The sequence below is a fragment of the Planctomycetia bacterium genome, assembly GCA_015200345.1.
Taxonomy (GTDB): domain Bacteria; phylum Planctomycetota; class Phycisphaerae; order UBA1845; family UTPLA1; genus PLA3.
Window position 1 is genome coordinate 2,364,285 of the sequence record CP054187.1, and the last position, 461,373, is coordinate 2,825,657.

General features: G+C 63.8%; 381 protein-coding genes, 4 tRNA genes and 4 pseudogenes (2 of these 389 running past the window's edge). 198 read left to right on the forward strand and 191 right to left on the reverse strand.

Annotated elements, in window-relative coordinates; genetic code table 11:
* From guaA to HRU71_09655, 4 genes are all read left to right on the forward strand, one after another.
* Nucleotides 1–175, forward strand: the end of a protein-coding gene (gene guaA / locus HRU71_09640; GenBank protein QOJ04977.1) for a glutamine-hydrolyzing GMP synthase. It extends 1,382 nt beyond the left edge of the window; the window shows 175 of its 1,557 coding nt (coding positions 1,383–1,557); its start codon lies off the left edge, out of view; its stop codon occupies nt 173–175.
* 142 nt (nt 176–317) lie between these two features.
* The gene (locus tag HRU71_09645) at nt 318–731 is read left to right on the forward strand and encodes an Rrf2 family transcriptional regulator (GenBank protein QOJ03729.1); all 414 of its coding nucleotides are present in this window, start codon (nt 318–320) and stop codon (nt 729–731) included.
* Between the two features lie 125 nt (nt 732–856).
* Nucleotides 857–2,515, forward strand: a complete 1,659-nt coding sequence (locus HRU71_09650) for a glutamate--tRNA ligase (protein ID QOJ03730.1) — start codon at nt 857–859, stop codon at nt 2,513–2,515.
* 264 nt (nt 2,516–2,779) lie between these two features.
* Nucleotides 2,780–4,522 carry a glutamine--tRNA ligase/YqeY domain fusion protein gene (locus tag HRU71_09655; protein ID QOJ03731.1) on the forward strand — a complete coding sequence of 581 codons (1,743 nt, stop codon included), beginning with the start codon at nt 2,780–2,782 and terminating at the stop codon, nt 4,520–4,522.
* 27 nt (nt 4,523–4,549) lie between these two features.
* Here the strand turns inward: HRU71_09655 and HRU71_09660 are convergent, their stop codons facing one another.
* The 11 genes from HRU71_09660 to nuoH all read right to left on the reverse strand — a co-directional run bounded on the left by HRU71_09660 (nt 4,550) and on the right by nuoH (nt 17,718).
* Nucleotides 4,550–6,157, reverse strand: a complete 1,608-nt coding sequence (locus HRU71_09660) for a M48 family metallopeptidase (GenBank protein QOJ03732.1) — start codon at nt 6,155–6,157, stop codon at nt 4,550–4,552.
* Between the two features lie 83 nt (nt 6,158–6,240).
* A complete protein-coding gene (locus HRU71_09665) occupies nt 6,241–6,789 on the reverse strand; it encodes a LemA family protein (protein QOJ04978.1) in 549 nt (182 codons plus the stop codon).
* Between the two features lie 5 nt (nt 6,790–6,794).
* Entirely contained in the window at nt 6,795–7,226 is a 432-nt protein-coding gene (locus HRU71_09670; GenBank protein ID QOJ03733.1) for a zf-TFIIB domain-containing protein, read from the reverse strand.
* 153 nt (nt 7,227–7,379) lie between these two features.
* Complete coding sequence (locus HRU71_09675) at nt 7,380–8,474, reverse strand: PilT/PilU family type 4a pilus ATPase (protein QOJ03734.1); 1,095 nt, start codon at nt 8,472–8,474, stop codon at nt 7,380–7,382.
* Between the two features lie 169 nt (nt 8,475–8,643).
* On the reverse strand, nt 8,644–9,084 hold the full coding sequence (locus HRU71_09680; protein ID QOJ03735.1) for a hypothetical protein: 441 nt from the start codon (nt 9,082–9,084) through the stop codon (nt 8,644–8,646).
* Nucleotides 9,085–9,136: 52 nt separating this feature from the next.
* A complete protein-coding gene (locus tag HRU71_09685) occupies nt 9,137–10,771 on the reverse strand; it encodes an NADH-quinone oxidoreductase subunit N (GenBank protein QOJ03736.1) in 1,635 nt (544 codons plus the stop codon).
* A 12-nt stretch (nt 10,772–10,783) separates the two neighbouring features.
* On the reverse strand, nt 10,784–12,328 hold the full coding sequence (locus HRU71_09690; protein QOJ04979.1) for an NADH-quinone oxidoreductase subunit M: 1,545 nt from the start codon (nt 12,326–12,328) through the stop codon (nt 10,784–10,786).
* Nucleotides 12,329–12,439: 111 nt separating this feature from the next.
* Nucleotides 12,440–14,989 carry an NADH-quinone oxidoreductase subunit L gene (locus HRU71_09695; protein ID QOJ03737.1) on the reverse strand — a complete coding sequence of 850 codons (2,550 nt, stop codon included), beginning with the start codon at nt 14,987–14,989 and terminating at the stop codon, nt 12,440–12,442.
* Nucleotides 14,990–15,113: 124 nt separating this feature from the next.
* Nucleotides 15,114–15,425, reverse strand: a complete 312-nt coding sequence (nuoK, locus tag HRU71_09700) for an NADH-quinone oxidoreductase subunit NuoK (protein ID QOJ03738.1) — start codon at nt 15,423–15,425, stop codon at nt 15,114–15,116.
* Complete coding sequence (locus tag HRU71_09705; GenBank protein ID QOJ03739.1) at nt 15,426–15,917, reverse strand: NADH-quinone oxidoreductase subunit J; 492 nt, start codon at nt 15,915–15,917, stop codon at nt 15,426–15,428.
* A 61-nt stretch (nt 15,918–15,978) separates the two neighbouring features.
* Nucleotides 15,979–17,718: an NADH-quinone oxidoreductase subunit NuoH gene (nuoH, locus tag HRU71_09710; protein ID QOJ03740.1), complete on the reverse strand. Its 1,740-nt coding sequence runs from the start codon at nt 17,716–17,718 to the stop codon at nt 15,979–15,981.
* 794 nt (nt 17,719–18,512) lie between these two features.
* Between nuoH and HRU71_09715 the strand changes: the two genes are divergently transcribed.
* Nucleotides 18,513–18,692 (forward strand): hypothetical protein, encoded by a 180-nt coding sequence (locus HRU71_09715; GenBank protein QOJ03741.1) that lies wholly within the window; start codon nt 18,513–18,515, stop codon nt 18,690–18,692.
* A 35-nt stretch (nt 18,693–18,727) separates the two neighbouring features.
* On the opposite strand, the gene HRU71_09720 is transcribed toward HRU71_09715, so the two are convergent.
* From HRU71_09720 to HRU71_09740, 5 genes are all read right to left on the reverse strand, one after another.
* Nucleotides 18,728–19,918, reverse strand: coding sequence for an NADH-quinone oxidoreductase subunit D (locus HRU71_09720; GenBank protein ID QOJ03742.1), 1,191 nt, complete (start codon nt 19,916–19,918; stop codon nt 18,728–18,730).
* A gap of 134 nt (nt 19,919–20,052) precedes the next feature.
* On the reverse strand, nt 20,053–20,616 hold the full coding sequence (locus HRU71_09725) for an NADH-quinone oxidoreductase subunit C (protein QOJ03743.1): 564 nt from the start codon (nt 20,614–20,616) through the stop codon (nt 20,053–20,055).
* Nucleotides 20,617–20,626: 10 nt separating this feature from the next.
* Nucleotides 20,627–21,160 carry an NADH-quinone oxidoreductase subunit B gene (locus HRU71_09730; GenBank protein QOJ03744.1) on the reverse strand — a complete coding sequence of 178 codons (534 nt, stop codon included), beginning with the start codon at nt 21,158–21,160 and terminating at the stop codon, nt 20,627–20,629.
* Nucleotides 21,161–21,173: 13 nt separating this feature from the next.
* Nucleotides 21,174–21,614, reverse strand: a complete 441-nt coding sequence (locus HRU71_09735; GenBank protein QOJ03745.1) for an NADH-quinone oxidoreductase subunit A — start codon at nt 21,612–21,614, stop codon at nt 21,174–21,176.
* Between the two features lie 51 nt (nt 21,615–21,665).
* Nucleotides 21,666–22,259 (reverse strand): NADH-quinone oxidoreductase subunit I, encoded by a 594-nt coding sequence (locus HRU71_09740; GenBank protein QOJ03746.1) that lies wholly within the window; start codon nt 22,257–22,259, stop codon nt 21,666–21,668.
* Nucleotides 22,260–22,461: 202 nt separating this feature from the next.
* Here HRU71_09740 and HRU71_09745 point away from each other — a divergent pair, with 202 nt between their 5' ends.
* Nucleotides 22,462–24,075 (forward strand): hypothetical protein, encoded by a 1,614-nt coding sequence (locus HRU71_09745; protein QOJ03747.1) that lies wholly within the window; start codon nt 22,462–22,464, stop codon nt 24,073–24,075.
* 98 nt (nt 24,076–24,173) lie between these two features.
* Here the strand turns inward: HRU71_09745 and HRU71_09750 are convergent, their stop codons facing one another.
* The gene (locus HRU71_09750) at nt 24,174–25,508 is read right to left on the reverse strand and encodes a hypothetical protein (protein ID QOJ03748.1); all 1,335 of its coding nucleotides are present in this window, start codon (nt 25,506–25,508) and stop codon (nt 24,174–24,176) included.
* Between the two features lie 230 nt (nt 25,509–25,738).
* Here HRU71_09750 and HRU71_09755 point away from each other — a divergent pair, with 230 nt between their 5' ends.
* Entirely contained in the window at nt 25,739–26,314 is a 576-nt protein-coding gene (locus HRU71_09755; GenBank protein ID QOJ03749.1) for a hypothetical protein, read from the forward strand.
* Between the two features lie 223 nt (nt 26,315–26,537).
* On the opposite strand, the gene HRU71_09760 is transcribed toward HRU71_09755, so the two are convergent.
* Complete coding sequence (locus HRU71_09760; protein QOJ03750.1) at nt 26,538–27,407, reverse strand: hypothetical protein; 870 nt, start codon at nt 27,405–27,407, stop codon at nt 26,538–26,540.
* A gap of 372 nt (nt 27,408–27,779) precedes the next feature.
* On the opposite strand from HRU71_09760, the gene HRU71_09765 reads away from it, so the two are divergent.
* Both HRU71_09765 and HRU71_09770 read left to right on the forward strand, forming a co-directional pair.
* The gene (locus HRU71_09765) at nt 27,780–28,505 is read left to right on the forward strand and encodes a DsbA family protein (protein QOJ03751.1); all 726 of its coding nucleotides are present in this window, start codon (nt 27,780–27,782) and stop codon (nt 28,503–28,505) included.
* A gap of 317 nt (nt 28,506–28,822) precedes the next feature.
* Nucleotides 28,823–29,356: a hypothetical protein gene (locus HRU71_09770; GenBank protein QOJ03752.1), complete on the forward strand. Its 534-nt coding sequence runs from the start codon at nt 28,823–28,825 to the stop codon at nt 29,354–29,356.
* A gap of 66 nt (nt 29,357–29,422) precedes the next feature.
* Here the strand turns inward: HRU71_09770 and HRU71_09775 are convergent, their stop codons facing one another.
* A complete protein-coding gene (locus HRU71_09775; protein ID QOJ03753.1) occupies nt 29,423–30,268 on the reverse strand; it encodes a transposase in 846 nt (281 codons plus the stop codon).
* 309 nt (nt 30,269–30,577) lie between these two features.
* Between HRU71_09775 and HRU71_09780 the strand changes: the two genes are divergently transcribed.
* From HRU71_09780 to HRU71_09825, 10 genes are all read left to right on the forward strand, one after another.
* Nucleotides 30,578–31,621 (forward strand): PIN domain-containing protein, encoded by a 1,044-nt coding sequence (locus HRU71_09780; protein ID QOJ04980.1) that lies wholly within the window; start codon nt 30,578–30,580, stop codon nt 31,619–31,621.
* A gap of 218 nt (nt 31,622–31,839) precedes the next feature.
* Nucleotides 31,840–32,109 carry a hypothetical protein gene (locus HRU71_09785; GenBank protein QOJ03754.1) on the forward strand — a complete coding sequence of 90 codons (270 nt, stop codon included), beginning with the start codon at nt 31,840–31,842 and terminating at the stop codon, nt 32,107–32,109.
* A 234-nt stretch (nt 32,110–32,343) separates the two neighbouring features.
* A complete protein-coding gene (locus tag HRU71_09790) occupies nt 32,344–32,949 on the forward strand; it encodes a superoxide dismutase (GenBank protein QOJ04981.1) in 606 nt (201 codons plus the stop codon).
* Between the two features lie 50 nt (nt 32,950–32,999).
* Nucleotides 33,000–33,743, forward strand: coding sequence for a PH domain-containing protein (locus HRU71_09795; GenBank protein ID QOJ03755.1), 744 nt, complete (start codon nt 33,000–33,002; stop codon nt 33,741–33,743).
* Nucleotides 33,736–35,760 carry an MFS transporter gene (locus HRU71_09800; GenBank protein ID QOJ03756.1) on the forward strand — a complete coding sequence of 675 codons (2,025 nt, stop codon included), beginning with the start codon at nt 33,736–33,738 and terminating at the stop codon, nt 35,758–35,760. Before HRU71_09795 ends, HRU71_09800 begins: the two co-directional genes overlap by 8 nt.
* A gap of 258 nt (nt 35,761–36,018) precedes the next feature.
* Nucleotides 36,019–37,341 (forward strand): AMP-binding protein, encoded by a 1,323-nt coding sequence (locus tag HRU71_09805; GenBank protein ID QOJ03757.1) that lies wholly within the window; start codon nt 36,019–36,021, stop codon nt 37,339–37,341.
* Entirely contained in the window at nt 37,338–39,707 is a 2,370-nt protein-coding gene (locus tag HRU71_09810) for a PQQ-like beta-propeller repeat protein (protein ID QOJ03758.1), read from the forward strand. The genes HRU71_09805 and HRU71_09810 overlap by 4 nt, the downstream gene beginning before the upstream one ends.
* Before the next feature lie 2 nt (nt 39,708–39,709).
* On the forward strand, nt 39,710–41,305 hold the full coding sequence (locus HRU71_09815) for a PQQ-binding-like beta-propeller repeat protein (protein QOJ03759.1): 1,596 nt from the start codon (nt 39,710–39,712) through the stop codon (nt 41,303–41,305).
* Between the two features lie 89 nt (nt 41,306–41,394).
* A complete protein-coding gene (locus HRU71_09820; GenBank protein QOJ03760.1) occupies nt 41,395–42,477 on the forward strand; it encodes a hypothetical protein in 1,083 nt (360 codons plus the stop codon).
* A gap of 210 nt (nt 42,478–42,687) precedes the next feature.
* The gene (locus tag HRU71_09825; protein ID QOJ03761.1) at nt 42,688–44,046 is read left to right on the forward strand and encodes an aspartate aminotransferase family protein; all 1,359 of its coding nucleotides are present in this window, start codon (nt 42,688–42,690) and stop codon (nt 44,044–44,046) included.
* A 9-nt stretch (nt 44,047–44,055) separates the two neighbouring features.
* On the opposite strand, the gene HRU71_09830 is transcribed toward HRU71_09825, so the two are convergent.
* The 29 genes and pseudogenes from HRU71_09830 to HRU71_09970 all read right to left on the reverse strand — a co-directional run bounded on the left by HRU71_09830 (nt 44,056) and on the right by HRU71_09970 (nt 74,271).
* On the reverse strand, nt 44,056–44,961 hold the full coding sequence (locus HRU71_09830) for a CPBP family intramembrane metalloprotease (GenBank protein QOJ03762.1): 906 nt from the start codon (nt 44,959–44,961) through the stop codon (nt 44,056–44,058).
* A 32-nt stretch (nt 44,962–44,993) separates the two neighbouring features.
* Nucleotides 44,994–46,397, reverse strand: coding sequence for a hypothetical protein (locus HRU71_09835; GenBank protein QOJ03763.1), 1,404 nt, complete (start codon nt 46,395–46,397; stop codon nt 44,994–44,996).
* 59 nt (nt 46,398–46,456) lie between these two features.
* The gene (locus HRU71_09840; GenBank protein QOJ03764.1) at nt 46,457–46,864 is read right to left on the reverse strand and encodes a bifunctional nuclease family protein; all 408 of its coding nucleotides are present in this window, start codon (nt 46,862–46,864) and stop codon (nt 46,457–46,459) included.
* Between the two features lie 419 nt (nt 46,865–47,283).
* On the reverse strand, nt 47,284–47,970 hold the full coding sequence (locus HRU71_09845) for a class I tRNA ligase family protein (protein ID QOJ03765.1): 687 nt from the start codon (nt 47,968–47,970) through the stop codon (nt 47,284–47,286).
* A gap of 193 nt (nt 47,971–48,163) precedes the next feature.
* A pseudogene (locus HRU71_09850) lies at nt 48,164–48,772 on the reverse strand (class I tRNA ligase family protein).
* Between the two features lie 197 nt (nt 48,773–48,969).
* Nucleotides 48,970–49,686, reverse strand: a pseudogene (locus tag HRU71_09855) (class I tRNA ligase family protein).
* Between the two features lie 576 nt (nt 49,687–50,262).
* A pseudogene (locus HRU71_09860) lies at nt 50,263–51,015 on the reverse strand (class I tRNA ligase family protein).
* Between the two features lie 182 nt (nt 51,016–51,197).
* Nucleotides 51,198–51,292: transfer RNA gene (locus HRU71_09865), tRNA-Sec, on the reverse strand.
* A 91-nt stretch (nt 51,293–51,383) separates the two neighbouring features.
* Nucleotides 51,384–52,790: a class II fumarate hydratase gene (locus HRU71_09870; protein QOJ03766.1), complete on the reverse strand. Its 1,407-nt coding sequence runs from the start codon at nt 52,788–52,790 to the stop codon at nt 51,384–51,386.
* 233 nt (nt 52,791–53,023) lie between these two features.
* Complete coding sequence (locus tag HRU71_09875; GenBank protein QOJ03767.1) at nt 53,024–54,364, reverse strand: type II secretion system F family protein; 1,341 nt, start codon at nt 54,362–54,364, stop codon at nt 53,024–53,026.
* 89 nt (nt 54,365–54,453) lie between these two features.
* A complete protein-coding gene (locus HRU71_09880) occupies nt 54,454–55,608 on the reverse strand; it encodes a PilT/PilU family type 4a pilus ATPase (GenBank protein QOJ03768.1) in 1,155 nt (384 codons plus the stop codon).
* Between the two features lie 19 nt (nt 55,609–55,627).
* Entirely contained in the window at nt 55,628–57,346 is a 1,719-nt protein-coding gene (gene tadA / locus HRU71_09885) for a Flp pilus assembly complex ATPase component TadA (protein QOJ03769.1), read from the reverse strand.
* Between the two features lie 66 nt (nt 57,347–57,412).
* Nucleotides 57,413–57,748, reverse strand: a complete 336-nt coding sequence (locus HRU71_09890; GenBank protein QOJ03770.1) for an STAS domain-containing protein — start codon at nt 57,746–57,748, stop codon at nt 57,413–57,415.
* Between the two features lie 5 nt (nt 57,749–57,753).
* Complete coding sequence (locus tag HRU71_09895; protein QOJ03771.1) at nt 57,754–59,595, reverse strand: HD domain-containing protein; 1,842 nt, start codon at nt 59,593–59,595, stop codon at nt 57,754–57,756.
* Nucleotides 59,596–59,614: 19 nt separating this feature from the next.
* Nucleotides 59,615–60,001, reverse strand: a complete 387-nt coding sequence (locus tag HRU71_09900) for a response regulator (GenBank protein ID QOJ03772.1) — start codon at nt 59,999–60,001, stop codon at nt 59,615–59,617.
* A 52-nt stretch (nt 60,002–60,053) separates the two neighbouring features.
* Entirely contained in the window at nt 60,054–61,640 is a 1,587-nt protein-coding gene (locus tag HRU71_09905) for a PAS domain-containing protein (GenBank protein QOJ03773.1), read from the reverse strand.
* Nucleotides 61,640–62,989: a tetratricopeptide repeat protein gene (locus HRU71_09910; GenBank protein QOJ03774.1), complete on the reverse strand. Its 1,350-nt coding sequence runs from the start codon at nt 62,987–62,989 to the stop codon at nt 61,640–61,642. The genes HRU71_09905 and HRU71_09910 overlap by 1 nt, the downstream gene beginning before the upstream one ends.
* Nucleotides 62,986–64,905 (reverse strand): hypothetical protein, encoded by a 1,920-nt coding sequence (locus tag HRU71_09915; protein ID QOJ03775.1) that lies wholly within the window; start codon nt 64,903–64,905, stop codon nt 62,986–62,988. The genes HRU71_09910 and HRU71_09915 overlap by 4 nt, the downstream gene beginning before the upstream one ends.
* Nucleotides 64,906–65,092: 187 nt before the next feature.
* Nucleotides 65,093–65,791, reverse strand: coding sequence for a hypothetical protein (locus tag HRU71_09920; protein ID QOJ03776.1), 699 nt, complete (start codon nt 65,789–65,791; stop codon nt 65,093–65,095).
* A 66-nt stretch (nt 65,792–65,857) separates the two neighbouring features.
* Entirely contained in the window at nt 65,858–66,424 is a 567-nt protein-coding gene (gene pilO, locus HRU71_09925) for a type 4a pilus biogenesis protein PilO (protein QOJ03777.1), read from the reverse strand.
* Nucleotides 66,421–67,152: a hypothetical protein gene (locus HRU71_09930; GenBank protein ID QOJ03778.1), complete on the reverse strand. Its 732-nt coding sequence runs from the start codon at nt 67,150–67,152 to the stop codon at nt 66,421–66,423. Before HRU71_09930 ends, pilO begins: the two co-directional genes overlap by 4 nt.
* 22 nt (nt 67,153–67,174) lie before the next feature.
* A complete protein-coding gene (gene pilM, locus HRU71_09935) occupies nt 67,175–68,347 on the reverse strand; it encodes a pilus assembly protein PilM (protein ID QOJ03779.1) in 1,173 nt (390 codons plus the stop codon).
* Between the two features lie 57 nt (nt 68,348–68,404).
* Nucleotides 68,405–69,007 carry a prepilin-type N-terminal cleavage/methylation domain-containing protein gene (locus HRU71_09940; protein QOJ03780.1) on the reverse strand — a complete coding sequence of 201 codons (603 nt, stop codon included), beginning with the start codon at nt 69,005–69,007 and terminating at the stop codon, nt 68,405–68,407.
* A gap of 60 nt (nt 69,008–69,067) precedes the next feature.
* Nucleotides 69,068–69,394, reverse strand: a complete 327-nt coding sequence (locus HRU71_09945; GenBank protein QOJ03781.1) for a hypothetical protein — start codon at nt 69,392–69,394, stop codon at nt 69,068–69,070.
* On the reverse strand, nt 69,391–70,656 hold the full coding sequence (locus HRU71_09950) for a hypothetical protein (GenBank protein QOJ03782.1): 1,266 nt from the start codon (nt 70,654–70,656) through the stop codon (nt 69,391–69,393). The genes HRU71_09945 and HRU71_09950 overlap by 4 nt, the downstream gene beginning before the upstream one ends.
* The gene (locus tag HRU71_09955) at nt 70,653–71,393 is read right to left on the reverse strand and encodes a hypothetical protein (protein QOJ03783.1); all 741 of its coding nucleotides are present in this window, start codon (nt 71,391–71,393) and stop codon (nt 70,653–70,655) included. Before HRU71_09955 ends, HRU71_09950 begins: the two co-directional genes overlap by 4 nt.
* Before the next feature lie 3 nt (nt 71,394–71,396).
* Nucleotides 71,397–71,978: a type II secretion system protein gene (locus HRU71_09960; protein ID QOJ03784.1), complete on the reverse strand. Its 582-nt coding sequence runs from the start codon at nt 71,976–71,978 to the stop codon at nt 71,397–71,399.
* A gap of 245 nt (nt 71,979–72,223) precedes the next feature.
* Nucleotides 72,224–72,679 (reverse strand): type II secretion system protein GspG, encoded by a 456-nt coding sequence (locus tag HRU71_09965; GenBank protein ID QOJ03785.1) that lies wholly within the window; start codon nt 72,677–72,679, stop codon nt 72,224–72,226.
* A gap of 323 nt (nt 72,680–73,002) precedes the next feature.
* Entirely contained in the window at nt 73,003–74,271 is a 1,269-nt protein-coding gene (locus HRU71_09970; protein QOJ03786.1) for an amidohydrolase family protein, read from the reverse strand.
* A gap of 43 nt (nt 74,272–74,314) precedes the next feature.
* On the opposite strand from HRU71_09970, the gene HRU71_09975 reads away from it, so the two are divergent.
* Together HRU71_09975 and HRU71_09980 are read left to right on the forward strand one after the other, a co-directional pair.
* Nucleotides 74,315–75,958 (forward strand): hypothetical protein, encoded by a 1,644-nt coding sequence (locus tag HRU71_09975; protein ID QOJ03787.1) that lies wholly within the window; start codon nt 74,315–74,317, stop codon nt 75,956–75,958.
* A 161-nt stretch (nt 75,959–76,119) separates the two neighbouring features.
* The gene (locus tag HRU71_09980; protein QOJ03788.1) at nt 76,120–77,310 is read left to right on the forward strand and encodes a flippase-like domain-containing protein; all 1,191 of its coding nucleotides are present in this window, start codon (nt 76,120–76,122) and stop codon (nt 77,308–77,310) included.
* Between the two features lie 29 nt (nt 77,311–77,339).
* On the opposite strand, the gene HRU71_09985 is transcribed toward HRU71_09980, so the two are convergent.
* Both HRU71_09985 and HRU71_09990 read right to left on the reverse strand, forming a co-directional pair.
* Nucleotides 77,340–78,764, reverse strand: coding sequence for an anion permease (locus tag HRU71_09985; GenBank protein QOJ03789.1), 1,425 nt, complete (start codon nt 78,762–78,764; stop codon nt 77,340–77,342).
* A gap of 310 nt (nt 78,765–79,074) precedes the next feature.
* Complete coding sequence (locus HRU71_09990; GenBank protein QOJ03790.1) at nt 79,075–79,557, reverse strand: hypothetical protein; 483 nt, start codon at nt 79,555–79,557, stop codon at nt 79,075–79,077.
* Between HRU71_09990 and HRU71_09995 the strand changes: the two genes are divergently transcribed.
* From HRU71_09995 to HRU71_10010, 4 genes are all read left to right on the forward strand, one after another.
* On the forward strand, nt 79,556–79,804 hold the full coding sequence (locus tag HRU71_09995) for a hypothetical protein (GenBank protein QOJ03791.1): 249 nt from the start codon (nt 79,556–79,558) through the stop codon (nt 79,802–79,804). The two genes, HRU71_09990 and HRU71_09995, sit on opposite strands and share 2 nt — an antisense overlap.
* A gap of 160 nt (nt 79,805–79,964) precedes the next feature.
* A complete protein-coding gene (gene hpt / locus HRU71_10000; GenBank protein QOJ03792.1) occupies nt 79,965–80,507 on the forward strand; it encodes a hypoxanthine phosphoribosyltransferase in 543 nt (180 codons plus the stop codon).
* Nucleotides 80,504–81,097 carry a PH domain-containing protein gene (locus HRU71_10005; GenBank protein QOJ03793.1) on the forward strand — a complete coding sequence of 198 codons (594 nt, stop codon included), beginning with the start codon at nt 80,504–80,506 and terminating at the stop codon, nt 81,095–81,097. The genes hpt and HRU71_10005 overlap by 4 nt, the downstream gene beginning before the upstream one ends.
* 5 nt (nt 81,098–81,102) lie before the next feature.
* A complete protein-coding gene (locus HRU71_10010; GenBank protein ID QOJ03794.1) occupies nt 81,103–82,281 on the forward strand; it encodes a hypothetical protein in 1,179 nt (392 codons plus the stop codon).
* Between the two features lie 9 nt (nt 82,282–82,290).
* Here the strand turns inward: HRU71_10010 and HRU71_10015 are convergent, their stop codons facing one another.
* Nucleotides 82,291–83,868 (reverse strand): glycosyltransferase family 39 protein, encoded by a 1,578-nt coding sequence (locus HRU71_10015; GenBank protein ID QOJ03795.1) that lies wholly within the window; start codon nt 83,866–83,868, stop codon nt 82,291–82,293.
* Between the two features lie 36 nt (nt 83,869–83,904).
* Here HRU71_10015 and HRU71_10020 point away from each other — a divergent pair, with 36 nt between their 5' ends.
* From HRU71_10020 to HRU71_10030, 3 genes are all read left to right on the forward strand, one after another.
* Nucleotides 83,905–84,510, forward strand: a complete 606-nt coding sequence (locus HRU71_10020; protein QOJ03796.1) for a flavin reductase family protein — start codon at nt 83,905–83,907, stop codon at nt 84,508–84,510.
* Between the two features lie 10 nt (nt 84,511–84,520).
* Nucleotides 84,521–85,714 carry a knotted carbamoyltransferase YgeW gene (gene ygeW / locus HRU71_10025; protein QOJ03797.1) on the forward strand — a complete coding sequence of 398 codons (1,194 nt, stop codon included), beginning with the start codon at nt 84,521–84,523 and terminating at the stop codon, nt 85,712–85,714.
* Nucleotides 85,715–86,378: 664 nt separating this feature from the next.
* Nucleotides 86,379–87,776 (forward strand): hypothetical protein, encoded by a 1,398-nt coding sequence (locus HRU71_10030; protein ID QOJ03798.1) that lies wholly within the window; start codon nt 86,379–86,381, stop codon nt 87,774–87,776.
* A 91-nt stretch (nt 87,777–87,867) separates the two neighbouring features.
* Here HRU71_10030 and HRU71_10035 read toward each other — a convergent pair whose 3' ends face one another.
* The gene (locus HRU71_10035; GenBank protein ID QOJ03799.1) at nt 87,868–89,085 is read right to left on the reverse strand and encodes a YgeY family selenium metabolism-linked hydrolase; all 1,218 of its coding nucleotides are present in this window, start codon (nt 89,083–89,085) and stop codon (nt 87,868–87,870) included.
* A 143-nt stretch (nt 89,086–89,228) separates the two neighbouring features.
* Here HRU71_10035 and HRU71_10040 point away from each other — a divergent pair, with 143 nt between their 5' ends.
* The 4 genes from HRU71_10040 to HRU71_10055 all read left to right on the forward strand — a co-directional run bounded on the left by HRU71_10040 (nt 89,229) and on the right by HRU71_10055 (nt 93,381).
* Complete coding sequence (locus tag HRU71_10040; GenBank protein QOJ03800.1) at nt 89,229–89,729, forward strand: nucleoside deaminase; 501 nt, start codon at nt 89,229–89,231, stop codon at nt 89,727–89,729.
* A 127-nt stretch (nt 89,730–89,856) separates the two neighbouring features.
* Complete coding sequence (locus tag HRU71_10045; protein ID QOJ03801.1) at nt 89,857–90,804, forward strand: substrate-binding domain-containing protein; 948 nt, start codon at nt 89,857–89,859, stop codon at nt 90,802–90,804.
* Nucleotides 90,805–90,808: 4 nt separating this feature from the next.
* The gene (locus HRU71_10050) at nt 90,809–92,311 is read left to right on the forward strand and encodes a sugar ABC transporter ATP-binding protein (GenBank protein QOJ03802.1); all 1,503 of its coding nucleotides are present in this window, start codon (nt 90,809–90,811) and stop codon (nt 92,309–92,311) included.
* Nucleotides 92,312–92,397: 86 nt separating this feature from the next.
* A complete protein-coding gene (locus tag HRU71_10055) occupies nt 92,398–93,381 on the forward strand; it encodes an ABC transporter permease (protein QOJ03803.1) in 984 nt (327 codons plus the stop codon).
* 102 nt (nt 93,382–93,483) lie between these two features.
* Here HRU71_10055 and HRU71_10060 read toward each other — a convergent pair whose 3' ends face one another.
* The 4 genes from HRU71_10060 to HRU71_10075 all read right to left on the reverse strand — a co-directional run bounded on the left by HRU71_10060 (nt 93,484) and on the right by HRU71_10075 (nt 98,062).
* Nucleotides 93,484–94,311, reverse strand: a complete 828-nt coding sequence (locus HRU71_10060; protein ID QOJ03804.1) for a protein kinase — start codon at nt 94,309–94,311, stop codon at nt 93,484–93,486.
* A gap of 521 nt (nt 94,312–94,832) precedes the next feature.
* Entirely contained in the window at nt 94,833–94,979 is a 147-nt protein-coding gene (locus tag HRU71_10065; protein QOJ03805.1) for a hypothetical protein, read from the reverse strand.
* Between the two features lie 90 nt (nt 94,980–95,069).
* On the reverse strand, nt 95,070–95,882 hold the full coding sequence (gene lptB, locus HRU71_10070) for an LPS export ABC transporter ATP-binding protein (protein QOJ03806.1): 813 nt from the start codon (nt 95,880–95,882) through the stop codon (nt 95,070–95,072).
* A gap of 386 nt (nt 95,883–96,268) precedes the next feature.
* Nucleotides 96,269–98,062, reverse strand: coding sequence for a hypothetical protein (locus HRU71_10075; GenBank protein QOJ03807.1), 1,794 nt, complete (start codon nt 98,060–98,062; stop codon nt 96,269–96,271).
* A gap of 206 nt (nt 98,063–98,268) precedes the next feature.
* On the opposite strand from HRU71_10075, the gene HRU71_10080 reads away from it, so the two are divergent.
* Entirely contained in the window at nt 98,269–99,249 is a 981-nt protein-coding gene (locus HRU71_10080) for a diacylglycerol kinase family lipid kinase (protein ID QOJ03808.1), read from the forward strand.
* A gap of 1,209 nt (nt 99,250–100,458) precedes the next feature.
* Here HRU71_10080 and HRU71_10085 read toward each other — a convergent pair.
* On the reverse strand, nt 100,459–100,731 hold the full coding sequence (locus HRU71_10085) for a hypothetical protein (protein ID QOJ04982.1): 273 nt from the start codon (nt 100,729–100,731) through the stop codon (nt 100,459–100,461).
* A 1,739-nt stretch (nt 100,732–102,470) separates the two neighbouring features.
* Between HRU71_10085 and HRU71_10090 the strand changes: the two genes are divergently transcribed.
* The 29 genes from HRU71_10090 to HRU71_10230 all read left to right on the forward strand — a co-directional run bounded on the left by HRU71_10090 (nt 102,471) and on the right by HRU71_10230 (nt 131,602).
* Nucleotides 102,471–104,909, forward strand: a complete 2,439-nt coding sequence (locus tag HRU71_10090; GenBank protein ID QOJ03809.1) for a tetratricopeptide repeat protein — start codon at nt 102,471–102,473, stop codon at nt 104,907–104,909.
* A gap of 3 nt (nt 104,910–104,912) precedes the next feature.
* Nucleotides 104,913–105,398, forward strand: coding sequence for a hypothetical protein (locus HRU71_10095; protein QOJ03810.1), 486 nt, complete (start codon nt 104,913–104,915; stop codon nt 105,396–105,398).
* A 96-nt stretch (nt 105,399–105,494) separates the two neighbouring features.
* Entirely contained in the window at nt 105,495–106,382 is an 888-nt protein-coding gene (locus HRU71_10100; protein QOJ03811.1) for a hypothetical protein, read from the forward strand.
* Between the two features lie 120 nt (nt 106,383–106,502).
* A complete protein-coding gene (locus tag HRU71_10105; GenBank protein ID QOJ03812.1) occupies nt 106,503–107,915 on the forward strand; it encodes a sigma-54-dependent Fis family transcriptional regulator in 1,413 nt (470 codons plus the stop codon).
* A gap of 156 nt (nt 107,916–108,071) precedes the next feature.
* Complete coding sequence (flgB, locus tag HRU71_10110; GenBank protein QOJ03813.1) at nt 108,072–108,527, forward strand: flagellar basal body rod protein FlgB; 456 nt, start codon at nt 108,072–108,074, stop codon at nt 108,525–108,527.
* A 34-nt stretch (nt 108,528–108,561) separates the two neighbouring features.
* Complete coding sequence (flgC, locus tag HRU71_10115; GenBank protein ID QOJ03814.1) at nt 108,562–108,963, forward strand: flagellar basal body rod protein FlgC; 402 nt, start codon at nt 108,562–108,564, stop codon at nt 108,961–108,963.
* A 112-nt stretch (nt 108,964–109,075) separates the two neighbouring features.
* Complete coding sequence (fliE, locus tag HRU71_10120) at nt 109,076–109,417, forward strand: flagellar hook-basal body complex protein FliE (protein ID QOJ03815.1); 342 nt, start codon at nt 109,076–109,078, stop codon at nt 109,415–109,417.
* 122 nt (nt 109,418–109,539) lie between these two features.
* A complete protein-coding gene (locus HRU71_10125) occupies nt 109,540–111,222 on the forward strand; it encodes a hypothetical protein (GenBank protein ID QOJ03816.1) in 1,683 nt (560 codons plus the stop codon).
* 5 nt (nt 111,223–111,227) lie between these two features.
* On the forward strand, nt 111,228–112,268 hold the full coding sequence (gene fliG, locus HRU71_10130) for a flagellar motor switch protein FliG (protein ID QOJ03817.1): 1,041 nt from the start codon (nt 111,228–111,230) through the stop codon (nt 112,266–112,268).
* 21 nt (nt 112,269–112,289) lie between these two features.
* A complete protein-coding gene (locus tag HRU71_10135) occupies nt 112,290–113,069 on the forward strand; it encodes a hypothetical protein (protein QOJ03818.1) in 780 nt (259 codons plus the stop codon).
* 61 nt (nt 113,070–113,130) lie between these two features.
* Entirely contained in the window at nt 113,131–114,495 is a 1,365-nt protein-coding gene (locus HRU71_10140; GenBank protein QOJ03819.1) for a FliI/YscN family ATPase, read from the forward strand.
* A gap of 88 nt (nt 114,496–114,583) precedes the next feature.
* Nucleotides 114,584–115,042, forward strand: a complete 459-nt coding sequence (locus HRU71_10145; GenBank protein QOJ03820.1) for a flagellar FliJ family protein — start codon at nt 114,584–114,586, stop codon at nt 115,040–115,042.
* Nucleotides 115,042–115,695 carry a hypothetical protein gene (locus tag HRU71_10150; protein ID QOJ03821.1) on the forward strand — a complete coding sequence of 218 codons (654 nt, stop codon included), beginning with the start codon at nt 115,042–115,044 and terminating at the stop codon, nt 115,693–115,695. The genes HRU71_10145 and HRU71_10150 overlap by 1 nt, the downstream gene beginning before the upstream one ends.
* 50 nt (nt 115,696–115,745) lie before the next feature.
* Nucleotides 115,746–117,644: a flagellar hook-length control protein FliK gene (locus HRU71_10155; protein QOJ03822.1), complete on the forward strand. Its 1,899-nt coding sequence runs from the start codon at nt 115,746–115,748 to the stop codon at nt 117,642–117,644.
* 50 nt (nt 117,645–117,694) lie between these two features.
* Complete coding sequence (locus HRU71_10160; GenBank protein ID QOJ03823.1) at nt 117,695–118,420, forward strand: hypothetical protein; 726 nt, start codon at nt 117,695–117,697, stop codon at nt 118,418–118,420.
* An 84-nt stretch (nt 118,421–118,504) separates the two neighbouring features.
* On the forward strand, nt 118,505–120,184 hold the full coding sequence (locus HRU71_10165) for a flagellar hook-basal body complex protein (GenBank protein QOJ03824.1): 1,680 nt from the start codon (nt 118,505–118,507) through the stop codon (nt 120,182–120,184).
* 290 nt (nt 120,185–120,474) lie between these two features.
* Complete coding sequence (locus HRU71_10170) at nt 120,475–121,035, forward strand: hypothetical protein (protein ID QOJ03825.1); 561 nt, start codon at nt 120,475–120,477, stop codon at nt 121,033–121,035.
* A 30-nt stretch (nt 121,036–121,065) separates the two neighbouring features.
* Nucleotides 121,066–121,620 (forward strand): flagellar motor switch protein FliN, encoded by a 555-nt coding sequence (fliN, locus tag HRU71_10175; protein ID QOJ03826.1) that lies wholly within the window; start codon nt 121,066–121,068, stop codon nt 121,618–121,620.
* A 59-nt stretch (nt 121,621–121,679) separates the two neighbouring features.
* Nucleotides 121,680–122,414 (forward strand): flagellar biosynthetic protein FliO, encoded by a 735-nt coding sequence (locus HRU71_10180; GenBank protein ID QOJ03827.1) that lies wholly within the window; start codon nt 121,680–121,682, stop codon nt 122,412–122,414.
* 49 nt (nt 122,415–122,463) lie between these two features.
* Nucleotides 122,464–123,330 carry a flagellar type III secretion system pore protein FliP gene (gene fliP, locus HRU71_10185; GenBank protein QOJ03828.1) on the forward strand — a complete coding sequence of 289 codons (867 nt, stop codon included), beginning with the start codon at nt 122,464–122,466 and terminating at the stop codon, nt 123,328–123,330.
* A 20-nt stretch (nt 123,331–123,350) separates the two neighbouring features.
* Nucleotides 123,351–123,605, forward strand: a complete 255-nt coding sequence (fliQ, locus tag HRU71_10190) for a flagellar biosynthesis protein FliQ (protein QOJ03829.1) — start codon at nt 123,351–123,353, stop codon at nt 123,603–123,605.
* A 66-nt stretch (nt 123,606–123,671) separates the two neighbouring features.
* The gene (locus HRU71_10195) at nt 123,672–124,472 is read left to right on the forward strand and encodes a flagellar biosynthetic protein FliR (GenBank protein QOJ03830.1); all 801 of its coding nucleotides are present in this window, start codon (nt 123,672–123,674) and stop codon (nt 124,470–124,472) included.
* Nucleotides 124,462–125,550, forward strand: coding sequence for a flagellar biosynthesis protein FlhB (gene flhB / locus HRU71_10200; protein QOJ03831.1), 1,089 nt, complete (start codon nt 124,462–124,464; stop codon nt 125,548–125,550). The genes HRU71_10195 and flhB overlap by 11 nt, the downstream gene beginning before the upstream one ends.
* Before the next feature lie 90 nt (nt 125,551–125,640).
* Complete coding sequence (gene flhA, locus HRU71_10205; protein QOJ04983.1) at nt 125,641–127,764, forward strand: flagellar biosynthesis protein FlhA; 2,124 nt, start codon at nt 125,641–125,643, stop codon at nt 127,762–127,764.
* Nucleotides 127,721–129,094 (forward strand): flagellar biosynthesis protein FlhF, encoded by a 1,374-nt coding sequence (gene flhF, locus HRU71_10210; protein ID QOJ03832.1) that lies wholly within the window; start codon nt 127,721–127,723, stop codon nt 129,092–129,094. The genes flhA and flhF overlap by 44 nt, the downstream gene beginning before the upstream one ends.
* Entirely contained in the window at nt 129,091–129,999 is a 909-nt protein-coding gene (locus HRU71_10215; protein QOJ03833.1) for a MinD/ParA family protein, read from the forward strand. Before flhF ends, HRU71_10215 begins: the two co-directional genes overlap by 4 nt.
* A gap of 147 nt (nt 130,000–130,146) precedes the next feature.
* Entirely contained in the window at nt 130,147–130,374 is a 228-nt protein-coding gene (locus tag HRU71_10220) for a hypothetical protein (protein ID QOJ03834.1), read from the forward strand.
* A gap of 48 nt (nt 130,375–130,422) precedes the next feature.
* Nucleotides 130,423–131,196, forward strand: a complete 774-nt coding sequence (locus HRU71_10225; protein QOJ03835.1) for a FliA/WhiG family RNA polymerase sigma factor — start codon at nt 130,423–130,425, stop codon at nt 131,194–131,196.
* Nucleotides 131,197–131,272: 76 nt separating this feature from the next.
* Nucleotides 131,273–131,602: a hypothetical protein gene (locus HRU71_10230; protein QOJ03836.1), complete on the forward strand. Its 330-nt coding sequence runs from the start codon at nt 131,273–131,275 to the stop codon at nt 131,600–131,602.
* A 104-nt stretch (nt 131,603–131,706) separates the two neighbouring features.
* On the opposite strand, the gene nuoD is transcribed toward HRU71_10230, so the two are convergent.
* From nuoD to HRU71_10280, 10 genes are all read right to left on the reverse strand, one after another.
* Nucleotides 131,707–132,960 (reverse strand): NADH dehydrogenase (quinone) subunit D, encoded by a 1,254-nt coding sequence (gene nuoD / locus HRU71_10235; protein ID QOJ03837.1) that lies wholly within the window; start codon nt 132,958–132,960, stop codon nt 131,707–131,709.
* A gap of 170 nt (nt 132,961–133,130) precedes the next feature.
* Nucleotides 133,131–134,528, reverse strand: coding sequence for a sodium:proton antiporter (locus HRU71_10240; GenBank protein QOJ03838.1), 1,398 nt, complete (start codon nt 134,526–134,528; stop codon nt 133,131–133,133).
* Between the two features lie 127 nt (nt 134,529–134,655).
* Nucleotides 134,656–135,633: a hypothetical protein gene (locus HRU71_10245; protein ID QOJ03839.1), complete on the reverse strand. Its 978-nt coding sequence runs from the start codon at nt 135,631–135,633 to the stop codon at nt 134,656–134,658.
* A gap of 185 nt (nt 135,634–135,818) precedes the next feature.
* Nucleotides 135,819–140,396, reverse strand: coding sequence for an IPT/TIG domain-containing protein (locus HRU71_10250; GenBank protein QOJ03840.1), 4,578 nt, complete (start codon nt 140,394–140,396; stop codon nt 135,819–135,821).
* 347 nt (nt 140,397–140,743) lie between these two features.
* The gene (locus HRU71_10255; protein ID QOJ03841.1) at nt 140,744–141,631 is read right to left on the reverse strand and encodes a thymidylate kinase; all 888 of its coding nucleotides are present in this window, start codon (nt 141,629–141,631) and stop codon (nt 140,744–140,746) included.
* The gene (tmk, locus tag HRU71_10260; protein ID QOJ03842.1) at nt 141,628–142,326 is read right to left on the reverse strand and encodes a dTMP kinase; all 699 of its coding nucleotides are present in this window, start codon (nt 142,324–142,326) and stop codon (nt 141,628–141,630) included. Before tmk ends, HRU71_10255 begins: the two co-directional genes overlap by 4 nt.
* On the reverse strand, nt 142,323–144,122 hold the full coding sequence (locus tag HRU71_10265) for a Ppx/GppA family phosphatase (protein QOJ03843.1): 1,800 nt from the start codon (nt 144,120–144,122) through the stop codon (nt 142,323–142,325). Before HRU71_10265 ends, tmk begins: the two co-directional genes overlap by 4 nt.
* A 50-nt stretch (nt 144,123–144,172) precedes the next feature.
* Entirely contained in the window at nt 144,173–145,144 is a 972-nt protein-coding gene (locus HRU71_10270) for a CHAD domain-containing protein (GenBank protein QOJ03844.1), read from the reverse strand.
* A 70-nt stretch (nt 145,145–145,214) separates the two neighbouring features.
* Nucleotides 145,215–145,727 carry a phosphohistidine phosphatase SixA gene (sixA, locus tag HRU71_10275; protein ID QOJ03845.1) on the reverse strand — a complete coding sequence of 171 codons (513 nt, stop codon included), beginning with the start codon at nt 145,725–145,727 and terminating at the stop codon, nt 145,215–145,217.
* 114 nt (nt 145,728–145,841) lie between these two features.
* Nucleotides 145,842–147,065, reverse strand: a complete 1,224-nt coding sequence (locus tag HRU71_10280; protein QOJ03846.1) for a hypothetical protein — start codon at nt 147,063–147,065, stop codon at nt 145,842–145,844.
* 196 nt (nt 147,066–147,261) lie between these two features.
* Between HRU71_10280 and HRU71_10285 the strand changes: the two genes are divergently transcribed.
* The 5 genes from HRU71_10285 (at nt 147,262) to HRU71_10305 (ending at nt 154,933) form a co-directional block, all read left to right on the forward strand.
* Nucleotides 147,262–147,834, forward strand: coding sequence for a ferritin family protein (locus HRU71_10285; GenBank protein QOJ03847.1), 573 nt, complete (start codon nt 147,262–147,264; stop codon nt 147,832–147,834).
* Between the two features lie 291 nt (nt 147,835–148,125).
* Complete coding sequence (locus HRU71_10290; protein QOJ03848.1) at nt 148,126–149,202, forward strand: Mrp/NBP35 family ATP-binding protein; 1,077 nt, start codon at nt 148,126–148,128, stop codon at nt 149,200–149,202.
* A 678-nt stretch (nt 149,203–149,880) separates the two neighbouring features.
* A complete protein-coding gene (locus HRU71_10295; protein ID QOJ03849.1) occupies nt 149,881–151,731 on the forward strand; it encodes a DNA primase in 1,851 nt (616 codons plus the stop codon).
* Nucleotides 151,732–151,883: 152 nt separating this feature from the next.
* Nucleotides 151,884–153,650, forward strand: a complete 1,767-nt coding sequence (rpoD, locus tag HRU71_10300) for an RNA polymerase sigma factor RpoD (protein ID QOJ04984.1) — start codon at nt 151,884–151,886, stop codon at nt 153,648–153,650.
* A 140-nt stretch (nt 153,651–153,790) separates the two neighbouring features.
* Nucleotides 153,791–154,933 (forward strand): DNA adenine methylase, encoded by a 1,143-nt coding sequence (locus tag HRU71_10305; GenBank protein ID QOJ04985.1) that lies wholly within the window; start codon nt 153,791–153,793, stop codon nt 154,931–154,933.
* Nucleotides 154,934–154,945: 12 nt separating this feature from the next.
* Here the strand turns inward: HRU71_10305 and HRU71_10310 are convergent, their stop codons facing one another.
* Together HRU71_10310 and HRU71_10315 are read right to left on the reverse strand one after the other, a co-directional pair.
* A complete protein-coding gene (locus tag HRU71_10310) occupies nt 154,946–155,434 on the reverse strand; it encodes a hypothetical protein (GenBank protein QOJ03850.1) in 489 nt (162 codons plus the stop codon).
* A gap of 235 nt (nt 155,435–155,669) precedes the next feature.
* Nucleotides 155,670–156,392: a hypothetical protein gene (locus HRU71_10315; GenBank protein ID QOJ03851.1), complete on the reverse strand. Its 723-nt coding sequence runs from the start codon at nt 156,390–156,392 to the stop codon at nt 155,670–155,672.
* A 369-nt stretch (nt 156,393–156,761) separates the two neighbouring features.
* Here HRU71_10315 and HRU71_10320 point away from each other — a divergent pair, with 369 nt between their 5' ends.
* The gene (locus HRU71_10320; protein QOJ03852.1) at nt 156,762–157,226 is read left to right on the forward strand and encodes an Rrf2 family transcriptional regulator; all 465 of its coding nucleotides are present in this window, start codon (nt 156,762–156,764) and stop codon (nt 157,224–157,226) included.
* Nucleotides 157,227–157,235: 9 nt separating this feature from the next.
* On the opposite strand, the gene HRU71_10325 is transcribed toward HRU71_10320, so the two are convergent.
* The 9 genes from HRU71_10325 to HRU71_10365 all read right to left on the reverse strand — a co-directional run bounded on the left by HRU71_10325 (nt 157,236) and on the right by HRU71_10365 (nt 162,933).
* Nucleotides 157,236–158,024: a hypothetical protein gene (locus HRU71_10325; GenBank protein QOJ03853.1), complete on the reverse strand. Its 789-nt coding sequence runs from the start codon at nt 158,022–158,024 to the stop codon at nt 157,236–157,238.
* 9 nt (nt 158,025–158,033) lie between these two features.
* The gene (locus HRU71_10330) at nt 158,034–158,546 is read right to left on the reverse strand and encodes a DUF456 domain-containing protein (protein ID QOJ03854.1); all 513 of its coding nucleotides are present in this window, start codon (nt 158,544–158,546) and stop codon (nt 158,034–158,036) included.
* A 45-nt stretch (nt 158,547–158,591) separates the two neighbouring features.
* Entirely contained in the window at nt 158,592–158,864 is a 273-nt protein-coding gene (locus HRU71_10335; GenBank protein ID QOJ03855.1) for a EutN/CcmL family microcompartment protein, read from the reverse strand.
* Complete coding sequence (locus tag HRU71_10340; GenBank protein ID QOJ03856.1) at nt 158,861–159,142, reverse strand: ethanolamine utilization protein EutN; 282 nt, start codon at nt 159,140–159,142, stop codon at nt 158,861–158,863. The genes HRU71_10335 and HRU71_10340 overlap by 4 nt, the downstream gene beginning before the upstream one ends.
* Nucleotides 159,142–159,723 (reverse strand): BMC domain-containing protein, encoded by a 582-nt coding sequence (locus HRU71_10345; GenBank protein ID QOJ03857.1) that lies wholly within the window; start codon nt 159,721–159,723, stop codon nt 159,142–159,144. Before HRU71_10345 ends, HRU71_10340 begins: the two co-directional genes overlap by 1 nt.
* Nucleotides 159,724–159,906: 183 nt before the next feature.
* The gene (locus HRU71_10350; GenBank protein ID QOJ03858.1) at nt 159,907–161,367 is read right to left on the reverse strand and encodes an aldehyde dehydrogenase EutE; all 1,461 of its coding nucleotides are present in this window, start codon (nt 161,365–161,367) and stop codon (nt 159,907–159,909) included.
* Between the two features lie 30 nt (nt 161,368–161,397).
* Nucleotides 161,398–161,685 carry a EutN/CcmL family microcompartment protein gene (locus HRU71_10355; protein QOJ03859.1) on the reverse strand — a complete coding sequence of 96 codons (288 nt, stop codon included), beginning with the start codon at nt 161,683–161,685 and terminating at the stop codon, nt 161,398–161,400.
* A gap of 215 nt (nt 161,686–161,900) precedes the next feature.
* Nucleotides 161,901–162,206 carry a BMC domain-containing protein gene (locus tag HRU71_10360; protein QOJ03860.1) on the reverse strand — a complete coding sequence of 102 codons (306 nt, stop codon included), beginning with the start codon at nt 162,204–162,206 and terminating at the stop codon, nt 161,901–161,903.
* A gap of 103 nt (nt 162,207–162,309) precedes the next feature.
* Entirely contained in the window at nt 162,310–162,933 is a 624-nt protein-coding gene (locus HRU71_10365; protein ID QOJ03861.1) for a hypothetical protein, read from the reverse strand.
* A gap of 197 nt (nt 162,934–163,130) precedes the next feature.
* Between HRU71_10365 and HRU71_10370 the strand changes: the two genes are divergently transcribed.
* Both HRU71_10370 and HRU71_10375 read left to right on the forward strand, forming a co-directional pair.
* A complete protein-coding gene (locus tag HRU71_10370) occupies nt 163,131–165,470 on the forward strand; it encodes a M1 family metallopeptidase (protein ID QOJ03862.1) in 2,340 nt (779 codons plus the stop codon).
* 210 nt (nt 165,471–165,680) lie between these two features.
* Nucleotides 165,681–168,542 (forward strand): insulinase family protein, encoded by a 2,862-nt coding sequence (locus tag HRU71_10375; GenBank protein QOJ03863.1) that lies wholly within the window; start codon nt 165,681–165,683, stop codon nt 168,540–168,542.
* Nucleotides 168,543–168,920: 378 nt separating this feature from the next.
* Here the strand turns inward: HRU71_10375 and tpx are convergent, their stop codons facing one another.
* Nucleotides 168,921–169,427: a thiol peroxidase gene (gene tpx, locus HRU71_10380; protein QOJ03864.1), complete on the reverse strand. Its 507-nt coding sequence runs from the start codon at nt 169,425–169,427 to the stop codon at nt 168,921–168,923.
* A 251-nt stretch (nt 169,428–169,678) separates the two neighbouring features.
* Between tpx and trxA the strand changes: the two genes are divergently transcribed.
* A complete protein-coding gene (gene trxA / locus HRU71_10385) occupies nt 169,679–170,011 on the forward strand; it encodes a thioredoxin (protein ID QOJ03865.1) in 333 nt (110 codons plus the stop codon).
* 129 nt (nt 170,012–170,140) lie between these two features.
* Here trxA and HRU71_10390 read toward each other — a convergent pair whose 3' ends face one another.
* From HRU71_10390 to HRU71_10420, 7 genes are all read right to left on the reverse strand, one after another.
* Complete coding sequence (locus HRU71_10390) at nt 170,141–170,518, reverse strand: hypothetical protein (GenBank protein QOJ03866.1); 378 nt, start codon at nt 170,516–170,518, stop codon at nt 170,141–170,143.
* Between the two features lie 95 nt (nt 170,519–170,613).
* The gene (locus HRU71_10395) at nt 170,614–171,888 is read right to left on the reverse strand and encodes an efflux RND transporter periplasmic adaptor subunit (protein ID QOJ03867.1); all 1,275 of its coding nucleotides are present in this window, start codon (nt 171,886–171,888) and stop codon (nt 170,614–170,616) included.
* Between the two features lie 21 nt (nt 171,889–171,909).
* On the reverse strand, nt 171,910–173,082 hold the full coding sequence (locus tag HRU71_10400) for an ABC transporter permease (protein ID QOJ03868.1): 1,173 nt from the start codon (nt 173,080–173,082) through the stop codon (nt 171,910–171,912).
* 60 nt (nt 173,083–173,142) lie between these two features.
* Complete coding sequence (locus HRU71_10405) at nt 173,143–174,318, reverse strand: ABC transporter permease (GenBank protein QOJ03869.1); 1,176 nt, start codon at nt 174,316–174,318, stop codon at nt 173,143–173,145.
* 72 nt (nt 174,319–174,390) lie between these two features.
* Complete coding sequence (locus HRU71_10410) at nt 174,391–175,578, reverse strand: ABC transporter permease (protein QOJ03870.1); 1,188 nt, start codon at nt 175,576–175,578, stop codon at nt 174,391–174,393.
* A 114-nt stretch (nt 175,579–175,692) separates the two neighbouring features.
* On the reverse strand, nt 175,693–176,874 hold the full coding sequence (locus tag HRU71_10415; GenBank protein ID QOJ03871.1) for an ABC transporter permease: 1,182 nt from the start codon (nt 176,872–176,874) through the stop codon (nt 175,693–175,695).
* Between the two features lie 15 nt (nt 176,875–176,889).
* Nucleotides 176,890–177,603 carry an ABC transporter ATP-binding protein gene (locus tag HRU71_10420; GenBank protein ID QOJ03872.1) on the reverse strand — a complete coding sequence of 238 codons (714 nt, stop codon included), beginning with the start codon at nt 177,601–177,603 and terminating at the stop codon, nt 176,890–176,892.
* Nucleotides 177,604–177,919: 316 nt separating this feature from the next.
* Here HRU71_10420 and HRU71_10425 point away from each other — a divergent pair, with 316 nt between their 5' ends.
* Both HRU71_10425 and HRU71_10430 read left to right on the forward strand, forming a co-directional pair.
* A complete protein-coding gene (locus HRU71_10425; protein ID QOJ03873.1) occupies nt 177,920–178,456 on the forward strand; it encodes an inorganic diphosphatase in 537 nt (178 codons plus the stop codon).
* 328 nt (nt 178,457–178,784) lie between these two features.
* Complete coding sequence (locus HRU71_10430) at nt 178,785–179,597, forward strand: PEP-CTERM sorting domain-containing protein (GenBank protein ID QOJ03874.1); 813 nt, start codon at nt 178,785–178,787, stop codon at nt 179,595–179,597.
* Between the two features lie 165 nt (nt 179,598–179,762).
* Here the strand turns inward: HRU71_10430 and HRU71_10435 are convergent, their stop codons facing one another.
* A complete protein-coding gene (locus HRU71_10435; protein ID QOJ03875.1) occupies nt 179,763–180,659 on the reverse strand; it encodes a PHP domain-containing protein in 897 nt (298 codons plus the stop codon).
* Nucleotides 180,656–181,273, reverse strand: a complete 618-nt coding sequence (gene cysC, locus HRU71_10440) for an adenylyl-sulfate kinase (protein QOJ03876.1) — start codon at nt 181,271–181,273, stop codon at nt 180,656–180,658. Before cysC ends, HRU71_10435 begins: the two co-directional genes overlap by 4 nt.
* A 228-nt stretch (nt 181,274–181,501) precedes the next feature.
* On the opposite strand from cysC, the gene HRU71_10445 reads away from it, so the two are divergent.
* Nucleotides 181,502–182,791, forward strand: a complete 1,290-nt coding sequence (locus HRU71_10445; GenBank protein QOJ03877.1) for a DUF1015 domain-containing protein — start codon at nt 181,502–181,504, stop codon at nt 182,789–182,791.
* A gap of 163 nt (nt 182,792–182,954) precedes the next feature.
* Here HRU71_10445 and HRU71_10450 read toward each other — a convergent pair whose 3' ends face one another.
* On the reverse strand, nt 182,955–183,995 hold the full coding sequence (locus tag HRU71_10450) for a 3-oxoacyl-ACP synthase III (protein ID QOJ03878.1): 1,041 nt from the start codon (nt 183,993–183,995) through the stop codon (nt 182,955–182,957).
* A 254-nt stretch (nt 183,996–184,249) separates the two neighbouring features.
* Here HRU71_10450 and HRU71_10455 point away from each other — a divergent pair, with 254 nt between their 5' ends.
* Together HRU71_10455 and HRU71_10460 are read left to right on the forward strand one after the other, a co-directional pair.
* A complete protein-coding gene (locus tag HRU71_10455; GenBank protein ID QOJ03879.1) occupies nt 184,250–185,074 on the forward strand; it encodes a hypothetical protein in 825 nt (274 codons plus the stop codon).
* 162 nt (nt 185,075–185,236) lie between these two features.
* Nucleotides 185,237–186,331: a YjgP/YjgQ family permease gene (locus HRU71_10460; protein ID QOJ03880.1), complete on the forward strand. Its 1,095-nt coding sequence runs from the start codon at nt 185,237–185,239 to the stop codon at nt 186,329–186,331.
* 193 nt (nt 186,332–186,524) lie between these two features.
* Here HRU71_10460 and HRU71_10465 read toward each other — a convergent pair whose 3' ends face one another.
* Both HRU71_10465 and ade read right to left on the reverse strand, forming a co-directional pair.
* On the reverse strand, nt 186,525–189,011 hold the full coding sequence (locus HRU71_10465; protein ID QOJ03881.1) for a tetratricopeptide repeat protein: 2,487 nt from the start codon (nt 189,009–189,011) through the stop codon (nt 186,525–186,527).
* 66 nt (nt 189,012–189,077) lie between these two features.
* On the reverse strand, nt 189,078–190,820 hold the full coding sequence (ade, locus tag HRU71_10470) for an adenine deaminase (GenBank protein ID QOJ03882.1): 1,743 nt from the start codon (nt 190,818–190,820) through the stop codon (nt 189,078–189,080).
* A gap of 243 nt (nt 190,821–191,063) precedes the next feature.
* On the opposite strand from ade, the gene rpsP reads away from it, so the two are divergent.
* From rpsP to HRU71_10545, 15 genes are all read left to right on the forward strand, one after another.
* Entirely contained in the window at nt 191,064–191,327 is a 264-nt protein-coding gene (rpsP, locus tag HRU71_10475) for a 30S ribosomal protein S16 (GenBank protein QOJ03883.1), read from the forward strand.
* A gap of 49 nt (nt 191,328–191,376) precedes the next feature.
* A complete protein-coding gene (gene trmD, locus HRU71_10480; GenBank protein ID QOJ04986.1) occupies nt 191,377–192,180 on the forward strand; it encodes a tRNA (guanosine(37)-N1)-methyltransferase TrmD in 804 nt (267 codons plus the stop codon).
* 32 nt (nt 192,181–192,212) lie between these two features.
* Nucleotides 192,213–192,653 (forward strand): 50S ribosomal protein L19, encoded by a 441-nt coding sequence (gene rplS / locus HRU71_10485; GenBank protein ID QOJ03884.1) that lies wholly within the window; start codon nt 192,213–192,215, stop codon nt 192,651–192,653.
* An 18-nt stretch (nt 192,654–192,671) separates the two neighbouring features.
* A complete protein-coding gene (locus tag HRU71_10490) occupies nt 192,672–193,049 on the forward strand; it encodes a YraN family protein (GenBank protein ID QOJ03885.1) in 378 nt (125 codons plus the stop codon).
* 112 nt (nt 193,050–193,161) lie between these two features.
* The gene (locus HRU71_10495; protein QOJ03886.1) at nt 193,162–193,968 is read left to right on the forward strand and encodes a TatD family hydrolase; all 807 of its coding nucleotides are present in this window, start codon (nt 193,162–193,164) and stop codon (nt 193,966–193,968) included.
* Nucleotides 193,965–194,930 (forward strand): ROK family protein, encoded by a 966-nt coding sequence (locus HRU71_10500; GenBank protein QOJ03887.1) that lies wholly within the window; start codon nt 193,965–193,967, stop codon nt 194,928–194,930. Before HRU71_10495 ends, HRU71_10500 begins: the two co-directional genes overlap by 4 nt.
* 336 nt (nt 194,931–195,266) lie before the next feature.
* Nucleotides 195,267–196,142 (forward strand): fasciclin domain-containing protein, encoded by an 876-nt coding sequence (locus tag HRU71_10505; GenBank protein QOJ03888.1) that lies wholly within the window; start codon nt 195,267–195,269, stop codon nt 196,140–196,142.
* A 116-nt stretch (nt 196,143–196,258) separates the two neighbouring features.
* Nucleotides 196,259–196,486 (forward strand): DUF378 domain-containing protein, encoded by a 228-nt coding sequence (locus HRU71_10510; GenBank protein QOJ03889.1) that lies wholly within the window; start codon nt 196,259–196,261, stop codon nt 196,484–196,486.
* Between the two features lie 121 nt (nt 196,487–196,607).
* Nucleotides 196,608–197,162: a lipocalin family protein gene (locus HRU71_10515; GenBank protein ID QOJ03890.1), complete on the forward strand. Its 555-nt coding sequence runs from the start codon at nt 196,608–196,610 to the stop codon at nt 197,160–197,162.
* A gap of 41 nt (nt 197,163–197,203) precedes the next feature.
* Nucleotides 197,204–198,745: an SDR family oxidoreductase gene (locus HRU71_10520; protein QOJ03891.1), complete on the forward strand. Its 1,542-nt coding sequence runs from the start codon at nt 197,204–197,206 to the stop codon at nt 198,743–198,745.
* A gap of 76 nt (nt 198,746–198,821) precedes the next feature.
* A complete protein-coding gene (locus HRU71_10525) occupies nt 198,822–200,030 on the forward strand; it encodes a PQQ-binding-like beta-propeller repeat protein (GenBank protein QOJ04987.1) in 1,209 nt (402 codons plus the stop codon).
* 26 nt (nt 200,031–200,056) lie between these two features.
* The gene (locus HRU71_10530) at nt 200,057–200,596 is read left to right on the forward strand and encodes an SRPBCC family protein (GenBank protein ID QOJ03892.1); all 540 of its coding nucleotides are present in this window, start codon (nt 200,057–200,059) and stop codon (nt 200,594–200,596) included.
* A 152-nt stretch (nt 200,597–200,748) separates the two neighbouring features.
* A complete protein-coding gene (locus tag HRU71_10535; GenBank protein QOJ04988.1) occupies nt 200,749–201,129 on the forward strand; it encodes a response regulator in 381 nt (126 codons plus the stop codon).
* A 99-nt stretch (nt 201,130–201,228) separates the two neighbouring features.
* On the forward strand, nt 201,229–202,605 hold the full coding sequence (locus HRU71_10540; GenBank protein ID QOJ03893.1) for a hypothetical protein: 1,377 nt from the start codon (nt 201,229–201,231) through the stop codon (nt 202,603–202,605).
* Nucleotides 202,606–202,725: 120 nt separating this feature from the next.
* Nucleotides 202,726–204,156, forward strand: a complete 1,431-nt coding sequence (locus tag HRU71_10545) for a VCBS repeat-containing protein (protein ID QOJ03894.1) — start codon at nt 202,726–202,728, stop codon at nt 204,154–204,156.
* A 91-nt stretch (nt 204,157–204,247) separates the two neighbouring features.
* Here HRU71_10545 and HRU71_10550 read toward each other — a convergent pair whose 3' ends face one another.
* Nucleotides 204,248–206,860: a thioredoxin family protein gene (locus tag HRU71_10550; GenBank protein QOJ03895.1), complete on the reverse strand. Its 2,613-nt coding sequence runs from the start codon at nt 206,858–206,860 to the stop codon at nt 204,248–204,250.
* Between the two features lie 904 nt (nt 206,861–207,764).
* On the opposite strand from HRU71_10550, the gene rny reads away from it, so the two are divergent.
* On the forward strand, nt 207,765–209,336 hold the full coding sequence (gene rny / locus HRU71_10555; GenBank protein ID QOJ04989.1) for a ribonuclease Y: 1,572 nt from the start codon (nt 207,765–207,767) through the stop codon (nt 209,334–209,336).
* A 48-nt stretch (nt 209,337–209,384) separates the two neighbouring features.
* Here rny and HRU71_10560 read toward each other — a convergent pair whose 3' ends face one another.
* Together HRU71_10560 and waaF are read right to left on the reverse strand one after the other, a co-directional pair.
* Nucleotides 209,385–210,305 (reverse strand): hypothetical protein, encoded by a 921-nt coding sequence (locus tag HRU71_10560; protein QOJ03896.1) that lies wholly within the window; start codon nt 210,303–210,305, stop codon nt 209,385–209,387.
* A gap of 104 nt (nt 210,306–210,409) precedes the next feature.
* On the reverse strand, nt 210,410–211,477 hold the full coding sequence (gene waaF / locus HRU71_10565) for a lipopolysaccharide heptosyltransferase II (GenBank protein QOJ03897.1): 1,068 nt from the start codon (nt 211,475–211,477) through the stop codon (nt 210,410–210,412).
* Nucleotides 211,478–211,692: 215 nt separating this feature from the next.
* Between waaF and HRU71_10570 the strand changes: the two genes are divergently transcribed.
* Nucleotides 211,693–212,466: an enoyl-ACP reductase gene (locus HRU71_10570; GenBank protein ID QOJ03898.1), complete on the forward strand. Its 774-nt coding sequence runs from the start codon at nt 211,693–211,695 to the stop codon at nt 212,464–212,466.
* 231 nt (nt 212,467–212,697) lie between these two features.
* Here HRU71_10570 and HRU71_10575 read toward each other — a convergent pair whose 3' ends face one another.
* On the reverse strand, nt 212,698–213,642 hold the full coding sequence (locus HRU71_10575) for a hypothetical protein (GenBank protein ID QOJ03899.1): 945 nt from the start codon (nt 213,640–213,642) through the stop codon (nt 212,698–212,700).
* A 120-nt stretch (nt 213,643–213,762) separates the two neighbouring features.
* The gene (locus HRU71_10580; protein ID QOJ03900.1) at nt 213,763–214,602 is read right to left on the reverse strand and encodes a hypothetical protein; all 840 of its coding nucleotides are present in this window, start codon (nt 214,600–214,602) and stop codon (nt 213,763–213,765) included.
* Between the two features lie 119 nt (nt 214,603–214,721).
* On the opposite strand from HRU71_10580, the gene HRU71_10585 reads away from it, so the two are divergent.
* Entirely contained in the window at nt 214,722–216,164 is a 1,443-nt protein-coding gene (locus HRU71_10585) for a hypothetical protein (protein QOJ03901.1), read from the forward strand.
* An 85-nt stretch (nt 216,165–216,249) separates the two neighbouring features.
* Here HRU71_10585 and HRU71_10590 read toward each other — a convergent pair whose 3' ends face one another.
* On the reverse strand, nt 216,250–216,807 hold the full coding sequence (locus tag HRU71_10590) for a hypothetical protein (GenBank protein ID QOJ03902.1): 558 nt from the start codon (nt 216,805–216,807) through the stop codon (nt 216,250–216,252).
* Between the two features lie 119 nt (nt 216,808–216,926).
* Between HRU71_10590 and HRU71_10595 the strand changes: the two genes are divergently transcribed.
* The 8 genes from HRU71_10595 (at nt 216,927) to HRU71_10630 (ending at nt 229,148) form a co-directional block, all read left to right on the forward strand.
* Nucleotides 216,927–217,328 (forward strand): Hpt domain-containing protein, encoded by a 402-nt coding sequence (locus HRU71_10595; protein ID QOJ03903.1) that lies wholly within the window; start codon nt 216,927–216,929, stop codon nt 217,326–217,328.
* 17 nt (nt 217,329–217,345) lie between these two features.
* Nucleotides 217,346–218,335: a diguanylate cyclase gene (locus HRU71_10600; protein ID QOJ03904.1), complete on the forward strand. Its 990-nt coding sequence runs from the start codon at nt 217,346–217,348 to the stop codon at nt 218,333–218,335.
* 50 nt (nt 218,336–218,385) lie between these two features.
* Nucleotides 218,386–221,463, forward strand: a complete 3,078-nt coding sequence (alaS, locus tag HRU71_10605; GenBank protein ID QOJ03905.1) for an alanine--tRNA ligase — start codon at nt 218,386–218,388, stop codon at nt 221,461–221,463.
* Between the two features lie 66 nt (nt 221,464–221,529).
* Nucleotides 221,530–222,846, forward strand: a complete 1,317-nt coding sequence (gene rmuC, locus HRU71_10610) for a DNA recombination protein RmuC (protein QOJ03906.1) — start codon at nt 221,530–221,532, stop codon at nt 222,844–222,846.
* 202 nt (nt 222,847–223,048) lie between these two features.
* The gene (locus HRU71_10615) at nt 223,049–224,449 is read left to right on the forward strand and encodes a hypothetical protein (protein QOJ03907.1); all 1,401 of its coding nucleotides are present in this window, start codon (nt 223,049–223,051) and stop codon (nt 224,447–224,449) included.
* On the forward strand, nt 224,449–225,330 hold the full coding sequence (locus HRU71_10620; protein ID QOJ03908.1) for a BtpA/SgcQ family protein: 882 nt from the start codon (nt 224,449–224,451) through the stop codon (nt 225,328–225,330). Before HRU71_10615 ends, HRU71_10620 begins: the two co-directional genes overlap by 1 nt.
* 264 nt (nt 225,331–225,594) lie before the next feature.
* Nucleotides 225,595–226,752 carry a L,D-transpeptidase family protein gene (locus HRU71_10625; GenBank protein QOJ03909.1) on the forward strand — a complete coding sequence of 386 codons (1,158 nt, stop codon included), beginning with the start codon at nt 225,595–225,597 and terminating at the stop codon, nt 226,750–226,752.
* A gap of 293 nt (nt 226,753–227,045) precedes the next feature.
* Entirely contained in the window at nt 227,046–229,148 is a 2,103-nt protein-coding gene (locus HRU71_10630) for a SurA N-terminal domain-containing protein (protein QOJ03910.1), read from the forward strand.
* Between the two features lie 95 nt (nt 229,149–229,243).
* Here the strand turns inward: HRU71_10630 and HRU71_10635 are convergent, their stop codons facing one another.
* Nucleotides 229,244–229,588: an acyl-CoA thioesterase gene (locus tag HRU71_10635; protein ID QOJ04990.1), complete on the reverse strand. Its 345-nt coding sequence runs from the start codon at nt 229,586–229,588 to the stop codon at nt 229,244–229,246.
* A 429-nt stretch (nt 229,589–230,017) separates the two neighbouring features.
* Between HRU71_10635 and HRU71_10640 the strand changes: the two genes are divergently transcribed.
* From HRU71_10640 to HRU71_10665, 6 genes are all read left to right on the forward strand, one after another.
* On the forward strand, nt 230,018–230,407 hold the full coding sequence (locus HRU71_10640; GenBank protein QOJ03911.1) for a hypothetical protein: 390 nt from the start codon (nt 230,018–230,020) through the stop codon (nt 230,405–230,407).
* Between the two features lie 78 nt (nt 230,408–230,485).
* Nucleotides 230,486–230,947 carry a hypothetical protein gene (locus HRU71_10645; GenBank protein ID QOJ03912.1) on the forward strand — a complete coding sequence of 154 codons (462 nt, stop codon included), beginning with the start codon at nt 230,486–230,488 and terminating at the stop codon, nt 230,945–230,947.
* Between the two features lie 468 nt (nt 230,948–231,415).
* Nucleotides 231,416–231,910 (forward strand): hypothetical protein, encoded by a 495-nt coding sequence (locus tag HRU71_10650; protein ID QOJ03913.1) that lies wholly within the window; start codon nt 231,416–231,418, stop codon nt 231,908–231,910.
* Between the two features lie 305 nt (nt 231,911–232,215).
* Nucleotides 232,216–234,744, forward strand: a complete 2,529-nt coding sequence (locus HRU71_10655; GenBank protein ID QOJ03914.1) for an ATP-dependent Clp protease ATP-binding subunit — start codon at nt 232,216–232,218, stop codon at nt 234,742–234,744.
* Nucleotides 234,745–234,879: 135 nt separating this feature from the next.
* Entirely contained in the window at nt 234,880–235,128 is a 249-nt protein-coding gene (locus HRU71_10660) for a hypothetical protein (GenBank protein ID QOJ03915.1), read from the forward strand.
* A 269-nt stretch (nt 235,129–235,397) separates the two neighbouring features.
* Nucleotides 235,398–236,987 (forward strand): amino acid adenylation domain-containing protein, encoded by a 1,590-nt coding sequence (locus HRU71_10665; GenBank protein ID QOJ03916.1) that lies wholly within the window; start codon nt 235,398–235,400, stop codon nt 236,985–236,987.
* Nucleotides 236,988–237,146: 159 nt separating this feature from the next.
* On the opposite strand, the gene pnp is transcribed toward HRU71_10665, so the two are convergent.
* The 3 genes from pnp to HRU71_10680 form a co-directional block, all read right to left on the reverse strand.
* A complete protein-coding gene (gene pnp / locus HRU71_10670; protein QOJ03917.1) occupies nt 237,147–239,279 on the reverse strand; it encodes a polyribonucleotide nucleotidyltransferase in 2,133 nt (710 codons plus the stop codon).
* 231 nt (nt 239,280–239,510) lie between these two features.
* Nucleotides 239,511–239,780, reverse strand: coding sequence for a 30S ribosomal protein S15 (gene rpsO / locus HRU71_10675; GenBank protein QOJ03918.1), 270 nt, complete (start codon nt 239,778–239,780; stop codon nt 239,511–239,513).
* A 222-nt stretch (nt 239,781–240,002) separates the two neighbouring features.
* Nucleotides 240,003–240,407 (reverse strand): response regulator, encoded by a 405-nt coding sequence (locus HRU71_10680; protein QOJ03919.1) that lies wholly within the window; start codon nt 240,405–240,407, stop codon nt 240,003–240,005.
* A gap of 211 nt (nt 240,408–240,618) precedes the next feature.
* Between HRU71_10680 and HRU71_10685 the strand changes: the two genes are divergently transcribed.
* Nucleotides 240,619–241,584: a prolyl oligopeptidase family serine peptidase gene (locus HRU71_10685; GenBank protein ID QOJ03920.1), complete on the forward strand. Its 966-nt coding sequence runs from the start codon at nt 240,619–240,621 to the stop codon at nt 241,582–241,584.
* Here the strand turns inward: HRU71_10685 and HRU71_10690 are convergent.
* From HRU71_10690 to HRU71_10705, 4 genes are all read right to left on the reverse strand, one after another.
* Nucleotides 241,581–242,375 (reverse strand): queuosine precursor transporter, encoded by a 795-nt coding sequence (locus tag HRU71_10690; GenBank protein QOJ03921.1) that lies wholly within the window; start codon nt 242,373–242,375, stop codon nt 241,581–241,583. The genes HRU71_10685 and HRU71_10690 overlap by 4 nt on opposite strands.
* Nucleotides 242,359–245,079: an insulinase family protein gene (locus HRU71_10695; GenBank protein QOJ03922.1), complete on the reverse strand. Its 2,721-nt coding sequence runs from the start codon at nt 245,077–245,079 to the stop codon at nt 242,359–242,361. Before HRU71_10695 ends, HRU71_10690 begins: the two co-directional genes overlap by 17 nt.
* A gap of 107 nt (nt 245,080–245,186) precedes the next feature.
* Nucleotides 245,187–245,645, reverse strand: coding sequence for a zinc-ribbon domain containing protein (locus HRU71_10700; protein QOJ03923.1), 459 nt, complete (start codon nt 245,643–245,645; stop codon nt 245,187–245,189).
* A gap of 207 nt (nt 245,646–245,852) precedes the next feature.
* Complete coding sequence (locus HRU71_10705) at nt 245,853–250,367, reverse strand: amidohydrolase family protein (protein QOJ03924.1); 4,515 nt, start codon at nt 250,365–250,367, stop codon at nt 245,853–245,855.
* A 191-nt stretch (nt 250,368–250,558) separates the two neighbouring features.
* Here HRU71_10705 and HRU71_10710 point away from each other — a divergent pair, with 191 nt between their 5' ends.
* Together HRU71_10710 and HRU71_10715 are read left to right on the forward strand one after the other, a co-directional pair.
* Nucleotides 250,559–251,053, forward strand: a complete 495-nt coding sequence (locus HRU71_10710; GenBank protein ID QOJ03925.1) for a DUF4920 domain-containing protein — start codon at nt 250,559–250,561, stop codon at nt 251,051–251,053.
* A 69-nt stretch (nt 251,054–251,122) separates the two neighbouring features.
* Nucleotides 251,123–252,106: a class I SAM-dependent methyltransferase gene (locus HRU71_10715; GenBank protein ID QOJ03926.1), complete on the forward strand. Its 984-nt coding sequence runs from the start codon at nt 251,123–251,125 to the stop codon at nt 252,104–252,106.
* 14 nt (nt 252,107–252,120) lie between these two features.
* Here HRU71_10715 and HRU71_10720 read toward each other — a convergent pair whose 3' ends face one another.
* The 3 genes from HRU71_10720 to HRU71_10730 all read right to left on the reverse strand — a co-directional run bounded on the left by HRU71_10720 (nt 252,121) and on the right by HRU71_10730 (nt 259,449).
* Entirely contained in the window at nt 252,121–254,898 is a 2,778-nt protein-coding gene (locus tag HRU71_10720; GenBank protein ID QOJ03927.1) for a hypothetical protein, read from the reverse strand.
* A 187-nt stretch (nt 254,899–255,085) separates the two neighbouring features.
* Complete coding sequence (locus HRU71_10725) at nt 255,086–257,947, reverse strand: hypothetical protein (protein ID QOJ03928.1); 2,862 nt, start codon at nt 257,945–257,947, stop codon at nt 255,086–255,088.
* Nucleotides 257,948–258,222: 275 nt separating this feature from the next.
* The gene (locus tag HRU71_10730; GenBank protein ID QOJ03929.1) at nt 258,223–259,449 is read right to left on the reverse strand and encodes a tetratricopeptide repeat protein; all 1,227 of its coding nucleotides are present in this window, start codon (nt 259,447–259,449) and stop codon (nt 258,223–258,225) included.
* A gap of 693 nt (nt 259,450–260,142) precedes the next feature.
* Here HRU71_10730 and HRU71_10735 point away from each other — a divergent pair.
* The 4 genes and pseudogenes from HRU71_10735 (at nt 260,143) to HRU71_10750 (ending at nt 266,697) form a co-directional block, all read left to right on the forward strand.
* Nucleotides 260,143–261,819 (forward strand): activator of (R)-2-hydroxyglutaryl-CoA dehydratase, encoded by a 1,677-nt coding sequence (locus HRU71_10735; protein ID QOJ04991.1) that lies wholly within the window; start codon nt 260,143–260,145, stop codon nt 261,817–261,819.
* A 202-nt stretch (nt 261,820–262,021) separates the two neighbouring features.
* Nucleotides 262,022–262,375: a DUF559 domain-containing protein gene (locus tag HRU71_10740; GenBank protein ID QOJ04992.1), complete on the forward strand. Its 354-nt coding sequence runs from the start codon at nt 262,022–262,024 to the stop codon at nt 262,373–262,375.
* A gap of 104 nt (nt 262,376–262,479) precedes the next feature.
* Nucleotides 262,480–264,846: pseudogene (locus tag HRU71_10745) on the forward strand (CoA activase).
* Nucleotides 264,847–265,242: 396 nt separating this feature from the next.
* Nucleotides 265,243–266,697, forward strand: coding sequence for a hypothetical protein (locus HRU71_10750; protein ID QOJ04993.1), 1,455 nt, complete (start codon nt 265,243–265,245; stop codon nt 266,695–266,697).
* Nucleotides 266,698–266,748: 51 nt separating this feature from the next.
* Here HRU71_10750 and HRU71_10755 read toward each other — a convergent pair whose 3' ends face one another.
* Nucleotides 266,749–268,152 carry a thrombospondin type 3 repeat-containing protein gene (locus HRU71_10755; protein QOJ03930.1) on the reverse strand — a complete coding sequence of 468 codons (1,404 nt, stop codon included), beginning with the start codon at nt 268,150–268,152 and terminating at the stop codon, nt 266,749–266,751.
* A 685-nt stretch (nt 268,153–268,837) separates the two neighbouring features.
* Between HRU71_10755 and HRU71_10760 the strand changes: the two genes are divergently transcribed.
* The gene (locus HRU71_10760) at nt 268,838–272,398 is read left to right on the forward strand and encodes a right-handed parallel beta-helix repeat-containing protein (GenBank protein ID QOJ03931.1); all 3,561 of its coding nucleotides are present in this window, start codon (nt 268,838–268,840) and stop codon (nt 272,396–272,398) included.
* A 333-nt stretch (nt 272,399–272,731) separates the two neighbouring features.
* Here the strand turns inward: HRU71_10760 and HRU71_10765 are convergent, their stop codons facing one another.
* The 7 genes from HRU71_10765 to HRU71_10795 form a co-directional block, all read right to left on the reverse strand.
* Nucleotides 272,732–272,950 (reverse strand): hypothetical protein, encoded by a 219-nt coding sequence (locus tag HRU71_10765; GenBank protein QOJ03932.1) that lies wholly within the window; start codon nt 272,948–272,950, stop codon nt 272,732–272,734.
* A 205-nt stretch (nt 272,951–273,155) separates the two neighbouring features.
* Entirely contained in the window at nt 273,156–274,166 is a 1,011-nt protein-coding gene (locus HRU71_10770; protein ID QOJ03933.1) for an NAD-dependent epimerase/dehydratase family protein, read from the reverse strand.
* A complete protein-coding gene (locus HRU71_10775; protein ID QOJ03934.1) occupies nt 274,151–275,926 on the reverse strand; it encodes an AMP-binding protein in 1,776 nt (591 codons plus the stop codon). Before HRU71_10775 ends, HRU71_10770 begins: the two co-directional genes overlap by 16 nt.
* Nucleotides 275,919–276,842 carry an alpha/beta fold hydrolase gene (locus HRU71_10780; GenBank protein QOJ03935.1) on the reverse strand — a complete coding sequence of 308 codons (924 nt, stop codon included), beginning with the start codon at nt 276,840–276,842 and terminating at the stop codon, nt 275,919–275,921. The genes HRU71_10775 and HRU71_10780 overlap by 8 nt, the downstream gene beginning before the upstream one ends.
* Nucleotides 276,843–276,872: 30 nt before the next feature.
* Nucleotides 276,873–278,411 carry a SpoVR family protein gene (locus tag HRU71_10785; GenBank protein ID QOJ03936.1) on the reverse strand — a complete coding sequence of 513 codons (1,539 nt, stop codon included), beginning with the start codon at nt 278,409–278,411 and terminating at the stop codon, nt 276,873–276,875.
* 23 nt (nt 278,412–278,434) lie between these two features.
* A complete protein-coding gene (locus HRU71_10790) occupies nt 278,435–279,526 on the reverse strand; it encodes a DUF444 family protein (GenBank protein ID QOJ03937.1) in 1,092 nt (363 codons plus the stop codon).
* A 237-nt stretch (nt 279,527–279,763) separates the two neighbouring features.
* Nucleotides 279,764–280,873, reverse strand: coding sequence for a hypothetical protein (locus tag HRU71_10795; GenBank protein ID QOJ03938.1), 1,110 nt, complete (start codon nt 280,871–280,873; stop codon nt 279,764–279,766).
* Between the two features lie 221 nt (nt 280,874–281,094).
* Here HRU71_10795 and HRU71_10800 point away from each other — a divergent pair, with 221 nt between their 5' ends.
* From HRU71_10800 to HRU71_10840, 9 genes are all read left to right on the forward strand, one after another.
* Entirely contained in the window at nt 281,095–281,451 is a 357-nt protein-coding gene (locus HRU71_10800) for an STAS domain-containing protein (protein ID QOJ03939.1), read from the forward strand.
* 65 nt (nt 281,452–281,516) lie between these two features.
* Entirely contained in the window at nt 281,517–281,918 is a 402-nt protein-coding gene (locus tag HRU71_10805) for an ATP-binding protein (GenBank protein QOJ03940.1), read from the forward strand.
* A gap of 82 nt (nt 281,919–282,000) precedes the next feature.
* Nucleotides 282,001–282,318 carry an STAS domain-containing protein gene (locus tag HRU71_10810; GenBank protein QOJ03941.1) on the forward strand — a complete coding sequence of 106 codons (318 nt, stop codon included), beginning with the start codon at nt 282,001–282,003 and terminating at the stop codon, nt 282,316–282,318.
* A 344-nt stretch (nt 282,319–282,662) separates the two neighbouring features.
* Nucleotides 282,663–285,146: a S41 family peptidase gene (locus HRU71_10815; GenBank protein ID QOJ03942.1), complete on the forward strand. Its 2,484-nt coding sequence runs from the start codon at nt 282,663–282,665 to the stop codon at nt 285,144–285,146.
* 241 nt (nt 285,147–285,387) lie between these two features.
* Nucleotides 285,388–286,674, forward strand: a complete 1,287-nt coding sequence (locus HRU71_10820) for an endonuclease/exonuclease/phosphatase family protein (GenBank protein QOJ03943.1) — start codon at nt 285,388–285,390, stop codon at nt 286,672–286,674.
* A 1,132-nt stretch (nt 286,675–287,806) separates the two neighbouring features.
* Nucleotides 287,807–288,622 carry an acetyl-CoA carboxylase carboxyltransferase subunit beta gene (locus HRU71_10825; protein QOJ03944.1) on the forward strand — a complete coding sequence of 272 codons (816 nt, stop codon included), beginning with the start codon at nt 287,807–287,809 and terminating at the stop codon, nt 288,620–288,622.
* Between the two features lie 493 nt (nt 288,623–289,115).
* Entirely contained in the window at nt 289,116–290,957 is a 1,842-nt protein-coding gene (locus HRU71_10830; protein ID QOJ03945.1) for a carbamoyltransferase, read from the forward strand.
* 80 nt (nt 290,958–291,037) lie between these two features.
* Nucleotides 291,038–291,469: a hypothetical protein gene (locus HRU71_10835; protein ID QOJ03946.1), complete on the forward strand. Its 432-nt coding sequence runs from the start codon at nt 291,038–291,040 to the stop codon at nt 291,467–291,469.
* Between the two features lie 22 nt (nt 291,470–291,491).
* Nucleotides 291,492–291,692, forward strand: a complete 201-nt coding sequence (locus HRU71_10840; GenBank protein QOJ01968.1) for a hypothetical protein — start codon at nt 291,492–291,494, stop codon at nt 291,690–291,692.
* Here the strand turns inward: HRU71_10840 and HRU71_10845 are convergent.
* A complete protein-coding gene (locus HRU71_10845; protein ID QOJ03947.1) occupies nt 291,689–292,732 on the reverse strand; it encodes a DMT family transporter in 1,044 nt (347 codons plus the stop codon). The two genes, HRU71_10840 and HRU71_10845, sit on opposite strands and share 4 nt — an antisense overlap.
* Before the next feature lie 389 nt (nt 292,733–293,121).
* On the opposite strand from HRU71_10845, the gene HRU71_10850 reads away from it, so the two are divergent.
* Nucleotides 293,122–293,499, forward strand: a complete 378-nt coding sequence (locus HRU71_10850) for a hypothetical protein (GenBank protein ID QOJ03948.1) — start codon at nt 293,122–293,124, stop codon at nt 293,497–293,499.
* Between the two features lie 129 nt (nt 293,500–293,628).
* Here the strand turns inward: HRU71_10850 and HRU71_10855 are convergent, their stop codons facing one another.
* From HRU71_10855 to groL (HRU71_10880), 6 genes are all read right to left on the reverse strand, one after another.
* Nucleotides 293,629–294,048: a zinc ribbon domain-containing protein gene (locus tag HRU71_10855; protein QOJ03949.1), complete on the reverse strand. Its 420-nt coding sequence runs from the start codon at nt 294,046–294,048 to the stop codon at nt 293,629–293,631.
* Nucleotides 294,049–294,120: 72 nt separating this feature from the next.
* Nucleotides 294,121–294,771 carry a nucleotide exchange factor GrpE gene (grpE, locus tag HRU71_10860; protein ID QOJ03950.1) on the reverse strand — a complete coding sequence of 217 codons (651 nt, stop codon included), beginning with the start codon at nt 294,769–294,771 and terminating at the stop codon, nt 294,121–294,123.
* 100 nt (nt 294,772–294,871) lie between these two features.
* Nucleotides 294,872–296,011, reverse strand: coding sequence for a molecular chaperone DnaJ (gene dnaJ, locus HRU71_10865; protein QOJ03951.1), 1,140 nt, complete (start codon nt 296,009–296,011; stop codon nt 294,872–294,874).
* A gap of 126 nt (nt 296,012–296,137) precedes the next feature.
* The gene (gene groL / locus HRU71_10870; protein ID QOJ03952.1) at nt 296,138–297,757 is read right to left on the reverse strand and encodes a chaperonin GroEL; all 1,620 of its coding nucleotides are present in this window, start codon (nt 297,755–297,757) and stop codon (nt 296,138–296,140) included.
* Nucleotides 297,758–297,889: 132 nt separating this feature from the next.
* The gene (gene groES, locus HRU71_10875) at nt 297,890–298,189 is read right to left on the reverse strand and encodes a co-chaperone GroES (protein QOJ03953.1); all 300 of its coding nucleotides are present in this window, start codon (nt 298,187–298,189) and stop codon (nt 297,890–297,892) included.
* 118 nt (nt 298,190–298,307) lie between these two features.
* On the reverse strand, nt 298,308–299,981 hold the full coding sequence (groL, locus tag HRU71_10880) for a chaperonin GroEL (GenBank protein ID QOJ03954.1): 1,674 nt from the start codon (nt 299,979–299,981) through the stop codon (nt 298,308–298,310).
* Nucleotides 299,982–300,367: 386 nt separating this feature from the next.
* On the opposite strand from groL (HRU71_10880), the gene HRU71_10885 reads away from it, so the two are divergent.
* Entirely contained in the window at nt 300,368–301,645 is a 1,278-nt protein-coding gene (locus tag HRU71_10885; protein ID QOJ03955.1) for a Rieske 2Fe-2S domain-containing protein, read from the forward strand.
* A 328-nt stretch (nt 301,646–301,973) separates the two neighbouring features.
* Here the strand turns inward: HRU71_10885 and HRU71_10890 are convergent, their stop codons facing one another.
* The 4 genes from HRU71_10890 to HRU71_10905 all read right to left on the reverse strand — a co-directional run bounded on the left by HRU71_10890 (nt 301,974) and on the right by HRU71_10905 (nt 304,333).
* Nucleotides 301,974–302,837 (reverse strand): ABC transporter permease, encoded by an 864-nt coding sequence (locus tag HRU71_10890; protein QOJ03956.1) that lies wholly within the window; start codon nt 302,835–302,837, stop codon nt 301,974–301,976.
* Nucleotides 302,838–302,953: 116 nt separating this feature from the next.
* The gene (locus HRU71_10895) at nt 302,954–303,301 is read right to left on the reverse strand and encodes an STAS domain-containing protein (protein QOJ03957.1); all 348 of its coding nucleotides are present in this window, start codon (nt 303,299–303,301) and stop codon (nt 302,954–302,956) included.
* A 130-nt stretch (nt 303,302–303,431) separates the two neighbouring features.
* Nucleotides 303,432–303,887 (reverse strand): ATP-binding protein, encoded by a 456-nt coding sequence (locus HRU71_10900; GenBank protein QOJ03958.1) that lies wholly within the window; start codon nt 303,885–303,887, stop codon nt 303,432–303,434.
* Complete coding sequence (locus tag HRU71_10905; protein ID QOJ03959.1) at nt 303,887–304,333, reverse strand: hypothetical protein; 447 nt, start codon at nt 304,331–304,333, stop codon at nt 303,887–303,889. The genes HRU71_10900 and HRU71_10905 overlap by 1 nt, the downstream gene beginning before the upstream one ends.
* A 223-nt stretch (nt 304,334–304,556) precedes the next feature.
* Here HRU71_10905 and HRU71_10910 point away from each other — a divergent pair, with 223 nt between their 5' ends.
* Nucleotides 304,557–305,903, forward strand: coding sequence for an alpha/beta fold hydrolase (locus HRU71_10910; GenBank protein QOJ03960.1), 1,347 nt, complete (start codon nt 304,557–304,559; stop codon nt 305,901–305,903).
* A 23-nt stretch (nt 305,904–305,926) separates the two neighbouring features.
* Here the strand turns inward: HRU71_10910 and HRU71_10915 are convergent, their stop codons facing one another.
* Genes HRU71_10915 through HRU71_10925 form a run of 3 tightly spaced genes read right to left on the reverse strand, consistent with a single transcriptional unit; the run spans nt 305,927 to nt 310,194 of the window.
* The gene (locus tag HRU71_10915) at nt 305,927–307,633 is read right to left on the reverse strand and encodes a GH3 auxin-responsive promoter family protein (protein QOJ03961.1); all 1,707 of its coding nucleotides are present in this window, start codon (nt 307,631–307,633) and stop codon (nt 305,927–305,929) included.
* A 49-nt stretch (nt 307,634–307,682) separates the two neighbouring features.
* Nucleotides 307,683–309,002: a dicarboxylate/amino acid:cation symporter gene (locus HRU71_10920; GenBank protein ID QOJ03962.1), complete on the reverse strand. Its 1,320-nt coding sequence runs from the start codon at nt 309,000–309,002 to the stop codon at nt 307,683–307,685.
* 49 nt (nt 309,003–309,051) lie between these two features.
* Entirely contained in the window at nt 309,052–310,194 is a 1,143-nt protein-coding gene (locus tag HRU71_10925; GenBank protein ID QOJ03963.1) for a citrate synthase, read from the reverse strand.
* Nucleotides 310,195–310,493: 299 nt separating this feature from the next.
* Between HRU71_10925 and HRU71_10930 the strand changes: the two genes are divergently transcribed.
* The 8 genes from HRU71_10930 (at nt 310,494) to HRU71_10965 (ending at nt 316,756) form a co-directional block, all read left to right on the forward strand.
* Complete coding sequence (locus tag HRU71_10930) at nt 310,494–312,398, forward strand: NCS2 family permease (protein ID QOJ03964.1); 1,905 nt, start codon at nt 310,494–310,496, stop codon at nt 312,396–312,398.
* A gap of 105 nt (nt 312,399–312,503) precedes the next feature.
* Complete coding sequence (locus tag HRU71_10935) at nt 312,504–312,872, forward strand: lactoylglutathione lyase (GenBank protein ID QOJ03965.1); 369 nt, start codon at nt 312,504–312,506, stop codon at nt 312,870–312,872.
* Nucleotides 312,873–312,968: 96 nt separating this feature from the next.
* A tRNA-Pro gene (locus HRU71_10940) sits at nt 312,969–313,043 on the forward strand.
* 138 nt (nt 313,044–313,181) lie between these two features.
* Nucleotides 313,182–313,568, forward strand: coding sequence for a VOC family protein (locus HRU71_10945; GenBank protein QOJ03966.1), 387 nt, complete (start codon nt 313,182–313,184; stop codon nt 313,566–313,568).
* Nucleotides 313,569–313,792: 224 nt separating this feature from the next.
* Nucleotides 313,793–314,866 carry an ABC transporter substrate-binding protein gene (locus HRU71_10950; GenBank protein ID QOJ03967.1) on the forward strand — a complete coding sequence of 358 codons (1,074 nt, stop codon included), beginning with the start codon at nt 313,793–313,795 and terminating at the stop codon, nt 314,864–314,866.
* Nucleotides 314,866–315,696 carry an ABC transporter permease gene (locus HRU71_10955; GenBank protein ID QOJ04994.1) on the forward strand — a complete coding sequence of 277 codons (831 nt, stop codon included), beginning with the start codon at nt 314,866–314,868 and terminating at the stop codon, nt 315,694–315,696. The genes HRU71_10950 and HRU71_10955 overlap by 1 nt, the downstream gene beginning before the upstream one ends.
* Nucleotides 315,693–316,478, forward strand: a complete 786-nt coding sequence (locus HRU71_10960) for an ABC transporter ATP-binding protein (GenBank protein QOJ03968.1) — start codon at nt 315,693–315,695, stop codon at nt 316,476–316,478. The genes HRU71_10955 and HRU71_10960 overlap by 4 nt, the downstream gene beginning before the upstream one ends.
* A 125-nt stretch (nt 316,479–316,603) precedes the next feature.
* The gene (locus tag HRU71_10965) at nt 316,604–316,756 is read left to right on the forward strand and encodes a hypothetical protein (protein QOJ03969.1); all 153 of its coding nucleotides are present in this window, start codon (nt 316,604–316,606) and stop codon (nt 316,754–316,756) included.
* Between the two features lie 198 nt (nt 316,757–316,954).
* On the opposite strand, the gene dnaB is transcribed toward HRU71_10965, so the two are convergent.
* From dnaB to HRU71_11015, 10 genes are all read right to left on the reverse strand, one after another.
* Nucleotides 316,955–318,505: a replicative DNA helicase gene (dnaB, locus tag HRU71_10970; protein ID QOJ03970.1), complete on the reverse strand. Its 1,551-nt coding sequence runs from the start codon at nt 318,503–318,505 to the stop codon at nt 316,955–316,957.
* Complete coding sequence (gene rplI, locus HRU71_10975) at nt 318,441–318,998, reverse strand: 50S ribosomal protein L9 (protein QOJ03971.1); 558 nt, start codon at nt 318,996–318,998, stop codon at nt 318,441–318,443. The genes dnaB and rplI overlap by 65 nt, the downstream gene beginning before the upstream one ends.
* A 30-nt stretch (nt 318,999–319,028) precedes the next feature.
* A complete protein-coding gene (locus tag HRU71_10980; protein ID QOJ04995.1) occupies nt 319,029–319,289 on the reverse strand; it encodes a 30S ribosomal protein S18 in 261 nt (86 codons plus the stop codon).
* Between the two features lie 91 nt (nt 319,290–319,380).
* Nucleotides 319,381–319,860, reverse strand: coding sequence for a single-stranded DNA-binding protein (locus tag HRU71_10985; protein ID QOJ03972.1), 480 nt, complete (start codon nt 319,858–319,860; stop codon nt 319,381–319,383).
* Between the two features lie 54 nt (nt 319,861–319,914).
* Nucleotides 319,915–320,403 (reverse strand): 30S ribosomal protein S6, encoded by a 489-nt coding sequence (gene rpsF, locus HRU71_10990; protein QOJ03973.1) that lies wholly within the window; start codon nt 320,401–320,403, stop codon nt 319,915–319,917.
* Between the two features lie 63 nt (nt 320,404–320,466).
* Nucleotides 320,467–321,039, reverse strand: coding sequence for an aminoacyl-tRNA hydrolase (locus HRU71_10995; protein QOJ03974.1), 573 nt, complete (start codon nt 321,037–321,039; stop codon nt 320,467–320,469).
* Nucleotides 321,040–321,095: 56 nt separating this feature from the next.
* Nucleotides 321,096–321,749, reverse strand: coding sequence for a 50S ribosomal protein L25 (locus HRU71_11000; GenBank protein ID QOJ03975.1), 654 nt, complete (start codon nt 321,747–321,749; stop codon nt 321,096–321,098).
* A 12-nt stretch (nt 321,750–321,761) separates the two neighbouring features.
* Nucleotides 321,762–322,712 carry a ribose-phosphate pyrophosphokinase gene (locus HRU71_11005; GenBank protein ID QOJ04996.1) on the reverse strand — a complete coding sequence of 317 codons (951 nt, stop codon included), beginning with the start codon at nt 322,710–322,712 and terminating at the stop codon, nt 321,762–321,764.
* 20 nt (nt 322,713–322,732) lie between these two features.
* Nucleotides 322,733–323,824, reverse strand: a complete 1,092-nt coding sequence (locus HRU71_11010; GenBank protein QOJ03976.1) for an NTP transferase domain-containing protein — start codon at nt 323,822–323,824, stop codon at nt 322,733–322,735.
* A gap of 74 nt (nt 323,825–323,898) precedes the next feature.
* Nucleotides 323,899–323,969: transfer RNA gene (locus HRU71_11015), tRNA-Gln, on the reverse strand.
* 651 nt (nt 323,970–324,620) lie between these two features.
* On the opposite strand from HRU71_11015, the gene HRU71_11020 reads away from it, so the two are divergent.
* The 6 genes from HRU71_11020 to HRU71_11045 all read left to right on the forward strand — a co-directional run bounded on the left by HRU71_11020 (nt 324,621) and on the right by HRU71_11045 (nt 332,399).
* Nucleotides 324,621–326,426 carry a TolC family protein gene (locus HRU71_11020; protein QOJ03977.1) on the forward strand — a complete coding sequence of 602 codons (1,806 nt, stop codon included), beginning with the start codon at nt 324,621–324,623 and terminating at the stop codon, nt 326,424–326,426.
* 41 nt (nt 326,427–326,467) lie between these two features.
* Nucleotides 326,468–328,276: a hypothetical protein gene (locus HRU71_11025; GenBank protein QOJ03978.1), complete on the forward strand. Its 1,809-nt coding sequence runs from the start codon at nt 326,468–326,470 to the stop codon at nt 328,274–328,276.
* An 81-nt stretch (nt 328,277–328,357) separates the two neighbouring features.
* On the forward strand, nt 328,358–329,389 hold the full coding sequence (locus HRU71_11030; protein QOJ03979.1) for a WYL domain-containing protein: 1,032 nt from the start codon (nt 328,358–328,360) through the stop codon (nt 329,387–329,389).
* On the forward strand, nt 329,389–329,859 hold the full coding sequence (locus tag HRU71_11035; GenBank protein ID QOJ03980.1) for a D-tyrosyl-tRNA(Tyr) deacylase: 471 nt from the start codon (nt 329,389–329,391) through the stop codon (nt 329,857–329,859). Before HRU71_11030 ends, HRU71_11035 begins: the two co-directional genes overlap by 1 nt.
* Before the next feature lie 36 nt (nt 329,860–329,895).
* Nucleotides 329,896–330,330 (forward strand): hypothetical protein, encoded by a 435-nt coding sequence (locus HRU71_11040; GenBank protein QOJ03981.1) that lies wholly within the window; start codon nt 329,896–329,898, stop codon nt 330,328–330,330.
* A gap of 8 nt (nt 330,331–330,338) precedes the next feature.
* Nucleotides 330,339–332,399 (forward strand): DEAD/DEAH box helicase, encoded by a 2,061-nt coding sequence (locus HRU71_11045; GenBank protein QOJ03982.1) that lies wholly within the window; start codon nt 330,339–330,341, stop codon nt 332,397–332,399.
* Nucleotides 332,400–332,407: 8 nt separating this feature from the next.
* Here the strand turns inward: HRU71_11045 and HRU71_11050 are convergent, their stop codons facing one another.
* Nucleotides 332,408–333,316 carry an NAD(P)-dependent oxidoreductase gene (locus tag HRU71_11050; protein QOJ03983.1) on the reverse strand — a complete coding sequence of 303 codons (909 nt, stop codon included), beginning with the start codon at nt 333,314–333,316 and terminating at the stop codon, nt 332,408–332,410.
* 167 nt (nt 333,317–333,483) lie between these two features.
* Here HRU71_11050 and HRU71_11055 point away from each other — a divergent pair, with 167 nt between their 5' ends.
* Nucleotides 333,484–335,565, forward strand: a complete 2,082-nt coding sequence (locus HRU71_11055; protein QOJ03984.1) for a S46 family peptidase — start codon at nt 333,484–333,486, stop codon at nt 335,563–335,565.
* Nucleotides 335,566–335,654: 89 nt separating this feature from the next.
* On the opposite strand, the gene HRU71_11060 is transcribed toward HRU71_11055, so the two are convergent.
* From HRU71_11060 to def, 4 genes are all read right to left on the reverse strand, one after another.
* On the reverse strand, nt 335,655–337,361 hold the full coding sequence (locus HRU71_11060) for a M2 family metallopeptidase (GenBank protein ID QOJ03985.1): 1,707 nt from the start codon (nt 337,359–337,361) through the stop codon (nt 335,655–335,657).
* A 90-nt stretch (nt 337,362–337,451) separates the two neighbouring features.
* Nucleotides 337,452–338,897 carry a hypothetical protein gene (locus HRU71_11065; GenBank protein ID QOJ03986.1) on the reverse strand — a complete coding sequence of 482 codons (1,446 nt, stop codon included), beginning with the start codon at nt 338,895–338,897 and terminating at the stop codon, nt 337,452–337,454.
* Nucleotides 338,894–339,853 (reverse strand): methionyl-tRNA formyltransferase, encoded by a 960-nt coding sequence (locus HRU71_11070; GenBank protein ID QOJ03987.1) that lies wholly within the window; start codon nt 339,851–339,853, stop codon nt 338,894–338,896. Before HRU71_11070 ends, HRU71_11065 begins: the two co-directional genes overlap by 4 nt.
* A 14-nt stretch (nt 339,854–339,867) precedes the next feature.
* A complete protein-coding gene (def, locus tag HRU71_11075; GenBank protein ID QOJ03988.1) occupies nt 339,868–340,401 on the reverse strand; it encodes a peptide deformylase in 534 nt (177 codons plus the stop codon).
* A 188-nt stretch (nt 340,402–340,589) separates the two neighbouring features.
* Here def and HRU71_11080 point away from each other — a divergent pair, with 188 nt between their 5' ends.
* Genes HRU71_11080 through HRU71_11090 form a run of 3 tightly spaced genes read left to right on the forward strand, consistent with a single transcriptional unit; the run spans nt 340,590 to nt 343,013 of the window.
* Nucleotides 340,590–342,089 carry a hypothetical protein gene (locus HRU71_11080; protein QOJ03989.1) on the forward strand — a complete coding sequence of 500 codons (1,500 nt, stop codon included), beginning with the start codon at nt 340,590–340,592 and terminating at the stop codon, nt 342,087–342,089.
* 57 nt (nt 342,090–342,146) lie between these two features.
* Nucleotides 342,147–342,422 carry a 30S ribosomal protein S20 gene (gene rpsT, locus HRU71_11085; GenBank protein ID QOJ03990.1) on the forward strand — a complete coding sequence of 92 codons (276 nt, stop codon included), beginning with the start codon at nt 342,147–342,149 and terminating at the stop codon, nt 342,420–342,422.
* 21 nt (nt 342,423–342,443) lie between these two features.
* Nucleotides 342,444–343,013, forward strand: coding sequence for a methyltransferase domain-containing protein (locus HRU71_11090; GenBank protein QOJ03991.1), 570 nt, complete (start codon nt 342,444–342,446; stop codon nt 343,011–343,013).
* Nucleotides 343,014–343,059: 46 nt separating this feature from the next.
* Here HRU71_11090 and HRU71_11095 read toward each other — a convergent pair whose 3' ends face one another.
* The 5 genes from HRU71_11095 to HRU71_11115 form a co-directional block, all read right to left on the reverse strand.
* Entirely contained in the window at nt 343,060–344,820 is a 1,761-nt protein-coding gene (locus tag HRU71_11095) for a hypothetical protein (protein ID QOJ03992.1), read from the reverse strand.
* 194 nt (nt 344,821–345,014) lie between these two features.
* On the reverse strand, nt 345,015–347,822 hold the full coding sequence (locus tag HRU71_11100; protein QOJ04997.1) for a protein kinase: 2,808 nt from the start codon (nt 347,820–347,822) through the stop codon (nt 345,015–345,017).
* Complete coding sequence (locus tag HRU71_11105; GenBank protein QOJ03993.1) at nt 347,819–348,397, reverse strand: sigma-70 family RNA polymerase sigma factor; 579 nt, start codon at nt 348,395–348,397, stop codon at nt 347,819–347,821. Before HRU71_11105 ends, HRU71_11100 begins: the two co-directional genes overlap by 4 nt.
* Nucleotides 348,398–348,834: 437 nt before the next feature.
* Nucleotides 348,835–350,220 (reverse strand): sigma-54-dependent Fis family transcriptional regulator, encoded by a 1,386-nt coding sequence (locus HRU71_11110; protein QOJ03994.1) that lies wholly within the window; start codon nt 350,218–350,220, stop codon nt 348,835–348,837.
* A gap of 81 nt (nt 350,221–350,301) precedes the next feature.
* A complete protein-coding gene (locus tag HRU71_11115; GenBank protein ID QOJ03995.1) occupies nt 350,302–351,528 on the reverse strand; it encodes a hypothetical protein in 1,227 nt (408 codons plus the stop codon).
* 501 nt (nt 351,529–352,029) lie between these two features.
* Between HRU71_11115 and HRU71_11120 the strand changes: the two genes are divergently transcribed.
* From HRU71_11120 to HRU71_11135, 4 genes are all read left to right on the forward strand, one after another.
* Nucleotides 352,030–352,434 (forward strand): CBS domain-containing protein, encoded by a 405-nt coding sequence (locus HRU71_11120; protein QOJ03996.1) that lies wholly within the window; start codon nt 352,030–352,032, stop codon nt 352,432–352,434.
* 14 nt (nt 352,435–352,448) lie between these two features.
* Nucleotides 352,449–352,796, forward strand: a complete 348-nt coding sequence (locus tag HRU71_11125; protein ID QOJ03997.1) for a hypothetical protein — start codon at nt 352,449–352,451, stop codon at nt 352,794–352,796.
* Nucleotides 352,797–352,885: 89 nt separating this feature from the next.
* A complete protein-coding gene (locus HRU71_11130) occupies nt 352,886–353,338 on the forward strand; it encodes a hemerythrin domain-containing protein (protein QOJ03998.1) in 453 nt (150 codons plus the stop codon).
* Between the two features lie 292 nt (nt 353,339–353,630).
* Nucleotides 353,631–354,464 (forward strand): hypothetical protein, encoded by an 834-nt coding sequence (locus HRU71_11135; GenBank protein QOJ03999.1) that lies wholly within the window; start codon nt 353,631–353,633, stop codon nt 354,462–354,464.
* A 160-nt stretch (nt 354,465–354,624) separates the two neighbouring features.
* Here the strand turns inward: HRU71_11135 and HRU71_11140 are convergent, their stop codons facing one another.
* The 3 genes from HRU71_11140 to HRU71_11150 form a co-directional block, all read right to left on the reverse strand.
* Complete coding sequence (locus HRU71_11140) at nt 354,625–355,143, reverse strand: hypothetical protein (protein ID QOJ04000.1); 519 nt, start codon at nt 355,141–355,143, stop codon at nt 354,625–354,627.
* The gene (locus tag HRU71_11145; protein QOJ04001.1) at nt 355,140–355,691 is read right to left on the reverse strand and encodes a rhodanese-like domain-containing protein; all 552 of its coding nucleotides are present in this window, start codon (nt 355,689–355,691) and stop codon (nt 355,140–355,142) included. The genes HRU71_11140 and HRU71_11145 overlap by 4 nt, the downstream gene beginning before the upstream one ends.
* 96 nt (nt 355,692–355,787) lie before the next feature.
* Nucleotides 355,788–357,200 (reverse strand): DUF1573 domain-containing protein, encoded by a 1,413-nt coding sequence (locus HRU71_11150; GenBank protein QOJ04002.1) that lies wholly within the window; start codon nt 357,198–357,200, stop codon nt 355,788–355,790.
* A gap of 293 nt (nt 357,201–357,493) precedes the next feature.
* On the opposite strand from HRU71_11150, the gene HRU71_11155 reads away from it, so the two are divergent.
* A tRNA-Leu gene (locus HRU71_11155) sits at nt 357,494–357,573 on the forward strand.
* A 24-nt stretch (nt 357,574–357,597) separates the two neighbouring features.
* Here the strand turns inward: HRU71_11155 and HRU71_11160 are convergent.
* Nucleotides 357,598–359,931 (reverse strand): PQQ-binding-like beta-propeller repeat protein, encoded by a 2,334-nt coding sequence (locus HRU71_11160; GenBank protein QOJ04003.1) that lies wholly within the window; start codon nt 359,929–359,931, stop codon nt 357,598–357,600.
* A 190-nt stretch (nt 359,932–360,121) separates the two neighbouring features.
* Between HRU71_11160 and HRU71_11165 the strand changes: the two genes are divergently transcribed.
* A complete protein-coding gene (locus HRU71_11165) occupies nt 360,122–361,534 on the forward strand; it encodes an MFS transporter (GenBank protein QOJ04004.1) in 1,413 nt (470 codons plus the stop codon).
* Nucleotides 361,535–361,563: 29 nt separating this feature from the next.
* Here the strand turns inward: HRU71_11165 and HRU71_11170 are convergent, their stop codons facing one another.
* From HRU71_11170 to HRU71_11190, 5 genes are all read right to left on the reverse strand, one after another.
* Nucleotides 361,564–363,507: an ABC-F family ATP-binding cassette domain-containing protein gene (locus HRU71_11170; GenBank protein ID QOJ04005.1), complete on the reverse strand. Its 1,944-nt coding sequence runs from the start codon at nt 363,505–363,507 to the stop codon at nt 361,564–361,566.
* Between the two features lie 98 nt (nt 363,508–363,605).
* Nucleotides 363,606–364,235 carry a hypothetical protein gene (locus tag HRU71_11175; GenBank protein ID QOJ04006.1) on the reverse strand — a complete coding sequence of 210 codons (630 nt, stop codon included), beginning with the start codon at nt 364,233–364,235 and terminating at the stop codon, nt 363,606–363,608.
* 54 nt (nt 364,236–364,289) lie between these two features.
* Nucleotides 364,290–365,585 (reverse strand): phosphopyruvate hydratase, encoded by a 1,296-nt coding sequence (gene eno / locus HRU71_11180; protein QOJ04007.1) that lies wholly within the window; start codon nt 365,583–365,585, stop codon nt 364,290–364,292.
* Nucleotides 365,586–365,905: 320 nt separating this feature from the next.
* Nucleotides 365,906–367,777 carry a flagellar basal body P-ring protein FlgI gene (locus tag HRU71_11185; GenBank protein ID QOJ04008.1) on the reverse strand — a complete coding sequence of 624 codons (1,872 nt, stop codon included), beginning with the start codon at nt 367,775–367,777 and terminating at the stop codon, nt 365,906–365,908.
* An 87-nt stretch (nt 367,778–367,864) separates the two neighbouring features.
* The gene (locus HRU71_11190) at nt 367,865–368,842 is read right to left on the reverse strand and encodes a serine acetyltransferase (GenBank protein ID QOJ04009.1); all 978 of its coding nucleotides are present in this window, start codon (nt 368,840–368,842) and stop codon (nt 367,865–367,867) included.
* Between the two features lie 232 nt (nt 368,843–369,074).
* Here HRU71_11190 and HRU71_11195 point away from each other — a divergent pair, with 232 nt between their 5' ends.
* Nucleotides 369,075–370,379 carry an adenylosuccinate synthase gene (locus HRU71_11195; GenBank protein QOJ04010.1) on the forward strand — a complete coding sequence of 435 codons (1,305 nt, stop codon included), beginning with the start codon at nt 369,075–369,077 and terminating at the stop codon, nt 370,377–370,379.
* A gap of 213 nt (nt 370,380–370,592) precedes the next feature.
* The gene (locus HRU71_11200; GenBank protein ID QOJ04998.1) at nt 370,593–371,351 is read left to right on the forward strand and encodes an isoprenyl transferase; all 759 of its coding nucleotides are present in this window, start codon (nt 370,593–370,595) and stop codon (nt 371,349–371,351) included.
* A gap of 6 nt (nt 371,352–371,357) precedes the next feature.
* On the opposite strand, the gene HRU71_11205 is transcribed toward HRU71_11200, so the two are convergent.
* Nucleotides 371,358–372,599, reverse strand: a complete 1,242-nt coding sequence (locus HRU71_11205; GenBank protein QOJ04011.1) for a tyrosine--tRNA ligase — start codon at nt 372,597–372,599, stop codon at nt 371,358–371,360.
* Nucleotides 372,600–372,809: 210 nt separating this feature from the next.
* Here HRU71_11205 and HRU71_11210 point away from each other — a divergent pair, with 210 nt between their 5' ends.
* Entirely contained in the window at nt 372,810–373,190 is a 381-nt protein-coding gene (locus tag HRU71_11210; protein ID QOJ04012.1) for a hypothetical protein, read from the forward strand.
* Here HRU71_11210 and HRU71_11215 read toward each other — a convergent pair.
* The 3 genes from HRU71_11215 to HRU71_11225 are packed head-to-tail and all read right to left on the reverse strand — an operon-like array spanning nt 373,096 to nt 377,174.
* A complete protein-coding gene (locus HRU71_11215; protein ID QOJ04013.1) occupies nt 373,096–374,205 on the reverse strand; it encodes a hypothetical protein in 1,110 nt (369 codons plus the stop codon). The two genes, HRU71_11210 and HRU71_11215, sit on opposite strands and share 95 nt — an antisense overlap.
* A gap of 59 nt (nt 374,206–374,264) precedes the next feature.
* Nucleotides 374,265–375,008, reverse strand: a complete 744-nt coding sequence (gene truB, locus HRU71_11220) for a tRNA pseudouridine(55) synthase TruB (GenBank protein QOJ04014.1) — start codon at nt 375,006–375,008, stop codon at nt 374,265–374,267.
* Nucleotides 375,009–375,020: 12 nt separating this feature from the next.
* Entirely contained in the window at nt 375,021–377,174 is a 2,154-nt protein-coding gene (locus tag HRU71_11225) for a tetratricopeptide repeat protein (protein ID QOJ04015.1), read from the reverse strand.
* A gap of 327 nt (nt 377,175–377,501) precedes the next feature.
* On the opposite strand from HRU71_11225, the gene HRU71_11230 reads away from it, so the two are divergent.
* Complete coding sequence (locus HRU71_11230; GenBank protein QOJ04016.1) at nt 377,502–379,373, forward strand: radical SAM protein; 1,872 nt, start codon at nt 377,502–377,504, stop codon at nt 379,371–379,373.
* Nucleotides 379,374–379,444: 71 nt separating this feature from the next.
* On the opposite strand, the gene HRU71_11235 is transcribed toward HRU71_11230, so the two are convergent.
* From HRU71_11235 to HRU71_11245, 3 genes are all read right to left on the reverse strand, one after another.
* On the reverse strand, nt 379,445–380,734 hold the full coding sequence (locus HRU71_11235) for a hypothetical protein (protein ID QOJ04017.1): 1,290 nt from the start codon (nt 380,732–380,734) through the stop codon (nt 379,445–379,447).
* Nucleotides 380,724–382,568 (reverse strand): hypothetical protein, encoded by a 1,845-nt coding sequence (locus tag HRU71_11240; GenBank protein QOJ04018.1) that lies wholly within the window; start codon nt 382,566–382,568, stop codon nt 380,724–380,726. Before HRU71_11240 ends, HRU71_11235 begins: the two co-directional genes overlap by 11 nt.
* A 293-nt stretch (nt 382,569–382,861) precedes the next feature.
* Nucleotides 382,862–383,041, reverse strand: a complete 180-nt coding sequence (locus HRU71_11245) for a hypothetical protein (protein QOJ04019.1) — start codon at nt 383,039–383,041, stop codon at nt 382,862–382,864.
* A 117-nt stretch (nt 383,042–383,158) separates the two neighbouring features.
* Between HRU71_11245 and HRU71_11250 the strand changes: the two genes are divergently transcribed.
* The 4 genes from HRU71_11250 (at nt 383,159) to HRU71_11265 (ending at nt 389,831) form a co-directional block, all read left to right on the forward strand.
* On the forward strand, nt 383,159–384,682 hold the full coding sequence (locus HRU71_11250) for a hypothetical protein (GenBank protein QOJ04020.1): 1,524 nt from the start codon (nt 383,159–383,161) through the stop codon (nt 384,680–384,682).
* A 182-nt stretch (nt 384,683–384,864) separates the two neighbouring features.
* On the forward strand, nt 384,865–386,175 hold the full coding sequence (locus tag HRU71_11255; protein QOJ04021.1) for a hypothetical protein: 1,311 nt from the start codon (nt 384,865–384,867) through the stop codon (nt 386,173–386,175).
* A 346-nt stretch (nt 386,176–386,521) separates the two neighbouring features.
* A complete protein-coding gene (locus HRU71_11260; GenBank protein QOJ04022.1) occupies nt 386,522–387,508 on the forward strand; it encodes an electron transfer flavoprotein subunit alpha/FixB family protein in 987 nt (328 codons plus the stop codon).
* Nucleotides 387,509–387,743: 235 nt separating this feature from the next.
* The gene (locus HRU71_11265; GenBank protein ID QOJ04023.1) at nt 387,744–389,831 is read left to right on the forward strand and encodes a (Fe-S)-binding protein; all 2,088 of its coding nucleotides are present in this window, start codon (nt 387,744–387,746) and stop codon (nt 389,829–389,831) included.
* Between the two features lie 55 nt (nt 389,832–389,886).
* Here HRU71_11265 and panB read toward each other — a convergent pair whose 3' ends face one another.
* Nucleotides 389,887–390,735: a 3-methyl-2-oxobutanoate hydroxymethyltransferase gene (gene panB / locus HRU71_11270; protein QOJ04024.1), complete on the reverse strand. Its 849-nt coding sequence runs from the start codon at nt 390,733–390,735 to the stop codon at nt 389,887–389,889.
* 207 nt (nt 390,736–390,942) lie between these two features.
* Nucleotides 390,943–392,073 (reverse strand): acyl-CoA/acyl-ACP dehydrogenase, encoded by a 1,131-nt coding sequence (locus HRU71_11275; GenBank protein QOJ04025.1) that lies wholly within the window; start codon nt 392,071–392,073, stop codon nt 390,943–390,945.
* Between the two features lie 287 nt (nt 392,074–392,360).
* On the opposite strand from HRU71_11275, the gene HRU71_11280 reads away from it, so the two are divergent.
* The 9 genes from HRU71_11280 (at nt 392,361) to atpD (ending at nt 399,933) form a co-directional block, all read left to right on the forward strand.
* Nucleotides 392,361–392,642, forward strand: a complete 282-nt coding sequence (locus HRU71_11280; protein ID QOJ04026.1) for an AtpZ/AtpI family protein — start codon at nt 392,361–392,363, stop codon at nt 392,640–392,642.
* The gene (locus HRU71_11285; GenBank protein ID QOJ04027.1) at nt 392,639–393,064 is read left to right on the forward strand and encodes a hypothetical protein; all 426 of its coding nucleotides are present in this window, start codon (nt 392,639–392,641) and stop codon (nt 393,062–393,064) included. Before HRU71_11280 ends, HRU71_11285 begins: the two co-directional genes overlap by 4 nt.
* Nucleotides 393,061–393,945 (forward strand): F0F1 ATP synthase subunit A, encoded by an 885-nt coding sequence (atpB, locus tag HRU71_11290; GenBank protein QOJ04028.1) that lies wholly within the window; start codon nt 393,061–393,063, stop codon nt 393,943–393,945. Before HRU71_11285 ends, atpB begins: the two co-directional genes overlap by 4 nt.
* 185 nt (nt 393,946–394,130) lie before the next feature.
* Nucleotides 394,131–394,418: an ATP synthase F0 subunit C gene (locus HRU71_11295; GenBank protein QOJ04999.1), complete on the forward strand. Its 288-nt coding sequence runs from the start codon at nt 394,131–394,133 to the stop codon at nt 394,416–394,418.
* Nucleotides 394,419–394,563: 145 nt separating this feature from the next.
* Nucleotides 394,564–395,169 carry a F0F1 ATP synthase subunit B gene (gene atpF / locus HRU71_11300; GenBank protein QOJ04029.1) on the forward strand — a complete coding sequence of 202 codons (606 nt, stop codon included), beginning with the start codon at nt 394,564–394,566 and terminating at the stop codon, nt 395,167–395,169.
* Between the two features lie 66 nt (nt 395,170–395,235).
* Nucleotides 395,236–395,838, forward strand: coding sequence for an ATP synthase F1 subunit delta (gene atpH / locus HRU71_11305; GenBank protein ID QOJ04030.1), 603 nt, complete (start codon nt 395,236–395,238; stop codon nt 395,836–395,838).
* A gap of 7 nt (nt 395,839–395,845) precedes the next feature.
* Nucleotides 395,846–397,504, forward strand: a complete 1,659-nt coding sequence (locus HRU71_11310) for a F0F1 ATP synthase subunit alpha (protein QOJ04031.1) — start codon at nt 395,846–395,848, stop codon at nt 397,502–397,504.
* Between the two features lie 37 nt (nt 397,505–397,541).
* Entirely contained in the window at nt 397,542–398,447 is a 906-nt protein-coding gene (gene atpG / locus HRU71_11315; protein ID QOJ04032.1) for an ATP synthase F1 subunit gamma, read from the forward strand.
* A 19-nt stretch (nt 398,448–398,466) separates the two neighbouring features.
* Nucleotides 398,467–399,933, forward strand: a complete 1,467-nt coding sequence (gene atpD / locus HRU71_11320; GenBank protein ID QOJ04033.1) for a F0F1 ATP synthase subunit beta — start codon at nt 398,467–398,469, stop codon at nt 399,931–399,933.
* Between the two features lie 496 nt (nt 399,934–400,429).
* Here atpD and HRU71_11325 read toward each other — a convergent pair whose 3' ends face one another.
* Together HRU71_11325 and nrdR are read right to left on the reverse strand one after the other, a co-directional pair.
* Nucleotides 400,430–401,086 (reverse strand): hypothetical protein, encoded by a 657-nt coding sequence (locus tag HRU71_11325; protein ID QOJ04034.1) that lies wholly within the window; start codon nt 401,084–401,086, stop codon nt 400,430–400,432.
* Entirely contained in the window at nt 401,067–401,582 is a 516-nt protein-coding gene (nrdR, locus tag HRU71_11330; protein QOJ05000.1) for a transcriptional repressor NrdR, read from the reverse strand. Before nrdR ends, HRU71_11325 begins: the two co-directional genes overlap by 20 nt.
* 196 nt (nt 401,583–401,778) lie before the next feature.
* Between nrdR and HRU71_11335 the strand changes: the two genes are divergently transcribed.
* Nucleotides 401,779–402,687 carry an MBL fold metallo-hydrolase gene (locus tag HRU71_11335; protein ID QOJ04035.1) on the forward strand — a complete coding sequence of 303 codons (909 nt, stop codon included), beginning with the start codon at nt 401,779–401,781 and terminating at the stop codon, nt 402,685–402,687.
* Nucleotides 402,688–402,845: 158 nt separating this feature from the next.
* Here the strand turns inward: HRU71_11335 and aroF are convergent, their stop codons facing one another.
* The 3 genes from aroF to HRU71_11350 form a co-directional block, all read right to left on the reverse strand.
* The gene (gene aroF / locus HRU71_11340; GenBank protein QOJ04036.1) at nt 402,846–403,853 is read right to left on the reverse strand and encodes a 3-deoxy-7-phosphoheptulonate synthase; all 1,008 of its coding nucleotides are present in this window, start codon (nt 403,851–403,853) and stop codon (nt 402,846–402,848) included.
* Between the two features lie 7 nt (nt 403,854–403,860).
* Nucleotides 403,861–404,469 carry a dual specificity protein phosphatase family protein gene (locus HRU71_11345; GenBank protein ID QOJ04037.1) on the reverse strand — a complete coding sequence of 203 codons (609 nt, stop codon included), beginning with the start codon at nt 404,467–404,469 and terminating at the stop codon, nt 403,861–403,863.
* Nucleotides 404,470–404,554: 85 nt separating this feature from the next.
* Nucleotides 404,555–405,715 carry an LOG family protein gene (locus HRU71_11350; GenBank protein ID QOJ04038.1) on the reverse strand — a complete coding sequence of 387 codons (1,161 nt, stop codon included), beginning with the start codon at nt 405,713–405,715 and terminating at the stop codon, nt 404,555–404,557.
* A 202-nt stretch (nt 405,716–405,917) separates the two neighbouring features.
* Between HRU71_11350 and HRU71_11355 the strand changes: the two genes are divergently transcribed.
* Nucleotides 405,918–406,562 carry a CDP-alcohol phosphatidyltransferase family protein gene (locus tag HRU71_11355; GenBank protein ID QOJ04039.1) on the forward strand — a complete coding sequence of 215 codons (645 nt, stop codon included), beginning with the start codon at nt 405,918–405,920 and terminating at the stop codon, nt 406,560–406,562.
* 15 nt (nt 406,563–406,577) lie between these two features.
* Nucleotides 406,578–407,828 (forward strand): GTP cyclohydrolase II, encoded by a 1,251-nt coding sequence (gene ribA, locus HRU71_11360; protein ID QOJ04040.1) that lies wholly within the window; start codon nt 406,578–406,580, stop codon nt 407,826–407,828.
* 47 nt (nt 407,829–407,875) lie between these two features.
* On the opposite strand, the gene HRU71_11365 is transcribed toward ribA, so the two are convergent.
* Both HRU71_11365 and hutU read right to left on the reverse strand, forming a co-directional pair.
* The gene (locus HRU71_11365; GenBank protein QOJ04041.1) at nt 407,876–409,015 is read right to left on the reverse strand and encodes a hypothetical protein; all 1,140 of its coding nucleotides are present in this window, start codon (nt 409,013–409,015) and stop codon (nt 407,876–407,878) included.
* Between the two features lie 120 nt (nt 409,016–409,135).
* The gene (gene hutU, locus HRU71_11370) at nt 409,136–410,956 is read right to left on the reverse strand and encodes a urocanate hydratase (GenBank protein QOJ04042.1); all 1,821 of its coding nucleotides are present in this window, start codon (nt 410,954–410,956) and stop codon (nt 409,136–409,138) included.
* A gap of 258 nt (nt 410,957–411,214) precedes the next feature.
* Here hutU and HRU71_11375 point away from each other — a divergent pair, with 258 nt between their 5' ends.
* Together HRU71_11375 and HRU71_11380 are read left to right on the forward strand one after the other, a co-directional pair.
* A complete protein-coding gene (locus HRU71_11375; GenBank protein ID QOJ04043.1) occupies nt 411,215–413,344 on the forward strand; it encodes a hypothetical protein in 2,130 nt (709 codons plus the stop codon).
* Nucleotides 413,345–413,504: 160 nt separating this feature from the next.
* Nucleotides 413,505–413,966, forward strand: a complete 462-nt coding sequence (locus HRU71_11380; GenBank protein ID QOJ04044.1) for a PTS sugar transporter subunit IIA — start codon at nt 413,505–413,507, stop codon at nt 413,964–413,966.
* Between the two features lie 209 nt (nt 413,967–414,175).
* Here HRU71_11380 and HRU71_11385 read toward each other — a convergent pair whose 3' ends face one another.
* Together HRU71_11385 and HRU71_11390 are read right to left on the reverse strand one after the other, a co-directional pair.
* Nucleotides 414,176–414,313: a hypothetical protein gene (locus tag HRU71_11385; GenBank protein ID QOJ04045.1), complete on the reverse strand. Its 138-nt coding sequence runs from the start codon at nt 414,311–414,313 to the stop codon at nt 414,176–414,178.
* A 245-nt stretch (nt 414,314–414,558) separates the two neighbouring features.
* Entirely contained in the window at nt 414,559–417,078 is a 2,520-nt protein-coding gene (locus HRU71_11390; GenBank protein ID QOJ04046.1) for a DNA translocase FtsK, read from the reverse strand.
* 303 nt (nt 417,079–417,381) lie between these two features.
* Between HRU71_11390 and HRU71_11395 the strand changes: the two genes are divergently transcribed.
* The gene (locus HRU71_11395; protein QOJ04047.1) at nt 417,382–418,227 is read left to right on the forward strand and encodes a thermonuclease family protein; all 846 of its coding nucleotides are present in this window, start codon (nt 417,382–417,384) and stop codon (nt 418,225–418,227) included.
* Nucleotides 418,228–418,248: 21 nt separating this feature from the next.
* Here HRU71_11395 and smpB read toward each other — a convergent pair whose 3' ends face one another.
* Nucleotides 418,249–418,734 (reverse strand): SsrA-binding protein SmpB, encoded by a 486-nt coding sequence (gene smpB / locus HRU71_11400; GenBank protein QOJ04048.1) that lies wholly within the window; start codon nt 418,732–418,734, stop codon nt 418,249–418,251.
* Nucleotides 418,735–418,825: 91 nt separating this feature from the next.
* Between smpB and HRU71_11405 the strand changes: the two genes are divergently transcribed.
* From HRU71_11405 to HRU71_11415, 3 genes are all read left to right on the forward strand, one after another.
* Nucleotides 418,826–419,458 carry a sigma-70 family RNA polymerase sigma factor gene (locus HRU71_11405; protein ID QOJ04049.1) on the forward strand — a complete coding sequence of 211 codons (633 nt, stop codon included), beginning with the start codon at nt 418,826–418,828 and terminating at the stop codon, nt 419,456–419,458.
* Between the two features lie 17 nt (nt 419,459–419,475).
* The gene (locus HRU71_11410; protein QOJ04050.1) at nt 419,476–420,147 is read left to right on the forward strand and encodes a zf-HC2 domain-containing protein; all 672 of its coding nucleotides are present in this window, start codon (nt 419,476–419,478) and stop codon (nt 420,145–420,147) included.
* Between the two features lie 128 nt (nt 420,148–420,275).
* Complete coding sequence (locus HRU71_11415; protein ID QOJ04051.1) at nt 420,276–422,153, forward strand: hypothetical protein; 1,878 nt, start codon at nt 420,276–420,278, stop codon at nt 422,151–422,153.
* Nucleotides 422,154–422,250: 97 nt separating this feature from the next.
* Here the strand turns inward: HRU71_11415 and HRU71_11420 are convergent, their stop codons facing one another.
* The 4 genes from HRU71_11420 to HRU71_11435 all read right to left on the reverse strand — a co-directional run bounded on the left by HRU71_11420 (nt 422,251) and on the right by HRU71_11435 (nt 426,624).
* The gene (locus HRU71_11420) at nt 422,251–423,675 is read right to left on the reverse strand and encodes an alkaline phosphatase family protein (GenBank protein QOJ04052.1); all 1,425 of its coding nucleotides are present in this window, start codon (nt 423,673–423,675) and stop codon (nt 422,251–422,253) included.
* Nucleotides 423,676–423,770: 95 nt separating this feature from the next.
* Complete coding sequence (locus tag HRU71_11425) at nt 423,771–424,835, reverse strand: bifunctional oligoribonuclease/PAP phosphatase NrnA (GenBank protein ID QOJ04053.1); 1,065 nt, start codon at nt 424,833–424,835, stop codon at nt 423,771–423,773.
* A gap of 239 nt (nt 424,836–425,074) precedes the next feature.
* On the reverse strand, nt 425,075–425,878 hold the full coding sequence (locus tag HRU71_11430) for a polyprenol monophosphomannose synthase (protein ID QOJ04054.1): 804 nt from the start codon (nt 425,876–425,878) through the stop codon (nt 425,075–425,077).
* Complete coding sequence (locus tag HRU71_11435) at nt 425,875–426,624, reverse strand: YebC/PmpR family DNA-binding transcriptional regulator (GenBank protein QOJ04055.1); 750 nt, start codon at nt 426,622–426,624, stop codon at nt 425,875–425,877. Before HRU71_11435 ends, HRU71_11430 begins: the two co-directional genes overlap by 4 nt.
* Before the next feature lie 277 nt (nt 426,625–426,901).
* Between HRU71_11435 and HRU71_11440 the strand changes: the two genes are divergently transcribed.
* Complete coding sequence (locus tag HRU71_11440) at nt 426,902–427,654, forward strand: hypothetical protein (GenBank protein ID QOJ04056.1); 753 nt, start codon at nt 426,902–426,904, stop codon at nt 427,652–427,654.
* A 56-nt stretch (nt 427,655–427,710) separates the two neighbouring features.
* Here HRU71_11440 and HRU71_11445 read toward each other — a convergent pair whose 3' ends face one another.
* Nucleotides 427,711–428,343 carry a hypothetical protein gene (locus HRU71_11445; GenBank protein ID QOJ04057.1) on the reverse strand — a complete coding sequence of 211 codons (633 nt, stop codon included), beginning with the start codon at nt 428,341–428,343 and terminating at the stop codon, nt 427,711–427,713.
* 273 nt (nt 428,344–428,616) lie between these two features.
* On the opposite strand from HRU71_11445, the gene HRU71_11450 reads away from it, so the two are divergent.
* From HRU71_11450 to HRU71_11465, 4 genes are all read left to right on the forward strand, one after another.
* Nucleotides 428,617–429,105 carry a hypothetical protein gene (locus HRU71_11450; protein ID QOJ04058.1) on the forward strand — a complete coding sequence of 163 codons (489 nt, stop codon included), beginning with the start codon at nt 428,617–428,619 and terminating at the stop codon, nt 429,103–429,105.
* A 260-nt stretch (nt 429,106–429,365) separates the two neighbouring features.
* Nucleotides 429,366–429,860 (forward strand): hypothetical protein, encoded by a 495-nt coding sequence (locus HRU71_11455; GenBank protein ID QOJ04059.1) that lies wholly within the window; start codon nt 429,366–429,368, stop codon nt 429,858–429,860.
* A 91-nt stretch (nt 429,861–429,951) separates the two neighbouring features.
* Complete coding sequence (gene phaC, locus HRU71_11460) at nt 429,952–431,055, forward strand: class III poly(R)-hydroxyalkanoic acid synthase subunit PhaC (protein ID QOJ04060.1); 1,104 nt, start codon at nt 429,952–429,954, stop codon at nt 431,053–431,055.
* A gap of 88 nt (nt 431,056–431,143) precedes the next feature.
* The gene (locus HRU71_11465) at nt 431,144–431,959 is read left to right on the forward strand and encodes an SDR family oxidoreductase (GenBank protein QOJ04061.1); all 816 of its coding nucleotides are present in this window, start codon (nt 431,144–431,146) and stop codon (nt 431,957–431,959) included.
* Between the two features lie 10 nt (nt 431,960–431,969).
* Here the strand turns inward: HRU71_11465 and HRU71_11470 are convergent, their stop codons facing one another.
* From HRU71_11470 to HRU71_11485, 4 genes are all read right to left on the reverse strand, one after another.
* Nucleotides 431,970–433,568, reverse strand: a complete 1,599-nt coding sequence (locus HRU71_11470) for a hydroxylamine oxidoreductase (GenBank protein ID QOJ05001.1) — start codon at nt 433,566–433,568, stop codon at nt 431,970–431,972.
* A gap of 89 nt (nt 433,569–433,657) precedes the next feature.
* Nucleotides 433,658–435,130 carry a cytochrome b N-terminal domain-containing protein gene (locus HRU71_11475; GenBank protein ID QOJ04062.1) on the reverse strand — a complete coding sequence of 491 codons (1,473 nt, stop codon included), beginning with the start codon at nt 435,128–435,130 and terminating at the stop codon, nt 433,658–433,660.
* Nucleotides 435,120–435,629: a Rieske 2Fe-2S domain-containing protein gene (locus HRU71_11480; GenBank protein ID QOJ04063.1), complete on the reverse strand. Its 510-nt coding sequence runs from the start codon at nt 435,627–435,629 to the stop codon at nt 435,120–435,122. Before HRU71_11480 ends, HRU71_11475 begins: the two co-directional genes overlap by 11 nt.
* A 177-nt stretch (nt 435,630–435,806) precedes the next feature.
* Complete coding sequence (locus tag HRU71_11485; protein ID QOJ04064.1) at nt 435,807–437,585, reverse strand: tetratricopeptide repeat protein; 1,779 nt, start codon at nt 437,583–437,585, stop codon at nt 435,807–435,809.
* 328 nt (nt 437,586–437,913) lie between these two features.
* Between HRU71_11485 and HRU71_11490 the strand changes: the two genes are divergently transcribed.
* From HRU71_11490 to HRU71_11550, 13 genes are all read left to right on the forward strand, one after another.
* Nucleotides 437,914–439,797, forward strand: coding sequence for a DUF1858 domain-containing protein (locus HRU71_11490; protein ID QOJ04065.1), 1,884 nt, complete (start codon nt 437,914–437,916; stop codon nt 439,795–439,797).
* On the forward strand, nt 439,790–440,647 hold the full coding sequence (locus HRU71_11495; GenBank protein ID QOJ04066.1) for a class I SAM-dependent methyltransferase: 858 nt from the start codon (nt 439,790–439,792) through the stop codon (nt 440,645–440,647). The genes HRU71_11490 and HRU71_11495 overlap by 8 nt, the downstream gene beginning before the upstream one ends.
* A gap of 12 nt (nt 440,648–440,659) precedes the next feature.
* A complete protein-coding gene (locus HRU71_11500; protein ID QOJ04067.1) occupies nt 440,660–441,082 on the forward strand; it encodes an Rrf2 family transcriptional regulator in 423 nt (140 codons plus the stop codon).
* 76 nt (nt 441,083–441,158) lie between these two features.
* A complete protein-coding gene (locus HRU71_11505; GenBank protein QOJ04068.1) occupies nt 441,159–442,931 on the forward strand; it encodes a c-type cytochrome in 1,773 nt (590 codons plus the stop codon).
* A gap of 50 nt (nt 442,932–442,981) precedes the next feature.
* Nucleotides 442,982–446,494, forward strand: a complete 3,513-nt coding sequence (locus HRU71_11510) for a molybdopterin-dependent oxidoreductase (GenBank protein QOJ04069.1) — start codon at nt 442,982–442,984, stop codon at nt 446,492–446,494.
* Nucleotides 446,495–446,496: 2 nt separating this feature from the next.
* Entirely contained in the window at nt 446,497–446,820 is a 324-nt protein-coding gene (locus tag HRU71_11515) for a hypothetical protein (GenBank protein ID QOJ04070.1), read from the forward strand.
* 9 nt (nt 446,821–446,829) lie between these two features.
* A complete protein-coding gene (locus tag HRU71_11520) occupies nt 446,830–448,107 on the forward strand; it encodes a nitrate oxidoreductase subunit beta (GenBank protein QOJ04071.1) in 1,278 nt (425 codons plus the stop codon).
* Nucleotides 448,073–448,843, forward strand: a complete 771-nt coding sequence (locus HRU71_11525) for a molecular chaperone TorD family protein (protein ID QOJ04072.1) — start codon at nt 448,073–448,075, stop codon at nt 448,841–448,843. Before HRU71_11520 ends, HRU71_11525 begins: the two co-directional genes overlap by 35 nt.
* A 3-nt stretch (nt 448,844–448,846) precedes the next feature.
* Nucleotides 448,847–449,836, forward strand: coding sequence for a hypothetical protein (locus tag HRU71_11530; GenBank protein ID QOJ04073.1), 990 nt, complete (start codon nt 448,847–448,849; stop codon nt 449,834–449,836).
* Nucleotides 449,837–450,004, forward strand: a complete 168-nt coding sequence (locus HRU71_11535; protein QOJ04074.1) for a hypothetical protein — start codon at nt 449,837–449,839, stop codon at nt 450,002–450,004. It abuts the gene before it with no gap.
* A gap of 228 nt (nt 450,005–450,232) precedes the next feature.
* Nucleotides 450,233–451,606 (forward strand): alginate export family protein, encoded by a 1,374-nt coding sequence (locus tag HRU71_11540; GenBank protein ID QOJ04075.1) that lies wholly within the window; start codon nt 450,233–450,235, stop codon nt 451,604–451,606.
* A gap of 12 nt (nt 451,607–451,618) precedes the next feature.
* Entirely contained in the window at nt 451,619–452,701 is a 1,083-nt protein-coding gene (locus HRU71_11545; protein ID QOJ04076.1) for a radical SAM protein, read from the forward strand.
* A 30-nt stretch (nt 452,702–452,731) separates the two neighbouring features.
* Nucleotides 452,732–453,349: a molybdenum cofactor guanylyltransferase gene (locus tag HRU71_11550; protein QOJ04077.1), complete on the forward strand. Its 618-nt coding sequence runs from the start codon at nt 452,732–452,734 to the stop codon at nt 453,347–453,349.
* Between the two features lie 218 nt (nt 453,350–453,567).
* Here HRU71_11550 and dnaK read toward each other — a convergent pair whose 3' ends face one another.
* From dnaK to HRU71_11570, 4 genes are all read right to left on the reverse strand, one after another.
* A complete protein-coding gene (gene dnaK, locus HRU71_11555; protein ID QOJ04078.1) occupies nt 453,568–455,499 on the reverse strand; it encodes a molecular chaperone DnaK in 1,932 nt (643 codons plus the stop codon).
* Nucleotides 455,500–456,102: 603 nt separating this feature from the next.
* Nucleotides 456,103–456,744, reverse strand: coding sequence for a PEP-CTERM sorting domain-containing protein (locus tag HRU71_11560; GenBank protein QOJ04079.1), 642 nt, complete (start codon nt 456,742–456,744; stop codon nt 456,103–456,105).
* A 354-nt stretch (nt 456,745–457,098) separates the two neighbouring features.
* Complete coding sequence (gene aroB, locus HRU71_11565) at nt 457,099–458,214, reverse strand: 3-dehydroquinate synthase (GenBank protein QOJ04080.1); 1,116 nt, start codon at nt 458,212–458,214, stop codon at nt 457,099–457,101.
* A 92-nt stretch (nt 458,215–458,306) separates the two neighbouring features.
* Nucleotides 458,307–459,437 (reverse strand): hypothetical protein, encoded by a 1,131-nt coding sequence (locus tag HRU71_11570; protein QOJ04081.1) that lies wholly within the window; start codon nt 459,435–459,437, stop codon nt 458,307–458,309.
* A gap of 261 nt (nt 459,438–459,698) precedes the next feature.
* Here HRU71_11570 and HRU71_11575 point away from each other — a divergent pair, with 261 nt between their 5' ends.
* The gene (locus HRU71_11575; GenBank protein ID QOJ04082.1) at nt 459,699–460,949 is read left to right on the forward strand and encodes a sulfate adenylyltransferase; all 1,251 of its coding nucleotides are present in this window, start codon (nt 459,699–459,701) and stop codon (nt 460,947–460,949) included.
* Nucleotides 460,950–461,252: 303 nt separating this feature from the next.
* Nucleotides 461,253–461,373: the 5' portion of a PEP-CTERM sorting domain-containing protein gene (locus HRU71_11580; protein ID QOJ04083.1), read on the forward strand. It continues 788 nt past the right edge of the window; 121 of the gene's 909 nt are visible here — the first part of the coding sequence; its start codon is at nt 461,253–461,255; its stop codon lies off the right edge, out of view.

Consider the following 461,373-nt stretch of genomic DNA (forward strand, 5'->3'; position numbering starts at 1 on the left):
TGTCATCGTCGTGCGGTTCGTCGAGTCGCGCGATTTCATGACCGCCGACTGGGTACCGATCGAACCGGGCGTGCTGGCGCAAATTTCGACGCGCATCACGAATGAGGTCGCGGGCGTGAATCGCGTGGTGTACGACATCACCAGCAAACCGCCGGCGACAATCGAGTGGGAATAGGAACCGTCAGAACGGCTTAAAGTCGAAAAGTCAAAAACCGCATCGGGTGGTGCGGGTGACTCGCCCGCCTGTTAGTGAGTGAGCCTGCTGCGGTGTATCGACGGTTTGCTCGCAGCAATTTTGTTCTCGGACCTACAGCCCTATGCTGCTATCCACCGGTTGCCATTACGCCGTGGCCGCGCTGGTGCGGGTCGTTCACACGGCCGAGCCGGGTCGGTTCTGCCTGGTGAAGGACATCGTCGGGCCGCTGGACGTGCCGCGCGATTACCTTCGCAAGCTGTTACAACAACTCGTCCGCGCCGGCGTGCTGGCGTCGGCCAAGGGCCGCGGCGGAGGCTTCGCGCTCAACCGCCTCGCCGGGCAGATCACGCTCCGTCACATTGCCGAAGCCATCGACGGTCCGGATCGCGCTTATCGTTGCATGTACGGATCGTCGCGCTGCGACGCCTCGCATCCATGCAATCTCTTGCCTGCTTGGGCGGCTGTGCGGCGACAGATGGACGATCTGCTGGATCGCACGACGCTGGCGGACTTGGCTACGGTGGTGCGATTTTGAGAGATTCGATGAATGGCGTCGTTCTCGCACGATCGTCGCGCCGCGCGGGCTGAAGCCCGCGGCTCATTGTGATAGCGCCGCGCGGCGCTGAAGCCCGAGGCTCTTTGTGATAGAGTTTCCGGGCTATGACGACTTCCGATCCGATCCGCGCTCGGTTCGCCCCCTCGCCGACGGGTTATCTCCACGTCGGCGGGGCGCGGACGGCGCTGTTTAACTGGTTGTTCTGCAAGCGCTTCGGCGGCACGTTCATTCTGCGCATCGAGGACACCGACATCCTGCGAAACATTGAGGGGGCCGAGTCCAAGCTGATCGAGGATCTCCGCTGGCTCGGCATCGAGTACGACGAGGGGCCGGATGTCGGTGGGCCGGCCGGGCCGTATCGCCAGTCCGAGCGGCGCGATCTGTACGACGCGGCGGCGAAGAAGCTGCTCGCCGAGGGCAAGGCCTACTACGCGTTCGACACGCCGGAGGAGCTGGACGCCCTGCGGCGCGAGGCGACGGCGAAAAAAGTCGGCTTTCGATATCCGCGGCCGGCGCACTTCCCCACCGAGGCGGACGCGGCTCGAGCGCGGGCCGAGGGACGGCCGGTCGTCGTGCGATTCGCCGTGCCGGACGAGGCAATCACCATTCACGACGAGATTCTCGGCGACGTGACGTTCGGCGCGGGCGAGTTGGAAGACCTGGTCATCGTCAAAAGCAACGGCTGGCCGACGTATCACTTCGCCGTCGTGGTCGATGACGCGCACATGAAGATCAGCCACGTCCTGCGGGCGCAGGAGCACCTGATGAACACGCCCAAGCACGTGTTCATGCAGCAGGCGCTGGGCTATCCGTCGCCAGCGTTCGCGCATCTGCCGCTGGTGTTCAACCTCGACGGCTCGAAAATGTCCAAACGCGACAAGGCCAAGGCGGTGCAGAAGGCGATCACAGAGCGCGGCGCAAGGATGTCGCCGCAGACGCCGGAGGGCGCGGCGTGGCACGCATCGTTGCAGTCGGCGGCCGGCGGAGCCGAAGTGATCGATCGCTTGAAAAAGGGCGATGCGCCGGATTCGGCGACGCTGGATCGGCTGGGGAAATTTCTCGGCGTCCAACTGCCGGAGATCGACGTTCACGATTTTCGCGTGAGCGGCTACTTGCCCGAGGCGCTGGTGAACTTCGTCGCGCTCATCGGCTGGTCACCTGGCAACGACCGGGAGATTCTCACGCGCGAGGAGATGATTCAGGCATTCTCAATCGACCGCATCAACAAGACGGCCGGGCGCTTCGACCGCGAGAAGCTGCTGTCGTTCAATACGACGTATGTCGCAGCCGCGACGCCGCAGCGCCTGCTGGCTGCGTTTCGAGACTGGGCGGCGGCGTGCGAATCACCGATGGCGGCGCTGGATGATGATACGATCAATCGCGTGCTGGCGGCGTGCAAGGGATTTCGCACGTTCGCCGACATCGCCTCCAAGGCCGGTGTCCTGTTCGCCGAGGACGCCTCGGTGGTCTACGACGCCGACGCGGTGAAGAAGGTGCTGGTGAAGAACGACGGCGCGGGGTACGCGATGCTCGGGCACGTGCTGCCGGAGCTGGAGGCGCTCTCACCGTGGAGCGCCGAGGCGGTTGAAGCCTGGGTGAAGACATTTTGCGAAACGAGCGGTGCCAAAATGGGCGACGTGGCGCAGCCGCTGCGCGTGGCCGTGGCGGGGCGGACGGTCAGCCCGTCGATCGGGGACACGCTGGCGTTGCTGGGGCGGGAGCGGACGCTGGCGCGGATTCGCAGGTGCCTGGACAATCGTTAATGCAGTGATATAATACGGTCGATAGAGAGCATCGAAGTGCACCGTTGGACCTCATCATTTGAACTTCGCATGGCAGGCCGCCAGGCCCAGCAGCGGCGCGCGCCGCGCTGAATCCACCTTTTTCATTACCATTGTCCGTTCGACGTTCGTTGTGAAACGATTCGGGTGATGGCACGCGGCCATTCGTTCGCGGGCGCCGCGCTTTGCGGCCTGCTTCCCGATGTTTGATAATCTCCACACGATCCGACACGAGGAATACGTGACATGACTGCTGACGACACGACACCGGCCTCGCGCCATTTCATCCACGATCTCATCGCCGCCGACAACGCCTCCGGCCGATGGGGTGGCCGCGTGCACACGCGCTTCCCGCCCGAGCCGAACGGCTACCTGCACATCGGCCACGCCAAGAGCATCTGCCTGAACTACGGGCTGGCGGCCGAGTACGGCGGCCTGTTCAACCTGCGCTTCGACGACACCAACCCGGAGAAGGAGGAGCAGGAATACGTCGACTCGATCATCCGCGACGTGCGCTGGCTCGGGGCTGACTGGGGCGACCGGCTGCTCCACGCCTCGGATTATTTCGACAAAATGTACGAATGGGCGCAACTGTTGATCCGCAAGGGCAAGGCGTACGTGTGCGATCTGACTGCCGAAGAGACGCGCGCTTATCGCGGCACGCTCACGTCACCGGGTCGCAACAGCCCGTTCCGCGATCGTTCGGTGGAAGAGAATCTCGACCTGTTCGACCGCATGCGCCGCGGCGAGTTTCCCGACGGCTCGCGGACGCTCCGCGCCAAGATCGACATGGCGCACCCGAATCTGAATCTGCGCGACCCGATCATGTATCGCATTATTCACGCCGAGCATCATCGACAAGGCGCGAAATGGTGCGTCTATCCGACCTACGACTGGGCGCACGGTTTGGAGGACTCCATCGAGGGCATCACCCACAGCATCTGCACGCTGGAGTTCGAGAATCACCGGCCGTTGTACGACTGGTATATCGACGCCATCAACGAGGGCAACCCTTCGCCGATTCACCATCCGCAGCAAATCGAGTTCGCGCGACTGGAACTCACCTACACCGTGATGAGCAAACGCCGATTGCTCGAACTCGTGCGCGACAAGCACGTTCGCGGGTGGGACGACCCGCGCATGCCCACGGTATGCGGCCTGCGCCGCCGCGGCTACACGCCGGCCAGCATCCGCGCCTTCTGCGCCGACATCGGTGTGGCGAAGTTCAACAGCGTGATCGACTATGTACGACTGGAGAACGCCATCCGCGAGGAGCTGAATCGCACCGCGCCGCGGCGCATGGCGGTGTTGCGCCCGCTCAAGCTGGTCATCACCAACTACCCCGAAGGCCCCGGGGAGCTGCTCGACGCGGGCAACAATCCCGAGGACACCGCCGCCGGCACGCGCAAGGTGCCCTTCGCACGCGAACTGTATATCGAGCGGGAGGATTTCCGCGAGGATCCGCCCAAGGGCTATTTCCGCCTCTTCCCCGGCAACGAGGTGAGGCTGCGCTACGCCTACTTTGTCAAGTGTACAAATGTAGTGAAAGATGCGGCAGGGAATGTTACCGAGGTCCACGCTACCTACGACCCCGCCACGCGCGGCGGCGATTCGCCCGACGGCCGCAAGGTGAAGGGCACGATCCATTGGGTGAGTGCCGCCCACGCCCTCGAAGCCGAGGTGCGGTTATACGATCACTTATTCGCCAAGGAAGACCCCGACGACGTGGGCGAGGCCGACGCCGGGCGCGACTGGCGATCGAACCTGAACCCGAACTCGCTGGAAGTACTCACCGGCTGCAAGCTCGAACCCGCGCTGGCCGACGCGGCGTGCCGCGCGGATGCCCACGGCACGATCAACCCAGACCGTGTGCAATTCGAACGGCTGGGCTACTTCTGCGTCGATCCCGACTCGAAGCCCGGAGCGATGGTCTTCAATCGAACGGTGTCGTTGAAGGACACTTGGGCGAAGGTGGAGAAAAAGAGGTGAGCAGGAACGTCTGGTAGAGGATCCGACCTAGGAGCGCATTTCTTCCACGCGAATCCGCCCGCCGCATTTGTTGCACTGCACGAGCGGGGCGGAGAATTGCGGACTCAATTCCACCGCGTGGCCGCATCCGCAGCGGAACGATTCCCAGCCTCCGCTGCGGCGGCGATAGACCATGTTCTGCGCGGGCCGTGCGATGCGTCGCGCCGTCCCGGGCGCGCCGGATGTATTGTCACGCGTACGATACTCGTTGCCGACAAGCGCTGCGCTGCCGCGCATTTCGTCGCCGGCTTCCGCGACGGCCTGTGACGGCTCATGCAGCTTTCCGCAGCGCGGGCAAACCACCTGCGTTGCAGCGAGTCCCGGCGGAAGCTTGATCCGCACGCCGCACGAACACACGATCGGCAGCACGCCAGCCGCCGCATCCAGCAATCCCATCGCCTCGCGCACGCGCGCAATGGCGTCGCCGCGCGTTTCTTTCTCCACGGTCGGCCTTCGCGCGGGGATCGACTGCTGCTCTTTGAGAAAGGCAGCGCGCATGCAGTGCTTGCCGCGCTGCAACTTCGCAAACGCCGCTTCGTAATCGACGTAGCCCGCCATGCCGCCCATGCCGCGCAGAATTTTGATTCGCTCCGTGAGCGGCGGGTGCGACGAGAAAACGCTTGATCGTTCCTCCGATTGCAGCGGATTCACGATGAACATCGGCGCGAGCGTCTTGCTGCAAGACGTCAAACGCGTGTTGGCCGAAGCGCCGATCTTTTCCAGCGCCGATGCCAGCCCCTCGGGATAGCGGGTCAGCACGGCCGCCGACGCGTCCGCGAGGTACTCGCGCCGACGCGAGCAGGCGAAGTATAGCATTTGCGCGAAGATCGGCGCGAGAATCGCCAGCACGATGGCGAGGACGAACAGAATCGCCTGCGCACCGCCTCCCTTGTCGCGCGAGGATCGCCGCGGTGCGTACCACTGCGCACGAAGAAACAACTCCGAGATGAGGACGATGCTGCCGAGGATCGTTCCCGCCAGCGTCATGAAGCGAATGTCGTAATTGCGAACGTGGCCGATCTCGTGCGCGATCACGCCCTGCAACTCGTCGCGATTTAATCGTGACAACAGCCCGCGCGTTACGGCGACAGACGCTTCTTCCGGCGAGCGGCCGGTGGCAAATGCGTTCGGCGCGTCGTCATCCATGACATAAACCTCGGGCATCTTCGGCAGTCCGGCCGCGAGGGTCATTTCCTCAACGACGTTGTAAAGCTGCGGCGCGTGCTCCTTGTCAATCGGGACCGCTCCGGCCGTGCGCAACAGCGACTGTGCACCGAGGAACCATCCGTACAGCCCCAAGATCGCCGCGATGCCCAGCCCGGAAGCGATGCCGGCCAAGCCGCCCTTGTTGAGCAGATCGCCGGGATTGTCGAGCCACGCGAAGAAACGCGGCTTGCGCAGCGCATCGGGGTCGCCCTCGGCGAAGCGGTCGACGCTGCCGGCGTAATCCTGGTAGCCGCGAATCCAATCGCGCGGCATGGCGGCCTGTAGATACACCGCGCCGCCGATCGCGTACCCGATCGCCGCGAGAAGCAGGGCCATCACGCCGATCAGCATCCACGATCGGCGCTTGTTCTGTTCAATCGCGTCCCACATGGAATGTCCGGGCCCGCGCACGCTTTGATGCAACGCGTCGTCGGCCCTTCCTTATCCGGCGGGCGTGCCCGCCGCGGCGGTGTTCAGGAGAAGCTGACCTTCGGCGCCTCGCGCGCGGCGGCGTTGTCCAGCTCGAAGAACTCCTCCTGCTCGAAGTTGAACATCCCCGCGACGATGTTCGCCGGGAAGGACTGCACCTTGTTGTTGTAGCCCATCACGCTGTCGTTGAAGTGCTGCCGCGAGAAGCCGATTCGATTCTCGGTCGAGGCCAGCTCCTCCTGGAGCGCGAGGAAGTTCGTATTCGCCTTCAAGTCAGGATACTGCTCGGCGACCATCAACAGGCGGGACAGGGCCTGGCTCAACTCGCCCTCGGCACGCGCCGACGCGCCGATGCCCTGCGCACTGGTGGCGGCCGCCCGCGCCCGCGTCACGCCTTCCAGCGCCGATTTTTCGTGCCCAGCGTAGCCTTTGACCGTCTCCACAAGATTGGGGATCAAATCGTGCCGCCGCTTGAGCTGCACGTCGATCTGCGACCAGGCGTTCTTCACGCGGTTGCGCAGCGCCACGAGCGAGTTGTACGTCAGCACGAACCAGCCCACGAACACCACCGCCGCGCCGATTGCGATCCAGATGGCCATTACGCATTGTCTCCTTTCGCGCGATCCTGCAATTCGCGCTCAAAAAGCGTTCCGAGAAACCCCGTTGTGCCGCCGTCCGTCGAGGCAAACGCGCGCACCAGCGCCGCCAGTTCGCCGTGATCCAGCCACAGCCCGTCGCCGCGCGGGCAGGTGTCGATGGTCACATTCGCATCGCGGACGCGCCGAGCCTCCAGCTTGCGACGGCACCGGGGGCACTGCCGCTCGCGCGACTTGCCCAGGCGCTCGGCCGTCTGCATGGCCGACGTGAGCGACGCGATCGCGCCGTTCTCGTCGGACGACAGCAGGGACTCCAGTTCGCCGGCGTCGAGCCAGGTACCGAGGCAGGTCGGGCAGTGATCAACCTCGACGCCGTCGAGTTCGAGGATCAGCATCGGGTTCTTGCAGACCGGGCACATGGAGCACCTCTTCACGCGAAAACGGCTCGACGCCGCCCACCGCCGGATGCGATGGGCGCGGATCGACCGCGTCACAGGAAGTGTAACGTCGCCGCGGTCCGCTCGGCCACTATAAAAGCGGCAGTCGTTCATAACAGCGGGGGGATCACCTGCGATAAGACAAGTTTGTTACGTGCCGAACTCCGCCGGGTCTTTCGCGTGCACGCGGGCCGTGTCCAGCGCAATGCGATTCTCATCAAGCAGGTGGCGGAGGTGTGCATCGAGCGTGAACATGCCGTCCTTTCGCCCGCTTTGAATCGCCGTGTCGAGTTGCTCGGTCTTTCCGGCGCGGATCGCGCTGCGCACGGCGAAGCTGCCGAGCATGACTTCCATCGCCAGCACGCGACGGCCGGTCTGCGCGCCGGGCAACAGGTGCTGCGCGATCACCGCCTGAAAGCTTAACGAGAGTTGCGTGCGGATGTCGTCGTGCTGCTCCGTTGGGAAGAGATCGACCAGTCGCGAGATCGCGCCCTTTGCGTCGGCGGTGTGCAGCGTGGAGAAGATCAGATGCCCCGTCTCGGCCGCGGAGATGGCGAGCTGCGCCGTGTCGCGATCGCGAATCTCGCCGACGAGGATCACGTCCGGATCCTGGCGCAGACCGAAGCGCAGGCCGTCGTAGAACGAGGCGACGTCCGCGCCGACTTCACGCTGGGTCACAATGGACCCCGGCGCGGGCGGGTGAATGTATTCAATGGGATCTTCAATGGTGAGGATGCGATGGCCGCCGCGCTGATTGAGCAGCGCGATCAGGGCGGCGAGCGTCGTCGTCTTGCCGCTGCCGGTGACGCCGGTCACGAGCACCAGCCCGCTGTTCAGGGCGGCGATGCGTTCGGCCAGATCGCGCGGAAAGCCCAGTTCCTCGAAGCTCGGCAGGCGCGTCGGAATGGCGCGAAAGCATGCGCCGATCTGCCCGCGCGCGGTGAAAACGTTGACGCGAAAGCGCGCGGCGACGGTCTGCGCGCCCGCGGCGGGAAGCGACAACGCGAAATCAACATCTGTAGCACTTTCCAGCCGCGCCAGCGCCCCGGCGGGTGCGACGGCCGCCAGCATCGCGCGAACGGCCTCGGCCGTGATCGGCGTCGTGCCGGTCGGCACGAGCGTTCCGTGGACGCGATACATCGGTACGTGACCGGCGACAAGGTGCAGGTCCGACGCCTCCATGGCCTCCATGTTGCGCAAGAGCGCGAGGACATCGATCGGCGACGTGGACGGCGTGGATGACATGCGAAGGAATCATACCCGCAGACGGCGATTGGGTTGCGGGACACGGCGCGGCCTGCGGGCGTTTGTTGACCGGTCAGTGCGGGGCTGCATCGGCTCGCGTTTTCGCAAGCCGATGAGTCACCCCGATTTGCCGAGCGGGCCGCTCCATCGACCGGGTGAAGGCCTTGCTTTAAGACGCTTGCCGCGGGAGCGTTGCGTGCAGGCGCTCCAGCTCCGTGAGATGCCGGCGGTGGTCGTCGAGGTGTCGGCGAACGACCTGCGCGGCGGCCTTGTCGACGACCCGGGCCGCTTCGTACAGCCGCACGAGGTTGCGAACGTTGGCGATGACTTGCGGCATCAGGAACGACAGCTTGAGGTAGTGAACGCCGCCGACGCTGGTGGGGTAAGTCGGCGGACGCGGCGCGCCGCGCAGCCGGAGGATCGCTTCGGCCAGCGCCGCCTGGTGCGCCTGCGTCTCGCGAAGCATCTGCTGGACGATCTGATGATCACCGGCGGCCGGCCATGTGACGTGCGCGCCGGCCTCGGCGAGCCGATGCACGAGGCTACCGTACTCGGCAGCGAGGAGTGCGTTCAGCGTGTCGATGTCGGCCTGATGGTTCATGGATTCCATGCAAAGGTTGCGTCACCGGCGCGGCAGGTAAGCTCGCGCCGGTTAAATGGATTCAATCGCCAAGTGAGCCGCGGGCTTCAGCCCGCGCGGCGTCGGGCGACGGGAAGATCGCCGCGGTCGCCGTCGGCTGCACCACGCGATACAGATCGCGCGAGCGGTTCTCGGCGAAACCGATCAACCCGCCGGCGTACAGCGTGCCGGTCAGCACGATGCCCAGCGCACACGCCACCACGGCAAGCCTGCCGAGCGCCGGCGTACGGATCGGCGGCTCGTCGCTAGATACGAAATACATCGCATACGCCACGCGCGCGTAGTAGTACAGACTGATCAGCGTGTTGAACACGGCGACGAAGATCAACCAGTACAGCTTCGCCTCGAACAGCGCCACGAGCAGGTAATACTTGGCGACGAATCCTCCGAACGGCGGCAGGCCCACGAGGCTGAACAGGCAGATCGTCATCACGACGCCCAGCAGCGGATTGCGCCACCCCAGCCCGGCGAAGCCGTCGAGCGTCTCCTTGCCCGTGGCCCAGCCGACCATCGCGACGATGCCGAACGCGCCGAGGTTCATCAGCACGTACACCAGCGTGTAGGCGACGATCGCGCTGAATGCCGGATGCACCGCGCCCGCCTCGTTCAGCGTCGGCCGCCAGAGAATCGCCACGGCCATCAGCATGTACCCCGCGTGAGCGATGGAGCTGAACGCCAGCAGCCGCTTGAGATTGGTCTGCCAGAAGGCGGAGAAGTTACCGACGGTGCAGGTGACGGCGGCCATGATCGCGACGGCCTGCGAGACGGTCGCGAGCACCGCGGGCGAGGCGGTGGAGGAGGTCAGCACCGAGATGACGCGGAGCATCAGGCCCAGACCGGCCGCTTTGCTCGCGACGCTCAACCACGTGGTGATTTCAATCGACGCGCCCTCGAATACGTCCGGGCACCAGAAATGGAACGGCACGGCCGAGACTTTGAACGCGACCCCCGCGAGAAATGCGATGATCGCCGTTCCCATCAGCACGCTCGCGCCGCCGGTGGAAATCTCCGCGCCGATCTTCGCGAGGTCCAGTGTGTGGTACTGTCCGTACAGAAGCGACGCGCCGTAGATCATCATGGCGCTGGTCACCGCGCCGAAGAGCACGTATTTCATCGACGCCTCGGCCGAGAGCCGGTTCTTCTTTCGAAAGCCGGCCAGCCCGTAGGACGGGAGCGACGCCGATTCGACGGCGAGCACGATCATCAGCAGGTTCGTCGTGCAGACCATGAGCGCCATGCCGAAGGCGCTGCCCAGCAGCAGGGTAAAGTATTCCGGCGCATCGTCCGCGGACGACATCGAGCCGGGCTGGGCCGACCACTGCCCGATCCACCACATGCCGATGATGAGCAGCAGAAACGCGCTGGACAGGAAGATAAAGAAGTAACTGAACTGATCGACCACGAGCATCGGCTTGCTCGCGTCCGGTGACATGCCCGCGAAACTGCCGGCGCGCGAGGTAAACCCGCTGTAGCAGATGTACGCCGTGACGGCGGCTCCGATCGCCGCAGTGGTTGCCGAGACGCGCCCGGTGCGCCCGAAGACCAGCGCCGCCAGCAGCACGGCGACAATGGACGCGGCGAGACTCCACAACGGGGCCAGCGCCTGAAGCTGCTCCACATCGGGCAGCCAGAATGGTGTTGCCGCAAGAATCTGCACGCGGGACCGCTCCTAGTTAAACAGGCCGACGACTTTGTCGATCGTGCCGTTCATGAGGTCAAAGGTGTACTTCGGCAGCACGCCGAGGAAAATCGCCAGCACGGCCATCGGGAAGAGGATCGCCGTCTCCCGTGCGTCGGCATCGGGGAACGATGCGTACTCCTCGCGCTTCTTGCCGAGGTAAACCCGTTGAATCATCCAGAGGATGTAACCGGCGGTCAGGACCACGCCGAAGGCCGCGGCGAACGCCATCGGCTTGGCCCAGGAGTAGGGCGCGCTATACGTACCGAGCAGGACCCAGATTTCACCGATGAAGCCGCACAACGACGGCAGGCCAAGCGACGCAAAGAAGCCCAGCGTGGCCAGCGAACCGTAACGCGGCATGGCCAGCCACAGGCCGCCGAAGCGATTGAGGTCGCGATGGTGCGCCCGGTCGTAAATCACGCCGACGAGAAAGAAGCACATCGGGCTGCTGATGCCGTGGGCCAGCATCTGGAACATGGCGCCCTGGAAACCAGTTGTCGTCATGATGGCACAGCCCAGCACGACGTAGCCCATGTGGCTGATCGAGCTGTAGGCGACGAGCCGCTTGAAGTCGGTCTGCGCCAGGCAGCAGAATGCGCCGTAGATGATGTTGATCAGGCCGAGCATGGCGACGTACCACGCCAGGGTCTGGCCTGCCTCGGGAAAGATCGGGTAGCAGATCCGGAGGAAGCCATACGATCCGAGCTTCAGCAGAATGCCGGCCAGGATCATCGAGATCGGCGTCGGCGCTTCGACGTGGGCGTCGGGCAACCACGTGTGGAAGGGGAACAGCGGCACCTTAATCATGAACCCGATGAACAGCATAATGAACATCGCCTGGCCGAAGTTCCAGCCGAGGAAGGTGGTGTTCGCGCCGTTGAAGAGTTCGTGAATGGCGGGCTTGGTCGCGTAATCGATGAGATTGAAGGTGCCCGCGCCGCCGTTGGCGTCGGCGCTCATGAAGTACATCGCCAGCAGGGCGACGAGCATCAGCACCGAGCCGGCCAGCGTGTACAGGAAGAACTTGATCGCGGCGTATTCCTTCCGCGGCCCGCCCCACACACCGATCAGGAAGTACATGGGCAGCAGCATGACTTCCCAGAAGATGTAGAACAGGAAGAAGTCGATCGCGCCGAACGTACCCAGCACGCCGGTCTCCAGCAGCAGGAACAGCGAAAAGTAACCCTTGGGGCTGCGATTGTTGTGCCAATGGTCGAAGTTCCAGCCGGCCCAGCAGGCCAGCCACGTGATGAGCGTCGTGAGGATGACCAGCGGGAAGGAGAGGCCGTCGAGCCCCACGTGCCAGTTGATCTCAAAGCCGCCGACGTGAATCCACGAGACTTTGTGCTCGAATTGAAGCGTGCCGTAGTCGCCCTGGAAAGCGTCGCCCGACAGGAACGGCCCAAACAGGCTGCACGACAGCAGAAACACCGCGAAGGTAAACACCCACGCGATCATCCGTGCCTGCCGCGCCGGGGCGATCAGCACCAGACCGGCGCCGATCAACGGTAGAAAGATCAGCCACGTCAACAGATGACTCGTCACGTTTCAACTCCCGCGTATCCGCACTCCACCCATGTGGCACAGGCGTCTCGCCCGTGAACCCACCGCCGAGACGGCGGTGCCACGCGATGCAATCGACTTCTACTGCTGCGCCGACGCCAGCGATAGCGTCTTGCGCAGGAACCACTGACACCCGGACGACAACGGCTCGTAATACAACACCACGAGCAGCGCGGCGGCCGCCGTCCCCGCCGCCAGCACCACGTACGAACGAATCCGGCCCGATTGCGGCCGGCGAATGTGCATGCCGATATCCAGCATCGCCTCGGCCAGTTCGTTGGCAATGCGATCAATCAGACCCCAGTCGGTCTTCTTCACGGGCATGTCGAGCTGTCGCCCCATGAACACGCCGAGCAGACGCGTCACGCCGGCGGAGAGATTCACCAGACCGTCCACGATGTACTTGTCGATCGCGCCGCAGACCTGCCCGAAGATCACCGTGCCGCCGACCAGCACGGCGTCGTACACGTGGTCGAAGTAAAGCTTGTTGTCCAGCGCCTTGTGAACGGCGCTCAACGGCCAGATGCGCTTCAGACCCGCCGCGATCTCCAACCCGCGCAGGTACAGAAACGCCGCGAGGCCCATGCCGATCAGCCACGACCAGCCGACAATCTTTGCCAGGGCCGCATGCGGATCGCGCCCCGGCATGTGGGTCAACGTCAGCATCGAGCCGCCCGCGTGGTGCGCCTCGCCGTCGACCGCGACGATCATCGAACTGTCCGTCGCGATGGCGGCCGCCTCGGCCAGCATCGGCCGGAACGTGCCGAACAGGTTGTAACTGCAAAAGACGGTGCCGACGGCCAACACGGCCAGAGGAATCCACATCATGGGCGATTCGTGCGCGTGATCGTACACATGGTGATCGCGCGGCTTGCCGCAGAACGTCAGCCACCAGACACGCATCATGTAGAACGGCGTGATGTATGCGATGATGATCGGCAGCCAGAACATCCACGTCGGCAGATTGGGCAGGCGCTGGGCGATGGCCAGCTTCGCCGGCGTGCCGGTTGCGGCGTCATGGTGATCGCCTTCACCGTGTGCGGCATCGTGTGAAGCGGTCGATTGCGCGCCATGCCGGCCGGTTTCGTCGGTGAGCGGTAAGACCTGGGACTTGGGGCTTGAAGCTTGAGAATTAAGACCGGAAGCCAGCGCGACGGAGGGCGTATGAATATGAGCGGCAGTCTTTTCGCTATCCGCTATTCTTGATTCTTCTTTCGGCTCCGCCGCCGCATGTTCCCCCGCATCGTCGGCCGCGGCGTCGGACTTGTTTAAGACGCCCGGGAAGTTGAACGCCCGCTCGTACGCAACCGCAAGAATCTCGTCCTTGCTGAAGTAACCGCCGAGGCCGAGCTTGAAATGATCCGGCCCGAAGGCGACGCCCGGCAGGCCGAACCCGGCGATCGCCAGCACGCCAATGAAGAACGTCCAGCAGGTGACGGGCATCTTCTTTCGCAGACCGCCCATCTTGGTGATGTCCTGCTCGTGGTGACAGCCTTCGATGACCTGACCGCTTCCAAGGAAGAGCATGGCCTTGAAGAAGGCGTGCGTCATCAGGTGAAACAGCGCCGCCACCCAGGCCCCGACGCCCATGCCGAAGATCATGTAACCAAGCTGGCTAAGCGTGGAGTACGCCAGCACCTTCTTGATATCCGTCTGCACGATGGCGATCAGCGCGGTAATGGTCAGCGTGATGCAGCCGATCACGGCGATGAACATCTGCGCCTCGGGCGTAAGCAATCGAAAGACGCGCGCGACGAGATACACACCCGCCGCGACCATGGTCGCCGCGTGGATCAGCGCGCTCACCGGCGTCGGGCCGGCCATGGCGTCGGGCAGCCAGACGTGCAGCGGGAACTGGGCGCTCTTGCCCATCGCGCCACAGAAGAGACCGATGCCCATGATCGTCGCGAGGCTCAAACCCCACAGGGTGAACGACTCGGCGAAGATGCCGGATTTCGCGTGAAACTGTTGCGAGATCGACGCGGCCGCGGCGTCAAGATCGAACGTGCCGGTGTAGATGACCACCAGCGCGAGGCCGAGGATGAACCCGAAATCGCCGACGCGGTTGGTGATGAACGCCTTCATGGCGGCGTTCGACGCATATTTGCGATCGAAGTAGAAGCCGATCAGCAGGTACGAGCAGAGGCCGACCAGCTCCCAGAAGATGAACAGAAACAGCAGGCTGCTGCTGATGACCAAGCCGAGCATTGAGAAGCAGAAGAGCGAGAGGTAGGCGAAGAAGCGGTGATACTTGCTGACGCCGTCGACCTCGTCGCTGTGGCCGGCCATGTAGCCGATGCTGAAAAAGTGAATCCAGAAGGCGATGAAAGTGACCATGAAGTACATGATCACGGTGAGGCTGTCGAGCTTGACGCCGACGGTGATGGGAAGGTCGCCGATGCGGCCCCAGTCGTAGCGATAGGCCTGCTCGGCGAGCGTCGCGCGCGTGGCGGCGTCGGCGCCGAGCCAGCCGGCGAGGACGTAAATGCCCAGGCCCGCGGAGATTCCAATCGCGGCGAGGGCCACCCACGATGCCTTCGGCTTGCCCAGCCGCGGCCCCCAGAACACGAGGATGCCGAAGCTGATCAGCGGGATGACGACGCCCAGAGCCAGTGCTGTCTGATATTGCATGTACGGTTGTCAGTTAACGGTGTTCAGTGACCAGTTGTCAGTTGTCCGTGCTCCATTTAGCCGGCGGGCTTGCCCGCCGCTCCCCCGCTCCCCTCCAGGGAGAGGGCCGGAGTCAGGGTGTTTCTTAATGCTTCAACTCATCTCCGCGATCGACGTCGATCGTAGCCAGGCGATTGTAGAAGTTCATGAAGATGGCGATGCCGATCGCCGCCTCCGCCGCCGCCAGCAGGATGACGAACACCGCAAAGATGTGCCCGTCGCCCGCACCGGTCTGATACTTCGAAAACGCCACGAAGTTGATGTTCGCCGCGTTCAGCACCAGCTCGACGCCGATGAGGATCCCGATCGCGTTGCGCTTCGTGGTCATGCACAGCACGCCCAGCGAGAAGATCAACGCCGAGAGGACAAGATAATGATTCAGTCCGATCGCCAGCATTTACTTCTCCGGCCTCGCCATGTACGCCGCGCCGATCATCACCACCAAGAGCAGCACGCTCGCCGCCTCGAACGGCACGAGATAATCCGTCAGCAGCATGCGGCCAACGTCGGCCACGTGCGGCGAGGCGGTCAACTCGCCCGAGGGCTTCGACCAATCCGCCCGGCTCATCAGGGTGATCAGCCCGGTCGCCAGCAGGGCGGCGACGAACACCGACGCGACCACCTGCCCGCGCGTCGGCGTGAGTTTGGCGTACGGGCTCTTGCTGGTCAGCATGACGCCGAACACGATCAGGATGAGTGTGCCGCCGGCGTACACGATCAACTGAATCGCCGCCAGCAGATTCGCGTTCAACAGGAAATACAATCCCGCCACGCCGCCCAGGGTGCCCAGCAGGCACACGGCCGTGCGCACGATGTTCTTCGACAGGGCCGCGCCGACGGCGCTGCCCAGCGAGACGGCGGCGAACAGATAAAACGCGAGCGTTTCCATTCGTTCTTTCGATCGCTTGCGCGATCGGCTCTCTCTTTCGATTGCTTGCGCAATCGGTTCGTCATGACCCCGGCAGATGGTCAATCACCAGGCTGCCCGGCAGTCGTTTGCGATTCACCCAGCCGTACCACGCGACGCCCAGCATCGACAACATCACGGCAACGCCGATGGCCACGAGCGTCCCATGCAAGGCCTTGTCCACCGCCAGCATCCACGGCGCCTTGAGATGATGCACGCCGAGGATCCACAGCGTGTTGCCCAGCAACACCACCATCGTCAACGGCAGCAGCACCTGCACACAGGCGTACAACACCTGATCAATCCGAATGCGCGGCAGCGTCCATCGAATCCACAACTGCACGTAATACAGGAACGCTGACTTGAGGATAAACAGGATCGGCCCCTCCTTGAGGAACATTCCGTTGATGACTCGCGCGGGGATATCGAGATACCACGCGCCGCCGGTCGGCAGCGCCCAACTTGCCGGGAAGGGTGACTTCCAACCGCCGAGGAACAAAATCACCGCGAGGCCCGACACAACAAACATCGCCGCATACTCGCCGAAAAAGAACAACGACCAGCGGAAGCCCGAATACTCGGTGTGAAAGCCCGCCACCAGTTCCGATTCGCTTTCGGGCAGGTCGAAGGGCGCCCGCTTGCAGCTTGCCAGCGAACCGATGTAGTACGTGAAGAACGCTACGAATGCGAACGGATTGGCAAAAATGAACCACGTCCAGAAGCCGCCGGCCTGTTGATCGGCGATGGCCGTCAGTTGCAGCGTGCCCGCGAGCATGACGGGAATGAGCAGGCTCATGCCCATCGGAATCTCATACGAGACCATCTGGCACGCCTCGCGCATCGCGCCGTACACGCTCCACTTGTTGTTGCTGGCCCAGCCGGCGAGGATCACGCCGACGACTTCGATGCCGAGCATCGCCAGGATGAACAGCAGCGCCACGTCCAGATCGCGAAAGACCCACGACCCGGCGAACGGCAGCGCGATGAACGCACACACCGCCGGCACAAACGCGAGATGCACCGCCATTCGGAACAAAATCGTGTCGCCCTCGGGTGGGATCGTGTCTTCCTTGAACAGCAGCTTGATGCCGTCGGCCGGTGACTGCGCCCAGCCGTGCCAGCCGCCGACGCGCATCGGCCCGAGTCGGCTTTGAATGCGGCCGGCAATTTTGCGCTCCCACCAGATGCCGAAGACCGGCACGATGTTGATGAATCCGATGATTGCGCCGAGGGCGATCAGGTCTCGCACGAGATCGAACTGCAACGGCCACAGGGCATAGGCGAGAATGACCGGAAACTTCGGAAACTCCGCCGCCAAGGCGTCGTAAATCTCCCGCACCGTCAGCCGGGCCGTGGTGATCCACAACGGTGTCGTGAACTCGTTGCTCCCGGCGGCACCGGCGAGCATTTCCTTGATGAGATCGAACACAATCGAGTGCAGCCAGACGACCAGACACGTACCGATCACTCCGCCGCAGAAGAGCGTGAAGGCGACGTACGGCCCTTTGAGGATCCGCCTGATGACCCGATAGGATGCGATGGCCAGCGCTCCGCCGCACAGCGCAAAGAACCCGATAATCGGACCGATGGCCAGCAGCAGCGCGGGAAGAACCTTCCAGTCGGCCATTCGGTTCGCCTGCCCCAGACCGAAGCCGACGTACGATCCGGCGCCGATGAGCAACGACGCGATGCCCAGCGTGCCAAGCAGGCCGATGGCTTTGCGGCGATAGCCGGCAAGGGTGTCCGGGCTTTTCTCCGACCACGGTATCGTATAGGTGCTCAAACCCGGCTCTCCCACTGCTGACGGCTGCCCGTTCGGCGGCCCCAATCGCGCCAAGAGCAAGGTTTATAGCAGGAAAAAGGGCGGTTGCAAGCCGACGCCGATCGGGCGGAATGTTCTTCCCGCCGGGGATGTCAGGCCGCCATGAAAATCCGTTCTACGGGCGGGATAAGCCGCCTCACATTTGCGTGGATAATTCGTCATGGCCTCCTATCGGCGACAGGGTCGTTGTGCGCATCGTCGCACGGGTTAGAATGCCCGGTCCCGTGATTCGAATCCGCAGCATCTCGACCATCCTTGTGCTGGCCTACTTGGCGGCGACGATCGGATTTCCCATTTCCGATCGGCCCATCAAAACCGCGGAAGACTTTCCGTGCAGAGATCATGCCTGTGGTTGTCTTAACGCGGACATGTGCCGCACGCAATGCTGCTGCTTCAAACCCACACCGACAAAGTCTTGCTGCAGCAAAGGCAGGCGGGCCGAATGTGATGATTCCGCAGTGTGCGAAGCCGGTGAGGCTCCGTCGGATCAGATCGTCGGCCTTGTTATTGCTCCGCTGTCCTGCCAGGGGAAGACCTCGCATTGGGTCGCCGTCTCTTGCGACCTTGGTTTGGCATTCGCCATCCGCGTACCCGCACCGGTGTCGGGGAGCCGGCGCAAGATTCCTTTCAATGATTTCATACCCGTGACAAATTCGATTCTGCCGGAGGTTCCGCCTCCCCGCGCAGCGAGACTTTCCTGATGACGGAAACGTCCCGTCGCCGCGGAAGCGATCGCATTCCTCGTGCAGGGCGACATGAACTGCGATGGCGCGCTCACGCTCGACGACATCCCGCATTTTGTGCAGGCGCTGGTGGACCCCGACGGGTATGACGCCATGCACGAGGAATGCGATCGCTTCCGCGGCGACCTGAATGGCGACCATGCGGTCGATGGACTTGACGTGCGGGCGTTCACGGCGGCCTTCAGCGGGTAGGGACGGCAAGTCCGGCCGGGGCGCTGAACACTCGTCTAGCGATCGACCTCGCCCATCACGACGTCGATGCTGCCGATGATGGCGGCCACGTCGGCGAGCAGACAATTCGTGCAGACCTGGCTGGTGATCGAGAGATTGCAGAAGCTGGGCCCGCGGGCTTTGACCCGCGCGGGGATGGCGCTGCCGTTGCCTTGTACGAAAAAGCCGAGCTGGCCGCGCGGATTCTCCATCTCGTAGTAGATCTCGTCGGCCGGCAGCTTGAGTGTTTTGCCCTTCTTGTCCAGTACGTCGCCCTCGGTGCCGCGCAGCTTCTGAAGCGCTTGGCGCAGGATGCGCACCGACTGCTTCATCTCGAGGATGCGCACAAAGTAGCGATCCCAGCAGTCGCCGACCTTTCCCTTCAGCCCCTCGCCAATCGGCACGTCGAATTCGTATTCGTCGTAGCCGAGATCCTTCTGCACCTTGCGCAGATCCCACCGCACGCCGCTGGCCCGCAGACACGGTCCGGTCAGCCCGAATGCGATCGCGTCGGCCGCGCTGATGACGCCGATGTTCGCGGTGCGCTTGACGAAGATGTGGTTGTAGCTAAGCAGATTGTTGTATTCGTCGATCTTGGGCTCGAAGTAATCGAGGAACTCCTCGGTGAGGTCGATGAAGCGATCGGGCAGATCCTGCGTGACCCCGCCGACGGTGATGTAGCTGTAGGTCAGCCGCGCGCCGCAGGCCGACTCAAACAGGTCGAGGATCATCTCGCGCTCGCGGAAGGCATACAAAAACGGCGTGAAGGCGCCGATGTCCAGGCCATACGTGCCCATCGACACGAGGTGCGACGCGATGCGGTTCAGCTCGGCGAAGATGACGCGAATGATCTGCGCCCGCTTGCTCACCTCCAGACCGGCCAGTTTTTCCACCGCGACGGCGAACGCGAGGTTGTCGTTCATGCCCGCAAGGTAGTCCATGCGATCCGTGTACGGGATGTATTGATACGGCGCGACGTTCTCGCCGATCTTCTCGGCGCAGCGATGGAGGTAGCCGATGTGCGGCACGGCCTCCAGCACCATCTCTCCATCGGTGCGAAGCACCACGCGCAGCACGCCGTGCGTCGCCGGATGCTGCGGGCCCATGTTGACCAGCATTTCCTCGGTCGGCATGTCGCCCTGGGCGATCTCCTCGTCCGTCAGGTCCACGTTGATGTCCGGCCGTGCTTCAAGAATCATGTCCGCCATTGCAATCTCACTTGCTCCACGCTCGCAACGGGTTGTTCCGCACTCGGCAGCTCGCCCGGCGTCGATTCACCGCGCGGGCTGAAGCCCGCAGCTCGTTGATTGATCCAACCGCTCGTGCGCCGGTTCGTTGCGCGCTAATGCACCGGGCGGGTCTGGCCGTACTCCGTCACCGCCGGAATGCCGTGATACTCCATCGGGAAGTTGTAATCCTTGCGAAGCGGATGGCCTTCCCAATCGTCCGGGCAGAGGATGCGTCGCGGGTGCGGGCCATCCGGTCCTTCCACGCTGTCCGGATGGTTATCAAACACGATGCCCATCAGGTCATACGCCTCTCGCTCGTGCCAGTCGGCCGCGGGCCAGACGTCGGCCACGCTTGGAATGTGCGGCGTGTTTCGCGGCACTTTGATTCTGACGCTGAACGTGTGGCGGCGATTCCACGGGTCGCGCCCGTGGGGCTGGCCTGCCAGCGCGTCGAGGTCATACGTCGCGGCGAGTTGATCGTCTTCGAGGAAATCCTGACTGGTGATGCATCGCAGCATGTTGAAGCCCATGCGCGGGTCGTCTCGCAGAAAGCGGGCGACGTCAGGCCAGGCCGTGGCGTCCAATTCGACATGCGGCAGCGCGCCGGCGAAGTTCGCCCCGCGAATCTTCTCGCCGAAACGCTCCTTGAGAATTGAAACAATCTCTTCCGACGTCATGCCCGATCCCTCACACCGCTTCGACCAAACGACTCGACTGGTCCTTCGCCTTCAACCACGGATCCTTGGCGATCGACGTATTGCGAATCTTGTCCTGCAACCGCATCAGCCCTTCGAGCAACGCCTCGGGCCGAGGCGGACAGCCGGGTACGTACACGTCGACCGGCACCACGAGATCCACGCCCTTCACAACGTGATACCCGTGCTTGAAGTACGGCCCGCCGCCGATCGTGCACGCACCCATCGCGATCACGTACTTCGGCTCCGGCATCTGATTATACAAACGTCGTACTCGACTGGCCATCTTGAACGTCACCGTGCCGGCCACAATCATGAGATCGGCCTGACGCGGCGTCGCGCGAAACGCACCGGCCCCGAACCGGTCGATGTCGAACCGGCTCGCGCCGACCGCCATCATCTCGATCGCGCAACACGCCAGGCCGAACGTCATCGGCCACACGCTGCTGCTGCGGCCCCAGTTGATGGCCCAGTCCAGCGACGTGACGATCAGGCCCTCTTCAAACCGATTTTCAATCCAACTCATGGAATCACCCTGTCTAGCTCCACTGCCGAGCCGCTCGGTACAGTTCATCACGCGGTGCAGCCTGCGGCCGCTCCTTCAACCCCGTCGCCCGCACCCAGTCGAGATAGCCGAACCGCCACAGGTACAGGAAGCCCACGACGATCACACCGAAGAAAAAGAGCATGTCCCACAAGGCCGCGATGCCTGCTTCCTTGTAAACCACGGCCCACGGGTAGAACAGCGCGATCTCAATGTCGAAAATCAGGAACACCAGCGCGACGACATAAAAACGCAGGTCGAACTGCACCCAGCTGCTGCCGATCGTCGGCTCGCCGCATTCGTACGGCGCGCCCTTCTCCGGGTGCGGCAGGCTCGTGCGTACCAGCCGGCCGACCGTCAACCCGCCCAGCGAAATCGCCAGCCCGCCCACCACGAACAACAGCAGGCCGATCACCACGTCAATGCCATCTGACATGCAAGCAACACTCCGTTCGATCAGTCCGAGCAGGACCCGTCCTGGCTCGGCTTACTCCTTCTTCGCGCTGGACGGCTGCAACGCCTTGAGCATTTCCTCGCGTACGGGCCGCGCCCGCTCCTCCCAGCGCGCCTTCTTTGCCGCCGCCCACTCGGGCATGTCGTCCTTCTGCATCCAGTACGGTTCGGGCGTCTGCTTGCCGATTTTGGCCAGCTCGGTGAACTCGACGCACATGTCCTCGCGCGTGTAGGCGCTCAAATCGTGGTTGTCGCCCATGTGGATGCAGTCCGTCGGGCACGGGTCGCAGCACAGCGCGCAGAACATGCACTTGCTGTAATCAATCGCGTAGCGCTCCAGCGCCCCGCCGACCGCCACGCCCGTCGCCTTGTCGATCTTCCGAGGACCGCTCTTTTCGATGTAAATGCAGTCCACCGGGCAGGCCTTCGCACACTGGTCGCAAGCGATGCACTTCTCGGCCTCGAACCAGTGGAACCCGCGATAGCGCGGCTGAAGGGCCGGCGCCATGTCGGGGTATTGCAGCGTGATCGTCCGCGCGAAGTTGTATTTCAGCGTGATGCGCATGCCGATGGCGATTGTTCGCACCGTGTCGAAAATGTTCCGGAAGTACTCCCGCGCCGTCGCCATGCCTGTCCCTCGATCGCGCCGATTGAGTCCGGCAGCGCACCCTTCCATCGGCCTTGTGTTACCAACCCACCTGCCAGGCGGAGTATAGCCGAGCCGCGCCATCGCTCCAACAGGCGGAGCGCGACGCAGGGCCGACCGGTTGTCAACAAGACGCGTCCACTCGTTTGTTGTATAATGCATGATCTCCGGGGCATTCGAGCCAATGAGCATTTTCTCGCGACATCCTGTTACCCGCGGGGCGATGCATCGCGCGCGGTTCCGTGCGATGGCGCTGGGCGCGCTGATGGCCGGGGCAGGCGTTACCCGTGCGAACCAGCCCGCGCCTCCGCCGCACGAGGAGCCGTCCGATGCGCGGGCCCAGGTGTACTCCCGCTTCGTGCTGCCCACGCTCGACGGCACCGATCGCATTGCGCTGTCGGACTTTCGCGGGCGGCCGGTGCTGGTGGTGCATTTCGCCGCGGGTCATGCGGCGTCGCGCGAGGCGTTGCTGGATTGGCACAAGAAGTCCGCCGCGCTGGTGAAGGCCCACAAGCTTTGGCTGCTGCCCATCGCGCACGATCATTACGCCGATCGCGTGCGCGTGCTCGCGTCCGCTCACCGGATCACCGAACCCATCGCCCACGACGTGCTGAACCTGACCGGCGCCCGGCATCTGCCCCGGCTGGTCTACGTTCCTCGCAAGGGGGCCCCGCGCGAAGTAGCCGGCAACGAGGATTTTGATAACTTGCTAATAATGCTGGGCCGGGGCAAGCCCATCGAACCCGCTGCCATCGCCGAGGAGGATCGCGAGCAGTTGCCCGAAACGCGCGTCACGCGCCGCGCCGCGCGCGATGCCCCCGGCCCCGAGCAGCTTCTCGCTCATGCCGACGCCCTCGTGCTCGCCGGCAAGCCGCCGCAGATCGACGAAGCCATCGAGTTCTATCGCCAGCTCGCGTCCCAGGAACCGGCCCGTGCCGAGGCGCTCCTGCGACTGGGCATCGCCTATCGCATGCGATTCGATCGCCCACAACGCCAGCCCGGCGATCTCGCCGCCGCGATCGATGCCTGGGCCGCCGCGGCCAGGCTCGATAAGGAGTGCGATGCGCTGCGACTGCGGCTCGTGCCGTTCCTCCCGACGGGCAAAGGCCCCGCGCCCTACGAATGGCTCCGCAAGGCAAACGCGACGGGCAGCCACGCGCGGTTGGACATCGAACCGTTGCCGGTCGAAACGGGTGACAAGATCGCGGCAAATGATGAAGCGGTGCCCGATGCCGGCGAGGCCGCGCCGGAGGATCACACGGCCGTTCGCATCGAGACGGCGCAGCATACATGGCGCGTGAACAAGGCCGATCATGTGACGGTGATCGTGGCGTTCATCCCCGATGCGGCCGACGGTTTCGGCTGGGCGACGAAGCAGGGGCCGACCGTTCGGCTGGAGAAGCCGCCCGCCGGCGAGTTGGACATCGCCGAGCAGTCGTACGCGGTTCGATACGTGACATGGCCGGCGGTGGGTGGGCCGGCATGGCCGGGTGCCGAATCAGACGCGGAGGAAGCAGTTGCCGAATCCGATTCGCGGGACGGCCGCTCGCGCGAGGGTGAGGAGGAGGAGGAGGGTGCGGAACCGCACGCCCGCAGCCCCGGTGAACGCGTGTCGCATACAAATGTATATGACGAGCCGCCGGCCTCGCGCCCGCGCTTGGTGCGCTTTCACCTCACGCTGCCTGCCGGCAAACGGGCCAGGGGAATGTCGCTCCACGGCACTGCGACGTACTCCTTGGTCCGCGGCGAAGGCCCGGCGCAGGCATTCCGACAATCGTTTGAGATTGAGTTGCGATAATCGTGCGTGATTGGCTGGAACTGATTTCAAGACTCCTCTCCCCCTTGGGGGAGAGGTCGGGTGAGGGGGAAAGGCGTTTCAAGGAACATGATTCACCCTCACCCCAATCCTCTCCCTGAAAAGAAGAGGGAGTTTGAAACAGCTTCTACGGCCCGGCCGGCCTCGTCGTTGCCGTCGAGGCCGCGGGCGGTTGCGCTGGCCGGGGTGGAACAGTTCGATGCCCAGGTCGGCGGTCTTGAAGGTCTTCGAGCCGGGCTGGCGGTGAATCCTGAACGTGCGCTTCGGTCAGCCTGGTGCGTCGAGGACGCACCCTGGCTAACCGGTCTGCCTGCCTTTTCGCTTCGTACGCGCTCGACGACTTTCATGAATCGCGCGTCGTTCAACAATCGCTGCGCCAGGGTTTCGGCCAGCACCTCGGACCCCTTGTCGAAGAAATGCACGTTGTCGCGGATGTGCTCCAGGTCGTGCGGCACAGCGCGGTAGCCGTCGAAAAAGATGCAATTGTATTTTTCTGCCACCTCCGCTCCGATCGCGCTCATCTTCTCATACGTCTCGACGATCAGTTCCAGCGTCATGCCGCAGCGGTCGGGCGAATAGGCCAGCGCCTCGCGGATCTCCGGGCGCGTGATATTCTCCTTGGTGCCGAGGTACGACTGTGAACACAGCACACACAACACGCCATCGCTCGCGGAAAGCAACGCGAAATCTTCCAGGTTCCGCCGATACCACGCGAAGGCGTTGGGGTGCACGGGCCTGGCGATCTCCGGTTCCTTCTGCTCATCCGTCAGGACGTACGCGCCTTCCATCGAGCGCTTCGTCATCGTGAAGTACAGCACGCGTCCGCGGCGGCCGATCTGCGTCTTGCGCGCCAGTTGCATCCACAGCGGCCGATTCCCGCCCACGCCCATCGGGATGAACGGCAGCGACTCCAGCGTTCGGAAACGGCGCTGGCCCATGTCATTGAACGCTTCGTACTGAATGATGACATCCGGTTTGAAGGCACGGCCATTGCAAAGGTAGTTTATTTTTCCAGCGAAGTTGTCCAGCCCGGGCAGCGCGAGGTTGATGACCTCCACGGGCATCTTCAGACGCTCGCGCAGCTTCTTTTCCAGCGCGCCGGGCCAAGTTTTTTCGTCGCTGCTGGAGAAATACTCGAACGCGCTGGACCCACCGAACACCTCGATTCGGAGTGTGCCCGGCGCCTTGGCGTAGGCGTAGTCCGGCCCGCGAAAGCCGTACTTGTTGATGCGAACTTGGTTGCCCCGAGCGTTGTCCACCACCTGGAACGGCGCCATGCGATAGGAGATGTTCCCGTCGGGGATCATCTCCAGCCATTCGTGGTAACTTAACGGCGCAAAAATCCACAGCCCCAATTCCACCATTGCAATGGCAACACACAGCGCCATCCCGCCGGCCACCGCGGCAAACAGCATTCTGCGACTCCGCCGCCGTGTGGATTGGGATGTCAGGTGTGATTCAGGATGGTGTGCATTGGATTGGCTATGTGACATCGAACGTCCTTCCGTTGCGGGCGATTAGTCCGATAACAGCCACGCGCGGCTTGAGTATGGTCTTTCCACGCCGGAAAGCATAGAATAGTGCAATCGGAGTGGAAAGTCGGACCGATCTCTCGTGCAGATCGGTCGGTTTTGCGAGGGGCAATATGCGCACGACTCACCGCGTTCTATACCTTGGTGTTCTTGTCATTCTCGTCGGCTGCAATTTGTTTCCGACGCCGATTTTACCGCCGTCGGGGTTAACCATCGTGCCCGGCGGGCCGGCGAATACGAATCCCTATTTCGGCAAACTGCGAACGGCGCAGGGCACGCCGATCGGCGACTTCATGCTCGCCTCGTGCGGCTGCGGCGACTGGCGCGTTTTGATCGAGCCGTCCAACGGACTGGCGCGCGCGTCGTTTCCCGTCAACTTTTACACGCAGGGCGACTACACGACCGACAAGATGGTGACGGTGTACGGCGAGGACGAAGCAAGCGGTGAAGCGCTGTCGGCCGTGCTGAACCAGCTCGAAGGATTAACTACAGGCGTCTATCAGCCGGTTGGCGAGATGCAATCACGCTTCGACGCCACGCGCGGCGATTCGCACAACCAGCCGGTCGAAGCCTGCGGCAAGTGTCACATCGGCGAGGACACGGTTTATCCGTTGCCTCCCTGGCATCCCCAGAAGTACAAGACCAACCCCAATGTCTGTTTTGAGTGCCACACCGTCAACGGTGGATGACGCGCGGTCGTGAAGCGGCCGTGGGTTTGAAATCTCAAATCCCACAGCTCACACTGCATCCATGCGCATGCAAGCCGGCGGCTGGCGATCCGTCAGCCGTGGCGAACGAGAAGCTGCCTCGGTTCCGTCACCTCCGCCAAGGCGGAGGGCCGGGTAAGGTGGGCATGCGTGGATTCCGGCGTTCGCGGAATTGCGACGTGGCATCACGCCGACACAGGGCATCTTACGGATTCAGCAGCAATTGGCCCGCCGCAGTCGCCCGCACGATGTCGTTGGCGTTGTCATCAACGATCGCAAAGACGTTGTAAGTTCCGTCGGGCACGCCGTTGCCGTTTTCATCGAGAAACGCAAAGGTGAATTGCCCGGTGTTGCCACCTTCGCTAAGCAACTGATCCCGCACGAGAATGATCTCGTTGCCGTTGTCGCGGTCATCGTCCGGGTCGAGGCCGAGCGTCAGCAGCGCGTCAGCATTCGCGTTGCCGTTGTCGTTCCAGGCGATGTTCGTCGTGTTGCCCGTCGTGACGGTCGTGTCGGCGGCCGGCGCGGTGAACGTGAAGGTCGGTACCGGCAGGGCCGTGGTGATGGTGAAGATGCCGGTCGTGCCTCGATCCGGATCGCGCGATCGGGCGGTCTTGGTGGTGCCATCGGGCGCTTCGATCGTGGCGGTAATGACGTAGTCGCCGACGCGCACGCCGACGATGTCCCAAACGAACTTGTCGTTCTCGCCGTCGCCGATGGCATCGCGTCCGCTGCCGGGGGTTCCATCGCCAACGAGCTGGATCGGCTCACCGATCGGTTCAGCCAGATTGTTCTCTCGCTGCGCGGAGATGCGCACGACGGTACCTGGAATGGTCGCAATGTCGGCCCACTGCACAATCGTCTGCACGCCCACGGTCGTCGTCGTTGCAGCGGCGGGATTCACAATGGCAATGCCGAGATCCAGGTCGGTCGTCTTTTCCGGGGGAAACAGCTCCGGCCCGAACAGGAAGTTCAGCCCGGTGCAGCCCAGCCCCGCCAGCGCCGCCAGCAGCACGAACGATTTGCAGACGATTCGGCGCGGAAAAGCCGGCCCCACGCTTCGATTGGGATTCACGCGACGTACCCCTCAATAGGCTGGCGAGGATCGGGGGCCTCTGTCGAGGCTCGCCCATTCGATTGTTGCATGGTGAAGGTGTCCATTTCCACTCGGCTGATAGGGTTCATCCTCCTATTCTTTCGCCCGACGGTCCGCTTTGGATTAGCGCAAAGCGAATAGCAAGGCTCGAATCGGGCGAGTTTGGCTGGACGACCGATAATCCGGTCGGCGAGGCGTGTTCAGGACGGTTGCCGAGAGGGGAGGCCGAGAGAAGATTGGATTGACCGTCGCTTGAGCGGGCTCGTATACTAGAGCAGCAGTTGGCGTTCCCGCCTTTCGGACAGGGCGTGCCATCACCCTCGCCCAGCGCAGCAAATCGTGGAGTCACATATGGGTAGCGCGCGTTCCAACGTTGTGAATCGTATTTCCCGCCGTCGGCCTGCATCGGTCTATCTTCTGGCCGTGACCGCCGCCGGCATGTTCCTGGCCACTGGCGGGATGTCCGGGGGCACCTGCAACGTCAACCTGAATCCGCCGGGCAACAACAACGGCAACAACAATGGCAACAGCAACACGGGCGGCGGTCCGCAGATCACCGCGTCGGATCATGTCCTGGGCAATGCGAATGCGCCGGTGACGGTCGTGGAGTACAGTGATTTGCAGTGTCCGTTCTGCGGCCGATTCGCGAGGCAGGAGTTCGCAACGTTCAAGGCCAATTACATTGACACCGGCAAGGTGCGGTTCGTCTATCGCCATTTCCCGCTGACGAACATTCACCCGCGCGCGCAACCGGCGGCCGAGGCGAGCGAGTGCGCGTCGGATCAGGTTGATTTTTACGATTACATCGACGACGTATTTTCCAATTCCAGCGATGTCAATACGCTGTCGGACGAGTCGCTGCGCAATTACGCCATTGCCCTGGGGGCCAGCGGCGCCACCTTCGACACCTGTTTTGGCGGCAACGCCAAGGCTGCGCGCGTTCAGCAGGATGTGAACTCCGGCAGCGCGCTGGGGGTGACCTCGACGCCGACGTTTTTTGTCAATGCTCGGCGAATCGCCGGTTTCCAGACCGCGGCGCAGCTCGGGGCGGCCGTGGATCAGGAACTTGGCGGGTAGTTCCAGTTCTCGTGTGTCGGCCATCGTGCGTTGGTTGTCGCGCAGGGGGCAGGCAAGCCTTGCGCGTTCCGATGCCGATTTTGCGCGGAACGGACGTTGCGCATCTGCGCTGGGCCGCGTTCTGATTTTGTCCTCGCCTTTGACTGATGACGCTCGTGACGGCTGACCGATGGAATTCGCGCCGGTCGCGCCGATGCGCGGCCGAAGTTTCCTCGCGAGACGAGTAGCAAGTCATGGCACCAGGTCGTCCGATAAGTTTATTCTTGCTGATAGGCGTGGGGTTGTGGGCATGTGGCTCGTGTACGACGACAGCCGTCGTGAATTTGCCGGCGGCGCAGAGCGATTTCGCCGGGCCGATCGGCCAAGTGGCGACGCGTGCGGTCCAGGTCGGCTTCATCAACAATACGCCCTTCCGCGCGATCTTTACGTTTGGGAGTTACAACCCGCTCGATCAGGACGGCTTGCCGACCAACTTCGGGCAGCGACGAATCGAGGGCAACACCGCCACGGCCGTGGTGGCGGCGCCATGTCGCAAGACGTTTTCGATCGGCGGCGAGGAGTTGATTCGCCTGATCGATCAGAATCGCAACAATCCGCAGATCAACATCACGGATGAGCGCGCGCTGGTGGAGGGAGTTTTTTTCTCCTCCGCGCCGCTGGGCGACCCGCTGGAGGCCGAGCCGACCGAAGGGACGGCACAAGGCATCAACTTGCTCAACGGGGTCGATTTCACCTGCGCGCGAAAGGACATAACCGATACCACGGGTGCGGGCCTGCTGACTTTTACGTTTGAAGAAGATCCGGCCGCGCCCGGCGGATTTCGGATCGACTATGCCTTCCTCCCGCCGTGATCGCGGGCGAACGTGGTTGAACCTGATTTGCTCTGTTGACAACATCTGCTGCGAATTTGCCCCCGGCTATCGCCGGAGGGTGTAGGCCAGGACGCGGATCGCTGCTTCGGTGAACAGACCGCGTTCTGTGCGGGCGTTCAGGTGCGATCCCATGGTGCGTTTGAGCCCGCTGAAGAAGGACTCGACATGCCAGCGACGACCATACCGCTTCGGCAGCCGCGTCATCTGCGATCGGTAGCGACCGTTCACGCCGCCATCGCGGCGATGCACCGCCGGCGGGATGTAACTGCGCACGCCCCACGTCTCACGACAGTACGTATGAACCCACTCCGCATCGTAGCCGGCATCCGCGTACAAATACTTCGGGCGCAGCTTCTGGGCGGTTTCCGTCAGGAGCCAGCGCGCTTCAGCCTTGTCGTTGCCCGGCCCCCAGCCGACGACCAGGCCCGCCGCCAGCATGCTCTTGCAGGTCACAGACGCCGACACCTTCACGTACTGCTGGCGCTGCCGCCCGCTGCGGCTGACGTAGTGAGCGCTGGCCGACGAGGTCTCCAGACCCGTCGAATCCATCGCCACTTCGTCGCTCTGGTCACCCACCTCACGCAGAATCTCTTGCAGCAGGAATTCCAGAATCTCCGGAATCACCGTGCGATCAGCGAACTTCTTGAGCGTCGAGTAGTGCGGCAGCCGCTCCATGCACAGAATGCGGCGAAGCTGGCCCGAGGCTTCGAGCAGTTCAATCACCCCGCGATAGGTGGTCTTGGTATAAGCCCGCAGCACCAGGCAGGTCATCAGTTGCCGCTGCGTGAACTTATGCGGACTCTTCGGGTGGCCGTACGGCAGCAGGCACCGCCCGGCGACCTTCATGCTCAGCGTTGCGACGTTCAGCAGGAGATTGGTGTTCTTCGCCATGAACGGCGTTTACAAAATCAACGCCTCGAAGTCAAGATGTTTTCAACGAAGCAAACCTGATTCTTCGGCCTCCCATTCAGGCGACGAACGTCTGAAGTCCGCCTATACTTCCCTCCGTCATGGCGGCCACCGGTTCGTTCTCGGGCGCTTCATCTTCGGTCCGATCCATCGGCGCGGTCGCCCGCCGCGCTCGGTTTATCCACCGTGCCGGTTCGCCGCATCCGAATCATCCTTCATCCGTTCGGAGGTCGTACCGTGCTGTCCATTGCGCTTCGAGTCTTCCTGACGTTGGCGCTGCTCGCCGTCGGCATGAGCTATGTCGAGAAGGGCAGCCTGCTCCCCGAGTATCGCGTCTGGCTGATTCTCGGCTCGCTGGTTCTGGCTGCGGGCGTCATCGCGGTGGATGCATCCATCCCGCGCAAGAGCCTCCAGGCATTGGCGGGGCTGTTCTTCGGGCTGACCATCGGATTGCTGATTGCCTTCGGCCTGGCGTTCGTGGTCGATGCCCTGGCGGCCGCGTTTCTTCCGCCGTCGTTTACCGTCGGCGACACGCGCCCCGTCATTGACATCACGAAGGTTCTGATCGGCATCATCGTCTGCTATTTCTGCGTGAGCTTCATTCTCCAGACCAAGGACGACATCCGCTTTGTGATACCCTATGTGGAGTTCGCGAAGCAGGTAAAGGGACAGCGGCCGATCATCCTCGACACGTCGGTCATCATCGACGGTCGCATCGCCGACATATGCGACACGGGAATTATTGATCAGAGGCTCATTGTGCCGCGCTTCGTACTTTCGGAGTTGCAGGCGGTGGCCGATTCGACGGACAAGCTGAAGCGCAATCGCGGCCGCCGGGGCCTGGACGTGCTGAACCGCATGCAGGGCAGCCCGCACATCGACGTGCAGATATACGATGCGCTGCCGCCGGGGGCCGATCCGAACGAGCCGGTGGATCTGAAGCTGCTCACGCTGGCGCAGCATCTGAACGGTCAGGTGGCGACGAATGACTATAATCTGAACAAGGTGGCGAAGCTGCGCGGCGTGAAAGTGGTCAACATCAACGATCTGGCCAACGCGATGAAGCCCGTCCTGCTGCCGGGCGAGGCGATGCAGGTGAAACTGATCAAGCCGGGTGAGGAGCCGGGGCAGGGAGTGGGGTATCTCGATGACGGCACGATGGTCGTGGTTGAGCAGGGGCGCAATCGACTGGGCGAGACGGTGCTCGTGACGGTGACAAGCGTATTGCAGACGTCGGCGGGGCGGATGATCTTCGGCCGGATGGAAGGCGCGTCGGGCGGTCCGGCTGCTTCTGACGCGCGCCGCCGAGCGAGCGGCAACAGCGGGACGATCTAGAACAGGTTCTAAAACTCCTCTCCCCCTTGGGGGAGAGGTTGGGTGAGGGGGAAAAGTAGTTCAAACAAAATGATTCACCCTCACCCCGACCCTCTCCCTGAAAGGGAGAGGGGGTTTTGAAACCGCTTGTAGGTGACGCCGAGGCGACTATACGAAGGCATGAAAGGAACAGGCATCGGTGGTGCGCTGCCCACCGATGGGTTTATGGAAAACGCGTGATGCATATGGCGGACCTGTCACGGCATCAGAAGAAAATCGTCGAGCGTTATTACGAACACCGCGACGATATCATGCTCGCGAAGCTGTCGGAGCTGGCGGGGGAGTTGTTCCTCGCGGATGGCGAAAAAAAGCTCGAACGCCTCTGGCAGCGCGTCGCGCTGGCGATGAAGAACCTGAAGGTCAAGGAGTCGCTGGCGAAGCACATCCTGGATTCGCGCGACCCGACCCTGCTGGCGCGGCATGTGAAGGACTGGCTGGCGAAGAAGTAGGGGGCGTCCTCGACGCACCACCCGAATCGAGCCGACGTGATGGCGCGTGCTTGAAGTCTTCGGCGGTGCGGTCAAGATATGGCTGCGGGTGATACTCCCCAGGAGGATTCAAAGATGACCACGCGACGAGAGTTTATCAGCGGATTGTCGGCTTTTGGCGGAATGGCGCTGCTGCCCGGTTGCGCGGGCGCGGCCTCGGCGATGGCCCTGTTGGAGGAGGGCGGCGATCCGCCGATGGAATACACCTTGCCGGCGTTGCCATACGACTACAAAGACCTCGAGCCGCACATCGACGAAGAGACGATGCGGATTCACCACGGCAAGCATCACAAGGCCTACGTGGACGGATTGAACGGCGCCTTGAAGAAGCTGGCCGAGGCGCGGGCGAGCGGAGACCTCGCGGGCGTGCCGGCGCTGACGCGGCAATTGGCGTTCCACGCAGGCGGGTACTTCAATCACGTCGTATTCTGGAACAACATGGCGCCGAGCAGCAAGGGCGGCGGCGGGCAGCCGTCGGGCAAACTGGCCGACGCGATCCAGCGGGATTTTGGCGGATATGACAAGTTCACGGCACATTTCACGGCCGCGACGACGACGGTGGAGGGCAACGGCTGGGGCGTGTTGGCCTATCACGCGGCGCTGCGTCGGCTGGTGGTTTTTACGATGCTGAATCAGCAGATGGGCACGCCGGTCGGCACGACGCCGCTGCTGATGTGCGACGTGTGGGAGCACGCGTATTATCTGAAATACCAGAACCGCCGGCCGGACTACGTCAAGGCGTGGTGGAACGTCGTGAACTGGAAGGACGTCGAGTCTCGCTACGCCGCCGCGATGAAGTGATTACAACGGGCCGATCGCGCAAGCGGTCGGCGCACGAAGGCGCCGACAAAATGACCTGTCCCCAGTGCAAGGTGACGATCGAGGCCGACAGCGTGTTTTGCCGCCATTGTGGCACGCGCGTCGGCCCCGGCGCGAAAACCGCGTCGTCGCCCGGGGGCGTCTGGTCCGCCTCGACGCCGCGGTCTGGCGCTGCCCCGGCGCAATCGCCCGGGGCATCGGCCCCATCCACCGCCTTGACGGCGGGGGCCACTCCGGAATCGCTGGCGCAGCACGCGCCGCCCGGCTCGGAAACCTATCGCGACCCGGCGCACGAGAAGGAAGTCTGGCGCGGCCGGCCGGCATGGAAGGCGTCAGCCGGCGTCTGGGCGCTGTGGTTGCTTGGCGCGATCGCGCTGACCATCCTGGTCTACAAGTACGTCGATCAAGGCAGTCGCTTGCGTGACGTTGCCTGGGGGCTGATCGCCGCGGCGGCGGTGGTGCTGTTCGTGCGCCACGCCCTGGTCGTCTTCAGCCGGCAGTATCGCCTCACGACGCAGCGGCTGTTCATTCATCGGGGCATCTTGAGCCGGACGACCGATCAGACCGAGCTGGTGCGCGTTGAAGACGTTCGTCTTAAGCAAGGTCTGATGGATCGCATCCTGAACACCGGCAACGTCGAGGTCATCGGCAGCGACCGCACCGATGAAAACGTTGTTCTCGAATCCATCGACGTACCCGCCGAGGTCGCCGAGAACATCCGTCGCACCGTTCGCGCGGTTCGCACCAAAGGCACCCTGTTCATTGAGAATGTCTGACGCGACCTCGCCACGCCCCGAAGCCGGTTACGCCGCGGCGTCGCCCGGCGCGGTCGACCCCGTGCCGCTCTATCGCAATCGCAACTTTATCCTGCTGTGGCTGGCTTACGGCGTCAGCGCCTTCGGCGATCACGTCTCCGAGATGGCGCTGCTGAAGATGCAGAACGCGCTGGATCCATCGGTCACCGACGTGACGCGGCGCAACGCCATCATGCTGTTCGCCTTCATGGCGCCGTTTTTCTGCCTGGGGCCGATCTTTGGATGGTTGGCCGATCGCCTGCCGCGTCGCGCGATCATGGTCGCCGCCGACCTGATCCGCGCGGTGGTCATCTTCGAAATGTTCGCGATCCTCACCGGCATTCACCAGCGGCTGGGGCACGCACCGGACACGCCGCTCACCGTCGGCGTCGCCATTCTGCCGCTGGCCCTGCTGGGCGTGTTTGCCGCGATGTTCTCGCCCGCGCGATTGTCCCTGCTGCCCACGCTCGTGCGCACCGATCAACTCATTCGCGCCAACGCCTGCACCGCGGGGCTGGGCATGATCGCCAGCATCGCGTCGTTTCTCGTCGGCGCGATGCTCGTCGAGCGTTACAGCGTGCGTGCGAACTTCATCCTTGACGCCGCCACGTTTCTCGTCAGCGCTGTGCTGGTCTTTGCGATTCGACCGCCGGCCGCCGTCCATCGTGGACCGTCTGAGCACGGCCTGCGCGCCGTCACCGAGGCGTTTCGATACGTCCGCACACATCGCCGCGTGTTGGAGGTGATTCTGGTCTCCACGGTTTTCTGGGCCGGCGCTTCGGTCGTGCGAAGCATCATCCCCGCGCTGGTGAAGGACGTCTTCGGCGGAACCTACGAGCAGATCGGGGTCTTTCAGGGGCTGCTTGGCGTCGGTCTGCTCGTGGGTTCCGTCGTGCTGACGCTGCTGGGGTCGGCCCTGCGGAGCGAACTGGCGATTTCGTGGTGTCTGAAGCTCACCGGCCTGGCGGGCCTGTTTCTCGCTGCGGTCATCCTGCTGGGCTGGGGCCGACCGGCCGGGGCTGCGGCGATTTTCATGGTGGGGTTCTTTGGTTCGGGCATCGGGGTCAGCGTCAATGCTCTGCTTCAACGCATCGTGCCCGACAGCCATCGCGGGCGCATCTTCGGCGTGAACGACATGTTCAGCATTGCCGGTCTGCTGGCGGCGACCGGCGCGCTGGGCATCCCCGACTGGCCGGAGATCGACAAACATGTATCGTGGATCACGGCGATCGTCTCGATGGCGCTGATCGGCACGGGTGTTTGGACGACGCGCGTGCGTCTGCGCCGCGGACGGTTCGGCGTGTGGCTGACGTTCTGGCGAAATCTCAATTCGTTCTATTGCGCGTGGATGCCGCGGTGCCGGCGCATCGGTCTGTGCACCATTCCCGTTGAGGGGCCGGTCATCATCGCCGCGAATCACAATTCCGTGCTTGATCCGTTCGTTCTCACCGCCGGCTCGCCAAATCGCTCGATCGGCTACATGATCGCCAAGGAGTACGCGGCGCTGCCGATCCTAAGAAGTTTGTGCCGGGCGATCGAATGCGTACCCGTCTCGCGCAGCGGGAATGACACGGCATCGATCAAGGCGGCGCTGCGTCACTTGGCCGAGGGGAAGGCGCTGGGGATCTTTCCAACCGGACGGATCGTTCCACGTGACGGTCCGCAGGAGCCGCGCGAAGGCGTGGGGTTGCTGGCGCTGCGCAGCGGGGCGATCGTGATCCCCGCCTACATCGACGGTCTTCGCCCGGCGCACGACTGGACCAGCGGCTCGGCGGCGCGGCGCTCGCGCTGGTCGAATCTGCTGGACCTGTTGAGCATGATGTTGCCGTTCTTCCAGCGCCATCACGCAACGGTTCGATTCGGTCCGCCGGTGGATCTCTCGGCCTTCGCCGGGCGCGAAAAGGATCGTGAGGCGTACGCTGCGGCGGCCGCGACGATCATGGACAGCATTCTTGCCTTGCGCGATCGTCCCGTGTCGCAGGATGGCGTGATCCTTTGAGAAACCAGAGGAATCGCAGCGCGATGATTCCGGTTTGCGCAGGGACGTCGCGGCCGACGTCGTCGTCGGCCGAGGGATCGTTAAGATTCGTTGTCTTGCGGGGACGTTGATTGCCGCGTGCATGCGCAACCCGCAGGAGCGGTAGCGGTGCCGTTGCGGTGAGCGAGTGCTGCGGGCGGCTGTGTGACGGTTGACGGCCGAGGCCGTTAGAATCGATTGCGGATGTGCGGTGGATGAAAGTCCGCGTGATGAGCGCCGATGAGTTATCACGTCCGGCAGGATGAGACGTTGTCGCCCGAGGGGCTGGCGAAGCTTCAGCGCGCCAAGCTTGCGCGCGTGCTGGACGAGGCCGCGCGGTGCAGTCGGTTTTATCAGAGCAAATGGGACGGTCTTGACCTGGAGTCGATCGGTCAAGCGGCGACGGTGGAAGCGGTGCTGGCGGCGTTGCCGTTGACGACGCGGGCGGAGATTCAGGAGGATCAACAAGCCGCGCCGCCGTTTGGCACGATCCTGACGCATCCGGTCAATGAATACACTCGACTTCATCAAACGTCGGGCAGCACGGGTTTCACATTGCGTTTCATCGATCGGCCGGAGGATTGGGCGTGGTGGAAGCACTGCTGGAGCATGGTCTATCGAGCGGGCGGTCTGACGCCGGAAGATCGGTGCGTGTTTCCGTTTTCGTTCGGACCGTTCGTGGGTTTTTGGGCGGCGTTCGAGGCGGCGGCGGCACTGGGGAATCTCTGCCTGCCGGCGGGCGGCATGACCACTCGCGCGAGGCTGGACTACCTGCTGGAGACTGAAGCGACCTTTGTCTGCTGCACGCCGACCTACGCGCTGCGCATGGCGGAGGTGGCGCGCGAGGCGGGGATCGATCTCTCGGCGTCGCGTGTTCGCGCGCTGATCGTCGCGGGGGAGCCGGGCGGCAGCATTCCCGCGACGCGTGAGCGGATTGAGACGGCGTGGGGCGCGCGCGTGCTGGATCACGCCGGGATGACCGAGATCGGCCCGTATGCGTTCGAGTGCATCGAAGCACCGGGCGGCATGCACGTGACCGAGAGCGAGTTCATCGCGGAAGTGATCGATCCGCATTCGCTGCAACCGGTGGCGGCGGGGCATCCCGGCGAGTTGGTGCTGACCAACCTCGGGCGGCTGGGTTGCCCGCTGATTCGCTATCGCACGGGGGATTTGGTGCAGCGGGTGCGTGGTCGTTGCGCGTGCGGGCGGTCGTTCGCGCGGCTGGTGGGCGGCATCCTGGGGCGCATCGACGACATGGTGACGATCCGGGGGAACAATGTGTTTCCCGGTGCGATCGAGGCTATACTTCGTGAACATCCCGGCATCGTGGAGTTTCAACTGCAAGCGCTGACCGACGGCGCACTGGCCGAGCTTCGCATCGATCTGGAGCCGACGCCGGGAGTGGATGCTTCCGATTTGCCGGAGACGGTCGCGCGGGCCGTGAAAGACCGGCTGAATTTTCGTCCGACGGTGCGATTGGTCGCACCGGGGAGCCTGCCGCGGTTCGAGATGAAGGCGCAGCGCTGGATCCGGACAAAGGGACACGTGGAGCCTGATGAATGACAAATGTCGAATATGGACAACAAGCCCCTGATCGGACGTGCGGCGCCGGATCGGCGCGTGGTGCGGTCGCTCTCGCGTTTCTTCAAACTCTGTTCCTGCTTTTCCGTTCGCCGCAGCGCGTGGCCTGTCGCGCGATGGCACCGGCGGCGATCGCGCTGGGTATTGCGTTTGCGCCGGCCGCCGCTTCCGATTGGTCGCACTGGCGCGGGGCGGACCAGAACGGTTCTTCGAACGAATACGGCACGGTCAAGACGTGGTCGCTCGAGGGCGAAAACCTGCTTTGGAAATCGCCCGAGGGCGGGCGCTCCACGCCGCTCGTAATGGGCGGGCGCGTGTTCTACATTGCTCCGGCCGGCGATGGCGATTGCCTGCAAGAGCGAGTCATTTGTCTTGATGCCGATACCGGCAAGACGCTATGGGATTATCGCTTCAATGTCTTTTTCTCCGACATCGTCGCCCAGCGCGTCGGCTGGACGGCTCTTGCCGCCGACCCCGAGACGGGCAATCTCTACGCACACGGCACCGGCGGACAGTTTCTCTGTTTGTCAAAAGACGGCAAGCTGCTCTGGCAGCACTCGCTCACCGAAGAATACAATCGCATCAGCGGGTACGGCGGCCGCTTGATGACGCCGATCGTGGATGAAGACCGCGTGATCGTCAGTTTCCTGAACACGAACTGGGGCGATCACGCCAAGCCGGGCCATCGTTTTGTCGCGTTCAACAAGCACGACGGGTCGGTGGTTTGGTGGGCCGAGCCGGGCGGCCCGCCGGTGGACACGACGTACGCCACACCGATCGTCATCGTCGTGGAGGGTCGTCGCCTGCTCGTGGCGCCGTGCGGCGATGGCGTCGTGTACGGCATGGAAGCGCGCACCGGCAAGGTCGTCTGGTCGTATGCCTTGAGCAAACTGGGGTTGAACGTTTCGCCGGTCTGGGTGGGCAAACACGTGTTCATCTCGCACAGCGAGGAGAATCGCGACTCGACCGTGATGGGCCGCATGGTCTGCATCGACGCATCGAAGACCGGCGACATCACCCAGCGCGGCGAGGTCTGGCGGATCGATGGTCTCGATGCCGGATACGCGTCACTTGCATATGCGAACGGCCGCGTCTATGCCGTGGACAATTCGGCGACGCTGTTCGCCGTGGACGCCGTGGCCGGCAAGGTCGCCTGGAAGTTCAAGCTCGGGCGCGTGGGCAAAGGCTCGCCCGTGGTGACGGCGGACAACGTGATCTACGTCGGCGAGCAGAACGGTATTTTCTATATCCTCAAAGATGCGGGCGCGCATTGCCAGTTGCTTAGCCGGCAGGAGTTCGCCCCGCGCGAAGGCGGCGCGATCGACGAGCTGTACGGCTCGCCGGCGGTTTGCGGCGGGCGCGTTTATTTCATGACGCGCTACGGGATGTACTGCCTTGCCGACAAGAATGCGAAAATCCAGACTGCCGACCCGACGCCGCAGCCGAAAGAAGACCCCGGCGACGATAGGAAGCCCGCGACCATTCAGATCGTCCCCGCGGACGTGACGCTGATGCCGGGTGCGCGGCAGCAGTTCGAGGTGCGCGCGTTCAACAGCCGCGGCGTCCCGACGAACGAGACGGCCGGGCCGCTCGAGTGGTCGCTGACCGGCAACCTTCGCGGGATCATCAGTCAGGACGGCACGTTCAGCACGATGGACAAGATTCCGTTCACGACGGGCATGTTGACGGTGAGCGGCGGCGGCTTGTCGGCGTCGGCACGGGTGCGCGTGTCGCCGTGGCTGCCGATCCACGAGGATTTCGAGCGTCATCGCGAGGGCCTTCCGCCGACGGGTTGGATCGGCGTCGGCGGCAAGACGCGCGTGACGAAGCACGATGGGAGCATGGTGCTTCAGAAGCTGGCCGAAAAGGGCAAGCCCTCGCCCGTCTGGAAGATGCGCGCGTTCGCGACGATACCGATCCCCGGCGGGTACACCGTCGAGGCGGACTTGCAGGGGACGCTGGCGCGGAAGCGTTTCCGGCCGGACATGGGCGTGATCAATTCTCGCTACGAACTGATCCTGTTGGGCATGCAGAAGGAGCTGGAGCTGGCGCGGTGGCGCGACGAGCCGACGCACGCGCTGCGCAAGCGCATGCCGTTCGAGTTGAAAGAAAATGCGTGGTATCGGTTCCGGCTTCGCGTCGAGCCGGCGGGCAGCAAGGCGCTGGTGCGCGGCAAGGTCTGGCTACGGGATGAAGCGGAGCCGAAGGACTGGACGATCGAGATCGAAGACCCGTGCCCCAATCCCGAGGGCAGCCCGGGGATTTTTGTTTACTCCAACGGTACCACGGACAAGAGCGACGGCGCCGAAGTGTACATCGACAATTTCCGCGTGCTCGTGAATCAGTAGGCATGCACAGCCGACGGGCTTGCCCGTCGCAGGACGCCGATGGCGCGCAGGCCATCGAAACCGCAAAGAGCCGATTGCGCGAGCAATCGAAACGAACAGGAGCAATCGCGAAGATGAGCGTTCATTTCAATTCAATCCGTTTTCGAATTGCTGCCATGGCGGCACTGGCCGTCGGGGTTTGCGGTCTTGCGCTGTCATCCCATGCCGAGCCATTGGAGAAGGCCAAGCGCGGCGACTGGCCGATGTGGGGCGGCTCGCCCGATCGCAACATGGTCTCCGGCGAGAAGAACATCCCCGCGAAGTGGAACATCAAGGACAAGACGAACATCAAGTGGGTCGCGCCGCTTGGTTCGCAGACTTACGGCAACCCGGTGATCCACCAGGGCAAAATCTTCATCGGCACGAACAACACCGGCGAATACCGTCCGAAGATCAAGGGCGACAAGGGGGTCGTCATGTGTCTCGATGAAAAGACCGGCAAGATGCTCTGGCAGGCGACGCACGACAAGCTGCCGTCGGGCCGTGTGAACGACTGGCCGGAGCAGGGCATTTGCTCCAGCCCGTACGCCGAGGGCAACCGGCTCTGGTACGTGAGCAATCGGTGCGAAATCGTCTGCGCGGATACCGAGGGCTTTCTCGACGGCAAGAACGACGGGCCGTACAAGGACGAGAAGTATGCCGAGTCGCAGGACGCCGACATCGTATGGATCTATGACATGATCGACGAGCTGGGCGTCTTCCCGCACAACCTCGCGACGTCTTCCCCCGTCGTCGCCGAAGGGCTTGTGTTCGTGCTGACCTCCAACGGCGTCGATGAGGGTCACTTGAATCTGCCCAGTCCCGACGCGGCTGACTTCATCGCCGTGAACAAGGACACCGGCGAACTCGTCTGGGAGCGGAATGACTGCGGCAAGAAGACGTTTCACGGCCAGTGGTCCAGCCCGGCCTACGGCATGGTGAAGGGCAAGAGCCAGATCATCTTCGGCGGGGGCGACGGCTGGTGCTACGCCTTTGAGCCTAAGACCGGCGCACCGATCTGGAAGTTCAATCTTAATCCGCCCGGCGCGAAATACGTGTTGGGGGGTCGCGGCACGGCCAATGAGATCATCGCGACGCCTGTGATTTATGACGACAAGGTCTACGTCTGCGTCGGCCAGGATCCGGAGCACGGCGAGGGGATCGGTCACTTCTATTGCATCGACGCGACCCGGACCGGCGACGTGACCGAGAGCGGCAAGGTCTGGCACATCGGCAATGAGGATTTTCACCGTTCAATTTCGACGTGCGCCATCGCCGACGGCCTGGTCTATGCTGCCGACTTGAGCGGTTTCTTGAACTGCCTCGACGCGAAGACCGGCAAGCGCTATTGGGTGCATGACACGATGGCGGCGATCTGGGGCTCGCCGTACGTTGTGGATGGCAAAGTGATGCTCGGCACCGAAGACGGCGAGGTGCTGGTGTTCGAACACGGCAAGGACAAGAAACTGATCGCCACCAACGACATGGGCAGCTCGGTGTACACGACGCCGGTAGCGGCCAACGGCGTGCTGTACGTCACCAATCGCAAGGAAGTGTTTGCGATTGAGGGGAAGAAATAGTCGCTGGCGCATGAGCCGTCCGAGCCGCGACCGTTCGGGATCGCCGGGCAACCAATCGAGAACCGTAAGCACTGTCGCGCGAACAAAGCATGACCCGATCACTCACCGACCAAGTCGCCGCCGCACGAAAGCGGCTGGATGAACACACCCGCGAGATCGTCGCGTGGCACTTCGACCCGGCCAGCGGCTGTCCGTTCTGGCTGGAGTACGCCAAGTCGCTCGGCTGGGACCCGCGCAAGGAAGTTACCTGCTACGCCGATCTCGACAAGTTCCCGCCGTTTCAGGATGAGTGGCTGCGCGGCGGACCGGTGCGGCGGTGGGTGCCGCGCGCCTTCGCGAATCAGCCCGTATCGCTCTTCGAAACCGGCGGCAGCACCGGCGTGCCCAAGAGCCGCATCAACATCAGCGACTATCGCACTGATTACGAGATGTTCAGCGAGACGCTCGACGACAAGGCATTCCCCCGAGGGGCTGACTGGCTCATGCTCGGGCCGACCGGTCCGCGGCGGTTGCGCCTCGCGGTGGAACACCTTTGTCAATTTCGCGGCGGCATCTGCTTTATGCTCGACATGGACCCGCGATGGGTTGTGAAGGTGATCAAAAAGGGCCGCCTGGACGTGATGGACGAGTATCGCAATCACGTCATCGATCAGGCGTTGACGCTGCTCAAGGCCCACGACAACATCCGCTGCCTGTTTGCCACGCCCAAGCTGCTGGAGGCGTTGGCCGATCGCATCTCGCTGGTGAAGGCCGGCATCACGGGCATCTTCTGCGGCGGCACGAGCATGACGCCGCAGTTTCACAAGTTCGCCCGCGAGGAACTGTGCGAGGGCCAGATCGAATTCGTGCCAACCTACGGCAACACATTGATGGGCCTGGCGACGTGCAAGCCGTTCGACCCGGCCGACAACTACGACATCATTTATCATCCGCCGCTGCCGCGCGCGATGCTCGAAGTGGTGAGCTTTACCGACGAGAAAACGCCCGTGGCGTACGGCGAGTGGGGCCGCGTGCGACTGACGACGCTCACGAAAGAGTTCTTCGTGCCGCGCTTCCTCGAGCGCGACGAAGCCAAACGCACCCCGCCGTGCGAACGCTATCCGTGGGACGGCACGGCGAACGTGCGGCCGTTCTCGGGCTTCGGCACGACGGTCGTGGAGGGCGTGTACTGAAACGCCCAGGCGCCCGTACGAGAGATTCGTGTCGGCGGCATAGGGTGAGTTCTCGCCGCACCGATTTGTGAAAGTGACGCCTTGATTCTCCGCGACTTCGATGACCGACGCGTTCTTTGACTTGCCTCCATTCGCTTGGGACAATGGCCCAGTCCGTAAGAAGGTCGTCTCGATGCCGGATGCGTCGTGCCGCCCACCGAGGCAAACACCATGTCCAAATCCATCTCCCTCCCCGTCTGCCACCATCAGCCGCGGCCGTACACGGGGCCGAGCCGGGCCGAGGCGCTCGCGTTGCGGCAGCAATACCTCACGCCCGCGCTGATCACTTACTACAAAGACCCGCTCATGGTCGTCGAGGGGCACATGCAGTACCTCTGGGACGAAACCGGCAAGCGGTACCTCGATGCCTTCGCCGGCATCGTCACCGTCTCGGTCGGCCACTGCCATCCGAAGCTGGTCGAGCGCGTCCGCGACCAGGTCGGTCTGCTGCAACATACGACAACGATCTATTTGCACCCGACGGTCGGGCAGTACGCGAAGAAGCTCGCCGACCACATGCCGGGCGATTTGAAAGTCACCTACTTCACCAACAGCGGCAGCGAAACGAACGATCTGGCGATTCTCACCGCCCGCGCCTGCACCGGCTGCTTCGACATCATCGCCTTGCGCAACGCCTATCACGGCGGCTCGCAATCGACCATGGCTCTCACCGCTCACAGCACCTGGAAGTACGCCACGCCGCATTCGTTCGGCGTGCACCACGGCATGCCCGGCTATTGCTACCGCTGTCCGCTGGGGCTGACGTATCCGAGCTGCGACGTGAAGTGCGCCCGCGACATCGGTGAGCTGATCAAGTTCACCACGCCGGGCAAAGTCGCGGCCTTCATCGCCGAGCCGATCATGGGCGTCGGCGGCGCCGTCACGCCCCCGCCGGAGTATTTCAAGATCGCGTACGAAGAAGTGCGAAAAGCCGGCGGGCTGTGCATCGCCGACGAAGTGCAGACGGGGTTCGGCCGAACCGGCACGCATTTCTGGGGCTTTCAGAACTGGGGCGTGATGCCGGACATGGTGTGCATGGCGAAGGGCATCGGCAACGGCACGGCGCTGGGCGCGGTGACGACGACGCCGACGATCGCCAAGGCGCTGACCGGCAAGTTGCACTTCAATACGTTCGGCGGCAACCCGGTGCAGGCGACGTATGGCATGGCGACGCTGGACATTATTGATGAAGAGGGGATTCAGGCGAATGCGCTGAAGGTCGGCGGCGAGTTGAAGGCGGGGCTGACCGCGCTGATGGACAAGCACAAGCTGATCGGCGAGGTGCGCGGCATGGGCCTGATGTTGGGGGTCGAGCTTGTGAAGGATCGCGTCAGCAAAGAGCCGGCCAAGGAGGAGACCGCGCAGTTGCTGGAGCTGGCCCGCGAGCGCGGCCTGCTGCTGGGCAAGGGCGGGTTCTACGGTAACGTGCTGCGGATCAAGCCGCCGATGTGCATCACCAGTGCCGACGCGGCGTACCTGGTGGCGGTGGTGGATGAGGCGCTGGGGGTGATTGAATCCCAAGTGAAGTAGCGAAGTCGATCAGGGTGCGACCGGCCCGCTCGCCGGTTGCGACGTCAGGGTGTTCAGCGCCTCCTGCATCGCCGGCAGAAGTAATATTGTCGCGAGCAGGCTGATTCCGTCGATGGCGGCGTGGGTGAGAATCGCGGGCCAAAGGTTTTTCAGCCGCGTCACAAGAATCGCCAGCACGAGACCGACCGCGCCGGTCTGCATCGCCCCTTCGAGACCTTGGCTCGGATAATGCGCGAGACCGAACAGGGCGGCGCTCACGATAATCGCGGCAATCTCGCTGCCGAAGATCGTTCGCAGCCGCGGCAGCAGAAACCCGCGAAAGAGAATCTCCTCGTACACGCCGACGAACAGCACGATCGGCGCGATCCATGACACATTTATGTCGCTCATGCGGTCGAGGAATACCGTTCGCTCGCCGGCCATTTCCAGGATGTTCCGTCCGGTCGCGAACAGCGTCGTGATCACGGCGGCGGCGCCGAGCGCGTAGCAGGCCGGCACGGCGGCGGCGGTCCAGCCGATCAGCCGGCGCGGAGCGATCCGCGTCAGGCCCAGATCGGCCGGCGTCTGATCGCGGAGTTTGAGCACGGCGCTGACTGCTCCGAGGCAGAAGAGTCCGTTGAGGGCGATGCCGACGTACAGCCCGCCTTGCGGGACGATGACGTGCAGGATCTCGTGCAGACCTGAAAGAATGGTGACGGTTTCGTAGAGCGTGACCATCGCGGCGACGGCGAGAATGTCCGTCAGCGCCGCGCGGCGCGACAGCATCAGCCGCGAAAAGCCGGTCGAAGCATCCGGCTGAACGGGATCGGCGGCGCCATCAACCGGCCGGGCGGTGAATGCGGCGCGCGGCACAGGGGACTCGTTGACGATCGGGCGTGCGACGGGGGCATGGGGCTTGTCGTTCGGGTCGTGCATGACATGGCCAACCCAGAGCGAGTAATAAGTGATTATGCGCCGACGAGCGCGGCGGTTGGCGCGGGGTTGAAGAACTCCGCCCCCGGCAGCGCGCCACGGAAGGTGTGGATCGTGCGGTTGGAAGCGGCCTGGGCCTCGCGAACGGCGGTTGCCAGCGCGCTGCGCGCGGTGTCGTCGGCCCGTTTGAGGACGACCACTTCGCCGCCGTGACCGCCGCCGGTGACCTTCGCGCCAAAAAGGCCGACGGCCGCGCCCTGCTTGCGAATGGCCGAGACGAGCCGGTCGGTTTCGACGCCGCCGATGCCGCATCGCTGGCTGTAGGACCAGTGCGAGGCGTACATCAGCCCGCCGGCCGCGGCAAGGGCTTCGCTCGAGTTCGTTCGCTTGGCGCGCGTGATGAGCGATGCGAAATCGTGGACGCGGCGGTTTTCGTAAATGTGATGCTCGGCGCGCGAGCGGACTTTGTAGGTATCGGCCGGCACGACGCAACCGTTGACGCCGCGCAGCTCGCCGAACTTCTCAAGGAAGGCGCGACCGGTCATTTTCGACGGCAGTCGATCTCGAAACCGCTCGACGTATTCGGTCGGGTCAATCGCGGCGAGCCGATGAGCCGGCGTGGCGACGCCGTCGGCGCGCTGCAATTCGGCGATGAGCAACTGGCTCATCGCGGTGCACGCGCGGGTTTCGATGAGCCGCTCGGGCGTGGTCGGGCGCGTCAGGAACGTGCGCGCGGCGGCAACGGCGATGCACGGCGGCAGCGGCAGCGGGTCCAGCTTGGGTTGCGGGTGAAACTGAATCTGCAACAGCGAGCCGTCGGCCGGACCGGCCAGCGCGGTCAGCGCGATGCGCTGCGCGGGAATGCCGGTGAGCGCCAGCACGGCGTCGGCGGCAAGCGCTGCCTTCTCCAACCGTTCGTGTGGCGCGGCCAACAGGCGGCAGAATGCGTCGATGACGGCGGTCGACAGCGCGGCGTGACGCCCCAGGTCCGCATCGGGCGGAAAATCGGTGAGCACCAGCGCGGCGAACCCGCCGGCCGGCCGGGCGAAACCGCCGTGGGCGATGGCGTGGCGAATGGCGAGCAGAACCGGCGCCGCCCATTCGGCGGATGCGTTTTGGGTGTCGGAGATGATCGCTTCGGGTGCGGTCGAAAGGAGGCCGTCGAGGGGGAGAACGAAGTCTCGCGGCGTGGCTTCGCCGCCCTCGGAGCAGAAGCGAACGGCGAGGTTCGGTTCGGCGGTGGCCCACAGGGCGACGGTGAAGGAGACGCCGGCAGTCGAGGTAATAACTAGCGAGCCGCTGTCTTCGCCGATGCCGCCCATGACGTCGATCACGCCAGGGGCCTTGGTGATGGCAGGTTCGCCCGTAGCGGGCCTTTGGGCCAAGGCGGATTTGAGAAGCGAGGCCAGTCGATCCGTCGATTGGGTCTGATCGCTCATGAGGTTATCACCATCCATTACGACAAATATCTGTATGCCGGCGCGGGCGAACCACAGGACTACTGGCCCAGCACCTCGCGCAGCACGTGTTCACTGACGTAGATCGGCGTCGGCTCGGGGGCGGCGGCCACGCCCAGGGCCAGGGCGTCCGACGGACGGGAATCCACTTCGATGATCTCTCCGTTCGACCGGATGACCAGCTTTGCGTAGAACGTGTGATTCTTCAAGTCGTTGATGATGATCTTCTCCAGCTCGCCGCCCATGCGCTCGATGACGTCGGCGAGCAGGTCGTGCGTCATCGGTCGCGCCTTCTTGAGACCCTTGAGCCGCCGATCGATGGCGTAGGCTTCGTTGTCGCCGATGACGATGGGGAACTCGCGCTCCCCGTCGCGCTCGCGGAGAAAGATCACCTGTTGATCGCTGGTGTCCTGAATCACGATTCGGGACAGGTCCATGCGGACGTCCATCCAACGCCTCCAAGATTCGACAGCGCGGAAGGGTATAGCGCGGGCGCGCGGCTGACAATGGGCTGTGAATTGTCGCGGGAAATCGTGCGGCGACAAGGAGTAAGGCACGGTGATTCCGATCCCATAATCCGCAGGCATCGTCCAACGAGCCGCACGATTCAAAGAGCCGCGGGCTTCAGCCCGCGCGGCCGTTGGATCGGGATCGCCGCGTTCACTCGCCGCGTCGGGCGCGCGCGCGGGCTGAAGCCCGCGGCTCGTTGATCGTCAAATGCGCCGCGTTCACTCGCCGCGTCGGCGCGCGCGGGCTGAAGCCCGCGGCTCGTTGATCGTCAAATGCGCGCGCGTTCACTCGCCGCGTCGGCGCCGCGCGGGCTGAAGCCCGCGGCTCGTTCGTTGCCCGCGGCTCGTTGAATTCCTCGCTAGCTGCCCAATTCCTTGAGATGTTCCTCCAGTGCGAAGATCTGGGCGCCCAGCTCCGTCATGCGCTGACGGGCCTGCTCGACGACCTCGGGCTTGGCGTTCCGCACAAAGTCGACGCTGGCCAGTTTGCCCGCGTCGCGCGCCATGGACTTCTTCAACTCCGCCAGCCTTGCTTCGTCGGTCTTGCGAACCTCCGCGAGATCGATCAGGTCCGCCACCGGCGCGTACACCTGCAAGGCCCCCATCACGCGGCCCATCGCGCCGCGCGGCTTCGGTGCGTCCGGTGCGGCTGTGAGCGTGTCGCACCCGGCCAGCGGCAGGATGAACGCGCGATAGGTTTCGATCAGTTTGCAGGTTGCCGCGTCGGCTCGAATCGCAATTGCAGGCAACGTGCGCATCGAAGGTTGCTTCGCCTTGCCACGGTAATCGTTCACCGACGCGCGAATGTCCCGTGCGCTGCGGATGATGTTGTGGAGGACTTCCATCTCGCGCTCGACCGATTCGTCGCGCAGCGCCAGATCCACCGTTGGCCATGCGGCGGCGATCAGGTCGGGTTGGGTCGCTGCGACGTCGGCGATCTCGCGCAGCCCGCGGCACGGAGCGACGGCGTTCAGCTCCTGCCACACGGCTTCGGTCACATACGGCACAACGGGGTGCAACAGCCGAAGCAACTGGTCGAGAGGCAAAGGCGAGAATCTGCTGGGCCTCGCCGCGCGCGTTGTCCAACGAGCCGCACGATTCTAAAGAGCCGCGGGCTTCAGCCCGCGCGGCCGTTGGATCGGGATCGCCGCGTTCACTCGCCGCGTCGGCGCCGCGCGGGCAGAAGCCCGCGGCTCGTTGGGGGTTCGCGGCTCGTGGAACGACGCATGATGCTTCACCGCGCGAATCGCCGCCCTGGAGCCGCGATTTGGTCATCTCAATGTACCAACTGCAATACTCGTCCCACATGAAGCGATACAGCGTGCCGACCGCGTCGGCGAAACGATAGCGCGTCAGCGCCTCGTCGACCGCCTGCTGCGCCGTGGTGAGCCGCGAGAGAATCCAGCGATCCTCCAATCGCAGCGACATCGGATCAAGCGGGCGCGGGTCGTAGCCGTCGAGATTTCGCAGCACGTAGCCCGTTGCCGCCTGCCAGAGCTTGTTGCAGAAGTTGCGGCCTTTCTCGAACTTCTCGCTGATGTTGATCTCGCGCCCGTCGGGCAGTTTCTTCTTCTGCACCGGCATGCGGATGTCCTGCGTCTCGGTGGCCAGCTCGGCCAGCGTGAAGCGCAGGGCGTCGGCGCCGTATTCGTCGATGATGTCGACGGGGTCCACGCCGTTGCCGAGAGATTTAGACATTTTGCGGCCTTGGCCGTCCTGAATGACGGGGTGGATGACCACGTCGCGAAAGGGGACTTTGCCGGTGTTGTACAGTCCGGTGATGACCATGCGGGCCACCCAGAGCGTGATGATCTCCCGCGCGGTGGAAAGCACCGACGTGGGGTAGTAGTAGTCGATGAGTGCCAAAGAGCCGCCGGTGTTCTCCAAAGAGCCGCGCGAATCCAACGAGCCGCGGGCTTCAGCCCGCGCGGCCGTTGGATCGGGATCGCCGCGTTCACTCGCCGCATCGGCGCCGCGCGGGCTGAAGCCCGCGGCTCGTTGGGGTTTGCGGCTCGTTGGTCGTCTCCGTGCGACGACGTTCCCGCGGGCCAGCCCATCGTCGAGTGCGGCCACAACGCCGAACTGAACCACGTGTCCAGCACGTCAGGGTCTTCAATGAAGCTAAAATTAGTCAGTAACGCTCTGTCATCTCCTGTCGGCTCCTTGCGCAGGCAGACATAGCACGCACGAAACATCGGTGAACCGTCCGGCCTGAATTCCTCTTCATACCATTTGATGTCGTAGTCACATGAGAGTTTCTCAAGTTCGTCAATCTGCAATTTCGACACGACCACCGCTACCGAGCCTATGGCGGGGTATTTCTCGACGCCGCGCCATACCGGAATCCGGTGCCCCCACCAGAGTTGTCGGCTGATGCACCAGTCGCGCTTGGCGCTGAGCCAGTCGGTGTAGGTTTTCTCATACCGCCGCGGGAAAATATGCACCTTGTCGCAATTCGCGCGAGCGGCCGGATCATCGTAGTGCGCGTCATTCTTGCAAATCGCGTCGATGGCCATCTGCGCCAATCCGGGAAACAACGACGGAGATTCTCCATCGTAATGAGCCGCGGGCTTCAGCCCGCGCGGCTGATCGAATGCGCGTGAATCGTCCGCTCCTGAATTAGGGCGCGCGCGGGCTGAAGCCCGCGGCTCCTTGGTGCCATCGATTGCTTGTGCAATCGGCTCCTTGGCGGCGCGTTCCATGTATTCGCGCAGGAACGGCGTCTGGACGCGCGATGCTTCCTCCGCCGTCAGATCGCCCATCTTCACGAACCACTGATCGCTCAAATAAGGCTCGATCGGCTGATTGCTCCGGTCGCTGTGCGCCAGATCAATCTGCCGATCTTCAACCTTCTCCACGAGATTGTGCACCTGCCCGGTTTTTGGATCGGTCCAGTTCTGCAAATCCTCCACGATCCGTCTCCGCGCGTCGGCGAACTTCTGGCCTGCGTACTTGCCGCCGTGTTCATTCACCTTTCCGTCGGCCGTCATGATGTTGATGATCGCCAGCCGCCGCGCGGCGTCAGCATTCTGCTGCGACCGCTCCCACACGGCGTAGTCGTTCGCATCGTGCCCCGGCGTGATCTTCACGCAGCCGCTGCCCAGCGTCGGATCGGCCCACTCGTCGCAGATCAGCGGAATCTCGCGATTCACCAACGGCAGCAGGATCATTCGCCCTGCCTTCGCCATGTCACGCAGCGTCAGCAGCGTCGGAAGCAGCGTGCGCTTGCGCTCGGCGATGTCCGCCAGCTTCGCCTCGATCTCCGGCCGCTCTTTGGCGCTCGCCTCGCGCAGCTTCACCTGCAACTGCGTCTCGGCGACTTCCATCGCCGCGTCGGGTTCGGGATGCACCGCGACGGCCGTATCGCCCAGCATCGTTTCGGGGCGCGTGGTGGCGATGTGGACGAACTGCGGCTCATCCACCGGCGGGGACGCCGGTGCCACATTATTTGAGACCGGGATGATCGGATACTTGAAATGATAGAAATGCCCCTTCACCGTCTCGTGATAAACCTCGTCATCGGCGACGGCGGTCTGCAACTGCGTGTCCCAGTTCACCAGGCGCTTGCCGCGATAGATGAGGCCGTCGCGGAAGAGTTTGAAGAACGTCTCGCGCACGGCGGCGGCGCAGCCTTCGTCCAGCGTGAACCGCTCGCGCTGGTAGTCGCAGGAGCAGCCCATGAGCTTGAGCTGCTCGACAATACGACTGCCGTATTTTTTCTTCCATTCCCATATCCGGCGGACCATCTCCTCGCGGCCGAGGTCGTGTCGGCTCTTGCCTTCCTCTTTGCGGATTGTTTTTTCGACGGTCGCCTGCGTGGCGATGCCGGCGTGATCGGTGCCGACGAGCCAGAAGGTGTTGTCGCCGGCCATGCGGTGACGTCGGATGAGAATGTCCTGCAACGTGTTGTTCAGCGCGTGACCCAGGTGCAAAGCACCGGTGACGTTGGGTGGTGGGATCACCATGCTGAAGCGGCGTTCCGGTCCGCGAGCGTCAGGGGTCGGGTGAAAGTGGCCGCCATCGAACCAGCGCTGAAAGATGCGCGCTTCGACGGCGGCGGAGTCGTAGGCTTTGGAGTCGGATTTGGCCATGAATTTAGAGTTACTCTAACGCGAGTCATCCTGTTCAGAACGCGACATTATCCGGTTCGTGGAAGCAGATCGCAAGCGGGGTAACGCGTCGCGGGTGACAGGCCTGTGCGGTACCGAAGCTTCGAACGTGTTCCTCGGTTGCGATCTGACGCAGCGAGGCCGGAAGCGACCGGTTCGTTGCACGGGAGCGGATGGGAATCGAACCCACCCGGCGCTGCGATGCAGCGCCGCAACGGCTTTGAAGGCCGCGAGGGCCACCAGGCACCCGGACGCTCCCCAGAGAAGGATCCTGCGCGCACGGCGTATCGCGAAATGGGCGCAGGGAACACACCGTTCGCACATCGCGATGCTTAATTCGCTATTTTGCTTTATCCTCCCGCCGGGCCGGCCGAGGCGCCCGGTTCGGTCATCGCACGCGGATCGAGCAGTTTGTTCAACTGGTCAGCCGGCAGCACGTTCTGCTCCAGCGCCACCTGCCGCACGGTCTTGCCGGTCTCGTAGGCCTTTTTAGCGAGTGCCGCCGCGTTGTCATAACCGATCACCGGCGCGAGCGACGTGCACATCGCAAGGCTCTGCTCCACGAGTTGCTCGGCGCGCTGCTGATCGGCCTCCAGTCCGGCGATGCAGCGATCGGTGAACACGCGCACGGCGTTGGACAGGATGCGCGTCGCTTCGAGAAAATTGTGCGCCATCACCGGCATGCCCACGTGCAGGTCGAAGTTGCCCAGCGTCGCCGCCGCGTGCGTCACCGCCGCATCCGACCCGATCGCGTGCGAACAGGCCTGCATCAGCATCTCGCACATCACGGGGTTGACCTTGCCCGGCATGATGCTGCTGCCCGGTTGCGTGGCGGGGAGCTTCAACTCGCCGATGCCGCAGCGCGGCCCGCTGCCGAGAAAGCGAATGTCGTTGGCAATCTTGCCGAGGCTGATTGCGACCGTCTTCAGCAGGCCCGACGCTTCGACGAAACCGTCCTTCGCGTGTTGCGCCTCGAAGTGATTCGCCGCTTCCACGAAATCGATGCCGGTCTTGCTCGCCAGCCGCTCGGCGACGGCCGCCCCGAACCCCTTCGGCGTGTTGATGCCGGTGCCGACGGCCGTACCGCCGATCGGCAGCTCGCGCAGGGCGCGAATGGCCTTCTGGCATCGCATCGCGCCGAGGCGTGCCTGCGCCGCGTAGCCGGAGAATTCCTGGCCGAGCCGGATCGGGGTGGCGTCTTGCAGGTGGGTGCGGCCGATCTTGACGATGTTGTCCCAGGCGCGGGCCTTCTCATCCAGAGCGTCGGCGAGATGTTCCAGTGCGGGGATGAAATCGTTTCGCAGTGTTTCGCAGGCGGCGACGTGCATGGCGGTCGGGATGACGTCGTTGGAGCTTTGTGACTGGTTGACGTGGTCGTTCGGGTGAATCTTCGCGCCGGCGACGAGCTGCATCGCGCGATGGGCGATGACCTCGTTGGCGTTCATGTTGGTGCTGGTGGCCGAACCGGTCTGGAAGATGTCGATGACGAAGTGGCGATCGAGCTTGCCGTCGATGACTTCCTGCGCGGCCTTGATGATGGCCTCGCACTTGTCCTTGGGGACCGTGCCGAACAGGGCATTGGCCTCGGCGGCGGCGAGCTTGATGAGTCCCAGCGCGCGGATGTAGGGCCGGGTGAAGACGTATCCGGAGATGGGGAAGTTCTCGACGGCGCGCTGGGTGGACGCGCCGTAAAGGGCGTCAGCGGGCACCTGCATCGTGCCCATGGAGTCTTTCTCGGTGCGGAATTCGGCGGCCATGGTGCTCGCTCCTGGTGTGGTTTTATTGCGCGACACGGCGCGTATCACGGGGATCGTAGCGGCGCGGCGGGGGGAGCGGCAAATACGGGTGTGAGAAGCGCGAATGGTGATCGAGACGATGGCGCCGACTGCGCGTGCGATCGAAACCCCGCAGGGACGGCCTTGGAGTACGTGTGCAATCGAGTGTCAGACCTGCGCCGCCGGTATCTCTCGTACTTCGCACTTCGGCATGTTCAATGCATGGCCTTGCTGATCGTGAAGATCGGCAGGAGCAGCGCCAGGACGAGTCCGCCGACGACGACTCCGAGGAACATGATGATGGCGGGTTCGAGCAGGCCGGTAAGGGTCTTGATGGCGATGTTCAGCTCGGCCTCGCAGAAGTTGGCGACGCGTTCCATGACGGCGCCGAGCTGTCCGCCGCGCTCGCCGGCGCCGAGCATCTTGTTGATGGCCTTGGGGATGTCGCGTTGATCGCCCAGGGCGTCGGTGAGTTGCTGGCCGGTTTCCAGGCGGGAATAGACCGTGCGCCACATCGTTTCGTAGTGGCGGCTGCCGCAAGACCTGGCGGTCAGCTCGATGCCTTCGAGCATCGAGACGCCGGATTGCAGCATGGTGCCGAGCGTGCGCAGGCTGCGCGTGAGGTAGGTCTTGTGGAACATCGGCCCGACAAGCGGGAGTTTTAATCGCAGCGTCTCGAACGCCGCGCCGCCGCCGGGCGTGCGGAGGTAAAGGAACGCGCTCACGCCCGCCGCGATGACGGCACCGAGCAGATATAAGCCGTAGGCCGTGACGAAGTCGCTAAGCGAAAGCAGCGCGCGTGTGATGAAGGGCAGCTTGTCTTCTCGCCCGGCGTAAATGGCGGTGAACTTGGGCAGGACGAACGTCACCATGAACACCGTGACGCCGATGGCGAAGGTGAACATCACGAGGGGGTAAGTGATGGCGCCCTTGAGTTTTTTCTTCATGTCGCGCTGGTTTTCGAGGTGCGTCGCCATGCGGCGGAGCATCTGCGCCATCATGCCCGACGCCTCGGATGCCTTGATGAGGCTGACGTAGAGCGCGCCGAAGACTTTCGGGTGTTCGGCCAGGGCGGCGGAGAACTCGCTGCCGCCGCGGACGGATTCGATCACGGCGGCCAGAGCGCGGGCGAAACGGGGCGAGTTGCCCTCGTGCTCGCAGGCTTCGAGGGCGTCGGCCAGTGAGACGCCAGTCTCAACCATGACCGCGAGCTGATTGGTGAAGAAGATCACGTCGTCGGGCTTGAATTTGTTGCCTGCGACGAGCGGGCGAGGACCGGCGGCGGTTGGCCTGGGACCGGACGACTTCACGATGGACACCGGTGTCTTGATTTTGGATGCGGTCGCCGGGCGGAGCGTATCCATCGCCGGGGCAGCGTTACCGGCAGGTTCGGCCGTCGGTCGAGACAGCTTGTGGGCCGGTCCGAGCTGAATCTTCACGACAAATTTGCCGTCCGCGCGAATCAGGCGCGCGGCATCCGTCTGCGAGGCGGCGTTGATCTCGCCGGTGACGCTTCGGCCGGCGGAGTCGCGGGCGGTGTAGGTAAAGGTGGCCATGCATGCATCCTGAATGTGGCAAGGTGAAAGGTATCCGGGTTGCGCGGGTGCAGCCGAGCCGGCGTCAGCCGTTCTGCCATCTCAAGGCTTCATTCTCCATTCGTCTCATGGTTCATCCCCAGCAACTTTTCCAATCGCACCACGTCGGTTGTCGTCGCGAGGGCCTCCTGGGCGCGAACGCGACCGCTGCGCACGAGTTCCACCAGCGCCTGTTCCAGTGTGTTCATGCCTTGCCGTCGTCCCGTTTCGATCATCGAGTAGATCAGGTGCGCTTCGTTTTCGCGGATGGCGCGGCGGATCGCCGTCGTCCCGATGAGAATTTCGCACGCCGGGACGAGTGCATCGTTCAGCACATCCTTGACCAGTCGCTGGCATACAATCGCGCGAATCGTCGCGGCAAGCTGCACGCGGACCTGTGCCTGTTGCGCCGCGGGAAACACGTCGATGATCCGCGCAATGGTCTGCGCGGCCGTCGCGGTGTGAAGACTGGCCATGACGAGGTGACCGGTTTCAGCGGCGGTCAGCGCGGTGGAGATGGTCTCCAGATCGCGCATTTCGCCGATGAGAATCACGTCGGGCCGCTGGCGGAGGGCGTGGCGCAGGGCCGAGGCGAAGGTCGGGCTGTCGTCGCCGATTTCGCGCTGCTCGATGATGGCCGCGTCGTGTGCGAATTCGAATTCCATCGGGTCTTCGATGGTGATGACGTGGGCGGCGCGCGAACGGTTGATGTGGTTGACCAACGAGGCCAGCGTCGTGCTCTTGCCCTGGCCGGTGCCGCCGGTGACGAGAATCAGGCCATGGGGATAATCGGCGAACGACAGGACGTGTTCGGGGAGGTTGAGGGACTCAAAGGGCGGCACGACGGAGGGTATCGCGCGGAGGGCGGCGGCGAGCGACCCGCGCTGGTAATGAATGTTGACGCGTTGTCGGGACAGCCCCGGGAGTGAAAGACCCAGATCCAGATCGCGCGTCTGTTCGAGGCGGTCGCGCTGTTCGTCGTTTAGCACCGGCAGCAGGATCTCCGCGATGCGCGCACCGGTGAGCGGCGCGTCGCCGAGCGGCAGCCACTGCCCTTGGCGATGGATCGTTGGCGGCGCGCCGGCCACGAGGATGAGATCGCTGGCGCCTCGCCGCGCCGCTGCGGCGAGAAGCTCGGCAAGCCCTGCAGAATGAAGCGTTGAGAATGGAGCGCACTCGGTTCGGGCGATGGCCGCTTTGGAGCCGCGGCCGATCCTGTCTTCCATGCTCCATTCTTCATTTCCGTCATGCTGCGCACACACGATGCACCTCTTCGATTGTTGTGATTCCGGATTTCGCCTTGGCCATGCCGTCGGTGAAGAGCGTGGTCATGGTGCTGTGGAGGGCGAGTTTGCGCAGCTCCTGGAGCGGCATTTCGTCGGAGATGGCCTGTCGGACGGCGTCATCGGGGATGAACAATTCGTAAATACCGATGCGACCGAGGTAGCCCGTGCCGTGGCACTTGGCGCAGCCCTTGCCTTTGTACAGGACTTCGGCGGTGAGGCCGGCTTTGTCCAGCGCGAGCATCTGGCCCGGCGTCGGCTTGGCGGCAACTTTGCAATGGGGACAGATTTTTCGGATCAGGCGCTGCGCAAGTACGGCGTCGACGGCGGCGGCGATGAGGTACGACTCGACGCCGATGTTGTGCAGGCGCGTGACGGCGGACACGGCGTCGTTGGTATGAAGCGTTGTGAGAACCATGTGGCCGGTGAGGGCGGCCTGAACGGCGGTTCGAGCGGTGTCCTCGTCGCGGACTTCTCCGACCATGATGACGTCGGGGTCTTGTCGGAGGAGGGCGCGGAGAACGGTGGCGAATTTCAGTCCGATCTTTTCGTTGACCTGGAACTGGTTGACGCGTCGCAGGTTGTACTCGATGGGGTCCTCGACGGTGCAGACGTTGCGTTGGGGAGAGTTGATTTCCTGGAGCGCCGCGTAAAGCGTCGTGCTTTTGCCGCTGCCGGTCGGGCCGGTGACCAGCACCAACCCGTGCGGATGGGCGAGCTGCGCGCGAAAGGCCTTGAGCATGTCGATGGAGAATCCGAGCGTCTCCAGATTGATCATCGCCTTCGCGTTGTCGATGATGCGAATGACGACTTTTTCGCCGTACATGTTCGGCAGCGTTGAGACGCGCAGATCGATCGGGCGGCCTTCCATGAGGACGTGAATGCCGCCGTCCTGGGGAAGCCGGCGCTCGGCAATGTCCAGTCCGGCCATGATCTTGATGCGTGAGACGACGGGGGCCATGAGCTGGTGAGGCGGGGTGAGCTTTTCGTAGAGCACGCCGTCCACGCGGTTTCGGATTCGCAGGCAGTTTTCGTCGGGTTCGATGTGAATGTCGCTCGCGCCTTCCTTCACGGCGGAGTACACGAGAAAGTTCACCAGCTTGATGACCGGCGAGTCGCCGGCCATGCCTTCGAGGTTGGTGATGTCATCGACTTTCGTCTCAATCAGCTCGAACGCGTCAGTCGAGACGTCCTCGATGATGTCGTCGATGACGAAGACGTTGGCGGCCTTGACGTACTGGCCGAGGATCGCCTGGATGTCGGCGTTGGACACGGCGACCACCTGCACCTGGCACGTCGTCATGCGTCCGAGTTCCTCAACGAGGAAGACGTTGGACGGCTCGCTCATAGCGACGGTCAGCACGCCGTGGACCTTGAAAAGCGGCAGGACGGAGTGCTTTTCGAGGAACTCGCGCGGGACGAGGTCGATGACCTTTGGATCCGCCAGGCGCGGGGTCAGCTTGGCATAGGGTACGCCGTATGCCTCGGCCAGCGCTTCGACCACCTGGTCCTCGGTCGCGTAGCCCAGCTCGATGAACAGTTCGCCGAGCAATTGGCGATGATCGCGCTGCTTCTGTTCCTCGATGGCGCGGTCGATCTGCTCCTGGGTGAGGATTCCCCGCGCGAGCAGGATCTGCCCCAGGTGTCGGCGGTTTCGCGTCTGCGTCGTGGCGGCGTTCATTGCATTTCCATCAGTTCCCGGTTGCGTTCATCGCTGACGTCGAGTCGGCATTCCCGCGCTCTGCGCTCACTGGAAGCTTTTGACGGCGGATTCGAGGTCCGCGAATCGCTCGAAGCGCCGCGCCAAGCGCGTGATCTCCAGGATTTTGTCACACGTGCTGCTCAACGCGCAGAACTTCACCGCACCCAGGTGCTCCTCGCACTCATTCTGGAGCCCGACGAGCGCTTCCAGCGCGGCGCTGTCCAGCCCCGTCATCGTGGAGCCGTCAATCACCACCTGGTAACCGGATTCGGCCATGCACTTGCGCGCCTGCGAAGTAAATGGCTCGACTTCGTCCCCGATCAGCTCGTCCTTCACGGTGATGATCGAAACGTTGCCGTATTTGCTGACGGTCGAAGGCATGCGCGTTACTCCTTCCCGCGCGGCGAATCCACTGCGTGGGTTCCCATCGCCGGCGTGTCACGGTGAGCGGATGGTCGCTTCGCCTGGGCCCAGCAAACGGCATCGCGCGGCGGGGCGACGCCCAGGTGTCCGGTCATCGCTTTCAACGCACCGCTCTGGCCAAATGCCGGATCGAACCCGGCGAACTTGCGCGTCTGCACGAACACATCTTCGAGATCCAGACGGATGAAAACCTCGGCCAGGTGCGGGTCAAACTGCGTTCCCGCGCAGCGCCGGATCTCCGCGATGGCGGCTTTCACCGGAAGGGCCGAGCGATACGTACGATTGGTCGTCATCGCGTCGAAGCAGTCCGCCAGGCAGATGATCCGGCCCAGCAGGGGGATCTCTTCCCCGACCAGCCCGCCGGGATAGCCTCGCCCGTCCATGCGCTCGTGGTGATGCAGCACGCCGGGGATCAGGTCGTGAATCTGCCGCACGTGTTCGACGATGTGCGCGCCGATCTGCGGATGGCGCTTGAGCACCGTGAACTCTTCATCCGTCAATTTTCCGGGCTTGGTCAGAATCGCATCCGGCACGCCGATCTTCCCCACGTCGTGCAGCAGGCCGGCGAGATAGATGCGGTCGCAGGCATAGGCGGACAACCCGGCCGCCTGCGCGAGGCACCGGCTGATGTACGCGACGCGCTCGGAGTGGCCGCAGGTGTACGGATCCTTGGCGTCCACGCTGTTCACCAGCGAGTGCAACATGCCCATGAAGAGGTCGGCGAGGTCGTCATACAGGCGCTGATTCTCAAGAAACGACGCGATGCGATCGGCCACGGCGCGAAGCAGTTGCACGTCGATGGACGTGAAGTCGCCGCCGTCGCGGCAGTCAATCGCCATCATCGCACCGAGAAATCGGCCGCCCTGGCGGAGCGGCATCGCGACGATGTGCTCGGCGTGCCCGTGCGCGAACTGCACTTCCCCGCGGCTCTTCACATTGTTGAGCAGGACGTGCCCGACCGCGCGGGCGGATTCGCCCCCTGCGAGTTCGGCGAGCCGGTCGAGGACGTTGTCAGGGAGATTACGCATGCCGACGCGCACGATGCGCTCTTCAGCGGGCGCGGCGGGAGCGCCCGGTCGCAGGTCCTGCGGCGTCAGCACGAAGGCGAGCGAGGCGGCGCGCGAGACCTCCAGAATCTGCGGCCCGACGCGTCCGAGAAGCAGAATCGGATTCTGCGGCAGCGCCATTTCCTCGCTGATGTGATAGACGAGGTTCAGTTCCTCGTAGGTGGATTCGAGATTGCCGGTGAGCGATTGAATCGCGGCGCGTTGTTCGTCCAGCTCGCAGATGCGCGCGACCTCGGTGCGCAGCAAGTGAGCGAAATGTTTGACGGCTGTGGCATCGCGCGCGGGGATATCCTGCGCGAGGTGGCGCACCGCTTGCTGATCGAGCTGAACCTGTTGGCAAACCCGGGCCAGCGCTTCGTCGCTGCCTTGGCAGCGGGCCAGCCCGATGACGACGCCGATGATCTTCCGCGATAGACGAACCGGTGCGTGAATGACCTGCACCACGCCGGGAAACGGCTCATACGCGTGCTGCGTCGTCGTGAGCCGATCGCGCGCCGCATGGCCGAGCCGCAGCATCGACTCCGGTGTTCCCATCAGGTGCTTCCAGAAGCCGGTCGGGTGCTCGGGGTGATCGGTGCAACGCCCCTCGACGTCGAACTGCCACAGCGGGATGCCCACGGCCTGCCACGCGTTGCACAATTCGCGAAAGCGCTCCGCGGCCAGGGGGTGTTCCACCACCGGCGTCGGCAGTCGCCCAATGTGCTCGGGCGAATGGAGGGGTCCGGATTCCGTTTGCATCGAACGCGCTCCTCAACGGTTAGCGGGCGCCGGCCGCCGCGCCCTCGAGCAGCTCGCGCGCGATGGCCAACACCTCGCGCGGGCTGAAAGGCTTCGGCAATACCTTGCGGATGTTCGTATGGGTCAGGTCTTCATCGACGATCGAGAAGCCTCGCGCGCTAAGCATGACCGCCGGGATATCGCGCGTCGCCGGATCGGCACGAAGTCGGGCGCACAGCTCAAGCCCGCTCAAGCTGGGCATCTGGTAGTCGGTAAAGATCAGGTCCGGGTGTGCCTCGCGGGCAAGTTCCAGTCCTTCCTGCCCGTCGGCCGCAGTGAGCACTTCAAATCCCGCGCCGCGCAGCTTGGCGGCCACCACGTGCACAATGTGCGGCTCGTCGTCGCATACCAGAATCTTCGCTGCCATGTCAGATCCCCCAAAACGTCGTCGGCCGCCGAATCGGCCGGTCATGCTGTATTCATGTCACTTTGTTGAGCGTGATCGCAAAGGTACTGCCCTTGCCGACTTCGCTGCGGAGTGAGACTTTTCCTTCGTGGACCACTTCGACGATGTTCTTGACCAGGTTCAGGCCCAGCCCCGTGCCCTTGGCCATGTGCTTGTTCGCCTCGACGCGGTAGAACTTTTCAAACATGTGCGGGAGGTCCTCCGCGGGAATGCCCACGCCCGTGTCCGACACTTCGATCCGCAGGGCGTTCTGCTCTTCCAGCGTGATCATCCGTACCGTGACCTCACCGCCCTCGGGGGTGTACTTGATCGCGTTGCTCGCGAGATTGAGCACCGCCTGGTACAGCAGATCGCGATCCGCCATCACCCGGTCCACCACCGGCGCCAGGTCCGCCAGCAACGCGATGTTCTTCTCCTCGGCCTGCGGCTTCAGGCTGTCCGCCACTTCCTTCACGATGATCGAGACCGCCACCGGTTCCTTGTTGATGCGAACGGTGCCCGCCTCGATCCGGCTGATGTTCAGCATGTTGTCGATCAGGCGGCCGAGCCGGTCCGCCGACGTCTGAATGATGCCGTAGTACTCGGCGCGGGTTTTTTCGTCCGTTGCTTCGCCGTCCACGAGCATCTCGGTGTAGGCGCGAATGGACGAGAGCGGCGTGCGCAATTCGTGGGACACGTGCGCGACAAACTCGCTCTTGGCCTTGGCCGCCAATCGATCACACGTGACGTCGCGGAACAGCACCACCAATCCATGGGCACTGGATTGGGCCGATGTTCCGTCGGCGGTCGCCGAATCGGGCAGCGGCGCCATCGACAAGGCAAAGGCCCGATCGCCGAAGTCCAGCTCCACGCGACGCCGTGCGGCGCGAGCGTCGGCCTGGCAGGCTTGTCGGACCACGTCGATCAGCTTCGCATTGGACACGACTTGGTCCAACGGTTGTCGAATAGCGTCGTTTGTCGTGATCTCCAGCAGCTCCGCCGCAACCTGATTCACGAACACGATCCGTTCAAAACGGTCCACGACGAGAAGCGGCTCGGCCATGCCGTGCAGGATGGCTTCCAGGTTCCGGCGCTGCGCCGAATGAAGCGACGCCTCCAGTTGCAGTCGCCGCTGCTCCTGCACCAGTTCATTCACGCGCTGCTCAATGTTCGTGGCGTGAGCCTCGATGCTGGTCCAAAGCGATTCGGCATCGCCGCCTGGCGCGATTCCCAGGCGTTGCGCGAGCGCCTGGCGCATCGCTTCGCGCGAGCCGTCGCGGCCGTCACCTGCCGCGGAGCGTCCGATCAACAAAATCGTCATGGCTGCCGCGGCGAAGAGCGTCACCACGAAGCCGTTCCAGCGCGCCAGACCCAGATCCGACGGCGCGACTGCCGTGGCAATGCAAATCCAGATCGCGATCAGGCCGATCGGCAGAGCCGACCAGCGCGGGTCAAGATTGAGACGCGACTGAAACGAGGTGACGAATTTGAGTACGCGCGAGCGCAGGCGCGGCGCGGCCGAGCGCGCGGACGTGTCGTCTGCGAAGGAGGACGGCGCAGCGGCGGACGATGCATCGTCATCGTCATCCAGAAACGCCCACGGTTTGGGATGGGTTGCCATCAGGGCGTTACTCCGGTTTCCGTGCAAGGCTCCGCGTCGTTCGCCAGCGCGGCGGTCGAAACGGACGCGGCGGTCGGCGCGACCCCGACTCGTTCGTTCAAACGCTGGAGCAGTCTTTGCGGCGCGGCGGCATCAGGATTGGCGGCCAGCGCGGCGAGGTAGGCTTCGCGCGCTTCGTTGGTCTGGCCGGTTCGTTCGTGCGTTTGGCCCTTCAGGCAGAGCGGCGCGACGGGATCGGCTCCCAGGCGCAGCGCGTGATCGATCTCCGCCAGGGCTTCATCCGGGCGATTGCGACGCATCGCAAGATAGGCGCACAGCAGACGCACATCGGCGGAATCGGCCGCGAGGCGGCGCGCGCGATCGGCATACGCGACGGCCTCATCGAGGCGGCTGGTCGCCAGCGAAGCGCGTGCAGCCAGCAGAAGCGCCACGGCGTCGGCATCGGTCTCCTTGGTGAGCGGGGCGACGGCCTCCAGCGCCGCAGCCGGCTTGTTGCAGGCGAGGCAGGCCTCGGCGAGCAGATAGCGTGCGCTGGCTGGTGCATCCGCCTTTGCCACCATTGGGTGAAGCACGTCGAAGGCTTCGTCCCAGGCGCCGGCCCAGACAAACGTCTCCGCCGCAAAGGAGGCGAGCAGTGCGTCATCGCGCGCCAGGAGCAGCGCCTCGCGGAGGTATTGGACCGCCGGCGCCTTCAATCCGAGTTGCCGCGCCGCCCGCGCCGCCAGGACGCGCAACGGAACGTTGTCGTCAAAATCATTCAGGCGCGATTCAATCAGCGCCAGGGCGTCTCCCGGGCGACCGATCGCCGAGAGCGTCTCCGCCCAGGCCAGTAAATACGCCGCGTTGTTTGACGAGGCTGTGGCCGCCGCTTCGTATGCTGCCAGGGCCGCATTCAGATCGCCGTACCGCTGTGCTACAACTCCGCCATAATACTGCACTTCGCCGTCCGTCGGCGCAAGCTGCTGCGCCATCACGATCGCCGAGCGCGCGTCCGCCATGCGGCCCTGTTCCAGCCGCAGACGCGTCGCCAGCACATAGGCCCGTGCATCCTGCGGCGAAGTCGAGAGCACCGTTTCGAGTATCTTCTGCGCCTCGTCCAGGCGGCCCGCGTCGAGTTGCTGCCGGACAATCTGAAGCTTCACGTCCCCGCGCACGGCGTTCCAGTTCTGCTTGGCTTCGGCCTTCTGGTCCTGCGTCATGTGCATGCCGAACGGCGTCTTCTCAAAATCGCCGCAACCGCTGGTTGCGACAATTGTCAGCCAGGCCAGCGCCATCAAAGTGACTCGACAGGCCGGTACCGGTTCGCGGCGGCAGGCAGGGTAACGAGAGGGGGCGTTTCGGCGATTCATGCTCCGATCTCCTCCTTCGACTCAAGCTCGACGTCTGCATTCGTGTCGCCTTTCGCCGCCGCCTCGTCGGCGTCCGATTCGTCTTCCACGCCCGTCGGGCCTTCAAACCCTTCCGGCATGGCGAACGGCAGCGCAGGGCGGCCGAACGGAGGGTGATCGACGCCCGCCTCCTCCTCGATGCGATCCATGATGAAATGCCGAATGCTGGACGATTCCGTCTCCCAGGCACGGCGGCCGAGTATCTTTTCCTTAAGCTTCATCGCTTCAACGTGCCGCGGATAATTGCAAAGCGCCAGCTCCGCGTCCCATGCCGCCTTGTCCGTATCGCCCCGGCTCATATGCTCCAGTGCCCAGCGATAGTGTGCTTCGCTCAAGCGCTCGCGGCCGAACCATTGCAGACCCGTGCGCATGCCGACGCGAAAGCGTTCGATGTCCTCTCCCAGCTCGCGCGACGCCTTGTGATCCTGATCGTTCTTCAGCACGTGCACCGTGAGCAGCACGATCACTTCCTCGCGCACCGTCGTGTCGCGTGTGCGGCGGAACAGCGATCCGGCCACGGGGATGTTTCCCAGCAGTGGCACCTGACCGCGCGCCGCCGTGCTGACCTCGCGGAAGAGTCCGCCGATGAGGATCGTGTGCCCGTCTTTCACCAGCACGTTCGTCGTCACTTCCGTGGTCTGTTCAAACGGCAGGTTCGCTTCCGTCAGACCGCCCGTGGAATCCTTCGGGTGAATCTCCATGCGCACCCACCCGTCGTTGGCCACGTAGGGGCGGAACGTCAGAACGGTACCCGTTTCGAGAAACTCCACGGTTTGTATCGCGGTCGTCTCGGTGATCGTCGTCGTGAGGTAGCCATCGCGTCGCCCGACGATGACCTGGCCGACCTGCTTGTTCAGCGCGAGAATCTTCGGATTCGCGAGGATCTCGGTATCCGTCACGGCCTCCAGCGCCCGAACGAACACGCCGACTTGATCCTTCAGGATGCCGAAGGTGAATCCGCCCGACGGCAGCGCCGCGTTGAAATCGCTGCGCACCGTGAAGTTCGTGTTGTTCAGCTCGGCGGTCGGGATGTTGCCGGTGGCGATGCTCTGGGCCGCGGGGCTGACGCTGCTGACCGCCGCGAAGTCGACACCGCCGACCGTCGTGAAGTCGATTCCGAAAGCGTTGTCTTCGTTGAGCGTCGCGCGAAGAATGGTGGACTCGATCAACACCTGCGTCGGCGTCGTATCGAGGTCCTCAATCACCTTGGCGATCTTCTCAAGATGGTCCTCGAAATCGGTCACAAGAATCTTGTCCGCCGAGGCCACGCTGTCGCCCTCGGTGTCACCCGGTCCGGTCTGGCCGCCGAGGCCCGTTTTGGCGGGCGGCGTGACGGAAATTTTGCCGGCGGCGCTCAACAGCGGCTCGATGAGGGATTTGGCGGAAGCGGCGTTGAGGTAGGTGAGCTTGAAGACGCGCGAGGCCATCTTGCGGCGCGAGGCATTGATCCGCTCCATCTCTTCCTGCGTGTGGACGTAGATGAAATCGCCTTCGGAATAATGCGCCAATCCGTTGGAAACAAGCATCGCCTTGAGCGCGCTGTCAAAGGTGACGTCATACATGCTCGCCGTGACGGTGCCCTGCACGCCCGACGCGATGATGACGTTTTTCTTCATTGGCTCGGTCAGCATCCGCAGCGCATCGGCCAGCGGCAGACCCGAAACATGGACCGTGACGCGACCGTTCTCAACGGAGACGATTTGTTCAGACGGCTGGGACGTCGCGCCAAGCGCGGCGGAAAGTTCGTCGACCGATCCGACGCTGTCCTGCGCGTGGAGCGGCGCGGAGCCGATCACATGCCAGACGATGAGCGCGCCCGTCAGCAACAGGGCCGGCGGCGATGAAACGCGAAAAAGTGGAGTCAACAGCATGGGCATCCCCCGAATCCTCTCGTGGGGTATTTCGGTTGTCGGACGCTGGGGGTTGTGTATGAAGACGCCGTTGCAATTCGGGCGTACGGTTTTGGGACGATGCAACGCAGCAAAGGGTAATGTCGAGAATGCGGGGGGCGCGGACTCGCTCCTCTGCGGGCGGCTCGATGACCACGGCTCATCGCGAACGGCTTCACTGCATCGTCAGCGTCCGAGTTTGTCCGTATTTGCGGACAAGAACGCGGCGATCGGTAATGCGCATCACGACGAAACCGTTGATCTCGCTGCCTTCGTGGACGAGTCGTCCGGAAATATAAGCCAGTGGCTGCGGACCCGTCATGGTTGATTGCAGGATGAGGGTGGATAGTTCCTGCGTGATCTCGCCGGCTTCACGCTGGCGGATCGCGTGGTAATCCTTCATGCCGCCGACCAGCGCGGTCCAGAAAGCGGACGGTGCGGGTTGCGAAGTCGCGCCGCCGCCCGACCCCGCGTGCGCGCCGCGATGGCTCTCGTAGCGAGACCATTGCTCGGGAACAAAAAGATCCCGCTCCAGGGTACGCGGCAGATCGGCAACACGAACAACCTTCAGCGGCTCGTCTTCCGGCAGGGACTCGCGCGGTGCGACTGGGTTACCGGCTGATGGACACACGATCGGCCCCGTCGCCGCGCCGGTCGGCGGGGCCGCGATCGGCGTGATCGGCGCAGGGGGGGCCGCGACGGCGGGCGGCAGACCGGCCACGACCGCGTCCGGATCGCCCGAGGCCACGAAGGTCTTGAGTACAACCACGATCAAGACAAGAAGGAGCATACCGAGTACGGCGGTCTTTTTCTTGTCTGCCAGAAGCTGCTGCTTGAACAGCTCGAGTTTTTCATTCAGCATCGCGTTTGCCATGGTTCTGTGAGCTTGGAGCTAGGTGCCGTGAGCCGAACAGTGGGCAAAACCCACCCGACGCTCGAATCATCCGTCATACTGATACGTGTGCAGTTCCACCTCGACATGCAGGCGGCCCAGTTGATCCTTGTCGTTCACGATCCGCAACCCCGCGACATGCGTCGATCGCCGAAAGGACTCGATCCGGCCCATCACGTCGAATGTCTGGGCGAACGTCCCGTCGAACACCACCTTGAACGGGAGCACGCGCGTTCCGGCCGCCACCGCGTGCGATTCGGGCACGGCGCCCGGGTTGACCTCGAGCACGGGGAGCGGCTGAACGACGTAGTCCATCACGTTGCAATGACTCAAGGCATCGGCCAGATCGCTCAAGAAATCACCAACGCTGCGCTCGCTGGGAAGTCGACGGCGGTCTTCCTTCAGTTGCGATTCGAGGTCCACGATGGCTGCGTAGAGATCACTGACCGAGCCGAGATCCTGCTGCAAGTCGCGCACCTCGTTGCTGCCCGCGACGACCTGTTCCTGTTTTTCCTTCAGGCGCCGATGCCCGGGCACCATGAACGCGGCGACGAACAGCGCGCTGAAGCCCACGATACCGACCATCATCAGGGTGGTTGCTTTTCGCTGACTCATGGCGCCGCACGCTCCTGTTCCGCCAGCTCGCAAATCAGCTCAAACTCCTCCGCGCGCCGCCCGCCCCAGTTCACGCTGTCTTTCACCCGCATCTGCACTCGTGCGAACAAAGGTGAATCTTCCAGCGCCGCGGCGAAGCGGATGATCTCCGCTGTTTGACCCGCGACCCCGTGCAGGATGAGCCGGGAGTAGGCGGACGCAGGACCCTCCGTCCCCACGTCATTCGGCTGGTTCCTGACTGCGGCCGGGTCCATCGCACGCTGCCCGTTCAACACCGCCGCGGCCATCGCGCCGGCGCTTTTCTGTTCCGGCGTCGGAACGACGGCCGGTTCATGCGTGATCGGCGCGGCCCAGCGCGCCACCGACGGCGCGTCGAGCCGGAGTCCCGTGAGGAACACCGTCGACGGCATGCGGCGACTGACATCGCTGAAAACGACGGTCAGGCTCTCGTCCCGTTCCAGCAGCGCCACGCGCCGGCGATGCTGCTCGAGTTTTTCGTGCAGCGCCTGCATGTCCGCCTTTTTGGCGAGCAGGTTCGTCAATTCGTCACGCTGCGCGCCGAGCTGCGCGATCATTGCGTCGGCGCTTTCAAGCTCCCGAACGTGCGCCGTGGTCCACAGCACCATCATGACGATCAGCATTGACACGCATCCGGCGCGCAGCTTCGTCGCCTTGCGCTGGGTCCGACGAGCGTGATACTCGCCTGGAATGAAGTCAAAATCCTTCATGCCTGATGGCTCCCGCGCGGTCTCACGCGCTCCCCGCCGCCGCAACTTGGCCGGTCCGTCCCGCGACGCCGCCGTGCGATGCGCCCGCCGCGAGGCTCGATACACACGTCAACCCGCGCAACGCCAGGCCGCACGCCACGCCCCAGGCCGGATGAAACGCGCGTTCCTCCCGGCTGGTCAGATCGCCCAGATTCTGCACCCCGCGGAGCGGGTAGCCCGTCATGCACGGCACGTCGACGGCGTCTTGCAGGGACTTCAGCAACACCGGCTCGTGGGCCTCGCCACCGACCAATGTCACGCTTTCGGCACGTTGCCCGCGGAAAGTCACGGCGTAGTATCGAAGGCAGAGCTGCACATCTTTGGCAATCTGATCGGCCGACGGGCGGACGGCGTCCGCCACCGCAGCGCGGACCTCCGCCGGCACCATCGACTCCACGTCGCCGCGCCGGCCCGACTGGTCCCGCAGTATCGTCAAGCGAAGCTGCGCTGCCTCTTCCGCCGGAATCGCCAGGCTGCGCGCCACCGCGTCCGTCATCACCTGCCCGCCGACGTCGATCACTTTAAGGAACACAGGCTCCGCTCCGCGCGTGATCAGGATGGTCGTTCCGCGCAAGCCGACATCGAGAAACACGTTCACCGCCGAGGCGTCCGCGGCGCGCCGCAGAAACCGCACAAAGCTCCGGGCCACCGCGCACGGCGACAGATCCACGGCGATCGGATCGAGCTTGAGCGATTGCAGGAACGTCAGGCGTTCCTGAACGACCGCATCCGTCGCGGCGAACACCATCAGCTCGTGTTTCAACTCGTTGCCGTGCCGCACTTCGCCCGCTTCGAGGTAGCGAAACTGCGCCGGCGCACCGCCGAGATCGAAACGCTCCTGGGCCTCGAACGCCACGGCGCTTTCCATCTCCTCCGGCGGCATCGGCGGCACGCGAATGCTCTTCATCTGATACTCGCGGTGACCCAATGCTGTCACCACCTCGCGCCCTTCGAAGCGGTGCGTCGTCAGCAGGCTGCGAATCGCCCGACCCGCCGCTTCGTGCGCAGCCTGTGGATCATCCGCGATCGGCAGATCGCGATGCGCCGCTGCGATCAGGGACAATCGCCCCTGCGACTCGGCAAACTGGATCAGCTTGACGCTCGAGGCGCCGAGGTCCAGTCCGATCGGGCCGTGTTTTCGCGTTCGCCTGAACATGCCGTCCGTTGCTCCGGAATACCGCGCGCCGTCAGGCGACGGGTCTTACTTTTCATCCTAGTCGTTCAGTAGCGCGCCAATCGTGTCCGGGGTCGACGTCAGGACCTTCGTCAGCGTGGAACTGACCGTCACCTTCGCCCCGGCCGGCGACACCGCCACTTCGGCTTCGACGCCGCCCGCGCTGAATTGCACAAGGGACGTATCCGCTTCCTTCGTGTTGCCGGTGCTGTCGAAGGACAACTTACTGTCACCTCCGACGTCCAGACCCTTGATCGATACGTCCTTCGTCTGGGGCCGACCGTTCTGGCCCAGTTGAATCACATACGGCTTCTTCGTGCGCGGATGCGACACCGGTGTGTCCTCCGCCGATTCGCGCGCGATCCAGTACTTTTCATTCGGCTTGTCGAACTTGATCGCCGCGGGATCATCCGGCTGCGCGATCGTCAGACTCCGCGCATACGACACGTCGGCATCGAACTGCTGCGACGCGATCTTCACCTGTTGAGCAAGATCCGCCCCGCGATCCGGCCAGGCCCCGACGGCCACGATGACCAGGATCACCACGACCATCATCATCTCCACCAGCGTGTAGCCGCCGCGCACGGTGCCCGCACGCGCACGCGCTTTCAACGATCCTGCATGGCTTGTTCCGGGCTTCATAACACCCCCCTTTCGTCAGCGCTTCCCATCCTGCAATATCGCCCGCCGCCGTCGCCCGCTTCAGGGTCGATCGGCCCGTTTCGCCGCAGAGGCCGGCTTTTCGGACGACTCCACCCGGACCTTGATCGGCTTGGTCCGCAAGTGTTCCAGCACGGCTGATAACAGTTCGTTCGTTCGGCGCTGTTCTTCGACAATTTGCTGCCGTTGCAGACCCGTGTCGGGAATCTGCGCCTGGGCCGACGGCACCGTGTCCGACCGCAGCGCCCACAGTTCGACCATGAGCAAGGCCAGCAGCACGGCGATCATCGAGAGCAAGCGCCGAGTCGCCCGGTCCAGCGTCACGATCGCCGGACGGCCTGATTCCGATTCACTGCGTGGAAGGGTCATTTTTCTCTCCAATTCAGGATCGTGAACGGCTTGGGGCCGGACTCCAGATCCCACAGCCACGAGCGCGCGCTCGTCCAGGTGAGGTTGAAAGCCGAATCGCTCCTGATGCCGGCGAAGGTGCCGGTCTTGATCAGCGTGCCGGTCATCTCGATCGTCACATTGGCCTTGTTGCTCAGATCCAGATTGCCGACGATCAGAACCGGGCCGATCACGCGCAGCGTGATGTTGCCGGACCCGGCGCGTAAGTTTCCGGCTAGAACCAGTGCGGGGTAGCCTGTTTCGGCGGTGATTTCATACACTCCGGAGTCACCGAGGATCAGGTCTCCTCCCGAAACAATCAAGCCGCCGCTCAATTGGACGTTGCCGGAGACGGCTCGAAGCGTCAGATCGCCCTTCGTGTAAGAAATCAGCCGACCGGGATTGGTCGCCGACATGTCGATGGCATTGAGTGCATCGGCGTTGAGCTTGTTGAGCGTCGTGCGGTTGTACTGGTCGTAATCGTGTGCGGAATAGTACCGCCCGTTGACGACGTAGTTTCGATACTTCGCCGCCGCGCCGGTCGGGAGCTTCACCGCCTGCGTGTTGCATGTGAAGCCGGCGGACAGGCACATGTTGGTAAAGATATTCAGCATCAGCTCCTTGCGGATGATTCCCGTGGAGGACACGCTTCCGCTGATGGACGACCCCGCGTGAACATCGAGATTCCCGTTTGCATGGACCGAACCCGTGATGAAAACACGTGAGACGACGTTCAGCACGTCCCGATCAAGAAGCGCCTGGGAGAAGGTGCATTGATCCGTCACGGGCGCGACGACGCTCGCCGAGATCGAACGCTTCGCACGGATCGAGCCGTCCGGGTCCTTGGCACATCCCGCACTCATGACTTCGTACCGATTCGGGTCGGTCTTGGATTGCGTCACCGTCACGTCGAGCAGGTCGGGAGAGCCGTCAAGCGAGACCGACGCCTGACCGGTCCAGTATTGACCGACCGGCACGGTGGTCGGGGGGTAGGTGAGAAAGTGCGCGGCCATCGCAACGCCGGAGTCGGCAATGTATTGCGCGCGGACCTGGGCGCGGTAGTTCATCGCCTCGGGCATCGCCGTGCTGTGCGCCTCCAGGAAACTGACGCCCAGCGCCGTCGCCAGCGCGGCCAGCGCCAGCACCGCGACAAGAATGTACGCGCGCCGTCGCCCCGGCCGTCGCGCGCGCGTTCGGCCGGTTTGCGAATTGAGGAGTTGCGTATCAATGCCGTCGCGCGTCATAAGCTGCTCTCCAGCGTGACGGTGGGAAGCGCGGCATGGCCGGTGAAACCGTTGTAGAGCGAGAAGTACGACCGGGTCTTGCGCGGGGGGGTGGAATCCGGCCGCGCGGCGTTTTTGGTTTCCTTGTAGAACAGGTAATCCGCCGGTGCCTGGGGGCTGGCATTGAGATTGAACGTCGCCGTATTGGGGGCCGTGCCGAGCGTGAACGTTGCAACGACGATGCGCGTTTCCGGCGAATTGGGCCACTGGGCGAAGCTCGCGCTGCTTACGTCCGACGCCCAGACGTACGAGCGTTTGTCAGGACCCGTGATCAGGAGACCCAGTTGGACCGGATCGAGGAAACTCGCCACCGGCACGGTCGTCGCCGGGATCGTTCCGTCCGTCTTTTGCATTCGCTCCATGAGAAGCTGCTTGCCCAGCGAGTCGTAGCGGATCAGCGCCGTCTCGTAGAGGTTCAGCTTGTCGTCGCCGTTGGAGTCGTCCAGCCACACGGTGATCTCGCTCGCCGTCACCTTGCCCACGTCCCGCGCGCCGCGAATCGTTCGAGACAGTTGTGTCAGCGCGAACTGGCCGGCGACGTGCAGCGTCCGCGCGTCGCGCGTCGCCAGCGACGCATTGCTCACGGCCGACATCATCGAAGCCGCCGCCCCGGCGACGATGGCCGTCGTGATGCTGGCCAGGAGCAGCTCGACGAGCGTCATGCCCCGGCGATGTTTCAGGATGCAATTCGCGCGCATCGTCTAGTACTCCCTCGCCACCAGCCGGTGCAGCGTCACCATCAGGGCGTTGCCGTCCCACACTCGAACCCGCACGAGGATGTAGCTGTTCGTATCCGCTGCCTGCTGGTCGGGAAACGACACGTAGGTGATCGTCACATCGCGCCACAGCCCCGCCGCGTCCGGATCGGTGATCGGCTGGTTGATGTAATCGCGCATTCCCGTGATCTGCTCGGTGAATCCGCTGAAGTCGTCAAGGTCGTCGTAGCGTTGACGGCGGTCTTCGAACGCCGTATCCGGACCCGGCGGATTGGTTGTGCCGTCGGGGCCGTAGAATGGCCGGGCGAGCACCTCTTCCATCATGGCCTGCCCGTAGGCCGTTGCCTTTTGAAGTCGAATCGCGGCGAGTGCGTGGCTCGCGCCCGCCGTGAAGGGCAGCAGGGCCGAGGTGGCGACGATGGAAAGCACGACGGCCGCCATCAGCGATTCCACAAGCGTCAGACCGCGGCGCCGCATGCAGGCAATTCCGGGACGTGCGCACACCGCGGCGGACCGGCGAAGCCGAACCACGCAGCGGCGCGTCGTGAACGTTGTGGAGAATTTCACGTCCATCGATCCATCCCGGGTCGCTTCGTGGTGCGACCCGCTTGAACCATACGATTCGCCGGCCTGCGCCGCGGCTGATGGGCCGCATCAATCGTCCGCACGGCGGCGCGGAAAAACGAATCGGGACCGGTAAACCGACAAGTGTCGCGGCTTACCGGTCCCGAATAAACATCAGGAGAAACCGTCCATGGCTCCGGCGACGGTCAGACCGGCCGCGGGCGATCAGGCCGCCGCGCGAAGCAGGATTACATCGCGTCGTGCGCCACGCCGTTGGTCGTGCCGCCGTCGTTGGCCTTGAATTCGCCGGTCGTCTCGTTGTAGTTCCAGGCCTTGTTGGCGGCGGCCGCCGTGTTCGTCACGTCGTTGCCCGTGCCGCCGACCGTGAACGGATTGGTCGGAATACGCTGCAAATAAGGACCGTACTTGCCGGACGCGTTGACCGTGCCGTCGGCGTTGGTCTTCTTGGTCATCTGGTCGACGAACGTCGCCAGGGCCGGATAGCTGCCGTTGTGTTGCAGCTTGTACAGATCGATCTGCCCGCGAATGGTCTGAAGGTTCGTCATCAGCGAGCTTAGCCGGGCGTCGGTGCTCGCATCCGAGAACTGCGGGATGACCACCGCGGCCAGGATGCCGAGGATGATCACGATGATCAACAGTTCCACCAGCGTGAAGGCGTTTCGAATGGTTGCTCGTCGCGTCATGTCTTTCTCCCTCTTGAACTCGTCCCGTGCCTCGCAACCGTGCGCGGGGCGGAATCGCTCAAACATCCGGTTCCATCCGCCGCACCCGGCAGCATGGAGCAGCCGGAACAGGTGTTATCCCTATCGGCGCGGCGTTGCATGTTCATTAGCAGAGTCGGCGCCAGGTCCGGCGCACGAAACCTTCGTTTATGCAAGAATTAAGATACGATTCAATTGCGATGTGGGGCAAATGCCGGATCCGGAATTTCAGCGGGCGCAGGATTGTTCCGGAAAACTCGGCCCCGCTCGACCGCATGCCCTGCTCCGACCGCGCGTCGCGCCTTCTATCGGAACAATTGACGCCCGTCGCGAATCACCGCGATCGGACGGGGCCGCGTCCGCAGCGCCGTGTGAACGTCCTCGCACGGCAGCGCCACCAGGCACGCCCGCGCCCCCGCGCGTACCCCATAACTCGGCAGCCTCATCGCGCGCGCGGCATTCTCCGTCACCGCGTCCAGCGTCTGATCCATCTGCGGCGGTGTGCTCATGTGTTCCGCATGGAACAGCATGTGCGCCACGTCCAGCATCTGGCCCGTGCCCAGCGGATAGAACGGATCGGCGATGCAATCCTGACCGGCCGCCACGTTCACTCCGGCCGCGAGCAGCTCGGTCACGCGCGTCAGGCCGCGCCGCTTGGGATAGCGATCGTACCGGCCCTGCAAGTGCAGGTTCACCGGCGGATTGGTCACGACGTGCACGCGCGCCTCGCGCAGCAGGTTCATGACTTTTCGCGCGTGCGCGTGGTCATAACTGGACAGCGCGCAGACATGGCTCGCCGTGACGCGGCCCTGCCAGCCGTGACGGATGGTCTGCGCGGCGAGGTATTCCGTGCAGCGCGAATCGGGGTCATCCGTCTCGTCGATGTGGCAGTCGATGTCGCGGTTGAACTCACGGGCCAGCTCAAAGAGCAGATCGATGTGCCGGCGAGAGTCTTCATCAGTGCGCTCGTTGTGGGCGATGCCGCCGACCACGTCGCAGCCCATCTCGATTGCGGCGCGCATCTGCTCCAGCGCGCCGGGATCGCGCAGAATGCCGTCCTGCGGGAAGACCACCACTTGAATATCACACAGATGGCGACAGGCCTCGCGCGCCGCCAACACCCCCTCGGTGAGACGCAGCCCCGCGCCGGTTCCCACATCCACGTGCGTGCGAATGAACCCCGTCCCGAACGACACCTCGGCGTGGATCGCGCGGATCGCCCGCTCGCGAACGTTATCGGCCGACAGCTTGCGCTTCGCCTCGTCCCACAGGCGAATGGCCTCCAGCAGCGTGCCGCTCTTGTTCGGCTTCACCAGCTCTACCGAATAAGCGAGGTCCAAATGCAGGTGCGGATCCACGAACGCGGGCAACACCAATCCGCCTTTCGCATCGAAGACGCCAGCGCTTCGACGGGCGCGACCGGCGGCGCGGATCGCGCGGATGTGTCCGATATCGTCAAATGTCAGATCGAACAGGCCGCGGCGGCCGCGCAGCTGGGCGTTGGTGATTCCGGTCAGCCGTCGGGCGGCGCCTGTCATCGCCCCGCGCCGGCGAGTATGCGATTTCTTTACCATGACACAATCGTAGCCGCTCCCGAAACGGACCGATAGTTGCGGCGTGAACCCGCGCGCCTCCCTTGCAAATCGAAACGCTCGCCCGCAGCGCCGGAACGCGGCGATTCCCTCGATCGGTGGATGGACCGCCTTCGTCTTTCTCGTGCTCTTCATCGGGCTGATGATCGCCGGCCGCGAGCGCATGCTCCGAGACCCCGGCACGTTCTGGCACATCGTCGCCGGTGAACGCATGCTCTCGGATCTGACGATCCTGCGAACCGATCCGTTCAGCTTCTCCCAATCCGGGCAGACCTGGCTGGCGCAGCAATGGCTCGGTGAGTGCCTGATGGCCTTGGTGCATCGCCTCGGCGGGTTGGACCTGGTGCTCTGGGGAGGCGTGGCCATGCTTGCGACGCTTTTTGCATGGCTCGCGCATCGGCTCCATCGAGCCGGCCTGACCGTGCCTCTGGCGGTCGTCCTCACGGCGCTCGCGGTCGGTGCCAGCAGTTACCACTTTCTGTTGCGTCCACATCTGGCGTCGCTGCTCTTCATGGCGGCCCTGGTGGTGATTCTTCTGGACGTGGATGCCGGCCGGGCGCATCCGCGCCGGCTCCTGTGGATTCCGACATTGCTCGTTGCCTGGTCCAACACGCATGGCGCGGCGCTGGGTGGCCTCGCTTCGGCGCTGATCGTGTTCTTCGGATGGCTCTTCGTGCCGCACCTGCCGGTCGTGCGGCGCTGGATGATCGATCCGGCTGCGCCCCGCTGGATCGGCGCGGCCGCGAGCCTGTCGGCCGTGGCACCACTCATCACACCCTTCGGCCCGAATCTGCCCGCGACCTGGTTGAGCCTGATGCGCTCGCAGGTCATCCCGCAGATGATCATCGAGCACGGCCGCCCGGACTGGACGAGTCCCGAAGGGGCGATGCTTGGCGTGCTGGCGGCGGTGTATCTCGCGCTGCTGGCGTCGGTTGCCCGAATCGAGCTGCGGGTGACGTGGCTGCTGCCGCTGGTGTGGCTGGCGCTGGCGATGTCACGTGTACGGCATGGACCGTTGTTTGCCGTGACGGCCGTGCTGGCCATCGGCGACATGGCCGACGCGATCCGCCAGTCGTCCCGCGCGGCGGCTTTCAGGAGTCGCTGGCGATTTGCCTGGTGCGGCGTTGGCGCCGCGCAAGGCTTGACGTTGCAAACCGTTCGGGCGCCGCGCACGGCGTGGACGGCCGCGATCATCCTTGTAGCGTTGAGCGCGGTGCTCAAGACCGCCGGAGCGAGTGTGCCCGTGATCGGGGCGAACTGGGCGCGCGTGTCGGACCGGAATTGGCCCGTGGCGGCAGTGGAAGCGGCCCGCCGCACCGCGCGATCCATTCAGCGCGATGCGGATTCAGCTTGCGGCGGCCGTGAACCTGTTCGAGTGTTCAACGATCTGGGTTTCGGCGGCTATCTCATTTATTTTGCGCCGGAGCTGCCAGTCTATATTGATGACCGCTGCGAGCTGTACGGCGACGCGGGCCTGCGCCGTTACCGCGAGGTCGTTTCGCACCCCGAGCTGTTTGTCGGCCTCGCGGACTACGACGGCATCGATCTGGCGATCGTGCGGCGCAACACGAAGCTCGATCGACACCTTGCCGAAAGGTCGAATTGGCAATCGGTTCACACGGATGACGTGGCAGCGGTGTACCGTCGCGGACCCGTGATTCGACCCTGATACGAAGGCGCGTCGAGGACGCACCCCGCGCCTTCCAACGCTTCGCTGCACGCGGCATGGTGGGCGGTGGACTCGGTACGTCCGTTGACCACCGATCACTCACCACTGGTCACTCACCACGCCTCCCGTTATCGTGACGTGAGCAAGAACGGGAGTGACGGTTGAGCGAAACGCGGTTCGGCGGTACGTGGAAGAAATGGGTCTTTCGGCTGGTCAAGCTGGCCGTGTGCGCCGGCGCGCTGTGGTATCTCTCGGGCAAGGTTTACTGGCTGGATCGCGTGCGACTGGCCGAGGCGCCGGAGCAGGTGCTGGCCCTCGTTGCCGAGCGCGACGGCGTCCTGACGTTGCGCGATCCCGAATCACGCGCCGAACGCACTGTGCCGCGCGACGCACTCGCCAGATCCGACCAGCTTCAGCCCGGCCAGCGTGCCCTCGAGCTGGGTCTGCGCTCCATCATCCGGCAAGCCGACATGGGCTGGTCCGCACTCGCCCTGCTGCTCATCGGGCCGATCGTGCTGATCATGGCGTGGCGGCTGCGCCTGCTGCTTGATACACAGGATATTTCTCTCTCTTATCGTGATTCGCTGCTGCTCACGTTCGCGGGCAATTTCTTCAACTTCGCCCTGCCCGGCACCACCGGCGGCGACGTCTACAAGGCCTATCACATCGCGCGCCGCACACACAAACGCACCGAGGGCGTCACCGTCGTCCTGCTCGATCGCGTGTTCGGCCTCGTCAGCTTCCTGTTGCTCGCCGGCGTGACCATCTTCTTCTCCTGGCGACATCCCATGATCGGCGTCTATGGCCGATGGGTCGGCTACCTCATGCTTGGGTTTCTGCTCTGCACGGCGATGTTCTTCTCGCGCAGGTTTCGCAGCCTGATTCGCTACGACGCGCTCATCGCCCGGCTGCCCTTCGCCGACAAGATCCGCCGCATCGACGACACCACGCTCTCGCTTCGCTATCACCGGCAGGATTCGCTGCTCTCGCTCGCGATCACGCTCTTCGCCCACGCCCTGCTCGTGCTAAGTGTCTATTTTCTCGCCCGCGCACTGGGCATCCATCCGACCGGCAGCCGAACGCAGGTCTCCCTCATCGCCGCCTGCCTGCTCGCCACGGTCGTCGGCTACCTGCTGGCGGCCGTGCCGATCAGCGTACAGGGCTTTGGCCTGCTCGAGGCGGTCTTCGCGAAGGTGATCGTCGAGGGCCACTGGGGGACGTATTCGCAGATGCTGGCTCTGACGCTGGGAATGCGACTGTTGCAGATCATCTGGGCGCTGCCAGGCGTGATCGTGCCGTGGCTGGGTTTCGAACGCCCAATGAATGATGTTGAAATGCCGAGCAATCCGTAGGGGGACTTGCCCACCCGATGCTGGGCACGTTACGAAAACCATCGAATACAACACACCAGCCACACCGTACACAACGCATCCACTGCAAGACCGGTGAAGATCATCGTGCGCAGCGGGATGAGCCGCGTCCCGTAGACCAGCGCGTTGGGCGGCGTCGAGACGGGCAGGACAAACCCCAGGCTCGCCGACAGCGCCACCAGCCACGTCGCCTGAACCGGTGACAGCCCCATGGCCGCTCCGAGTGAGCCCGCGACCGGCACCATCAGCGAGGCCGTGGCGGTGTTGCTCGTCAACTCGGAGAGCAGCACCGTGGCGCCGGCGACCAGCAGGGTGAGAACCGTGGGTGACAGATTCGTGCCACTCACGGCCCCCGCCAGCGCCTCCGCCGCTCCGCTCGACTCCAGCACGCGCCCGAGGCAAAGCCCGCCGGCGATCAGGAAGAGCGTGTCCCAGTCCAGCGCCTGAAAATCGTGCCGATCCAGCACCGCCGGTGAATTGGGCGCTGGACGCAGCAGAAACAGCGCCCAAGCCACCCCCATCGGCACGAGCGATTCCGGCAGATAAGCCTTCACCCACGCGTTGATCGGATCGGCCTCGCGCGTCAGGCTGATGATCACCCCGCTGCCCAGCCACACCAGGGCGGCCACGGCGAATGCTCCCAGTGCCAGTCGCCGCGCACCGGCCTGCCACGCGGGCGCCGCGCCACGCGCGGCATGGTCCAGCACCGGTCCGACGTCGGTGACGACCAGCGGCGATATGGTGCCCGGCGAGCCGCGACGCCGCACGAACGCCAGCACGGCCCAGCCGATCAGCGTTGCTCCCAGCCAGACCGGCACGCCGACCTTCATCCACGAGAGAAAGCTCACGTCGTCGCTGATCTTCTTCATCGCCGCGTAGCCGATGAAGTTTGGCGCCGTGCCGACCGGCGTCGCCATGCCGCCGAACGTGCTGCCCCATGCGAGGGCCAGCAGGGCTGCAGCCGGTGCGGCCGTGCGCCGGGCCAGAGTGGCAACGATCGGCAGCAGCATCGCGCAGACTGCCGTATTGTTCTGCGCCAGCGAGATCGCGCCCGACAGCAGCAGCACCCCGATCGCCAGGCCCCGCGCGCTGCGCGCTCCCGCCAGGGCCCGACCCGACATCAGCCAGTCAAACGCCCCGTGCTTTTCCAGCGCGCGCGCCAGCAGGAACGTCCCCAGAAAAAGAAACACCACCGGATCGCCCCACGCGGCCAGCGCGTCCTTCCACGTCAGCAATCCGGCGAACGTCGCGAGGATCGGCACAACCAGCGCCGTCACGCCTAGCGGCGCGGCCTCGGAGATCCACAGAATCAGCGTCGCCGCAACGAGACCGGCCGACTTGCGAATCGCCGCGCTCTCGTGCCACGGCACGGCGTTCGAAAGGGCGAACGCGCCGCTGGCGAGAACGATCATGATGAGTTGATAGCGTCGGGTCATTTTTCGCTGCAAGTCGAACCGGCTCCGATGGTACGGGCCTCGACGGCGGACACCAAATCGGCGCAAATCGTTATGCGGAAACGGGTTGGGTTGATTTACGGAGGAAGCTTGTAAATGGCCCGGACTTTGCCGCTATAATACGCCTGAAAGACATGACGCTTCGGCTCTTGATTACGCTTGGGATGCTCGTATCGCCGCTCGGGGCGCAGGCCTGCGCCGATTGCCCGGGCATGATGAAGTGCGAGACCTCGCCGCGGGGCTGTCTCTGCTGCAAACCCGCCGCTCGATCGCCGCGCCAAGCCGTCAAACTTCAATCGTCCTGCTGTGCCAAAAAGACAACTGTGCCGGTGGCGCGAGCGATGCCGGTTGTCTGCTCCGTCATGGTGAAAGCGGAGGAGGGGCGCCGTCTTCTCAAGACCTGCGTCTGTTGCATACGGTCATCTCCAGCCGAACCGATACCGGCCGTTCCGTCGTCACCGACCTCGACCGAGCTGGTCAAAGCGAAGTTCGCCGCCGTGCCGGCGATTCTTGCAGGCCTGTCGCTTTCGGGCGTGGAGACGCAACTTGCCGATTTCGATCCAGGTACCCTTCCGCTGAAATACAGATCGGCCTGCGACCGGCAGGCATCCCTTTGTGTCTGGCTGAATTGATTCATCCGCGCCGGCGCGCCCTTCGACCGCGCCGGCGTTGCAACCCATTCATTGTTTCTACAGTTGTATGTTTTAACGCGCGGGGCGCGGGTGCGCCGCCGCGCAGGATGAATCTGGTTTTTGACACAAAGGAGTTTTTCCATGAAGCGCTTTTTCGTTCTGACGCTTGTTCTGTGCGGGCTCGTGGCCACGGCCTTTGCCTTCGCGCCGTCTAGCACGGCGGCGAAGTCCGACTGCTGCTGCGGCGACGAGTGCGCCGCGGTCTGCGGCGATGCCTGCCATTGCGCCTGCGGTGGCGATTGCGCCGGCTGCGAAGATTGCAGCAAGTGCGACTGCTCGGCCACGGCCGGTTGCGACCAGGCCAAGGCCGAGTCCTGCTGCAAGGAGTAAGGCCGCACAACGCGCGGCGGAGCTCGACGCCGAGTTCAGCCGTGAGTGATGTGTGATCCATGCGGGCCGGGTTTCGTCAACAGAAGGCGGAATCCGGCCTGTTTTTTTGCGCTCGGGCCGACGGCGTTGTTGGCCTGATCGGCGCGGCTACAATGTCCCGATGGAATCCGACCTCGCGAAGATCCTGATTCCGCGTGAGCGGATTCAGCAGCGCGTGCAGGAGATGGGCCGCGACATCGCCCGCGTGTATGGCGATCAGTCCGGAGAACTGGTCATCGCGGCCATTCTGTCCGGCTCGATTATCTTCCTCGCCGACTTGATCCGATGCCTGCCGTTCAAGATGAAGCTCGGATTGATGACCGTCAGCCGATACCGCGGCGCGACGACGACCGGCGGCGAGACGCATCTTGTGCAGGATCTGAACGAGGACATTGCAGGGCGGCACGTTCTGGTCGTGGACGACATTCTCGACAGCGGTCATACGCTGCGCGAGGTGACGCGGCAGCTCGCCGCACGCGACCCCGCCAGCCTGCGAAGCTGCGTGCTTTTGCGCAAGACGGCCAAAGCCCCGAAAGACCTGAACGCCGATTTCGTTGGCTTTGAGATTGAGGATGTCTTCGTTGTCGGCTACGGACTGGATTATGACGGGCAATATCGAAACTGGCCGGACATCGGCGTGCTTCGCCCGGAATTGTACGCATGACCGCGACGCTGGATCGTCCCCGTTCGCCCGTGCGCGACGTGAAGATTCACGCCGAGGGCAACGCCGTCAAACTCACCTCGCATGCCGTCGTGCCCGAACACCTGCTGGACGGTGGCGAGATCGTCATCCTCGCGATCAAGCCGTCGATGTGGTTTGTTCCGCTCGTGTCGATGCGGTGGATTCTCACCGGCATCGGGCTGATGGCCCTGGGCATGAGCGAATGGAGCCCGCCGGAGTTTCAATGGTATTTCCTTCGCGCCGGCGCGTGGGCCGCTGTGCTGCGGATCGGCTGGGCGATTCTCGAATGGGTATCGACGCTGTACGTTCTGACCAACCATCGCCTGATGCGGATACGCGGGGTGTTTCACGTCGAATTGTTCGAATGCCGATTGAAGAAGATCCAGAACATGTACCTGTCCCTGACGCTCGCCGAGCGGCTCACGCGCACCGGCACGCTGGTGTTCATGACGGCGGCGGCCGCGGGCGGCGGGTCGACCTTGTGGCGCATCGTGGCGAGGCCGCTCGAAGTGCATGAGCAGGTCGTGGCGGCGATTCGCAAGGCGCAGGATCGCAACGGCGGAGCGCTGTAAGCAGTATGAAGCCAAATACAAACATCCTGATGGCGGTGGTTGTGAGTGTCGTGGGATGGTGCGCGGCTGTTCGCGCGCAGGAGGGGCAGGATGGCGAGATTCCGGAAGAACAACGCAGGCTGATTCGTTCGCTCGGCGGCGAGAAGCTCAAAGAGGCCGAGGACATTGTCAAGACGACCAAGGCGATGGGCTGGGATCGCCAGTACCAGGTGATGGAGCAGGCGACCGATGAGATGTTCCGCCAGAACGGATGGAACAGCGAGCCGGACCAGTTTGCACGTAATCTGCTGCGCGAGGTCGGCCAGATTCCTCCGTGGCAGGCGCGCGAACGGCAGGAAATCTTCCTGAACGGATTGCAGGGCCGTTTGAGCCTGACGCACGATCAGCGCATTCTGTTGAACAACGAGATGCAGCGCGAGAGCATGGCGCTGATGGCGCGTCACTTCAAGGACATCGTGCCCGTTGTGCTGGAGGTCGCCAAGACCCGCGCGAGTGATCAGCCGTTCACGCCCGAGCAGGTGCAGCGCTGGTCCAGCAGCCTTGAGCCGATGCTCAACGATTCGCTTGAAACAGTCAAGAAACTGACCCAGCGGCTGGAGCGCACGATGACCGAAGAGCAGCGCCGCATCCTGAAGCGGGATATGGACGCGCTGCTGAAGCGGCATCGTGACGTTGAGAAAATGGTCGTCAAGTGGAAAAAAGGCGAATGGTCGCCGGCCGACTGGGGTTTGCAGAACGATCCGATCCATGCGGGCGTGATGCAGGAGATCGCCCAGCGCAGCGGCGCCAACGCCTCAACGGATCAGAACTGGAAGGATCCGAGCTTCGCGAACAACGAGAACGAATGGGAACGATACGTCCGCTGGTTCTGCGATTATTTCGAGTGCGACGCCTCGCAGCGCACCAAGGCCGACGCGATTCTCAAGACGGCTAAACAGGAGGCGATCCGCTATCGTGAGAGCCGGCGCAACGTGATCGCGCAATACGAGACGCGAATCGCCAATGAGAAAAACCCCGCCGCAAAGACGGCGCTCACGGCCGAGCTGAACAAGAACCTCGCGCCCATCGGCGACCTGTTCCAGCGCATGAAAGAACGCCTCGCGGCCGACGTGCTGACCAGCGCCCAGCGGACGCGGTTGCCGCAAACGGCAACGGTCTCCGGTGCGGAAAAGTCCGGCGATTAGGCGATCCATTCACCGGTTTGCTTCAAAGACAAAGACATCGTGCTTGCCGGTGCTGAACCGCTTCACCACGCGCAGCGGCATGGCCCCGCCGCGCAGTTCGAGGAAGAACGCCTCGTCCTCGGCATCGCTCCAGCGGCGAGTTCGTGTCACCTCGACATGCCATTGCGACCGTCGATCGGCCAGCGTTGCCCGTAGTTCGTTCAGGAGCGCGGCCGGCTTGACCGGCGCGTCGGGCGCCCCGGCGGAACCCGCCACGATCCAGCGCGGATCGCCCTTGAAGCGACCGGCATAAAACATGAGTTGTTCCAGCCGGTCATGTGCCATGACAACGGCATCCCTGCCGGCGTTCTGCTCAAGCCATTGTCCGGCTTCGCGCAGGCACGCCTTGTCGGCATGGATCGGCCGCGTGCAGAACCACGCCAGCGGCGCGAGGACGACGAGCAAGGCTGCGGCAATTACTGCCGGGGCGCGATGCGGTGGCCATCGCGCGGCGACAAGTGAGACGAGTGTCGTAAATCCGGCGGCTGCCCACGGAATCGTGAGCGCCGCCGGAATGACCATGTAGCGGGAGCTGATCTCGCCGTATGTCTTGACGCGTAGGAGCACCGCGACCAATTGCAACCCGATCGCCATGCCAACCAGTCTTGCGCCGGTTGTGCGAGCGCGCGGCGCGCTGCGCAGAAACAATCCGATGACGACAAGCGTCGAGAGAATGTATTTTCCGCTCGCGCCCCATGCGTCGGCCATGCGCCCCGGGGCTTTGTACCAGGGCAGCCATTCGGCCAGTACGAAGGCTCCGAACGGACTGTTCACCGATAATGAACCAGCCGGCTCACCCAGCAGCAGGTCTCTCAGATTTTTATTAGGCATCACGCTGCCCGTAATCAGTGACGGCGGGCTGGCGACGGCGCCGAAGGTCACGAAGATAGAAAGTGCCGCAATTGCGGCGCGCCCACGCCGTCCGCGTTTCGATCCGAGTGCCAGGCCCGCCCCGACGGCGATCACGGCGCCCAGCGCCTCCTGCCGCAGCCAGTACGCCGCCCCCACCATCGCGCCGCACGCAGCAGCCCACCCGGTCATTCGCCGCATGCAGTCGCTATGCTCGAGCGCGCGCAGCCCCCCCAACAGCGCCGCAAGGTACAGCGCCAGGTGCGGCATGTCGGAGAGCACGTCGCCGGACAACTCCGCCCCCTGCGGCCAGAGCGCGGCGAACAACCCGGCGATGCCCGCCAGCAGCGGATCAAACAATCGCCGTGTCAAAAAGTAGACAAGTACGCATGATGCCACCCCGCCCAGCACGGCCACCATCTGCCCCGCGCGCAGCCACGTTTGCGGATCCTTCGACGTCGAATCGCCGCCGAGCATTCGCATCGCGCCCAGTAGCAGATACGAATACCCCGGCTGCTTCGACGTGCCCTTCATCGCTGCGACCGGGTCGGCCGCCAGTTGCTTCGCGAACTCCACAAAGTGCACGCCGTCGCGGCTGATGCACTCCAACCGCGACGCTGCGTGAACGCGCACCAGCGCCGCCAGCAGCACAATCGCAGCAACGTGTCGCCAGGTCGATGCGGTCAGGTGCGGTGTCAATCGCGTTCGAAGCCTCCGAAAGGTGCAAGCAGCTCGATGCCGGCTTCGGCGTGCGGCCCGGTGCTGGTCGCGTCGCGCTGCGCGGTTAGAATAAGCCGGATTACCCGCGTCGTCGCCACGGAACGCGAAGCGCCCGGCGCGGAGGGGTTCTTCATGGCATTCGATGCTTCGGAACAGGAACACGTCGCCCGGGCGCTGGGTCGAATCCCCAGCGGCTGCTCGATCCTGACGGTCGTCGCGGGCGATCGACGTACCGGCGTGCTCGTGTCCTGGGTGCAGCAGGCCGCCTTTGAGCCACCGATGGTATCGGTCGGCGTGAAGAAGGGCCGCCCGGCCGTAGCGCTCATCGACGAATCGCGGCAATTCGTGCTGAATCTGCTCGGCGAGAACCCGTCGGCGATGTTCAAGCATTTCGGCCGCGGTTTCGCGTTGGAAGACGATGCCTTCGCGGGGTTGGCGATCGAGTCGGTTCCCGGAGGGCTGGCGATTCCCGGCCGCATCGCGCGTTTGAGTGTGGCGGTGCGGCAGAAGGTCGACGCCGGCGATCATTGGCTGTACGTGGGAGAGATCATCGATGCCGACGGCGGCGCGGAGGGCGCCAAACCGTACGTGCATCTGCGGAAAAATGGGTTGTCCTATTAGCGAGGCCTGCATGTCCGAAGAAACCGTTGACGCGTTGATCCGCAAGCTGGGCGACATCAAGACATCATTCTATAACAAGGATTTCCTCCGCACCTGGGACCACACCCAGCCGGAGCTGACGGCCGTGCTGTCCGCCGCCGAGGCGCTGCACGGGCTGTATCGCGCGGGCACGAGCTGCCGCGTGTTCGAGAGCGGCCTGGCCGTGAGCATCTTCCGCGACCAGTCGACGCGCACGCGGTTCAGCTTCGCCAAGGCCGCGAGCCTGCTGGGTCTGACCCCGCAGGACCTCGACGAAGGCAAGAGCCAGATCGCGCACGGCGAAACCGTCCGCGAAACGGCGAACATGATCTCCTTCCTCGCCGAGGTGATCGGCATCCGCGACGACATTTTTCTCGGCGAGGGCCACAAGTACATGAAGGAAGTCGCGCACTCGGTGGACGAGGGCTTTCGCGAGGGCGTCCTGCCGCAGCGACCAGCCGTGGTGAACCTGCAATGCGATGAAGACCACCCGACGCAGGCGATGGCCGACCTGCTGCACCTGAAACGCACGTTCGGTTCGCTGGAGGCCCTGCGTGGCAAGAAGATCGCGATGACCTGGGCCTACAGCCCGTCGTACGGCAAGCCGCTGTCGGTGCCGCAGGCGATTATTACACTGATGTCGAGATACGGCATGAACGTCGTGCTGGCCCATCCCGAGGGATACGACCTGATCGGCGACACGCTGAAGGTGTCCGAGCGGCACGCGAAGGAGAGCGGCGGCAGTTTCGCCCGCGTGCACGACATGGCCGAGGCGTTTCGCGATGCCGACGTGGTTTATCCCAAGAGCTGGGCGCCGTTCCGCGTGATGGAAGAGCGCACGCGGCTGCTGCGCGGCGGACAGAGCGACAAACTCAAGGCGCTCGAGCAGGAGGCGCTCGCCAACAACGCGAAGTTCAAGAACTGGGAGTGCACCAACAAGTTGATGAGCCTCACGCGCGGCGGCAAGGCGCTCTACATGCACTGCCTGCCGGCCGACATCACCGGTGTCTCATGCAAAGAGGGCGAAGTCTCGGCCGACGTGTTCGAGCGCTATCGCCTGACGACCTACCGCGAGGCGTCGTACAAGCCGTTCATCATCGCGGCGATGATCCTGCTGACACGGTTTGAGAATCCCGCGACGGTGCTCGGCTCGCTGGCGAGCACACGAAAGTTAAGACGCATGTAATATCGCATTTTTAAGTGCAGCGTAGACAATTATTTAAAGCAAGGTACCAGCCGCGGTTTACCAGGCGAACACCCAAAAAGTATTGACATAGCGGGGGGGGAGGGGGGTAGTATTGGGCCTGTCGTCTAAATGGACGACTCTGGAAAAGGGATAATTCTGGACCCTCCTTCCAAGCGGGAGGTGTTGCATGGCAATTCGAGGCAGAAATGTGTTCGTGCTGATAATTATCTGCTCTATTGCATCATCAATTGGCCTTCGAGCGGATCATCCTTGCCCCTGCCCACAAGGTACAAGCTGCGGATACGAAAGAGTCGGGCAACCCTATTGCTTCGATGACACCCCTTGTTCTTGTGTTGACCTTGGCTGTCTTAATGGGTTGAAAGTGACGAATTGGTCGTTCTTTCGGTTTGCGAGCGATCCCCCGAATGACATCATCGATTGCTTCTCGGTTGGTTGTGCCGGGTTTTGCTTTGCTTTGGAGTGGCAGGCTTGCGGGCGAGTACTATTCTGTGTTCCGACGGGACTTTTTGGGTTTTGTTTTACAAATAGTCAGTGTTCTGGAAACCTATCGCTCCAAACATGGAATGTCTATGGATATTGGGCTTCGTACCCTGAACCTTGTTGCTATTTGTATCAATAAGAGGGGCCTATGCGATCTTTCGTTATGCCCATTGTCGTGTTGTGCAGTTTGGCGGAGGGCCTTCAAGCACAAGTTCCGGATGCGCTGCGCCGTTCGTTGGAGTTGAGGCGATCCTTTCAAACGGCCGAGATGCGATATAGGTTGAAGCTGGTCGGGCCTTGGGGGGACAATTTTCGCAATTTCGAATCACGGATTGCGGGCGCTTCGTACATGGTCATCGACCGGGGTGATGACGATGGGATTATTACGTACAGTGCTCACACCGGGCTGCCCAATCTGGGGATGCGGGGCGCTTGCGCTCCGGTGCTTGAGTTGGTTGATCGAAGTTCGGGCAGCGCCTGGTATTTTCAGGAGGGGAGCGGTTCAGCGACCTCGCAAACGCCGGCCGAGGCAACGGCCTTGGATATTCGCACAATAGGCTTTGAGCCATTCCCGCTGATATCTGATCCGTCGGTGATGATTGAGAACTGGAAGCAGTTCTTTCCTTCGCCGGGGCATTGGCGAGTTCAGGAGAGCGGCCACTTTACACAAGTTGTTGCCGAAAGGGACTTTGACGTAAAGCAAGCTCCCAAGCATCGCCAGAGATGGGTTTGGACGATTGATCCTAGTCGGGATGATGTCGTAGTCAGCATCGTTATTGAAGTTGCGCTGCAGGATCAGGCTCCTCGCACGTGGGGGAAAGGGGAAACCACCTACAAACGGATTGACGGCCATTGGATTCCGTGCGCATTCACAGGATGGCGAGAGGGGAAAAAAGACGAAGTGCTACGGGCCGAGTATGAGCTGCTGGAAGCGTCCTTGGACAAGGAACATCACCCGCGCACCTTGACGGTTGACATGCTCAAAATCCCGGAAGGCACTTTTGTGGGATCCCCATCGGGCGGGCGTCGTGACGTGCGAGTCTGGAACGGCAATTCACCTGTTTCACGGGAAGAATGGTTAGAGACCAAGCGTCCACCTGCAAATCAGAGCGTTGATACGACTCTGGCCGGGCGCCAAAAGGCAGATCATTATCGCTATCCCGCCTGGTGGTACGATGACGCAGGATTGAATGGACTGAAAGGCGTGCCGACCGATCCGAACGAATGGGAAGCCTACGTTCGAAGGTGGTGCATCCGTCACGAAGCGAATGAAAAGCAGCGTACGGCGGCGAGGGGTATTCTGGACGATTGTCGAAAAGAAGCACGTGCCTATTTGGAGAAACACCGGCCGGAACTGGAGAAGCTTGAATCGCGGCAGAACACGCTGGATCCGTCTTCCAAGGAACTCGCTGCCGTGCAGGCACAACAAGATAAACTGCTTCAGCCGGTGAGCGCGATTTTTGATCGGCTCAAAGCGCGGCTTGAGCCGCTTCTGCTTCAAAAGCAGGCCACAATCCGATCGCAGCCGACATCGGCCGCTGCATCGTCCACTAGACCATAGAAGCATCGAGTTGTGGAATGAATGAGAGTTTCACTGCAAGTCCGCAACCCAACCAACCTTGTAAGCGGCTGTTCAATGCTGACTAGGCGACTCACTTCCCTGCCTTGCGCTGGCAATACACACTCGCAAACGCCGCATAAAACGCCGCGCATTTCACCAGATGCTCGATCGGCACGCTGTCGTTCACCGTGTGGGCGACCGCCTCCGGCGCCGGGCCGAAGCCGACGCACGGAATCCCGTACAACCCGGCGATGGAGACGCCGTTGGTGCTGAAGGTCCAGCGGCCGGGCTTCTGCCGCTCGCCGAACAGGGCCGCGTAGGTGTCCACCGCCGCCGCCACCTGCGGGGCATTTTCCGCCTCGCACCAGGTTGGGAAAAAGTTCTCCGTCGGATAGACGAGGCCGGTGTAGGTCGGCTTGTCGTAGCGGACGATCTTCACCTCGCCGGCGACGCCCGCTTTCTTCATCGCCGCCTTCACCTCGGCGATGGCCGACGCCTTGGTGTCGCCGACCGTCAACCGCCGATCGAGATGGATGTACGCCTGGTCCGGCACAGCGCAGAGGCTGGGCGTCTTGCAGTCGATGTAACTGACGGTGATCGTCGCCTTGCCGAGAAAAGCGTGATCACGCAATCGCGTGTTCAGCGCCTCGATCTCGCGCACGACCCGCGCCATCTTATACACCGCGTTGTCGCCCTTGTGCGGCATTGAGCCGTGACACGATTTGCCCCGCACGGTGACGCCGATCTCCATCCGCCCGCGCTGGCCGCGCAGAATTCTGCAATTGGTCGAATCCGTCACCACGACCGCCTCCGGCCGGATGCCGCCCTCCTTCACCAGGTACTGCCAGCACAGCCCGTCGCAATCTTCTTCCGCTACGGTGAACGTGAGCAGCAGCGTGTAATCCTTCGTGGGAATCTTCAGGTCTCGGATGATCCGCCCTGCATAGACCATCGCCGGCACGGCCCCCTTCTGATCGCCCGCCCCGCGGCCATACACGATTCCCTTGGCGACCTTGCCCTTGTACGGGTCATGCTTCCACTCGGAGGGATTGCCGACGCCGACGGTATCGACGTGTGCGTCAATGGCGATGAGTCGTTTACCGCTGCCGATCTTCGCGAGCAGATTGCCGAACTTGTCGGTCCAGACCTTGTCATACGCGCCGACCTTTTTCAGCTCCTGGCGGATCCGCGCGATGACCCGACCTTCGATGCCGGTCTGCGACGGAATGGCGACGATGTCGCGGAGAAACTTGACCATGGCGGGCTGATACCTGGCTGCCTGTTTGCGAATCGCGGAAAAGTCGAGCATGAATGTGATTCCTTGATGTTGAACGACCTCGTGATGAGCGAGTATCGGGGGAGGCCTTCGATTCCGACGCGTGATCCCCTCACCCTGTCCTCTCCCCCGAGGGGAGAGGGTTTCTGGAGCAGTTCATACTATAATGGCCGCCCATGAGCGGCAACGAGCGAACGATGTGCGGCAACGGGCATGAGAAATGGATGCGCCTGGCCATCGAGCAGGCGCGGACCAGCATCGCCGGCGGGCAGAGTCCGTTCGGCGCAGTCGTCGTGCGAGAGGGCAAACTGGTCGTCGCGGCGCACAACGAAGTCTGGCATCGCACCGACCCGACGGCCCACGCGGAGATCGTCACGATCCAGAAGGCGGCCGCGACCCTGAAGACCATCGACCTGTCGGGCTGCGTGATGTACTCAACGTGTGAGCCGTGTCCGATGTGCGCAGCGGCGATTCACTGGAGCAAACTGGACGCGGTGTATTACGGTGCGACCATCGCCGACGCCCAGCGCGCGGGGTTCACCGAGCTGACCCTGCCGATCGGCGAGGTCTATCGCATCGGCAACAGCCGCGTACAGGCCGTTCCGGGCATCATGCAGTCCGAGTGCGCGAAATTGTTTGACGAATGGCTGGCACACACGGGGCATCGAGTATATTGAAGCCCATTGGAATGTAGAATTAAGAATGCAGAAAGGGCATCCGCCGAAATCTTAGCCCCGAGCACCAGCGAGCGGGCACCGACGACATGCAAGACAGTGTTGAGTTTGTTCCACGAGGTATCAATCCATGCAGCGAATCAGGATCGCGTTACTGGCTGTCTTGCTTCTTGCACTCTCCTGCGACTCGAAGCCTGACGCAAGCGGTAATGCGGCGAGCAGTCGTCCGGGCGGCGCACAAACATCCGCCAAGCGCATCGGCGTTTCGCTGCTGACCGTCCAGCACGCCTTCTACCAGGACCTGCGCGCCGGGATGGAAGACGAAGCGAAAAGCCTCGGCTATGCGCTGCGTATTACCAGCGGCGAATTCGACGCCGCCCGGCAGGCCAACCAGATCGACGAGTTTCTTGTCCAGAAGCTGGACGCCATCGTCGTCTGCCCCTGCGATTCACGCAGCGTCGGCGCCAGCATCCGCGCCGCCAACGACGCCGGCGTCCCCGTCTTCACCGCCGACATCGCCAGCACCTCCCCGCTCGGCAAGGTCGTCTCGCACATCGCCTCCGACAACGTCGCCGGCGGGCGCAAGGCCGCCGACCTGATGGCCCAGGCCCTGGGCGGCAAGGGCAAAGTCGCCATCCTCTCACACCCGGAAGTCGCCAGCGTCAGCGCGCGCGTCGACGGCTTTCGCAGGCAGATCGCCGCCACGCCCGGCATCACCATCGCCGCGGAGCTGTCGGCCGACGGCAAGCGCGATAAAGCCGTGCGTGTGATGGAAGATTTGCTGCAATCACATAGCGACCTCGCCGGCGTGTTCGCCATCAACGATGATTGCGCCCTCGGCGCCCTGGCGGCGATCGAATCCGCCGGCAAGCTCGGCCAAGTCACCATCGTCGGCTACGACGCGACGCCCGAGGCGCGTGCGAAGATCAAACAGGGCGCGATCTATGGCGACGTGATCCAGAACCCGCGCGAAATCGGAAGGCTGACCATTCAAGCCATTCACGATCACTTCAGCGGCCGAACGCCGGCCGCGGTGATTCCCGTCGATGTCGGCGTCTTTACCAAGGACACGCCCTGATCGCATGACCGATGCCCCACCGTTGCTGCGATTCGTCGGCGTGGGCAAATCGTTCCCCGGCGTTCGCGCGCTGGAGGCCGTGTCGTTCGACGCGCGGGCCGGGCAAATTCATGCCATCGCCGGCGAGAACGGCGCCGGAAAATCGACATTAATGAAAATACTATCGGGCGTGCATCAGCCTGATGACGGCTGCATCGAGATCAACGGCCGCTCGACGCCGATCGCCGACGCCCGCGACGCGCAGCGCCTGGGCATCGCCATCGTCCATCAGGAGTTCAATCTCGCGCGGCACCTGTCCGTCGCCGAGAACGTCTTCCTGGGCCGCTGGCCGCGCCGCGCCGGATCGGGCCTTATCGACTTTCCGGCGCTCCACCGCCGCGCCACCGCATTGCTGGCGACCCTCGGCATCACGCTGGATGTCCGCCTGCCGGTCGAAGCCCTGTCAGTCGCCCAGCAGCAAATGGTCGAGATCGCCCGGGCACTGTCGCTCGACGCCCGCGTGCTGATCCTCGATGAGCCGTCGGCCGTGCTGACGCCGGCCGAACTTCAATCGCTTTTCACCCTGCTGCGGCAGCTTCGCGCGCGAGGCGCCGGCATCCTCTACATCTCGCATCGTCTCGAGGAAGTCTTCGATCTCGCCGACCGCGTCACCGTCCTGCGCGATGGCCGGCACATCAGCACCCGCCCGATCGCCGACGTGACCCGCGACGGCCTGATCCGCGAAATGGTTGGCCGCCCGCTCGACGAGGAATTCCCCGCTCGATCGGCGTCGCTCGGGCCGGTCGTTCTTAGCGTGCGCGATCTGACTTCGCCGGGTCGGTTCGAGTCCGTCGCCTTCGACGTGCGCGCCGGCGAAGTGTTCGGGTTGACCGGCCTCGTCGGTGCCGGCCGCTCGTCAGTATTGCAGGCGATTTTCGGCGCGTGCGCCGTATCGCGCGGCCACGTCGACGTTGGCGATACACGCGGGCCTTTCCGCTCGCCGCGCGCCGCCATGGCCGCCGGCGTCGCCTATCTGCCGGAGGATCGCAAACGCCAGGGGCTGCTGCTGGAGCGGCCGATTCGTGAAAACATCACGCTTGCCAACCTTGGCGCGTACGCCGCCGGCGGACTGCTGCATCCCTCCCGCGAGCGCGAATCCGTCAGCCGCCATGCACAGCGACTGCGTTTTCGCGGCGAGGCGATGGAATCGCCGGCGCGGACGTTCAGCGGCGGCAATCAGCAGAAACTGCTGCTGGCTCGCTGGCTGGATCGATCGTGTCGCGTCATGTTGCTTGACGAACCGACGCGCGGCGTGGATGTCGGCGCCAAGGTGGAAATCTACGCTTTAATAAATGAGCTTGCCGCGCAGGGGCTGGCCATCGTTATCGTCTCGTCGGAGCTGCCCGAGATCATCGGCATGTGCGACCGCATCGGCGTCATGTGCCGCGGACACCTGGCGGGGATACTGGACAATACCGGCCGCCGCGTCACGCAGGAGCAGGTGATGGCGCTCGCGGTGAGTACGTAATGATGGTTGAAATCCGATGAGCAAGCCGGCCCAAGGCGAAGCGCGAGAGCGAATCACCCCGCGCGGCTTGATCGAGGAACGCAGGTATGACGCACACGTCCCGAGACCTACTGATTCGCGGTCGGATGTTGGTGGTGCTGCTTCTGCTGATCACCGCGGCCGCCCTGCTCACCGACGGCGTGTTTCTTCAACCCGAAAACCTCGTCAACGTCGCCCGGCAAATCTCCTTCGAGGCGATGATCGCCTTCGGCATGACGCTGATCATCATCACCGGCGGAATCGACTTGTCCGTCGGTTCAGTCGTCGCGCTCGCAGGCGTCGTCGCCGCGCTGGCGATGCGCGCGGCCGGCGATCAGTCAACGGGCGCGATCCTGGTTGGCGCGATCGCCGCCTGCGGCACAGGCCTCGTCGGCGGCGCGGCGGCCGGCGCGATCATCACGCGCTTTGCCCTGCCGCCGTTCATCGTGACGTTGGCCCTGATGCTCGTGGCGCGGGGGCTGGCGTTCATCCTCTGCGGCGGTGAACCAATCTACGAGGGGCTGCCGACCGGCTTGCTTTGGTTGGGCCGCGGTTTCGTCCTCGAGGGCGCGCTGGGCCGGCGGTTGCCGGTACCGGTGCTCGTCATGGCCATTCTCTTCGCCACGTCCTGGATGCTCCTTGCGCGGACGGTGGTGGGCCGCTGCGTCATCGCCGTCGGCAGCAACGAGGAGGCGGCCCGGCTGGCCGGCATCCCCGTACGGCGAACGAAGTTGTTTGTCTACGTTCTCACCGGCGGACTGGCCGGCCTCGTCGGCCTGCTTCACGACGGGAAACTGATGGCCGCCGATCCGAAGATCGGCGAAATGTGGGAGCTGAACATCATCGCGGCCGTGGTCGTCGGCGGGACGAGTCTCTTCGGCGGGCGCGGCGGCATCCCCGGCACGCTCGTCGGCGCGCTGATCATCGGCGTGCTCAACAACATGCTGAACCTGATGGGCGTGCAGCATTTCTGGCAAAAAGTTGTACTCGGGCTGGTGATTCTCGCGGCGGCCCTGCTGGACGCGGCGATGGCGAAGCTGGGGAAAAAGTAAAGAATGTAAAATGCAGAACGACCAAGCGCCAACGCCGCGATCCGAGTCGTCGCACGCGACGCACAGGTTTCTGCATCCGCCTTTCAGAATACCGTGCCGCAGTCACGCCGTCTTCGCCAACCGATCGAACGACACTTCGAGGCGGTCTTTCACGAGCTGCATGTTGTCGGGCCGATTGCCGCGCTCGGGCTGGCAGCAGTCTTCAATCAGCTTGATCAGCGTCGGGTCGAGCTGCTGGGATGAATCCAGATTCGGATTGCGCCACCGATCAAGGCTGACCCCCGCCTTGCTCGTCGCCGAGCTGTTCAACTCCGTCTCGACCGAGCGGCCCAGAAACACGCGGTGCATCGTCGCTCCCAGCCCGAACACGTCCGTCCGCTGATCCAGCGCCAATCGCTCAACCTGTTCCTTGGCGATGAAGTCCTTCGTCCCCTGGATGCGCTCCTTCCGCGTCAGCATCGGGCACGCCTGACCGAAGTCGATGATCGTCGGGCGACCGCTCTTTGCGCAGAGGATGTTCTGCGGCTTCAGGTCCGCGTGAATGAACCCGCGACGGTGAAGATCGTGCAAACCGTCGGCCACGTGCCAGAAAACTTTGATCACCAGCAGCAGCGGCGCGCCTTCGGCGAACTTGTCCAGCGGAACGCCCTCCACAAACTCCAGAAGGTTGTACGCCTCGATCGCCCGGAGCTTCCGCTTCACGATCCCGTACTCCACCGTCTTGCGAAGCACCGGGTGGCTGTTCAGCACGCCAATATCGAACTCGTTCTTCAGCTGGCGCACCTGCGACTGCCAGTTCTCCGCCGAGGCCGAAACCGACTTCTTGCAGTAGTGCTTGCCGTCCTTTGCGTCGCGCATGAGCGTCACGCGGGTCCCGGCGCCGGTTCCCAGCTCACGCACGAACATCAAGCTTTCAAGGCGCTTTGACACGGCTTCGCTTCAGACAAACGGCGTCCTGTTCTGCGGCTTCCTAATATCGGCCAGCCAACCCGTTGGATGTTGTCTTCATCACGGGGCACATGCCCATGCAAGGCCCAATCTGCCCCGAATGGCCGCGGCCGCGACCGCAATGGAAGACCCAGAACGCCGGTCCATTCCCCTGTCAAGTTATTTCTTCAAACGGGCAATCGTGCGGGGAATTGCCCCGGAAACCATCTTTCTTGATGGTACGCGTATCGTGAAGTGAGGCGAACGGGGAACGAAGGTCCGCAAATGATGGACGGAAATAGGGCAAAAACGGACGCTGAACCCAGGTTCCAATCTCCCGCGCTCACGGTCAATCCAATGATACCGACAAGCCACGTGTCTTTCCAACGCGCTCCGCTTTGCTCGACGCTCCTGCCGGAGTTGGGGCGAGGCGTCGAAGTGGGCAAAGATCGGTGGCTTATCGCGGTGAACCCGAGGGGAAAGTTACCCGATGGAGCCCCGGATTCGCCTTGTGACGCCGGGTTTTACTGGTGGAACAAGCCCTGCAATGCCCCATTCACCGCCTCGCCCAACGACGATCGGCGATGGACGCGCCGATCGGGGGAAACCGCCATGCAGAGAAACCACGCCCGCGCCGCGTCCCACGGAACCATCAGTCGATTCTGGCTCACCCTCCGAATCTGGTGGTGGTGGCTTCGGCCGACCACGGCGTCAGGCCGAACGCCTGCGCCGCCCTCGGACGGGTCGATGAGGCATTCATGCTACGACGCGGATGAATGAGTTGCCCCGACTGCGCCGGCGGGCGTCGGTCCGGTCGGGCGATGGTCGAACTCGTCGCCTCGGAACGTCGTGCCGAGGTAGGCGTCGCGGACCGTCTGGTCATTGATCAGCGCCCGGGGGGAGCCTTCGGCAATGACGCGGCCCTCGTGAATGATGTAGCTGCGATCCGTCACTTCCAGCGTCTGGCGCACGTTGTGGTCCGTCAGCAGGATCGACAATCCCAGATCGTTCTTCAGATGTGAGATTTCGCGTTGCAGATCCTGCACCGCGATGGGGTCGACCCCGCTGAACGGCTCGTCCAGCAGAATGATGGCGGGCTGCGTGATCAGCGCGCGGGCGATTTCGAGCTTGCGACGCTCGCCGCCCGACAGCGTGCGTGCCTCTTGTTTGGCATTTCGTAACAACCCGAACTGCTCCATCAGCGCCGCGGCGCGTTTTTGGCGCTCGGCGCCCGACAAACCGGGCAGCATCTCCAGAATCGCGAGCAGGTTCTGCTCCACCGACAAGCGCACAAAGACGCTGTTCTCCTGCGACAGGTAGCCCAGCCCCTTGCGCGCGCGCTGGTACATGTGCAGCCGGGAAATGTCCTCGCCCTTGAAGAGTACCTGCCCCGCGTCGGGCGTGACGATGCCCATCGTCATTCTGAAACTTGTCGTTTTTCCAGCCCCGTTGCGGCCCAGCAACCCGACGATTTCCCCCTGGTTGACGTGAAAGCCGACTTTGTTCACGACCATGCGGCCGCCGTAGCTCTTCACCAAGTCAATTGTCTGTAACAACAGCTTCCCGTGGCTCATGGGGGATCCAGTCGGCCCTTGCGCTCATCGTGCCCGGCGCGCCGGTCGCCGCATGTTGACAACTTGTTTACAGCCCGGATCGACCTGGGACAGAACCGGGACGGACCGATGATCAGCGGGTGGAATTATAACGAATGCGCCGTCCAGTGCGAACGCTTGAGGAATTCGTTCATTTCATCCTTAACCCGCGTGGTTTCAGTAAGTTAGCGACGTCCAGACGTAAAATTATCGGCAGATCGAAACGATTGCACGCGGCGCTCGAATCCGCCGCACAATCGCGCCTTCCTCTGCGTCATGTAATCTGCTCCCGCGTGTGGATAACCTGCGAAATTCACGACGCCGCTGACGATCAATTCAGAACACGCCAAGTGATGAAAGCTTCCATCTTATCGGATGATACGCATCCGGCCAAAGTTGGGGATGATGGGCGGAGAGCCATCTGAAATGCGCAGTCCCCCGGGCCAATACACAAAAAACGCTCGGCCGATCAATTGGTCCTCGGGCACGGTTCCGTAGGAGTAGTTTCCACGCTCGACGAGGAACGGCGCAACCTCCCACCACAACCGCGAATCTTTGCTTTGCGGACTGTTGTCCCCGCAGCAGAAGTATTCGCGGGGGTCTTCGCGCAGCAGAATCGGGTTGTTCGCCGTGCCCCAGGCCGGATATTGCGCGTACTCATTTCGCTGACGCGAAGGACCGCCCCCGTCGAGCGTAAAGTCCGAGCGATAGAACACATCGCGATGGACGACGAGATGGCGGATTTCCAGCGGCGTGCCCCTCGCGCCGATTCGCACTTCGGCGCGATTGTAACGCCCGTCCTGATACGGCCGCTCAAGCAGCCGATCGAGGTCGGGCGCGTACTGCTGATCCGTTGTGGCGAGCACTTCGCGATCGTTGATGCGCAGCGCCACGCGATAGTCAAGATTCTCAAACTCCACGACGACCGGCTGGCCAGGCCGCAGCGGCTCGATTTTGGCGCGGGAAAGCTCAATCCGCACCGGGCCTTTGTCGGATCGATCCAGAATCAGCGTGCCGTCGGTGTGAAGGATCGCGCGGAACTCATCCGGCCCACGCGCCAGCGAGAGCGCCAGCTCCCCCTCGGTCGGTCCGGGCCACAAGACAAAACTCAATTTGACATCGCCGACGTCGTGCTGCGTCGGAACCGATCCGGCGCTCACGTCGTTGTACGCATAATGATCCTGAATGCGGCGGCCGGTCAGCCGAAGCCATTTCGTCTCCTTGCCTTCCGGAACAAATCGCACGATGGGCGTTCCCGCGTCCCAGCCCTTCTTCGCGCCGCTTTCCGCCGTGGACGACTCCCCTGGCGAGCCGCTCGTCTCCGGCACCCACATCGGCGGGTCGAACATCGGCTCATTGGGCACGGCCTTGGCGGCCGGCGGGTAGTCGTGATCGTAATGAATCATCCAGAGTGATTTCTGCGCGACAGGTGTCTTTCTCTGGATGCGCAGCTGCTGGGTGAGGACTTTTTCCTGCGCCGGCGTCAGGCGTCGTGCCGACGGATTGCCCTTCGGTGGCGGCTGCGACAACGCATCGATGATGTCCTTCGGCACTTTGCTGATCGGCGCGGTGTACAGATCGCCGTTGATGATCTCCAGCACTTCGCCGGGCAGGCCGAGCATGCGCTTGATGTAGTTGGTGTCGCCGTCCTGCGGATCCTTGAACACGACCACGTCCCAGCGCTTCGGACCGAGCAGCGGCCCGCCGATGTCGTAGGCCCACTTGTGAACCAGGATGCGATCGCCGGCGTCAGGAACGACGCGCGTCTGCGGCGTGCGGTTGAGCTGATTGTTCCCCGCGCCGGCCCAACTGCAATTCGGGCAGCGCACTCCAAACCCCAGCGGCGCATCCAGCGTGCCGTCCTGCCGGTAGCCGCCCGGCAGTTGCAACGCCTCGCGGATGCCATAGACAAAAGGATATTTGCACATCTCACACCGGTGCTGGGCGTGAAGGCCGTACAGCCCCGGCGCCATCGAACCGGTCGGAATGACAAACGCCTCAACGACAAACGCGCGGAACACAAAGGCAAGGATGAACGCCACGACGATCGATTCAATCGTGTCACGGATGCCGTCACGCGGCGGAGCCGAGGAGCTTGCTGCGGCGAGCGCGCGGTCGTTGCCGGCGGCCTGCGCATCTGTCTGGGGGGCGGTGGCGGTCATGATGGTTCGAGTGACGTAACGGAGCCGCGACGCAGCGCCTCTCACGGGCCGGACTTCTGCCGGCGGCCGTCGGTTCATCGACCATACTCCCCCCTTACGAGCGGGTCAATCGTGCGGTTCAATGGTGCGGCCCCATGGTGCGGCTCCCTGGATCCCCGGCACGGCGGCTGTTTGCCCGATTCATCCGCCTCAATAAGCGAACCTCCATGACCCAGCGCGTGATTGTCATTATTAACCCTGTTTCCGGTCGAACCCGGGGAGACCACGCCTTGATGCACCTTTTTCGGCGGCTGCGGACGGTCGGCGCCGACTTGGACGTGTTTCGCACGACCGCCCCGGGTGATGCCCGACGGTGGGGACGCCAAGCGGCTGCAAGCAGGGCCGATCTTGTGATCGTTGCCGGCGGCGATGGCACGGTGAGCGAAGTCGTGTGCGGCCTGCGCGAAGCCGATGGGCCGGCGCAGGACGGTCAAGCCAGTGCGCTGCCGCCGCTGCTGATCGCGCCGCGCGGCACGGAGAACGTGCTGGCGAAGTACCTCGGGTTGCGGCTCGATGGCAATCTTCTGGCCGAGGCAGCGCTGAACGGCCGGGCGCAGGAGATCGATCTGGGCCTGTGCAATGGTCGGCCGTTCATGCTGGTCGCGGGGGTGGGGTTCGATGCCGAAGTGGTGCGGCGTGTGCACGCCGTGCGCAGGAGGCACTTGGACTACGGGGCCTATTTCTGGCCGCTCTGGCGGACGTTCTGGTCGTATCGCCATCCAGTGATATGCGTGGACGTGGATGGACGGCGCGTGTTCGCGGGGCCGGGGCTGGCCATCGCCGGGAACATTCCGCGCTATGCGATGGGCCTGCGGATTCTGCGAGACGCGCGCCCCGACGACGGCCTGATGGATGTCTGCATCTTCGCGGTGAGGTCGCGTCGCGGGTTGATTCATCACGCGGTGCGGGCGGCCCTGGCGCGACACGTCGGGCGCCCCGACGTGGTGTACCGTCAGGGCCGCGTGGTGCGAATTGACGCCGCTAACGAACCGCACGGCGCTGCCATGGATTCGGCGCATCGCTCGCAGCACGCATCACCGGCCCCCTGCGTGGAGATGGACGGTGACCCCTGCGGCGAGTTGCCGATTGAACTGGAAGTGATCCCCCGCGGCGCGCGGTTCATCGTGCCGCAGGGCTGGCGAATGTGACACGCTGCCAACAACTCCCTCTACCTTACTAGGGAGAGGGTTGGGGTGAGGGTGAATCATGCTGATTGAGATGCTCGCCCCCCGCCGTCGCTTGACGATTCGCGATGGCGGGATCCGCGTTTTTTCCCTGCTTGGCTGGGTCCTCGTGGCGATGCCCGCGTCGCGCGTCGATGCCTGGCAGGCAACCGCCGATGCACCGGCGTCGGAAGCACGCAGCCGCCTATCGACGCAGGCGAAAGATGGCCCAGTCACTGCAACGGCACCGACCCCTTACGCCGATCCCTGGCAGGGGGTTGGATACGAAGACCTGGCGCACCTGATGAAGATCGCACGGCGTTCCCTCACAGCGAAGCTGGTCGCCGACTCCGAACTCGCGCCGGGTTATGTTCCCCCGACCCTTCGCGAAAGGAGCGGAATTGTATGCCTGCGATTGCGCTCGGGCGGCCGGCTGATCTGCGAGGCGGCCTCGGGCCGCAAGCCGATCGTTGAAGCGGCTGGTTCGGCTGGCGTTGCACTCGCGCAAACCATTATTAAAAATAAGGTTAAGTGTGATGATGGGGGACGGAGTCTTGGGTTGGAACTTGAGTGGCTCGGTCCGTCGGAGGCACTGGTATCGGGGCTCGCCGAAGGGGGGCAGTGGTCGGAGGAGTTGCTGCATTCGTTCGAGCCGGGGGTGGAGGGGATCGCTGTGGAGTTTCAGGGGAATCAGGCCTGGATCTGTCCGAGCGAGATTGTGACGCGGAACTACAGTCCCGACCTCGCGCTGGCCGCCGCGGAGTCAAAGGCCGGGGTGCAATTCATTCATAAGGTTCGATTGCAGAGACAGATAAAGTACTCTCGCTTCCCTTCGCTTCATCTCTGGCAACCAGGCGCGGATCAACTTCCCGTCCGCCTGCATCGTGGTGAGAAACTGGTTGAACAGTCTGCGGTGAGCGCGCGAGGCCTGGATGAAGCCATTGCGCGGATGCGGAGGTATTTGCGTTACCTGCAAATGGCCGATGGCGGCTTCGCGGAGGAATACAGCCCTTCCGCGGACCGATTCGACCACGGTCCGACACCACGGTTGCAGATGAGCGCCTTGAGCTCGCTGGCGGTGCTGGCGGAGTGGACGGGTCAGGCGTTGGACCGGGAGCGGTTGAAACGCTGCGTGGAGCGGGCCGCGCTGGCCGTGAAGCCGATCCATCGCGCGGAGCTTCAGCCCGCAGAGCTTCAACGCGCGGCGAAGGATGACCGGGGCGAGATCAGGATCGAGGAGGTGGGGCTGGCGGTGCAGTTTCCGGGAGAGGTGGATTGCCTGGAGCTGACCGCGCAGCTGCTGCTGGCAAAGCTGGCCCTGGGACGCCTTGAACCCTCTGGAACCCACGAACCCCTCGAACCCCTCGAACCCCTCGAACCCCTTGAACCCCTTGAACCCCTTGAACCCCTTGAACCCCTTGAACCCCTTGAACCTTTCGTCCCGAGCACGGCCCGCGAAGACAGAATCGCTCAAGGCCTTGCGAAGGCGATTCGCGCGAGCCAGGGCGGGGATGGTCGGCTTGAATTGAAACTCAACAATGGTGGGGAGTCGCAACCCGAGTCGGTCGTGGCTGGCGCGTGGGGGATGCGCGCGCTGATGTCCTGGGATGAATCGGCACGGGACGCTGCGATCACCGCGATGGTGGAACGGGCGCGGGTGCATTATCAGTCCTGGTATGAGCGCGAGGGCGAGCCGCGTGCATCGGCGGCGTTGGCGCGGGCGTTGATGCAGCTTTATGACCGGACGAATGATGCGCGGTGCAGTGACCTGGCGTTCTCGATACTGGATCGGATCGCGGCGTTGCAGGTGACGCCGGCGGCTTGTCCGATGCCGGAGCTTTGGGGTTCGATCAACGCAGGGCAGCCGGGCGTGGTGGGTTCGGATAGTGCAGCCTATGTGTCAGCCCTGGCGGAGGGCCTGGTGCTGGCCCGGCGGATCGGTGACCGGCAGCGCGTGGAGCGCTACGAGCGCGCGGTTCGGCTCGGTACGCGGTTCATTCTTCAACTGGAGTTCACGGAGGCCGGTTGTTTTTACGTTCGCACGCCGCGTGATGCCTTGGGGGGCGTGCGAATGTCTCCATGGGACCATCGCATTCGCGTGGATCGGTGCGGGGATGCGTTGGAATCGCTCATTGAGGCCCGCGCGGCGCTGTTCGGGGAGCCGGCGCGCCGCGGGGATTCGGCGCATCGCTGAAGTGAAGTCGAAGAAGCGTTCGTAGCGAGGAATAAACACCCTCTCCCTTCCAGGGAGAGGGCCGGGGTGTGGGTGAATCGGCGCATCGCTGAAGTGAAGTCGAAGAAGCGTTCGTAGCGAGGAATAAACACCCTCTCCCTTCGAGGGAGAGGGCCGGGGTGAGGGTGAATCGGCGCATCGCTGAAGTGAAGTCGAAGAAGCGTTCGTAGCGAGGAATAAACACCCTCTCCCTTTCAGGGAGAGGGCCGGGGTGAGGGTGTGAATCGGCGCATCGCTGAAGTGAAGTCGAAGAAGCGTTCGTAGCGAGCAATAAACACCCTCTCCCTTCCAGGGAGAAGGCCGGGGTGAGGTGAATCGCGCAAGCGCTGAAGTGAAGTCGAAGAAGCGTTCGTAGCGAGGAATAAACACCCTCTCCTTCCGGGAGAGGGCCGTGAGGGTGTGAATCGGCGCATCGCTGAAGTGAAGTCGAAGAAGCGTTCGTAGCGAGCAATAAACACCCTCTCCCTTCCAGGGAGAGGGCCGGGGTGAGGGTGAATCGGCGCAGCGCTGAAGTGAAGTCGAAGAAGCGTTCGTAGCGAGGAATAAACACCCTCTCCCTTCCAGGGAGAGGGCCGGGGTGAGGGTGAATCGGCGCATCGCGGGGATTCGCAGTAATCGCAGGGTGCGTCCGGGCCACGTCGGAGCCTCGACTCGACGCACCGCCCGAGTGACTCCGCATCACGTGCCATGGGACCGGTCCGACGGATCATTTTCATTTCGCCGGGGCAGCGCTGCCGCATTTACCAGCATTGAGAGCAGTTCTTGCCGATCGCCGCGGCGCGCGCCGATAAAAATGTTTGCTTGAAGTCGCGCACATCCCGCCGATATCTCCCTCACGAACGGATGCAACGGATGCGTTGTTCCCGGCGGTTCCCGCCGGAGCGATCGTGAGGATGCGACGATTCGGCGTGATTCCGTGTGACTCGGTGTTGCGTCGTCGAGGCGATTTCGGCGACTGGTGGGTGTGTGGGCCATGGCGGAAGCTGCGGCGACAGCGCAAGTGATGGCAGGAAACGCAGCGGGCGCAGCGAACGCGCCGGGGGGTGACGCACCGCGGGGCGGGCTTCGCGAGCGGTTTGCGGGCCGCTGGCAGCTTCCCCTGCTGATCGCCAGTGTGCTGGCGCTTTCGGCGGGCGTCTCGCGGCAGGTGGCGCGCTATCGACCGGTAAGCTTTGAGGAGCATCTGAAGCGTGTGGCGGTTCTCCGCGAGGCGAATGCGCTGGGTCGAGCCGCGACGTATATCAAGTATTTGTTGAGTCGGCCGGAGCGGCCTGCGGCCGAGCGGGGCGAACTGTATCGGCTGTATGCGCAGGTTGCTTATCAGGCGGAGTCGTCGGCGACGGCGCATGGCGAGGCGAATACGCGGGCGATCATCCGCAACATGCAGCAGGCGCGCGAAGAGGGTGCAGCGCTTGCGGCATCGGACTGGTACGCGCTGGGCGAGGCGTATCGGTGGGCCGGTCAATGGACCGAGTCGATTGATGCGCTGGGCAAGGCGCTCGAAGCGGGCATGACGCCGGCGGATGCGATTCGCCGGAAGATCGTGGAGTTGCGGCTGGCGACGACCGCGCCGACGGATCCGAAGAATGTGTCGGACATCGCCGCGGTGTTGAGCGCGGCCGATTCGTCGCCGGAGAACTTTGTGTGGGCGACGGATCTGACGGTGGATCGGTTGCTCTCGGCGGGCCGGGCGGACGAGGCCTTGAAACTGGTGAAACAGGCGGAAGCGCGCGGGGGGGAACCGGACGCGCGGCAATCGGTGAGATACCTGGAGGCGTTGTGCCTTCGCGCGATGGGTCGGACGGATGAGGCGGAGGCGTTGCTTCGGCGAATCCGGGAGGAGTGGACGAAGCGCGATGATCTGTGGGCGCGGGCCGGCTGGTTGCTAGGACGATTGCAGCAGGAAGACGACCGGCCGCAGATGGCGCTGGCGTTCTACGAGGAGGTGCTGCGTTCGTTTGCGTCGGGGGAAATGAAATGGGCATGTGAACAGGGTCGTGCCGAATGTCTGGCACGACTGGAGCGGTTTGAAGCGGCGCGGGAGGCCTTTTCGGGGCTGATCGAGCAGCGCGGGGCGTGGGAGCGTTCGCGCTACGTGAATGCGGGTGCGGTTCGTTCAGCGTTGATCGTGATCGCGGAGCGATTGCGCGGCGCCGGCGAGTACGAGGCATCGAACGATTACTACCGACTGGGGCTGAAGCTGGCGGGAACGGATTCGGCGGCGCAGCGCGCGCATTACACGGGTCAGCTCGCGGCGAATTGCCGGTCGCTGGGTGTTCAGGCGCGCGATGCGAGCGACGCACGGGTCGCGGCGCAGTGGTTCGCCGAGGCGGGCCGGCTGAACCTGGCGCGGTCGGAGATTGAGACGCAGGAGCGGTTCCAGGCCGAGGCGCTGGAGGCAGCGGCCGAGGATTTCGACGCGGCGGGCCGGACCGATGAGATGATCCGCGCGCTGACGAAACTGGTGGCGCGGCATCCGACGAACGTGCGGCGGTCGGCGGGCATGTTCCGCCTCGCGCAAGCGCTGGAGGCGCAGGGTCGTTATGCCGAGGCTGCGGCATCGTATCAGGAGATCATGACGGTTTACCGACGGCTGCCGGATGCGTTGTCGTCGATGGTGCCGTTGGCGCGGTGTTTGATTCGTCAGGGCGGCGACCGGGCGCAGCGCGGCGTGGCGATTTTGACGGAGATCGTAGACGACCTGGGGCCGGAGGAAATCTTCACGCCGCGGGCGATGGAATACCGCGAGGCATTGTTTGAGCTGGCGGAGTATTACACGCAGGCCGATCCTGTGCGGATTCCGAATCGCGACGAGTTGGCGATTTCGCGACTGGAAGATGCGCTGGCGTTGTATCCCGACGCGGCCGAGGCGCCCAAGCTGCTGTTTTTATTGGGGGAGTCGTACCGGCGCAGCGCGGGACGGTTGCGCGAGTCGCTGAAAAAGGAACTGGATGCGCGAACACGCGAGGAGTCCGCTCGCGCGGCGGACGACCGGTTGCGGCGCGCGGTGGATGCGTACGAGCGCATCATGGCGCGGCTGGCGGGGCAGGATGGCAGCGCATTGAGTGAATCCGAGCGGCTGTACCTGCGATGCAGCTATTTGTATCGAGCCGATTGTCTGTTTGAACTGGGCGATTATGCAGCGGCCGCGGATGGGTATCGCGAGGCGCAGTGGCGGTACGAGGCCGATCCGTCGGCGGTGTCGGCCGGCGTGCAGCTGTATCACTGCTTTGTGCGGCTGGGCAATGCGAACGAGGCACGGATGGCGCTGGCGCGGCTGGGCTGGTTGTTGAAGAAGCTGCCGGAATCAGCGTTCGAAGCGCGGCGCGGCATGTCGTCGAAGGCGTACTGGGAAGGCTTGGTCGCACGGCTGGAACGGACGAGCGGCGACCTGCTGGCGGGAGCGAGGTGAGTCATGACGGCGACACTGAACCGGGTCGCGCCGCAGGGCAGCGCAGCCGAACTGGTGATGCTGCTCGAGCAGCAGCGGGCGACGTATCGGCGACTTCGCCAACTGGCGGAGCGGCAGCGCGTGCTGGTGGTGCAGGACGACATGCAGCCGCTGCTGGCCTTGCTGGGCGAGCGGCAGGCGCTGGTGGACGCGCTGATGCGGGTGCACGGTCAGTTGGCGCCGTACCGGGCGAACTGGCCGGCGACGATGCAGGGTCTGGATGAACCGACGCGCAAGCGTGTGACGGAGATGCTGGAAGAAGCGAACGAGGCGCTGGGCGGCATTTTACAGGGAGACACGCGGGATAGTGCCACGCTAACGACACGACGCCAGGAGACGTCGGAGCGGATCACGACGCTGGGGCAGATCGCGCGCGCGACGGCGGCCTATGCGGCGGCGCCCGCCGGGTCCGCGGCGCCGGGGCGGTTCGGGACGGATGCCAGCGCCTAAGCGGGAATGATGTGGATGGCGGCGTTTCGCAGGATGAAACACCGAGCAAGCATTGAATCGGCGAGCGTGCTCGCCGGAAAAATGAGACGCGAGACAATGATCGAACTTGCAGAGACGACGCACGACGCGCCAGACGTGACCCAGCGGGAACGGGAGCTGGGCGCGATCATCACGGCGTACAACGACGTGACCGAGCGATTGAAGCAATCGCACGAGTCGCTTCAGCGGGAGGTCGCGCGGCTGCACGGCGAGCTGCATCGCACGAACGAAGCGTTGCGCCGCAGCGAGCGGCTGGCGGCGCTGGGCGAGATGGCGGCCGGTCTGGCGCACGAGATTCGCAATCCGCTGGGTGGCATCGCGCTGTATGCGTCGATGCTTTCGCAGGCGGCCGGCGGGGACGGCAGCGCGGTCGACGCGGCGCGAACGCGCACGGCGGCGACGCGCATCGCCAACGGCGTGCGCACGCTGGAGCGGTTGATCGCGGAGATTCTGGATTTCGCGCAGGAGCATCGTCTGGAGCGGCAGCGCTGTCGCCTGGGCACGGTGTTCAACACGTTGCGCGATGCGATGGCCCCGTGGGAGGAACAGACCGGCGCCCGGATGACGATCGACGCGGAGGCGGACGAAATTGAGGCCGATATCGATATAGGCCGGTTGCACCGGGTGCTCGTGAACTTGGTGCTGAACGGTTTGCAGGCGGCAGGTCGCGGGGGGCGTGTGGCGATCGCGGCGCGGCGCGATGCGGATGCGGCGGTGATCGAAGTGGCCGACAGCGGTCCGGGCATCGCGGAGGAGTTGCTTCCGCGGGTGTTCAATCCGTTTTTCACGACGAAGGATACGGGCACGGGGCTGGGGCTGGCAATCGTGCATCGCATCATCGAGGCGCACGAGGGATCCGTCGCGGTGAGCAATCGCGCGGGCGGCGGGGCCGTGTTCACCCTGCGTTTGCCGGATGGTGAATCGGGCGATCACGCAGGGAGATAGGAAAGTGAACGAGCCTGCGGCGACCGGGACGTGGCCGCGGGGATGAAGTCATAAACGAAAGGATTGCGACAAGCCGTGCGAGCGGGGACACGCCGCGCGGCGTCGCCAAAGGGAGCAAACATGGCGCGAATTTGCATCGTGGACGACAAGGATGTCATGCGGGACTCGCTGACGGATATTCTCACGGCGGGTGGGCATGAGGTGGCGGCTTTCGCCGAACCGAATCAGGCGTTGATGGCGGCGACGCCGGGTCGGTTCGAGGTGATCGTGAGCGATCTGAAGATGCCGGGCATGGACGGCATCGAGTTGCTGCGATCGTTTCGATCGCGCGGCGTTGATGCGCCGTTCGTCTTGATGACGGCGTATGCAAGCGTCTCGACGGCGGTCGAAGCGATGAAGATGGGTGCGTTTGATTACATCCAGAAGCCGTTCGAGGCCGAGGCGATTCACCTGGTGGTGGAGCGCGCGGCGTCGGTGAGCCGGCTGCGTGGCGAGAACGAGGCGCTGCGTGCGAGCCTGATGGACCTGGGTCGTGACAGCGAGCTGGTCGGTTCAAGCCGGGCGATGCGGGCGGTGCGATCGCAGATCGAGAAGGTCGCGCGGAGCCAGGCGACGGTGCTGATCCAGGGCGAGAGCGGGACGGGGAAGGAGCTGGTGGCGCGTGCGATACACACGGCGAGCCAGCGCGCGGCGGCGCCGATGCTGTGCGTGAACTGCGCGGCGTTGTCGGCGGCGTTGCTGGAGAGCGAGTTGTTCGGCCATGAGCGTGGTGCGTTCACCGGCGCGGACAAGCTGCGCAAGGGGCGCTTTGAGCTGGCGACGGGCGGCACGCTGCTGCTGGACGAGATCAGCGAAGTGTCCCTGCCGGTGCAGGCGAAGTTGTTGCGCGTGTTGCAGGAGCGCGAGTTCGAGCGCGTCGGCAGCAGCGTGACGATTCAGACCGATGTGCGTGTGATCGTGACGACCAATCGTGATCTGACGGAGTGGGTGGCGCGGCGGCGGTTCCGTGAGGATCTTTTCTTCCGCGTGAGCGTGCTGCCGGTGACGTTGCCGCCGCTGCGCGATCGGCGCGAGGACATCCCCGAGCTGGTGGGCCATTTCCTGGGTCGCATCGCGCGGCGCGAGGGCAGCAACACGAAGTCGATCACGCCCGCGGCGTTGCGTGTGCTGGAAGCCTACCACTGGCCGGGCAACGTGCGCGAGCTGGAGAACGTCTGCGAGCGCGCGGCGGTGTTGTGTCATGGTGACAGCATCGATGCGCCCCTGATCGAGCCGTGGCTGGCGTCGGCGAGCACGAAGGCCGAGGGCGTGAACCGCCCGCTGCGGCCGGGCCACATGATGGAAGACATGGAACGCTCGCTGATCGAGCAGACGCTGGTGCGATTCAACGGGCATCGCGAGAAGACGGCCAAGGCGCTGGGCATCGGCGTGCGCACGCTGGGGATGAAGCTCAAGCAGTGGCGCGACGAAGCGGCGGCGCAGGCCGCGGCATCGCTGGCGGCGGCCCAGGGTCCGCAGCGCATCGCGGGTTGAATCGCGCGGTTTTTGCGCGGCGCGGCACGATTTGCCGGTTCGGCGGACATTGTGTCGATAAGAACGGCAGGCGTGCGGCGTGAGCAGGCGTCGGTTGCATGGCACGCCGGTTGCTGAAGCACGAGGACCGGGTGCGCCCGAGCGTCGGAGACGCGGATGACGTTTCTGGATCAGGTGATCGGCGGCGGGTCGATACCGCTGCTGGAGAAGGTGCTCTCGTTCACCGAGGCGCGGAATCGGATGCTGGCGGAGAACATCGCCAACATCACGACGCCGGGCTATCGAACGAAGCAATTGGACGTTCGCTCGTTTCAGGCGTCGTTGCGGGAGGCGTTGGACCGGCAGGACGCAGCCGAGCGGCGCGGCGTGGTATCGCCGCCGCTGGAGCTGAAGGCAACGCGCGAGGTGCGCGTCGGCGCGGGCGGCGCACTCGAGGTGACGCCGGGCACCGAGCCTGCGGAGAACATTTTGTTTCACGACGGCACGAATGCCCGGATCGAGCGACAGATGGCGCTGCTGGCCGAGAACACGATGATGCATCAGGCCGCGGTGGAGTTGATGAAAGCGAACATCGACGGGCTGTCGAAGGCGATTCGCGGCCGGGCGATTTAGTAGGGCATGACCGGCCGGGAACCAGGAAAGACGTATGTTCGGCGCATTGGACATCAGCACGAGCGGCCTCGCGGCGCAGCGGACGTGGCTGGACACGATCTCGGCGAACATCGCCAACGCGCAGACGACGCGTCGAGCCGACGGTGGCGACGGTCCGTACCTGCGACAGGTGGCGTTGTTCGCGCCGGGCGACGGCCGTGGCGGGGCGGGCGTGCACGTGGAGAAGATTGTCGAAGACCATTCCGGCAAGCCGCGTGAAGTGAAGGACCCGGGCCATCCCGATGCGGATGCGCGTGGGATCGTGCGGTATCCGAACGTGGATCTCGCGACGGAGATGGTGAACGCGATGGTGGCGGTGCGGGCGTACGAAGCGAACGTGACGGCGGCGGAGGCGACGAAGTCGATCGTGGCGAGCACGCTGCGGTTGCTGGCGTAGAGGCGTGAGCCATGAGCCGCCGGGTGCGTGTGAGACGCACCCATGAGTTGTCTCGAAGGCATGAAGGTAACTCGCGGCACCCAGTCTGAAGTTCGGTGAAGGAAGGGCAGTCATGTCAGACCTAGGCATCAAGAACCTGGAGGGCCTGAAGCCGCTGACCGGCGCGAATCCGCTGAAGGAGGCCGACGGCCTCGGCAGGGCGTCGCCGGTCGCGAAGACGGGCGCGGCGGGAGGGAAGGACTTCAAGAGCTTTCTGCTGGAGAGCCTGGACAAGGTGAACGCGCTTCAGACGGAAGCGAACGAGGGCGTGCAGCGCCTGATGACGGGCGAGACGAACAACGTGTCGGAAGTGCTGACGGCCAGTCGCAAGGCCGGCATCGCGTTCGATCTGCTGATGGAGATTCGCAATAAGCTGATGGAAGCGTACACGGAGATCAAACAGATGCGGGTGTAGGCGAGCCGTGAGCCTGAATGCGGCGGGGCGTCGGATCGGCGCTGTCGTGTATCGGTTCCAGGCACCAAGCGGACGATGCATGGCGAACTTCCCGGCGGAGCCGGGATCGGAATCAGACGGAAATGGATTTCCTGTCGTCACAATTGAGGCAGATCGGGGAGCAGCTCCGCGGCACGTCGGTTTCGCAGCGTGCGGCGATCGGCCTGCTCGTGGTGGTGCTGATCGGCGGCATGTACGGTCTGGTGCGCTGGAGCGGCCAGCCGGAGTGGGTGCCGCTGCTGCCGCAATCGTTCACACCGGAACAGATTCAGTCGATCCAGGCGTCGCTGGCCGTGGCGGGGGAACGGTCGAAAGTGGACGGGGATCGCATTCTCATCCAGGGGGACGAAGGCCGCCGGGAGCAATTGACGGCGATGCTGGCGCAGAGCGGATCGCTGCCGAAGGACACGAGCCTGGGTTATGCCGCGCTGGTGAAGGCGAGCAGCGTCTTCATGGGCGACCGCAGCCGCGTGTGGATGGAGAATCGCGGGCTGGAGGCGGAGCTGTCGGGTGTGATCGGCCGGTTTCGTGGCGTTAAAGATGCACATGTCTTTATAGAGGTTCCGCAGACGCGAGGGTTCTCGGGCAAGTCCACGCAGTCGCGGGCGAGCGTGCATCTGACGCTTGCGGAAGGCGAATCGCTGGACAAGCAGCGCGTGGCGGCGATTGCGAACTTCGTGGCCGGGGCCGTGAGCGGTCTGGACCCGCGCAACGTGAAGATCACCGACGGCGTGCGGTTCTATCGTCCGCCGGAGAGCACCGGGGAGGTGCCCAGCGAGTTGCTGGACATCCAGCGTCACGCCGAGGATTACCATTCGCAGAAGGTGTACGACCAGTTGCGATACATTCCCGGCGTGCTGGTCAACGTGCACGCGCAGCTTCGCACGAGCGAGGAACAGATTCAGGAGAAGACCCTCGGCCCGCCAGCGGTGGATAACGAAACATCGCGCACCGAAGAGACGCGCAGCGCGTCGACGGCGACCGGTCCGGGCGTGCGGCCGAACCAGGGGCGCAGCATCAGTGACGGTGGAACGGGCACGTCGAACACGAAGGAAGAGACGGAGACGAGCCTCAAGGGTGAGCGCGACACGAAGGTGCGCAGCACGAATCACGCGGTGGGGGTGGTGGAGAAGCTGACGGCGGCGATCAACGTGCCGCGGAGTTACCTGGAGCGCATCGCGTCGGCGGTGGGCGCCGCGGGCGGCGGCGGTGGTCAACCCGATGACGCGGTGATCGGCAAGATCGCAGAGGCGGAGTTGCCGAAGATTCGCGCGCTGGTGAAGCCGTTGATCAACGCGACGTCGGATGAGCAGGTCGTGGTGAATTGGTACTACGACATGGCGGCGCCGGAGTCCAGCGCGCCGGCGACGCAGTCGACGGGCATGGTGGCGCTGGCGCGGGACTATGGGGCGCAGATCGGCGTCGGGTTGCTCGTGTTGTTCAGCTTGTTCATGTTGATGCGTTTGGCGCGGCAGGGCGCGGGAGCGATCGGGCGAGCCGGTCGGAATCGGCCCGTGCCGGCGGGCGCATCGATCGGCGGGGGTTTCGGCGGGTTTGGCGATCCGGACGGTCCGCTTCAGAAGCTGGGCGGCGGGACGATGCTGGTCGGCGAGGCCGAGGAGACCGACGCGGTGATGGAAGGCCACGAAGTGGATGAGAAGACGGTGCGGACGCATCAGATTGTGCAGCAGATCAGTCAGATGGTTCGGGAGGATCCGGCGTCGGCGGCGAACATTGTCCATCATTGGCTGCAGGAAGAGAAATAGACGAGATGGCGGCGCGCAACAATCGCAACCAGAAGGAGGACGAGGAGAAGCAGAGCGGTCTGCGCAAGGCGGCGATTCTGCTCGTCAGCCTTAGCCGGGAGACGGCGTCGGCGATCCTGCGTCAACTGGACGGCGATTCGATCGAGGCACTGACGCGGGAGATCGCGCACATTTCGGAGCTGGACGAGTCGGTGCGGCAGTCAGTGATTGAGGAGTTTCACGGCTTGGCGCTGGCGCGGCGGTACGGCGAAGTCGGCGGGCTGGCCTGCGCGAGGAGCTTGTTGAGCACGGCGCTGAACAAGGAAGACTTCGAGCGGATCATGCACACGGTGGAGCATCAGTTCAACTCCAAGCCGTTCACGTTCCTGCACAAGGCGGCGACGGAGAACCTGCTGACGTTCATCCAGGACGAACACCCGCAGACGATCGCGCTGATCCTGGCGCACCTGACGCCGGACAAGGCGAGCGAGATTCTGGGGGGATTGAAAGAGGAGAAACAGAAGGAAGTCGTCGCGCGCATCTCGCGCATGGAGCAGACCAGCCCGGAGGTCATCAAGGAAGTCGAGCGCGGACTGGAGCATCGGTTGAGCGGTCTGGTGACGGAGCGGTTGCAGCGCGTCGGCGGGGTGGAGAGCGTGGCGGAGATTCTCAACCTGTGTGATCGATCCACCGAGCAGGGGATTCTTGAGAAGCTCGGCGAGGAGGATCCCGAGCTGGTGGAACAGATTCGCCGGCTGATGTTCGTCTTCGAGGACATTCTGCTGGTCAACGACAAGGGCATCCAGGCCGTTCTGAAGGAAGTGGAGACGAGCGAGCTGGTGCTGGCGATGCGCACGGCGACGGACGAGTTGAAGCAGAAGATTCTGTCGAACATGTCGGAGCGTGCGGCCCAGATGATCGCCGAGGAGATGGAGTACATGGGTCCGGTGCGGCTGTCGGATGTCGAGGCGGCGCAGCAGAAGATCGTGGACATTGTTCGGCGGTTGGAGGACGCCGGCGAGATCATCATCGCCGGTCGCGGCGGCGAGAAGGAACTCGTCGTCTAGGCGAGGGTGCGAAAGGGCGGCATGACGCGAGCGATTCGATCGGTGATCAAGGCGGGCGATGCGCGGCTGGCGACGCGTGGGATGTATTCGCTGGACCTGCGCGACATCGAGCACGAGGCGGCGCAGGTGCTGGCCGCGGCGCGTGCACAGGCGGAGCGGATCATCGCCGAGGCGCGTGCCGCGGCACACGCGCAGAGTGAATTAACCCGGCAGACGGCGCATCGGGAAGGGTACGCGCAGGGCCAGGCGCGTGGGCAGGAGACAGGCCACGCCGCGGCGCTGGAGGAAGCGCGGGCACGCTTCGCGGAGGAACACGCTGCGCTGGGGCGGGCGCTGACCGAGGCGCTGGCCGCGTTTGCCGCGCGGCGGGAGCAGTTGTACGCCGAGGCGCGGCGTGATGTGGTGCTGCTCGGTGCGACGATCGCCTCGCGCGTGTGGTCGCGGCTGGCGGCGGATGAATCGGTGGTGACGCAGGTTGCGCTGGGCGCGATGGGCGAAGCGCTGGAGATGGTCGGTCGGGCGACGCAGGCGATGGTGCGCGTGAATCCGGCGGATGCGGCGGCGCTGGAGCGCTTCGCCGCGTCGGTGCAGGGCGTCGCGGAAGAGAGTTCACACATTCGCATCGTGGCGGATGAGTCGGTGGCGCGCGGCGGTGTGCGGATCGAGACGGCCGATTCGGTGGTGGACGCGACGATTGCCCAGCGGCTCGACCGGGTTGCGGATGAGCTGGTGAGCGGATGGCGCGAGCGGCTGGCAGCGCTGGGACTGGACACGGACTCGGCGGACAAGCGCGCCGGCTAAATGGGGTGCGGATCGCACGTCAGCGAGGCGGTACGACGGCGCGACGGCGAGGCGACAATCGATGACGGTGCTGGCGGAAGCGATCGAGACGGCGCGGCGCGCGGACACGTTGAGTGTGACCGGGCGGGTGTTGTCATGCACGGGCATGACGATCTGCGCCGCGGGGTTGCCGGTGCCGGTCGGGTCGTTGTGTGAGATTGATTTCGGCGGCGGTCGTTCGGCGCTGGCGGAGGTGATCGGCTTCCGTGAGCAGGCGACGTTGCTGATGCCGCTCTGCGGCGCGGAGGGAATCGCCAAGGGCCAATGGATCCGCCATGTGACCAGCACGCAAAAGGTCGCGGTCGGTCCGGGATTGCTTGGGCGCGTCCTGGACGGCATGGGTCGGCCCAGCGATGGCCTGCCGGTCGCGGCGCTGGATGCCCATTATCCGTTGCATCGCGCGGCGCCCGATGCGCTGCGTCGGCCGCGCATCGACGCGCCGCTTTCCGTTGGGATTCGCTCAATCAACGCGATGCTGACGCCGGGTTGCGGTCAGCGGCTGGGCGTTTTCGCGGGCACGGGCGTCGGCAAGAGCATTTTGCTCGGCATGATGGCGCGGCATACGTCGGCCGATGTGGCGGTGATCTCGCTGGTCGGCGAGCGTGGCCGCGAGGTGCGCGATTTCATCGAGAAGGATCTCGGTGAGCGCGGGCTGGCGCGGAGCGTGCTGGTGGTGAGCACGTCGGATCAATCTCCGCCGCTGCGCGTGCGCGCGTGCTTCGTGGCGACGGCGATCGCAGAGTATTTCCGGGATCAGGGCGCCAACGTGCTGCTGCTGATGGATTCGGTGACGCGCCTGGCGATGGCGGCGCGGCAGATCGGCCTGGCGGCGGGCGAGCCGCCGGCGACGAAAGGGTATCCGCCGAGTGTGTTCGCGATGTTGCCGAGGCTGCTGGAACGAAGCGGTCGGACCGAAAGTGGCAGCATCACGGGTCTGTACACCGTGCTGGTGGAAGGCGACGACGTGAACGAGCCGGTGTCCGATGCGGTGCGAGGAATTCTCGACGGTCACATTGTGCTGTCGCGGCGGCTGGCGAATCGGGGGCAGTATCCGGCGGTGAGCGTGCTGGAGAGTGTGAGCCGGGTGATGCCGGACGTGGTGGACGCGAAGCAGTTGGAAGCGGCGACCGCGGTTCGTCGATTGCTGGCGGTGTGGGACGAGATCGAGGACCTGGTGAACATCGGGGCGTACGCGGCGGGCAGCAATCCGGAGTACGACCTGGCGATACGAATGATGCCGGCGGTCACCGCGTTCCTTCGGCAGGAGATGGACGTCGGCGTGGATTTCGAGGCGTCGAAGGCGGCGCTGATGGCGCTGGTGGAGGAGTTTGAGCGGAAGGAAACGCCCAAGCGTCCAAACGCCGAAGCGCCAAAACGACAGAAGTAGGATGAGCACGGCTCGCCGATGGGCGAGGGCACGTAGGTGATCGGGATCGGCTCACGGTAAAAGGTCCCACGAGATGAAATCACGACGCATGTATCGATTTGAGACGCTGCTGAAGATTCGCCGGGCGAAGGAGGACGCGGCCCGGCGGGTGGTGGCGGCGCGGCTGCGTCAGATCGCGGAAGTGGAGCAGCGTCAGGCGGCGTTATCGGAGCGTATTTCGCAGGAAACCGAGGCGATTCGGGCGTCGCTTGGAGAAAAAAACAAGAATCTTGATGTGGAACAATTGCGCTGGTCTCGGCACTGGCTGGGGCGATTGCGGCTGGGCGTGTTGGAGGCACAGGCCGAAGTTGCAGGTCACCGCGCAATGCTCGCGCAGGAGCGCGCGGTGTTAAATGACGCTCGGAAGCAGGTCGGCGTGCTGGATCGCCTGAAGGAGCGTTGGCGTGCGTCAGTTATTGCCGAATCGCAGCGCGTCGAAGCGCGCCAGTTGGATGAGATGAACACGGCGCGCTTCGCGGCCGGCGCGGGTCAGGAAGTGAGAATCTGATGCTCAAGCGCGCTTTTTTTGCGGCGGCAATTGTGACGATGTTAAACGCGGCGGCGCTGACGGGCGTGGCGGCGTGGGCGGCGACGCGAGGCTATTTGTCACGCGATCGGGTGCACGCGGCGCTCGCGGTGTTGCGGGGCGAGTCTCCCGCGGCCACGACGCAGCCGAGTGCGGCGTCGCAGCCGGGTCAGGATTCACCGCAGCCGGCGACAGCGGAGCAGTTGAGGCAGCGCGAGACGGCGGAAGAGATCGCGAGGACGGAACTTGAGCGGCGCAGTCAGGAAATCGCCAATGCGTGGAAGCTGCTGGAGATGCAGCAACTCGCGATGGTGCGCGAGAAGGAGTCGCTCGAGGCTGATCGCAAGCGGTTCGCCGAAGAAGTGCGGCAGCAGGCCGCGGCAGGAAGCGACGATGGTTTCGCGAAAGAGCTTGAGATTCTCGGCGGCATCAAGGCGAAGGACGCCAAGGCGCTGTTGCGGCTCAAGCCGGACGCCGACGTGGTGCGGACGCTCATGGCGCTGGATGCGCGGGTCGGCCGCAAGATCGTCGGCGAGTGCAAGGAACCCGAGGAGCGCCTGTGGATCGGGCGCATTTTGGACAAGTTACATGAGCAGAATGCAGCACGGGCGGAGGTCCTGGGCGGCAGCTCCTAATCGTTCCGATCGCGCGGGCCGTATGCCGCCATGGTCGGAAGGAGCCACCCATGGAGATGGCCCGACTCCTGACGCAGCTCCTGCGTCGACCGGCGCCGGCATCTGACGGCGGTGCACGAATTCCATTTGATGGTTCGTCGGCGCGGCCGACCGAACGCTCGTTCACGCGTGAGTTGAAGCAGTTGCGAACGTCCGCGCGCGACGACGCCTCGTCCAGGCGTCCCGAGCAGGTCCAGCGGCCGGAAGAACCTTCCCCGTCACAATCAGACGAAGCCGAGGCACCGCGCGACGAGGCGACGTCGCCGGAGAGTACGCAAGTCGAATCGCGACAAGGTGCCGAGGCGCAGATTGCTGGCACACTCCAGATCGCGGTCGCGCTGGCGGAGCCGGTTGCGGCCGATGGGGAGTGGGTCAGTGCGGCTTCGATAGAAGCGGAAGCCTCGGCCTCGAAGGCGGCACAATCGAATGAGGCGGAGTCTCGCGGCGCGACCTCACCGTGGAAGGCGTCGTCGTCGGCTGACAAGGCAGTCCTTCAGGCGACGGTCGACATCAAGAAACCGGCCCAACCCGAATTCAAACCGCAGGACCGCGTGATCCCGCTTGGCAAACTCGGGGTGGATGATCCCGAGCTGGAACTTGCGGAGAAGGTGAAACTGGCAACGTCGCCGGAGACGGGGCGAGCCGGTTGGGCCGGTCGGCGCTTCATCGCGGACGCGAGCGCGCGTCACCCATCACAAATCAAGAACCAGGGCAACGGCGTGACAACCGCGTCACCGACCTCGAACGGCGGCCAGACGCCGGGTGCGTTGAGCGCGACGATCGGCCGTGCGGAGGATGTCATCAAGGCGATTGGTGCCGTGCAAACGAGCGCGTCGGATACAGATAACGCGGCCGATACGGCATCGGGATCGGCTTCGGCTCGCGAGTCGGCGGAGGGCGGGGCGGTGGCGCAGCGGCAGGCGGCGGTCAAGGCGAAGGTGTCGAGCAGCGCGGGTGTTGATCGCGCGAGCGAGTCTCCGACGAGCGGCGTGAGCGCGTCCGATGCGTCCAGCGCTGGCGGTGGCGCATCGCAGGCGTCATCGGGTTCGGTGAGCGTCGGAGTCGAGCCGTGGTCGCGCGCGGCGTTGGAACGGGTGGGGGTGTCGCGCGTCGAGGGCGATTCCGCGGCGGCCTCCCTGGCGAAAGCCCTGCTGGCGTCGCACAACGGGGATTTGAGCGGTAATTCGTGGGCCGCAGGCACGACCGGAAGCGAAGCTCATGCCGGGACGAGTGTCCTGAACGTGACATCATCGGGTGAGCGCGGGAATGCGCTGCCGCCGAAGGCGTTCGGCGCGCTCCTGGGTCAGCAAAGCCCGGCGGCAACGCGCGTGGCGGAATTGCTGCTGGCGCAGCAGCCGGCTGCGGGCGGTTTGGACGCGGCAGTGCGGTTGCTGGGTGGTGCGAGCGGCTCGGGGAAGCAGGAGGTCACACTGCAACTGGATCCGCCGGAGCTGGGTCGCATGCGCCTGGAAGTGCGCATGGAAGAGCAGACGATGAGCCTTCGCGTGGACGTGCAGAGCCGCGCCGTGGCGAAGCTCGTCGAGACGCGCCTGCCGGAGCTGCGCGACGCGTTGAGCGCGCACGGCATTTCGATAGATAAGTCACAGGTCATCATTCGCACGGCCGATGCGCACGGAGGTTCGCTCGGGCAGGAGTCGGACTCGAGCGCGAATCAGCAGCCGGGCGGGCACCATGGCGGTTCGGAAGGATTCTTCTCGGAAGGGCATGCCGATCGCGACGGCGGGGCGGGACATTCCTGGCGAGACGGGTGGACTCCCGCGGAGACGACAGGATCAGGTGACGATGCGTGGTCGGCCGCGCGTGAAGCTGTTCAGGGGGACGAAGCGAGCGGATTCAATGCCGGATCGGCGGTGTCGATGCGAGCCGGCGCGATGAATCTGGTGGCGTAGCGGGTTGAGATCAGGCGGCGCGGCGCGCCGAGTTGTGGAAAGGTTTTGACATGGAAGCTTCGACAATTGGTTCAAGCACGTTCATCCCGACGCAACGGGCGACGACGCGTGGGTTTGATGATTTGAAGGGCGAGGATTTTTTCGCATTGATGATCGCGCAGTTGCAGGCGCAGGACCCGATGAAGCCGACGGACAATCAGCAGTTGTTGAATCAGATGTCGAGCATTCGACAGATGGAGCAGTCGGAGAATCTCACGGCGACGTTGTCGGCGCTGGCGTCGGAGCAGCGGTTCGGTGCGACGTCGGGCCTGATCGGGCACTACGTCGCGGGTCGCGTGACGGACAACGCCGGCAACGCGACGGAGCTTCAGGGGCTGGTCATCGGCGTTCGCTTTGAGCGCGGCAACGCGATTCTTGAACTGCACAACGGGCGTTCGCTGCCGGCGAGCAAGGTCGAGCAGGTGACGCTGGTCGAGAACCTGCCGCCGGACATTCTGGCGCAGCTTCAGCAGGAGCTGGGGCGCGTGCCGCCGACGGGTGATCCCGCGGGCGAAGACACCGATCCGGCCGGCGAGGGCGACGGCGCGGTGGATGACGCTGGCGGGGAGGATGACCCGGGCGATGCGGGGGCGTTCGTTGCGTCGCGCCTGCGAAACACGCCGTCAATTGCCGCGACGATGAATCAGCCCGGCGCGGTGAAGCTCAACGCGCAATGGACCCATGGAGGTGACGTTCTTGCGGCGCTGCTCGCGCCGAGTTTCGGGCTGGAGCTGTGAGATTCGCTTCGATGGAGGGGAAGAGAGAACGTCGTCATTGGGAATCCTGGGACACACAACCTTCGCCACGGGAGGTAGATCGGTATGGGTTTGACATCCGCACTGTACACGGGTTTGTCGGGTTTGAACTCAAGCCAGTTTCGGCTGGACGTGATCGGCGACAACATCGCGAACATCAACACGATCGGTTTCAAGGGATCGCGCACGCTGTTTCAGACGCAGTTCTCGCGCACGATCTCGGGCGGCACCAAGCCCGGCGAGGGGCAGGGCGGCACGAACCCGATGCAGATCGGACTTGGCTCGACCATCGGCGCGGTGCAGCGCAGCTTCCTGCCCGGTTCGGTCGAGACGACCGGCGTCCCCAGCGATCTCGCGGTCGAAGGCGAGGGCTTCTTCGTGCTGCGCACGCCGGAAAATGAAAACGTCTATACGCGAGATGGCGCCTTCTCGCTTAGCGCCGACGGCCGCCTGCTGACGCAGGACGGTTTCTACGTGCAGGGCTACGCCGTCAACTCGAATTTCGAGTTGCTTCCCGGCGCGTTGACGGATATTGCGATTCCGCTGGGCACCTTGACGACCGCGCGGGCGACGAGCTCGGCGCGACTCGACGGCACGCTGAACTCCAGCGGCGTCGTCGCCACGCAGGGCACGATCCTGCGCTCGCAGATACTCCACGATGCCGCCGACTTGCCGATCACCGCCGCCACCGCACTGACCGACGTGAAGGAGCCGGGGGGCGTGCCGCTGCTGGCCAATGGCGATGTGATCACCGTCAACGGCGTGAAGCGCGGCGGCCGCGACGTGCCCACGGCCGAATTCATCGTCGGCACGACCGGAACGACGGTTGGCGATTTCCTGAACTGGATGGACCAGGTGCTCGGCATCGACACGACCGCCGGGGTTGGAGGATCGCCCGGGGTGTCGGTCACGCTGGACGGGCGGTTGGAGTTCAGCGGCAACGTGGGCACGCAAAACGCGTTGAGCATTCAGGCAGGCACGCTGACGAGCAGCGGCGCGACGCAGTTGCCGTTTTTGTTCACGGAGGCGCAGGCCGCCAACGGGGAGAGCGCGCACACATCGTTCATTCTTTACGATTCGCTCGGCACGCCGCTGCGCGTGAACGTCACGATGGTGCTCGAGCAGCGTACGACGGGAAGCAGCACGTGGCGGTTCTACGCGACATCGGGTGACGACAGCGATCTGGATTTCTCGGTGGGCACGGGCACGCTGACTTTCAACGCCAACGGCCAATTCGTCAGCGCGCCGGAGAGCGGCATCGTCATCAACCGGGTCGGCACCGGCGCGAACGATCCGCTGCCCGTCTCGCTTGACCTGACTCGCCTGAACGGTCTCACGTCCGGCGCGTCGGGCATGGTCATGAGTTTCCAGGACGGCTTCTCGTCGGGCACGCTGGTGGATTACAGCGTCGGGCAGGACGGAATCATCACGGGCACCTTCACCAACGGGTTGAACCAGACGATCGGCCAGATCGCGCTGGCGACGTTTGCCAATCCGGCCGGCCTCCTCGCGCGGGCGAACAACATCTACTTCGTCGGGCCGAACAGCGGCGAGGCGCGGATCACAACCCCGCTGACGCTCGGCGCGGGCAAGGTGAGCGCGGGCACGCTGGAGCTTTCCAACGTCGATCTTTCGCGCGAGTTCATCAACCTGATCACGTCGTCCACGGCGTTCTCGGCGGCAAGCCGGATCATTACCACGTCGGACCAGTTGCTTCAGGAGCTGCTGCTGATCGCGCGGCGGTAAAGAAGGAAACACCAAGACGCTGAAACGCCAAAACGTCGGGCGCCAGGCACGGAAGCACGATCGGGGCAGGATCGCAGGGTGGGTACGGCTTACCCAGCTGCTGACCCCTCGCGCAGGAATTGCCGACTCACGCGTCGTTTCAGCCGATGGTGATATGTACCGATAAACGGTAGTAGGCGTGCGCTCTGCGCTTGCTGAACGTCAGGGTGGGCGTTGCCTCATCCGTCTGCGTGGGGCGTCGGGTCGCGCGGCGATGGCCGATTGGTTTATTTGATTCGAGTCGCATCACGATGGCGCAAGACAAGGCCAAAGACAAGCCCAAAGAGGAACCCGCCAAGGACGGCGCGGGGGAAGCGGCGCCCGAAAAGGCCAGCGGCAAATCGGGCAAGATGATGACGATGGCCATCTTCGGCGGGGCGATGCTGATCGAAGGCGTGGCCATCTTCGCGTGCATGAAGTTCCTGGGCACCGAACCGGACCCCACGCACGGCATGCAGGAGATGACGGTCACGAGCAAGCCCTGGGCGCAGAGCGTGGAGATGCCGGTCGCGAAGGTGCGCGTGCCGAACAACAATGGCGCGCGGACGGTGTTGTACAGCGTCAACGTTGTGTTGAGCGTGCATCATGCCGAGGCCGATCGCATTCGCGAGTTCATGGAGAATCGCAAGAGCACGATCGAAGACGTGATCAGTCGCGTGGTTCGCAGCGCCGACGAGGGGCATCTTGCCGAGCCGGGGCTGGAGACGCTCAAGCGGCAGATTCGATTTGAGTTGAGCACGTTGTTTGGGGATGACAGGGCGATTGAACAGGTGTTGATCCCCGAGTGCACACCGATCCCGGCGGGCTTCTAAGCGCTCGCCGGATCGAAACGGTCGGACAGGATGTCCGCGAGCAAGCCAGGGAAGGCGGAGCCGATGGCACAGCAGGAACCCAATCCCAATCCAGGTCAACCGGTGGCCGAAGCGCCGGACTCCGCGACCCCGCCGCCCGATGCGGTGGGGGATGCGACGTCGAGCGCGTCGACGATGGCGGCGTCGCCGGGGGCCGCGCCGGAAGCTGTTCCGGCATCAGGCAAAGAAGCGACGGCGCCGGCGCGGGCAGAAGTCGGCGGCGGAGCGGCGATGGACCTGCCGGAGTTCGAACCGGATCGCGCGGCGGGTGGAACGGCTACCGCAGCGACCGCGGCCATCGATCTGCTGAACGACGTGGAGTTGAACGTCACGATCGAGCTGGGCCGGGCGCAGATGCTGATCGAGGAGGTGCTCAAACTGGGCGAAGGCTCGGTCGTGGAGCTGGACAAGCTGGCGGGCGACCCGGTGGACGTGCTGGTGAACGATCGGCTCGTGGCGCGGGGCGAAGTGCTGGTGCTCAACGATAACTTTTGCGTCCGCATCAGCGAAATCATTACGCCGGACCTGGAACACGCGGCCAATTAGGGGAGCGTCGCGTGCGTCATTATTATGTCATTTCGTTCGTACGATGCGCAGCGCGGGGCATGGCCGCAGCGATTCTGCTCTGCGCCGCGTCGCGCGTGATCGCGGAGGATGAAAGCGGTCGGGTCGTCACCAATGCTCCCGTGCAGACCGATGGATCCGTGTTGACGGATTCGTCCTCGGCCGGGGGGCTTGCAGCATCAGCGAGCGCAAGCTCGCCGGAACCATTTGGTGCGGGGGTGATTCGGCGAGGGACGGAGCGCCGTGCGAACGCGGCGACGGGCGACCGCGCACCGGGCCGTGCGAGCGCTGCGACCAGTGGGTTGCGCATCTGGTTGCCGTTGGCGGTTGTGCTGGTGGTGATCGTCGCGCTGGCATGGGCGGCGCGGCGGCTGTTCCCCCGGATGGGGCGTGCCGGTGGAGACGGTGCGATCACGGTGCTGTCGCGCTGCGTGCTGTCACCCAAGCAGAGCCTGTGTCTGGTGCGGCTGGGTCGGCGGGTCGTGCTGGTCGGCCTGACACCAGATCGGATCAATACGCTAGCAGAAATAAGCGACCCGGATGAGGCGGCGCTGTTGATCGCGGCGGCGTCGAGCCAACGGGCGGAGTCGTTTCGCAGCGCGCTGGTCGGGATGATGAGCGCGTACCGGCCTGGTGCGCTGAATGAGGCGGGCAGCGAAGAGTCGGAGCAGGTGCCTGGGCGGAACGAGTCATGGGTAAATGGGTCGCTTCCGAGCGTGTCGGCGCTGGCGGACCGGGTTCGCAGCATGGCCCGGCGCGGCGCGGCGGCGCGGTGATGCGATCGGCGGCAGGATGCCGCCGTGGGATTCGCAACGGAGTTGCGTGATGCGCGCGGAGCGCGAAGGCGGACGAGCAGTCAGTGGGAATCGTGCGAGCTTGCGCGTCGCGCGGGCATTCTGCGCCGCCGCACTGTTACTCGGTACGGTGGTTGCTCCCGCCATCGCGCAGGACCAGCCCTCCGCATCGCGAGCGATTCACGTCGACAATCCGTTGGGCATTCCCGACGTGAGCGGGCTGGTTCCGGCTGCGAAGGACGGCGCGGGCGTGTCGGCGTCGCTCCGCATTCTCGTCCTGCTCACGGTGCTTTCGCTCGCGCCGTCCATCCTCATCATGATGACGAGCTTCACGCGCATCATGGTCGTGCTGGCGCTGCTGCGTCAGGCGATCGGGGCGCAGCAGCTTCCGCCGGGCCAGGTGCTGGTGGGCCTGTCGCTCATCATGACGATGCTCGTGATGGCGCCGACGTGGCAGAAGATGAAGGCCGAAGGGGTGGACCCGTACCTGGAAGGGCGCATGGACCAGGCGACGGCCCTGGATCGCGGCAGCGCGCCGCTGCGGGAGTTCATGTTCCGTCAGATTGAAGCCGCCGGTAATGAGGAGAACGTCTATTTATTCGCCGAGTACGCGCGCGGCCCGCTGCCCGATGGCGCCGAGCTGAAGCGTGACGACGTGCGGCTGGCCGAGCTGGTTCCGGCCTTCGTCTTGAGCGAGTTGAAGACGGCGTTCGTGATGGGTTTCAAGATTTATCTTCCGTTCCTCGTCATCGACATGGTCATCGCGTCGATTCTGATCAGCATGGGCATGATGATGCTGCCGCCGGTGCTGATTTCGCTGCCGTTCAAGCTGATGCTGTTCGTGCTGGCTGATGGCTGGGGCATGGTGGTCGGGTCGCTCTTGCACAGTTTCGGATGAGCGCGGCGTCGGAGTAAGGCATGGACACCGGAACGGCACTGGACTTGGCGCACGAGGCGTTGCTGCTCGCGTTGATCCTCGCCGGGCCGATCATGGCGATCGGCATGGTCGTGGGGTTGATCATCAGCATCGTGCAGGCCGTGACGCAGTTGCACGAGCAGACGCTGACGTTCGTGCCGAAGATCGTGGCGATGGGCGTGGCGACAGCGCTGTTTATCCCGTGGCTCACGACGCGCATGGTGGAATACACCCAGCGGTTGTGGGGAGGCGGATGAGGAGCGAGCGTCAGGGATTCAATACGCCAAACTGTTGAGATGTCGAAACGCGGAATCGTCCGACCCATGCCTTTGAGCTTGTTGCAACTCGAGATGCTCCTGCCGGCCTTCATGATGGTGCTGGCGCGCACGGCCGGCGCGGTCGTGGCGGTGCCGATGTTCTCGAATACGCAGATCCCGGCGATGGTCAAGGTGCTGCTCGCGGTGACGCTGGGCTTCGTCGCGTTTCCCGTCGTGATGCCGATGTTGCCGACGGATGTCTCACTCACGCAGGCGGCGACCGGTCTGGCATCGGAATTTCTGATCGGCGAGCTGCTGGGGTTGGCGGCGGGTGCAGCGCTGTTCGCGGCGCAGATGGCGGGCAACGTCGTGAGTCAGCAGGCGGGCCTTTCGCTGGGGCAGGTGTTCAACCCGATGCTCGATGAAGAGACGACCGTGCTCGATCAGTTGTGGTTTTTCGGGGCGCTGATGTTTTTCTTTGCGTTTCGCGGACATCTGGCCGTCGTGTCGGCGTTGCTGGGGAGCTTTGAGCTAGTGCCGCCGATGAGCCTGGCGCTGGATGCGGGGCTGCTGGATGTCGCCGCCGGTCTGGCGACGAGCATGTTCGAGGTGGCGCTGCGTCTGGCAGGACCATCGGTGCTGGCGCTGCTGGCGACGTCGCTCGTGCTGGGCTTCCTGACGAAGACGATGCCGCAGTTAAACATCCTGTCGGTCGGTTTTGCATTCAAGGTCGCGGTCGGCTTGATCGCCGTGGCCGCGACGATGGCGTACTCGGGCAATCTGATTGCCGATACGGCCAGCGAGAGTCTCGATTCGGTGGGGCGATCCTGGCAAGTCGCCGCGGAGGGTCTGACGCGTGGCGGATGATCGACAAGACCGGACCGAGGCCCCGACGCCGCGGCGTCGCTTCGAAGCGCGCGAGAAGGGTCAGGTTGCGCGCAGCGCTGATCTGACCTCGGCGTTGCTGCTGCTGGGCGGGCTGGTCAGCCTGAAGTTGTTCGGTCCGCGCCTGATGACCGCGCTGATGGATTTCATGTCGGCGCAGTTGACGATGCACGATCCCGCGACGGCGGCGCGGCTCGACATGCCGGTCCTGCTCGCGGCGATCGGCATGACGCTGCTGGTGGCGGTGGGGCCGATCATGCTGGGGCTGGTGGTCGTGGCGGCGCTATCGAATCTTGTGCAAGTCGGCATCCTCGTATCGAGCACGGCGCTGGCGCCGAACGTGAGCCGGCTCAATCCGATCAGCGGCTTCGGCAAACTGTTCAGCGGTCGTACGGGCATGCAGTTGGTGATGAACCTGCTGAAACTGCTAGTCGTGTCGTACTTCGTGTATCAGGCCGCGATGGACCACAGCGGGCGCATTCTGATGGCGATGGCGGTCGGCGGATGGGAGCAACTCGGGCTGCTGGCGGACGTGCTGTACGACTTGGGACTGCGCATAGCGATTGTGCTGGTGGTGCTGGCGTTGTTGGACTACGCCTATCAACGGAGAAAGTTCGAAGCCGATTTGCGCATGACCAAGCACGAGGTGAAGGAGGAGATGCGCAGCATGGAGGGCGATCCGATCATCAAATCGCGCCGGCGAAAGATGCAGTTCGTCGCGCTGATGCAGCAGATTCGCAAGGCGGTGCCGACGGCCGACGTGGTGGTGACGAACCCGACGGAGCTGGCCGTGGCGATCCAGTACGACCAGAAGTCGATGGCGGCACCGAAGGTCGTGGCCAAGGGGGCAGATTTGATCGCGGCGAAGATTCGCGAAGTGGCGATCGCCAGCGGCGTGCCGATTCTGGAGCGCAAGCCGTTGGCGCAGGCGTTGTACAAGATGGTGGAAGTCGGGCAGGAGATCCCCGAACAGTTTTACAAGGCGATCGCGGAAGTGCTTGCGTACGTGTACGAGCTGTCGGGCAAGGCGCGGTCGATGCGTCGCGGCACGGCGGCGTGAGTCGCGGCTTGAGTTTCGGAACGCGGACGTTCGGCTTGAGAAAATGACATGGCGACGGCAGTAAAACAAGCGGACCCTGCGGGATCGCGAATGGGCGGCAGCGGCGCCGCCATCGGGCGCGCGGCCGCGTTCCTGCACGAGCAGCGGGGCATCATTCTGCCGATGCTGGCGATGTCGCTGGTGCTGGTCATCCTCATCCCGCTGCCGACGGCGATGCTGGATTTCCTGCTGATCGCCAACGTCACGTTGTCGGCGCTGGTGCTGCTGACGGTCATGTACATGAACGGGCCGCTGGAGTTCTCGTCGTTTCCGTCGTTGCTGCTGGCGCTGACGCTGCTGCGGCTCGTGCTGAATACGGCGACGACGCGGCTGATCCTGACCAACGCCGATCAGGGCATGAACGCGGCGGGGCACGTCATTCGCGAGTTCGCGGAGTTCGTGGCGGCCGGCTCGCTGCCGGTGGGCATCATTATTTTTCTGATCATTTCCGTGATTCAGTTTGTGGTCATCACGAAAGGTGCGACGCGTATCGCCGAGGTTGCGGCGCGGTTCACGCTCGACGCGATGCCCGGCAAGCAGATGGCGATCGACGCCGATCTGTCGGCGGGCCTGATCAACGAGGAGGAAGCGCGCCGGCGGCGCGAGAATATCACGCGCGAGGCGGACTTCTACGGAGCGATGGATGGAGCCAGCAAGTTCGTTCGCGGCGACGCCATCGCCGGCGTGGTCATCACGCTGATCAACATCCTGGGCGGCATCTACGTCGGCATGGTCGAAAAGGGAATGCCGATCATGGATTGCTTGAGCGTCTTCACGCGGCTGACAATTGGTGACGGACTGGTGGCCCAGATTCCCGCGTTTCTCATCTCCATCGCCGCGGGCATGATCATCACCCGGAGCACCGCCAAGACCAACATGGGGGAGGAGTTGATCGGTCAGATCACGTCGCGCCCGATCTCGATGGTGCTGTCGTCGGCGTTCCTGGGGATTTTGCTGTTCACGCCGCTGCCCAAGGCGCCGCTCGCGGCGATGGGGATTGGCGTCGGCGGGCTGGGGTACGTCCTGTTCGGCCGAGCGAAGAAGGACGAACAGGCTGCGGTTCGGGCGAAGGCGGCCAAACCGAAGGAGCCGGAAAAGATCGAAACGCTGCTGGGCGTCGACGCGATGGAACTGGAGGTCGGTTACGGACTGGTGCGGCTGGTGGATCGCAAGCAGGGCGGGGATTTGCTTGACCGGATCGGGAACATCCGCCGGCAGATGGCGACGGAGCTGGGGCTGATCGTACCGCCGATTCGCATTCGCGATAACGTGCAGCTCGAGCCGAATCAGTACAGCGTGAAACTGCGCGGCGCGGCGATCGCCAAGGGAGAGCTGATGCCCGGCTACCTGCTGGCGATCGATTCGGGTGCGGTGTCGGAGCCGGTGCGCGGGATCGACGCGGTCGAGCCGGCCTTCAACCTGCCCGCGGTGTGGATCACGGAGGCCGACCGGGCGACGGCGGAGCTGCGAAACTATACGGTTGTCGAAACGAGCAGCGTGCTGTCGACGCACCTGACCGAGGTGATTCGCCGCCATGCGTCGGAGCTGCTGACGCGGCAGGACGTGAGCAAGCTGCTGGATCATCTGAAGGAGAAATCGCCGAAGCTGGTCGAGGAGGTCGTACCGGACCTGCTGAAGCTGGGCGATGTGCAGTCGGTGTTGCAGCATCTGCTGCGCGAGCGCGTTCCGGTGCGCGATCTGGAGACGATACTCGAGACGCTGGGCGACTGGGCCGGCCGGACGAAGGACGCCGAGGTGCTGGCGGAATACGTGCGAGCGGCGCTGGCGCGGACGATCTGCGAATTGCACAAGGACGCGACGAACACGATCCACGGAATCACGCTCGATACCGCGCTGGAGGACGCCATCCTCGCGCACGTCGAGCGGACCGACCGAGGTTCGTATCTGACGTTGCCGCCGGCGACGGCGCACCGGATTGTCGGAGATATTCGGCGAGAGCTGGACGGCGCGGCCGCCAAGACGGGCGGCGCGCAGCCGGTCGTGTTCGCGTCGCCGCAGGTGCGCATGTGGGTGAGAAGGCTGATCGAATCGGCGCTGCCGACGGTGGCGGTGCTGGGGTATGGGGAAATTGTCCGCGGGGTAAGCGTGCGGACGCATGGGATGGTGACGCTTGTCGACGCAACTGAAGACGTTTCGCGGCCGGTCCATGCCTGAAGCGCTGGCGCGCGTGAAGGCGGCGCTGGGGCGGGATGCGGTCATCCTGCACACGCGGTCGATCCAGCGCGGCGGGTTGCTGGGTCTGGGCGCGCACACGGAGATTGAGATCACGGCGACGGCGGATTCGCGCGTGCCGATTGTTCGGGCGCGAGAAAGCGGCGAATCGAGCCGATCGAATCAACCGAGTCAACCGAGTCGGCTTGGCGTGCCGCGCCGGCCTCCGGATGCGGGCATGGGGACACTCCACGCGGCGCCGCGATTGACCCAAGTGGATTCCGGCAACGTTGTACCAGGCCCGCTGCCGCCGTCAAAGGGGTCGATAAAACCGGCACCGATACCGGCCGCACCGCGTCTGGATGACGCCGCGTTGCTGGAGGAGATCAGCGCGATTCGCGCGATGGTGGAGGAGCTTTCGAGCCGAGCGCCCGCGAATCGCACGCCGGATGTTCCCGCTGAATTGGTGCAACATTATTCGCGCGTGATCGGCCAGCAGGTTGCGGACGAACTGGCGAAGGAGCTGATCGATCGCGTCGCAGAGGCAACTGTAGGTCTCCCGCCTTCGGAGCGGTCTTCGGGCTCGCCGGAGTTCCAGCAGCGCGTGGAGGCTGAACTGACGCGTTGCATCGCCGAGATGATGCCGCCCGCCGAGGCGCTGACCTTGCGCGGCGACGGGCAGCCGACGGTGATCGCGCTGGTCGGCCCGACGGGCGTGGGGAAGACGACGACGATCGCGAAGCTGGCCGCGAACCTGACGTTGCGTGAAGGGCGTCGGGCAGGCCTGATCACGCAGGATCATTACCGGATTGCGGCGGTCGAGCAGCTCGCGACGTATGCTCGAATCCTGCGCATCCCCATGGAGCCGGTGCTGACGCCGCAGGCGATGCGGGAGGCGATCCAGAAGCTTTCGAGCGTTGATGTCATTCTGATTGACACGGCCGGGCGGAGTCAGCGCGATGGGGCGAGGCTGGCGGAATTGAAAGAGTTTCTCGCCGCCGCGCAGCCCGATCAGATTCACCTTGTTCTCTCGAGCACGGCCGGAGAATCGGCGCTGCGCGAGGCGATGGAACGGTTTGCGCAGGTCGGCGCGCGACACGTGGTGTTCACGAAGCTGGATGAAGCGGTGGGGTTCGGCGTATTGCTCAACGTGCTGCACAAGACGGGCCTGCGCATGTCGTACTTCACGACGGGCCAGACGGTGCCGGACGACATCGAGCCGGCGGCGGCGCATCGCGTCGCGCGGTTGATCGTCGGCGGCGCGACGGCGGACCCGGAGGATTCGACTTTGCCGCTCGGCGCGGCACGGCGGAAGGAGGGGTACATCGCGTGAGTGCGTTGCCGCTGGATCAGGCCAGTCGACTGCGCGATCTGATGGCGCGCAGCGGGTCGAGCGCGGATGCGGGGATTCGTCCGGTCCCGGCGATGCACGAAGCGCCGCGCGCCGCGCGCGTGATCGCGATCGCCAGCGGCAAGGGGGGCGTCGGCAAGACAAATGTAGCAGTCAACCTCGGCATCTGCCTGGCCCGTCTGCGCCGGCGCGTTGTGCTGATCGACGCCGACCTCGGCACGGCCAACGTCGATGTGCTGATGAAACTCGCCTCGCCCTATGACCTGTCGCACGTCGCGAGCGGCCGCCGATCGGTGGACGACGTGCTGATGGCGGTGCGGCCGGGCCTGCGCGTGCTGCGTGGAGCGTCCGGGATGAGCGCGGTGGCGGACCTGGACCCGCGCGCGCGGGGCGCGTTGATCGAGCAATTGACGGGGCTGGAGTCCGCCTGTGATTTGATTCTGATCGACTGCGGAGCGGGTATTTCGCAAAACGTCGTCGCCTTCGCCGCTGCGGCGGATGATGTGCTCGTGGTGCTCACGCCCGAACCGCCAGCCATGACGGATGCCTACGCGCTGATCAAGGCGATGCAGCACCAGCCGGCGCGAGGAACGCTGGGATTGCTCGTGAACCAGGCGGGCGGCTACCGCGAGGGCCGGGAGTGCGCCGAGCGAGTGGCAGGGGTGGCGAGGCGATTTTTGAATGCGACGGTGGACGTGATCGGGCAGATTCCGCGCGACGGGCACGTGAGCCAGGCGGTTCGGATGCGCGTACCGGTGGTGGAGCGGTATCCGCGCAGCCCTGCGGCCAAGGCGTTGGCAATACTGGCAGAGCGGATGGAAGGGCGCGCGGTAGGGCTGGCGGGGCGTCACGGATTCTTCCATCGCGTTACACGATTTTTCTGCTGAACTGGTCCGCGAACTTCGCCGATGCCACACCGTGGACAAGATCCGGATCCCGCGCGCGGCACGGGCGGTCCGGCATGGCAACGTGGTGGAGTGTCACGCTTGGTGCGGTTGTGCGGTGCTTGTTGCGGATTGACCGTCTTCTGTGCAATGCTCACGCACGGACTGCTGGCCGGCACGGAGGTGCAGGGGCTGCTGTTGCGTTCGGTCGTGGGCATGGCGGCGGGCGTGGCGTTGGGATCGGCTGCGGGCTGGCTGGGGCTGGCCATCATGAAAGAAAACATCAACCTGCCGGAGGATTCGGCGAGTGACCAGGCGGAGCCTGACAGCGTGGGCGCGGAGGGTGCAGCAGCGCCGCCGTCGCCACGTGGTGTGTGAATCGCCCGGTGAATCGCGCGATGAAATGTCGCGGCAGGAGCATGTGGGATGGTACAGACCGAGACGGATGTCAAAGCGATTTGGAAGCAGTACAAGAAGGAACCGACCCAGGCGCTGCGAAACCAGCTCATCGAGCAGTACATGCACATCGTGCGGTTCAATGCCGAGCGCGTGCATGCCAAGCTGCCGACCGAGGTGGACGTGGACGATCTGATCTCGGCGGGCATGTTCGGCCTGATCGACGCGATCGACGCGTTTGATCTGGACCGCGGCGTGAAGTTCGAGACCTACTGCTCGCCGCGCGTGCGCGGGGCGATCCTCGACGAGCTGCGCTCGATGGACTGGGTGCCGCGGCTCGTGCGCAACCGGTCGCAAAAGATTCAAAGCGCCACCAAGGCCCTGCAAAGCGAACTGGGGCGCATCCCCAGCGAGCGCGAAGTGGCCGAGCGCATCGGGGTGTCGGCCGAGGAGTACGACCGCATGTCGCGCGATTCGCTGGCGGTCTCGATGACCAGTCTGTCGCGCAAGGCGTACGGCGGCGATTCATCGCGCGACCTGACGGAAATCGACGTCATCAAGGACCAGAGCGCCGAGGACCCGGTCAGGGAGCTCCAGAAGGCCGATCTGAAGCAGTTGATCCAGAAAGGCCTCTCATCCACGGAGCGCCTGATTCTGATCCTGTATTACTATGAAGAGATGACCATGAAGGAGATCGGCCTGACGCTGGACCTTTCGGAGAGCCGCGTCAGTCAGATGCATTCGGCGATCGTGGAACGCCTGCGTTTTCAGCTTCGCCAGCGCGACAAGGAGTTTCGTCTCTGACGCGGCGGGGCAAACAATGCGGCGCCTGTTGACGGGCGAGACGCCCGCACCACCCATTGATTCAGGTGTTTGAATCGTGTCCGCCATTCCCCCCAACGCCATTGCCTCGGTGCTCCAGTCGGGCGTCGTGCAGCGCAACGCCGCGAAGGACGTGGAGACCGCCAGGCAGGCCTCGACCGAGACGACGCGCAAGCTCACCGGCGGGCCGGACGCCCTGGTCGAACTCGAAATCGAAGCCACCGATACCGACACGCAGATCCATTCCGATTCCGGCGGCGGGGCCGGGGGGCAGGGACGACACGATGCAAACCACGAAGAAGCGCCAGCGGAGGACGATGCCTCGAACGAAACCTCGGGCGTGACCGTGGACGATTCCGGCCGCGTGCACATCGACTTGTCGGCGTGAATGGTCGCAATGGGGACACAGCGGGTGAACCACCCATCACAGGCGAGAGGCCTGTGACGCAGTGCCGCGGTGCCACGGTACCGCAGTGCTCACAGCGGCTTCGCTCATCGGTCCAGCTCCGCCGCGATGATGTTCAAACTGCCGAGTACGGCGACGATGTCGCTGATGCAGTGGCCGATCACCAGTTTGGGAAACACCTGGTAGTTGATGAAACTCGGCGGGCGGCAGCGAGCGCGGTAAGGCGTGTTGCCGCCGTCGGAGGCGAGATAGAAGCCCAGTTCGCCGTTGGCGGTTTCGTTTACGCCGTAGGCTTCGCCGATGGGCGGCTCAAAGCCGCGGTTGGTCATGATCCTCTCGAAGTGATGGATCAATCCCTCGATGGAGAAATAGACTTCACGCTTGTCGGGCAGGGCGGTCTTGGCGTTGGGCAGGACGTTGACCGGGCCGCTCGGGATATTATCGATAAGTTGCTGGATGATATGGATCGACTGGCGCATCTCCTCCAGCCGCACAAGGTAACGGTCGAACACGTCGCCGCCGGTGGCAATGGGCACCTTGAAATCCACCCCGCTGGAACCCTTGCCGTCCCAGTTGTCGGCATAGCACAGGTAGGGTTCGTCCTTTCGCAGATCGCGCACCACGCCGGCCGATCGCGCCAGGGGGCCGGTCCAGCTCCACGCGATGGCGTCTTCCTTTGAGAGCACGCCGATGCCGCGCGTGCGTTCGACGAAGATGCGATTGCGCGTGAGCAGCGATTCAAAATCGTTGAGTGCGTTTGGGAGCCGTTTAATGAACGCCTTCACGTGGTCGGGCCATTCCGGGGGGATGTCGTACATCAATCCGCCGACGCGCGTGTAACTCGTGGTGAAGCGAGCCCCGCAGACTTCCTCAAACAGGTCATAAATGTATTCGCGCTCGTTGAAGGCGTAGAGGAACGCCGTGAAGCCGCCCAGGTCCAGCCCGGCCGTGCCGAGGCAGAGCAGATGGTCCTGGATGCGGGCCAGTTCGGCGATGATGGTGCGAATCGCCTTGCAGCGCGGCGTCAGCTCGATGCCGAATAGCTTTTCGCAGGCGGTGTGCCAGGCGATGTTGTTGGCCATCGGGCTGATGTAATTCATGCGATCGGTGACGACGACGTACTGATCGTAGTTCAAGTGCTCGCCCAGCTTCTCGAAGCCGCTGTGCAGGTAACCGATGTGCGGCGTGCAGCCGACGACGGTCTCGCCGTCCAATTCAAGCACGAGGCGCAGGGTAGTGTGCGTGGCCGGGTGCTGCGGGCCGAAGTTAAGGGTCCACAGATCGCCGCCGAGATCGTCGCGCTGGAGCGTCGTCGGTTGAAGGTCGGTGAGGGTTGTCATGGGACCGGGTCCATTGGAAGGCGTTGGTCGCGAGCCATGTGCGGTTGGCCGCGAGCATTGTAGCGGAAGCGGGGAATGGCTCAACGAGGCATGGGATCCCACAGGCACGAAGGGATGTTGGACAGGCCCATGGTTGCCAGCTCGCAGCCCATGGCTCTTGATCCCGCTCCTTACACGAACAGGAACATGACCGCGAAGAAGACCGGGATCAGGATGCAAACGCTGTAGCCCATGTAGCCGAAGAACGAGGGCATCTTGATGCGAGCGTGCTCGGCGATGGACTTGACCATGAAGTTCGGCCCGTTGCCGATGTAGGTGTTCGCGCCCATGAAGACCGCGCCGAGACTGATGGCGATGAGCAGGTCCTCGCGGATGAAATGGCCGCTAAGCAGGGTGAGGATGCCGGGGCCGGGTTCGTGGGTGAGGGCGTTGGCCGTTTCAAAGAAGACGACGTAGGTCGGGGCGTTATCAAGGAAACTGGAAAGGACGCCGGTAGCCCAGAAGAATTTGTGCGGCGTATCGACGCCGAGCCTGGCGCCCTGAAGGTTGAGAATCTCGATCGGCGCCTGCATGCAGATGAAGATGCCAATGAAAAGGCACGCCACTTCAACGATCGCCGTGTAGCTGAAGTGATTCGCGGCGCGGACGCCCTTGCCGGTGGTTACGAGGGACAAGCCGACGAAAGCGGTCTGGAGCAACTCGCGCAGGAAGGGGAACGGCGTCCAGCCGGTGCCGAGGAACGGCTTGGTCGGGTCCATGGTGCCCGTCACGAATACCACGCCGGCCAGCCAGAGGAAGTTGATCTTGCCGTCGATGCCGATCGGCGTGACGCGCGTCTCGTCGAGCGTGACGGCCTGCTTGCTCTCCTTCCTGTACGCGACGGTGTCCCAGACGTAGTAGATCACCAGCAGCACAACGAGGCAGAAAGCCCATTCCTTCCAGAGCTTGAAGGTCCAGAGGAAGGGCACGCCCTTGAGGTAGCCCAGGAAAAGCGGCGGGTCGCCGATGGGCAGCAGGCAGCCGCCGATGTTGCTGACGATGAAGATGAAGAAAATGACGGTGTGGACGACATGTTTGCGCTCGGAGTTGGTGCGCAGCACGGGCCGGATGAGCAACATGGAGGCGCCGGTGGTCCCGATGAAGCTGGCGAGCACGCCGCCGATGGCGAGAAAGACGGTGTTGGTGATCGGGTGCGCGGGGATGTCGCCCTTCACGCGGATGCCGCCGGAGATGACGTACAGGCTGAACAAAAGCGAGATGAACGGGATGAACTCGCCGAGGATCGCGTGATCCAGCACGGCGAGGACGGTCTTGATGCCCGGGTCTGTGGCGTGGTCGCCGTGGAGGATGCCGTAACCGCGTATCTGGTAATAGACGATTGTCACAAGCCCGAGGGAGAGGGCCACGATCAGCTTGTTCTTGTTGTGCTCCCACCAGTGGGACGTCTTGTGAACGAGCGGCAGGATGGCGATGCAGAGCAGGAGGATGACGAAGGGCACGACGCTGGCGAGCCCGGGAACGGTCGTGGCGGCGTGGCCGGTGTCGGCAAGAATTGCGCTGGTCAGCACGAGGAACCTCCATGTTCCCCAGCACCCGCACTAATGTTTCGGCCAAACCGCCCCCGGCCAATAGTTTAGATCGTGAAATCCCGCACTGCGGGGCCGATCCGGCGTTGCTCGGAGCCGTGGAAAACTGCTAGGGCATCGATGGATCCGTCGGCTGCGTATCCGTCCCGTCTTCCACGCCATCGCCATCGCTGTCCGAGCTTCCCGGATTCATATGGCGTTCGTGCTCTTCGCCATCGCCGACGCCGTCGTCGTCGCTGTCATCGTCCATCGGGTCGCTCGTATGCCCCGTGAACGGGTTGCCCATGACCTCCAGGCCGTCGGACGCGCCGTCATCATCTGAATCGGAATCCATCGGGTCGATTCCCATCGCCACTTCTTCGCCATCCTTCAACCCGTCGCCGTCGCTGTCGGCCTTCACGCCGCTCGTGCCCAGGGCCTTCTCCTCGCCATCGTTCAAGCCATCGTCGTCGGTATCCGGGTCCTTGGGGTCGGTTTCGCAGTCGTTGTCATCGCCCTCATCGGTGCTTTTGCCGTCGCCGTCGTCGTCCTCGTTGCCATCGCCGTCGCAGTCGTCCTCATCACCATCGTCGTCGTCGTCGTCGTCGGTGTCGGGATCGTTGGGGTCGGTGTCTTCGTCCTTCTCTTCGCCGTCGTCGGCGCCGTCGTCGTCGGTATCGGGGTCGTTGGGGTCCGTTTCGTCGTCCACCTCTTCGCCGTCCTCGACGTCGTCGTCGTCGCTGTCCTCATCGAGCGGGTCGGTTTCGAGAGCCAGCTCTTCGCCGTCGCCGAGGCCATCGTCGTCGGTATCGGCGTCGAAGGGGTCGGTGCCCAGTTGGATTTCCTCAATCGTCAACAATCCATCGCCGTCGAGGTCGTGAAGCAGGGCGGCGAGGATATCCTCGTCGCTCGGTCCGGTCGGCCAGGCGTCCGCTGCGGGCGTCGTCGGTACGGCATCCCACTGGAAAGCCGGCGGCTCGCCGTCGGGGTTCTGGGGGAGCCCGGCGAGCGGCAGCACGCTGGGATTGCACGCGACGTGCCCGGAGAACACGATCGCCGCGCAAAGCATCACCCCGCAAGGAGCCGTGAGCTTAGCGTTTTGAGCCATGAGCCGATCCATCCTCGCTCCATGAGCCGCAGGAAGCGCTCCCGGCGCACCTGCCCGTTGCGTTTCTACAAGGCGCTTCAAAACTCATTCTGTGGCACCGGCGTCCCGCCGGTGTCTGTTTAACCCCGCGACGACCTCTCCCTTCGGCACAGGCCGGACGCCTGTGCCACGTTTTGAAACCAGTTCTACTCAATGGCAAGCGTTCCATACACCGTCCAGGTGTAGCTTTGCTCGTCGAGATTTCCACAGTTGCCGCTCTTGCTCCACGAATAAGTGTTGGCAGTCGCGCTGGGCGGCGTGAACGAGGTGTTGTCGCTGACGTCGATGGACCCGGCGAATCCGCAATCGCAGCCGGCCGGTCCGTAACGCAGCGAGGCATCCGCGCCGTCATCAATCTCCTGAACGAACCCGGCTACCTGGAGCGACTGGCCGTAACGGACAATGTAGGCGTTTGCGATGCTGACGCCGACGTTGTAGCTGCCATCGACGAGCAGATACCCGTCGCCGTTGATGCAGCCCTCGTCATCGCCCGAGCCGCAGGCCGGGTAACCCAGGTTGTTCTGATGGGCGACGGTGCTGAAGCTGGCGTCGGCCGGTCCCTTGATGCGCAACTGGAAGTTGAACTCGCCATCGTTGTCGAGGGCATCGCAGTCGCCGTTGATCTCGACGATGGTGTAAGTGAAGGTGTACTTCTGGTCGCGCCAGAGCGGGCTGCGGCAGTTGGCGCCGGCGCAGATCGCCCCTTCGGCGCTGTCGATGGTTCCATCGCCGTCGGTGTCGGAGAGGTTGGGGTTGGTCAGGTTGGCCAGCTCGGTGCCGTCGTTCCAGCCATCGGTATCGGAGTTGGGGTCGAGCGGGTCGGAGCGCACGTTGACGGCGAGGGCCCCATCGACGCTGACGTTCCAGCCGACATCGAGCTCGACGTTGTCGTTGACGCCGTCGCCGTCGGTGTCGGTCCGGTTGAGATTGGTACCGAGCTTGCGCGAGCCGAAGTCGTCGAGCACCTGGAGGGTGAAGTTGCAGTTGTCCGCATCGGCGCAGGCGAGCTGGAACTCGCCCCAGCCGGCGTTGAAGTTGCCGCACGGGTCGGCGACGGAAATGCAGGTCGTGGGTCCGTTGAATTCGTTGAAGTCCGAGAGGCCGTCGCCGTCGGTGTCGACGTTCCTGGGATTGCTGCCGAGGATGTGTTCGAGGAGGTCGGGCAGCCGATCGTCGTCGCTGTCGGGATCGAACGGGTCGGAGGTGACGAGCACGTCCACGCCGTTGATCGACGCCATGAAGCCGTTGACCTCGAAGAAATCGGCCACGCCGTCGCCGTCGGCGTCACGGTACTGCGCGCCGTCGGCGGGGTTGTTGGGGTTGATTTTGAGTTTCTTTTCGGCGCCGTCGAGAATGCCGTCGCCGTCGGTGTCGCGATTGAGCGGATCGGTGGCGTAGCCTTCCACGGAGAGTCCGGCGCTGGTGATGATGCAGCCGGTCACGACGGGATGGGCCGCGGCCACGAAGTCATCGCCGCCGGGTGTGGTGTCCAGGGCGAGGTTGGCGCCGGGGAGCACCACGATGCTGCCCTTGGTGAAACCGGCCGCGCCGCCGAGGTAGACGTCGTCGCCCGCCGCGGTGGTTTCGGCGATGCCGTTTCCGCCATCGAGGATGGCGAGTCCGCTGTAGAGGGGCACGTTGAAGACGAGCAGGCCGCTTTGCTCGTTGATGTTGTAGCCGGTCAGCTCCTCGTAATCGGTGAGGCCGTCTTCGTCGGTGTCACGTTGACGCGGGTCGATCTTGCAGTCGCGCTCCTCGTGGTCAAAGAGCTGATCGCCGTCGGAATCGGGCTGGACGGGGTCGGAGTAGACCTTGCGAGCGGGTTGTCCTTCGACGGAGACGGTCCAGCCTTCCTTGATTTCCTGGTAATCGGTGAGCAGATCGAAGGGGACGAGTCCGCCGCCGACGCCGGGTCCGGGGCAGGTCCCGTCGTACGTGGGGGTGGAGACGTTGTCATCGGGGCATCCGTCGGTGTTGGGGTTCTTGTCGGAGCTGCCGTACATGAATTCTTCCTGGGCATAGACTTGGTCGGAGTCCTTGTCCTGGACGAAGGCGAAGGCGAACTGGTCATTGGCCCGCAGGACGATGTCGTTGAAGTTCGGAGCGTTGTCTTCGAGCGCGCCGTTGGAGAAGACGACCCAGAAGGTGCGCGTTTCGTCGATGGCCAGATCGACGAGGCTGCCCGCCGGAGGGGTGAGCGGGTCATCGAGGAATCCGGACTTGGTATTTTTCACGCGCGTGAGAATGTCGACCGGCGTCATGACGCCGTCCACGTCGCGCATGACCTGGGTCACTTCATAGCCGGTTCCGCCGACGTAGTCATCTCCTTCGGGCGTGGTGTCGAGGACACCGTTGGGTCCGGCGGTGATGAGCACTTGATCGATGGCGGCTGCGGAGCCCGGCGCTTTGACCTGCACGTCGTCGCCGGCCTTGGTGGTGTCGCAGATCATGTTCCCGCCGTCGCGGATGACGTTGCCGAACTTGAGTTTGAGGATGTCTTGCAGGGCGTAGGCCATGGTGATGCCGTTGGAGCGGCCTTCGGCGTCGAAGGTGCTGTTCGTGGCCACGCGGAAGGACTCGACGGTGCCGTCGCCGTAGTCGATGGAGATGCCGGCGGTGCGGTCGAAGACGGACTGGGAGGTGAAGGCGAAGTTACGACCGAGTTCATCGGTGATGTCGAAGTTGGCAAGCTTGAGGATCAGGCCGCGCGGGTTCTTCATCAGGTCCTGCACCTGCTGGGGGAAGACCTGGACGGCCTGGAAGACGAAGGGTCCGCGTTCGGAGACGAGCCCCAGCGGACCGAGGTTGATCGGGCCGAGGTTCGGGTTCTGCGGGCGCAGGGAGGCAACGGGGAGGAACTGCTTTCGGTTCTGCGGGTTCTGCTGGAGCGCGGTGACTTCGAGGTTGTCGATGGTGAAGGCGATGGAGGAGACGTTCTGGATGGTGACATCGACGAGCACCGAGGCGCCGACCACTTCGCGCGTCACGCTTCGTGAGACATCCACGGTGGCACTGGTGCTCAACGATTGCTCGAAGGCCTGCTCGGAAGATTCTTTGGATTCCTCGCTGACGGTGGTGGTGTGACCCTGCTCGAAGCCGGCCTTGAGGCCGAAGGTGTTCTTGAATCCGCCGCCCTTGGGGATGTCGACGGAGACTTCGAGTTCGTTGCTGACTTCGATGGAGGCCTTGGTGCTGTCTTCGTCGCTGGTGGAGAGCGTGGTTTCGCTGCCTTTGGTCAGGGTGGAGCCTTTGGATTCGGTGACGGTCTGGGAATTGCCCATGGCGTCGGTGTAGCTGAATCGCACATCGAGATTGAGCGCGATGTTGCCGATCGAGATGCGCGGCTTGGGCAGATCGCTGATGCGCGGGTTGCGATTCGTCGTGGTGATCTCATCGGAATCGGAGATCTGATCGCCGTCGGTGTCGGCGAGAATGGGTGAGGTCTTGAAGTAGAGATCGAGCGAGTCGGACAAGCCGTCCTGATCGCTGTCCTGGTCGGTGGGGTCGCTGTACCAGTCGTTCCATTCGGGTGCGTCCTGCACCTGGTCGCCGTCGGTGTCCTTGCTCCGCGGGTCGATGCCGATGGCCTTTTCATCGGCGTCGGATAGCCCGTCGTTGTCGCTGTCGGCCCGCGTCGGGTCGCTGGTGACATCGCGTGACACGACCTGCCCGTTGGTCAGCCGCACGAACACGACCCAGCCGCGCTGTTCTTCGTTGTCGGACAGGCCGTCGCCGTCGGTGTCGGGTCCGCCGTCGATCGGCGGTGTGCCGGCGAAGGTCGCCTGGGTCGGGTTGACGAGAATATCCGGCGGGGCAAGGGGGTTGCCGTCGACGTCTTTGATGTTGGTGACGGTGAGCAGATAGGTCAATTCGTTCTGGGGGAACGTGGTGAGACTCACCGACGTGCCGTCGTCTGACGGAACCGCCGCGGTGACGAGCAGCGCGCCGGCCTCGGGCTGGACGTTGAGCTGCACGATGCTGTAGTTCGAGGGGTCCGCGGCGCCGGCATCGACCGATTCGTTGAACGTGACACGCACGCTGGTGTTGCCGGTGGAGACGGCGCTGACCACGCGCGGACCGCCGGGCATGCGGACCGGCGACTGCTGATAGACAAATGCATCGTTGAGAGTCAGGGTGTTCCCGTCCGGTCGAATGAGCACGACGTTGACGACGCCGGCGCCCTGCGCGGGCGCGTCCACCGAGAGGACGCTGGAGTTGACGACGGCGACGTTTGTGCCGAGGAAGCCGCCGAACAGGACGACCATGCCCGGTTCAAAGTTGCTGCCGACGATCGTCACGCGCGTGCCGCCGAGGGTCGCGCCGGTGTTGGGTGCGATGCTGGTGAACTCCATCGGGGGCAGTCCGACCTGCGGCTCGATGTAGGTGAACGCCTGCGGCAGGATGACGGTAATCACGCCGTTTGTGCGGAACTTCACGTCAACGGTGCCGGCTGCGTGCGCCGGCGTGGTGACGGTGAGCAAGCCGGAGTTGATATAGTTCACGGTCGGCGAGGCCGTCTCGTCGAACAGCACAGCGGTCTCCGGCGTGAAGTTCTGCCCGATGATGGTCACTTCGGTCCCGCCGGTGGTCGGCCCGCTCACCGGGGAGAGTTTTAATGAGTTGTCCAGCGAGAACGTGCAGCCGTCGCCGGTCATGCCGGCGGTGACGGTGACCGCAACAACCAGGAATGCAACCGCGACGATTCGAAGACGAGACCGACTCATAAAGACTCCCTCCGCGGCCCGGCGCGTTGATTACGCGCGGACCGACCCGCGTTTAAAATCGAGACAGGCGAAAAGGAGGAGCTGAAAATCAGTGAGCTGGCACTGACCTGGCCGGAAACGGTCGCGGTGGCAAGGCGCGCGGAAAGAAGATTACCCCTCTCCTGCTTCCTGTCTTCGGTCTCATTTTAACGCGTTGCGGTCAAAGTGTCACTATTAAACCCTGCAAGTCGCGCATCCGAATTGCAGATGGCCCGGCCACGCGGACCGGCTGTCCCCATAAAAGGGTGGGGTCCAAAATTTCCGGGGAGCAGTGGGAGTTCGTGAGCGGGCAGATTGGCGTGATGGGGTCACTCAAGGTCGCGCACGGGCTGCGGCGCGGGTCGCCCGGTGGTCGAAGGAATGGGATTCGCACGCATGGATTCCTCCGGTGTCGTGCCCGGGGCGGCATCGGACGCGACGATTCCGGTGTTTTGCACCGGCGTGTCGAACGGGAGCAGATCGGCCCCGGTGAGCAGCCCTCCCGGCGAGAGACTCGCGGCGCCGAAGCCCCGCTGCTGGAAACACTCGGCCACGATTTGGCGGATCTGGTCCTGTAACCGCTCGGGCTGGATGCGCGCGTTGAGCGTATGAAAGCCGAACTCCTCGGCCATCTGGTTGTATTCCTTGATGAGCAGGTTCTGGTAGCGTTTGAAGCTGTCGTAGGGGTCGTCCCCCATGGCCATGTCCATGCCCGATTCAAAGTAGTCGATCGGGCCACGCACCATGACCCGCCGGATCAGCGTCGTGATGTCCAGCTTGAGATAGAGCACCAGGTGCGGCTTGGGCGCGAACCCGAAGAGATCGCGCACCCACTGGCGATCCGTTCCGCGGACCGTGTCCCGCGCGAAGGCGGTGAAAACGTAGCGATCGGCGAGAACAACGAAACCGCTCCGCAGGGCGGGGAGGATTTCCTTTTCCAGCCGGTCCGCGAAATCGGCGGCGTAGATCAGCGAATACGTCCACCGGTTCAGCATCCGGCCTTCCTTGGCCTCGGTGATCGTGCGCCCGATGAGGCGGCTGCGCGTCCAGCCGGTCTCGACGACGCCGTAGCCCTGCACTTCGAGCCACTCGCGGAGCATGGCGATCTGCGTCGTGCGGCCGACGCCGTCGGTGCCCTCGATGGTGATGAGGATTCCGGGGTAATCGGCGGGTTCGATGTACGGCAGGCCTTCGCCGAAGAATTGAAGCTGACTCATGCGATCCTCGGATTCTTGTCGTAGTGTCCCAGTCTTCGTTCGATCTCGATTCGGACCTGGCGTTGTTGATCGGCAATGTTCCGGCTCGCGTCGATGACCACGAACTGATTCTCGCTCGCCATGCGATCGTATTCATCGAGAATCCGCCCCTGGAAGATTTTGAAGCTCTCCAGCGGAACGGGGTGCAGTTTCAGGTCCATGCCGGCTTCGAAGTCCTTAAGCACCTGGCGTGCCATGGTGATGCGCTGCACCGATACTTCGATGGGCACCTTGAAGTACAGCGCGATGTCCGGCTTGGGAGCGAACCGGTACACCTTTCGCACCCAGAGCGGGTCGCAGCCGCGCACCACGTCACGCGCGTAAGCCGTGAAGACGTACCGGTCGGCCAGGACGATCATCCCCGCTTTGAGCGGCGGCACGATGTTGGTGACCATGCGATGCGCGAAGTCCGTCGCGTGCAGCAGGCTGAAGGTCGTCGGCGTGAGGCTATGTTGTTTCTTGCCCTTCTTGGTGGTTTTCTTCACGAGGTCGGCCGAGTTCCACTCGGTGAAGAAGACGTTGTAACCGGCTGCTTGCAGCCAGCGCTGGACGAGGCGGATCTGGGTGCTCTTGCCCGAACCGTCGATGCCTTCGACGATGATGAGTCGGCCCGGGTAATTGTGCGGGCTAAGCATGCTTTCAATCGCGGGGGTCATGAGAGGGGGTCTCCGGGACTGAACGGGTCGTTTGGCAGAATCGGCGGTGGTTGCGAAGCGGGTTCGGTCTGGCCGCGGCGTTGGGCGGTCTTGTTCACGTCGGTGATGTGCGGCGCCGGGGCATCGGGCGAGGGCGTCACGGCAAACCGCAAGGCTCGATGGAATTCGCGTTCGAACATCTCGGCTTTGTGCCGTGCCGTCCACAATTCCAGCTCCACGTCGCGCGGCGTTCGCACGACGATCTCCACGGCATCCGGCAACACCCGGCACGTGACGCCCTCGACCACGTTGTAGTGCGTGCGGTCCAGCGCGTTCGCAATCCGCAGTATCGCCGCGAGCTTGCGCACCACGGGGCGATCCTTGCGGCACAACCGCTTCCAGGTGTAATGGTTCTTGCGCGGGCGGCCCTTGCGATGGTAGCGTGCGACGTTCGCCAGAATCTCGATCTCCTGCTCCGTAAAGCCCTGAAGCCGGCCGTTGCGGATCAGATAATACGAATGCTTGTGGTGCGCATTGTGGCTGATGTGATAGCCGATGTCGTGCAGCAGGCAGGCATGGCGCAGCAGTTCGCGATGGGCGTCTTCCAGCTCGTGCAACGAGCGCAACTGGTCGAAGAGCATCAGCGCCAGTCGGGCGACCTGTTCGGCGTGAGCTTTGTGATAACTGCACCGCTCGGCCAGTTGAATCACACTTCGAGATCGCGGATCGGGCCAGGCAGCGCGGGCCAGTAAGTGCGCTCGATGGCCCGCGATGTGATCGATGATGATCCCCTCGCGCATGGCCATGTCGCAGTATTCAAACTCGCTGATCCGGAGCATGCGCATGAGCGTCAGCAGGAGGATCGTCGCCGGGTAAAGGGTATCGCTGCGGCGCTCGTCCACACCGGGCATGCGCAGGCGGTCTTCGCGCTTCATGGTGCCCAGTTCGCTGCGCAGCTCCTTCAGCGCCGCGCGGCGCAGCCGCAACTGCATCACCGGGTCGATCTCCGACACGCCTCGCCGGTGAGCACAAACCGTCGCCAGCATTTGAAACGTGCCTGACGTGCCGATGCATCGCGCGAAGCGCCGCTCGCCGATCTGCTTCACCAGCGGCGCCAGTTGATCCTCGATGTGCCGGCGCATGGCCTTGATCTGACCGGCCGACGGCGGATCGCTTCGCAAAAACACCTCCGCCAGTCGAAGCGATCCCAGCTTGGCGCTCAAGAGCAGCTCCGGCCGCACGGCGTTTCCGACGATCAGTTCGATGCTGCCCCCGCCGATGTCGACGATCAGATTGTCCTGCGTGCCAAGATCGACGGCGTGGCGGACGGCGAGATAGATCAGCCTCGCTTCTTCGTCGACCGAGAGCACGCGGATGTCCATGCCCAGCGTCTGTCGGACGGCTTCGACGAAGTCGCCGCCGTTGCGCGCCTCGCGCACAGCGCTCGTGGCGACGGCGCGGACCCGATCAATGCCTTTGAGCGCCGCCATCTTGCTGAAGCGCGCTAACGCCGCCAGGCCTTCGCTCAATGCGCGCGGGGTCAGGACGTGTTCGACAAAACCGCCCTTGCCGAGCTGCACCATCTGCTTGTCGCGCCCGAGGATTCGAAAGTCTCCATCGGGCGAAATCTCCACCATGACGAGGTGAATGCTGTTCGTGCCGATATCGATTGCGCCGAACTTGGCCGGCGGCGGTTTGCGAATGACCTGCTGCCGCCGCGCGTCCAGCCCCGGCGCTGCCGAATCGCCGATCGCGCCGGTCGGCGATGTGTCGCCATGGGTCAGCGGATGCGTCCAGGGTGTCGTGTGTCTGCTCATTCGATTGCGTTGCATGCGTCGCAGCCCGGTAACCGGCGCGACGACTTGGTTCAATTATTGACGGCCGGCGACCCGTTTCGAAGGAACTCCCCATCGGCCGCCAAGCGCGACACGGTGCGCGACGGAATCGCCTCGGCTGCGGGGCGATCCAGCGCCGCCAGCACGCGCGGCCACGATGTCTCGATCCGATCCCGATCGGCCTCGGCCACGCGCATGACCCGCGCCGCGATCTCCAGCAGGTCGGCGCAGAGACTGGACATGGACGCCATCATTTCGCGATTGGACGCCAGCGCCGTCAGCCAGGCGGCGGCTGTCAACTGATCGTTCCAGTGTCCCAGGAGCGTTTGCGCGTCCGTCAGGTGCGCGATCATCGCTTCGTGGTCGGCCAGGCCCAGTCGCTGGCGCAATTCGGCGCAATAACGCAGCTTCTTCACGGCGATGCGGGCCGGATGCAGATCGGCCCCGGCGCCGATCGCGCCGGCCTTCAGCGCTGCCATTCGCCTGGCGAAGTGGCGATCCAGGATCTCAACCGTCGAGGCGCGCACGCGTTGGGTGGACTTTGCAAACTGCTTGATGGCGGCTTCCACGCGCGCCATGGCCTGCGCCGCATCGCCGGACTGGCAGGACTTCCGGGCACGGCGCCATGCGGAATCGCGCCAGGCGTCCAGAATCGGCATCAGTCCGGCGCGCTGGTCCGCGCGGATCAGGCCCGATGCTTCGTGCTCGCGAAACGTCTCGCCCAGGACGTCCAGATCACGCAGATGACAAAAGGCTTGCCGCATCGCGCGCAGCGCCTTGCGACCCCGGCGGACGCGCTGGGTGCCCAGCGATTTTTCCATCAGGTGCAGAGGCTCGTTCAATCGCCGCGCCGCCACACGCAAGTCATGCACGTCGCCCGGCTCGCCGGTCTGCCGCGCCGCCGACCAGGCGCGATTCAGCCGTCGCACTTGACGCCACGCGAATTCCGAGAGCAAGTCCGCCGGACTCGGTTCGAACGTCCTGCCTGTCGCTTTTTTCTTCATGGTCCGGTTCCCATGCGATCATAGGCTGGGGCGACTCATCCAGCCCGCGACGCACAACGGCGCCGATCCGTTACGATCGCTTCCGCGCCATCAGTCGTAACTGTTTCGGCGCCAGCAGCCACTGCAACTGCCCGCGGATCGGCGGCTCGAACGAATCCACCGTGATTGCCGCCATCGAACCCTTCTTGAACCGCACCGCGCCGAACCGGCTGCCCGTCAGCAGGTACGTCGCGAAATCGCCCAAGTAAGGCTCATGACCCACCAGGGCGACGCACGTCAACGTCGATGCAGCGCGCAATCGTGCCAGCAATTCGTCAAAGCTTCCGCCCGGTTCCAGCTCGCTCACGGTTCGCATGCCGCACGGCCGCGCCAGCGCCTGGACCAGCAGCTCGGCCGTTTGGACGGCGCGAAGCAACGGACTGGTCCACACTTCGTCGACCGCGATCTGCAATCGCGCGAAGCCCTGCGCCGCGCGGCGAAACCGACGGATGCCCGCCGGTGTCAGAGGCCGCGCCGCATCGTCCAAGTCCGGCGGGGCATCGCGCTGCGTGGCGATCCCGTGGCGCACGAGTATCAGCTTCATTCGCTCCGCTCCCGGCGGTGATTATACCGGCGGCGTGCGGCTTCGCGCAGGGGGCGCGGCCAGGCGATTCCGTCGCATTAAGAAAGGATTAATCGCGGTTCGTGCGGTCGAAACTCACTCTTTCAGGCCGACCCGATGACGCACACGCTGAATGACTTCGCGATCGTGTTCGTCACGCACGGGTTGCGTGCAGCCGGCATGGTCAAGCACGACCCGCAGCGCCTCATCGGCGGCGAGCAACCTGTCAGGCAGACCAGGCCAGGGCGAGGCACGAAGCACGCGGTCCGGCACGTCTTGCTGTCCCTGATTGCGCACGCCGATCACCTGCCGGTCTCCGGGCATTCCGTCGACCCTGTTTCCGGCGAGGTAGTAGGCTCCTTCACGCCCGGTCAGATCGGTCGTCAACAGCCGATCCGCCTTGTCGCCCCAGGGATGGTCCTGGAGCGTGAGAAAGTAATTGTTGACGAAATTGCCCCGTGCCGTGCTGACAAGCCCGCCCTGCCGGCTGCCGCAGATGACGTTGTTGGTGACCTGCACGATGCCGCCGCTGATGTCCGGCGCGCGACCTTTCATGAATGCAAAGAGGCATTGATCAATATGGACATAAGCCGGATCCTCCACGTTCGGCCGTCCCGGCGAGGAGCCGACCAGCAGCCCCTTGGTAAAGCTTGCGTAGCCCCCCGAGAAGAGGCAACGTCGAAACGTGATGCGCCGGCAATCGTCCCACACGGAGCCGTTGTCGTCGGTGCTATTCTGAATCGAGCAGTTCTCGATCAGCACGTCGGTGGCCGGGCGGCCACGATCCCCCATGATCAGCAGCGATCGCCAGCCGCCGCTTCCGTGCCCCGATTTGCCTTCGTAGTCGCCGTGCACGTGCTGGCGCGATGATGCCGTCGGAAACCCATCGCCGCAGCGAAACCGCAGGTGACGCAAGACGACGTGATGGGTTCCCAGCACTTCGACCTGATGACGATAGAACGTGATGCCGGGTGCCGGTGCCGTGCCGCCGTCGATCGCGAGATAGGGCGTGCTGATGGTCAGTTTGTTCTTCAGGTGGATGCCGCCTCCCAGCGTGAACCGAATAATCGCCGGCCCGCGAGCGCGCTCGAGCACATAGCGGATGCTGCCGGGGATCGGCCGATCGTTCGGGCCGTAATCGTCCAGCGTCGTAACGTTCAGCACGCGCTGGGTTGGGGCGGATGGGTACGTCGTCGCGGGCCGGGTCGCTGGAATGGGATCCGTGGACGCGCAAAGCGCCAGGAAGTTGAGCGGCGCGGCTGCCCCGGCAATGAAGACAGCGAACGACAAGGCAAACGGCCGCGCGGGTTGGATCAGCATGGCGACGTATTCTAAGTGGAGCCGCAGAATGATTCATCGGGTGTGGCACCTGCCGCGGCGGGTGAATCACAGGCGAGACGCCTGTGCCACAGGTGAATGCGCTTCGCGGCTTCACTTAGCCGGAACGCCCGGATAAGAAGGAAGCGCGGATTGCCTGGGGCACCGAGCGTCGGCACCTGCCGCGCCGAGTTCACACGTGTCTCGTGTTGTTCTGATCCGCTTCGCGCCGCACAATGTGGTCATGCCGACGCACGATTCTCGACCACGTGCCGAAGACCGACCCGACGCCGCGCAGCCGCTCCCGGACGCTGCGCACGGTCGCGGATCGGACAAGCTGCTGGCCATCGGCGCGTACGGTGAGACCGTTGCCGCGTATCGTTATCTGGTTCTTGCGGAGAAAGCCTCGCGCGAGGACCATCGCCGCGCCTTCGCCGACATGGCCGACGAGGAGCAGGGTCACAAGCAGCGTTTGCAGAAGCTGTTGGCCGAACTGTATCCGCAGGCCGATTTCGTGCTGACGCCCGAAGACAAGGAACGGGTCGTGACCGGTCCGCGCGTGATCGATGTGCGCAACGAGGCGTCGGTCGCCGCAGCCATGCAAATGATCCTAGACACCGAGCGCAAGACCGCCGCGTTCTATGCCGAACACGCCCGGCAGATGCCGACCGCCGCGCTGCGGGCGCTGTTTAGGGAATTGGCCGAAGAAGGCGCGGAGCATTATCAACGATTGCGCGAGATTGCGCGCGACTTGGGCATGAGCGATTCATGAGATGAAGCGTGGCGCGCTCGTGTTCTTGTTCAAGGCGTGCAAACGCTGACGCGGCGCCGCACAATCGAAAAACCGGTGGCCCAGGCGTCCTGCCTGTGTTTCACCTGCTACGGCGGCCGCCCCAATGAATGAACCCTGCTGCGGCGACACGTGGGAGTCGCATGGCTGCCAAAGGCCGCGGCCATGCCCTCCGGCGGATCTTCTACTATACTCGCATGATCGCAGCAGCATCGTTCGCAAGCAATCAACCTGCACGCGAAGCACGGAACACACTCGACCCCAGGGGATTCCATGAGCGTTTCCAACGATCAGCTTCTCACCGCCCTGCGCGGCGTGATCGATCCCGAACTTGGCAAGGACCTCGTCACGCTGGAGATGGTCAAATCCGCCGTGATGGAAAACGGTCGCGCCAAGCTGCAAATCGAGCTGACCACGCCGGCTTGCCCGTTGAAGGACAAAATCAAAACGGACATCGAGGCCGCGTTGGCAAAGCTCGGCGGCGTCAGCGGCGTCGACATCGAATGGTCGGCCCGGGTGCGCTCGACGCCGAATCTTGCGGGGCGACTTCCCGGCGTGAAGAACACTGTGGCCGTTGGCGCCGGCAAGGGCGGCGTGGGCAAATCGTCCATCGCGGTGCTGGCCGCCGTCGGCCTCGCACGGGAGGGCGCGAAGGTCGGCCTGATGGACGCCGACATCTACGGCCCGAGCATTCCCAAGATGCTCGGCGTGGAGTTCGAGCGACCGCGTGTCAGCGGCGAGAAGATTCTCCCGATCGAGGCCTTCGGGCTGAAGGTGATGTCGATGGGCTTTCTCGTCGAGCCGGACAAAGCGGTGGTCTGGCGCGGGCCGATGGTGCACGGGGTCATTCGCCAGTTTCTCGATCAGGTCGAGTGGGGCGAGCTGGACTATCTCATCATCGACCTGCCGCCCGGGACGGGTGACGTACCACTGACACTCGCGCAGAGCATCCCCATGACCGGCGCGGTCATCGTCTGCACCCCGCAGGAGGTCGCCCTGCTCGATGCGATCAAGGCCTTGCGCATGTATCAGCAGTTGAACGTCGACATCCTCGGCATCGTCGAGAACATGAGCTACTTCACCGCGCCCGACACGGGGAAGGAGTACGACCTCTTCGGCCGCGGCGGCGCGAAGCGGGCCGCCGAGCGCGTGGGCGTGCCGTTTCTCGGTGAGATTCCGATCAACATCAACATCCGCGTCTCGGGCGATAACGGCTCGCCGCAGACGAACTTCGACGGGCCGGATGCCCTCGCGCGTGACGCGATCATGGCATTTGTACGCAACCTCGCCGGGCGCATCAGCACGCGCAACCTGCTCCAACCCGCCGCGCCGGAATTGAAGATCACCTGATCGTTTGCTTGGGCGATTCTCCCTTCTGGTAACGACGACACCGGCACCAGCCCCCCAGGCGGCGCCAGCACCGTGAAGACCGCGTCGCCGGCGTCCATGGCGACGTTGTTGGCGCCGTCCGTCGCGACGACTCGGACGCGGACCGTGGTGGAAGGTCGATTCGGCAGGAAGGCGATCTCCGTGCCGCCGTTGCCGGTTTGAGGCTATCGGAGGCGCTGCGACCGGTCGTTGCTGCCGTTGTCAGTCGACCGGCAGCGATCAATTCGTGAGATGCTCGATGCATGCGTCGCGGACCACCTGATGGGGGTGGATGCGTCACCGAACAGCCGTTGGGTGCGACGACGGTTACGATCGGGAGCAGGGGTCATCAAATCTCTTGGCAGATGAGTGTGCGGGGAACCGAAATGACAAATGCCCGATAAGAAAGGCCGTCCCATATCCGGGTAACGGTCTCAATCTAGGAAATTTCGACAGTTTTTTTGCCCCTTGCCAATATTGGTGTATAATAAACGGTCTGCAAGACACGTCCGATGCAGCGAATCGCGAGGCGGCTCGAAGCTAACCTAAAATCCTTATCGGCAAAGAGTTAACCTGCGCGGGCCGGCGGTTCAGGGAGCGATTGTGGTCTCGGCTGAAGTTGCGGAATTGACAGAGCGGATTCGTCAACGGAGTGACATCGTGGATGTCATCTCCGCGCATCTGACGTTGAAGCGGGCCGGCCGCAATTTCAAGGGCCTGTGCCCCTTTCATCAGGAAAAGACCCCATCGTTCAACGTTCTGCCAGAGCGGCAGTTGTTCAAGTGCTTCGGCTGCGGGGTCGGGGGCGACGTGTTCAAGTTCATCCAGCTTCGCGAGGGGCTTAGCTTTTCCGAGGCGCGGGCGTTGCTGGCCGAGCGTGCCGGCATCTCGCTGGAGCTGCGCGAATCGCGCGGCCCGACCGGCGAAGGCGACGCAATCACCAAGGCTGATTTGGAGCGGGTCAATCGCTGGGCGGCCGACTGGTTTCGCGCCCAGTTTGCCGGCGCGGCGGGCCAGTCGGCACGGAATTATGCGGCGTCCCGAGGGATTTCCGAGGAGTCGGTCGAGCGATTCGGCCTGGGGTATGCCCCGAATTCGTGGGAGTCGCTGGTCCGCGCGGCGCGGCAGCAGTCGATCCCGCCGGCGCTGCTGCTGGCGGCGGGTTTGACGAAAGGTCGGGAGGATGGTTCGCAATACGACGCGTATCGCGATCGGTTGATCTTCCCGATTCGCGACGCGATGAATCGGGTGATCGGCTTTGGCGGTCGCACGCTGGGGGACGATCCGGCGAAGTACATCAACAGCCCGCAGTCGATTCTGTTCGACAAGAGTCGCTGTTTGTACGGTCTGGACGTGGCCAAGTCGCATTTTTCCGACAATCGCCGGGCGGTGGTCGTCGAGGGGTATCTCGACTGTCTGCTGGCGCATCAACATGGTTTTGATACGACCGTCGCGACGCTGGGCACGGCGCTGACGGAGCACCATGTCCAGATGCTCCAGCGGTATGTGGACGGCGTGACGGTGGTATTTGATACGGACTCGGCGGGGATGCGGGCGGCGGAGGCGTCGCTGTTTGTGTTTGCCGGCGCACAACTTGACGTCCGTCTGGCGCAGGTCCGGGAAGGCAAGGATCCTGCGGAACTGCTGCAAATTCAGGGGAAAGAGGGGTTCAACGAGACTTTGACCTCGGCGGTCAGCGCGCTAGAATTCAAATGGCGTCAGGTGGTCCGGCAGTTCGACGCCGACGCACCCGGACCAGCCCGTCGCCGAGCGGTGGAGGAGTTCTTGAGCCTGCTCGCGCGGTCCGGGGAGTTCGGGTCATACGATCCGATTCAACGGGGGTTTGCCCTCAATCAGGTCGGCAAGTTGCTTGGTTTGACGAGCGAGGAGGTCAACCGCCAGCTACGGATCGTGGCTCGCAGGCAGCGTGCACCGGAGGTTCCGGCGACTTCCCAACCGACGTTCGTCGGTGCGCCGGATGCGACGGGCCGGGCGCTGAAGGATCTCTTGGAGGTCTTCATCAACGCGCCGGCATATTATCACGACGCGGCCGATGTGTTTCATCCGGACGGCTTCACCGATCCGGATTTGCGTCAGATAGCGGAAGTGGTCATTGAAATGGCAGGTCGGGAGGGTGGATTCTCGCCTGCGGAGTTGATCGGCCGGTTCGAGTCGGTGGAGCTCGCCGGTCGGATAACGGACTTGCAGATGGCCGGCGAGCATCGGGGGAATTATGCGAAGACGGTCGAGGGGGCGGTGGCTCGGCTTCGATTGATAGAACAGCAGCGTCAGTTGGGCGAGCAGGTGTCGCGGCTTCGTGAGCCGGCGGCCATGTCCGCGGACGGTTCACAGACGAGAGCCGAATCAAAGTCACCTTCGGCGAGTCAGGAGCAGGCGGCCCGCGCGGTTCAGGAGACGGCGAAACGAATCAGGCATTTTGCGGCGCGCAAGCATCTGACGGCCCCATCACTGCGTGGCGTCGGATCGGTCGGGCCGCAAGGGACGACGTAGCAGAGGGAGTGCGAAGGGAGCGCGTCGGGGCGAGGGAGCTTCGGCGTGGTGTGAAACGAGAGCGAGGCGCAGGGTGCGATCGAGTTGTCGGTATGGATCCGCCCCGCAGCATCAAGCGCACTGATGGGAGTCGCACTGGTATGAGTCGAATGATGTCCAAACAACCCCCCGTTGAGACGCCGGCCCCGGTTCAAGCTCCGGTGGCGCGCGAACGCAAGTCGACGGACCCGATCGATCTAAGCGTGTCGGACCTGATTGAAAAAGGCCGCACGCGCGGGTACCTGACTTGGGAGGAGCTGAATGAATCGCTCACGGACGAGGTGATTCAAGCTGACCGGCTCGAGGTCATCCTGCATAAGATCGAAGAATACGGCATTGAGATGGTGGACGAGGCCGACGCGCAAAAACCCGTCTTTGCCGATGACAGCGCGTCGCCGGCGACCAAGCCGCAGTTCAATCCGACCGAGGCGCTTCCGGCCGAGGAGGAGTTTCCGATCGAGGCGCCGAGCCGCCGGATCGACGATCCGGTGCGGATGTACCTGACGCAGATGGGCGAGATACCGCTGCTGACGCGTCAGCAGGAGATCACGCTGGCCCGTCGGATCGAGCTGACGCGGACGGCGTTTCGTCGGAAGGTGCTGGAGTCGGACTGTAGTCTGGCGGCGGCCGTAGAGACGCTGCAACAGGTGTTCGACGGCACGTTGCCGTTCGATCGGACGATGAAGATATCCAGCGGCGAGAACCAGGTGAAAAACGCCGTGATGGCGCGGCTGCCGGGCAATCTGGTGACGGCGCGCAAGCTGATGGCGATGAACCAGGAAGACTGGGCGAAGCTGTGCGAGCCGCGCGTGGCGCAGGCGACGCGCCGTGCGTTGTGGTCGAACATTCAACGGCGGCGGCGCAAGTGCGTGACGCTGCTGGAGGAATTGGCCCTGCGCACCAGCCGCGTGACGCCGATGATGCGCAAGCTGTTCGCGCTGTCGGACAAGATGACGGAACTGGAGTCGAAACTGAACGATCCGCGCCTGGCGGAGACGACGCCGGCCGAGGACATCGAGGCGATGCGTGACGAGCTGGCGGGTTTGTGCGACATGGTTCTGGAGTCGCCCGACAAGCTTCGCAAGCGCGTCGCGGTCATCCGCCGCGTTTTCGCCGAGTATGAAGAGGCGAAGCGGAAGCTGTCGGGCGGAAACCTACGGCTCGTCGTCTCCATCGCCAAGAAATACCGCAACCGCGGCCTGTCGTTCCTCGACATCATTCAGGAAGGCAACACCGGTCTGATGCGCGCGGTGGACAAGTACGAATACCGCCGAGGTTACAAGTTCAGCACGTACGCCACCTGGTGGATTCGCCAGGCGATCACGCGGGCCATCGCCGATCACGCGCGGACGATTCGCATCCCCGTGCACATGATCGAGACGATGAGCCGGCTGCGGAACATCTCGCGCGATCTGCTCCAGGAACTGGGCCGCGAGGCGACGATCGAGGAGATCGCCAAGCGCGCGAAGATGCCGATGGCCGAAGTGCGCCGCGTCCTGAAGATCAGCCGGCACCCGATCTCGCTGGATCGACCGGTCGGCGAGGGCGAGGATTCGTACTTCGGCGATTTCATCGAGGACGGCGCGGCCGAGAACCCGGTCAGCACGGCCAGCAACGAGATGCTCAAGGAGCGCATCGAGCAGGTGCTCAAGAGCCTGACCTATCGCGAGCGGGAGATCATCAAGCTGCGGTACGGCATCGGCGACGGGTACACCTACACGCTTGAGGAAGTCGGCAAGATCTTCAAGGTGACGCGCGAGCGCGTGCGACAGGTCGAGGCGAAGGCGATCCGCAAGCTTCAGCATCCGGTCCGCTGCCGGAAGCTCGAGGGCTTCATGGATCGCGATGGGAACCTGATTCATCCGGAAGAGCTTGGTTGAATCACGGCTTATTGCCGGCAAATCGAAGATCACAGGTGAATACTTACCAACCGGCGGAGCGAGCTGCTTCGCCGGTTTTTTGTTGCTCCCGCGCGCCGCAAACGGTACAACGCTGCGTCAGGTGATGACGCATGATTGCGATGACCGGAACAACAGGCCGAAAAGCCCCCAATGCCTCGCGGGTCCGTGTGGAAAATGAGCGTTACCTCCGCGAGCAATTGATAACATACCTGGGCAACAAGCGCGGCCTGCTGCACACGATTGACGCGGCGCTGGCGCGGGTTCGACGGCGGCTGGGTCGCGATCGGCTGCGCATTCTCGATGCCTTCGCCGGGTCGGGCGTGGTCTCGCGTTTATTCAAGCAGCACGCCTCGTTGCTGGTTTCAAACGATCTGGAGCCATACGCGAAGATCATCGGCGAGTGTTATCTCGCCAACGCTTCAGAGATTGACTTCACGGAGTTGCGTCGACATCACGCGCGTGTCGAAGGCGCGGCGAGGTCGCTTCCTGTTCGCGACGGCTTCATCCGGCGGTTGTATTCGCCGGAGCGCGACGACGCGATCCAGCCCGGCGAGCGCGTGTTTTTCACGGTCGACAACGCCATGCGGATCGATTCGATGCGCGCGGCGATCCGAGAGGCGCCCGCGGCCATGCAGTCGTTTCTGCTGGCGCCGCTGCTGGCGGAGGCGTCGGTTCACAACAATACGTCCGGCGTGTTCAAGGGGTTCTACAAAGACGCGCGTGGCATCGGTCGATTCGGCGGGCAAAATGGTGATGCACTGGCTCGCATTCTTGGGCGTATCGAGCTGCCGTTCCCGGTCTTCAGCCGATTTGAGTGCGATGTTCAGGTGCATCGGGAAGATGCGAACCAACTGGTGCGTCGCCTGCCGGCGATGGACGTGGCGTACTTCGATCCGCCGTACAACCAGCATCCGTACGGCTCCAATTATTTCATGCTGAATCTGATTGCCACGTACGAGGAGCCGGCGGTGATCAGCGCTGTATCGGGCATCGTGCAGGGCTGGCAGCGTTCGGAATACAACCGGCGCGGGGCAGCGGCCCACGCGCTGGAAGATTTGATCGTACACACGCCGGCATCGCACTTGCTGATATCCTACAACAACGAGGGCTTCATCTCGCGGGCACAATTCGATGCCCTCCTGTCGCGACACGGGCGCGTCGAGGTGATCGAGACGGTTTACAACACCTTTCGCGGAAGCCGGAATCTGCGCAATCGGCCGCTTCATGTGAAAGAGCAGTTGTTCCTGGTCGAGCGGGCTTGAGCGAGCGCGGCTCTATTCAAGGTACGGCCCGAAGGCGTGGAAATAGCCCTCGAACATCTGTCGGGTTTTTTCGCGGACGGCGGGCGTGGCGAGATCTTCGAGGCGCGGCAGTTCCACGGCCGACGCAAAATAGAAGAACTTCATCTCTTCGCGATAGTGTTCGACGGGCGGGTCGAGCCAGGTGAGACCGGCCTCTTCGAATCCCATCTCGACAAACTCCGACATCGTATCGCCGGATTCTTCGATCTTCTCCTCAAAGTCCTCGCTCTTCCAGCGATCGTCGGTGAGGATGCCGACGCGGACCTGCGGGATGAGCGGACGCACGGCGATCTCGAGCCAGACGTGCTCGTTGGCGGCGGTGGGCCAGCGCGTGGCGAGGGTCGAGCCGTCGGGCCGATCGTGGCGGAAGGGGGCCTTGAATCGCGCGTCGTTTGCAAACGCCTCCTCAAAAGCGGCGCGAAACGAATCGACGAGGTCGCGTTGAGCAGCGGTGATGACCATGCGGCGTGTTCCTGTATCCCGGTTGGTCGCAAAGTGAAGCCACGAAGCGCATTCACCTGTGGCACAGGCGTTTCGCCTGTGATTCACCCGCCGCGGCGGGTGCCACCCCTATGAATCATTCTGCGGCTCCACTTCGGTTGAACCGATCGCGGTCGCCGATCGCCTCCTGCGCGAAGCAGTGATCGAATGCCGGGATTGTATCGCGCGAGTGTCGAATCGTCGCGGCGGGTCCGAGTCAACCCGGTGAGCGGACGCGAGCGGAGTCGCGGGCGCCGAGCCAGACCAGGATCCGCCGCCGCAGCAAGGTCAGTGGACGGAAAAAGAAACGATGCCAGCGGATCCAGATCGGCGCCTGGTACGTATCGTCGATCTGCGCCGGGTTGAGCTGGTCGGGCCGCATGCGCCGCCAATGTTTGTACAGGTGATAGCGGTCGGCGGATTGGAGTGTGGCGAGGAGTTTTCGCGCAGGCCAGGATCGTCCGAGGATGCCATCGCCGGCGCGCCAGGAGATTTGAAAATCAATCAGATGCGGGCGGCCGTCGTCTCCCAGCAGGATGTTCTCGCGTTTTTCGAGGTCGACGTAGGCGATGCCGCGGCGGTGAATTTCACCGAGCAGGGCTTCGAGCCGGGGAAAGAAGTCGTCCGCGAGCGTGCCTTCTTTTGACAGGGGAGCACCTTCAACGAAGTCATGAAGGATGCCGGTCTTTTCATATCGGCCGAGAAAGCGCGGGACGCCTTCGATGCCCTGGACGGCGGTGTAGAGGCGCGCCTCGTGCCGCGCGAGATAGCGCCCGATGAACGAAAGAGGAATGCCCATGAGCGTGGCGAGGCGGCCGATTTTGAGGATGATCTTGTGTCCATCACCGGATTGATAGAGGCCGGTCGCGGCGAAGAAGTCGTGCTTAAACGTTTTCGAGAGCCGATAGGAGCGGCCTTCGGTGTTAAGTGACTCGGGCAAGTCATCGGAGCCAAGCGCACGCAGCCAGCTTGGCGGGGATTTGCGATCGTGTTGAGCCATCGCGATTCACGCAGTGCGAAGATTCCGTTCCATGGGGATGCGCCCGAAAATGGGGCACAAAAAGTTCAGATTTTCTTGGCGTCCCGCCGCCAGAATGGTAGGCTTTAATGATAATCGGAATCCGGTGGCGGAGGATATTCTCGCTCACTAGGATTCCTCGTGTCTGAATCCCTCGAGGTGAGCACGACGCTTCGAGGGCAGTCAGACGTCCGGAACGGCGACCCACGGCTCGCATCAGCGACCGTTCGACCCCGCCCCTGGAATGCCGCGTCGCGCACGCGACGCCGGCTTCGAACAGGAGAGTCGCCCATGTTGAGAAAAAAGACGGCTGCTTATGCGCTGCTTGCGATCTACGAGATCGCGGAGCAGCAACGCGGTTCTTCCTCGCCGCTTGGCGTGCGCGCCGGCGACGTCGCGGAGAAGCATCACATCCCCAAGGCGTATGTCGCCAAAATCCTTAGCCAGTTGGCCAACGCCGGCGTGTTGCGATCGGATCGCGGTCCGCGCGGCGGATTTCGGTTGAACAAGCCGATGGAAGCAATCACGCTGTTTGATGTGTTCGACGGCGTCGGGGCGTTGATGTCCGACCCATCCAAGCCGTCGTTGGTAAAAGGATTGCCGCCGGCGGTTCAGGCGACGCTGGATCAATCCCAGTTGGAAGTCAGCGACGCCGTTCGGACTGTATTACGCAAAACGTCTATTATGGACTTGCTGCTGGGAACGTCGGGCAACCCCGGCTCGCGGGCCGCGAATCCGGTCGCCGCGCATGTTTAAGCGCGCTGGTCATGGGGTGGCGCGCTGCGTCGTCGCGGTGCTGGCGCCCGGGCGCGAAGTCTCTTGTTCGATGTACGCCGCCAGCGCCTCCACGGCTGACCAGTAGGCCGCCTCCGCGTTGTACAGATAGCCTTCCTTGTTCTTCCGCAGGGTTTCGGCGGCCTTCTCGGGGCTTTTGCGCCGAATTTTCTCGAGGTGGCTTCGCGTGATCTCGTCCGATGCGCGGCAGCGGTCCAGTTGCTCGATGATCGGAGCGCAAATCGCCGCCATCGCGCCGGTCGCATCGCGAACGCGCAGTTTGAACGGCTCGCAGACGGCCACCGGGTCGTCAAACAGCAAGTAGACGGCACGCTCCAGGTGGTCCGGGTCGGCCGTCTCCAGCAGGCGCGAGGCAAACTCAATGCGAAGGGCCATGGCGGCCGGCGCGCCGATCAACGTGATCAGTCGGTCGTTGATTTCCGCATCGGGATGCGGCACGCGCTGAATGAGCAGCGGCAGGGCAGCGGAACCGAGGGAGGCCAGCTCCTGCTGCGCGCCTTCGCGGCGGCGGTAGTCGCGGTCACCCAGTTGTACGATGAGGGATTCGATGCGCCGAGCCAGCGACGACTGGGCCGGACGCGAAGTGGGCTGGGTCGTAGGCCGAGAACTCGGCGCGGAGGTTGATTGCCGCAGCGGGGCAATTTGGTCTGCGCTGGACGGTTGAAGAAGCGGAAGCACCCCCGCGGCGAGAGCCGTCCAGGCCGGCGCGAGCAGAGTGAAACGGGCAAGTCGGTGCGTGATCCGGGCGAAGCGAGGCATTGCGCCATTCTACCATGTCGCGATGAACGCGAGCGAGACGACGGCGCCGGCGATGGCCATGGCGGCGGAAATTTTCACCATCATGCCGAGCAGGCGGCCGAGCGTGGCAAAGAGGCCGACGCGCACGCCGCTGCGCAGGTCATCGCGCAGGGTCATTTCGCCGGCGAGCGCGCCGATGAAACAGCCGATGAAGCCGCCGAGGATCGTGCCGACGACGGGAATGGGAACGGAGAGCAGCAGCATGCCCGCAAAACCGCCGAGGAGCGAGCCGACGGCGGCGCGGCGGCTGGCGCCGGCCTTGCCCGCGACGACGGCCGACGCGGCCAGTTCAACGATCTCGGCCGTGAGCGCGATCGCGCCAAGTGCGACGAGCCATTTCCAGCCGAATCGCTGCCAGCCGAAGTAGCAGTCGTAACCGATGGCGGAGGCGAGAATGACCCACGAGCCGGGTAACGTGAACGCGGCGAGGGCGACGCCGGCGAGGGCGAGTGTGACCAGGGCGATGAAGAGAAACGTTTCCATGACGGTTTCAACCGCGCGCGCCGGAAGGCCGTCGGCGCCCGGGGCTTAGATGGCGGCGCTGATCTCGTCAATAATTCCAACAATGATCGACCGCACCGGGGCTTTGGGGTCGTTCAGCACCTGTCGCGCGCCGTTGCCCTCGTCGAGCACGAGCACGCGCTGGCCCGGCCCCGCGCCGACCGAATCCAAGGCAATGAGATACTTGCCCGTCGGTGAGCCGTCCGCGTAAATGTGATCGACAATCATCAGCTTCTTGCCGGCGCAGATCGGATGATGAATCGTGGAGACGATGTTGCCGCGAACGATGCCGAGGATCACGATTCGCCCCCCGACAACTCGACGGCGTCGACAATGCCGATGATCGCGTGATCCACCGGTACGAACGTCTCGTCCAGCGCCATCGCCGCTTCACGTCCACCTTCGAAGTAAATCAGCTCGCCCGGACCGGCCATGCGCGTCGCATCGCAACAGACAATCGGCGAACCCGCCGGCTGTTGCAGCTTGTCCAGCGGCTGCACGATGAGAAACGGCACGCCGGTCAGGCCTTTGTAGGCGACTGCGTTCACGACCGTTCCCATCACGCGACCGAGGTGCATCACCAGCCCTCCCCGAAGCGCGTCGAGCGAGACAGCTTCTCGCGCAGGGCATCGTCCCATCGCGGGATGATGCTGCTGCATGCCGGCGCGGAGCGATTGGCAATACGACCGCAGCCGATTTCAATCGCCGCCTCCACGTCGGCCTGCTCGCCGGTGAAGTACGCCAACCCCTTGCCGCCCAGGCCATCGCCCAGGCGCAATTGAACGATGCACACGTTCGCGCCCTTCACCGCCGCGTCGGCGGCTTCCAGCACGGCCGCAAGCGTCGGCGTTTCAATGATGCCCAGCGTATCGGGCGACCAGTCGGTCGTCGCGCCGCCCACGGCGTCATACACGGAGCGATTGACGTCGGGCAACAGGACGCGGTCGAGCACGCTCTCCGCACCATATTGGCAACCAGCGGCAAAAGATTCCTGAACGGATGCGACGTCGCCCTCAAAAAGAACAGCGAATCGGCCCGGTTGGAACGTGCCGACGCGGACGATGTCCACGGGGGCCTTCTTGGCGAGCGCGTCGGCGGCGCGCGTGCCGAGGGCGACGCTGGTGTATTCGATCAGTGCGATGGCGGGTGCGTCGGACAAGCGGGATTCACCTTAATGGTTCGTTGGTGTCGTATACATTCGTCAGGCGATACTCACATTCGTCAGGCCGCGCGGGCTGAAGCCCGCGGCTCGTTGATTACCTGCTGCTCGTTGGCGGCCCGCGGCTCGTTGACTACCTGCTGCTCGTTGGCGGCCCGCGGCTCGTTGATTACCCGCGGCTCGTTACACGATTCTAAAGTGATCGACCAGCACGCATCGCCGCTCGCGGGAAAAGGTGCGCGGGTCGGTCAGACCTTCGCCCGTGGGGCTGGCAATGCTGAACGAGCAGTATCCCTCTCCCCCCTCGCCGAGGCCGCAGTAAATCGGTCCGTTCTTCACGAAGATGCTGCAATTGATCTCGCGCGCCATGCGCGAGAGGTTCGCCAGATTCAGCGAGTGCATGGCGGCCGAGTGGCCGAAGCCGTGTTCGGCGGCGATGGCGAGATCGATGGCTTCGTCGGCACTCTTGACGCGTGCGACCGGCAGAACCGGCATGAGCTGCTCGGTCCAGATGAGCGGATGCTCGACCGGCACATCCAGCACCGCGAGTCGCACCGTGTCCGGCACGCGCAGGCCGATCTGTTCGAGAATGACGTTGGCGTTTTTTCCGATCCACTTTCGGTTGATGACGCCGGGTTTGCGCGGGCCGCGTGTTTCCTCGAAGATGACTTTTTCCAGCGCGCGGGTCTGCGGCGCCGTCAGAATGATCGCGCCGTTGGACTCCATCACTTTGAGCAGCTTGTCGGCAATCGCCTGCACCGCGAAGACTTCCTTCTCGTCGGTGCAGATCACGTTGTTGTCGAACGACGCTCCGCGCACGATGTCTCGACCGGCTTTGTCGAGATCGGCCGTCTCATCGACGACGACGGGCGGATTGCCCGGCCCGGCGCAGACGGCGCGTTTGCCGCTGGCCATGGCGGCCTTCACGACGCCCGGCCCGCCGGTGACGACGAGCAGTCGCACGCCGCGATGCTGCATCAGTTGTTGCGCCGACTCGATGGTCGGCTCGGCCAGCGCGGTGACGACGTTGGGAGGTCCGCCGGCGCGCTGGATGGCCTCGTTGATGAGGCCGACGTTGCGACACGAAACGCGCTTCGCGTTGGGATGCACGTTGAAGACGACGGTGTTGCCGGCCGAGACCATGCCGATCGTGTTGCAGATGATGGTCGACGTCGGATTGGTGGTCGGCGTGATGGCGGCGATGACGCCGAAAGGCGCACGCTCGATGAGCGTGAGGCCGTTGTCGCCGGAGGAAGCGCGCGGTTCGAGGACTTCTGGGCCGGGCGTCTTTCGCGTGACGAGGCGGTTTTTTATGATCTTGTCCTCGACGCGGCCCAGGCCGGTTTCTTCGTGTGCATCGCGGGCGAGGCTGATGGCGTTGGCGAACATCGACTCGCGGATGGCAGCGATGATTTCCTTGCGTTTCTCGAGGCTGACGCGTTTGAATTGCCTGAACGCTTCGGTGGCCGCGGCGACGCACTCGTCAATGGTGCGGAAGACGCCGGCGGGGAGCGCGCCGCCGCGCGCGATGGTTTCGCGCTGGGCGGGCGGGAGGTTCGGCGCGCCAGGCGCCGCGCCGGATCGCAGCCGATCGAAGACGCGGGCGGCGATGGCGTCGATTTGGCTGTCATCGAGGCGAGACACGGCGCAAGCTCCTGGACGAGGGATGCGGAACTACTTCTTGTATTTCGTTTCCCCGCCGACTTCCCACTGATCGACGATCGCCATGACGACGGCGTCGACGGGCTTCTTGTCCGTCGCCTCGGTCTGCCGCGCCGAGGAGCCGGCGGCGTACAGCACCATTTCGCCGATCCCCGCGCCGACGGCATCGGCCGCGACGACCGTCGCGCCGGTCGGCTTGCCGTCGAGATCGACGCACTTGAGCACGAGCATCTTCAGCCCGCCAAGGCTGGGTTCCTTGCGGGTGGCGACGACCGTGCCGATGACTTGGGCGAGCAGCATGAGATTCTTGTGTCAATGCATTGAACGAATCCGTTCAACGTGGTGCGTTCATTTTTTTGTCGAGCCAAGGCCGTCGTGCGGCGAACTTCACCGATGCGTCCCGAAGCCGGCAGTTGTTTAATCGCTCGTCTGAAGTCTGCGAACGCTTGAAGCGCTACGCAGCTCGCGGAACGGTTGCTCGCGCTTCCTGACGGTCGCGGCTTGGAAACGACGCGCTACTTGCCGGCCTTCTTCGCCTGTTCGGCGCGGCCCAGCGGCAGGGCGATGTCCACGTTGGTGTGCGGCCGAGCGATGACGTGCACCGCGACCACCTCGCCCACGCGCGCCGCGGCGGCCTGGCCCGCGTCGCAGGCGGCGCGAACCGCGGCCACGTCGCCGCGCACGATCGCCGTCACATAGCCCCCGCCGATTTTCTCATACGAGACCAGCTCGACCTTGGCGGCCTTCACCATTGCGTCGGCCGCTTCGACCATCGCGGCGAATCCGCGCGTCTCGATCATTCCCAGTGCTTCGGTACTCACCGCATACCTCCATCCAAGTCACGAAACCCATCTGATCGTGTAGTCCACATTCGTCGTCCGGCCATCTTGCGGGTGGGACGCTCACGCTACCCGGGGTATCGGGTTATTTCGCGCTGCGCCCGGTCACGCCGGCGATCGCCGCTTCGGCTGCGCGATAGCCCACGTCAATGTCGCGCTCCTCGCCGCCGAGGTACACGCGCCCGAAACTGCCGAACGAGCGCACTTCAAGGATGTTGATGTTCGCGGCCTTCTCTGCTTCGTTGGCCGCGAGGGCCGCATAGGCCGCCGGCTCCAGCTCCATGACATACAGCGAATGGCCTGGCAGGATCATGTTGCCATGGCGCATGCGATTGATTAACTGCGTCTGGTATGCATCGACGTGGCGGATCACCTGGCTGGAGAGGACGCGCGGCTTGATGCGGTCTTCTTCCTTCAACTCCAAGGCTGAAAGGATCGCCTGGCCCGCGGCGCGGACATCGGCCTGGCTGTCGGCGTGAACTTCGAGGAGGCCGTAGAGCCGCTCGACGATCTGCATGCCGGGGGTGACGCGCGTGCTTTTCAGGGCGATATCGGTCACGCGGTTGATCTCGATGCCCGGGGAAATCTCCACAAACAGCGCTGCCTGAAACGGGTTGGGCAGAAAGCCCTGCGAGACCGTCGCCTGAAACGAGGCGAACTGCGGCTGGAGGCTGTCGAGGAAGGTATAGCTGCGAAGGTCCACGGCCATAGAGGCGCTACGTTAGGACTGGGGCGCGAGGCTGTCAATTACCAGACGCCCATCCGAGCCGGGCCGGTTATGGCCCGGAACCTTCCGCCGCATGACTGCGTCGGCTCGGAACCGATTCTTGATCGTCTGGATCTCGGACTCGCTCGGCGAGCGGCTATAATGCGAATCAGGGGATCGGGGGGAAAGGTGGAGTGGTGGTGACAACTCATTGGTTTGCATTGGCGTTTTGGTGTACCGGTCTGTTCGGTCCGGTTGAGCCGTCAGCGGATCCGTGTGTTGATGCGGACGGCCAGCGGTGTGGGAAGGCCCATGCGGCGGTCCTGCGCGATCGGGCGGCGGAGCAGGATGCTGAATCGGGGGGCGCGGCGGGAATGCGCGACGCGCTGATCGACACCGACGTGCTGCACTACGATCTGGACATTGAAATTTCAAACATCAACATCGCGAGCAACACGTGCACCATCACCGGCCGGAATGTGATGACCATCAAGTCGCTGGTCGATGGGTTGTCGGAGTTCACGTTTCGCCTGCGCACGCAATACACGATCACCAGCGCCCTGATCAACGGCACGACGCCGATCTCGGTCGCCACGCAAAGCACGACGACGCGCCTCGCGACGCTTGATCGCGCCTACAACGCTGACGAGGTGTTCACACTCACGATTGAATACACCGGCACGTCGTTCTCCGCCGGGTTCGGCTCCATCGAAGTGGACACGCAGACGGGCGGCAGCACGGCCGTCGTCGCGACGTTGAGCGAGGCGTGGTATGCGTATACGTGGTGGCCGGCGAAGGACGGGCCGACGAATGATGCGGGCGACAACGGCGACAAGGCGACGTTTGAGTTTTCGCTGACCGCACCGAACAACTGGGTGGTGCCGTCCAACGGCACGTTGCTCGGTGTCGATACGTTGAGCGGCGGTCGCAAGCGATACAACTGGGCTACGAATTACCCGATGTCGACGTACCTTCTCTCATTTGCCGCGACGAATTACACAAAGTGGACGCAGACGTACACGTACCCCGGCGGCACGATGCCCGTCGAGTTTTATATCTATCCGAACAGTGACACGCCGGCCAATCGCGCGAGCTGGGAAAAGTGCATCGACATGCTGGCGGCGTTTCGATCGGTTTACGGCGAATACCCGTTCATCAACGAGAAGTACGGCATTTATCATTTCAACTTCGGCGGCGGCATGGAGCACCAGACCATGACGGGCCAGGGCACGTTCTCCGAGAGCGTGACCGCGCACGAACTGGGCCATCAGTGGTGGGGCGACATGATCACGTGCAAGACGTGGAGCGATATCTGGCTGAACGAGGGTTTCGCGACGTACAGCGAGTGCCTGTGGGAGGAGCGCAAGACCGGGTCGATCGACACGGCGGCGTATCTGGCGGCGGTGGTCGCGCGGAAGCCGTCGGTGACAAGCACGGGCACGGTTTATATTCCGCCGGCGACGGTCACGAGCGGCGGGATGAATCGCGTCTTTTCGTCGGACCTTAGCTATCGAAAAGGCGGGTGGGTGCTGCACATGCTGCGGCATGTTCTGGGCGACGCCACGTTCTTCCAGCTGCTCACGGATTATCGCGCGGCCTACGAGTTCGATGCAGCGACGACAAACGACTTCATCACCGTCGCCGAGAGCACGACCGGCCAGGACCTCGACTGGTTCTTCAACCAGTGGGTCTTCCAGCCCGGCGCGCCGACGTACAACTTCGGCTGGCAATCGCTGAACGTCGCCGGGCAGAACTACCTCGCGGTGCGGATCGCACAGACGCACACGACGGCCGGGTATCCGAATGTGTTCACGATGCCGGTGGATCTGCGCGCCACGATCGGCGGCAGCCCGCAGACGGTGACCGTCTGGAACGATGCTCGCACCGAATGGTTCGTGGTGCCGGTCAGCGGTCCGGTGACGGCGCTGTCGCTCGACCCCGATCAATACATCCTGCGGCCTGCGCCGACGAGCGCCGCCTATCAGGCAGGCCCGCCGAAGATCGTCACGGCGGCGCCGGTGCCGGGCGCGACGGTGGACTGGGGCGCGAATCAGGTCAGCGTCTGGTTTCATACGAATGTCAATACGACCGCGGCGGACTTCACCGTCATCGGTGACGTGGTCGGCCCGGTTGCGTTCACACTGGCCTCGGGCGCGAACGTCAATCCCGTGGTGCTGAACTTCGCCGCTCCGCTCCCGCCCGACAGCTATACGCTGACGATTCGCGACACCCTGACGGCTGTGAACAGCGGCATGGCACTGGACGGCGAGATGACGGACCCGGCCAGTCCGGCGTCGCTGCCTTCGGGCGAAGGCACGGCGGGCGGCGACGCGGTGATTCGATTCAGCGTGGCGCCGTGCATTGTCGCGGCGGACATCGATGCGGATTGCGACGCGGATGAGCTCGATGTCGATTTGTTTGTGCAGGTCTTGCTCGGCGCGGACACCGATCCGGATCACGTCGATCGCAGCGATCTGGACGGCAACGACGTGGCCGATGGCGCGGACCTCGCGCTGTTTCTTGCGGCGTATCTGCCATAAACAGAGCCGGGCCGCGGCAGCCCGGTGGATCTGCGCAATTAATCAGCCTCAACCTTCGAATCCCCAAACCGGCTTCGCAACGAGCCGGCTGAAACGGCTTATCCACGGTCATTCGTGATGCGTCGCCGTTTGTGCTGCATGGCCGTCGGCGGTATAATCCTCCCCCGCTTCAGTCGAGCATCGAGATCCATTTTTTCGGGAGGAATCGCCGTGAAATCGTTCACCAAACCGTGGCGACCGGTCTGTATGGCCGGTGTCGTGATCTGCTTTCTTTCAATCGCCGTATCGGTGCAGGCCGCCGGCGACGCGAAGAAGATTCGCAGCGTGGAGGGCATCACCGAGTACGCGCTCGACAATGGCATGAAGGTGCTGCTCTTCCCCGACGAGTCCAAGCCGACCGTCACGGTGAACATCACCTACTTCGTCGGCTCGCGGCACGAGGGCTACGGCGAGACGGGCATGGCCCACCTGCTGGAACACATGGTTTTCAAGGGCACGCCGAAGTTTCCGCAGGTCTGGAAGTCGCTCCAGGATCACGGCGCGAGCTTCAACGGCACCACGTGGTACGACCGCACGAATTACTTCGAAACGCTGGCGGCCACGGAGGAGAATCTCAACTTCGCGCTGGAGCTGGAGGCCGACCGCATGGTCAACAGTTTCATCGCCGAGAAGGACCTGAAGTCGGAATTCTCCGTCGTGCGCAACGAGTTCGAGATGGGCGAGAACGATCCGGTCGGCATTCTCTCCGAGCGCATCACGTCGGCGGCCTACCTGTGGCACAACTACGGCAAGAGCACGATCGGCTCGCGCGAGGACATCGAGCGCGTGCCCATTCATCGGTTGCAGGCGTTCTACAAGAAGTTTTATCAACCCGACAACGCCATGCTGGTCGTGGCCGGCAAGTTCGACGAAACGGCGACGCTCAAGAAAATCGAGCGCCTTTTCGGCGGCATCCCCCGGCCCGAGCGCACGCTTGAGCCGACCTACACCGTCGAGCCGACCCAGGACGATGAGCGGTTCGTCACCCTGCGGCGCGTCGGCGATATTCAGGCCGTCGGCTGCGTCTATCACATCTGCTCGGGATCGCACCCGGACATGGCGGCGGTCGACGTCATGGCGGATATCCTCGAAGCGACCCAGACCGGCCGGCTGTACAAGGCTCTGATCGAGACCGAGAAGGCGACGTCGGTGCGGGCCAGTGCCTACAGCCTGTGCGAGCCGGGGCATCTGGAGATCATGGCCGAGGTGCGGCAGAACAAGTCGCTGGACGACGTGCGCGAGACAATGCTTGCCGTGCTGGACGACCTGGCGAATCAGGACATCACCGAAGCCGAAGTGGATCGCGCCAAGAATTCGTACGCCAAGCAGTTCACGCGGCTGATCAACGACAGCGGTCGCGTCGGCGTGCAGTTGAGCGAGTACGCGGCGATGGGCGACTGGCGGCTGATGTTCTGGCATCGCGACCAGGTCGCGAAGGTGACGCCGGCCGACGTGAAGCGCGTCGCGGCGCTGTACCTGCGGCCGAGCAATCGCACGGTGGGCATGTTCATCCCGACGAAGGATCCGATCCGCACGACGGTACCGCCGCCGCCCGACGTGCTGGCGATGCTGAAGGACTACACGGGGCAGCAGGCGGTCGTGCAGGGTGAGGCGCTTCCGCCCGATCCCCTGGCGATCGAGTCGCGCACGCAGCGCGAGGAACTTCCGGGCGGGTTAAAGCTCGCGATGATCCCGAAGAAGACGCGCGGGCAGAAGATCAGCGCGACGATCACGCTGCGTTACGGCAGCGAGGAAGACTTCAAGGGCCGAATCGACGCGGTCGGCATGATCGCCTCGATGCTCGACAAGGGGACGGCCAAGCATTCGCGGCGCGAGCTGGCGGATGAGCTGGATCGTATCAAGACGTCGATCGGCATCGGTGGCGGCGGCGGTCGCGGGCGGATGGGCCGCGGCGGGGGCGGCGGCGAGACCGGCGCGTTGTCGATCAGCATCGAGACCGAGCGCAAGTATTTCGCCGAGGCGATGTCGCTGCTTCGCGAGATGCTGCGCGAGCCGACCTTCCCCGAGAAGGAGTTCGACAAGCTTAAAAAGCAGGCCATGGCTTCGCTGGAAAGCCAGCTCTCCGAGCCGATGGTCCTGGCGATGAACGAGATGATGCGTCGAATGAATCCATACGAGCCGAGCGATGTGCGCTACGTGCCGACGCCGTCCGAGCAACTCCAGCGGCTCCAGGCGGTTACGCTCGACGACATCAAGACGGCGTACAAGGAACTGCTCGGCGCCAGCCACGGCGAGGTGTCGATTGTCGGCGATATTGACGCGTCCGAAGCAAGGACGATCGTGGCGAACACGTTCAAGGGCTGGAAGAGTCCGCGGCCATTCGAGCGGATCGCGCGTGAGTTCAAGGAAACCAAGCCCGACACGGTGGCGATCAACACGCCCGACAAGCAGAACGCGTTGATCGCCATGGCGATGAATCTGCCGATCAAGGACGACGACGCGGACTTCGCGGCGCTGAAACTGGGCAACTTCATTCTGGGTCAGAGCAGCAATTCGCGGATTCTCAATCGCCTGCGGCAGAAGGAAGGTCTGTCGTACGGAGCCGGGTCCATGCTGAACGCCAGCGCGCTGGATCGCGTGGGCATGTTCGGCGTGTACGGCATCTGTGCACCGCAGAACGCCGAGAAGGCCATCGCCTGTGCCCGCGAGGAACTCGACAAGCTGCTGAAGAAGGGCGTCACGGCCGAGGAACTGGAGGACGCGCGCAAGGGATATCTCGAGCAGATGAAGGTGCAGTTGTCGGCCGACGGCGGGATCGCCGGGATGCTGGCGAACGACTTGTACCTGGGCCGCACGATGAAGTTCCGCGCGGAGGAGCTGGCGAAGATTGAGAAGCTGACGCTCGACGAAGTGAACGCAGCGCTTCGCAAACACATCGATCCGAGCAAGCTGGTCGAGATTCGCGCCGGCGATTTCAAGGTCACGCCGACGCCCGACGCGGCGAAGGACGCTGACAAGAGTGAAGAGGACGATGACAACGGCGATGAAGACACGGACGACGAGAACTCGTAGCCGTTTTGCCGTCGATGAAACAGAATCCTACCAACGCCCCGGTCGAGCCTGGCCGGGGCGTTTCGTTGCGTGCCGGCGCATGGCAAAACACAACGGCCCGCCCGGCAAGGGTGCCGAGCGGGCCGCGTGCGGTGTGTGTGGTGATTTCGACAGCGGGTTTAGACCGCGCCGCCACCGGTGAAAATGCTGAAGACGGACGCCAGTCCGCCGAACAGCGCGTTCAACAGGTCGTTGAGAAACGCCAGAAACCCGCTCAAGAAACTGTCCAGAGAAGCCTGAAAATCAAACATCCCATCCGCTCCTTTCCGCGCTAAACGCGAGGTTAACGCCTTCCACCCGATTGATCGGGCGGCCGGAGCCAAATGTTGAGTTGTCGCGCTAGAGCGATTTCAGGCAGGCGAGGATCGCCTCATAATTGGGGTGGCTGGCGACTTCCGGGACGTATTCGACGTATCGGAGCTTGTCGGCCGCGTCCACGACGAAGACCGCGCGGCACAGAATGCGAAGCGACGGAATGAGCGTCCCATAGGCCTTGCCGAACGCGACCTCCTTGTGATCGCTAAGCGGCACGATCTTGCCGGTCTCGATGCCCTCGGCGCCGCAGAAGCGGTTCATGGCCATGGGCAGATCGCAGCTGATGGTGTAGCACGTGACGTTCGGCATGGCGGCCAGTTCCTTGTTGAACCGGCGCGTCTGTTCGGCGCAGACGGGTGTATCCAGTGAGGGCACGACGGAGAAGACGCGCGTCTTGCCCTTGGTTTCGCTGATGCGGAAATCATCCACGAGGCTTTTCTTCAGCACGGCGTCGGGAGCGGCGTCGCCGACTTTCAGCTCCGGGCCTTCCAGATCAAGCGGTTTGCCCTTGAGGGTGGTGGTTCGCGCCATGGTGCATCTCCTTGCGGTCTAACTGTCTTGGGGTTGTTTCAACTCATGCCGGACAGGCGTGGAATGGTAATCCCGGCTTCGGGCGCGCGTCAACCCGCACGATCGCACGGGGTTTTTGACGAACCGCGCGGCGCCTCCTAGAATCCCTCCGATTCACAGGCGGCGCCACGCGGTGTGATTGGACGACCGCCCATCTGTTGGCATGACAATCCAAACCACGCACACCCCAGGACCGAAGGAGGAAGGGACCGATGGCTGGCGCAAACACGCTTGAATTCAACGATGACAATTTCGAGACCGAGGTGATCAAGTCCGACAAGCCGGTGCTGGTGGACTTCTGGGCCGAGTGGTGCATGCCCTGCCGCGCCCTGGGGCCGACCATCGACGAGCTGGCCAACGACTACGCCGGCAAGGTGAAGGTTGGCAAGCTCAACACCGAGAACAGCCAGCAGGTGCCGATGCAATACAACATCCAGGCCATCCCGACGGTCATGATCTTCCACAAGGGCGAAGTCGTGCAGAAGTTTGTCGGCCTCACCGGCAAGAAGGACTTTCAGGCGGCGCTTGCGGGATTGATCAAGTAACCGCGCTTGCGTTTGCGCGATCCGGGCTTCTCATGGCGCGGGTCGATCAGATGAAAAAAAGCCCCGGGCAAATTGCCCGGGGCTTTGTGTTCTTGCTTCAAGTGGTTCCAAGGGCAGTCGCCGCGCCTGCTATTTCTTCTCGCAGGAACCGCTGCAACTTGTTCCGCAGCAGCCCGAACAACCCTTGAGCCGCTTCATCTGCGCCTTGTGCTCGCCAAGGGTCAGCACATCCCCCGACACGCTGAACGGGTACATCCGCTTCTGCCCGTCCGCCATGATACAGAGCTTGTCACCCTTCACGCAGTAGCCGCCGCTCATGGCATGCTTGCCTTTGTCGCCGTACTCCGCTTCGGCCGTGAAGGTGCCGTCGTGGCAGAAGGTGACGCGGGCAATGGGGCTGACGGTTTTGTCCGCGCCGCCCTCGCTGACCCAGGTTCCGGCGACCGGCGAACAGCCCGTCAGAGCGATCAGGCTGATTCCCGCAACGATTCGATGAATGGTTCGCATGAAAGACTCCTCGTTTCCATAAAAGGTGCGCGACATGCCGAAACGTACATCGGAAGATTGTTTCACGGTCGGAGGCCGGCTGTCAAATCAGAGCGTCACGGTGAAGCGGGCGCGAGCTTCTGGCCGTCGGCGAGCTTGTCAACGCCATCGGCGGCGATGCGCTGGCCGGTTTTCAGACCGCTCACAATCTCGATCTGTGCGCCGCTGATCCGTCCGGTCGTGACGCGCGTCGCGCGAAGCACGCCGCCCTCGGCGAGGAAGACTGTCGCGCCGCTGCCCTCTGCCTCCACCTTGCACGCCGACCGCGGCACCCAGATCGCCTGCGCGCTCGATGCACGGTCGGTCTGCGGCTTGTCGTTGAAGAATGCCACCTGCGCGGCGCCTTCCACTCGCAGAAAGTCGTCGGGATTGTCGATGCGTACCTTGGCCTGCACCGTCGCCTTGGAGTAATTCGCGCCGGGGTCGATCCACATCACGTGACCGTCATAGCGGCGGTCTTTGTACGCGTCGGGCGTGATGACGCAGGGCATGTCCTGGCGAATCCGCGCGATGTCCAGCTCGCTGATGTCCACCTCGACGCGCAGGGCCGTCATGTCCGCGATCACGGCGAACTGCGCGTTGGCAATCGCCCCGCGCCCGCCTTCGGCCGCCACGAAATCGCCCACCTCCACGCTGCGCTCCAAGATCACGCCTTCGATCGGCGCCACGACTTCGCAATCTCGAAGCGCCTTTTCCGCAAACGTCAGGGCCGCCTCGTCGGCCGCGACCTGCGCCCGCGCTTCTTCCACCGCGCGCTTGGCATCAACAAACTCGATGTCCGGCGCGTCGCTCGATTGGTGCAGCCGGGCCACGCGATCGAAGTTCACCTGTTGATAAGCCAGGGCCGCGCGGCTCTTCTCGAGGTGCGCGGCCGCCTGATCGCGCATGGCGCGGTAATTCACGTCCTCAATCCGCGCGATGACCTGCCCCTTCTTCACCCGGTCGCCCTGTTCGAAACGCAGCTCGACGATCTGCCCAGAGACCTTCGTGCTGACCGAGACCTTGTGGTCTGACACGATCTTGCCGGCCGCCGTGAAGACCGGGGGGACATCGGCCGCCCCGCGCGAGGTGACGGTAATGAGTCGTACCTCCGCCGCGGCGCTGCTGCCGCCGCTTAGGCCCAGCGTCGCTGCGTCGGGCGCGAAGTACCAGAGCAGAAATGCACCGATCACGATGCCGCCGAAGAGGAAGAACCGCTTGCCGAATCGCGTGCCGGATCGGACCTGGCCGACCGCTGCCGATGGGGTGGGCTTGGACGCAGAGGCAGGCCGCTGATCCTTGTTGATCGTCAGGCTGCGAAGCTGGGCTCGGAGGTCGGTAGGCGCTTGCATGCAGACCATTCTAGCGGGCGGCTAGCCCTTACGCAGGGCTTCGATCACGCGGATGCGAGCGGCTCGCAGGGCCGGGGCGACGGCCCCCGCCACGCCGACGAGGATGGAAAGCCCGATCGCCGCGGCGACGGTTACGGGCGTGATGCGAAGCTCGTAGGCGATCACGGTCCAGGTCTGGTCCGATAGGAAATCCTGCCGCGAGCCGCTGACAAAGAGCGAACCGATCAGCCCGACCGCGCAGGCCGCGAGGCAGATGAGCAGGCTCTCGGTCAGGAATGCGACAATGACCGAGCGGCGGGAAAAGCCCAGCGTGCGGAGCATGGCGATCTCCCGCCGCCGGCTGTCTACCGAGGTGTACATGGTCGTCGCCACGGCAAAGACCGCACCCACTGCCATGATGGCGATCAGGATCGTCGTGAGGACGACGATCTCGCGTGTCTTCGACGAGAGATCGACGTAGTAATCCGCCTCGGTCTTGGCATTCATGCGCACGGCCGGGCCGCGGATGTAGTTGATGGCCGCGGGCGCGGCGCCGGGGTCTTCGAGCCGCATGATGGCGCTGGAGGTAAAGCGGCGCAGGTAGACGTCACTGATCATGCTGCGCGGTCCCCAGATTTCGCTTTCCAGCGCGCCGCCGCCGGCTTCGAATACGCCGACGACGGTGAAGGTTTTGTCCGTCGATCGTCCGATGGTGATTTGGCCGCCGACTTCGAGGTTGCGATAGCGTTCGCGCGCCGCGCGGCCGACGATGACCTCGTGCGCGGCGGGATTGAACATGCGTCCCTCGATCAGTTTTACCTCGTTGTGGACGAGAAACGCGGTGTCATCGACGCCGCGCACGGCGACGTTGGCCGGGTTGCCCGGAGGAGGACGTCGCGGGATGGACGCCTGCACGCACAATTCGTGGCTGACGAGCGGCTGGCCGTCAGGCTCACGTGCCACACCCGGCGTCTGCATCATGCGCGCGGCCTCTTCGGGGCGGATGATGCTGGTGCTCTCGGCGGTGGCGCCGGTCTGAAGGGCGACGATGTTGGCGCTCGAGCCGCTCGATTTCATCGACGCGCGGATGCCTTCGGAGAACGACAGCAGCACCGCCAGCACCGCCACGACCACCGCGACGATGACGAACGTCAGGCCGGTGCTCAACTTCCGCACGAGCAGATTTCGCCAGTTGTAGTAAAGAGGGAGTGCCATTTGAGGGTGGTCAGCGGTATAAGTTTTTGCATTTAGCCGACGAGCCTGCTCGCCGCTTCCTTACTCCAGATTCCGCAGCGCCGCCACGACTTTCATCCGCAGGGCCAACCAGCTTGGCCACGCGCCGGCCAACAGACCGATCCCCAGCGCCACCAGCACCGATTTAATGCACATCGCGAAAGGAATCTCAAACGTTTGAATCACCGGGATGTTGATCTTTCGCAGCGGCGTGTAGGTGAACGCAACATACGGCCCCAGCGAACCGGCCAGGCCGCCCAGCCCGCAGATGAGCAGGCTCTCGGCGAGGATCAACCCCAGCGCGAACAGGCCGGAGAACCCCAGCGCCTTGAGCGTGGCGATCTCGCTGATGCGATCGCGCACGTTCATGCTCATGGCGTTCATGGCGGCGATCACCGCGACAAAGACGGTCATCGCCGACAGGATCGTCAGGTTTCGCGGCAGGTCGAACTGCTGCGTGATGAACTCGTTCATGAACGTTTTTTCGTCCGAGGTCTTGGTTTCGTCGAGCGTGCCGGCGAAGATGCGGTCGATTTCCTGGCGGAAGTAATCCATGTCCGCCTTGCTGCCGCACTTGACGAAATAAAAGCTGACCAGCCCTTCGGGGTAATCCTTGCCCTCGCGCTTGAGGATTTCTTCAAAGTAATCGCGGCGGAACCACAGCGTGACCACGTCCTCCGCCTGTTCCATTGTCGAGACAACGTGAAACTCAATCGGCGTATAGGGCGGCACGGACGGCATGATCGTCACACGCTGGCCGACCTTCCAGCCCAGTTGCGTGGCCGTGTTGCGGCCGACCATCAGCGCCTGCCGATCGCGCAGCCAGGCGTCGATTTCCTCCTGCGTCAGTCGATGCTCGGGAAACGCCTCGACGAACGTATCGTGATCGACGCCGAGCGTGGAAAGCGGCATGGGGTCGTTCTCGCGCTGGCCGCCGATCCAGCGCATGCCGCAAACGGCAAGGATGCGCGTGCCGGTCGGATCGAGCGACTCGATTTTGCGCCGGTGTCCTTCGGGCAGCGGATTAACAATGGACGTCTTTTGCGTGATGGCGAGTCGAAGCTGTTTGGCGGAATTATCGAGAAAGCGCGAGATGCCGTCGATGACGGCGGTGGAGAGCACGAAGATGACAATGGGCAGAGCGACGGCTGCGCTGGTCATGATGGATCGCCGCGTGTTTCGCGTGAGGTTGCGGTAGACGTAGGTGAGACGAAGCATGGGTGGGTTCGCAGGGCCGGCGCGAGGCAATCGAATGAAGCGTCCGACCGGCCACCGGACTATAAAACGTGATCAGGCTTCCCGCAACGCGGTAACGACCTGCGTGCGAGCGGCTCGGCGTGCGGGGACGATCGCGCCACCCAGCCCGACCAGGCAGATCGCGCCGATGGCGATACCGACAATGAGCGGCGTCAGGTGAATCTCGAACGCGAGGGTCGTGAAGGTACTCTGGCCGAACATGTCCTTGGTATTGCCGACGAGCGCGAGCCAGGCGCCGCAGGCGAGGCAGCCGATCGCACCGCCGAGCATGCACAGCAGCAGCGACTCGATCATGACGCTCGTGAGCAGGTGCCGCCCGGTGAAACCGATGGTGCGCAGCATGGCGAACTCGCGCGTGCGCCCGGCGACCGATGCAAACATCGTGTTGGCGATGGAGAACGCCGCGGCAACGCACATGACGCCGACAAGGAACGTGACGATCATCAGATACATGCCGATGTTCTTGGTCTGCTCCAGCCAGTATTCGCCTTCGGTTCGCGCGGTCAGTTCGATGCCGGGGCCTTCGATTCGCCGAATGGCGGCGGCGGGATCGACGTTGTCGTTCAGCCGGAGCGCGACCGACGAATAGGCGTTGCGCATGTAGGCATTCATCAGCATGGTGGCCGGCCCCCAGATCTCGCTCTCAAGCGGGCCGCCGTCCGCGGAGAAGTAACCCACCACCCGGTAGCCGCGATTGCCGCCGTAGCCGAGGTTGATCGTGTCGCCGATCTCCAGCCCGGCGAACTGCTTCGCCGCCTGCACGCCGACGATGACCTCCATCGCCCCGTCGGTCGGCTTGGCGCCGAGCAGCCGCACGTTGCGATGGACGCTGAATGCGGCATCCGTGACACCGCGCACAGCGACGTTGGCGTTGGTGGCGCCGTTATCGCGGCGGCGCGGCAGCGAGACCTGCACGATCATTTCGGGGCTTTTGAGCTGCTCGCCGGTGCGTGGATCGACGGCAATCTCCTCGTTGAGCTGGGTCAGCTTGTTGTAATCGTCGGGCGGGATGGCGCTGTTGGTTTCCGACGTCGAGGCCTGCCGCAGCACGATGAGCGTGCGCGGATCGCCGGCCACCGAGAGCGAGCGGCTTAATGCCCCGCGAAACCCCAGCATCCACGAGAAGACGCCCACGACCACGGCGATGACCAGCACCGTCAGCACCGTCGTCGTGCGACGGATCAGCAGGTTGCGCCAGTTGTAGGAGAGGGGTAGTGCCATGCAGTAGTGGTCAGTGGTCGGTGGTCAGAGTCCAGAGTTCAGCGGTTAGTTGCCGGTTTCGCATTCAGCCGGAGAGCCCGCCACGGCGGATCTTCGACCTGCTCGCCGTTCCAATTATTCTCCCACCCGGCGCAGCGCGCTCACCGTCTGCATTCGAAGCGTGTGCCAGGCCGGCGCCAGCCCGGCGATCAGACCGACTGCCCCGGCGATGGCCACGGAGATTCCCACCGCCAGCGGCGAGACGGAGAGCTGCGCGATCGGAAGAAAGCCCGGCATCAACTTGCGCATCGGAATCGCGGTAAGCAGGATCACCGCCGGAATGATTCCAGCCATCGCTCCGAGCAGCGCCAGCATCACGCTTTCGCCCAGCACCATGGCGACGATGCGCCAGCTGGGGAATCCAATCGCCTTGAACACCGCCAACTCGCGCGTCCGCTCGCGGAAGCTCATCATCATCGTGTTTCCGGCGACCATCGCGATGATCGCGACGACCACAATGGCCATGACGCGCATCAAACCGGGGATGTCCCCGGCGGCCTGCGCGAACCCGGCGGCAAAGGTCAGCTCGTCTTCGCTCTTGGTTTCGTCCGGCGAGTTGGCAAAGGTCGCGTCGATCTCCTGTTGAAGCGCGCGCAAGCCGGCGGCGCTGTTGCACTTCACCCAGAAAATGTTGCAATCGGTGTATCGGTCAATGCCCGCGTCTTTCAGCGACTCGCTCAAATAATCGCGCCGGAAGTACAGCACGTTGGCCCGCGACTGGGCCGTCATGATCTTGATGATGTGAAACTCCAGCGACAGATAGGGCGGCACGCTGCTGGTCAGCGTGATGCGGTCGCCGATCTTCCAGCCGTTGTTCTCGGCGACGCCCGTGCCGACGACGCACGCCTGGCGGTCCTTCGTCCAGTTCTCGATGTCGGCGTCGGTCATGCCGACCTCGGCATAGACGGTCGGAAACGTATCGGGATCGGCGGCGAGGCTCTGGATAACGCCTTGTGTGTTCGGTACGCGGCCGCCGAACCAGCGCATGCCGCAGACAGCGGTGAGTCGCGAGCGATCCGGATCGAGGGCCTCGATCTTGGCGCGGTGGCCCTGCGGGATGAGGTTGATAAGCGTGGTTTTGTGATGCACGCCGAGGCGCAGCTCGCGCTCGTTTGCCTTGCCGATTTCTACGAGGGCGACGACGAAGGAAATCGCGGCGACGAAGATGGCCATGGGCAGGGCGAAGGCGATGCCGGTCAGGCAAGTGCGCGTCGGATTGCGGCGCAGATTCTGAAGCAGGACGTAGGCGAGGGTCATGGGTGGTGCGAAGCCTCAATGGGCGGCCACGAGCGACGGATCGTTCTTCTCGTCGCGCTCGAGCTGGCCCTTGTCCAGGTGCAGGATGCGCTGCCCGTGCGCCGCGGCGCGCGGATCGTGCGTCACCATGACGATTGTCTTGTTGAACTCGCGATTCAGCAGGCCGAGAAGGTTGAGAATCTCGGTGGAGGTCTTTGCGTCGAGATCGCCGGTCGGCTCGTCGGCCAGAATCACGTCCGGGTCGGTCACAATGGCCCGCGCGATGGCCACGCGCTGCTCCTGGCCGCCGGAGAGCTGATTGGGCCGATGGTCCATTCGATCGCCCAGGCCGACAATGGTCAGCGCCGTCTGCACGCGCTGCCGCCGCTCGGCCGCAGACATTTTGAACAGCAAGAGCGGCAGCTCGACGTTCTGCGCCGCGGTCAGCACCGGCACGAGGTGGTACATCTGAAAGATGAAGCCGACGTGGCGGCTGCGCCAGGCCGTCAGTTCCTGCTCGGACATCCGCTCGAGCATCGCCTCGCCGACGCGAACGCTGCCGGCCGTGGGGGAATCCAGTCCGCCGATCAGGTGCAGCAGGGTGGACTTGCCCGACCCGCTGGGCCCCATGAGGACGACGAACTCCCCGGCCGGGATGTTCAGCTTCAGGCCGGCCAGCACGGGGATTTCGATGCGATCCTTGTAATAGACCTTGTGAACGTTGGTCAGTTCGATCAACGGCTGGGACATGCGCCACTCCCGCGCACTGCGAAATGCCGAATTCCAGGCCCGTACGCTTTGTCGGCGTTCCGCGTGCGATGCCGCATTGTAATCGGTGCGGCGGCTGATTTCATTCCGGCTCCCAATCGGTGTTATGATCCACGAAGGCGCGCAGGGTCGAGGTCGGCCCTGAACAATTTTGCCGTCAAGGGGTCGGTGTTTGTTTGCTCGACCAATAACGAAGTCGCAACGCACACGAAGAACAACGAAATGGCGAGTGGGCAGTGCCCGCTCTGCGCAGCGCCGGCCCATCGCTGACCACTAACCAGTCGCTGGCAGATATAGCATGCTCTACGACGCGTTTGTGAACATCCCGCCCGGAACAAACCTGCCCGAAGTCGTCAACGCCATCGTCGAGATTCCCAAGGGCCGGCGAAGCAAGTTCGAGATCGACAAGGAGACGGGCCTGTTCCGGCTGGATCGATACCTGTTCTCGTCGAGTCACTATCCCGGAGACTACGGGTTCATCCCGCACACGCTCGCCGAGGACGGTGACGCGCTGGATATCCTGGTGATGGTGAACGAACCGACCTTCACCGGCTGCTTGATCCGCGCAAGGGTGATCGGCCTGTTCAAGATGATCGACAAGGGCGCGAACGATTTCAAAGTACTCGGCGTGCCCGACACCGACCCGCTCTTTGAAGAGTATCGCGATCTGGTCGACGTGCCGCCGCACTTCCTCCGCGAGGTCGAGCACTTCTTCGCCACCTACAAGCAGCTTGAAGGCTCGCCCACGACGACGCACGGTTGGTCCCATGCCGCCGACGGACTGGCCGAGGTCGACGCGGCGGTGGCGCGCTTCAAGGCTGCACGGAAGGCGTAGCCAGTCGTTGCGGCGCACCAAGTCGCTGCATCGAGAACGACCTGCTTCATCGGCCGCGCTTCGCTAATCCGCACAAACGGCCCCGCGCCGCCGATATCCTTTTCCGGCTCATCCTCCCTAACCCCCGGCCGACGCGTGGATTATACAAATGTAGCCATATTATCCGACGTGTCCGCCCGGCGCTGCCTGCGTGAGTTTCCCATGCGGCGGCCGATGGCACGGACCTTGCAACCCCCTCGTCGTGACCCGGTGGGCGCCGGGTCGATAACACGCTCGCGACGGAACTCGCGGCGTGATGAACGAGACCAGCATTGGGGGGCATTCGCAGATGAAGCGAAACGTACTGTCGAAGTGTGTCGCCGGACTTGTCGCCGCCGTTGCGCTGTCAACCGCGCCGACCGCCGACGCCAGTTTGATCTCCGTGCCGTTGTTCAGCCATCCGAACGGCAACGCGTCCGCGAACATGAACGCGGTGGACTCACGCGATTACGGGCTGCGGCTCGATAACGGCCAGGGCGTGCAGACGTTTCATTTCGAGAACGTGACCATGACGTTCTTCGACCCGCAGCCGGCCGGCCCGGCCTCGGTCTATGCGACCATTACCGGCACGATCGCACACCTTCAAAGCAGCAACGGCGTCGCGCTGGGCTACGCCGGCAATTCGGGCCTCGATGCGCTCGACCAGCGCTGGACGATCAACGCCACGATTCGCGGCCAGGTCGGCCAGGGCAATATCTTCCAGCCCGCGCTGCCGAATCCCAACATGCTGAATCAGTTGATTGCCGCCGGCATCAGCAACAACGCCATCAACTATTGGGACTTTGATGTCACGCTCACGCCGCTCTTCAACGAGGGGGTGACGCCGGCGGTCTACGGCGGCCCGCGCGTCTTCGTCGAGAACACGATGGATGGCATGATGCCGGGTTTGATCATCGACTACCGGCACCGGCTCGATCCCAATGTCTTCGCCGCGCCGCAGTGGAACGTCGTCACCGGGCACGGCTGGCTCAAGTCGGCCAATGGCGGCGGTTCCGACTACACGCGCGACTTTCTCTTCTACACGCCGGAACCGGGCACGATCGGTCTGCTCGCCGTGGGGATGGTGACCGTCCTGCCGCGACGAAGGCGCGCCGCGGCGTAAGAAGCGGCAAGTTATTCGCGTCGAGCATGAACACTGGAGTCCCTTTCCGCGACGCGCAACAAGGAGTTCCAAGCCCCGGGCAGGTGCCTGGGGCTTTCCTTGCGCGCTGCGTTGAACGACGCGACTCGCAACGACAATTGAATCAATCATCAACACGAGGAGCAATCAACCCGCTCGACGTTCGCGAAGCGACGCGATCCATTCACAAGGCACCCGATGGCCGTAGAACCCCGTGCCGGATCGCTCCGCGCCGACAAATCGATGAAAATCGCTGCCACCCGTCGGCGCAAGATCCAGCTTCCTGGCCAGGCGCTCGCAGGTGCGCGCGAACTCCCCAGTGACATCAGGATGACTCACTTCCAGAGCGGCCAACCCCGCCTCTCCAAGCCGCCGCACCACGTTCTCCAGCTCCAGGCTGGTCTCGCACCCCACGCGTGACGGATGGGCCAGCGATGCCACGCCGCCGGCCGCGCGAATCATCGCGATGGCCTCGCCCGCCTCGCGCACGACGCGCGGCACGTACGCCGCCGCGCCCGAGCCGAGATACCGCGCGAACGCCTGACGAAAACTCGAGACGATGCCCAAACTGACCAGTTCATTCGCGAGATGCGGGCGCCCCAGCGGTCTGCCGCCGTTCGCATTCACCAAGGCGTCGTAGTCCAGGCGAATGCCCAGCGCGGCCAGCCGCGCGACGATCTCGCGGTTGCGTTGATCGCGCCGCTGGCGTTCATCCGCCAGCGCGCGAAGCAGCGCGGGCGACGTGGCGTCGATGAAATACCCGAGGATGTGCACGATGCGCCGACCCTGCCGCGCCTCCAGCTCAATACCGGGCACGAACTCCATCCCATGAGTCGTCGCAGCCTGGGCTGCTTCCGTCAATCCATCAATCGTGTCGTGATCGGTGAGCGCGACCGCGGCGAGCCGGCGCGCGGCGGCCATGCTCATCAGCTTCGCGGGCGCGTAGCCGCCGTCGGAAGCCGTGGAGTGCATGTGCAGGTCGGCCCAGCGCGGCCGATGATTCGGTTCGCGCGCGGCGTGGACGGCGCGGTGGGGTGAGTTCATCCCGGCAGAATGCTGCGCTGTTGCAGGTACTTGGCGAGCTGGGCGACGCAATCTTCGAGTTTGTGCTCGCCGGTTTTAAGAGTCAGCTCGGGGTTGACGGGCGGCTCATAAGGATCGCTCACACCGGTGAAGTTGGGAATCTCACCGGCGCGGGCCTTGCGATACAACCCCTTTGGATCGCGCTGCTCGCACAACTCGATCGGCGTATCGACAAACACTTCGATGAACGGCAGCTTCGCCGCGACGTGCATCTGTCGCACGCCGTCCCGGTCTGCGCGATACGGACTCACGAACGACGTAATCGTGATCAGCCCGGCGTCGGAGAAGAGCTTGGCCACCTCGCCGATGCGGCGGATGTTCTCGGCGCGGTCGGCCGCGGAGAAGCCGAGGTTCTTGTTCAGGCCGTGGCGAATGTTGTCGCCGTCCAGCACGTAGGCGAGCCGGCCCTGCTGCACGAGCAGGTGTTCGAGGGAAAAACCGATGGTGCTTTTGCCCGAGGAGGGCAGGCCGGTGAGCCAGATGGTGGCGCCCTTCTGCTTGAGCAGCGCTTCGCGCTGTGAGCGCTCGACGTGTCCCTCATGCCAGACGATGTTGGTTGCTTTGATCTCGGTCAAGACGGCGTCTCCCCGTGTGGTTGGCGTTCATGAAAGGCCGGAATTTAACCGCGATCGGGCCGATTATGCAAGACGCCGCGCGGTTGCAACCGGAATCGCACTGCGCCGGCGCTTTGCGCCGGCGCGCTAGACAGGGCACGCTTTCAGCGCGAAGATTCAGCGAGGAAACACCCACGTTGCCCGATGTCCGTCGCCTGATCGGGCGCGGCATTTCTGGAGGGTTTGCCCATGGCCGAGATTCAGCCCTTTCGCGGCATACGCTATACGTCCGTCGATGTCTCGCGGCTGATCGCGCCGCCTTATGACATCCTCGACGAAGCCGACAAGGCGCGGCTGCTCGCGGCCGACGATCACAACATCGTTGCCATTGACCTGCCGCACGTGCCGCCGAAGACGGCCGGCCCCGACAGCGTCTATCGCCAGGCGGCCGGTGAGATGACCAGTTGGATGGACATCCACGCCCTCGAGCGCGACGAGGCGCCGGCGATCTACGTGTATCACCAGACCTATCGGCTGGGCCGCAAGACGCTGACGCGCAAGATGTTCTTCGCTCGGCTGCGGCTCGAGGAGTTCGGCAAAGGGTGCGTTTTCGCCCATGAGCAGACGTTCGGCGGGCCGAAGGAAGATCGCCTGAAGCTGACGGTCGCGACGCGCTGCAATCTTAGCCCGATCTTCGGCCTGTACCCCGACGCGGGGAACGAGGTTGCGGCGATGCTCGAACGCGCCGTCGGCGAGACGCCGGAGCAGGTGGGGCGGTTGGACGGGGTGGAGAACAAGCTGTGGGTCGTCGCCGCCCCGGAGGTGATCGCGGCGGTGCGGGCGGCGATGAAAGAGAAACCAGTCTTCATCGCCGACGGCCACCATCGCTACGGCACGGCCCTGATGTTCCGCCAGCAGGAAATGGATCAGATGGGGCGGATTGCCGACGACGACCCGGTGAATTTTGTCCTGTGCGTGCTGTGCGCGATGGAAGACCCCGGCGCGACGATCCAGCCGTACTTCCGCAGCATCTGCGATCTACCGCAGGTGTTCGCGAAGGATTATCACCACGCGCTGGCGGATCAGTTCGCGTGGAAGCCGGTCGCGCGACCAGCCAACGACGAGGAACTGGCGAAGGTGCTGCGCGAGGCCGGTCCGCAGGCGCTGGCGTTGTACGACCCGCGGCAGGACGTGTGCGCCGTGCTGGCGCCGAAGGATTCCGACCTGCTGGCGGCGTATGAGCCGAAACGGCACGCCGCCTGGCGGCAGAGCGCGTACTCCATTTTTCACCGGTACATCCTGGATGAAGTCGTGTCCCCGAAGTTCTGCGTCGGCAATCCGCCAACGGTGCACTATCACAAGACCATGGATGAGGCGATCGCGGACGCGAAAGAGCATCATGGCGTCGCGGCGCTGATGCCCGCGACCACGATGCAGCAGTTGCGCGCTGTCTGCACCGCCGGCGAACTGATGCCGCAGAAGTCGACGTACTTCGCCCCCAAGCTCGCGACGGGGATGGTGATCAATCCGCTGTATTAACGAATCGCGCAAACGCCGCGGAAAACGGAGCATGAAAGATTGAGAATGGAGCAGTGCTGACGCAGACGCGGGGCCGCTCGCCTGCTGCATGGAGCATTTCCACATTCTCAATTATGCATTCTGCATTGTTCTTGCAAATCGCCGCTCGCGATTCGCAATTCCCCTACCACTCCACCCCCAGCATCAGGCAGTTCAATCCGCTGCCGATGCCCAGCATCCCGACGCGATGACCCGGTTGCAGAACGCCGCGCTCCTCGGCGATGGCCGCGGTGAGCGGAAGCGACACCGTGCCGATGTTGCCGAGGTACTCGTACGTCTGGAAATCCTTCTCCAACGGCACGCCGATCGAGCGAAGCACCAGATCGCGATGCGGCCCGCCGACCTGATGGCAGATCGTGCGATCCACCGCTTCGACCGGCCAGCCCATCTCCTCCAGAAACGCGTACCACGTCTCGACGCCCAGCGCGACGCCGTGCTCCATCAGCACCGTGCCGTCGGTCACCATCTCCATCGGCGCGGTCGAGGGCATGCCCGTGTCCGGACCCCAGCGGCAAAGGTTGTGGAACTTCGTCCGGCTGCGCATCACGCCGCCAAGCACGCGGTGCCCCCCGGGCGCCAGCGATGCATCGCGCACGACGACGCCCACGGCCCCGGACCCGCCCGTCATGGTCGCGAGGCAGAGGCGAAACGTCTCCATCGTCGGCTGCTTCACCATGCGGTCGATCGTCAGGTCCACGATCTGCCGCGCCGACTCGCACGACACGACCAGCGCCGCGCGAACATGCCCCAGCTCGATCGCGCTGGCCGCCTGCACAATTCCGTTGATCACCGCCAGGCAGGCGTTGGAGACGTCATAGACTTGTGCCAAAGGTGAGACACCCAGCGCATCGGCCACGGCGCAGGCCGTCGCCGGTTCCAGGTTGTCCCGGCAAACGCCGGCGTAAATGACCATGCCGATGTCGGCGATCGCCGCCGCCGAGCGTGCCAGCGCCCGCCGCGCCGCCGCCGCCGCCGGCTCGGCCATTGTCTGCCCCGGCGACCACCACCGCCGCTCGCGAATGCCGGTGAGCGCTTCGAGTTGCCCCGGCTGCATCCGCAGCGCGCGGTACATCGGCGCGAGCCGCTCTTCGATCTCCGCCGACGTGACGACCGTCGGGGGCAGTTCGTAACCGATGGAATCAATCACCGCCCGCGTGAACTTCATGCGATGAAATTGTAAACGATGCCGCGCACCGCGTCGCACGGCTCGACGGACCGGCAAAAAGGTGCAGCGCATCATCGCTGTTGCGCCCCGGACCGAATCGGCTGGCGCCTGCCTTACTGATTTGTCGTGCTTCGGCTATCCTAGGCAGGGCCGCGGTGAGAGGCATGTTGTGGCACCGGCGTCTCGCCTGTGATTCACCGGCCGCGGCGGGCACCACAATCGATGGTTCGTACGGCGGCGCTGCCTGGATCGCCATGATGCGAAGAAATCGTTTCGGGATGTTGACGTGCGGCGGGCTGATGGGGCTGCTCCTGACGGCTGCGACGGGCTGCGCGCCGCAGGCCGGTCCGCCGAAAGTCGTCCTCGCTGCGCCGACGGATGTTCCGACCCAGTGGCAAGGCAAGGCGCTCTATAACACACCGAATGCGTACATCTATGCCGCCGGCCCCGAGTCCGCCGGCGAGGCCGATCGCTGGCTCGCGGAGTTGAAAAACTACATTAGTCGTAAACACAGGGCGACGCTCGACAAGGGCGTGGTGATCGTCTCCGAGCCGGGCGATGCGCCGATCGCGCCGACGCTGGAAGAACAGCTCGCGATGGAGCAGGATCCGACGCTGATCGTCACGCCGCCGCGCAAGCCCAAATCCGCCGCGGAGATTCGCAAGCGACTTGACGAGGAAGGGATTCCCGAAGCGCCCATGGCCCGCGCCGCGTCGCTGCCGCTTTCGGCGGCCAGACTCGCCGCGCTGGGCTTGCACGTTCCACGCGCCGATTGGGCCGTCGTCGCGCCATCCCATGCGCTGGCATCGCAATGCGGGATCGAGGTCGTCGCGGCGAGCCTGCGAAAGAAGAACCCGAAGCTCGACGAGCCACGATCGCTCGAACTGGCCCGAAAGTTCCCCGATATGGCCGCCAAGCCGTTCGAGATTGTGCGGCCGCAACCTGCGTTCATTCTCTGGGCGCAGCGGCAGAAGGACTGGTCCGATTCGCAGCGCCGCGAAGCAATTCTCGACTATCTCAAGCACGTCCTGCGTTCGAACTGGCTGCCTGTGCCGAGTGATGATGAGTTGGATTGGTAGTTCGCCGGCGTGGTATTCGGATCGGATCAAAGCGCCGCACCGAAGATAGCGAGCTACGAGCAAGCTTGCCGACTCCTTGAGCAGGCGATGCGCGTCGGGGCGTTGGCATTTCCGCTTGTCGATGTTTTTTGCGTTTTTGCGGTTCGTTTCTACAATCCTCTCATGTTCAAGACGCTTGATCGCTACGTCCTCCGCGCCTTTCTCACCAACTACGTCATCGCGCTCGCGGTCTGCATCGGGCTGTATGTCATCCTTGATCTCTTCGTGAACCTCGACGAGTTCACCTCCGTCAAGAGCCAGTCCACCGCCGAGACGATCCGAAAGATCATCGACTTCTATTCCTACAACCTGCTCCTTTACTTCGCCCAGCTTGCCGGCGTCATCACCCTTGTCGCCGGCTGTTTCACCTTCGGCCGCATGCACCGCACGAACGAACTGACGGCCGTGCTGGCCTCGGGCACGAGCCTCTATCGCATGGCGGCCCCGGTGCTGATCGCCGCGATGGCCATGAACGCCCTGTGGTTCTTCGACCAGGAAGTGCTGATCCCGCGCCATGCCGACAAGCTCGTGCGCAAGCACAATGACATCGAGGGGCGCAACGCCTTCGCCGTCTGGTTCCAGCCCGACAAGAACAACTCGCTCGTCTCGGCCAGCATGTTTCAGCCGCGCGTGCGCGAGATGCGCGGCGTCGTCATCATGAAACGCGACCAGAACGCCCGGCTCACGGAGGTCATCCAGGCCGACCAGGCACGTTGGGACGAAGAGGAACAAGTGTGGCACCTCGCCAACGGCACGCAGATGAAGCTCGGCGCGACCAGCGACCCGGCCGGGGTCGATGCCCTGGGCCAGTTGCCGATCAAGGCCTACGCATCGGACCTGACGCCGAAGGAACTGGCGCTGCAACAGGCGACGATGTGGGTGAATTTTCTAAGCCTGGCGGAGCTGGGCCGCTTGCAGGAGCGGTTTCCCGGCGGCTCGGCCGAGATCGTCAAAGTGCGCCACAAGCGCATCACGACCATGATCATCAACATGATCCTGCTTTGTCTGGGCGTGCCGTTTTACTTGAGCCGCGAGCGGCATAGCGTGATCGTCGCCGGCGGGCGCTGCCTGCTGATGTGCGCCGCGTGCTACGTGTTCACGTTCATCTGCCAGAGCGTGAACCTGCCGGGGTTTCTCGATCCGGCCCTGCCGGAGTGGCTGCCGGTGATGGTGTTCCTGCCGGTCGCCGCGGTGATGATGGCGAGCGTGAAGACGTGAATGGAGGCCGCGGCTTGGGTTTTCGCGTGATGGTCCAACGGCGCGTCGGCCGCTGCGAACCTTCGGCCGCACTCCGGGCACCGCGGCTGAACCAACCCCGCGAGCGGTATCGCCAGCAGAATCTCATCCCGCCGTACGAACGGAGCGCCGGCGCCACACGCGCGAAACATCGGAAACACCCTGCCCATCTGATTCAACCGCCCGCCTGCCGCGCGGCTTTGAGATTCGCTTCCGCCGTCGCGTAACCGGGCTTTAACCGCAACGCCGTTTCGAGGTGCGGCACGGCCTCCTTCGCACGCCCCGCCCGCAACAAGGCGCTGCCCAGGGCGTTGTGCGCTTCGGCCGCCCGCGGCGCCAGTTCCAGCGCCGCCCGCAGGCGCGCGATCCCTTCATCGAATCGTCTCGCCTGCACCAGTGCCTCGCCAAGCAGCAGCATCGCCGTCACATCACGCGGCTGATGGCGCAGCGCCGTCTCCAGCTCGCTGGCGGCCTCCGCCCACTTTTGCTGACGGAAAAAGACAAGCGCCAGGTTGATGCGCGCCAGGGCCAGGTCCGGCTGCGCCGAGATCACCGCCCGGTGATGCGCCGCCGCTTCGTCCAGCCTGCCTTCGCGCGAGAGCACCAGCCCCAGGTTCGTGTGCGCCTTGATGTGCCCCGGCTTCAAGGCCAGCGTCTGTTCATAGGCCCGCACCGCGGCGTCCTTCTCTCCCAGCGCATCGCGCACGACGCCAATGTTGAAATGCGCCTCGGCCGCGCTGGCCGGGTCGCAAAACGGCGATGCCAGGATCGTCTCAAACGCCCGCAGCGCGTCGGCCGCCCGCTTCTGTTGCAACAGCGCCGCGCCCAGTTCAGCCGTCGTCGTCAGATCATGTGGATACTCATCGAGAACTCCCCGCAGGCGCTTTTCCGCCCCCGTCGCGTCGCCCAGCTTCAACTCCAGCCCCGCCAGCTTCTTTACCAGGAGCCGGTCGTTCGGCCGCCGAGTCAGCGCCGTCGCCGTCGCCTGGCGCGCCTGCTCGAGCGCGGCGCCATCTTCCGCGGCGCACGCCGCCACGTCCGCCCGCGCCGACGCACGCTGCTGCGCGTGATCCAGTTGATTCACGAACGGGGGCTGCTCGATCAGGCTCGCCACTTCCTTCGCGATCGCGCACCGATCCGACTCGCCATACGCCAGGTCGGCGAGGCACTCTTCAAACGTCGGCAGCGGTCCGCGCGGTGCATCGCTCCACGAGGGCGTCCACACCGTCACGATCTCTCGCGCGATCAGGTAGTTTCCGCGCAGGTTCATGTGACAGTGTTCGTAGAACAGATCGCGCCCCGGCCCGCCCGCCGCCGCCTCGGCGTTCATCGCGGCTTCCACGTCGATCAGTCGAACACCCTCGCGACCTTTCGCGGTGTCGCGGATCGTCGCGTTGAATCGGCTGTCCGTTCGAAATCGCAGCGAGTCCAGGTCGCGCGCCCGGGCGAACGCCTCCCGCGCACCGTCGCCGTCTCCCATCGCCCGGCGACAGCGGCCCAGCCGAAAGTGCAGGTCGGCGTAGGCGTCGTCGATCTTTGACGCCTGCATGAAAAGGTCCGCCGCGCCGCGCGCGTCGCCCGCGTCTTCCCGTTTCACACCCTCGTCGTACAGCGCTTTCCATTTCGCCGCGTCGGCTTCGGCCAGGTCCGACCGGTGCAGCGACGCAAACGGCGCGCATTCGCGCAGGTTCACGCCCACCGTGCAGAGCAACACCTCCGCGCCGGTTCCGCGCGCCGCGTCGCAGATGTCCCCAAGATTGCGCGCGAATTGCTCCCGCGCCGCGTCCAGCCGCGGGTCGTCCGCCGCGATCTGATTGCCGAGAAAGAACTCCATCCCGCGCCACATCGTCTCGCCGCCGCCGACCAGCGACGCCATGCCGCGCTGAACCATCTGGCTCACGCGCAGACCGCGCAGCGCCACCATCGCCCGCGTCATTCCCAGGCTCGTCGAGAATCGCCCGAACACCGTTCCCGGCCCGAACGGCCCGACCACCTCGTTGTTGCCCTCGTACACGATAAACAGGTCCGGCTCGTGTTCGGCGCAGTCGCGCGCGATCGGCACGAGCACGTGCGAGTTGATCGCCACCATCGCCGTGTTGATGACCTCGAACCTTCGCCCCGGATAGATCCGATGCAGCATGACATCGAGAAACCGCGAGAAGCTGAAAGACGGATCGGGAAACCCCTGCGCGGCCGAGGACCCCAGCACGAAGAGGCGAACCGTTCCGGCCGGCTTGGGGTCCTCGATTCGAAACACCCCCGGCACGCGCGCGATCGCCGGCGGAAAAAACCGCCAGCCGAAGAACGGATTGCCCACGGCCGCGCCGCCATCCGGCAGGCGGGCGAAATAGCCGGTATCGACCCCGAATCCGAACAGCCGAAGCCCCAGTTCGGTCGTCCCGAAGAACACCGCGGGAATCAGCACCAGTGCCGCAGCGCGAAAGAGCCACAATCGACCGCGACCAGCGGGAGCCGGACGCGCGCCGCGCGAGACCGATGCGCGGTCGGTCTTGCTCGTTTCGCGGTCGTGCGCGGCACGGTCTATGTTCGCGCAGCCGTCGTTTTGAATGGTTAACTCGTTGCCTCGCACCGTGCCGGATGAGCGGTCATGCTCCCGCTCGGATCGCCCCGGATCGGTCTTCGATTTGCGTCGTCGTGACATCACAATTCCTGTTTCAAACTCACGACTTGGACTGGTTTCCGGGGCGAAGAACGATTGCAACCATGATCACGCCACGAGCCCAATCGCCGCGAACTTCTCCACGTCAATCAACCCCTGATTCGTCAGCTTCAACTTTCCGATTACCGACAAACTCAAAAATGACAGCGCCATGAACGGCTGATCCAGCTTGCAGCCCAGGCGCTTCGCCGCCGCGGCCAACGCGCGGAGTTGATCCGCCGCCGTCTCGGCGCGCTCGGCGCTCACCAGCCCGGCCACCGGCAGCGGCACTTCGGCCAGCACCTGTCCCGCCTCGACCACGACCAGCCCGCCGTGCAGTTTCACCATCCGCACCGCTGCCTTGAGCATGTCGGAATCATTCACGCCGACGACGATGAGATTGTGCGCATCGTGTGCCACGGTCGAGGCAATGGCCCCGCTGCGCAGGCCGAAGCCGCGCACGAACGCCCGGCCGATCTCCCCGCTGGCCCGATGCCGCTCGATCACCACCATCTTGGCGATGTCACGCAGCGGGTCGGCCACCAGTTGCCCGTTATGGACCGTCGCCCTTTCAATCGACCGCTCGGTGTCGATGCGATTTTCCAACACGTGGATCAGATGCATGCGCGGCGGGCTTTCCGGCGTTGCGCCCGGCGGCGCGGGCACGGCGAAATCCTCCAAGTGGATATATGCCACGTTCACGCTGCTGCGAAGCGGAATCTTCTGCGCCGCCTCGTTGCGCGGCGCGATGCATTGCCCGTCTTCGGCCACCAACTGACCGCGATGAAACACGCGCGATACACGGCACGCTTTCAAATCCTCCAGCACCGTGAGGTTCGCCTGCCGGCCCGGCAGCACCGCCCCCAGATCGCGCAGCCCGAAATACCGCGCGGTCGATTGCGTCGCGAGACGAATCGCAAGAATCGGGTCCAGACCCATCGAGATCGCCGTGCGCACCATGTAATCAATCTGACCCTCTTCCAGCAGATCGCGCACGTCCTTGTCATCCGTGCAGAACATGAACCGATCGACCGTCGCCGGCGTCACCAGCGGCAGCAGCGCGCGAAGATTTCGCGTCTGCGACCCTTCGCGAATCATGATCGACAAGCCCTGCCGCAGCTTCTCGGCCGCCTCCTCCGCGCGAATACATTCGTGATCGCTCATGATGCCGGACGCCGCATAGGTGCCCAGATCGCGCCCGGTGACGCCCGGCGCGTGGCCGTCCACCACGCGATGCCGCGCCATGGCGATCTTCGCCAGCACTTCGTCCTTCGCGGCGATGACGCCGGGGTAGTTCATCATCTCGGCAAGGCCCAGCACCCACGGGTTCGCGAGATACGGCTCGAGGTCTTCGGCCGTCAGACTCGCGCCGGCGGATTCAAGCGGGCTGGCCGGCACGCAGGAACTTAGCATGACGTATACATCAATCGGCGCGTACTTGGCCGAGCGAAGCACGAACGAGATGCCCTCGGTCCCCATGACGTTGGCGAACTCGTGCGGATCGGCGATGACGGCGGTCGTGCCGTGCGCCGCGACAACCCGCGCGAACTCCGGCACCGACAGCAGGGACGATTCAATGTGAACGTGCGCGTCGATGAACCCGGGGCAGACGTACGCGCCCTTCAGATCGATCGTCACCGGACCGTCGCACCGCCCGATCGAGGCGATTCGGTCGCCGATGATGGCGACATCTCCTTCGTGGATTTCATGGGAGGCCACATTGACGATGCGACCATTTTTCAGGACCAAGTCTGGCGGTTTGCGTCCTGCGGCGACATCAATGAGGTTACGAAGGCTGGAGTTATCGGACATGGAGGGGTACCCCGCTCATAAGGGCTTGCGCCGGCGAGCATTATACCGCTGGCGTCGGCTCAAGGGGAGTGTGGGAAGTACCTGTTGATGAAACTCACGGTCCTGCTATGATGGAGCGTTCCACTCGCAGGTTTGTAACCAGCCGAGCAGAGTCGGGCAGCGAAGGGTCCGTGCAACGATCGCGGGCCGGTGAAGACTCTGCCGAAGAGTCATTTTGTCGAGTAACGATCGAACGAGGCGGATATGGCAGTCACGATCAAGATGGTACGGATGGGTCGCCGGAATCGGGCCTTTTTCCGCGTGCGCGCGAGCGATCGCCGCGCTTCGTCAGGCGGACGATTCCTCGAAGAACTGGGTTACGTCGATCCGATTGAGAAAGATCCGGCCAAGGCCGTGAGCCTCAAGAAGGATCGCATTGAGTACTGGTTGAGCCGCGGTGCCCAGCCGAGCGAGACGGTGCGCAACCTGTTGAAGAAGCAGGGCATCGGCACGAGCGCGAAGGCTTAATCGCGACGGGTGTATGTCTCGGTCCGCGGTCCGTCCCGGCGGGATCGCCATGCGGATCGATGTGCTGACAATCTTCCCCGAGGCCTGCGAGCCGTTTTTCGCGGCCAGCATCCTCGGCCGGGCGCAACAGACGGGGATCGTGTCGATCCGGTGTCACAATATCCGGGCGCACACGAAAGACCCGCATGGAAAGGTGGATGATCGGCCCTTTGGCGGCGGGCCCGGCATGGTGCTGATGTGCCAGCCGATTTTTGACACCGTGGCGGCCGTGGAACGCGAATCACCGCTGCCTGCGACGCGCGTGCTGCTGACGCCGCAGGGCGAGCGATTCACGCAGGAGATGGCGTGGGAGTTTTCGCGGTGCGAGCGGCTGCTGCTGATCGCCGGTCGCTACGAAGGATTTGACGAGCGGATTCGCCTGGGCCTGTCGCCGCGGGAAGTCTCGATCGGCGATTATGTGCTGGCCGGTGGTGAAGCGGCGGCGATGGTGATGGTCGATGCCGTCGTGCGGTTGCTGCCCGGTGTGCTGGGCGATGAGGAATCGGTTGTCGAGGAGTCGTTCTCGCCGACCGACGCAATGAAACTCGAACCGGATTCGCCTGACGCGGCCGGATTGCTGGAATACCCCCATTACACCCGTCCGCGGGTGTACGAGGGGATGGAAGTGCCGGAGATTCTGCTAAGCGGCGATCACGCGAAGATCAAGGCGTGGCGGCGGGAGCAGGCGATCCGGCGGACACGAGCCAAGAGGCCCGATTTGTTGTCGGGCGAGGTCCGGCGCGACGGCCAGGAGCCGACCGCAGCCGACGGAAGACCGAAAGATAAGGACAGAGAAACCGACAGCGCGACGTAACATTTGCCGTTCGCCAAGCAGGGAGATGACCGATGCGGAACCGAATCATCGAAGCCGTTGAGCAGGAACATTATCGCAAGGACGTGCCCAAGTTCGAGATCGGCGACACGGTCAGCGTCGGCGTCCGGATCATCGAAGGGACCAAGGAGCGCATCCAGCCGTTCATCGGCACGGTGATCGCGATCCATGGCAAGGGCATGAACCAGACCTTCACGGTTCGTCGTATCGTTGCGAACGAGGGCGTCGAGCGCATCTTCCCGATGCAGTCGCCGCGCGTCGTGGGCGTCGAGGTGATTCGTCACGGCAAGGTACGTCGCGGCAAGCTCTTCTACCTGCGCGATCGCGTCGGCAAATCGCGCAAGCTGCGCGAACGCCGCATGGGCACCGAGGAAGCGGGCGAATCCGCGGAGTCTGCCCCTGCCGGCGCCGCGTCGCGCAATCGCTCGTCCGAAGCCGCCGTCGCCACGGTCTGATTCATCGCAGCGTTCGCCATGGCGTTCTGGAACCGCAAGGAACTGGGCGACGCGGGGGAAACGCTGGCGTGCAAGTTCCTCAAGAAATCCGGCTATCGAATTCTCGCCCGCAACTACAGATGCCCCGCCGGTGAGATTGACATCGTCTGCTCGGCCGACGGCGTTATTGCCTTTGTCGAGGTCAAGACTCGCGTCGACGACTCCCAGGCCGCCCCCGAGAACAACATTCGCAGCGAGAAGAAGCGCCACATTGAGCGCACGGCGCGATTCTGGATCGCGCAGAACGGCCGGCCCGACACCGCTTACCGTTTTGACGCGATCAGCATCGTGATGCCTGAAGCGGGCGATCCCATTGTTCGACACATCGTGGATGCCTTCCGCGCGTCGGGCGGATGATTTACGCCGCGCCGATCAAGATCCGATTGCGCGAGCCATCGAAGCCATGCCCGTCACGCATCGCGTGCGGTAGAATCCCGGTGCGGACGTTTCACCCAGCGGAGCGCGCGGCATGGCCGGGCTGATCGATTCTCATTGCCATCTGACGTACGAGGGCCTGGTCGAGCGGATCGATCATGTCATTGAGTCGGCACGCACCGCGGGCGTCGACGAGTTCGTCACGATTTCGACCGATCTGCGCGATGCCGCGCGGGCGCAAGCGCTGGCCGAGCGGCGGCCGTGCATTCACGTTGTCTCGGGGATTCACCCTCACCAGGCCGCGCAAGCCGAGCAGGACTGGGAGCCTGCGCTGGAGGCGATCGTGCGCCGGCCCGATGTGTACGCCGTCGGGGAGATGGGGCTGGATTATCATTACGATTTTTCCGACCGCGTGTCGCAAGTGCGGGTGTTCGAGGGGCAACTGGCGCTAGCCGAGCGCGTGAACAAGCCGGTGGTCGTCCATTGCCGCGAGGCGCACGACGACGTGATGGCGATGCTGGCGAACTTTCCGCGGGTGCGCTCGGTGGTGTTCCACTGCTTCACGGGGACGCTGGCGCAGGCCGAGCAGATCTGGTCACGCGGGTACTGGTTGAGCCTCACCGGCGTCGTAACGTTCAAGCGATCCGATGAACTGCGCGAGGTGGCTCGGATCATGCCGGCCGATCGGCTGATGGTTGAGACCGATTCGCCGTATCTTTCGCCCGAGCCGGTGCGCAGCGTGCGACCGAATGAGCCGGCGCACCTCGCGTACACGGCGGCGTGCATCGCGCGGGCGCGTGGAATAAGCCTTGAAGCGCTGACGCACACGTCAGCGGAGAACACGCGCCGTTTCTTCGGCTTGCCGAGTCGCGGCGCGGCCCCCTCCAGCGAGGCCTCATGAAAAGCGACAAATATATTTATATCGGCATCGACCTGGGAGGAACGGCCATCAAGGGCGGCCTGGTGCGCGCCGACGGTGCGATTGCGACCAAGCGGTCCGTTCCCACCGAGGCGGATCGCGGCGTGGACCATGTGGTGGGCCGGATGACCGATCTGGTGCGCGACTTGGCCGCGATGGCGGGCGAGGCGGGGCAACAAGTGGAGGCCGTGGGGCTGGGCGTGCCGGGGACGTTGAGCCACGCGACGGGGACGGTGCTCGCGCCGCCGAATCTGCCGGGCTGGCGGAACGTGCCGATCGTGCAACGGTTGGCCGCGGCGACAGGCTTTCGTGTCTCGCTGGAGAACGACGCGAACGCGGCAGCCTGGGGCGAGTATGTTTGCGGCGCGGGGCGTGGCTGTCGATCGATGGTTCTGATCACGCTGGGGACCGGCGTGGGGGGCGGCTTCGTTATCGACGGTCGTCTTTTTCGAGGCTCAAACGAAAGCGGGGCCGAGATCGGGCACATGATCGTCGTTCCGAACGGGCGCGCGTGCGCGTGCGGCCAGCGCGGCTGCCTCGAAGCGTATGCCTCGGCGAGCAGTACCACCGCCCGGGCGCTGGAACGGCTTCGCGCCGGCGAGCCGTCGCGCCTTCGAGTCCTGTTCGAGTCGGGCGCCGCGCTCACGAGCGAAAACGTGGCCGAGGCGGCGCAGCAGGGGGACCCGCTGGCCGGCGAAGTCTGGCGCGAAACCTGCGAACTGCTCGCCACGGCATGCGTCAGCCTTCAGCACATCATCGACCCCGAGCGCTTCGTGCTTGCCGGAGGCATGAGCGGCGCAGGTGAGCGACTGCTCGGTCCGGTGCGCGAAGCAGCTGCGCGGATCGCGTCACCCATGTTCGGTCAGGCTCCCGAGATTTCGCTGGCGACCCTCGGCTCGGACGCCGGGCTTGTCGGTGCGGCGTTGTCGGCCTGCGACGCATGAGGCATTGGGGTTTCCCTTCCGTCAAACTTGCGTTCAGTTCATCTCAACTCAAAGAAGCTCGCCTGATACGTTGAATTTTTTTTACCGTACATAACTTGTTTGTTTCCAAGCCTTTACCATGCTACGGCCATATCCCAAGCAGCTCGGCGTATTGTAAACGATCTCTTGCCTTGCTAAGATCGTTTTGAACGATTCAATTCGTTCGGGGTTGCTTGCAACAATTTCCGCGATCCGCACCGGCAAAGCCGGTCATGTTAAACAAATGACGTACTTACGCGTTAAATCGAGCGTTCGATGACACGAGTAAGTCAGTAGTGAAGAAACGGAGTAGAAAACATGACGAGATTCAAAGTGAACGTATTGAACGTTTGTGTCTGCCTGGTCGGCTTCGCCGCGTCACAGGCTTCTGCGGCGCAGAAGAACATCGTCGAGACGGCCGTTGCTGCCGGGAGCTTCAAGACCCTGGCGACTGCCCTGAAAGCCGCGGACCTGATCGACACGTTGAGCGGCGAGGGTCCGTTCACCGTTCTCGCGCCGACGGACGCGGCCTTTGCCAAGCTGCCGGCCGGAGCGCTCGACAATCTGTTGAAGAACAAAGATCAGCTTCGCGCCGTGTTGTTTCAGCACGTCGTATCCGGCAAGGCGATGTCGAAGGATGTCGTGAAGATGACATCGATCAAGACGCTGCTCGGTCAGACGGTGCCGGTCGATGCGAGCAAGGGCGTTCGGATCGGTGGCGCGACGGTGACCCAGCCGGACATCGCATGCAGCAACGGCGTCATTCACGTGATCGACACGGTTCTGCTGCCGAAGAACGATATCGTTGAGACGGCGCGCAACGCGGGCAGTTTCAAGACGCTGCTGACCGCGCTGGATGCCGCCGGCCTGACGGACACGCTGCGCTCGGAAGGCCCGTTCACGGTGTTCGCGCCGACCGATGATGCGTTCGCCAAGCTGCCCAAGGGCACGCTCGATTCGCTGCTGAAGGACAAGAAGAAGCTCGCCTCGATTCTCACCTACCACGTCGTGCCCGGGCGGGTGATGGCGGCGGATGTCGTCAAGCTGAAGGAGGCGAAGACCGTTCAGGGTCAGTCGGTCAAGATCGATGCGAGCAGCGGGGTGCAGGTGGACGGCGCACGCGTGATCAAGCCCGACGTGCGAGCCGAGAACGGCGTCATCCACGTGATCGATACGGTGATTCTGCCGAAGTAACCGCGCCGCGCGGCGGCCTGGTGGCGAGCCGAGGCGCCGCGTCCGCGGAGGTGATTTGCGTTGTCTTCGGATGTGTTCTGTGAATCCTTAGAAAGGGATAACAAAAGGAGAAGGTCATGAAAGTGTTCGATGTGATCGCGGCGGTGTTGCTGGTAGTGGGCGGCTTGAACTGGGGTCTGGTCGGCGTGGCGCAATTTGATCTGGTCGCCGCGCTGCTGGGCGCCGGCTCGGTGTTGTCCAATATCGTTTATTCGCTGGTCGGCGCGGCGGCGCTGTATCAGGCGATTGGCCTGCGCGGGATTCAAAAGCGCTGGAACGTGGGCCGCACGCCCGCGCTGGCGTGATGAAGCCGAATGGAGTGGGGGTGGCAGGGGCAGCCGGGCCGAAACGTCCGGTGCTCCTGCCAACTCATGATGAAGTCAAGGGCCAAGGACAAGGGCACCGCAACTGCAAGAGGAGGTGAGCATGGATCTGCGACTGCTTGGAGGAATGGTCAGCGTGATGCTCGGTCTGGGGAGTCTTTCGGGCTGCCAGTTGTTTACGCCAGGCCCGCCGCTGGAGACGGTGGCCAGCGTGGATATCGCCCGGTACATGGGCACGTGGTACGAAATCGCCAAGTACCCTAACGGATTCGAACAAGGCTGCTTCGGCGTGACGGCGGAATACACCTTGCGCGACGATGGAACCGTTCGCGTCGTCAACGTTTGTCGCAACGCCGACGGCACGCGCAACGAGCGCAGCATCGAGGGCTTCGCGACCGTTGCGGATCCGGCCACCAATTCAAAACTGACGGTTTACTTTTTCTTCCCGTTCGGCGCCCCCTACTGGATCATTGACCTGGACGAAGATTACCAGTACGCCGTCGTCGGCGACCCGAGTCGCACGTTTCTGTGGATTCTTAGTCGCACGCCCACGCTCGACGACGCCACCTATCAGGGCATCCTCGATCGGCTTCCGGCCAAGGGCTACGATCCCGCGCGACTGGAGCTGATGCCGCAGTTCCCCGCGCAATCGCCCTGATCGGCACGCGATGTCGATCGCCGCTCGCAAGCGAGGAAGCCATGACGATCGTCGAGAACAACAATGCATCCCATGCCCCCGTGATCCTTGTGACCGGTGCGACCGGTTACATCGGGGGGCGACTCGTCCCGCGCCTGCTGGAGGCGGGGTATCGCGTTCGATGTCTCGTGCGCGATGCGCGGAAACTTGCTTCGCGCACGTGGTCCGGCGATCCGAGGGTGGACGTCATCGAGTGCGACGCGGGGTCCGTCGAAGAAGTCGCCCGTGCGATGCGCGGCTGCGAGGCTGCGTATTACCTCATCCACTCCATGTTGGCTGCGGGGCCGGCCTATCGGCGGGTTGATCGGGAGCTGGCGGAGTCGTTCGCCCGCGCGGCGCGCGATGCCGGACTTGCTCGAATCATTTATCTCGGCGGGCTGGGTGAAACGGGGGAGGGGCTTAGCGAGCATTTGTCATCGCGGCGCGAAGTGGAAATGGCCCTCGCTTCGACCGGCGTGCCGGTGACCGTGATGCGCGCGGCCATGATCATCGGATCCGGCTCCGCCTCGTTTGAGATTTTGCGCTACCTCGTGGAGCGGCTTCCGGTGATGGTGACGCCGCGCTGGGTGAACACGCGTTGTCAGCCCATCGCCGTGCGGGATGTTCTGCATTATCTGGTGGCTTGTTTGAAAGCGCCGGCGACGGTCGGTCGAACCCTCGACATCGGCGGCCCGGACATCCTGACCTATCGGGCGTTGATGGACATCATGAGCGACGCGCTCGGACTTCGCCGCCGCAAGGTCATACCGGTTCCCGTCCTGACGCCGCGATTAAGCTCGCTTTGGATTCATCTGGTCACACCGATCAGCCATCGGATCGCGCGGCCGCTGGCCGAAGGGCTTCGCAATCGGGTTGTTTGCCGCAACCACGATGTTCTGGGTCTTCTGCCCCACGATTGCATGGGTGTCGGTGATGCCATAAATGCGGCACTCGGCAAGCGAAGCCGGGCCGAGATCGAGTCGGCGTGGAGCGACGCCGGACCGATTCCCGGGGACGCCGACTGGGCGGGCGGGAAGGTGTTCATCGATCAGCGTTGTGTAGAAATCGCGGCAACCCCGGACACGGTGTTCGATGTCGTGTGTCGATTGGGCGGTGACCACGGTTACTTCGCGGCGGACTGGCTGTGGCGCCTTCGCGGGTTCATGGATCGCCTGATCGGCGGCCCGGGCCTGCGCCGCGGTCGACGACACCCGGCGCGGCTGACGTTCGGCGAGGCCGTGGATTTCTGGCGCGTGACAAAGATCGAAACGGGTCATCTCCTCGAGTTGCGAGCGGAAATGCGCCTGCCAGGGGTCGCGACGCTCACGTTTGAAGTGATCCCGCGGGGAGAAGGCGGAAGCGAGCTGATTCAGACCGCTCGATTCAAACCGCGCGGTCTGGCGGGAATCGCTTACTGGTACGCGGTGGCGCCGTTGCATGGGATCGTCTTTCAGGGCATGTTGAACGGGATCAAAGCAGCAGCCACCCGGGCTTCATCGCTGCACACGGTGCTGATGGACGAGAGGACGGATTCACGCCATCGGCCGCTTGCGGCGGTGGGCTGAATCCGTTGGAGAAATACAAATGTATGATTACAGATCGAGTTCTCCGCTGCGCGCGCGGCTCCTCGCGTCGCTCCTGATGACGGTTGGGTCAGGCGGGGGCCTGGCGGTCCGCGCTGAAGAGCGCGGCTGCTGGCCGCAGTGGCGCGGTCCGAATCGCGATGCCACGCTCGCCGGCGCATCGACGTGGCCGGATGATCTGAAGGGTTTGTCGCTTCAATGGCGTGAGTCGCTGGGTCCCGGCTATGGCGGTCCGATTGTCTGGGGGGATCAGGTGTTCACGGTGGAGACCCGCGCCGAGAAGGACGAAGTTGTGCGCGCGTTGGACCGGTCGAGCGGTCAAGAGCGCTGGCGCGCGTCGTGGGCGGGGGCGATGCGTGTACCGTTTTTCGCACGGCGCAACGGAGACTGGATCCGCGCGACGCCGGCATGCGACGGCGAATCGCTTTACGTCGCCGGAATGCGCGACGTTCTCGTGTGCCTGAACACGCAGGATGGCGCGGAGCGGTGGCGCGTCGATTTCCCGGCGAAACTGGGCACGCCGCTCCCTTCGTTCGGATTCGTGTCTTCACCGCTGATCGTCGGGGATCATCTTTACGTTCAGGCCGGCGGCGCCCTCGTCAAGCTCAATAAAAAGTCGGGGGAGATCGTCTGGCGGACTCTGGAAGACGGCGGAGGAATGAGCAGCGCGTTTTCATCCCCGGTCGTGGCCACGATTCAAGGTCGGCGGCAGCTTGTCGTCCAGACAAGGGAAATGCTGGCCGGCATCGATCCGGACAACGGCGCCGTGTTGTGGAAGCAGAAGGTTCCCTCGTATCGCGGCATGAACATCCTGACGCCGACGGTCGTCGGCGACGGGCTGTTTACCAGTACGTACAAAAACAAGACGTTTTTCTACTCCGTGCGCCGCGCGGAGGCCGGTTTCGAGGTGGCGCAGTCGTGGACATTGCCCGGTCAGGGTTACATGTCTTCGCCCGTTGTCATCGATGGGCACGCCTACTTGCACCTGGGGAACGGCCGGTTGAGCTGCATCGATCTGAAAACCGGCGAGCAGACGTGGCGTTCGCGCCCGTTCGGGCAATACTGGAGCATGGTCGCGCGGGGGGATCGTATCCTTGCGTTGGATGAACGCGGTGAGCTGCTGTTGATCGCGGCCGATCCGCGGCAGTTTCGGCTCCTGGATCGGCACGAAGTGAGCGAAAGCGAAGCGTGGGCGCATCTGGCGGTGTGTGACAATCAAGTCTTTGTGCGGGATCTGAACGGGATTTCTGTCTACATGTGGAAGTGATGCTCCACAGGGCAAGGACGGGTCGCATGCCCGAGCAATACCATTCGTATCGGTTGGTTCGTCGACAGCGGTTGGCGCTGCCGGTTGAAGCGGTATTTCCCTTCTTTGCAGATCCGCACAATCTTGAATTCCTGACGCCGCCCTGGATGAACTTTCGCATCGAGACCCCTTCGCCGATCGCGATGGCGGCCGGCACGAGGATTCAATACACCATTCGCTGGCGCGGACTGCCCATGAGCTGGCTCACCGAGATTGTCGAATGGGTACCGGGTCGTCGCTTTGTCGACCAGCAGATTCGAGGGCCCTATCGCCGTTGGCATCACACCCATGCATTTGAGCCGGAAGGGGATGCGACGATTATGGAGGACATCGTCGAGTATGCCCTGCCGCTTGGGCCGATCGGCCGGCTGGCGCATGCATTGGTGGTGCGCCGCGACGTGCACCGAATCTTTGACTTTCGGGCACAGCGGATCGCGGAGTGGGTCGAGGCGCAGTGCTCGGAATCGGCAAGCCGGGCGGTGCATCAGGGCGGCGTTTCGCGCGCCAGGGCCTCGACGGCTCCCTGAATGAAATCCGATCACGTTATTGCGAACAGGCTGGCGATGCGCGCGCATCTCGGCGAAGATATCCGCCGACGGCGGCGCCGATGCGGGTCGCCGCGAGCAGGCCTTGAATTGGGAGACACCCCGTGACTCTTGGCGCCACGCGACCGGCGACGATTCTGATCGTCGATGACAACGCGCAGAACCTCGAACTGCTCGAAGCCTATCTGGAGGAATTACCCGGTGCGCGCGTGCTGACCGCGACGAGCGGGCAGGACGCGCTGGCCAAGGTCGCGTCCGACAAGCCCGACCTCCTGCTTCTGGACATCATGATGCCGAAGATGAGTGGCTTTGAAGTCTGCAAGAAGATCAAGGCTGATCCGGCGACGCAGGACATTCCCGTCATTCTCGTGACCGCGCTGCATGAAATGGGGGATCAGGAGCGCGGCGTGGAAATGGGAGCGGACGATTTTCTGACCAAGCCCGTCAATCGCGTCGATCTCATCGCGCGGATCCAAGCCCAACTGGCGAAGCGCTTCGCCGGCCCGGTGAACTAGCCGCGGTCTTGCTGTCGATGTCCGCCCTTCTATAATCGCATCCCATCAGCCCGGCGGGACATTGGGGGGCAGGATGCCCGCGGTCAGAAGGGAAATCGGATGTCCGAGTCTCCGGCGGAAATCAAACGCATCCACTGGTCCGACGTTTTCGCGTTCACGGCGGTCTTTCGATCGTTTCGCATGGCGCTGGACTGGAAGGTGCTGCTGCTGGCGTTCCTCGGCTTGTTCGTTACGTATCTCGGCGGTCGAACGCTTGATCTGGTCTGGCCATCGAGCCACATGCCGATCGTGTCCTCGGCGCACGTCTCGGAGCTGGATGTTTACGCCCTGGGCGGTCGATCCGCCGCGATGCAATTCATTAAGGAGCAAGGGGGCAATAAGGCCGCGCGACGCGTCGGCGCGTTTGCACTGTTGTTGCAGCACGCGCGTGTGACGGCCAATCGTGCCATGCACGGCGTGATGGCGCTCAACCCCGGCGAAGTACTCGGCGCGATTTACGGCGCAGCGCTGGCGACGCTCTGGCTGGTCAGCGTGCATCCGTTGTACGGAATTCTGTTCATCCTGCTCAAGCTGTGCGTCTGGGCGCTGTTCGGCGGGGCGGCCTGCCGGGTGGCGATGATGCGCGCGACGCGCGATGAGCGCATCCCGTTGAGCGAGGCGCTGGCCTTCGCGCGGGCGCGGTTTGGTTCGTTCCTGCTCGCGCCGACGTTTGGATTCGGCATCGTTCTGATCGCGGGGCTGGTGCTGATGCTTTTCGGGCTGGTCGGCGCGATTCCGTGGCTGGGCGATCTGGTGGTGGGGCTGTTGTTCGTGCTGGTCATCGCTGCGGCCTTGGGCATGGCGTTTATTCTGATCGGCGCGTGCGCGGGGATGCCGCTGCTTTATCCGGCCATCGCTGCGGAAGGCTCCGATCCGTTCGACGCGCTCAATCGCAGTATCTCCTATGTGTACGAGCGCCCGTGGCGGTCGGCGCTGTACCTCGGCGCGGCCACGGCGTACGGCGCGATCTGCCTGCTGTTCGTGAAGTTCTTCGTTCGGCTTGGTCTTGCGGCGGCGGCGTTGTTCCTCGGCGCGACGATGAACCTGGGCAGCGCCACGGCCGGCGATACCAAGTTGCCTGACGACGTCGGCAAGCTGACGGCGATCTGGCAGGCGCCGACGCTCACGTTCGACAATGCCTTCGTCGGCAGGTTCGACGAGTTCGAGGTTGGCGGCATGAGCCGCTTCGGCCGGTTTCTCATCAAGAGCTGGCTGTACGCGGTTTGGGGTCTGGTGGCTGCGTTCGCGATCAGTTTCTACTACGCGGCGGCGTCGATTGTCTACCTGCTGCTCCGCCGCGAAGTGGACGCGACCGACATCGAAGACGTGTACTTGGAAGACTATCCGGCGGATGCGCTGGCGACCGCGCCGGCGACGGCGGGCAATGCTCCCGCGGCGCAGGGCGGCGGTTTGAATCTGCCGGTGATTGGTTCGTGAAAGGCCCCATCGGTCCGGGGGGCGTGGAAACGGCGGCCGTGACAGACGCCGGGGCACGTCCGGGCGCGATGATTCGTCGCGCCCAAGAGTGAAGGAAGCCTCGCCTCGGAGGAAGGTGCCATGCGCCGTTCGAACCGCTTCTCGGCCGTCGTGTTATTGACGACCGCTGTCTTGATTATCAGCGGCTGCACCGAGCTGTATCTGATCTTCGGCCCCGGCGGGCCGTATCCGCCCGGCGGCTCCAACAATCGCCCCGGCGGCTCGACGACCCAGCCGTCGGCCATCCCCGGGCCGCTGTTCGCCTCCCGCCAGATCGATCCCACCCTGGAAAGCACCGCCGGCGCACGCGTCATCGTCGCCGCCGACCTGAACGGCGACGGCCTGACCGACTTTGTCTCCGGCTCGGCCGAGAATCAACCCGTGCAGATTCACCTGCGCGATAACGCCGCCACGCTCGACTTCACAACCTTCTCCATCGCCGGGGGCGCGCCCATCTCCACGATGTATGATCTCGCCGTCGATGATTTCGATCAGGACGGCCGGCTTGATATCGCCGTGCTGGTGAACGACACGGGCTTCGTGCCGGTGACGGGTGCGACCAAGCGCGGCGCGGTGGTCGTCTTGTTTGCGCCGGTGAACGCGGCCGATGCGCTGCTTTGGCAGGCGACAACGATCACGAGCACGTTCTTCCTTCCGGGCGATGCTGACGGTGTGACGGATTTTGCCGTGGGTGATTTCGACGGGGTCGCCGGGCCGGACATCGTCCTCGGCTCGAATGAGCAATTGGCGACGCCGCCGGACCTGAACCCGATCTATCTGTACGCGAATCCCGGCGGGGCCAACGCGCGCAGCGGCAATGCCTGGGTGCAGGTGCAGATCGGCGCCGACGTGCCGCAGTTCAAGCAACTCGAGGCCGCCGACATCGACGCCGACGGTGATCTCGATATCGTCGCGACGTATCCCTTCGCCAAGAGTTTCAACATTCGCTGGCTGCGCAATCCGCTGATTGAGGGCGGCACGGCGGCGGTGCTGGCCGGCAACTGGATCACGCGCACCGTCGGCGAGCAGCGCATCCTGCAACAGCCGGGCGACGAGCAGGTCCCGGGGGCGGATTTCGTCTCGGTCGGCGATGTCGACGGCGACGGCGATCTCGACGTGGTCAGCGTCTTCGCGCAGCTTGATCTCATCCAATGGTTCGAGAACCCCGGCGCGTCGGTGGGGTTGCAGACGTTTCCGTGGAACGTGTACAACCTCGGCACGTTCAAGACGGATGTCTCCGTTACCGCGCTGCAACTGGTCGATCTGAATCTCGACGGGCGGCTGGATTGCTTCGCCGGGGCCAGCGGCAGCATGGTCGGCTACCAGCCGGGCCTGGACCCGCGCGATTTCTGGACGCCGTTCACGATCCTCGGCACCAACCCCCCGGCGACGATCGGCCGCTGCGCCTTTGCCGACATCGACGGCAACGGCCTGCTGGACATCGCCGCGCCGCTGGACCGCGACGGCGTGACGCAGGATCAGTTCCTGCTCCTGACGCGTCTGACGCCGTAAGAATGCCCCGCGCCGCGCGTTGTATCATGTGGGTCGGTTCTGCGGACCCGACCTACGGGTTCGATGAAGATTCGATTGAAGATTGTTGCCGTTACGAACCCGCGGCGAGGCGCTCGGGTTTGCTCGGCCCCGCCTTTCGCAGGGCGTCGGTCACGATCTGCGGCGTGAGCAGTTCGGGAAGAATCTGCGGATCGTCGGGGCGGCCGGGGGAATAGACGAGGTACAGCGGCACGCCGGCGCGTTTGAACCGCGCCAGCACGGACTTGATCATCGGGTCTTCGCTGGAGTAGTCGGCCTCGATGGGCACGACGTTCAGTTCGCGCATCAGGGCGCGCGTCGCCTCGACGTCGATGGAGGTCTTGAGATTCGTCTTGCACGAAGCGCACCAGCTCGCCGTAAAATCGACAAACACCGTGTAGCCCGCCTCGACGTAGCGGCGCACGTGCTCCTCGTCGTACTCCAGCCACGGGATGCCGCGGCTCCAGTCGGGCTTCCAGGCGACCTCGCCGCGCTTCTCGGGGTCGAGCTGGGCAAACAGTTTGCCGTCGTTGATCAGTTTGCGGCGGTGCGACGCGTCGAGCCGCAAGTCGTCGATCGTGCCCATCGCGCGGAAGGGCAGCAGCCAGCCGACCGCGACAATCGCCAGCGCCAGCCCGTTCATCGCCAGCTTGCGCGACGGCGGATCGCCGAACTGGATGCGCCCCTTTACCCATACCGCCAACGAAACAAACAGTAAAAAGATGATCGTGAGCAACAGGCCCCAGTCGCCGATCTGATCGCGCAGCGGATTAAGCAGCCACACGGCCGTGCCCAGCAGCAGGAATCCCATCAGCACTTCGAACGTGTGCATCCACGGACCGGGCCTGGGCACGAACTTCAACCACGCCGGCTGCGCGGACAACAACACAAACGGAAACGCCATCCCCATGCCGACGGCCATGAAGATCATCGCGCCCTGCGCGGGCGGATAGCGTGTCGCCGCGCCAACCGCCGCCGAGAGAAACGGCGCGGTGCAGGCCGTGCCGAGAAACGTGGCGAGCAGTCCGGTGGCGAAGGCCGACGGCAGCCCCTCGCGTTCGGCGGCTTTCTGGCCGAGGTGGTCAATGACTTTGGGCGTGAAGACGGCGAAGACGCCGAAGAGGCTTAGCGCGAATGCGGTAACAACAGCGGCGAGACCGATGACGACGCGCGGCTTCTGGAAGAGCTGGCCCCAGCCGGTGCCGGTGGTGGCGAAGAGCACGGCGAGGAAGCCGAAGAAGACGAGAATGCCGGCGCAGTAAGTGAGACCCAGCGCGAGGATTCGCCCGCGATCTTCACCGGCTTGGCGCACGAACGAGAGGACCTTGAGCGAGATGACGGGCAGCACGCAGGGCATGAGGTTCAGCACGAGTCCGCCGATGAAGGCCATGGCGAGCACACCGGTGAAGCCGTAGCGGTTGAAGAAGGCCTCGGCGGAAGAAAGCCAGGTTGCGAGATTGGAGGAGCCGGACGCGGATGGAGCGTTGGCGCCCGAATGGGTCGCCCCGGATGATTCCGCGACGGTACGATCGCCAGCGCGTTCGGCTCCTTCGGAGCCGGTGGGTGTCGCACCGATGGCATTTTCGGGAGTCGCCGTCGCCGCGAACTCGTCGTCACCGGTCGCCGGCGCGGGGCCGCCTTCCATGCGGATCGGCAGCGACCATTCGATCCGCTGCGGCGGGTAGCACGTGCCCGAATCGTTGCAGATCTGGTATTGCAGAATGCCGCGGACGTGTCGCGGTGCCGTGCCTGCGTCCTCGCTTACGGTCACGGGCACCTTGAACGCGACCTTGCCCGAGTACTCGCTCAACTTGCCCAGCACCTTGTCGGTCCGTTCGACGCCGGGCGGGTAATCCACGTCGCCGATTTCGAGACCGTCGGTCGGTTCCACAAAGACGTACGCCGCGATGTAATCTGCATCGAGCGGTTTGTGAGACTGCATGTGCGCTCCGCGCTCGAGATCGGCCGATACGATCACGTTGAACGACTTGCCCGGCGCGGCGATGGGGGCGTCGGACGCGACGGAGATTTTCACATGCTCGGCCTGGTCGAGCGGTTCGGGCAGCGCGCGGTGGGCGCGCTTGAAGAGCGCTTCGTTGGCGGGCGACGGTTTGGCGCCCTTCGCCGCGACCGGCAACGTGAGCGTCAGCTTCGCCTTGCCGGGGATGCACTCCTTTTTGCACGCGAGGAACGATACCTCGGCAATCAATTCGACGTTCGTTCCGCTCGCCGCGTCATTCGGACCGCGAAGGGGTGTCAATATAACGGCATTCGAAGGGAGATAGTACGAGTCGCCCTCCAGCGTCGGGTCGTACTTCACCGTCGGCACGGGGTACCGCGCGCGGCCGACCTGCCATCCCGCGGGGCCGGTCCACTTCACGACGGTCGGCAGTCCGCCGTTCGGCCCGGGGTTGATCCAGTAGGTGTGCCAGCCCTCTTCCGGCTGGAGCGTCACGGCGAGATTGACCGGCTCGCCGGGCACGATCGCCGCGCGATCGGCAAATGCCTGAAGCGTCACATGCGAAGCGGTCACCGGTTTGCTGGCCGGCTCGCCGTGCGCGGTCGAAGCGGCAGGCAGGCTCACCATCGACATCGCGAGAATGAGGACGGTTCGCAACCGCGCGGTGCGGCCGGGTCGAATGTTGACGGGGTATTTCGAATTCGGCGCGTGGCGACTGGCTGGCAAGAAAAGCTCCCTTGTTTATTGAATTCGCCGCTGGGTTGCGGCGGGGTAACAAATCGGTACAGACCTATACGGCTTCGTGCGGCGGTTCATTCCCATATCCGGGGTCGGATCTGACGGTCCCGAGGCAGACGGTCGATCGATCGGCCTCGTCGAAAACGCCCTAATTCTAATCGTGTCAACCATTTCCGTGCGAATAGCAGTCGAAAATGTCTTGACGATCGGGCCGGCGCATTTATACTCTATCGAAGTCCAGGTGCGACAAGCATCGCGCCTGATTATAGATAGATGCGCGGCTGGCGCGGGCGACTCGGGTCGCTCGGATCGGTCGTGCGCGGCGGAGTCGCAAGGCTCGCCAGGAAAAGGAGTTTCGGTTTGCGTCGCCCGGCATGAGTGTTCGGCGAAAGCAGATCGAGTCCGTGGATCCCCTAACTTTCGGCGTTGCCCTTTGGCCGGCGCTGATTTGAAGAACGGCAGTGCAATTGGTTGTGAGCCGACCCAGCGTGAAGTTGAACCAGATGCGAACCTTTGAAAGCAGTTTGGCCGTTCGTGCAACGCGGTGCGAGTGCATGATCTCGCGATTGACGCGGAATCGAGAGGCCGTGACGCAGGCGGGTGTCGTCGGAAGCAAGTAAGGACGATTCACTCTCTGGCGACACGATGCGTTGAGGGTTCGCTCTCCCGGGCCGGACGGGCGACGCAAGTTTCCCATTCATGACCGGCGTTCGCTGCCGCCGGGCCATCCACACTTGATCGTAGCACAGACCCTTCGTTCGCGAACCTCTGTTCGATTGACGGCATAGAGCGTTATCACGGTGCGGTTGTTCGCCTCGGCGGACGCTTCGCCGGTAGCCTGTTTCGTAGAGTTCGATTGAATTGAAAGGTGAAGATCATGGGACCCTGCATGATGGCGGAGGTCTCGACCGGCATGTCGGTGGGATTGCTGATCCTCGGGTTGGTGCTGGGCGGCGGCGCGGTGTACGCGGTGCTGTCGATGCAAGCCAAGTCCCGAGCCGGCGCTCGCCGTTTGGAAGCGGAGCAAATCATCGGCGAGGCGCAATCGAAGGCCGCCGAGATCGTCCGCGCAGCCGAACTCGAGACCAAGGCAACGTTTGTGAAGCGTCAGGAGGAGTTCGACCGCCTGACGACCATTACGCGGAACGAAATCCGCGAGGCGGAAAAGCGGCTGGACAAGCGCGAGGACCAGCTTGAGCGCAAGCTGGACATGCTGAACATCAAAGAGAAGAACATCGAGCGCGGCGAGGCGCAGGTGAAGGAGCGTCTGGCGGAGGTGGAGAAGAAATCCGCCGAGATCGATGAGTTGCTCAACAAGCAAAAGACGGAGTTGCTCAAGGTGTCGGGCCTGAACATGGACGAGGCCAAGAGGCAATTGTTCCAATTGCTGGAGCAGCAGCTCGAACACGAGTGCGCCGAACTGGTGGCCAAAAAGATCAACGAGGCGCAGGAGGAGGCCGAGAACAAGTCACGCGATATCGTCGTCACGGCGATTCAGCGATACGCCGCGGCGCACACGTCGGCCAGCACGGTCAGCACGATCGACATCCCGTCGGACGAGATCAAGGGGCGCGTCATCGGTCGCGAGGGGCGGAACATTCGAGCGTTCGAGAAGGCCACGGGCGTGGACGTGATCGTGGACGACACGCCGGGCGTGATCGAAGTGACGTGTTTCGACCCGATCAAGCGCGAGGTTGCCCGCAACGCGATGCAGAAATTGATCGTCGACGGACGCATCCATCCGACGCGGATCGAGGAAGTCGTCGAAGAGGTCCGCCAGTCGGTCGAGAAGGACATCATGGAGTACGGCAAGAAGGCAGCGCTCGAAGCCAACGTGCAGGGGTTGCCCAAGAAGTTGATCGAATTGCTCGGCCGATTGCACTATCGCACGAGCTATGGGCAGAACGTCCTGCGGCACTCGATCGAAGTGGCGTACCTCTGCCAGATCATGGCGGACGAACTGGGTCTCAACGGCACGCTCGCGCGGCGCTGCGGCCTGCTGCACGACATCGGCAAGGCGGTTGTCCACGAGGTCGAAGGCAGTCACCCCGCGCTGGGCGAGGAAATCTGCCGCAAGTTGAACGAGCGGCCGGAAGTCCTCAATGCGGTCGCCGGTCACCACGGCGATATTCCTTCGACCAGTCCGTACACGCCGCTCGTGGCGGCGGCCGACGCGATCAGCGCGGCTCGGCCCGGCAGCCGGCGCGAGTCGCTGGAGCGGTACATCAAGCGTTTGGAGCAGTTGGAAGGCATCGCGACGGGAATCAACGGCGTGAAGCAGGCGTACGCGATCCAGGCCGGGCGCGAGGTGCGGGTGATCGTCGATGCCGACAAGGTGGACGACGCCAGCGCGATGCGGATCGCGCGCGAGATCGCGCAGAAGATCGAGGCCGAGATGACCTACCCCGGCGAAGTGAAGGTGACCTGCCTGCGCGAGGTGCGGGCGGTGGAGTACGCGCGGTAGCCGCGTGCGATTGGGTCGCGCGGGCGGGTGCGTCACTGTGCCGTGGAATCAGGGAAGCGTCGAGAGCGGAGCCTCCGCCGCATCGGCGATGCCCGGGGTCTCGGTTTCGTCCTCGGTGTTGTCCTTCGGGTCGAAGGCGTCGGCGCGGGCCAGACGCTGCAACTCGCTGTCGCGCAGCAATTCGCTGTGAGTCTGAACGCGCCGCAGCCAGGCGCGGTTGACCGGGTCCAGCTCGTCGCGGTTGAGGTATTCCAGGATGAATCGCAACTGGTCGCTCTTGGAGCAGAAATCCGGCGCGAGCACGCCCATTGCGGCCACGTCGCGCACGATGCTTTCCTGTCGCCGCGTGGTCAGGCGGATGCGCTTTCCGACCGAAGCATCGAGGAAGTAAAACTCAAACCGCTCGTCGGGCAGCGAGCGGATCAGCACGTTTCGCCAGAACAGATCGCGATGGACGAAGCCGGCCTCGTGCATGTGGCGCACCTGCCGCGCCAGCGACAGGAGAATCTCCCGCCGCGCCCGTCGCACGCGCGACGACTCGGGAAAATCGCTGTACCGCCGGATGAATGATGACAGACTGATGGCATCCGGCACGGCCTCGGTGATGAGAAAGCAGCTTTGCAGGAAGTGCGCCGTCCGCCGCTCGCCGTAGGCCACCGGGCGCACCGCCTGGATGCCCAGATCGCGCATCAGCGTCAGCGTGTGGAACTCGTTTCGGGCGCGGCTCGCCTTGCAGAACGTGCCGCGGAAAAATCCGCGAATCCGCTGTTTCCAGCGCGGGTAGTGATAACGCTTCACGTAAAGGGATGCGCCGTCGTCGAGCGTGCAGCGGATCGTGTCGCTTGTGCGGCTCCACGCCGCAAGGTGATCGCCCAATCGCTCCAGCACCGCCGGCACGCTGTCCAATCGCGCGGCGGCCAGGCGCTCACGAAACGGCGGATCAATATGAATCGTATCGGTGTGGAGCATGTCAACAATCACAACGTCGAAACATCGACGCGCCGGTTCGCCCAACGGGAGTACCAGGCGGTTCATTCCTCACCAGGCGGCGTGAATGGTGTGCCGAGGCCCCTTTACATCACCGTTTTCTTCGCGCCTTCGTGCGTCCGCTTCGCGACGCCTTCCTCCAACAACCTCGCCGCCGCATCGTACACCAAATCCGGCTCCAACTGGTTCATGCAATGGTGATGCCCCAGCGGGCAGGTGCGCTTCATGCACGGCTGGCAATCCAGCTTGAGCATCACGTTCCGCTCACGGGCGAAGCGCGTATCGGTCCACGCCGGGTCGCTCGATCCGAACACCGTCACGACCGGCACCCCGAACGCCGCCGCGAAATGCCGCGGGCCCGTGTCGTTCGTCACCAGCAGATCGCACCGTCGCACCAATGCCTTGAGCGGACCCAGCCCCAGCGGCGGATCAATGCATACCTCGACGTTCCGCGTCGCCGCCGCCAGCCGCTCGGCGATCGCTCGCTCCTTCGGCCCCAGCGACGCCACGACGCGCGCGCCGCGCTCGCGTACCAGGCGATCCGCCAGCGCTGCGTACTTCTCCGCCGGCCAGCACTTGGCCGATCCGTAATTCGCGCCGGGGTTGAACACCACGAGCGGCGCATCGCCTGCGCGCCGTGCGCCGATTCGTTTGTCGACCGCCGCTTCGTCCTCCGGCGAGGTGGCCAGCACGAGCTGATCGCCCGGTGGCGAGCAGCCCGCCGCGACCGCCAGCGCGTTGTAATAATCCAATGCGGGAATCGGGATGTACTTGCCCCCCGCGCGCGGCGCGCGTAACCGATCCGTCAGCAGCCAGCCACGTCCATCGCGCGCGTATCCGATTCGTTGAGTCACGCGCGCCAGTCGCGCCAGCAGCGCCGACCGAAACGAGTTCGTGAACAACACCGCGAGATCAAAACGCTCCCGCCTCAAGCGCCTCGCCAGCCCCAGCAGGCTGCCGATTCCCCCGTTGGGCCAGGGGATGAACTCATCCGCCAGCCCCGCCCCGGCCAGCACGTCGCCCACATACGGACGCATCAGGTGCGCGATTTGCGCTTCGGGATAGCGCCGGCGCAGCGCGTTCATCGCGGCCGTCGCCATGACGACATCGCCGACCCAGTTCGGAACAAAAACGAGAATTCGCGTGGGCGTCATGCGTGGATGGCGGCTGGGGCGAACGCAACCCGCCGGCGGCTGTATGTTATGCGATGACAACCAATTAGCCTATTCACTGCGGCGAAACGCATCCGCCGCAAGCGCGGGCATCAACTGGACAGCCCGCGCCGGCGGGTCTAAAGTAGCGGGATTCATTCCCCGCGGAGAAACGCCGCGGCGGTCGGCCGTCCGGGGCGGCAGGTGAGGAACACGTCATGGGTTTGATGTCTGGCAAGAAGGGCGTCGTGTTCGGCGTGGCGAACGATTACAGCCTCGCCTGGTACATCGCCGAGCAGTTGCACAAAGAGGGCGCCGAGATGGCGTTCAACCATCTTCCGGGCGAGAAGATGGAGCGCCGCGTGCGCAAGCTCGTCGAGCCGATCGGGGCGAAGGTCATCGCCCCGTGCGATGTTTCGCGCGATGAAGACATCGAATCGTTCATGAACAAAGTGCGCGATGCGTACGATCAGATCGACTTCATCGTGCACGCCGTCGCCTTCGCCAATCGCGACTGCCTGACCAACCGCTTCTGGGAGACCCGCCGCGAGGACTTCAAGCAGGCCATGGACATCAGCGTCTACTCGCTGATCGGCATCTGCCAGAAGGCCTACAACATGCTGCGCGAGGGGGCATCCGTGCTGACGTTGAGCTACCTCGGCGCCGTGCGTTTCGTGCCCGGCTACAACGTCATGGGCGTCTGCAAGGCGGCCCTGGAGAGCACGGTGCGTTACCTGTCGGCCGATCTCGGTGATTTGCGACGGGTGCGCGTGAACGCGATTTCGGCCGGTCCGTGCCGCACGTTGAGTTCATCGGGCATCAGCGGGTTCGATCAGATTCTCGAGCACTACCCCACCAAGACGCCGTTGCGGCGGAACATCACCTCGGACGAGGTCGGCAAGGCCGGCCTGTACCTGTGCAGCGACTTGTCCAGCGGCGTGACCGGCGAGATTCATTACGTCGACGCCGGGTACAACATGGTCGGCTGGTAAGAAACGCAAAAGCGCCGAACACGCACCCTGCGCTGCAAGTAGAGTATCAATGCAGAGTATTGAGGACGCCGCGTTGAACTGACAAAGCTGTTTCAAAACTCCCTCTCCCTTCCAGGGAGAGGGTTGGGGTGAGGGTGAATCATTTCGTTTGAACCACATTTCTCCCTCGCCCGTCCACTCCCCCAGGGGGGAGAGGAGTTTTGAAATCGGTTAGTGCGTCGAGGGCGCGCCCTACGCTTTCGCCTCCCCCCACGGCCACATTTTCTTCAGTGCCCATTCCGTCCAAGTCTCGGTCTTGCCGCTCAAGTGCGCGCCGATGGCGTCGACAAACGGCTTGGCCGAGCGCTCCAGCACGGTGAGCGCGCCCTCGCGCTGAATCTGATCGATGGTCTGCCCGTACGAGGCGAGGATTTTTTCGCTTAGCAGATCGGTCGTCACCGCGCCGACGGCGAAGGCCGCGTCGATCGCCCGGCCGGCCTGTTTGCCGAGATCGAGGGTCATGAGGCCGACGATGGTATCGACCGCAACGCCGTCGCGCTTGGCGAGGGTTTCCATCTGTTTCCACAGGTCGTCGATGCGCGGCAGCAGGTTGGTCGCGTTTTTGAACACGCCTGCGTAACCGCTGCTGATTCGATCGCGCAGCTCGCGCACGGCGTTCACGTCGAGCGGCGGCGCGTCGAAGACCTTGGCCGATTCGGCGCCGGCCCGGCTCATGGAATCCAGCAAATCGTCGAGTTTCTGGATGGTCGCGTCTTCGGGGATGACCTTGTTGGCCTTCAGTTCCGCGGTGAGGCGGCCGAGGTATTCCTTCGAACCGCTGGCCACGTCGGTGGCGATCGCGAAGACCCACAGCGGAGAAAGGTGCAGCGAGAAGATGCCGACGGCATCGACGACATTGCCGGCGATCTTCCGCGGGACGAAATCTTCGGGCAGGGCCTCGGCGGCCTCGCTGGCGTACGCGCCCTGAACCTGCGCGACCTTCTCGATGAGAAAGCGCTGCGTGTTGCCCATGATGGCGGTGTAGGTGCTGGTCTTGCGCAGCGGCTCGGGGATGACGATGTCGGTCACGAGTTTCGTCGTGCCGCCCAGGGCCGCGGCGACGGAGCGCACCAGCCGCTCGGGCAGGCTCAAGGTGTAGCCGAAGGCGTTGAAGAGGTCGTTCACGTTGGGAAGCATGGAGGCTCCTTGTGCGCCCAGCGCACCTGAAGTGAGGAATGTGGAATTGAGAATGGAGAAAGCTCCGCGTGCCGCGGCCGCGCTCCGTTCAAATGCAAGTCCTTTCTGCACTCTCAATATCTATATTCTACATTGCTTATACCACTCTGCCCCCCAGCAGTTTCGTCCGTACAGCATCAACGCCCCCACCGCCACCGGGGCGATGGGGCCGCAGGTCGCCAGGAACGGCGCGATCGCGCCCGGCTCATTGCGCAATCGCACGATCGCCTCATGCTCGTCGCGCGATTCGGCCTGCTGCCAGTGCGTCGTCAGTTCGTCAGCCGTCAGTTCGATGCTCGCCTCGAACAGCATCTCGGGCTGATAAATCTCCCGATCGCGGATCAGCCCGGCGCAGACGATCTCGCGGATGTCGAAGCGCTCTAACGCCAATTCCTCCCGCAACTCACGCAGCACCGACGCAAACGCATCCACACGGCCATCCGGCCCGGCGTCGCACGCCTCCAGCGCGCCGCCGAACGTGTGGACGTGGTTGGCGTGATAGGAGACGCGCGACGAGCGGCGGCCGTAGCAGAGGTAGCCGTCGGTCGTGAGGATCGTGGCGGTGGTGCCGATGGGATTGGAGAAGCGATGCCAGCCGAACTCCTCGACGCGGTGACGGTTGAAGAGATTGGTGCCGACAAAATCGCGGTAGTTTGTCGGGCCGACGCGCAGCGTGAGCGCGTCGCCGTCGGGTGTTGTTGTCTGCTCGTGCGCGATGTAGCGGAGCATGTCACCGTTGAACAGGACGCGCCCGGCGGCCTGCGCGGCGCGGAGCTGTTCGTCCCACGTCGCGGTGATGGCGGCGTCGATCTCGGGCGTCGTTTCGCGCGGCGTGGATTCGAGCACAAGGTGCAGCCGCTTCGGCGCGAAGCGGCCGTACGCGAGGATGACGAACGGCAGCGCATCGTCGGCCTGAATCATGGAAGAATCCGTAAGGAACAGCCGCGATAATCGGCGTGAGTGTACCTCGCGCGGGTTGAATCGGCGGCTCGATTCATGGTACATTATGCGAAGGTTGACCCGCCCAGAAGGGGATTGCCATGCATGGCCAATTCGCTGAAAAGACGCCCGCAAGGGCACTTCGCGCCGGTTTGGTCGCCGGACTGATCGCGGCTTTGGTTGCGCCGGTCGCGCTCGGCGGCGTGCCGGTTTATACGCAATATCAGTTGCAGGCCCGCGCGAACTTTTCCGGTGCGTTCAATCTCCCCAACGGCGCGTTCTTCGCGAACAACACGCCGCAGATCAGCGACGCCGGCCGCGTTGCGTTTCACCTGTCCGTTCTTCCGCCGCCGAATGAACTCAAAAAAGGCATCTGGTTCGGCGGACACGGCACGGGCAGCATCGTCCACATGGCGGCGGACGACGCGTTTGTCAGCGGCGCGACGCTGAACAACAACGAACGCGTCGCATGGGAGCAGACCTTCTCCGCGCAGAACGGCCTCTGGGTCTATACCCATGCGACGATGACGGCCGTGCGCCAGACGACGCTGCCGATCGGCGCGAGCAATTGGTCCAGCCCGACGCTGAACGACGCGAATCAGATGGGTTATCGCGTGACGTTCTCCGGCACAGGGCAGGCATGGTATTCGTACACGCCGACGCCGGCGCCGTCGGCCGCGCTGCACGCCGCGGACAACGGCGTGTTGCCGGAAAGCCCGTACTCCTTTGTGTTCACGCCGGCGTTCAACAACCAGCGGCAGATCGCGGGCAAGCTGCGGCTTGGCCCGCCGGGGCAGGTGGGCAACTCCCAGCCCGATCAGATTCGCATCTTCAACGCCGATTCGACCAGCGTCCTGATCGCCGAGGATCGCGATTCCAACCCGGCGTCGCCGTTTTCGGCGTTCGACAATTCCGTCGCGCTCACGGATGACGGCCGTGTGGCATTCATTGCCAACCTGTTCGCAGGCGGGCGCGGCGTGTATTTGTCCGACGGAACCACGACGATCGAGATCGCACACACGTCGACCAGCGCGGCGACGAACATCGAGTTCTTCGCGCCGGCGGTGAACGATCAGGGCTGGGTCGCGTTTCGCGCCTTTGAGGGCAGCCTCCGCGCGATCTGGGTCGGCGACGGCACGACGCTGCGGCGCGTGGTGCGCGAGCATGACATCCTGCCGTCGGACCTGGGCCCCGCGCGCGTCGATCAGAACAACCCGTCGGACCCGGTCTTCGGCGGCGGCGTCTCGATCAACGAATGCGGCGACGTGATTTTCAACGCCGGCCTTGCTCCGCCCGACAACGATCAAATCGAATGGGGCAGCGGCGTGTACGTCGCGCTCGCTCCGCGCGAGACCAAGGGTGATCTCGATTGCAGTTGCACCGTCACGCTCGACGACGTCGGACCGTTTGTGCAGGCGCTGATCGATCCGACCGCCTACGCCGCCGCGCACCCCGATTGCCCGATCGCCAACGCCGACTTCAACAACGATGCGCTCGCCAACGGGAAGGACGTTGCGCACTTCATCGCCGCGCTGATTCCGTAATTGAAATGAGGTCGCGCGGCGCGATCACACCCGGAGCGGCACGACCGCAGCGCTGGGCAGCCCTGTTTTCTCGGATTCCATGTGCTCAACCTGCGCGAAGCGCCTTTGCCCAATCTTCCAACTCCACCGTGCCCGCCGCGATCCGCTTCAGCGCTTCCCGCGTGCCCGGCGGTCCGACGCGCCACGCAACTCGACCCAGCGTGGACAGCTGCGCCGGCTCATCGCCCTCGTCCGCCAGGCCCTCCAGTACGAGTTGCTCGGCCGCGCGAGCCCCCAGCGCCGGTTGTCTCATTTCGCTCCACGTATTTGACAGATGTCGCAGGAAGGTCTCGCCAAATTCATCGCGCGATTTGAGGCAGGTGTACGTCAGCAGCGCGGCCGATTCCAGCGCCCAGTCGGCGTGGTGGGCCATGCCAAAGGCCCGCGCCGCATCGACCATTCTGCCGGCCCGCAGCCAGTCCACGCCGAGAAGAAACCACGCGACCGCTCGATCCGGCCCGAACGGAACGGACGCCATCGCCGTGGAGCGCCGGTCCGGCGTTGCCGCGCGCCATGCCTGAAGCGCTGCCCGATAACGCGCCCGGCGCGCCCGCGCAGCGAGCGCCGTGCCAAGCGACACGCCGCCGCAGACCAACATCCCCATAATCACGAGCGCCTTCCACCACATCGCGCGCGCTTTTACGAACGCAACTCGGACCTGTCAATTGTCGGCCTTGCACCGTCGGCTGTTACTGAATTGTTCAGCATGGATCGTCGATAGTGATGGGGCAAGCCGCCGGACGCGTGAGCGCGACGCGGGCGGCGGAGCATGGCGTTGTGCGCCGGCGGGAGTGGAACTCCATGACGCAGACACAATCTGACGTGCTGGTGAGCGAGCTGGCGGCCGATCCGGATCTGCGCGATCTGGTCGAGCTGTTTGTCCAGGAACTGCCCAAGCGCGTGGTCGCGTTGCAGGCTGCGCTGGCGAAGCGGGATTATCTCACGATGGCGCGCCTGTCGCACCAGCTCAAAGGCTCGGCAGGCGGCTACGGCTTCCCGCGGATTTCCGACGCGGCGAAGGTTCTGGAAACGATTGTGAAATCGCGCGGGAGCGATGCCGATATGGAGGCCTCGCTGAATCAACTGGCCGACTTGTGCGCCAAAGCGCGCGCAACTTCGGACTAGAGGAGGAGGGTGACTCGGTGGGTACACGGGTCCTGATCGTTGATGATGATGTTGCCGCGATCGATCTGATCGAGCGCTATCTTTCGACACAAGGTTACGAAGTTCTTCGCGCGACCACGTCCGACGAGGCCATGGGGCGAATGTTCAGCGACGAGCCGAAGATCGTGCTCACCGATCTGAACATGCCCGGGCTGAACGGTCTGGACTTCTGTCGCACGCTGCGGTCCCACGAGGGCATCGGCTTCGCCTACGTCATCGTCCTGACGGCGCAATCGGACCCCCAGACGCTGATTCAGGCGTTTGATGCCGGTGCCGACGGCTTCATCGCCAAGCCCGTCGACCAGCAGACCCTTCTCGCGTGGATGCGCTCCGCGGATCGAATGGTCAGACTCGACGAGAACATCGCTCGACGTCAGCTCGAAATCTGTCGCCTTAGCGCCGAGATGACGATTGCCAACAGAAAGCTCGCCGAAGCCAACAGAAAGCTCCAGATCATGGCCGTCACCGACGAACTGACCGGCGCCTTCAATCGGCGCGAGGCCATGAACCGGCTCAAATCCCTGACCTACGCCGGCGACCGCTATGGGCAGTCGTTCAGTTGCATCCTGCTGGACATCGACTACTTCAAGAAATTCAACGACCGGCACGGACACGCCGCGGGCGATTACGTGCTCCGAAATGTGACCGAGATCGTCAAACGCTGCGTGCGTGCAATGGACGCCGTCTGCCGGATCGGCGGCGAGGAGTTTCTCGTCATCTGCCCGTTCACACCCCTGGAGGGCGCGCTGGCGTGCGCCGAGAAGATTCGCTCCGAGGTCGCAGACGTCGTTTTTGAAATCGGTGAAGCCAAGCTCAACGTCACCGTCAGTCTTGGCGTCGCCCAGCGCGAAGGACGCGAGGCCGTGGACGACATCCTGCACCGCGCCGACGCAGCGCTCTACGCATCCAAACAGGCGGGTCGCAATCGCGTGACCACCGCCGAGCACGCCGTCGCCGCCGTGGGTTGACGCGGGCCGATTCGCTTCACCGCCGCTGCGTTCGCTCTTACCATATCGGGATGAATACACCCCGATCCGCCGCCCAGATCCGTCGCGAATTCATTGAGTATTTCGTCCAGCGCTGCGGCCATACCTTCGTCCCCAGCAGCCCGGTCGTTCCCCACGACGATCCGACGCTGATGTTCACCAACGCCGGGATGAACCAGTTCAAGCCGATCTTCCTCGGTCAGCGCGCCCCGGATGTCAACACGTGGCCCGGCGCGACGCCCGGCATGCCCACGCGCGCCGCCAATACCCAGAAGTGCATTCGCGCCGGCGGCAAGCACAACGATCTCGACGACGTGGGGCATGACACCTACCACCACACCTTCTTCGAGATGCTCGGCAACTGGTCCTTCGGCGATTACTTCAAGAAGGAGGCCATCGAGTGGGCCTGGGACCTGCTGACGCGCGTCTGGAGCATCGACCCGCAGCGCCTGCACGCGACGTATTTCGAGGGCGACGCGAGCGAGGGGCTGGAGCCGGATACCGAAGCGCGAGATTTGTGGTTGAAGATACTGCCCCCCGAGCGCGTCCACCCCGGCAACAAGAAGGACAACTTCTGGGAGATGGGCGACACCGGTCCGTGCGGGCCGTGCAGCGAGATTCACATCGACCTCACGCCCGACAGAAGCGGTGGCAGGCTGGTCAACGCCGGGGACGCCCGCGTGATGGAAATCTGGAATCTTGTCTTTATCCAGTTCAACCGCGGCCCCGACGGCAGGCTCTCGCCCCTGCCCGCCAAGCACGTTGACACCGGCATGGGATTCGAGCGTATCTGCGCCGTCATCCGCGGCGTCGAGACCGGCCGACTGGGGCAGGTGAGCAATTACGATACCGATGTCTTCACGCCCATCTTCGCCGCCATCCAGCGTGTGACCGGCGCGCCGGCGTATACGGGCCTGCTCGAGAGCGGAGCACAGGACTCAAACCTCAAACCCCAGGTCTTCAAAGACGTGGCCTACCGCGTTGTCGCCGATCACCTGCGCACGCTGACCTTCGCCATCACCGACGGCGCGTCGCCGAGCAACGAAGGCCGCGGCTACGTCCTGCGGCGCATCCTCCGCCGCGCCGTGCGCTACGGGCGGCAGTATCTCGGCACACACAAACTGTTCATGTGCGAACTCGTCTCCGCTGTCGCCGATGCGATGGGCGAGGCGTTCCCCGAATTGCGCAGCGCCCACGGTGGGAAAAACGTCGAACGCGTCGCCGCGATCATCCGCGACGAAGAAGCGTCGTTCATCAAAACGCTCGATCGCGGCATCGCCCTGTTTGAAGAAGCAGCAAAGTACGCCGCGCAGCACCACCACGGCCGCATCTCCGGCGAAGACGCCTTCAAACTGCACGACACCTACGGCTTCCCCATCGACCTGACGGAACTCATGGCGGAAGAACGCGGCCTGACGGTGAACATCGGCGAGTACGAGCGGCTGATGGAGGAGGCAAGGGAACGCTCGCGCGCCAAGGACGTCGCTGCGACCATGGCGATACCGGAAGAGTATCTCACAACGGAAACCGACGATCGTTCAAAGTACACGATCGATTCAATCGAGGCGACGTTCCTATTTCCGGCAGGCGACGCGGAATCCGGCAGCATCGCATGGGTCTTCGACAGGACTTGTCTTTACGGCGAACAGGGCGGACAGACAGGAGACAAAGGCTACCTCGAAACGGCGTCGGGTTTGCGTATCAGGATCGTTGATACCCGGCGCAGCGGTAACGTCGTCCTGCATTTTGTCGATCATGAACAGTTGTTGGCGGCAACGAGCGCAAGGGTAAAGCCCGGTGATCGAGTCCGATTGCAGGTCGACTCGGCGCGGCGCGCGCCCATCATGCGCAACCACACCGCCACGCACCTGATGAACTGGGCGTTGCGCGAGGTGCTGGGCGAGGGCGTGCAGCAGAAGGGTTCGCTCGTCGATCCCGACAAGACGCGGTTCGACCTGTCGCACCATTCGGCCATCACCGAGGCCGAGCTGGCCCGCATCGAGCAGCTCACCAACGAACAGATCGCCCGCGACCTGCCCGTCTTCACCAACGACAACGTGCCGGTCGATCAGAAGGCCGCGATGAAGATCAACGGCCTCCGCGCCGTCTTCGGGGAGAAATATCCCGACAAGGTCCGCGTCGTCTCGATCGGCGTGCCCGTGACCGACGAGGAGGCGAAGCGCGCCCGGGACAGGGGCGAATGGTCCGGAACCACCTCGCTGCTTGGCTCGCCCGACGACCCCGCGTGGCGGCAATACTCCGTCGAGTTCTGCGGCGGCACGCACGTCAAACGCACCGGCGAGATCGCGCAACTTCCCGACGGCCGCATCGCCGAGCGGCCATTCGTAATCGTCGAGGAATCGGCCGTCGCCAAGGGCATCCGCCGCGTGGTGGGCGTGACGGGTGAGAAGGCCGTCGCGGCGCAACGGGCGGCCGAGCAGCTTTGGCGCGAGATCGACGCGGCGTTCGCCGTCGCGCGCAACGAACCACCTATGGAGCCGCCTGAAGCGCCGACGAAAGAGCCATCTAAAGAGCCGCGGGCTTCAGCCCGCGCGGCTGCTTCAACGCAATCGCCGCCCCCGACGGCGGAACAGCTCGTGGCCGACTTGAACGCGCGACTCGCAACAACGGAATTGCCCGTGTTGGCGCGGCATCGCCTGCGCGCCCGGCTTGCCGAGTTGCAGGAACTGGCGAAGAAGCAGAAGAAGGAGCAAACCAAGGCCGGTGCGGCCGACGTGATCGCGCGGGCCGATAAACTGCTCGCCGCATCGACTCGTGTCAATAATGTGACACTCCTCTGCGGCGAGCTGGGCAGCGCCGGCATCGAGCCGCTCCGCGCTGCCTGCGACTCGCTGCGGGCGCGGGCCGGCAGCGCCGCCATCCTGCTGGCAGCCGAAAGCGACGGGAAGGCCGTGCTGCTGGCGGCGATGACGGCCGACGTGGTCGCACGCGGCATCAAGGCCGGCGACCTGATCAAGGAGATCGCGCCGCTCGTCGGCGGCAGGGGGGGCGGCAAGCCCGACTTGGCCCAGGGCGGCGGCCCGGACGCCGGCAAGATCGGCGAAGCGGTCGCGGCCGCGAAAGCGTGGCTGCAAGCAAAGCTCGGCTGAAGCCTCCCGCTCTCTGGCAGGGAGAGGAGCCATGCTGCCGGCACCGTTTCCGTGTAAACTATCATCATGTCGGATTGGCTCTATCTCTTCATCGGGTTCATCGTCGGCGCGGCGCTGGGTGCGCTGGGCGCGTGGCGCTTCCTCCGCGCGACGCCGGGGGCCGAGACCGCCGCGCTGAACGCGACGCTGAATGAGCTGCGGTCGCAAGCCGCTGCGCGCGAGGCGGAGTTGAAGCGCGAGTTGAATGAAGCGCGCACGACAGCTGAACGGCAGCGCGACGTGGCGACGCAGGCGCAGACCAAGCTCGAATCGGCGCGCGAGTTCTTCGCCGAGCAGCGCCGCCAGATCGATGAGATGGACAAAAAGCTGCGCGAGACGTTCGGCGCGCTGGCGGCCAAGGCGCTGCAAAACAACAATGAGCAGTTCGTGACTCTCGCCGGTGAGCGGCTCGAGCCGCTTCGTGAGCAGTTGCAGCGCTACGAGCAAAACATCAAATCACTGGAGAAGGCGCGGCAGGAGGCCTACGGCGGGCTGTCTGAACGGCTCGCATCGCTCGATCAGCGCAGCGAAAAACTGGGCAACGAAGCCGCGCAACTCGTCGCCGCGCTGCGGCAGCCGGGCGCGAAGGGCAAATGGGGCGAAATCACGCTTCGGCGCATCGTCGAGCTGACGGGCATGTTGCCGCACTGCGATTTTGAGGAGCAGGCGACCACGGCCGGCGGCCAGCGGCCCGACCTGATCGTGCGCCTGCCGAACAATCGCGTGATCGCGATTGACTCCAAGGTCAACACGACGTCCTATCTCGACGCCGTCGCCGCGACGGACGACGCCGAGCGAAAGCAACACATGGAGAAATACGCCGCAACGGTCCGCAGCACGCTCAAGGCCCTGGCCGCGAAGGATTACGTCGCAGGCATTCCCGGCACGCTCGAATTCGTCGTCATGTTCATCCCCGGCGAGGCGTTCTTCTCCGCGGCGCTGACACAGGACCCCGACTTGCTCATCGACGGCGTCGATCAAAAGGTCATTCTTACCAGCCCCAGCACGCTCATCGCCCTGTTGCTTGCGGTGCGCCACGGCTGGCAGCAGCAGCAGGTCGCCGAGAATGCGCAGCGCATCGCCGATGCCGGTCGCGAGCTGTACGACCGGCTCATGACGTTCGTGGAACACCTGGAGAAGATACGCCGCGGCCTCGAGATCGCGACAGACGCCTACAACAAGGCCGTCGGCAGCTGGTCCTCGCGCACGCTTCCTTCGGCCGCGAAGTTGCGCGAGCTGGGCGCCGCGCGGGCCGACGCGCCGGCGCTGGACCTGTCGCCGCTGGATACATCGCTTCGTCCGGCTCCGGAACCCCCCGAGGCGGATACGCCTTCGCTCGCCTGATCGTCGCATTGGGTAATCTGCCCGGCGATTTGTTACAATGGCGCCTGTGTCGGCCATCAAACGCCACAGGTTGAGTGAGCCAAGTTCCATGATGACCCCTCGCCGGAAACAAACGCAGCGTGAAGACGTGATGCGGCCTCTTCGTGTCTCGGTGTCTTGGTGCTTTCGTGTCTTCGTTTTCGTATGTTCGTTCTTCGAAGTCATGGGTTTCGCACGGTCGAACGCCCGCGCCGACGACCCGTCCCGGCCGCGGACCGAGATCATCTATTACGACTCCGTCGACGAGCACGGCAACCTCGCCGGTGGCATGTTGGAGCTGCCGTTCGAGAAGCCCGACTGGGCCATCAAGCCCGCCTCGCCCGAACTGCGCGACGGGGCCGACAATCGCATCGATCTCGTGATCGTCGGCGATGGCTACACCGCGGCGCAGCAGAGCACGTTTCATGCGCACGCGGCCTTCGCCATGTCCACGATGTTCACCCAGCAGCCCTTCGCCACCTACGCCCCGCTCTTTCTGATTCATGAGATTGAAGTCATTTCCATCGAGTCGGGTGTCGATAATGATCCGACCCAGGGAATTCTCAAAAACACCGCGCTCGACATGGCTTTCTGGTGCAACGGCATCGAACGGCTGCTCTGCGTCAACGTGAACAAAGCCTACAACGCCGCGTCGGCCGCGCCCGACGTCGATCTCGTCCTCGCGCTCGCGAACTCCACCAAGTACGGCGGCGCTGGGTACACAACCTCGGATCTCGCCACGTCCTCCGGCGGCAACGGCGCCGCACCGGAAATCGCCATCCACGAATTCGGACACAGCCTCGGCAACCTCGCCGACGAATACACCTACGGCGGCCCGGTCAACTACACCGGCCCGGAGCCGAGTGCCGTTAACGTGTCCACGCTCAACGCCGCCGCCATGGCCGCCGCCGGCACGAAGTGGGCCGCCTGGCTGGGAACGAACAATCCCGCCTACGACGGCCTGTGCAGCACGTTCGAGGGCGGCATGTACAGCGAGACCGGCATCTACCGCCCGTCGAACAATTCCAAGATGCGCGCCCTGGGCCGGCCGTTCAATCACCCCTCGGCCGAGGCGCTGATCATCGAGATTTACAAGCTCGTCCGCCCGATCGACGACGCGACGCCGACGGGAGGCACGCTCAACGGAAGCGAGACCGTGTTTGTGGACCCGGTCGATCCCATCGGCAATCCGCTGGCGATCACGTGGAAGCTGGATGGCGACGTGCTGCCCGGCGCGACGGGCGAGACGCTCGATCTGACGACCGTGCCGCTGCCGGCCGGAGCGCACGCGTTGCAGGTGATCGTGCAGGACACGACGACGCTGGTGAGGAACGAAACCGCGCGGCAGACCTGGATGACCGAGTCGCGCACGTGGAATCTGTTCGTGCCGCTTCGCCCCGGCGACGTGAACTGCGACGGCATCGCAGACCTCGACGATGTTTCCGCGCTGGCGTTGGCGCTGCTGGACGCCGCCGAGTACGCCGCGCAATATCCCGATTGCCCGGCGACGCAGGCGGACGTGAACGGCGATTCGCTGCGCGACGGCGGCGACGTCGCGGCGTTTCTCTCGGTAATCATGCCATAATGGCGACACTATCGAAAACGCATCCGGGCTTGAGCTTCCTGACCCGGCGCCGCCCGGCGCTGATCGCCATGATCCACGTCGGCGCGCTGCCCGGCACGCCGCGCGCCGAAAAACCCGTCGCCCAACTCGCCGCGCAGACCGTTCAGGAAGCGAAGCACCTCACCGACAGCGGCGTCGATGCCATCCTTCTGGAGAACATGCACGACGTGCCCTATCTCAACCGCGCCGTCGGCCCGGAGATCGTTGCGAGCATGACGGCGGTCTGTGCGGCCGTTCGTGCGGCAACCAAACTGCCGCTCGGCGTGCAGGTATTGGCGGGGGCAAATCAGGCGGCGATTGCTGTCGCGCAAGCCGCCGGTTGCCAGTTCATCCGCGCCGAGGGGTTTGTCTTTGCGCACGTCGCCGACGAGGGGCTGATGGCCCAGGCCGACGCGGGTCCGCTGCTTCGATACCGTCGCGCGATCGGCGCGACCGATATCGCCATCCTCGCCGACATCAAGAAGAAGCACTCGGCCCACGCCATCACGGCTGATGTCGATCTCGCCGAAACGGCCCGCGCCGCGGAATTCTTCGGGGCCGACGGCGTCATCGTGACCGGCACGGCCACCGGAAGCCCCGCCGATCCGAAGGACGTTGCCGCTGTGCGGAAGGCGGTGGGCGTGCCCGTGCTGGTCGGCTCCGGCGTGACGCCAGACAACCTCGCCGCTTTCGCCCCGCACGCCCACGCGATCATCGTCGGAAGCTATCTCAAAAAAGACGGCAACTGGCGCAACCCGCCCGATCCGGCGCGCGTTCAATCGATGGTCAAGTCAGTTCAGTCAATTGATTCAAAGAGCCGATTGCGCAAGCAATCGAATCAGCCGGAGTTTCATCGTCGATAGTCGATTGCTCGCGCGATCGGCTTTTTTGTGACGACGCGTACGGGTAGACCGCGTCGACTTTCGAACTTTTCACAGCCTCGCTCGTAATCTTGCCGGCGATCCATTGATCCGCCGGCTGCATCGGCTAGTCTACCGCCCGGCGCCGCGAGATCACGCAACGCCGCGACCGTCAGGAGAGCGGGTTCTTGCTTGCCTCTTGGCATTCGTGTCGGGATCAACGCATCGAGGCAATCACAACCGTCCGCCCCCATCGGAGTACTCCACGTGTCATTCAGTTCACGCAGCCGCAGCAGCAGTTTCTGGCCCATCGCAGCGGCCGTCGTCGTCGCCGCCAGCATCTGGGGCCTGTACGCATGGCGCGCCACCGACTCGGGCAATAGCCCGGCCGAGCAGGTCGCGCAAGGGCAGGACGCCGCAACCGGTGAATCCGATTCAGACGGCGCTTCGCATCTGGTCTCTCTCCGCGCGACTCGGCCCGCACAACCCGCGACGCCGCTCCAATCCGGCTCGCTCGTCTCCAATGGGCAGATACCGACCCCCGGCGAGACCGGTTCGGTCTCGGGAGGCGATTCCGATGCACAGGAAATTCGTACGAATGCATCGGTTGCATGGGCCAATCGCCCGCTCTCGATCAGCGAAAGCCGCGACGGTGGCGTCACGGTTCAGTTGCCCGATTCACCCGGCGCGGCCGAGATGGAACGCGCTCGCGCCGTCATGGCCAAGGGCGATCTGCTGGGAGCGCGCGGCCTGCTCTCCCTCGCGTTGAAGAGCGGTCTGTCTGAAGCCGACGAAGAATTCGCCCGCGGCGAGCTGGGTCGCATCGCCGATGTCCTGCTCTTTTCCCGAGCGACCAACATCGGCGACCCGCTGACCGGCGTGCACGTGGTCGAACCGGGCGACACGCTCAACGCCATCGCCGTGCGCCATCGCATCTCCGAGGATGTCATCGCGCGGATCAACGGCATTACCCATCCCGACCTGCTACAGGTCGGCCAGCGTATCAAGTACATCCGTGGGCCCTTTCATGCCATCGTCCACAAAAGCAAGTTCAGAATGGACGTGATGCTGGGTGACACGCTCGTGCGATCCATTCGGGTTGGTCTGGGCGCCGATGGCTCGACGCCGACGGGCGACTGGCTCGTGCGCGATAAGCTGAAGAACCCCGACTGGACCGATCCCGTCACCAATCGCCATTACTCGGCCGGCGATCCGGAGAACCCGATCGGCAATCGCTGGATTGCGCTCGAGGGTCTCTCGGGAGAGGCCGTCGGCAGGCGTGGCTTTGGCATCCACGGCACGGTGGACGCCGAGAGCATCGGCCAGGAAATGTCGATGGGCTGCGTCCGGCTGCTTCCGGGCGACATTGAGTTCCTGTTTGACTTGGTGGTGGTGCGTCAAACGCGCGTGGAAGTGCGTCCATGATGGCATCCAGCGTCATATCGTGACACTTTCGGCCAATAAATAGGGACAACCCCCCATTGCAACGTGTCCTAAAACGGACCAAACTTATCATGCTTCTCCGCACGGGAGAAGGACTACCCACTCCACGAGCCAAGACCCGCGATCCCCCGCGGGTCTTGGCATTTTTACCGGACGAATATTCCTGTTAATCCTTGCCGCATTTCGTCTTGGCTTGATCGAACCTGCCGTTCGGTTATGCTGCCGTGCTTTGCCGTTTTCCTTTCAACTAGCGGCGGCTTAAGGAGTTGCATCCAATGATGAAGTGGCTTCGCGCGCACACCAAGCAGATCATGGTCGGCGTCGTCTTGCTTTCGATGCTGGCTTTCCTCGGCAGCGAGGCGATGTTTTCGTTGCTTTCGCCCAAGGACAAGGCGGTGCCGGTGGCGCGCGCTTTCGGGCGGGAGATCACCAACTTCGATCTGCTTCCTGCACAGAGCGACATCACCGCGCTGGACGCCCTGGGTGCGCAGTGGCGATACGACGCCGACGGCAGGATGAGCGTTGAACATTGGTACGTCCTGCTGATGGAGGCGGAGCGGGCCGGGGTGGTGGTCTCCGATGCGGAAGTGGAAGACGAGATCAACGCCGTGCAACAGAATCTGACGCAGCGCGGTGTGACCCAGAATCTGTTCGACCTGTTGCGAACCCAGAAGGACATCACGCCACCAGCGCTGCGCCGCGCGGTACGCAATCACATCATGATTCGCAAGCACGCGGGCAACGTTCACATGGCGTCGGTGCCGTCCGAGCCGGAAGTGCGCCACTGGGTCCGAGACACCGAAGACAAGGTGAAGGTACGGATCGCCACGCTCGACGCGCAGCTCTTTTTCAAGGACACGATCCCCGTCACGGCGGAGGAACTGGCCGAGCAATTCGAGAAGAACAAGGACTACCTCGCGGCCGACAGCCCGACCGGCTACGGCTACAAGTACCCGCGCCGTGTCAAACTGCAATACGTTGTGGCGCACATCAACACGCTGTCGGGTCAGATGACGCCGAGCCTGGACGAGCTGACCGCGTACTGGAAAAGCAATCGCTCAAAGTATCAGAAGGTGACGTACGAAGTCCCGCCGATCGCGACAACCCAGCCCGAGGGCCAGCCCCCGCCCGAGCCGAAACGCGTGACGGTGGAAAAGACGTTCAGCGAGGCACGGCCCGACGTGGAGCGCGACGTGAAGACGCGCAACGCGCAACAGACGGCCGAGCAGGCGATGCGCAAGATCGCGTCGCTGCTGGGTCGGCCGTGGCAGGGCGTGCGCACCGATGCACAGACAGGCTACAAGCCGATCCCCGCCGGCGTCGAGGCGCCGGATTTCATGAAGAACATCGTCGCGCAGGTCGAGCGCGAGATGAACGTGAAGCTGACGTATGTCGAAACGCTGCTGATGACGGCCGAGGAGATTCGCCAGGACGCCGATCTGCGCAATTTGACGATGGCAGGCGAGGGGCAGGCTGGTTTGTCGATTCGGGAATACGCGTTTCGCGTGCCGTCGTTTCACAAGCACGAAGCCGGGTCCGACATGGGTTTGTCCCTCCAGTTGTTCCAGTCGCCGGACGCGCCGCTGTCGGCGAACACGTTCGCATTCGCGGACGGCAAGTTTGTTCCGGCGGTGGAGCGGCTCGGGTTGTTCCGCGTCATTGAAGCGAAGGAGGCCGAAGTTCCGGCTGCGCTGAACGACGTGCTGACGCAGGTTGAGCGCGACGTCCAGATGCAGAAGGCGTTTGACGAAATGGAGCCGGTGGCGCAGCAATTGTACGCGGCGGCGCTGCGAATCGGTTTGCAGGCCGCGGCAAGCCATTTTCCCGACAAGCTGACCCCGGGTTCCGTCACCGATAAACCGACGATCGATGCCGGTCCGTTCGCACGAATGACGCGGATCGACCAGCAGCGGATGATGACGGCCTTGCGGGAGGGCAAGCCGATGCTGGAACCGTGGAACGTCGTCGGCGTGGGCAGCTCGCAGGAGTTCGTTGACGCGGTCTTCGCGATGACGCAGCCGGGTTGGCGGACCGTGCCGGCCACGGCGACCGACGGGCCGGGGATGGCGGCCGCCGCGACGCAGCCGGCGATCGTTCCGGAGCCGAAGATCACCGTGGTGTCGATTCCCCGGTTGAAGAAGAAGTTCATTGTGGAGCTGCTGGAGCACACGCCGGTCGACGAGTCGCGCTACGAGACGGATCTGCGTCAGACGGGCTACTTCGCCCTGCTTTCAAGCCGGGCGGCGGCCATGCGCTGGAGCTGGTTCGACCTGAAGCACATCGAATCACGCAGCGGATTCCATCGCATCGCGGAAGAGCCCACGCCGGAATCGGCCGGCGGTCTCGCGCCGCAACCGGCCAAAGCAGCCATGCCGTAACGCGCTGTTCTTCGCGACCGAGAGACCGCGCCAGCGATTTCAGGCTCTTTTGGATTCGTGCTTCCGCGGAGCTTAAGTTTTCGAATCGGCCGCGGTCAGTCACGGATCGGCACCGGTTTGCCGTCTTTGCCTACCGCGACATAGGTGATATTGGCCGAGGTGACGGGCACGCGCGTGCCGGGCGTCTCGAAGCGGTCGGCCTCCACGCGCACTTGGATTCGCGCGGACGTGCGCCCGATGTGGACCGGTTCGGTGTAAAAGCTCAACACATCGCCGACAAAAACAGGCTGCTTGAACTCCACCGTGTCCATTGCGACGGTGACGACCTTGTGCCGACAGCCCAGCTTGCGGGCCTCGATCGCGCCGGCCTGGTCGAGGTAGCTAAGAATGACGCCGCCGAAAATGGTGCCGTGGGCGTTGGTGTCTCGCGGCATCATCATCACGCGGATGACGGGTTCGGTCGTCGGCGGCAGGTCGGATCGGGTCACGCTCGAGGTTCCTTTTATTTCGCGCGTTCGTCTTTGCCGGTTCGATGGAGGCTCGCGGTGTTGCCGCTATTGTAGCGCCGGGCGGTTGGCGTGACAGGATCCCCGGACTCTTCGGTACCGGAAGCGATCGCGACTGGATCAAAACCGCGGCCATCGGGGAGCGGGTTCCTGGCATCGGAGTACTCAAACCTGCCCGCCACGGCGGATCTTCAACTTGCTGATGCGCGCGGCTCGGTCTCCACGCTGCGACTGCCCGGGGTACCAGGCCCTTTGTCACCGTGGGCGGACCGGGTTAAGATACCGTTTCTGGCGGCGGCGCGCCCGTGGTCGCGGGCTGTTGACCGACCGCAAGGGATTCCATTCGCACACGGGTCCACGCACATGAAGCTTCCGAATTTCCGGCTGTATGACACGCAGGCGACGACCTCGATGCTGGTCGCCGTGTTCTGCGCAATGTGCCTGCTCATGATGTCGGTCGTGGTCTTCAAAGGCATCAACACCGCGAACTGGGTCATTCCCTACAACCCCGAGGCAGGCATGGGGCAGTATCGGCCTCCGCTGGTCGTGCTTTTCACGGCGGTGTCGATTCTCGGCGGTCTCGTGGCGGCCTTCATGGGCTTTCGCAGCCTGGGCCAACAGCGCAACACCAAGCAGGGCCGGTCGATGGTCGGCCTGCTCCTGGGCGTGATCGTCATTCCGTTGGCGATCGTGCTCTATGCGACTTGGAAAGAGCTTTCCGAGCCGATCATTCGCTCGACCGGCGGGGCCTGATTGATTTGGCGCCCGGTGATAAGGGTTCGCCAAAAGGCACGCCGGGGATTTTCGTTCCAATAGCGTGGAAGCGTTGCCATGGCCTGGGTGCTGAACATTCTGTTTCCCGGGGTGGGCTTGATCCTGCGCCGACGCGAATGGCTGGGGTTGACGCATGCGGTGCTCTTTTCGCTTTGTGCGAATCTCGCGATCGCAGCGTGGTTGATTGCTCCCGACGCGATTCCGGGGTGGCTGGCGGTCCTCGCAACCATTTTCACCTTCCTGGCTTGGCTGGCTGCGCAGGGGTTGCTGGCGCGGCACGAGATGGAGATTCGACGCCGGGCGAAGGTGCTTGCGGCGCTGATTCAGGAGGCTCGCCAGTCTCTGGGGTCCAATCGGCTGGAGGTGGCGCGCGTGGCGCTGGAGAGCGCGTTGGAGATCGACAGCGAGCACCCGGAAGTGAAGGGGTTGTGGGATCGGCTTGGCGCGATGGACGTCGGGGGACGACCCGAGGCGCCGCCTTGCCCGGAGAGCGGCCGGTCGTCCGTCGTCGGTGGTTAGTGCGTCGCAGCCAGCAGCCGGTGGTCAGGTGGGACGAGAAGGCTTCTCGGACGGCGAGGAGTCACGGCTCGCGTGGTTTCACGTCAATCTGTCGAGATTTAAGCAAACTTGCATGAATTCGGACCTTGTCTCGTTGCGTGCGATGGGCCTAGCATGAATTGGGAGCAGCCGCGCGGATCGGTCGCCATCACGGCGTTGCCCATCTGCACGGTGAGGCGTCGCTGAACGCATGCGGCGGCGCGGGGGGTTCGCCGGAAAGCGAATCAATCCTGAACAACACCACGACTTCACCGCGCGCCGGGCGCGCGATGAGCGGAGCCGGTTCGCGCCGGCATCACGAGGAAGGCGTCCGCACAGAGAGGGGAGGGCTGTCTCATGCTGTATTGCAATCGGATTCGGTGGCTACTCGGGTTGGGGGGGGTGGTGACGGCCGCATTCGCTGCCGCGCCTGTGGCACGGGCGGATATCGTGAATTTCACGTACACCAGCACGACGAACAATGCTTACAACAACCGGGCTTTTTTCCTGAACACGGGGCTTTCGGTGCAAGCCGGTGACCAGATTCGCATCCAAGGCACGGGCAGCATTTACGTCGGCGGCGGGTACTACGTCTTGAGCAATTTTGATATGGGTCTGGTGTCCGCGCTGAATCAGCCGTCGCTGGTGCGCGATTACCACGGGAACGGCACGAACTACACGGGCACGCCGTACCCCCTCGCAGGCGAGAGCGTCCTGTTCTCGCAGGATCGCATCAGCCTGACCGACGATCATCACCTGAACATCATCGTGACGGCGCAATCGGCCGGGACCGTTTACATTGGGATGTTCGATAATTATTTCGCGGACAATACCGGAAGTCACCATTTCACGCTCGAGGTCATCCCCGAACCGGCGACGGCGTCGCTGGCCTTGTTCGCGGTCCTGGGCGGCCTGGTCCGCCGGCGCACAACCATTCGCCGGTAAACTGGTTAGGCACGGGGTTGTATCCGATACTGCCTACGGCAACCGCCTGATTTGTGCAGGTCCGGTAGGATTGTGCATTTGAACGCGCCGTGCGCGGCAACTACAATCGGACAAGAACTCACGGCGCGTTTGAGCGTAACCGATTGCCAAGCAGGTTGCGGATTGCGCGCGGATCGGGGTCGATTGCACCGCGGGTGATTGCACTGCGGTCGATTGCATCGCGGTCGATTACACTGCGGGCGGCACAGACCCCTTTCACGTAGGGTCCGCTGTGCGGACCCTTATCCATGAGAGGACCGAAAGACATGTTCGAACGATTTACCGACCGTGCACGCAAGGTGATGGCGCTGGCCAATCAGGAAGCGCAGCGGTTCAACCACGAATACATCGGGACGGAGCACATCCTGCTGGGCCTTGTGAAAGAGGGCAGCGGCGTCGGAGCGAACGTGCTCAAAAATCTCGAAGTGGATCTGCGCAAGGTCCGGCTGGAAGTCGAGAAGCTCGTCAAGAGCGGGCCGGACATGGTGACGATGGGCAAACTTCCGCAGACGCCGCGCGCGAAGAAGGTCATCGAGTACGCGATCGAAGAAGCAAGAAATTTGAATCACAACTACGTGGGCACCGAGCATCTGCTCCTAGGATTGCTTAGAGAGCAGGACGGCGTGGCCGCCCAGGTGCTGATGAACCTCGGCATCAAGCTCGAAGAAGTGCGGGAAGAAGTCCTCAATCTGCTGGGTGCAGGCGTGGAAAACGAAGAGAGTGGGCCCTCGGGATCGCAAGGCGCGCCGGAGACAGGTCGCAAGGGCGGCAAGAGCCGGACCCCGGCGCTGGACTCGTTCGGGCGCGATCTGACGGAAATGGCACGGAACGGCAAGCTGGACCCGGTCATCGGGCGCGCCGCCGAGATTGAGCGGCTGCTGGTCGTGCTGTGCCGGCGATACAAGAACAACCCGGTGCTGCTGGGCGAGGCGGGCGTCGGCAAGACGGCGATCGTCGAGGGGCTGGCGCAGCGGATCGTTTCGAACGACGTTCCGGAGATTCTGGCCGACAAGCGCATCGTGGTGCTCGACTTGGCGATGATGGTGGCGGGGACAAAGTATCGCGGCCAGTTCGAGGAGCGCATCAAGGCGGTGATGAACGAAGTCCGCCGGGCACGAAACGTGATCCTGTTCATCGACGAGCTGCACACGCTGGTGGGCGCGGGCGGTGCCGAAGGCGCGATCGACGCATCGAACGTGCTGAAGCCGGCGTTGTCACGCGGCGAGATCCAGTGCATCGGTGCGACAACGCTGGATGAATATCGCAAGTACATCGAGAAGGACGGCGCGCTGGAGCGGCGGTTCCAGCAGATCATCGTTGAACCACCCAGCCGCGAGGAGACGTTGCAGATTCTTCACGGCTTGCGTGATCGCTACGAGGCGCATCACCGGGTCAAGATCGAAGACGTGGCGTTGGAGGCGGCGGTCGAGTTGTCGATGCGATACGTGCCCTCGCGCGTGCTGCCCGACAAGGCGATCGACGTGATCGACGAGGCCGGAGCACGCGTCCGGCTGAAGGCGATGACGAAGCCGGAGTCGCTCACAAAGTTGGAAGAAGAGATCAAGCGGTTGAACATCGAGAAGGATGAAAGCGTCAAAAACGCCGACTACGAGCGCGCGGCGCATTTGCGCGATCAGTCGATCACGCTGGCCGCCGAGAAGGAGCGGCTGGAAAAAGAATGGCACGAGCGGCGCAACGAGATTGACGGCGTCGTCGATGAGGAAGTCGTCGCCGAAGTGGTCAGCAAGATGACGGGCGTTCCGCTGAAGCGCCTGGAGAAGGAAGAAGCCGAGCGGCTGCTGGAGCTTGAGACCGAGCTTCACAAGCGGGTCATCAGCCAGGAAGAGGCGATCAGCGCCGTGTCGCGAAGCGTGCGTCGCTCGCGCAGCGGCTTGAAAGACCCGAACCGGCCGATGGGCAGCTTCATTTTCATCGGCCCGTCGGGCGTCGGGAAGACGCTGCTGGCCAAGAGCCTCGCCGAGTTCATGTTCGGCGCGGAAGAGGCGCTCATCACGATCGACATGTCGGAGTACATGGAGAAGCACAACGTCAGCCGGCTGATCGGTGCCCCGCCGGGCTACGTTGGTTACGAGGAGGGCGGCCAGCTCACCGAGCGCATCCGCCGCCGGCCGTACGCCGTCGTGCTGCTCGATGAGATCGAAAAGGCGCACCCGGACGTGTTCAACATGCTGTTGCAGATCATGGAAGAAGGCCGCCTGACGGATTCGTTCGGCCGGCACGTGGATTTCCGCAACACCGTGCTGATCATGACGAGCAACATCGGCGCCGACAAGATCACGCACCAGACGACGTTCGGCTTCGAAAAGCGCGACGAGAACATCACGTACGAGAAGATGCGTAACACGCTGAAGAGCGAGCTGGACAATTACTTCCGGCCCGAGTTCCTCAATCGCGTGGACGAGGTCGTCGTCTTCCACAAGCTGGGTCACAAGGACCTGGTCCGCATCGTGGACCTCGAACTGAACAAGGTCTCGAAGAGGCTGAAGGAGCACGGCCTCGTGATGGAGCTGACCGAGGAAGCCCGCGAGTTGCTGCTGGAGCGCGGGACTGACGAGAAGTTCGGCGCTCGGCCGCTGCGCCGGGCGATCGAGCAGCAGCTGGAGGATCCGCTTAGCGAGGGCCTGCTGCGTGGTCACTTCCGCGGCAAGGCGAAGATTGTCGTCGGCGTCGAGAGCGGCGAAGACGGCAAGAAGAAGCTGAAGTTCGAAGGCGTGGACGCTCCGAAGCCGAAGGAGCCGGAGCTGGCCGGCGCCGGCGCGGGCGAAAGCACGTAACGCCGCGAACCGACGCGCTGAAGAATCCAATCGTTTCACCCGCCCCGCGAGCGACCCTCGCGGGGCTTTTCTTGTTGTGCCGGCGCGTGTTGTCGTATTTGACGGTCTCTACGGGGCAGCGTAATCTTTTTACCCATGAGCACGCGCGAAACCTTGCGAACATACCTGTTCGGGACGCTGATCCCGACTCCGGCCGAGAGCTGGCCGGGCGACGAGGCGGACCTGTTCGAGGCCGGCATGGATTCGCTGCGCGTGATGCAGTTGCTGGTTTTCGTCGAGGACAAGCTGGGGGTAAATCTGCCCGACCATGAGGTGACGCCGGAGCGGATCGGCACGGTGTCGGCCCTGGTCGGATGGATCGAGTCGCACAAGAAGTCGCCCTAAGCCCCCAGCGAGTATTTCTGGTTTTTATTGGTTGATCACTGATCACATCGGCGTTCCTTCTGTTCGATCAGCCGCGCGGGCTGAAGCCCGCGGCTCGTTGAACGATTGCATAAACTGAAGCCCGCGGCTCGTTGAACGATCGCATAAACTGAAGCCCGCGGCTCGTTGAACGATCGCATAAACTGAAGCCCGCGGCTCGTTGAACGATTGCGTAGGCTGACGCGTGCGGCTCTTTGAACGGTCGCGCTGGTTCGGCGATAATGCCCTTGATGACGCAAACGCTGTTTACGCTGTTGGAAGCTGCGGCGGCGCGGTACGGGGATCGGCCCGCGGTCTGTTACGAGGGCCGCACCCTTGGCTATGCGGCGTTGCTGGACGCGTCGAGCAGGCTGGCGGAGGCGCTGGCCGACAGCGGGGCGGGGCCGGGCGAGCAGGTGGCGTTCTGCTTTCGCAAGAGCATCGATGCGATCGTGACGATGTTCGCGCTGATTCGGACCGGCGCGTGCTACGTGCCGCTGGATCCGGCGTGGCCGGCGGAGCGCATGGCGATGATCTGCGAGGACGCGTCGATTCGGCTGTGGACGGGCAGCGGGCCGCCGGCGGCGGGCCTCGGCGGGATCGACCGGGCGATTTGTTCGAGCTTGGCGGGAGCGGGCAGCGCGTCGGGCAGCGGCACAACGGTTGACGCAGGGAGGGCGTCGGGTGGCGGATCGGGGAGTGTCTCAATAATGACACTTTCCGATGCGATGCAGGCGGCGCCGCCGGCGTGGGCCCCGCGTGAGCCGGCGGGGGGCATCGCCAATCTGCTGTTTACGTCCGGCTCGACGGGCCGGCCCAAGGGCGTGCGAATCACGACGTTGAGTCTGCTTCACTATTCGCAGTGGGTGGTGGACTTCTTCGGGCTGACGGCCGAGGATCGCGTGGCCAATCACGCGCCGTACAATTTTGACCTCTCGACGCTGGACATTTTCGCGGCGGTGCGGGCCGGAGCGGCGATGGTGCCTGTGCCCGAGAAACTCAAGATGTTTCCCTATCAGATGGCGAAGTACATCGCCGACGAGCGGATCACGACGTGGTACTCGGTGCCGTCGGCGCTCATCATGATGCAATTGCGCGGCAAGCTGCGCGAGCACGACTTGTCGGCTCTGCGGCACGTGATCTTCGCCGGCGAAGTCATGCCCAAGCCGGCCTTGCAGGCGATCGCGGCTGAACTGCCGCCCGTTACGCTGACCAATCTGTACGGCCCGACGGAGACAAATGTCTGTACGTACCATGCGTGCACGGCGGCGGATCTCGCCGACGACGGGCCGGTGCCGATCGGCAAGCCGATCTCCGACACGCGCGTGTGGATCGTGGACGACGCGATGCGGCCTGTCCCGGCCGGTGACGCCGGTGAGTTGCTCGTCGCCGGGCCGACGGTGACGTCCGGGTATTTCGGCGACGCGGTGAAGACGGCCGAGCGATTGGTGCCTGCGCCGGATGGCGACGGCACGGCCTATCGCACGGGCGATCGCGTGCGAGCACGGGCCGACGGCGTGCTGATGTTCGAGGGGCGGATCGATCGGATGATCAAGGCCCGCGGCCATCGCATCGAGCCGGGCGAGATCGAGGCCGCGCTGGCGAAGCACCCTGCGGTGAAAGAGTCGGCCGTCGTGCCGATTCCCGATCCGGTGTTCGGCAATCGGATCAAGGCATGCCTCGCGCCGCGTGACGGGGCATCGCTGGTGGAGGCCGACCTGGCGGCGTTCTGCCGGGCGCACCTGCCGCCCTATATGCTGCCCGATGTGTGGGCGTTTTATCCGTCGCTGCCGCGCACCGATCGCGAGAAGATAGATTTGCAGCAGTTGATGTCGACGTGAGGGCGCCGCGATTGGGAATCGTCATTCAGCGTGCAAAAAAACAAAAAGCCCCAGGAAAGTTCCCGGGGCTTTTGAGTGGGATCGTTTGGGTGCGCCTCGCTGAATCGCTTCGCAAGCGCGTTGCGCTGAAAAACCGCGCGGGTGTGCCGTGGAGCGTGACTACGCGCTGGTGACCGGCTCGCCCTTGGATTTCTCTTCGATCAGCACCGCCTTGCGCGAGAGCTTCACGCGGCCGGTGTCGTCGATCAGGATGACCTTCACGCGCATTTCGTCGCCGATCTTGCAGACATCGGTGACCTTCTGCACGTAGCCGTCGGAGAGCTCGCTGATGTGGCAGAGGCCGTCGAGACCGGGGGCCACTTCGATGAACGCGCCGAATTCCTTGATCGAGGTGACTCGACCGTTGTAGATTTTTCCGAGCTTGACGCCTTCGGCGATCTGTTCGATGGCTTCGTAGGCGGCGCGGGCCGAATCGGCGTTGACGCTGGAGATGAAGACCGTGCCGTCGTCCTGGATGTCGATCGTGGCGCCGGTGTTGGCTTCGAGGGCTTTGATGCCCTTGCCGCCGGGTCCGATGATCTTGCCGATCTTGTCCTGGTGGACCTTGATGGAAAGCAATCGCGGCGCGTAGTTGCTGATGTCGGCACGCGGCGCGGGCAGGGCCTTGAGCATCTCTTTCAGAATTTTCAGGCGGGCCTTCTTGGCCAGCTCCAGCACTTCGACGATTTGCGCCTGGCTGATCTCGCGCGTTTTGAGATCGAGCTGCACGGCGGTGATGCCGACCTGGCTGCCCGCAACCTTGAAATCCATATCGCCGAAGTGATCCTCCTCGCCCATGATGTCCACGAGCAATTTGTAGCGATTTTCGTCGTGCACCATGCCGATGCTGATGCCGGCGACGGGATGACGGATCGGAACGCCGGCGTCCATCAGCGCGAGCGTTCCGCCGCAGACGCTGGCCATGCTGCTGGATCCGTTGGACTCCATGATGTCGCTGACGAGTCGGATGGTGTACGGGAACTTGTCGGGCGTGGGGAGAACGGCCTGGAGGCTGCGCTCGGCGAGGTTGCCGTGGCCGATCTCGCGGCGGCTGACGGCGCCGATGCGCTTGGCCTCGCCGGTGCAGAACGGCGGAAAGTTGTAGTGCAGCATGAACTTTTTGCTGTACTCCTCGATCAGATCGTCGACCATCTGCTCATCGCGGCTGGTGCCGAGCGTCGTGACGACCAGGGCCTGCGTCTCGCCGCGGGTGAAGAGCGCCGAGCCGTGCGTTCGCGGCAGAACGCCGACTTCGCAGGCGATCGGGCGAATGTCTTCAACGCCGCGGCCGTCGGATCGAACGCCTTCATCGAGCACACCCATGTGGAAGAGGCGCTCTTCGATTTTCTGCAGCTCGTTGATGACGTCATTCTTGGTGTAGAGCAGTTTTTTCGCCGCGGCTTCGTCCTCGGGAATGAGGGCGGCGATGACCTTGTCGTACACCGCCTTGACGCCGGCCTTGCGGTCTTCTTTCTTCGCGGCGCGGCGGGCGTTCTTGAGGTCAAACTGCTCGCAGAGTTTGGCGACCTTTTCGGGCAGCGTCGGGTCCTTCTCCGGCGGCGTCCAATCCTTGGCGCGGCCGACCTTCTGCCCCAGGTCCTGAATCATCGCGACGATTTTCTTCGCGTGCTCGTGGCCGAAGGCGATGGCGTCGGCGACGTCCTTCTCGGGCAGCTCGTTGGCGGCGACTTCGATCATGTTGACGCCGTAGCGATGAACGGCGAGGACGACTTCGATGTCGCTGACGGCGCGCTCGGCGATGGTGGGGTTGATGACCCATTGACCATCGACCCGGCCGACGCGGACGCCGGCAACGGGTCCGTCAAAGGGGATGTTGCTGACCATGAGCGCGGCGGACGCGCCGGACATGGCGAGCACGTCGGCGTCGTTCTCCTGGTCGGACGAGAGAACCATGCACTGGATCTGGACCTCGTTCATGAATCCATCGGGAAAGAGCGGGCGCAGCGGCCGATCGGTGAGCCGCATGGTGAGGATTTCCTTCTGGGTCGGCCGGGCTTCGCGTTTGAAGAAGCCGCCGGGGAACTTGCCCGCGGCGTACATTTTCTCGCGATAGTCGACCGTCAGAGGGAAGAAATCGACCCCCTCGCGCGGCTTATCCATGACGGCGGTGCACAGGACGACCGTGTCGCCGTAGGAGACCGTGACCGCGCCGGAAGCCAGCTTGGCCAGCTTGCCGGTCTCAAACTTCATGATTCGTCCGCCGATTTCCGCTTCAACGCTGTGCATCGTCATGGTGAGTTGCCTTTTCCTCTTGTCCGACGTTTTTATTGTCGATCTGTCTATTTTCTGGTTGGGCGCGGAAGCGCGGCGACCGCGTTCGGGCGGATGCGTCGGCGCGCAAGCAGCGCAGCACTCGGCGCGCAGGGGCCGATGCGGTTCCCAGCTTCCGGAATCGGCCGAACCCGGCCGACAAGAAATGGAAAGCGATGAGGAATGCGGAGCGCCGTCGCTCCGTCGTGCCGACTACTTTCGCAGACCCAGTGTGTCAATGATCTTCTGATACCGCTCGCGGTCCGTACGCGCGAGGTACTTCTGCAGGCTTGAGCGCGCGCCGACCATCTTCAGCAAACCACGGCGCGAGTCGTGATCCTTGCGGTGCGTCTTGAGGTGTTCCGTCAGTTGCTCGATGCGGCTGGTCAACAGGGCGATCTGCACTTCCGGCGAGCCGGTGTCCTTCTCGTGGCGACGATGGTTGTGCACCAGTTGCGTCTTACTTTCAGCCGTCAATGACATGCCAGATACAACTCCAGATTTCCATTCACCTTGCAGGGAAGACGACGGGCCGCAGGCCCCATGGGCTGGTTTCCGTTTCCGTCCTGTCCGTTTTTCAAGTACGCCCTTAACACGATAACCGCCCGGCGGTATTCCTGCAAGCGGGTGGGGGGAATCTTCAGAAAAAACGGGGGCCTGATCCGTCCTGTTCGGCTATAACGCGTTGACAAGGCGGATATTACGCTACTCGGCCTCGATGAACTCGCCTCCCAGAAGCTTGCAGGCGGTCTCCAGCAGCTTATCAAGGCTGAAGGGCTTGCTAAGGTATTCGTTCACACCCAAGTGACGGGCGTACAGCTCGTGCCGCTTGCCCTCGTTCGCCGTGATCATGATGACGTAGGGTCGCGTGTTGGTTTCGTGCCCCGGCTTGAGCATCTCCATCACAAGGAACCCGCTTCGTTTGGGCATCATCATGTCCAGCACGATGAGATCGGGATCGAAGCGCTTGGCGAAGTCGAGAGCCTTGTTGCCGTCGTTGGCGGTCGTCACCTTCGCTCCAGCTTGTTCGAAGGCGAGGCGAACGGTTGACAACACGTCGGGATCATCGTCGACGACGAGGATGGATCGACCTTCAAGTCTTGCCGGCATGATGAAGCTCCCACCCCCGCACGGCGCTACCCGCTTGCGCCGAAGTTGTCCGTTGTTTCCTGAATTCGCTGAAAAAGTATAGGATGGTCTCTTGCAACGAGCAACCCCGTTTCCAAGCATGGTCTCCTCAATGCCCGGTATCCTTTCGAGCCATTTGCCACGTTTCCGGGCCTTGCCGGGCCTCGGCCGACCCGTCTTGACCGCAGTCTGCATGGCGGCGCTACTGTTCACAGGTTCCGGATGCCCTTCGCTGGAGCCGCTGCCGACCAAGGCTGCCATCACGGAACAGACCGAAGGCCGAACGCAGCAGCCGTATCTCCTTTATGTCCCAAGCCGCTACACCGATTCGCGCCCGTGGCCGCTGTTGATTCTGTGTCACGGGACCTGGCCGTACGACACGCCGAAATTGCAGATGCAGGAGTGGGCGACGTTCTGCGAGACCAACGGGATCATCGTGGCGGCGCCGCAACTGGAAGGGACGAAAGGGGACTTCCCGCCGCCGCCGGAAAAACAGATTGCCTTGCAGCAGCGGGACGAACAGACGATCCTCGGCGTCGTCGCGGCGATGAAGCAGCGTTACCGCATCGCGGAGGAGCAGGTGTTCATGACCGGCTGGTCGGCCGGCGCGTTTTCGATTTTGTATACGGGGATCAGAAACTCCGATGTCTTTCGCGCGCTGGCGATTCGACAGGGTTCGTTTGACGCGCGATATTTTTCCGATATTCCGGAGGAACGATTCGATCCATGGCAGCCGATCAAGGTGATCTACGGCACGACCGATGTGCTTCGTGATCAGACGCTGGCCTGCATCGCGTGGCTTCGTGATCGGAAGATGTACGTTTCGTCTGAAGAGATAGCCGGCACGCATAGGCGGATCGAACCCGCAGTCGTCTGGCGCTACTTCAAAGAAGTGATGCGCGAACGGTTGTGGGTGCGGATTCGCGCGAGGCCGGTGGACGAGAACGATCCGTTGACGGTGCGATTTGAATTGGATGCGATCCCGGCGGTGACGCGGCAGCGGTGGTATTTTTCGGAGACCGACGATACGACCGAGGCGACGCCGGTGCGGACGTTCCCGCGGCCGGGCAAATACACGATCGCGGTGAACGTGACGTTGAAGAATCGCAAGAGCTACACGCGCACGCGGACGATTGAGGTCGGGCCGCCGCAGCGCTAATCCTTCAGCGAGAACGGCGTGAAATCCGTCGCGCGGTCGTAGTAATCTTCGCCCTCGGCGCGTTTGACCGCGCCAACCACAAGGTACGTGATCGGCGTAAAGATCGCCTCGATGCCGACCTTGAACGCCCAGTTGAAGGCCATCACCCGCCACATGCTGTCGGCCCCGCTCCAGGTTCCGTAGAACGCGAGCGGGTAGAAGATCGCACTGTCGACGCCCTGACCGGCAAAGGTCGATCCGATGGTGCGCATCCAGAGGAATCGTCCGCGCGTCCAGACTTTCATTTTCGCCAGGACGTAACTGTTGACGAAATCGCCGGCCCAGAAGGCGATGATCGATGCCGTCACGATGCGCCAGCCGGGGCCGAAGACGGTTTCGATCGCCGGTTGGATCACGGCGTTGAACGGTTCCTTCGGATAGACCGGCAGGCGGATGACGACCTGCGACATGATGACGTAAAAGATCATCGCGCCGAAACCGGCCCAGATGACCTTGCGTGCGCGGGCGTAGCCGTATACCTCGGTGAGCACGTCGCCGAAGATGTAGGAGATGGGGAAGAAGATGTTTCCCGCGCCGAAGACGACGGCGCCGAGCAGGGGCAGGTGAAGTTCGCAGACCTTGCCCGGCCCGATCATGTTCGAGCAGAGCAGGACGGTGACGAAGGCCGCCATCAGCAAATCGTAATAGCGGTACGCGCGGCGCGGGGTGGCAGGCGAATCAGACAAATGACGACTCCATGCAAGCGGCAGTCGCGGCTCGGATCTGCGGCGGATGCTACCGCGAAACCGCATCGCCCGTCACGGTCAATTCCTCGGGCGTCGGGAGGTCCAGCCCCTTGAGTTGCTCAAGGATCGTCTTGCGATCGCCCACGAGCACGAGCAGAGCGTTCTCGACCGGCAGCGCCGGGCCGGCGAGCGCATTGAGCGCCGCGGCGTCTGCCTTGGTCAGCGCCGCGAGGTCATCGCCGATCGTGCTGAACGGCAGCCCGTTTCGCTCCAATTCGACGGCTGTCGCCAGCACGCCGCCCAGTCCCTGAAACGCCTGCACGTATTCGACGCGATTGGTCTCGCGGGCCTTGGCGGCCTCGTCGGCGGAGATGTCGCCGCCGCGGATGCGTTTGAACTCGGCGAGGAACTCGCGAATGGACTCACCGGTGTGCTCGGCCTGCACGTCGCTGGACGCCGTGACGTAACCCATGCCCGGGGTCATCACAAAGCGGGAGCCGGCGCCGTAGGTAAAGCCCTTGGCCTCGCGCAGGTTCTGATTCAACCGGCTGGTGAAGCTGCCGCCGAGGATGGTGTTAATCAAATCGGCGTGGATGCGATGGGGGTCGCCGTATGCGATGCCCGGCATGTAGAAGCGAATGACGGTCTGCACGGCGCCGGGCTTGTCGATCAGCGCGACGCGCAGGTTCTTTATCGGGGCGGGCGGCGCCTTCGTCTCGCGTACGACCATTTCCATGTCGTGCATGCCCGCGCCGGAACGCGCCCATTTGCCCAGCGCCTTGTCCAGCGCCGATCGCGCCTGATCGACCGTCAAATCCCCGGCGATGAACAGCACGGCCTTGTCGGGTCGCAGGTATTCGTGCCAGGCGTCCTTGATCGCGGCGAGCTGCAACCCGTTGACCGTTTTCACGGTGCCGTCGACCGGTCGGCCGTAGGGATGATCGTCGCCGAAGAAGGCGCGCATGCCGACGCGCGAGGCGACGGCGGTGGGGCGATCCTCGAGCTGCTTGAGACCGTCCAGGTGCAGGGCCTTCACGCGCGACCATTCCTTTTCCTCGAAGCGGGGGCGCATGATCGCGTCGGCATAGAGCGCCAGCGCCGGGTCAAGATTGCGCCGCAGCGCCGAAAGGTTGATCGTGATCGTTTCCTGACCGGCCGAAGCGGAGAAGGTCGCGCCGAGTTGATCCAGCGCGTCGGAGAATTCCAGTGCGCCGCGCTCGCCGGCACCCTCGTCGAGCATCGAGACCATCAGGTAGGCACGCCCGGCCATGTGCGGATCGTCGAGACAGGCGCCCCCGCGAATCATGAGCGAGGCCGACACGAGCGGCAGTTCGGTTCGCGGCCACAGGCGCACTTCCAACCCGTTGGAAAGCTTGAAGATTTCCGGCATCGGCGGTGCGAAGTCCTTGGCGGCGAGCGGGTCGGGCTTTTTCTCGCGCGGTGAGGGAGTCTCCGGAGTTTCCGGCAGGACGTGCATGATGAGCCGCTTGTCCTGCGTGAGAACCTTCTTCGACCAGTCGCGCACGGCGGCGGTCGTGGCCGTGCGATAACGGTCGAGATCGCGCTTGAACGAGTTCGGCTCGCCCCAGGCGAATTGATACTGATTGAGCCGGTCGGCCTTGGCAAGGATGGATTGCAGACCGTTCAGCATGCTGAATTCGATGCGGGTTTTCTGTCGCTCGAGTTCCTCCTCGGTCGGACCGTTCGCGATAAATTCGGCGAGGACATCATCGGCCGCAGCTTCGATTTTATTCAGCGGCACGTCGGGCTTGGCGGTGATCTCCACCTGAAAAAGCGATTGGAGAATGTTGGAGTTCTGCACGGCTGACACGTCGGTGGCGATCTTGTCGTCGTACACGAGGCGCTTGTAGAGGCGGCTGCTCTTGCCGTCGGCGAGAACGGCGGCGGCGAGGTCCATCTCGGCGTCGCCGGGTCCGAAGTGCGGCGGGCTGTGATAGACGTATGTCACGCGCGGGAACTGCACCTGGTCCGTGTACGTCACGCGGCGGACGCCCTCCAGCGCGGCCGGCTCGGCCTTCGCGTGGACCGGCTGCGCATCGCGCGGCAGGCTGCCGAAGAGCTTGTCGATCAGCGGCTTGATCTGCTTCGGATCAAAATCGCCGGCGACGACGAGCGAGGCGTTGTTGGGGACGTAAAAGCGGGCGAAGAAGTTCTTCACGTCCTGCACGGTCGCGGCTTGCAGGTCTTCGTGCGTGCCGATCACGCTGATGTGGTACGGATGCCCCGGCGGGTACATCAGCTCGGTGATCTTCAGATCGGCCTTGCCGTAGGGCTGCATCTCGCTGGTCTGTCGGCGCTCGTTGCGGACGACCTCGCGCTGCTTGTCGAGTTTCTCCTGCGTCATCTCCTTGCCGAGCTCCTCGAGCCGGTCGGCATCGAGCCAGAGCAGCGTGGGGAGCAGGCTGGAGGGGCCGAACGAGAAATAGTTGGTGCGATCGTTGGAGGTGCTGGCGTTGTTGAAGCCGCCGCCCGATTCCATGATCACGTCAAAGTCCGACCCCGGCACGCGGCGCGTTCCCATGAACATCAGATGCTCAAACAAGTGGGCGAATCCCGACCGGCCGGGTGACTCGTCCTTCGAGCCGACGTAATACCAGATGTTGACGCAGGCCACCGGCAGCGAATGATCCTCGTGCAGGATGACGGTCATGCCGTTGGCGAGTTGGTATTTCTCGCAGGGAACGTCCTGTGCGCGGGCCGTCACGGAGGCTACGCAACAAAACAACGAAGCAACGATCAGTTTTTTCATGGGAGCACCCATTACCAGTTTCGATATACACGGCCGAAGCCGACGGATTTCAGCCCGTCGGCTTCGGGGGATTCCTCAAAAACCAGTCCAGACTGGAAGCGGATCAATCAATAATCGTCGATTCCACCGCTGAACCCTCCGCTCCCGCCACCCCCGCCTCCGCCCCCACGGCGCGGCTGGTCGCCCTTCATGGATTGATAACAGTCGCGGCAGTACACGGGTCGGCCTTCCATCGGCTTGAAGGGCACCTGCGTCGATTGGCCGCAATTTGAGCAAACGGCCGTGTGCATCTCGCGCGGTCCGCGCGAACCGCCGCCATGACCACCACCGTGGCCGCCATGTCCGCCATGACCGCCACGACCGCCGCCGTGACCGCCGTGGCCTCCCTTGCGGTGCCCGCCGCCGCCGCCGCCCGGTCCGGCCGCCTTGCGTTTTTCGCGGCATTCGCGGCAGCGGCGCGGCTCGTTGGTGAAGCCTCGTTCGGCATAGCGCTTCTGGTCCTCGGCGGAGTGGATGAAATCTGCGCCACAGTCGGCGCACGTGATGGTTTTGTCGGCGAACTCCATGGGATCAACCTCGCTGGATCGGGGAAAAGGGAGAGTTTGCATCGCCTCGGCCGGTCAGCTTCGGTACGGTGTCAACGATGCGTGGGGATTGCGTCTCCTGTGTGGCCGGTGCCGAGACCATCGGGCTGCGCGGAAGTCAGCCGCTGTGAACACTCTCGCAGCATGCAAATCGCAACCGATGCCACGGGCGATGTCAAGCAAGCCTACCTACCGGTTCGTCCCCAGCATCGGGCCTTGCAACGGCGGTCGGCCGCGCAGCGTCGGATCACCGCCCAGCCCCGGCATCGGCCTTTTACGCCACTTGTCATCGTGCTCGGTGTGGCGGCTGGTCAGTTCAACCGGCTGCCCGTCGATGAACAAGGCGACGACTTGATTGGAGGCCTGCAAGGGCGAATCCGTGGAGATGAACAGGTTGGCCATCTTGCCCGGCTCCAGCGAACCGAGCCGGTCGTCGACGCCAAGAATGCGCGCCGCGTCGAGGGTGATCGCCTGCACGGCTCGCGCTTCGTCCAGACCGTGCGCCACGCTCATGCCGGCCTCGATTCCGACATGCTTGGCCAGCGGAGCTTCCCCGGTGCCGAAACAGAATCGCACGCCGGCGCGGGCCAGCTCGGCCGCGTTGCGATAGGAGCTGTCCCACGGGTCGAATTCGCCGGGATAGGGCGTCATCGCGCCGCGCAGTATGACGTCCACCTTTTTCTCCGCCAGCTCGTCGGCCACTTTCCACGCACCTTGTCCGCCAACGATGATCGGCCGAAGGCCGTAACGCTCGGCGAACTTCAGCGCTTCGCGAATTTCCTTGTAGCCGTTGGCAGCAAAGAGCACGGGCTTGCGGCCTTCCATGATGGGGATCATCGCTTCGAGCAGCCGGTCGGGCTTCAAGCCGCCGGCGGTCTCCGGCGACGAAGCGAAATGGGCTTGCTTTTTCGCCGCGGCGTAAGCCCTGGCCTTGCGGAAGAAATCCTCGATGCGGGCCATTTGCTCGCGGGCGGCTTTGGTTTGCTCCTCGATGCGATCGGGCGGGGTGTCGTCGCGCCAGCGCTCGGGCAGCGAGGGCAGGCTGACAACCTGTCCGACGTACGGTTCGATCATCGCTTCGGGCATCGACCATCCGGCGAGCTTGACGAGTCCGGCCTGGCCGCTGATGCGTCCGCCGCCGGGGGAGACAAGCACATTCGTGACGCCCTCGCAGCGTGTCACATTTATGGCAGCAGCGAAGGGGTTGTAGGCCGACAGCGCCATCAGATCGGGCTGGAATTCGGCGATCTCGTTCTCATCGACCGTGGCCGCGATCATGCCGATCTCGTGCAGGCCCATGTTGGTATCGGCGTTGATCAGGCCGGGCCAGACGTGCAGGCCCCTGGCGTCGATGAAGACGGTCTCGGGATTGGGGTTCTGATCGGCCCAGGGCGCGACGAGGAAAATATCGCCGTCGGCCAGAGCGACGAGTGCGTTCTCGATCGGCGGCCCGCTGATGGGGTGTGCCGTCGCGCCGGTGATCCAATACAGCCCCATGTGCGAATAGGGGATGTTCAGCGGCTCGCGCTGCGGAGGAAGGCTTGAGGCGTGAGCCGTGAGGCTTGAGGGAGCCGTAGGATGGGCACTGCCCGCCCCGCCCGGAGCGTCATTCGTGCCACGGCTTGAAGCCGTGGCGCCAGGCGGCGCGAAATCGCGATGCTGGAAATACACCTCGCCGTCGATCAGCGTCATCACGCACTTGGCCCGGGTGTCGAGGGGATGGCCGTCAAAGACGGCGAGATCGCCAAGTTTGCCGACCTCGAGCGAGCCGACGTGTTCAGCGACGCCGAGCTGCATGGCGCCGTTCAGGGTGACGAGCTTAAGGCACTCGTTGGGCGACAACCCGCCAAAGCGAAGCGACTTGGCGGCTTCCAGGTTGAGATGGCGCACGACCTCGGCCGAGTCGGAGTTCACCGTCGCGCTGACCCCGCCTTGTGTCATTCGCGCGGCATTGAACGGCGTGGCGTCGTACGCCTCGATCTTGTAGGCCCACCAGTCGGAGAAGGTGCTTGCGCCGCAGCCGTGACGGCGCATCTCGGGGATGACCCGATAGCCTTCGAGAATGTGTTGCAGCACCGCGATGCGAAAACCGTAGTCCTCGGCCATCGCCAGCAGCCGCAGCACTTCATCGGCGCGGTAACAGTGGCAATGCACCCAGATGAGCCCGTCGTGAATCGCGGCGAGGGCTTCGAGCCGCAGATCGCGCCGCGGCGGTCGCGGGTCCTGGCCGGCCTGTTTCATGGACCGGTAGGCATCCCATTCCCGCTTGTATTCGATCGCCGCGTCGAAGCTTCGCCGGAAGACGGCCTCGACGCCCATGCGCGAGTTGGGGAAACGGGTGCCGCGTGTGCCCCAGTTGGATTGCTTGACGTTTTCACCCAGGGCGAACTTCACGGTGCGCGGTGCCGGTTCGAATCGCCATTGAGCGGCGGGCTTGCCGTACTTGAGCCGCAGCACGACGTTCTGCCCGCCGATCGTGTTCGCCGAGCCGTGCATGGTGTGGATCATCGTGACGCCGCCGGCCAGCGCGCGAAACGCCGCCACGTCACGATGGTTCACGATGTCGCCGATGCGCACCTCGGGCGTGACGGAGAGCGTGCCTTCGTTCAGCCCGCCCTCGCTGCACATGTGCGAGTGGCAGTCGATGATGCCGGGGCTGATGAAATATCCGGTCAGATCGAGCGTCGCGGCACCTGCCGGGGCGGTGAGATTCTTCCCGATTGCCCTGATGACGCCGCCCTCGACCAGCAGATCGGTCTGCGGTTGATCGCCCTGCGTGATCGTCAGCAGCGTCGCATTGCGAAGCAACACGGTGCCCCCGGTCTGAATGGCCGGCTTTCGATCGGCCTCGATCTCAACAGCGAACGTCGGCGGCACGGGCTGCGTGGCGGTCGGCGTGGTCGACGCGCTGGTGGGTTGCGATTCCGGCGCGCTGGTCGGCTGCGACGCGGCGGCGGCCTGGGTTGCGGAGGCGGCAGGGCCGCTGCCTTCGGCGGTCAGCTTCTCGGTGACGGGTTGCGACTCCGGCGCGCTGGTCGGCTGCGACGTGGCTTGCTTCTCCGGCAGCGCCGAAGCATCAATCGTGAAACGCTTGCCCTCGACGAATACCCAGCGCGTTTTCGCCTTCTCGTCCTTGAAGGGCTTGTTCATCACAACGAGGTTCGCCAGCTTGCCGGGCGCGATTTCCCCGAGTTGATCGCCGACGCCCAGCAGGCCGGCCGCGTTGGTCGTGAGCGCCGCCAGCGCGACGTCCTCGGGCAGACCGCGCTCGATGGCTTTGCGCAGATTGGCGTGGAATTCGCCGAGCGACTTCATCTCAAACGTGCCGATGGCGAAGGCGATGCCCGCCTCATGCAGCCGCAACGCGTTATCAACTTCCTCGCCCCAGAGACGCTTGCGCTCCTCGGTCACGCGCTTCGGCTCGAACGGCTGCTTCTCCCATTCGTCGTCGAAGATCGGAGAGTATTCATCGCGCGGCCTGGGCTTGTCGGCTTCCTTCTCCTTGTTCGGGTCGTCGGAGGATTCGCCTTCGCCATCGGGACGATCACCGCCGCGATCCCCTCCCGGTCCGCCGCGCCGGCCGCCGAATCCACCCGGAACCCCACGACGCCCGCCGCGACCGCCCCGCGCGCCGCGGTCGTCCTTCTCGCCCGGCGCTTTCGGCTCTTTCGACCAGTTCAGGCTCAAGATAATGGGCACGGCCTCGCGCTTCAGCCGCTCGGTTGCGCGCCAGGCTTCGCGTCCGCCGACGATGATCGGCCGCAGGTTGAATTCCCCGGCCATGTCCAGGGCCCGATGGATCTCGTTTTCGCTGTTGGCGAAGAACGCCACGGGCATCTTGTTGTCCAGGGCTGGCCAGAGGGCTTCGAGTCCGGGGTCATTCGCGGCGCGTTTCTCCTGCGGATGGCGTTGCGACCACGCGAGGGCATCGCGATGCCATTGCGCGTCGGACAACACCTGACGAAACGCCGCCATCGCGCCCATGGTTGTGCTGGGGTAGCCGAAGTCCGCCGGGCGTTCGCCGCGTCCGCCCGGTCCGCGCGGGGGGCGCTCGGATTCCAGCGGACGTGTCACAAATGCGGCATGGATTGCGACGTTTTCGCGAAGGATGGATCGCCGCCGGGGCAGATCGCCCAGCTGCACCACGGCGCTCGTGCCCGAAACAATGACAACGCGCGGCGAAACCAGTGCCGCCGCGAATCCCAGCGCCCGCCAGTCTTCCAGCCGGCCTGCCTGCGGGTCGTACAATTCCTCGGTTCGCCATTGGGGATGCATCAAGCGCCGCAGGGCCTGCACCGTGGCCGACTGCGGGCCTTGCACCACGTCAGGATTCTCGTCTTCCCAAACGCGGCGCTGGTCACTTGACGGCTCCTCGCGCGGCATGCCTGCGTGGGTGTTCGCATCGATGAAGCCGGCGTAGATCACCATGTCGTCAGCGGGAAGCGTCTGGGCATCGGCCGGCGCGTTCAGGGACGGTCCGACGGCCGCGATGCGACCATCGCGGATCAACACGTCGCAGCGTGGAATCGACTTTCCCGGCGCGGGGATGACCGTTGCATGGCGCAGCAGGACAGGAGGCTCAAACTCGGCGCGGGCGGTGGATCCCCAGGTCGACCCGCTCACGACGGTCAGCATCAGAGCAGAGAGGAGCCGCGCGGGTGCTCGGGTTGCGGGAATGAGCGGAACAGATGGTGCGGGGTGCATGGGCGTACCTCAATCGTGGTCGGCGTTGCTGGGGAAAAACGAAGCATTTCAAGCGATGAGAGCGGCTTTCGCAAAGGGGATTCTGGCGCGGCAGGACGGCCCGTTTTCCGCCCCCTGCATTGCCGCTCGCCCAGTTTTCCGGGATAATTTCGCGGTCGCGCGAGTTTCACACACCTTTTGGAGATGCACCCATGAAACGACCCTTGACGACCCTGACAACGCTCCTGCTCCTGACCGGCTGCCAGCAGTCGATGACCAACTACAAGCAATTTGGCGGCCCGGTGAAGGACTCAAACGCCCTGACGGTTTCGCAGGCCGTGCAGGAAGCGACCACCGAGGGCAAGGTGGTCACCATCCGCGGAAAGATCGCGGAAGTCTGCGCCAACATGGGCTGCTGGATGACGGTGACGGACGGAAAGGAAGTCGTCCGGGTGCGGTTCACCGAGAGCGACGCCTGCGCGGATGGGTATTACGTTCCGCGCAATGCGGCCGGGCACGATGTGGTTCTAGTGGGCAAGATCATGCCGATGGAAATCAGCGAGGCGATGGCGCGGCACTATGCCGAAGAGGGGGGCAAGCCGCAGTCCGAGATCGAGAAGATCGTCGGGCCGCAAAAGCAGATGACGGTCTTCGCGACCGGCGTCAAGATCGGCTCGCCCGAGACGCTTGATCCGCCGATTCGCTGACCGCTTCACGGCGCGCCGGGGCGCGAGAACTGCCGCCCCGGCGTCGAAACGGCCGATAGACCTTTAGATATGACCAGCCTCCCCGCCCATTTTGCCGCGACGCTGCCGGATTCAACCTCGCAAGCGGGATTTGTCTGCGTCGGCTGTGGGAGCCGAGATAGTCGGCTCGTTTCGCCGCCGCGCGGGTGGCCGTGGCCGATGCGCCAATGCGACGCCTGCGGGCTGATTCAGCAATCCCCGCGGCGTTGTTCAAGGCAACCCGTCGCGCAACCCCATTCGTTCCCCGACGCGGATGCGCCGTCGGAACCGGCGTCGTGGTCCTCGGCCGTTCAACGCTACGTGGAATGTCTGCTTCCGCTGGAATCGCACACGGGGCGAAACCTGCTGATCGTGGGGTGTGGTCGCGGGCATCTGGCGGCCTTGGCGCGGGCGCGCGGCTGGCGGGTCGTTGGATTGGATCCGTCGCCGCAGGCGATCTGCCGGGCGATCGAACAATTCCAACTGGATGCGCGGGCCGGCGGACTGGCGCGGCATCGCGAAGCCCTGGGCCGCTTCGACGTGGTGCTGTGCGGCAATCTGGAAACGGCGTGGGATCCGGCCGCCGTCCTGCGTGATGCGCGCACGGTGCTGAATACAGCCGGCGTCGTTTGCGTCGATGTGTCGGATGGCTTTGCGGACATGGGAGCACGGCCGGAAGCGGGAGACGCTGTGCTCAACGTGTTTGACGCGGGGTCGCTCGAGCGATTGCTGCAAGCTTGCGGTCTTGGAAGCGTTGCGATTCGCGCAAGCGGACATGCGAACGCGCCGCAACTTGCGGGGAACCATCGAGGCATGTTCCGCTGGATTCCGCGATTCCTGGCACGGTGGATGACACGATTGTGGCATTTCATCGCAGGCGAGCGGGCCGCGGGTTCCGCGTGTCTGCGGGCAGACAATCTTTCTGAAGCCGTCGCGCGCGTGGAAGCGCTGGCTTCGAAGCGAGCGTCAAGCGGTGGCCGCGCTGATCGACTCATTGCCGTCGCCGCCCGCGCGGCCGCGGCGCACGCCGACTAACTTCACCACGTTTGCTATTGAGCAAGCAGGGCGGCTGCGAAGGCCGCCGCGTCGCTGTCCAGGTCCGGTCCGCCGAAATCGGCACACTGCGGCAGATCGGTCTCCAGCGGCACGCCGAGCTTCACGCGGAGGAACGCGGCGACGTCCAGTCCGTTTACCGTCGCGTCGCCGTTGACATCGCCCGGCAGGACGCAGACGCAGCCGGGCGTATTGAAATCCATCGGGCTGGAGAACGGCGTCTCGTCGCCCTGGAAGTTCCTCGCCCGCACGCGGACGGTGTACGCCGTGCAGGGCGAAAGCAGCGACAGATTTCGCGCTGCGGCGGCGCCCCATTCGTTCGCGCCGCTGCCGGCGCCGGGATCAGGCACGACTTCGAAGTAGAAGCCTGTTTGCAGGAAACCGATGTTTGTGAAACTCCCCGTCGCCGTCACCGTGGCACCGTTCGCGGTCACGTTGCTCACGTTGACGCCGGTCGGGGTCTGGATGGCGGTCGCCGTCGCCACCGATGCCGAATATGGGGTGACGTTGGGGTTCGGCGCGGCGTTGTCCCGCGCACGAACGCGATACGTGAAGGCCGAATTGGCCGTCAGGCCGGTGTCGACGTACTCGCGCTCGAATTGCCAGAGGCTGTCGTGCCCGCCCGCGCCCGATACATAATCGAATTGGTATTGCACCGGAGGCGAATCGGCGTCGGTGGCTTCGGTGGATCGCATCGTGATGGCGCTGTCGCTGACGGCCGTCGGCGCGATTTCAAAGGTCGGCGGCGGCGCCGGCTGGACGCCATCCACCGTGGGAAACTGAAGCTTGCCGACCCAGGTGCCCCAGATGTTCGAGACATCGGCGTACTCCTGGACGGTCCAAAGGGTGCGATGGTCCGAGGGATCGAGCGTCGTGAGGCTGTAATCGCCCCAGCGATTGCGACCAAACCCGTCGATGTTGTTCTGCGGTCCGATGCCGGCCTTGAGCAGGGCGGGCGCGCTCATCTGCCCCGGCGGGTCGTTGACCAGCCGACCGGCGTAGTAGCAGCCGGCGTACTCGCTGGCCTTGGAACCGCTGCAGCCGAGAACCGCATCGCCCTGTTCGTTGACGGCGATGGAGGGGAAATAGTGCCACCTCGTGGCATCTCCGACCGCGCCCCATTGGGCGACGGTGAACGGACTGCCCTCGGCGAGCTGATACCAGCGGCAGGTCGCGCCCGCGCCGCCGCTGACGGTGTGCGCGGTCCAGATGCTGCCGTTGCGATAAACCGCGTTCATCAGACGGGAGTCGACGGTGTCCAGGGCCGGGCCGCCCAGCGCGGGCGCGTCGGAGGCGGTGTTGAACGCGACGACCGGTACGACGCCGACTTCCACCAGCGTCGGGTTGGTCAAAGGCGGATCGACACGCCGCACGCGAATCCCGTTGTTGCTGTTCGTGGAGACGACGTACTCACCAGGCGGATTGCCATACGTCAGCGTCGGCTGGAGCGCACCCTCCCACGGCAGGCCGCGGAAGGCCGTCACCGTGCCCATCGAAGGGGACGGCGCGACCAGCGGCGCCTTGTCGATGCAAAAGAGTGACATCTGACAGCCGACCATGTAGGCTCCGGTATAGATTCCGTTGGCGTCCAGTCCCAGCGTCGGGTAATCGGGCCAGCAGTTGCCGTCCGAGCCGCCGGTCACGAGAAAGTTCGTCTTGAACCAGCTTCCCGAAGCATCGCTCGTCAGCGAGACGGCCAGGTACAACCGCGAACTGAAATCGTCGTTCAGAACGACCCAGCGGTTGGTGTAATGATCGAACAGCACACGCGGATCGCCGGATGAGCCGGGCAGGAAACTGGTGATGGAGACGTTGCTCTGTTGCGCGCCGGTCGCCTTGTTGTAAATCGCGATGTTGCGATTGACGCAGATGACGAATTGCGTCGGCCCGACCGCGCCGCAGGTGTCGGGCGGGTAGGAGAACTGCCCCGCGTCGCCGCGCTTCACGCCCTGAAAGTTCAGCGTCAAAAGCGGCGGCGTCCCCGCGCGCAGCAACCACAGGCCGTCGTCATGGTCGGCCGGCTGGGCGCCCTGGGGTTGCGAGAACGTCTGCGGTGCCGCGATGGCGTCACCACAATCCGCGGTCACGCCTTCTCCGACTTCCCACGTTAAGCCGGCGTAGCCGGTGGCGGTGAGCACCTGGCCGTAGGGCAATTCCTCAAAGTCAAGCGTGACGGATTCGCCCGTGTCGCGGTACGTAAAGGACAGATCGTCCAGCGCGTAAAACCCGCCGCCGGCGACTGCGGCGATGGACTCAAAGACAACGCGATCCACGTTGTCGAGATTCACGTCGAACGCCGTCGGGCGATCGCTGATGTCATGGAACCACGCAGTCTCGCCGACCTGCCTGCCGTCGCGATAGCCGATCACACGCAAGCCGGGCGTCCAGACTTCGGGCGCGCCCTGCCCGGCGACGAACACGCGATCAAACCGGACCGGCCGGGCGAAGCCGATCCCCATGCGCGTATCGCCGTTCTTGTTCACAAGGTTGTGATGGCCGGAGTGCGGGAAGTAGGTCGCGCGGATCGAGGGCACGGTCCACAAGCCGAACTCGTCGCGCTTTTTCACGGGCGGCTCGGGCGCGCGCTGGGCGTCGCGCGCGATGACGGCGTCCATCGATTCGATGATCGACGGGCCGAATGCCTCGGGGGGCAGGCGCTCGCCCTTGATCGCTACAGAAGTCTCAATACCAGTGGATTCGGCCCGCGCCAACCCGAGCGGCAGGCCTCCCAACAGGCCGCCGATCGCGGCAACCAAACGGAATTTCTTCGTCACGAAAACCCCTCTTCACACGGGATGACGTTCCAAGTCAGGCGGGAAACCACTTCTCCACACCTTGATTATAACGATTCTGGGGTCCGGCGCGCGCCAAATAATCACCGTGTCGGTGGCGGTTTGGCAGGCGGAATTCAGCCGCGGATGCGGAATTGGGGCCGGTTCACACAGCGCGACGCGGTGCGAATCATGCCCCCAGCAGGTCGGCAGCGAAGGCGGCGATGTCCCCCGCCAGCGTCCCGGTGTCGTAGTCGGCGCAGGCGGCGTTGTCGCCCGACAGAGCCTGGCCGAGTTTCACCCGAATGAAGCCGGCGATGTCCAGGCCGTTGCGCGCGGCGTCACCGTTGACATCGCCGGTGAGCGTGCAGGCCGCACAACCGGCGGTGGCCTGCATGGCGGCGGGCGAGAAAGGCGTCTCGGTCGCCTGAAAGTTTCGCGCGCGAACGCGGAACGTGTACGTCGTGCAGGGCGACAGGCCGGTGATCGTGACGTTCGGCGACGAGGTCCAGACGTTGCCGCCGGTGCCATGTGGCGGGGAGACTTCGAAAAAGAAACCAGTCTGCAGGAAGCCGACGTTGGTGAACGTACCGGCTGCCGTGAGCTGCACGGAGTCCGCCGTCACGGTTCCGATGGTGACGCCGATGGGCGTTTCAATGTGCGTGGCGGCGGTGAAGTTGGAGGAGAAGTTTCCGGTGTTGGGCGTCGGCGTGACGCTGTCGCGCGCCCGGATCCGATAGTTGTAGCTGGAGTTCGCGGTCAGGCCCGTATCGATGTAATCGCGCGAAAGCTGCCAACCGCTGTCGTGCCCGCCCGCGCCGGAGACGTAATCGAAGTAATACTGGATCGGCGGCGTCGTGTCGGTCGCCAGCACGGCCTGCATGGAGATTTCGCTCGCGCTGATGCCCACCGGCGCTGTCAGGAACTGCATCGGATTCGGCGACGGTGCGGCCGTGTCAGGGGCGACGCCGGAGTAGCGCAGCGTGATCGTCGCGGTGTTGGAGGTTGTCTGGCCGTCCGAGACGGAGAACTGGAACGTATCGGTGCCGGCCGACGTGCCGGAGCGGCGCAGCAGCAGCCCCGGTCCTCCGACGCTGCTGATGACGGTGGACTGCGCCGGGCCGGACAGGACGTTGTACGTTGTGATGCGGTCTTCCTCGTCGCTGGCGGGCAGTTCGATCAGGAACGCGCCGAAGGTCGTCACGTCGCGCGTGTAGCTGTACGCCACGGGTGCGTGATTGGGCATCGCGCCGGCCGGTGGATTGGCGAACGTGACATTCAAATGGACCGGGGCCGACAGCGCCCGCTTGCCGTCGCTGAATTCGGCCTCGGCGACGAGCCGCACCGGGCCGCCGCCGAAGACGTCACCGAGAATCGAGAAGGCCGCGCTGGCGCTCGGTGTCGCGGCGATCACGCGAGCATTGTGCAGCAGACGGATTTCCGTCACCGTCCCGCCCGCGGCCGACACGTTCACCGTGAACAGCGTCGAGCGATCGCCGCTCGGCGGATTGGCCGACAGCGTCGCCGAGCGGCCGAAGTTGTTCGTCTGAAGCGTGCCGATCCAGCGGCCAACCGTCGCGACCAGGCCGGATTCGCGCGCGACAACGCGCAGATCGTGATGGCCGTCGGCGAGGTTGGCGGTGTTGAGCGAGAACTGCCCGCCCGCAGCGACCGAACCAAGCAGCCGGCCGTCGACGTACAGCTCGTTGTTGGCGATGGTCGCGCCGGGTCGCGTGGCGGTGGAATTGGGTGTGAGGGCGATCGTGCCGGAGACGGCGGCGCCGGGCGCGTCGGGCACGGTGACGGTTGGAATGTAGGCAAACGCCTGCGTCAGCGGGTCACCGTAAAACAGGCATTGAAACGGCGCCCATTGAATGCTGCGAAAGAGCGCCTCGCCCAGGCAAACGCCCTGGTAATACCACGAATGCAGCCGAGGATGCGGGAACTTCCCGGGGATGCCCGCGCCGAAGACGCACGGTTCTTCGACCGTGCCCATCGAGGCCGACGCGCCGTTGGCCGGAAAACCCTTGGCGATCCAGCGCGAGAGCTTCACCTGGCTGGTGTCTTCAAAGGTCGCGGCGAAGCTGGTCAGGTGATCGCAGAACGCGCCGGGGGTGATCGTCATCGACGTGCCGTCGATGTTCGGCGTGGCCGCGCCGGTGAGGATGCCGAGGCAATCGTGCTGGCCGGCGGGCAGGTCCTGATTATCAATCTGCACGGCCTGTCCGCCGTTGGCGATGATCTCATTGATGACCGTGGCGAAAAGCGGATCGCGCGGGTTGCTGCGGATCGCATCGGTCGTCTTCATGAAGTAGAAGGTGCCGCCGGGTCGCGTGCCGTCGACGGCGACGCTTCGGTCGATCATGGCGATGATTTCGTCGAGCGTGTTGCCGTTGAAGCCGTCGTGACCGAGCATGAAGCCGATGTAGTAGCGCTTGGCGGCCGGGGCCGTGCTGGGGGCGCCGCCGACGTAGGACAGGGAGTTTCGAAAGGCGCGGGCCACGGGATTGTTGGAGTAGAACTGATTCGGCTCCATGACGTTGAGCGTGCCGCCAAGGATGAGCGACTTGTAGTAGGCCAGGCCGTAGGCGGATGAAATAGACAGCCGAGTAACCGGCGTGCAGCCCGACGCGCCGATCAGCCCGGGTGAGAAGACGGAGAATCCTTCGCCGGGCGGGATGACGACGAAGTCGACGTGATCATCGATGCCGCGGTGTTGCAGCGCACCGAAGAGAGCGTCGATCGAGCGATCGGCGAAGTTCGTGTAGCTGTTGACCTCGCTCTTGTAGTAGATGACGTTGGCGTCGGGAATGTTGCGGGCGTTCTTGTAGTAGTTGCCCAGGTACAGCGACGACGGACTCTCCGGATTGATGATGAGCAGGACGTTCTCCCCTCCGCCGCCGGCGTATGCCGTCGGAACGAACGCCAGCGCAAGCAGTGCGGAGACGATGAACCACGCCGCAAGCCGTGACGCGAGTCGCTCCGCCCACCGGGAATCGGCCGAGCGGTATTGGAGAATCGTCGTTGGTGAGCGTTGGTCGCCGAGTCGCATGTGCGGTTTCCACTCCGGGGGCGTGTCCGAGCCTACCACGTTGAAGCGCGGCATCTCCCGCATCGGTACGCTTCATCCTCTCGATGACGTCGTGCGAGTACGCGTCGGCTGCGCCGAGGCTGACCACCCTGCTTCCCATTTTACCCGGTCGCCAACCGACGATTCCACCCCTAAGCCCCAGAAAACCGGGCCGCAATGAGCGATGCAAATGAAAATGGCAATCAGGGTGTTCGCGCACGCACAGAGAGGCTGATAACGTGAGGACCGAGCGTGGATTAGCGCTCGCCGGAGGTCCAGACCCGCTTCACAAGCTTGCCTTGCGTTGATCGTGGGGAGGCAGGGCCTTTTTTCAAGCGGGCCGGAGTGCTTGGGTCGCGTTCCGCGCCGTTTGCCGGGACGGTCTTGCCGACGACTTCCAGCAGCTTGGGCACAAAGAAGCTGCGCGGATCGAGCTGGGCCGCGCGGCGCAGAACGGGGTAGGCGGCGGCTGATCCTTCGGTGCGGAAGAGTACGTAACCGAGTACCGCCCGGGCGGAGGCGTCCTTCGGATGGCGTACGACGTGGGCCTTCAGCGCATCGAGATGCCGATCGAAATCGGCGCGGTCGCCGTATTCGTCGCGCAGGTCGTAATCCCGGCTGACGAGCAGCGGCGAGAGTTCAAAGGCGCGGGACAGTTGCGAGACCGATTCGTCGTAGCGCCCGAGCGCGAACAAGGCGTGCCCCGCGTGCAGCCTCACGGCGGCGGAACCGTGGTCCGCATCGGCCGCGCCGAGGAACTTGATCGCAGCCTGTTCGTAGTTGCCCGCGTTGAACAGCGCCATGCCGTCCTCGAAGAGGTCCATGTTCTGATTGATCAGGTAGCCGGCGCGCTGCGAGGCGAGATCGCGGAACTGCTGGCGCTGCCCGATGGTCACATCGCGCTCGTAGTAGAAGAGGGGATCGTAGGCAAAAGGCGGCGGGTTCGAGACGACCCACGACTCGGTCCAGGCACTGCTTGCCCAGCCGCTGACATACGGCCCGACGCTGCCGCAGGGGAGATTGCTGCGGCCGTAGATTGGTGCGCCGTAGCCGAACGAGCGTGTGTGCCCGCCGAAGCTGGGTGCGTAATTGCCATAAGGCGTGGTGCGCGAGCCGAAGCCGGGCGTGCCGAAGCGACCGGGTGAGATGACGGGGTAACGCACGATGCCGCCAGCCTGGAAGCGGTCGTTGCAGGCGGTGTTGAAGGCACGCACGGGATGACTGGTATATCGATAGGTGTCAAAAAACGGGCTGGTCGCGCCGGGCTGGGTGTAGATCGGTCGCGGCGGCGTGTAGTAGTACTGCATCGTGCCGATCGAGCCGCGGCAGAGCGGGTCGGGGCCGGGAATGCGCACGATGCGCGGCGAAAAGCCGCTGTTGCAGGCGCTGCCTGATCCGCGCGAAGGGATACCGTCGGCGAAGGTGTCGGGAGCAAGACTGACGGCATGGATGAAAGCGAGGATGGCAACAAGGCTTCGGGACATGAGTTGCTCCACACCTGGGGCCGCCGGTCGGAGAGGAGCGGCCGGTTCACGAGACGAACCTCTACAGGATATTAGACCTGAAAAGAGGGTTTGAAGTTAGCGGTGGGCGATCGTTGTCGAGCGAGAATCTGGCGAAGTTTCTTTTGCAGTTGCACAAAGTTTCGTGTGATTGTTGTCGCTCCCTGTGTAAAGTCGAGCGGAGGTCGGCTTTTCCTAAGCGTGGCATTGGTCAAAGTTTGGATCGCGGACCGGAGGATGAAACCGTGCGGTGCAAAGTCACGCCGCGATGGGCGATTTGCCGCTAAGTTAGTAACCACTAACTTTTCCGTTCTGTATCAAGGACGGGCGCGGCGGGAACCGGATGCGAAAGAAAACCGTGATTTTACTTGCAATCCCCAGCCGCGCGGGTGCAATACGCACCGGTGCAAGAGGTGAGGGCCGCCGGTTGAATCGGCCCTAAGCTAGTGTTTCCTAACCAGGAGTCTCTTCATGGTTGCCAACGCCACGACCACCGCGACGTCCTCGCAGCGTGCTTCCGGCGATATCGCCCTGCCGCTGCTGCGTGACTCGATTGAAGCGACGATTGCCGCCGAGCGCGCGCGCTTGATGAAAGAGGCCGGTCTGACGGTCGGTCCGATCCAGCACTTCAAGCGGCCGGTGGAGCGGAATTTCACCCGCGCCGAGCGCGGGAAGGTGACTATTTGGCTGGGCGGCCTGACGCTGCGACATGAGCAGCTCATCGTCGCCGGTCTGGAGGGGCTGGGCTACAAGGTCGGGCTGATCCCCACGCCGGTGAAGGCCGATTTTCAGGCGGGCAAGGAGTTCGGCAACAACGGACAGTGCAACCCGACCTATTTCACCGTCGGCGCGCTGGTGAATCACCTCAAGCGGATGCGCGACGAGCAGGGCATCCCGCTCGAACAGATTTTGAGCGATCACGTCTTCATCACCGCCGGCGCCTGCGGGCCGTGTCGATTCGGCATGTACGAAGCCGAGTATCGCCTTGCCCTGCGCAACAGTGGATTCGACGGTTTTCGCGTGCTGCTGTTCCAGCAGAGCGGGGGTCTGGACCAGGCGGCGGTCGAGGCCGGGCTGGAGTTCAATCTCAACTTCTTCCTGTCGCTCCTGAACGCCATGTTCATGGGCGACATCCTGAACGAAGTCGCGTACCAGATTCGGCCGTACGAGGTCGTGCCGGGGCAGACGAACGCGGTATTCGACAAGTGTATTAAAATTTGCCAGGAGGCGTTGAGGAAGAAGAACTACGACGAGGTGCATCAGGGGGCGCTGGCGAGGATTCTGGCGAAGATCGCCCCGGTGAAGGGACCGGCCGACGCGGCGAAGTTTCTGGATCAGTTGCGCGGCACCTACTACGCCGAGGTGTTCGCCGAGTGCGCGAAGATCATCAACGAGGAAATCGAGGTCGACTGGCTGCGAGCCAAGCCGATCGTGAAGGTGACCGGCGAGTTCTGGGCGCAGACGACCGAGGGCGACGGAAACTTCCGAATGTTTCCGTTCCTCGAGGGCGAAGGCGCCGAGGTGCTGGTCGAACCGGTGGCAACGTGGATCTGCTACATGCTGCACCAGGCGGGGCTGAAGGCGGCAGACCGCAAGGGGATTAACGAAGCGTCAACACAAGTGGATCCAAGCCGCGATCGTGATGGAGTGGGTTCTGTTTCACGCTGGAACATCAAGGCCCGCCTCGCGGCGGAGATTGCCTTCCGCAAGAAGATGTTCACCTTCGACCTCGCCGAGAAGATCATCAAGCACGAATACAACAAGCTGCGCGAAGCCATCGGCGGCACGGCCCACGAACTGGCCAATCAACTGGAGCTGACCCGCGCCGGCCATCCGTACTACAACAGTCGGGCCGGCGGCGGCGAGGGCCATCTCGAAGTCGCCAAGAACATTTATTACTCGTCGAAGGATCTCGCACACATGGTGCTGTCGCTCAAGCCGTTCGGCTGCATGCCCAGCACGCAGAGCGACGGCGCGCAGGCGGCGGTGGTGAGCCACTACAAGGACATCATCTACATCCCGATTGAGACATCCGGTGAAGGCGACATCAACGCGCACTCGCGCGTGCAGATGGCCCTCGGCGAGGCGAAGGTGAAGTGCAAGGAAGAATTCAAACGCGCCATCGCTGCGACGGGCTACACGCTGGAGCAGATTCGCGACTACGTCGCCCGCGAGGAGAACCGCGACCTCCGCCGACCGCTGCTGCACGTGACGCACCGCAAAGGCGTGGTCGGCAAGGCGGCGAACTTCGTGCTGGACGTTGCGGAGCGGATGAAGAAAGAAGGCGTGGGGCTGCGGAAACAGAACGCCTCAACTGGTTCAGAGCCTGATTTCGCGTGCGCGTCGGCCTAATGCCGCGTCAAGGTATTGGGGATGATGTGAATCGCGAACGAGATGTGAATCGTGAACGGAATGTGAATCGTGAACGGAATGTGAATCGTGAACGGAATGTGAATCGTGAACGAGATGTTGATCGCGCACCCTCTCCCTTCCAGGGAGAGGGCAGGGTGAGGGTCGAATGACGGAAACCAAGCGCCACCGCGTGAAGCCGATCATGACGGATCGAGCGCGAGCGCTTCGAGCAAAGGGAACCAAGTCAGAGCGGTACCTGTGGAAGCTATTGCGAAGTCGGCAGTTTGAAGGAATGAAGTTTCGGCGGCAGCATCCGATCGGACCATACATTGCGGACTTCTACTGTGCCGATGCGAAGCTGGTGATTGAACTGGACGGTATCAGTCACGACGGCCGAGGTGAGTACGACGATCGACGGCGCGAGTATCTGGAGCGATTGGGACTGCGTGTGATCAAGATGCGCGATGACGAGTTATTCGCCGATCCGCAGTCGTTAGCGACGGAGATACTGCGCGTCACCAGGAAGTTGGAACCCTCACCCCGCCCCTCTCCCTGAAAGGGAGAGGGAGTTGAGGCGCGAGACCACGATGAGTGCGCCGCGCGACGTAGCGGAGCGCCCCAGCAAGCTATCCGAAGTCTTTTAGCAAGGATGTCTCTGATATGGCGAACCAGATAAATCACGAAGCCGATCACGGCCACACGCACACCGGCGGGTCGTGCGGGTCGAGTGATAAGCACCGACACCCTCACCCCGGCCCTCTCCCTGAAAGGGAGAGGGAGCAAAGCGCGGGCGGGTCGTGCGGGACGCATTTGAGCGCCAAGGCGGGCAGTCTGCCGGTCGTCGGCAAGTCATCCGGCGGCGGGTGTTCGTCCGGCGGGTGCTGTTCCTCCAAATCCGGCGACTCAAGCGTCACGTCTCAAACCCCAGGTCTGGTTCAACTCAACGTCGGCATCATCAAGAGCGAGAAGACCAAGCCCGTCATCGAAGACCTTCCGTTCGTTCCAACCGAGAAGTATCCCCAGGGCCTGTTCATCGGCCTGGATGTCGGCAGCACGACGGTGAAGTACGTCGTCGTCGATCCGGTGACGGATGAAATCCTCGCGAAGGATTATCAACGGCACGACACCAAGCAGCCCGAGAAGTGCATCGAGATGTTCGGGCACATCGCGCAGCAGTTTCCCGACGTGCCGCGCAACGCTTTTCGCGTCTTCATGACCGGCAGCGGTGGTTCGAGCATCGGCAAGCGCATCGGCGCGCGGTTTGTGCAGGAGGTCAACGCGGTCAGTCTCGCCGTGGAGAAGCTCTATCCCGACGTGCAGAGCGTCGTCGAACTCGGCGGGCAGGACGCGAAGATCATCGTCTTCAAGACCGACGAGTCCACCGGCAAGAAGAAAAAAATCCCCAGCATGAACGACAAATGCGCCGGCGGCACCGGCGCGGTCATCGACAAGATCAACGCGAAGCTGAAAATCCCCTCCGAGCAGCTCTGCCAGATGGGCTACGTCGGCCTGAAGCTGCACCCCGTCGCCGGCAAGTGCGGCGTCTTCGCCGAGACCGACATCAACGGGCTGCAAAAGCAGGGCGTGCCGCCGGATGAACTGATGGCGTCGTTGTTCGAAAGCATCATCCAGCAGAACCTCGCCGTGCTGACGCGCGGGCACACGCTGCGGCCGCAGTTGCTGCTCTTGGGTGGGCCGAATTGTTACATCAAGGGCATGCGTGATTGCTGGCGACACAACGTGCCGCTGATCTGGGAGGAGCGCAAGGTACCGTACGACAAATCCAAGCCGATCGAGGAGTTGATCGTCGTGCCGGACAACGCGCAATATTTCGCCGCCCTCGGCGCGGTCGAGTACGCGAAGATCGAAGTGCAGGACAACCCCAATTTCGGCGTCTTCCGCGGGCTGGAGGAACTCCAGTGGTACATCACCGTCGGCCGCATCGAGGAGAAAAAGGCCGCCGGCAGCAAGGGCTTGTGGAAGGACGCCGCCGATCTGGCTGCGTTCAAGGAGAAGTATCGCCACGAAAAGTGGGAGGCGCCGCGTTTCACGCCGGGCAGCACGGTCCGGGCGTTCATCGGCATCGACGGGGGCAGCACGAGCACCAAGGGCGTGCTGCTGGATGAGGATAAGAACGTCGTCGGCCGGGCCTATCAGCTCTCCAAGGGCAACCCGATCGAAGACACGATGGAGATCTTCGCGCTGCTGGAAAAGCAGATTGCCGACCAGGGGTGCAAGCTGGAGGTGCTCGGCGTCGGCACGACGGGCTACGCGAAGGATATTTTGAAAGATGTCTTGAAGGCGGACGTCGCGCTCGTGGAGACGGTGGCGCACACGCAGGCGGGCCTGCACTTCTACCCCGACACCGACGTGATCGTCGACGTCGGCGGGCAGGACATCAAGCTCATCATCCTCAAGAACGGCCAGGTCAAGGATTTCAAGCTCAACACCCAGTGCTCGGCGGGCAACGGATACTTTTTGCAATCCACCGCCCAGGGCTTCGGCTTCAAAGTCGAGGAATTCGCCGACATCGCCTTCAGCGCCGAGGCCATGCCGTCGTTCGGCTACGGCTGCGCGGTGTTCATGCAAAGCGACATCGTCGATTTTCAGCGGCAGGGCTGGGCGCCGAACGAGATCATGGCCGGGCTGTGCGACGTGCTGCCCAAGAACATCTGGTTGTACGTCTCACAGATACCGAACCTTGCGAAGCTGGGCACGAAGTTCATCCTTCAGGGCGGCACGCAGCACAACCTCGCCGCAGTGAAGGCGCAGGTCGATTTCATCACCAGCCGCTTCAAGGGCATGGCGACGCAGCCGACGGTGACGGTGCACAAGTTCTGCGGCGAGGCCGGCGCCATCGGCTGCGCGGTCGAGGCGCACCGGATGTACACCGAGCTGGGCCATCGCACGTCGTTCATTGGATTGGAACGCGTGCAGCAGATCACTTATCGCACGACGCGAAACGAGAACACGCGATGCTACTTCTGCAAGAACAAGTGCCTGCGCACCTTCATCGACGTGAAAACGGGGGACGGATCGCTCGCTGCCAACGCGCCGCTGTCTTTTAATGAGCCGCGGGCTGATAATGAGCCGCGGGCTGATAATGAGCCGCGGGCTGATAATGAGCCGCGGGCTTCAGCCCGCGCGGCCGACGGAACCCACACGAATGCCGCGGCGGCAAACCCTGGCGTACTCGTCAGCCTGACGACGCAGATCATCAAGCAGGGGCCGGAGGCGGGTCACCCGACGCGCATCAAACACGGAGCAACGGATCCGGGCCGAGACCGCGACGGGGCGGGTTTCAGCGGCGATGCAGGCAGCGCCAAGCCCGCCAAGAGCAAATCCAAAGTCGCGCTGGAAGAGGGCGAGCAGAGGCTGATCATCGCCACCTGCGAGAAAGGCACCGTCGAAGATGTGAACGACATGCGCGAGATCAAGGCCGGTCTCGATGCCATGAAAAAGGCGTATCCCAACTTCGCGGAAATCTGCGCCCGCGAGGCGTTCGCGCCGGCCGACGTACCGTGCGTGGCGGATGAAATCGCCGAGGCGGAGAAGTCGGCTGCGACGGGCTTCGGGTTGCCCGATCGCCTGGTGCTGCCGGCGGTGCGGCGCAAGCGCGAGGCGGCCCGGCGGCGCATCGAGTTGATGAAACGCCGCGGCGAGATTCGCATCGGCATGCCGCGCGTGCTGAACATGTACTCCATGGCGCCGTGGTTCATGGCTTATTTTCAGTCGCTGGGCATCCGCGCCGCCAACCTTGTTTGGAGCGATTACACCAGCGAGGAGCTGTACAAAGAGGGCGCCAAGCGCGGCGCGATCGACCCCTGCTTCCCGAGCAAGATCGGCATCCCGCATGTCCACAACCTGCTTTATCACAAGCACACCGCGAAGCAGCCGCTGCATTACATCTTCTTCCCGATGATCGACTGCCTGCCGACGTTCTTGGACAACATCCAGAGCAGCCGCGCCTGCCCGACCGTCACCGCCACGCCCGAGGCGGTGAAAGCGGCCTTCACCAAGGAGAGCGATCTGTTCGCCGAGCACGGCCTGGCCTATCTCGATACGTTTGTCAATTTTTCAGAGCCGGAGCTTCTCGCGCGGCAGATGTTCGCCGAGTTCTCCGACAAGCTCGGTCTCTCCCCCGAGGAAAACGCCCGCGCCTGCCGCGTCGCCTGGAACCACTACGACGGCTTCTACGCCGATCTGCGCCGCCAGGCCCGCGAACAGCTCGACCGGTTGGAAGCGAAGAACGAGGTCGGCGTCGTCCTGCTGACGCGGCCGTACCACCACGACCCCGGCGTCTGCCACGAGATTCCCGACGAGTTCCAGAAACTGGGCATCCCGGTGTTCACGATGGACGTGCTGCCGCGCGATCCCGACCTCCTGGAGCGGTTGTTCGGCGAGGAAGTGCGTCGCGGTGAGTTCGCCAGCCCAATGTCGATCGAGGATGCCTGGAAGAACGCCTACAGCGAGAACACCAATCGAAAGGTCTGGGCCGCCAAGTTCGCCGCGCGGCATCCGAACCTCGTCGCGCTGGAACTGTCCAGCTTCAAGTGCGGCCACGATGCGCCGATCTACAGCGTCATCGAGGAGATCATCGAGACCAGCGGCACGCCGTATTTCTGCTTCAAGGACATCGATGAGAACAAACCGACCGGCTCGATCAAGATCCGAGTGGAGACAATCGCCTACTTCCTGCGGCGGCACCGGGAAAAGTTGGTGATGCGGCAGGCGAAGATGGCCCGGATCGAGGCACGCCTCGCAGAACTGGAGCGCGAGCTGCGAGCGCGGCACGGTACTGTGCATGACGCGGCCGCGACCCTCGATCATGGCGCTCGACATGGTTCCGTCGAGCGCGGCGCGGTCGTGGGCGTGTGAGCGCTGCGTGTTGTCGGTATCCAGCGCCGAGCTTGCTCGCCGGTCTTGTTGCTACAGACGTCCGATGCGTCGTTGCCACGATCGCCGCCGTCGCATCCCGCGGCCCAGCAATAGCAACGGCAGCATCGCCCCGCCCATCGCGCCGCACGTTCCGGTCTGGCCGCACGACGATCCGCCATCGTCATCGTGTCCGGCCTCGCATTCATCGCCCACGCCGTCACCGTCCTCGTCCGCTTGGTCGGCGTTGGCCACGTTCGGGCAATTGTCTGCCGAGTTGGGAATCAGATCGCCGTCGGCGTCCGCCTCCGCCACGCCGCAGCCGAGATTGCCCGGCGCAATCTTGTTCGGATCGTTCGGGCAACCGTCGGTGCAATCGGGCGTGCCATCGCCGTCGGTATCGGTTTCGGCGTTTCCGCAGCCGCAGGCCCCGGCCGATGTGGACTTGTTCGGATCATTCGGACAAACGTCGTTGCAATCAGTGACGCCATCGCCATCGCTGTCAGCGTTGGGATCGAGCTGGGCGCAGGAGCAGCCCTCGCCGTTCACGCTTTGACCGGCCGGCGTGTTCGCGCACGTGTCGTTGCAATTGAGCACGCCGTCGCCGTCGGCGTCGTCATCGGCCACGCCGCAACCGCAGATGCCCGGCGCGGTCTTGTTGGCGTCATTCGGGCAACCATCGGCCGTGCAGCAATTGGCGGGGAAACCGGGATCGCCGAAGCCGTCGCCGTCGGTGTCAGTGCAGGCGTCGCAATCGTCGTTGGTGCCGTCATTGTCGGTGTCGGTGGCTCCGCAGGCTGGCGCGGCGTTGACGACAAATTCGCAGCCGCGATTGTTCGTGAAAGTGGCCGATCCGGCGGGGATGGAGTAATCCGCCGCGTTGTTGGTGCTCACGGCGCTGGCCGTGCCGCCGAACTTCAGCGCGGACGTGCCTGCCGACGGCAGGGCCGAGCCGAACGGCGGGCCGAAGTTCCCGTCGGCGTCGTTGGTCGTTTCGCCGGCGTTGCTGCCGCTGTAGGTTCCCCAGCTCACGCGCCAGAGGATGCCGCCGTTGTTGTTGCGCTCGAACGTCAGCGAGCCGCCGGCCAGATAGCCGGGCGGTATGAGATTCGTCATCGTGAAATCGGCCTGCGCGTTGGGCAGGCTCTTGGCGATGAACGCGTTCGATGCGATCAGGATTCGCCCGCCTTGTGTCTCGTTTGCGACATTCGACGGGAAAACGAGAATCGTCACGGGGTTGGCGCCGGTCGCATCGCGCACGACGAGCCGTCCCTGCGACACCTGCCCTTCGCCGTTGGCGCGCATGCGAAGCTGAATCGCCTGGGCCGTCGCATCGCCGCCGACGCCGCCGATCACCTGCTCGATCTGCATCAGGTGGAACGTTGCTTGCGCGCGGCCGGCTGCGACAAGAAAAGCCGCAATTGCCGCCAGCGTGATCGGAAGGCATGTGCGTTTCATAGAAGGCTTCTCCAGGTCTTCGCTACGTTTCGATTCGTGAGCGAACGACGGTTTCTGACTTTTGTCGAATCGGTGCGTCCTCGGACGCGACCCGGCGGCATTATACGTACCAATGATTCCTCGTCAGCCGCTTCGACGGTTCAGCGATGCTCGAAATTTCGATGCCGTTCCGCGGTGTGCGAATCGCCACACGGTTCAGAACGGCCTGGAAAGACAGCGGTCTGGTGAATCAGCAAAAATCGGCGAAAATTGCGCACCCTATCCAGCGCCGGCTGGGGTCATTTGCCCAATTTTTGCGGGATCAAAGGAGGATCGCACCGGTTCGGGGCAGGACGATTTGGCCCACCCCAAATCCTGTGAAATTTATCCTGAAATTTGCCCTTTACTTGCAACGGCATGCAGTTGTAATCTACTCGTCTGCCGGGTGATCCCTCGACTTGCATCGAGGGCTCGATTCCGGAATCGCGGTTGCATGGAACGCGGCCGCGATCCTGCGCTGTCGGGTGTGGTGATCTCCCGTGCGCAGAAAACAGCCCGGCAGCTTGGCGAATGGATTTGATGAATCACCTCGCTGGACATCGATTGTCCGACCGATTTACTTTCCAAACTAGAGGAGACCTTGAGAATGTTGCGCACACACACGAGATTTGTACTGACGGTATGTACCGCGGTTGCAGCGGCAATCGTGACGTCCACCGCGCGGGCCGTAGACATCAACGTGCCGGGCGATCATCCGACTATTCAGGCCGCCATCGCCGCCGCCAGCGCCGGTGACCGCATCCTTGTCCAGCCGAATACGTACACCACGCCCGCGGGCGGTCTGGTGATCGACAAGTCGAACCTGCAATTGTTGAGCACGGCCGGCTCGGCGACGACGATCATCGAGAACAACACGGCCGGCATGCCGGTCATCACCATCGCGGCGCCGGGTGTCGTGGTCGGTGACGTCGGTGCGGGCTTCCACATTCGACAATTGCAGGCGGCGAGCGACGCGATCGTGGTGCAGGCCAACCAGGTCAAGTTCGGCGTGCCGACGACGATTCAGCACAACCGCATCTCGGGCAACAACTCGGGCGAAGGCATCTACGTGGACAGTTACATCGAGTCCGGCCTGTTCGTCGTGCAGAACAACACGTTCAACCGCAACGGTGGCGCCTATTCGTTCACCACGGGCGTGTACTTCGACAGCGCCGACCACCCCAGCGCGAACGTCGGGTTTGTCAGCACCTTCGACTCCAACGTCGACGTTCTCAACAACACGCTGACGGACATGGACACCTACGGCGTTTATTTCGATTACCACTGCTACAAGAGCAATATCAACATCAACAACAATACCATGACCGGTGTCACAGGTTACTCCGGCGTCTACTTCAACTACGGCCTCGACGTCTTCTCGACCGCCAACATCAACGGCAACACGATCACGGACTTCGGTGACTACAGCATCTACCTGTACGACATCACCAGTCACTGCGTGGCGAACGTGAACAACAACACGATCACCGGCGTCACTAATACCGGCATCGAGCTGGACTACATTTATTACCAAAGCACGGTCACCATTAACAACAACACCGTGACCGGCAACGGCTCCGCCGACTACGGCATCTACCCGTACGACGTTGAGTACGCCAGCATGTGCACCGTCAGCGGCAACACCGTCAGCGGCTTCGACAACACCGGCATCTACTTCGAGTACAACTACAACGGCTCGACCGGCGTCATCACCAACAACACCGTCAGCAGCAGCACGCAGATGGATTACGGCATCTTCATCGACACCGAGTACGGCTCGAACAGCACGATCACCGGCAACACCGTCAGCGGTTTCGATTACGCCGGCATCGACGAGTACTACCCCTACGCAGGCTGCACCGTGAACATCAGCAACAACACGCTGACGGCTGACAACGGCGGCGGCGACTACGGCATCTACGTCGAAGATCCCGATTACGGGAACACGGTCACGGTGAACAACAACACCGCGACGAATTTCGACTACGCCGGCATCTACTTCGGCCAAACCTACGACAACACCCACATCACCTGCAACAACAACATGCTGACCGCGCTGCCCGCCGGCGCAGACTACGGCATCTACCTGGACGATTTGTACGAATACAGCACGGCGACGTTCGATATGAACACCGCCAGCGGCTTCGATTACTGCGGCATCTACAACGATGACTGCTATTACACGTCCAACATCACCATCACCAACAACACGTTGACCGGCATTTCCAGTGGCGCCGACTACGGCATCTACATCTATGAGACGTCCGAAGGCTCCGACGGAACGGTCAACAACAACACCTGCACCAATTTCGACTACGCGGGTATTTACTACGAGTACCCGTCGTATGAAGCGGGCGTCGCCTGGATCAACGGCAACACGCTGACCGCGTTGTCGACCGGGGCCGACTACGGCATCTACTCCTACGAGGTGTACACCGGTCAGGCCACCTACGACGGCAACACGATCACCAACCCGGACTACGCCGGAATTTACCTGGAATACGTCGACTATGGCGGCTCGGCTACGATCAGCAACAACACGATCACGATGAACAATAGTGGCGGTGACTACGGCATCTACAACTACCAAGTGTACGAGGCCGGCACCAGCCTGAACGTCACCGGCAACACCGTTACCAACTACGGCAACATGGGCGGCGGCGAGGCCGGGTTCTGGCAGGATGACTACACGCAGTACGGCTCGCGGCTGAATGTGTCCAACAACACCTTCATGGCTCACGCCAACGGCTCGGAGTACGGCATCTACAGCGATGACGGCATCTTTGACGGAAGCAAGGGCTTCTTCATGAACAACGTCGTGGAGGGCTACACCAACACCGGTCTCGGGGTGTATTACACCTACGACGGTTCGGAAACGACCATCACCGGCAATATCCTGACGCCGCTGGCCAACATGGGTGATTACGGCATTGCAGTTTGGGATGGCGCCCAGTACGGCAGCAGGATCAACATCAGCAACAACACCATCAACAGCTTCACCGACACCGGTGTCTACTACTACTACTCGTACGATGGAAGCCACGTCGCCGTGAACTACAACACCATCAACGGTGATCCGAACACCGGCGGCTACTTCGGCATCTACGGTGGCGACGGTCCGGAGTACGGCTCCACCTTCGAGGCCATCGGCAACAGCATCGGCGGCATCCTCGGCGACCTGGCCAATGACTCCGCCGGTATCTACACCTACTACACCTACAGCGGGTGCCAGACGACCATCTGCGACAACTACATCCGCGGCCGGACCGGTGAACCGGGCAATTACATGGCCGGTGTCTACTTCTACTACCCGCCGGAGTATGGCTCGACTGCCACCGTCTGCAACAACGATATCGCAGGCTTCTGGGATGCGGCGGTCTTCCTGTACGACGACTTTCTGTCCGGCAGTTCGTTCCACATCACCAACAACAAGCTCGACGGTGGTCGGTTCGGCATCTGGACCAACGGCTACGACTGGACCGACGGCACCGACGGCTCCATTACCGGCAACACGATTTCGAACTTCTCCGAGGTCGGCATCGATGCCAACGCCATCTGGGGCTCGATCATCGACATCGCCAACAACCGGATCCAGGGCAACGGCTCGGTCGCCGGTGTGGACATCCAGGACCTGGTCGATGGCGCCGCCGAGGTGACCATCCGCAACAACTGCATCACCGGCGTCGATACCGGTGTTGAAGTGGAAGACATCATGGACACGGCCTTCGTGAACGTGAATGGCAACGACTTCAACGGCGTCGCGACGACCGGCATCGTCAACGTGATGGGTCTGGCCGCCAACGCCATCGACGGAACCGGCAACTTCTTCGGCGCGGTGCCGACGAAGGCCACCGGCGAGGTCGACATCAGCGGTGAACTGGCTTCGCCGCCGGACAACGACGGCGACGGCGTCATCGACTGCGACGACGCCTGTCCCGATACGGCCTCCGGCGACGACGTGGACGCCGACGGCTGCTCGTGCATCCAGTTGAACCCGACCGGCGATGCCGACGGGGATGGCGTGCTGGATTGCAACGACAACTGCCCGAACGTGGCGAACGCCGATCAGGCCGATTCGGATGGCGACGGAGTTGGCGATGCCTGCACCGTCGCGCCTCCGGGCCCGCCGCCGTGCGGTCTGTTGCCGTGTGGTCCGGGCGCGATGATGGCCATGCCGTTCGCGCTGCTCGGCATCCTTGTCATGGGACGCCGCCGACGCGTGCGGTGAGTCATCGCTACCGTGTGAGCTGTTCTCACGCGGTAACGGTTGAAATCAAAACGGCCCCTCGTGCGACACGCTTGCACGGGGGGCCGTTTCTTTTGGGGAGTTCGGTCCTTGCAAGCGCGCCCTGCGCCGCGCTTGCCTTTCGCGACTTTAGCGCGAGCGGAACAAGCTGTCATTCAAGTGCCGACTTGCCACGGAGAAGAAACGGGGGCGCTTCACGCGCAGGGCGGGCCTTGCTCGCTGTCCATTTGATGGGGCGAGCAAAAAGGCAGGCCGTATCCACCTCTTGTCGGCGTGCTGCTGGGTGTTGTCCACGTTGCTGAACGGCGGCGACGATTAACGGCTGGCCGGCTGGGAAGGTTGATCAAGTTGCTTGACGTATTCGTCGAGCAAGTGCAGTTGGCGATCGACCTGGTCCAGCTCTGCCATCAAAGCGCGTTCGAGATCGCCCAGCGCTGTGTTGTCGCGCGACTCGCGCCGGCTTTCCTTCAGCCCGGCCAGTTCGCGCTGGATCTCGCTTTTTCGATGGGCCAGGGAATCGCGTTTTTGTGTCATGCCCATGATGAATCCTCCCGGCGGCCCTTGGTTCCACCGACCGCCGACGCACCCGAACAGGTGCGGAAACAACCACTTCATATTCAAATATAGCGGCATTCCGGGCAATAGAAAAGAAGTAAAACGAATTACCTTGTTAAAAACAAAGCAAAAACTATCGGACGATTGGCGGATTTATCCTCAACGACCGCCAGGTCGGGGCAACCTATCTGCCATCGGGACGGTTATTCCGGTTGCCGTGCGCGAGCCAGGCTCGCAAGCGTTCGAAGCCCTCGTCCAGTGAAATGCGCGGGGTGTAGCCCAGATCGCGCCGTGCGGCCGTGAGGTCGAACCAATGTGCCTTGGTGAGTTCTCCGAGCAGGAATCGGGTCAGCCGCGGCTCGCGATTGCTGCGAAGTGCGCGATGGGTTGCTTCCAAGGCGACGGCCGCGAGGGCGGCGAACCAGGCTGGGACGCGTCGCGTGACCGGGGGGAGTCGGCCGGCGGCGAGGATTCGGTTGACGATTTCCCAGAGCGGGCGCGGCTCGCCGTTGGAAATGAAATATGCGCGGCCCGCGCAGGCGGCGCCGGGGGCGAGTCGATCGGCGGCGAGGAGGTGCGCCTCGGCGGCGTTATCGACATACGTCGTATCGATCAGCGGATCGGCGTCGCCGATGCGCCGCAGCGATCGCGCGCGGGCGAGGATGCGCGGGACGAGGTGGTTGTCGCGCGGGCCCCAGATCAGATGCGGTCGAAGAGCGACGGTGGAGAGGGAGCCGTTCGAGGCTTCGAGCACGGCGCGCTCGGCCATGGCCTTGGTCTTCGGATAAGCCGCCGGGTAGTGCAACGGGTACGGCACGGATTCGTTCACGCCGGCCAGGTCTCGCCCGTCGAAGACGACGCTGGGGGAGCTGGTGTAGATAAGCTTTGCCGTGCCGTGCGTCTTCGCGCCCGCGAGCACGTTCAAGGTGCCGTCGTAGTTGATGGCGCGATAGATTCGCTCATCGCCCCAGATGCCGGCCAGGGCCGCGACGTGGAAGATTGTTTCGCACCCGCGACACGCGTCGATGACGGCAGCGCGGTCGCGCAAGTCGGCGCGCACCAGCTCGACCCCGGCTGTCCGCAGATCGAGGTAGTCTCCGCGCGCCAGCACGCGCACGCGGTCGCCGCGAGCGAGCAATCGCTCGACGATCGCGCGGCCGAGGAAGCCGCCGCCGCCGGTCACCAGGGCTTGCACGGTTTTGTTTGCAACCTTTCCGCCGCCCAGACGGACAGCTTTTCGCGGAAGATCTTGGAATTGTGACGGATGTCAACCGGAAAGCGGGTGTTGATCAGGAACGTGCGAATCGTACGCGTGTGATTGTGCCGGGCCGCCATCTCGTTCAACTCGCGTATGAGCGTCGGGCGATCCGTGTTGCGATGCGACGGCTCCAGCTCGATGCAGACCACCGGCCGCTGATTGGTCCGCTGGCCGACGCCGACCAGCGCCGAGCGAAACACAGCCGGATGCTGATTGAAGATCGCTTCGACCTGTTCAGTGAACAGCACGCCGTCCGGTGTTTCGACGCGATGGCTCTTGCGGCCGCAGAACCAGAGCCGCCCGCGCTCGTCGATCCAGCCGACGTCGCCCATGCGGTGCCAGAGGTCGTCCCCATCGGGGATTTTCGCGAGCTGGTTGGCGCGAATCGCCGAATCAGCGTGATGGCTCTGCATCGTGTTGCTGCCGGAAGCCGTGACACCCGCGTCGTGCGCTTCGCCGCTGCTCAAGTACGCTCGGGTTACCATCGGCCCCTTCACGACGAACTCGCCGATCTGCCCCGGCGGCAGGACGAGCGACTCATCCCAGGCGGGGATCGGGTCATCGGTGATGCGAATCACACGCACGGCCGCATCGGGCAGGGGTTTTCCGACGCAGGTGCCCTCGCCGTCGGCCGTTTGCAAGGCCGTCTCGCCGAGGATTTCGCGATGGTCGATGGACGCGACGGGCAGGGCTTCGGTCGCGCCGTAGGGCGTGTGAATTCGGGCCGATTCGTCGAGCATTTGCGCGAAGCGTTTGAGCACCTCCGGTGGCACGGCCGCGCCGGCTGAAATGACGCGACGCAGCGACGGCAGCTTCACGCCAATGGCTTCGCCATATCGCCCCACGCGATTGAGCAGCGCCGGCGAACCAAACATATGCGTCACATTGTTGTCTCGAATGGCGCGGAGGATCTTCATCGGATCGACCATCGCCGGCCGCGTCGGGTCCATTTCGGGAATGACCGCCGTCATTCCCAGCGCGGGATCAAACAGCGCAAAAAGCGGGAACGTCGGCAGGTCCACTTCGCCGGGACGGATCCCGAAATGCTCGCGCAGCATCCGCACTTGCGCGTCGAAGGTGCGATGCTGAAACAGCACGGCCTTCGGCGGGCCGGTCGAGCCGGTGGTGAAGATGATTGCCGCTGGATCGTCGGGTTGTGTGTCCGTCGTCTCGAAGGGCGCTCCGCGGCCGGCGCGCGTTCCCATCGCGCGAAGACGGTCCAGCGTCCATCCGCCCCAGGCGAAGCGCCGGCCGATCGTGACGGCAATATGCACGGATCGAAACGCGACGGGATTTGTGATTCGCAGCAGATGCGCGAGCGGGATGCCAACAAACGCCTCGGCGTGGATGGCAGCGAGGCATTGGACCATTCGCCGACGGCCCATGCCGGGATCGACCAGCACGGGCACCGCGCCGACGCGATAGAGCGCGAACGTCAGGGCGAAGAATTCGGCGCTGGGCCGCGCCATGAGAATCGTCCGCGTGCCACGCGCGACACCGGCGGCATCCAGCCCGTGCGCGAGGATGTCCACCTCGCGGTTCAGTTCGTCGAACGATCGGCGCGCGTAACCATGGCCGCACCTCCAGATGATGGCGGGTTGATCGGGGCTGGTTTGCGCCGCGCGGGCCAGGTGGCTGCTGACGTTAAGCGCGTCCGGGGCTGTTGCATGGGGAGCCGGCGCAGTTGCTTCAGGCATAAGGCGCTGCTCCATTCGGCGCGGCTGCGGCGGTGAGAAACGTTCGCACGCGTTCGGTGACCGCTTCGCACGCATCCTCCAGCACGTAGTGCCCCGCGTCGGGGAAGGTGTGGACCTTCGCTCGGGGAAACCGCCGACGCCACTCGGCGAGAAAGTCGGCGTCGAAGACAAAGTCCTTCATGCCCCAGCAGATCAGCATCGGCTTGTCTGCGAGGCAGTCGAGATTTTCCTGCGTGTGCAGGGCGGTGTTGTAGCTCGGGTCGCCCGGGGCCAGCGGAATGTCCTGCACGAACCGCAGCGTCGCGATGCGATTGTCCCAGGAGTCGTACGGCGCGAGCAGCCCCGCAGCGACGTCGCGCGGCAGTCCCTTCGCGCTGGCCATCCGAACGGCCGGCCCGGCGAACAGGTTCATCCCCTGCACCATGAGCTTCGCCAGCGGTCCGCCGTCGCGCAGAACGCGCAGCCTCATCGGCAATGGCTTGCCCGGCGGGAGCAGGAACGCGGCCGTGTTAAGGATGACCAACCGTGCGATGCGCTCCGGCCGGCGGACGGCGACCGCGCAGCCGATCATGCCGCCCCAGTCGTGCAGGACAAGCGTCAAATCTCTCTGAATATCGAGATGATCGAGCAGGACCTCCACGTCCGCCACGCGGGCGTCGAGCGTGTACGGATAGCGCCCGGCTGAGGGTTTGTCGGACAGGCCGCAGCCGATGTGATCGGGCACGATGCAGCGATGAGTCGGGGCCAAGGCCCGCACCAGCTCGCGGTAGTAGAACGACCACGTCGGATTGCCGTGCAGCATCAGCACCGGCGGGCCGGCTCCCTCGTCGAGGTAATGCAGGCGCAGCCCGGCGCGGTTGAGCCAATGGCTTTCGAAGGGGTAGAGCGATTTCCATGTTGGGGACGGGCTTGCCATGGCGGCGAGACATGGTAAGCGAAATGGGCGTTAAACGCTGTGCGCCGGGGCCGGCATGTCGGCGTGGATCTTCTGCTGCTGGCTCTGCTCGCCGTCGAAGCTGAACAGCACCATCTCGTCGTTGATCATCGCCTGGAGATGGGTCGGCCGGCGCCAGATGCGCTGCACGTTCTTGAGCGTCTCGACGGCATACTTGATGTCCAGATCGACGCCCGTATGTTTGTGGGCCAGGTACAGCTCGCCGCGGTTGGCGTAGTTGCCGTCCACCACGTAGATGTACGGCTGGGCGTGGTTGGTCAGCATGAACAGGAGCTGGGCCTTGATCTTGGCGAAGTCGCGATTGACGACGACCATGCGGCGGGTCGAGGGGTCGAAGCGATAGTGATACATCTTGAAGCGATCGACGAACTCCGGCGTGAGAAACTCGTCGATGAAGGTCACGTCGTTGTGAATCCGTCGCACCTCGAAGACCTTCTCCATCCCCAGGCCCAGCTTGCGGTCCCAGCGGCGCTTGGCCTCCATGTCCCTGCACTCGTCGTATTCCTTGCCGAAGCGCCCCTTGTTCCAGCGATCCTCGATGTCGCGGAACAGCTCCACGCCGATCTTGTACGGGTTGATCTGCCCTGGCCCCATCGCCACCGTGCCGCTGTGGTGATCGGCGTAGGTGATGATTTCGTCATCCGTCAAAATGTGCCGCGTCATCAGCCGGCTGTGCCAGAACGTCGCCCAGCCTTCGTTCATGATCTTCGTCTGACCCTGCGGCGCGTAGTAATACGCTTCCTCGCGGATGATTGCGAGGATATCGGCCTCCCAGTCTTCCAGCGGGGCGTGCTCGATGAGGAAGCCCAGCACGTCGCGCAGCGGCTGGCGCGGCAGCACGTTCTTTTCCTTCTTTTTTTGCGACATCAGCTCCTGCCGCTGCTTCTCGGCGCGCTGCGGCGGGTTGATCCACGATTCGAGGTAGGGCTTGGCCTTGAAGCGTACGATGTCTTTCTCGACCTCGCGCTCTTTGGACATCGTCTGCGACGATGGTTCTTCCTTCTTTGCCTCGCGCTGCATGAAGGCCGAGTGCGGATCAATCAGGTTGTCCAGGGGATAGCAGGTGTCGATGAACCGCTCGACGTCCTCAAAGCCCTGGCGGTCGATGTGCCGCCGCACGCGCGTCGCGTGGTTGGCCATCTCGTCCATCATCTTGCGATTGGTCTTGCTGAACCAGTAATTGTGCTTGAAGAAATCGCAGTGGGCATAGACGTGCGCCATGACCAGCTTCTGATCGGTGACGCTGTTGTCCTCGACGAGATAGGCGTAGCACGGGTCATTGTTGATGACCATCTCATAGATCTTGCCCAGCCCATAGACGTGCTGCTTGCGGAGTTTTTCGTACTCCATGCCGAAGCGCCAGTGCGGATAGCGCTGGGGGAAGCCGCCGTAGGCCGCGATCTGCTGCATCGTGTCGAAGTCGACCAGCTCGAAGCGCGTCTCGAAGAAATCCAGACCGGCCTTGCGTGCGATCTCGGCGATCTCCTGGGCGTAGCGAGCCAGATCGGGTCGGATGCGGTGCAGGCTCATGGGCGGTCGACTCCGTGACGGCGTTACTTGCCCGGCGTGAAGAAGGTCTTGAGCGAATCGTAAATGTCGTCCTTGGCGTTCACGCGGCTGGTGATGACGTTCTCTTGCTCTTCAAGGTGTTCGTGGATGACGTTGATGAAGTTGCCGCTGCCGTAGGCGCTCGCCACCTGACAGTAGCCGAACAGGTTGATCCGCGGAAGCATGTGATCGCGCAGCATCCGGCAGCACTCGCGCGAATCGCTCTCGCTGGAGTTGTCGCCGTCGGAGAAGTGGAAGATGTAAACGTTCCACTCCTCGGGGGAGTAATGCGTATCGAGAATCGACCGCGCCAGCTTGAACGCGCTGGAGATTTTCGTGCCGCCGTCCTCGCGAATGTGGAAGAAGGTCTGCCGGTTCACCTCGGCCGCCCGCACGTCGTGCACGATGTACCGGCTCTCGATGCCTTCGTAGTTCCGCCGCAGCCAGGCGTCAATCCAGAACGCCTCCAGGCGCACCAGCTCTTTCTGCTCGTCGCCCATCGAACCGGACACGTCCATCATGTAGATAATCACCGCGTTGGACTGCGGCTTGAGCACCGTCTTCCAGCTTCGGTAGCGGCGGTCCTGGCGGATCGGCACGATGACGGGGTTGTTCGGATCGTACGTGCCGGCGATGATCTGCCGGCGCAGGGCCGCGCGAAACGTCCGCTTGAAATGCCGCAGCGATTCCGGTCCGGTTGATCGAATCCCGCTGTAACGATCCTTTTCCGACGTGATCTGGTGGTTGCCCTTGGGCTTGATCCGCGGCAGGCGAAGTTCCTCGCCGAGGATGTCGGCCAGCTCATCAAGGCTGACTTCGACCTCCATCAGGTGGTTGCCCGGGTTGGTGCCGCCCGGTCCGGCCTCGCCGTCGCCGTCGACGCCGTCGCCCACCTGGCCATCGCCGATGCCCACGCCGCCGTCGTTGTTGTCTCCGTAGCGAAAGTGCGGCAGGTCGATCCCGCGCACGGGGATCGTGATGATGTTTTTGCCCTCTTTGCCGATCAGCTCGCCGCGCGTGAGGAACTTGCGCAAGTCGTCGCGGATGCGTCCCTTGACGATCTGGCGGAATCGCTGATGGTCCTTATCGATCTTCACGCGGGCGTCGCTCCCTATCGGGTTAACGGCCGGTCCGACGGCTCACTTCAGCAGCGACCGGTTCCATCAGATTATACGGTCGAAAAGACACGAGGAGCCAAGGCCATGACCGCACCCAGCCGCCCAATGCGCCTATAGCCAATATCGGACAGGTGCGGGTTGCCCGTCCCGTTGTGCCGCCGGAGGGAGCGCGAAAAGTCCGCCGAAACCGTGTTTTGATGCGGATCGCCGCGCCGTTTATTCGTCGAGCAGCAACTGCACGAACGGCTCGACGTCTGCGAGCGACACGGCCGCGTCGAGGTTCACGTCGGCGCGGCGCAGGAAGCACGACGGGAACGCGGCGGTGTAGGCAGGCCGGTCGACGAGCGTGAGGACAAACGGGGCGATGTCGGCGCCGTTGACGGTTCCGTCACAGTTCATGTCGCCACGCGGGTTGAGAATGACCGAGTCAACGTACGGCGTGTAAGCTCGCAGCGTCACTTCGGTCGCGCGGACGGCCTCGGCCAGCGTCATGGCATAGCCGACGTGGATATGCCCGCCGGCGACGTTGTAGGCCGGGTCGGACGGGTTGCTGTGCAGATCGTGCCACCAGTTGCCGTGGTAGCCGATGTAATTAGACAAGAAGGTGCCGTTGTCGATGACGGAAGCGTAGGGGTTGAGTGCGTCCAGGGCCGGGTCGGCCAGCACGGCGTTGATGATCGCCTGCTTGGGCAGCGTAGAGAACCGTTCGGTCAACGGCGGCTCGAGGTCGATGATCGGCAGACCGGGTCCGGGGCGCGTCGGAGCGAGGTAATCGGGCGTCCAGCTGTTGGTCGCGTAGGTGCGGTTGCCGCCTTCCAGCTCCCAGTCGCGATTGTTGGCCGCGCGGCTGAACGTGATCAGGGCGATCGGTTTCATCGCCGTCAGCAGCGGCCACCAGTCGGCCGAGGTGTCCTGATAATCAACTTCGAAGTCGCCTTCGCCCTTGTTCAGGCCGTTGGGGAACTCGGGGAAGAACGAGTAGATGTTGTAACCGCGGTTTTCCCAGTTCTCGCCGACCCAGCCGCCGGGGTTCTGGACGGCGCTTTGGCTGAACGGTCGGACCATTTCGTTGGTCGGGGGCCAATAGCCGGTGAGGAGAATGTGCGGCAGGCCGTTATTTGACAGTTGTAGATTATCAACCGGCGCGGCGCGCAGCCCCGCCGGCAGCTCGAGCCGCCGGGCGTAATCCGGCAGGAGCGCGCCGTCCGGCTCGCGCGTGTCCTGGGCGACGGCGGCCGACGTGATCCCAAGTCCCGTGAGGAGCGCCAGCGCGGTCGTTTGAGCGGCGCGGGCCAAGTGCCGAGAGCAGTGGATCGATTTCGCCATGCTTTGTTTCCCTCTGCACAGGCCGCCCGGTTCAAGTGGCCGGCCCGCCGTTCCTTCGCGCTCGCCACGAACGATCGCCTTGGCCCTTGCGATCATTGTAACCAAACGTCGCCGGGTACTGGTAACGCAGTGGGGGGCGGGCTTGGCGGGGGCCGGGCCGCGGGCTAGAATCAAGGCACGTCGGGAGTTAGCGACGCCGACGCATCCGGGAGCGAGGATCCATGGCCGAACCTACTACACGGCTCAAAGTCAAGCATCAGGGGGGCGTGTCGATCGTCGAGTTCGCCGATCGCAAGATTCTCGACGAGTTGTGCATCCACGAAATACAGGAAGAGCTGGCCAGCCTGGTGGACTCGAGGACGTCCCGCAACCTGCTGCTTTCCTTTAAGAACGTCGATCATCTTTCCAGCGCCGCTCTCGGCATGCTGATTACCTTGAAGCGCAAGGTCGAGGAGGCCAAGGGCCAGCTCAAGTTGAGCGACATCAACCCACAGATCTTCGAAGTGTTCAAGATCACCCGGCTGAACAAGATTTTTGACATTCATCCGACCGGCGACAAAGCCATCGCCAGCTTCTGATAGCCTCGCGTGGCGGTCAGGCGCCTCGCGGCGTACCGACCCAAGCAAATTCCAAGAACGGGTTGATGGCCTTGAAAGAGATCATCCTTCCAAACGACCTCGCGGCGGCCAAAGGACCGGAGGAAGAAATCCTCAAAGCCGCCGCCGCCTGCGGCTACGGAGCCAACGCTTCGTTCGCCATCAAGCTCGCCCTGGAAGAGGCCCTCACGAACGCGTTTCGCCACGGCAACAAGTGCGATCCCTGCAAGTGCATCAGGCTGCGCTACGAGGTCACGCCCGAACGCGTCGAAATTGAAATCCACGACGAGGGCGAAGGCTTCGTGCCCGATGCCGTGCCTGATCCGACCCAGCCCGAGTACATCGACCGCCCGCACGGCCGCGGCATCATGCTCATGAAAGCTTACCTCGATGTCGTCGAGTACGGCCCCGTCGGCAACTACGTACGCCTCGTGAAGTTGAACAAGTGAGCCGGACATGGTTTCGCCCTCGGAAAAACAATCTCCCGCCTCGACCACGCCCTTCGCCGCGTCGGTGGAATCTCTTCCGGACATGACCATCGTGCACCTGGCAGGTTCGTGCACCATGATGGAGTCGCAGCGCCTCGCCGATGAGCTGATCAAGGCCGCCTCGCGCCCGCGCCCGCTCGTGCTGATCGACATGGCCGGGCTGGACTTCATCACATCCAACGGGCTGGGCAGCATCGTGGCCGGATTCCTGCGCTGCCGTCGGCAGGAAGGCGAGATGTGGCTGGTCGGCCCGCGTCCGGCGATTCACGAATTGCTCCAACTGACCCGGTTGACGGCGCTCTTCAAGGTGTACGATTCACTCGATGCCGCCCGGGCCGCTGCCGTGTCCCGGCCCCATTGAATCAGGCGCCCCGCCTCGCTCGGCCCGTTTCCGGCCCCATGCACGGTTCCCCGAATATCCGATGTTTACGGTAAGTGCCCCGTGCGCCGCGCTCGGACCGAGAACATTGAACCTTGCGAACGATGAAACATATAATTGATCAGGAACCGCAATACGATAGAGCCATGATTCCGGCCTATCCGCGTGTTCCCGCCGGCGAAGCCAGCCCCGCGGACCTTGGCCGGAGATGGCCCTGCGCCGGTGGTCGTCCTCCTTGTGGAGGCGTTTACCCACCTGCTGAAACCAACCCGGGGATAGCCGAGTCGCGCTGCTCGCGCGGCAGCCGGCTTGGAGGATTCTCACGCATGACTCGTCGCGCAACGCTTCGCCTGGCGGTTCTCGCTCTGTTTGTCGCGTCAGCCTTCCGGACGACACCGCTTTGGGCCGGCCCGACGGATATCACCGAACCCGCGCTGGCATCGGCCTCGGCGCGCGAGCTGTGGCGCAAGGGCAGCGACCAGGTGCTCTCGGGTGACTTCAAGAGCGCGGTGCGCACCCTGGAGCAGGTCCAGTCGATCGAACCGGGTCACGCGCAGATCAGTTCCGTGCTCGGCTGGCTCAAGGAGGCCGAGCGGCTCGAGGCCAATCGCGAGAAGCTACGCACCGAGGTTTATCAGTACTACGTCGATCAGGCATTGAAGGCGGCGAAGGAAGCGCGCGAGTGGCAGGCGATGACGCCGGCCCAGCGCGAAGAAACGCTGAAGAAGGAGCGCGCGGATAAGAAGGCCAAGGCCGACGCGGCGAAACAGGCCGACGGCGATAAGAAAGACGAAGACGCCAAGCCCACCGCGAACGACGAGGGCAAGGATGACGACGCGACGGCCGTCGCTCCTGACGCCGGCGAGATGGACGAAGCCGATCTCGGCGCGGCGCCCGATACCGACAAATTGGACGACAAGGGCTACAAGTGGAGCAAATCGCTGGCCTATGCGCAGGCCGCGATGGCCAACGCCGCCAGCGAGGAGGAATTCCGCAAAGAGACGTGGCTGAAGGAGATCGTCAGCAATGTCCTGGTTGAGATCGAGCGGCACAAGGAGAAGCGCGAATGGCGCGATGCCGCCGCCCTCTACAGCATGTTGCAGGGCATCTTTCCGAAGAACAAAGACTACGAAGACGGCTTCGATTACACCAGCAAGCGCGCCCATCTCGATATTGTCTACGGTCCCAAGTCGACGTGGCGGAATGACCTGCGCGGCGTCACGGCCGGCAGCATCGCCCAGATTCTCGACCGGATGGACGAAGACTACGTCGAAGAGCCGGATTTCAAGAAGCTCTGCCTGAACGGACTGGAACACCTGATCATTCTCGCGCAGGCGGAATCCATCGCATCGACCTTTCCGACGCTGGGCGACAAGGACCTGGTCGATCATTTCGTCTCGCGGCTGAACGGCCTCATCAAGCATCGCGTCAAGGCGAAGGCGTCGTTCAACGCGCGGCAGGTGCGCAGCGTGTTCAACACCGTGCTCGATGCCAACAACGACAGCCTGCGCCTGCCCGAGGCCGTGCTGGTGGATGAGTTTGTCTCCGGCATGTTGGAGCCGCTGGACGAGTTCACGTCGGTCATCTGGCCGTCGCAGGTGGATGATTTCAACAAGCACACGCGCGGGGATTTTGTCGGCGTCGGCATTCAGATCACGCAGGAACTGGGCAAGCCGGTCCGCGTGGAATCGCCGCTGGAGGATTCGCCCGCCTACAAAGCCAACATCAAGCCGGGCGATCTCATCACGCACGTCGACGGCAAGAGCACGATCGACATCAACATCAACCAGGCCGTCAACCTCATCACCGGCGAGCCGGGCACCAAGGTCGTTCTGACGATTGAAGACTCCGTCAGCAAGAAATCGCGCGACGTCTCGCTCATCCGCCAGCACATCAAGCTGCGCACCGTTCGCGGCATGGTCCGCGACGAGACCCGGGCCACCGGCTGGGACTACTTTGTCGATCCCGACAGCAAGATCGGGTACGTCCGCGTCAGCGGCTACATGGACAAGACGGTGGAAGACCTCGAGCACGCCCTCGATCAGATGGAGGACGAAGGGTGCCGCGGCCTGATTCTCGATCTGCGCTTCAACCCCGGCGGCCTGCTCACGGCGGCGGTCAAGATGTGCGAATTGTTCGTGAAGGAACGCGATCCGCTTGTGCAGACCAAGGGCCGCAACCGCCAGCAGAACATGGAGATCCTCGCGCGAGCCGATTCGCGGTTCAACCGCCCGCTGATCGTGATGGTGAACGAATACAGCGCCAGTGCCAGCGAGATCGTGGCCGGAGCGCTGGCCGGATTGCAGGAGGCGTGCATCCTCGGCGTGCGCACCTTCGGCAAGGGCAGCGTGCAGAACCTGATCCCGATCATGGACAACCAGGCCTATTTGAAATTGACAACAGCCTATTATTACGTGTACGACAAGAACCGCCCGGGCGACCCGTGGTACTGCCTCCATCGCAAGAAGGAGTCCGAGACCTGGGGCGTCGAGCCGCACGTGACAATCAAAATGATTCCCATGGAACTGTCCAAGGTGCTGCGCCTCCGCCGCGAGCGCGACGTGCTCAAAGGCCGCGATCAGGCCGAAGTCCCCAGGGAAATTCTCGAACGCCGTGCCGCCAGCCAGCCCGATGAAGAGCTGCCCAAAGACCCCGATCCCGACACCGATCCGCAGCTGGTCGCGGCCGTCAACATGATGCGCCTCAAGCTCATGAGCAAGCAGCCGTGGGTCCTCGCGCCGGCTGCCGCGCCGCGGGTCGCCCGCGGCGCCGCTGTCGAGCAGCGCACCCCGGACGAGACGCCGCGCTGATCCGCGCGGTCAACCTGCATCGTGATGGATGACTCTGTGTCGCCGCATCCTTGGGCGGGCGGGTGCGTCCCAGACCGCGCGTTTCATCTTCGCTCGCCGCGTCTGCGGCCACGTTCGTGCGCGCTCCGGGGTGGATCGCTTGCCGCGATTTCGCACTACGCCCATTCCGCTTACCATCTCCACCCTGAAGCGAACAAACGGCACGGCACGTTCCCGGCCGTTGCCCGGGAGGGGTCTATTCATGACACGCCTGCGATATCTTACGTTCTGTCTTTTTTTCTCGCTCGCCCTGCCGCTCCGCGCGCAGGAGACGGACAAACCCGCCGAGCCGATCGCCGCGTCGCAACCTAGCGCGCCGCCCGCATGGGCCGGCAAGCCCCTGGTGAAATGGCAGGACGCGAAAAACCATGTGGACGAAGAAATCGTCGTGCAGGGTCGCATCGTGCAGGCCCGCAACATGGGGAACATCACGTTCCTGAACTTCGACACCGCGCGGACGTTCACGGCCGTCGTCCACCAGCGCAATTACAAGAACTTCAAGACACCCGCCGAGAAGATGTTCGAGGGCAAGACGGTCCGAATCCTTGGCATCATCAGCGAGTATCGCGACAAGCCGCAGATCGAGATCATCAAACCCGACCAGGTGATGATCGTGCCCGACGATGCGCCCGTGCCCGAGCGGCCTGCGGTGTCCGCCCCGCGCGAATTCAGCGGCACGGTCACCCTCGCGACGTTCAACATTCTTAATCTCTTCGATGCGCACGATGACCCCTATCACCTCGACGAGGGGACCGATCCCAAGCCCGAGTCCGAGCAGAAGAAAGTGGCCGCGATGATTCGCAGGATCGATGCCGATGTGCTGGCGCTGGAGGAGGTCGAGAACGAGGGCGTTCTCAAGCAATTCGTCGATACGCATTTGGCGGACATGGGCTACAAGAACGTCGTCAGTTTTGCCAGCAACGACCGGCGCGGAATTGAATGTTCCGTGGTTTCGCGTCTCCCGGTGGGTCCGGTCACGTCTTATCGGTTTGTCGATTTCAGCGACGGCTCGGGCGGCCAGACGCGTTTTCAACGAGACTTGCTCCGCGTGCGCATCCTGCCGCCGGAGGCCCCGGCCTTCGATGTATTTGTCGTGCATCTCAAGAGCAAGCGCGGCGGCGAGGAAAGTTCAGGCCGAATCCGCACGGCCGAGGCAAAGGCGGCGAGGAAGATCATGGACGAGGTGCTTGCAACAGATCCCGAAGCGTTGTTTGTGATCTGCGGGGACTTCAACGACACGTTTGACAGTCCGTCGCTGAAGTTGATTCGCGGCGAGGGCGAATCAGCACTTCGTGACTTTTTGCACGATGTCCCGAAATCAACGGTGAGTTTCAACCAGGCGCCATACAGGAGCATGATTGATTTCATCTTTGCGTCGCCGGCGATGGCGAAGCGTTACGAGGCGAAGACGTACCAGGTGATCCAGAGCAGCAAACAGGAGGGGGGTTCAGACCATAATCCGGTCGTGGCGAGGTTCAAGTTGAAGTGATCTTCAAGCCCGCCGGGCGGTACCGAGAGTTTCGATTTGGAAGGCTGAATGGTCGCGCTATTATGGGGCGAAACTATGCTGCACAGCATTCAAATAATGCTCTGGATTACGGCTTGGCGGCCCGGAGCGGTTTATTATTAACTCTTTTAATTTCAGATACTTACGAACTACGCAGGGAGGGGCTTAAGCGGTATCCAATTCAGTTTCCCAGGAATCGGGAAGCGTGAAGTAAAAAAACCCTTTTGACGGGCCGATTAAGGTGTTGACACCGCATTCCCAGTATAGCTAAACTTCGCCCTCGTTGTCAGGCGATAAAGCCTGAAAGGTCTCGCCCTTACGGCGCGGCAAGGCCGAGGCACCTAGCAACTGTTCAGGCGTTCCCGCTGAACAGCCGTGCTCTGGGCCATCGGAGTGTGAAGAGTCTAAGCGGGAACTCATTTGAAGAATTGAGGTGTCTGATGTGGTGGGACGTTTTGCTCGGTGCGTTGATCGGCTTGATCGACCTGAATCCGCTGCTGGACTTCGTCCTGACGCCGCTTAGCTGGGCGTTGCTGTGGTTTGGCAACTAGTTCGAGTTGAATTGCGACGCGCCGTGTGGCGCGTCCAACTAAGTTCCTTTTTTTGAAAAGGAAGGATACACATGGTTTGGGATTTTGTGATTGGTGCTTTGATCGGTCTTATCGACCTGAACCCGCTGCTGGACTTGATCCTGACGCCGCTTAGCTGGGCGCTGCTCTGGTTCGGCAACTAAGCCGACCTTGGCAAAGTACGCAGTGGGCCGATGAGGCCAACTAGCAGGTTTCCGTCCGAGAGGGCAGACGGTCTCGAGATCGTCAGAGTGGACTCGGGCAGGAATCGCAAAAAGCCGCCTCCCTTTGAACTTTGTTTTCAACGTGGCAGGAAGGCGGCCATCGGGTCGGACCACATGGCCCGTCATGACCCAGGCATCCAGCGCTCCATGCGAGTGCTAAAAAAGTCTGCTTCTGCTAGCAGTAGCAGGACCTGCGCGTGAGTCACGTTCAGGTCCTGTTTCATTTTTACTTGCGCCAGTGATACCATAATTGTTTTGAACAAGAGGCGCGGGGCCGCTCGGATCAACACCGACCCCAGTTGCCGCCGCCTTGTCACCGCGATGACTACGAAAACCATGGCCAAAGTAGAAGTACCCGAGGGATTGTGGCTGCGCTGCCAGGGTTGCAGCAAGATGATCTTCCGGAAGATTCTGGAGGAGAACCTGCTTGTCTGCCCCGAGTGCCAGCATCATTACCGTGTCGATGCGCGAACGCGCGTCACACAGTTGACCGACCCCGACAGCTTTGAAGAGTTCAACGCGGGTCTGGTTTCGAGTGATCCGTTGAATTTCAAGGACTCCGCCGGATACAAAGATCGCCTTTCCGCCGCCCAAAAGAAAACCGGCTTGACGGAAGCGGTTCTCACCGGCCGGGCCTACATCAAGGGTCGCCCCGTCATCCTCGCGGTGATGGATCCTTTTTTCGTAATGGGTTCGATGGGCACGGTCGTCGGCGAGAAGGTCACTGCGGCGATCGAGCGCGCCACCGACGAGGAGTTACCCGCCGTCATCGTGACCTGCTCCGGCGGCGCCCGCATGCAGGAGGGCCTGGTCAGCCTCATGCAGATGGCCAAGACGTCGGCGGCCGTCGCACGGCACGATGATCACAAGGGGCTTTACATCACGGTGATGACCGACCCGACGACGGCCGGCGTGGCGGCGAGCTTTGCATTTCTGGGGGATGTGATTCTGGCGGAACCCAAGGCGATGATCGGCTTTGCCGGCCCGCGCGTCATCTGGAACACGGTGAAGGTGGATCTTCCGGAAGGATTCCAGACGTCGGAGTTCATGCTGGAGCACGGCTACATCGATCGAATTGTCCCGCGGTCGGACCTTCGCAGCGAAATCGCCCGAATCATCGACTATTGCGGGAAGTGATCGCGAGGCCCCCTTGCCGCGATTGGGTATCGCTGGCGAACCGGACTCTTGGACATGCCAAGAGGCTGGGCCTTTCCACCTTCCTTGCACGCGGTGTTGCGCAGCGTCAAAACCTGCTTCCGTGTAGGCGTATCAACTGGTTCGGGTTGGTATTATCGGTCATTTCGCATTCGATGAATCCTTGGTCAATCTTGTGAAAACGCCGACGCCGTCAGCCGATGGAAGCACAGCAGACTTGGTTTAAGTGCTTTCGACAGGCCAAGTTGGATCGCGTGGATTAGATGGGGCTTTTCCGTGAAGGCGCAACAACTCAAAGGGCCGGATCGGACGGCGGCGAGTTGCCTGTTCAGACCTGGAATGCGATAATCACAGGTCTTTGATTCCGGTGTCAACAGCCTTGCCGCCGGCGAGACCATGCGCGACTGAATGGGTGTGTCTCGAAACGCGTGGCAATCGGGAAAGAGCAAAGCGTCAAGCGAACGTTGAGCCGATTATGAACATCCTTGGAATATCCGCCTTTTATCACGACAGCGCGGCCTGCCTCGTTCGCGACGGCGAGATCATCGCCGCGGCCCAGGAGGAGCGCTTCACGCGAAAGAAGCACGACTACCGATTTCCGAACAAGGCGATTGATTACTGTCTCGCCGAAGGCGGCATCACGCCGGAGCAGCTCGATCACGTCGTGTTCTATGACAAGCCGCTGCTGAAGTTCGAGCGGCTGCTGGAGACGTACCTGTCTTATGCACCGGCCGGGTTGAAGAGTTTCATGCAGGCCATGCCGTTGTGGATGAAGCAGAAGCTGCACCTTCCGCGGGAAATGGATCACGGCCTGAAGAATAAATATAAAGGTCGCTATATCTTCACCGAGCACCACGAGTCGCACGCGGCCAGTGCCTTCTTCCCCTCGCCCTTCGAGGAGGCGGCCATCCTGACGCTGGACGGCGTTGGCGAGTGGGCGACGGCCAGCTACGGCTACGGCCGGGGCAACAGGATTCACATTTCACACGAGATGCATTTTCCGCATTCGGTGGGTTTGCTGTATTCGGCGTTTACCTACTACTGCGGGTTCAAGGTCAACTCGGGCGAGTACAAGCTGATGGGCCTGGCGCCCTACGGCGAGCCGAAGTTCGTTGATCTCATCCTGAAGAATCTGGTCGATCTGAAGCCCGACGGGTCGATCCGGATGGACATGAAGTACTTCAACTACTGCCAGGGGCTGACGATGACCAGCCCGGCGTTTCATGACTTGTTCGGCGGACCGCCGCGCGGGCCGGAGTCGAAGCTCACCCAGCGCGAAATGGACATCGCCGCGTCGATTCAATGGGTGACCGAGGAAATCATGCTCCGCGCCGCGCGCCACGTACACAAAGAGAGCGGCGGCATGAAGAATCTCGTGCTGGCCGGCGGCGTCGCGCTGAACTGCGTCGGCAACGGTCGCATCCTTCGCGAGGGGCCGTTCGAGCGGATCTGGATTCAGCCTGCGGCCGGCGACGCCGGCGGGGCGCTGGGCGCGGCGCTGTTTGTCTGGCACCAGTTGCTGAACAAGCCGCGTCAGGTGCAGCCCGATCTGGACTCGCAGCGCGGTTCGCTGCTCGGTCCGGCTTACACGACGGAGCAGATCCGCCGCATGCTGGACGAAGCCGGCGCGAAGTATCACTACTTCGAGCGCGAGGAAGACGTGATCGACCGCATTGTCGAGGCCATGACGAACGAAAAGGTTGTCGGTCACATGGCCGGTCGCATGGAGTTCGGCCCCCGGGCGCTGGGTTGCCGTTCGATCATCGGCGACGCGCGTTCGCCGGCGATGCAGTCGGTGATGAATCTGAAGATCAAGTTCCGCGAGAGTTTCCGGCCGTTCGCCCCGTGCGTATTGCGCGAGCACGTGCACGAGTATTTCCAGATGCGGCCGAACGAGGACAGCCCGTACATGCTGCTGGTCGCGCCGGTTCGCGAGGAGAAACGGATACCGTTGAACGGCGAGTCGGACAAGCTGTTCGGCATCGATAAGCTGAAGCAGTTGCGTTCGGTGGTGCCGGCGATAACTCACGTGGATTATTCGGCGCGCGTGCAGACGGTGGATCCGGTTCGTCACCCGCGGATGTACCGCGTGATGTCTCGGTTCAAGGAGAAGACCGGCTGCCCGGTGATCATCAATACGAGTTTCAACGTTCGCAGCGAGCCGATTGTCTGCTCACCCACGGATGCGTACCGGTGTTTCATGGTCTGCAACATGGACGTGCTCGTGGTGGAGAACTTCATCATGTACAAGCATGAGCAGAAGCAGATGACCGAGGCGGAGATTCAGGAGTACCTGGCGCAGTTTCAACTGGACTAAGCGTGTGTCCGGCGCCGCACGGCTCACCGGCTGTCAACCGGCGCCTCCGGATTTGAGGACACCCCCGAGACGAAGTCATCATGATTCAAATCGACTGGAAGCCATCGAACCGCGTCCTCCGCAACTTCGGGTTGATCGGCGTGGTCGCGTTTTCGGCATTCGCCGGCCTTGTTCATTACCAGGTCGGCATGTTCAAATTGATTCCCGGCACGCCGCCGGTGCTTTACACGCTGCTGGGTCTTGCGGGGTATTGCGGTGTGTTCGCGCTGGTCGCGCCGCCGGCGCTGAAGTGGCTGTACATCCTGCTGACGGTGGTGAGCTTCCCGATCGGATTCGTCGTGTCGTACGTGGTCGTGCTGGCCATGTTCTTTCTGGTGATTACGCCGATTGCGCTGATCTTCAAGTTGACCGGGCGCGATCCGATGAACCGAAAGTTCGATCCGTCGCTGGCGAGTTACTGGATTCCTCGCACGCCACCGTCTTCGGTGAAACGCTATTTCCAGCAGTTCTGATGCCGCAACCTCGGAGCCTGGCATGTCAAACCACGATGATCAGAATGATTTTTCTCGGGAAGCCGAGGGCGGACGGACCGGTCTGGCGTCCGAGTTTGTCGATTTTCTTAAGCACAACAAGAAGTGGTGGCTGCTGCCGATTCTGCTGGCGATGGTCGCCGTGGGCGTACTGATCGCGCTGGGCGCAACGGGTGCGGCACCGTTCATCTATCCGCTGTTTTAGGCTTGAGGCTTGGGGCGTGAGTCGCCGCGACGGAGCGACCCCGCCGCGGGCGTGGTGGTCGGCACGCGGGACGCGACGAAGATCCCCAGCAGGATGATCCCGCCGCCGATGCCTTGCATCAGGCGAATCGCTTCGCCGAGAAAAAAGTAGGCAAACAGCGTCGCGCCGATCGGCTCGCCAAGGATGCACACCGCGACGAGCGTGGCCGGCAGATGGCGCAGTGCGTAATTCAGCGACGTGTGGCCGATGAGCTGCGGTACGAGCGCCAGCAGTATGAGATAGACATACGTCGCGCGGTTCAGGCCCAGCACCGTCGCCCCTTGCGCCAGTGAAATCGCCGCCAGCAGCAAGGCCGCCACGCCGTAGACCGGCAGCACATAGGGCAGCAATTCCACCTCGGCGCGCACCCGACGGCCGATGAGCAGGTAGCACGACGCCATCACGGCTCCCGCCAGCGAAAGGAAGTTCCCATACAGCGCGCCGGGCTTCTCGGTCGGCCCGGGCTTGACGATGGGGGCTGCCTTGGTCCCATCGGCTTCGACCACGCCGGCGTCGATGGGCGTTGCGCCGGAGGCCGATGGAATCCGCGCGCTCACTTCGGCTGATCCGGCTGCATCGGAGAGGCCGATGAGTGTGCCGCCCACGACGGCCATCACGATGGCGATGATCAGATTGCGGTGCAGCTTTTCTTTGAGAAAGACAAACGATGCGATTCCGACGAAGATCGGGTTGGTGGTGACCAGCACGACCGAGGAGAGCACGCTGGTGTGCCGGAGTGACGCCACCCAAAAATAAAAGTGCAGCCCGAGGAACAGTCCGGCGAAGATGACGGCGCGAACATGCTTGCGCGGCAGGGTCAGCGCCCGGCGGCGGTGCGCGGCGATGGCCGGCGGCACCAGGCAGAGCGTGGCGAGGACCATGCGCGTGGCGGCGATGATCACGGGCTGCGCGTCGTGGCTCAACTTGATAAAGATGGCGGCCGTGGAGATGGCGACGATTCCGACGCCGACGATCCATGGCAGTGCGCGCGGATGATTCATGGGTCTGGATATGTAGCCGAGGCGGCGGCGTGAGGGAAGAGGCGGTGAACCGGACGTGGGGAACTGTACCCGCTGGGGAATCGGAGCGGGGTAGTTTCGCCCAGAATTGCTATAGGTCCGGTTCCGATCATCCTTGGGAAAAGCATAAAAGGGCCGTCCTGTGGCGGTTATCTTGCACGAGATGGCGGGTCGGCGTCTGGCACGTCGCGTGTAGGGGTAGATGCGGCAGGCGGTCGCGCGCCGCGCGGAACGAGTTGACGTCCCAGCCGCTTGTTGCGTGTGTCGCGCGCAAGCCTGCCGAGGATATCCGTCTGCCGTAGAAGTGACGGAGGGCCTCGCTCGCCACGTGGGGGAGTCTTGCATTGTTGGATGAAAAAGGAATCGGTGACATGGAGTCTGCCCTGGCGGAAACCCGGTACATGCTCAAGCGGTGGCAATTGTCGGCGTCGGCGACGGGGTACATCTGGATCAAACCAACGGTCGATCGGCTTAGCCCGGAGGAACTCGCGGGCTTTCTGGCGCTGCTGCGCCGCGCGTGCGAATCGCAGCAACCGCGGATGATCATGTTTGATTTTCACGAAGTGCAGATCGTGGGGCACCAGTGGACAACGGTGGAGTCGCTGCTGCTGGACTTGGCGAGGTCGATGCACGCGCGGTGCCGGGTGGTATCGTCACCCCAGCGGCCGGTGTCGGCGTTCTTTGTGTACCAGGATGCCGCGGAGTTCGGAGCGGCCGGCCCGCCGCAGAGCGCGATTCCTGCGGCGTGACCCATCCGAGCCGCCGCCGTCTGGCGTCGGAATGGGACCCGCGTTCGTCAGCAAGGGGTCATCTTGCCCAAGCAAAGCGCCTCGATGTCGGCGCGCGGACCGCTCCTGACGGTCGCGGCTAGCTTCGATTCACTTCTTGCGCCGCGTGCCTGGTTTGCCAGGATGCTTCGAGACCGCTGTCGCTTTCGCACCGGCTGCCTCCTTGCCAGGCGATGCCCCCTTGGACGCATCGGCGGCGACGGGTGCGCTCGACTTTGCCGCGCCGTCGGTTGGCGTGGCCGTTGAAGGCGACTTGGCTTCCGCCGTTGCTGGCTTGGCCTCTGCCGCCTCCGCCTTGGCGGCCTTGTGATACGACTCGCTGCGGTAGTCGGTCTGGTAGAAGCCGGAGCCTTTGAACAGGACCGCGCCGCCCGGGCCGATCAGCCGCTTGACGGGCGTGACCTTGCAGCAGGACTCGCACTTCGTGCGGCGCAGGGGCGATGCCTTGATCGACTGAAACACTTCGAAGACGGTCTGACAGTTGTCGCAGCGGTATTCGTAGGTCGGCATGAGTCGTGCTTCCTCAAAACTCCCGGTAGCCCGTTCGGCGTCCAGCCATCGCGCGAGTCATCTCCGCGGCGGCTAACTGCTTACGTCGTTCGGATCGCCCTGGCTTTTCCCATCCCCCGTCGCTGCGTCGGCGCTGATCGCCACGCGCGCGGGGCGAAGCACCCGATCGTGCAATCGGTAGCCCCTTTGCAATTCCGCGCAGACCGTGCCGGCCGGAAACGTCGAATTCGCATCCTGCATCAGCGCCTCGTGAATTTCCGGGTCGAACGGCCTGCCGACGGCCTCGATCGGCTCGATGCCGTGGGCCTTGAGCACTTTCGCGAACTCTTCGGCGAGCAGCTTTACACCCGCGCCGACGGGGTCGTCAGGCGGGAGGTGGTTCACGTGTTCCAGCGTGCGATCGAGGCTGTCCACGACGGGGAGCAGCTCGCGGGCGAGATCGGTCGCGGCGTGCTTGAGTGCCTGGGCGTGCTGCTGTTGCAGGCGGCGCGAGACGTTCACGGTCTCGGCCTGCGCGCGGAGATATTTGTCTTTGTATTCCTCCACCTCGCGGCGAAGGGCGTCGATGGGATCGGCCGGCGCGGGCTGGGCCTGATCCGCCGCGGCGTCGCCCGCGTCCGTCGCGTCGCTCGGCGCACCGCCGTCGGCGTATTGCTTCACTTCGTCATCGGTGGGGGTCACGATCCTGGGTTCTTCCTTCTTCATATCGTTTGCCTGTTGCATCGCGCGATCATTGGTCGATTTCAACGAGGCGATCTTCACCGGTCATGTTCGGCCGCGCGGGCTGAAGCCCGCGGCTCGTAACGGAAGTACCACCTGCGCGTCAATCCTTCAGGGTCGACAAGAACTCCTTCAGCTTGTCAAAAAAACCACGGCTCTCGGGCAGCACGCGCTTGTCCTCCGTCTCGGCGAACTCGCGGAGCAGTGCCTGTTGTTTGTCATTCAGCCGCCGGGGAATCTCCACCAGAACGGCCACGATCTGGTCGCCCCTGCGGCCGCTACGAACGTCGGGCAGCCCCATCTTCGGCAGGCGAATCATTTCGCCGTGTTGCGTGCCGGCGGGGATTGTCACCACGGACTTGCCGGTCAGCGTCGGGATCTCGATCGTCGCGCCCAGCGCCAGTTGCGTGAACGACAACGGCAGACGAAAGAGCAGATCGTTGTTGTGCCGCTCCAGGAACGGGTGCGGCTCAACACGAATGTGGCAGTGCAGGTCGCCGCGCGCCGCACCGTGATCGCCCGGCTCACCCTCCCCGCGAAGTCGAACGACCTGACCGTCGTGCACGCCCGCCGGAATCTTCACGGTGACAATCCGTCGCTTCGCCATTCGACCGCTGCCGCGACAGTCCTTGCACGCTTTCGTGATCGTGCTGCCTTTGCCCCGGCAGTCGGGGCAGGCCGTCACCACGCGCGACGAAAAGAAACCCATGCTTGTCGTGCGCTCGACCTGGCCGTAGCCGCCGCAGGTGGAGCAGCTCTTCATGGCCGTTCCCGGCTCGGCGCCCTTCCCACCGCACCGCTCGCAATAGTCGTTCCGGCTGAACTCGATTTGACGCTCGACATCGTGGGCGACTTCGGCCAGCGTCAGAACGATCTCCGTTTGCAGATCGACGCCGCGCGAGGTCCGCCGCCCGCCGCCCAGGTCGCCGAAAATGTCCCCGAAGATGTCCCCGAAGACGCTGAAGATGTCGTCGGCCCGCATGTGCGAAAAATCGTGTACCGCCGTGCCGCTTAGCCCGGCATGGCCGTAGCGATCATAGCGGCTGCGCTTCTCCGGGTCGGACAACACCTCGTAAGCCTCGGCGGCGGCCTTGAACATCTCCTCGGCATTGGGGACGTCGCTCGCGCGGTCGGGGTGATACTTCATCGCCGCCTGACGGTAGGCGCGCTTGATCTCGTCCGGCGAGGCCTCGCGATGGACGCCGAGCACTTCGTAGTAGTCTTGTTTGATTGCCACAGGCATCGCCGATCTTCTTGTAGCCGGCGGATCGCTTTCCGTCGGCTGCATCCGCTTGAAAAAACATCGGGACGCAGGCCGCGACAGGCCCCGTCCCGATGTGTTCCATCATACGCGTGTCATTCTCTTCATCTATCGGACGGAACCGGGAATCGGCTGCTCTTTGTCCTTGTCCTTCAGCTCCGTGATCATCACGTTGGACATCAGCAGCACGCCGACCACGCTGGCCGCGTTTTCCAGCGCCGAGCGGACGACCTTCGCCGGGTCGATGATGCCGGCCTTGAACAGATCGCAGAACTCATCGCGCCGGGCGTCGTAGCCGAAGCTGCCTTTGCCTTCGAGAATCTGCTCGACCACCACGGCGCCATCCTTGCCGCTGTTCTCGGCGATCTGCTTCGCCGGGGCCGACAGCGCCGAGGCGATGATCATCATGCCCGTCTTCTCGTCGCCCTCGGCGGTTTTCGCGGCGGCCTTCACGGCCTCGATGCTGCGAAGCAACGCGACGCCGCCGCCCGGGACAACGCCCTCCTCAACGGCTGCCTTTGTCGCGTGGAACGCGTCGTCCACGAGATCCTTGCGCTCCTTCACTTCGATCTCGGTCGCGCCGCCGACCCGGATCACCGCGACGCCGCCGGTCAGCTTCGCCAGACGCTCCTGGAGCTTCTCCTTGTCGTAGTCGCTGGTGGTCTTCTCGATCTGGGCGCGAATCTGATCGGCCCGCGCCGCGATGTCGCTCTTCTTGCCGGCGCCCTCGATGATCGTTGTGGTGTCCTTGGCGATGACGACTTTCTTCGCGCGGCCGAGCTGATTCAGCTCGAGGCTCTCCAGCTTCAGACCGCGATCCTCGCTGATGAATTCCCCGCCGGTGACAACGGCCAGATCCCCCAGCATGGCCTTGCGACGATCGCCGAAGCCCGGGGCCTTCACCGCGCAGCACTTCAGAATGCCGCGCAGGCGGTTGACCACCAGCGTCGCCAAGGCCTCACCCTCCACGTCTTCGGCGATGATCAGCAGCGGCTTGCCGCCGGTCAGAATCTTCTCCAGCAGCGGCACAAAATCGCGCAAGGAGCTGATCTTCTTCTCGTAAATGAGAATGTACGGATCTTCCAGCACGCACTCCATGTCGGCCGCATTCGTGATGAAGTACGGCGAGATGTAGCCCTTGTCGAACTGCATGCCCTCGACGACGTTCTTCTCCGTCTCGAAGCTCTTGCCCTCTTCGATGGTGATGACGCCTTCGGGACCGACCTGTTCCATCGCTTCGGCCAGCAGCTTGCCGATCTTCTCGTCACCGTTGGCCGACACCGTGCCGACCTTCGCGATGTCCTCGCTGCCCTTGACCTTCACGGAGAGCTTGCGAATCTGCTCCACCGCCACGGCCACCGCGCGATCCATTCCGCGCTTCAGCAGCAGCGGGTTCGCGCCGGCCGTCACATTACGCAGGCCTTCCTTGAAGATGGCCTCGGCCAGCACCACGGCCGTCGTCGTGCCGTCGCCGGCGACGTCGCCCGTCTTGCTGGCAACTTCGTTCACCATCTTCGCGCCCATGTTCTCGAACGGCTCGGGCAGTTCGATCTCCTTCGAGACCGTCACGCCGTCTTTTGTTACGCGCGGCGCGCCCCAGCTCTTCTGGAGCAGCACGTTGCGGCCGGTCGGGCCGAGCGTCACCTTGACCGTCGACGCCAGCTTCGTCAGGCCCTCGCGAACGGCCTCGGCGGCTCGCGCACTGAACATCATCTGCTTCGCTGCCATGGATCATTCCTCTCGATCAATGCGGCCGTCAGGGGCCGATTATCCATTCGTTCGCTCCCTCATCCTTTCCGGGAGAGGGCCGGAGTGGGGTACGATGTACGAAATCGACGCGCCCACCACACCCAATTTCGATTACTTCTCCAGGATCGCCAGCACGTCGCTCTCGCGGATGACCGTGTACTTCTTGCCGTTCACGGTCACTTCCGTGCCGGAATACTTGCCATAAAACACGTCGTCGCCGACGCGGACCGACAACGGACCGCGGTTGCCGCTGTCCAGCAGCTTGCCCGGGCCGACCGCCAGCACCTTGCCGCGCGTCGGCTTTTCCTTCGCGTTGTCGGGCAGGACGATGCCGCCGGCCGTGCGCTCCTCGGCCTCATGCTGCTCGACCACGATGCGATCATCCAACGGCTTGATGTTGATGCGTCCCATGTCTGTCACTCCTAAGAGGTTGTCTGTTTTCTTCAGGCGCTTGGCGCCGTTTGTAACTATTGGTTGCGACTTCGAATACGATTGCTCCGCGATCGGCTCTTTGTTGACGGCGTGCGAACTACATCATCCCGCCCATGCCGCCCATGCCGCCCATCTCGTCGTCGTCGTGACCGTGTCCGGCATGGCCGTCGTCGCCGTCGGTCTTGGGCTTTTCGGTGATGCAGCAATCGGTGGAGAGCAGAATGCGCGCGACGCTCGACGCGTTTTGCAGAGCCGTGCGGACGACCTTGGTCGGGTCGATGACGCCGTCCTTCACGAGATCGGTGTACTCGTCGGTCAGGGCGTTGTAGCCGAACGCGCCGCTTTTCTGCTCAACGCGATGCACGACCACGCCCGGCTCGACGCCGGCGTTTTGCGCAATCGCCATGATCGGCGCGAGCAGCGCCCGCCGGATCACTTCCACGCCGACCGCCTCGCCCTCGCTCCTGGTGCGAACGCCATCCAGCGCCGAGCGCGCCCGCAGCAGGGCCACGCCGCCACCGGGAACGATGCCCTCTTCAATCGCCGCGCGCGTCGCGTGCAGCGCGTCTTCGTAACGCGCCTTCTTCTCTTTCAACTCCGCTTCGGTGGCTGCGCCGACCATGATCTGCGCCACGCCGCCCGACAGCTTGGCCAGGCGCTCCTGGAGTTTCTCGCGGTCGTAGTCGCTCGTCGTATTCTCGATTTCCTTGCGGATCATTTCGATCCGGCCCTGGATCGCCTTGCTTTCGCCGGCGCCTTCGACAATCGTCGTATTGTCGGCATCGACGTGAATCTTCTTCGCCTGGCCCAGGTCGGTGATGGCCACGTTGTCCAGCTCGATGCCGAGATCCTTGAAGATCGGCTTCGCCCCGGTCAGCACGGCGATGTCTTCGAGCATGGCCTTGCGGCGGTCTCCGTAGCCCGGCGCCTTCACCGCGCACACCGGAAGAATGCCGCGCAGCTTGTTTACCACCAGCGTCGCCAGCGCCTCGCCCTCGACGTCTTCGGCAATGATCAACAGAGGCCGCTTCGTCTTCGCCACCTTCTCCAGCAGCGGGACGAGCTTGGTGATGTTGCTGATCTTTTCCTCGTAGACGAGCACGAACGCCTTGTCGAGTTCGCACTCCATGTCGTCGGGATTGGTCACGAAATGCGGCGAGAGATAGCCGCGGTCGAACTGCATGCCCTCGACCACTTCGATCGTCGTCTCGGCGCTCTTGCCCTCCTCGATCGTGATGACCCCGTCCTTGCCGACCTGCTTGAAACACTCGGCCAGCTTCTCGCCGACTTCGCGATCGTTGTTCGCCGAGATGCTCGCCACGCGGATGATGTCCTCCACGTTGCGATCGTCGGCCTTCACCGGGCGCGACAGCTTCTTCAGCTCCTCCGTGATCGCCGCGACGGCCTTGTCGATGCCGCGGCAGATGGCCATCGCATCGGTCCCGGCGGCGACGTTCTTGAGACCCTCGCGAAAGATGGCTTCGGCGAGGACGGTGGCGGTGGTGGTTCCGTCGCCCGCGGTGTCGGAGGTCTTGCTCGACGCCTCCTTCACAAGTTGCGCGCCGAGGTTTTCGTATTTGTCGGAGAGTTCGATTTCTTCGGCGACGCTCACGCCGTCCTTGGTCACGGTCGGCGAGCCCCAGCCCTTGTCGAGAATGGCCGTGCGGCCGCGGGGGCCGAGGGTGGCTTTGACGGCCGATGCGAGTTTTTCAACGCCGTTCAACAATGCCGCGCGGGCATCATCGTGAAATGAAAGCTGCTTGGCGCCCATTTTTGCAGGTCTCCTTTTGGACGTAACCGAATGCGTGTGATCGTGTGGCGTATGCCTGTGATTTGCTTTGGGGAGGGGCGTCCGCCGCCCCGGTTCAGACCGTCTCCTCGTTCTTGCTTCGAGAATCAAGGGCAAGCCTTGTGCCGAGATGGACCGTACACTGTGGACTTTGCTTAAGTGCTGGATAGGGCTTGGGTTACCAATTGCAATCGGGTGCTGTTATCTTTGGGCGGTCGGTCGTCAAATCTGCCACAAAGGCAGCCGCCGACGGGTGGACTGCCGAACTGTCACGGCATTTCCATCGGGGCGCGGGGCCGGTGGAGCGAGCCTGTGCGGGTCAAGGCGGAGTTAAACTGGGCTGGGAATTCACACGACGGGAGCCGCCGATGAGCGATCATGTGCGAACCATCCTTAGCCAGTATGACTCGACGGCGCCGCTGGAGCGGGCATGGACCATTCCCGCGCCGTGGTACACCGAGCCGGCGGTAGCGGAACTGGAGCAGCGGGCAGTGTTCTGGGCGAACTGGCACTACGTCTGCCCGCTGGAATGGCTCGAAGCCCCGGGTTCGTTTGCGACGGCGGTCGTCGCCGGAGAGCCGATCGTGGTGGTGCGCGGTCGGGATGGCGTGCTGCGGGCGTTTTTCAACGTGTGTCGCCATCATGCGGCGGCCGTCGCGACCGACGAATGCGGCACGTGCTCGGTGCTGCGCTGCCCGTACCACGGGTGGACCTACGATCTCGACGGTCGTCTGAAAGGCGCGCCGGAGTTTGAAGGCGTGGAGGGTTTTGATCGCGCCGCGTCGGGGCTGATGCCGGTGACGGTGGACACCTGGGAGCGATTTGTGTTCGTGCGGTTGGATTCCGGCGGGCTGACGCGATCGTCGAATCCCTTCTGCCCCTTGGGGGAGAGGTTGGGTGAGGGGGAAAAGCCGACCGAATCCACTGGTTCACCCTCACCCCGGCCCTCTCCCTTAAAGGGAGAGGGTGTGTCGACGCCGTGCGGTAGCGGCGCGGGCGCGCATCGTGCGGCCGGCGGCATGTCGCTGAAAGAGCACCTCGGCGGCATGGCGGCGGGGGTGGCGAAGCTGGAGTTGGCGCGGCTGAAGTTCTTCGAGCGGCGGCGGTGGACGCTGAATTGCAACTGGAAGGTGTACGTCGATAACTATCTCGACGGCGGGTATCACGTCCCGCATTTACATAAAAGCCTAAGCACCGTGCTGGAATACAGCGATTACCTGATCGAAAACGGCGAGCGATTCTGCCTGCAACACAGTCCGCTCAAAAGCGGCAAGGACGCCGAGACGGCCGCCGTGCGCAAGGGCGATCGGGCCTATTACTACTGGCTGCACCCGAACTTCATGCTGAACTGGTACGAAGGGGTGATGGATGTGAATCTCGTCCTGCCGCTGGGGCCGGACCGGTGCGAGGTGATTTTTGATTTCTTCTTCGACGACGTGGGCGAGTCTGCGGCGGCGCGGAACCGGGCGAGCCTGGCCGTCGGCGAGCGCGTGCAGCAGGAGGATATTGACATTTGCGAGGCGGTGCAGCGCGGCCTGCACAGCCGGGCGTACGTGGCGGGGCGATTGAGCGTGCGCCGCGAAGGGGGGGAGCATTTGTTTCATCGGTTGTTGCACGGGGATTTGACGGCGAGGTGTCGCACATAAAGTAGAATTATTATTCGCACGAAGAGAGCATAATCTTTGCAATAGCAGTTTGGTACATACGAATTTTGTGGACGCAGCTCGGGGCAGTCAGACTAGGCAGATGTTGTCAGCAGAGCAAACCGGTTTCAAACTCCTCTCCCCCTTGGGGGAGAGGTTGGGTGAGGGGGACAAGTAGTTCAACCGAAAGGATTCACCCTCACCCCGACCCTCTCCCTGAAAGGGAGAGGGGGTTTTGAAACAGCCTGTACGTTCTCCGGGCAGAGGAGGGGGTATCACACAACTGACTGGCGCTCGAGGCTCGGATGTCGCCTCACGCAACGTTTAGCAATCAGATATTGAACGCATACAGCAGCGCTGTGACGGCCACGTCGGCCGTGATGAGCGCAACGATGCATTTGACGACGGTGTTGGTGGTCGCGCGGCCGACGCCTTCGGCGCCGCCGGTGACGTTGAGTCCCTCGTAGCAGGCGATGATGGCGATGAGAAGGCCGAAGATGGGGCCTTTACCCAGGCCGCTAAGGAAGTCCTTTGTCGTGACGGCGGCCTGCGTGGCGGAGAGGTAGCGGTCTGGCGTGATATTCAAGACACCTGTCGCGGTGATGAATCCGCCGAGCACGCCGACGACGTCTGCGATGACGATCAGCATGGTGAGCATGATGACGGTGGCGAGAAAGCGCGGCATGACGAGGAATCGCACGGGGTTCAGGGCGATCGCGCGCAGGGCCTTGATCTCTTCACCTTCGACCATCGTGCCCAGCTCGGCGGCGATGCTCGCACCGGCGAAACCGGAGAGCACAATGCCCGACAGCAGCGGCCCCAGCTCGCGGAACATGGCGATGACGACGATGTCGGCGATGCGCTCGATCTGGCCGTAGTTGCGCAAGGTCGGGGCCATTTGCAGGCTCAAGATGATGCCGATGAAGGTCTGCACGAGGGCGATGATGGGAATGCTGCGGATGCCGACGCGAACCATTTGCGCGAGCAGGTTTTCATAGCCGATGGGGGCCTCGCGTCGGACGGCGGTGCGGTAGAGCCAGGTGAAGGTGTCGCCGAGGAGATAGACCATGCCGCCAAGCATGGCGACGAAGCGTCGGCCGTTCTCCGCGCCGGAGAGGACGCCCTCGCCGAGCGCGGCGACGCCGCGCTGCCAGGCGGAGGGGAGCGGGTCGGATTGGGCGGAGGTGTCGCTCATGAGATACCGACGCAATGAGCCGCGGGCTTCAGCCCGCGCGGCGATGGATGCGCGATGGTCCGTTCACGCTTGTACATAAGGCCGCGCGAGCTGAAGCTCGCGGCTCTTTTGAATCGTCACGCCGTCAGGGCGGAGGCCTGATCGTCGCAGATGGTGAAAAACTTATCGAGCTTGGTGATCTCAAACACGCTGCGCACGCGGGGGTTCATGCCGAACAGAACCATCTTGCCCTTGTAGTCGCGCACGCGGCGGAAGACCTCGACCAGGGTGCCGACGCCCGACGAATCCATGTACGGCACCTCGCGCAGATCCAGCACCAATCGCTTGGGCCGCTCACCGGCCACGTCGGCCAGCGCCGCGTGCAGCGCGGGCGAATGGTGCAGGTCGATATCGCCGCCGAGGACGACGATCGTTCCGTCGTTGTGCTTGTCGATGCTTTTGACGAGGCCCGAAATTTCCGCCATGGCTGAATTCTCTTTCTCGACGGCGCCGCCACCATCCCTGCGACGCCGCGGTCTCTCGCGAAAGGCCGGCTCATCCTTGCTTTCCGGCCGACTCCCTCTGCCGCATCCGCCGTACCGCGCCCCGCTTGCTTCAGGCCGATGCGCCGCCTGCCGGTTGTGGCGATACATACTTTACCATGTCGAGCTGCATTCCGCCGTCGGGCGGGCAACTGTACTCAAAAAAGTCCATTACCGTCTGTATGATGTGCACGCCGAGCCCGCCGGGGCGCACGTCCTCGAGATTTCGGCTGCGTATCGTGGCCGGGTCGACCTGCCGCCCCTGATCGCGCACGGTCACGGCGATGCCCGGGCGGCCGTCCTTCGATTTGACCGGGGCGAGCGTGATCTGAATCGGCTGGTCGGGTTTGCCCTCGTAGCCGTGCTTGATGACGTTGGAGAGGGCTTCGTCGATGGCCCAGGTGAGCGCGTGGGCGTCGGTCTCTCCGAAGCCTTCGAGGCCGGCCATGCGCTCGACGGCACCGCGCACGATGGGCAGGCACTTGGTGCTGCTGTGGATCGAGAGTTCCACGCGGTTGGAATCCGACATCAGTCTCTGACCTCTGCGGGTGCGGCGATTCCCGATCCGTGGCCTACGTCTGCGGGCGGTGCCGCCTTCCGGGAAGTATCCTGATTCATTGACATCTTGTGCGCGCCTTGGTCAATGTAGGCGCGCCAGCGTTGGATGGCGGCGAGACGGTCGGCGCTGCTCTGGCCCGATTCCAGCCCGAAGCGCTCGCCCGTGAGGCGCTCCAGCGCCAGCATGGCGAAAAACTGCACGCCGCTGTCCTCATCTTCGAGGCGATCGACGATCAGGGGGACCGCCGCCCGGTCGTCGGCCTTGGCAGCGGCCTGGACGGCCATGATGCGCTCGGTGGGGTCGTCGGAGTTGAAGTTGGCGCGATAGGGCGGGATGTTGCATCCGACGAGCGCGAGGGAGGCGATGGCCCAGGCGTGGGTGAAAGGACGTCGGGATGGGCGGTGCTGCCAGATCAAACGAAGGCTCCTGCTTGGATTAGTCTACGAGGACAGGGGCGGTGGTACAAATTCCGGTGGTGAACCTGGGCTGTGAGTTGTTGAAACGTGAAAGAGGTGATACGCGACGGTGCGTGAGAAAGGGGCGGCGGGCACGTTTCAAGGATCGTTGAAATATAAGCGGGACGTGCGTTGAGCAGGCAGGCGACGCAGCGTCAAGCGTCAAACAGAAAGGAAGTGCGGCATGGGTCGAAATCAGGGCGCGACAGGAATGGCGCTGGCGATGTTGCTGGGTGTGTGCGGCGCGAGCGAAGCAGTTGGCGTGGATGCGAAGAACATCGCGATCGCGCGGGAGGCGGCGCAGGCGATCTTCGATGGGCAGTACGACCGGGCGGTGAAGCACTTTGACAAGACGATGTCGGCGGCGCTGGGTCCGGACAAGCTGCGCGAGACGATGGAGGGGCTGGTCGCGCAGGCGGGGAAGATGCTGTCGCTCGGCGAGCCGAAGGGTGAGCGGGCCGGGGCGCACGATGTGGTATTGATCCCCGCGCGGTTCGAGAAGGGTGCGATGCGGTTTCGGATCGTGTTATCAGCGAAGAACGAAATAGCCGGGTTGTTCATTCAACCGGACGTGCAGGCGGTGGCGTATGAGAAGGCGCCGTACGACGATCCGAGCGCCTACCAGGAGACGAATGTCGAATTCGGGCTGCCGGGCTGGCGGTTGAAGGGCAAGCTGACGGTACCGATCTCGCGGTCGCTGCATCCCGTGGTGATCCTTGTGCACGGATCGGGTCCGCACGACGCGGATGAGACGATCGGGCCGAACAAGCCGTTTCGCGATCTGGCCGGGGGCCTCGCATCGCGCGGGGTGGCGGTGCTGCGGTACGACAAGCGGACGTTCGCGCACGGAGCGAAGATCGCGTCGGTCGAGAACTTCGGCATCAAGGAAGAAGTGATTGAAGACGCGGTGGAAGCAGCGCGATTTGTTCGCAAGCAGCGTGGCAACATCGACCCGAACCGGGTGTACGTCCTCGGGCACAGTCTGGGTGCGAGCGTGGCGCCGCTGATCGCGGAGGCCGACGGGAAGTTGAGCGGGATCATCCTGGCGGCCGGCACGGGGCGCGACATGTATGAGGTCGTGCAGGAGCAGTTGGACTACCTCGCATCGCTGAAGGGCGACCAGAAGGAAGTGAATCGGAAAGTGGCGCGCGAGACGCGTGCGGCGATCCAGCGGATTCGGGGCGGGAAGGCAAAGAAGGGCGAGACGGTGCTGGGCGTGCCGGTGGCGTACTGGAACGACGTGAACGAGGCGATCGCGCGATCGGTGAAGCTGCTGTCGACGATGACGCCGCGGGTGCTGGTGATCGGCGGCGGCCGGGATTACCAGGTGACGAAGGCGGATTTCGAGATTTATTCGGCGGCGCTGAAGGGTCGGCCGAATGCGACGTTGAAATGGTATGACAATCTCAATCACCTGTTCATGGCGGGGAAGAAGAAGGCAACGCCGGCGGAGTACGAAAAGGCCGGGCACGTGGACCAGCGTGTGATCGAGCTGATCGCGGAGTGGGTACAGTCGCCGATTGGCGGATGAACGGCGCGTTCGCGGCGCCGATTTTACGGACGGTGTAGATCGTCGTCGTCGCCGGGGCGGGTCAGCAGGTACTGATGTTTGAATTGTTCGCTGGTGTGGGAGCGTTTCGCACGCAGGGCGGCGTCGCGCCGGGCGATGGTTCCCGGTGGTAATACGACAACCTGAACCGGTCCCAGTCGCAGGCTGGCGCGTTTGGAATCGTACTCGAAATTCTGCTTGCACAAGGCCGCGTCGAATCGCGCGGCCAGATCGATCGCGTCGATTGGCGTTGCCGCGTGCAGTCCGATCGCATTCTCTTCGACGAACAGGCGATAGTGCGGCGCTTCGCCCCAGACGGGCGCGACAATGAAATCGGCGTTCAAATGCTCGTGAGCGGCCGCGCGGGCTGAAGCCCGCGACTCGATGACAAGGGATTGCATCGCGGCGACGACCTGGTGCTCGGTGAGTTTTTCACCGGTGAGCGAGCAGGTGTGCGCATCGCGGCTCAAGAACTCGATCATCGGCGCTTCGCCGAGAAAGCCCGTCACGCGCACGCGGTCGCCCAGATCATAGCGATACAACCCGCCGGCGTTGGTCAGCACGACGAAGTATTCGTCCCCGACCTGCAACGCGTGGCCGAGCAGCGTATCGGGCCGGGCGCGTCCGTATTGATCGGCGGGGATGAACTCAAAGAACTGGCTGGTGACGGCGAGGACGCCGGATGCGGTTTCATCGGCGATGGGAATGGACATGCGTCCTTCGCTGGCAATGAGACCGATGTCGCGCACGGGGGTTTCGCCGAACCAGCGTCGAATCTGCGGTCGGTAGAGGCCCATGGTGCCGCCGGTCCAGTGGGCGAGGAAACTCAATCGCCAATAGTGCTGGGGCAGCAGTGCGTCGTGGCGAGCGGCGAGCGATTCAAGTTCCCTCGCACGCGGCTTGTCGGGTTTGAGTCGGTCCCAGAGGACGGCGCGCACGTTGTTGGGAATGGGCAGTGACTCATCGAGCTTGCCGTCGTGGACGTCGCGAATGAGCTGCGCGCGGCGGTCGTTCGCCGTGCGGGCGAGGGCGATGAGCGTGGCGGGGTTGGCCGTGACCATCCACGAGACATCGCGCACGATGGCGAGTCGCATGATGGTGTAGTACTTCGCGGCGGAGTCGGGGATGTGCGCGACGGCGGGGTGGGTCGTGTAGTAGCGCCGGACGAGTTTCTTCTGCGTCGCGGCGAGCAGACCGGTGATCGCGCCACAGGGCGCGCCGCCCGGGGCGAGGTGATCGTTCATCGGGCTGACGACCTGCACGATGTGCCGCAGCATCGAACCGGGATGATCGAGCAGGGCCTTGAGGCCCCAGATGTTCCAGCCGCGGCGGCAGTCGGCGAGGACCTCATTCGTGACGGGGATGTACTTCGGTTGCGCGGTGGTGCCGCTGGTCATGGCGAACATGAGCACGCGCGCACCGGATGGCAGCAGGGCGTTCGCATCGCCGCGGCGAACGCGCTCGATGTCGTCGGCGATGTCGGCATAGGTGCGGATCGGTACTTCGCGGCGAAAGTCGGCGTCGCTTCGCAATCGGTCGAAGCCGTGGCGGCGGCCGAAGTCGCTGGCGGCGGCGCGGCGGAGAATGTCGGCGAGCAGTTGCTGCTGGGTTCGGCGGGCGTCGGCGACGGCGCGGAAGAATCGGCGCGTCGAGAGCCGCGCGTGATTCGCGGCGAACTTCGCCAGGATGGTGTCGAGCAACTTCGCGGCCACGGTGGATCCAGTGTATGCCGCGCGGCCGATCCGACAAGCCGGGTCCAAGTCAGGCGGGCGGCGGCATGGCGTTCGCGGCCGGTTCGGTGGAGTCGACGCATTTGGCGATGGCGATGTCGCCCGTGACATTGACGACAGTCCGGCACATGTCGAGGACGCGGTCGATACCGAGGATGATGCCGATGCCCTCGCCGGGGACGCCAACGGAGTTGAGCACGACGACGATCATGGGCAGGCTGCCGCCGGGGATGCCGGCCGTGCCGATGCCGGCGAGGATGGCCATGAGGATGACGACGAGCTGCTGCTGAAACTCGAGGTGGACGCCGAAGACCTGGGCGATGAAGAGGATCGTGACGCCTTCGTAGAGGGCGGTGCCGTTCTGGTTGGCGGTGGAGCCGACGGTGAGGACAAAGCTGGTGATGTCGCGGCGAACGCCGAGGTTTTTCTCGGTGACGCGCAGGGCGGTGGGGAGGGTGGCGCTGCTGCTGCTGGTGGCGAAGGCGGTGAGCATGACCTCGCTGATTCGCGCGAAGAACGTGAAGGGATTGGTGCGTGTCACCGCGAGGATGAGGAGCGAATAGACGACGAGCATCTGAAAACCCAGCCCGCTCATGACCGCGATGACAAACCAGCCGAGCGTGTGAAGAATCTCCAGTCCGAGCATGGCGGTGAGCGCGAAGACCAGCCCGGCGACGCCGAGGGGCGCGAGGCGCATGGCCAGGTTGATGATCTGCATGACGGCTTCGTAAACGGCCTCGAGCAGGGAGACGAGCGGAGCGGTTTTTTCCGGGGCGAGCGTGATGGCGACGCCGACGATGAGCGAGAAGAACATGACGGCGAGCATGCCGCCGCCGGGGCTGGAGCCGTCCATCGCGCCGGCCATTTCCTGGATCGGGTTCTTGGGGATGATGTCGAGCAGGGCGTCGCGCGGGGTCTTGGCGGCCTGGGCATTGGCGAGTGTCTTGCTTGTGTCACTCGTGTAGCGCTCCAGCAGCGCGGCGCGTTTTTCCGGTGACAGGCCCGCGCCGGGTTTGAGCGACGTGACCAGGCCCAGCCCGACGGCCACCGAGATGCCCGACAGCACGATCGTGAAGAGGAGCGACTTGAATCCGACGCGGCCGAGCTTGCGCAAATCGCCCATGCCCGCGACGCCCAGTACGAGGGCGCAAAAGACGAGCGGCACAGCGATCATGTAGATGAGGCGCAGGAAGATCTGCCCGGCGGGTTCGGCGATCCAATGAACGAACCACGCGACCCGGACGTTCGGCCCGCCGTCGGCGGCGCGCGGCGCCCATTCGTTGACTGCCAGGCCTGCCGCTCCGGCGACGACCATTGACAAGAGAATCCAATGGTGCAGCTTCAGGCGCATGGGCGTGCCTCAAATACGACACCTTCGGGGGCGTGCCACGAGCGGCCGGTCATCGTTTGTCCATCGGCGGGACGGGGCGAAGCGCCGGACCGGTGTATTCGCTCAACGGGCGGATGATGCGATTGTTCGCATACTGTTCCATGATGTGGGCGCACCAGCCAGTGACGCGGCTGCACACGAAGATCGGCGTGTAGAGCGGAATCGGCACGCCCATCTGGTAATAGGCATGGGCCGCGGGGTAATCGAGATTCGGATGGATGTTCTTTTCCTTGAGCATCAGGGCCTGGAGCGCGTCGGCGATGTCGATCCAGTGGCCCTGGCCGGTCTCCTTCGTCAGTTGCAAGGACCAGCCGCGCAGGATGCCGGCGCGATGGTCGCCGTTCTTATAGACACGATGCCCGAATCCCATGATGAGGCGCTTGTTGTCGGGGTGGGCCTTGTTGTGGGCGTTCAGATCGTCGAACCACTTCTGGACATTCTCCTTTTTTCCGATCTCCAGGAACTGGTTCATGGCGGCTTCGTTCGCGCCGCCGTGGAGCGGGCCTTTCAGCGCGCCGATCGCGCCGCTGACAGCCGAGTGCAGGTCGGATAAGGTCGAAGCGATGACGCGGGCGGTGAAGGTCGAAGCATTGAACTCGTGCTCGGCGTAGAGAATGAGCGTCCCGTCGAAGACCCGACCGGCCAGATCGCTGGGTCGCTTGCCGAGGATCATCGCGAGGATGTTCGCACCGTGCGAGGCGCTGGGGTCGGGCTTGATCGCGGGGACGCCCTGGGTCTTCTGCGACCAGGCGCCGACGGCGGCGGCGATCTGGCCGAGCAGCCGCTCGCTCTTTCTAAGGCAGGCGTCGCGCGAGAGGTCCTGCGCGTCGGGGTCGAAGTGGCCGATGATCGAGACGACGGTACGCAACATGTCCATCGGCGGGATGGTCTTGGGCATCTCGGCGAGTGCGCGCGCGGCCGGCTCGGGGAGCGTCATGGCCGCCTGAACGCGCTGGCGAAACGCAGCGAGCTGGGACTTGTTGGGAAGCTCACCGTGCAGAAGCAGGTGCGCGACTTCGTCGAAGCAGGTATGCTCGGCGAGATCGGCGATGTCGTAGCCGCGGTAGCGCAGGCTGGTTTGGGTGATCTCACAGACGGAGGTCGCGCCCGCGTGGACGCCCTCCAGCCCGCCTTTGCTCGTGCTGTCAGCCATGATGCCCTCGCTTGATGGAAAATCGTCGGGTGCGACGGAGCCATGATAAGGCCGCCGGCCGGGCGTGCCAATGCGGGGCCTCGCCGATTCCGGGAATATCCGGTGCAGGCGGGTTCGGAATGGAAAGGGTATGATTGCGCCGGTCGTCCGCACCGACCAGAACGCCTGACGGCGCGGCGATCGGATGCGCCGGTTCGATTGCTTGCTTAATCGGCTCCATGCGACGGCACGTCGATGCTCGCCGCTTCATTCAGCCGGTTGATTTTGACGTTTCAACTTTTCGACGTTTTGACGACTCCATGAAATCCATCCGCTACCCGCTGTTCTGCAAGGGCGATCTCGACGGCTTTTTCGGCCTCGCGGTGGACAACCTCGTGCAGGTGCTGGTCATCGCCGCGCTGTGCAAGGAGCTGTGTGGTTTTTCCGATACGCTGCTTTTCACCACGGTCTTTCCCGGCATCGCCGTCAGCCTGCTCGTGGGCAATCTCTTCTACGCGATTCAGGCGCACTGGGTCGCGCGGCGCGACGGCAACGCGACCTGCACCGCGCTGCCCTACGGCATCAACACGCCCAGCGTCTTCGCGTACATCCTGTTCATCATGGCGCCGGTCTACGCGCGCTACAGCGGCAATCCGGATTTCGGCCCGCAGCGCGCCGCCGACCTCGCGTGGAAAGTCGGCCTCGTCGCCTGCATCGGCAGTGGGGTGATTGAGTTTCTTGGCGCGTTCATCGGTGGCTGGATTCGCCGCGTCACCCCGCGAGCCGCGTTGCTCTCCGCGCTGGCCGCCATCGGCATCATCTTCATCGCCAGCCCGTTCGCCTTTCAGATCTTTGAGCGGCCGCTCGTGGCCATGGTGCCGCTCTTTATTGTGCTGATCGGCTACTTCGGCCACGTGCGATTTCCCTTCGGCCTGCCCGCCGGACTCGTCGCTGTTGTCATCGGAACGGCACTGGCCTGGACCGTGCCGCTGGCCGTCGGCACCCCGATCATGGATGCGGACAAGGTGCGCGCGGCCGCGCAGCTCGTCGCCGTGCACAAGCCGGTGCTCTGCTGGGGCGACATCGTGAGCCTGATGACCACCGACCGAAACCTGCTCTGGTCGTTCCTCGGCGTGATCGTTCCGATGGGCCTGGTCAATGCCATCGGCTCGCTGCAAAACATCGAATCCGCCGAGGCAGCCGGCGACCATTACAGCACGGGCATCAGCATGGTCGTCAACGGCGTCGGCACGATCGCCGCCGGCCTGTTCGGCAGTTGCTTTCCGACAACCATCTACATCGGCCACCCCGGCTGGAAGGCGCTGGGGGCGCGGAGCGGCTACTCCATCCTCAACGGCCTTTTCTTCACCATCGCATTCACGCTCGGCCTCGGCGCGCTCATTGTCAGCGTCATCCCCATGGAAAGCGGCATGGCGATCGTCATGTACATCGGCATCATCATCGCCGCGCAGAGTTACTCCGCCGTGCCGACGCGGCATTATCCGGCCGTCGCCATCGGCTTCTTTCCAGCCGTGGCGATGATGGCGGTGCTGCTGGTGCCGCAGATTCTCACCGGCAGCGGCGCAACGGGCGGCATTCTGCCGATGCTGGTTGCACACGGCGAGAAGCTCAAGACCGCGCTGACCGATAGCTGGTGGCCCATTGGTGTTTACTCGCTGGCCGGGGCGAACAGCGGATTTGTTATTACCGGGATCATCATCTCTGCGGCGTGCGCGTGTCTGATTGATCGGCGGTTTCGGCCTGCGGCGATCTGGTGTTTCATCGGCGCAGCCATGACGCTGCTGGGCTTTCAGCATGCGTTTCGCGTCGAGCCGGGGCCGTTCGCGCTGTCACCGCAGGAGTTGTTGTTTTATCAGCGGACGGAGGCGTATTTCGCCGGCACGCGATTCTTCGTGAACTTCCCCGAGTATACGTACCTGCACCGCGCCTATCAGATCGCGGGCGGCTATGCCCTCGCCGGCGTGATGATGTGGGTGATGCATGCGCTGCGCGCCCGCGGCCGGGCGTTCGGCGATCTGGCCGTGGAGGTGCATGACATGTCAATTGACGTTCGTGCGATGACGACAGACGCTCACGATAGGGCGTCGGACGTCGCAACGCATCCGAGCCGGGCCAGTCATGGCCCGGAACCCGATTCGCCCCTGGCGCCGCTACCTGTCGAACCGGCTGCGCAGAAAACCGAGCCGCAACCGCCAAGTTTGTGACTCGCCCCGTGCCGAGGAGCCCCGAGCAACGCAGCGAGTAACACGTTGTACGCAAGAACCGAGAACTTAACCGGCTACATTCACGGCCGGAAAGGAGCATTTGCCATGGCCTCCAATCGCATCGTGCACTTCGAAATCCCTGCCGACCAGCCGGGGCAGTTGACAAAATTCTACGGCGAGCTGTTCGGCTGGAAGTTCACCAAGGCCCCGTTTGACGGACCGGAGTACTGGCTGGCCGACACGGGCTCCGACGGGCCCGGCATCAACGGCGCGGTCATGCAGCGCATGCACCCGCAGCACCCGTGGATGAATTACGTCGAGGTGGAGAGCATTGACGCGGCCATCGCGAAAGCGACCAAGCTCGGGGCCGAGGTCGCCCTGCCTCGCACGCCTGTCCCCGGCGTCGGCGCCTACGCGGCGATCAAAGACCCGCAGGGCAACATCTGCGGCCTGTGGGAACAGGGCGGGCCGTAGCGCCCTCCGGCCGGTTGACTGGGTCCACGCGCGACCGGTATCGACGATTCCGGCGCAATCGATGAAGTCATCGCGCGTGTGTATAATTCCTGCACACGGGGCGTAGCTCAGTCTGGTTAGAGCGCCTGGTTTGGGACCAGGAGGTCGCTAGTTCGAATCTAGTCGCCCCGAGTAAAGCCTCTCCCTCGTTTGTGATATCATGCGGCCATGCGTCGAATCCTCGCGTTCGCATGCGTGTGTGCCCTGTGCGGCTGTGCCGCGAATCCGGCAGTTAAAACGGCGGCGAGCCGTGAAACAGGAGAACCTTCCATGCAGCTCGGCAATTTCTCGGTCAGCCTCGCGGTGAAGGACCTCGCCGCGTCGCGCGCGTTTTATGAGAAGCTCGGCTTTAAGGCCGTCGCGGGCGATGCGAAGCACAACTATCTTATCGTTCAGAACGAGACGGCCACGATCGGCCTCTTTCAAGGAATGTTCGACAAGAACATTCTCACGTTTAACCCCGGCTGGGATCGCGCCTGCGCCACGCTGCCGAAGTTCGACGACGTGCGTGACATCCAGAAGACACTCAAGAGCCGCGGCTTGACGCCCGAACCGGCCGCCGACGAAGTGTCGACCGGCCCGGCGAGCTTCATGGTGCAGGACCCGGACGGGAATCCGATCCTGGTGGATCAGCATGTGCCCAGTTCGGGGAAGTGACGGTTTCGCGCGACGCAACGGCATTTCGGCAGCGCGGCCACGACCTCCGAGCCGAGCGCGGCGACGGCGGGATTGTTGTTGATTCCAGACTCCGTACGATCGAATGACCAACCGGCGAGGATTCACGAACGTCTTCTCATCAGGGCGTTCAATGGTCCTCGATTCCGGATGGGATACGAGGGAATGGCTGCCGGTCTGCCGTGGCTGTCACATGGTGCGTTTCCATGAAGTCCCTTCGCGCATCCGTTCTGAAGTTCGCGGTCCTGTGGATGGTGCTCATCACCATCCTGCACGGCTGGCTGAATCTGCACATCCATCCGTTCGCCGCGCGGAGTGCCGAGGGCGAGCAGAAGAAGTTCCGCGTCGGGTTTCTGCCGGTGACGTGCCATTTGACTTGCCCGGTGACGGATTTCATCAACCGCCAGCTCGCGGGCGACGGCATCTTCGAGCCGATTCGCTTCAACGGCTGGCCCGAATTGAAAGAGGCGTATCTGTCGGGTTACACGCAGGCGACCTTCATCCTCGCGCCGATGGCGATGAAGCTTCGCGAGGAGGGTATCCCGATCAAGGTTGTTTACCTGGGCCACCGAGATGGCACCGCGCTGATGGTGCACAAGGACTCGCGCATTTACCGGATGACGGACTTGCGCGGCAAAGTCGTCGCCGTGCCGAATCGCTTCTCCAACCAGCGGCTGCTTATCTTCAAGGCGCTGAAGGATCACGGCATGACCATCGACGACATCACGATGGTCGAGATGCCGCCGCCCGACATGCCCGTCGCGCTCGCCACGAAATCAGTGGACGCGATCACGTCGGGCGAGCCGTTCATGGCGCAGACCGAGATGGACGGCTATGGGCGCGTGTTGTACCTGACGAAGGACATCTGGCCGGAATTCATTTCGTGTGTGCTGGCGGTGCCGGAAAATGTCATCAAAAGCGACCGCGCGACGGTGCAGGCGCTCGTGGACGGCATCGCGCGGAGCGGCAAGTGGCTGGACCAGACGATGGATCATCGAATGCAGGCGTCCCAGTTTGTCTCGAAGAATTACTACAACCAGCATCCGCGGCTGCTTCAATTCGTGCTTAGCAAGCCGCCGGACCGAGTGAAGTACACCAATCTGACCGTGCGGCGACCGGATTTTGAGGAGATTGAATTGCTCGCGCGGGAGTCGGGCATCTTGAAAGGGACGGTTCACTTCGAGGATTACTGCGATCCGAGCTTCGTGCCGGATGAGGCGACGGTGCCGCCCTATGTGTTTGAGATGCCCGTGCCGGCTGGACCGGAGGGCACGCCGTGATGCGCGAATCCGGACGAGCGGGCGCGGTGGCGTTGCCTCTGTTCGTCGCGGGCGGGGTGCTGTTGGCGTGGCACGGGGCGGTTCGGTGGAGCGGGAGCGATTTGTTTCCCACGCCGTTGGAGGTGCTCCGCGGCATGGCGGAGTTGGCACGGCCCGCGCCGGCGGTTCCGACGGAGACGCCCTGGTACATCGCGCCGTTTGTCTATATGGAGCATTCGCGGCTGGTGCGTTACACCGTCGCGTCGTTGTTTCGCGTGACGGTCGGTTTCGGACTGGCGGTGATGCTGGGCATTCCGTTCGGGTTGCTGCTGGGCTGGTCGGTGCGGTTGTTTCGCGCGTTCAACCCCATCATCCAGGTGCTGCGGCCGATCTCGCCGATCGCGTGGATTCCCGTCGCGATATTATGGTTCGGGGTGGACGACAAATCGCCGATTTTTCTGATCTTTCTCGCGAGCGTGTTTCCGATCACGGTGGCGGCGATGGCGGCTGTACAGAATATGCAACTTGTCTATGTCCGGGCGGCGCGGAACTTCGGCTTGAGCAAACGGCAACTGTTCACGCGCGTGATCTTTCCCGCGTGCCTGCCGCAGATTCTCACCGGCGTGCGCATCGCACTGGGCGTGGCATGGCTGGTCGTCGTCGCGGCCGAGATGATCGCCGTCAACAGCGGCCTGGGCTTTCTCATCATCGACGCGCGCAACGCAGGCAAACGGTACGACCTCGTCGTAGCGGGAATGGTCATGATCGGCCTGATTGGCCTCGTGCTGGACTTGCTGATGCGCCGGCTGGAGCGATTTGACGAAGTCCGCTGGGGGTATGCTTCGCAATGAACGCCACCGCAACCCAACCCGCCGCCGTGGAGGTGCGCGATTTGCGCATGACCTACCGCGGACGCACGCATGGCGAACAAGTTGAAGCATTGCGCGACGTGTCGCTTTCGGTGCGCGAGGGGGAGTTCGTCTGCATCGTCGGGCCGTCGGGCTGCGGCAAATCGACGCTGCTGAACATCGTTGCCGGGTTTCTCGGCGCGACCGCCGGCCGAGTGATCGTTGAAGGTCGCCCGGTGACGGGGCCGGACCGGCGGCGGATTTTTCTGTTTCAGGAGAACGGCGTCTTCCCGTGGCTGAACGTGCGCGACAACGTCGGGTTCGGCCTGCTGCGTGCGGTGCGGCGAGACCGCGACGCGATCGTGCGGCATTACATTGACATGGTCGGACTGGCCGGGTTCGATTCAGCCTATCCGCACGAATTGTCGGGCGGAATGAAGCAGCGCGTGGAGATCGCGCGGGCGCTGGCGGCCGGACCGGATATCCTGTACATGGACGAGCCGTTCGGGGCGCTGGATTTCCTGACGCGCATGAAGATGCGATCCGACCTCATTCGCATCTGGCGGACCGAACGCAAGACGATCCTGTTCGTGACGCACGACATCGAGGAGTCCGTGCAACTGGCCGACCGGGTGCTGGTGATGAGTTCGCGACCGGGCACGATCTGCGCCGAAGTGCGGATCGACCTTCCTCGGCCGCGCGATCTGGACGCGCCGGGGTATCTGGCCGCGCGTGATCGAATCTTCCACGCGATGGGTATGACGTTGAAAATCGGTGGAGAATAGGTCGAAAGCCGGGCAAAGCGGGCCAGCGCGGTCAGAGGCGGGTGTGTGCCCGCGTTTTTGATCTCGCCGATATGAATTAGGATGACACGCGGACCAAGCGGCCGGTGGCCGGAAGGAGCCGACACATGGACAATCTGCTTTGCTTTCTCTTTGACTCGCCGACGAGTTTCCTTCAGTTGTTTATCAACCTGGGCTGGAGCATCTTGAGCCTGTTTGGCTTGCAGGCGCCAAACCTGCGCGCGGCCGTCGGCGATCTGCTGGGATGCGTGAGTTATTGAAGCCGGTCGGCTGTCACGCACTGATTCGCCCGTGGACGCGCTTGCTGGATCATGCCGAACCGTCGCTTCCACCGAGCCGCGGCGTCTTGACAGCGCCGCGCGCTTTTTTCAGAGCCGCGACGGTCACGGAGCGGTCCGCGGGCCGTGGCAGGGTCGTTCAGGCCCGCCACCTGCGAGGGCATATCGGCGACAAGCGTCTTAGAACGGCGTTTCGTCGGAGTCGGCGGCGCCGGGCGGTGGGAGTTCGCCATCCAGCGCGATGTCTTCGTCGAAGCCGCGCGCCTCGGCGTCGGCCGCGGCATCGCCCGACAAATGCGGCGCGGCGGCGTTGTCGAACCGCGCGTACTGCGGCGTGAAGTGAATCTCCACGGTGCCGGTCGGGCCGTTGCGCTGCTTGGCGACGATCAGCTCGGTGCGGCCGGTGTCGGCCGGAGGCGGCATCGCGTCGTCGTCGGTTTTTCCGCCGACCCGCTTGCGATCGCGGTAATAATCCTCGCGGTGCAGCAGCACGATCACGTCGGCGTCCTGCTCGATGGCTCCGCTTTCGCGCAGGTCGCTCATGCGGGGGCGATTGCCGTCGCGTCCTTCGACCTGCCTGTTGAGCTGGGCGAGGGCGACGATGGGGATGTTCAGCTCGCGGCCCAGCGCCTTCAGGCCGCGGCTGATCGCGGCGATTTCCTGCTGTCGGCTCTCGCGAGCGGCCGGGTCGAACATGAGCTGGAGGTAGTCGACGAACACGACCTGGATGTCGTGCAGTTGCTTGAGCCGCCGCGCCTTGGCGCGGAGCTCCATGATGCTCATGCCGGGTTTGTCGTCGATGAAGACGGGCTTGTTCTCCATCTGGCGGCGAGCGCGTTCGAGTTGACGTTTGTCGCGATCCGTGAGCCGGCCGCGTCGCAGGTGGTTCATGTCCACGTAGCCGAGCGAGCAGAGCATGCGCTGCGTGATCTGCAGCTTGCTCATTTCCATGGAGAAGAAAACGCACGGCAGGGCCTCGGCGATGCCGATGTACTCGAGCATCGACAGGCCCAGGGCGGTCTTTCCCATGCTGGGCCGCGCCGCGACGATGATCAGATCGCCGGACTGCATGCCGCCGAGCAGTTCGTCGAGGTCTCGAAACCCCGTGGGGACGCCGGTGACCTCGTGTTCGCCGGCGGCGCTGATTTTTTCAAACGTCTCATCAAGGAACTGCTTGAGCGTCACCGGCTGGTTGGTGACGCGCTTCTCGGTGACGTCGAACAGTTTGTGTTCGGCTTCGTCGAGAATCTGCGCGGCCGGCTCGGCCTGGTTGTAGGCGGCGTGTTGGATTTCGCCGCTGCACTTGATCAGATCGCGCAGCAGCGATTTGTCGCGGACGATGTTCGCGTAGTACTCGGCGTTGGCCGAGGAGGGGACGGACTCGTGCAGTTCGAGCAGGTACTCGCGCCCGCCGATCTCGGTGAGCGTGCCGCGCCGGCGCAGATCATCTTCCAGCAAGATGAGGTCGATCGGCTTGCCGACGTCGTACAACTCGACCAGCGCCTCGTAGAGAAGCTGGTGATCGTGACGGTAGAAGCGCGTTGCCTCGCTCGGTGGAATGATCTGCAACACCTGGCCGATGCTGTCCGAGTCGACGAGCATCGACCCGAGCAGGCTTTGCTCGGCTTCCAGATCCCACGGCGGGACGCGATTGGACAGACCGGCGTCAGTCGGCCGGGTTCCCGTCGTTGCTCGATTGACCGGCTGCGTCGTGGGTGCCTGGGGCGGCATGGCTGACCTCCGTTTCAGCGGCTTCTTCTTCTTCTTCAATCGCGGCCTTCTCGGCCACGACCCAGACCTTGACCGTCGCTCGGATGTCGTCGGCGAGGACGATCGGCACTTCCAGCGTGCCGACTTCCTTGATGTTGTGTGACATCTTGATCTGATCGGCCTTGACGCTGTGTCCTTCGTCGAGCAGTGCGGCGGCGATTTCGCGCGGGCCGACCGATCCATAGAGGTGGCCGTCCGGCGTGCAGGCGGCGGAGATCGTCACTTCGACGCCGGCGAGGCGCGAAGCGGTCTCCTGGAGCATGGCGCGAACGCGTTCGCGCTCCATCGCGGCGATTTTCTTGTCAGCCTCGACCGCCTTCAGGTTGTGTGGCGTCGGCTCGTAGGCGAGGTGATACGGCAGCAGGTAATTCCGCGCGTAACCGGCGGAGACTTCGACCACGTCGCCGCAGAGGCCGAGGTTGGGGATGTCTTTTCGTAAGAGTAACTTGACCATCGGAGTCGTCTCCTGGTGAATGTGCCGGGGTTAACCGCAAAACGGCATGAGCGCGATGAAGCGCGCGTGTTTGAGCGCCTGGCGGCTGGCGCGCTGATGCTTGGCGCAGTTGCCGCTTCGCTTGCGCGAGAGATGTTTGCCCTGCGTCGTGACCAGCCGCTGAAGGACGGGCAGGTCCTTGTAGTCAATTTCTTCCATCTTCTCGCGACAGAAGCGGCACTTGGCCGGCTCGCGCACGCGGAGCTTCTTCTTGTTGTTCGTCGGTTTGCCCCGTCGGGGGCCTGCGGTCATCGTTCTCACGGCTGATTCCCTTTTGCTGCGTCCGATCACCCCTGCGACCGGCCTGGTTCATCTCCAATATGCGTTGCGTTTATTCAGTCGCTCAAAACGGGATGTCGTCTCCCGCCGGCGGTTGAACATCGTCATAGGGCGGCGGTTCGTCTGCGCCGGCAACGGTTGGCGCGGCCGCGGGTTGCGGTCGCTGGACGCGGCCGCCTCCGCCCTCCTGGTTGCCGCGGGCAACGCCTGCGCCACCCGAACCCAAAAACTGAAAGTTGTCCACGACCACATACAGCTTGCTGCGTTTCTGGCCGTCTTTGCCTTCCCACTGGTCGTACTTGAGTCGGCCCTCCACCAGCAACGGCTTGCCCTTGCTCATGTACTGGTTCAGCGTTTCGGCGGGGCGGCCGTACGCGCGGAGATCCACGAAGCAGGTTTCATCGCGCATATCGCCGTTCTGGGATTTCCACTTGCGATTGATTGCCATGCCGAATTCACAGACGGCCGTATTGCTCGGCAGGTAGGTCAACTGCGGATCACGCGTCAGGTTGCCCGCCAGGATCACCTTGTTAAAGTTCGCCATCGTCGTATCCCTCCCTGCTGGTTACCGCGTCCTGAAAGAGTTCGTGCGGTCGTATCACTCCGCCGCCTCATCCGCCAAGTCTTCTCCGTCTTCTTCCGTTGCAACGGCCGCGTCGCTTTCGATCGGTGCCGCTGGTCGTGGGCCGTCGCTCCGTCCGCGACCGCCGCCGAAACCGCCGCCGCCCCATTCATCCGCCGGTCGTACCGGCGTCTTGGGAGGCAGCGGCGCGGTCATGGCCTTTTCGATCTGTTCGGCCGTCATGCGCTCGCGGCGCAGGATGAGCACGCGCAGGGTCTTCTCGCTAAGCTGCACGTCGCGCTCGATGCCGGCGATCTTGTCCGGCGCGGCCTCGAAGAACGTCAGCACGTACAGACCGCGCTTGTTCGGGCCGATGGGATACGCCAGCTTGCGTTCCTCCCAGTTGCGAACGCCCAGGACCTTGGCCTCGGCCCGGTCCAGGATGCGGCGAATCTCGGCTTCGGCCGCCGCGAAATCACCCGACAGGGACGGCTCCAACAAAAACATGGCTTCGTAGGTTTTCACGTCAATTCGACTCCTTGCTTGCGTCCGGGCGCGTCTCACGCCGTCGGCGCCGGGCCGGGCCGCTTAATCCGTCGCGTCCGACCGGTTCGTTTCGTTCATGGCCGCCTCGATCCCACGGCGGATCCACATCTCCACCGCATCGGCCGCTCGCGGCACCATGCGGTCTGCTTCGTCTTTCTCACCGGCCGCGAACGGCGACGTTACGTAACTCGCCATGTCGCCGCGGCTGGGGCGACCGATGCCCACGCGCAAGCGCGGCACGTCGCTTGTCCCCAGGCACCGCAGCACGTCGTCCAGCCCGCGCTGCCCGCCCGCCGATCCGCTCGATCGCATCCGCAACCGGCCCAGCGGCAGGTCCACGTCGTCCGACACGATCAACAGATCGCCCGGCAGCAACTGGTAAAACTGCGCCGCCGCCAGGACGCTTTTGCCGCTCAAGTTCATGTACGTCATCGGTTGCAGGCACGCGGCCTTCTCGCCCGCAACCATCCCGTCGTACAACAAGCCGCTGAACTTTTCGCGGCCGCTTCCAAGAGACCAGCGCCGAACCAGCTCATCGACTACGCGAAACCCGATGTTGTGCCGCGTCTCTGCGTACTGTCGGCCGGGGTTACCCAGCCCAACGATGAGTTTCATGAGACGCCGTGAGCCATAAGCCGTTTACCAATCTCTGATTCCTCGGTAGCCAACGGCTACTCCTTCGCACCCTCCTCGGGGGCTTCTTCCACCTTGCCCTTGGCGATGACTTCCGGCTCGGCCGAGGCGCCTTCGGCCGATGCGGCCGCCGGCTCTTCGGTTTTGACGACCGGCACACGGCAGGTGGCGACGACCGCGTCGAGGTCGCCGGCGGCGGTGAGACCGGCATCGAGCTTGAGGTCTTTCACGTAAAGCACCGCGTCGAGAGCCATTTCGCTGACATCGATGCGAATCTTCTCGGGAATGTTGGTGGCGAGGCACTCGACTTCGAGATCGCCCAGGTCCTGCCGCAGGACGCCGCCCCCGGCCACGCCCTTGGGCGTGCCGCGCAGCTCCAGCGGCACGCGAACCTTGACTTTCTCGTTCAGGTCCACGCGCGTCAGGTCGACGTGCAGCAAGGCCATGCCGAGGTGGTCGTATTGCGCGTCCTTGATGAGTACCGGCTGGTTCCTGCCACCGAGGTCGAGCTGCAACACGTGCGTGCCGTGCGAAAGGTGTTTTTCCATTTCGTGGTTGTCCAGCGCGACGGCGAGGGGCGCTTCCTTGTGGCCGTAGATGACCGCCGGGAGCTTTCCGGCGCGCCGCAACCGGGCCGCCGCGCGGGAGCCGGCCGCTTTTCGTGTTTCCGCTTTGATCGTTGGGATGTCCATGGTGTGTTCCTCTTACGCCATCTGAAACAGGCTGCTGATGGATTGATGTTTGTGAATTCGTGCGATCGCTTCGCCGATGATGTCGGCCACGCTCAACACGACCAGATTTTTGAGCCGCTTGCGCGTTGCGTCGGGCAAGGGGATCGTGTCGGTCACGGCGATCTCGGTGAACGGTGCCTTCTCCAGCCGCTCGACCGCCTGCCCCGCGAACACGGCGTGCGTCGCGGCGCCGCGCACGCTCCGCGCGCCGCGCTCGCGGACGATTTTCGCCGCTTCGCAGACCGTGCCGGCCGTCGCGATCATGTCGTCGATCATGACGACGTCCTTGCCTTCGACGTCGCCGATGATGTTGTGCACGACGGCCGTGGAGCCACTCGTGCGACGTTTGTCAATAATTGCCAGGTCGCAGCCGAGTTTCTCGGCGTAGCCGCGGGCGCGCTTCACGTTGCCCACGTCGGGGCTGACAAAGACGACGTTCTTGTAGTCCAGGTCCTTGAAATGCTTCAGGAACGCCGGCGCGGCCTGCAAGTGATCGACCGGAATGTCGAAAAAGCCCTGAATCTGTGCTGCGTGCAGGTCCATCGTGACCACGCGGTCGGCCCCCGCCTCGCGGATGAGGTTGCTCACCAGCTTCGCCGAGATCGGCACGCGCCCTTCGTCCTTGCGATCCTGCCGGGCATAGCCGAAATACGGCAGCACGGCCGTGATCCGCTGGGCACTGGCCCGCCGCAGGCAATCCATGAACACCAGCAGCTCCATCAGGCTGTCGTTCACCGGGTTGCAGGTCGGCTGGACGACGAACACGTCACGCCCGCGCACGTCGTCGTTCAGTTTGACGAACAGCTCGCCGTCGGGAAACGTCTCGGCGTGGGTGCGGCCCAGGCGCAGATTCAGATACTCGCCGATCGATTCGGCCAGTTTCGGATTCGCCCGACCCGTGAAGATCTTCAGTTCGTCATCCATTGCGGTCATCGCATGATCCCTCACGCTATCCCACTTTGTGCCGGCGGTCGACGCACCACCACCTGCTTGCGCCCCGAACCACTCGCTGATGCGGCCGCCGTCATGCCCTTGCCCGCCGTGTCGATGGCCGTCAGGACGCCGGGGCCGATGATCGCGCCGTCCGCCACCACGGCGCCGTCGCGCACATAGGCATACGGCCCGATCTCGCAGCCCGCGCCGATTCGCGCGTGGCCCTCGATGGTCGTGAACGGTCGAATGATCGTCTCGGGGCCGATCGTCGCGCGGTGGTCGATCCATGTGTTCGAGGGTGACACAATTGTGACACCTGAATCCATCCATCGCGCGGCGATGCGCTGTTGCATCAGGGCCGACACGACCGCCAGATCGACACGCGAATTGATTCCCGTCGCATCGGCCGCCGGGACGTTCACCGAGGCCCGCACCGGCTTGCCCGCAGCGCGGATCAGCTCCAGCGCGTCGGTGAGGTAGTACTCGCCTTTGGCGTTGTTCGGCTTGATCTTCGGCAGCACGTCGAGCAGCGTCCCCGCGTCGAAGCAATAGTAGCTCGGGTTGACTTCGCGAATCGCCAGTTGCTCCGGCGTGCAGTCGCGATGTTCAACGATTTTCTCGAACTCGCCGTGGGCATTGCGCACGATCCGACCGTAGCCCGTCGGGTCGTCCAGCGTGGTCGTCGCCAGCGAGGCCGCCGCGCCGGTCGCGCGATGCCCGCCGATCAGCGTGGAAAGCGTGTCGGCCTGAATCAGCGGCATATCGCCGGCGATGACCACGCAGTCCCCGGTGAAACCCTTCAGTGAATCGGCGCAGACCATGACCGCGTGGCCGCTGCCCTTCTGCTCGGCCTGGTGGACAAACGTCACATCCGGCTCGTTGGCGAACGCCTTCTCGACCGCCTCACGGCCAAAGCCTACAACGATGATCAGACGCGAGATACCGGCCTGTCGGCAGGCATCAAGCACATACGCCAGCATCGGCCGGCCGCACACTTCGTGCAGCACCTTGGGCAGCTCGGTCTTCATGCGCGTCGAGCGGCCCGCGGCCAGAATGACGGCCGCCGTCGGGCGACCGGATGAATTGGTATTCGCCTGCGTCATGCAAGTTCTCCGCATTCCGTTGCGGTTGGCATTCACACACCGCCGCGCGCCAGGCGCGCGACAAAAACGAAAAGCTACCCGGCGAGGACTCGAACCTCGACAAGCAGAACCAAAATCTGCTGTGCTACCATTACACTACCGGGTAGTGATGGCGCCTTTCATTTCCAATTGCAGCGTGACATGGCGTTCGCGCGCCTCGCGGCGCCACGCCATGGTCCAAACCCGCCCACATGCGGGATAGATAGGACGCGGCTGCGTGGGTCGTTCCCAAGGCTAGTTCATCCGGCCGCGTAGCTGGATGCCCTTCGATCGCCACCCCGCCTCGCGGCGGGCCATCGATCGGCCTCAAATGGATTACGACTGCCCGCCGGACTTGGCCCGGCGAACGAAAGCGAAGCGTAAGGGAGCTCACTCCGGAAGTCAAACACGAAAGCTATTGCCGGAACGAAGACGAGGAATCGTGTTACAGTCATAAGATTATGACATACAAGATGTTATGAGTATTGCTCGCCATGAGCGGTCACACAACGAGAGATAGGTCGCTCGCTCGCGAGCGAGCTTGGCATATGTTGACGTTGAACTGCGTCGGCAACTGGGTCGTTGTACGCTCCCAGCGTGCTTGCAGGGGACGACGTTCCAGAAATGCGGTTCGCTTTGCCGTAATACCAGTATTGGCAAGAGCTTTGACACCCTGTGTTTGATCCTTAGAATGCCCGATCCGACCCAGCGGCGTGCCCGATCCACAACGCAAGGACTTTCCAACTGGCGTCCAGACGCCAAGTAGAGCGGATATCGAATGATGCGATTGTTCTCACTGCCGTTCGCCGGGCCAGCGGTGATCGCGCTCGCCGTGTTTTTACCAGCCGGTTGTCATCATGGGGCTACGCAGGTTGAAGATGCCCAGGTCCAGCAGTATGCGCAGCGGATGGCGCGCGACCAGACGCCGGATTCCGCGCCGGCGTTGACGCAGCTCGACTCGCCGCCGCCGGTGGAACTGGTTGGGACCGGCGTCGCGACGACGCAGCCCTCTATTGAGTCTGTTGTCTGGTTACAGGTTCCCGATCCCACGCAGGCCGAAGAGGTTTTCAAGAAGCGGCTGGAATCGACACGTTTCAGTCCGAGCATCCGCCGCGAGTACGAGCGCATTTACGAGGACTCGCTTCGCTACATCAGCGAAATCAAGCGGCCGAACCAGTATCGCCTGTCGCTGGCGGAAGCGCTGCGTCGCGTGCTGGGCAACAACTACGCGATCAAGGTGGACGGCTACGCGCCGGCGATCAGCACGGCGCAGGTCGTGCAGGCCGAAGCGGCGTTCGATCTGGCGTTTTTCGCAAATGCCAATCGCAACAATACGGACCAGCCGACGCCGTCGGCCCTGATCGCGAGTCAGACGGATACGACGGTGATCAACGGCGGCATCCGCAAGCTGCTGGCCACGGGCGCGACGGTGACGTTCACCGAGCAGATGACGCGCGTGGACAATCCGGGCTTCCAGTTTCAGTTGCTCAATCCATCGTGGCAGCACAATTTTGTGACGGAGTTGCGTCAGCCACTATTGCGGAATTTTGGAATCGACTTCAACCGGGCACAGATCAACATTCGCAAGAACGAGCAGCGGATCAATCAAGAGGCCTTTCGCGCCCGCGTGATCGAGAACCTCAACGGCGCCGAGCAGGCTTACTGGACGCTCGTACAGGCCCGCCGTGACGTGGTCATCGTGGCGGAAGTGCTTGCCGAGGCGCAGCTCACGCTTCGCCAGATTGAGGCCCGCACGGATTTCGACGCCTACCAGACGCTGTTGTTCCGCAGCCGGGTGGCGGTCAAAGCGCGCGAAGCCGAATACATCGATGTCAAGAACCGCGTTCGCAACGCCGAGGATCAACTGCTCAACCTGCTGAACGATCCAGAGATTCCGCTGTCGGCGGATTATGAAATCATTCCGACCGACAATCCGACGACGATCGAAGTCCTGCGCGACGCGTTCTACGCGGTGCAGACGGCCCTGGAGCGGCGGCCCGAGATCATTCAGGCGCGGCACTCGGTGGACATCGCCCGGCTGCAACTGGGCATCGCCAAGAACCAAGCCTTGCCGCGGCTGGACGCCATTTATCGCTTCACGCTTAACGGTCTCTCGGGCAATTCCGCCAATGCGTGGGACCAGTTGAGCACGGGCAACTTCATTGACCACTTCGTCGGCCTTGAGTTCCAATGGAACTTCGGCGAGCGGGCTGAACGGGCCGGCATTCGCGTCGCTGCGCTGCAACAGAGCCAGGCCGTCGTGCGTTACAAGCAGGCGTTGGATAACATCATCACCGATTGCCGCGTGGCGCTTCGCACGCTCGATACGAGCTTTCGCCAGTTGCTGCCCAGTCACGAAGGGGTCACGGCCGCCTCGGAAAACCTCCGTTCGCTCCAGGAGCGACAGGAGCGCAAGAGTCCGGCCGAGTTGGACGCGGTGTTGAACGCGCAGATCAACCTCGCGACTGCCCGCCGCAGCCTTCTGCAGGCCTTGGTCACGTACAATCAGGGCATCGTTGACGTGGAACGCGCCAAGGGTACGCTGTTGGAATACAACAACGTGGTGCTGTCCGAGCAGCCATGACCGCGCCGCCGGCGCCGCTTCCCCTGGGCACGCGGTAACCGATGTTCTTCAATCAAGTATTCCTGAACGCGCAGCGCGGGTTTTTTCCGGTCGCGGAGCTGACCGAGCTTAGCCGTCGCGATCGGGTGGTGCTGGGCTGCGTGGTGGTCGGTATCATCGCGCAGATTTTTCAAAAGCGCTTACCGGTCGGGCTGGGGTCGTCGCTTTTTGTCGCTGGTGTGACGCTGGGCGGTGCGCTCGTCGTCCACGATCGCTTCGCCGGCACGCAGCCGGCGATGTATCTCGCGCTGATGTTCGCTTCCGTGGTGTGCCTGCTTTGTTCGGGCATGGGCGCGGCGACCGCGCTGGGCGAGCGTTCGCGCCGCGACGATGCGCGACATCCGCCGTCGGATGCCTTCTTCATCTGGAGCCTGCTCGCGGGGGTCACGGCGGCCGGGCTGATTGCATACTTTCTCGCCGTTCAAACCGGCCAGCGGTTGTTCAGCCTGACGCGCGAGCGCGGGCTGTCGGTTCCGATCGGTGGTTTCCTGGCGCTGGCGGCGCTCTTGATCGCCGTTCTGTTCTGGCGGACCTCGCATCGTCGGCCGCACCAGCCGACGATGGTGCTGGTGATTGGAGCGCTGGCGGCGTGGTGGGGCGCGATGCTGTTTCCATCGGTGCGGGGCGGCCGAGCCGAAAGCGGTTTGGTCGCATGGCTGCCGCCCTGGTGGTCGTGGGTGTTTCAATTGATGGCGGGGCTGGCGGCGTTGATTATCGTCGCGGCCGTGATACAGGATCATCGCTATCGCCGCCGGATCGCGTCGGCGTGGCCGGACCGGCTGGACGAATTGGTCGAGCCGTATTCGCGGTGGCCGGGATACATTCAAACCGAGGCGATGATCGCGGCGGCGTTGCTGATCATGGGGGTGTATCAACTCGTTCGGCGCGAGGCGCCCAGCGCGGCGGTGTTCAGCGGAGCGGCCGTCGTGAGCCTTCTCGCGGGCTATGCCTGCCTGTTTATGACCTATCGGCGCTGGAGCGCGAACACGGCGGGTTTGGGCATGGCCCTGGTGACGGCGGCGATCGTCCACGGGGCGGCGGCGATCACGGCGAAACTTCTGCCCGACAGCCTGTCGGCGCAGTATGCCCGGCGCATGCCGGTGCTGTATAATGCCATTTTAATGGCACTCGCTGTGATGGCGGCCTGTTGGCGCTGGCTGGCCGGGGTGTGGGATCAGCAGTTGCTCAACGGCATCGCCTGGACGACGACCGGGCGAATGATCCCGTATGCGCGTCGCACGGCCTTTTTCATCATGGCCATCGCGGCGCTGATCGCCTTTCAGATGGCGATCTGGCCCCAGCGCATCGCCGAGGTGGACGACAAGAGCGCCGGGCGGATCGTCTGCGGGCTGGGCGTGCTGCTGCTGTGTGCCCTGATCGCCGCGCTCGCGGCCCGGCAGGGCGGATCGCCGGCGCTGGCTGCCATGTCACTTGTCTTCATCGCGGCAGCGGCTTTGTTCGTTTTTGTCCGGCTTCCGGCATCGTCGTTTCGCGGCTGGCTCGTGCAGTACGATCCCATTGTTTACAGCGTCATCGCGCTGCCCGTCCTGGGATTGGCCGAGCTGGTTCCGGCTACGCGCTGGCGCGCCTTCGCCGTGCCGATGTGGTTCCTGGCGTTGCTGCTGCTGCCGGCGGCGGCCCTGGCGCAGCTCCTGGGCGCTCCCCTGCCGGAAGGCTGGGTCAAACCGTTGACGCTGGCCATTCTTGGCGCGGTCTACGGCATTGCCGGTCTTCGTGAGCATCGCCGGGCTTTTCTGGTGCTGGCCGGTGTCCTGATCGTGGCGTCGATCACCACGTTGCCGCGAGCCTAGCCGCGCTTGTTCCCGATGGGTCGTTTTGGTTACGATGGTTGCGGCGCCAAGGCAAAGGCCTGATCCCGCGGACCGGATGCCATGAAGACCCATCGCGTTCATCGCCTCCTCAAGCTCATCACGCTGCTGCGAAGCGGACGGAATTTCGACGCCGACGGCCTCGCGCGCGAGGCGAAGATCGGCCGCCGTACGCTTTTTCGCGATTTGAGCCTGCTCAAATCCGCCGGCATTGAGTGCGAATTCGACGCGAGCAAGAACACCTATTCGCTCGGCGAAGCGCCGCTGCTGCCGCCGGTGCATCTCGATTCGAACGAGGCCCTCGCGCTCCTGCTGATCACACGCCGATTCCTCGCGCGGCAGGTGCATCCCCTGTATCGCAAAGCGCTGGACGCCGCCATCAAGATCGAAAGCCAGTTGCCCCAATCCCTGCTGCACCATTGCGGCCAGCTCATTGACGGCATCTCCGTGCGCTGGCCACCGGTCAGCGACAGCGAGGCCGCGTCGGATGTTTTTCTGTCGCTGCAACGGGCCTTGTCGCAGCACGTGCGCGTTCGCGTGCGATACGACAGCGTGCAGGACAAGTCCGATGCGGATCTCCTGCTCGATCCGCTGCGGCTGATCTTTGTCTCGCGCGCGTGGTATCTCATCGCCTACAGCCACGCGCACCAGTCCCTTCGCACCTTCAAGATTGAGCGCATGCTCGCCGTGAACGTGACGGCCGAGCCGTTCACGCCGCCGCGCGACTTCGACGAGAAGAACTATTTCGGTCTGGCGTGGCGGATGATCCCCGAGGGGCAGGTATACGATGTGCGGCTGCGATTCTGCCCGCTCGTGGCGACAAGCGTGGAGGAGGTGCATTGGCATGACACGCAGGTAACGCATCGCGAGCCGAACGGCGCGCTGATCTTCGAAGCGCGGGTCGACGGCTTGAGCGAGATCGCGTCGTGGATCATGAGCTACGGCGAGCACGTGACCGTGCTGGAGCCGCCGGCGCTGCGCGACGTGGTCCTGGACAAGGCGCGCAAGCTGCTCGCAGCGCACAACGGGCACGACTCCGCCGGATCACCCACGCCCGCGGACACACCCGGCGCAGGGCTGAAAGGGGACGCCTGATGCGCGCCGTCGTGCAGCGCGTGGCGCAGGCCGAGGTCACGGTGGACGAAGCGGCTGTCGGCCGCTGCGAGGCGGGCCTGCTCGTGTACGTCGGCGTGGCGATGGGGGACGGCCCGGCCGACGCGACGGCGCTGGCGTCGAAGGTGCGTTACCTTCGGATCTTCCCCGACGCGGCGGGCAAGATGAATCTCGACGTGTGTCAGTCTGGCGGCAGCGTGCTGGCCGTGAGCAACTTCACGCTGCTGGCCGACGCGAGCCAGGGCCGCCGGCCGGCGTTCACGAGCGCGGCCCCGCCGGAGGAAGCCGAGCGGCTCTTCGAGCAGTTCTGCGCGGCGCTGCGCGAGCTGGGCGTGCACGTGGAGCAGGGCCGCTTCGGCGCGTCGATGCGCGTGGCGTCGATCAACGCCGGGCCGGTCAACCTTCTGCTGGATACGCGATCGGGCGGCTCGGATCGAATCAACCGCATCTGAATCGACGCCCTCCGCGGCATCGTTTACGCTAATCGCATGGACCGGCGGCGGCGAAATCGAATCTGCACCTGGCTCATCGTCCTGGGCATCAGCAACTTCATCGTCTACGCCGTCATCTACGCCATCATCGGCGGCGACGCTCCCAACGGCTACATCAAAAAACTCGACGGGCAATCCGTCTATTACGTCCGCGGCCATTTTGTTCACCGAGCCATCGGCTACGAACAGGACGTACCGCGCTGGGTCTGGCTCTACAGCTACGTCCACTCGATCAGCATCTGGCCTTCCATCGCCGCGACGCTGCTGGCGATGCTGGTCATGGCGCGGCCGCACATCATGGCGACGTATCAGCGCGGCATCATCACCGGCACGACGCTGGTGACGGTGCTGGCGACGGTGATTGTGATGGTGACGTCGCTCATCATGGTGTTTTTCATCAAGGACTTCATTCAGCATCTGATGCAGGCATGAAAGGGGACATGAGCGAAGCCGCCGCAGCCGAGACCACGCACCGCCGCGCGAGGGCCTCGCCGGGGCCGTCGAGCGCCGAATCGCATGCCGCCGCCGCGTCTGCAACGGGGCCGGATTCCGCCCCGGCGTCGGAACGGGTCGGTCCCTCGGATCGCGCGGCGCTCTTTGCCCGCGCGCTGGAGCGCTACGAGTCTCGGCCGCAGCAACTGGCGATGGCGCAGGCCGTGGGGGAGGCGCTGGCGGGTCCGCACCATTTGATGGTGGAGGCGGGGACGGGCGTGGGAAAGAGTTTTGCGTATCTGTTGCCCGTGATCGAGCACGTGGTGGCGCAGCGCAAGCGCGTCGTGATCTCGACGCACACGATCGCGCTTCAGGAACAGTTGATGGAAAAGGACATCCCAGCGCTGGGGCGCGTGGTGCCGGGGCGGTTCAAGGCCGTGCTGGTGAAGGGGCGGCACAATTACCTCGGCCTGCGCCGTCTGATGCAGACAAGCCGGCGGCAGGGGGCGATGCTGGTCGAGTCGCGCGAAGGGGAGCAGTTGCGGCGGATCGAGGACTGGGCCTACGAGACGCGCGAGGGCAGCCTGTCGGACCTGCCGTTCACGCCGCTGCCGCAGTTGTGGCAGCACGTGCGCAGCGAAAGCAACAACTGCATGGGGCCCAGGTGCGAGACGTACGAGAAGTGCTTTTATCAGCGGGCGCGACGGAATGCGGCCGACGCCGACGTGCTGGTCGTCAATCACGCGCTGTTCTTCAGCGATCTGGCGCTGCGGTCGCGCGAGAACGTGTCGTTCCTTCCGGACTACGACGCGGTGATCTTCGACGAGGCGCACACGCTGGAGGCCGTGGCGAGCGATTACTTCGGCGTGAGCGTGAGCAGCCGCACGGTGGAGGCGCTGCTGAACGGGCTGTTCAACGAGCGGACGGGCCGCGGGCTGCTGGCGATGCTGGAGTGCGATCCGCTGCGGCGTGAGGTGACGGCGGTGCGGTCGAAGGCCGATGCGCTGTTTGCGCAGATCGGGCTGCTGGCGACGGGCAACGGGACGTCGCGCCTGCGCAAGCCGCCGCGGGTGGAGAATCTGCTTTCGCCGGCGCTGCACGCGCTGGCGGTGAAGCTGCGCGAGGTGAAGGCGCAATGCCCCCGCGAGGATGAGCAGTTTGAGCTGAACAGCGCCGCCGATCGCTGCGTGGAATCGGCCGAGGCGCTGGAGGCGCTGCTGAAGCAGCAACTGGCCGATTGCGTGTACTGGCTGGAGGCATCGAACGGACGTGACAGCGGCGTGTCGCTGCGGGCCGCGCCGACGACGGTGGGGCCGATCCTGCGCGAGGCGCTGTTCGAGCGCGTGAAGAGCATCGTGCTGACCAGCGCGACGCTTTCGACCGGCGGCGAAGAGGGATTTGAGTACCTGCGAGACCGGCTGGGCGTGGTGGAGGCACAGTCGCTGCGGCTGGATTCGCCGTTTAACTATCGCGAGCAGGTGACGCTGCACGTGGAGGCGGGATTGCCCGAGCCGAACGACGCGGCGTTCCTGCCGGCGGCGTGTGAAAAGATCAAGACGTATTTAGAGATGACCGGTGGGCGCGCGTTTGTGCTGTTCACCAGTTACGCGGCGCTGAACCAGGCCGAAGCGCTGTTGAAGGATTTTTGCGCGGCGAACGCGATGCGGCTGCTCGTCCAGGGGCGGGAGATGGCTCGATCGGCGATGCTGGCGGCGTTCAAGGCCGACGGCCGCGCGGTGCTGCTGGGCACCGAGTCGTTCTGGCAGGGGGTCGATGTGCCGGGCGACGCGCTGGGGAACGTGATCATCACGAAGCTGCCGTTCAGTCCGCCGGATCAACCGCTGACAGCCGCGCGGGTCGAGGCGATCGAGGCGTCCGGCGGTAACGCATTCATGGAATACCAGGTGCCGGAGGCGGTGCTGAAACTCAAGCAGGGTTTCGGGCGTTTGATTCGCACGGCAAGCGACCGTGGAATCGTGGTGATCCTCGACAAGCGCGTGCGGACGAAGCACTACGGGAGGAAGTTCCTCGCGGCGCTGCCGGCCTGCAAAGTGGAAGTGCATCCATAGGAAGGTCGCTATGTGTTGCCGCTCGGCGCCAGGGCTTCCAGCGCGCGGATCAGCGACTGCGTGCCGTTTCGCGCGCCGCCCATTTCCATCAACTTGTCGTAGAGCGTCTTCGCCAGCGCCAGGCCGGGCAGGATCAACCCCATGCGGTCGGCCTCATCCAATGCGATCTGCATATCCTTCACGAAGTGTTCAACGTAAAACCCCGGGGCGAAATCGCCCTTGAGAATCCGCGGGCCGTAGTTGGCGAGGCTCCACGAGCCGGCCGCGCCGCCGCCGACGCTGGCCATCACCTTGTCCAGGTCGAGGCCGCACGTGCGGGCGTAGAGCAGCCCTTCGCAGACCGCGACCATGCCGGCCGCGATGAGGATTTGATTGACCATCTTGGTGTGCTGGCCGGTTCCAGGTGCGCCGTGATGGACGATTGTCTTACCAAGTGTTTCGAAGAGGGGGCGCACGCGCTCGAAGGCCGTCGCATCGCCGCCGACCATGATGGACAACGTTGCGTTCCGTGCGCCGACGTCGCCGCCGCTGACCGGCGCATCCAGCGCGAAGCAGCCGCGTGCCCGCGCCGCGTCGGCCAGCTCAACCGCCAGCGCGGGGCTGCTCGTCGTGCAATCGACCAGCACGCCGTCGGGCGGAAGCGAAGCGATCACGCCGCAAGGCCCCAGCGCCACGGCGCGCACGTCGGCCGGGAACCCCAGCATCATGAAGACAACAGTCGCATCGCGCGCCGCGTCGGCCGCGCGATCGTGCCAGACCGCGCCGCGCGCGATCAATTCCGCCGCCTTCTCCTTCGTGCGGCTGTGGATGTGAAGATCGTGCCCGGCGGCAAGAAGATGCCCCGCCATCGACCGCCCCATGACGCCTGTGCCGATCCAGCCGATTCGCATGATGAGCTCCGACTCGTTGCGCTGCATGGAATCATGTGATCGTTGCCGATGAAATGCAATCCATGGGCCTGCGGATTCGGCATCGATCTTGTTGCTCATCCAAGCCGCATTCGGATCGAAACGGTGATTGGATCACCGCTGCGGATTCCGTTACCATGCACGCGGCGAAGCACCAGAAACGAAAGGACGATTCAATGGCTCCCCGCTTGTTCCGCGCCTCGGCGGTTTTCATCCTGATTCTCCTCGCTCCGGCGGCCCGCGCCGACGAAGGCATGTGGCTGATCAACAAGCTTCCATCGAAGGAACTGAAGCAGCAATACAACTTCGAGCCGACCGCGGCATGGACCGAGCATGTGCAGAAATCCTGCGTGCGCATCGGCGCCGGCGGCAGCGGCTCGTTCGTCTCGCCCGACGGATTGGTGATGACCAATCATCACGTCGCATCGGATGCGATTCAGGATCTTTCCTCCGAGCAACACGACTACATGGCCGACGGGTTTTACGCTCCGACGCATGAGGCCGAACTGAAGTGCCCGCACATGGAGCTGACCGTGTTGCAGGAGATTCGGGAAATCACCGATCGCGTGAACGCCGCCGTCACATCGGGCATGAGCGCGTCGGACGCGTTCGCCGCGCGGAAGAAAGCCATGTCGGAGATTGAGAAGGAGGCCCGCGAGCGATCGGGCCTGCAACCCGAAGTCGTCACGCTCTACAACGGCGCGCGGTACGACCTGTACTTGTACAAGCGCTACACCGACGTGCGACTGGTCTTCGCGCCCGAGGCGGGCATCGCTTTTTTCGGCGGCGACCTGGACAACTTTGAGTATCCGCGTTTCAACCTCGATGTCACGTTTCTGCGAGCCTATGAGAACGACAAGCCCGCGAAGGTGGAGCATTACCTCAACTGGAGCAAGGCCGGGCCGAAGGAGGGCGAGTTGATCTTCGTCGCCGGGCACCCGGGCCGCACGCAGCGGTTGTTCACGGTCGATCATCTGCGCTTTCTGCGCGACGTGCAGTTGCCATTGACGCTCTCGTGCTACAACCAGCGCGAGATCGCGCTCAACCAGTTCATGGGGCGAAGCGAGGAGCACGCCCGCATCGGCAAGGAAGACCTGCTGGGCATCCAGAACTCGCGCAAGGCGTTCGGCGGCATCATCAACGGGCTGCTGAATCCGCGGCTCATGAATCGCAAGATGGAGGCCGAGGCGGCCCTGCGCGAGTTCGTGCAGGCCGATCCGAAGCGGCGCGCGAAGTACGCCGCGGGGTGGGACAAGCTAAGCAAGGCCCTGGCCGAGGTGCAGTCGTTCTACACCGAGTACTTCATGCTGGAGAGCCGGCGCGCGAGTCTCGGGCGATACCACGATCTGGCGCGAAAGCTGATTCGCGCGGCCGACGAGAAGCGCAAGCCGGATGGCGAACGGCTGACCGAGTATCGCGATGCGAACCTGCCGACGCTGGAGCTGGACCTATTTTCCGAGGCGCCGATCTACGATGCCCTGGAGCAGTTGCGGCTGGAGGACGGCCTGATTCGGCTGGGCCGGCATCTGGGCGGCGAGCACGAGGCGGTCGTGGTGGCCATGGGGGGCATGGACGCGGGCAGCCGGGCGGCGTCGTTGATCGGCGGGACGAAGTTGAAGGATGTCGCGTTTCGCAGGAAGCTGTACGAAGGCGGCACGGCGGCGATCGCCGAATGCAACGATCCGATGATTCAGTTCGCCCAGGCGTTGAACCCGATGGCTCGGGCGCTGCGCGACAAATATGAGAAAGTATTCGAGAGCGTCGAGAAGGAAGCCTACGCGATGATCGCCAACGCGAAGTTCGAAAAGGACGGCGACCGCGTCTATCCCGATGCGACGTTCACGCTGCGGCTGGCGGTCGGCACGGTGGCGGGTTACCGCGACGGCAGCGAGACGATCCCCGCGATGACGGACATGGCCGGTTTGTATGAGCGGGCGGCGCAGCACAAAGGCCGCGATCCGTATAACCTGCCGAAGCGCTGGGCCGAGGGACGCAACAAGCTGGACCTGAAGACGCCGTTCAATTTCATCTCCACGAACGACATCATCGGCGGGAACTCGGGCAGCCCGATGTTCAACCGCGACGCCGAGGTGACGGGGCTCGTGTTCGACGGCAACCTCCACGGGCTGATCTGGGATTTTCAGTTTGACATGGAAAAGGGGCGGGCCGTGGGCGTCCACTCGCAGGCGATCATCGAAGCGCTGCGCAAGCTCTACGGGGCAGGCAAACTCGCGGATGAGATCACAAAGAAGGAGTAAATCCCGCGACGAGGGATTACGCGGTGAGCCAGGCCTCCGGCAGGCCTGCCGGGGGGCGTTGTTGCGCGATCGCGTCTTGAGGTCTGGATTTATTTTACAAACTGCGCCGCGAAGTACTTCGCCGTGAGCGGTTCGCCCGTCGCGTGGCGCGTCAGATCATTCCACGAATACAAGTTGCCCGGACCAAAGACGTTTTTCTTCAAATAGTCGCCGACTTCCTTGCGTCCGGCGAAGCAGGTCTTGGCCGGGTCGTCCAGCCCCAATACCTTCGTGGCGATGTGGTGATGCACCTGGCAGCCGAACAAATCGCCCATCATGTAGCTGTGGTAATACACCGGCGCGGTGACGATGTGAATCTTCGCTGCGTAATCGGGTCGGCTGACCTTCTCCGGCGGGCGCAGCATTTGATACTTTGCTTTGAGCGACCACCACAGCTTGCCCAGGTCCTGATCGGGATCGTTGTACATGCCGTGTTCGAAGCGCATCATCACCTGTGCCCAGCGCGCGAAGATCAGCTTCTCCCGCCGCAGGCTGCGCTTGGCGGTCGTGGCTGCTGCCGCGGCATCCTCGGGTGAGAGCTTCAGGACGCTCCGGAAGAAATCCTCGTTCTTTACCATCGCGCCCATCATCATCGCGTAGCCTTCGGTCGTGATGCTGTGCGACGCCTCGTGCAGCAGGAACGGCACGTCCTTCGCCACGTACTTGTCGTAGACGGCGTGGCCCAGTTCGTGCACGAGCGTATCAGCCCAGTAGAGATTGGGCTTGAGATTGCAGAGCACGCGCACGTCCTGATCGCGATCGAGGCTCGTGCTGAAAGCGTGCGGGCTTTTGCCGGGTTTCTCGTAAAGATCGCTGCGCTGGAGGATGTCATCGGCCTCCAGCCCCATGCCCGCGTAATAGCGGCGCGTCATGTCCAGCAGATCAACCTTCGCGTAGAGGTCGTCGAGGTTGACGCCGCCGGGCATCTCGGGCACCGCCTGGAAAAACAGATCCCCGAAATGCCACGGCCGCAGGTCTTCCTGCTTGATCTTGAAACGCTTGGCCATGGCGACGTCAATCGCCATTTTCTCGATGGCGTACGGCCGGCGGGTCAGTTCGTCCAGCTCGTCGAACAGCTTGAGCAGTTGCGCTTCGTCGATTTCCTGAAGCGCGAGGCGCATCGCATAGAAATTGCGGAAGCCCAGCTTGCGGGCCAGCTCGTTCCGCATCTTCACGAGGTCCTTCAGCGGCCCTTCGATCTTCTCGCCGACGGCCATGTACCCCTTCCACGCTTCCTCGGCTTCTTTGCTTTCGTGGGAGTCCGACAGGATCTTGCGAACGTCGTTCTCGGTCAGGTTCTTCACGCCGACCAGGCTGCGGTGCGTGTTAAAGAGTTTCTCGACCTGCGTCTCGAGTGCAACGATCTTCTTTTGCAGTTCCGGGTCGGCCTGCCCCGGCAGGTGCGCGCGATACATCACGTCCAGTTGCCGCTGCAACACCGGATCGCCCAGGGCCGGGCCTTCCTTCAACGCCTTGAGCTGCGCGAACACCGCCTTGTCGGCGTGCAACTCGACCAGCGCGGTCTCGGCGGCCTCCTTCCGCTTGAACGCCGCATCGGAACCGGTTGTGTTCGCCTCCCACCAGGCCGTTGCGGACTCGATGTAGAGCGGCTTGTACTTGTTGAGGTACGCCTCCAGCAACGGGCGGAACTCGTCGTCGGGCGACTGCTTCGGCTGCGCGGGGGCAGGGGGCGGAAAGCTCACCATCGCGGCGAAAAAGGCGAACGTCAACATGAAAAACGGAAAGGTGCGGGACATGGGCTTCTCCTGGGGGCCGGTGCAGCCCGGCGGAAGGATTATACCGGCGAACGATACGACGAAAAAATGGCCACTGGTCTGCGGGTTCGGTTAATCGCGCTCCAGCATCGCGAAGAAACCGCCGTCCCAGTCGGGTCCGGGCAGGGTCAGACGCGTTTCCGATGCGTGCCAGTCGGGGTAGGACGCATCGAACCACGCGAGCTGCTCCTCGTTTTCTTCACGCTCGATGGAGCACGTGGAATAGAGCATCCGCGTGGTCGGACCGGCCAGCGCTGCGGCCCTCGCCAGGATTTCGCGCTGAATCGCGACCAGTTCAAGCAGATGCTTGTGGCTCGCGCGGTGTCGTGCCTCGGGCCGGCGGCCCAGCACCCCCGTGTTGCTGCACGGCGCATCGATCAGAATCACATCCACGGGCCGACCCAGATCGCGTAACGCCGCGTCCAGCGCCGTCATCGGGGTCGTTCGCACGCTGGTCAGACCCAGCCGCGCGGCGCTGGCGGCCACCGCCGCCAGCTTTGTGTCATCGATATCCGTCGCGATGACAATGCCGCGGTCGTTCATGCACTCCGCCGCGTGCGTCGCCTTCGTCCCCAACCCAGCGCACAGGTCCAACACCACCTGTCCCGGTTCGAGACCCGCCGACGCCAGCACGAGCTGCGCCGTGGCATCTTGGGGCTGACACAACCCCTCTCCGATCTCCGGGACGTCCGCGGCGTGGAGGGGGCGATGTGCTTCCGATGGATCGGTTCCACCCGATGTTTGCCGCGAAGCCGTGACGGTTCGTCCGCGCACGATCACCGCGCGCGCCTCGGTGATGCACTCCGCCTTCAGCCCGCGCTCGTGCAAGCGCTCGATCAGGGCTTCGGGCGATATGCGCGTTCGATTCGCGCGAAGCACCAGCGGTCGTCGGAATTGTCCCGCCTCGCAGATTTGTCGCGTGAGCGCCGGCTTGAAGCGACGGTGCCACCGCTCCACGAGATACATCGGATGCCCCGTCGCCGCGACCAGCCACTCCAGCGGCCGCCGCGCCGGATCGGGAAACACGTCTTCATTGAAAAGCCGCCCGCGCTGCTCATTCAGCGGAAGGTAGCGCCGCGGGTCGGGTGATTCGGGCCGCGCGATCACGTCCCCGCGCGCTGACGCGATCTTGCGCAGCACGGCGTTCACCGTATCCGCCGTTCCGCGTCCATACCGCATCGCCAGCCGTACGGTCTGATCCACCGCCGCGTGATCCGGCACGCGATCCAGCCAGCACAGTTGATACACCCCCAGCGCGAACGCCGTGCGAATGCTCGGGCGCACGCCCGCCCAGCGGCCGCGAAAATAATGCGCCGCCAGATGCTCGCAGGTGATGCGATGCCGCGTCACCCCCAGCACCAGCTCCGCCGTCAGCGCCGCGTCGGCCTGCGCGCGTGACGATTCCGACTCCAGCCCCGCCAGCAAGTCGCGCGACGCCGATTCACCCTCATACAACTCGCGCAGGATGCGCGCCGCCTTCTCGCGCGCCTCCGATGCCGGTGGTCGCGCTGGTTTCATTCCCCAAGCTCGATGGGCACAAAGCGATCGCCCGGTTGAACCCGTCGGCCATTCACAAAATCCTGCCACGCCATCAGTCGCCCCCCGGCCGGCTTGATCTCCAGTATCATCAGGTCCCCGTCGACCGTGGCGACGCTCATCACATCGCTGATGGTGCCTGGCTCGCCGCCGCTGCCGCGCCCTTCGTAGCGAACCGCCCGCGCCAGCGTCACACGCTCATCGCGCTTCCCATCGCGGCTGACAAAACGACAATTCGCTCCCGGCCACGACCACAATCCGCACACGCGATTCGCCAGCGCGGCAGCCGGCGTGTCGAATCGAATCAACCCGTCCGCCTTGTTGAGCTTGCGCGCACGGGTCGCGGCCGATTCGTCCTGCGGCGTTCCCGGTGTCTGCGGATTGCGCGACAGCAGTTCCAACGCCGCGCGCACGGCGTCGCACCCGATGTGGGCCAGCCGATCGTGCAGCTCGTCAGCGGTCTCATCCACGCCGATCGCCGTCCGCCGCTGCGTCAGGATCGGACCGGCGTCCATGCGGTCCACGAGCCGAAACACCGTCACACCGCTTTCCGCATCGCCGTTGATGACGGCCCATTGCACCGGCGCCGCACCGCGCCAGGCTGGCAGCAGCGACCCGTGCAGGTTCACCGTGCCCGCCGGAAACACCCCGCGCACGTCCGCGCCGATCTTCTGCCCGTACGCGACGACGTAACCCAGGTCGGCCTGGCAGGCCGCGATGCGCGCCACGGATTCAGGCGTGTTCACGTCTTCGGGTGAGAAGACCGGCAGCCCGGCATCCAGCGCCGCCTGCTTGATGATCGTGGGCATCGTTTCGAGATTCCGCCCGCGCGGCCGATCCGGCTGGGTGACGACCAGTGCGATCTCGTGACGATCCCCGCGAATGGAATCAAACGTCGGCAATCCGAATCGCCCCGTCCCGAAGAAAACGATTCGCATGGGCGATCCTTTGTTCAGCGTGCCGCGGTCTTTTTCGGCTTGCCTTCGAGTTGTTTCAGAGCGCGACGATTGGCGATCTTGTCCGCCTCGGACATGTTGTCAATGATGAGTTTCCCGTTGAGGTGGTCCATCTCGTGCTGCCAGCAACGGGCGGCAAGCTCCGCTCCGGCAAGCTCGAACGCTTTGCCGGTCAGGTCCCACGCGCGAAGCCGGCAGGTCGCCGCACGGTGCATCTGAACCGTCACCTCCGGAAGCGACAGGCAGCCCTCCTCGCCCGCCACGTCGCCAGCCAGCTCCGTCAGTTCCGGATTGACGCAAACGCAGTCATCACCCGGCTCGCCGGTCACGTTGAAGACAAACATCCGCAAGCTCAATCCCACCTGCGGCGCGGCCAGCCCGATGCCCTTGTGTTGGCGCATCAGGTCCAGCATGCGTGCGGCGATTTTTTCCAGGGTGCCGTCAAACTGCTCCACCCGCGCGGCCGTCCGGCGCAGAACCGGGTTCGGATAAAGTACCAAGTCAAGCCGGGATGGATCGATTTCCTTCAATTCGGGATTCCTTAAGATATTTTACGCCTGATAACCATCTTAGCCCGTCTCGTGGAACCCCCGCAAATCTGCTCGATTGCGAGGCGCATCCGGTTGACCTGCTGACGGCGGTCCGCAAGACTTGATAGAATGAAGCGTTTGACCCTTCGCTGTCGCTGACCTCGGCGTTGCCCCGGAGTGTGCCGCGCATGACTGCCGATCCACAACCGCCGGCCGGATCATCACCCGATGCGCCGGCGATTGCGCGCTGGGTTACTCCGCCGGAGAATCGGACGAAGGCGCGACGGTTCTTCGAACACGCCAAGAAGGCGGCCGAGACACGCAATTATGACTACGCGATCAAACTGTACACCGACGGGCTGGCGCTGTGGCCCGACGCGATGGACGACGGACTGAAGCCGCTGCGTGTCGTGGCGACGGCCCGGAAGCTGGACGGCGGCAAACCGGCGGGGTTTCTCGAATCGCGCCGCCGGGCCATCTCGGGCAAGGACTTCCTCAAGAACCTGAACAGCGCTTTGTATTTGTTCGGTCTCGACCCCACCCACATCGGGCACATGGAACAAATTCTCCACCTGGCGGCGGCGGCCAGGTGCGATCGCGTCGTGCAGTGGATCGCGCCCGTTCTGGCCGATGCCTATCACAATGCCAGGAAGCAGCCCGAAAGCCACTACGCCAGGTCCTGCGAGGAGATGAACACGGCGGCCGATCTGGCGATGTCGCTTCAGGAGGACGCGATCGCGATGGATATCCTGAATGCCGCCATCGCCGTGTCGCAAACATGGGCCGAGCACTACCCCAACTCGACCGACGCGCCGCGCGCCCGCAGCAACGCGACCGGAAAATTGACAATCGTAAAGGGCCGCTTCGATCGTGGCGACAACTTCACCGAATCCCTCAAGGATGCCGAGGGCCAGGCCGACATCCGCGATCGCGCCCGGACCGTGCATATTCCCGATCGCGCGCAGGAGCTGATCGCCAAGGCACGCAAGGAGTACGAGGCCAATCCGCAGGTCGTCGGCAAACTGACCGCCCTGGTCGATCGCATGATCGCGATCGAGGACCCGGCGTTGGAGAGCGAGGCCATCGCCCTCCTGGAGAAGGAATACGCCGCTGCCGGCAACTACGCCTTCAAGGTCAAGGCCGATGAGATTCGCGTGCGCCAGTGGGACCGTCACCGCCGTGAACTGGCCAATCGCCTCAAGGCCGATCCGGACAACGCCGTGCTGAAGGAGGAGTTCGCCCGCGCGACCGCCGATCAGCTTCAACGCGAGATCGCCATCCTCGAAGAACGCGTCGCCCACTATCCGACCGAGATGCGCCTGCGCTTCCAGCTTGCCATGCGCCTGTACCAGGCCGGTCGGATCGACGAGGCCATTCCGTTGTTTCAAATGGCCCAGGCCGACGGCCGCAGCCGCACCGAAAGCAGGCTCTACATCGGGCGGTGTTTCTTGGACAAGGGCTTTCACGAACAGGCTGTCGGGACGCTTCAGAAGGCTCTGGAAGAAGCGGATACAACCACCGGTCGACTGGCCCTGGAGCTTAATTACTGGCTGGGCAGGAGCTTGGAGGCGATGGGCGACTTGGGACAGGCCCGCCAGCGCTATGGTCATTTAATCACGCTCGATTATAATTTCCGCGATGCCCGCCAGCGGCTGGAGCGACTGGTCAGCGGGAATCAACAGCCGTAACAACATCTTGGAATGACCGTGCCTGGATTGAACCGGGCCGGACAAACGGAGCAGCCAGTGGCCAGATCACTTTCGTCGATGAAACGCATGCGGCAAAACAAGCGCCGCGCCGCCCGGAACGCCGCTCGCAAGAGCGTCATCAAGAATCAGCTTCGCAAAGTGCGCGATGCGCTGGGAAAGAAGGACGTCTCGGTGGCCGATTCGCTCTTCCGCGAAACCGTCAAGGTGCTGGATCGCAGCGCCAACCGCGGCGCGATCCACCCCAACACCGCTGCCCGCCGCAAGAGTCGACTGGCCAAGCGCCTCAACGCGCTCAAGGGCGGGAAGAAGTAGGGCGGCTGTGAGCCATCAGCCGTGAGCGGTTCATTCGTCTCCCGCGGGGGGGAGAAACTTCATCACGCGCTCGAAGCGTTCAGCTTTTCACCTGCGGGGAAGGTCTGCGCCGATCTGGGCTGCGCCACCGGCGGATTCACCGATTGTCTGATTCAGCACGGTGCGGCGAAGGTGTATGCCGTCGATCGCGGATACGGCGTCCTCGCGGCGAAGCTCCGCGGCGACCCGCGCGTCGTCGCGTACGAGCGGACCGACGCCCTGCGTGTTCACCTCCCCGAACCCGTGGATCTCGTGACCATCGACGCGGGCTGGACGCGGCAGGCGCTCATCCTTCCCGCGGCGATGCGGCTGCTGGCGCCGGGCGGGAGAATCCTGACACTTGTCAAACCGCAGTATGAAGCCCCGCCGGATCAGTTGCGCGACGGCGTGCTGCCCGACGAATGCATCGAGGCCGCGATCTCGCCGATTCGGGAGAGTCTGCTCACGCTGAATCTGACGTTGCTCGACGAGACGCCTAGCCCGATCCGCGGACAGGGCGGCAATCAGGAGTGGCTCTGGTTGCTCGCGCCGAGGCCTCTCACCACTGGTTAGGGACGATTCGCCGCCTGTTGCCTGCCCACGGACCACCGGCTACGGCTCACGGCAGAATCGCCGAGAGGTAAGACCGGACGTCCAGTCCGTTGGCTTTGCCGTCGAGGTTCATGTCGGCCCAGCACAGATGATGCGGCTGCTGCGGAAAGCCCAGCAGGGCATCCACGAACTCGGGCAAGGTCAGCGGCACGCAGACGTCGCCCTTGTTGATTTGTTCGTACACGATGCGGAATTTGATCCAATCGGCACAATCAACGTCGCCGTCGAAGTCGAGGTCGTACGTCGCGCAAGGGTCGGACACCACGATGACGGCGCCGAGGTTCAAGTGAACCCCGCAGTAATAGGGGAATTCCCAGTTCGCATGCGTGTGGACATTCAGAAACGCGTCATTGAACAACACGTTGAACACAGTCCCCACGGTTCCCGTCGCCGGCCCGGAGTTGAATGCCCCGTCGGGCGATCCATCCAGCCCGCTGATCACATTGTGCGTCCCACCCATCCAGGTCCATTGCACCGTGTCGCCCACCTCGACCATCACATTCGGCGGCGAAAACACATCGCCCGGCCCGACCGCAACAGGGACCAGCATCGGACCGTCATCGTCAAACGAGACGCCCGCTCCGCTGTAGCACGCCGAGAACTGGTAGCAATCCAGTCCGTCGAGCACGCCGTTGTGGTCGTGATCGCCCGGCAGCACGAGACGAATGGCGCTTTGAAGCACCGTCGTGTTCACGTCGTCCGTCAGCAACAGATCGAGGCCGTCGATGTTGTCGAGTTCGCCGAGGCCGAAGTCCGTTGCGAAGGCGTAGGGAACAAAGACCCCGGCGCCCGTGGAAGTAAAGAGATCGGCCGGTCCGCGACCGGGCATCGCGATGCTCGGCGAATCGCGCGACAACGAGAAGACGACCTGGTCGATCCCCGGGTTGAAAATGCCGTTGCCGTTGTCGAAGACGATGAAATCGTCGATGTCGTCACCGGTGATGCCGGGCATGAGGCCGAGTTGGGCCGCGCCGACGTAGAGCTGTTCGCCGCCAGGCCCTTCGGGGTTGAAGTCCACGTAGATGTTCGCGCCGCTGGGCACGCCGCCGGGCAGGGTCAAAAGCGAAGGGCTGTTTCGCGTTGCGGAGAAGAACAGCATCTCGCCGGGAATGCCTGATTCCAGGGCGGCCACCGGCACGCCTGGGCTGCTCATCCCCTGCAACTCGTCTTGCGGCTGCGGATCGACATCGACAATGGGCGGCTCTTCGGGTTTCAGGTCCAGATCGACGCCGCCGGTGTCGCCGCCGTTGCGGCCGAGCGTGTTGTTGTCGGGCGTGACGAGCAGAAAGGGCGTCGGACCGTTCCGCGTGAAGCCCGAAGTGCTCATGTACACGTCGCCGGCCGCCTGATGGCGCAGCGCCTGGTGTTGCACGTTGAAGGGCTTGCCGGCCGTGACAAGATCGGGGTCGGCCGACGCGGCGCCGATGCTGGCCCGGTCGACGCTGAACAAAATGACAAAAGTATGTGATGGCAACACGCTCCCGCGGTTGTAGCTGAACCCGTCGAGGTCGTCGGCCGGATGGTTCAATCCCAGCGCCAGTCCGGGATGACGCACCGTCGGCCCGGGCTTCTGGAGAATGGCCGAGGCGGTGATGGGGCCGCCGATCGTCGGCGAGGCCGCGTCAAGGGTGAAGAGCGGCGCGCGAATCGGTACGTCGGCGGGTGGTTGCGCGCGCGCAATCGTTATGAGTGCGTGTGCCACGACCAGCGCCGTGCCCGCAAGGAACCCGGCGCGCACATAGCGCTTATGAATCCCGCTGGACAACATGACTCCTCCTCCATAGCTGGCAGCCGAATTGCGGGATCAGTTGAATCAGCGGACGGGGGTCAATGCGGAGAATCGCCCCACCCGGCAATCGGATGCTCCAGTATATCCGATGGACCTCGGAAGACGACGGATTACGAGCGGCTTTGGCTACCGAAAGCCGCCAAAATCGTCTTTCCGGGGCTAGGGAAGGCGGTTCAGGGCCGCCTGGGCCAGGTTGGATCGCGCTGCATTCGCCCCAGAATGACCCGTGCCGCATAGCAGTAATCCTCGTAGTCATAGGTCTGTTCACAGGCGTCCAGCAGCGTGACTGCCGTGTCTCGTCGGCCGTCGGCGAGTTGGCGAAGCCCGTCGAAGAAGTAAGCGGCGGACCAGAGCAACTTGTTGCGCCGCAACGAATCGTCCGCGACCGCGCGCAGCGCCGACAGCGTTTGCCGACCACTGCACACCTCTCGAATCTTTCGCTCCCAGTCCGTTGGGGCCGACTCACCGGAAGCTGCGAGCGGTTCGGCATCGGCCGGAAGGCGCGCGATCAGTTGGTCCGCCTCGTCGCGTCGCCCAAGCAGGTGCAGGATGGCGGCCGCGGAGAACGCCGCGCGCGCATTGCGCGGCTCGGCGTCGGCCACGGCGAGCACCAGTCGCTTCGCCTCCTCGGGTTGATCCAAATCGAGGTGAATCAGCGCCGGGAAGAGGCCGGCGAACCAGACGCGGCGTGCGTCGCCTTGTCCGCCGGCGCCGGGCGCGGTGAAAGGCTGCAAGGCGCGCAGATCGGACAGCGCTTCGTCGTATCGTCCCAGCCAGTAATACAAACGCCAGCGGTAGTCGCACACCTCGGCCTGGTCGTCGGGCGACTGGCAGAGCGGCTCGCCGCGGTTGCGCGCGTCGATCGCGCGGTTCAGATCACCGACCGCCTCCCAGTATTCGCCCTCGCAGGCATAGCCGCGTGGGCTGGTCGGCTCGCGCCGCTGGGCCTCGCGCGCCCAATGCAGCGCCCACTCGAAATGCTCATCGCGGCGCTTGGAATCCGTTCGCGTGCGATCGTAGATCTCCGCCGACAGGCGATACGTGATCGAGAGTAAATAGCACGGATAGGCCTGGGTCGATTGCAGCTCGCATGCGTTGAGCAGCACGCGCTCCTGCTCATCGAACGTATCATGCCGACGCTGATGGTACATCTTCGTGTTCAGCGCCCGGCCCAGGTGCAGCATCGCCTGGGCATAGTTGTTGCGCTTCTCCCGCGCCAGGCGAAAATCCTTGATGGCCTCCTCGGGACGATGCCGCAGCAGCGCCTGCCCGCGGAAGAAATGCTCCTCGGCCGAGCGCGCCCCGCCGATGGCATCGCCCTGCTGGAGCCACGTCAGGGCCTGACCGTCGAGCCGACCCGTCCGCTGCCGCTCGGCCCAAGCCAGCAGGTACCGCACCCGGCGCTGGTCGGCGCCGTGAAGCGAGGCGTCCAGTGCTCGCTGAAGCGTCTGCACCGCACGATGGGGCTCGAGCCGCAGATCCGCCAGCCCCGACGCCTCCAGGAAGGCCGCACGGGCCTTGCCGGTCGGGTCGGGCCAGATCGACGCGGCCTGCGACAGCAATTCGCGAGCATCGTCCGGCTCGCGATAGTCGTCATAAGCCAACATACCGTAGGCCCGCGCGATCAGCTCGGTGGCCCGATCTTGCCGGGTGCGAATCGACTGCGAGCGCCACACGACGGCCCCGCTGACAAGCAGCGCGCACAATACGCAGATCGTCGTCATCGCCGGATGCCGCCGGATGAACTTCCAGCTCTTTTCCAGCAGGCCGACGCGCCGCGCATGAATGGGGCGATTCTCCACAAAACGGCGCAGGTCAGCGGCCAGCGCGCCGGCGCTCGGGTAGCGCCGGGCCGGGTCTTTCTCGAGCGCGCGCAGGCAGATGGTCTCCAAGTCCATCGGGATGGATGGATTGATTTTTCGCGGCGGCTTCGGCTCGCGCGTGCAGATCCGTGCGACGAGCTGTTCGCGCGTCGCGCCGTCGAACGGTCGTTCAAGGGTAAGCAGTTCGTACAGCGTGACACCCAGTGAGAAAACATCCGTTCGATGATCGACCGTGCGGCGCGCGAATCCTACCTGCTCCGGTGACATGTAGGCCGGCGTGCCGATCATCTCGCCCGTGAGCGTCATGCCGGGTTCATCGAGCAGCCGCGCCAGGCCGAAATCGGTGATGTGCAATTGCCCGTCCGAGCCGAGCAGGAGATTCTGCGGTTTGATGTCGCGGTGCAGCACGCCCGAGGTGTGCGCGTGCTCCAATCCCTCGGCCGCGCCGCAAATGAGCATGGCCACGTCGCGGAAGCGCGATCCGTCAAGCGAAACGAGCAGGGCCGTGCTGGCCGCGTGCAAATCGTCGAGGGGCGGTTCGTGCGTCGGCGGTGACCGCGTGGGATGGGCATGGCCCGCCTTGAATGGTTCATCGCGGGTTGCGGACCCGGCGCGGCGTCGGCGGATCACGCGATCGAGACTCTCGCCGTCAATCAACTCCATCGCGTAAAAAAAGTGCCCGTCCTGCTGACCCTGCGCGTAGACCGGCACAATGTTGGTGTGATGCAGCCGGGCGGCTGCCTGGGCCTCGCGCACGAAGCGCGATACGGCCTTGTCGTCCGCGCCGGCCAGCGCGGGCAGCACCTTCAGCGCGACGATGCGATTGAGCGAAAGTTGTCGCGCGCGATAGACCACGCCCATCCCGCCGCGGCCGATCTCACTGACGATTTCAAAATCTCCCAGGCGACTGCCCGGTTGCCACGTCGTCGGGGTCGTGGTGCTCCGCGACCGTCCGGCGCTCCGCGCGTCATCCAATCGCTGCCGGCCTTGTTGATCGCGCGCTTCACTTAGCGCGCCCAGCAGGTGGCGCGTATCGCGCAGCGCGGTGCGGCACCGCGCGCATTGCGACAGATGAACCTCCAGCGCGGCGCGCTGCGAGGCGTCCAGCGTCTCCTCGACGTAATCGAGCAGCAGCCCGTCGGCTTCTTCGCAGTTCATAACGACGAATCGTCAAACGATTTGAGATGCTCGCGCAGCTCGCGCGTCGCCTTCGACAATCGGGCCTTCACCCCCGCCAGCGACAGGCCCACCGCTTCGGCCACTTCTTCCCGTGACAAACCCTGAAAAAAGTAGAGGATCACCACTTCGCGCAGCGGCTCATCCATCGACTCGATCGTCATCTGCACGCGCTGGGCGCGGTCGGCCTTCATCGCCTGGCCCGCCGGCGTCGACTTCTTGTCCAGCGGAATCGCTCCGCGCTCGAACAGGTGCCGGCTCGTCGCCAGGGCCGACAGCCGCATCTTCGGATGCATCCGCCGAATCTCGTCGATCGACCGGTTGCGCGCGACCTGATAAAGCCACCCGCGCAGGCTGCCGCTGGGGCGCGTCTGCTTCGACATGCGGCAGCACTTGAGCAGCACGTCCTGCACGATGTCCTCGGCCAGCGCCGCGTCGTACACCATGCGCTGGCAGAACAGGCGCAGCTCGGTGCCGTAGCGGTGGCTGATTTCCTCCACCGCGGCGTCATTGCCCGCCTGCAACTGGGCCATCAGTTCCGAATCGGTCAGGGGCATGCCTTGCCACCGTGCGGCTTCGCGCGCTGAACGTTGCTTGGATTTAATCACCAGCCGTTTGCGATGCTGCTGCGTCTACCCTTGAGACCGCAGCACGCTTCAACTTCTCTTCCCACCCTCCAGGGCAGACGCTGACCCTCGTCTGCCGATCAGGCTCGGCTGTCTCGCGTGTGCGCCTTGTGCGGACGCGAGCCGCCGGGCCTGATGTTTCTCGGAAAAGCCGATGCAGTCGAATGGTTCGCCGCCCCGCACACAATTGGGCGTCGATGCACAGCGTGGCAGAACATTCTACACCGCCCACTCGCGCGGGGGTAGGGGTATGTCAGGCATCAATTGGGAATGGATTGCGAGGGTTGGAGCGGTTCGCCACGGGGCGCAGCAATGATTCGCATCGATGACGCCGCTGGGGATCATATGCCTCGGCGCGTGGCTTCCCGCTATGCCTCGCTGGCCTGATGGCTCTTCAGCAATCCGTATTGATCCATGCGGTAGCGCAACTGGTCGCGGGTGAGATGCAGCAGTTTCGCCGCGCGGGTCTGATTGTTGTCGGTCATCGCCAGGGCCTGGCGCACGAGGGATTCCTCGACATCTTTCAGGCTCACGCCGCCGGGCGGCAATTCGAATTGCACGGAGTTGCCGTTTGCACTGGCCCCATGGCCGATGACGAGGTCTTCGGGACCGATCATAGGTTGTTTGCATAGCAGCACAGCGCGTTCCATGGCGTTGCGCAGCTCGCGCACGTTTCCGGGCCAGGTGTATCGCATCAGTTTCTCGACGGCCGCCGGCACCAGCCCGCGCACGTCGCGCCGGAACTCCTTCGCGAACGTCCCGACGTAATAATCCGCCAGAAGTCGAATGTCGTCGCCCCGCTCGCGCAGCGGCGGCAGATCGACGGCGATGATGTTCAGCCGATAGAACAGGTCCTCGCGGAACTTGCCCTCGGCGATCAGCTTGTTCACGTCGCGATTGGTCGCCGCGATCACGCGCACGTCCACGGTGAGGTCCGTCGTGCCGCCGACACGCCGAAACGCGCGCTCTTCGAGGAAACGCAGAAGCTTGGCCTGCAACGCGGGCGGCATGTCGCCGACTTCGTCGAGGAACACCGTGCCGCCGTCGGCCAGTTCGAGCAGCCCCTTTTTGCGCTGCTTGGCATCGGTGAAGGCCCCGCGCTCGTGGCCGAACAGCTCGCTTTCCAGCAGGTGCTCCGATAGGGCGGTGCAGGTGATGTTCATGAACGGTCGCCCGGCGCGGTCGGAATTGTAGTGAATCGTCTTGGCGACGAGGTCCTTGCCGGTGCCGCTCTCGCCGCGAAGAAACACGGTGGACGAACCGCTGCTCGCCACGTCGCGGATCAGCTCGAACAACCGTGCCATGGCCGGGCAGCGCCCGAGGATACGGTCGAATCCAAAGCGTTCCTGCATCTGACCGCGCAGATCGCGCAGCTCGCGGCGCAGGCGGGTCGTCTCCAGCACCTTTGCGACGGTGAGCATCAGGGCGTCCATCTTGAATGGCTTGCTGACGTAGTCGTAGGCGCCCAGGCGCATGGCCTCGACGGCGTTATCGACGTTGCTGTAGGCCGTCATCATGAGCACGACGATCTCGGTATCCTGCTCGCGGATCTTGCGCAGCACCTCGAGGCCGGTGCGGTCAGGCAGCTTGTAATCGAGCATGACGAGATCGAAGGTCGCCGCGGCGAGCTTGGCGAGGCCTTCGTCGGCCGTCGCCGCTTCCTCGACGGCGTAACCCTCTTCCTGGAAGCGCTGCAACAACGACCAGCGGATGAGCTTTTCGTCTTCGATGATGAGAATGCGTGGTTTGCTCATAATACGGTTTCCTGTCGCGCCCGCCGCAGCGGGTGAATCGTGGCTCGTGGTCCGCAAGGCGGGCATGAACCGCCTCGTCCGTCACATTCCAACCGGGATCTCCACGGTGACGCGTGTTCCCTTTCCAATTTTGCTCTCGATGTCCATTGCCCCGCGGTGCGCCTCCACAATGCGCTTGCAGATCGACAATCCCAGGCCGGTTCCCCGCGCCTTGGTGGTGTAGAACGGTTCGAAGACCCGTACGAGCACATCGGACGCCATGCCGCATCCATCGTCTTCGACGGTGAGACGCACCAGTGCATCGGCTTCGTCAAGGCGGCAGCGAATGGTCCCGCCGCGTTCGCAGGCATGGGCGGCATTGAGCAGCAGGTTGGAGACGACCTGGTGCAGTTGGGCTTCATCGGCCTGCACGAAGCAGGGCGTGTCCATGTTTTCGCAGATGACCCGCACATGGCGGAAGGACGGTTCTTCGCGCAGGAGCACCAGGGCGTGGCCGATGAGTTCTGCGAAATCGACGTGAGTCTTTTCTGGCGGCTTGGGCCGGGCGTAGATCAGCAGGTCGCGCACGGCGGCATCGAGCCGGTCGATCTGGCGCAACGACTCGGCGATGATCTCGCGGTGTGGGTGATCGGGCGCCATGCCGGCGCCGAGAACCTGAATCGCGCCGCTGATGCCCGCGAGCGGGTTCTTGATTTCGTGCGCGAGCGAGGCGGCGAGCTGGCCGATGCTGGCGAGGTGTTCGGCTTCGCTGATGCGCTGCTCGTAGTGGGCGCGTTCGAGATCCTGCATCCGACGAACCAGGTCCTCGCGATAGGTCTGGTTCATGATGGCCAGTTCGAGGTCGAGGAGCTTGTGCAGGGCGTTGAGCGTCGTATCGAGTTCATGCGTTGGAAGGTTGATCCGTCGAATGCGGGTGCTTAGCTCCAAGCGCACAACGTTCATGGCCATGAACATGTAGTGCTGGGGGAGTTCCACGCGAACGTGGGTGCGTCCGATGCGGCATCGGGATTCGTAGTAGGCGTTGTCGTAGTTCCCGCGGAAGAGTTCATCGAGCCACGTGAGCAGAGTGCGTCGCAGCCTCGCCATGGTGGCCTGTGCAGTGGCCTGTGCGGCGGCTTCATCGTCGAAATGGCCGTGGCCTCGGAAGACGGCGGCGCCGCCGGGGTGTTTCAGGAGGCGCGAATAGAAGAGTTCAACGACATCGGGTAACTGGGGCGCAATGCGCGAGTGGATAGCGCAGAGCGCAGCGGCGTCCGACTCGCCGAACTGGAGATAGTTTTTCATTTCGCGAAACAGTTCATGGGACATGCTCCAATTATAACCCCTGAATTTGACAGGCTTTATCGCCCGATCGAGGGCATTGTTCCGGGCACCTGATCCGGTATCCGGCGGGGCATGTCGCGATTTCGCTTCGGTCACAACCTGATTCCTGATCAGCAGTTAGACGAATTTCCGTCGCACTCGGCGTCGCCGAGATTGCTCTTGATTGCCACGGAGCGACCATCTAGGGCAACCACCATGCCAAATTCCGCAATGGTGCTTTTCACTCGTTTGCGCAGTTTGCCACGAAACGAAGCAGGGCTTCGCTGCGGGAAGTCGCGCACACGATAGCGAAAAAAGACTCATTGAATTCCTGAAAAAGGGGTGGCTGGCTTCGCACGTCGCGCCCGCGCGATGATCCGATCGGAATACGAGGCAATTGGCACAAGCCTTGCTGCATTGAAAGGTGCCGGTTTTCAACCGGTGAGTCGTCGTGAGCGGGTGAATCGCGTCGCGCATGAGAGAGGCCCCTGCGCCGGGAGTGCGATCATGCTGGTCGAAGAGGTGATGACCCCGGACCCGTTCGTGGTGGACACGTACGAGCCGATCGCGCGGATCGCGGAGCTGATCCGCCGACATCGAATCCATCAGGTGCCGGTGATCGACGAGAACAACCGCATCGTCGGGATCGTGACCGATCGCGACATCCGCTCGGCATCGGGGGCAAATTCCGATACGGCCGGTCTGCTGGCGCGCGACGTGATGACGACGAATGTCGTTTCAGTGTCGCCGACGCAGCCGCTGGCCGACGCGGTGCGCATCCTGTGTGAACACCGCTTCGGGTCGCTGCCGGTCGTGGTGGGCGAGCGGATCGTGGGGATCTTGAGCACGCGTGATCTGTTGCGACGATTGTTGGTCCTGCTGGAGCAATCCGCGATGAGGACGGGTTCGTGAAAGTGAGGTGGGTCATGGTGCTTCAATTGAACCAGGTGGAAGCCGCCCTTCGCAGCAAGATCTGCCCCAATTGCGTGCGGTACACGGCGGATCACCGATGCAGCCTGCCGCCCGATCGCCCTTGTGTCATTTTCGAGGCGCTGCCGACGATCGCGCAGGTGGTGCAGACCGTCTCATCGGATCGCATCGATCCGTATCTCGACCGAATTCGCACCGATCTGTGCGCCGTGTGTCGCGAGGACGAGCACGGTCGATGCCCGCTGCGCGATCATCTCGATTGCGCGCTGGACTGTTACCTGCCTTTGGTGGTGGACGAGATCGAGGCCGCCTGTTCGCGAGGCGATCAGCCATCGCATGGCTGACCCGATCGGATTCCCTCGGCTGGGCGGAGGCTTATAATTCCGCGGTAGCACGTTGCGTCCAGATCCGTCAGCCTTCGGGAGGATTCGCGATGAACGCCCAGCAACTGGCCGCCTGGATTCGGGAGGAACAGGAGAAGATCAGCGGCATCACGCGGCAACTGATGGAGAAAATTTCCATCGTTCCGCGCATCGATCACGACCGCTGGCTCACCGACGTGCGGACGCTGTTCGAGCATTACCGGGCCCACACGATCCGCCACATCGCCCTGGAGGAGCAGGATGGTTATCTGACGCCGGTGACCGAGGCGCGGCCGTTCCTCTCGAAGGAAGTGGATCGGCTCCAGCATGAGCACCGGGAGATGATACGGTTGATCGACGCGATTCATCGTGATCTGCCCGGCATCCAATCCGGCGATTTTCTGCTTCTTCGAGACATTTGTCATCGCATCCAGGACGTCTTGCAGTACATGGAGCACCACGAGAGGGAAGAAACGCTCCTGCTGATGTCCGCGTTTACGGACGACACCGGCGAAAAGGACTGACCGCGCTCGCTTGTTCGCGTGTTGCCGTTTCGCCACAGGCCCGCGCGAACGTGGCGTTCACGCCGCGCATCGAAAACACCGGATCAATCATTGCAATCGGCAATGCCGAAGGTCCGACCGGTTTATCATCGCGTCGCGTGGGTAGTTATCACGCCGAAAAAGCATTCCGTCGCACATAAGCCGCGCGGCATCACGATTGCTGCCTGTTGATCGAGGCATGGCAGCGTCCACGGGGGCGTTCCACACTGCTGATTTCCTGCGCCCGCATTCATGGGGCCTGGGGGGAGACACTATGTTTCGATCAATCGTTCGAACGGCGCTGTTTGCCGGGGCCGCCGCGGTCTTCTCGGCCGCGCCGGCGATGGCCCAGGTCGGTGAACCGACCGGCTCGTTTCATCTGAAGGTCACGCATGGCGCGACGACGGTCGTGAACACGAACGTCATTGTTCCGGCCGACTTGTCCATCACCGACGGCGACCCGGAGGACTATGTCCAGGTCGGCACGGTCGGCGGGGATCCGATCATTCTCAAGATGGTCTCCGAGGGCGGTCCGGACTTCCGCATCGTTCATTGGTACCTCGACGTGCCGGACAGCCTCGACAATATCTACCTGTCGGGCGGCACGAGTCTGTTCGATCCTCTTAATCCGGCGTCGATCGACGTCGAAGTCACGGGCCTGGCCTTCACCGGCACGACCGGTGTGACGCCGCTCATCGTGAACAACAGCACGTACCTCACGGCCTTCATGCGCGACACGTTCGGCGGCACCGGAGGTCGCTTCTACAATCTACCGCAGGGCACGTATTTCGGCCCCGGCGTGCTCTCGCCCGAGCCGCAGGTGCAGGTGGCCGGCCAGTATTTTCTCGACGGCAACACGGCGTTGTACAACTTCACGACAAGCAGCTTCTTGAGTCCGACGGCGAGCTGGAAGTGGGGCGCCTTGCCCAACCCCGGCGCGCTGGGTCTGACGACGGTCTCCAGCGGCAACAACAACACGCCGAGCGATGGCGGCAAGGTCTTCGAGCTGGGCCTGTCGGTCGCGTTTGTCGGCGTGCCGGAGCCGGCCACGCTGGGACTGCTCGCGCCGGGCATGTTGTTCGCCCTGCGTCGGACGCGCCGGCGGTAAGGCCGCGACGCGTGAAATCGAAGTCTGGGATTCCGAGCGCAAATCGTTGTTTAAACAACAAAGCCCCCGGCAAGCCTGCCGGGGGCTTTTAACTTTGCGCTTGCTGAATTGGCGATGAACCAGGCGTAGCTGATCGATGCACGGAACCGCACAGCGAGTTTCAGCGCGGCACGGTTTGAGTGGAGGTGCGCCGCCGAACTGGAGACAGCAAAACCGACGCGATCGTCGCCAGCAACAGCACGGAGTCGAAGACGATGGTCTTCACACCGGCCGCCGACGGGTTGCCCTTGCCGAAACAGCCGCAGTCGATGTTCAGCCCCCTGTAGAGCGCCGAGTAACTGACGGCGGTGATGAACATGACCAGCATACCGCAGATGAGAATCGCGCCGGCTCGGCGCGTCGTCGGAAGGATCAGCGCAATGGCCGCGAGACACTCCAGCCAGGGCAGAATCAGCGCCAGGGCGTTCAGTCCGCGTTCCGGCACGATGCGATAGTTGGAGATGGCGATCACGAACTGCCGCGGCTCGACGATTTTCTCAAAGCCCGCGTAGAGAAACACGCCGGCGACGCCCAGCGCGCAAACCCACGCCGTCATCGTTCGCCAAAGCGGCGTCGCCACGGATCGCTCGCGCGCCATCAAATCGACGGGAATGCTGAACGCGTCGCCGTCGGCGGTCATGGCTCGGCCCCCGTCGCAAAGTATTCATTGAAGCGGCCGCTGCTCATGACCTCGGCCCAGCCGTTCTCGTAGATCAGAACCTCGGAGAAACCGAAATCGCGCCGCAGGGCGTCGGCCACGTGATGGCTCGCTTCGCAATCGCCACCGCCGCAATAGACGATGATCCTGTCGACCGGCGACGCGGCGCCGAGTACGCGCTCGATGTTCTTGTAGATCGCGCTGCTCGGCAGGTTGATCGCGCCGAGCAGGTGACCCTCGACGAACTCCCGTTCCTCGCGGGCATCGACAAACTTCGCCGTGCCGGCCTTCAGGTGTTCCAGCACCGCGTCGATCTTGATCATCCCGGGCTTGGCCGCATCGGTCGCGGTCGGTGCCGACGTCACCGACTCGCCTTCGACTGCGGTCGCGGTCGTTCGCACGTTCGACGGCGTGGCGGGCAGCGGCTCACGTACCCACGGAAGCCTCACTTGACGCACGGCATTGCTCGTGGCGGCTGCTCCGGCGCTAAGCAACAGGATGATTCCGGCGATTGCAAAGTCTCGGATCATGATGGCATTCTCAAGGACGCAGGGTCCGCGACGCAGCGCGACGAATCTCCCCGGCCCTCTCCCTGTCGAGGGGGAGAGGGCGGAGGGAGAAACTCACTATTCCTTGCCGTTGCCCGGGTTCGCGTCCGGTTTCGGCGGTGTGGTTGCCGTCGCGCCGGTTGCGGCCTTGGCGTTGCCGACGGGCGCCGCGTTCGCGTTCGGCGACTTGCTCGACACCGTGCCGGGGCGCGCACCGACGGCCGCCGACAGATCGCGTGACTGGCCGTAGTTCATTTCGGTGATCGGCACGGAGACCGTCGGGACGGTGGGATTGTCGGTTTTGAAGGAGACCGTATCGCCGGTCGAGGCGATCTGGTAGTCGGCCGGGATGTCGAGCGTGATGCGGAACGACATGCCGGGCTTGACCTCGGTCAGGGTGTGCTTGAGCGCGGGGTTGGACGTCGTGACGTCGCTGATCTTCAGCGGCTTGGCGGCGTTGTTGTTGTTAATATACAGGTGTCGCTGAAGCGGGGCCGTGCGGTTCATCGGCAGGGACAAGCGATTGGGGGCGACCTCCACCTCGGCGGTGATGTACGCGCTGATCGGCACGGTCACACGGGGCACCTCTTCGAGTCCGGTCTCGACCGTCAGGGTCGCCGAAACCATTCCGCTGGTCAGCGCGCCCTGCGCGGTAACGTTCAAATCAAACTTTTTGCCCGTCTCGACTTCGACGATCTCGGCCTTGAACGCCGGATTGGACGATTCCTTAACGCTCATCTTGGCCGGCTTGTCCGTGTTGTTGGAGATCGTCAGCTTGCGCGTCTGGCTGCCGTCCTGGGCCTGGGCCGTGGTGAGGCGGCCGAACGATGCGCTGGGCGGCGCCAGCTGCACGGGCTGCCAGACCTCGCCCTTGATGTTCAGCGTGATCATCTCCTCGGCACCGGTGCAGTTCGTATAGACCGTGACCGTCTTGGTGATCGGGCCGGCCATGTTGGTCGTGCCGAGCTTGATGGGGATTTTGCCGGTCTTGCCCGGCTCGACGATCTTGTCGTGCTCACCGGCGGTCGTGCATCCGCAGGCGGGGCGCACCTTGAGAATTTCAAGCGTGCCGTTGCCGGCGTTGGTGAACCAGAAGTCCTTGCGAATCTCGTCTCCTGCCTTGACGCGTCCGAAGTCGTAGGTCGGCGTGTCGAACGAGATCTTGGGAAGCTCGCCCGGCTTGTTGGTCACCGTCGGAGCTGGAACATCAGGCGGCCGAACGGTGCCGGCGGCGCCGGGCTGAACCGCGGCGGGACTTGTGCCCACACCCATTGAACCGGTGGCGCCGTGATCGTGGCCAGCGTGGTCGTGCCCTTCGTGTCCGGGCTGGGCCGCACCGGCCTGCGCAGGTTTGCCGGCGTCGGTCTTGGCCGGTTCGGTCTTCGCCGGCTCCGTCTTGGGAGGTTCGGCGCGCAGCGGCGCGGCGCCGACCGCGAAGAGGGCCAGGGCCAAGGTCGATACAAGAGTCTTGATACCATTCCACGGTGTCATGAGGTAGCTCCAAAACGAGAAAAAGAACCTGGAACAACGGAGAACCAAGCTATCGGCAATAATAAGGGGTTGGGAGATGATTTCGGTGTAACGGACCTGTAAACCAGCCGGTCGTGGGATGGAGCGCTCCGCGCAACTCATTGATGTGCAACGAGCCACGGGAACCGGCTTGGGACGGGATCGGCCCTGAATTGACCCCGCCGTCCGGCGCGGGGAGAATTCCTCGAAACCGGCGACGACCGATATGCGCAAGGAAGACGCGTCCCCGCGCAGAGTCGGACCGCCGGACGTTCGCGCGAGTGGCGGAATTGGCAGACGCGCGGGATTTAGGTTCCCGTGGGCAACCGTGTGGGTTCGAGTCCCACCTCGCGCATCTTCAGGCAGGGCACGACGCGCGTCAGACGCCGCCCTGGCCCGTGCCGAGATCCAGCGCCACGATTTTCTCGCGATCACGCAAGTACAGCGTGCGGCCGTACAGCGTCGGCGCGGTCCACGCTGTTTTCTTGCAGACGCCCGTCATTTTTCCGAGCAGCCGGTATTTTTCGGCGTCCGCCTTCACGAGATACAGCGCACCGTCCTCGTCCAGCACGATCAGCTTGCCGTCGGCCAGCAGCACGGTCGCCTTGGCGATGCCGCGTTGTCGCCACCCGAACTCGCCCGTCTTCGCGTTCACACAACCCAGGAAAGCCGGTCCGAAATCGCCGCTGCTGCCGTAGATCCAGTCGCCTTCGCGCACGGCGGTCGCGTGCTGAATCTTCATGCGCGGGTTGAACCATGCTTCCTTCGCGACGATCTGGCTGCCGGCCTTGCTGACCTGCACCCCGCGCGAACCCATGCCGTATGCGGAGGAAATGAACAACGTCTTGTCGCTCGCGCTCCAGAGCGGCGTCGTGATGTTCGCGCCCCATTGCGTCGGGTGATCGATGCTCCACGTCGTGTGTCCGTCCGTCGGATCGACGCCCAACACCGCCTTGCCGCCGAACGCGACGAGCTGCTCGATTCCTTCAACCGTGATCGCCAGGAGCGACGCGTAGCCGGGGTCGAACTCGCCGCCCTTCCACGCCACGGCGCCCGTGTCCTTGTCGAAGGCGATGATCGCGTGGCCCTTCTCCTTGCTGACGGTCACAAGAATGTTGCCTTTGTACTCCATCGGGCTGGCGCCGTACCCGCGCATGTGCAGGTCCGCCTTGTATTTGGCCAGCAGATCCTCCGACCAGACCACTTTGCCGCTCTTCTTATCGAGGCAATGCAGCATCGCCGTGCAGCCGATGGTGTACAGCTTGTCGCCGACGATCAGCGGCGTGCTATGCGGGCCGGGGCCGAACTCCATCTGCAACCCCTCGGGCCACGGCGCGTCGTACTTGTGCTCCCATTTCGTCTTGCCCGTCTTCGCGTCGAGCGCGACGACGACTTCTTCGCCCTTGTTGGCGTCCGCCTTGTCGCGAATGGAATACATCGTGTACAGCGTGTCACCGTCGCACAAAATGCAACTGAATCCATCGCCCAGCGGCCGCTCCCAAAGCTTGGGCGGGCCTTCCTTCGGCCAGCGATTTGCCAGGCCCGTGGCACTGCTCTTGAAGTTGCGGTCCGGTCCGCCCCATTGCAGCCACGGTTCCGGGTCGTTCGCCGGCGTCGGCGGATCGACCGGACCGGCCATCGCGGCGGCTTCTTCGGCCTCTTTCTTCGCCTTGGCCGCGGCGATGCGCTCGGTGATCTCGGCCTTCTGCTTCTTGCGCTCCGCGGCAGGGCGCGTTGTGCCGGTGTAGGTGGCCTTCGTGTCGATCTTCATCATGGGCGCGTCCGGCCCGCGCTGGAACCACGACGGCATCTCGATCTTGGCGTCGGACGTATAGCGGATGTCGGCGATTCGATTGGCGGCCAGGTCGTAGCGCGCCTCGCCCATCAGCGTGCCGTCCATCCTGGTCGGCTTCTGATCTTTCGCGGGCTTGTCGGCGGGGTCCTTCGCGACCGTCCCCTTGAAGGTGATGATCGCCGTCTCGCGCCCGTCGGCCTTCTCAATCTTTTCCAGCTTGCAGTCGTACTGATAGATGACTTTGCCGATGTTCTCCAATTCGGCGTGCTGGGTCTTCTTCCATGTGTCGCCGACTTTTACCTCTCGCTCCGGCAGAACAACGAACTGCGACTCGCCGAAGAGCGACTTGATGCGCGCATCGGCGAGGTCACCGTTGATCAGCGAGCTGCCGACAAAATTTGACTCGCCCAGTTCCTTGAGGATGGCCCGGATCGGATCGCCGCCAGCGACGCCCGTTGCTTTTCCAGCGCCGTCGAGCGTGATCGTCAGCGACTTGTTCAGAATCGGATTGAAGGCGTCCTTGTGCATCGGCGACGCCTCTTCGTAGTCCGGGTCGTCGCTGTCGTACAGGCTCTTCATCGATTCGCTGAACGACATGTAGCCCAGCATGCGATCAAGCGTGACCTCCAGCACCATGCCGTCGCCCTCGGGCTTGGCCTTCTGCAACAGGCCGTAGACCGAGCGGGCGTCGACGTTCATCGGCTTGCCGTCGGGACCGGTCGTTGCTTGCTTCACGTCAAGCTCGTGTTCGACGTAGAGATCGCTCAACGCTTTGGCGTCGGGCTTGAGGCGGACGGGATCGGCCGCAGCGGCGCGGACCGCCGGGAGCGTCAGGGCGATCGCGCAGGCCAGGGTGCAGAGTCGCGGGAACGGCGCGCGGATGAATCGGTGCGAAGTGGAGAATTCGACAGCGTGCATGGGGTGACTCCGGAGTTCTTGAATAAGCTCGCGACAGGATTGTAAACGTAGCGGATTGGCAATACAAACGCTTCCAAAACCGAATAATCGCGCGCGGTTGCCCGCAAGGCGGTCGGCGGGTATATCACCTCTCTCCGCGCACGGCTCGCATCGCGACCTGCCGGGAAACGCACCGACGGATGATTCGCGAATGAGCCAGTCTGCCGCTCCCGAAAATAGCACGTCCACGATCCATGGCGATCTGCCGCCGGGCTATCGCGCGCGGCGCGGGCAGAATTGGATCCTGCTTGGATTAACGTACGCCTCCTACTACTTGTGTCGGTACAACCTTAGTCCGATCGCGCCGGAGTTGATGCGCGATCTCGACCTCAACAAGTCGCAGTACGGAAAGATCATTTCCGGGCGCGATGGAGCCTACGCCGTCGGGCAAATGGTGAACGGCCTGTTCACGGATCGCGTGGGCGGCAAGCGCGCCTTGATGATCGGCGCGCTGGGCACCGTCGTGCTGAACTTCGCATTCGGATTGGTGGCGTGGTCAAGTTTGCCCGGCATGCTCACCTTGCTGGTGTTGATTCGATCGGCCGATGGCTATATCCAGGCGTTCGGCGCGCCGGGGTTCATCAAGATCAACACGGCGTGGTTTCGACGGCGAGAGCGCGGGGCACTGGCCGGCATCTTTGGCGCGATGATCAACCTCGGAGCCATTGGCGCGGGGCAACTGGCGCGGCTGCTGGCATCGGGCTTTGCCGTGCCGCTGCTGGTCGTGACGTTGACCGTTCCCAAGATGGACTGGCGCTACCTGTTCATTATTCCGCCCATCGTCGTCTTGTTCATCATCGTGTTGATGCACTTTGGCGTGAAGAACACGCCGGAAGAAGCAGGGTATGAGATTCATCACGACGACGAACCACCCGATGACCCCAACGAGCGCGTGCGCCTGCGGGACGTATTTCGCAAGATCGCTTCCAACCCGACGGTGTGGATCGTCGCGGGGGCGTATTTCTGCACCGGCTTCGTGCGCCGGGCCATCGAATCGTGGTGGGCCGTTTACCTGGAAGAAATCTGGCACGTCGGCAAGGACTCGCCCCTTTTTGCGGCGTTCGCCTGGGGTTTGCCGATTACCGCCACGATCGGCTCGATGGCCTCGGGCTATATCTCCGACTTGTTCTTCGCCGGCCGCCGCGCGCCGGTTGCGGCAGTGTTGTACCTGTTGCAGGTCGTCATGACGGTTCTCGTGCTGGTGGTGCCGCACGGTGGCACGGCATCCGCCGCGCTGGCCGTCACGCTCATCATTGGAATCAGCATGATGTGCAACTCGACGCACTCGATCCTGGGCACGGCCGCCGCCATGGACCTGGGCGGGCGCAAAATGGCCGGCTGCTCGTCGGGTATCATCGATTCGTTCCAATACTACGGAGCGTTGTTGTCAGGTTGGGGACTGGGCGAACTGTTCATCTATGCGGCCCGCGACAGCGGCGTCGCCGGCGGGGCGATCAGTCCGATCGTCTGGATTGGTTCGATGCTTCCGTTCGGGTTGCTTGGCGCGGGGCTGATGACGTATCTCTGGTTGAAGAATCGCGGTCGGCGCGTCGCCGGCACGTAAAAACCCGCCGCACACGGCTGGCGAACCCGCTACGTTTCCATCCCGTCCACGCACCGCTCCCATTCGGCGATCAACTTCGTTAGCTCCTCCCTGCGGACGTTGTATTTCTCATGAAGTTTGCGCGAACGTTCGGCGTCGCGCAGCACGGCCGGATCGACGAAGCCCGCCTCCATCTCCTTCAACTCCGTTTCAACCGCTTCAATCCGGGCCTCCAGCTCCTGCAATCGCTGCGCGGCGTAGCGCGAGCGCGATTTCTTCTTCGGCGCGCCCGAACCCGGCGCGGCGCGCTTCGCTGCCTCGGCCCGGCGACGATCTCGCTCGCGTAAATCGGCTGCGCGCTGCGCCTGCCGCCGCTCGGCGAGGATGGCTGCGTAAACCGACCAGTTGCCGGTGACAAACTCGTGCCGTCCGCGCTCGACCAGCACGAGCAGCCGCTGGGCGACTTTGTCGAGGAAGTACCGATCGTGGCTGACGATCAGCGCGCTGCCGGGGAAGAGAGCGAGCGCCTCTTCGAGCGCCTCGCGCGCGGGGATGTCGAGATGATTCGTCGGCTCGTCGAGCACCAGCACCTGCGGCGAATTCGCCACGAGCCGCGCCAGCAGCACGCGGCTCTGTTCGCCGCCCGAGAGCGTGACGACGTTTTGAAACACGTCGTCGCCACGAAAGAGAAACAACGCGAGGAACGATCGCGCCATCGCCTCGCTCATGTCCGGCCGCTCGCGCCGCACGGCTTCAAGCACCGTCAGGTCCGGGTCCAGATCGCGGTGCTCCTGGTCGTAGTAGCCGACCGTCAGGCTCTCGAACAAGCGCACCTTGCCGGCGGTCGGCGGCGTCTGGCCCAGCAGCATGCGCAGCAGGGTGGTCTTGCCGACGCCGTTCGGGCCGATGATGCCGACCTTTTCACCGCGCGTCATTTCGAAATCAAGATCGCGGATCAGCACGAGATCGCCGAATTGCTTGCAGGCCTTCTCGCAGCGCAGGACCATGTCGCCGGCGCGGGCGCTTTGGGAGAATTTCAGCTTCATCGCGGGGCGCTCGGCGTCGGGCTTGTCGAGGATTTCGCCGCGCGCTTCCATGCGGTCGAGCATCTTGCGCCGGGCGCGGGCCTGCTTGGCCGAGTCCTTGGCCGCGTGCGTCCGCGCGATGTAGTCGCGCTGATGGGCGAGAAACGCCGACTGCTTCTCGTATTCACGAACCGCTTCCAGCCGGCGGATCCGCTTGGCCAGTGCGTAATTCGTGTAATTGCCCGGATAGACCGTCGCCTGGCCGCTTTCGACCTCGATGATCTTCGCCGCCACGCGATCCAGCAGGTAGCGGTCGTGCGAGATGATGACGGCCGCGCCGGGGAAACTGCCCAGGAACTCTTCCAGCCACGTCGTCGCCGCGATATCGAGGTGGTTCGTCGGCTCGTCGAGCAGCAGCAGATCGGCGGGCGTGAGCAGCAGCCGCGCCAGGGCCGCGCGGCACTTCTGCCCGCCCGACAGCACCCCGACCGGGCGCTCGTATTCCTCCGGACCGAAACCCAGGCCGCCGAGTACCTCGCGGATGCGAATCTCGAAGTCGTATCCGCCGGCCGCCTCAAACGCAGCATGAAGACGATCGTAGTCTTCCAGCAGCCTGGCCTCGTCCGGCGTGCCGTGGGCCGCGGCGATCCTGCGGCCCAGCTCGGCGAGGTCGGCCTCGGCGCGGCGGTTCCACGCGAAGGCTTCCCCGACGGCCTCGATCAGCGTCGCCTGCGAATCGAGCGTCGGCTCCTGCGGCAAGTAGGCGATCTTCAACCCGCGCGAGGTCGTCAGCTCGCCGTGGTCGGGCTGCTCCAGGCCGACCAGCATCTTGAAGAGCGTGGTCTTGCCGCAGCCGTTCGCGCCGACGAGGCCGACTTTTTCCGTCGGATGCAGATCGAGAGACAGGTTACGCAGGACAACCTTGCCGCCGTAGGACTTCTGCACGCGCTGGAGGGAAACGATCGCCATTCGGAGATTCTACGGGAACTCACGCGTCGACGTCGTGGTCAGCGGTCCGAGCCGCGACCGTCAGGCAACGGGTTCGGTATGAAACGTTGAGAGGAGAATTACAGCAGACCCGTCACAGGTTGCACAGGACGATGGGGGATGGGCGCTTCGGACGTCCGCTGCACGCCCATCGTGCGCGGAGCGAACAGCGCGAACGCGGCGATCAGCAGGCCTGCCGACATGAGCAGAAAGATCGGGCGCAGGTCATCGTCGAGAAACAGCTCGATCAAATGGCGCTGTTGCGCCCAAAGCTCGGCGCGAATCGCCCAGTCGGGCCAATCGTCGGGGGTGAGCAGGTCGCTTCGCGCGGGCGGCGGCACGTATTTCGGCGGCGGCGCCGGCTCATAGACGCGCGGCAGGACCGGCAGAATCTCCTCGCCCGGCTTGCGATACTGCAAGTCGAGGATCGCAAGTTTTTCGTTGACCGCCGGGTCGGCCGCGAATGCCTCGATCAGCCGCGCGCGGTGGTCGATCTCGTCCTGAAGGGCGGCGCAGCGGTGGACCAGCACGGCCTCCTCGGCCCGCACCGCGCCGTATTCGCGGATCATCGGCAAGACGACCGTCGGCGCGAAGAGCGCGAACGCCAGCAGCGCCAGCAGCGCGAACATGATGCGATGACCCAGCGGCGACGGCCCGATCGGCTGCACCGGCATCGGCTCAAACGCTATCGCATCCATGCGTTCGGTCAATCGACTTGCCCTCGCCCCAGCCCTCTCCATCAAACAGAGAGGGTGCGAATCACGCTACTTGTTCCAGAGCGTGCCGCCGTAGACGGCTTGCTCGCCGAGCTGCTCCTCGATCCGCAACAATTGGTTGTACTTCGCCACGCGATCCGTGCGCGACAGGCTGCCCGTCTTGATCTGACCGGCATTGGTCGCGACGGCCAGATCGGCGATGGTGGTGTCCTCGGTCTCGCCGCTGCGATGACTGATGACCGCGGCGTAGCCGTTGCGCAGCGCCAATTGCACGGCGCGCATCGTCTCGGTCAGCGTTCCGATCTGGTTTACCTTCACAAGAATCGCATTGCCGCATTTCTCGTTGATGCCGCGCTGCAAAAACTTCGGATTCGTTACGAACAAATCATCGCCGACGAGCTGCACGGTTTTGCCCAGGCGCTCGGTCAGCGTTCGCCAGCCGGCCCAGTCGTTCTCGCCGAGGCCGTCCTCGAGCGAGCGGATCGGCCACTGCTTCGATTTCTCGGCCCAGTAGTCGATCAGCCCGGCCGAGTCGACGACTTTCGACGGATTGCTCTTGAAGAACTTGTACTTGTCCGGGGCTTTGGCCTCGCTGGCCAGCTCGCTGCACGCCGGGTCGAGCGCGAAGTACACCTGCTCGCCGAGGCGGTAGCCGGATTTCTCGACAGCCGTCGCGATGACCTCGAACGCCTCGTCGTTGCTCTTGAGGCTGGGGGCGTAGCCGCCCTCATCGCCGACCGCCGTGTTGTAACCCTTCTCCTTCAGCACCTTGCCGAGCGTGTGGAAGATCTCCGCGCCCCAGCGCAGCGCCTCGCGAAACGTCGGCGCGCCCCACGGCTGGATCATGAACTCCTGGAAATCCACCGTGCTGTCGGCGTGCTTGCCCCCGTTCAGAATGTTCATCATCGGGCAGGGCAGCACGTTGGCGTGGCAGCCGCCCAGATAGCGAAAGAGCGGCAGCCGGCACGACTGCGCCGCGGCCTTCGCCGTTGCCAGCGAGACGGCAAGGATCGCGTTCGCGCCGAGATTCTTCTTCGTGTCCGTGCCGTCGGCCGCGAGCATCGCAGCGTCGACTTCTTCCTGATCGGTGGCGTCCAGCCCCAGCACGGCCTGGGCCAGCGCGTTCCCGACGTTTTCTACCGCGAGGAGGACGCCCTTCTTGTTGTATCGCTTGGGGTCGCCGTCGCGCAGCTCGACGGCTTCGTTCTCCCCGGTGCTCGCGCCGCTGGGGACAATGGCCTGGCCGACGCTGCCGTCCTCCAGCACGACGACGGCCTCGACGGTCGGGTTGCCGCGCGAATCGAGAACTTCGCGGCCGTGGACGTGTACGATTTCGCTGTTCATGGCGTGCTCGCGTGGCAAGCGTCGCGAGGGGATGGCGGCCGTGCGGTGTGTGCAGATTCCCCTATCACGAGGCTATGCAATGTATCGACCCCGTCGCCCGCGGGTCAGCAATCCCTCCCGTGGTCCGGGCGGCGAACCCGGCCGGAGGGCACTGTAAATCGACCTACGGAGCCGGACAAGCGGCGGTTCGTTCCAGACCTGGCGGGCAGGAATCGAATACACGGGCGGTTTCAAACTCGCTCGATTCGTGCACGATGGCCGCCCGGCATGGCCCATTTAGCCGGCGAATAGGGTCGCCGGCCTTCGAGGCCCGCGCGCGATCAATACTCCGATTCCGGGCGCTCTTCCTCGCGTCGGCCTTCCTCTTCCTCGCGCGTCATCTCCTCGGTCACGAATCGCCCCGGGATGCTGCCCTGCCGCGTGAACGTATTCAGAATATCGACGATCTCCGAATACGGCACGGCCAGCCCGCGCACCTCGCCGCTCTCGCTGAATTGCGTCGCATCGCCGAGGAACGCGACCAGTTCCCCCACGTTCAGCGATGCCTTCAGCGGCGGCGAGTTCGCGCCGGTGCGCTTGTTCTTGTACAGCACGGTCAGGTGATCATCGCCCTGCTGTGCCGTGATCGTCGTCAGAAGACGACGTTTGTCGTTGCGCTGCCCGTCGGGAAAAATCACCGGCGGCTGGCAGCGCATCTGCGTACCGAAGATCGCGACAACCGGCTGATTCAACCGTTGCACGTAAATCAGATTCGCGCCACCGCTGTCGATCACGTCAAGAATCAGATTGTCCTGATCGAGCACGCGCCGGGTAATGGACGGGTGCGGTCGACGGCGCAGGCCCAGGTATGCACGGATGCGCACTTCCTCGTTGCTATCGCCCGTCAGCTCGCGCAGCGCTTCGCCCGCGGCGTGCATGTTCGTCGCGTAGCCCAGCTCGTCGATCGCCTGAAGGCGGAACCGGCTCTGCGGGTCCTTGGCGTGGCGCACCACCACATCGGTGCCGCCGTTGTCACCCATGCGCATTCCCGTTCGCCCGGCAAAGTAATTTGTCTCCGGCATCGGATGCTGATACAGCTCGCGGATGTCGTCCAACGCGACTTTGCCGATCGATTCCCAGGCCAGCCCGATCGACTCGAACTCCGCGTCAGGATGAACAATCTCCGCGGCCAGTTCCTTCGACCGCTTCTCCAGCAACGCCGGGTTGCCGTTCAGCGTCGTGTGAACAACCTGTTCCAGGAATATGCGCTTGCGCTCGGCGAACTCGTCGGGAATGGTCAGATCGACACGCCCGGGGCTGATCGCATTGGCCACCTGCTTCAGCCCGCCCCAGCGACCGTTCAGACGCGTCACGATCTGCTGCGCGACGCTGTAGCTTGGATCGTTCAGGGTCAGCCGTACCGTGCGAGGCTCCTTCACCTGTCCGCCGCCCAGCACAAAGCCTTGCCGTAGATCGACTTTGTCCGTCGGCAACCCCTGTCGATCGAATGGACTCACCAGCAACGGTCCGCTCGCCGTGGCCAGCGTCTTGCCCTCGATCACGCCGGAGGGCGAATCCGCGTATAGCTTCAAATCACACAGTACCAGGCGACCGCCGACCAGTGACTTGGCCTCCGACCCCAGTGCCCGGATCACGACATCAAACCGATCCCCTTTTTTCGCCGCGGCCGGAATCAGCCCCGTCACCTCCACCATGCAACTGTTCAGGTCTTCAAACAGCGCACCGGCCGGAAGACCGGGCATGCCGACCTCCTGTCGCCGACGCACTTCCTTGGTGATGTAATTCTTGACAACTTCCGGCCCGTCTCGTCCGCCCGTATCGACAAGATCAATCACGAGGCCGTAACCGCGGACCTGCGTCAGACGCAGCCCGTCGATGGTCACCAGCGGGCCGATCGTTCCCTCCAGCGCCTTGGTCTTTGCCGCCGGCGAGGGCATGGCCGCCGGCTGTTCGCGCTTGTCGCGCTTGAAACTCTCGATGAACTGCTCCCACTCGCCCTGGGCGCAACCACCCGCGCTGGCCAGCGCGATCAGCCCCACCGACCAGGCAACCGTTAATGCAGCCAGCCCTGTCGGAATTCGGCGCAGGGTATCCGGAGCAGAGAATCGTGTTCTGTATGCGGGTCTCATCTTCATGTGATCGACCGTCAGGCAGGTTACACTCGCGGGCAAAGCCCGTTCGCTGGGAGCCATCAGCCGATCCTATACCACATCATGATTTGGATCGGTTTCGGTTTGCCTTCTCGTTGATCCAATGATTAATGGCTAATGGCCAAAAGCTCAAATTGAAAAATCATGCGCCGGGCCGCCGGATGCCTGCTTTGGCGGACGCAGCGTCGTCTCCGGCGGGCGCACGACCACCGTGCAGCCGGCCGGGATGCTCGCGGTGATGAACGTCGAGCCGCCAATGGTGCTGCCTTCGCCCAGGACCGTGTCGCCACCGAGGATGATCGCGTTCGCGTAAATCGTCACGCCGTCCTTCACCGTCGGGTGGCGCTTGTAGCCGCGGACCATCCGGCCGCGCTCGTCCTTCAGGAACGACAGCGCCCCGAGCGTGACGCCCTGATAGACCTTCACGTTGTCGCCGATGTCGGCCGTCTCGCCGATGACGACGCCGGTGCCATGGTCGATGAAGAAGCTGCGGCCGATCCGCGCGCCGGGATGAATGTCGATACCTGTCTGTTTGTGCGCCCATTCGCTCATGGTGCGCGGCATCACCGGCACGCCAAGATCGTGCAGCGCGTGAGCGTAGCGATAGACCGTCACCGCCAGCACCCCGGGGTAGGTGAGGATGATCTCGTCGAAACTGGTCGACGCCGGATCGCCGTCGTAGGCCGCCTGCACGTCCATCGCCAGTATTGCGCGAACGTCGGGGATGCTTTCAAGCAGCCGCACCGTCAGCTCGCGAGCCTTGGCATCAAACGGCAACGCCTGCTCCGTGCTGCCGGCCGGATCGTACTTGCCCTCGATCTCGTTCTGGTGGCACAGCGAGCGAAAGACCTGCATGTACAACCGCTGGCCCAGGCGCGGGAGCAATTCGCCGACGTGGTACGTGATGTTCGACTTGGACAAATCCTGCCGGCCGATGTAACCGGGATAGGAAACCTCCAGCAGCAGTTCGACGATGTGGACGATTTCCTTCGTGCTGGGCAGATACCCCCGGCCGATGTGACTGATGCGCGCATCGGCCAGATAGCTCTTCACGATGCGGTCGAGCAGGGCGGGCAGTTTATCGTCGATGTCAAATTCGCCGAGCATGGGGAGCAGAGATCCGTGGTCAGTTGTTGATGGTCAGTGACCGCAGGTTATCGGTGGATCATTGAGCCGGCGGGTTTGTCCGCCGTTGGCGCCGCGTTAGAAGATCATACGCCGGCCAACGGGTTGCTACTACGTCCCAGTATGCAGCTTTTCAGAACTTCTTAGACCACGTATAAATAGCCCGGCGAAGAACGATTCACGTGAATCGTCAATCACCGAACGGCGCTCCATCATGGACTTTCACTCCCTCGGCAACACCAGCGTCGTCGGCCTGCAATGGGGCGATGAGGGCAAGGGCAAGATCGTCGATCTGCTCACCGAGCATTTTGACGTCGTCGTGCGCTATGCCGGCGGGGCCAATGCGGGCCATACCGTCCGCGTCGGCAGTGAGAAATTCGCCCTGCATCTCGTCCCCAGCGGCATCCTGCGGCCCGGCGTGCTGAACATCATCGGCCCCGGCGTCGTACTGGACATCGAGATTCTCTGCGGCGAACTCGACGCCCTGCGGCAGCGCGGCGTCGCCGTCGGCGACAACCTGCAAATCAGCACGCGAGCGCACCTCGTCATGCCCTGGCACAAAAAACAGGACCGCCTCTCCGAAGCCGGCCTGGCCGACAAGAAGCTCGGCACAACGGCCAAGGGCATCGGCCCGTGTTACGCCGAGAAGATGTTGCGCAGCAACGCGCTGCGCGCGGGGGACTTGGCCGATGGCGCGGCGTTTCGGGAGAACGTCTCGCGCATCTGCGAGGAGCGCAATCGGCTCTTTGCCGCGATGTACGGCGACCGCGAGCCGATGGATGCGAAACAAATCGCTGACTTGTATCTCGAACTCGGCGCACGGCTTGCCCCGCATCTGCGCGACACGACGCTCACCTTGCACGATGCCATCGCGCGAAGCGATCGCGTTTTGTTTGAAGGCGCGCAGGGCAGCCTGCTCGACATCGACCACGGCACGTTTCCGTTCGTCACCAGCAGCACCTGCACGGCGGCCGGCGTCGCAGCCGGCGCAGGCGTGCGGCCGACGGCGATACGCAACTACATCGGCGTCATGAAGGCGTACACGACGCGCGTCGGAAGCGGACCGTTCCCCACGGAGCAGGACAACGCGACGGGCAATCTCATCCGCGAACGGGGTCACGAATACGGCACGACGACCGGCCGACCGCGCCGCTGCGGCTGGTTCGACGCCTTCGCCACCAAGTACAGCGTCGATTTGTGCGGCATCACGCAACTGGTGATCATGCATCTGGACACGCTTGGCGCGCTGCCGGAGGTGAAGATTTGCACGGGGTATCTCCATCGCGGGCAGCCGCTGAAGATTTTTTCACCGGACATCAACGTGTTGAACGAAGTCGAGCCGGTCTATGAAACGCTGGCTGGCTGGCCGGGTGATTTAAGCGGCGTGAAAGCGCATGGCGATCTGCCGGCGGCGGCGCGCGCGTATTTGGACCGCCTTGAAGAATTGCTCGGCGTGCCGATCACGCTGGTGAGCATCGGCGCCGAACGCACGGCGACGCTGCACCGCGGACCGTATTAGAACTGGTTTCAAAACGCCTCCCCCCCTTGGGGGAGAGGTTGGGTGAGGGGGAAAGTAGTTCAACCGAAAGGATTCACCCTTACCCCGAACCTCTCCCTGAAAGGGAGAGGGGGTTTTGAAACAGCTTGTAGCGATTAACCTGTGGCACGGGCGTCTCGCTTGCGGTTCACCGGCGGGGCGCCGATGCCGCATTCTTGGACGTTTCACCTGACGATGGCCACGGCCGAAAAACTCGATCCGCAGATTGAACTCGGCATCCCGCGCGAGCGCCTGCCGCGGCACGTCGCCATCATCATGGACGGCAACGGCCGCTGGGCGCAGCAGCGCGGCCAGAAGCGCGTGGCGGGGCACGAGGCCGGCGCGGAGAACGTTCGCGAGATCGTCACGCACTGCGCCCGGCTGGGCGTGCAGTGCCTGACGTTGTACAGCTTCAGCGCCGAGAACTGGTCCCGCCCGCTGGACGAGATCGCCCACCTGATGCGCTTGTACGTGAAGTATCTGATCCGCGAGCGCGGCGAGATCATGGACAACGACATTCGGCTGGTTCAAATCGGCCGCCGCGAGGGCTTGCCCGGCGAAGTCCTGCATGAACTCGACGAGACGGCGAATCTCTCGGCGCGGAACAAGGGCATGACGCTCTGCCTGGCGCTGAATTACGGCTCGCGGCTGGAAATCGTTGATGCGGTGCGTCGACTCGCCGCCGACGTGCGCGACGGCCGGCGCCGCCCTGAAGACATCGACGAAGCCGCCATCGGCAACGTCCTCTACACGAGCGGCCTGCCTGATCCCGATCTGCTGATTCGCACGGCCGGCGAGATGCGCGTGAGCAATTTTCTGCTCTGGCAGATCAGCTACGCCGAACTGTACGTCACGCCCGTGCTCTGGCCCGATTTTCACGTGAAGGATTTGAACGACGCGATCCGTGATTACGCCCGGCGCGATCGCCGCTTTGGCGGATTGCGACATGAATGAGGCACTTCAGGACAGCGCGATCCGCGCGGCCCGCCGCTTGCCCACCTGCACCAGCATCCCATCCGCCGGCGTCACCGTCGCCTTCGGATCCTCCACGCGCTGCTGATTCACCAGCACGCCGCCGCCCTGCACCAGCCGTCGGCCCTCGCTCGTGCTCGGCGCCAAGTCCAGCAGCTTCAGCAGCTTCGGCAGCCAGATCGTCCCGTCTGCCTCGCACTCGCTCCGCGCCACGGTCACCGTCGGGAGATCGTCCCGCAGACCGCCCTCGACCATGACCTGCTGCCAGAGCCGCTCCTCACGATCGGCCGTCGCCGCGTCATAAAACGTCGTGACAATCGTCTTAGCAAGCAGCACTTTCGCGTCGCGCGGGTGCGTCCGAGCCGGATCGGTCAGCTCCTTGATCCGCTCGGTCGGCAGCGTCGTCAGAAGCGTGTACCACTCCGGCATCAGGGCATCGCCGATGCTCATCGTCTTGCCGAACATCTCCTTCGGCGAATCGGTCACGCCGATGTAATTGCCCAGCGACTTGCTCATCTTCTCGTGGCCGTCCAGCCCGCGAAGGATCGGCATGATCACGACCATCTGCGGCCGTTTGCCGTACGCGGCCATGAGATCCCGCCCGACGAGATTGTTGAACGTCTGATCGGTGCCGCCCAGCTCCACGTCGGCGTCGATCGCCACCGAATCGTACGCCTGCATCAGCGGGTACATCAGCTCGGTCATGATGATCGGCACGCCTTCGCGCAGACGCAGCTTGAAATTCTCGCGCTGCTCCATCTGTTGCAGCGTCATGTGGCTGGTCAGCCGAAGAACGTCGGCAAAAGTCAATTTCGCCAGCCACTCGCTGTTGTAGCGAATCTCCAGCTTCGCCGGGTCCGTGTCCAGCACCTTGCCGGCCTGCTGGAAGTACGTCTCGGCGTTTCTCTTGATCGTCTCCTCGTCAAGCATCGGACGCGCCTTGGTCTTGCCCGACGGATCGCCGATCCGCGCGGTGTAATCGCCGATGATGAGCACGGCGCGATGGCCCAGGTCCTGGAACTGCCGCATCTTGCGCAGCACCACGGTGTGGCCCAGGTGAATGTCCGGCGCGGTCGGGTCCATGCCGAGCTTGATGCGCAGCGGTTTGCCGGATTCCGCCGCGCTCGCAAGGCGATCGCGCAGCTCGGACGGCTTCTCGCCGTAGATGTGTTCGCAGCCGCGCTGCAACTCGGCGAACTGCTGGTCAAAATCCGTTTTCGAATCGGGCACGGGGTTGTTCCCAGGTTGAGTGCGCTGTTCGGTCTTCTCGCCGCGGCACGATGGACCACCAAGCGCGACAGAGGGCACAGATGGTAATGAATCAAACGTGAACATTCCAATGGCGCCATGCCTCGATACGAAACCGCCACACGTTCTGGTGCGGTTGACGTTGCACCGTTTGGCATGGCTCGCCGTGGGTCGTACGATGGCGTCACGGCTATGTACCGCAAACTCCTTTTCGCCTACGCGGGGATCGCCGTCGCCCTGATCGTCACGAGCGCCGTGACGACGGCGCGCGCCAAGCGCGTCAGTGGCGACGACCATTACCTTTTCACCCAGACCTCGATTTTCGTCAACGAGCCGGTTCCGCCCGCGAACGAAACCGATGCCGCCCTCGATGCGGCCTTCGCCGAGGACGACGACGAGGAGGCCGCCGCCGACGCCGGCACGTTGCTCATCGCCCGGCCGATGTTCGTGCTGGGCTTTCTCGACGTGACCGGTCCATTCACCGTGCTGGGGGGCGCGGCGCTGGCTGCTGGCGCGCTGGTTCGCCGTCGCCGCCGGGCGCGGACTGCGCCGGCGGAGGTTTCTCAATCGTGATGCGTTCCGCGCTGGCGCGCCAGCCTTCGTCGGCTTCGCGCCCGATGCGGAGCAACGCCTGAAACGCCGCGTCGTGTTCGAGTAGGCGCGCAGCCGCCCGGCCCAGCGCCGCTTCGCACCGGGTGACGCGTGCAAGCGGGCATCCGAGTTCCTGCGCCAGCCGCCGAAGCGGCGTGCGCGAGGCTTCGTTGGGCACGCCGAGGCGCTCGGCCGCGCAGCGGCGGATCAGCGCGCGGTCGGCAATGCTTCGTCGCGGTCGCTGCGATTCCATCGCCACGGCCCGCTCCAGCGCCAACTCGATTCGTTGGCGAATCAGATCGCCGATGGTGAGGAACTCGCCGTTTGCATGCGGCGTCGCTCGAATCGTTTCGCGACGGTGGATGGGATGCGGCGCACCGTCGTGAAAATTCAGCGGGACCACGCGAGGCAGCGCGTCGTCCGTCGACGAATCCAGACGGACGACGCCTTTTGCCGGATCGAGCGCGTTGTCCGCCGCGCGCCGCGAGGCGTCGCGCCGGCGGCGCTGGGTCACGAACGGCACGCGGATCAGCGGTCCGGATTCGTGCCGATATCGACTCATGGCGAAATGGATCCGCGCCATGGCGTACGACGCGAAGACCCCATGCCGCGCCGGGTCGTGCGAGCGGATCGCTTCGGCCAGCGCCAGGTACCCCTCCTGCACCATGTCCGCCCGCTCCGGCGGAAAATCCGGCCGCGTTCCGAACGTCCGTTTCAGCGTCAGGTGGACAAGGGGCGAATGCCGCTCCACAAGCGACCGCTGCGACGCGCTTAAACCGGTCAGCGGAACCGTCGACGAAGGATCGCGCCGATCGTTGTGATGCAAGCCGCGCGAGCAGCGCGATTCAAGCGGACCGCGTCGTCTGACCGAGTCGATCGCCACGTGCGCGCCGCGTGCGGGCTTGCCGCCGGGGTGATGTTTCGCCCTGCGCGACGAAGCCCGGCGGGAGCCTTCGGCGTGAGCGATGGGTTTGCCGGATTCTGCAGATTGGGACATACCCTAACATATACCAAACTTCTACCGGCGTCAAGGACACCCCGCTTGATGGAGGCCGATCATCCGTCCGAAGCGTCAAGACTTGTCACCAGTGCCGCACGCACTGCCTGCGGGTCGCTGCGCGTCAGATCGACCGAACCCTTGATCTCAAATGGACCTACGGCCGTGCGCGTCAGCGATTCACAGATCGCACCGCAACCCAGGGTGACGCCCAAGTCGCGCGCGATCGCCCGGATGTACGTCCCGCGGCCGCAGGCGATGTCCAGTTCCAGCCGCGGCCAGGCATACGCGAGCACGTCGATCGCATCGATGCGGATCACGCGCGGTTCGTGCCGCACCGTCTCGCCCGCTTTCACGCGCTGGTAGCTGAATCGCCCGCCGACGCGCATCGCGCTGTAGTCCGGCGGCGTCTGCATCACGTCGCCGCGCATCGCCGATACGGCCGCGTCGATGGCTGCGCGTGGGGGCGGCTGCGCCCCGGGCACCTCGCGAAACGGCTGCTCCGGATCGAATGTCTCATTGGTGACACCCAGCCGCAGCGTTGTGCGGTAGCGCTTGGGCATCGCCATGATGCGCTCCACCCAGCGCGTCGCGCCACCAACGCACGCCACGATCACGCCGTCGGCGAAGGGGTCCAGCGTCCCGGCGTGCCCGATCTTGCGCAGCCCGAAGATCGGCCGCAGGCGGTAGACGTATTTCGCGCTGGTCCAGCCGCGCGGCTTGTAGAGATTCACGACGCCGCACGGCTCCGGCGGACCGCCCGGCGATTTCGTCGTTTGCGATTGTGATGTTCTCGAAACCATGACGAAGCCATTCTACGGGACGGGGCGGGTCGTCGCCCGCGCGGCCGCGACCTCCAGCGCGCGAAGCAGGCGCCGTACGTCCTCCCGTTCCGGATCGCGATCCAGCAGCGCGCGGGCCTCGTCGCGCGCGTCGTCGATTCGGCCGAGTCGGGCCAGCACCGACAGACGCAGCATCTGTGCCGGCGCACGCGGCGGGTGATGTCGCGCGAGCGCGTCGAGCTGCTCGAGCGCCTCGACCGGCCGGCCGCGGTTGAATTCCAGGATCGCCAGATTGAGCCGCGCTTCTTCGTGCTTCGGATCGGTCGCCAGCGCCGCGCGGTACGCCGCCGCCGCGTCCTCCTCGCGACCCAACTCCAGCAACGTGTTGCCGTAGTTCACGCGACCATCGACCATCTCCGGCTCGTCGCGCAACGCTTCCTCAAACAACGGCAGCGCGCCGGCCGCGCGGCCCGTCCGCGCGAGGACGCCCGCGAGACCCGCGCGCGCCCGCGCGTCGCGGTCGTCCAGTTCCAGCGCGCGACGATAAGCCGACTCGGCATCGTCCAGCCGACCGGCATCGATCAGGACCGCGGCCCGCGCGCGAAGCGGCGCGGATTCGCCGGGCGCCAGTGCCGCAGCGCGATCGGCCGCCTCCAGCGCCGCTTCCGATTTTCCGGCTCGGCGCTGAAGATCGGACAGAATGAGCCATGCGTCGGCCGACGATGGATCGGTGACCACGGCCCGCTGCGCGTCGCGCAACGCTTCGATTGGCCGGCCCGTCGCCGCCAGCGCGGAAGCATGATTGGCCAGTCCGATCGCAGACGGTTGTCGATGGATCGCCTGGCCGACGTTGCACACCAGCGCCAAGGCGATCGCGGCGACGCAGGCGGCTGGCCGCATCGCGCGCGACGGCGTCGCGATCGCCGGGTCTCGATTGCGCCGACCCGGGTTCAGGATGGTCAGAAGGCCCGCGGCCGCGAAGCCGATCAGCACGGGGATCATGGGAAAGCGATACCGCCCGAAGACCACGAACGCCATAAGTGTCGCCGCCGTGGCAAGCCCCCACAGGTACAGCGGCCACACTTCGCGCGCGCGATGCGCCGTGCTGAAGATCCCCAGCACCGCCAGCGGCACGAGCACGCCGAAGTGAAAGAACCGGTCGAGCCATCGCAGCACCGAACTGTGTTCGATGTAGACGTAGTAATCCTCCGCATCCATCCACTCCGTCGCGCCAAGCGTCATGAGCACCTTGCGGCCCAGCAGCTTCACCCAGCCGCCGGGGTTCCCGCGGATTCGTTCGACGGCCTGCGCGAAGTAATAATCCGACACCTCGCCCGGTGAGAGCGATCGGCCCAGCGCCCGCTCGGCTGCGCGCGTCCATTCGCGTTGTTCGTATTCGCCGCTGCCGCGCCCCAGGCGCAGCGATTGATACGTTCCGCGGCCGCCGGGATCGTTGCCCATGGCAAAGTTCTGCCCCAGATTCGGCGTGGTCAGCACCCATTCGCCGGTCACGACGCGATTGCGAATCACCCACGGCGCGAGGACGAGCACGATCGCCGCCGCGCCGGCAATCCCGAATGCCGCGGTTCCGGCACGGGGAGACGGGACCGCCGGCGTCTGCGGCGCACGCCGGCCGAAGAGTAGAAACGCGGGCACGATCGGCGCCGCCAGCATCAGCGCCTGTTGAACGTGAATGAGCAGTCCCATCAGCGCGCCGCACAGCAGCGCGCGGGTCACGGTCGGCCGCTCGCGCCAAAGCGCCATGGCCCACCACAGCGCCGCGACGAGAAACATGCCGAGGCTGGTTTTCTGAATCAACAGGTCAAAAAAGATTGCCGGCGGATAGAGCGCGAGCAGGAGCGCGGCGACGAGACCGGCGCGATGCGAGAACCACCGGCTCATGCCGCGATACAGAAGCAGGCATGACAGTCCGCCCAGCGCCATTTGCACAGCGCGTGGAAAGAGTAAACTGTCTCCCAATGCGCCGCGCATCGCCGCAAGAAAGTAAGCGTACAGGGGCGCATGGACGAACTCGCGCGGACAGGCCCATTGTCCCGATGCAATCGCTCGAGCGCAGTCCTCGTACACACGTCCGTCGGAGATCGTGTGATTCATGAAACCCAGATCGCGAAGCTGATGCAGGGACACCATTCGCGCGGCCAACGCGACGAGGAGGATTCCGAACAAGGCGGCAATCTTCCGGAGCGCGGCCCGCTGCCGAGACGCGTCGGGGTCGACTGGGGTCGGTTGGGTCTCACTGGAAGTCATGAGCAGCCAAGCATAAGGCAGGGTTTGCAGTTTCCTTGCGAGGTGATTCCCGCTTTCGAATACTTGAGAGATCACGCTGGACGCTTGAATAACCGCTTTTCGCAACAAAAAACTGCTATTTCCGATCAGGGCCGAGTATGCTATGCTTCCGGGCGATTCGGGATCGGCTGCGGGCGCGGGGCGATTCGGTCTTTGGGCTGAATTGTTAACGGCCGATAACCTTATGGGACAACTGGAGAAACGCGAGTGGAACTTCCAAGACGCGAACGCGGAGAAGAGCTGTTACCCCGTGGCGCCTTAACCGATCTGCGCCGCCGACTTCGCCTGATCGCTCCCCAGCATGATCTGACGAGCGTCGTGGCCTGCGCCTTCGACCATCGAACGCGCATGCTGCCGTTCATTTACGCCGACATGCGGATGGCGCCGGCCGGCGTTCGCGCGGTCGGGTCCGCCATGGCGGACGCCGGCTTCAACAAGACGCGCATCGTACTGCAACAGTGGAATAAAAAGTTCCGCCCGTCGCTGATGCGGCTGGATGGTCGCATCCCCGACTTGTTCATGGTATCGTCGATGCAGATTCACACGGCGGCGCTCAAGGACCTGTTGCGCGACGCCTGCCGGATCGAGGAATCGAATCGACCGCTGATCATCGCCGGCGGCGCGAAGACGATCTACGAGCCGTGGGACGTGTTCAGCACCGACGCGGCCGACCCGTGGGGGGCCGATGTCGCGGTGACGGGCGAGGAGTATGTGCTGTTGAGCCTGCTGGAGGTGGTGCTGTCGGTTCGGAAGCCGGGCACGTCGCTTCGGGCCGCGTTTCTGCGGGCAAAAGAAGACGGATTGCTTGATACGATCCCCGGCCTCGTGTACCCGCAGATCGATTCCGCGACCGGGCGCACCGAGCAACTCATCGACACCGGCATTCAGCAGCTCGTCGGCGATCTCGACGAACTGCCCGATCCGGTCCACGGTTATCGCCTCCTGGAGCCGCCGAGCAACGCCGCGACGCTGGGGATGAAGGCGCTGCCGGCCAGCAGCGTGCGGCGCTATTCGCCGATCGCCTCGCTGGTGCTCACGTTCGGCTGCAAGTTCGCCTGCCAGTATTGCCCGATCCCGGCGTACAACCAGCGGCAGCATCGGCTCAAGAGCGGCGAACGCATCGCCGAGGAGTTCCACCGGCTGCACAGCGAGTTCGGCCTGCGTTATTTCTTCGGGGCCGATGACAACTTCTTCAATCACAAAGAGCGCACCCTGGAGATCATCCAGACCCTGGCCCGGCGCGAGTTCAACGGCCAGCGCGTGCGCAAGGTCATCCGCTGGGGCACCGAAGTCACGGTCCACGACACGCTGCTGCTGCGCGATCATTTGCCCGAAGTGCGCAACGCCGGCGTCCGCGCTCTGTGGCTCGGCGTCGAGGACTTGACAGCGACTCTTGTCAAGAAGGGCCAGAGCGTCGACAAGACCACCGAAGCGTTCCACCTGCTTCAACGGCACGGCATCTGTCCGATGCCGATGATGATGCACCACGATACGCAGCCGCTGTACACGCTCGGCAAACCCTACGGCCTGATCAACCAGGCCCGGCTGCTGCGCAAGGCCGGCGCGGTGAGCCTGCAAGTGCTGATGATCACGCCAGCGACGGGGTCCAAGCTGTACGAGGAAGCGTTCACCAGCGGCCTGGCCTACGACGAAGTCGGCGGGCGCAAGGTGGAGACGCACATGCTCGACGGGAACTACGTCGTCGCGTCGAACCACAAGCAGCCGTGGAAGAAACAGTTTAACATCCTCGCGGCGTACCTTTATTTCTATAATCCGCTAAGAATGCTCTGGGCGCTGGTCCGGCCCAAGAGCCGGCTCTACCTCGCCGACGCCGGAATGCAGTTCATCGGCATGTGGGGCCTGGGCCAGACCATCCGCCGCACGCTCGGCTGGGCGTTTCGACTCATGCGCGGCGGCATCCGCCGGCGCACGCGAATCCCCGCCAGCCTCATCCCCATGCGCGCCGTGAACGGCGAGGCCGCCAGCCATGCCCTGCCCGGCACGCCGCTGGGTGGCTTCGTGCAGTTGCAGGTGCACTTGCCGGGTAAAGCATCGCGCACGGCGCGGGCGTCAGCGTAGAGAAACGTCGAAACGTAATCACGCGCCAAACGCCCAAACAGGGCGTGCCGGCGTCAGGTCCGCAAGGGGGCTTATCGAAGTCTTTCGACGGGTTGGCTCGTCGGCGTGTTGCTGCGTTGATTTCCACGCGATTCGGCGTTGTCCCGCATGAACTCCGGCAGGCCGAACGAGCGACCCTGGCCGATGTGCTCGATCATTCGGAAGACAACGGGGTTGACCAGCGCGTCGACGCGCGGTCCGGGCATTCCAATCGCCTTGAAATCAATCAGCGATTGATCGCTGCGGTGGCACTCGGTGCAGGTTCGCGGCTGCTTGCGCCGCAGCGGATGGACCGCCGCCAGCAGCGAATCGCGCTCCGCTTGTGACAAACCCGTGTCCGGGCGCGGCGCAACGTCCACGGCCTGCGAAGTCGTCACGGCCTGGCTCGACGGCGAAGCGCCTGCGCCGATTCGCTCGGCCGCACGCCGCACCGCCTCCAGGTAGTTTCGCTTCGCTTGCTCTGTGTTCGGATGGCCGCGCAGAAGTTTCCCATCGCGATCGACGACGGCCAGCTTCGCGCCGTACTCCCCGCGGAAATGGCGCGGCAGTTCTTCCCTCGCGGCGTCCAATAGTTTCGCCATGGCAGGCGAACCGGGCCTCACGGCCGCGATGTGCCGCGCCAGCTCCTTCAGGCTGCGCGAGCCGCCGGCGGCATCGGCCGCCTGGTTCAACAGGTTGCCAAGTTGGTTGGCGCGATCCTGATCAAAGGATGGATCCGTGCGATGCGGGGTGGGCCTTTCCGCGCCGCGCGATTCGGCAGCCGTCGCGGCAAGCACCATTCCGTAAGCGTCGAGCAGGGCGGGCGTGCCGCGTGCCTGCCCGCTTTGCAGGTCGTACCACGCGAGCTTGAGCGGGGTGGGCTGATGATCGAAATGGCAGACGCCGCAGTGCATGGAGCTGGCGTGCATGTTGAGAAAGGCTCGCAGCTCCTTGTCGCGCGCGTGCGGCAGGGGGGCATGGCAGCCGCTGCGCGAGCAGTCGTTGTAGGCGTCGGGCGCGATCCATGAGTCGAGCCGGTGGTAATGCGCGAGCGGGGAGCGCGGGTGTTCGGCGGCATCGAGCGCGGCAAAGGCGCTTCGGCCTGCGGAGAGCGTCGCAGCGTCGAGTCGGGTCGGCAGGGCGGCGATTTGCGGAGGTGGGCCGGATTCGATGGCCAGCGAGACGATCAGGTAGCGAACGGCTGCAAAAGTGAGGTAGCCGATCAGGGCACCGAGCGCCAGCGCGTAAACGCGCGGAATCGTGCGTCGAAAGGCGCGCCACGATGCGGACGCGATGCGCCGCCACGGAATCCGACCGATCGAGGCGAGCCATTTAGACGGCATGGTGGCCCTCCTCGGGATGTTCGCCGGTCTCGGGGTGGGCGATGCCCAGTTCGCTCGCGATTTCGTGGATCAGGTCGGTGTGCTCTTCGACGAGCTTGGGAAGCGGGGTCTCGCCGGTGATCGTCGCGCGGGACAGCGGGAAAACCTTTGGCGAGAGAATGACGTTGTAAATGTGCAGGATGCCGACGTGGATGACCGCCAGAAACGCTTCGTACGTGTGCGCAATGCTCGCGATGTTGAAAACCCGGCCGCCAAAGAAATGCGAGCTGATCTGCTCGGCCCACAGGATCACGCCGGTGATGCCCAGCAGCATCGTCCCCCAGAAGACGCCGAGATACTCGAACTTCTCGGCCGGGCTGAACCGTCCGAACGACGGCCGGTCCTTTCGCAGGAAGAGCAGGTGCGCAAAGAGTTGCAGCGATTTCTTCGCGTCGTCCATCGAGATCCACATCGGCAGCCCGGTGAAAGCGGTGACCCACGGCGCGGGATGGCCGTTGGTCATGAGTTCCTGGGCGCGCTTGCGCAAGACAAAGAACACGTCGAGCATGTGCATGAGGAACCCGACGACGAGGGCGATGCCGGCCCAGTGGTGTGTCACGCGTGCCGCGCCCAGGCCTCCGAACAGCCCGATCAGCCAGGCTGCCCAGTCGCGGTCGGCGAACTTGAGCGGGAAGCCGGTGAGGACGAGCAGCACGAACAGCACCGTGAGAATCCAGTGCTGCACGCGGTGGCGGACTTTGAAGCGCACGAGCTGCTGGGCGCCGAGTGGGTGTTCCTCGATTTGTTTGACCAGCTTGATCAGTCGCGGGTCGCCGTGAGCGGTGCGCCCGATGACAATCTGCAACAGATCGAGCAGCACCAGCAGGGCCGACGGGCCGAAAGTGAGAATCGTCAGGACGATGAAGGTCGCGGCGATGGCGAACTCGAGCGTTCCCTGGGCCGCGGGCAGGTCGAGGTGCACGGCCATGTCGGCAATGGCGAGATCGGCGCCGGGGTGGCACTGCGTGCTGCGGCAGGAATCGGCGATCCTGGAATGATGGACGCTGGATCGCTCGTCGCGTTTGCCAAGCATGAGGTGGGCGTTTTCACCGGCGTTGACGTGGCACGAGAGGCAACTGGCGGTGGTTTCGTCGCCGAGCAGGGCGGCCTTGCCGTGGAAACTGCGGACGAAACTGGCAACGGACTGCGGGAGGCTGTGATCGGCGAGGACTTGCGGATCGCTGTGACAGACGGCGCAGACCTGGGCGAGTTCGAGCGTCGAGCGCGCGGGCTGCAAGCGCGAGGCGACGTGCCGCATGAAGTAGTGGATGTCGGTCGGCAGTTGCTGGCTGTGACAGACATCGCAGCGATCGAGCATGCGCTCGGACAGATCGGCGAAAGCGGGCACGGCGATGGTCGGATCGCGAAAGATCGGTTCATCGTGGCAATAGAGGCAGTTGGATTGCCCTTCGTTGAGGAGCGGTCCGCGGGCGAACGTGAGTTTGGCGAGCATATCCCGCGTATGCACGCTGCCTTCGAGCATGTCCGCGACGGCGGCATGGCTGAACGGCTGCTCGGTGCCGGCCGGCCCGGCGAGGTGGCATTGCGTGGCACAATTGACCGGCGTCACCGGTTTGTGCGGGATGGTGGTGACTTCGTCACGGGCGTGGCAGTCGGTGCAGGCCAGCCGCGCGTGCGGGCCTTTCATGTGCGTGGAGTAATCGGGATCGACAAAGTAGATGTGGGCACGACCGGTCTGCGGGTCGAGCCGGCTTAGCGCGCGATACTGGTGGCAAAGCAGACAGTTGTCGGGGTCGTCCGCATCGGCGGCGGGCAACGGGGCGCCGGCCGTCAACGCAACGATCAACCAAGGCAGCGCGCGACCACGAGGGATAGCACGGTGTTGAATCGGGGTGGCGGGGGAGCAGATGGCCATCAACCGCGAACGCCTCCGAGCAGGTTGCGTGCAACCCGCGCGCCGATGGGTGGAATTCCAAAGTTACCGCATCGCGCCATTGGGCGGATGAACTTTCCGCAACAGGCCGGGGCATTGTGCGCGATGGGGGGGCACCCCGCAAAGAGCGCGGAATGCGGAGTTCGCCGTACGGGTTGCGGGATTGTTCGCAATTGGATCGGAAGATTCCAAAATCACGCTGGATTGATGCCACTTTGCTGCCCCAAATCGCGGCGCAATGCTGACACGATCAGGAAAACGTTCACGCCGCGCAGTTGGAAGTCGTCAGCGAGTTTGAAAAAATACGACTTCGGGCTTGTGGCATGGTGATTGCCAATTATATTGGCACAACCGCGCGGCAAGGCGGCGAGCATCCGGCATGATGCGCTCGCACCGTTCGCCGCAAACGCTGCTCGCGCGACTAGATGACGCGGCTTTGAGGCATGAGCTACCTCTTCGATTGACACGCACTGAATAAAAGGAGAGTACGCATGGCGACGTATCTGGCTTCTCGCGGAAACCGCACGATGCTCGGCATGGGGTTGGTCCTCGGTCTTTGCGGCGCGGTGCTGCTCGGCATGCAATGCCCCGGCGGTCCGTCTATTCCCGGGATCACCGACACGGACGGCGACGGCATCCCGGACAGTGAAGACAATTGTCCTAATGCGATCAATGCCGATCAGGCCGATGCCGATGGGGATGGCGTCGGCGATGTGTGCGAACCGCCGCCTCCCGGATCGGGCAACTCCGGCGTGACCGGCAAGTACGTCGGCTCGGCCCGCTGCGCGCAATGCCACGCGAACATCCACAACAACTGGGCCGCCACGCTGCACGCCAAGGCGTATGAATCGCTCGAAGCCATCGGCCAGCAAAACAACGCCAATTGCATCGGCTGCCACGTCGTCGGCTTTGGCGAAGAGGGCGGCTTTGTCGATCGCGCCACCACCAACGTGCTGGCCGGCGTCGGCTGCGAGGCCTGCCACGGCCCGGCGCGCGAACACGCGGAGAACGCCTCCGATGAGACGCTTCGCCCGCCCAAGAACATTGCCTCGTCGATCTGTGGCCAGTGTCACACCGGTGAGCATCACCCGAATTACGATGAATGGCTAACGTCCGGCCACGCGATGGTCACCGAGGCACCGGCCAATTACTTCAAGAACGGCACCAGTCTGAACACGTGCGGCACCTGTCACTCCGGCGACTACCGCTTCCTCGCAATCCTCAACAACCAGACCGTTGCTGATACGACGCTCCAGGGCGTCAATCGCGAGGACATGAATGCGGTCACCTGCGCCATCTGCCACAATCCGCACATGCGCACCGGCAACGCGGTGGATCCCGGTGACGGACGCGACTTCCAACTGCGATACCCCGAAGTCACCAGTCCGACTCCCACCAACACCATCGAGGCAACGACCAACGCCGAGCGATTCAACATCTGCGGCCAGTGCCACCACGGGCGAGGACGAACCTGGATGGACACCTCGCGCGGGCCGCACCACAGCGTCCAAGTGAACGTCTATGTCGGCGAGATGGCCATGCCCGCGACGACCGGCGACGATCCCGTCGTGCCGCTCGTTCCCAGCCGCGTCTCGGTGCACTCGTTTGCCACCGAGCAGTGCGCGACCTGTCACATGTATCGTGAGGACTTCCAGAGCGAAGAGGCTCCGGCCATCGCCGGCCACAGCTTCCAGGTCAGCACCAAGGGCTGTGCCAACACGGGTTGCCATCCGTCATCGGCGGCAGCCACTGCGGCGCTCGCCACGCTTCAGACCGAGATTCAGGGCAAGCTGGATGCGATCAAGGTGCGCCTGGATTCCTGGGGCAACTGGGAGTACACCTCCAACGGTGGCCCGGGCAGCGGCGGGCAGGCGTCGATTCCGGAACGCATCAAGAAGGTTCGCTTCATGTATCACTACATCCTCGCCGACGGCAGCAAGGGCATTCACAATCCAGATTACGTGCGCGACATGCTGGATGAATGCGACGACTTGCTCACTGCCGAGGGGCTGTAGTGCATCGTAGCGCCCGGTGCCGAGGTCGCTCGGCGCCGGGCGAAGTGATCACGCCGGGTGCGTCGATTGCGCCGTCAGACCGTTCGTGCTTCCACAACCGATCCCTGTCCTCGTTCCGCAAAGCGCCCTAAAGTAAGGATGTGTTTCCGGGGCGCCATCCGCGGTCTGGATTGGGATGCACCATGCACGAAACCATCAAGCCTGTCGCCATGCGTCGCGTGACCCGACGCATCGTCCTGCTGCTCGGCTTTGGTGCGGGCGCGCTCGCGCTGCCCGCCGCGCAGTGCGTCTCGATCGGAAATCCGCCGCCGAACTACGGCGTCTATTACAACACGACCGACCCGACCAACAACGGCGCGACCTACGTCGGTTCCGCCGCGTGCCGATCGTGTCACAACGACTTCGCCGCGGCGCACGCCATTCACGGTCACGCGCACACGATGAAGACGCCCCAGGGCGCGCCGCCGACTTATCCCGCCGAAGCGCCGCTCGCCGGCGTGCCCAACCCTCCCGACGGCTTCGCATGGACCGACATCTCGTACGTCGTCGGTGGGCACCTGCACGGCGCGCGGTTTCTCGATCAGGCTGGTAACCTCATCATCAATTCCACCAGCGGCGTCGATTCGCAGTGGAATCTCAAATCGCCCCCCAACGGCGGCGCTGCGCGCTTCGCGCCGTTCGGACCAGCCGACCCCGTTCCACTGCCGTTTACCTTTAACGAGTTCGCGCCGCGCACCACCGGCGCGCGGCCGCAGGACCCCGCCGCGCCGCGTTTTCAGGACGGCCGCGCCGGCATTCGCGGCACCTGGTCCGAGCCGGGCGTTCAGTGCGAGGCGTGTCACGGTCCCGGCTCGAATCACCTGCCCGATCCGTTCGCGCGAGAGTTGTTTGTCGATCTCACCGGCGCGGAGAGCTGCTTCAAGTGTCACAGCCAGCCGTATGGCGCGACCGACGGCGTGATTCCGGTGGACGAGGCGTTCATCGTGCCGCTGGCACAGTATCCCGAGCTGCGCGCCAGCGGGGGGCATCGCGATTTCTCCTGCACGTACTGTCATGACACGCACGCGTCATCGGTGTTTGATCCCGATCGCGGCATTCGCAATCGCTGCACCGCCTGCCACGACACGTTCGATCTGGGCTTCCACACCGGCGAGGTCTTCACGCGCGGCGATTATTCCGAGCCATTGAGCTGCGAAAGCTGTCACATGCCCTTCGCCGTGCGGAGCTACTCGACGGCCGATCCGGCGGTGGTGGGGCCGGTGGCGCGCGTGGCCGACACGCGCTCGCACATCTTCCGCATCAACACCCAGCCGGTCGATTACATCGCGTTCCTATCGCAGGACGGCACGCAGGTGCGCCGCGATGCCCAGGGCCGCGCGGCGCTGACGGTCGATTACATTTGTCTTCGATGCCACAACGGCAACGGCGCTTTTTCGCTGACGCTGGAACGCGCCGCGGAAATCGCGTCGCAGATTCACAAGACATTTGAATAGACCGGCTCGGCGCGGTCGCAGGCGCCGCCGCCGCCGTCGCAGCGCGGGCACGGCCTACCGGCTTTTTCGCGCCGTGCGGGCGCACTGGCAGCATTGGGGCAGAGCCGCGCGCGTCAGCAAGTCGCAGATCCGCCGTGGCTAGCGGGTTCGCATGCGAGAACGTCAGGAATCCGCTCTCTAACGGTCGCGGCTTGGATCAAAACGCAAACGCTATCAATCCCAGCGCGGCCGGTCGGCTTTTCCGTTCCCCTGTGTTTGGTTACATTACCCGGCTCGAAACCCAGCGCGATTCGGACCGCTCCCGCGCGTTCCGAGCGAACAATGACATCTTGAATGAGGCCGACCCATGACGAAGGACGTACTCGTATTCGTTGAACAGCGAGATGGAAAGATTCTGCCCGCGGCGATGCAGGCGATTTCGACTGCGGCGATGCTGGCCGGCAAGACCGGCGGGCGCGTGGCAGCGGCATTGATCGGCAGCGGCCTCGCGCCGCTCGCAGATCAGCTCGACGCCGCCGGCGTCGCAACGACGTACCTTTGCGAATCCGACGCGCTGGCGAAGTACAACGCCGTCACCTACGCGCGGTCGCTGGCGTCGATCATCCAGAAGGCCGATCCGCAGATTGTCTTGCTGGCCGCGTCGTTCATGGGGCGCGATCTGGCGCCGCGCGTCGCCGTGCGCGTGAACGCCGGCCTCGCCACCGATTGCGTTGAGTTTGATATCGAGGGCAACGGCGCGCTGGTCGTCCGCCGGCCGATCTACAACGGCAAGGCGACGAGCAAGGTTCACTTCAACGCCGGCCGCGTGCAGATGGCATCGGTGCGGCCCAACACGTTCGCCATGCCCGGCGGCGCGACGAGCAAGGCCGAGCGCGTGAGCGTGCCGTTCAACGCCGACGCGGGCGATGCGCGACAGGTGACGAAGGAAATCGTACGCACCGGCGGCGCGGAGAAGGACGTGACCGAGGCGGCGATCGTTGTCTCCGGTGGGCGGAGTCTCAAGTCCGAGGAGAATTTCAAGATCATTTTCGATCTCGCACACGCGCTGGATGCGGCCGTCGGCGCGAGCCGCGCGGCGTGCGACGCGGGCTATCAGCCGCACTCGCGGCAGGTGGGTCTGACGGGCAAGACGGTGACGCCGTCGCTTTACGTCGCATGCGGAATCAGCGGGGCGATTCAGCACCTGGCTGGCATGCGCGGCAGCCGCCGGATCGTGGCGATCAACAGCGACCCCGAAGCGCCGATTTTCAAGGTGGCGGATTACGGCGTGGTGGCGGACCTGTTCACGTTTGTGCCGTTGCTGACAGAGGAAGTGAAGAAGGTCAAGCACTGACGCCGTTCTCGCGGCAGGTCGCCGAGATGATCGAGGTTCGTACGGCCAGCGTGCAAGCTGTTTCAAAACCCCCTTTCCCTTTCAGGGAGAGGGTCGGGGTGAGGGTGAATCCTTTCGGTTGAACTACTTGTCCCCCTCACCCAACCACTCCCCCCAGGGGGAGAGGAGTTTTGAAGCCGGTTCTAGGCCTCAAGCGGCTGTTCTGATCCAACGACTCTCGTTTACACTCTTGGACATGAACCCCATCGCCATGTCGCTCCTGCTCGTCGTCGCCTGGGGCCTGTTTGCCTGGCAGCTCAAGCGCCGTTACGCATTGATGACCCTGGGCCCCGGAGAGAACCGCCTCGACCAGATCGGCGAGCGCCTGCGCCGCACATGGCAATATGCCTTCGCCCAGAAACGCATGCGCCGTTACTGGTGGGCCGGCGTCGCGCACCAGTTCATCTTCCTCGGCTTCATCGTCCTGCTGCTGCGTTCGCTGCTCCTGTTCGGCCGCGGGTTCGATGCCGATTTCACTTTCTGGGGCCTGCTCGCGCGCGGCACGGCGCTGGGCGACGGCTACTCCCTGTTGAAGGACATCTTCGTCATCCTCGTCATCCTTTCGGCGGCGCTCTTTCTCTACTATCGCCTCATCAAGCGCGAACGCCGCATGACGCTCTCCACCGAGGGCGTCATCATCTTGCTCATCATTGAATCCATGATGTGGGCCGATATCCTCCACGACGGCGCCGAACAGCGCCTGCACGCGCACCGCGCGGTCGCGACCGCGGCCGTCTCGCACACCGGTTTTGACGGATTCGAACCGGCCGGCTCGATCATGGCGATGGCGTTGAGCGGCGTCGGCAGCGAGTCGGCCTTGTCGGTGCTCTCCGCCGTCGGCTTCTGGACGCACGTCACGCTCGTGCTGCTGTTTCTCAATTTGCTGCCGATCTCCAAGCACTTCCACATTGTCACGGCCATCCCGAACGTTTTCACGCAGTCGCTCCGTCCGCGCGGGCGATTGCCGAACGTCGAGGACATCGAGGGCAAGATTGAGCGTGAAGAGACGCTGGGCCTGGCCCGCATCACGCAGCTATCCTGGAAGAGCGTGCTTGATCTTTACACTTGCACCGAGTGCGGCCGCTGCACCGATCACTGCCCGGCGAACCAGACCGGCAAGTTGCTCTCGCCCAAGCAATTGACGCTCGACCTGCGCGATTACGTTTATCAGAACGAAGGCAGGCTCATCGCCGCGAAACGTGCCGCGCGTGGTGCGAATGGTGACGGCGCGAACGGCAACGGGGATGCGTGGAAGCCCGAGGACCTGTTGCCGGACATCATCAAGCCGGAAGTAATCTGGGCGTGCACGACGTGTGGCGCGTGCGAGACCGAGTGCCCGGTGTTTATCACTTATGTTGACAAAATCGTCGACATGCGTCGGCACCTTGTGATGGAAAAGTCGGAGTTCCCCACCGAGTTGCAGAACGCCTTCCGCGGCATGGAGTCCAACTCCAATCCGTGGAACTTTCCGGCGAGCGATCGCGCGGCGTGGGCGGCCGATCTGAACGTGCCGCGCATCGCCGAGAAGCCCGACGCGGCGGTGCTGTTCTGGGTCGGCTGCTCGGCGTCCTTTGACGATCGCGCGAGGCGGATCGCCCGCGCGACGGCGCAGTTGCTCCAGGCCGCCGGCGTTGATTTCGCTATTCTTGCGGAAGAAGAACAATGCACCGGCGACCCGGCGCGGCGGGCCGGCAACGAGTTTCTCTTTCAGATGCTGGCGCAGGCGAACGTCGAAACGCTCAATCGCTACAACCCGCGGACCATCGTTACCACCTGCCCGCACTGCTTCAACACGTTGCTGAACGAATACCCCGACTTCGGCGGCAAGTTCAACGTCGTGCATCATTCCGTCTATCTCGCCGATCTCGTGAAGGCAGGCAAGCTGCGCCCTGCCAACCGAATCGATGCGAAGGTTGCTTATCACGATTCGTGCTACATGGGGCGCTACAACGAGGTGTACGAGCCGCCGCGCGAGACGCTTCGCGCGATCCCCGGTCTCACGGTGCTGGAGCCGGCGCAAACGCGCGACCGCGGCCTGTGCTGCGGAGCGGGCGGGGCGCAGATGTTCAAGGAAGAGGAACACCCTCGCGAAGGCGCGCAGGGCGAGCGCGTCAACATCCGCAGGGCCGAACAACTGCTCGACACGAAGCCCGACCTGGTCGCCTCGAGCTGCCCGTTCTGTCAGCGCATGCTCATCGACGGACTCGCCAGCAAGCAGCGCGAGGACGTGAAGCAGTTTGACATCGCCGAGCTGCTCTGGCAGTCGGTGGAAACATCCGCGTGACGAATCGTCGAACGCGCACCGCAAGCCGCCTTATTTATCTCGACAAGAGTAAATATTATGGACCGGCCGGGCGCAGCTTCGCCGCCTCGCCGGTTTCCATCTGGTAGACGTGCTCCGCGCCGGGGTAGCCGCGGGCTTGAATGTCCGCGACGTACGCGCTCACCGCGCGGGACATGTCGGCATGCAAATCGCCATAGCGCTTCACGAAGCGCGGCAGCGGGCCGGTGCTCAACCCCAGCATGTCGTGCAGCACGACCACGTGCCCGTCGCAGTGCGGCCCCGCGCCGCAGCCGATCACCGGCAGGGCCGTCGATTCGGCGATGATCTTCGCCGGCTCGGGCGGAACGGCCTCCAGCAACAGCGCGCACGCGCCGGCGTCTTCCAGCCGTTTCGCATCGTCGATCAGCGTCTGCGCGGAGCGCGCGTCGCGACCCTGCGCGCGATAGCCGCCAAACTGATGCACCGCCTGCGGCCGCAGCCCCAGGTGGACCATGACGGGAATCGTTGCCGCGGTCATGGCACGAACCGTGTCGGCGATGCGCGCGTCGCCCTCGATCTTCACGCAATCGCAGCCGGCCTCGCCCATGAAGCGGCCGGCATTGCGAATCGCTTCCTGATGCGTGATGTTGAACGAGAGATAGGGCATGTCGCCAATGAGGAAGGCGCTCGGTGCGCCGCGTCGCACGGCGGCGGCGATCGTCACCATGTAGTCCATCGTTGCGCGAAGCGTGGAATCGTGCCCGAGGACGACCTGCGCCGCCGAGTCACCGACGAGGATGCAATCGACGCCGGCGGCTTCCTCGATCTGGGCCGTGGGGAAGTCGTAAGCCGTCAGCATCGAGATCGGCGTGCGCGATCGTTTGCGAGAGACGAGCGTGGCGAGCGTGATTTTGTCGCGCGGCATGGCGGTCGTTCCGTGGGCGAATCGCTGTGAATAGTTTAGTCGCCGCGCACGTCCGCGACAAATCGCGACGCAACGTCCGCGCGTGGAAACCGCGCCGGAGCGGGTCATCCCGGTCCCTGCCGGCGGCGCTCGATTGTAGGGGGATCGTCGCAAGGCAGGCGAGAAAGGGCCATGTTGTGCGCGATCACGTCGCGGCGGGGCGGTTCGTTAATCAATCGACAAACTCCGCACTTCCGGCGTCGGCGCTTCGAGCAGGCGTGCCACGGTCCCGGCGCGAACATCCGTCGACGCCGACCACACGAGGAAGAACATCGCCTCGCGCACCAGCCGCTGAACCGGCATCTGTCGAAGGAACCCCGTGCCCTTGCCGTAGACCAGTGCCGCTGCGGCGACGCGAACCAGCAGATCGTTGACCGCAATGCGCAGATCGGTCTTCTCATCGTTTGCTTCCGCCGGTTCATCGCCCGGCTCGGTGGTCCCCGCGCGCGCCGCTGACCGCGCTGCGGCCTGCTGCGTGATGCGATACAACCGCTCGCGCATGGCGTCGCAACGGTGCGATATCTCCTCGGCGAGCGTTCGCAGCGCGCCGTTTGCGCTGCCGGCATGCGCGAGAATGAACGTCGCCATCGATCCCGCCAGCCCCACGCCGGCCGCCGCCACCACGTGCGGCCGAATCGTCATGCCAGATGACAGCGCATTGGCAGCCGGTCCACGGATCACGTGCGCGCGCGGCACGCGCACGTTGCGGCAATGCACCTCGCTGGTCAGAGATGCCTGCAATGCCATCAAATCCATCGGCTTGTCGATCGTGACGCCGGGCGCGCGGGCGTCCACCGCCGCCAGCAGTTGACGTCCGTCCGAAAGAAGCGCCGCCGTCACAATCACGTCACTGGACGCCGCCGACGTCACCCACGGCATCACGCCGTTGAGAACGAAATCATCACCCTCCGCCGCGGCGACCAGCGCCGGCCGCGCCCCCTGCCGGCTGGTGGTCACCTGGCTGATGCCGACCGTCGCCAGCAGATCGTTCCGCGCCAAACGCGGCAGGAGTTCGGCCTTGAGTGCGTCATTCGCGCCGTCTGCGATCAATTCACAGGCCCGATCACGCTGCGTGAGGATCAGCAGCGTCGTCAGGCAGCCTGCCGCAACGGCCTCGTAGGCCTGGGTCAATTGGACCTGATCCAATCCCCGCCCGCCGTACTCAACCGGGATCACCCATTGCCACGCTCCGACAGAGCCAAGCTCCGCCAGTGAGGACACAGGCCAGATTCCGGTAATATCGTTATGTGTGGCGTGTCGAGAGAGATTGCCGGCTAACTGTTGCAGAGCTTGCTCCATGACCGGATTCTAATGCTGCTTGGGCAGTGTGCCGACCGGGCCTGCATCGGTTCTGTTACGATTGAAATATCCCCCTCGCAGGCTTTCACTCGGATCTGTTCGAATGGCAAGCAATTGCTATTCGGGTTGACAGGATTTTTGCCTGCCCATTACACTTCCCCGTCCCAGTGGAGACGTGCTCCCGGAAGGCCTGACAGGGCGGCGAAGAACGTTCGCCCTTTTATTTTGCCGGACTTTGTTCCATTTTGCACAAAGTCTCCGGCGGACGCCTTCACGAGGAGCATGAAATGACTGGCGCGGAGCCTTCCGGACGACCTCCAGGCAACTGGATGCGGCATGCCGGCACGGGCCTCGAGTTGGCGGCCGCAATCGGCGGCATGTGCGCGATCGGGTATCTGCTCGATCGCAAGTTCAACTCGTCGCCGTGGTGCTTGCTGACGTGTGCGTTGCTGGGAATCGTCGGCGGGTTGTACAACCTCGTGCGATCCCAACTCCGGGGCGCGCTGGGACTGAAAAAACGCGATCGCAGCAGGGACGATTCGCAGTCGTCGAGTCGGGACGACGGATGAACGACAAAGCGGCTGGCCGACAGCGTCAGCGTCGTGTCGGGCGGCTGGCACTGATCCCGCTCGTGGCGAGCCTGATCCTGGCGGCCGTGGGAATCGTGCCGACGCAGCGCATCGCGGGTGAAGGCGGAACGCGATCGTTGGGACTGGCCCTGGCGCTGGTGACGGTGATCGTTTATGCGACGCTGCTGCCGGCGATGCGCATGATGCGAAGTCGCCCGGCGGCCGGTCGGTTTAATGTTGCACTGGGTGCGAGCGTCGCGCGGATGTTTCTGACGGTTCCGCTGGCGGCGCTGATGGCGTGGCAACGGGTGGCGGAGCCGCGGCCGTTCCTGGTGTGGGTCGCCATCGGATACGTGGTGATGATCAAGGTCGAGACGTTGACGTTGATTCGGTGGAGCAAGGAACTCGAGACGCCCGCATGATGAACTACCTGCTTGCATCCGGTGACAACCCGCTTTCGCACGTGGTGGATCACACGTGGCTGAAGACCGCCGACGGGAAGTACACGATTTTGTCGAACCACGTCATCATGATGCTGGCGGCGGCGGTGCTGCTGGTGTTGTTCATGCCGCTCTGGTCGCGGTCGCGGAGCACGGGCAACGAGGTGGCGGACCTGACGCCGCGCGGTCCGCGCAACATGGTCGAGGCCATTTGTGCGTTTCTGCGGGAGAAGGTTGCGCGACCCAACTTGGGCGAGCACACCGATCGGTTCATTGTTTACATCTGGACGGCTTTCTTTTTCGTTCTCACCTGCAACATTCTCGGCCTGCTTCCGCTGCAACCGGTTACGCAATGGGTGATCGGCAAGCCGATCTACGGGACGGCGACCGGCAACATCTGGGTGACCGGCACCCTGGCGACCTGCACGCTTTTCATGATCGTCATCAACGGTTTGCGCATTCACGGCATGGCCTACGTGAAGCACTTTTTCATGGGGCCGTTTCCGATCAACTGCCTCATTGCCGTGCTGGAAGTGATCGGGCTGATCGTGAAGGCGGTGGCGCTGGCCATTCGTCTGTTCGCGAACATGTGCGCGGGGCACATTCTGCTGGCCGTGCTGTTGAGCTTCATCATGATGGCGGGCCAGAGCAGCCAGGGGATGGGCTTCGCGATCGCGGTGCCGGTCGTGCTGGGCAGCGTGGCGATCAACATGCTTGAGATTTTCGTCGCCTTCCTTCAGGCGTTCATCTTTACGTTCCTGTCGTGCGTGTTCATCGGCCTGGCCGTGAACATCCACCACGATCACGAACACGACGAACACCACGAGGCGGGTCACGGCGCGCACGCGGAGCACGCGCACTGACGCCGTGGCAACGATGACGGAATTCAACCGGCCATGCTCGCGTAGTGGAAGCGCGGGTCACGAGGCCGCGAGGCGATGGCACGAGGGTTGAAGACAAGAAGCCGTTTCCACCGGCTTCGCCAGACAACGAGGAATGAGGAATCATGAAGAAGGCAGTGTTGACGGTGTTGGCGTTGGCGTTCGTGATGTGCATCGCGGCGCCGGTGATGGCTTCGGACGCGGCGAGCGCCACGGGCAATCGCTGGCTGGATGACAAGGGCGCGGCCTACCTCGGCGCGGCGATCGGCGCCGGGCTGGTGATCATGGGCGGCGCGGCCGGCATCGGCCGGATCGGCAGCAGCGCGACGGAGAGCATGGCGCGGCAGCCGGAGGCGAGCGGTTCGATCAACGGTGCGGCGCTGATTCTGGCGGCCATGATCGAAGGCGCGACGCTGTTCGCGGTGGTGGTGTGCCTGCTGGGCGTGTTGAAGTAAGAAAGCGAGAATCGCCGGTCGGGCGACGGCGGCAGCGAGACCGCCGTTGCCCGGCACGGTTCCCTGTTTGAGAGATCACGAAGATCATTAGTGTGTGAATGGACTCGCTCCGGCGGGCCTTCAACGGCGAAGAAAGACGCGCGGCATGTTAAAGAGACGAATGACGTGTGCGGTCGCATCGATCCTGGTTGCCTTCCCGTCGACGTTCGCATGGGCGTCGGAGGCGGGCGGCCACGGTGAGGCGGCGCCGAACCTGTTTAGCGGCGATCTGGGCAATTCGTTCTGGACGCTGGTCATCTTCGTGTTCGTGCTGATCGTACTGGGCAAGTTCGCGTGGGGGCCGATCCTGAAGATGCTCCAGAAGCGTGAGCAGTTCATCTCGGATTCGCTGGAATCGGCGAAGCGCGATCGCGACGAGGCGAAGAAGATGATGGCGGACTACGCGACGAAGCTCGAGGCGGCTCATCAGGAGGCGGCGGCGATCGTCGAAGAGGCGCGGCGCGATGGCGAGGCGCTGCGTCGGAAGCTGCATGAAGACGCCGAGAAGGAAGGCCGCGAGCTGCTGGCGCGGGCGCAGCGCGACATCCAGATCGCGAAAGAGACGGCGATCAGCGAGTTGTATTCGCGGACGCTGGACCTCGCGGCGGACGTGGCCGGCAAGATCATCAGGCAGAAAGTCGACGGGCAAGGTCACAAGGCGCTGCTGGATGAGTCGATCGCGGAATTGAGCAAAGCGGGTCGGAACAACTGATTGACGTGAACGAGGCGCCTTCCCCGTGTTCTCTCCCCGGGGAGAGAACGAGAGTTTGAATCAGGCATGGCAACGGAATACGACATCACATCAGCGGCCGCGGCAGTGTATGCCGAGAGTTTGCTGGAGCTTGCGCGCGAAGCGGGCAAGGCGGAGGAGATCGGGGACGAGCTGATGCAGCTGGTCGCGCTGGGAAAGAGCCATCCGGCGTTTTCGCTGATGATGCGCTCGGCGGCGCTCGATGACGATGCGCGGCGCGGGATCCTTCAGCGGATGTTCACGGGACGGGTCAGCCCGCTGGTGCTCAACCTCATGCTGGTCCTGAACGATCGTCACCGATCGTATATTTTCAAGCAGGTCTGCGCCGCGTATCAGCGAAAGCTCGATGAATCGCTCGGTCGCACCGCGGTTCATGTATCGACCGCTGTCGCGTTGGACGACGCGACCCGGGCACGCGTCCGCGAGGAAGTTCGCCGGTTGACGGGGTTGGATTCGCGATTTGAAGAGCGCGTCGATCCCTCGATTCTCGGCGGGTTGATCGTCCAGGCGGGCGATCGGCTGTACGACTACTCGGTGCGTCGGCGGCTGCACGACTTGCAGCATCGGTTGCACGAGACGATGAGGGAATCGCTGGTCGGCGGCGTATCGAAGTTTGTGACACAAGGGTAAATCGCACATGAAGATTCAGGTTGACGAAATAGCCTCCGTCCTCAAGCAGGAAATCGCGAACTACCGCGAGCACCTCGAAGCCGCCGAAGTCGGACGCGTCATCACCGTCGGCGACGGCGTCGCACAGATTTACGGTCTCTCCAGCGCCATGGCCGGCGAGATGATCGAGTTCGAAAACGGCGCGATCGGCCAGGTCATGAACCTGGAAGAGAACTCCGTCGGCGCGGTCGTCCTCGGCGACTACCTCGGCGTGAAGGAAGGCAGCACGGTCAAGGCGACCGGCAACCTGTTGAGCGTGCCCGTCGGCGACGCCCTGATCGGACGCGTCGTCGATCCGCTCGGCCGGCCCATCGACGGCAAGGGCACCGCAACGTGCAGCGAGCGCTGGCCGCTTGAGTACCCGGCCCCCGGAATCGCCGAGCGCCAACCCGTGAACCAGCCGCTTCAGACCGGCATCAAGGCCATCGACAGCATGATCCCGATCGGCCGGGGGCAACGCGAGCTGATCATCGGCGACCGCAAGACAGGCAAGACGGCCATTGCCATCGACACGATCATCAATCAGCGCGACACGGGCGTGATCTGCGTGTACGTCGCCGTCGGCCAGAAGGAATCGACCGTTGCCGGCACGGTCGAGAAGCTGCGCGAGCACGGCGCGATGGATTACACCATCGTCGTGTCGGCCGGCAGCAGCGACGCTGCCCCGTTGCAATACATCGCTCCGTATTCCGGTTGCGCGATGGCCGAGTATTTCATGTACACGCACGGCAAGCACACGCTGGTGATCTACGACGACTTGTCGAAGCAGGCCCAGGCGTATAGGCAGTTGTCTCTTTTGCTGCGGCGCCCGCCGGGCCGCGAGGCCTACCCCGGCGACGTGTTCTACCTGCACAGCCGCCTGCTGGAGCGATCCTGCAAGCTGGCCGAGCGCCGCGCGATTGTGCCGGCGGGCCAGCCATACAAGGCCGGCGGCGTGAACGGGAAGACGTACATCGGCGTGCCGGGCAAGCACGAGGCCGAGCACGACGTGAAGAATCATCCGGGGCACGCCGTGGTGGTCGATCCCACCTCCGGCGGATCGCTGACCGCGCTGCCGGTGATTGAAACGCTGGAAGGCGAGGTGTCGGCGTACATCCCGACCAACGTGATCTCGATCACCGACGGCCAGATTTACCTGGAGCCGGATTTGTTTTTCGCCGGCGTGCGGCCCGCGATCAACGTCGGGATCTCGGTCAGCCGCGTCGGCGGCAACGCGCAGATCAAGGCGATGAAGAAGATTGCCGGCTCGCTGCGTCTGGACCTCGCGGCGTATCGTGAGCTGGAAGCGTTCGCCCAGTTGGGTACGGAGCTCGACGCCGCGACGCAGCGGCAGCTCGATCGCGGGGCACGCATGGTGGAATTGCTCAAGCAAGGTCAGTTCAAGCCGTATAACGTCATTGACCAGGTCATCAGCATCTTCGCCGGTTCGAAGGGTTTCCTCGACGATTTGCCGATTTCGCAGGTGGCGAAGTTCGAAACAGAGTTGCTCAAGCACATTCGCGACGAGCATCCCGAAGTGCACAAGGAGCTGACCGACAAGAAGGAACTGACGGACGCCATCGATGCGAAGCTGAAGGAACTGATCGCGGCGTTCAAGAGCCGCTTCGTTTCTGCGAACAAGAAGTGAGGCGGGCGTTGGGTTCATGGCTAAGGGCTAAAGGCTAATGGCTAAGGCACGACAGATCGTCAAACGCCGAAAAGCGGTGACGAACATTCGCAAGATCACCAAGACGATGCAGCTCATCGCCACCGCGCGCTTTCAGCAGGCCTACAACCGCGCCGTCGCCACCAAGCCCTACACCCAGAAGATCACCCAACTCGTGCAGGAGCTTTCCGCCGCCACCGCCGGGCAGATCGATCATCCGCTCCTGCGCGACCATCCGGACGCGGCGAAGGAAATCGCGCTGGTCATCACGTCGAACCGCGGCCTCTGCGGCGGGTACAACGCGAGCATTCTGCGAAAGGCCGTGGTGCAGCTCGATGCGGGCAGCGCGCGCACGCAGGAACTCGTCGTCGTCGGCAAGAAGGGCAACGCGTATTTCAAGTTCATTCGCCGTCCGGTGTCGCAGGCGATCACGAACATCGACGACCGCCCGCGCTTTGAGCAGGTCGAGCCGATCGCCACCGAACTGATGCAGCGGTACATCGCGGGCGAGATCGGCCGCGTGACGGTGACGTACATGCGTTTCATCTCGACCGGCAAGCAGGCGGCCGAGACGATTCAGTTGCTGCCGTTGTCGGCGGATGTTGCAATGGCGCAGCAGCCCGGCGCCTCGGGACCATCCGCGGGAGGTGGCGGAGCAGGATCGAGCGTGCAATACGATTTCTCGCCCGAGCCGGAGGCGCTGTTGAAAGTGCTTCTGCCGCAGACGGTGAAGGTGCGATTGTATCAGTGTTTCACCGACGCGGCGGTCAGCGAGCAGGTCGCGCGGATGGTGGCGATGAAGGCGGCGACCGACGCGGCGGGCGACATGATCAAGTCGCTGTCGCAGGCGTTCAACCGCGCGCGGCAATCGCAGATCACGATGGAACTACTCGACATTGTCGGCGGCGCCGAGGCGCTGAAGTAAAGACGATCGGAGAAGACGAATGGCAACGGCCACGACAAGTGGAAATATCGGAAAAGTAACGCAGGTCATCGGTTCGACGCTTGACGCCGAATTTCCCGAAGACAAGATGCCGCGCATCTACAACGCCCTGCTTGTCGACGTCGATCGCAAAGTCGGCGGCAAGACCACCCGCGAGCGACTGACCTGCGAAGTCGCCAGCCACCTCGGCGGCGGGCGCGTCCGAGCGGTTGCCCTTGGCAACACCGACGGTCTCTGTCGCGGCGTTGACATCATCGACACCGGCGCTCCGGTCAGCGTGCCCGTCGGCATGGAAACGCTCGGCCGCGTGTTCAACCTCGTCGGCACGCCGATCGACGGTCGCGGACCGGTCAACGCCAAGACCACGCGGCCGATTCACCACGAGCCGGCCACCTTCTCCGAATTGACGCCCAAGACCGAGCAGCTTGTCACCGGCATCAAGGTCATTGACCTGCTCGCGCCGTTCGTCCGCGGCGGCAAGACCGGCCTGTTCGGCGGCGCCGGCCTCGGCAAGACGGTCATCATCCAGGAGATGATCGCCCGCATCGCCCGCGAGCACTCGGGCTACTCGGTCTTCGCCGGCGTCGGCGAGCGGACCCGCGAGGGCAACGACCTCTGGCTGGAAATGCAGGAAGCCGAGTTCAAGGACAGCAGCGGCAAGGTGAAGAAAGTCATCGAGCACACGGCCATGGTCTTCGGCCAGATGAACGAGCCGCCGGGCGCGCGATTGCGCGTCGCGCTCTCCGCTCTCACGATGGCCGAGTATTTCCGGGATGATTCCGGCGCGGACACGATGCTTTTTATTGACAACATTTTCCGCTTCAGCCAGGCGGGTTCCGAGGTGTCGGCGCTTCTGGGACGCATGCCCAGCGCCGTGGGCTACCAGCCGACGTTGTCGACCGAGATGGGCGAGTTGCAGGAGCGAATCACGTCCACCAGTCAGGGTGCCGTCACGTCGGTGCAGGCGGTCTACGTGCCGGCCGACGACTTGACCGACCCGGCCCCCGCGACGGCCTTTACCCACCTCGACGCATTCATCGTCTTGGCGCGGTCGATTTCCGAGAAGGGCATTTATCCGGCCATTGATCCGCTGGCGTCGAGCAGCCGTATTCTTGATGCCCAGTACATCGGCGACCGGCACTACAACTGTGCCAAGCGCGTGCAGCAGATTCTCCAGCGCTACCGCGATCTTCAGGACATCATCGCGATTCTCGGCGTGGACGAACTGTCGGAAGAAGACAAATTGCTCGTCTCCCGCGCGCGGAAGATCGAGCGATTCTTCAGCCAGCCGTTCTACGTCGCCGAGACGTTCACCGGCTTCCCCGGCAACTACACGCAGTTGGACGATACGATCCGCAGCTTTGAAGGCATCTGCGAAGGGAAGTACGACCACCTGCCCGAGCAGGCGTTCATGTACGTCGGCCAGATCGAGGAAGCGGTCGAAAAGGCCAAGAAGCTTCAGCAATGACGTGAAGCCAATGGCCGGTAGATACCTTGATCCTGCCTATTTGCGATCGAATCAGTGATTAACATGAAGCCCCGGCTAGGCTTGGGCCGGGGCTTTTTTTGCGATTTTCTTGTGCGTCCTCCGGCGATTCTTCTCCCGGAATATTATCCCCGGACCGGCTAATCCATGGGGGAGCGCGCCGACTCCGCGCCGTCGAGCCGCCAACCCTTCAGGAGCCTCGCCATGGTTCATCTGCATGCAGACCTGTTCCGTCGCTTCATCACGGCCGTCCTGTCGTTTGCATTCACGTCAGTTGCCGTTGCCCAGCAGCATCGTGCGACTCGAATTCGGTGAAAAAAATCAGGCCTGCCGCAAGACCGGAGCCCACGCCGTGGCGCTCGGATGAGGGCGTTGTCTTACGACAGGCCTTGTGTGAACGGTCGGAGCTTGCATCCGTGACCTCTCATCCTTGAGTGGCTCCGCCGCGATTTGCCCCGCGATGGGGGTCACATTCCCATTACTCGCCGGCGCCCTTTGCGGGGTTGGCCGGATCGGTATGGTCCTTCACCTTGCCTTTCGAGTTCGGTTTTTGGTGCCGCACACGCTTCACCACCAGCGCGCCGGGCATCAGGCCCCACGCCAGCAGCTCGCTGCGCACCATCTCGCGCACGAGGCCTGCCGTCACCACCCGCAGGCCGCAGTTGAACACCAGTTGCTCCACGCGGCTGGCCATCATGCGCGACGCCGGCGCGTCCAACTGATGCTGCCGCTTCAGATGCTGCACGATCAGCGACTTGTCCCAGCGCTTCTGGACGAAGCGGCCGTCGGTCGGCCTCGGGGTCGCGACCATCATCACCTTGCGGCGGCGATCGCGAAGGTTGGCATGATGGCGAATCGCCATCGCCGCCTCGCAGTGCCCGGTCTGGCTCAACACGAGGTCCACCAGATCGACCAGTTGGCGCGAGGGAATGGTGGACCCCTTGCTGACGCTGTGCAGATACTCGGTGACGGCTTCGCCCAGGCCGCGCGACATGGCGGCGGTCAGTTCGGATGCTTGCCCGGTTGCCTCCAGTCCGTTAAAGATGCAACGAAGAATTTTGGATGTCATGAACGGCTCGATGCTTCCATCGCGCTTCACGACGCGCAACTCGCCCTTACTCCGTTGGTGGCTCATGGAATAGTTCCTGCTGACCGTCGACCTCCTGCTTGTCGCGGTCCAAGATGTCTTTGGCTTCCTGTATGAAGTCATCCACCATCTGGAACTCGTGGTAGAGACTGGCGAAGCGCAGGTACGCGATCTTGTCGATCTTGCGCAGGCGCTGCGCGACGGCCTCACCGAGGAACGAACTGGGCACTTCGCGGTCGAACTGGCGGAAGACCTGCTCCTCGACTTCGTTGATGATGTCGGTGAGGGCTTCGGCGCTGATGGATCGCTTCCAGCAGGCGCGCTGCAGGCCGCCGAACAGCTTCTCGCGCTCGTAGGGCGCGCGGGTGCCGTCCTTCTTGATGACCAGCAGCCGGATCGTTTCCTCGACGCGTTCATAGGTGGTGTAGCGGCGCTTGCATGAGGGGCACTCGCGCCGCCGTCGGATGACTGTCCCCCCCTCCGTCAGTCGCGAATCGATGACTTTGTCCCGATGACGATTTTCTTTGCAGTACGGGCATTGCATGGATCGCCACGGCTGTTTGTCGGGGTTGCCCACCAGCCCCAACATCTTGTATGCCCGCCGACCGTATCACCCTATGGCGCGGGTGTCAAGAAAAAAATAGCCGCCGTCTGATTCGCCACGCTCGATCTTTGGCCGTAAGATTTTCCCTCGCGCCGCGGCGGGACTCCAAACCGCGCCGCAAAAAGAATTCACAACCATGAGCGGACGACTTCTCGAACACCGATTGAGCGACATTCTCCTGACCGGCTACAGCGTCGCCGGGGAGGAGACCGTCATCGCCGCGCCGGAGTTGAACGTCTGCTTCGATGTCGGCAAAGCGCCCGCGCAGATGCTCGCCGTCGATCACGTCCTCCTTTCCCACGGCCACATGGACCACTCCGCCGGTCTGGCCTATTACTTCAGCCAGCGGAATTTCGTCGGCAACGCGCCGGGTTGCGTGCTCGCCCCGGTCTCGCTGGTCGAACCGATTCGCGACTTGCTTCGCGTCTGGTCGCGCATCGAAGGGCATCCGTCCCCCGCGCGCGTCATCGGCATGAAGCCCGGGGACAGTTTCGACGTTCGCAGGGGACTGGTGGTTCGCGCGTTTGAGATCAATCATGGCGTCTCGTCGCTCGGATTTGTCGTCGTCGATGTGCGTCACAAGCTCAAGCCCGAGTTTATCGGCAAGACCGGCCCGGAGCTGGTCGCGCTGAAGAAGCAGGGCGTGCAGATTGAGCACACCGTGGAAGTGCCGTTGGTCGCCTATTGTGGCGATACGGCCGAGGGCGCGTGGATCGACCACCCGCAGGCGCGCACGGCGAAGGTGATGATTCTCGAATGCACGTTCTTCGAGGCCGATCATGTGAAGCGGGCGCGGGCGGGCCATCACCTGCACGTGAAGGACGTCGCCCGAATCCTGCCGCGGCTGGAAAATGAGCATTTCCTGCTGACGCATCTGACGCGGCGCACGAGCCTGCGCCAGGCACGGTCGATGCTGGGCAGGATGGTCCCGCCCGAAGTAATGGCCCGTGTGACGTTCTTGATGGATTCGAAGCGCGGTCGTCCGGCGAACGACGAGCCGCCGATGCCGGCCCAGGACATCGGATCGCGCGGCGAGGCGTCGTGATGCGCGAGGTAGCCCCGGCAATCTAGAATCGGTTTCAAAACTCCTCTCCCCCCTGGGGGAGAGGTCGGGTGAGGGGGAAAAGCGGTTCAAGCAACAAGGTTCGCCCTCACTCCAACTCTCTCTTGGAGGGAGCGGGAGTATTGGCACAGATGCTAGCGTTATTGGGCGCGCCAGGCGGCGAGGGCTTTCATTTCGTCCATCAGCTTTGCGTAGTCCGGCAGCGTGAGCGATTGCTGCCCGTCGGACAGCGCCCGGCTCGGATCGGGGTGCGTCTCAATCATGACACCATCGGCGCCGGCCACGACCGACGCCCGGGCCAGCGGCGGCACGGCCCAGCTGATCCCCACGCCGTGCGACGGATCGGCGATGACGGGCAGGTGCGTGTGATGCTTGATCATGACGACCGCGGAGAGATCGAACGTGTTGCGCGTCATGGTTTCGTAGGTGCGGATGCCGCGCTCGCAGAGCATGACGTTGTAGTTGCCGAGGCTTAGGAGATACTCCGCCGCCATGAACAGCTCTTGCAGCGTCGCGCTGATGCCCCGCTTCAGCAGCACCGGTCGCCGCAATCGGCCGGCGGCTTCCAGCAGCGAGAAGTTCTGCATGTTCCGCGCGCCGATCTGCACCACGTCGGCCACTTCCGCCACGGCCGCCAGCGACTCGACGTCCTTCACTTCGGTTACGATTCGCAGATCGAACGCCGCCTTCACGTCGGCCAGCAGGCGCAGGCCTTCTTCCTTCATGCCCTGAAAGGCGTACGGGCTGGTGCGCGGTTTGTAAGCGCCGCCGCGGAGAAACTTCGCGCCGCTCGCCGCCACCGCTTCGGCCGTGCGGAGGATTTGATCGCGCGACTCGACGGAACACGGACCGGCCATGATGTGCAGGCCGCCGTCGCCGACCTTCGCGCCGCGCACGTCGATGATGGTCGGTTCGGGTTTGACCTCGCGGCTGACGAGCTTGTAGGGCTTGGAGATCGGCACGCACTCGGCGACGCCGTCGAGGTCCTGAAAGTGATCGGGCGAGACCGCGCCGGGGTTGCCGGTGATGCCGACGGCGGTGCGAATCGATCCGGGAATCTCGTGCGGCGTGTAGCCGATCTCGCGAATGCGATCGCAGACCCGTTGAATCTGTTCGGCCGTTGCGCCTTGTTTCATGACGATTAGCATGGAAACCTCAATGCGGCAGTGCAGCCTGTTGGGGCGCGCCGGGATTGCCTGCCGTGCCTGCCGGCTTGTGGGCCAGGTAATTCGCGTATGCCCGCAAATGGTCGCACAGCGGTTTTTCCTTGACCGGATCAAGATCGTAGCGCGCTTCGAGTTCCTGCAACACCGCGTCGATTGTGCGGCCCTGCTTGCGCAGCCAGTAAGCGGCGAGTACCGCGTTGGATCGTTGTTTGCCCGCGGCGCAGTGAAAAAACGTCGGCCGCGCGCGTTCGTCGGCGATCACCTCGGCCGCGCGGTCCAGCGCCTCGAACGGAGCCAGCCCGTCGCCCGGCATCGGAATTCGAATCTGCTTAAGTCGCAGCGCGCGCGCCGCGGCGACGGCGCCCTGATCCTGCGGATCCTTGGTTTGATCGGTGAGACTGACGACGGTTTTGATCTTTTCTTCGGACGCGAGCAGGCGGATGTGCTCGGCCGTCGGCATTCCGCCGCGATAGAGGCTGTCGGCTTCGATCTCGGCGAATCGGCGCGGGTACTTCCACCGGGCCTGCGCATGTGTCAGCGCGAGGACACCGGCGGGAAGGGCCAACAGCAGCAAAGCCAGTCCGATCGCGCGGCGCATCAGAGACACCCTCGAGCCGACAGGTCAATTCGTTGCGGAATGCGACACCATGAGATGAGTAGTGAAGGCGACATCGGGGTTGAGGTTAATGCGCGGCGACGGACTCCGAGAGATCGACGGCGTTGATGGCGTCGAGCAACTTGCGAAGGCGGCCGTGCGAGCGGCGGTTGAAGCGCATGGTCAGGCGCGGTTTATCGGGGAGTTCATCGCCCTCTTCAGGCAGGGCGGCGCTGGCCTCGATCTTCCCGCCTTCGAGGATGTCGGCGTAGTCAGCGTTGAGACCGGCGATGAAATCGGCGGGCAGGGCCTCGTTGAGACGGATCACCAGCGTATCGCGTACGTAACGATAGGAGTGGAAGCGCCGATAGAATCGCAGGATCTCCTGCACGGCGACTTCCACGTCGTCGGTGATCTTGATGAGGTTCATGTCCTCGGCGCTGATCATGCCGGTGTGCAGCAGTTCAGCCTTGACGTAGGTGCGCCAGTGCTGCCAATAGGTGCCGCCCGGGGCGTCGATGAGCACGACGGGGACCATCGGCGCTTTGCCGGTCTGAATGAGCGTGAGGGCTTCGAAGCCTTCGTCCTGCGTGCCGAAGCCGCCGGGGAACAGGGCGATTGCCTTCGATTCGCGGATGAACATCAGCTTGCGCGTGAAAAAGTAATTGAAGTTCACCAGCTTCTTGTCCAGCGCGATGTACTCGTTGGTGCGCTGCTCGAACGGCAGGCGGATCGCCACGCCGAAGCTGGCCTCGGCTCCTGCGCCGCCGTGTCCGGCCTTCATGATGCCGTCGCCGGCGCCGGTGATGACCATCCAATTGCATTCACGCATGCGCTCGGCGAAGCGGAGCGCGGCCTGGTAATCGGGGTGGTCCTCGGGCGTGCGGGCCGAGCCGAAAATCGACACCTTTGGAATATGCTCGTAGGGAGCGAAGGTCTTGAACGCGAAGCGCAGCTCGGCCAAGGCACGATCCATCAACTTCACGTCGGCGCGGGCCGTGCCATCGGCACTTAAGCGGCAGACCGTGCGGATCATGTTGCGAAAGTGCTCACCGTCCGGACCCGGGCAGAAGCGCGCGACGAAATCGGCGATGGCCGCCTCGCGCGCTTCACGTGCTTCCGCCGCTTCTCGCGATTCAGTTGTTTCAGGTGCTTTCTTCGGGCCGCTCGCCGAACCGGCAGGTCGCCCCTCCGGCGTTTCGCGCGTCACGCGCGCGCCGCCGCTTATCGGACTTGTCTCATTCTTCACGTGTGTTCTCTTTCTCCGGGTTCCAGCCGCACCCGTGTACGGCCACATTGTTTATCCATTTTTGTTGCCCATCAGTATAGCGACTCGGTCGAGGCTTGCCTAATGCCCCGATCCGGCGGCAATTCGCGGCAACGCGCGGGGCATTTGAAGGCTTTGACTTTTGCTGCCCCGCGTGGTTTGCTCCGGTTGGAAGACGAAATTCATGGGCTGGCCAAACCGCATTTCCGTGGGGCGTCTGCTGTTGATTGCTCCGTTTGTTGCCTGCCTGCTTAGTCAGCCCGGGCACCCGTTCCTGCGCCACGTCGCGGTGGGATTGTTCGCCCTCATGGCCATCAGCGATTTTCTGGATGGCTACCTTGCTCGGCGATTGAAAGACGAATCACCCCTGGGTGCGTTTCTGGATCCGTTGGCGGACAAATTCCTTGTGATGTTCGGGGTGGTCATTCTTAGCACGGTCGGCATTCGCGAAGCGGTCGATTCGCAGGCGAAGACCGAGTTTCTTCCTGCCTGGGTGGCGGTCGCGGCAGTGGGGAAAGACTTGCTGGTAAGCATCGGCTTCGTCGTCGTGTACCTCTCCACCATGCGCGTACACATTCAGCCGCGGCGGCTGGGCAAGTGGTGTACGACCGTGGAACTGGTGATGGTGCTTGCGATGTTGCTCTGGCCCGAGCTGTATGGGCTGGGGCGTTTCGGCTATTATTTCGTGCGGAGTTTGTGGATCGCCGTCGTGGCGCTGGCGATCCTGTCGACACTCGACTATATCCGCGCGGGCAGCCGTTTCATCGCCGCCCAGGCCCCGCGGGATCCGGTGCATCTGGACTCCGATTCGCGCGGCCCGCTGCGCTGAAAGCCCAGGTCGGTCATGCCTGATGTGTCACCGTTTGCGACCATTCCCGAAGCGCTGGACGAACTTCGCGCCGGGCGATTCATCATTCTCGTGGACGACGAAGACCGCGAAAACGAGGGCGATCTCGTCTGCGCCGCCCAGCTCGCCACGCCCGACATGATCAACTTCATGATCCGTCAGGCCGCCGGCAAGCTTTGCCTCACGCTCACCGCCGAAACCTGCGAGCGGCTGCACCTTTATCCGCAGGTCAGCGAGAACACCGCCTCGCACGGCACGGCGTTTACGGTTTCGGTTGATGCGGGGCCGGAGTTCGGCGTCACAAGCGGCGTGTCGGCGGCCGATCGCTGCCGCACGATTCAACGCTGCATGGCGGACGATGCCAAGCCGTCGGACCTGCGGCGGCCCGGTCACATCAGCCCGTTGAAGGCCAAGGCCGGCGGCGTGCTGGTGCGCGCGGGTCACACCGAGGCAAGTGTCGATTTAGCGCACCTGGCGGGGTTGAAACCGGCCGGGCTGATCATTGAAATTCTCAACAAACAGGGGGAGATCGCGCGGCTGCCGGAGCTGATCGAGTTGGCGCGCGAGTTGAATCTGAAAATTTGCACCATCGCGAGTCTGGTGGAGTACCGCCTTCAGCGCGAGCGGTCGGTCATTCGCATCGAATCGATCCCGTTGCAGAACGAGTTCGGCACGTGGACGCTGCATGCGTACGAATCGGTGCTGGACAGCGAGCCGCACGTGGCGCTGTGCATGGGCGAGCTGGGCCGACACGATGGAGCCGGCGAGCCGGTGCGCGTCGAGCATCCGGTGCTGGTGCGCGTGCACAGCCAGTGCCTGACGGGTGACGTGTTCGGTTCGTATCGCTGCGATTGCGGCGAGCAGTTGGAGCTCGCGATGCGGCGAATCGCCGAAGCCGGCGAGGGGGTGGTGGTGTATCTGCGGCAGGAAGGCCGCGGCATCGGTCTGACGAACAAACTGCATGCGTACCGGTTGCAGGACGAGGGGCTGGACACGGTCGAGGCGAATGAGAAGCTGGGTTTCCCGGCCGACAAGCGCGACTACGGCATCGGCGCGCAGATTCTCCGCGACCTGGGTCTGCATCAGGTGCGGATTCTTACGAACAACCCGAAGAAGACGAGCCGGCTGACGATCTACGGGTTGGAGGTCGTGGAGCAACTGCCGCTGCGCATCAAACCCCGCCCGGGGAATGAGAAGTATCTGCGCACCAAGCGGACCAAGCTCGGGCATTTGTTGGATGAAGAATAATCGCGTGCTTGGCGCACGAGGTGGCGCGACGAAGCCGTGATGGGCGTTCAACGCTTCGTGGCGCGGCGATCCTTCGCGCCGCGGCGCAGCATCATAAGCATCGGAGCGAGCAGTATTGCGGAAGCGGGCTCGGGGACCACGAGCCGAAAGGCCTGAATACGACCGTCAACGTGTTCGGCGTTGCCGACGATGACATTCCCCGACGCGGAGATGTCGGTCGCGTGCAAGATGAAGATTCCGGTGAGATCGACGCCCCAGCTAGAAAGCAAGGGCATCAATTCTCGCGCGCCCTGCTCGGGGTCCCAGATCCAGTTTCCTCCGACCATGACCGAACCATCGTCGGACATCGCTGCCGCACCGATTCCATCGACAAAAGGCTGGATACCCGTGGCGGGGGTCCAGCGGAAGAGCTGGCCCACGCCCATGTCGGGCGTGCAATACCCCACGACGAGGTCGCCATCCCCTGAAATGGCAGTTACTTCATTATTGGTGCAACCGGGCAAGAAGCCGATCGGCGTTGTGCCGATACCGGCTTTCCAGCGAAAGGACTGAATCACATTCCCCGCCGAATCGCTCTTGCCGATGGCCGACCAGCCATTTGACGAAATAGCCGATACTTGAACGCCAAAACCCTGATGGTCGCCGCCCGGGAGGATCGGAATCTGAACGGTTTGGAAATCACTTCGAATGTACGACTGTACTCCCGCACCCAACCATGACTTGACCGCGTAGTTCCCAGTCGTGGCCATGCCGGCAGCCGTTGAGAGTTCACTGAAAGCCGTGCTCATTACGCCGTCCTGCCAGAGCAGGGCTCGTTCCAAGCCGAAGACAAGAGTATTCAGGATCACCGTCGATCCGGTCTCATTCACACCGACCGCACGACTGTATAGCCCGCTCATGGCCGATCCGCCGCCCAATCCGAGGAGTTGTCCATCTTTCCATCGAAACGCCTCGTCACTGCCTGCCGGATTCAACGCGGTGGACGTGCTGTACCCGACCACGGTGCTGCCGTCGGCGGAGACGGCGGTCGCACGGCTCATGAACGCGCCGCCGGGTAGATCGCCCAGAAGCGTGAAGCTGGGCGTCGGTGCGCCGCGCTCGGTGAGGGAGAGCGGGCCGGCAGCGCCCGCGCGAACATGAGTCGTTGCCAGGATCAGGACGATTGAATATGCCCACGACGCCCGCATGACACGCCCTCCTTCATCCGCCGAGCATATCAAGACTGCGTGCAAGAGTCAAGGCGCAAAAAAGCGTCAACCGTAAAGCCAGTCTGTCAGGAATGGCATTGTCCCGAAATTGAGACGTATTTATCGTCCGGGCAGGTGCACGCCCCGCTCCTCCGCCACGTCCTCGGCCCGCTCGTAGCCCGCATCGACGTGTCGAAACACGCCCATCGCCGGGTCGCACGTCAGCACGCGCGCGAGCCGTTCATCCGCCAGCTTCGTGCCGTCGGCCACGGCCACCATGCCCGCATGGATCGAGTAACCGATCCCCACGCCGCCGCCGTGATGCACGCTCACCCAGCTCGCGCCGCAGGCCGTGTTGGCCAGCGCGTTGAGGATCGGCCAGTCGGCGATGGCGTCGCTGCCGTCCTTCATGCCCTCGGTTTCGCGATTGGGGCTGGCGACGCTGCCGCAGTCGAGATGATCGCGGCCGATGACGATGGGGGCTTTCACCTTGCCGGTGCGGACGAGTTCGTTGAAGGCGAGGCCGGCCTTGGCGCGCTCGCCGTAGCCGAGCCAGCAGATGCGCGCGGGCAGGCCCTGGAATGCGATGCGCTCACCGGCGAGCGTGATCCACCGCGCGAGATGTTCGTTGTTCGGGAACAGCTTCAAGATCGTCTCATCCGTCACGGCAATGTCGGCCGGGTCGCCCGACAGGGCGCACCATCGAAACGGCCCGGCGCCCTCGCAGAACAAGGGACGGATGTATTCGGGGACGAAGCCGGGGATGGCGAACGGATCGAATGTCGCATTGCGGATGGCGAACAGCGGATTGAGATCCTCGAAGCGGGCCAGGCCTGTTTCGGCGGCTTCCTTGGCGAAGGCGCGGATGTTGTTGCCATAGTCGAATGTGATCGCGCCGCGGCGTTGCAGTTCGAGCATGCATGCGACGTGCTCCGCCATGGTGCGCATCGACTCGCGGCGATAGCGCTCCGGGTCGCTCTTGCGAAGTGCCAGCGCGGCGTCGTAGGGCAGGCCGTTGGGGACGTAGCCGTTCAGCGGGTCGTGGGCGCTGGTCTGATCGGTGAGGAGGTCGGGCGTGACGCCTCGCCGGACCAGCTCGCGCAGCAGGTCGGCCGCATTGGCGACGACGGCGATCGAAACGGCCTGCCGCGCGGCCTTGACGCGCAGGGCCTCGTCGATTCCCTCGGCGATGCCGCCGGCGACGCGGTCGAGATACCTTGTTTTGAGACGCTTGTCGATTCGCTCGCGGTCCACTTCGGCGCACAGCACCACCGCCCCGTGCATCGTCCCCGCAAGCGGCTGCGCCCCGCCCATGCCGCCCAAGCCGCCGGTCACAATCAACTTTCCGGCCAGCAGACCCTCACCCCGGCCCTCTCCCTGGGAGGGAGAGGGTGTGTTCACAGGCGAGATGCCTGTGCCACAATCCTGCTTCCCGGTGCCACCGAAGTGCTTCCGCGCGCACGCGCCGAAGGTCTCATACGTCCCCTGCAAGATCCCCTGCGTGCCGATGTAGATCCAACTGCCGGCCGTCATCTGGCCGTACATCGTCAGACCCATCGCCTCCAGCTTGCGAAACTCCTCCCACGTCGCCCATTTCGGCACCAGCATGGAGTTGGAAATCAGCACGCGCGGGGCTGCCTCGTGCGTGCGGACGATGCCCACCGCCCGGCCGCTTTGCACCAGCAGCGTCTCGTCGTTCTCAAGCTCGCGCAGCGCCCGAACGATCCTGTCAAAGTCGGGCCAGCTCCGCGCCGCCTTGCCCGTGCCGCCATAGACGATCAGCCGCTCGGGGTCCTCGGCCACTTCCGGGTCGAGGTTGTTGTGCAACATTCGAAGGGCGGCTTCCTGATGCCAGCCCTTGCAGGTGAGCGTATTCCCGCGCGGTGCACGAATTTCGCGCGGTGCGGATTGGGATTGGCCGTCTGGGATCGTCGTGAGCATGTCGATTAGCCCTTGGCGGGTTGGAGATTGTTTGCTGTGAAGGTCTCTCGTTCTGCTGCTGGAAGCTCGTCACGTAGCGTGCGAAAGAGCACGCCGACGAGCCGGTTTCACCCTTCGCACGTCTTCATTTTCGGTCGCGTCGGGTTGAACAGACTGCTCAAAGTTGCTTATTATAGTGCGTAGGGGAAACCAGGGTGGAGCCTTATCTCGCTACAGGCCGCCGCCTGATCAACCGACGATAGTTCCGGGTAATCTCGCATGAAACGATTGGCATTGCTTGGCGGGGGCACGATGGCCCTGATTGTCTGCGTGACGGCAATGGTGTTTGCCGGCGCTGGCGATCCACTCGCGACAAACATCAACAACTTCTATCTGCGCGGCACGCAGCCGGGCGATCTCGCGCCGGGCAACGAGATCATCATCGCTACGGACGAGTGCATCGGCTGCCATCATGATGAAATGGTGGTTCCGATATACCGGCAGTGGTCCGGCAACATCATGGCGCACGCGGCGCGGGACCCGCTGATGTGGGCCTGTCTGGACATCGCCAACGCCGACGCACCGCAGTCGGGCGACCTGTGCATTCGCTGCCACGTTCCCAAGGCCTGGCTCGAGGGGCGCTCGCTGCCGACCGACGGATCGGCCGTGGAGTCGTTTGACCGCGACAGCATCACCTGCAACTTCTGTCACCGACTGGTGGATCCTTACAACATCGGTGGCAATGCGCCATCGATCGATGCGCAGATTCTTGCCGATCTGGGCGGTGACGCGCCGATCATGGCCATGGACCGCGGCACGCCTCCCAGCCCCGGTTTCAACGGCAACGGCGGTTACGTGGTCGATCCCTATGATCGCCGGCGCGGGCCGTTCCCCGTGGCGCACAACGAAGACCCGATCCCGCCGCTGGTGAACTGCGAGCCGTTTCACTTTGCCACGACCTTTGGTAATTGTGATGACGGAATGGGTGGTCCGACGGGATGCGGCACGTTTGAGTCGCCCATGCATCGGCGATCCGACCTGTGCGGAACCTGCCACGACGTGAGCCTGCCGCATTTCTCCTACAACAGAGCAGGCACGGCGCTGGTCTTCAACGGCGAGGGACTTTCCCACCCCACGGGCAACAAGTACGACATGGCGCCCGAGCAGCGCACCTTCAGCGAATGGCTCAAGAGCGATTTCGCCTCCGGCGGCGTGAACATGGGCACGCGCTACGGCTGCAACAATCAGGTTGTCTCCGAGTGTCAGGATTGCCACATGCCCGCGCAGACCGCACAGGGATGCGGGTTCAGTCCCGAGCGCAATGACATCCCCACGCACGATTTCCGCGGCGCGGCCACCTGGGTGCTGGACGCGATCGCCACGCACTACGGGCCGAACGGCCCGCTGCCGGGCTATCCGCCGCCCAGCCCCGGCGGTCCGGACTTTTACGAGGATGTCGAGGCCAACCTGCACGCGCAGAAGCAAACCAATATTGCCAAGGGCCTGGCCTGCGCCGCCGATCTGGAGGTCACACTGGATGATTCGCAGTCGCCGGGCACGGACAAGCTGCGGGTGCGGGTGATCAACCAGACCGGCCACAAACTGCCGACCGGTTACCCGGAAGGCCGCCGCATGTGGATCACCGTCGAGTTCTTTGACTGCACGGATTACAACACGCCGATGCAGGTGCTCGGCGGGTACGATCAGGTGACGGCGCACCTCGACGAGGACACGACAAAAGTCTATGAGATGAAAGCCGGTCTGGACGAAGCGCTCGCGCTGGCGCTGAACCGCCCGGCGGGCATTTCCAGCCACGCGATCCTGGCGAACAAGGTGTACAAGGACAATCGCATCCCCCCGCGGGGCTTCAGCAATCTCAAGTTCGCGGCGATCCAGGCCGAGCCGGTCGCCTATTCCTACGCCGACGGTCAATACTGGGACGACACGTATTTCGACATTCCGGGGTACGCCGTTCGCGCCCGCGTCTCGCTCTATTATCAGGCCACGAGCAAGGAATACATCGAGTTCCTGCGGGACAACAACCCCAACCCCGGCAATCCGCAGAACCGCGGGCAGTTCGCCTATGACATGTGGCTGGCACACGGCAAGAGCGCGCCGGTCAAGATGGCCGCCTACCCGCCGCCTGCCTGGCCCGACTGCAAGGTGAATCCCAACCCGGACTATCCCTGCGGTAATCCGGCCTCCGCCAACGGGACGATGAACATCGAGCTGAAGGGCGACGTGAACGGCAATCGCAGCGTCACCCTGGATGACATCCCCGGCTTCGTGCAGGTGCTGCTGGGTGCCGACACCGATCCGCGGCACATCTGCGCGGCCGACATGGATGATTCCGAAGCGGCCGACGGACTGGACGTCGCGGGTTTCGTCGACGCGTTGCTTGCCCCCTGATTCGGTAGCACCCCAGCAACAATACGTTTCGGGGCAGTTGTCTCGCGGCTCGTATGCCGCCGCGGTCCGCGTGCGGCCGTTGAATTTTACGGGTTGGAACGGATTTGTCTCGCGCGCCAGCTCGTGGTAGAGTGCGACGCTTTAACCGCGGGAAGCGAGCATGAAACTCACCGACCACCTCACGCCGACCCTGATCAAGGTCCCTCTCGCTGCAACGGACAAGAAATCCGCCATCGCCGAGATGGTTGATCTGCTTGTGCAGGGCGGCGTCACCGAGTCGCGTGACACGCTGCTGACCGCCGTCATGGAGCGGGAGAATCAGCGTACGACCGGCATCGGTCTGGGCTTCGCCATTCCACACGCCAAGACCGACGCGGTGAAGACGCTGGTCATCGCGCTGGGCCGCACGGCGCAGCCGATCGATTTCGCGGCGATCGACGGAAAACCGGTGAATCTGATCGCGCTGCTGGTCAGCCCGTCGAACGCGACAAGCCAGCACATCCAGGCGTTGGCGCGGTTGAGCCGAATGGTCACCAGCGCATCCCTTCTTCAGAAGCTGCTCGACGCCCCCGACGCCCGGGCGCTCTACGATCTCATCGCTGCCTCCGACAACGCGGCGTGATTCACCCTAAAGCGGCGCTGGATCAGGAACGGAATCGCGGGGTGGAATCGCTGTGTGCGGTACCGAGGCACCGCAGTCATGCGGCGGAATGGGATCGCTCTCCAGGATTTGAATTGCCCGCTCTTTGATGGCGCGCGGGTCCAAACGGGCGGTGCCCGCCCTGTGGTGCTTCGAGAGTGCGCGCTCTGCTGTAGTACGCCAACGTCACATTACATCGGCGTTTCGGTCGGGAACAGATTGGCGAGGTCGCCGGAGATCAGCTTGATCACGAAGTTGATCATGAAAAGGATGATGTAAATCGGGAAGAAACCGCCCAATCCGCCGCCGATGCCGGGGAGTCCGAACATGATATCCCTCCGTTGAGTATCGAAGTTTTTCTTTTACGCCGGTTGCGTCAGGCCGGAATCGTCGCAGGGCGCGGACTGCGCGTCAAGCGGCGGGTGTGTTCCCGGCATGGTTGCGTTTGGACCGGGCCGCGCGCGTCCGCAACTCGAAGATCCGCCGTGGCGGGCGGGATCGAATTCGCCGACGCGAGGAACCCGCTCCCCGACGGTCGCGGTTCGGATATGCGATGCCAAGGAGTTTGCGGCGATCAGTCCCGCAGGTCGGATTGCTCGTCAATCAAGTCAGGCACACCGTTGTCATCATCGAGATCGGCCGTGCCGAATTGATCGTCATCCTCCGCGTCCATGTCGCCGCGGAAGGCGCCCGACTCGACTTCGTGATCGCGCTGTTTCTTGATCTGATCCCATTCTTTTTGCGACAGCAGGACTTCGCGCGCCTGGCTGCCCTTGTATTCGCCGACGATACCGGCGGCCGCCATCTGATCGATCAGGCGGCTCGCGCGTGAGTAACCGATTTCCAGTCGGCGCTGGAGGAGGCTGACGCTGCCGCGACCGGTCTCGACCATGATGTCGACGGCGCGGTCAAAGAGCGGATCGCGCTCGCCCTCGCCTTCGCTGCCGGTCGGGCGGAGTCGCACCAGCTCGTGATGGAATTGCGGCTGGGCCTTGGCGGCGAGGTCCTTCAACACGGCGCGCAGCTCATCGTCCTCGATGTACGTTCCCTGCGCGCGAACCAGTTTCGACGAACCCGGCGGCAGGAAGAGCATGTCGCCCTCGCCCATCAGCACCTCGGCGCCGTTCTGATCGAGCACGATGCGCGAATCCATGCGCGACGAGACGCGGAACGACATGCGGCAGGGCAGGTTGCTCTTGATGAGGCCGGTCACGACGTTGGCCTGCGGCCGCTGCGTGGCGACGATGAGATGGACGCCGACGGCGCGGCTCTTTTGCGCCAGGCGCGAGAGGTGATACTCGACTTCCTTGCCGGCGGTCATCATCAGGTCGGCCAATTCGTCGATGATGATGACGATGTACGGCAGGTGCGTGGGAATCTGGCGGCGTTCCTCTTCGCTGGTCGGCTGGAATCGGTTGTAGACTTCTTCCTTGCCGAGCTTGTTGAAGCTGGCGATGTCGCGGACGCCGGCCTCGGCGAGCAGCTCGTAGCGTTCGTCCATTTTCTGCGTCGCCCATTCGAGAATCATCTCGGCGCGCTGCATGTCGGTGACGATCGGGCACATCAGGTGCGGGATTTCCTTGAAGACCGACAGCTCGACCATTTTCGGATCAACGAGAATGAGTTTCACGTGATCGGGCCGCTGGGTCATGAGAATCGACATGACCAGCGTGTTGATGGCGACGCTCTTGCCGCTGCCGGTCGTGCCGGCGACGAGCATGTGCGGCATCGTGGCGATGTCGACGATCAGCGGATCGCCGCTGGCGTTCTTGCCGATGAACACAGGCAGCGCCATCTTGGTCGGCTTGACGCCGCCGAGCATGATCAGCTCTTTCAGCCGCACCTTTTCCTTTTCGGTGTTGGGCACTTCGATCCCGATGGTGTTCTTGCCGGGGATCGGCGCAACGACGCGCACGGCCGGTGCTTTCAGCGCGCGGGCGATGTCGTTGGCCAGCGACTGAATCTGGCTGACTTTCGTGCCGGCCGACAGCTCCAGTTCGAACATGGTGATGACCGGTCCGGTGTCGATCTCGACGACTTTGACCTCGATGCGAAACTCGGCGAGCGTGCGCTCGAGGATGGCCGCCTTCTCGCGGATGACGCCTTCCTGACCGGCGGTGAAGCGCGATTCGGGATCGCGGCACAGCGACAGCGGCGGCAGCACGTAGTCGCCCAGTTCGGTCGGCCAGGCGCTCTTGGGCGCTTTTCCTTCGACGCGGTCGCGCCCGAGCATCTTGATGATCAGCTCGCGTTCGGGCGCCTTGAGCTTGGCGGGCGCGTCGGCTTCGGCGCTGGAATCGGGATCCACGTCGAGGGCGTCTTCGTCGACGGAATCGGCGACCACCGTTTCGGTTTCAGGATTGGCCGCGTCGTCGGCGGGTTTGTTGGAATCGGCCTGTTCGGTGGCCGGCACGGCGGCGGGCTTGCGCTTGCGCGGCGCGTCGGGCGGGGCGAGCGTGGCCGAGTTGCCCGCGCCCATCATGACCGGCGTGAGCCGGCCGCGAGCGGGCGAAGCGGATCGCACGGCGTCACCCAATCGATTGAACTGCCCGCGCAGCAGGCCTACGGTGCCGGGCAATCGGCGGAGCAGGTCTTCCACGGTGAGCAACAGGCCGATGATCGTGGCGGCGAGCAGGACGAGTCCGGCGCCGAATCGCGAGAATCCGCGTGTCAGAGTGGTGGCAACGGCGATGCCGAGGATTCCGCCGGGGCCTTCGACCAGCGCATCGGCGTGGTTTCCGCGGAACATGGCCGCCCACGACGCGGTGGCGGCGACCAGCACCGCCAGCCCGGCCGCGCGAAGCTTCCAGCCCGTTACTTCGCGGCGCGACAGCCGCCAGCCCGCGGCGAGCGAAAGGAACGCAATCAACGGATAAACGCCCTCGCCGAGATAGTGAAAGGCATGAAAGGCGATCCAGGCGCCGATGCGGCCGCAGCCGTTGCGGACCGGCTCGGCGTGTGGCCAGACGGCGGAGTTTGGCCAGTCCGCAGGATCAAAGGTAAGAATGGCGACCCACGCGATGGTGCAAAAGACCAGCGCCGCGATGAGCCGGCAGTTGCGAAGCGTTTGGCGATGCGAATCAGTGCGTGTCACGAGCGGTCGATCCCCGGTGGGTTGAGAGCGGTCGTAAGTTCAGAAACCGCGCGCGGACCCGTCGCGCGGAAGTGCTTTTCACTACTGGAACTATCGGCATGGGCAGGGCGATTCCTCCATGCGAGGCATCGGAAATGGAGTTGGCGCCAGCGCGAGTGAATCATGCGGCTCTGTGATGGTTTTTCACGATCGCCGATCCCGCAATCCCTTGAATTGGTGAGGTGATTTTGCTACGCTCCGGACTGGGTATCGCGAGACCGACAGGCAGGCGAGTTTCTCCGACTTTGCAACACGGAGCGGGTCATGTCCCTGCGGAGAACGTGCGCGCTGACGGCTGTGCTGGACAGTGACACGTTACGGCTCGATATCGACGGTCAGGCGACCCTCATTCGTCTGATGGACGTGCATCCGCCGCGCGCCCGGGCCGGGGGCAGTCAACCGGCGACGGCGGCCGGTCGGAGGACCCTGCGCTGGTTGCGCGAGGTGATCTTCAAGGGCGTTGAGGAAGTTCAGATCGAGTTCTACCCCGACGCGCCGCCGGTCTCAAACAGCGGCAAGCGGCTGGCGCATGTGTTCGTGCGCGGCGAGCATTTGAACGAGCGGATGGTGCGCGAAGGGTTCAGCCCGTATTTCCAGAAATACGGACATTCGTTGCATCATCACCACGCGTTGCAGTCGGCCGAGATGTGGGCGCGGTACGAGGGCGTCGGCATCTGGAGCGAACTGGGCAGCGCGGCGCACTACGGCGCGCTGAAGCGATACTGGGAGCTGCGCGCCGGGCAGGTCAACGGATTTCGCATCGCGCGGCATCTGGGGGAGGAGATTCTCGGCGCGCGGTCGCATTATGACGACATCCTCGAGCGCGCTCGGGCCAATGCCCACGCGATTCTCTTCGCCGAGGCGGCGCGGGCGTACCACCTCGCCGACGGATCGATGCTGTTGCAACTGGGCAGCCCGCAGCAGGCCATGTCGGCCGTATTCCCGCCGCGAGCGCACGCGATCGGCGCGTTCGTCGAGCGTGAGTTCGTCGGCGATGGAAAATTGAATTATCTCTATTTTTCCGGCCGCATGCACCTGGCCGACGGCCAGCCGCAGATCGTGATCGACGGATTGGAGCAGATCAGCACGACGCCGCTCAAATCGGCGTAAGGCACGCAGTCCGGGATCAGCTCATAATCCTCCGCGGCGGGTGGCGCGGGCGATGTCCTTCAGGTCCTGCTTTTTGCGTTCATCCTGACGTTTGTCGCGATTGACCTTGCCGCGGGCCAGGGCCAGTTCGACCTTCGCCAGCCCGCGGTTGTTGAAATAGACACTTAATGGAATCAACGTCTGCCCCTTGATCGTGACGCGGGCCAGGAGCTTCTTGATCTCCCGCTTGTGCAGCAGGAGCCGCTTGGGACGCTTGGGATCGTGGTTGAACTGATTACCCTGTTTATAGGGCTGTATCTGGAAATTAATGAGCATGACCTGGCCGGCGTCGATCCGGGCGTAAGCCTCGGCGATGCTGGCGTCCCCGGCACGTAAAGCCTTGACCTCGGTGCCTTTAAGGGCGATTCCGGCTTCGATCCGCTCCAGAATCTCGAAGTTCAACCTGGCCTTTTTGTTGGTCAGGCGGGGAGATTCGGCTTTCTTTGACTTGGAACTATCTTTTGACACGATAAAATCTTATGAGAATCTCCGGCGCCTCGCAATCACCCGTCAAAGGTGCCACCGTCCGATGGGCGAAAAGTATACTATGAGTGAAGACATGGTAGCCAATCGGCCATGCGACGAACGGAGCAGTCCTGCCCGCGAGCGCGAGTTGATCGAGCGCGCGCAGCAGGGGTGCGCCGCCAGTGCGCACGAGCTGATCGTCCTGCATCAGGATCGGCTGTTCGCGTTCGTCTGGCGCATGGTGCGGAACACGCATGAGGCCGAGGAGATCTGTCAGGAGACGTTCCTGCGGGCGTTCTCGGCGCTGGGCAGCTTCAACAATGCGTACCGGTTCAGCACGTGGTTGTTCACGATCGGTTACCGGCTTTGTCTGAACGGTCTTCGCAAGCGGCGCGATGTGACGCCGGATTTGGATTTCGGAAACGTCTCGTCGGCGGATGCCGGGCGGGACGTGGAGGACGTGGCCGACCGCGTAGCGAACAGCGACGAGGCGCGCCGGCTGAAAGAAAGAATCTGGAATTCCGTCGATCAACTGACACCGCAGCAGCGCGCGGCGGTATTACTGTTCTACCGGGAGTCGTTGAGCTGTCAGGAGATCGGCGAGGTGCTCGAGATGCCCGCGGCGACGGTGAAGAGTCATCTGCACCGGGCGCGAAACCGGCTGAAGGAAATGCTGGCCGACTCGATGGCGGAAGACTGGTCGGTGTTGCGGTTTGAGGCAAGTTGAGCGCCGAAGGCAGAACCATGATTACGTGCCGAAATGTGCAGCAGTTGCAGAACGCGTTTCTGGACGGCGATCTGTCGCCGAGCCTGACGGCCGAGGTGCATGCACACCTGTTGCAGTGCCCCGAGTGTCAGCACCAGATCGAGACGCTTCGCGCCGCCGGAGACGTGATCGCCCGAGATCAAAGCGAGCCGACGCTGGCGAGCGGTTTCGCCCAGCGCGTGATCGCTCAATTGCCTCGCGTGGCCGAGCAGCCGGTCGCGGTGTTGCCGCGGCGGAGTGGTTCGTGGCGCGTTCGGCAGTGGGCGTCGCGTGCGGCGTTGCCGGCGGTGGCGGCGCTGGTGTTGCTGGCGGTGTGGGCACTGCCCGCACCGGAAGAGGTCGGTACACAGCCGACGCTGGTGGCCGGTGATTCGGTCGCGGTGGATGCCGCCGGCGTGACGGGCATGGTCGATCCGGCGTTGTCGGCCGTGGCCGATACGCAGCGCGCGGCGCGATCGCTGAATCAGATGATCGAATTGGGCGTGGGCCGGGCGCGGGACGGGCTCTCGTCGCGGCGGCCGCGATCCGGGGACAAGTCGGCCGCGGTTCAGGCGGAATTCTCCGTGCTGGACCTGCTGATGCAGCCGATCAATGAGATGATGGCGCCGATGAATCCGGAGCCGGAGTCCGACGAAATCGTTCGCTTTTGAGCCGGCGCGGGTTCGCCTGACTCGGCTCGATAAGCCCACAGCGTATCGAGCGTGCATCCATTCGAGCGTTTGTACTTCAAATCACATATTGGGTTCTGATCGCGTCGTCGATTGAATCGCCGGCTGTATTGGCGCAGTCATCGGCGGTTCCGCCTGCGCGCGAAGACTGGGCGCGCCTGGTGCCGGGCGAAGCGCGCTTTTACGCGGAGCTGTCGGACCTGGCCTCGGTGCGTGAGCGTTTTCGCCGCCTGGGCATCTGGAAACTGGTGCTGGATTTAAGCGAGCGCGACCAGCCCGGTGCGACGACGCGGCCGTGGGCGCAACGTGCGCAGGAGTCGCTGGGTCTGGGTCAGGATGACGTGGTGAACCAGCTGTTCGCGCGGCGCATGGCGCTGATGGCGACGGATTCGGCGCGATGGCAGCAGGGGGTGCTGCTTGGCCAACTCGCAGATGATGCGGACGTGCCGGCGCTGCTTCGACAATGGTCAGCGCAGCGGTCGTTTGAAGAGGGCGAGGTGCGGTGCTATCGGCTGCGCGGGGGGTTGCGTCTGGCGCTGCGTGGCTCGACGATCGCGCTGGGGCCGTCGGAGGATGGGGACGGGCTTTGGGGGCGGACGGTGCTGCTGATGGCGGGTCGTCGCGGGCCGCATCTGGCGGCGCGGTCGGAGTTTGCGTCGCTGCGATCGAGATTGTCGCGTCCGTTTGCGGGCCTGCTGTATGGTCAATGGACCGAAGACGAACCGGCGGTCGCCGGGTGCAATCGGCTGATGGTGGGATTCGAAGTGACGGCCGAGGGCATCGCTTCGGAATGGCACGGTCAGTTGGTGCGGCCGACGGCGCGGACGAAGCCGCTCGATGCGATGGAATGGACGCTACCGAACGAAGCAGCGCTGGCGACGTGGTCGTTCCGGCACGATGGGGGAGCGAGCGTCGCGGCGACGAGCCAGCCGGTTACGCTGTTTGATCGGCTGGCGTCGCTGGTGGTGACGGTATTGCTGGAGCCGGGCGAGGGCGAGGATCGGCTGTTGAACCTCGTCGGTCCGAATTATACTATCGTATTTAGTCGCGAAGAAGCGGGGGGGGGAGCGGTCGATCTGCCCGTGGTGTCGGCGGTGGTGGATTCGCGGGCGCCAGCGGAGCATGTGCGTCAGTTGGATCGGCTGGTGAGCCTGTTCGTGATGATGTTTGCGTCGTTCGCCGATTCAAAGGACCCGATCCGGGCGGGCGCGGTTCAGCAGACGCGGCACGACGGAGCGGAAGTGCATCACGTGGCGCTCGGGCCGATCCTGGCGCGGCGTTTTGAGACGCCGTCCCTGGAGGGGATGCAGGTGGCGTGGGCCGCAGTCGATCATCGTTTGGTGCTGTCGACGTCGGTGGAGGGCGCCAAGCGGTTGATCGACGCGCTGCGACGCAGAAGTGGCGAGCAGAACGGCGACGCGTCGAATTTGACGGAGCGGCTGGAAGTGCGCGGGGCCGCGACGGCACGCCTGATTGAATCGTGGTTGCGGTACGTGCGAGCGCATCGTCCGGAAATGACGCAGCCGGCGTGGTGGAAGGCGTGGGCCGGCGGGCAGTTCTCGCGGATCAATCAGTTTGGCGTGGCGTTGACGAACGATCCGCAGTCGCCGGGGCGGGCGATTGTGCGTGATATTCAGTTGACTTCTCCCGCGCGGCCGCTTCTGGCATACGAAGACGTGATCGTGTCGGTGAACGGCGCGCCGTTGCCGGCGCGGGGCGCGGCGCAGGAGGTTGCGCGGCGATACCAGCAGCGCGGCGCGGCGACGGTGTTCGAGCTGGAAGTGCTGCGAGGCAACGAAACGAAGCTGTTGCGGATTCCCGTCGCGCCGGCGGAGCCGCCGGACCTGCGCGATTTCGATCCGATCCTGGCGCTGGATCGGCTCGCCATCCTGCTGTCGCGCGTGGATGTGCTGCGATATGAGCGCGTGGCCGGTCGGCCGGATCGATTGGACGCGCGCCTGACGGTGACGTGGAACGCGGGTCCGTAGCCCGGTTGTCCGGAGCCAGTCCGCCGAAGGCCGCGGCCATGCCACTCTGCCGCAATTATGGCACGTTCAAGATCCCGTTGCGCGAGCAATCGGACGCTCACACCAGCGGCTTGCCGATCATGTCGCCGGGGATGGGACGGTTGAGCAGCTTGAGAATCGTGGGTGCGATGTCGTACAGCGTCGGCCCGTCCCGGCGGCCTGATGAGATCTTCACCGCGCCCGGCGGCGCGGCAAGGATGTACAGGCCCTCCTGCGCGTGGTTGGCGTCGTCCGGACCGGTGTCATTGCTGAATGTATAAATACTATCGTTGCCGACCGTGCCCACCGAACGCCAGTGCAGATCCCCGAAGATGACGATCAGATCCGGCGCGACGCCGTTGACCGCGCGGTAGATATCGCGCGGCTTGTACACGCGCGTGCCGATCGGCCGGCCCTCGTGATCAGGCAGCGCCTCGAGCTTGCGGATCAACTCGTCGGCGAGCGCTTCGGCCTGTTCGGGCTGCACGATGCCTTGCGGCTCGCGCCCGCGGATGTTGAGGAAGCAGCGCCCGTAGTAGCCGCCTTCGCCCCAGGCGCGCGTCCGCGACCAGTCGACGCTCTTGATGTCGAACTTGCTCGGACCGGTCGGCGGCTGTTTCAGCGCCAGGTACCCCTCCCGGATCAACCAGTCGTTGAAACAGATGCCGCCGTCCATGCGCTTGGCGCCGTGATCGCTGACGACGAGAAACGCCGTCCTGGCCGGATCGCACGTGGCGATCAGATCGCCGATCAGCCGGTCGAGGTGGATGTAGTAATCCCGAATGGCGTTCTCCATCGGGTTGCCCGGCTCGTGGCGATGATGCTTTTTGTCTAAATACTGCCAGAAGCCGTGGTGGATGCGGTCGGTTCCCATCTCGACCATCCAGAGCAGCTTCCACGGCTGCGTGGTGGCGAGGTGCTTGACGACCTTGAACCGCCGGTCGGTCATTTGATAAATCTGATCGAGCAGCCAGGGCTTGTCGTCGGTGCGAAAGCCCTTCACGTCCACGATGTACTCGCCGACGAGGTCCTTGATCGTGTGCTTCAGCGCCGGGGGATAGGTGTACTGTTTGATCGGGTCCTCGCTGCCCAGGGCGTCGGCCGGATTGGGCGTCAGGAAGCAGGTGACCATCTGCCCCTGAATCGGCTTGAGAATCGGGAACGTGCCGGGGACGCCGACGATGATCGACGGCTCGCCCGCCGCCGTGAGCAGATCCCAGATGCGCGGTTCCTTGACCTGCATGGACATGGCGATGGAAAGGCCGTCGTAGGAATGATCCTTTCGATTGCGAAAGCCGTAGATGCCGAGCGTGCCGGGGTCCTTCGACGAGGCCATGCAGCTCCATGCAGGGACGGTGATGGGCGGCATGCAACTGGTGAGGTTGCCAAAGGCGCCGCGGTTTCGCAGGGCGGTGAGGTTGGGCAACTGCTCGGCCCACTGGTCGAAGACGAGGGAGGGTTCCGCACAATCGAGTCCGATGACGGCGACGCGTTCGATGCTCACGGGGGCCTCGTATTGAGTAGGAAGCTGTTTTGACCCCCCTCTATTCCGAGAGGGGAGAGGAGTATTGAAACTGGTTGAAGCTGTTCGAGTGGGTATTAAACCGCAGAGGCGCCGGCTTTGTCGAGGCTTCGCAGGTGCTCGACGGCGGCGTTGATCAGGGTGTCAATGACTTCCTGCATGGGGCGGTTTCGCATGCGGACGCCGGCCGATTGCGGGTGTCCTCCGCCGCCGAATCGTTGCGCGATTTCCACGACGGTGATTTTACCCTCGCCGCGCAGGTTGACGCGGACGATGCCGGGCTCGCCCTCGGAGAAGAGCATGGCGATCTGCACGCCGCGCAGGGCGCGGGGAATGCTGACCTGATCGTCGATGTCGTCGGCTTTGCATCCGGTCTCGACGACGTCGTTGTGGGAGAGGAACGAGTAGGCGATGCGGCCGTTTTCTACGATTGTAGTATGATCGTACACGCGGCGCAGGAGTTCGAAATCGGCGCGGAGCTGGGAGCGGCAGAGCTGCTCGCCGATGTGGGAGACGTCGGCGCCGGCGCGGACGAGATCGGCGGCGACGTGCAGGGAATCGGCGTTGGTGGAGGGGAGGCTGAAACCGGCGGTGTCTCCGTGAATGCCGGCGTAAAGCAGGGATGCGGCGGCCTGGGTGAGCGTCCATCCGGCCTGGGAGGCGAGGATGGCGATCATCTCGCAGGTGCTGGCGGCGTGGGGATCAACCCAGTTGGTGGTGCAGAAGTCGGTGTTGGTGATGTGGTGATCGATGGCGAATGAACGGGGGAACCGTTGCAGGGTGCCCGCGGCGAAGTTGATGCGCTTTTCATTCGCGGTGTCGACGACAACAAGGGCGTCGAACGTGTGATCGGCGGGCAGATCGGTGACACGCGGAACGCCGGGAGCGAGTTGCAGGAGAAATTCCAGCCGCTTGGCGACGCACCCGGAGGGCAGGCCAACGTGGGCGTCGATGCCGGCGTGGCGCAGGAGCGAGGCCAGGCCGAAGGAGGCGCCAAGCGAGTCGGCGTCAGGGGTGATGTGCGCGAGGATGAGCGGCCGGCGCAGCGCGGCGACCTGCCGAACGAAGTCATTTGGCGCAAGTCGTCGCGGATCGGGTCGGATGGAGAGGGGCGAATCGCCCCGCGTGGAAACAGGAGTCACAGGTAAATCCCCAAATCGGCGGCCTCGTCGCGCGACGGGCGCGAAGCGCGGCCGTTGCCAAAAAAGGAGCCAAGGTCCGGTTGCGTGCTGGGGGGAAACACGCGGGGCACCGGAGCCTTGGCTCGAACCGTCACCATCGGGACGCAAGTCCCGCAAGTGTCAAACTGAACGTCGGCGAGGATTGTAGACGCCACCCCGAATTTCCCCAAGTGTTTTTTAAGCTTATGTTCAGCATAAGATTACATCGGCGCGCCACGAAACAGTCCAGCGGTCCATTTCACAACCAGCACCAGAGCAGCCGTGCACAAGACGAGTGCAACGGGCCATGCGATCGGCCAGCGGAAGTGATAGAGCCGCGCGAGATGGCGAAGGTATTCGATCTGCTGGCGCATCGTGAGCTTGCTTGTGCCATGAAGACGATCGGCGAAATCGATCGGCACTTCGACGACGCGGCGGCAGCGCGCCTTGATGAGGATCTCCAGCCCGATCTTGTAGCCGATGGGGTTCAGCCCCGCGGCGCGGGCGCGCTCCAGCGTCGCGCGGTTCAGGCAGAAGAACCCCGCCATCGGGTCACGCACGGGCGTGAGCGGTCTGGCCAGGAGGGTGGCGATTTTCGAGTTCAACCATCGAAACAGACCCCAGTCGTCATCGGTCCGGCCGCCGGCGACGTAGCGCGAGCCGATGACAAGCTCCGCGTCGCCTCGCAGGAGCGGTTCCAGGAGGCGCGGCACCGACTCCGGCGGGTGTGACAGGTCGGCGTCCATGCAGACCAGCACGTCATGTTTTGCCTCGGCGAAGCCGGCGAGCACGGCCGACGAGAGACCGCGTTCGGTCGTGCGAACGATGAGCCGCACCGGGCGGGTCTCGGTGAGGGCGTGCACGGCGGCCTCGGTTCCGTCCTGACTGTTGTCGTCCACGAAAATGAGTTCGCCGGTCAGCCCGGCGGCGTCGAAGGTGTCAAAGAGCCGCTCGGCGAGGACGGGGATGTTCGCGACTTCGCGGTAGGTCGGAACGACAACGGAGATGGGAGGGGGCCTGCTCACGCGTTGAGCTTTGCCATGATTTCGTCGGACATGTCGAAGTTCGTGTAGACGTTCTGCACGTCGTCGTGGTCCTCGAACATCTCGATCAGTTGAATGATCCGCCGGCCGGCCTCGGCATCGACCGAGACGGTGCTGCCCGGGCGCTTGGTGATTTCAGCACTTTGCAACGGGATTTTTTTTGCCTCCAGGGCCTTTTTGACCGCGTCGTAGGCCGTTGCTTCACAGGTGACTTCAAACACGCCGCCTTCGAGCTTCACGTCCTCCGCGCCGGCGTCGAGGGCGATTTCCATCAGCGCGTCTTCAGTCGTGTCGGACTCGTTGATCGTGAAGACCCCTTTGGTGGCGAAGTTCCAACTGACGCAATTGGTCGCCCCGAGGTTGCCGCCGCCGCGCTCGAAGATCTTCTTGATCTCCGGCGCGGTGCGATGCGGGTTGTCCGTCAGGGCGTCGACGATGAACGCCACGCCGCCCGGACCATAGCCTTCGTAGACAACGGGCAAATACTCGGCCGCCTCCAGTTCGCCCGTGCCCTTCTTGATGGCCTTCTCAATCGTGTCGGCCGGCATGTTGGCCTCTTTGGCCTTGTCGATCGCGTAGCGCAGCGAAAGATTGGCCGCCGGATCGCCCCCGCCGTGTTTCGCCGCGACGATCAAATTGCGCGCGAGCTTGCTCCATAATCGACCGCGCCGCGCGTCGATGACTCCCTTCTTGCGCTTGATGTTGTTCCATTTACTGTGGCCGGCCATACCGGACGAACTCCCGTGATTGATCCCAGTTTATCGGATGAAGATTCTACCGCGCCGGCGGCGCGGTGTTAACCGTCGAGCGCGGGCGACCTTATCGGGTCGCATGGCCGCACAGCGAAGTGGGACACAAAAAAATCATAAATCGACTGGCCGCGCGCCGAACCCGTGTTAGGTTGAAGTGTTCGATCCTGTCGGGGGTCGGGCGCGTTTGTGCTGGGGTGCGAGGTTCGAGTCCGTCTGAATCGATCTTCGCGGGGGATTTCAACGGGGGGTTGAAATGAATCGTGTTACGGGGTTCTCGGCCATTCTGATTGCGATCGCATCGACTGGAACCGCGCATGGGTCGATGGTTACGGTGAATTACACGGTCGATGGCGGCGGCGACAACAACGCGCCGCTCAACGGGCTGGCGGCGCGCGCGACGTTCACGACGACCGGCGCGCTGATGACGGTATTACTGGAGAATACAAGCACCGGGCTGCCCGCGGGATTTGATACGGCCGACTCGCTGCTGGTGTCGCTGGGGTTCAACCTGCCGCAGGGCACGTCGATCGTCAGCGGCAACACGGCGGTCATCGGGCCGGGGTCGGTCGGACAGGGTCAATGGGGCGCGCTGGGGGCCGGAGACAGCGTGGCGGTGGAGTGGGCGTGGACCAACTCGGGCGGCGGCGATTTGTTGAACTCGTATCTGCAGGTGATCTCGACCAGCATGGGCAACCAGGGTTTGACGCAGTTCGGCGGCGGGGCGGCGAACGTGGGCGGTCCGTATGGCGGTATCACAGCAAGCCCGCCGTTGCTGAATATTCCGGGCGCCCAGCGCGCGGTGAGCAATTCGATTCTCTTTGGCCTGACGCTTTCCGTTCCGCTGACGGACGCGCAGCTTGGAACGATCGCGAATCAGAGCATCGTGGAGTTCGGGTCGGATGCCCGGTATCTGCGCGTGCCCGAGCCATCGTCGCTGGCGCTGCTGGCCGGCGGTGCGATAAGATTGGTCAGCCGTCCGAAGCGCCCCGAGCGGCATCCGCATTGAAGAGGCCGATCGCGCAGGTCGAACAGCCGCCGTGGCGGGCGAATCGAGTTCGCCGATTACTTTCCAGGCTTTCCGGTGGATTTACGGCGTTTGGCGGATTTTCGCATCGATGCGAGTTCTGCGCGCAGGGCCTCGACTTCATCGCGAAGCGACTGGGTGTCGGCGCGTTCCGCAGTGCTGGACGGCGTCGGGGCCGGCATCGGCGGTTGAGCGGGTTGGGGCGAAGGCGTCGGGGCAGTCGGCGTGGGAGAGGGGGCGCCGCCGGTCATGCCGGGAAAGAGCATTCGGACCCAATCGAACGGCGCCATGGGCTGGAGCGCCGAGAAACCCGATCGCCGCAGGAACTCGTCAAAGCGATTGCGCGATTCCGCGAAGGCGTTGACGGCCTGGGCGAAGTACTCGTCGACGAATCGGCGCACCATTTGCTGATTAGCCTGAATCGCCTGGTGAAGCAGGCTCGCCGGGAAGAGGTCGAGCTTGGGCGGATCGTGTTCGAGGATGATCTGCGTCAGGACGACGTTGGTAATGTCCGTCCCCGTCTTGGAATCCGTGACGACGATCTCGTGGCCGAGCTTGACCAGTTCGTACAAGTCATCGAGCGTGACGTGCCGGCTTCGTGTCACGTCGTAGAACCTGCGATTGGGGTATTTTCGGATTTCGTATCGCTGGACGTCGGGCGGGGCGTTCATGGGGACCTCCGGAATCAAGGATCGCCGTGGCAGTTTGATCGGGCCGGTGCGGCGGATCAAATAACGCGATCGCAAAATTTCAGGCTGCAAACGCTCATTTTAGAATGGTATGACGACTATAAATAGCTGTAATTAATATAGTTAAAGTCAGTAAAATAATCTTGTGCAAACGCACAAAAAAATCTTGCCACGGCGTTATTCGGCCGATATACTCTTGGTATTAACAGGTCAAACGACCCCAACGGACCCGGTATTAACGATTGCGAGGATACCATGACCCAGACGGCAACAGTAGAGAGCAACGGCGCGAAGACGGATGCTTTTACGGCGAACTTCAAGGCAGCGACGGACTCGTTCCGCAACGCGATGGAGACAGGACTGCGGTTCGGCCAGGACGCCATGAAGTCGGTCAGCGACTGCTTCGGCAAGAACGAGACCGTCAATCTGGACGAGACGCGGACGCGGGTTCAGGAGACGGCGATCGAGTCGATCAACCTGATCCGCAAGAACGCGGAGCAGGCGACGGAGATGTTCGAGGCGAACTGCAAGGCCGGCATCGAGATGCTGAAGAAGACCTTCAACACGTTCGACCCGAACGCGAAGAACAAGGACGCCTTCGCCCAGACGCGCGAGATGTGGAACGCGACGTTCAGCGCGATGAAATCGAGCGTTGATTCGGCCGCCGCGTTCAACACGAAGATGATCGAGAACCTGACGGGTTTTGTGAATAACGCTTTCGCGGCGCCCAAGGCCGGCCGCTGAATTCGGGCTGATCCCCGGATGAACGCAGGCCCCTGGCCGTTCGCGAAGCACAAGCGTGATGAACCACCGGCATGATTTGCACCACCGCCGCGAAACGTTGACGCACACCTTGATGACTGTCGCGGCGCACACGACCCCACTCCACCCATGCCGGTGTTAATCGAGAAGGCCACGGGCGCGAATCCTCGCCCCGTGGCCTTTTTCATGCTCCCGCGCGGTAAGATAGGAGATTGCCGCCGCGCGATGGAAGGAAACAAGACATGGCAAGCACAACCGATCAAGGGGCCAACGCCGACCCGTTCACGCAGTTCTGGAGCGATTATTTCGCTCGCGTGGGGATCGGCGCGCCGCAGGCCCCGCCCTCGCCCGGAACGGCCTCGGCTGACGCGGTGAAGCAGATGCAGCGCATGTTCCTCGACTCGCTCGCGAAGTATTGCGACGATTTCATGCGCTCCGAGCAGTTCCTCGCGATGATGAAGCAGTCGATGGATCAGTCGCTGGCGTTCAAGCAGCAACTGGACCAGTTCCTGACGCGGCTTCATCAGGGCAGCCAGTCGCCGAGTCTGTCGGACATCACCGATCTGGCCGGCACGCTGCGAAATATCGAATCACGTATTCTGAATCGTCTGTCGGACCTGGAGCATCGTGTCGCAGCGGTGGAAGACGGTCGCGGGGTCAAACCCGCGGCTGACCGATCGAACCGAGACGCCGGCAAGTCCCGGCCTCACAAAGCTCCGACCCGACGACGCAAGTAAGCGAACGGCCGCCGGCGACTCCCGCCTGGCGGCCTTCGCTGTTTCACGAACCGGAGAGTGACGCGCGAGGCCGCGCGATAAGAAAGCCACGATGAGCACGATACCGAGCAATCCGTTTTTGAATATGTTTCCGCAGGCGTCATCGTTTCAGCCGGACTTTGACGGTTTCTTTCAGCGTCTGGCGGCGATGCCGCGCGTGATGGAGATCGCTCGCAAGGTGAAGGTCGGAGCGACGCCGTACGACGTGACGTACCGCGAGGACAAGCTGACGGTGCGGCGCTATCGCTCGGAGGTCGAGCAGAAGCACGCGACGCCGCTGCTGCTGGTCTTCGCGCTGGTGAACCGCCCGTACATTCTCGACCTGCTGCCGCACAAGAGCGTGGTGCAGCAGTTCCTCCGGGGCGGGTTTGATGTGTTCCTCATCGATTGGGGGGTGCCGACGATTGCCGATCGCCATCTGACGCTCGAGCATTACATCGAGCGGTACATGCACAACGTCGTGCAGCATGTGTGCGAGGAGACGGGTCAGGATCAGACCTCGCTGCTGGGTTACTGCATGGGCGGCACGATGAGTGCCATTTATACGTCGCTTCATCAGGAGCTGGTGAAGAACTTCATCCTCATGGCGGCTCCGGTGGACTGGTCCAATCGCGAGAGCCTGCTGGCCGTGTGGACCGATCCGAAGTGGTTTGACGTTGACAAAGTGATTGATACGTTCGGCAACGCGGTGCCCGACTGGCTGCAAGGCTCGTTCGGGATGCTCAAGCCGGTGTCGAATTACATCGAGAAGTACCTCGGCTTTTACGAGAAGATGACGGACGAGAAGTTCCTGGAGGAGTTTTTCGCGATGGAGACGTGGGTGAACGACAACATCCCCGTCGCCGGCGAGACGTTCCGCCAGTTTGTGAAGGACTTTTTCCAAAATAACATGCTGGTGCAGGGCCAGTTCCGCCTCGGCAACAAGCCGGTGAAGCTGGAGAACATCACCTGCCCGGTGCTGAACCTGATGGCATCGGGCGATCACCTGGTGCCGTGCGGCCAGAGCGCGCCGTTCAACGATCTGGTCGGCTCACGCGATCGGAAGGCGATCACCTTTCCCGCGGGGCATATCGGCCTGTCGGTGGGATCCAAGGCGCAGAAGGAGTTGTGGCCGCAGGCGGTGGAATGGCTGGCGCAGCGGAGTGAGCAGCTTTAATCTTGCGCGCGGAGTCGCGTGGAGAAGTTTGTGGAGTCGGGGAGGTCGAAAGCTCCCAGGGGGCTTTCACGAGAAAATGGGGTGACGTATGGAACTGACCGGCAAGACGGCGGTGGTGACCGGCGCGGCGAGCGGGATCGGCCGAGCGACGTGCGAGGCGATGATCAAGCATGGGATCGCGACGATCGGTGCGGTGGATCGCAGTCCGGCGATGCACGATACGGCGCAGGCGATCAACGTTGAATTCGGTCGCGAGGTGATGGTGCCGTTCGTGGGCGACGTGACGAGCGACGAGTTTCGCCAGAGTGTGTACGGGGACCTGAAGCGTCGGTTCGGGCCGGTGCACGTGTGCGTGCCGGCGGCGGGAATCACGCGCGATCGGCTGGCGGTGAAGGTGAACAAAGAGACGGGCCGGGCGGATATCTATCCGCGCAAGGACATCGAAGAAGTGTTCGCGGTGAACCTGATCGCGCCGATTTACTGGGCGCTGGAGGCGGTCGCGAGCGTGGCCGAGGATCGCGTCAAGCGCGGGCTGGGCCGGTGGGAGCCGGCCGAGCGGACGCAGGGCGCGATCGTGCTGATCGGCTCGGTGTCGTCGGCTGGGAACCGCGGGCAGATTTCATACGCAACGGCCAAGGCGGGGCTGGAGGGCGCGCAGGCGACGCTGGCGAAAGAGACAATCTTCTACGGTGTGCGGTGCAGCATCATCCACCCCGGGTACACCGACACGCCGATGGTCCGGGCGCTGGGCGAGGACCTGATCGAGCAGGCGATTCTCCCGCAGACGCAGTTGCGGCGACTGCTGCGTCCGGATGAAGTGGCCGATGCGATCGTGTTCATGCTTCGCAACAGCGCGGTGAGCGGGTCGCTGTGGGTCGACGCGGGCTGGCACCCGGCGGCGTGAGGCGTTTTCGTCACGGGGAACCGCCGTTTCCGGTGCCGCCTTCGGCGCGTCCTGCGCGGGCCGTTTCGCCGCCGGCGCGCGTGGCCAGCGGATTCTTATACGTCTTCCAGGAATGCTCCGGGCGGCTCAAGATTTCCTGAAGCACCGCGTTCACCGCCTCCGCCTCCTTGACTTTGCCATCGGCCGCCGCCTGCGCGATCAGGTGCTCGGCTTGCGGCACGAATTCCTGATAGAACCGTTCGGCCACCTCGAACATGCCGTGCCAGTGCGTGTAATCCGGCCCCATCATGGACGCACCCATGCGGGCCCGTCGGCCCTCGTGGTGCCAGAGCAGGTACCAGGTCCACTCGATTTCCTCGTCGAAGTCCTGCTTGGTGAGTAATCCCTGGTCATGGAAGGCGGTGATGACCCGCTTGCCCGCCTTGGCGAATTTTTCGTTGAACAGCACGACGAGATTGTCGTACTGCGTGTAGAACCCGTTCACGTAGTCGGGGGTGTGGCAATGCAGACAAACGTCCTTCATGCGGTTGCGCTTCTGCTCGGCCGTATCGACGATCAGCGCCGCGCGCTTCGCCGGGTCCGTCTCGGTCACGATCTTGTGATCCTTGTCCACGTCCATGACCAGGCTGATCGGCGGGCGATTGGTCCAACTGATGCGCTCGCCCGGGTCGTGCGTGATGCGGCCGCCGTTCTTGGTGTTGCCCGACATGTGGCACGTCGCGCAGGTCGGAGCGGCCGAGTAATCCTTGCCGAGAATCCACGATTCGGAATCCAGATTCATCTGATCTTTGAGATCGCGGAAGGCGATGCCGTGCTTGGATTCCTCGTAGATTTCCTTTTGCGGGTGGTCCGGCCCCATGTGGCACTTGCCGCAGCTTTCCGGCTGGCGCGCTCGCCGCGGAGAAAAGTCATGCCGGCTATGACAGGCCGAGCAGGATCCCAGCGAGCCATCGAGATTGATGCGTCCAATGCCCGTGTTCGGCCAGGTGTCGGGGTGGTAGCGCGGTTTACCCTCTTCGTTTCGCAGGAGGTTCGCCAGCACGATCGTGTTGGTCGGCTTGCCATCGGGTCCCGGTTTGAGATCGTCCACCGTGACCATGCCGCCGTCCTTGGTCATCAGTCCGACCTTGCCGCCGTGGCATTGCCGGCAGCCGAGCGTGGCACTGGCCATGCCGTTGACCTGGGTGATCTCCATGCCGGGGGTCGGTGAGTGCGGATTGAAGAAGCCGCGCATGCCTTCGGCCGTCTCGGCGAGGATGTTGTCGAGCGAGGCGAGGATGTTTCCGCCCTTGGAGTGGTGGCTGACGGCGAATTCCTCGGACTCCTTCACATGGCAGCGGGCACAGTCGCGTGGTGAGACAACCGTCGCAACGTGGACGCCGTAATGGTCGAAGCCGTCGGCGTCGCCCTTCTCCGCCTGATGACACTCGACGCAGCCGACGCCTTTGTGCGCGTGGGTGCTGCCTTTCCAGTGTTCAACAATGGCCGGAGACGATTGCGCGTGGCAGTCGACGCAGTTGCGGCTGGACTCGGGCGTGAGCGCGAGCACGGTTGACATCGGCATTTTGTGCGGAGGGAGATGCCGTCGAGACTCGGTCTCTGCCACCATGATGAGGGCGGCGCACAGCGCGACGCCGAGGACAAATACGATGATGCGTTTCATATTCAGGGACATGGGGGTTCCTCATTCACTTGCGTTCACACCAGCGATTCCCAGACCGTGAAAGCCAGAAAGGTCACAAAGGCGATGATGCCGACGTAAATGCCGACGTCTTTCTTCGGCGCGAGGCGCTCCAGCAGCGCGTCGATCCAGGGCCACAACACGATCATGCCGACGAGCAGGCCCGAAAGGATGACGGCTGTATTCAGGCCGGTCAGCTTGAGCATGCGGAACTGGAAGAAGAAATACCACTCGGGCTTGATGTGATCCGGCGTGACGAGCGGATTGGCTTTTTCGCCCAGGCCCGCCGGAAAGACCAGGGTCATCAGCGTGAGCAGGAACAACAGCAGCGTGCCGATGAGCAGCTCCGTGATGATGTGATCGGGGAAGAAATTAAAGGGTTTGTCCTCGCCCTTGCCCTCGATGAAGCGGTCCTGTCGGCTGATGCCGTAGACCGTCGTGATCGCGAGCAACACGGTCATTGCGATCCAGCCTGCCGGAAACAGCGCCTCGCGATGTGTCAGATCGAAGACCAGCTTGCCAAGGGCGAGAATGCTCATCGCCAGCCAGAGCAGCAGTCCGTAGGTGTGCCCCCGGAAGAGCAGGACCGACGCGGTCGCGACCATCACACCGCTGACGAGCCACAGCAGCCTCGCGCTTTGAGCACTCAACTCGTACGCGATGATTGTCAGGGGCGCGGCGCGAAACGCGGCCATGTACAGGCAGGCCAGCGCGCCGACGGCGGCCAGCAGGGCCATGAGTCTCACGCCGAGCAGGTTCCGTGCGAGCGTGAGCTGCTCGGTCGAGCGCAAGCGCGGGTCGCTGAAAGACAAGTCGGACACACCGTGCAATCGCAGGACGGCAATGTGCAGCCCGATGAGAATGATCGTGACGACCGGCAGGATGCCCACGTGCAGGTTGTACATGCGCGTGAGCGTGTTCGGGCCGATGTCCTCGCCGCCGCGCATGAACGTCGCGAGGGCCGGGCCGATCAACGGGACGTGGGCGACCAGTTCGGACGCGACGGTGATGCCCCAGTAGCTAAGTTGCTCCTGAATGAGCGAATAGCCTGTGAATCCGAGCGAAAGCGTGCAGAGCAGCAGGCCGCAGCCGATCACCCAGTTGACCTGCCGCGGATGACGGAACGCGCAGGAGAAAAAGACCCGGCACATGTGCAGCAGGACCGTGATGATCATCAGGTTCGCGGCCCACTTGTGAATGCTGCGGATGAACCAGCCGTAGGGCACGGCGTGCGTGATGGCGTTGACGCTGTCGTAGGCGTGATCGGGCGACGGGACGTAATAAAATGACAGAAGAATTCCGGTCGTGATCTGGATGAGAAACAGGTACGCCGGCGTGCCGCCCAGCGCGAACCACCAGCGCTTGATGTGTCCTGGCACCGGCTCGTTGGTGACTTCCTGAACCTTGCCCCAATCGACCGGCAGCAGTTGCCAGAGCCGGCCGCCAGCCGCACGAACATGCCGCTCTCCTGCAACGGGATCATGCGCCATAGGGCGAATCCTCCGAGACCATCACATAGACCCATCGCGTCCGCGCGTCGACGCGCACGTCGTACTCGATGAGGTTTTTCTTCTCCTGCGCCGGCGGACCGGAGACCGCCACGCCGTTCCGGTCGAAGATTCCTTCGTGGCAGGGGCAGCGGAAGCGCTCGGCGCCGGCCTCCCAATGAACCTTGCAACCCAGGTGAGGGCACTTGGTCGACAACGCGCGAAAATCCTTCCCCGGTTCGTTCGGATTCTCGGCAATCCGCGCAACGATGATCTCCTGCCCGCGCGGATCGCGCACGGTCCGCGTCGTGCCGAGAGGGAGATCCTCCATCGTGCCGATAAACATCTCGCGGCGGCGGCCTTTCCGGCGAAGCGGCACGAGGTATTGAAAGAAATGCAGCGCTCCGGCGCCGTAGCCGGCGACCAGGCCGACCCCCATCAGGAACCACGAGAGCAATCCACGCCGCGTCGTCCCTTCACCGATTTCGGTTTCATATGCCATGCCGATTCTCCCAGACATGCAGTATGGCCATGACAAGCATCCTTTGTCAGCCCAGCATGACTACGGCGGCGGCGAGCCTAAGTCATCGCCATGCCGATTGTCCACCAGGAATCCGCAGCCGTGACGATGACGGCCGTGCTTTTCGCGCTGCCATGGTGCGAGTTTCCTCATTCCGGCTCATTCTGTGGCTTTCAGCATCTCGCGCACGGGCGGCGCATAGGTCGCATCCAGATTGGCAGCTTCTTCCAGCAACCGGCGTGCTGCGTCGAACCGCCCGAGTGCCCAATTCAGCCGCCCCAGATTGAATCGCGCCGCGGCGAACGCAGGTCGCAATTGGATCGCCCGTGTGAGATGGTGCTCCGCTGCGACCCAGTCGCCGGTTTCCGCGAGCAGCAGTCCCAAATTGTTGTGTGCGTCCGCGTCGTGCGGCGCCAGCTCGATCGCCCGACGATAGGCGCCGATTGCCTCGCGCGTTCGGCCGAGCGTCGCGAGGATCACGCCGTGGTTGTACTGGCCTTGCGCGTTCCACGGGTAGACTTGAACCGCCCGCGCGAGATGCACCGCCGCTTCGTTCAGCCGTCCCTGTTCGGCCAGCGTCCGACCTGACGCGCCGTGCAGATCCGCGAGGCGACGCCGCTGGTCGACCGGATGAAACAGCCCCCACCGCTCGCAAGCCTCGAAGTGATCGATGGCGGCCAGGAGCGACGTGGATGGCTCCGCGCCGGCCGCGATGGATCGATCAGGCAGCGTCGGAACAACCGAGTCGAACAGGCGATTGCCCCGAAAGGCGTGGTAACGAATGAACCCGCTGTGCACCGTCAGCGCCAGGAGACCGATGGTAGCGGTCGCAAACACCCGGCCGCCGCGCGTGAGGCTGCCGTGGGCCTTGATTTGCCAGCGGTTGAATCGCAGATCGCGCCGGCGGAAGCTCCGTCCGACGAGAACGGTCCAATATGCAAGGATGCAGCCGATCGCCAGCGTGAGGAGGAACGGCACGAGGTCATACAGCCCGCGAAAGATGAGGAGTGACGCTATTAGGACGCACGCCATCACGAGTTCCTCGGCCCATGTGAAGTCGTACGGTGGACGCGCGACGCGCGCCGTGCTGCCGATGGTCAGGATGGCAGGCTGGGCGAGTCCGTACGCAATGCGGCCCTCGGGGCAGGCGGCGACGCAGTCGAGGTCCTTGAGGCAGGCAGGATCGGTGACGCGGCCGAACGCGGCCAATTCGCGGTGAACCAGCACATGCGATTGGCAGACCGCGGTGCACTTGCCGCACTGGGAGCAGTCGCCGCGAGCGACGATGCGGCCCGGGGCGAAGCGGTCGGCGATGCGAAAGATCGCGCCGTAGGGACAGGCATAGGTGCAGAAGCCGCGCGAACCGAGCATGTAGACGATTACGAATCCGCACACAAAGAACGTGAGCAGGGTGACGCCGAGGCCGGGCAGGTTTCGCCAGAAGTCGGCGGTCAGGAACGAGGCCCATCCCTGCTCGTCGGTGCGGAGGTGCAGGGCCGGCATCGGTCGCCGTTCGAGCCAGCGCCGGAGCTGGGGCCAGACGAACATATACAACATGGCTGTGACGGGCACCCACTTCAACAGCCGCGAGCGGATCGGCTTGGGGTGAATGCGCATGTACGACAACAACCAGGCGGCGAGATCTTCCAGTGCCAGAATGTGGCAGCCCCAGGAGCAGAAAAACCGTCCGAAGAAAACCGTGGCGAGCAAGACAATGGCCATGAAGACAAAGCCCGCGGTCACGATGCCCAGTTCGAGCGTATACATCACTTCGTTGAGTTCGAGCGGAGCGAGCGTGCGGCCGGCGAGCTTCCAGTGAATCAGGTGGACGATGAAAAGAAGGTACACGGTCGCGAGGCAGATCGCACGGCGGCGAGAGTAATCGCGCCGAGGGGGCGGTGCGGGGCGGCGACGGGTCTCAACAGACTTCTTGACCATGATATCAAGTATAACCGCGGGGGCGTCGCGACGCCAGTTCAATCGGATGAATTCGTTTCAGCGGAACGGCGCCGAGGCCGTTGACCGGAACATAGCCGCTGCGAAACACCGTGTTTTGCGGTCTGGCGAGGTGCCATGCTGCCGCAACCTTCTTGATTGCAAAAAGTTGCGTCGTCTCGACGGCTGGAGACGGTCGGCCGCAGAGCGGGTTGACAAACCCGCGAAATGGAAGTATTATTGACTTAGAGGTAAAGATATCTATTGAACGGCCGCCGAGCGTCGCCCTGGCCAGGTCCCGGCATCGATCGGCCGAAATCGGAGTCGGCTCATGACGTCCCTACCATCATCCCCAGTCATCCATCCCGACCAGATGTTGCCCGATGTGCTCCGGGCCTATCCGCAGCTTCGTCCCCTGTTTGATCGCTACGGCCTGCGCGGCTGCGGCGGTCCGCACGGTCCGGCCGAAACGATCGCGTATTTCGCCCAGGCGCACGGCGTGGACCTTGAACGGTTCCTTCACGAACTGAATCGCGGCCTGCGCGATCCGGGATCCATCCCGGTCACCGAACGAACCGAAGCCGACTCCCTCGACCAATTGGCAGACACGATTTACCGGCGCTTTTTCAAGGCGGGCATCGCGGTCATCCTGACGGCCGGCGCCGCGTGGGGCGCCTTCCTGCTGCTGCGCATCGGGCTGGGGCGGTCGTTCACCGCGATTTCGATTCACGACATCAACGCGCACGGGCACGCGCAGATCTTCGGCTGGGTCGGGTTGTTTGTGATGGGATTCGCCTACCAGGCGTTTCCACGCATGCGGCATACCAGTTTGTGGCGGCCGGACCTTGCTAATTTGAGTTTTTATCTCATGGTCTTTGGCGTAACGGCCCGCGCCGTCGGTGAACCGCTTTACGAGTGGCCCCTGATGCGCGAGCTGGCGATCTCCGCGAGCTTCGCCGAAATCGTCGCGATCGCGCTTTTCATCACCGTCCTGTTGCGCACCTTTCAGCGAAGCGGCAAGCCTTATGCGCCGCACGACGCGTACATCCTCGCTTCGCTGGCGTTTTTCCTGATTCAAGCCGGTTACGATCTCGCCCTCTTATACGCCACGACCACGGCGCCCAGTCACGCCGAGCTTTTGCGCATCATCGCGACCTACCAGGCGCCGCTTCGCGATCTGCAAATCCACGGATTCGCGCTGCTCATCATCCTCGGCGTCGGCATTCGGATGTTCCCCGCGCTCTTTGGATTTGCCGCGCCCGGTCAACGGCTCGTTCGCAGCGCGCTCGTCGTCCTCGTCTTCGCCGTCCTCGGCGAGGCCGGATTCTTCCTGATCATGCGGCGATCCGGGAACCACATCTGGGCCATGCCGATGTACGCGGCCATGCTGGCCCTCGCCGGCGCCAGCATCCTGCTGACTTTTCGTTGGAGATGGCTGGCCCATCCGGCCCAGCGCGATCGCAGTTCGAAATTCGTCCGCGCGGCCGTTGCCTGGCTCCACACGTCCATGATCCTGCTCGCCCTCGCGCCGCTCTATATGCAATGGGCGCTTCCCTCGGCGCAGAACCTGTCGGACAGCGGGCAGCACGCCGCCGCGATCGGCTTCTCGCATGCTTATTACGGCGCCGTCCGTCACGCGATCACCGTCGGGTTCATCAGCCTGATGATTCTCGGCATGGCGGCCAAGATCGTGCCGACGCTGAACGGCGTGGATATTCGACTCCTGTCGCCATTGTGGATTCCCTTCGCCCTCGTCAACGTCGGTTGCTTCACGCGGGTCGCGTTCCAGATTGCCACGGATTTCGGCGATTGGGCGTTTCCCGTCGCCGGCATCAGCGGTTTGCTGGAAGTCTCGGGCATCGCCGTCTGGGGGCTGCATCTGTGGCGGATCATGAACGGGTGGAAGCCGGCCGAACAACGCGTGCTCGAACGGCCGGCGCGAATCACCGCCGATGACAAGATCGGGCAGATTGTGGAGTGGTACCCGCAGACGCTGCCGCTGCTGATCGAAAAAGGATTCGCCCCTCTTGCCAATCCGGTCATGCGCAGAACGATGGCCCAGGCGGTCTCGGTGCGAATGGCGGCGGCCCATCACCAGTTGAATCTTGATACGCTGCTGGCGGAACTGAATGACGCGGTGCAGCGAGCAAATGGCGAGAACGCGCCGGCGATCCGGCCCAGCGGCGTTTCGCTACCGGTGTTGCAACATGCTTGAACCAGATCGCACCGCCCAGTTCGACGATCTGGCGGCGTTGTACGACCGCCTGGTGGACTGGCCGCGCCGCCTGTCACGGGAGGCGCCGTTTTTTCGTCGATGGTTTGAGTTGCACGCGGTGCGGCGCGTGGTGGATCTGGCCTGTGGGACGGGCCATCACGCAGCCATGTTCCATTCATGGGGGCTGGAGGTTACGGGCGTGGATGTCAGCGCCGGGATGCTGGCGCGCTGCCGCGCACGGCATGGCGAAGGCCCGCGCCTGCGCTGGGTGCAGGCGTCGTTCGACCAGCCGCTGGCCCTGAATGATCCGGCCGATGCCGTGGTTTGCCTCGGCAATTCCCTCGCGCTGGCGGAGGACGATTCCGCGTTGCGGCGCGCGGTGCGAGTCATGACGATGGCACTGCGTCCGGGCGGGATCGGCGTGGTACAGGTTCTGAACCTGCAAGCGCTGCCCATCGGTCCGGTTCACTGGCAGAAGGTACGCCGCATCGACCAGGATGACCGGTCGGCGGTGCTGCTCAAGGGCGTCCACCGCGTCAACGATCGGGGTTATGTCAGCGTCATCGAGTTGACCATGCGCCCGGACGGCGGCGTGGACCATCGGGCGCATTCGGCGGGTTTCCTGGAGGTTTCGCGCGCCGCGTTGGAATCCGCGATTGTCGAGTCCGGCGGCACGGTGTGCCGGGTACTGGGAGGGTACGACGAGGTCGCGTTCGACGCGCATCAAAGCACCGATTTGCTGGTGGTGTGGCAGGGGCCTGCGGGCGGGGGGTGTGACGCGCGATCGGTGCGGCTTGACAGGACGCTCCCATCGGCGATACTAAAAGGTGACTTGAGTGTCAAGAGGTAATGAATGCTTTCGATGACCGCCCAGTATGCCCTTCGCGCCTTCGTGTTCATCGCGAAGCACGGCGAGGAACACCCGGTCCTGGCGAAGGACATCGCCGCCCGCACGGGCGTCCCGCAGCATTACCTTTCACGCATTTTGCGCGATGCGGTCCGGGCCGGGTTGCTCGATTCGGCACGCGGCGTCGGCGGGGGGTTTCGCCTGGCGCGGCCGGCCCATCGGATCAAGCTGGTGGAGATCCTCTCCCCGTTTGACGACGTGCTGGATCGCTCGCGGTGCCCGTTTGGTCAGCCCAAGTGCAACGATCAGAAGCCGTGCGGCTTTCATGAGTTCTGGAAGCCGATATCGACGGCCTATCGCCGGATGCTGGAGCAGACCACGCTGGGCGAGATCGACGAGAAGGGACTTAGCAGTGGAAAAAGCCGCATCGGGACTTGATGCTTTTTTTGTGCGGCTATTCTTGACAAGGTGATCGTTAGATCATAAATTGGTGCTCGCTGGAGGTCCTGACACCATGTTGCCTCGCCGCTTCTCACAACGGTTCGCCCCGCTCATCTGGGCCTTCACCATCCTCGGCATGTTCTCCTACTGCGCGTCGCAGGTCGTTCGATCGCCCCGGCCTGTCGCGATCCTGGCGTCGACCGAGCGCGAGACGCCCCGCGCACGGGAAACATCACCATCATCACCGGGCGAGCACGCGCCGCGACCCGTCGGCACCGGCACCCTCCCGCCGTTGGTCGCGCGCGGGCAGGCGCTCTTCGCCAAGCATTGCGTCATTTGTCATGGTGAAACGGGTGACGGCCTCGGCAAGTTCGCCTATCTCATGAACCCCCGGCCGCGCAACTTCAAGCTCGGGAAGTTCAAGCTCACGACCACGCAGAACCTGATCCCGTCTGACCAGGATCTGCTACGGACCATCGTGCGCGGCATGCCCGGATCCGCCATGCCGCCTTGGGGGCATCTCCCCAGCGCCGATCTGAACGCGCTGGTCGCCTACGTTCGTCATATTCATGTTCAGGCGGTCGAAGCCGAGCTGGCCGCCGGCGTCGCGGATGGCAGCGTCGCGGCGGACGAAGTTGCCGACCTGCTGGCCCAGCGGACGCAACCGGGTCCACCGATCGTCGTGCCACCGGAACCGGCCTTTGATGATTTGCGATGGTTCAACGGTCGCCGCGTCTACCTCGAGGCCTGCGCGTCGTGCCATGGCGCCGACGGCCGGCCGCTCCCCGAAGCCGTGAAGGTCGACGACGAGGGGTATCCCGTGCCGCCCCGGTCGTTTGTCGACGGCATCTTCAAGGGCAGCATGGAGGGGCCGGATTTGTATTGCCGCATCCTCAAAGGGATGCGCGGCACGCCCATGCCGGCCTCGGAGGGCAATTTTACGAATGACGAAATCTGGGACCTGATTCATTACGTGCAGTCGCTCGCTCGCGAAGGTTCCCAGGGTCGTGCCCAGCTTCGTCAAAGCACGATCACCGCGCCGCGCGTGGTGGGGGACTTGCCGGCCGATCCGAAGGATGCCGGCTGGAACCAGGCCCGCCCGGTCTACGTCGGTCTGACGCCGCTGTGGTGGACCGAGCAGCGGATCGAGGGTCTGGTCGTCCAGGCGCTGCACAACGATGACGAACTGGCTCTGCGTCTCACGTGGCTGGATCCGACGGTCGACGCCCGCGCCGTCAAGACCGAGGAGTTTCGCGATGCCGTCGCGATACAGTTTTCGCTCTCCAGCGATCCGCCCTTCTACATGGGCGACGCCACCCAGCACGGCGGAGTCAACATCTGGATGTGGAAGGCCGACCGCGAACGGAACATCGCCGAGGGCTATCAGGACGTGGACGCGGCGTTCCCGCAGCGCGCCGTGGACCTGTACGACGAGTGCCCCATACGTGCCAAAGATATGTCACTCACGGACTGGCCGCACGGCGCCATCACCGAACACAATCCGACGTACATCACCGCCTGGGGCGCGGGCAACCTGGTGGCCGATCCGACCCTGAAGACGCCGGTCGAGTGCCTCGTGGCGCGCGGGCCGGGGACGCTGGCCGGCAAGCCCGCCAACGTGCAGGCGGTGCGGGGTCGCGCGGTGTACGAGCGCGGCGTGTGGATGGTGCAATTGCAGCGCACGCTCGAAGTTTCCTGCGACCCCGACAGCCCCGCCCAGACGGACGAGCGCGTCTTCCGTGCCGGCGATTACCTGCCGGTTTCCTTTGCCATCTGGGACGGCGGCGCCGGCGACCGCGACGGCAAGAAGAACATCAGCATCTGGCAGCGACTGGTCATCGAATGACGCAAGGCCCGGGGCGCGCCCCCGAACGGACCGGTGAGGGAGTATGCAACATGGCTTCCGACAAGAAGAGCAAACCGTCTCGACGTGAGTTCATCCAGGGCGGCGTGGTTCTCGCAGCCGGTTCGTCCGGCATCCTCGGCTGGCCTCTGCAACTATTGGCCGCTCGGCCCGACGTGGGCAATCCGCTGGCGGGATACCCGGCGCGCGACTGGGAGAAGATCTACCGGGACCAGTACCGCTACGACGGTTCGTTCAGTTGGGTCTGCTCGCCGAACGACACGCATGCCTGCCGCGTGATGGCCTACACGCGCAACGGCGTCATCATTCGCATGGGTTCGCAGTACGACTCGGAGAAGTACGCCGACCTGTACGGCAACAAGGCGACGGCCAACTGGAACCCGCGGCAGTGCGCCAAGGGGTACACGTTTCATCGGCTGGTTTACGGGCCGTATCGCCTCAAGCACCCCATCATTCGACAGGGCTGGAAGCAGTGGGCCGACGACGGCTTTCCGCAGCTGACGCCGGAGAACAAGACAAAATACAAATTCGACAGCCGCGGGACCGACGTCCACGTCAAGATCGACTGGGACAGCGCCCTGAAATACATCGCCAAAGGCTACGTTGCCATCGCCCGGCGCTACAGCGGCGAGGCCGGCGCGAAGCTGCTGCGCGAACAGGGCTACCCCGAGGAGATGATCGAGGCCATGGACGGCGCCGGCACGCGCACGCTGAAGATGCGCGGCGGAATGGGCCTGCTCGGCGTACTCGGCAAATACGGCATGTATCGCCTGAACAACTGCATGGCCCTGCTTGACGCGGCCATTCGCAAGATTGGACCGGACCGGGCCAAGGCCGGACGAAACTGGAGCAACTACACCTGGCACGGCGACCAGACGCCGGGCCAGCCGTGGGTGCACGGATTGCAGAACTCCGATTGCGATTTCAACGATCTGCGGTTCAGCAAGCTGATCATCATGGACGGCAAGAACCTGGTGGAAAACAAGCTTCCGGACTCGCACTGGTTCATCGAGTGCATGGAGCGCGGCGGGCGGATCGTCGTCATCGCGCCGGAGTACGGCGCGCCCAGCACCAAGGCCGATTACTGGATTCCGATTCGCCCGGCGACCGACGCGGCTCTGTGGCTGGGCATCACGCGGCTGATGATCGACAACGGCTGGTACGACGAGACGTTCGTCAAGGCGTTCACCGATTTTCCGCTGCTGGTGCGGACGGACAATCTCAAGCGACTCCGGGCCGCGGAGGTGTTTCCCGACTATCAGAGCGCCCTGTCCAAAGATGGCCCGAGCATGCGCGTGCAGGGCCTGACCGCCGAGCAGCACGAGAAGCTCGGCGACCGCGTCGTGTGGGACGCGAAGACGAACAAGCCGGCGGCTGTGACGCGCGATGATGTCGGGGGGAGACTGCGCGAGCGCGGCATCGAGCCGGCCCTGACCGGCACCTGGAAGGTCAAACTGGTCGACGGCAGCGAAGCCGAGGTCATGACGCTGTGGTCGATGTATCAGATCCACCTGAAGGACTACGACCTCGAAACCGTCGCGCAAATCACGCACTCGCCAAAGGAGCAGATTGAACAGCTTGCCCGCGATATCTGGTCGGTGACCAAAGCCGGCGGGCCGGTCGCCATTCACCAGGGCGAGGGCATCAACCACTGGTTCCACGCGACCGAGGCCAATCGTGCGGCGCTCTTGCCGATGCTGCTGACCGGCAACATCGGCAAGCCCGGCGCGGGCGTCCACGGCTGGGCCGGCAATTACAAAGCGGCACTGTTCCAAGGCAGCGCCATCACCGGTCCGGGATTCAAAGGCTGGGTGGCTGAAGACCCGTTCGAACCGCTGCTGGACGAAAGCGCGCCGGGCAAGAACGTTCACGCACACGCTTACACGAAGGACGAGGAGCCGGCCTACTGGAACCACGGTGATCGGCCGCTGATCGTTGAAACGCCCAGGGAAGGCCGCAAGGTCTTCACCGGCAAGACGCACATGCCGACGCCGACCAAGGCGCTTCAGTTCACCAACGTGAACCTGTTCAACAATGCCAAGCACGCCTACGACATGTTCAAGAACGTGAATCCGAACATCGAGATGATCATCGCGCAGGACATCGTGATGACCTCGTCGGTGCAGTACTCGGATTTCGGGCTGCCGGCCAACAGCTGGGTCGAATTCGAGGACTTGGAAGTGACGGCCTCGTGCTCCAACCCGTTCCTGCAAATCTGGAAGGGCGGCATCAAGCCGGTCTTCGACTCACGGGACGATCTCTGGATCCTGGCGAATATCGCCAAGGCCGTCGGCGAGGAGCTGGGCGGCGAATGGAAGCAGAAGTTCTACAACTATTTCAAGTTCGAGCATGAAAAGAAACGCCGGGTCTATCTCCAGCGCCTGCTGGACACCTGCACCACCACCGTCGGCTACAAACTCGATGACATCCTGGCCGGCAAGTACGGTCCGCCCGGCGCGGCGTTGATGCTCTTCCGCACCTATCCGCGCGTCCCGTTCTACGAACAGGTGCACCACGACGAGCCGTTCCATACCGATACCGGCCGGCTTCATGCCTACGCCGACATCCCCGAGGCGATCGAGTACGGTGAGAATTTCATCGTCCACCGCGAGGGGACCGAGGCCACGCCCTATCTGCCGAACGTCATCGTGTCGAGCAATCCGTACATTCGCCCCAATGACTACGGCATCGGCCCCGAGGCCGAGCACTGGGACGAACGGACGGTGCGGAACATCAAGATGCCGTGGAAGCAGGTTAAGCTGACGCGGAACTTCCTGTGGGAGCGAGGCTATCGCTTTTACGCTCTGACGCCGAAGACGCGGCACCGCGTGCACTCGTCGTGGAGCAACGTCGACTGGCACAACATTTACGACAGCAGCTTCGGAGACCCGCACCGCATGGACAAACGTTCGCCCTACGTCGGCGATCATCAGGTGCACATCAACCCGCAGGCCGCCAGGGACCTGGGCATCAACAACGGCGATTACGTCTACGTCGACGCGAATCCGGCCGATCGACCGTACGTGGGCGCCAAGCCGGGTGATCCGTTTTACAAAGTGGCGCGACTGATGCTGCGGGCCGTTTACAACCCCGCGTATCCGTATAGCTGCATCATGATCAAGCACGCGCCGTACATCGCCACCGAAAAGAGCGTCAAGGCGCATGAGACGCGAGCCGACGGGCGAGCGCTGTGCGAGGACGGCTACCAGGCCAATCTGCGCTATGGCTCGCAGCAGAGCCTGACACGAAACTGGCACATGCCCATGCACCAGACCGACAACCTGTTTCACAAGGCCAAGGCGTTCATGGGGTTCATCTTCGGCGGCGAGGCCGACAACCACGCCGTCAACACCGTGCCCAAGGAGACGCTGGTGCGCGTGGTGAAGGCGGAAGACGGAGGGCTGGGCGGCAAGGGCATCTGGCTGCCGGCGACAACGGGCATGTCGCCGGGCGACGAGAGTGAATTGATGAAGCGCTACCTCGCCGGCGGATTTGTCGGCGGAGACGATTCCGCAACCCCGGCCGTTGAATTCGAGGAGTTCTGATCATGCCCTACGACGACCCCGACCCGGCGGATCCTCTGACGCTCCATGGCATTGAGCTGCCGACCGACGATGCCGAGGCCGTGCGTGATATGGCCGCGTGTTACATCGAAGAGTATTTCCGGCTGGGGCTAAGCGCCCAGGCCGTGGCATCGATGTTCGAGCGCGGTGAATTCGCCGGTCCGAGCATGGCGCTGCAACAACTGGGGCCGGAGATGATATCAGAAATGATTGCCGAGCAGGCCGTCGTTCGCGGCCCGCGCGGCGGGCGCGTTCAGGTGGATCAACAGCCGCAGGGCACGCTACGCCTGCCGGTGCTGGAACGCTAGGAGCCGATCATGAGCAAGGTCTACAACTGGCAACTCGGTCGCCCGATGGGCTATCCGTATCCGCAGGCCGCGCCCAAAGAGCAGTTCGCCTTCGTCATCAACATCAACCGCTGCATCGGCTGCCAGACCTGCACGATGGCCTGCAAGAGCACCTGGACCTTTTCCAAGGGTCAGGAGCACATGTGGTGGACCAACGTCGAAACCAAGCCCTACGGCGGCTATCCGCAGCACTGGGATGTTAAGACACTTGACTTACTCGATCGGGCCAATCCCCAGGGCATGGCGTGGGAGGGCCAACCCGGCGCCGATCCGCGCACGCCCTACGGCGCGCTTCATCACAAGACCATCTTCGAAGCCCCCGAAGTCGTCGCCCGCGGCGGGCAGCCCAACCTCGTCCTCGGCTATCTGCCCACCGAGGAAGAGTGGACCGCGCCGAACATTCACGAAGACACGCCGCCCGGCGGCCTCAACAAGCCGATGGACTTCGGCCGGGGAGAAGACGCCACCGGCGATAAGAAACACAAGGCGTGGTTCTTCTATCTCGCGAGGTTGTGCAACCACTGTAGCTACCCGGCCTGCCTGGCGGCCTGCCCGCGCAACGCCATCTACAAGCGGCCCGAGGACGGCATCGTGCTGATCGATCAACAGGAATGCCGCGGCTACCGCAAGTGCGTCGAGGCCTGCCCATACAAGAAGTCTCTCTACCGCGGTACGACGCGAACCAGCGAGAAGTGCATTGCCTGTTACCCTCGCGTCGAAGGCAGCGACCCCGAGTCCGACGGCGTGCCCATGGAGACCCGCTGCATGGCCGCCTGCATCGGCCAGGTGCGCATGCAGGGCCTGGTGAAGGTGAACGAAGACAGCACCTGGGTCGAAGACCGGCACAACCCGCTGTACTACCTCGTTCATGTCGCCAAAGTGGCACTCCCGCTTTACCCGCAGTTCGGCACCGAGCCGAATGGATTTTACATCCCCCCGCGCTGGGTCCCCACGAAATACCTCGAGCAGATGTTCGGCCCCGGTGTGAAGCAGGCCGTCGAGCGCTATCGTGCGCCCGATCGCGAGCTTCTGGCCGTGCTGCAACTCTTCCGCCGTTCCAATCGCATCATCTTCCGCTACGAGTTGAAAGAAGGACCGAAAGTATGGGAGACCACGGTCGCCGGGAAGAAGTTCGAAATGTTCAACGACACGGTGATTGCATTCGACCGCAAGAACCGGGAGATCTTCCGTACCCAGGTCGAGGAGCCGATCCATGTCCGACCCGAACTCCACGCCAACTCGATCTGACCCCCCGGACTGGATCGCGGTCGCCAAGCTGGCGCGCTTCCTCGCGGCCGCCTTTTGCTCGCCGCGGACGGCCGCACGCATCGTGCGCGGAGGATCCGGCGTGCGGAATGAATTGCTCGCGGCGGCCGGGAACGCGGGAATCACCGCCGATCGCATCCGCAGGCTGTTCGATGGAAACGCTTCGACGGACGATGCCGAGCGCGCCATCGACCGCGTGGTCGGGCACACCGTGCGCAGCGAGTGCCCGCCCTATGAGCTGGAGTATCGCTCGGCGGAAGTCTTCCAGGCCAGCCAGACGTTGGCGGACGTGGCCGGTTTCTATCGCGCGTTCGGGTTTGAGGCCGCCGGTCCGGTGGCCGAGCGACCGGATCACGCCGCCACCCAATGGGAGTTCATCGCCGTGCTCTGCATGAAAGCCTCCCTGGCCACGCGGGAAGCCGACCGCACTGGCTGCATCCAGGCGCTGCGGAGTTTCCTGACGGATCACGCCGCCGCGTGGATGCCCGCCTTCTTCGCGCGTGTGCAAAAGGTGGACGAAGGCGGGTTTCTCTCGCACGCCGCGGACCTCGGCGATGCGTTGCTTCGCCGATTGAGCGCTCACTTCGATGTACCGATCGGTCCGGCCTGGCTCGAACTTCGTCCCACCGACGAGGAAGACACGACCATCTCCTGCGGCGCGCCCGGCGCGGTGGAGCTGGGTCCGAATCTCGCCGCGGCGATGGAAGCGAGAGCGTGAAGCATGGAACTGATCCTCCAACCCGGCCTCGTCGAGCGAATCGTCTTCGAAGCTGCGCGACGCGACGAAATTCTGCGGCCCCACTATGAGCGGCAGTTCGCCCAATGCCACGAACACCGCACCGGCGACCAGCGCGATCGCGCCTTCGCCGAGTTGCACCGGCGATGGTTCACCGAGCTTGGGCTGGATCAGTTGATCGTCGACCTCGCGCGAGGATTCCCCCATGTGCGCGAGCAGGTCGGCCGACTTGTCGTCGCACAAGCGCCCGGCCCTCGCGCCCAGACATCGGAGCTTTATGGCGCGCCGGATCGCTACACCATCGTCCTCACAATCGCCCCGTCTCTCTTGCTCGATCGCCCCGCTTTTGCATACTGGGCCGGACACGAATTGCTCCGAATGGACGACCTGCTCAATCCGGCTTTCGGACATCATCCCGGCGAACGACCCGTCGGCCACACCGTTGCGGCCCAAGCGCTGATGACCGATCGCTTCGCCATTCTCTGGGCCATCAGCATCGACGCGCGCCTCGAACGCCGCGGGGTGCTGCCGGGCACCGTTCGTTCGGTCCGCGCCAGGGAGCTTGCAAATGCATTTGCACTCCGTGATTCACCCGCCGCACTCTCCGGCACGTTTGACGACTTGTGGCAGCGATGGGCCGACTCACCTCCCACTCATGCCCAGCTCATGGATCTCGCGCGGACCGGGCTGACCGCCTCACGCGAACCAATGGTCGAGTCAGGCAGTGCCCGGTGTCCGCCGGCCGGGGCCTTGTGTCCGCTTTGCAGGTTTCCGACTTTCGATTGGACGTATTCCGCAAGGGAATTAAAGTGTCTGCATGCCGATCTCTGCGCCGACTTTCCTGACTGGTCGCCGCATGAACCGATCTGCAGCCGTTGTGCGGAAGTCTACCGGGCCGGTGCGCGGCACCGCCTGAAAACATCAATTTCTGACGGCTCGTCGATTGCGACAGCCGGCCATCGAAGGAGCGAATGAATGCCCCCGTTTGTGGACAGCTTTGGCGATCAGTTTGGCGCGGTTCTTATCAACTCGTTCGGCACGATCCTCGCGGGGTTTTTCGGCGGCATCCTCAATGCGTTCATCAGTGGCGTCCTCACGCCGCTCTTCAAAGCCATCGCCGAGGGACTTGGCATCCCGATGTGACGCATGTCCTTCGTCCGTCCGGCCCGGGTCGGCGGTCTGCCGTCGCGCGGGAGAGCCGCTTGTGTCACACAACAATGAGATGCCACATCCATGACGCGCTTTGCATTATCCGTTGCTGCGGCGTTGCCGGGTCTTGTTCTCTGCGCTCGCGCGCTCGCTGATCCGCCGGCGACGCAACCCGCTGATGCGCAGAGGGCGACGACCGCGCCAGCCCCCCCGAGCGCTCCGTTGCCCGGACCACGCTACATGGCCCTGCGCTACGATGACGATTTCTCCTACCTCGACGGGCCCGACGGCACGTATCAAAAAGACGTCTTCGACCCCATCAAGAACATTCATCTCGGCGACGACTGGCGGCTCCGCATCGGCGGCGATGTGCGCCTGCGGCTCGAAGCCGAGACCAATCGCTCCTTCGGCGCGCGCAACCCCGCGCAGGATACCTACTTCCTCCACCGCTACTACCTGCACGCCGACTTGAAGTACCGCAAACGCTTTCGCCTGTTCATCGAAGGCGTTGACGCGCGCACCGAGGACCGCGATCTGCCGGCCATCCCGTTTTCCGAAAACCATTTTGACCTGCATCAGCTCTTCGCCGATCTCCGTCTTCTCGGCGAGGAAGGTCCGCTGACCCTGCGGGTCGGCCGACAGGAATTGCTTTACGGCAAGCAGCGGCTCATCAGCCCGCTGGACTGGGCCAACAGCCGCCGCCGATTTGACGGCGTCAAGCTCATGTATCAGAGCGCCCAGCTCGATGTGGATGCGTTCTGGACCAAGCCGATTGTCTTTCGACCCGATCCTTTCCGCGGAACCTGGGATCCGCCCATCGACGAAGGCCTCGATCGCAAGCCCGACCACTGGCGCGAGGAGCAGCAATTCTACGGGATTTACTCCACTTTCAAAGGCATCCCGAATCATGTCGTGGATGTCTATTTCCTCGGCCTGAACGATCGCGGCGTTCTGGTCAACGCCAACGGGCAACGCGGCGATCTGTCGGTCTATACCCTCGGCAGCCGATTCGGCGGCGTCAGCGGGAACTTCGATTACGACGTGGAAGGCGCCGGGCAATGGGGCGTCTGGAACGGCGACGAATTGCACGCCTGGATGGTCGGAAGTGAAGCCGGCTACACCTTCAAGCAGACCGCCATGACGCCGCGCCTCGGTCTGGGCTTCGACTACGCCACCGGCGACGACACCCCGCGCGACAACGCCCACGAAACCTTCAACCAGCTTTTCCCCCTCGGCCACGCCTGGCTGGGCTACATGGACCTCGTCGCGCGGCAGAACATCATCGCGCCAAACGTCAATTTCTCATTCAAGCCGCGGCGAGATGTCAACGTGCAGCTCATCTGGTATCACTTCTGGCTCGACTCGAACCTCGACGCCCTGTACAACGCCGGCGGCGCGCCCATCCGAAGAAACGTCTCCGGCTCCTCCGGCAACAGCGTCGGCGACGAACTCGATCTGCGCATCACCTGGAACGTCGACGTGCACTCGACCCTCATGCTCGGCTGGTCGCATCTCTGGCCCGACAACTTCCTCAACTCGTCCGGCCGAAGCCGCGATGCCGATTTCCTCTACCTTCAGTATGAGTTTCGATTCTGAATCGGTGCCTATATGACGACGCGCTCGCTGCCGATCTCGCAACCCGTTCCGACGGACGCCTTCGCGCGACGGACGGCGAGCACTCGGTGCGATGACGCACCCGCATCGCTGGATCGGGCGAGCCCCCGCCCTCTGATCGACGGGCACGCCCGCGTCATCGATCACTTGCGACTCTCACTCACCTCGGCCTGCAACCTTCATTGCCTCTATTGCCGACCCCAGGCCGCCGCGCGCCATGGACCGCGCGATCTGTCGGACGACCAGCGCCTCGATCTCATCCGATTTCTGCACGACTCGTACGGCCTCACTCGGCTGCGCCTGACCGGCGGAGAGCCGCTGCTCCATCGCTCGCTTGTCATGCTGATCGATCGAATCCGAAGCACCTTCCCGGCCCTTGCCATTGCGATGACAACCAACGGCGGGCGGTTGAAGTCGATGGCGGTCGCCTTGCGACGGGCGGGCCTGGATCGGCTCAACATCTCGCTCGACAGCATGGAACCGGCGACGTATCGAACCCTGACCGGCGGCCGGCTCGCCCCGGTGTTGGACGGAATCGATGCCGCCGTTGCCGCCGGGTTTCCGCCGCCGCGCCTCAACGCAGTCGTTCTCGCGGGTATCAACGATCACCAGTTGCCCGGCATGGTCAGCTGGGCCGTTCAGCGCGGGCTGGAACTTCGCCTGCTCGAGGCGATGCCCATCGGCCCCGCCGCATCCTTCAATCGCGAGCATTTTGTCCCCGCTCGGCGGTTCAAAGACATTCTTCAACAGCACATTGAGCTGACGCCGCTGCCGCGGCACCCCGGCGAAACGGCGATGCGCTTTGCCGTTCGGACCGGCGCGCTTCGCGGCACAATCGGAATCATTGCGCCGCTCTCCGAATCGTTTTGCGGTCAGTGCCGGCGCATCCGCATCACGGCGGATGGTAGACTTTTCCCCTGTCTGCTTGATTCCCACTTCGTCGATTTGGCTCCCTGTTGGGGCGAGGCAGGCTTCCTTCCCGACGAAGCCCACGACCGCATCGCTCATGCCGTCGCCGGCAAACGTGCAACCGGCCCGTTGAAGCAATACGCCGCCATGGTCGCGCTGGGGGGCTGATCCATGCCAAGCGGCGATCAAATTCTCGGTGTGACTGCCCAACCCCGCCGGCCCAATCTCAACGCCGTCATCCTGATCGGCGGCGCGAGCCGGCGCATGGGCCGGCCCAAGGCGACGCTTGTTCACGGCGGTCAGCGATTGATCGACCTCGCGATTCAGCTCGCCGAGCCGTTTGTCGGCGCGATTTTCCTGGCTGGGCGCATGCCCGACGGCATGACGCTCGAATCGATTCGCGCGGCATGCCTCCTGCCCGTCATGAACCTCTCGGATGATCCGACGGCATCCGGTCCGATCGCGGGGATCCTGGCCGCGCTCGCGCATGACCCGCAGGCCGACTGGTTGTGCCTCTCATGTGATATGCCTGGATTGACGCGCGAGGCGATTGATTGGCTGCTGAACGAACACGAATCCCGTCGAACGGCGACCGTCGGACGGCCGCTCGATGGCGAGTCGCCCGAGCCGTTTCCCGCGATATATCGCGCGGCTGCCCTCGCGCCGCTGCGCGCGTACGTTCAATCCGGCGGCGCATCGCTCCGCGGCGCACTCACGGCCATGCGTGCTGACGTATGCGCCGTGCCGACGCATCTCGCGCCGTGTTGGATCAACGTGAACACGCCCGCGGATTGGAAGCGCTTCTTAGGCTCGTAAACCGTTATTTCCCGAGTGATGCACGCCGTGCAAACAGCGCGTCACGCTTCTTATTGGTTAGAACTGGTTTCAAAACTCCTCTCCCCCTTGGGGGAGAGGTTGGGTGAGGGGGAAAAGTCATTCAACCGAAAGGATTCACCCTCACCCCGACCCTCTCCCTGAAAGGGAGAGGGGGTTTTGAAACAGCTTGTAACGATTATGATGCGACCCGACGTTGCTTACTTCTTCACCTCAAACTCCGCGTCGATCACATCGTCATCCTTCTTCGCGCTCGATGATCCGCCACCGGTTTTGCTGCCCACACCGTCGCCGCCCGGTGCGCCACCGCTGACGCCGCCACCACCCGCCTTGGCCGCCTGCTCATAGATGATCTTGCCCAGCGTCTGGCTGGCGGTCATCACGGCTTCGGACGCCTTCTTGATCGCGCCGGCGTCGTCGCCCTTCAACCGATCGCGCAGGTTGTTGATCGCGCTTTCGACCTTGCCGCGCTCGTCGGCCGGCACTTTCTCGCCGTGCTCCTTGAGCATCTTCTCGGTCTGGTAGATCAGATTGTCCGCCTGATTTCGAGCGTCGATCAGCTCGCGCTTCCGGCGGTCGTCCTCGGCATGGCTCTCGGCCTCCTTGCGCATGCGCTCGACTTCGGCCTCCGACAGGCCGCTCGAGCCCTCGATGCGAATTTTGTTCTCCTTGCCGGTGCCGAGGTCCTTGGCCGACACGTGCAGGATGCCGTTGGCGTCGATGTCGAACGTGACTTCGATCTGCGGCACGCCACGTGGCGCCGGCGGAATGCCCGTCAGGTTGAACTTGCCCAGCGTGCGGTTGTCATTGGCCATCGGCCGCTCACCCTGAAGCACGTGGATCGTCACCTCCGGCTGGTTGTCGGCGGCGGTGGAATAGACCTCCTTCTTGCTTGTGGGGATGGTCGTGTTCCGCGGGATCATCACCGTCATCACGCCGCCCAGCGTCTCGACGCCGAGTGAAAGCGGCGTGACATCCAGCACGAGGATGTCCTTCACGTCGCCGCCGATGATACCGGCCTGGATGGCCGCGCCGACGCCCACGGCCTCGTCGGGGTTGACGCTCTTGTTCGGCTCTTTGCCGAAGATCTCTTTGCACAGCCGCTGCACCGCCGGGATGCGCGTCGACCCGCCAACGAGAATACATTCGTCGATGTCGCTCGCCGACAGCTTCGCGTCCTCGAGCGCCTTCAGCACCGGCCGTCGGCACCGCTCGGTCAAGTGCTCGGTCAATTGCTCAAACTTGCTGCGCGTCAGCGTCAGGTTCAGGTGTTTCGGACCGCTCGCGTCGGCGGTGATGAACGGCAGGTTGATGGCTGTTTCCATCGAGCTGGACAGCTCGCACTTGGCCTTCTCACAAGCCTCCTTCAGCCGCTGGTGCGCCATCGGATCCTTGCGCAAGTCGATGCCGTACTGCTTGCGGAATTCCTCGGCAACGTAGTCGATCAGCACCTGGTCGTAGTCGTCACCGCCCAGGTGCGTGTCGCCGTTGATCGAGAGCGTCTCGAACACGCCCTCGCCGACATCGAGTATGGAAATATCAAACGTGCCACCGCCCAGGTCGAACACGGCGATCTTGCCGCCCTTCTTCTTGTCCATGCCGTAGGCCAGCGCCGCGGCCGTCGGCTCGGGCAGCACGCGCTTCACGTCGAAGCCGGCGATGATGCCCGCCTCCTGCGTCGCCTTGCGCTGCGAATCGTTGAAATAGGCCGGAACGGTGATGACGGCCGCCGTGACCTTCTCGCCGAGATAATCTTCAGCCGTCTTTTTCAGATCCTGAAGGATCATCGCGGAGATTTCCGGCGGGGTGTATTCCTTGTCGCGAATCTTGACCTTCACCAGCTCCTCGGGGCCGCCGGTGATGGTGTAGGGCACGAGCTTCTCCTCCGAGCCGACTTCGCTGTGCCGCCGGCCCATGAACCGCTTGATGCTGAACACGGTATTGCTCGGATTGGTCACCTGCTGATGCTTGGCGACCTGACCGACCAGCCGCTCGCCCTTGTCGGTGAAGGCAACGACCGACGGCGTCGTCCGCGCGCCCATGGCATTGGTCAGCACTTTGGGTGAACCCGCTTCCATCACGGCGACGACCGAATTGGTGGTGCCGAGGTCGATTCCAATGATCTTGGCCATATCGAATCACGCTCCTTAGCCTGTGAATTCCTAAATCGCATTGACTCGCGACGCTCGGCGGCATGGCCGGCGGCGCAGAGTCCAAACCGCCCAAGAGCAAGGAGGATGCCAAGGCATTGAAATTGGCAGCCGGGCCGGAACATTCTGCAAGTCCAGCACCGAGCGATACTTATGGCGCAATCTGCACCCAGCGGCACTGATCTGGCTCGGACTTGTGCCGAGCGGACTGCCATCCTGACATGCCGCAGTGGCCGATGGCGGGATCGGGTCGGTCGATTGCGCCGCACCAAGACGCCATTCGACGGGGAAGAGAATCGGCGGGAGAATGAAGACATTCAACTTCCACGGGTCCGCGCCGCGACGGCGCCATGAACAGGAGGAGGCCCATGTCCAAACGCCTGAACGGCGAGGACGCCGAGCGTGTGGCACTTGCCGCGAAGGACATTCCGGCGGAGTGAGGCGCGGACGCGGCCTACCACAAGGCCGCCGGGAGGGCGGTGGCTCGCTCCCCCGGCGGCGGTGCATGGATGGGATTGGCTTTGTTCTACGCCCGTCAGCGGCGAGGCTGTGGGTCAATCGGTTGATGCGTGATCGCCCAGGCGTTCAACACGCCACGCGCGCGGTGGCTGCGCGGCGGCGGCGGCGATCAGCGAACATCATCCCAGTTGCCACCATCACGACACCCAGCGTGGCCGGCTCGGGCACGATCAGATGCTGGCTGCGCGGGTCCGAGCCGCTCTTGACGATGAACGATGACGACTGATAGTTGCCCACGTCGCCCGGCAGCGAGCCGAGGTAGATGGTCGCCAGATTGCGCACGTTCTCTGAATCCAGCAGCTTGAAGTTGCCGGCGAGCAGGTTGAGCGTCCCGCCGAAATCCGTCACGACTTCCCAGATGGCGACCTGAAGCGCCGCCGCCTTGAGGCTGGAATCCACCGAAGCCGCGTACGTGTCGTAAAGAAACGCCGCGGCGCGGCCGCCGTTGATGAAGTCCGGTGACGCCGGCGTCGCATCCCAGGATGACTTCACGGTGTGGTTCAGATCCACGCAGTACGCCGTCAGATTCTGGCTCTGGAAGTTGATGAGGATCTGCCCGGCCTTGCTGGTTTTGTCGACCCCTGACAGCTTATAGTCAACAGTCTGATTCAGCCCCATGCCGCTGAAGGTCACGGGCGACGCCTGAATCGATGTGGCAACCAGTGTGGAAACCATACCGGCCACCGTTACGACGAATGACTTGCCCATTGCTTCCTATCTCCTTTCACCTGTCTCGGACACCGAGGAGCCGTCTCCACGACTCGAAAGCGGCGTCGCACCGCCCATCGGATTCAGCATGCCCCGGGCCTTGAATGAAAAATCCCGAGAAGCTGCGGGTGCGAGCGATAAGACGCCGAGGAGCGATTCAATAACCTGCGGGGCCTGAAGCCGTGACGATTGCAGGGATCGCACCGAGTATGCGACGGCGCGAAGCTGGGGCAGCGCGCTCGATCAGCGCGCGGAGCAGTCGGCCCTTTCGCCTTGTGAATCGGGAGATTTACCGGCTGTGTGAGGGATTCCCGATGCCTCACGCCATCGGCCATGTTGATGGAATGCGCCGAATCAGCGGCCCATAAGTCGCGCCAGACCGGTACGGATCTCTGTTTCCGACGGCTCGACCCATTCGAGTGAACCAATCCCGCAGGGCAACACGAATCGTATGCAACCGCCCGCAGATTTTTTATCCGACGCAAGCCGTGCGAGTATTACGCCGGGATCAACCGGGCGATCGAGACGAATCGGTAATCCCAGCGCCGTCAACAGCGCTTCCACGCGCTCACGCTGCGCGCCGGGGAATCGCACCAATCGCATCGCCAGCTCCATCGCGGCCGTCATTCCCAGTGCCACGGCCTCGCCATGGCGTAGCCCGTATGCGGATTCGGCCTCCAGCGCATGGCCGATCGTGTGTCCGAAGTTCAGGGCCGCGCGGCCGACGCCGGTGCCGGAGGTCTCGCGCTCGTCCGATGCGACGACGGCGGCCTTGATTTCGCAGTTGCGGCGGATCAAGTGCACAAGCGTCGCGGCGTCGCGCGAAAGAATCGCGGCGGCGTGCTGCTCGTGCCAATGAAGAAACGCTTCGTCCGCGATGATCGCATGCTTGACCGACTCAGCCAGTCCCGCGCGATAGTCCCGCTCGCTTAACGTGGCCAGGCAGGCCGTATCGATGCAGACGACCTCCGGCTGGTGAAACGCGCCGATCAGGTTCTTCCCCGTCGAATGATTGACAGCCGTCTTACCACCGACGGACGCGTCCACGTCGGCTTCAACCGTGGTCGGGCATTGGACGAACGGCACGCCGCGCAGCCACGTCGCCGCGACGAAGCCCGCCACGTCGCCCACGACCCCGCCGCCCAGCGCGATGATCGGCTCATCGCGTGCATGGCGCCCCTCGGCGAGTGCGTCGTATAGCTCGGATGCGATCGCGAGCGACTTGGACGACTCGCCTGCTGGAATGGTCATCAGCGTCGCCGCAATGCTCGCGCCGGTGAGCGATGCCAGCGCGCGATCGGCGTAGAGCGGACCAACCTCGGAATCGGTGATGATCGTTGCCTGCCGCGCGGCAGGGCACCGAGATCGCACGAGCGCGCCCAGTTCATCGAGCAACCCCGCGCCGATGTGAACGCAATACGACCGATCACCCAGTTGGACGGCAACCGTCGTTTGGGAAATCGCCGTCATTCGAATGCACCTGGTGCCCGATGGTACGTGCTGGATGATTGAATCAGCGAACCCCCGCGGTCGTGCGCCGCGGACGCACCCGGTTCGTCATTTCACCTCGGCACGAAGCTCAACGTGACGTGCACGATGGTCCAGTAGAAAAAGCTGTCTTTGCCGACCACCACATCCAGCACCGTGGCGCTCTTTCCAAAGCCGTAAACGGAAATCGCCATCAGCACTGCGACGACCGCCGCCATGCCCAAGTGCAGCGTCATGAAGCCCGGGCGCGTGGTGCGCAGCCATGCCCACAGCCCTTGCGGCGGCGACTTGGGCGGGCAGCGATCGATCAGAAACAGGGCGAAGAAATACCACGCGACGAAATGCGTCAGCACCCAGATGTCAAACGCGCCCGAACCGCCGAAGAGTGCCAGTACCACGACGCCCAGCGAGAACAGATACACCGCCAGGATCGGCCGATGCACGCGCCAGAAGCCGGTCCAGCCGCCGGGCACGCGGCGCGCCATGCGATGCAGCACGTACAGGGCCACCGCCATCATCGGCAGAAACAGTGACATCAATCGCATCACAAACGGCCAGTCGGCGGGGAAGAAATTGGCGAGAATCGGATCGACGATCTCGTAGCGCTTCTGCGAAATCTGCGTCGCCGCGGGCCAGAAGAGCGACGCCAGCAGGCCCAGCAGCAGCCCCTGCAACACGCCCATCACGCGACCATGCGATGCCGCCGCTTCCGGCGGCATGTCGCCATATGTCTTATAGAAGTACGCATCGTCGCGGAACCCGTGAAACAGGAAGTAGAAATAAAACAAAAACACCGCGAACGCGTTCTGATTTCCCCCGACGCGACGCCACAGCAGGCACAACCCCACCGACGCGCCGCACAGCCCGATGAACGCCAGCCGATTCTTCCACTGACTCATCCGCCGCGACGTCACGAGAAACAGAATGGCAATCACAAAGTGCGGAATGCCCATGATTCGCATCGGCACGGTCGTCGGATTCTTGAACATGCGAAAATCAGTCGGTCGCGTCTCACCGTCAAACGGAATCCACCACTTGTCAATCGCATAAAAAATCAGGCAAACGCCAATCGCGCCGAGCGTCCAGGCAATCGACCGCAACCAGCAACGCACCGTGCGAATCTGCCAGAGCGACGTAGGCGAATCGCTCGCCGCGTCGGCCGCTGGTGTCCCGGAAAGAGGCGAGTGAATGCTGGCGGTGGTCATACAAACTTGTCGGCAGCGGACCTTCAAAGCCGCGAATCAGGCGAGAACGTGCGATTAATCCTAGCAACCCGGCAGAATGGGTCAAGCCGGTGTGCGTGGTTGCAACAAGCACGTTGACGGTACGCTGGAGCGCGCTTGCAAGCCAGGCGCGTTTCGGTGCCGTTCATGCCGGCCCACCTGTTTTGGTGTTTCCCCGTTTTGGCGTTCCGGCGTTTCAGGCGGTATCATTCCGATTTTGTGAACCCTCTGTGAGATACAACCATGCCCGACCTCGTTCCCGTTCACGGCGGCCTCGCCGCACCCGTTGACCGCACCGTTCCGGCGAATCGCATCAAGGACTTCGAACGCGAAGCCGCAACGCTCAAGGCCGTACCCGTCGATGACGCGGATCTCTCCAGCGTTTACCGCTTCGGCGACGGCGCGCTGTCACCGCTGACCGGACCGATGGGCCGCGACGCATGGCAGCGCTGCCTCGACGAAGGCGCGATCGAACACGGCGGCAATAAATACGCCTGGACCATTCCCATCTCCCTGCCGGTCGACAGCGACACCGCCGCATCGCTCAAGGTCGGGCAGAAGGTGCAGCTGGTCAGTTCCCGAGGCACGGCCGTCGCCATCTTGACAATCGGCGATATTTTCCCCTACGACAAGCCCCGTTACCTCAAGGCCGTCTACCAGACCGAGCGCACCGACCACCCCGGCGGGCGCATGGTCATGGGCGACAACCGCTCGATGTTGCTCGGCGGCGAGATCGAGGTCCTGCCGCAGCCGAAGCACCCCGAGTACGGGCAGTTCGTGCTTCGCCCGGCCGAAACGCGATCGCTCTTCGCCGAGAAGGGCTGGACTCGCGTCGTCGCCTTTCAAACGCGCAATCCGCTTCATCGCGCCCACGAATACGCGCTCGTTTACGGACTGGAAACGCTCGTGCGCCAGTGCGACACGGCGGGCGCGGTGCTCAACCCGCTGATCGGCGAGACCAAGGGCGACGACGTCGACGCCGCCACGCGCATGCGCACCTATCGCGCGCTGATCGACCAGAACGCCCTGGGCCAGGGCGACAGCGACGCCGCGCTCTGGAAGACAAAAAATTACACCCTGCACGACCGCGTCATCCTGCTCGGACTTGACATCAAGATGTTCTACGGCGGACCGAAAGAGGCCGTCATGCACGCCGTCTACCGCCAGAATTATGGTTTCACCGACATCATCATCGGTCGCAAACACGCAGACGCCCCCTACGACGACGGAAAGGACATCTGGGACGGCCTCGCGGCGCAGCGGATCTTCGATTCGCTCGGCGGGCACCTCGCGATCAAGCCGCTGAAGGTCGGCTTCGCGGCATTTTACGAAAGTATTGGTCGAGTCGATCTCGTTGAGAATCACGCCGATGAAAAACCCGTGAGCATCAGCGGGCGAGAGATTCGCGAGCAGCTCCAGGCCGGACGGCTGCCCGATCCACGCATCATGCGACCCGAGACCGCGAGGATCCTCATCGAATCGATGCGCAAGTAGCGTCCTTGCCGTGTTTTAAGAACTTGAATCGCGACAATTAATTTGATAGACTAATTGAAAGTTCCGGCTGGTGTCGATCTGGCTTCGGCCGGTTCTCGCGATGTCAGCGGAGACAACGCATCGCATCAAGCCGTCAAGCTGTTTCAAAACCCCCTCTCCCTTTCAGGGAGAGGGTCGGGGTGAGGGTGAATCCTTTCGGTTGAACTACTTTTCCTCCTCACCCAACCTCTCCTCCCCCCAAAGGGGATAGGAGTTTTGAAACCAGTTCGTATCACATCTGCTCGCCATTCGGAGGTGCGTACCATGTCTTGGAATCTGCGAACGACGCGCGCGGGGATGGGGTTCGTGTTGGGCCTTGTTGGATGCGTCATCTCAACAAGTCCGGCCTTCGGTCAAAATCGTTACTTCCCGCCGAACACGCCCT

Excerpts from the sequence above, each read along its gene's own strand:
- HRU71_09890 (QOJ03770.1), bottom strand. The coding sequence starts at position 57,748 with ATGCCTTCGACCGTCAGCAAATACGGCAACGTTTCGATCATCACCGTG.
- HRU71_10545 (QOJ03894.1), top strand. The coding sequence starts at position 202,726 with ATGCGCCGTTCGAACCGCTTCTCGGCCGTCGTGTTATTGACGACCGCT.
- HRU71_11405 (QOJ04049.1), top strand. The coding sequence starts at position 418,826 with ATGGTAGCCAATCGGCCATGCGACGAACGGAGCAGTCCTGCCCGCGAG.
- atpG (QOJ04032.1), top strand. The coding sequence starts at position 397,542 with ATGGCTAAGGCACGACAGATCGTCAAACGCCGAAAAGCGGTGACGAAC.
- HRU71_09715 (QOJ03741.1), top strand. The coding sequence starts at position 18,513 with ATGAACTGCGATGGCGCGCTCACGCTCGACGACATCCCGCATTTTGTG.
- tmk (QOJ03842.1), bottom strand. The coding sequence starts at position 142,326 with ATGACCCCCGCGATTGAAAGCATGCTTAGCCCGCACAATTACCCGGGC.
- HRU71_10785 (QOJ03936.1), bottom strand. The coding sequence starts at position 278,411 with ATGAGCCTGCACCGCATCCGACCCGATCTGGCTCGCTACGCCCAGGAG.
- rpoD (QOJ04984.1), top strand. The coding sequence starts at position 151,884 with ATGTCCAAACAACCCCCCGTTGAGACGCCGGCCCCGGTTCAAGCTCCG.
- HRU71_11070 (QOJ03987.1), bottom strand. The coding sequence starts at position 339,853 with ATGCGAATCGTTTTCTTCGGGACGGGGCGATTCGGATTGCCGACGTTT.
- HRU71_11475 (QOJ04062.1), bottom strand. The coding sequence starts at position 435,130 with ATGGCGCATGATCCCGTTGCAGGAGAGCGGCATGTTCGTGCGGCTGGC.
- HRU71_10590 (QOJ03902.1), bottom strand. The coding sequence starts at position 216,807 with ATGGGGATGTTGGTCTGCGGCGGCGTGTCGCTTGGCACGGCGCTCGCT.
- HRU71_10765 (QOJ03932.1), bottom strand. The coding sequence starts at position 272,950 with ATGACACAAAAACGCGATTCCCTGGCCCATCGAAAAAGCGAGATCCAG.
- HRU71_11480 (QOJ04063.1), bottom strand. The coding sequence starts at position 435,629 with ATGGCATATGAAACCGAAATCGGTGAAGGGACGACGCGGCGTGGATTG.
- rpsP (QOJ03883.1), top strand. The coding sequence starts at position 191,064 with ATGGCAGTCACGATCAAGATGGTACGGATGGGTCGCCGGAATCGGGCC.
- HRU71_09955 (QOJ03783.1), bottom strand. The coding sequence starts at position 71,393 with ATGCGCGCGAATTGCATCCTGAAACATCGCCGGGGCATGACGCTCGTC.
- HRU71_11325 (QOJ04034.1), bottom strand. The coding sequence starts at position 401,086 with ATGAGCCACCAACGGAGTAAGGGCGAGTTGCGCGTCGTGAAGCGCGAT.
- aroF (QOJ04036.1), bottom strand. The coding sequence starts at position 403,853 with ATGCTAATCGTCATGAAACAAGGCGCAACGGCCGAACAGATTCAACGG.
- HRU71_10825 (QOJ03944.1), top strand. The coding sequence starts at position 287,807 with ATGACTACGAAAACCATGGCCAAAGTAGAAGTACCCGAGGGATTGTGG.
- flgC (QOJ03814.1), top strand. The coding sequence starts at position 108,562 with ATGTTCGGCGCATTGGACATCAGCACGAGCGGCCTCGCGGCGCAGCGG.
- HRU71_11265 (QOJ04023.1), top strand. The coding sequence starts at position 387,744 with ATGAACCCCATCGCCATGTCGCTCCTGCTCGTCGTCGCCTGGGGCCTG.
- pilO (QOJ03777.1), bottom strand. The coding sequence starts at position 66,424 with ATGAGTCAGCGAAAAGCAACCACCCTGATGATGGTCGGTATCGTGGGC.
- HRU71_10220 (QOJ03834.1), top strand. The coding sequence starts at position 130,147 with ATGCTCACGCACGGACTGCTGGCCGGCACGGAGGTGCAGGGGCTGCTG.
- HRU71_10820 (QOJ03943.1), top strand. The coding sequence starts at position 285,388 with ATGACACGCCTGCGATATCTTACGTTCTGTCTTTTTTTCTCGCTCGCC.
- HRU71_11575 (QOJ04082.1), top strand. The coding sequence starts at position 459,699 with ATGCCCGACCTCGTTCCCGTTCACGGCGGCCTCGCCGCACCCGTTGAC.
- HRU71_11365 (QOJ04041.1), bottom strand. The coding sequence starts at position 409,015 with ATGCGGGCGTCGTGGGCATATTCAATCGTCCTGATCCTGGCAACGACT.
- HRU71_10180 (QOJ03827.1), top strand. The coding sequence starts at position 121,680 with ATGGCCGCAGCGATTCTGCTCTGCGCCGCGTCGCGCGTGATCGCGGAG.
- fliP (QOJ03828.1), top strand. The coding sequence starts at position 122,464 with ATGCGCGCGGAGCGCGAAGGCGGACGAGCAGTCAGTGGGAATCGTGCG.
- HRU71_11160 (QOJ04003.1), bottom strand. The coding sequence starts at position 359,931 with ATGCACGCTGTCGAATTCTCCACTTCGCACCGATTCATCCGCGCGCCG.
- HRU71_10465 (QOJ03881.1), bottom strand. The coding sequence starts at position 189,011 with ATGTCACGACGACGCAAATCGAAGACCGATCCGGGGCGATCCGAGCGG.
- HRU71_09985 (QOJ03789.1), bottom strand. The coding sequence starts at position 78,764 with ATGACCCGACGCTATCAACTCATCATGATCGTTCTCGCCAGCGGCGCG.
- HRU71_11280 (QOJ04026.1), top strand. The coding sequence starts at position 392,361 with ATGACTGGCGCGGAGCCTTCCGGACGACCTCCAGGCAACTGGATGCGG.
- HRU71_10690 (QOJ03921.1), bottom strand. The coding sequence starts at position 242,375 with ATGCGGTTTCGCGGTAGCATCCGCCGCAGATCCGAGCCGCGACTGCCG.
- HRU71_10855 (QOJ03949.1), bottom strand. The coding sequence starts at position 294,048 with ATGCCGACCTACGAATACCGCTGCGACAACTGTCAGACCGTCTTCGAA.
- HRU71_10705 (QOJ03924.1), bottom strand. The coding sequence starts at position 250,367 with ATGCACCCCGCACCATCTGTTCCGCTCATTCCCGCAACCCGAGCACCC.
- HRU71_11275 (QOJ04025.1), bottom strand. The coding sequence starts at position 392,073 with ATGGAGCAAGCTCTGCAACAGTTAGCCGGCAATCTCTCTCGACACGCC.
- HRU71_11210 (QOJ04012.1), top strand. The coding sequence starts at position 372,810 with ATGTACCGCAAACTCCTTTTCGCCTACGCGGGGATCGCCGTCGCCCTG.
- HRU71_10580 (QOJ03900.1), bottom strand. The coding sequence starts at position 214,602 with ATGATTCAGGCCGACGATGCGCTGCCGTTCGTCATCCTCGCGTACGGC.
- HRU71_09795 (QOJ03755.1), top strand. The coding sequence starts at position 33,000 with ATGACCTGTCCCCAGTGCAAGGTGACGATCGAGGCCGACAGCGTGTTT.
- lptB (QOJ03806.1), bottom strand. The coding sequence starts at position 95,882 with ATGAGCCACGGGAAGCTGTTGTTACAGACAATTGACTTGGTGAAGAGC.
- HRU71_10135 (QOJ03818.1), top strand. The coding sequence starts at position 112,290 with ATGACGCGAGCGATTCGATCGGTGATCAAGGCGGGCGATGCGCGGCTG.
- HRU71_11310 (QOJ04031.1), top strand. The coding sequence starts at position 395,846 with ATGAAGATTCAGGTTGACGAAATAGCCTCCGTCCTCAAGCAGGAAATC.
- HRU71_09740 (QOJ03746.1), bottom strand. The coding sequence starts at position 22,259 with ATGGCGACGGCGCGGGAGTACTTCCGGAACATTTTCGACACGGTGCGA.
- HRU71_10895 (QOJ03957.1), bottom strand. The coding sequence starts at position 303,301 with ATGGCGGAAATTTCGGGCCTCGTCAAAAGCATCGACAAGCACAACGAC.
- rplI (QOJ03971.1), bottom strand. The coding sequence starts at position 318,998 with ATGGTCAAGTTACTCTTACGAAAAGACATCCCCAACCTCGGCCTCTGC.
- HRU71_11470 (QOJ05001.1), bottom strand. The coding sequence starts at position 433,568 with ATGGTGGCAGAGACCGAGTCTCGACGGCATCTCCCTCCGCACAAAATG.
- HRU71_10010 (QOJ03794.1), top strand. The coding sequence starts at position 81,103 with ATGAAGCCAAATACAAACATCCTGATGGCGGTGGTTGTGAGTGTCGTG.
- HRU71_10270 (QOJ03844.1), bottom strand. The coding sequence starts at position 145,144 with ATGAAGAAAAAAGCGACAGGCAGGACGTTCGAACCGAGTCCGGCGGAC.
- HRU71_09725 (QOJ03743.1), bottom strand. The coding sequence starts at position 20,616 with ATGACGTCGGAAGAGATTGTTTCAATTCTCAAGGAGCGTTTCGGCGAG.
- HRU71_09705 (QOJ03739.1), bottom strand. The coding sequence starts at position 15,917 with ATGGAAACGCTCGCGTTTTATCTGTTCGCCGCCGTCTCGCTGGGCAGC.
- HRU71_10255 (QOJ03841.1), bottom strand. The coding sequence starts at position 141,631 with ATGAGTCAGCTTCAATTCTTCGGCGAAGGCCTGCCGTACATCGAACCC.
- HRU71_09765 (QOJ03751.1), top strand. The coding sequence starts at position 27,780 with ATGGGTAGCGCGCGTTCCAACGTTGTGAATCGTATTTCCCGCCGTCGG.
- tpx (QOJ03864.1), bottom strand. The coding sequence starts at position 169,427 with ATGGCGCGAACCACCACCCTCAAGGGCAAACCGCTTGATCTGGAAGGC.
- HRU71_11080 (QOJ03989.1), top strand. The coding sequence starts at position 340,590 with ATGACTGCCGATCCACAACCGCCGGCCGGATCATCACCCGATGCGCCG.
- HRU71_10570 (QOJ03898.1), top strand. The coding sequence starts at position 211,693 with ATGGGTTTGATGTCTGGCAAGAAGGGCGTCGTGTTCGGCGTGGCGAAC.
- HRU71_11545 (QOJ04076.1), top strand. The coding sequence starts at position 451,619 with ATGACGACGCGCTCGCTGCCGATCTCGCAACCCGTTCCGACGGACGCC.
- groES (QOJ03953.1), bottom strand. The coding sequence starts at position 298,189 with ATGGGACGCATCAACATCAAGCCGTTGGATGATCGCATCGTGGTCGAG.
- HRU71_11190 (QOJ04009.1), bottom strand. The coding sequence starts at position 368,842 with ATGCTCGGCGAATTTGACATCGACGATAAACTGCCCGCCCTGCTCGAC.
- HRU71_11125 (QOJ03997.1), top strand. The coding sequence starts at position 352,449 with ATGGTGCTTCAATTGAACCAGGTGGAAGCCGCCCTTCGCAGCAAGATC.
- HRU71_10755 (QOJ03930.1), bottom strand. The coding sequence starts at position 268,152 with ATGAAACGCACATGCCTTCCGATCACGCTGGCGGCAATTGCGGCTTTT.
- atpB (QOJ04028.1), top strand. The coding sequence starts at position 393,061 with ATGATGAACTACCTGCTTGCATCCGGTGACAACCCGCTTTCGCACGTG.
- HRU71_10415 (QOJ03871.1), bottom strand. The coding sequence starts at position 176,874 with ATGACCCTCGCCTACGTCCTGCTTCAGAATCTGCGCCGCAATCCGACG.
- HRU71_10035 (QOJ03799.1), bottom strand. The coding sequence starts at position 89,085 with ATGCTCGACTTTTCCGCGATTCGCAAACAGGCAGCCAGGTATCAGCCC.
- HRU71_10960 (QOJ03968.1), top strand. The coding sequence starts at position 315,693 with ATGAACGCCACCGCAACCCAACCCGCCGCCGTGGAGGTGCGCGATTTG.
- HRU71_10930 (QOJ03964.1), top strand. The coding sequence starts at position 310,494 with ATGAAATCCATCCGCTACCCGCTGTTCTGCAAGGGCGATCTCGACGGC.
- HRU71_10665 (QOJ03916.1), top strand. The coding sequence starts at position 235,398 with ATGACGCAAACGCTGTTTACGCTGTTGGAAGCTGCGGCGGCGCGGTAC.
- HRU71_11195 (QOJ04010.1), top strand. The coding sequence starts at position 369,075 with ATGGACTTTCACTCCCTCGGCAACACCAGCGTCGTCGGCCTGCAATGG.
- HRU71_10655 (QOJ03914.1), top strand. The coding sequence starts at position 232,216 with ATGTTCGAACGATTTACCGACCGTGCACGCAAGGTGATGGCGCTGGCC.
- HRU71_10950 (QOJ03967.1), top strand. The coding sequence starts at position 313,793 with ATGAAGTCCCTTCGCGCATCCGTTCTGAAGTTCGCGGTCCTGTGGATG.
- HRU71_09900 (QOJ03772.1), bottom strand. The coding sequence starts at position 60,001 with ATGGCAGCGAAGATTCTGGTATGCGACGACGAGCCGCACATTGTGCAC.
- HRU71_10145 (QOJ03820.1), top strand. The coding sequence starts at position 114,584 with ATGTATCGATTTGAGACGCTGCTGAAGATTCGCCGGGCGAAGGAGGAC.
- HRU71_11490 (QOJ04065.1), top strand. The coding sequence starts at position 437,914 with ATGACGTCCCTACCATCATCCCCAGTCATCCATCCCGACCAGATGTTG.
- HRU71_11515 (QOJ04070.1), top strand. The coding sequence starts at position 446,497 with ATGCCCTACGACGACCCCGACCCGGCGGATCCTCTGACGCTCCATGGC.
- HRU71_10730 (QOJ03929.1), bottom strand. The coding sequence starts at position 259,449 with ATGTCCCGAAGCCTTGTTGCCATCCTCGCTTTCATCCATGCCGTCAGT.
- HRU71_11150 (QOJ04002.1), bottom strand. The coding sequence starts at position 357,200 with ATGACACCGTGGAATGGTATCAAGACTCTTGTATCGACCTTGGCCCTG.
- HRU71_10680 (QOJ03919.1), bottom strand. The coding sequence starts at position 240,407 with ATGCCGGCAAGACTTGAAGGTCGATCCATCCTCGTCGTCGACGATGAT.
- HRU71_09990 (QOJ03790.1), bottom strand. The coding sequence starts at position 79,557 with ATGGAAAAACTCCTTTGTGTCAAAAACCAGATTCATCCTGCGCGGCGG.
- waaF (QOJ03897.1), bottom strand. The coding sequence starts at position 211,477 with ATGACGCCCACGCGAATTCTCGTTTTTGTTCCGAACTGGGTCGGCGAT.
- HRU71_09820 (QOJ03760.1), top strand. The coding sequence starts at position 41,395 with ATGACCCGATCACTCACCGACCAAGTCGCCGCCGCACGAAAGCGGCTG.
- HRU71_10170 (QOJ03825.1), top strand. The coding sequence starts at position 120,475 with ATGGCGCAAGACAAGGCCAAAGACAAGCCCAAAGAGGAACCCGCCAAG.
- HRU71_09835 (QOJ03763.1), bottom strand. The coding sequence starts at position 46,397 with ATGAGCGATCAGACCCAATCGACGGATCGACTGGCCTCGCTTCTCAAA.
- HRU71_11165 (QOJ04004.1), top strand. The coding sequence starts at position 360,122 with ATGAGCCAGTCTGCCGCTCCCGAAAATAGCACGTCCACGATCCATGGC.
- HRU71_09995 (QOJ03791.1), top strand. The coding sequence starts at position 79,556 with ATGAAGCGCTTTTTCGTTCTGACGCTTGTTCTGTGCGGGCTCGTGGCC.
- HRU71_11110 (QOJ03994.1), bottom strand. The coding sequence starts at position 350,220 with ATGAGCAAACCACGCATTCTCATCATCGAAGACGAAAAGCTCATCCGC.
- HRU71_11120 (QOJ03996.1), top strand. The coding sequence starts at position 352,030 with ATGCTGGTCGAAGAGGTGATGACCCCGGACCCGTTCGTGGTGGACACG.
- HRU71_10140 (QOJ03819.1), top strand. The coding sequence starts at position 113,131 with ATGACGGTGCTGGCGGAAGCGATCGAGACGGCGCGGCGCGCGGACACG.
- HRU71_10810 (QOJ03941.1), top strand. The coding sequence starts at position 282,001 with ATGACCATCGTGCACCTGGCAGGTTCGTGCACCATGATGGAGTCGCAG.
- HRU71_09675 (QOJ03734.1), bottom strand. The coding sequence starts at position 8,474 with ATGTCATCCACGCCGTCCACGTCGCCGATCGATGTCCTCGCGCTCTTG.
- HRU71_09920 (QOJ03776.1), bottom strand. The coding sequence starts at position 65,791 with ATGGCAAACGCGATGCTGAATGAAAAACTCGAGCTGTTCAAGCAGCAG.
- HRU71_11045 (QOJ03982.1), top strand. The coding sequence starts at position 330,339 with ATGAGCGAAGCCGCCGCAGCCGAGACCACGCACCGCCGCGCGAGGGCC.
- HRU71_10005 (QOJ03793.1), top strand. The coding sequence starts at position 80,504 with ATGACCGCGACGCTGGATCGTCCCCGTTCGCCCGTGCGCGACGTGAAG.
- HRU71_09940 (QOJ03780.1), bottom strand. The coding sequence starts at position 69,007 with ATGAAGCCCGGAACAAGCCATGCAGGATCGTTGAAAGCGCGTGCGCGT.
- HRU71_10995 (QOJ03974.1), bottom strand. The coding sequence starts at position 321,039 with ATGAAACTCATCGTTGGGCTGGGTAACCCCGGCCGACAGTACGCAGAG.
- HRU71_10090 (QOJ03809.1), top strand. The coding sequence starts at position 102,471 with ATGGCGGAAGCTGCGGCGACAGCGCAAGTGATGGCAGGAAACGCAGCG.
- HRU71_10520 (QOJ03891.1), top strand. The coding sequence starts at position 197,204 with ATGACGATCGTCGAGAACAACAATGCATCCCATGCCCCCGTGATCCTT.
- HRU71_10910 (QOJ03960.1), top strand. The coding sequence starts at position 304,557 with ATGGGTCGAAATCAGGGCGCGACAGGAATGGCGCTGGCGATGTTGCTG.
- HRU71_10685 (QOJ03920.1), top strand. The coding sequence starts at position 240,619 with ATGGCGGCGCTACTGTTCACAGGTTCCGGATGCCCTTCGCTGGAGCCG.
- HRU71_11170 (QOJ04005.1), bottom strand. The coding sequence starts at position 363,507 with ATGGCGATCGTTTCCCTCCAGCGCGTGCAGAAGTCCTACGGCGGCAAG.
- HRU71_10075 (QOJ03807.1), bottom strand. The coding sequence starts at position 98,062 with ATGACCGCCACCGCCCCCCAGACAGATGCGCAGGCCGCCGGCAACGAC.
- HRU71_10505 (QOJ03888.1), top strand. The coding sequence starts at position 195,267 with ATGACGAGATTCAAAGTGAACGTATTGAACGTTTGTGTCTGCCTGGTC.
- HRU71_10290 (QOJ03848.1), top strand. The coding sequence starts at position 148,126 with ATGAGCGTTTCCAACGATCAGCTTCTCACCGCCCTGCGCGGCGTGATC.
- HRU71_11115 (QOJ03995.1), bottom strand. The coding sequence starts at position 351,528 with ATGTCCCATGAACTGTTTCGCGAAATGAAAAACTATCTCCAGTTCGGC.
- nuoK (QOJ03738.1), bottom strand. The coding sequence starts at position 15,425 with ATGCTGGCGATCGGACTGAATCATTATCTTGTCCTCTCGGCGTTGATC.
- HRU71_11100 (QOJ04997.1), bottom strand. The coding sequence starts at position 347,822 with ATGAACTGCGAAGAAGCCGACGGGCTGCTGCTCGATTACGTCGAGGAG.
- HRU71_10125 (QOJ03816.1), top strand. The coding sequence starts at position 109,540 with ATGGATTTCCTGTCGTCACAATTGAGGCAGATCGGGGAGCAGCTCCGC.
- HRU71_11520 (QOJ04071.1), top strand. The coding sequence starts at position 446,830 with ATGAGCAAGGTCTACAACTGGCAACTCGGTCGCCCGATGGGCTATCCG.
- HRU71_10460 (QOJ03880.1), top strand. The coding sequence starts at position 185,237 with ATGTTCAAGACGCTTGATCGCTACGTCCTCCGCGCCTTTCTCACCAAC.
- HRU71_11410 (QOJ04050.1), top strand. The coding sequence starts at position 419,476 with ATGATTACGTGCCGAAATGTGCAGCAGTTGCAGAACGCGTTTCTGGAC.
- HRU71_09755 (QOJ03749.1), top strand. The coding sequence starts at position 25,739 with ATGCGCACGACTCACCGCGTTCTATACCTTGGTGTTCTTGTCATTCTC.
- HRU71_10595 (QOJ03903.1), top strand. The coding sequence starts at position 216,927 with ATGGGGCAAGCCGCCGGACGCGTGAGCGCGACGCGGGCGGCGGAGCAT.
- ribA (QOJ04040.1), top strand. The coding sequence starts at position 406,578 with ATGCCTGATGTGTCACCGTTTGCGACCATTCCCGAAGCGCTGGACGAA.
- HRU71_09825 (QOJ03761.1), top strand. The coding sequence starts at position 42,688 with ATGTCCAAATCCATCTCCCTCCCCGTCTGCCACCATCAGCCGCGGCCG.
- HRU71_10710 (QOJ03925.1), top strand. The coding sequence starts at position 250,559 with ATGAAACGACCCTTGACGACCCTGACAACGCTCCTGCTCCTGACCGGC.
- HRU71_10310 (QOJ03850.1), bottom strand. The coding sequence starts at position 155,434 with ATGGTCATCACCGCTGCTCAACGCGACCTCGTCGATTCGTTTCGCGCC.
- HRU71_10830 (QOJ03945.1), top strand. The coding sequence starts at position 289,116 with ATGAACATCCTTGGAATATCCGCCTTTTATCACGACAGCGCGGCCTGC.
- HRU71_10900 (QOJ03958.1), bottom strand. The coding sequence starts at position 303,887 with ATGTCGGATTCCAACCGCGTGGAACTCTCGATCCACAGCAGCACCAAG.
- HRU71_10330 (QOJ03854.1), bottom strand. The coding sequence starts at position 158,546 with ATGGAAACGTTTCTCTTCATCGCCCTGGTCACACTCGCCCTCGCCGGC.
- groL (QOJ03954.1), bottom strand. The coding sequence starts at position 299,981 with ATGGGCGCCAAGCAGCTTTCATTTCACGATGATGCCCGCGCGGCATTG.
- trmD (QOJ04986.1), top strand. The coding sequence starts at position 191,377 with ATGCGGATCGATGTGCTGACAATCTTCCCCGAGGCCTGCGAGCCGTTT.
- HRU71_09895 (QOJ03771.1), bottom strand. The coding sequence starts at position 59,595 with ATGCAAACGGAATCCGGACCCCTCCATTCGCCCGAGCACATTGGGCGA.
- HRU71_10225 (QOJ03835.1), top strand. The coding sequence starts at position 130,423 with ATGGTACAGACCGAGACGGATGTCAAAGCGATTTGGAAGCAGTACAAG.
- HRU71_10100 (QOJ03811.1), top strand. The coding sequence starts at position 105,495 with ATGATCGAACTTGCAGAGACGACGCACGACGCGCCAGACGTGACCCAG.
- HRU71_09745 (QOJ03747.1), top strand. The coding sequence starts at position 22,462 with ATGAGCATTTTCTCGCGACATCCTGTTACCCGCGGGGCGATGCATCGC.
- HRU71_09775 (QOJ03753.1), bottom strand. The coding sequence starts at position 30,268 with ATGGCGAAGAACACCAATCTCCTGCTGAACGTCGCAACGCTGAGCATG.
- HRU71_11500 (QOJ04067.1), top strand. The coding sequence starts at position 440,660 with ATGACCGCCCAGTATGCCCTTCGCGCCTTCGTGTTCATCGCGAAGCAC.
- dnaB (QOJ03970.1), bottom strand. The coding sequence starts at position 318,505 with ATGCCGCCCCAGGCACCCACGACGCAGCCGGTCAATCGAGCAACGACG.
- HRU71_10640 (QOJ03911.1), top strand. The coding sequence starts at position 230,018 with ATGAAGCTTCCGAATTTCCGGCTGTATGACACGCAGGCGACGACCTCG.
- HRU71_10695 (QOJ03922.1), bottom strand. The coding sequence starts at position 245,079 with ATGAAAAAACTGATCGTTGCTTCGTTGTTTTGTTGCGTAGCCTCCGTG.
- HRU71_09780 (QOJ04980.1), top strand. The coding sequence starts at position 30,578 with ATGAGCTATGTCGAGAAGGGCAGCCTGCTCCCCGAGTATCGCGTCTGG.
- HRU71_10495 (QOJ03886.1), top strand. The coding sequence starts at position 193,162 with ATGGCCGGGCTGATCGATTCTCATTGCCATCTGACGTACGAGGGCCTG.
- HRU71_10795 (QOJ03938.1), bottom strand. The coding sequence starts at position 280,873 with ATGGCGAAATCGATCCACTGCTCTCGGCACTTGGCCCGCGCCGCTCAA.
- aroB (QOJ04080.1), bottom strand. The coding sequence starts at position 458,214 with ATGACGGCGATTTCCCAAACGACGGTTGCCGTCCAACTGGGTGATCGG.
- HRU71_10155 (QOJ03822.1), top strand. The coding sequence starts at position 115,746 with ATGGAGATGGCCCGACTCCTGACGCAGCTCCTGCGTCGACCGGCGCCG.
- HRU71_11060 (QOJ03985.1), bottom strand. The coding sequence starts at position 337,361 with ATGTCCCGCACCTTTCCGTTTTTCATGTTGACGTTCGCCTTTTTCGCC.
- HRU71_09905 (QOJ03773.1), bottom strand. The coding sequence starts at position 61,640 with ATGGCAACCCATCCCAAACCGTGGGCGTTTCTGGATGACGATGACGAT.
- alaS (QOJ03905.1), top strand. The coding sequence starts at position 218,386 with ATGAATACACCCCGATCCGCCGCCCAGATCCGTCGCGAATTCATTGAG.
- HRU71_09915 (QOJ03775.1), bottom strand. The coding sequence starts at position 64,905 with ATGCCCATGCTGTTGACTCCACTTTTTCGCGTTTCATCGCCGCCGGCC.
- HRU71_10390 (QOJ03866.1), bottom strand. The coding sequence starts at position 170,518 with ATGCGAACCATTCATCGAATCGTTGCGGGAATCAGCCTGATCGCTCTG.
- HRU71_09950 (QOJ03782.1), bottom strand. The coding sequence starts at position 70,656 with ATGACGCGCGACGGCATTGATACGCAACTCCTCAATTCGCAAACCGGC.
- HRU71_11335 (QOJ04035.1), top strand. The coding sequence starts at position 401,779 with ATGAGCGGACGACTTCTCGAACACCGATTGAGCGACATTCTCCTGACC.
- HRU71_11140 (QOJ04000.1), bottom strand. The coding sequence starts at position 355,143 with ATGACCGCCGACGGCGACGCGTTCAGCATTCCCGTCGATTTGATGGCG.
- HRU71_10245 (QOJ03839.1), bottom strand. The coding sequence starts at position 135,633 with ATGGCTCAAAACGCTAAGCTCACGGCTCCTTGCGGGGTGATGCTTTGC.
- HRU71_10885 (QOJ03955.1), top strand. The coding sequence starts at position 300,368 with ATGAGCGATCATGTGCGAACCATCCTTAGCCAGTATGACTCGACGGCG.
- HRU71_10430 (QOJ03874.1), top strand. The coding sequence starts at position 178,785 with ATGAAGCGAAACGTACTGTCGAAGTGTGTCGCCGGACTTGTCGCCGCC.
- HRU71_10020 (QOJ03796.1), top strand. The coding sequence starts at position 83,905 with ATGCCGGCTTCGGCGTGCGGCCCGGTGCTGGTCGCGTCGCGCTGCGCG.
- HRU71_10560 (QOJ03896.1), bottom strand. The coding sequence starts at position 210,305 with ATGCTCCACACCGATACGATTCATATTGATCCGCCGTTTCGTGAGCGC.
- HRU71_11245 (QOJ04019.1), bottom strand. The coding sequence starts at position 383,041 with ATGCTCGCCGCCTTGCCGCGCGGTTGTGCCAATATAATTGGCAATCAC.
- HRU71_11345 (QOJ04037.1), bottom strand. The coding sequence starts at position 404,469 with ATGCGCCGCGCGATCGGACTGGCTTTGCTGCTGTTGGCCCTTCCCGCC.
- HRU71_11135 (QOJ03999.1), top strand. The coding sequence starts at position 353,631 with ATGTTTCGATCAATCGTTCGAACGGCGCTGTTTGCCGGGGCCGCCGCG.
- HRU71_10400 (QOJ03868.1), bottom strand. The coding sequence starts at position 173,082 with ATGGCACTCCCTCTTTACTACAACTGGCGAAATCTGCTCGTGCGGAAG.
- HRU71_11215 (QOJ04013.1), bottom strand. The coding sequence starts at position 374,205 with ATGTCCCAATCTGCAGAATCCGGCAAACCCATCGCTCACGCCGAAGGC.
- HRU71_09815 (QOJ03759.1), top strand. The coding sequence starts at position 39,710 with ATGCACAGCCGACGGGCTTGCCCGTCGCAGGACGCCGATGGCGCGCAG.
- rmuC (QOJ03906.1), top strand. The coding sequence starts at position 221,530 with ATGTCGGATTGGCTCTATCTCTTCATCGGGTTCATCGTCGGCGCGGCG.
- HRU71_10165 (QOJ03824.1), top strand. The coding sequence starts at position 118,505 with ATGGGTTTGACATCCGCACTGTACACGGGTTTGTCGGGTTTGAACTCA.
- pilM (QOJ03779.1), bottom strand. The coding sequence starts at position 68,347 with ATGTTCAGGCGAACGCGAAAACACGGCCCGATCGGACTGGACCTCGGC.
- HRU71_09945 (QOJ03781.1), bottom strand. The coding sequence starts at position 69,394 with ATGACCCTTCCACGCAGTGAATCGGAATCAGGCCGTCCGGCGATCGTG.
- HRU71_10525 (QOJ04987.1), top strand. The coding sequence starts at position 198,822 with ATGACGGTTGGGTCAGGCGGGGGCCTGGCGGTCCGCGCTGAAGAGCGC.
- HRU71_10725 (QOJ03928.1), bottom strand. The coding sequence starts at position 257,947 with ATGCGACTCGGCGACCAACGCTCACCAACGACGATTCTCCAATACCGC.
- HRU71_10305 (QOJ04985.1), top strand. The coding sequence starts at position 153,791 with ATGACCGGAACAACAGGCCGAAAAGCCCCCAATGCCTCGCGGGTCCGT.
- HRU71_11355 (QOJ04039.1), top strand. The coding sequence starts at position 405,918 with ATGGGCTGGCCAAACCGCATTTCCGTGGGGCGTCTGCTGTTGATTGCT.
- HRU71_09840 (QOJ03764.1), bottom strand. The coding sequence starts at position 46,864 with ATGGACGTCCGCATGGACCTGTCCCGAATCGTGATTCAGGACACCAGC.
- HRU71_09730 (QOJ03744.1), bottom strand. The coding sequence starts at position 21,160 with ATGAGTTGGATTGAAAATCGGTTTGAAGAGGGCCTGATCGTCACGTCG.
- HRU71_11385 (QOJ04045.1), bottom strand. The coding sequence starts at position 414,313 with ATGTTCGGACTCCCCGGCATCGGCGGCGGATTGGGCGGTTTCTTCCCG.
- HRU71_11040 (QOJ03981.1), top strand. The coding sequence starts at position 329,896 with ATGGACCGGCGGCGGCGAAATCGAATCTGCACCTGGCTCATCGTCCTG.
- HRU71_09800 (QOJ03756.1), top strand. The coding sequence starts at position 33,736 with ATGTCTGACGCGACCTCGCCACGCCCCGAAGCCGGTTACGCCGCGGCG.
- HRU71_10985 (QOJ03972.1), bottom strand. The coding sequence starts at position 319,860 with ATGGCGAACTTTAACAAGGTGATCCTGGCGGGCAACCTGACGCGTGAT.
- HRU71_11450 (QOJ04058.1), top strand. The coding sequence starts at position 428,617 with ATGACCCAGACGGCAACAGTAGAGAGCAACGGCGCGAAGACGGATGCT.
- HRU71_10645 (QOJ03912.1), top strand. The coding sequence starts at position 230,486 with ATGGCCTGGGTGCTGAACATTCTGTTTCCCGGGGTGGGCTTGATCCTG.
- HRU71_10845 (QOJ03947.1), bottom strand. The coding sequence starts at position 292,732 with ATGAATCATCCGCGCGCACTGCCATGGATCGTCGGCGTCGGAATCGTC.
- HRU71_10780 (QOJ03935.1), bottom strand. The coding sequence starts at position 276,842 with ATGGCAAGCCCGTCCCCAACATGGAAATCGCTCTACCCCTTCGAAAGC.
- HRU71_11440 (QOJ04056.1), top strand. The coding sequence starts at position 426,902 with ATGAATCGTGTTACGGGGTTCTCGGCCATTCTGATTGCGATCGCATCG.
- HRU71_09645 (QOJ03729.1), top strand. The coding sequence starts at position 318 with ATGCTGCTATCCACCGGTTGCCATTACGCCGTGGCCGCGCTGGTGCGG.
- sixA (QOJ03845.1), bottom strand. The coding sequence starts at position 145,727 with ATGAAGCTGATACTCGTGCGCCACGGGATCGCCACGCAGCGCGATGCC.
- eno (QOJ04007.1), bottom strand. The coding sequence starts at position 365,585 with ATGAACAGCGAAATCGTACACGTCCACGGCCGCGAAGTTCTCGATTCG.
- HRU71_10420 (QOJ03872.1), bottom strand. The coding sequence starts at position 177,603 with ATGTCCCAGCCGTTGATCGAACTGACCAACGTTCACAAGGTCTATTAC.
- HRU71_11375 (QOJ04043.1), top strand. The coding sequence starts at position 411,215 with ATGAAACGATTGGCATTGCTTGGCGGGGGCACGATGGCCCTGATTGTC.
- HRU71_10700 (QOJ03923.1), bottom strand. The coding sequence starts at position 245,645 with ATGGAGTTCGCCGACAAAACCATCACGTGCGCCGACTGTGGCGCAGAT.
- HRU71_10615 (QOJ03907.1), top strand. The coding sequence starts at position 223,049 with ATGGGTTTCGCACGGTCGAACGCCCGCGCCGACGACCCGTCCCGGCCG.
- HRU71_11250 (QOJ04020.1), top strand. The coding sequence starts at position 383,159 with ATGGCGACGTATCTGGCTTCTCGCGGAAACCGCACGATGCTCGGCATG.
- HRU71_11380 (QOJ04044.1), top strand. The coding sequence starts at position 413,505 with ATGAAACTCACCGACCACCTCACGCCGACCCTGATCAAGGTCCCTCTC.
- HRU71_11200 (QOJ04998.1), top strand. The coding sequence starts at position 370,593 with ATGGCCACGGCCGAAAAACTCGATCCGCAGATTGAACTCGGCATCCCG.
- HRU71_10715 (QOJ03926.1), top strand. The coding sequence starts at position 251,123 with ATGACCAGCCTCCCCGCCCATTTTGCCGCGACGCTGCCGGATTCAACC.
- HRU71_09655 (QOJ03731.1), top strand. The coding sequence starts at position 2,780 with ATGACTGCTGACGACACGACACCGGCCTCGCGCCATTTCATCCACGAT.
- HRU71_11260 (QOJ04022.1), top strand. The coding sequence starts at position 386,522 with ATGACGAAGGACGTACTCGTATTCGTTGAACAGCGAGATGGAAAGATT.
- HRU71_11105 (QOJ03993.1), bottom strand. The coding sequence starts at position 348,397 with ATGCCCCTGACCGATTCGGAACTGATGGCCCAGTTGCAGGCGGGCAAT.
- HRU71_10160 (QOJ03823.1), top strand. The coding sequence starts at position 117,695 with ATGGAAGCTTCGACAATTGGTTCAAGCACGTTCATCCCGACGCAACGG.
- HRU71_11570 (QOJ04081.1), bottom strand. The coding sequence starts at position 459,437 with ATGACCACCGCCAGCATTCACTCGCCTCTTTCCGGGACACCAGCGGCC.
- fliQ (QOJ03829.1), top strand. The coding sequence starts at position 123,351 with ATGGACACCGGAACGGCACTGGACTTGGCGCACGAGGCGTTGCTGCTC.
- HRU71_11285 (QOJ04027.1), top strand. The coding sequence starts at position 392,639 with ATGAACGACAAAGCGGCTGGCCGACAGCGTCAGCGTCGTGTCGGGCGG.
- trxA (QOJ03865.1), top strand. The coding sequence starts at position 169,679 with ATGGCTGGCGCAAACACGCTTGAATTCAACGATGACAATTTCGAGACC.
- HRU71_10980 (QOJ04995.1), bottom strand. The coding sequence starts at position 319,289 with ATGACCGCAGGCCCCCGACGGGGCAAACCGACGAACAACAAGAAGAAG.
- HRU71_10740 (QOJ04992.1), top strand. The coding sequence starts at position 262,022 with ATGACGGATCGAGCGCGAGCGCTTCGAGCAAAGGGAACCAAGTCAGAG.
- tadA (QOJ03769.1), bottom strand. The coding sequence starts at position 57,346 with ATGAACGCCGCCACGACGCAGACGCGAAACCGCCGACACCTGGGGCAG.
- HRU71_10575 (QOJ03899.1), bottom strand. The coding sequence starts at position 213,642 with ATGCTTCCCAACGTGAACGACCTCTTCAACGCCTTCGGCTACACCTTG.
- HRU71_11035 (QOJ03980.1), top strand. The coding sequence starts at position 329,389 with ATGCGCGCCGTCGTGCAGCGCGTGGCGCAGGCCGAGGTCACGGTGGAC.
- HRU71_10340 (QOJ03856.1), bottom strand. The coding sequence starts at position 159,142 with ATGCACCTCGGTCGCGTGATGGGAACGGTCGTGAACGCAGTCGCCTAC.
- panB (QOJ04024.1), bottom strand. The coding sequence starts at position 390,735 with ATGCCGCGCGACAAAATCACGCTCGCCACGCTCGTCTCTCGCAAACGA.
- HRU71_11130 (QOJ03998.1), top strand. The coding sequence starts at position 352,886 with ATGAACGCCCAGCAACTGGCCGCCTGGATTCGGGAGGAACAGGAGAAG.
- HRU71_09695 (QOJ03737.1), bottom strand. The coding sequence starts at position 14,989 with ATGCAATATCAGACAGCACTGGCTCTGGGCGTCGTCATCCCGCTGATC.
- HRU71_10410 (QOJ03870.1), bottom strand. The coding sequence starts at position 175,578 with ATGGCACTACCCCTCTCCTACAACTGGCGCAACCTGCTGATCCGTCGC.
- flhA (QOJ04983.1), top strand. The coding sequence starts at position 125,641 with ATGGGCGGCAGCGGCGCCGCCATCGGGCGCGCGGCCGCGTTCCTGCAC.
- HRU71_10445 (QOJ03877.1), top strand. The coding sequence starts at position 181,502 with ATGGCCGAGATTCAGCCCTTTCGCGGCATACGCTATACGTCCGTCGAT.
- HRU71_11025 (QOJ03978.1), top strand. The coding sequence starts at position 326,468 with ATGTTCTTCAATCAAGTATTCCTGAACGCGCAGCGCGGGTTTTTTCCG.
- rplS (QOJ03884.1), top strand. The coding sequence starts at position 192,213 with ATGCGGAACCGAATCATCGAAGCCGTTGAGCAGGAACATTATCGCAAG.
- HRU71_10585 (QOJ03901.1), top strand. The coding sequence starts at position 214,722 with ATGCATGGCCAATTCGCTGAAAAGACGCCCGCAAGGGCACTTCGCGCC.
- HRU71_10965 (QOJ03969.1), top strand. The coding sequence starts at position 316,604 with ATGGACAATCTGCTTTGCTTTCTCTTTGACTCGCCGACGAGTTTCCTT.
- HRU71_09880 (QOJ03768.1), bottom strand. The coding sequence starts at position 55,608 with ATGGAAGACAGGATCGGCCGCGGCTCCAAAGCGGCCATCGCCCGAACC.
- rpsO (QOJ03918.1), bottom strand. The coding sequence starts at position 239,780 with ATGTCATTGACGGCTGAAAGTAAGACGCAACTGGTGCACAACCATCGT.
- HRU71_10660 (QOJ03915.1), top strand. The coding sequence starts at position 234,880 with ATGAGCACGCGCGAAACCTTGCGAACATACCTGTTCGGGACGCTGATC.
- HRU71_11055 (QOJ03984.1), top strand. The coding sequence starts at position 333,484 with ATGGCTCCCCGCTTGTTCCGCGCCTCGGCGGTTTTCATCCTGATTCTC.
- HRU71_10195 (QOJ03830.1), top strand. The coding sequence starts at position 123,672 with ATGCCTTTGAGCTTGTTGCAACTCGAGATGCTCCTGCCGGCCTTCATG.
- HRU71_10890 (QOJ03956.1), bottom strand. The coding sequence starts at position 302,837 with ATGAGCGACACCTCCGCCCAATCCGACCCGCTCCCCTCCGCCTGGCAG.
- HRU71_11525 (QOJ04072.1), top strand. The coding sequence starts at position 448,073 with ATGTCCGACCCGAACTCCACGCCAACTCGATCTGACCCCCCGGACTGG.
- HRU71_09720 (QOJ03742.1), bottom strand. The coding sequence starts at position 19,918 with ATGGCGGACATGATTCTTGAAGCACGGCCGGACATCAACGTGGACCTG.
- HRU71_10050 (QOJ03802.1), top strand. The coding sequence starts at position 90,809 with ATGACCGATGCCCCACCGTTGCTGCGATTCGTCGGCGTGGGCAAATCG.
- HRU71_11495 (QOJ04066.1), top strand. The coding sequence starts at position 439,790 with ATGCTTGAACCAGATCGCACCGCCCAGTTCGACGATCTGGCGGCGTTG.
- HRU71_11455 (QOJ04059.1), top strand. The coding sequence starts at position 429,366 with ATGGCAAGCACAACCGATCAAGGGGCCAACGCCGACCCGTTCACGCAG.
- HRU71_10395 (QOJ03867.1), bottom strand. The coding sequence starts at position 171,888 with ATGCAAGCGCCTACCGACCTCCGAGCCCAGCTTCGCAGCCTGACGATC.
- ade (QOJ03882.1), bottom strand. The coding sequence starts at position 190,820 with ATGTCCGATAACTCCAGCCTTCGTAACCTCATTGATGTCGCCGCAGGA.
- HRU71_10540 (QOJ03893.1), top strand. The coding sequence starts at position 201,229 with ATGTCCGAGTCTCCGGCGGAAATCAAACGCATCCACTGGTCCGACGTT.
- HRU71_10030 (QOJ03798.1), top strand. The coding sequence starts at position 86,379 with ATGCCCATTGTCGTGTTGTGCAGTTTGGCGGAGGGCCTTCAAGCACAA.
- HRU71_10530 (QOJ03892.1), top strand. The coding sequence starts at position 200,057 with ATGCCCGAGCAATACCATTCGTATCGGTTGGTTCGTCGACAGCGGTTG.
- HRU71_10045 (QOJ03801.1), top strand. The coding sequence starts at position 89,857 with ATGCAGCGAATCAGGATCGCGTTACTGGCTGTCTTGCTTCTTGCACTC.
- truB (QOJ04014.1), bottom strand. The coding sequence starts at position 375,008 with ATGGTTTCGAGAACATCACAATCGCAAACGACGAAATCGCCGGGCGGT.
- HRU71_09735 (QOJ03745.1), bottom strand. The coding sequence starts at position 21,614 with ATGTCAGATGGCATTGACGTGGTGATCGGCCTGCTGTTGTTCGTGGTG.
- HRU71_10815 (QOJ03942.1), top strand. The coding sequence starts at position 282,663 with ATGACTCGTCGCGCAACGCTTCGCCTGGCGGTTCTCGCTCTGTTTGTC.
- HRU71_10630 (QOJ03910.1), top strand. The coding sequence starts at position 227,046 with ATGATGAAGTGGCTTCGCGCGCACACCAAGCAGATCATGGTCGGCGTC.
- HRU71_11445 (QOJ04057.1), bottom strand. The coding sequence starts at position 428,343 with ATGAACGCCCCGCCCGACGTCCAGCGATACGAAATCCGAAAATACCCC.
- nrdR (QOJ05000.1), bottom strand. The coding sequence starts at position 401,582 with ATGCAATGCCCGTACTGCAAAGAAAATCGTCATCGGGACAAAGTCATC.
- HRU71_10955 (QOJ04994.1), top strand. The coding sequence starts at position 314,866 with ATGCGCGAATCCGGACGAGCGGGCGCGGTGGCGTTGCCTCTGTTCGTC.
- fliE (QOJ03815.1), top strand. The coding sequence starts at position 109,076 with ATGTCAGACCTAGGCATCAAGAACCTGGAGGGCCTGAAGCCGCTGACC.
- HRU71_10320 (QOJ03852.1), top strand. The coding sequence starts at position 156,762 with ATGTTGAGAAAAAAGACGGCTGCTTATGCGCTGCTTGCGATCTACGAG.
- HRU71_10935 (QOJ03965.1), top strand. The coding sequence starts at position 312,504 with ATGGCCTCCAATCGCATCGTGCACTTCGAAATCCCTGCCGACCAGCCG.
- HRU71_10800 (QOJ03939.1), top strand. The coding sequence starts at position 281,095 with ATGGCCGAACCTACTACACGGCTCAAAGTCAAGCATCAGGGGGGCGTG.
- HRU71_11005 (QOJ04996.1), bottom strand. The coding sequence starts at position 322,712 with ATGGATGACGAACTGAAGATCTTCACGGGTCGGGCGAATCCGAAACTG.
- HRU71_09930 (QOJ03778.1), bottom strand. The coding sequence starts at position 67,152 with ATGAAGGATTTTGACTTCATTCCAGGCGAGTATCACGCTCGTCGGACC.
- HRU71_10840 (QOJ01968.1), top strand. The coding sequence starts at position 291,492 with ATGTCAAACCACGATGATCAGAATGATTTTTCTCGGGAAGCCGAGGGC.
- HRU71_10040 (QOJ03800.1), top strand. The coding sequence starts at position 89,229 with ATGAGCGGCAACGAGCGAACGATGTGCGGCAACGGGCATGAGAAATGG.
- HRU71_10490 (QOJ03885.1), top strand. The coding sequence starts at position 192,672 with ATGGCGTTCTGGAACCGCAAGGAACTGGGCGACGCGGGGGAAACGCTG.
- HRU71_09805 (QOJ03757.1), top strand. The coding sequence starts at position 36,019 with ATGAGTTATCACGTCCGGCAGGATGAGACGTTGTCGCCCGAGGGGCTG.
- HRU71_10055 (QOJ03803.1), top strand. The coding sequence starts at position 92,398 with ATGACGCACACGTCCCGAGACCTACTGATTCGCGGTCGGATGTTGGTG.
- HRU71_11535 (QOJ04074.1), top strand. The coding sequence starts at position 449,837 with ATGCCCCCGTTTGTGGACAGCTTTGGCGATCAGTTTGGCGCGGTTCTT.
- HRU71_11000 (QOJ03975.1), bottom strand. The coding sequence starts at position 321,749 with ATGGACATCCCAACGATCAAAGCGGAAACACGAAAAGCGGCCGGCTCC.
- HRU71_11010 (QOJ03976.1), bottom strand. The coding sequence starts at position 323,824 with ATGACGCAGGCGAATACCAATTCATCCGGTCGCCCGACGGCGGCCGTC.
- HRU71_10405 (QOJ03869.1), bottom strand. The coding sequence starts at position 174,318 with ATGCTTCGTCTCACCTACGTCTACCGCAACCTCACGCGAAACACGCGG.
- HRU71_10920 (QOJ03962.1), bottom strand. The coding sequence starts at position 309,002 with ATGCGCCTGAAGCTGCACCATTGGATTCTCTTGTCAATGGTCGTCGCC.
- HRU71_11560 (QOJ04079.1), bottom strand. The coding sequence starts at position 456,744 with ATGGGCAAGTCATTCGTCGTAACGGTGGCCGGTATGGTTTCCACACTG.
- groL (QOJ03952.1), bottom strand. The coding sequence starts at position 297,757 with ATGGCAGCGAAGCAGATGATGTTCAGTGCGCGAGCCGCCGAGGCCGTT.
- HRU71_10835 (QOJ03946.1), top strand. The coding sequence starts at position 291,038 with ATGATTCAAATCGACTGGAAGCCATCGAACCGCGTCCTCCGCAACTTC.
- HRU71_10435 (QOJ03875.1), bottom strand. The coding sequence starts at position 180,659 with ATGAACTCACCCCACCGCGCCGTCCACGCCGCGCGCGAACCGAATCAT.
- HRU71_10945 (QOJ03966.1), top strand. The coding sequence starts at position 313,182 with ATGCAGCTCGGCAATTTCTCGGTCAGCCTCGCGGTGAAGGACCTCGCC.
- HRU71_10510 (QOJ03889.1), top strand. The coding sequence starts at position 196,259 with ATGAAAGTGTTCGATGTGATCGCGGCGGTGTTGCTGGTAGTGGGCGGC.
- HRU71_10455 (QOJ03879.1), top strand. The coding sequence starts at position 184,250 with ATGATGCGAAGAAATCGTTTCGGGATGTTGACGTGCGGCGGGCTGATG.
- grpE (QOJ03950.1), bottom strand. The coding sequence starts at position 294,771 with ATGCAACAGGCAAACGATATGAAGAAGGAAGAACCCAGGATCGTGACC.
- HRU71_09650 (QOJ03730.1), top strand. The coding sequence starts at position 857 with ATGACGACTTCCGATCCGATCCGCGCTCGGTTCGCCCCCTCGCCGACG.
- flgB (QOJ03813.1), top strand. The coding sequence starts at position 108,072 with ATGACGTTTCTGGATCAGGTGATCGGCGGCGGGTCGATACCGCTGCTG.
- hutU (QOJ04042.1), bottom strand. The coding sequence starts at position 410,956 with ATGCTCACGACGATCCCAGACGGCCAATCCCAATCCGCACCGCGCGAA.
- HRU71_10095 (QOJ03810.1), top strand. The coding sequence starts at position 104,913 with ATGACGGCGACACTGAACCGGGTCGCGCCGCAGGGCAGCGCAGCCGAA.
- ygeW (QOJ03797.1), top strand. The coding sequence starts at position 84,521 with ATGTCCGAAGAAACCGTTGACGCGTTGATCCGCAAGCTGGGCGACATC.
- HRU71_11510 (QOJ04069.1), top strand. The coding sequence starts at position 442,982 with ATGGCTTCCGACAAGAAGAGCAAACCGTCTCGACGTGAGTTCATCCAG.
- HRU71_11395 (QOJ04047.1), top strand. The coding sequence starts at position 417,382 with ATGTCCCTGCGGAGAACGTGCGCGCTGACGGCTGTGCTGGACAGTGAC.
- HRU71_09875 (QOJ03767.1), bottom strand. The coding sequence starts at position 54,364 with ATGGCCACCTTTACCTACACCGCCCGCGACTCCGCCGGCCGAAGCGTC.
- HRU71_10500 (QOJ03887.1), top strand. The coding sequence starts at position 193,965 with ATGAAAAGCGACAAATATATTTATATCGGCATCGACCTGGGAGGAACG.
- HRU71_11485 (QOJ04064.1), bottom strand. The coding sequence starts at position 437,585 with ATGGTCAAGAAGTCTGTTGAGACCCGTCGCCGCCCCGCACCGCCCCCT.
- HRU71_09965 (QOJ03785.1), bottom strand. The coding sequence starts at position 72,679 with ATGACGCGACGAGCAACCATTCGAAACGCCTTCACGCTGGTGGAACTG.
- HRU71_11435 (QOJ04055.1), bottom strand. The coding sequence starts at position 426,624 with ATGGCCGGCCACAGTAAATGGAACAACATCAAGCGCAAGAAGGGAGTC.
- HRU71_09790 (QOJ04981.1), top strand. The coding sequence starts at position 32,344 with ATGGAATACACCTTGCCGGCGTTGCCATACGACTACAAAGACCTCGAG.
- HRU71_10265 (QOJ03843.1), bottom strand. The coding sequence starts at position 144,122 with ATGAGCAGACACACGACACCCTGGACGCATCCGCTGACCCATGGCGAC.
- HRU71_09870 (QOJ03766.1), bottom strand. The coding sequence starts at position 52,790 with ATGGCCGCCGAATTCCGCACCGAGAAAGACTCCATGGGCACGATGCAG.
- atpH (QOJ04030.1), top strand. The coding sequence starts at position 395,236 with ATGGCAACGGAATACGACATCACATCAGCGGCCGCGGCAGTGTATGCC.
- HRU71_11295 (QOJ04999.1), top strand. The coding sequence starts at position 394,131 with ATGTGCATCGCGGCGCCGGTGATGGCTTCGGACGCGGCGAGCGCCACG.
- HRU71_10105 (QOJ03812.1), top strand. The coding sequence starts at position 106,503 with ATGGCGCGAATTTGCATCGTGGACGACAAGGATGTCATGCGGGACTCG.
- HRU71_10425 (QOJ03873.1), top strand. The coding sequence starts at position 177,920 with ATGCTCTACGACGCGTTTGTGAACATCCCGCCCGGAACAAACCTGCCC.
- HRU71_10250 (QOJ03840.1), bottom strand. The coding sequence starts at position 140,396 with ATGAGTCGGTCTCGTCTTCGAATCGTCGCGGTTGCATTCCTGGTTGTT.
- HRU71_09660 (QOJ03732.1), bottom strand. The coding sequence starts at position 6,157 with ATGTGGGACGCGATTGAACAGAACAAGCGCCGATCGTGGATGCTGATC.
- HRU71_10805 (QOJ03940.1), top strand. The coding sequence starts at position 281,517 with ATGGCCTTGAAAGAGATCATCCTTCCAAACGACCTCGCGGCGGCCAAA.
- HRU71_10775 (QOJ03934.1), bottom strand. The coding sequence starts at position 275,926 with ATGCCTGAAGCAACTGCGCCGGCTCCCCATGCAACAGCCCCGGACGCG.
- HRU71_10925 (QOJ03963.1), bottom strand. The coding sequence starts at position 310,194 with ATGGCTGACAGCACGAGCAAAGGCGGGCTGGAGGGCGTCCACGCGGGC.
- HRU71_10750 (QOJ04993.1), top strand. The coding sequence starts at position 265,243 with ATGCGCGAGATCAAGGCCGGTCTCGATGCCATGAAAAAGGCGTATCCC.
- HRU71_10355 (QOJ03859.1), bottom strand. The coding sequence starts at position 161,685 with ATGCTGCTCGCCCAAGTCATCGGCACGGTCGTCGCCACCCGCAAGGAA.
- dnaJ (QOJ03951.1), bottom strand. The coding sequence starts at position 296,011 with ATGCCTGTGGCAATCAAACAAGACTACTACGAAGTGCTCGGCGTCCAT.
- HRU71_10620 (QOJ03908.1), top strand. The coding sequence starts at position 224,449 with ATGGCGACACTATCGAAAACGCATCCGGGCTTGAGCTTCCTGACCCGG.
- HRU71_10450 (QOJ03878.1), bottom strand. The coding sequence starts at position 183,995 with ATGAAGTTCACGCGGGCGGTGATTGATTCCATCGGTTACGAACTGCCC.
- phaC (QOJ04060.1), top strand. The coding sequence starts at position 429,952 with ATGAGCACGATACCGAGCAATCCGTTTTTGAATATGTTTCCGCAGGCG.
- HRU71_11235 (QOJ04017.1), bottom strand. The coding sequence starts at position 380,734 with ATGCCGTCTAAATGGCTCGCCTCGATCGGTCGGATTCCGTGGCGGCGC.
- HRU71_09750 (QOJ03748.1), bottom strand. The coding sequence starts at position 25,508 with ATGCTGTTTGCCGCGGTGGCCGGCGGGATGGCGCTGTGTGTTGCCATT.
- pnp (QOJ03917.1), bottom strand. The coding sequence starts at position 239,279 with ATGACGATGCACAGCGTTGAAGCGGAAATCGGCGGACGAATCATGAAG.
- HRU71_10325 (QOJ03853.1), bottom strand. The coding sequence starts at position 158,024 with ATGCCTCGCTTCGCCCGGATCACGCACCGACTTGCCCGTTTCACTCTG.
- dnaK (QOJ04078.1), bottom strand. The coding sequence starts at position 455,499 with ATGGCCAAGATCATTGGAATCGACCTCGGCACCACCAATTCGGTCGTC.
- HRU71_11505 (QOJ04068.1), top strand. The coding sequence starts at position 441,159 with ATGTTGCCTCGCCGCTTCTCACAACGGTTCGCCCCGCTCATCTGGGCC.
- HRU71_11185 (QOJ04008.1), bottom strand. The coding sequence starts at position 367,777 with ATGGCTCCCAGCGAACGGGCTTTGCCCGCGAGTGTAACCTGCCTGACG.
- HRU71_11095 (QOJ03992.1), bottom strand. The coding sequence starts at position 344,820 with ATGTTGTCCAGCGGGATTCATAAGCGCTATGTGCGCGCCGGGTTCCTT.
- fliG (QOJ03817.1), top strand. The coding sequence starts at position 111,228 with ATGGCGGCGCGCAACAATCGCAACCAGAAGGAGGACGAGGAGAAGCAG.
- atpF (QOJ04029.1), top strand. The coding sequence starts at position 394,564 with ATGTTAAAGAGACGAATGACGTGTGCGGTCGCATCGATCCTGGTTGCC.
- HRU71_10635 (QOJ04990.1), bottom strand. The coding sequence starts at position 229,588 with ATGATGATGCCGCGAGACACCAACGCCCACGGCACCATTTTCGGCGGC.
- HRU71_09810 (QOJ03758.1), top strand. The coding sequence starts at position 37,338 with ATGACAAATGTCGAATATGGACAACAAGCCCCTGATCGGACGTGCGGC.
- HRU71_10080 (QOJ03808.1), top strand. The coding sequence starts at position 98,269 with ATGACCCAGCGCGTGATTGTCATTATTAACCCTGTTTCCGGTCGAACC.
- HRU71_10280 (QOJ03846.1), bottom strand. The coding sequence starts at position 147,065 with ATGCTGATCCAACCCGCGCGGCCGTTTGCCTTGTCGTTCGCTGTCTTC.
- nuoD (QOJ03837.1), bottom strand. The coding sequence starts at position 132,960 with ATGACAACCCTCACCGACCTTCAACCGACGACGCTCCAGCGCGACGAT.
- HRU71_09970 (QOJ03786.1), bottom strand. The coding sequence starts at position 74,271 with ATGGTAAAGAAATCGCATACTCGCCGGCGCGGGGCGATGACAGGCGCC.
- HRU71_10150 (QOJ03821.1), top strand. The coding sequence starts at position 115,042 with ATGCTCAAGCGCGCTTTTTTTGCGGCGGCAATTGTGACGATGTTAAAC.
- fliN (QOJ03826.1), top strand. The coding sequence starts at position 121,066 with ATGTCCGCGAGCAAGCCAGGGAAGGCGGAGCCGATGGCACAGCAGGAA.
- HRU71_11050 (QOJ03983.1), bottom strand. The coding sequence starts at position 333,316 with ATGCAGCGCAACGAGTCGGAGCTCATCATGCGAATCGGCTGGATCGGC.
- HRU71_09910 (QOJ03774.1), bottom strand. The coding sequence starts at position 62,989 with ATGAATCGCCGAAACGCCCCCTCTCGTTACCCTGCCTGCCGCCGCGAA.
- hpt (QOJ03792.1), top strand. The coding sequence starts at position 79,965 with ATGGAATCCGACCTCGCGAAGATCCTGATTCCGCGTGAGCGGATTCAG.
- HRU71_11255 (QOJ04021.1), top strand. The coding sequence starts at position 384,865 with ATGCACGAAACCATCAAGCCTGTCGCCATGCGTCGCGTGACCCGACGC.
- HRU71_10515 (QOJ03890.1), top strand. The coding sequence starts at position 196,608 with ATGGATCTGCGACTGCTTGGAGGAATGGTCAGCGTGATGCTCGGTCTG.
- HRU71_11030 (QOJ03979.1), top strand. The coding sequence starts at position 328,358 with ATGAAGACCCATCGCGTTCATCGCCTCCTCAAGCTCATCACGCTGCTG.
- HRU71_09830 (QOJ03762.1), bottom strand. The coding sequence starts at position 44,961 with ATGCACGACCCGAACGACAAGCCCCATGCCCCCGTCGCACGCCCGATC.
- HRU71_10365 (QOJ03861.1), bottom strand. The coding sequence starts at position 162,933 with ATGGCCGTGGACCTTCGCAGCTATACCTTCCTCGACAGCCTCCAGCCG.
- HRU71_09785 (QOJ03754.1), top strand. The coding sequence starts at position 31,840 with ATGCATATGGCGGACCTGTCACGGCATCAGAAGAAAATCGTCGAGCGT.
- rny (QOJ04989.1), top strand. The coding sequence starts at position 207,765 with ATGGCGGAGGTCTCGACCGGCATGTCGGTGGGATTGCTGATCCTCGGG.
- HRU71_09680 (QOJ03735.1), bottom strand. The coding sequence starts at position 9,084 with ATGGAATCCATGAACCATCAGGCCGACATCGACACGCTGAACGCACTC.
- HRU71_11530 (QOJ04073.1), top strand. The coding sequence starts at position 448,847 with ATGGAACTGATCCTCCAACCCGGCCTCGTCGAGCGAATCGTCTTCGAA.
- HRU71_11465 (QOJ04061.1), top strand. The coding sequence starts at position 431,144 with ATGGAACTGACCGGCAAGACGGCGGTGGTGACCGGCGCGGCGAGCGGG.
- HRU71_11065 (QOJ03986.1), bottom strand. The coding sequence starts at position 338,897 with ATGAAACCAGCGCGACCACCGGCATCGGAGGCGCGCGAGAAGGCGGCG.
- HRU71_10850 (QOJ03948.1), top strand. The coding sequence starts at position 293,122 with ATGGAGTCTGCCCTGGCGGAAACCCGGTACATGCTCAAGCGGTGGCAA.
- HRU71_11020 (QOJ03977.1), top strand. The coding sequence starts at position 324,621 with ATGATGCGATTGTTCTCACTGCCGTTCGCCGGGCCAGCGGTGATCGCG.
- atpD (QOJ04033.1), top strand. The coding sequence starts at position 398,467 with ATGGCAACGGCCACGACAAGTGGAAATATCGGAAAAGTAACGCAGGTC.
- HRU71_11145 (QOJ04001.1), bottom strand. The coding sequence starts at position 355,691 with ATGATCCGAGACTTTGCAATCGCCGGAATCATCCTGTTGCTTAGCGCC.